This window comes from Flavobacterium sp. N2038 (assembly GCF_025947185.1).
Lineage (GTDB): Bacteria > Bacteroidota > Bacteroidia > Flavobacteriales > Flavobacteriaceae > Flavobacterium.
In genome coordinates, this window is the sequence record NZ_CP110001.1 from 576713 (window position 1) to 1038085 (window position 461373).

The following is a 461373-nucleotide window of genomic DNA, read 5'->3' on the forward strand; positions in this document are numbered from 1 at the left end:
TTTTTAATAGCATATAAGATAATTTTATGCAAAGATGCAACTTTTATCTAAAGCTCTTATAAATGAAAAAATTACTTATTAATATCGTTAACCTGGCGAATAACATTATATAATGCAAGGCCAACACCGGCCATTACAAAAATTGTATTGTAATAAACTTTTGGGCTTGGATGATTCTCATCAAGCCAGGTTCCGAAATAAGAAAATAAAAAGATGATAACTCCCATTTGAAAGGGAATATTAATGAGCGCAAGCCATTTATTTCTTTTATTATTTTTCGGTTCCTTTTCCATCTTCTAACATTATAACCTGATTAGAATTTGATAACATAGTACAAGTTGCTGTGAAATCTGCCCCGGTTCTATTGAAAGTTTCCCAACAGCTATATCTCCATGAATACGCGCTGTAGACTTTATATTAAGGACTTCTAAAACTTTTAATTTTCCTTGAAATTCTCCTTCAATATCAGCATTATGACAAATTATCTCCCCTTTTATAATGCCCGAAGCTCCAATTACCAGTTTTCCCTGTGAAGTGAAATTACCAATTAATTCTCCATCTAATCTAAAATCGGCTTTGGAAACAATATCTCCAACAATCGAAGTTCCTTCAACAATTCTGTTGGTTTTTCCTAAAAGTTCTGTACCGTTTTTTTTAACTTTATCAAACATTATTTATGGGGTTTTGGGGGCTAAATAAGCATCAAGATTTTTTTTAATTTGTATTACCTTATAGTTATCACTTGATATAATAACCGAAGGATTTGAGATTTTATATTTTTTATCATCTCTAAAAACACCTGAAATATCTCTGGCATAAGCCTCAGATTTTAAACCATGAATAACTACAAAACTTTCTGTTTTATTGTATTTATCAATAGAAGTTGTTAATCTTTCGAAATTTTCAACTAATAAAAAGACCCTGATTGCCTCTTGGATTTTTTTGATTGTTTTGGTATCATTATTAGCAACAGGATATAAAATTTTCCAGTTTTTGGTGTCAACGGTTGTGAAATCAAGTTTTTCTAAGGTTGGAATTTCTTTTTCCAAAATTTCACGGGCACTCTTACCTTCTTCACTATTTGGGTAATTATCTGCCACTGTTTCCAGTCCTTTTTTGTACGCTGCTAAACCATTTACTTTACCTAAAGTATTAGCTTTCAGCAATTCATACTTAGAAATAATATCTTCACCAGCATACTGGTTAATTAAGTTATCAATATTATTTAAGACTTCATCAAACTGTTCATTTTCAAATAATTTATACCACTTTTGATATTCCTTATCTGCAGATGCCAAATCTTCTGTGTTGGTATTATTTAAAATCAGCGCATACCTTGAATTTGGATAATTAGCTGTTATATCCGACTTTATTTTTTCGGCCTTTGCCGGATTTGTAATCTGATATATTTTATACAAATTATACATTGACGGCAAAATCAGTTTCTCTTCAGGATTATTACGCAATAACTGTTCAAGTTTATCACTGGCTAAATTATACTCTTTAAATTTTTCTTTATAAATAAGTCCTAATTGATAATAGGCAAAATTGCGTTCTTTACCAATACTATCCATTGCAATCTGACTTGTTGGAAGTTGTTTTTCGTAAAAAGCGGTTGTATATTTTTCTATAACAACTGTATCTTTTAGTTTATTTGCTGCTTCTTCGTTTATACTATCATTGCGCATCGCAGCATCATTGGCAGATTTTATTGCAGATAATCTCCAGTTCCCTCCAAGATTTCGATTACCCCACATTTTTCTAAATTGAAGTTTCCCGTATGCAACGGTACTTGGATTGTAAAAATAAAATGTGCTCGCTGCATCATTTCCTGATGGTGGATTAAGTGCTCCCGGAATTACATCACTTTTTCCAAGCGATTGTGGGTTTACAGCCGTTGGTGTGGTACCTGTATTTGTATTACGCTCAATGTTTGCAAGTTTCTCTTTTTCTTTTTCTTCAAAAATTCGTTTTGCTTCATCTTTCTGTTTAAGTTCAGCTATATAATTTTCAAAATATACTTTTCTTTCTTCTTCAGGTAAGCCTTTAACTTTAATTATACTGTCGTTGCGTTTCGCAATTCCTTCGTATTTAATTACATTATCTAAATTTTTTCGGTTTTTTTCTATGGTTGCAAACTCTCTTGTTTTTGGATCCAGTTTTACTAATGTACTGTCATAGTATTTAGCAGCCATTGTATAATCTGTATTTTTAAAATACATGTTTCCAATATTTCGATAAGTAGATGCTACTAAATAAGGATCTTTAGATTTTTCGTGCAATGATCTGTTATAAAATTCAAAAGCATTATCCTGTTCTTTGTTTTTATCAAAAAAAACAGCTATTTCATAAAAAAGAATGTCATAATATGGTCGGTTTTCACGATCGTTAACCAGTTTATTGTAAGTTTCAACAAACATATCGTGATCTCCATGTTCATAATCAAACATCTGTGCTTTTTTGGCATATGCCTGCATCATATATTTTCGATCCATTTTTCGATTCATATCGATTACGGCATTATAAAAATATATGGCACTGTCTCTTGCTCCAACTTCCTGATACAATTGTCCTAAAATAAAACGGTACCTAGCGCGCTGATCATTTATCTTCGTGAATTTTTCTGCAATTCTAAGTTTTGCAACAGCGCTGTCTCTTTGTTCTAAATTTAAAAAAGCTTCTGCCAATAAAGCATTGGCATCTGAAAAAGTCTGTTTATCCAGATCGGTTTTTTTTAATAATAGATTAATATTTTTTACAACAATGGCATCATTTCCTAAACGCATATTGGTTTTTTCACGCCAGATTTTTGCTGTATAAATATTACTGCTGTTAGGGTATTTGTATAAGATATAATTGAATGCTTCAAGGGCAGGAATAAAACGCTGATCATAATATCTGGCTTTTCCAAGCATCAGATAAGCTTCGTCTATCTGATAGTTTTTTTCTCTTCCGCCAATATTCATGGAGTGCTTCTGAATTGCTTTTGTAGCTTTAGTTTCGGCTAATTCAAAATCAGGATTTTTTGTTTTTTCTCCCTCAGAAAAATTTTCATCAAATTGCATTTTTTCAATTGGAAGCAGTTTCCAAAAATTATCCTGATTATTGGCCTGAATGGATTTTAGACCTTTATCTAATCCTATTCCTCCATTGTACAAAATGTTATACTTTGTACTCAGTGCATGAGAATTTCTGGACAAAAAGGTGTTTTTCTTGGTAGAGCATGCTATCAAAAAGATCGAAAAAACAAGAAAAAAACTATATATATGAGTATTCTTTTTCAATAGAACAGATTTTAAAGCATTAACTTCTAAAAAACAATTTTAGTATAATGACTCGTAAAAATACGCTTCTTTTTGAAATATAGAAATTTAAACTGCAAAAAACGATTCCAGTTCTTGTAAGGTTTCTTTTGAGGTTTGAATATCTTTTACAATTTCGCCTTTATTAAGGGCAACTATTCGATCGCATACCTCGACTGTATGCTGTAAATCGTGACTTGAAACTAAAATTGTAACGTTTGGATCATCTGCCAGTTCTTTGATAATTTTCTTTAGACGACTTACTGTTGTTGGATCTAAATTGGCAAATGGTTCATCTAATATTACTACTTGCGGATTACCAATTAATGTTGCAATAATCCCTACTTTTTTCTGATTACCTTTGGATAAATCACGCAAATATTTTTTATTTTTTAAAATCTCACCATTAAAAAACTCTTCATATTTAGCTAATAAAACATCAATATCTGCTTTATTTTGATGGCGCAAATCTCCAATAAAATAGAAATATTCCTCTGGTGTTAAATACCCAATAAGAAAACTTTCGTCTAAAAATGAACCCGTAAAAGATTTCCAGTTTTCGCTTGTATTTACCTCTATATCATGGCTTTTAATATTTCCTGTTGTGGGTTGAATCAGATCTAAAAGTAAACTAAAAAAAGTTGTTTTGCCTGCTCCGTTATTTCCCACCAATCCAAAACTTTGCCCTTTTGGAATTTCGAGATTACTAATGTTTAATACCGTTGTTTCGTTATATTTTTTTGAAAGCTGATTTACTTGTATCATTTTCTTGTCATTTAATTGTTGATTTGTTTAATCGTTAATTTGATTTTTTTATTGATGTAAAAAATCATCTAATGATCAAATTGGCACATTTTCTAATTATCTAATTAACTCTTTTGTTTGTAAGCACTTATTGTCCGGTATTTTTCCTTTTTATATATTTTTTCAATTAATGAAAAAACTTTGTCTTTAAAAATAAACCCCAAAACACCTGCTATTGCAACTAATGCAAGTCCAAGATTTTTGTTATCAAAATAAAGACCTATTCCATAAAGCGCTAAAGGGAGGAAAACTTTTGGAAGCGATAATAACATTGCATTTACGTTAAATGCTTTTTTATCACCAAAAGCACCACCGGCGTTGCTTAAATCGATTGGAGTTTTTGTAAATGCTCCGCCCAAAAGAACTAAATGAGAGTTAACCCCAATATTGTAAATGGCTCCAACAACAATAGTTAAATAAACTTCCCAACCATAAAAGAGATAAAACGAAGCTAAAATTGTTGAAATAACTGTACCAATCACAATCAGCCACCATTTTGAAGTAATGTAACCACGATACGGAATATTCTGAGTCATCATAAGCTGGTAATAGGAACTGTCCCAGCTAGGTACAAACTGACCAAAGACAAACAAAAAACCTCCGGAAACAAAAATTCCGGCAAAAATCTGCATCGCAACTGGCTGATGTGTGTTTCCAAAAAAGATCAATCCGTAGAACAGAAAAACAATACTCATTACAACTGTGGTTTTTGATCTTTTATTTCTCTTAATTAACTTAATATCATTTTTAAGAAAAGTTCCCAAAGTCCCAAACTGATTTAACCATGAAAAGTTTTCTGTTGCCGCAACATCCTGTTTTACAGAAAGTCCAGCGTCTAAAAATAAATTACTTTTTAAGTATTTAAAACTAAAAACGTATAATATAATTAACACAAAAACCGGAATCAAAAATAACCCTTTGCTATTGTAAAGTCCGTAGAAAAATGGTGTTGAAAAAGCAGTAATATCAAATAGCTTGTAATATTGTGCTGCTCCAAAAGCAATTGCAAATCCAACAAAAACAACAAATAATTTATCAATATTACTTAAAATAATATTCAAAAAGTTATTAATATATATTAAAGCAAAAATTGCTAAAAACCAGAAAATAATTCCAAACACATCATATCCTTCTAAAACAAGAACAATTGAAAAAGGAATAAAGAAAAGTCCATGAATCCAATTAAAAAACGACAACATTGTTTTGCCTAAAGAAAAATGTACGATGGTCGGTTTTTTAAACGGTAAAATCAATAATGGTTTAATATTTAAAACTGGTATCGATTGTAATAACAATCTAATTACCAAATCAAGGACAAAATAATAGATTAAAAATTTGCTGACTGTTACAAGCGGCTCAAGTTTCATATCTTTTAAAATATAAAATGCGCCAACACCCATTCCGACAAAAATCAATGAAAAATATAATGCTATGAAACCTATTAAGATCTTCATTGCCAAATTTTTACCAAACGATGCAGATCTTGAAAAGGCCTTCCATTCGAGATAAATAAACTTCTTAATCATGGTTATTTTTGGTTATTATTTTCTAGTAAGAGATCAAATGTAGGAAAACGTTACAAAAAAAGTTAAAAAAAATATTTAAGTAAGGATGAATTACTAAGTGTTTGCTATTTTTGCAAAAAAAATAAACTATGCCTTCATTCTTAAAACTTATAATTAAAGAGGTAAAACGCGAAACTGCTGCTGCAGTTTCTGTGCTTTTTAATGTTCCTGAAGAACTTAAATCAGACTATAAATTTATAGCCGGTCAATATATAAATTTAAAACTAACTCTTGATAATCAAGAAATTCGTCGTGCTTATTCTATATGTTCTTCACCAGAAAGCGGAGAATTAAGAATTGCTGTAAAAGCCGTAAAAAATGGTTTGTTCTCTCAATTTGCAAATACCAAACTAAAAGCCGGAGATGTTCTTGAAGTAGGTCATCCTGAAGGTAAATTTACTTTTGAACCCGATCCTGAAAGACAAAGAAACTATGCGGCTTTTGTTGCAGGAAGCGGAATTACGCCCGTTCTTTCTATTTTAAAATCGGTTTTAAAAAATGAACCTAAAAGCTCATTTGTATTAGTTTACGGGAATAAAACTCCGGAAGAAACTATTTTCCACCAGGAATTGCACGATTTACAGTTGCAATATGTTGGTCGTTTCTTTGTACATTACGTTTATAGTCAAACTAAAGCAGAAAATGCTTTATTTGGAAGAATCGACAAATCTGCAGTGAATTTTGTTTTGAACAACAAACACAAAGAACTTCAGTTTGATAAGTTTTACTTATGCGGTCCGGAAGAAATGATCAACACAGTCTCTGATATTCTGAAAGAGAAAAATGTAAAAGAATCTGCTATTAAATTTGAACTTTTTACATCTTCTACACAAGAAAACGTTATTCACGGTTCTCAGGACGGACACACAAAAATTACAATTTTAGTTGATGATGAAGAGACTACTTTTGAAATGTCTAAAAAACAAACTATTCTTGATGCAGCACTAAAACAAGGCGTTGACGCTCCTTATTCTTGTCAAGGAGGAATCTGTAGCAGCTGTTTAGGACGTGTTACAAAAGGAAGTGCAGAGATGACAAAAAATTCTATTTTAACAGATGGTGAAATTGCTGAAGGCTTAATTTTAACTTGTCAGGCACACCCAACATCAGAAACTATTTATGTTGATTACGACGATGTTTAGTCTGTAAAATTCCAATATCAAAAATTCCAAATTCCAATTTTACAATTGGGGTTTGGAATTTTTTGTTTAATTTTTACTCACAATCTTTGTCAAATTGGAATTTGGGATTTAAAAATTGAAAATTAATTGTTTATGAAATCAGTACGAGAAATTTTTAGAAATAAAGAATATCTTCTGGATGAGCCGGAAGTTATCAAACTTGTTGATTATTGCGAAGAATTGCAAGACGAGATTGTAGAATTCAAATTTCAGAAAACCAACAACAAAGAATTTGCCATGCTCGATATGCTTAAAGAAGTTATAAAAGGATGCAATGCTATTGAAAAAGAGCAAATGGAATTTGAAAGATTTGGTTATGAAGCACCTGACTATAAAGCAACGATTTCAAATCTTAAAAATTATATTTACAGCAGATGTAGGGAAGAGAAAATTTGGTTATAATTGAAATTACAAAAAAAGCGATTTTTTATTAAAATATTGCTGAATTTTCATTATATTAGAGGTGAAATTAAAGTAATCGCAATCTCATAACCTGAGGATTTGTAGAGCTAAATCAAATTTGTCAATACATTTAAAACTTTAAATATCATGACAGCTCACGTACACCACTTTCATTTATACCTTTTCATCATGTTGTTTGTATCTGCTTCGTTATGCGTTCTGGCAGTTATTCTAAAAATGAGAAACAAAAAGGGTCCTAAGTTGCTCGAAAAAGAAAAATACAATTCGACTATGACCGAAAAAATGGTAGAAGTAAAAAATACAGATTCAAATATTTTCAATATTTGGCCTTATGTAAGTAAACTCAAATCGGCTAAAATTTTATCTACAAAAATTAAAGATCACGACTTAATTTATAAAATTTACAGAGATTCTTCAGAAAAATTTGAACATATTCTATTGTCGACCGAAGACAAAAATAACTTTGTCACCATTATAGTTAACAAAAAAAGAAAAAAAACAATAGGATATTCAATACTTGATTCTAACAAAAGATACGATCTAAGTAGCAACGTTGCTTAACCATAGATAAAAAAAAACTTCTCAATTGAGAAGTTTTTTTTTATCTATGAAAGTTGATCTATAACTTTATCAATAACATGCTGTGGCAAAATTGTTCTCATAGCATCTTCATAACCTTCAACAACTTTATTTCCATAAACAGATGTTGGCAATTGTGGATATTGATTTCTGTCCGAAGTCAAAGCGTTTTCTAAGTTCTGATTAAAAGGTAAAAATCCAGCGTACGGATGTGTAGCGCCCCAAAGCGTAATAACTTTTACTCCCAACATTGCGGCAATATGAGCATTTCCGGAATCCATAGAAAGCATTACATCCAGATTACTGATCAGCTTTAATTCCTGCTGAAATTTAATCTTTCCAGCTACATTTATTACATTTTTAAAAGGTACTGAAAGGGAATCTAAAATCTCGATTTCTTTTTTTCCTCCTCCAAAAAGTAAAACAGTATATTCTTTATTTTCAGCTAGTTTTGCAATTACTTCCTGCATCAAATCTACAGGATATACTTTAGAATCATATTGTGCAAAAGGGGCAATACCAATTAATTTTTGATAATTCTCTCCAATTAAATCTGTAATTTCTGCACTTAAAACTGCTTTTTTGGGAAACTCAGGATTATTTAAATTTACAGCAAACCCTAATTCTTCAAACACTTTTACATGTCTTTCAAACATAGTTGGCAACTGTTTGAAAATCTTATTATCGGCGCGGGTTAATTCTTTTTTTCCTTCACGTCCTTTATCAACCGTTGCTCTTTTTTTTCCGCTTAAAGCGAAAAGTAAACTCACAACTTTAGATCGCAAAACATTATGAAGGTCTGCAAAAGCATCTATTTCAAGTGTTTTTAAATCTTTATATAATCGTAAAAGTCCCGGGAAACCTTTGTGTCTTTCTTTTTCATCAAAAGCAAAAAAATCCAGATTCGGAATTCCGTCAAAGAAAGGTTTAAAAAAAGGACGCGAAACAACCGTCAGTTTTACCTCTGGATACTGTTTTACAAAAGCTCGTAAAACAGGAACCGTCATGGCGACATCTCCCATTGCGGATAGTCTCATGACGGCTATGTGTTTTATTTTGGTGGACAAGTCTGCCAAATTATTTTTTATTTTGATATAACACAGGGTTCAAATCATCATCATTGTACATTTTCATTTGTTTGTACACTTTCATGAATTTATCACCATTTTCAATATCAGTAAGCAAATCATCTATTGCTGTAGATAAATCACTTCTTTGTTCTAAAAGTACATTTAATTTTTCCTGGCATTTATCTCTGTGTTCCTGTGAAGCTTCAGCACGTGTAGCTTCTTCATGCATGTGATAAATTTTTAAAGCCAAGATAGACAATCTGTCAAATGCCCATGCCGGACTTTCAGAATTGATTTTTGCACCATCCTTTACTTTTACATTACTGTATTTTTGCAAAAAATAGCTATCGATATATTCCACCATATCAGTACGTTCCTGATTAGATGCATCAATTCTTCTTTTTAAAGTAAGAGCCGCTACAGGATCAATTTGCGGGTCACGTATAATATCCTCAAAATGCCATTGAACTGTGTCAATCCAGTTTTTTAGATATAATAAATGCTCAAATTTATCCTTAGGATAAGGATTGCTTATAGGCTGATCAACATTATCAAACTGGTGATAATCTTTGATACTTTGTTCGAAAACAGAATATGCTAATTTTGAAAACATGTCTTTAATTATTAGAGAGACAAAGATACTTTTTATACTTTTATACTGCGAAAAAAAGAAAGTATTTTTCGTTTTTAAACTTTTATTCGTTAATAAATTAAATCTTTAATATGAAAATTCATTATATATCAGAAAAAAACAGTGTTTTAAATCATTTTCTGGGACAAATCAGGAATGTTAACGTTCAGAACGACAGCATGCGTTTTAGAAGAAATATTGAGCGTATTGGAGAAATTATGGCTTATGAGTTAAGTAAAATTTTGCCTTATAAAGATGTTGAAATTCAAACGCCGCTTGGTATAAAAAAAACTACAGAGATTGAGAGTGATTTAGTTTTATGCCCAATTTTAAGAGCTGGTTTACCGCTACATAATGGTTTTTTAAATTATTTTGATCATGCCGAAAACAGTTTTGTTTCGGCCTGCAGATTTCATCCAAACAATGATGATGAGTTTGAAATTCGAGTTGAATATCAGGCTATTTCAGACTTAAATAATAAAACAGTTTTATTACTTGACCCTATGCTGGCAACTGGCCAATCAATTGTCGCGGTTCATAAAAAATTAGTTGAAAATGCAACCCCAAACGAGATTCATATTGTAGTTGTTATTGCTGCTCCTGAAGGAGTTGCTTATCTAGAAAAACATCTCCCGGATAATTGTCATTTATGGGTTGCGGCATTAGACGAAAAACTAAATAAGAAAAACTACATAGTTCCAGGTCTTGGTGACGCTGGAGATCTTGCTTATGGCAGTAAGTTATAATTGTGAAAAATAGGTAAACAAACTACAACAAATAAGTACATAAAATACAATTTCGTTGTTCAGTTTTTGCTGTACATATTCTACATGACTTGATGCCATAATGGTTAAAGGTGTTATACTAAACAACAGTAAATCATTGCTTTTGTTTGGTGAAAGAATAAAAACAAAAGCTGCTATAAAAAAACAAGCTACGACTTTTTTGTATGAAGTGTGTACTATTTGTGGTCTGTTTGATAGTGTTGTTAACATTGAAACTACAAAAAATAAAGCGACTGCAACATAAATTGAAAGGGCACCATTTTCGTAATTATTTTTGAAATAATCAATATTTAAATCGATCACAGCTCTTTTTTCGAAAAATTCAATGGCGTCAAAATGAAAGATAAGTGACACCAATAAAAAAATTATTGCAACTGCTAAAAGAGCTATAAAAGGCAAAACCCAGTTTCTATAATCGCGTGAAACGTGAAAAACAATCGAGATGAAAACCAAAATAAGGAAAAGAATACACCAAAATTGAAATAAAGAAGCTACTAAAATCCAAAAAGAAGCATCAAATATTTTTTCTTTTGAAGCTTTTAATGACTGCAAAGAAATCAATCTCCGAAGCGCCAATAATAGAAAAAAGTTGGCATACAAAACATTTGAATTATTGAATATTGTGGGGAAAAACAATATAAACAATAAGTAGAAAAATATCGAATATCCGTTGTCTTTACTGAGTCCGTTCTTTTTTACAATGAAATTAACCAGAAAAAAAGAAGCTAATAAAAAGCAAAGTAAACTCACTTTTTGGAACGCCAAAAAAGGAGCCGTTATCCAGGATGGTTCCTGAATTTGATACAGAAAAAAGAAAACCAGTATTAAAATTACAACCAATGAATAATTTAATGGCGTAGATTTTTTAAAAACACTTGTTATCATAAGGATATTTTATACTTTTGTGATTGTAAATATAATACTTGTTTAAAAGGAAAAACCAACAAGTTGAAAAAGATTCTTTATTTGAATTTTACTTCAATGCGTTAAAACAATAATAACATATAATTTTATAAATTATGACAGCTTTTTTTGAAGGAATACAATACTTATTCGTTAACATTTTGTTTGCTCCTCTTGACTTTTTACGTCGTTTGGAATTAATTACATGGTTTGGTGCAAACACTATCAACTGGATTTTCATGATCATCTGTTCATGTGCAATCGTTTATTGGATTAAACAATTACGCATTTTTGATGACGCAGGTACAGAAAACCAAGATACAACAGCTCATTCATTTTTAAAATAATAAACCAAACCCTTTAATTAAAAAGGGCTGGTGCATTTATTTTTTAAATTAAATCGAAGCCGATATCTTTTCTAAAATACATCTTATCAAAGCTTAGTTTATCTATGTTTTGGTAAGATTTTTTTATGGCCTCCTGGAAATTATCTCCATAAGATGTTACCGCAATTACACGTCCTCCATTAGTAACGACATTTTCGTTATCTAATTTTGTTCCTGCATGAAAAACGATAGAATCTGTAATATTTTCTAAACCTGTAATTACTTTTCCTTTTTCAAATTCTTCAGGATAGCCTCCAGAAACTACCATAACAGTCGTAGCGCTTCTTGGATCTACTTCTAAATTGAAATCTCCTAATTTTTCATCAGCAACAGACAAAAACAATTCTACCAAATCTGATTTTAATCTTGGAACCACAACTTCGGTTTCCGGATCTCCCATTCTTACGTTATACTCAATAACGATCGGCTCATTTTTTACATTGATCAGACCAATAAAAACAAATCCTTTATATTCGATTCCATCTTTCTGAAAACCTTCGATTGTTGGTTTTACGATACGAGTTTCGATTTTTTCCATTAAAACAGCATCAACATAAGGAACTGGAGAAACCGCTCCCATTCCGCCTGTATTTAATCCTGTATCACCTTCACCAATACGTTTGTAATCTTTTGCTGTTGGTAATATTTTATAGCTTTTTCCATCCGTTAAAACAAAACAGCTTAATTCAATTCCGTCCAAAAATTCTTCAATAACAACTTTTGCACTTGCCGCTCCAAATTTTGAGTGAACCAGCATATTTCTTAATTCAGTTTTAGCTTCTTCAAGATCCTGAATAATCAAAACTCCTTTTCCAGCTGCTAAACCATCTGCTTTTAAAACGTATGGCGGTTGTAATGTTTCAAGAAACTTACATCCTTCTTCAACTGTTTCGGCAGTAAAACTGTCGTACGCAGCAGTTGGAATGTTATGTTTCATCAGGAATTCTTTTGCAAATTCTTTACTTCCTTCTAATTGAGCTCCCAATTTTGATGGTCCAATAACCGGAATATGTTTTAAACTTTCGTCATTTTTAAAATAATCGTAAATACCTTTTACCAACGGATCTTCTGGTCCTACTACTACTAAACTTATATTTTCTTTAAGTACTAAAGCTTTTACGGCTTCAAAATCTGTTGCAGATATTGCCACATTTTCGGCAATTGCAGCAGTTCCTGCATTTCCAGGTACTACAAAAAGTTTTTCACAAAGTGGACTCTGAGTCATTTTCCAGGCAAAAGCATGTTCTCTTCCGCCAGATCCCAATAATAAAATTGTCATGGTGTAGTTGTATTTAGTTGTGGTGCAAAAATACTTGCTTTTGCACGTAAAAAATAATTAAATCTTCAAAAAGTTGTTGGTTCTATACTGTTAGTAATTCCTAAACATTATTTTTGACGAAAATTATCCCGAAAATGATTCGCCTTTTTGACCTTACACTTCGATTAAATGGTTTTCCAATAAAGAAAGCTAAAGCAGAATTGGATCAAATTGTTCATTTTTCTGAAGAAGAATATGCTTCATTTCTTGAAAAGAAAAAAAAAGAAATTGTTGCTTTTCATCTTAAAAATAATTCTTTTTATGCCGAATTGGCTGGAAATACAATTGCTGAAAATTGGGAAGACTTACCGATTTTAAACAAGCAAAATCTTCAAAAACCTCTCGAGGAAAGACTTTCGAAAGGTTATTCTAAAAAAAATATTTACCTCAACAAAACCTCCGGATCAAGCGGAACACCTTTTGTTTTTGCTAAAGATAAATTTTCGCATGCTTTAACCTGGGCTTCAAACAAAATGCGTTTTGGGTGGTTCGGCATTGATTTTAATCATTCGTATCAAGCGCGTTTTTATGGTATTCCGATGGATTTTATTGGATACCAAAAAGAACGTTTAAAAGATTTTTTAACGCATCGTTTTCGTTTTCCTGTTTTTGATTTATCTGATGCTGTTTTAGAAAAATTTTTGAAGAAGTTCAAAACCAAAAAATTCGATTACATCAACGGATATACAAGTTCGATTGTGTTGTTCGCTAAGTTTTTGGAACAAAAAAACATCATTTTAAAAGAAATTTGTCCAACATTAAAAGCTTGTTTTGTTACTTCGGAAATGCTTTTTGAAACAGATAAAAAACTTTTAGAAAAACAATTCGGTATTCCAATTATCAGCGAATATGGAGCATCTGAATTGGATTTGATTGCTTTTGAAAATCCTAAAGGCGAATGGCAGGTAAATGCTGAAACTCTTTTTGTCGAGATTCTAGATGAAAATAATAATGTACTCCCTTACGGAGAAGAAGGCAAAATTGTGATTACTTCTTTATTCAATAAAGCAAATCCTTTTATACGATATGAAATTGGTGACATTGGAATTTTAGACAAAAAAAGTACTCTGCAAAAGCCCATTTTACAAAAATTAATTGGAAGAACCAACGATGTTGCCATTCTTCCAAGCGGAAAAAAATCGCCTGGTTTGACGTTCTATTATGTCACTAAAAGTATAATCGAAGATGATGGAAACGTAAAGGAATTTATCATCAAACAAATGCAACTGGATACTTTTGAAATTGAATATGTTGCTGAAAAAGAACTAAGTTCAATACAAATTCAAAAAATAAAAGAAGCGATTGATTTGTATTTAGAACCAAATTTAAACTTCACTTTTGCAAGAAAAACTGTTTTAGAAAGAACTAATCGCGGGAAACTAAAACAATTTAAATCCTATTTATAAATATAAATAAAATCTTACATTTGTTTTTCTAATTAAAAACTTATGGAAGATCAATCTTTACTTTCTGAAGAAATAATTTCTAATAAAATATACTTTATTCGCGGTCAAAAAGTGATGCTTGATCGTGATTTGGCTTTGCTTTATGGAGTAGAAACAAAGCGATTAAAAGAACAAGTAAAAAGGAATTTAAACCGCTTCCCGAAAGACTTTATGTTTGAACTTACCAAAACAGAATTTGAAAATTGGAGGTCGCAATTTGCGACCTCCAATTCAGAAAAGATGAGTTTACGGTATGCACCAATGGCTTTTACTGAACATGGTGTTATGATGCTCTCAAGCATTTTAAAAAGCGACAAAGCAATTCAAACTAATATTCAAATTATGAGGATTTTCACAAAAGTGAGACAAATGCTTCTCGATACAACCGAAATAAAAGTTGATATTTTACAGATTCAGAAGAAGTTAGAAAATCACGATAAAAATATTGAATTAGTATTTTCTTATTTAGATGAATTAACTGAAAAGAAAGAAAATGAAAGCGAAAGAGTAAAGATTGGCTATAAAAAATAATTCTTTAAGGTCACAAATTGTGATCTCCAATTCTATACTAAATTCTTCAAAGTCGCAAATTGCGACCTTGAAACAAGTTAAATCTTAAGATTTCTTAATATATTTTGGTTTGATTATCAATTGGGTAAACAAAAACCTCATCATCAATAAAACAGAAAACACAAAATTATATCCGTGAAATTCTCTGTAAACACCAAAATTGTGTTTAATTAATTTGAATTTTGAAGATGAAACTGAATCTTTTCTAATTCTGTAAAAAGCCAAAGATTCCGGAACTGGTTTTGCCGTTTTAATTTGCTTTAAAATCGTAAGCCATATTCGCCAGTCTTGTCTTTTTTGAGTGGCTTGTAAAGTAATTTTTCCGAAATAATCGACATCATAAATTGCCGTTAAATTACCTACATAATTACAGAAAAATAATTGTTTATACGTAAGTGGATTTGGTGATTCAACTTTTCTGTTTAAATCATTTCCTTCTTCATCAATACAATCGTAAAAGCTAAAAGTAAAGTGCTGCTTATTTATTTTTAAAAACTGAATTTGCTTTTCCAATTTCTCAGGAAACCATATATCATCAGCATCCAAATAGGCAATATATTTTCCGGTCGCTTTTTCTAAAGCTGCATTTCGGGCAAAACCGTTTCCACAATTTTTTTCTAACTTAAAAAGTTTAATTCGGTCATCTCCTTGCGCAAATTCTTTTATAATCTTAACTGTTTTATCTGTTGAAGCATCATCAATTAAAATCATTTCCCAATTCTGGTAACTTTGATTCTGAACAGATTCTATTGTTGCACGAATATATTTTTCGGCATTAAACGTAGGTGTTAAAATTGAAACCAGATCACTCATTAATATGCTTTTTGATCGCCTTTAAAAATATTTACTATCGTTTGAAAAATTATTTTCAGATCCAGAATCAGAGACCAGTTTTCAATATAAAAAACGTCAAATTTTATTCGGTTTATCATATCTCTTTCCATTTTAATTTCACCTCTAAAACCACTTACCTGCGCCAATCCTGTAATACCAGGTTTAACACAGTGTCGCATCATGTATTTTTTCACCTTATTTCCGTACTCTTTATTTTGTACCCAAAGATGTGGTCTTGGTCCAACAACAGACATGTCTCCCACTAAAACATTAATAAATTGAGGTAATTCATCGATACTTGTTTTTCTCATAAATCTCCCCACAATTGTAACTCGCGGATCATCTTTTGAAGCTTCTTTTTCTGTTGTTTTATTAATCCTCATCGAACGAAATTTATAACATACAAATTCATTCTCATCCATTCCTGGTCTGCCTTGCTTAAAAAATACAGGCCCTTTTGACTCTAGTTTTATTAAAATTGCTAAAATTGGATATAACCATGACAACAAAAAAACAATTACAAAAATGGAAAAAACAATATCAAAAAATCGCTTAAAAAATTTTATTGCTGGTTCATTCAGTAAGGTTTGCTTTAATGAAAGAACCGGGAAAAAATCATAATAATCTATTCTTAGGTTCTTTGAAAAAATCTCTTTTGTGTCGGGAATAAATTTAATTGTTTTGTTATTTTCATCGGCAAAATCAATCAAATCTTTTAAATAATTATTAGACACCTCGTTTAAAGAGCAATAGATTTCATCTACCTCATTTTCAACTACAAATGGTTTTAAATCGGTTAATTTTCCTGTAATATTTTGATGCGTTTTTTTATCCGAAAAATATCCTAGAAAACGATATCCGTAATCTTTTCTTGTTTCAAAAAGATCTTTTAAACGAATTGCTTCAGGAGTAAAACCAATGATAACAGCATTTCTATAATTACTCCCTGTTATTATCCGATATTCTTTTAAATAAAAAAAGAGCGAAAACTTAAAAATAGTTACAAGCAGAAAAACTAAAGAAATAAAAACAGTAATAGTTGTCGCATTAAAAATAACTTGTCTCGAAAACGGGAAAAAAGCGACTACGGTTAATAAAAACAAAATTCCCTGTTTCAGAATTTTAGATGCAATTTCGATTGGAGTTGTAAACCGATAAATGGCATAAAATTTTATACTGTAAGCAATTAATCCCCAACTGATAACTTGATAAAAAAGCAATAACAGTATATTTGAAACCTGCTCATTAAATAGAAAAAAACTTATTACAACAATAATTATCAGGTCAATTAAAATGCTAATTGGCCTGATATATTTGGAGTATCTTCCTATTTGAGATGCGGTCATAATTGCTTCTAATGCTAAAAAATAACCTTACTTTATGTAACTTGAGAAATCTTTATGTTCTTCTTTAGAAAGTTCTTCTTTAGAAAGTGATCTAAAATAATCATATGTAATTTTCATTCCTTCAGAGCGGCTTACTTTTGCCTCCCAGCCCAGTAATTCTTTAGCTTTTGTTATGTCTGGCTGACGCTGTAACGGATCATTTACCGGCAACGGATGATATACCACTTTTTGATTTGTTCCTGTAAGTTTTATGATTTCTTCGGCGAAATCTTTAATGGTAATTTCATCAGGATTTCCAATATTTACCGGATAAACATAATCTGAATGTAATAATCTGTAAATCCCTTCAACCTGATCATCAACATAACAGAAAGAACGTGTTTGCATTCCGTCTCCAAAAATCGTTAAATCTTCTCCTCGTAAAGCCTGTCCAATAAAAGCCGGAATAACACGACCATCATTTAATCGCATTCTTGGACCATATGTATTAAAAATACGGACTATTCTGGTTTCTACACCATGAAAAGTATGGTACGCCATGGTTATAGATTCCTGAAAACGTTTTGCTTCATCATAAACTCCTCTCGGTCCAATTGTATTTACATTTCCGTAATATTCTTCGGTTTGAGGATGTACTAGTGGATCTCCATATACTTCTGAAGTCGATGCAATTAAAATTCTGGCTTTTTTTACACGAGCCAAACCTAATAAGTTATGTGTTCCTAGTGATCCAACTTTTAAAGTCTGGATTGGAATTTTTAAATAATCTATAGGACTTGCAGGTGATGCAAAATGCAAGATATAATCTAAATCACCAGGAACATGAACAAACTTGGTAATATCGTGATGATAAAACTCAAAATGCTCCAGTTTGAATAAATGCTCGATGTTTTTAAGATCTCCAGTTATCAAATTATCCATTCCTATAACATAATAACCCTCTTTGATAAAGCGATCGCACAAATGTGATCCTAAAAAACCCGCTGCTCCGGTAATAAGTATTCTTTTCATAATGATTTTTTGACCTTTTGTTTTTGATAATCTCTGCAAATATGCACAAATGTAATAAAATATACCGCCTTTAAAAATGACTAAAACTTTAAGTAAAAGAGAGATTTGTTTTTTATTCAATATTAATAGGTTTATTTTACTTTTACTAAACTAAATTTATCTGTTTTGAAAGTTGTACATGTTGTAGAAGCACTAGAAGGTGGCGTTTATTCCTATTTTAAAGATCTTTCCTGGTTTTTTGGAAGTGAAGAAGTGCGCAAAACTGTTGATACGACAATCATTTACAGTGGTCATCGAAATGGTGTAAATCCTGCAAAAGTACAAGCAGAGTTTTCTACTAATGTAAAGCTAATTCATATGAGTATGGTTCGGGAAATTGCTCCATTTCAGGATTTAAAATCGCTTTATAAACTAAGAAAGCAACTTCAAGAAATCAATCCGGACATTATTCATCTTCATTCTTCAAAAGCCGGAGTTTTAGGCAGAATTGCCGTTTTTGCCCTATTTAAAAAAAGGAAAGTTTTTTATACTCCTCATGGTTATGCCTTTTTAAGAACTGACATTTCAAAAACAACGCAAAACCTTTATTTTACAATTGAAAAGAGTTTTCAGCAAGTTTTTGGAGGAACAACTATTGCCTGTGGAGATACCGAATTTGAAATTGCAAAAACTATTGGTCACTCAAAACTAAATAGAAATGGCGTTGATATAACAACAATACGTCAGTATTTTTTGTCTCATCAAAATGCAAAACTAACCGTCGGAATTTTAGGAAGAATTACAGCGGCCAGAAATCCTCAATTATTTAATGAAATCGCACTTCGTTTCCCCGATTACAATTTTATCTGGATTGGAGATGGTGAATTGAGGGATTTAATTACTGCCCCAAATGTTCAGATTACAGGTTGGATTTTAGATAAAAATATTGTTTTAAATACTTTAAATAAGATTGATATTTATCTTCAAACTTCTCTTTGGGAGGGACTACCAATTGCTGTTCTTGAAGCAATGGTTCTGGAAAAACCCGTAATCGCTACCAATATAGTTGGAAATAAAGATATTGTGATCCCAAATGAAACCGGATTTCTTTTTGATGATATAAACGAATTAGAAAATTATTTTGAAGCTTTAAAAGATGCAAATACCAGAGTTTCTTTTGGAGAAAGAGCATTTAAAAGATGTCAGAAGTTATTCGATATCAATCAAAATTTTGAACAACTTCTGGAGCTCTACCAGGAATAAATTTCTTTTGCATCCAATAACTGGCAAAAATTGAAAACCATAATCCGCTGAAAGCAATGCCATCAAAACGAAGGAGAAAATCATCTGTCAGGTTTGAAGTAAGAAAAATGAAAAAAAACGAAAATATAATCCCATTTTTAAGATCATAACCCAAATATCCTATCGTAAAAATATAAAGTAAAGCTACAAGGGGGCCCAGAATTCCAAACTTTAATAAAAAATCAAGAAACTGATTGTGCGTAGGAAACTCGTATTTAGCCAAAAAATGCTGATTGGTTTCTGCAAAATATTTATTCAATTCCGGTTTGCTATCTGCCGCGCCAACGCCAAAAGGAAGATTCTTTAAAGACAATTCCCAAGCCGATTTCCAAATGGAAACCCGGGTAACAAATGAATTAAAAACTTTGTATTCAGGATGATCAATTTCATCCAGTTTTCCCACCTTATCCATGTAGGCGAAAGTTGTTGAAGTATATTTTTCTTTCATATACGGGTTTTTCTGAACAAAGAAAAACAACGTTCCACCAAGCAAAATCAAGACAATTGTACTCGCGTAAATCATTCTTCTAATATTAATTCTGGCTCTGATTTCAAAAAATACAACAATTAAAAAACCTGCCAATGCGTTTACCAATGCCATTCTGGTATTCACAAAAAGAACAAAAAAGAAAGATAATAGAAACACCATAAACCGAACTGCCTTTAAACCTGGTTTTTCATTGTTTCTAAAGCTGTAAAAAACAAAATATAGTGCACAAACAGATACAAATGCTAAATGCATATTTAAAGCCGGAGCATGAATACCAAGTGTTTCAGAAAATTTATAACCCATTTCGAATAAATCGATTCCGCTTAAATATTTCTGCATCAATTCGGGATAAACAACATTAAATCTAATAAAGAAAAACAGTATTACAGCAGTAGTGGCGACAGCGTAAATCTGCAATAATTTTAAAAAATCTATACGCTGATAATTTCCAATAATAAAAAGAGGAAATAATAACAAAGAGATATTCTTTTCGAGCGATTTTAATCCTTTGGAAAATGAATCATTATTCCAAAAAAGCAAAATTTCAAGTAAAAGCGGAGACGCAATACAAACCATTAAAATAAATGCCGTCTTGTCAAATTTTAATTTTCTGAAAAAAATCAAATTAAAAACACCAAATAAAATGATAAGCAACGTACATGGCTTTCTAAAAATCATTGTAATTGCTATCAGACACAAGAAAATGTGAAAAATTCTACTGAAGTTCTTTTCGGAAAGATTCATAGTATAAGGCAAAATAAATTAAAGGAAAAATACCTATTTTATGTCTCACGGCAGTTCCTAAATCTGGTTCAAACATACCCTGCACGATAAAAAAAGAAAAAATAACCAGTAAAACCAAAAGTTCTTTAGAATACCGTATTCGCTCTTTTAAGCATTTGGCAAAACGCACCAGTAAAATATAAAACAGTAAAAGTTGCCAAATTATAAAAACTATAATTTGAGGAGAAAATAGATGTTTTAATCCATTTACCGGAACATTAACTGTAAAGAAACCGTAGAAAATACCAATTGCTTCTCCGTACCATGTATCTGTTTTTACAGGTGAAATAATAATCGAATTAGCATCTGCAGATCCCATTCTTCCATCGTTTACCACATTTCGGCTAATTTCAGAAAGATATTTTCCTTTTATGACTCCATGACTAAAAGACAAAAAAACAGCGATTAAAAGGCCATAAAAAATCGTTTTTACAGTTTTGTTTTTAAAACTTATCAAACTAATCGCATACATTCCTCCGCCAATAATAGGCATAAAAGCATAATAAGGACGATAAACCGCTCCAAAAAACAGCAACATTAGAACTGTAACGATAATTGTTTTTTGCAATGAAACCTGATCATTTTTGCACATTAAAACAATTGGTACAACGTATAAAAATGTAAGGAATTCTTTTGAGGGCATTGAGATGAAAATAGCGATCATCAAAATTCCCATATAAACCAAAATATTCTTTACATTGATTTTTTCAAAAGTTTCGGGAATCCCAATTTTATACAAAACATACATTAAAATAGGAAATTGTATGAGTCCTACAACCGGAAAAGGCAAATAACGCAAGCCTGAGATCTTATAAAACAAAATTGTAAGCGGGTAACTTCCCAAATAACCAATTTCATTTCCTTTATCATAGGCAATGGTTGCAGCGTCATAAAAAAACTTTGGAGGTAAGACAAAAAAAGACACAAATGCAACTACCAGATTGGCCATTGCAAGTAGCAGGAATGTGGCGGTGCTTTTTTTAATTTTCATCTTTAGTCTTTACTATTTCCTGGTATAAAAGTACGTGCTTATCTATCATAAATTCGATATCAAATTCTTGTGCTCTTGCTTTACAAGCATTTACTGTATTTTCATAAAACTCTTTTTCATTCATTAATCTCTTAATATAAAAAGCCAATTCTTCTGCATTTCCTTTTTCAAATAAAATACCAGCTCCTTCAGTAATTGCCATTCCTGAAACATTTGAAGCAATAAATGGTTTTCCTGATGCCATACTTTCAATAGCCGTAAGACTTAATCCTTCTCCTTTTGAACTTAAAACAGAAATATCTGCTGCTTTTAAAAGTTGTGGAACATTGGTACGGCTTCCTAAAAAATAAACTCTGCTTGTAACCTTAAGTTCTTTAGACAGACTTTCACAATTTTCTCTAAAAGGGCCATTTCCAACAAAAATAAGCTTAAAATTTTCAGGTAAATATTGCATTGCTTTTATCACTGTTTCAGGATCTTTATGCTTATTAAAACTTGCAATTTGTATTAATAAAACATCGTGATCCTCAAAAGATTCTGAAATTAATTTTCTTTCATATGGTCTAGCATTATATACATTTTGAAGCTTTACTCCATTCTGAATTACAACAAGCTTAGATTTTGGATTTCTAAGATGTTCTTTACGAATTTTACAAACCTCATCTGTAATGCAAACAACTTTATCATAAAATTTATAAATAAAACGATCTAACAAACTTAAAAAGTAACTATTTATACGCGGATTTGTCGCACTATGCTCTGTTACAACTAATTTAATTTTGGAAAAAGAAAAAATCTTTGCCAGAACAATCCAATATTGTGAAGGAAACAAATGAACGTGCGCAATATCATATTTCCATAAAAAAGGCATCAGTCTAAAAACATGCAACGGATTGTATGCTTTTGAACCTATCGAATAGATTTTACAGCAATTCATTGTCTTTAAAACTTTTAAAAAAGGAAAATCGTCCCCGTTAAGTACTAATAAATCTGTCTGAATTCCTCTTTTATTATAAAGTGGAATGGTATCTAAAAGCAGCTTTTCGGCTCCTCCCGTTTCTAAACTATTTATTACATGAAGTACTTTCATTTTTAATTCAAAAAAACTTTGATTTTATCCTTTTTATAAATAATAACTGCCACAACAAAATTCCAGAAAAACGAACTGGTAACAAATGCAATTGCAGCACCTGTCATGCCATAAACCGGAATTAAAAATCGGTTTAAAACGAAATTAATGATAACCGTGACAATTAAAATTATTTGAAAAATGTGCTGCCTCCCTGTCATATTCAAATAAATTGATGCGCTTCCAAACGCTGAACAAATTCCCTGACCAATTATTAAAATCAAAAAAGCCTCTTTTGCCGCGACATATTGATGTCCGAAACAAGATAAAACACGTTCCGAAAAAATACTAATCAATATAATAACCGGACATGTAATCGCAAAAATCAAACGTGAACTGTTTCTAATAATTTTAACTAGTTCCGCTTTATTTCCACTCGAAAAAAACTCTGCAATTTTTGCTGAAATTGTAATATTTATTGTTAGAATAATAACCGAAATGATGGTCATGACTTTAACTCCAACAGAATAAAAAGCTACTGTTTCATCGTTTCTATATTTTTTTAAAAACATAATGTCAAAACTCATCAATAAAAATATTGCCATTCCACTGATTGCGATTGGATATGATTTTAGAAAAACCTCTTTGCTGGAAATATTTTCAGTTGTTTCCTTTGTCCTCATTTTTTTGAAATAAACAAAAACAAAAAAGGAACTAATAATGGAAAGAAACACAAAACCAAGCAGAAAAACATCTACCAGATAATTTTCTTTATGCCAGTAAAATAAAATAACAGAGCCTATTATTAACGGAATATATTTGATGATATTCCGAAACAATTCTGCAATGTACAATTTGTCCAGAGCTCTGAAAATTTCAGTGTTTAAAGTGGAAATTCCATAAAAAAACAGTGTTGCTGCACCTTTTAGCAGAATCAAATATACTTCCTGATCATCAAAATAATTGTTTATTATTTCTTTACTAATCAGAGAAATAATTAATAAGGCCAGAATAGATGTAAAGAACAGCATTACAACCATCTTGAAGTATATTTTTTTTATTTCTTCAAGTGCGTTTAAACTTGCCAGTTTTCCTTTAAAATATAAAATCGACTGGTCAAAACCTAGTAAGCAAATACTTCCTATGGACAATAGAAAAGAACGAACAAAATCATATTGTCCAACTATTTTTGGACTGTATGATTTTGTCAAGAATATGGTGAAACCAAACAATAAAAGAACTCCAAAAATCCTTAAAAACAAAGTACCAAAACTTTGCCTTAAAAATGGATTTTTTGAAATTCTTTTTAAAAGACTATTCGTTTTCAATTACTTTTAAAGTTGGTTTACTTGAGAAAGTGCCAGTTGTTTGCGATAAAATTTCAAAAACAATCTGATTAAAACAAACATCAAAAGGAAGAAAACAGGTAATATAATTTTAAAATTGCTATTTACTACTTTTACCTCGTTTATGTTTAAAGTCGAATTAACTTCTTTGATTGTTTTATCAAAACTAATCAGCTTAAACCTGTTTTTTCCCTGGTCAATTACAAGTTTCTGTTTGGTTTTTATAATATCATTCAATTGCAAATTCTCATTATAATACACCAATTTATCATTCTTTGCACTACTTTTTACTGTACTTGAAAATCCCTTTAAAACATCATCAATTTGAGCAATTATGGTGTCATTTTGAGCGATTTCTCTCTGCAGATTTTTATATCCAATTTGCTGAATTGAATTGAAATAAGCAGAGCTGTTCAAATATTTTAGTAACGGTTCAACAATATCCTTTTCTTCTGTAATTTGATTTGAAACAAAAGATATGGTATGAAATGTATAATTTTTGCTTGTTACATTATCTTCCAAAACCTTTTTTACTTCGCCAACCTCAGCCATTAATTTAATGAGTTCAAAATTTTGCTGTTTGTCTTCAATAAATTTATAAACGTCTGCAACTGGTTTAATTTCAATCCTTTTAATTTTTAAAGGATGTTGTATTCCAACCACTTTTTTTAGAAAAACGGTATCGCCGGAAGCAATTTTTGATTGTATCAGGTCAATTTTGCTGTACAAATAATCAACGCTTTCAAAATTTGGCGTAACTGTAATCTGATTCTGAAACGTTTTTTTGTGTGAGTCTACATACCAACCAAGACCAAAACCAAGCACGAGCAAAATAAGCACGATAATCCAGTTTCTAATAAAAAACTGAATGCTTCTAAAAATAGACCTGTTAATGCGATCAAAGAAATTACCTATACTTTTTGAAAGCTGAAAAATGTCAATTTCCTGATCAGAATTATTTTGGGGTACTTTTGTACTCATTTATGAATTTATTTTACGTTGAAAATTTGTTCCAAAATTTTAATGGTAATCAAATAAGTTGGCTTTACACCAGTTGTTCCCAATCCGCCTGAAGCCAATGTACTTCCAGTTTCCAGTGGATTATCTGATGCGTAATAAGCATAACGAACTTTGATGTCATGCGGAACACTTTTTCTAATTTTTGAAGCCGACTGAATGGCTTTTTGATAATAAGAACCTTCCATTTCCAGACCAATTACACCCCAGGTTGATTCGTGGAAAAATTTCAGCAAATCTCTGTTTTGTAAAGACGTTCCAAGAACTGTAACCATTGCACCTTCAAAAACGGCAATATCATTTCCTTCAAACATAGCACCTGTTAATTCATTTTCGAAGAAATAATTATCTGCCGTTCCTTCATTGATATGCGCTGTCGGAATCATGATATCTCCTTTTCCACCTTCCAGAATTCCTGCTTTACCCATTATCGAAACCGATTTTACATTCAGTAAAGTTTCTTTTTTAAATGGTTTCAAAAGCTCATCAATTGTTTCATATGCCTGCTCGCCAAAAGCGTAGTCCATTACGATAATTACCGGTTTTTCCTCGCCTACATTTGCATTTGAAAATGCCGTTTTTGACCAGTCGATTTTAGCTGTATCAAAAATCTGAACATCGATATTCGTTCCTGAACAATCGGGTAGCGAAATCATTCCGTTTTTCAAAGCCAGATCTTCAACCTGTTTTCTGATTTCTTTTGAGCCAGAGCTGCTTAATTCTTCATAAATAAAGAAATCTGTTTTTCCTTTATATTTTGAAGTTAACAATGGTGTCGCAAAAAGCGAATTCATAACACTATGCATGTTGGCACTAATAACATGAATTGGACGTTTTAAAAGATTATTCGCTTTTAAAACTTCCTTGATGTTTGTTGCCCAGATTTCTCCGTGAATATGATGTCCTAAACGTTCACGTAAAACCGGACTAAAAGTTATGGTACGTTTGTTGTTTTCAACAATTTCTTCAATTGCCAGTTTTCCTAACCAATAAATAACATGCAGGAAACGGTCTGGCGCATTTTCTGAACCAAAAGCGTCATAAATATCCAAAACCTCCTCAAAGGTTCTTCCTAAAATATTTGCTACATGCGAAATTGCTTTTTCTTTTTCAATTAAAGCCAATTTTTTAGTTTGCATTACAGCTTGCTCCAATTTCAGCCAATCACGCGAAACTTCTCCACCGTCATCTAACAAAACTCTGTTCTTGATTTTATGAGATTCTATGAAAATGAAAGTCAAATGCGTCAGGATATCATAAATGTCAGAACGTCCACGTGTAATTTCAACATTCATTTGTTCTTCGTCAATTCTGTAGCAGTTTCTTCTTCTTTTTGGAGGAACTATTGGCTGAAAATGTGATTTAGAATATCCTTCGTCTGAAGTTAGATTAATGAATCGACATTGTTCAATCCCTATCGGAAGACGCTCAATAACGTACAATAATCCGTTTAATTCTACTTTCTCTTCAGCAATATTTCCGTAGATTTCCGGGCGCAATGCTAATAATGATTCGCGTAAACTGTCACCAGAAACACCCATAGGTTTGTAAAAACCTCGGTTGAATAAGTGACGCATTGTAATGTACATTTTTTCTATAGCTGCAGATGATTCCTGCGCTCTTGATCTTGATATATGTTTGGTTTCTTTCATGCTATTTTATTTTTAAAATCTTCTTATCACAAAGAAGATTAAAGTATTTTAATTAAACTAAATTAGGAATTATAAATGTGATTTTGGTAAAATGGCATTTAACAAATTGTTAGAATGATCAATCAAAATCATCTTTTCTACCTCAAATTATCTGCAATATCCCTGTTATTCGACAATCTCGGAATTTTATTCTGACCGCCCAATTTTCCCTGCGATTTCATGTATTCCTGAAATCCGTTTTTTGAAACTTTACTTACGACTACTTTCTGCAAAACATTTCCTGTAATTAAATCGTCGTAATAAATGTTTTGTTTTCGCATCGAATCATCAATAGCTTCGGCAAAAGCTTGCATATTATCTGGTTCATTTTCAAATTCTACAAACCATTCATGATACGGTAATCCGTTTGATGGCGTAATTTGAGGTGCAACTGTAAATTCATTTATTACAATATTGGTTCCTGCTGTTGCTTCTTTCATCGCATTTTCTACTTCATTGGCAATTACGTGTTCTCCAAAAGCAGAAATATAATGTTTAATACGCCCTGAAACTATAACTCTGTGCGGAAATAAGGTAGTAAACTTAACCGTATCGCCAATATTATAACGCCAAAGTCCGGCATTTGTAGAAACGATCAAAGCATAATTTACGCCCATTTCTACTTCCCCAATTGTATAGCTTTTTGGGTTTTCTTCAAAGAATTCATCTGCTTTAATGAATTCATAAAAAATACCCGAATTTAACAATAGAAGCATTCCTTTTTCTTTCTGTGAATCCTGATAGGCAAAAAAACCTTCAGAAGCCGGAAACAACTCTATGCTGTCTACTTTCTTACCTATCATCTGCTCAAACTTGGCACGATAAGGTTCATAATTTACTCCTCCGTAAATAAACAGGTTAAAATTTTTGAATATTTCACCAATCTTTTTCCCTCCGCTTTTTTCCTGTAAACGCTCAAAATACATCTGAACCCAGGAAGGTATTCCGGAAATCACCGACATATCTTCTTTAATCGTTTCGCCTACAATTGCATTTACTTTGGTATCCCAGTCTTCAATACAATTGGTTTCCCAGGACGGCATTCGGTTTTTCTGTAAATATTTAGGAACAAAATGCGCCACAATTCCCGAAAGTCTTCCAAAATTAATTCCGTGTTTTTCGGTCAAAATTGGACTTCCCTGCAAAAAAATCATTTTACCATCAACAAAATCAGCTTTTCCTGTTTCATGAACATAGTGTAAAATCGCATTTCTTGCTGCCTCTATATGATACGGCATTGACTCTTTGGTAAGCGGAATATATTTTGCTCCGGAAGTTGTTCCGGATGTTTTAGCAAAATAAAGTGGTTTCCCTTTCCAGAGAATGTTTTCTTCACCAATTTTAATCTTATCAACATACGTTTTTAAATCTTCATAATCTCTTACCGGAACATTATTCTGAAAATCGGAAATCGTTTTTATTGCATCAAAATGATGATCTTTCCCAAATTCTGTTTTCTTAGCATTTTTAATTAAACTTTTAAAAACTTCTAATTGGGTTTCAACCGGTTTACTCGACCAGCCAAGTGTCTGAATGTATATTTTTCGGGCAAACAATTTTGCCGCTATAGATTTGATTGACATTTTTTGCGTTATTATTTTTTGTCGCTTTTATTTTTCTTTGTCTTGCTTTCACCCTGCTCCTTCTCTATTTTGGCAACTTCTTCTCTTAATTTCATTTCCTCTTCTGAGGCTTTCATATTAACTTCTGATGGTTCATCGACATCGGCTAAAATAGAATCCTTATTAAATTTTGCATAATCTAATTCTCCTTTCAAAACTTTCTGCACTCCTTTTATATAGGCCTCGTTTTTCTTTAAAGCATTTTCTAGTGAATCTGATTTTATAGCCAATTCTGTTGCATTCCTTTTTAATTCTGATGACGAATAACCTGGAATGAATTCCCGCAGCGGTGTAAACGCAATAATAAAAGTAGTTACTAAAATTAGAAATATTCCGCCTAAAGTAAATGTTACAAAGACATTCATTAAAGTAAGTCTGAATGAAAAAATTTCTTCAAAAGTGCTTTCATTCAAAATTACCAATCTGTTTTTGATGAATAATTTTTTTCTAAAATCGAATTTTTTCTTCGTCATTTTGGTTGTTTGTACGAGCAAATATAGTGATTAATCATATTGTTATTATTGGAGGAAAAACGACAAATATTGTAATTTTATTATTTTATAAAATATTTAACGCTGTAATAAACAAATATTTTAATCTAAAAGCTGTAGTTGTTCGTATATTCTATATACCTTTGCGGTGAAAATGAAAATCAATTTGCTTCGGCATTAAATATACAATCATGGGAAGATTAGGTCTTACAGAAATCCTTGTTATAGTAGGTATTGTGATATTACTTTTTGGAGGTAAAAAAATTCCAGAATTAATGAAAGGTTTAGGAAGCGGAATTAAAGAATTCAAAAACGCTGCTAAAGACGATCAACCTGCGGCTAAAAAAGAAGAGGAAGAAACAAAATAATAGCCTTCAAAACTTATTAAAAAATCCCAAACTGCAAATTGTAGTTTGGGATTTTTTTTGTTTTATCTCCAATTGGAATTTGAAATTTCTTTTTTGGAATTTTTAAAGTATCATCGTCAGCTGAATTCTCTTTCTATCCTCATCAACCTCAGTAACCTTAACATCAACATGTTGATGAAGTTTAACTACTTCGTTTACGTCGCTTACAAAACCGGCTTTTAACTGCGAAATGTGAACTAAACCACTTTCTTTGATTCCAATATCAACAAAACAGCCAAAGTTGGTGATGTTGTTAACAATTCCCGGAAGAATCATTCCAGTTTTTACATCTTTAATCGATTTTACGTTGGCATCAAACTCAAAAACTTTAGCCGATTTTCTTGGATCTAATCCAGGCTTTTCAAGCTCTTTTATGATATCTTTTAGTGTAAGTAAACCAATTTCTGGTGTAATATAGTTTTCGGCCTTAATAAGGGCTGTTTTCTCTTTGTTTGCAATTAAATCATTTACCGAAAGTTTCAGATCTTTTGCCATCTTCTCTACAACCGGATAGGCTTCAGGATGCACTGCCGAATTATCCAGCGGATTTTTAGCATTCGAAATTCTGATAAAAGCTGCTCCTTGTTGATACGCTTTATCTCCTAAACGAGGCACTTTTTTCAGCTGTTTTCTGTCTTCAAAAGGTCCGTTTTCTGAACGGTATTGCACAATGTTTTCAGCCAGCTTCTCTCCTATTCCACTCACATAACTTAGTAAATGTTTACTCGCCGTGTTAATATTGATACCAACCGAGTTTACGCAACGAATTACTGTATTATCTAATTCTTCTTTTAATTTTGTCTGATCGACATCGTGTTGGTATTGCCCTACTCCAATTGCTTTTGGATCAATTTTTACCAATTCGGCTAACGGATCTGAAAGTCGTCTTCCGATCGAAACCGAACCACGAACCGTAACATCATAATTAGGGAATTCTTCTCTAGCAACTTTTGAAGCCGAATAAACCGAAGCTCCAGCCTCAGAAACTATAAAAACTTGTACCGGTTTGTCGAATGCAATTTTTTTGATGAAAAATTCAGTTTCGCGAGAAGCAGTTCCGTTTCCGATAGAAATTGCATCAATCTGATACGCATTTACCATCGAGCGTATTTTTTTTATCGCCATTGTTTCCTCGTTTTGAGGTGCGTGCGGATAAATGGTTTCGTTGTATAATAAATCTCCTTTTTCATCCAGACAAACTACCTTACAACCACTTCTAAATCCCGGATCAATTGCCAAAATTCGCTTTTCACCCAACGGAGGAGCTAACAACAACTGTCCTAAATTGTTAGCAAAAACCTGAATAGAATTTGCATCAGCTTTTGCTTTTGCTTCCTGTAGTGTTTCATTTCCAATTGCCGGATTCAACAATCGTTTATAACTGTCTTCAATAGCTAATTGTAAATGGGCAGTTGTATTATTTTGTTTTTTAATAACAATTTCATCGATAACATCGTATGCATCATCAATATCAACATCAATTTTCATTTTTATAAAACCTTCATTTTCTGCACGAAGCATTGCTAATAAACGGTGTGCGGGTGCTTTTGTCAATGGTTCTTCCCAATCAAAATACTGATTGAATTTTTGCGCTCCTTCTTCTTCAGCTTTCTTTTTTACAACTTTAGTCCCGATTGTAGCTTTACGCTGAAACAATCTTCTAAGCTGCTTACGAACATAAATATTTTCGTTAATCCATTCGGCTACGATATCTCGCGCCCCTTGCATTGCAGCTTCTTCATTAATTACATTTTCATTGATGTATTGTGTTGAAATAAAATCAACATCAACATCACTTTCAGACATAATCAATTTTGCCAAAGGTTCTAAACCAAATTCGCGGGCCACATCTGCTTTTGTTTTTTTCTTCTTTTTATATGGCAGATAAAAATCCTCGATTTCTTGTAAATCAAAACTATCTTCAATTTTTTTCTTCAATTCCGGTGTAAGCGCTTTTTGCTCTTCAATCGATTTTAGAACTGCTTCTTTACGTTTTATTAGCGTATCATATTCTTTTTGAAGCTTTGCAATTTGCTCGATCACAACTTCATCAAGATTTCCGGTTGTATCTTTTCGGTAACGCGAAATAAACGGAATTGTACAATCTTCTTCTAACAACTTTACTGTATTCTGAATGTTGATCGCTGCTGTCTGAACAGACTTTGAAATGAATTGAATATTAGTCATATTTTTTAATGAAATAAATTCTTATACTAAATTGATGTAATTTACTTGTTAAAAATACAAGTAATCAAATCAATAATTCGGCTAAAATAATATCTTTGTTTTTAATTTTAAGCCAATGGAAATTTTTTTACTCTATTTTTTATTTATAAATCTTCTCGTTTTTATTATTGCCGGATACGATAAATACCAAGCCCGAAAAAATAAAAGAAGAATTCCAGAAAATACGTTGTTTTTTCTTGCTTTAATAGGAGGTACTCCCGGTTTATTAACAGCAATGTTATTATTTAAACATAAAACGAGTAAAACTTCTTTTATTGTGAAGTTTCTTGGAATTTTAGCCTTCCAGATTGTACTTTTAATTGTCTTTTTGAAGTATAAAAAGTAGATATTAACAATGTTAATAACGCATTCTACAACATATTAATATACTAAAATACAGTAACTTAAAAAAAAACGGACAAATTAAAAAATCTGCCCGGTGTGTTTATTAATAGGTGCGAAGCACCGAAAAAAAAAATTTGCCTTTTTACGAACAAGCTATTTTATTCACTCTATTTTGATGTCTTCCACCTTCAAAAGCTGTATCTAAAAAAGTTTCAACGATTTCAACAGCTTGTTGAATAGAAGTAAATCTTGCCGGAATACTTACAATATTAGCATCATTGTGTAAACGTGTCAAATAAGCTATTTCCTTTGTCCAGCATAAACCAGCTCTAACTTTCGGGTGTTTATTAACAGTCATTGCTATTCCGTTACCGCTTCCGCAGATTACGATTCCAAAATCAGCTTTTCCTTCAGATACATCATTGGCAACAGGATGTCCAAAATCAGGATAATCTACAGAAGCCTCTGTATCTGTGCCATAATTAGTTACTTCATATCCTCTTGATTTCAGCATTTCAACAATCGCTTTTTTGTATTCTGGTCCAGCGTGGTCGTTTCCTATCGAAATTTTCATTTTTCTATACTATTTAGTTGTGTCATGCAAATTTACTTAATTAAAAAACGTTTGCCAGCAATTTCACCAATTTTCACGAATTTCTTTTATCTCGTTACATTAAACCTCACCATAAATTGCTTCCTAATAATTAATATACACTCGTGATATCAATAGCGATAGAAGTACAGAAAAACCCATATTTTGCAACTGTTTCACTATCAAAATCTTATCAGTTATTAACAATTTTGAAACTCTATAAGTGTCTCATAATCAATAAAAAATAAACAATGTTTTTGTTAAAATTTTGAGTTGTTGATAGTGATTCCTAATTCGTTGATATTCAATTAACTTTAAGTTAACAAAAAATGTTAATAAGTTCGAAAAGAAAATTAGAAGTTTTTTTTGGTTGTGTCGAAAAAAAACCTAATCCAAAATTGGAATTAAATAACCTAATAAAGTTTTGGGAATTTTTGGAAAAGTTATCAATATAAAAAATACCATTTTCAACAGAAATCAACATATGAACTTATCTACAAAATGAATTCATTTTTGGTTGTCAACCATTGTTAATTAAAATACAAAAAGTCTTATAAATTAAAGTTTTAGCCCAAAATAACTATGTTAATAACTCGCAATAACTAAGAGAAACTTCATTTCAATACTTTTAAAAATAAATTTATTCGACATATTAACACACTATAATAACCAACAAATTTTTTTAAATTTTTAAAAATCTTTTTTGTTGTATTTAATATATGTTGAAAACTAAAAAAGTTAAAAAGGAAAAATAAAATTTTTTGAATTGAATTTTACTCTGATTTGAGTTTGTTTTGAATTTTGGTTTCAGACGATTTTGAGCGGATTGTTGAGATTATCGAGAATTTCCTGAACTTGTTCGAAATCGTCCGGATGAACTTTGAGACGAATGCCACCCAGCGCTGCAGAATACATTGGAGCAACTGAAAGTGTCATTTCGTTTTCGAAAAAATAAGGGATTCCTTCTTGTTCCAGTAAGTGTTTCAAGACAACAGTTTCGTGCTGATAATTGAATATAGCGATGGTTTTAAAGCGTTCCATAAAGGTCTTTTTGTAAATGTACGAAAAGTTATAATTTTAATAATTCTAATTGTTAAAATCTATATTCTGATATCTTATTTGTAATTTTAAACCTTATAAGAAAAGATATATGAGTAAGAAAATTAGAAAGCCGATAAAAAAAGAGAAAGATTTCTCTAGTAAGATAGTAAAAATTTTATCGCAAAGTGCTAATAAAGCATTCAATTACAAACAAATAGCAGCAAAATTAGAACTTGATGATACAAAAAGCAGAAACCAGATTATAAAAGATTTAAAAATTCTGGCTGCTTCCAAAAAAATAATAGAAACTGAACCAGGTAAGTATTTAGTCAAAGCAGAAAGTCAGGATTACTACGAAGGAACGATAGATATGACGAGCAGAAAAACGGCATATTTTATTTGTGAGGACTTTGCAGAAGATGTTTTTATCCCGACCAATAATTTAAATCGTGCATTAGATAAAGACAAAGTAAAGGTTTATGTTTATAACCGAAGAAAAGGTAAAAGACCTGAAGGTGAGGTTATTGAAGTTATAGAAAGAGATAAAACAGAATTTGTTGGAGTTATTGATATTCAGGCCAATTTTGCTTTTGTTTCGACTGCAAATCCTAAAATGTATACTGATATTTTTATCCCAAAGGATAAAATAGGAGAGGCAGAAAATGGTGATGTTGTTTTAGTAAAGATTGAAGACTGGCCAAAGAGAGCCGATAGTCCGTTTGGATCTGTAATTCGTGTTTTAGGAAAACCTGGAGAACATAATACAGAGATTCATGCTATTTTGGCTGAATATGGTTTACCAGCTGATTTTCCGGTAGAAGTTGAAGTTTATGCACAAAAATTAGATACTTCGATTCAGGCATCTGAAATTGCAAAACGTCGTGATATGCGTGATACACTTACGTTTACGATAGATCCAAAAGATGCCAAAGATTTTGATGATGCCTTGTCTTTCAAAAAGTTGTCTAACGGAAATTATGAAATCGGAATTCATATTGCCGATGTTTCTTACTATCTTGAAGAAGGAACAATTCTGGATGACGAAGCCTATCAAAGAGCAACTTCTGTTTATTTGGTAGATAGAGTAGTGCCAATGCTTCCGGAAGTTTTGTCTAATTTTGCATGTTCACTGCGTCCAAATGAGGAGAAATATACATTCTCTGCTGTTTTTGAAGTTTCAGAAGATGCCAAAGTTATTAACCAATGGTTTGGAAGAACTGTAATTTATTCTGATCAGCGATTTGCTTACGAAGAAGCGCAGTATATTATTGAAACAAAAGATCATACGATTCCGGTTGACATTTCAATTACCGGAAGTTCGTATTTAGTTTCAGATGAAATTGTTCAGGCAACTTTAAAATTAGATGAATTAGCAAAGATTTTAAGAAAGAAAAGAATGCAGAATGGTGCTATTTCTTTTGATAAAGTTGAAGTTAAATTCAATTTAGATGAAGAAGGAGAACCAGAAGGAGTTTACTTCAAAATTTCAAAAGATGCCAATCATCTAATTGAAGAATTTATGCTTTTAGCCAATAGAAAAGTGGCTGAATACATTGGAAAACAAAAGAAAACATTTGTTTACAGGATTCACGATGAACCAAATGAAGACAAATTAATTGCGATGCAAACCGTAATTGCTAAATTTGGTTACAAGATAGATTTTAGAAATAAAGGTGATATTTCTAAATCATTAAACGCTTTAATGGAAGAAGTGAATGGTAAGAAAGAACAAAATCTTATTGATACTCTTGCGATTAGAAGTATGAGTAAAGCCAAATATTCGACTGATAATATTGGTCATTATGGTTTAGCCTTTGATTATTATAGTCATTTTACATCTCCAATTCGTCGTTACCCCGACGTTATGGTACATAGATTATTGCAATATTATTTAGATAATGGCGCTTCTGTAGATGAAGAGACTTATGAAACCAAGTGTTTACATTGTTCAAATATGGAAAGCTTAGCTACAAATGCTGAACGTGACAGTATCAAATACATGCAGGTTAAATACATGCAGGATCATCAGGATGAAGAATTCCTTGGCGTTATTTCCGGTGTTACAGAATGGGGAATTTATGTTGAAATCGTTTCTAATAAGTGCGAGGGAATGGTAAGAATCAGAGAGATAAAAGATGATTATTATACTTTCGATGAAAAGCAATATGCTTTGGTTGGAGCTACTTCAAACAGCATTTTGCAATTAGGAGACGAAATTTATGTTAAAGTAAAAAATGCTGATTTAGTTAAAAAACAACTTGATTTTCATTTTTTACGTAGAGCAGAATAAGTGTTAATTATTAAAAATAAAAGTATGAAAAAGTTAATTATTGGAGCGGCAATTTTATTAGCACAAATGTCTTTTGGTCAGGTTACCAAAGATTTAGGTGATTTTGATACTGTTAAAGTATTTGATAAATTAAGCGTAAAGTTAGTTGCATCATCTGAAAACAAAATTGTTATAAAAGGTACCAGAGAAGCCGAAGTTGAAGCCGTAAACAAGAATGGTATATTAAAATTAAGAATGCCTTTTCCAAAGCTTTTATCAGGAAATGATCTTGATATAACTTTATATTATAAACATTTAGAATTAATTGATGTTAATGAAGGAGCAACTGTAACAAGTGCAGAAGCTGTTAAAGCTACTTCATTCAAAGTAAGTGCTCAGGAGGGTGGAATAATAGATGTTAATTTAGATGTTGATAAGTTAAAAGTAAGCTCAGTATCAGGAGGTTCTATTACTTTAAGCGGTAAAGCCGAAAATCAGGTAGCAAGTTTAGGAGCCGGTGGTTATTTGTTAGCAAGTAAATTAAACACGTCTCAGACTACTGTTAGCGTTTCTGCGGGCGGAAAAGCAGATGTGAATGCATCAACCCTTGTCGATGCAAAAGTAAGCGCAGGAGGCTCTATTTACATTTATGGAAAACCTAAGCAAATTAATCAGAAAACAGTTTTTGGAGGTAAAATAGAAGAAGTAAAATAACAAATCGTATTTAATGATAAATGATATTCTGGCTGGATTGCCATGGGGACTTGTTCTTAGCTTTATGGTAGGTCCGGTATTTTTTGTTTTATTAGAAACCAGTATTACAAAGGGTTTCAGATCTGCAATTGTATTTGATTTTGGTGTAGTATTAGGCGATATATTTTTTATTGCTATTGCTTATTTAGGAAGTTACAGACTAATTTCGAGTTTAAAAGACAAACCTGCACTGTTTATTTTTGGAGGTATAATTATGTTATCTTACGGTATTATTTCTTTTGTAAAATTAAAAAAAGAAGAAAAAATTAACGACGAAGAAATTGATCGTGATATCTTAAAAAGAAACTACGGAAGTTTGTTTGTAAAAGGTTTTTTACTGAACGTTATCAACATTGGAGTGCTTGGTTTCTGGCTTGCTGTTATTATTTCTGTTGGACCAAAATTGCAAATGCAGACACCCAGAATGATGACATTTTTTACTGCAGTAATAATTACTTATTTATTGGTTGACTGCGTTAAAATTGTACTGGCTAAACAATTAAAAACAAAAATGACACCAACTAATATTCTTAAAATTAAAAAAGGGATTAGTGTTGTTTTAATGGTTTTTGGATTCGTATTAATGATTCAGGGCTGGTTTCCAAAAGAAAAAGAAATGGTTAAAAATGCTTTTGAAAAGATTGAAAAGTAGTTGTTAATAACTCAAAAATATAAAATTAAACCTCTGAATTTCAGAGGTTTTTTTATGTTTATAAGTGTTGGTTTAGGATTTTGACAAAGTTTTAAACTTTGACAAAGTTGACGCCAGTTTGCTATTTCGACGAAGGATAAATCTTCGAAAAAGCAAACCCGACAGGTTTTTAAAACCTGTCGGGTTTATGCGTAAACTTTAATAATTAAAAATAGGTATAAAAAAACCTTCAAAGTAATTTGAAGGTTTTGGTGTATTGTTTGGATTAGAATTAATTTTTTCTAAAAATTAAGCACAAAAAAAAGAGACACATTTCTGTATCTCTTTTTGAGGCATCGTCCGGATTCGAACCGGAGTAGGAGCTTTTGCAGAGCCCAGCCTAGCCGCTCGGCCACGACGCCATTACTTGAACGGATGGCAAAAGTAACTAAAATCTTTAAAATTCAAAAGTTTCGAATGAACTATTTTAAAAAAATACAATTTTAATTGTGGTAATTACTTTCTAATTTCCGTCATTTTTATAGTAACTGACTCAACATCACCACCAATAGGAGGATTTATTTTAGAAACCCAAACTGTTGTTTTTTCTACCGTTTCTATCTCTGCAAGAACGCGAATATTGATTCTTTTGGCTACATGTTCTAATAAATGAGAACGAATTGCCATTTCTTCAGTAATAATTTTGTTCAAATGAACATAATCAACAGTATCTAAAAGGTGATCTGTTTGTGCTGATTTCTGTAAATTAGCTTTGATTTTTAGATCTACAGTATAATCAGATCCTATTTTTCCTTCTTCAATTAAACATCCGTGGTATGAAAAAGTACGGACATTTTTTAGTTTTATAACTCCCATTTCTAAATTTAGTTTCAAGTTTTAAGTTTCAAGTTTAGAGTAAGTTTCCAAAGAAAACCATAAACCATAAACTATAAACTATAAACTTTTTTATCTTTGCTAAAATTACTATAAAATAATGGCATCAGAAGAGAAATCACTCAATTTTATTGAACAAATCATAGAGGAAGATTTAAAATCAGGTCTTTCACAAAATAAACTTCATTTTCGTTTTCCACCAGAACCAAATGGTTATTTACATATTGGTCATGCGAGTTCTATTGCATTAAATTTTGGTTTAGGAATTGATTATCAATCACCTGTAAATTTGCGTTTTGATGATACAAACCCTGAAAAAGAAGAACAGGAATTTGTTGATGCTATTAAAAAAGACGTGGAGTGGTTGGGTTATACCTGGGCAGAAGAACGTTATGCTTCAGATTATTTTCAGCAATTATATGATTGGGCAGTTTTATTAATTAAAAAAGATAAAGCGTATGTTGATAGTCAGTCTTCTGAAGATATGGCGATTCAAAAAGGAACTCCATCTACAACTGGAACCGATAGTCCATACAGAAATCGTTCTGTAGAAGAAAATTTAGAGTTGTTCGAAAGAATGAAAAATGGTGAATTTGAGGCTGGTACACATATTCTTCGTGCAAAAATTGACATGAAATCAACAAATATGTTGATGCGTGATCCAATCATGTACAGGATTTTACACAAACATCATCATAGAACTGGAGATGCCTGGAAAATTTATCCAATGTACGATTGGGCACATGGTCAAAGTGATTATTTAGAAGCTATTTCGCACTCATTTTGTACACTTGAATTCTTGCCTCACCGTGAATTATACGATTGGTTTTTAGATCAGATTTTAGATGAAAATAAACTGCGTCCTAAGCAAAGAGAATTTGCAAGACGTAACTTATCACATACTGTTGTTAGTAAAAGAAAATTACAGCAACTAGTTAAAGAAAAGCATGTTAATGGTTGGGATGATCCCAGAATGTCAACTATTTCGGGATTGAGAAGACGTGGTTATACAGCAGCTTCATTACGTAATTTTGCTAATACAATTGGTATCGCAAAACGTGATAATTTAATAAATGTATCGGTTTTAGAATTTTGTATTCGTGAAGATTTAAACAAAATTGCACCTCGTGTAATGGCAGTTTTAGATCCTGTAAAAGTAGTAATTACAAATTATCCGGAAGGAAAAGAGGAGTGGCTTGAAGCGGAGAATAATCAGGAAGATGAGAATGCAGGATTTAGAAAAGTACCTTTTTCCCGTGAATTATACATAGAAAGAGAAGACTTTTTAGAAGAAGCTCCGGCTAAATATTTCCGTTTGACTTTAGGAAAAGAAGTGCGTCTTAAGAATGCTTATATTATTAAAGGAGAATCAGTTATAAAAGATTCTGAGGGAAATATTACAGAAATTCATGTTACTTATGATACTGATTCTTTAAGCGGAAGCGGGACAGAAGCAAGTCAAAGAAAAGTCTCGGGAACATTACATTGGGTTTCTATCAAACATGCATTGGAAGCCGAAGTTCGTTTATACGATCGTCTGTTTACAGATGAAGCTCCGGACAGTTATAAAGAGAAAAACTTCTTAGATTTTGTAAACCCAAATTCATTAGAAATTGTAACCGGGTTTGTTGAACCAAGTTTATCAACAGCTCAAAATGAAGACAAATTTCAGTTTCAACGTTTAGGTTATTTTACTGTTGATAAAGACTCAAGTACTTCAAAATTAGTATTTAACAAAACTGTTGGATTAAAGGATGCCTGGGAAGAAAAAGGTAAAAAGGAAGAAAACAGTATCAATAATTCTTTAAAAGATATTAATAAATATTTTAAAGTTGAGACTAAACCAGAACGCCTTGCAATAGAAAATGCAATAGGGGAGAACATTGCAACTATTTCCAGTTTCTCTTTATTACAGAATTCATTAAAGAAAAATATCAATAATAATAAGGCCTCATTACTGTTTTCTCAGTTTATTTTGAAATATTCAAATTGGAAATCTTCAGATTTTGAAGATGAGGATATTAAAAAATTATATACAATGTCACTTAGAAGTGAATCAACTTATGTAAGATCAAAAGCACTTTTAAATTTAAGAGATTTAGAAAATGAAAGTTTCAAAAATCAGTTTGATGATGAAATTTTAAAATTATACTCAAATCTTCCAAAAAATGCTTCAGAAAGAGAAATTGAAATTCTTTCTGAAATGGTGAAGAAGTAATATCAGTTATATTTATTAAAAGCGCTTTTTTAAGCGCTTTTTTTTATTATATAGTTTACCTATTAAGTATTTATATTTTATAGATTTTATAAATTAAAAACAGCTTTCATAAATCGATTTTAAGGTAAAAATTAATTTTATTGGATAATTTATTCGTAATTTAAAAAATGAGTAATTAAAAGGCTTTATTTTAATTTTACCCTTTTCTGACTTGATTTTTGACAGAAATTTGAAAAATTATAATGTTGAAGTCAAAATTGTCTTTTTATGAAGTTTTTTAATTATAGATTTTAATGATGATTATTTTTTATATTTTTATTTTTAATTATTATTTAGTTTATTGATTGTTATTTAATTTTATATTGTTTTTAATTATTATAATTAACCTTCATAAATTGATTTTAAGCTATTTTTTTTATTTAGTCGATAGATTATTCATTTTTTGAATTATTGTTTAATTATGGTCTTTATTTAACTTTTAGCTGTCATTTTTGTTAGTTTAACGGGTTATTAACATACAATTGTTTATAAAGTCAGTACTTTTATGACTATACCAAAAGTCAGAGATGATTTTACAAAAATTAATTTTTCCGAATAGATTCTAAGTTGAATTACACTGAAGTTTAAAAATGTAGTTTTTTGTTTTGGTGTTAGCTTCAAAATTGAATTCTTGAAAAGACAATTTTATGTTCTAATTTTTATTGTGATCTGGTTTTGATAATATTTCGCGTAAAAGGTATTTTTCAGAATTACTTCATAATTATGAGATTCCATAATGATGCTTCTTAGGTTGCTAATTTTTATAATTCGATCTGATTCAGTTTTAATTTAAATTCAATTATCATGAAAGTATTATATTTTACGCTAGCCTTATTATTTGTAAATATTGCCATTTCTCAAACACATCAAATTACAAAACACAATGGTGAACAAATTGATGTTAATTTTATAAAAAGTGAAAATGATTTAATTTATTATTCACTTAACGGAAGTTCTGAGGAACAAAAAATTAGCAAATATGCTGTTTCACAAATAACAAATAAGCAAACGAATCAGACTCAAAAAATTTCAGATAAAATAGTAGTAGATTCAGATGACGATTACAAAATGGTAACTGTTTTGCCTCAGGAAAAGACAATAGGTTTAAAACAAGTTGCTAACTTTTCTGGTGTTTCGACTAAAACAAAAGGGGAGCCGCCAATTGCAAATCAGAAGCAAACTGCAATGAGAATCAAAAGTAAATCGGCTTCAAATGGTTATCCGTTTGTTAGTATAATCGAAAAAGCAGATGGTAAATATGAAGCTGTAGCTTATGTGTATTAATTATAGTGTTAATTTTTTGTAAATAGCGATTAACCAATATTTTATAATTTAAAAAAAGAGTACCTTTATTAATCATTTAAATTTAATTATTATGTCAAAGAACTTAAATACTGCCGCTGCTATATTAGCTGCTGCTGCTGCAGGTGCAGCGATAGGAATTTTGTTTGCTCCAGATAAAGGATCAAAAACCCGTGCAAAATTGAAAGAAGGTATAGATGATGCAAAACATAATTTGCAAGATTCACTTGCAGCAGGTTCTGAAGTTCTTCGTGAAAAATTCAAAAGTGCAAAACATAATATGGATGGAACTTATGAAGAATTACTTTCTAATATGAGTTACAAAACAGAGGAAGTAATTAGTTTTTTAGAATCCAAATTGGCTGATTTAAAAGCTCAAAACGCTAAACTTCAGAAATAAGAATACAGAAGCACAAAGCTCGTTTTGATTTTGAGGTTGTATTTGGTTTATTTTATTTAATTTTAAAATGAACAAAATGCAGTTTTTTAATCATGTGTTTTGTGCTTCTTTTTTAAAATAAATTTTGAAATTATGGCTTTTGAAGAATTAAAAGAAAATACTGATAACATTCAGGATCAGGCTAAAGAGTATATAGATAGTCATTTAGCATATTATAAACTTTGGGGTTTTAAAGTTGCAATGAAATCAACAACTTTAATATTTAAGTTTACTTTGATTTTATTATGCTTTAGTATGGTTTTACTTTTTGGATCTTTTGCTGCAGCTTATGCTTTTGGTTCGTTGTTTGAAAGTACAGCTTTGGGATTTTTAGCAGTAGGAGGGATCTATTTATTTTTTACAATTTTGCTATTCTTTGTAAAAGATAAGTTTGTTGAAGGTCCAATTTTAGAGAAATTTTCAGAAATCTTTTTTAACGATTAAGGAATTATGGAAAGAAAAAAATACTCATCGTATGCAGAATTAGAAAGAGATCTGGAGATTTTGAAATTAGAAAAAGAGATCAATTATCAGAAGTTGGTTTTAAGTTTTCAAAAAACTAAAGAAAGTATTACACCACAAAAAATTGTTAATGGCTTTGTTTCATCCTATACAGATTACTTTTCAAATTCTTATGTAAAAATTATCCAGTCAGTTTTACCCTATATAATTGGTTGGTTTATGAATAAAAAAAGAGGCAATTAAGCCTCTTTTTTGTTTTATTTATGATTGTATTTCCGGTTGAGTATCATCTTCATAACCTGATTGCGGATGATTAGGTTTATGTTTTTCTACTTTTTTATTTGTTTTCTTCATCATTTCACCAACTTGATTTGAAGCAGTAAATGATGCAACCATATTATTTAGCATATCACTTCCGGCTTGTGGAGAATTTGGTAATAGTATTAAATTAGAATTGGCATCAGCACCAATTGCCTGTAATGTATCATAATGTTGAGTAACAACAATTAGGGCAGAAGCTTCCTGAGAATTAATACCAACATTGTTTAAAACTTCAACACTTTCTACAAGACCTCTTGCAATTTCACGGCGTTGATCTGCAATACCTTGACCTTGCAAACGTTTACTTTCAGCCTCAGCTTTTGCTTTGGCAACGATTCTGATTCTTGAACTTTCAGCTTCAAATTCTGCTGCAGTTTTTTCTCTATCAGCTGCGTTAATTCTGTTCATAGCATTTTTAACCTGGATATCCGGATCAATATCAGTAACCAAAGTATTGATGATATCGTATCCGTAAGTAGTCATGGCTTCGTTCAATTCTCTTTTTACTGCAATTGCGATATCGTCTTTTCTTTCAAAAACATCATCCAATTTTAGTTTAGGAACTTCGGCACGAACTACGTCAAATACATAAGCAGTAATCTGATCGTGCGGATATTCCAGTTTATAAAAGGCATCATATACTTTATCTTGAATCACCTTAAACTGAACAGAAACTTTCATTTTAATGAAAACATTGTCTTTCGTTTTGGTTTCGATGATAACATCTAATTGCTGAATTTTAAGATTTACACGTCCGGCCAATCTATCAACTAACGGAATTTTAAGCTGTAATCCTGAATTTCTAACACTTTGAAATTTCCCAAATCTTTCTATAATTACAGATGATTGTTGTTTTACTGTAAAGAAAGACGACATGAAAATAAATAATCCGAAGACTATTAGAATAATAAATGCTGTACCCATGGTAATATTAATTTAGTTTTTATGATCTGGTAAATTACGAAAATTCTTCTAAATTAAATTTTTTAAGCATTAAAAAAACGCTAAGAACATTTGTAGTTTGTTGCTTAGCGTTTCTATATATGTCAGATTTTTTGATTAAAGTGTTTCAATCGCTTTCTGAATTCTTGAAATTGTTTCTTCTTTTCCGATGATTTCAACAATGTCAAATAGGTGAGGACCTTTAAGTGCTCCAACCAAACTTAAACGGAAAGGTTGCATTACTTTACCCATTCCAATTTCATTTTTAGTCAACCAATCTTTTACGATAGTTTCAATATTTACAGATGTAAAATCTTCGATGTTTTCTAAAACAGAAATCAATTCCTGCATTAAAGTTGGAGTTTCTTCTTTCCAGTTTTTGCTTGCTTTTTCATCATATGATGTTGGTACGTGGAAAAAGAAATCAGTTAAATCCCAAATATCATTGGCAAGAACTAAACGATCTTTTATTAATGACATTATTTTTATAACAACATCTTTGTTGATTTTAATACCTTTTGATTCTAAAATTGGTTCAAAAATTTCTGCTAAAAAAGCGTCACTTTTATTTGATAAGTAATGATGATTTACTGATTTTGCTTTTTCAATATCAAATCTTGCTCCGGCTTTATGAACTCTGCTTAAATCAAAAGCTTCAACTAACTCTTGTAATGAAAAATATTCTTTTTCTGTTCCATCATTCCAGCCAATCATAGAAAGGAAATTTATTAATGCATCTGGCAAATATCCATCACCTTTAAATCCTTTTAGTTCTTTCCAGTCTAAAGGAAATACTGGAAATCCACCAATTTCGCCGTCGCGTTTAGACAATTTTCCTTTTCCATTTGGTTTTAAAATCAATGGTAAATGTGCAAATTCCGGTGCTTCCCAACCAAAAGCTCTGTATAGTAAAATGTGAAGGGGCATAGATGGCAACCATTCTTCACCACGAATTACATGAGAAGTTTCCATCAAATGATCATCGACAATATTCGCTAAATGGTAGGTTGGCATTCCGTCACTTTTAAACAAAACTTTATCATCAAGAAGATTAGTTTCAAATTTTACATCACCGCGAATGATATCTTTTAATTGTAAAGTTTCATTAACCGGAGTTTTAAAACGAATCACATAATGTTCTCCATTTGCAATTCTTTTAGTAACTTCATCAGTAGAGATTGCTAAAGACGTATCTAATTTTTCACGGTTTGTATGATTGTAAATAAAAGTTTTTCCTTGAGATTCTTGTTCATTTCTTAATGAAGTTAAGGCTTCTGGAGTATCAAAAGCATAATACGCCCAACCTGAATTGATCAATTGGTCAGCATAATTTTTATATAATTCTTTACGTTCACTTTGTCTGTACGGACCAAATTTTTCATTTTTTCCAACGGTTTCGTCAGGAGAAATTCCTAACCATTCTAAAGCTTCCATAATATAAGCTTCGGCACCTGGAACAAAACGAGTCTGATCTGTATCTTCAATTCTAAGATAAAAAACACCGTTATGTTTTTTTGCAAATAAATAATTAAATAGGGCAGTACGAACTCCGCCAATATGTAATGCTCCTGTTGGACTTGGTGCAAAACGCACACGAACTTGCTTTGACATTTGTTTATAATTTTGTTGCAAAGATACAACTTTAGATAAATCCCAATTTTTTAAAATTCCAAATTCCAACGTAACGTTTAAGTTGGAATTTGGAATTTATTTTTTGGAATTTGAATTGCTATAATTAGTACTTTTATGGGTTATAATCAAAAGAGATTTTATTTTGAAAACATCATCTGCAATATATCAGAAGTTAGAAGGATTTATTAAAAAGTATTATACAAATGAATTAATAAAAGGAGCACTTCTTTTTATTGGTTTTGGACTATTGTATTTTCTATTTACCCTTTTTGTTGAGTATTTTCTTTGGTTAAAACCAGCAGGAAGAACTCTTTTATTTTGGCTATTTATCGGAGTAGAAGTTTTCCTGTTGTTTCGATTTATCTTGTTTCCAATTTTTAAATTGTTCAAACTTCAAAAAGGAATCGATTATAATCAGGCTTCAGCTATTATTGGAAATCATTTTACTGAAGTAAGCGATAAACTAACAAACTTTTTGCAGCTTTCTTCAAATGAAAATTCAAGTGAAAGTTCAGAATTAATGTTGGCTTCGATAGAGCAAAAAGCAAATTCTTTGCAACCAATTCCTTTCGGTAACGCTATTAATTTTGGTACTAATAAGAAGTATTTGCCATTAGCGATAATTCCAATTTTACTTTTTGCTGTGTTTTATATTTCTGGAAACAGTACAATAATTTCTCAAAGTTTTAATAGAGTAGTACATTTCAATGCTTCGTTTTTGCCACCGGCTCCTTTCAAATTTGTAGTTTTAAATAGTAATCTTCAAACAGAACAAAATAAGGATTTTGTTGTAAAGGTAGAAACAGAGGGTAAGGTAGTTCCTGAAAATGTCATGATCCATATTGGTAGTGAAAGTTATTTTATGGAATCTTCTCAGCCTGGAAAGTTTGAATTTAAAATTGAAAAGCCAGTTAGTAATATTGTTTTTTCTTTTGAAGGAAATACAGTTTCATCTGATGAATATGAATTAAAAGTTGTTACAGTTCCATCAATTGCCAACTTTGAAATGGTGCTGAATTTTCCGGAATATTTAAAAAAGAAATCTGAGATTATACAAGGAACCGGAAATGGGATTGTTCCGGAAGGAACTACAGTGACCTGGAAAATGAATACTCAATCAACTCAGGAGATTGTTTGGAAGGATGAAAAGACTGTATCTAGATTTGTAAAGGCTGAAAATGAGTTTAAACTGGTAAAAAGTATCAGTCAAAATACAGAATATCAAATTCTTACTTCTAACAATAAGATCAAAAACTACGAAAAACTAGATTATCAGTTGTCTGTTATCAAAGATCAACATCCTACAATTACAGTTTCGCCTGCACCAGATAGTTTGAAGCTGGACAAAAATTATGTTTTAGGAAGAATGGGTGATGACTATGGTTTATCAAAATTGCAGATTGTTTATTATGAAAGAGGAAAACCTCAAACTGCAAAGAGAGGAACTATTCCGGTAAAGCAAGCTGTGTTTGATCAGTTCGTTTTTAATTTTCCCAGTAATCTGGCAGTCGAAGAAGGAGTATCTTATGAATACTATTTTGAAGTTTTTGATAACGATGCGCCTCATCATTTTAAGAGTACAAAATCTTCTGTGTTTTCAGATAGAGTTTCTACTGCAGATGAAGTTCAGGATGCAGAGTTGCAACAGCAAAATCAGAACATAAATAGTCTTGAAAAATCTTTAAAGAATCAAACGAAACAGATTTCGGAAATGGATAAGATTCAGAATACCGGAAAAGAAAAAGATAATTTGGAATTTAAAGATCAGCAAAAGATCAATGATTTTATCAAACGTCAAAAACAACAGGACGAAATGATGAAACAGTTTGCTGAAAAAATGAATAAGAATTTAGATAAATTCAAAGACGAGAAGAAAGATAAAACGGCTGAAGATTTACAGAAACGTTTAGATAACGCAGAAAAAGATTTAGAGAAAAATCAAAAACTGCTAGATGAATTAAAGAACTTAAATGATAAATTAAACAATGAAGATTTGTTTGATAAGATGGAAAAGTTCAAACAAATTAGTAAAAACCAATCTCGTAATTTAGAACAATTAGTTGAATTAACCAAGCGTTTTTATGTTTCTAAGAAGGCAGAACAGGTTGCTGAAAAGTTGAATAAACTTTCAGATCAGCAAGAACAACTATCAAATAAAGAGAAAGAAAATACTAAAGAAAAGCAAGATGATATTAATAAGTCTTTCGATAAAATCCAGGAAGATTTAAAAGATTTAAAAGAAGAAAATAAAACACTTAAAGCTCCTTTAGACATTCAGCAAGATGCTTCAAAAGAAAAAGATCTTGATAATGATTTGCAGAAAGCCTCTGAAGAATTAGAAAAAAAGAATACTTCTTCGGCTAAACAAAAGCAGAAAAGTGCTGCTCAGAAAATGAAAAGCATGGCAAAGCAAATGGAGTCGAGTATGGATGGAGGAGAACAAGAACAATTAGAAGAAGATGTTGCAATGCTTCGTCAGGTTCTGGATAACCTTTTAGCATATTCTTTATCACAGGAAGATGTGATGAAACAATTTAAATCTATGAAATTGGGTTCATCTGCTTATACTAAAAATATAAAAATTCAGCAGAATTTAAAGCAGCAGTTCAAACATGTTGACGATAGTTTGTTTGCTTTGTCATTAAGAAATCCAAAAGTTGCAGAAGATGTTACAAAGGAAATTGGTAATGTACAGTATAATATAGACAAGGCAATTGAAACCTTAACCGATGTTCAGATTCCGAAAGGAGTTTCGCATCAGCAATACGCCACTTCTTCTGCGAATAAGTTGGCTGACTTTTTAAGTGATTTATTAAATAATATGCAAATGTCTATGTCTAAACCAGGATCAGGAAAACCAAAACCAGGAGATGGACAAGGAATGCAATTACCGGATATTATACAGAAACAAAAAGGTTTGGCTGATAAGATGAAAGAAGGAATGAAGGAAGGAAATAAACCTGGAGATAGTCAGCAAGGACAAGGAAGCGAAAGTAAGCAAGGTCAGGGTAAAGAAGGACAAGGTAAAAATGGTCAGGGCAAAGAGGGCCAAGGAAATAAAAACGGTGGAAAAGGTAATGATGGAAAAGACGGAAATGATGGAGAAGGGGATGCCGAAAAGATAATGGAGATTTATAAAGAACAAGTAAAACTTCGTGAAGCATTGCAAAATGAATTGGCTAAAAAAGGTTTAGACGGACAAGGCAGATCTGTTATTGACCAAATGAAGCAGTCAGAAAAGCAACTTTTAAATAAGGGATTTAAGAATGAGAACTTGCAAAGAATTTTAAATATTCAACAAGAATTGCTAAAATTAAATAATGCAGTGCAGCAACAAGGTCAGGATACGAAGCGTCAATCTGAAACAAATAAGACTGAATTTTCAAATCGCACGAATGCTTTACCAAGCTCTTTAATTGAATATTTAAACAGTGTAGAGATTTTAAACAGACAATCACTACCTTTGCGCTCAAATTTTAACCAAAAGGTTCAAGAATATTTTAATACAAAATGATCAATTTTAATTACGAAACAGATTTTAATTTAGATAACGAAGAAGCCTTTTCTGATTGGTTGAGTGCTGTGATAGTTTCTGAAAACAAAAGCGAAGGAGAAATAAATTACATTTTTTGTGATGATGAATATCTTCATAAGATTAATGTAGAGTATCTGGATCACGACACATTAACAGATATTATCAGTTTTGATTATACAGTTGGAAACCAATTAAACGGAGATATTTTTGTTTCGATTGAAAGAGTAGAGGATAACGCAAAGGATTTTAATGTTTCTTTTGATGAAGAACTAAAGCGTGTTTTAGCCCATGGTATATTACATTACTGTGGATACAAAGATAAATCAGATGCTGATGCAGATTTAATGCGTTCTAAAGAAGATGAAAAAATCGCAATGTTTCACGTGGAACAGTAATTAAACATCTTTTTAGTATAAAAGAATTACATGTTCCACGTGAAACATTATTTATTTCAAGAGGATATAATAAGACTTGTTCCACGTGAAACACTTAAAAGAAATTTTATATTTATGAGTTGGCTTTAAAATGTTTCACGTGGAACATGAAATACTAAGCAAGAGGTTAAGTGATTTTTTAAATGTTTCACGTGGAACGTGTAAAGTAAAGTTTTGAAGTTTGAATTTGATTCAAAAGATTTCGGTTTTTAACTGAGTTTAATCTGTTTCACGTGGAACAGATTATTAGGTTTAGATTGGAATTTGGAGTTTCAAGATTTAAATATTAGCGCATTAGCGCCGTTCCACGTGGAACAAAAAAGAGTATAAAGTTAATTCTGAGGACCGCCTTAAACGGTTTGCAGAGAATAATAAAACAAAATGTTTTTAGAAGAATACGATGTTATTGTGGTTGGAGCTGGGCATGCCGGTTCAGAGGCCGCAGCAGCGGCCGCAAATTTGGGATCCAAAACTTTGTTGGTTACAATGAGTTTGCAGAACATTGCTCAGATGTCTTGTAACCCTGCAATGGGAGGAATCGCAAAAGGACAGATTGTTCGTGAGATTGATGCGCTTGGAGGTTATTCTGGAATTGTTTCAGATAGAACAGCAATTCAATTTAAGATGTTGAACAAATCAAAAGGTCCTGCAATGTGGTCGCCAAGAGTTCAAAGTGATCGAATGCGTTTTGCCGAAGAATGGAGAATGATGTTGGAGGGAACTCCAAATTTGGATTTCTATCAGGAAATGGTAAAGGGTTTGATTATTGAGAACGGGAAGATAAAAGGAATTAGAACTTCGCTCGGAATTGAAATTCGATCGAAATCTGTTGTTTTGACAAACGGTACTTTTTTAAATGGTTTGATTCATATTGGAGACAAACAATTTGGTGGAGGAAGAGCTGGCGAAAGTGCTGCAACAGGAATTACCGAAGATTTAGTTTTGGCAGGTTTTGAAGCCGGAAGAATGAAAACAGGAACACCACCACGAGTTGACGGACGTTCTTTGGATTATTCTAAAATGAACGAAGAAAAGGGAGATGCAAAACCGGATAAGTTTTCTTATTCTGATTTGACAACTCCTTTAACGCATCAAAGATCTTGTCACATGACTTATACGTCATTGGATGTTCATGATATTTTGAGATCTGGTTTTGACCGTTCGCCAATGTTCAACGGTCGCATTAAAAGTATTGGTCCAAGATACTGTCCTTCGATAGAAGATAAGATTAATCGTTTTGCTGATAAAGAGCGTCACCAATTATTTGTTGAACCGGAAGGTTGGAATACTTGTGAAGTTTACGTAAACGGATTTTCAACTTCTCTTCCGGAGGATATTCAGTTTAAAGCATTGCGTACTGTTGTCGGTTTTGAGAATGTGAAATTCTTTCGTCCGGGTTATGCAATCGAATATGATTATTTCCCACCGACACAATTAAAACATACTTTGGAAACAAAGCTTGTTGAAGGTTTATATTTTGCCGGACAAATTAACGGAACAACAGGTTACGAAGAAGCAGCATCTCAAGGTTTGATGGCAGGAATAAATGCGCATTTAAAAGTGCATGAAAAAGCACCATTAATTTTAAAACGCGATGAAGCTTATATTGGAGTTTTGATCGACGACTTGATTACGAAAGGAACAGAGGAACCTTATCGTATGTTTACATCAAGAGCAGAATATAGAACATTGTTGCGACAAGATAATGCCGATTTCAGATTGACACCAATGTCGCATGAAATTGGTCTTGCTTCTGAAGCTCGTTTGCGAAGAATGGAAAAGAAATTAAATGAGTCTGAAAAGATGGTTGCATTCTTTAAAGAAACAAGTGTTTCGGTTGCAGAAACCAATCCTATTTTAGAAGCAAAAGAAACTGCTCCAATTACGCAAGGGGATAAAATGTTTAAAGTTTTCTCTCGTCCGCAGATTGATTTGGAGGATATGTTGAAATTTGAAAAAGTGAAAGCATATGTTGAAGAAAATGATTTGGATAAAGAAATTTTAGAGCAGGCCGAAATCCAGGTTAAATATTCCGGTTATATCGAAAAGGAAAGAAATAACGCTGACAAATTAACTCGTTTAGAAGAAGTGAAGATTCCGGAGAATTTCGATTATAATAAGATTAAATCGATGTCAATTGAAGCGAAACAAAAATTAAGTAAAATTCGCCCAGTTACAATTTCGCAGGCGTCAAGAATAAGCGGTGTATCACCAAGTGATATTTCCGTGCTTTTGATTTATATGGGAAGATAAAAATATGTTTCAGGTTTCACGTTATTGTTGAAATCTGAAATTTTGTTTTTGTTCCACGTGAAACGTAAAACTTGAAACGTAAAACTTGAAACCTGAAACTTTAAACCTGAAACTTCAAACCTGAAACTTCAAACCTGAAACTTCAAACCTGAAACAAAAAAAATGTTCCACGTGAAACTATTTTGAAATTCTTATTATGAAGATCATCCAAAAAGAGATATTATCTGCAGAAGAAAAAGAAGTTTTGCGAGAACTTTGGAATAAAGAATATTCAGTAAGATTGTTTTGTAGAACAACTGAAGACTTTGAATTTTATTTAAGCGGACTCTTAAATATTAATCATTATTTATTGGTTGATGATTCAAATAAAATTAATGGTTGGATTTATACTTTTTTGAGAGAAGAAGAAATTTGGTTTGGATTAATTCTGGATCATAAAATTCAAGGCAAAGGATTTGGTTCTGTTTTGCTGAATGAAATAAAAAGTAAAAATACAAGTTTGAATGGGTGGGTAAGTGATCGTGAAAATGAGATAAAGCAAGATGGGACATTTTATAAATCTCCTATGCAGTTTTATCTTAAAAATGGTTTTACCATTATTCCCGAAATAAGAATTGAAAACGAAAAATTGTCGGCCGTAAAAATAAATTGGAAGCAATAAAAGAAAAATATAAATATTAAAAATATAAACCCTAAAAGTGAAATTTTTGCTTTTAGGGTTTGCTATGAAATTAAACCAAAATACCTGTAATTAAAAAATGGACGTTTTAAACAAAAAACATTTTCTGACTGTAAAAGACCATTCAGTTTCTAAAGAAATTTTCGAATTGTATTATGATGAAAATCTGGATATGCTAATTACATCTCCACAACCGGATTTAGAAAATCTTGGCAGATATTATGAAAGTGAAGATTATATTTCGCATACAGATAACAAACGTTCATTGTTTGAAAAAGCATATCACTTTGTAAAAAATATTGCTTTAAAAAATAAACTGAGTTTGATTAATTCAGAACAAACTCAAAAAGGTAAAATTTTAGACATTGGTGCCGGAACTGGAGATTTTTTATTAACGGCAAAAAATAACGGTTGGGAAACTGTCGGAGTAGAACCAAGCGAAAGAGCAAAAAATATTGCAAAAGAAAAAGGAATTTCATTTGTTGAAGAAATCAGCCAACTTGAAAATAATTCTTTTGACGTAATTACCATGTGGCACGTTTTGGAACACGTTCCAAATTTAGAATTTCAAATTCAGGAATTGAAGCGTTTATTAAAGCCAACTGGAACATTAATTGTTGCGGTTCCAAATTTTAAATCTTTTGATGCAAAACATTACGGAGAATTTTGGGCAGCTTTTGATGTGCCAATTCATTTTTGGCATTTTTCAAAAAAAGCGATTCAATCCCTTTTTGAAAAAGTTGATATGAAACTCGAAAAAGTATTACCAATGAAATTTGATTCGTTTTATGTTAGTTTATTATCCGAAAAATATAAAAGCGGAAAAATGAATTTCATTAACGCATTTTTCATTGGTTTAAGATCAAATTTAAAAGCTGCAAGTACAAAAGAGTATTCGTCGCACATTTATGTCTTAAAAAACAAGTAAAACGCAAAATAAGCATGTTTAAGGCGCTTTTTTATGGTTATTGAGGGTTTGTGTTGTCTTTTTAGAGAAGATTGCTTTAATAAAAGCTATGAAAGCCACTTTTAATAGTGATATTTTATGGTAAAAACTCACTCTATAAATAAAACCAATGCTGAAAAAACAGCACAAAATTTCGAAATTTTGTGCTGTTTTTTTTATGATTTAAAATTTTAATTAAAGAGAGAAAAATTGAAGGCAATTTCGGTTTTAATTTTTTTAGGATTTTAAAAATGGTACAATTTGAAATTTTATATAAGTTTTGAAAATTATAAAATTGGAGAATGAATTTTGATGTTTCTTTTTTTTTGACTTCAAAATTTAAAGTTTCTCCGGTAAAAAGTATTCACTGCAAATTTGTGCGCTAAAAAACGATCAAAACGTAAAATAAGCTTGTTTAAGGTGTTTTTTGTAGTAAAACGAGGGTTTGTATTGTTTTTTTATAGAAAACTCCTTAGATAAAAGCTGTGCAAGTTACTTTTGATAATGATATTTTATCGTATAATTTTAGTCCATAAATAAAACTAATATCATAAAATTTGGGCATTTTTTAAACTTTATGTTGGTGCTATTTATTTTTTTATATTTTTGTCTTCAATACTTAAAAAAATTAGAAATTTAGAAAATGAAAAAAGCATTAGTAATTATCGCACTTTCAATTTCGGTTGTTTCGTGTAATAAAGCAACAGAAGTTAAGGAAGTAAAAACAGCTTACGTAGATACTTCGGTTTTAATGAAAGAGTACACCGAAGCAAAGGACCTTGAAGCTAAATATAAAGCTCAAGCTGAGGAAAAAGGAAGACAACTGCAAGCTGAAATTACTCGTTTTAAACAAGACGCTGCTAATTTTCAAAGCCAGGCGCAGGCAAATGGTCAGCAATGGGCACAACAAAGAGGTGCTGAGTTACAAAAAAGAGAGCAACAATTAGGGTACGCTCAACAAGCTTTATCTCAGCAATTACAACAAGAAAGTGGTACAGAAATGGATTCTCTTGTAAGTGGAGTTAAAAAATTCATTAAAGAATACGGTAAGAAAAACGGTTACGCTTACATTTATGGAACTGGTGATGCTGCAACGATTTTGTATGCAGAAGACAAATTTGATATTACAAAGGATATCATTAAAGCCTTGAATGAAAAATACCAGGCTACTCCAAAAACAGATGCTAAACCAGCTGTAAAAGAGGAAGCTAAAAAATAACTACCCAAAAAACTAACTATTTTAAAAACCTAAATCTCCTAAGGATTTAGGTTTTTTCTTTTATAAAAATGCGCTACTTTTAGCATTTAATAAACGCCTAATGCAAAACGTTTCAGAAGCTGCAGCTTACACTTTACAATTCATAAATCAGACGCAAAAATCGATATTTCTTACAGGTAAAGCCGGTACAGGAAAGACTACTTTGTTGCGCGAAATAATCGCTACAACACATAAAAATACGGTTGTAGTGGCTCCAACAGGTATTGCAGCGTTAAATGCAGGAGGAGTTACCATTCATTCCATGTTTCAATTGCCATTTTCGGCATTTATTCCGTCTTATCAGGAGAGTTCTCAGTTTACAGAAACAGTAAAATTTGAGAATAAAGAATCATTGCGCAGACATTTTAAAATGAACAATGTAAAGCGTAATGTGATTCGAAATATGGAATTGCTGATTATCGATGAAGTAAGTATGCTTCGTGCTGATTTACTGGATGCTATAGATTTTATGATGCAGACTGTACGTAGAAATACACTGGCTTTTGGTGGTGTTCAGGTACTTTTCATTGGAGATTTACTACAATTGCCACCAGTAATTCGTGACGAAGAATGGAGAACTTTGCGTAATTATTACAAAGGAAAATTCTTTTTCCATTCGCATGTAATGCAGCAAAATCCGCCTTTGTATATTGAATTATCTAAAATTTATCGCCAAAGCGATGATGTTTTTATATCCGTTTTAAACAATCTTCGAAATAATCAGATTACCAAAGAAGATGTTCAGGTTTTGAATCAATATGTAAAACCTGATTTTGATTTAAAACTGAATCCCGGATTTATAACGCTGACAACACATAATGCAAAAGCAGATGCAATCAACGAGCAGGCAATCAATGATTTATCAGGAAATGAATATGCTTTTCAACCGTTTGTTGTAGGTGATTTTCCGGAGAAAATTTTTCCTGTTGAAGAGAATTTAAAACTCAAAGTGGGAGCACAGGTAATGTTTGTAAAGAATGATCTGTCTTTTGAAAAGCGTTACTTTAACGGAAAGATGGGTGTTATAAAATCACTTTCTCCCGAAGAAATTTTTGTTCACTTTCCAGAAGAGAATAAAACGATCGAAGTAGAAAAATACGAATGGAAAAATATTCGCTACAAGGTAAATGAGCAGACAAAAGAGATTGAAGAAGAAGTTTTAGGGACATTTGCACATTATCCGCTTAAGTTAGCCTGGGCAATAACGGTGCATAAAAGCCAAGGTTTAACTTTTGAGAAAGCTGCGCTCGATGTATCGCAAGTTTTTCTTCCCGGACAGGCGTATGTAGCACTTTCGCGTTTAACGTCTTTAAATGGGCTTATTTTGCTTTCTCCGATACAAATGAACGGACTGTCGAACGATCAGGATGTAATGGACTATGCTCTGAATAAAGCTACAGAAGAGGTTTTGAAAAACTCGCTGCATTTTGAAACCAAGAATTTTATTCATAACTATTTGGTTAACAGTTTTAACTGGACAGATCTTGCACAAGAGTGGCGCAATCACCGTTTTAGTTATAATGAAAATGCTGCCACATCAGAGAAAGCAAAACACGCAATCTGGGCACATAAACGATTGGAAACTATTGACGGACTTGTTGATCCTTCACAAAAATTCATTCAGCAGCTTAATAAAATTTTTAGTAAAGAGGCAGTAGATTTATATTTTGTCCAGGAGAGAGTAGAGGCAGCTTATGATTATTTTTTCAAACCAATGGATAAACTGGTTTCGGATCTTTTGAGTAAAATGGCTGAAATTCAGAAATTTAAAAAAGTAAAGGAATTTTACGAAGAACTTGCTTTTCTGGATGATTTACAAACTAAAGCTGTTTTGCGTTTGATGAAAGCAAAATTACTGATTGAAATTGTCGTTTCCCGTGAAACAATCTGTAAAGAAAAATTGACTTCTCCTGCTATTAAGAACTATAAATCAGATAAAGTTTCGAAAATTCGTGAAGAGCATAAAATGACCAATACCGACATTTTTCAGGTTGATGAACCCGTTATCAGGTATTCTGCTAAAAAAGTGGATAAAACAGCTCAAAAAGGACCTAAAAAGACCACTGTTGAAGAGACGCACGATCTTTGGTTAGAAAAAAATTCTGTTGAGGATATTGCACGTATCAGAAAACTCACTGTACAAACGGTAGAAATGCATCTTATAAAATTAATTCAGGCCAGGAAAGTGGATATTACTGAGGTACTTTCAGATGATAAAATTTTAGCGCTTCGCGATGCTTTTGAGTTTTATCAGGAAGAATCGCTGAATGGTTTGAAAGAAAAACATGGAGAGGAATTTACTTGGGATGAACTTAAAATGTTCAAGGCCAGTATAAATTGATTTGTAGATTTTGTAACTTAGTCTTTTCATTTTTAGTTTAGTATAAAAACATTATGTAAAATAGAAATTTATGAAAAAGCTAATTTATTTCCTATTTGTTGTTTTTTATTTCAACAATAGTTTTTGTCAGGATCTGAAACCGGAGTACAAAAAGATCATCGAGACTTTTATCAATAATGTTAAGACAGACAACAAAGAAGCACTTGGCGAGATGATTTCTTATCCGCTCAAAAGAGAATACCCAATTCCTGCCATTAGCGATAAAGCAGATTTTATAAAGCGATATCCGGAAGTGTTTGATGTTACATTAAAAAATGAAATTGTAAAATCGGATCCATTAAAAAACTGGTCCGATATGGGCTGGCGTGGTTTAATGCTTGATCAGGGAAATATTTGGCTGGATATTGATGGTAAATTGATTGCAGTAAACTACCAGTCGAAATTTGAAAATGAGCTTAAGAACAGGCTCAATGCCGATCAGAAAAAAAAGTTGGATCCAAGTATTGCTTTTTTTCAAAGTCCGATTTGTGTTTTGGAGACTTCTAAATTTAAAATCAGAATTGATAATTTAGGGAATAATAATTACCGTTATGCTTCCTGGTCGATAAAAAAAGAAATGACTGAAAAACCTGATTTGGTGATAAATGGGGGTGAGCTTGTTGTAGAAGGATCAGGAGGAAATCATCAGTATGAATTTAAAAAAGATAAATATTTATACGAATGTTCCATTATCGTTTTGGGAGAAAAGAATTCTCCACCGGCAAGGTTGGTTATATATCAATCTAAGAAAGTAATTCTTTCACAAGATGCTAAAATTGTTTCACGATAAACAAAATGCCTGTTCAATTTGAACAGGCATTTTTATTTATAGCGTTGAAATAGCTTTTTCAAGCTCTTTTTGCTGCGTTGTTTGCGATAATTTTAGTTTTTGGATGTTCACCTCATTCTCTTTGGTTTTGATACTTTGTTTTTGAGTTTCTTCGTCGGATATCGAAGCGGTAGCTATTTTATTTTCAATTTTTTGATTTTCCAGTTCTAGTTTATTGATCTTTTTTTTTGTTGATTTCAAATTATCCTCGCATTTTGCCAGGCTTTTCTTTTTGTTTTCAAGTTCTTTTTGTTTCTTTTTTAATTCTGCAATCTGGTTATCTAATTTCTGATGATTTTCCTTCGAAATTATTTGATTTTCAGATTCATCCAATTTTAAATTAACTTCTTGTATTTTGTGATTATTTTTAATTTGTTGTGCAAAAAATGACTGTGAATTAAGCAACAAAATAAGAGCCAGGGTTTTAAAAATTTTATCCATTTTTTATAATTTATTTGGGCTAAATTATCCGATGAAATTTATTTAAACTACCATGCAAATGCTTTAGAACAACAGAATAAGCAAAAAAAAATCCTATTCGAAGAGAATAGGATTTTTCAATACTTTATAAATTTTCAACTAGAATCCAGGCCTCAGGATTTTCGCCTCTCTGTATTTCTTTTTGTGCTTTTTGAGCTTCTTGCATTGTTGCATAACTGCCATATAAAACAGGAAATAATCCATGTTTGTTTTCTGGCAGCATTCGGGCTTCATAACCATCTTTGATCAATTGGTTATAGGCTTTTCTAGCATTTTGTTCGCTTCTGTATGCGCCCGCCATAATGTGGTAAGACATTACTTTGGTTTCTTCAATGGCTACTTTTGCAGAATCTACTGACAATGTTACAGCGGGTAATGGGTTCTGTATAAAGAAAGTTGCTTCCTGAATTTTATTCTGTACTTTTTTCTGAACCGCACTTTCTACAATTAAAGTTTTAGTGTTGATTTGATTTTGGTACAACGGATAACCAATACTTCCTGTAATTCCAAGACCAAGAATAAAAATTGCAGCGTATTTTAAGAAAGAATTAGATGATTTTCCTTCTTCATCTCCGTATAAAGTGATTGGTTCTCTTTCTGAAATTGCTTCGATCGTTTTCTCAAAATTTCTTTTTTAAGCATTGGAGAAACAAATGGACTTAATCCAAAAGAAGTTGCCAAATAGTTGGTTTGATCGTTAGGAGTGAATATGATATTTTTCTCCGAATTAAAACGAAGTTCACCAATTCCTTTTAGAAAAATGGTACCGTTTTCTTCCAGTGTTTTTTTCCAGTTAACAACCTCAAAAGCAATAGCGCTTACAGCAAAACCATAAGATGTTTTTTCCGCATAGGCAATATGATTAGCCAATAGACCGTCATTGTTTTTTAAATGACTATTGAAAGAAATCATTTTTTTTGGTGGAAAAAATGTATTTGTGTTTTCATTCAACTGTGCCGATTGAATTTCTGTTAAAAATGCTCCAAATCCTGGAACCGTTACACACTGATAACGATACAATAACTGTCCGATGTAGGTTTCAATTTTCATAGTAACAAAGTTAGGTAATGAATATAGTTATCAAAATTTTATTCACAATTTTTATTAACAATTGCACTTTTTTTATAGACAATTAGTTTTCAGAAGTTTAGTTTATATGTTATTATTTTTTTGAGTTTGCAGTTTATTAAAAACATTTAATTTATTAGGAATTTACTTTAATTTTACCATATTTGTAGCTTTTAAATCAGTTTGTTTTTTATTCTATTTTACATAATATTTTAAACCAATGTCAGATCAGGAATTGTATTACTTATTAGCCTTACTTAAAGTGGATGGAGTTGGAGATATTATGGCTAAAAAATTGCTAACTTATTTTGAAAATGCAGAATCAGTTTTTAAGGCAAAGGCAAGTCAAGTAGCTGCTATAGATGGAGTTGGTTCTGTGTTGTTAAAGAATTTAAAAGATAAAACTATTTTTGAAAAAGCCAGACAGGAACTGGAATTTATTAAATCTGAGGGTCTAAAAGTTTTCTTTTTTCAGGATAAAAATTATCCGGATCGGCTTAAACATTGTATAGATTCGCCAGTTTTGATTTTTTCTTCGGGAAATATCGATTTGAAAAATAGAAAGATTATTAGTATAGTAGGGACGAGGCAAATAACATCGTATGGAGCTGAGTTTTGTCGAAATCTTATTGAAGATCTGGCTCCACTTAATCCGGTTATTGTAAGTGGTTTTGCCTATGGAGTTGATATTGTTGCACATCAATTGGCAATAGAAAACAATTTACAAACGATTGGTGTTTTGGCGCATGGTCTAAATCAGATATATCCTAAAACACACAAAAAGTATGTTGCAAAGATGGAAGAAAATGGTGGTTTTATTACTGAATTTTGGAGTTCCTCAAACCCGGATAAAGAAAATTTTGTTCGACGAAATCGTATTGTTGCGGGAATGAGCGAAGCTACAATTGTAATAGAATCTGCAGATAAGGGAGGATCTCTTATTACAGCCAATTTAGCCAATGACTATAATCGGGATGTATTTGCTGTTCCTGGGCGGGTTACAGATCGATACAGTCAGGGTTGTAATGATTTAATTAAAACGCAAAAAGCAAATGCTTTAACAAGCGCCGCAGATCTGATTTATGTTTTAAACTGGGATATTAATAATAAGCCAAAGCCTATTCAGAAGCAACTTTTTATTGAACTTGAAACTGACGAACAAAAGATTTATGATTTTCTTTTAAAAAACGGTAAAGAGATGCTGGATATCATAGCGCTAGAATGTAATTTACCCGTTTTTAGAATCTCCGGAATACTTGTAAATATGGAACTTAAGGGTGTAATTAGGCCTTTGCCGGGCAAAATATTCGAAGCTGTCTAATCTAAAAATGAGCCAGGAATTTTATTTATGAGATTTTAAAATAGCAATAAAAAACAAGATTATAGAGGCCATACAAGCAATAAAACCAGCAATAAAATTTCCAAAAGACATTAAAGCTAATATCAGGATAATCAGTTCAAAATGAGCAAGTGAAATGTAATAATTGGTCTTTCTTTTTAGACGAAAAATGATAAAATAGCCAAGAATAAAAATAATTTGAGAAAAAGAAAAAATAAGTGAGACCAGAACCTCATTATGAATACTATAAGCCCATCCAACAGTTTTATTTGTTCCGTAGGATTCCATATTGCCAGATAAATATGCTAATGTAAACCCGAGCGTAAAGAGCGCAATAAGGAGAAGAAACATATATTCCGTGAATATTTTTTTCATATACTAAACTGAATAAAAGAGATTTACAGATGAAGTAAGTCTATTTAACTTTTAGAAATTATGCGATTGTTTTATAAAGAAAACCCGGTAGATAATTAACAATCTGCCGGGTTTCATATTTTTTTATTTTTCAAATCCCAAAACGGTTCGAACTTTTGCTAAGACACCATCAGCAATAACTGATGCTTTTGCAGCGCCTTTTTTTAGTAAAGCATCTACTTCTTCGAGATTGTTTATGTAGTAATGATACTTCTCTCTTTCTGTTTTAAATTTTTCTGTAATTAATTCAAAAAGAGCTTGTTTTGCATGACCATAACCATAATTTCCACCTAGATAATTGGCTCTCATTTCAGCAAGCTGAGTTTCGTTTGCCATCAAAGAATAAATAGCAAAAGCATTACAAGTATCCGGATTTTTTGGATCTTCAAGCGGTGTGCTGTCCGTTTCAATGCTCATTACCTGCTTGCGAAGCGTTTTATCATCAAGGAAAATATTGATAATGTTGTTCGCAGATTTACTCATTTTTCCACCGTTTGTTCCCGGAATCAGCATGCTGTCATCCTGAATTTTAGCTTCAGGAATTACAAAAATTTCTCCCATTTGATGGTTAAATCTTGAAGCAACATCACGAGTAATCTCTAAGTGTTGCAACTGATCTTTTCCAACAGGAACGAATTCTGCATCATAAAGTAAAATATCAGCCGCCATTAACATTGGATAAGTAAAAAGTCCTGCATTAACATCGTCTAAACGATCTGCTTTATCTTTAAAAGAATGCGCCAAAGTTAAACGTTGAAAAGGAAAAAAACAGCTTAAATACCAGGTTAGTTCAGCAGTTTGAGTAACATCAGATTGTCTGTAAAAAGTAACTTTTTCAGGATTTAGACCACAAGCCAACCAAGCAGCAGCGGTACTGTACGTGTTTTCTCTTAATGTTTTACCATCTTTAATTTGAGTAATTGAATGTAAATCTGCAATAAATAAAAATGATTCATTTGCCGGATTATTCGATAACTCAATTGCCGGGATGATAGCTCCCAATAGATTTCCTAAGTGAGGCGTTCCAGTACTCTGAACGCCAGTAAGTATTTTTGCCATTCTAGTTTTTCTTATTCTTTAGTTGCAAAGTTCGTTTTTTTAGCGCAGAGTTCGCAGAGTTTTTCGCAGAGTTTGGGAAGTTTTTTGAGTTTTTTGAAGTTCATAGAGTTTTTCTATGTTTTTAGAAATCGTTTATTACTCTTCTAATACCATTTTTTAATAATGTTTCGTTGAAGTTTATAAGTAGAGCTAGTCTATATTTTCCCAATTTGAGATAGGTTAAAGTTTGTGCTAAATGATTTATTGTCAAAGATTCAACCGCTTTTATTTCAATTACGAATTTGTTTTCAACGAGTAAATCAATGCGATATCCGCAATCTAATTTTATTTCTTCAAAAACTAAGGGCATCGTTTTTTCTTTTTCCACAAGAAGTCCACGCTGCTTTATTTTATAGTACAAACATTCTTTATAAACACTTTCTAATAATCCCGGTCCAAGTTTTCTATGTATCTCAATTGCAAGGCCAATAATAATTGTTGAAATTTCATTTTCAGTTATTTTTTTTTAATATGTATTTTCGTATAAAAATATAAATTTTAATGTATTCTGCAATAGTTATTTTGAAAAGTTTTTGTTTAAGTCAAAGTATTGTTAACAAGTCTTTGTGGACATTTTACGTTGGTATTTACCTCAAAATGAACATTTTTTCTTTGCGAAAAACTCTGCGAGCTCTGTGCTATAAAGAAAAATTTTAGAAGGGTAAATTCTTTTAGAGAATTCACTTCTGTTTTCTTACATTTGAAACCATGAAAGGATTTAAGATTATTTTTTGGTTTTATGGCGTATTTGGTTTTATGTTTTAATGGCAATTCCAATATTGATTATGCTGCCGTTCTTGCTAGTTTCGATTGCCTCAGAAAGGGGATATCCCTATTTTTTCAGAATGGCCCGCATTTGGGCTAAATTCATCCTTTTCGGCATGGGGTTTTACTACACGGTAAAGCGCGAACAAAAGCTTATTAAAAATAAAAGCTACATGATCGTGGCCAACCATACTTCGATGACTGATATTATGCTTATGCTGGCAGTTGTTCGAAATCCTTTTGTTTTTGTTGGTAAAAAAGAACTGGTAAAGATCCCGTTGTTTGGATTTTTCTATAAAAGGACCTGTATTTTAGTCGACAGAAACTCTTCTAAAAGTAAAAATGAAGTTTTCAAAAGAGCACAAAATCGTCTGAATCAGGGTTTAAGTATTTGTATTTTTCCGGAAGGAGGAGTTCCTGATGATGAATCTATCTTGTTGGATGAGTTTAAAGATGGCGCTTTCAGATTGGCGATTGAGCATCAAATCCCGATTGTTCCCATCGTTTTTGCAGATAATAAAGAGCGTTTCTCATACACTTTTTTAAGTGGAAGTCCGGGAAAAATGCGTGCTAGAATCCTGCCTTTTGTAGAAACTGCACATCTCACAAATGAAAACAGAAAAGAGCTTAGAGATCAGGTTAGAGAAATAATTTATAACGGATTGTTAGAGTTTGGAAAAGAGACGATCAAGGAAGAATCATTAATAATAAAACCCGGCAAAATTTAATTTGCCGGGTTTTTTTTGAATTAAAATAACCCCTTATTTATATTCAAAATTTTTATCTGTGTATTATTTTTTCTGAAATAAAACGTAATACTTTTTTAAATTTTAGTCTGGTTTTTTTTCGGTTTTTATTCAACAACACTTCTATTTTCTCTTTCATGGTTAAAATATTATTTGGTTGATAATAAAGAGTTTAATCCTGTAAAACTCAAGTTAATGTCACATAATATACAGAGAGTAAAAATTGAAAAAGGTTGCGTCGCCAACCTGATATTGTTTGAAAAAAAATTAAAAAAACCCCGTTAGTCCTTGGAAACTAACGGACTTTAATTAAATAACAAACCAAATTTATTCTAAAAAAAACCGCGAATGCTACTCCAAACAAATCGCATTTGTTTAATAGATGGATGCTTTGTAAAATGGTTGCGTGTTTTTTTTGCTTTTTTTAATAAAAAAACCCGATTGGGTTTTAAAGTCCAATCGGGTTATGATAAAAATACTGCAAAATACAGATTTATATTGTTTTAGGCATTTGCTAATTCTTTGATGTGTGCTTTAATTTTAAGCTCTAATTCATCAGCTAATTCCGGATTATCTTTAATTAAAGATTTTACAGCATCACGTCCTTGTCCTAATTTTGTATCTCCGTAGCTGAACCACGACCCCGCCTTTTTAACGATCTCAAATTCAACTGCTAAGTCAAGAATTTCACCTGTTTTAGAAACCCCTTCTCCATACATAATATCAAATTCTGCGGTTTTAAAAGGTGGTGCAACTTTGTTTTTTACGATCTTAACTTTGGTTCTGTTTCCGATAACATTTTCTCCGTCTTTAATTTGAGAAGAACGACGAATATCTAAACGAACAGAAGCATAAAATTTTAATGCATTACCTCCGGTAGTGGTTTCAGGATTTCCAAACATTACACCAATTTTCTCTCTCAACTGGTTGATGAAGAAAACAGTACAATTTGTTTTACTGATAGTTCCGGTTAATTTTCTTAATGCCTGAGACATTAAACGTGCATGAAGACCCATTTTAGAATCTCCCATTTCTCCTTCGATTTCACTTTTAGGAGTTAAAGCTGCAACAGAGTCAATTACCACAATGTCGATAGCTCCGGAACGAATTAAATTTTCGGCAATTTCTAAAGCCTGCTCACCATTGTCTGGTTGAGAAATAATCAGGTTCTCGATGTCTACACCTAGTTTTTCAGCATAATTTCTGTCGAAAGCATGCTCAGCATCAATAAAAGCAGCAATTCCACCTGCTTTTTGAGCTTCGGCAATAGCATGTAGTGTTAATGTGGTCTTACCAGACGATTCTGGCCCGTATATTTCAATAATTCTTCCTTTTGGATAACCGTTTACTCCAAGAGCTAAATCAACGCCAAGAGAGCCAGAAGAAATCGTTTCTACCTCCACAATGGCTCTGTCGCCCATTTTCATTACGGTTCCTTTTCCGTAGGTTTTGTCAAGTTTATCAAGCGTTAATTGTAACGCTTTTAATTTGGCTTCTTTGTCTGAACTCATCTTTTCTTAATTATCTGGATTGTTATTTTTAGCTTCGCTTGAATTTGTAAAAATACTTCTTTTTTTGAAGTTTCATTGTTTCAAATTGTTCCAAATTGTCACAATTTTCATTATAAAAACAAAGCCTTTAATTCTGTTGCTTCAGAAGGTTTCATTTTTCCTGCAAGTACTAAACTCAGTTGTTTACGACGCAAAGCTGCATCAAAACGCTGAATTTCGATTTCGGTTTCAGGAATAATTGCCGGAACTTCTACTGGTCTTCCGGTATCGTCAACCGCTACAAAAGTATATATAGCTTCGTTTGCTTTTGTTCTGCTTCCTGACTCACGGTCTTCTACCCAGACGTCAATGAAAACTTCCATTGAACTTTTGAACGATCTTGAAACTTTTGCTTCAACAGTTACGACACTTCCAAGCGAAATAGCTCTGTTGAAAGCAACGTGATTTACAGAGGCCGTAACAACAATTCGACGCGAATGTCTGCGGGCTGCAATACTCGCAGCGCGATCCATACGGGCTAATAATTCACCACCAAAAAGATTGTTTAAAGGATTTGTTTCACTTGGTAAAACTAAATCGGTTAGTATAGTTACTGATTCTGAGGGATGTTTTGGATTCATTTTTTTGATAATAAATTTCATTTTTTTGCCACTGATTTCACAAATTAAAATGATTAAAAAAATCTGTGAAAATTTTTGAAATCAATGACTAACTTTTTAATAATTGAGGCTGATTAATTCAACCAGTAAACTGCCATAACAGCAGGAATAAAATATATAACAATGGTTCTTGCACCATCATAATCTTTTGCAAGTCTTTGCCCGAAAAGCATCATTAATAAAGTGATACATGAAAAAATCGCACCATAAAAACCAAATTCACGTCCGCTGTTTGTAAATAGTTGAATTGCACCCACAACAGATAATATTCCTGAAATTAACTCCAGAATTAGTAAATGTAAAAGTGCAAGCGGAACCTGATTTTTTAATGGTGTTTTGGCAAAATGTTCTTTTAGCCAGGCTACATTATCTTTCCAGTAAAAAATTTTTTCATAGCCTGATTGTAAAAATGTTAGGGCTAAAAACACTAATAAAAAAATGGAGGCAACATTATTCATTTTAGATTATTTTTTATGAATTAAACGAGTCAGTTTTATAGATAAATCTGTAAGGATTATTTTTGCATTTCCGTTTCTTTCGATGTGATACATAGCATCCGAAAGTTCCTTAAAAATTTCATGAATGTTGTTCCCATTTACAAAAGGGGCAAAATTTTCAAGTTTGAATTTGTCCACTTTTGGCTCAATATAAACCAAGCCTGGAGCCTGATAATTTAATAAAAGCGCCTGCCTGAACATTTCGATACAAAACTGGATGAATTTTTTCTGGCTTTCACGTCCAAGTGCAGCGATTTCTTCGCTCCATGAAATCAAATCCTGAATTGCAGCGGCATTTCCTTTTGCTCTAAAAGCTGCTCGAACCCAATTGACAAACCATTGTTCAAAAGGATATTCTGAGTCATCTTCTTTTAGCAAATGCAACGCTTTGCTAAAATTTCCCTGTGCCTGATGCGCAATTTTTTTGGCAAGATTAGAATCGATATTCTCTCTTGAAACCAGCGCTTCGGCAATTACTTTTTCAGGAAGTCCGTTAAAGTGAATCACCTGACAACGAGAACGTATGGTTTGAATAATATCCTCTTCGTTTTCAGAAATTAATATAAAAATTGTTTTATCTGAAGGCTCTTCAAGAAGTTTAAGCAACTTGTTTGAAGCAGCAATATTCATTTTATCTGCCATCCAGATAATCATGATTTTATATCCTCCTTCGTATGATTTTAGTGCAAGGGATTTTAGAACTTCCTGTGCATCTTCAACTCTGATTTCTCCTTGCTTATTTTGAACGCCTAAAACTTTATACCAGTCAAACAATCCCCCGTAAGGCATTTCTTGAATAAAAGTACGCCAATCCTGAATGAAGTCTAAACTTTTGGGTTTGGTTTTTACATCTTCTGTGGTAACTGTAGGATAAATAAAATGCAAATCGGGATGCGAAATGTTTTGAAATTTCAGGTTACAGGAATGATTTCCATTTTCATTTTCATCTCCGGTATTGCCACACAAAATGTACTGGGCATAGGCAATTGCGGTTGATAAAGTTCCGCTTCCTTCCGGCCCAATGAATAATTGTGCATGTGGAATTCTGCCCGAAGCTGCACTTTTTGTCAAGTGGCTTTTGATGTAATCCTGACCTAAAATTTCTGAAAATTGCATGAAGCAAAGATAGAAGAAAATGATCTAGTCAAAAATTTTAGAGTGAAAGTTTGTAAGGCGCTTTTTATTTCTGAGAAATTGAAATTGTTTACTGTAATTTTTTCAGTTTGTTAACGCATTTTTGTTAATAAATGCTTCAACCTGAGGAGATATTAAGACTTTTTTGTTAATATTTTTTTTGTAAAAGCGTCCAACGTACGTTTTTTTTGGCTATTAATATAAAAATAAATATACTTTTAATAGCTTTTGTCTTACAGTTTTTGTTTGATTAATTTTAACAAAAACCTCGTTAAAACGCAGATTTTCTCGACATAAGACAGTTTTTTAAGCTTTTTTTAAGCTTTTTTTTTTAAAAAAGAAATCAATAAAGTTGCAATTTAAGTTAATTTATATATTTTTGTTTTCATCAACAACCAATTATAATTGCAGAATCTATGAAAGGTAAAATTATTCTATTAAGTACACTTTTTTTCTTGGCAACTGGTGCTGTTTCGGCTCAGGCAAAGAATGCTCCAAGAAGTATTATTAGTACGACGGCTCTTATTCGCAAATACCATGATCAAAAAGAATTGAGTGGTATGCAAAAAGGTGAACTTTTGGAATTATACATTGAGCGTATTAAAGTTTTAGTAAAAACGCTCCCTTACATTGCTCTGGTTACTAAACCTGGTGTTACGATGGCAGACTTAGGTATTCCGGATGATAGTGAACACAAAAAAGTATTAGATGCTCAGGCAGTTGGTACAACTTCATTTTTGGATACTACTGTAGAATTTCAGAGAAAGATGATGCCTTATTCTGATAAGGGTAATTTGATCGCTGCAATTTTGTTTTACGAAAGTACATTGAAATCATTACACGAGTTCAACGATTTGAACGAAATGTAATAAATAAATATTATAATTTTTTAAACTTTTTTGAAGGTGTTTACGTAGATGATTTAGATTTTACAAAAACAATATTTTTAGAAAAGCTAATAAAAACAACTCGTTCCCGATGTATCTGAACATTTCAGAAAAACCGGGATGAGTTTTTATCATTTACGCATACCCAAATTTATTATTAACCTAATAACACCCCTTTATCATGAAAAAAATTACTCAAATGATCTGCGTTCTTTTGACAGTTACGAGTATGAATGCTCAACAAGAGAAAGGAATTATGGGCTACACCAATTGGTTAAACAACTGGACTGAATTTAAGCCTAACAAAGTAGAGTATGGAGAAGCAAACCAAATTTTAGCAGGAAACATTTCTGTTAATACTAAATTGCTGAAGAGGAATGTTTATGTTTTGCAAGGAAACGTATATGTTACAAATAATGCCGTTTTAACAATTGAACCAGGAACATTAATCATCGGTGATTTCGAAACAAAAGGAACATTGGTAGTTACAAAAGGTGCACAAATTGTTGCAGATGGTTTAGAGACGGATCCAATCGTATTTACTTCAAACCGCAGCCAGAAAAAAGCTGGAGACTGGGGTGGAGTTGTACTTCTTGGAGATGCACCAATTAATAAATTCGGAAACGTTGGTTCTTATAACTTAGATCTTGATCCTACACTTACTACTTACGGTGGTGATAATGCAGCTGGAAATTCAGGAATTTTAAGATTTGTGAGAATCGAGTTTGCTGGAAAAAAAGTTAAAGGTCTAGATACTTTCAACGGGCTTACTGTAGCTGGTGTTGGTAGTAAGACTATCCTTGACAATGTAATGGTTAGCTACTCTGGTGGTGACTCATTTGCTTTCTTTGGAGGTGATGTAAACGCTTCTAAATTAGTTTCTTACAAGTCAATCAATGATGATTATAAATTTACTCAGGGAGTTCAGTGTCGTTTATTTAACTCTTTAGCAGTTAGATCATCTTACTTATCAAGTAACAAAGACGGTTCTCGTTGTATGGAAGTAAAATCTTACGAAAAGAAAAACGAAACAGATTTTACTAAAAAACAAACTCTTGTTGTTGCAACAAACATTACAATGCTAAATGACAGTGATAACATTAAAGCTGATATTCAGGCAGGTTTAGTTAAAGAAGCAATTTATGTTGCTGAAACGGCTTCTCTTGAAATGAAGCGTACTGTGATCTCTGGGTTTAATCCTGCTGTATTATTAGACAGTAAAACTGAGATTAACGATGCCAATCTTAAAAAGATCAAATTTGAAGAAATGTATTTTAACCTATGTAATGGAAATATCTTTACAGAATACAATTCAAACAATGAAGATTTAGAGAGCTGGTATGGTAACAGCGTGTTTTTTAACGTTATGTCACAAAGTGATAACAAAGAAACATTTATTGATATTTACAATGCTAAAAAACCAGATTTCAGATTACAATTAGGAAAAATTACAGCGTCTAGCGGAAACAAATAGATTATTTCGATTTTTATTTCAGCGTAAATTTTATTAATAAAGTCCCCAGACACAATTTATGTGAGTCTCGTACAGGACCAAATAAAGATCAGAACATAATGGCCCCAACTATAAAAAAATATTTTATTTATATTATATTTTTGGTTTCGCCTATAGCAATAAATGCACAGAATAAAACAGGAAAAACGACAGTTTCTCCAGATTCTTCATGCAAAGCAATGGCGTTTAGCAACAACCAAAATAACGATACAGCTGGTGTTTCTATCAGCAAATTAGATCATTCTAATCAGCCTATAGTAGGGCTATCCACCCCCGAGGATAGCCTTATTATCGCGACTGGTGATAAGAATGTATCTACAGAGTGTAACGAAAACCTAATACTTTCAGCAACTTATTCTGTTCTTGCAAAAGACATTATCGAGAACTACAAGTATGATTTTTCGGAAACATTTATTGATATTTTGTTTTTTGAAAATATAGATTTAGCAAGAACACGCACTATATGATTCAGAAAACTACTTTGTCTTTTTCTAAAATTCTATTTCTATTTGGTATAATTCTGTTTACTAAATCGAGCCTGCATGCGCAAACAAAATCAATTAGCCCTCAGCAATTGGGCTTTGACAGGATTTGTGCAGGCCCGGATGGAAACGATTATACCGCTACTTTTACCTATGCCGGATTTCCGGCGGGAACGGTATTTGTTGTCGAACTTTCGACCAATAATTTTGCAACTGTTGTTACTACAAATACAATAAGTGTTTCTGATCCTGCCGCTAATCAAAGAACGATCAACTTTTCTGTTCCTACAGATTTAGCGGGATCAGATAGTTATAGTCTTAGAGTTTCAACGACTGGTTTTTCCAGCCCTAAGTTTGTTTCTTTTGGATTAAAGACTTCTTTCCCTATCTATTACAGAGCACATGACAGACAGTATACCATTAATAATTTTAATGGTACAGCTACTTTTTGTGCGGGTGGTAGTTATTTGCTAAGTATTGATCCTGATTCAACAACACCACAAAATGATTCTCCTTTAAAGTTTAAATTTTTAACTTATAACTGGTTTAAAGATAATGGGCCTGTGACTCCTCCAACTCTTGTTGCAGGAGCAACAGGACCAACTTATGCAGTAACTGCAGAGGGGGTTTATTACGCAGAAACAAATTATGGTACTTGTACATCAGAATCGTATTCAAATCGTGTTACGGTTAGTTCTTCGGCTTCTGGTTCTGCAGTTACTATCAATTCAAATTTAGGAAACCCATTTTGTTCTACTGGTACAGGAACTATTTTAACAGCAACAGACGGTAATAAGTTTTTGTGGAAAAAAAATGGTGTAAATGTTCCTGGTGGAACAACCCGCAGTATTACAACAAATGAGGCCGGAATTTACACTGTAGAAGTAGATTTTGGTGGTTGTGTATCTTCAGGTACAATTGATTTAAAAAGCAATAGTTTTTCAGCTAGTATAGATGTCCCGGATACTAGTTCGATAGACGAAGGAGAAACTATTAATGTTTCTGTAACTACTGATGCTGTTAGCCCGACTTTTGAATGGTTTTTAAACGGAAATGCGATTGCAGGTGCAAACAGCAATTCGTATGTGGTAGCCGTACCAGGTAATTATAAAGCCAAAGTTTCTCAGGCAACAGGTTGTTTAAGTTCTAAAGAATTTGATTTTAAAGTTACAGGACCGACGCAGCCAACATCAGTAATTCAAAACATTATCAAGTTAAGCAGCCAGAATCCATATTGGAACATTCCGGACGTTTATAAGAATGCAAACACCAAAGTAATAATAATAAGCTCCAATGGTGATAAAGTTTTAGATGTTGTCAATTATCAAGGTGATTGGCCACAAAATGCAATTGATTTTAAAAATGTAAATCCAGTATATTACTATGTCATTCAAGCAGACACAGGTGAAAAAAAAGGATCAATAACTGTGATAAAATAATATGAAGAAAATCCTACTATTCATAACTTTATTTTACGGTTTTTCAAATGTACTCTATTCCCAGGATCAAACTGAGAATGGAGTTGTTTCGTTTTCATTACCTATAAGAAATTCATTAAAGTTTAATCGATATTTAATTAATCCTGCATTTAGTTTTGTCAGAGAAACAAATGCCTATGCAAGTTTCTACAACAAAAGACAATGGGTACAGTTTGAGAACGCTCCACAAACGTATTTAGTAAATTACTCAGGTCGTTTTAGAGAAAACGAGGCATTTGCATTTGGTTTATTTCAACAGAATTATGGTTTAATGACTGTTTTTGGCGGAATCGGAAATTTTGCTCACAATATCGTTTTGCAGGAAGACAGTAATTTAACTTTTGGTGTAAATGTCGGAGTTTATCAAAGCGGTCTTAACAAAGGAAAAATTGTATCTGATGATACAGAAATTTTGAATGGAGACTATCCCTCAAATACTTTACTTACTGTTAATCCGGGTATTAATTACGGAACTGCTTTTCTGGATTTTGGTTTATCGGTAAACAATTTGATTCTTTACAATTTTGGTTCAGGTGTAGTAAAAGAGGATCCGGAAAGAGCAATCGAATTGCACGCAATGTACACTGGATATATTGATACTTACGGTTTCTTTGACAGAAGTAAATTTTCAGGTATTATAAAAACCGAAATTAAAAAAGACAAAACAGTTATTTCCGGACTTGGTATGCTGACCTTACAACAAGGAATCTGGGCACAGGCAGGTTATAATACTTTATATGGAGTTTCGGCAGGTTTAGGGGTAAATATTTCACCTAGTATTGCTATCGAATATAATTATGAAAGAGGAATGGGGAATTTTACAAACATGGGAGGTTCTCATGAGTTTGCAATTGCCTACAGATTTAAAAATAAAAATTACTATTACGGAGATGAAGAAGAAGGTTCTATAATAGATCCTGCTAAAGCAAAACCTGTAATGGCTAAAAAGACAGCGAGCACTCAGGTAACCAGAGTAGATGGTGGTGAGAAAGCGAGATTGGCTGCAGAAGCAAAAGCAATAGCCGATGCAGAAGCAAAACAAGCACGATTAGCAGCTGCCGAAAAAGTTAAAGCTGATGCCGAAGCTGCAAGACTAAAATTAGTAGCAGATAATAAAGCAAAAGCTGATGCTGCTGAGGCTCAAAAATTAAAATTAGCCGCAGATGCAAAAGCTAAAGTTGATGCTGCTGAGAGCGAAAAATTAAAACTTGCTGCTGATGCAAAAGCCAAAGCCGATGCCGCCGCTGCTGCAAGAGCGCAAACAGCCACTACAAACAGAGCTATTGGTGCAGAGCAAAAAACACAAGCACAATTAGCTGCAGATAAAGTGAGAGCAGATGCTGAGGCACGCAGAATAAAATTAGCTGCAGATAATAAAGCAAGAGTTGATGCTGCTGCTGCTGCAAGAGCACAAGCAGTTGCAAACAAACCGACAGCAACACCAGAACAAAAAGCACAGGCACAATTAGCTGCTGATAAAGTTAAAGCCGATGCTGAGGCTCAAAAATTAAAATTAGCTGCAGACGCCAAAGCCAAAGCCGATGCTGAAGCAACAAAAGCACAAGCAGCCGCAAACAAACCTGCAGCAGCACCACAAAAAACACAAGCGCAATTAGCAGCAGAAAAAGCGAAAGCCGATGCTGAAGCAGTTGCAAAAGCAAAATTAGCTGCAGATACAAAAGCCAAAGCCGACGCCGAAGCATTGAAAGTGAAGTTAGCTGCCGATGCGAAAGCAAAAGCTGATGCTGCCGAAGCGAAGAGAAAAGCAGATGTTAAAGCAAAAGCTGAAGCTGCAGATTTACAATCAATATTAGCTGCAGATGCAAAAGCAAAAGCAGATTCAGATGCGTATCAGGCTAAACTAGCTGCAGAAGCTAAATTAAAAGCTGCCACAACTGCAAAAACGAAAGCGAATATAGATGCAGCCAACAAAGCAAAATTAGCAGCTGACGCGAAAGCTAAAGCGGCAGAAGAAGCTGCCTTAAAAGAGAAATTAGCTGCAGATGCAAAAGCAAAAGCAGATGCAGAAGCAAGACAAGCTCTTATAGCTGCAGAAGCATTAAAAACAAAACAAGCTGCTGAGGCAAAAGTAAAAGCAGAAGAAGATGCACGTCAGGCTAAGCTTGCTGCAGATGCTAAAGCCAAAGCCGATGCAGAAGCATTGCAAGCTAAACTTGTTGCCGATGCCAAAGCAAAAGCAGATGCTGAAGCGCTTAAAGTGAAACAAGCTGCTGAGGCAAAAGCGAAAGCGGATGCAGATGCAATTCAGGCAAAATTAGCAGCGGATGCAAAAGCCAAAGCGGATGCAGAAGCATTGCAGGCAAAACTTGTTGCTGATGCCAAAGCCAAAGCAGATGCTCAGGTATTACAGGCAAAACAAGCTGCTGAGGCAAAAGTAAAAGCAGAAGAAGATGCACGTCAGGCTAAACTAGCAGCAGATGCCAAAGCTAAAGCCGATGCAGAAGCACTTCAGGCGAAACAAGCTGCAGATGCAAAAGCCAAAGCGGATGCAGAGGCATTACAAGCGAAATTAGCTGCCGACGCTAAAGCGAAAGCAGATGCGGAAGCATTACAGGCAAAATTAGCTGCAGATGCCAAAGCAAAAGCAGATATGGAAGCGCTTCAAGCAAAATTAATTGCTGACGCAAGAGTAAAAGCCGATGCAGAAGCAACTGCAAAAGCGAAAGCCGATGCAGAAGCAAAACAATTACAGTTAGCTGAAGAAGCGCGTCAGGCGAAATTAGCTGCTGATGCTAAAGCTAAAGCCGATGCCGAAGCATTACAAGCAAAATTAGCTGCAGACGCTAAAGCGAAAGCTGATGCAGACGCACTTAAAATAAAAGAAGCTCAGGAAGCAAAAGCAAAAGTTGAAGAAGAGGCTCGTCAGGCGAAATTAGCTGCGGACGCCAAAGCCAAAGCAGACGCCGAAGCATTACAAGCAAAATTAGCTGCAGACGCTAAAGCGAAAGCTGATGCAGAAGCACTTAAAATAAAAGAAGCTCAGGAAGCAAAAGCAAAAGTTGAAGAAGAAGCTCGTCAGGCGAAATTAGCTGCTGATGCCAAAGCCAAAGCAGACGCCGAAGCATTACAAGTAAAATTAGCTGCAGACGCCAAAGCGAAAGCCGATGCAGAAGCACTTAAAATAAAAGAAGCACAGGAAGCAAAAGCAAAAGTTGAAGAAGAGGCTCGTCAGGCGAAATTAGCTGCAGATGCTAAAACCAAAGCAGACGCCGAAGCATTACAAGCTAAACTTGCAGCTGATGCAAAAGCTAAAGCGGATATGCAAGCATTACAAGCGCAATTACTTGCAGATGCAAAAGTAAAAGCCGATGCTGAAGCTACTGCAAAAGCAAAAGCCGATGCCGAAGCCAAACAATTACAACTAGCTGAAGAAGCTCGTCAGGCAAAATTAGCTGCTGATGCCAAAGCCAAAGCAGACGCCGAAGCATTACAAGCAAAACAAGTAGCTGATGCCAAAGCGAAAGCAGATGCTGATGCGCTTAAAGCAAAATTAGCTGCCGATGCAAAAGCTAAAGCAGATGCAGAAGCATTGCAGGCAAGACAAGCAGCAGAAGAAAAAGCCAAAGCCGACGCTGATGCGCTTAAAGCAAAATTAGCTGCCGATGCAAAAGCTAAAGCAGATGCAGAAGCATTACAGGCAAAATTAGCTGCAGATGCCAAAGCCAAAGCAGACGCCGAAGCATTACAAGCAAAATTAGCTGCAGACGCTAAAGTAAAAGCAGATGAAGAAGCTCGTCAGGCGAAATTAACAGCTGATGCCAAAGCCAAAGCAGATGCAGAAGCATTACAAGCGAGACTTGCAGAAGAAGCGGAGTTAAAAGCAAAATTAGCAGCTGATGCAGCTGCGGTTGCTGCAGCAAAAGCGGCTTCAGCGCCAAAAGACGATACAGCAAAAGCAATTGATAATTTAACGCTGTCTATAGAAAATGCAGGTAAAACACAAAAAGATTTATTAGCACAGTTTAACACAACAGTAGCAAATAAACAAAGAGACTTGAATGACTTGAGAGAAGAGAATGATTTAAGTGAAAAAGGGATCTACAAAGAACCAAAACCATTTAAAAGTGTAGCGGCAGAGAATAGTCAGTTAGAGGCTCTAAAAGCACAACTTGCGGAGGCAAATAAAAATCAGAAAGATGAAATTGCCAGATTGACAAACCTGTATAATGAAAGACTTAAAAAGGTTCCTAATAAAAATGATGCTGTAAACAGAGCTTATCTTGAAAAGATAAATGAATTGAAAGCAGCTCAGTTAAAAATGGAAGAAGACAGTGCAACATTACTTTCGAATTTAGAGCGTATTAAAACTGAAACTGAAATCGAGAAAAAACGTAGAATTAAGCGTGCTGCTTACGAAAACGATCAGGGAAGATACAATCAGGATGTTGCAGCTCTTAAACGTATTAAGGAAACAACAAAATTAAGCAGTACACCGCTAGTAGCAGCAGATTTTGATTTTGGTGAAGACCAGTCAAATATGCAGATTATCAAGAATATTAAAAATTCTGAAAATGGGTACTATATGATTGTTGCAGTACACAGCAGTGTTGAAAAGAGAGATGAATTCCTGAAAAAAGCGGTAGCCGCAGGACGATCAGATGTTAATTTCTTTTACAATGTAACAACAAGTAAATATTATATCTACTACGAAAAATTCGATGGTTTGCAGGAAGCAACAAAAGCATTGGAGGCAAAAGGGAATAAGCCATACAACGGTAAAATGGCCATCGTAAAAGTGGAGAATTAATAGAATATAATTTAGAATGCTCGTCCTTCTTAAAAACTAAGAAGGACATTTATAATAAAGTTTTAGAACGCTATAGTTTGTTTTTTAATGCCCCTTGGAAAATAAACGAAAAGCCCAAAACAAAATGAAGACTATGAAAAAACCTACTATTTTTAAAGCATTAATTGCAGTCGTATTTTTATTGTTAAGTTTTTCTTCTTATTCTCAGACTACGTCTGAGTTTCTAAGAAAAAAGTTCGATACACCAGCATATTCTGCCAGTTTAAATGGAGATATTTTGGTGATTGGAAACAACATCTTAAACAGAGATTTAAATACAAATGGACAACGTGCAAATGATGCTTTTGACGATGTAACCAAGGTGAATGACAATTTCGATATGAAATATATTGATATTGACGGCGACAAAAACACCTTCAATTCAAGTTCTGCTAAACTAGTGATTCCCCAGGCTAGTCAAACATGCTACGAGATTGTTTATGCTGCTTTGTATTGGGCTGGAACCTATCAGGGTACCGATCGAACTAAAATTTTAAATGTCAAATTAAAAACATCCAAAGCTGGTGCAGCATATAAACCGTTAACCGGTACATTGATTTATGATGAAGGAGGTACTGGTGTTACCAATCAGTATGCTTCAAAACCATATGCGTGTTTTAAAGAAATTACAGATGAAGTTAAGGATGCCAAGGATGGTACTTATACCGTAGCAGATATAATGACTTCAGAAGGAAAAGTGACACCAGGAGGTAATTCTGGAGGATGGTCTATTTTTGTAGTTTATAAAGATCCGTTATTGCCAAACAAGTTTATAACAAGTTTTAATGGTTTTGGTATTATCAGATCTGGCGATCCGGCGTTAACAATTCCTGTTACTGGTTTTAGAACAAATCCATTTGGAGATGTAAATGCAAAATTTGCTTTTGCTGCATTAGAAGGAGATGCTAACTTAAAAGGAGATGGACTTCAAATAAAAGGTGCTAAGTCTGCTACAGCAGGAAATATTTCTTCACTGGTAAGACCAATTGCTCCGGGTAAACCAGGTACACCAAACTTTTTTAATAGTACAATAACCGATGGTGATATTATTCTACCAGGCCGAACTCCTGCCAGTTTAAATACCCTGGGCTATGATACCGGTGTGGTTAAAATTGACAATACAGGTAATACTATTATACAGAATAATGAAACAGCTGCGGATCTAACGATTAACACTTCTCAGGATTCATATTATATCTTTTTTACAGCTTTATCAGTAGAAATTATTGCTCCTAAAATTGTATTAAAGAAAAATGTATTAGATGTAAATGATAAGATTATTAACGCTCAGTCGGTAAGTCTGGATCAGGAACTTAGATATGAAATTAAGTTTAAGAATGAAGGAAACGATAGTGCCAAGAATTTTACGATTACTGATGTTCTCCCACAAAATGTAATTTTTAATGGGTTATCAGACATCTTAACGATGGATAAAAATATTATCGCAAACTATGATGCTGCTACAAGAACACTTCTGTTTACTGTACCAGACTACATGGTGGTTTCTAAACAAGCCGGTGGTAGTGAGTATACCATTAAATTTAAAGTTCGCGTTGTAAAAGATTGTAACGAATTAGTTGATGCTTGTTCTAACGAGATTAAAAACACGGCGGTTTCTAAATATTTTGGAGTTTTAAATACTACGAAAGAAGGATTTGGAGAAGGTAGTTACTCCTCAATATCAGAGTGTAATGTTGGAGAACCTACATCAACCAATTTCTTAGTTGGTATTGACAAATGTTTATTCAGCAGAGATGTTTCTTTATGTGGTACCGCTGTTTTAACGGCTGCTTTGGGTTATACAACTTATGTTTGGAAAGACCAAAACGGTGTTATTTTTGGTGGTAACAACAGACAGGTTACTGTAGATAAAGAAGGAATCTACACCGTTGAGAATAGTGGTGCTGCAAATTGTAAACCTATTAAACAGACATTTAATGTAACGGACTACCTAAAAGGAACGATTAAAAATCCAATAAAAGGAGACAATATCGATCCGGCTACAAATGAAGCTTATGGTTGCGTTAGGGATAAGAAACCTTTCCCAAAAATTTTCTTATGTGGTCTGAATGATAAGAGACTTATTGACACCAAAATTGTTGGTGCAACAAGTATCACATGGCAGGAAACAAAAGATGTACCGCCGGCAAATTCGCCTAATCCGGATAGCTGTCCATACGAGGGAGCTACAAACTGGACGACATTAGCAACCGGACCTACATATACTGTTGATAAAGCAGGTGTATTTAGACTTTTGGTTAACTATGGTAACACTTGTGTGGTAACACATTATTTTAATGTTTACCAAAACATCCTTGATCCAAAAGCCGAAAAACAAGATATAATTTGTGATACTAAAGGACAAATTAGAGTTACAAATCCACCGGAAAATTCTGGATATGTATATAGTCTTGATGGTACAAATTATCAGCCATCAAGTACTTTTGATAACGTTGCGGCAGGAACTTACAAAGTTCAGATTAGACAATCGGAGTTAATAAACGGTGTTATTTCAACATGTCCATTTTTTGTAGATGTAAATGTTGAAAAACTTGATTTATCAACAAAACTTGAAGTAACGCACCCAATTTGTACCGGTGAACTTGGAAGTATTAAAGCAATCATTGAAAAAGTTCCTGGAGATTACAAGTTTATTCTTAGAAAGAAAGGAAGTACAGTAGAGATTGAGAATACCGGATTTATAAAAAATAATTACAAAGTATTTACCGGTGTTGAACCAGGTTTTAAATATGAAGTTCTTATGTCTACACTTTACAATGGTTGTGTTGAGACAAAAGAAATTGAAGTATACGATTACCGTTTAACGGCTACGGCTAAAATCACGAAAAATCTTTCTGCATGTGGTGACGGACAAATTACAGTAACTGTGACCGGAGGAACTCCAAGACCTGGACCACCACCATATTATATGTATTATGTAAATGGTAATCCGGATTACTTTACAAGTCCGGATATTCCTGTAACAGCGGCAACTCTTCCTGCAGATGGAATATATAATATCGTTGTTGTAGACGACAAAGGTTGTTCGGTTACTATACCGCCAATCAAGGTAGTTTCAATGCCAAAACCAACAATTACTGTTACTTCAAACGAGGTTGATTGTTATGGTGCTAATAGTGGCTACATTAAAGTAGACGTTGCTCCGGCAGATTCTGGTTATACAGTTTCTTACAGTATCGACGGTGTTAACTTTAATTCAATTTCGCCAATTACCAATTTAGCTCCTGGAGATTATTCTTTAATAGTTAAATATTCTTATGACAATGTAGAGTGCGTGGATCCCGCAAGACCTATTACAATTAAAGGTCCAGCTTCTGAATTAACAGCTTCGGCTGGAGTTTCTGAATTGGCAGGTTGCGGACTTGCAGGATTTGAATATCAGGGAAAAGTTAGAATTACAAATCCGCAAGGAGGGACACCAGGATATCTTTACAGCTTTGATGGCCAAAAAACATGGATAACTTCAAATGAAGCTTATGTAGATCCGGGAACATATACTTTGTATATAAAAGATAGTAAAGGATGTATTTACCCAATGTCGGGTATTGTTTTAGATGCTAAACCAACAGACCCTACAATCGAACTTGCACCTACTGCATATAATTGTAACGGAACAGGAAGAACTACTGCAACTGTTACAAATAGTGGAGGTAAAAATTATGCATACGAGTATTATATTGATGGGAAACCAAATACACCAATTACAAATAATGTTTTTGATAATGTTGTTACAGGTTCTCATACAATATCTGTAAAATATAAGTTATTAGATGCCCCAACTTATAGTAATTTATTAAGAGAGGATTTTGGTAGTGGTGCTCCTACTACCTCGCCTGGTATTGCAAATGAATTTACAAATCCTCCATATACTGGATATTGTTATAATGATCAGAGAGTAAATGCTCCGTATTTATGTAAATTTCCTGATGGAACACCAAGTAGATCTGTAGAAGATAATGCTTATTCAGTAGCAAGTTTCTTTTGGAGAAGTGATGATTATGACAGCGCCGGTAACTTTGTCGGAAATGGTGCATGGTTTCACTTTAAAGATCACACAACAAATCCGGATAATTTAGATAATGTTGGAGATAAAAATGGTCGATATTTATTAGTTAATGTTGGATCTGCCGCCGGACCTAATGGTATTTTATATAGTAAACCTATTGTAGATGTTATTCCTTATCAACCCGTAAAGGTTGATATCGCAATAGCTAATTTATTGAAATTAGGTGTTTCTGGAGCCGCTCCAGCTATATTATTCGAATTAGTAGATCCATCAGGGAAAGTTGTAGCCTCTGCTAATACAGGAGAAATAGCTGCAGCACCTAATGATCCTAATAGGAATAAATGGGTAACACCTCCTACAATTTTATTGGATCCGGGGAATAATACTAAGCTAACATTTGTTGTTCGTTCTGGTAGTATTTTATATGCTGGTAACGATTTACTTATTGATGATATTTGGGTACGTCAATTACCAAAATCATGTTTGTCTGAGAAAAAATTCGATTTTATTATTGATAGTAATAAAGCGTTCAAAGTATCAGAGCCTTTAATTGACGATGCAACTTGTAGTGATAAAAACGACGGACAAATTACATTAACAGTTGAAAATTTTGATCCGGTAAATGGTTATAAATATTCAATTGATAACGGTGGAACATGGCATACAGCGACTGTTTCTCCATTTACTATTACTGGTTTAGGAAAAGGAATGTACAATGTTATTGTTAAAAATGACGATGCAGGTATATGTTCAAGCAGTTTCCAAAAAGAAATAAAAGCGCCGTTGACTCTTACAACAACAGCTAGTATTACTACAGATCCAACTTGTAAAATTGGTGCTACGATTACAGCAGTACCAAATGGTGGAACACCTAAATATGAATACGAACTGCGTTTGGCAGATGGTATTACACCTTACAGAATATTCCAGGATTTACCTACATTTACAGATGTTCCTGATGGAACCTACACTGTAGTAGTACGCGATAAATCATCTTGTTCTTCTACGGCTTCAGATGTTGTAAAGGTTATTGCACCGGTTAAACCAACTATTGAATTGGATGCATCATCTGACTTATGTTATGATGTGGCTAACAAAGCGACTTTAGTTGTTAAAGTAACAGGAGGAAAAGCACCATTTAATTATAGTCTGGATGGTGGACCATCTCAAACAACTAATAAATTTATAAATGTTACACCAGGTACGCATTCAATTACCGTAATTGATGCAAATCTATGTGTGGCTGATGCTATTACAGGAATTGAGATTGGAAAACCTATAATTGTTGATGCTCAGGTAACCAAACTTATTGATTGTACAGGAAGTCCTGATGCTGAAATAACAGTTACAGGTAAAGATGGAATTGCTCCATATACGTATGCAGTGTCAACTGATGGTGGAATAAATTTTAACCCAATGCTAACTAATGTTTACAAAACGCAAACAGTAGGTAGTTATATTTTTAAAGTTACAGACTCAAAAGGATGTTTTGCTACAGGATCAGCAGTTAATGTTGTTACTAAAGCCGAGCCAACAGGTTCATTAGTAAGCAAAACAGATCCAAAATGTAATAATGATGCAAACGGTCAGTTTACTGTTTCAGCAGCAGGTGGTGCAGGAGCTCCGTATAAATTTAGTTTTGACGGAGGTACTTTTGGTACATCAGCAACATATTCTGGTTTAAATGCTTATGTAGGTGCTGTAAACAGCAAAAAATATACTTATCAGATACAAGACAGTAAAGGTTGTGTATCACCAGTATATGATGTTACTCTAAACAACCCAACAAAAGTGGTAGCTTCAGCTACTTTCCCACCTAATACAACTTGTAGTAGTACAGTAGTTATTACTTCAAAAGGAGTTGGTGGTTCAGGTACTTACACTTATAGTTTTAAAGGTGGTGCTTATGATAATGTGAATACATTAACAGTTACACTTACAGCTACACCGCAAAAGATTACATATTCTGTAAAAGATGCGCAAGGGTGTATCAGTACAGACGAAATTACGGTTCCGGCATTTAACCCGCCAACAAAAATTAATTTCTCTGTACCGGCAGCAATTACTTGTAATTTAACAGCGACAAGTCTTACGCTTACAACTACTGGAGGTATTGCTCCATACAAATATGAAATTACAGCCGGTCCAGTGACCGGAAACAATACTGATGGTATATTTACTGGTTTAACTCCAGGAAGTTATTCATTCAAAGTAACAGATGCAAATGGTTGTACTGTTACAGGTGATAAAACAATAGATGGCGCAGCTACAATTTCGGCTTCAGGTTCAAAAACTGACGAATTGTGTGTGGGCGACAATAATGGTACAGCAACGTTTACAGTTAATGGTGCAAGCAGTACAGGTAATTTCAATTACACTTTAACACCAAATGCTGGAACGGCAAGTATTACAGGAAACGTGGTTACTTATACTGGTTTACCGGTAGGTACTTATAACTTTGTGGCTACAGATCGTACTACAGGTTGTAAAACAAATACAGAAAAAGTAGTAATTGGTGCAGCTATAGCGATTGACTTTACTGTTACTGCTTCAAAAATTAACTGTTCAACTACAGTTTCAACATTAGACATAACGGGTATAATCGGTGGAAGACCTGGATATCTATATGCATATGCAGCGAGCCCATCTACTGTTCCAACTACAGCTTACGATACAACTCTAAAAGTTGATACAGCAATTTTAACCACTAAGATTGATGTTTATGTTAAGGATTTAAATAATTGTTTTGTAAAGAAAACAGTGACTGTTTTAGCAGAAAATGCTCCAAAAATTGATCCTGTTGCAACACAATGTTACCCAGGTAGCCCAATTACAGTAACCATTACGGGTACGTATGTGGGAACAGCTACATTTAGTAAAGATGGAGTTAATTATGGTACTTCTAATACTTTTAGTTTAACACCGGGAACTTATACATTATCTTTAAAAGATGGTTTTGGTTGTCCAGCTTCAATTTCTTATACAGTTGCAGACAAACTAACAATTACTCCGGAAGTTGTAGAAGATATTGCTTGTACACCAAATACAACAATTAAATTAACTTCTGCGGGAGGTACAGGAACACACACTTATGCGGTGTCGTTCAATAATGGTGCTTATGTAACAACTACAAGTCCATATACTGCGACCGCAGCAGGAAATTATAAATTTAAAGTTACAGATTCTGCTAATCCAGCTTGTATAGCTGAGACTGCAGTAATACCGGTTACATTAAAAGCAACTGTTTTAACAATAAACAAAGAGCAAACAAATGTAAAATGTAACGGAGGTGCTACAGGTACTATTTTAGTAACTCCAACCTCTGGTAAAGCGCCATATAGCTATACTATTACAAGACAAGGTACACCAGCGACTGTTTACACAGTAAACAACCCTTCAGGATTAATTGAAGGAGTTTATGATATAGTAGTTAAAGATGCAATTGGTTGTCAGGCTACTGATCAGATAACAATTACTGAGCCAACTAAATTAGTTGTTTCAGCAAAAGCTGCTCCATTTACTTGTAATGCTACTAATACAAAACAAGGAACAACAGTTATTATTGATACACCAAATACAGGAACTTCTCCTTATACCTACAGTTTTAATGGAGGATCATTTACAGGAGTAAAAACTTTAGATGTTACTGATAATGGTTCAAATCAAACAATTGACTATGCCGTAATGGATGCTAATGGTTGTACTGCAGCAGGTCAATTAACTATAAATAAACTTGACCCGCCAAAAATTGCAAAAGTAGATGTAACTCCAATTTATTGTAATCCAGTGGCAAGTCAGACCAGTACAGCAACAATTACATTATCGAGAGCAATTTTGCCAACAGATTCATTTGTAATTCTTTCCGGACCAGTAGTAAATACATCTGGTGCAACAACAGGTATTTTCGACAAGCTTACAGCAGGAAACTATGTGTTTAGAGTAACTGCTGGAAATGGTTGTTATGATGATTTCTATAAAAATATACCTCCTGTAGATCCGTTTACTGCGATAGCAACAAAACTAAACGATGTGTACTGTTTTGCTACTCCTAAAGAAACTACAGGAAATATCAGATATAACGTAGGTGGATTTACTGGTACGTACAGTTATACCATAAATGGAGGAACTGCCGTAACAGGTCAGACAGCACCAATTTTTACATTACCAAACCTTGGAGAAGGTACATACAATGTAGATTTTACAGATGAAACAACACTTTGTGTTGTTCCAACTACAATTACAATTACCCAGCCAGCAGCTGCTTTGATATTAACAGTTGATTCTATCAAAAATGCAAACTGTAAGGTTTCAACAGCTACGGTTACAGTTAGTGCAGTAGGAGGTACACCAACATACAAATATGCTTTTGTACCAAATAACGTTACACCGTTAGATACAGATTATAAAACATTAACAACAGTTAGTTTAAATCCTGTTACCAGTTTAGATTGGGATGTATGGGTGAAAGACACTAAAGATTGTACATACAAAGTAGATTTTAGTATTGCAATGGATCCTAAACCAACAGTTACGGTTAAGGTTCCTAATCAATGTACAGCTACAGGAAATGCATTCCAGATTGTAGCGACAGGAGCAAGCGGAGTAGCACCATATACATATTCAATTAGTACTGGTGTTGCGCCAAGTCCGGCTGATACATTTACAGTGTCGGCAGGAACATATACAATCACAGTTACAGATGCTAATGGTTGTACAGGAACAACTCCAGTTACGGTATACGACGCTCTTGCAGTGCGTGCAGATTTAGATAAAGATCTAACTTGTACGGCTCTTGCACCAACAGATGCTACGATTACTGTAAAAGTTGTATCAGGAGGAAAAGCAGGATTTAGTTATAAAGTAAAATTTAACGGAGGTGCTTATTCTGCTACAGGAACAGCTTTCGCTGGAACATCATTCCCATACACAACTGCTGCAGATGGTACATATCAGTTTGAAATTACCGATGCAAATGGTTGTACTAAAGAAACAGCGGTAATTACAGTTTCAAAACCAGCTGTAGTAACTGCCTCTGCAACACCAAAAGATCCTACTTGTAATGGTTACAAAGATGGTTCTGTTACACTTAAAGGACTTACAGGAGTTGGACCGTTTAAATATAGTTTTAACGGAAGCACTTTAGCAGATCAGACTGTTTATGGTGGTTTAATAGCCGGAACTTATCCTTACACAGTAAGAGATTCGAAAGGTTGTGAAATTAGCGGTACAGTAACTTTAGCTGAACCTGCAAGTATTGATCCGGATATAAAAGCAAACGGAATTACATGTAGTAGTACTAAGCCTGGTAGTATCGATGTATTTTTAAAGCCTACTTCTGGTGGTACAGCTCCATTTAACTATTATCTATATGATAATACGATGAAACAAATTGATACTTACACTGCTACTACAGCAGCTGATGCAAGTGCGGTTCATAATTTCCCGTCTTTACCTTTTGGAGATTATTTCCTAAACATTGTAGACGCAAATGGTTGTAAATTTGTAAGTAATGCGATAAGAATTGCACCTCTACCTTATTTAGAATTTAGTGCAGAAACTATTGGGGCAAGTTGTGCTACAGGTATTTCGGTTAAACTTCAAGTTGCTGGAGGTACTGGTACTGCACCTTTTATATATTCAATTTATGGTATTGGTACTTCATCAGGATCTACTATGGCGACTGATTATACCTTTACTGGTTTAGACCAAAAGACAAAATATACTTTCCTTGTAGTCGATAGCGGTGGTTGTCCATCATATTTAGATTATACAACAGGTAAGATTTCAGATATTACAGTTACCGCTACACCAAAAGATGTAACTTGTTTTAATGCTGCAAATGGTGAAGTAAGTTTTGATGTAACACAACTAGGAGTTGGAGTTACAGAACTTTACTATGAGGTTAGAGATAATTTGACCAATAAGCCAATTTTAATACCTAAAAATGGTAGTATTACTGCAGCTCCTTATAGTGGTAATATAACAGGATTATCTCCGGGTAACTATACACTTTATATCAAAGAGGTTGATGGAACTAAATGTTCGACAACAACTATTTTCAAAATCATACAACCAGCCTCTGCGCTTACGGCTAAATTTGATGGTATAACAAACGCAAATTGTCGTAGCAATGCTTTTGCAACAATAAAAGCAATAGGTGGTACAGGTCCTTATACTTATGCAGCGGCACTTGCTCCGGCAGTTCCAAATCCGGGTGCTTTAGATACAAATAATGTACTTGAGCTTCCTTATGATGCCTTGACGAGCAATAACTTTAACATCGTTGTTAAAGATGCAAATGGTTGTACATATCCTTTAACTTTAGTAATTACTAAAGATCCAAGCCCGGTTATTGGATTATCAGTTGCAAACAAATGTGTTGCAGAGGATAACTATGGAATTGTGGTAGCCTTAAACAATGTGGGAATGACTCCATATAGTATAAAAGTAGATAGTGGAGATTTTGTACCATATACCGGAACATTCCCTTACACCATTACAGGATTACACTCAGGAGATCATACTGTAACAATCAAAGATAAAAACGATTGTACAGATGTTAAAACAATCAAAATTGACGCTCCTTTATTGCTAGTGCCAGAGATTGTAACGCAACCTGATTGTAGTACAAGCAACGGAGAAATTTTACTGAAACCATCTGGTGGTTCAGGAAGTTATAGTTATACTATATTTCCAATGGATCCAAGTATAGTAATTGCCGGAAACAGCATTACAGGTCTAAAATATGGTACTTATACCGTAACAATGACCGATAATACAAATATTGGTTGTTCAACTACAGCAGATTTTACATTGAAGGAAGCAACACCTGTAACTTTTGATGCCGTTGTAACACATCCTCTTTGTAAAGGTGACGCAAACGGAACCATAACAGTAAACTTGTTACCTGGTAACGACGAGCCAGTATATACTTATGTAATTTCATCAGCGACAGCGACACCGCTTCCTGGAGGAATTGTACAAAACGACAATATATTCTCAAATATTCCGGATGGAAAATATACTATTACAGTAACTTCTGGTAAAAAATGTTTTGCATCTAAAGATTATGATGTTACTCAACCAACCCTTGATTTAGGAGCAGATGTAACATTCAAAGATTTTGGATGTACTACAGGATCTACGCCAGATCAGGCGGTAGTAACAGTAAAAGGAAAAGGCGGAACAGGTACTTACTTATATAATTTTGACGGTGGTTCTATTTATACGAGTACAAACACGATATTAATTAGCGCTAATGAAGCACCAAAAACAGTTACTTATTATGTAATTGATGAAAACGGTTGTAAATTCTCAGGCACTCAGGTTATTAATGCTTTCACACCGTTGACAGATATTAAATTTGCCATCACGACAGCTCCGACTTGTCCGGCAAAAGAAAGTACTATTACGTTAACAGTAGAAGGAGGATATGCTATTGCGAAATATGAAATGATTTCTCCGGTTTATAAGGATAATGGAACTAGTGCAGTATTCGGTAATTTAACAGCAGGTGACTACTTGTTTAAAGTTACAGATGCACGTAACTGTTCTATTGAAAGACCTTATACAATTGAACCGTTAGATCCAATTGAAATTATTAAAACTTCTGCAGTTAATGTAAGCTGTAATACAGCAAACGGAATAGATAATAATGGTGTAGCAACATTTACAGTTTCAGGCTTTAGTACAAGCGGAAATTATGATATTGTTGTAACAAGTACACCAACAGGATTGGCATACAATCCGCCAACAGTTGCTGGAGGAGCTACTGCTGATGTGATCACAGTAACTGGATTAGTTCAGGGAACATATACAGTAACGGTAACAGATAAAACAACATTATGCTCAAAAAGCGATGATGTCACTATTACTATGCCAGCAGCAATTGATTTTACAGCAAATGCTACTACAGTATATTGTTCACAAACAAGTTCAGATATTACCGTTAGCGGTATAACTGGAGGTACTCCAAATTACAAATATGCAGTGGTTAAAGCGGGAGATCCTAAACCAACAGTTTTTGGAGACATTAGTGTACCAGTTACAGTAGCAACAGGCTTAACAGACTTAGACTGGGATGTTTATGTACAAGATGCAAACGGCTGTGTTTCATTAGCGAAAACAGTATCTGCAAAATACGATGCAGCGCCAGTTCTTAATGTACCTGCTCAGCAATGTTTTGTAGGTACAGATATCACAATTGATTTTGCTGATGCTTTAATCTCTACAACGTACAATGGTAATAAAACATTTACAGTAGATGGTTTACCAACAGGTAGCAGCATCACATTTAAAGATGCAGGAAAATACAAGATTGTCCTTACTGACGACCACGGTTGTACAGATGAAATTGATTATATTATTGAAAAACAATTAACAGTAAGTGCAACAATTAGAAAAGAATTGTTCTGTACAGGTGCAGTAGATGCGATAATTGATGTTGAAGTAAAAGGTGGTAAAGCAGCATATCAATATCAAATGTACTTTAACGGTGCAAAATCTGGTGGATTAACAAATACTCCAGGTGACTTTAATGTTGCAGTTAGTGCAGCTGGTGATTATTATTTTGAAATTACAGATAACAATACTCCGGCATGTACAGCTACAAGTATTCCGGTAAAAGTTAACGCTCCGGTAACACCAACATTAACACCTTCGCAAATCAATGTGAGATGTTGGAATGAAAGTAACGGAAGCTTAACTGTTGTGCCAAGCGGTGGTGTTGAACCATACAGCTATACAATTACAGGTCCTGTTAACCATACAGGTGATACAAGCGGAACTTATACAGGTTTAAAAGCAGGTTCTTACGATGTAGTAGCAACAGATGCTAAAGGTTGTTCTAATACAGCTACTATTGTAATTACAGAGCCTAAAGAACTTGAAGCAGATGCTAGTTTCCCACCAAATACAACTTGTTCTGTTGCAACCGTAATTACCGTAACAGCTCAGTTTGGTACACCAACAGGTATAGGAACTGGATATTATTATAACTTTAATAATAATGGTTATGATACAAAAAACACGTATACCGTAAACGACGATAACAACGGTACAGTTCAAACGGTTTGGTATACAGTAAGGGATGCAAATGGTTGTGAAACTGCTCCAAAATCAATAGTGGTTCAACCATTAAACAGACCTAGTGCTTTAGCATTCTCAGCAACTGCAGTTACATGTGTAGCCGCTACAAGCGATGTTACAGTTACGGCTACAAATGGTGTGGGAGCATTAAAGTTTGAGATTATCGAAATTAATGGAGTAGCTGGTACATATACAGCAATTTCAACAACAGGAAATACAGTTCCGGCTGTGTTTACAGGATTATTACCTGGTGACTATAAATTTATGGTAACAGATAGTAATGGTTGTTCTTATACGGATTCGTTTACAGTAAAAGATGTAGTTAAAGTTCAGACAACTGGTCAGGCTACAGATAAAACTTGTGTTTACACAGATGACGGAACAGCAACATTTACAATTTCTGATTTCAAAGGAACATATACCTATACAATTACTAAAAATACAGATCCTGCTTCGGCTCCTGTTACAACATCTCTTACTGAAATTGTTTTAACAAACTTAACAATAGGAGATTATAAGATTAGTGTTGTAGATGATGCTACGAAGTGTCCTTCAGAATTTACAGTGACGGTAAAAGATCCAATTGCAGTAACAGTTACAGAAGTGACTAATATTCCTGCAAATTGTACAACTGGCGCTAAAGTTACAGTTGCCGGTCACGGTGGAACTGCAGACTATACGTATTCTTTTGTTCCTGCATTAGCTCCGGCAGGTGCATTTACAGATGAAGCAACAAGAATATTAGATCCGTTAACACCAGCATGGTATGTTTATGCAAAAGATCAAAAAGGATGTATTTCTGCTCCGATTACAGTAAACATCACAACAGATCCGTTACCAGCAGGATTTACTGCTGCAGTAACTACTAATTGTGCTGACGCTTTAGGTAATTACGAAATTGTAATTACTCCAGGTACAGGAATGGGACCATTTACGTATAGTATTGGTACAGGTTTCCAATCTGAATTAACATTTACTGTAAAAGAAGCTAAGGCTTATGACTTAGTGGTTATGGATAAGTTTGGTTGTACAGCTACATTTACTGCAGCGGTAACCATTTTACAACCAGTTGAATTAACTATAAATAGTAAAGTATTACCAACTTGTGCAGATGGAGACGGAAAAGTTACCGTAACTGCAACAGGAGGAACAGGAAACTTTAGCTATACTATCGACGGAGTTAAAACGGTTACAACAACACCAGCAGTATTTGATTTGTTAACAGCTGGTTCTCATACAATTGTTGCGACAGATTTAGGATCTAACAACTGTACTGATGATGTAACGTTTGAATTAAAAGCGGCAACTAAAATCACAGGATTTAAAGCAGTTCCTACACACGTTTCATGTAACGGTGGCAGTGATGGAACGATAACGGCAAGTTTAGAACCAACAAGTACCGATGTAAACGATAACCCAATATACACATACAGTATTGATGGTATAACATATACAGATAATCCGGTATTTACAGGATTAAAAGCCGGGTGGTACACAGTAAGTGTAATTTCAGGAAGAGGCTGTCCTGCTTCTGTACCCGTTCAAGTTACAGAGCCGGATGCTATTATAGTTCCAAACCCGGATGTAGTTCAATACCGTTGTACTACAGATAATGTGAGCAACTACGCAACGATTACTGTAAATGGTGTAACAGGTGGTACAAAAGACTATACTTACGAGTTTATCGAAAACGGAAAAGTAGTGTACAAAGGACTTAGAAATGTATATACAAAAACAGACTATACAGGAGGTACTTTTGCAATAAACGTTTACGATCGTAATAATTGTTCAGGTGCGGCTGTTGGAACATTTACAATAGATCCATTTATTGCGATGGATAAAGTAGTAGTAGATGTAAACCAACACATTACTTGTGTCGATAAAGAGAACATTACAGTAACTGTAAAATCAAGTGCAGGCGTTAATGTACCAGGTACATTCAAATACACTCTTACAGGAACAAACGGAACGGTTTATGGACCAACTGTTACTACTGATGGAATCTTTACAGATTTAGGAATTGGAAATTATATCGTTACGGTTTACAATACAGTAACAGGATGTACAATTCAAAATGTTCATTACATTAATAACCCAAATACATTTGAAATCAAAGCTGTTCCGGTTAGTGCTAAAGTTTGTTATGGAACTATAGATGCTAAAGTGGTATTAACTTTTGTTGATAATCAACTTATTCCAACAAATGATGCAGGAGCATTTAATTATACAATTACTGGTCCGGTTAATACGAATGGAACAACACTAGATGCAGGTCCATTTGAAGTTGGAAACCTTAAAGCAGGTACATACACTGTAGTTGCCAGATTGGTAGGAAAACCAGAATGTGAAGTAAATACTGTATTTACAATAGATCAGCCAACAGCAGCGCTTACAGTTACAAAAACACAGTCTGAAATTACTTGTCTTGCAGGTAACAACGATGGTATAATTGTAGCTTCGGCAACTGGAGGATGGCCAGGTGAATACTTATACGAATTGAGAATTGGTGCTACTATCGTTAAACCATACAACAGTTCACCAGTATTCGATAAATTAGTAGCAGGGAACTATACAGTTTGGGTTAAAGACGGTTTAGGTTGCGAAAGTTCTGTAGCTGCAGAATTACTCAATCCAAAACCAATTAATATTGCAATTAGTGCTACACCAATGCTTACTTGTTTCGACAACGAAGACGGAGTAGTAACAATCAATACAATCAACGGAGGTTCAGGTAACTATACTTATACATTGCACGGTGTATTAGTAGACGGAACTGTAATTACGGCTAAATCACAAGGAACTAAGCAGTTCACAGATCTTAAAGCAGGAACATATTATGTGACTGTAAATGATACATGGACTTGTACTGCAGAGTCTACCAAAGTGACTATTGCTCAACCACCATTGGTAAAAGCAACACTGGAAATTTTCTCAATAGAAACTTGTAAAACAGCTCCGGTTATTACACTTAGAGCTACAGGCGGAACAGGACCTTACACTTACAGTGTAGATGGAGTTAATACTATTGGATCATTCGCTTCATTTGTTAATATTACATTGCCTGTAACAACTGCTAAAACAGAATACAAGTATTTTGTAACAGATTCTAAAGGATGTAAGAGCTATGTGTCTAATACGACAGAGTTTTTACCAGTTCCTGAGTTAGCATTTGAGCGTCAGAGCGAAATTGATATTAAATGTAAAGGTGGTTCTACAGGATCTATTACAGTACTTGCAAAAGGAGGTTTAGGTAACTATACTTATACTTTACAAAATGGTGCAGGAGTAAACATTACTCCAGCTCCGGTTCAGACAACGCCAGGTACATTTACAAACTTACCTATCGGTAACTATCTTGTAAAAGTAACAAGCTCTGATTGTCAGGCTATATCAATGTTATTCGAGTTAACAGAACCAAACGCTCCATTAGAGGCAGTAGCAGTTCCGACTGATTTAACTTGTAACGGATTCAATAACGGTAAAATAACTGTAAACGCTAAAGGTGGAACAGGAATTTATAAATACGCTATTGAGCCTGAATTTAGACAGTTCTTTGATAAAAACGTATTCGAAAACCTTAAACCGGGATTCTATGATGTCTTAGTTCAGGATGAAAACGAATGTTATATCTTCCTTAAAGATGTTGAAGTAAAAGAACCAGGATTGCTTGTGGCAACCGAAATTCCAAATTCAATGATCCCAGAAGTATGTGTTGGAGACAAAAACGGTGCTTTCAGTATTGAAATTACTGGTGGAACAGCTCCTTATACAGAAAGTCTGGATAATGATAAAGGACCTTACCTTCCGGTAACGGGTAACACAAGAGATTATACTGGTCTTACTGGAGGTAAACATACCGTTTACATTATCGATAGTAAAGGATGTAGCAGCGAAGTTGAAATCGATATGCCATTAGCGGTAGTACTTGATCCAACTGCTGAAGTAAATTATGACTGTGTTGACAATAAAGCGGCAAACAGAGTTACAATTACAGTTGACGAAAGCATTACAAATCTTGCAGATGTTGATTACCAACTTGATGGTACAGGTGCTTTCCAGCCAAGTAACATCTTTATCAATGTTGCTCCTGGTAAACACTATGTGGTGGCAAGACATACAAATGGTTGTGAAGTGCCAACGGCAAGTTTCGACATCATTGGATATGAAAAATTAGTATTATCATTGTCTGAAGAAAAAGGAGTTTGGAATGTTATTACAGCTTCTGCAGTAGGTGGAGGTGGTGACTATATGTACAGTATTGATGGCGGCAGCTTCAGTACAGAAAATAAATTTAAAATTTACAAAACTGGTACATATACAATCACAGTAAGAGACAAAAACGGATGTACTGATACTAAAGAATATTACATTAAGTATATAGACGTTTGTCTTGACAATTACTTTACTCCAAACGGAGATGGTGTTTACGATACTTGGGGACCTGGTTGTACTAATATTTACAACAACCTTGAATTCTCAATCTTCGACAGATACGGTCGTGTAATTGCTAAATATCACTATGGTCAAAAATGGGACGGAAGATACAATGGAGAGGAATTACCTACAGGTGATTACTGGTATGTTCTTAAACTAAATGATGAGAATGATGCAAGAGAGTTTGTTGGACATTTCACTTTATACAGATAACAAATTAGAGCCCCAAATTATGTTATCTAAAAAAATTATTACAATGAAAAAGTTTATTTTATCCTTAGTACTCATGGCTGTAACAACAAGTTACAGCCAAGAGCTAAACCTACCGGTATTTACGCAGTATTTAGCTGATAACCCTTTTATACTTTCACCTGCTTATGCGGGTATCGGAGACAACCTTAGAATTCGTGCAAACGGACTTACACAATGGGTTGGGATTAAAGATGCACCCGAAAACCAGTCTTTATATGCTGATTTCAGGATTTTAGACCGTTCGGGAGTTGGACTTTCTGTTTATAATGATAAAAACGGATATACAAGACAAACCGGTGCCAAGGTATCTTTTGCACATCACCTGACTTTAGATTATTATTCAAAACAATACCTGTCTTTTGGTCTTTCGTATAACTTTAATAGTTTCAGAATCGATATCGATGAATTCAATAACACAATTGAACATCCTATTCTGGATCCATCGGTTACAGATAATCGTTATACAACAAATAATAACTTTGATATTAGTGCTTTGTACCGAAACAAAAATTTCTATTTGAGTTTCAATGCAAACAACGTTTTAAAGAAAAATACCGATAAATATCGTGGAGTTGAGCCTAACTTGCTTTCCAATTATCAGGTTTACACCGGAATTGTTTTAACAGATGGAGAAAACAGACGTATTGAGTACGAACCATCTGTTTATTACCAATACTTTGCCAGTGATAAACGTTCTACAACCGATTTTAACTTCAAATACAGACGTTACAATCGTTACGAAGATTATTATTGGATCGGAGTTTCATACCGTTTCTTAAACGACCAGTTTCCAAAACCATTATCAGTTGGGCCAATGGCTGGTTTTATGAAATCCAGATTTTACTTTGGATATTCATACCAGGTTATGTTCAACGATCTTGGAAACTATAATTCAGGTACTCACGTAGTAACTATAGGTTTTGATTTCTTGCAGTCAATTAGTAATTGTCCTTGTACGCAGAGTCCGGTTCACGACTAAACAAGAAGACAAGACCATTTTTTAAAGGCAAATAAGCCCTTATCATAAAGCGAGTCGCAACATTATATTTTATGTTTAATTATATAATGTTGTGGCTCGCTTTTTTATTTTTTTACTTTTTCTGTCAGTTTATAGACGGGAAAATTTTTTTGTATTTCAAAGCCAAACCAAATGGAGAGGAAAAATTGTGTTTAATATTTAATAAACCAAATTATTTGTGAAATTATAACGTTTTCGTTGTTTTAGTTATTGATTTTTTATTTTTTTCGAATTTATTACATCAGTAAAAGGTTTATATTTGTTGTTCTTTCTAAAAAATTAAAAAAACTATCAAATGAAAACTTTAAACGATTTCGATTTCAAAAATAAAAAAGCAATAATCCGTGTTGATTTTAATGTGCCTTTAGATGAAAATTTTAATGTAACTGATGCAACACGTATTGAAGCGGCTAAACCAACTATAGATACTATTTTATCACAAGGCGGAAGCGTGATTTTAATGTCGCATTTAGGAAGACCAAAAGGCGCTGAAGAAAAATATTCTTTAAAACATATTTTAAAAACAGCTTCTGAAATTTTAGGCGTTCAGGTTAAATTTGCTGAAAACTGTATTGGTGAAGCAGCACAAACGGCAGCTAAAAACTTAAATCCAGGAGAAGTTTTGCTTCTTGAAAATTTACGTTTTCATGCAGAAGAAGAAGCTGGAGATGTTGCTTTTGCAAAAGAATTAGCTTCATTAGGAGATATTTATGTAAACGACGCTTTTGGAACAGCACACAGAGCACACGCTTCTACAACAATTATTGCACAATTTTTTCCAAATGATAAATGTTTCGGAACATTATTGGCTAAAGAAATTGATAGTTTAAATAAAGTACTTAAAAATAGCGAAAAACCGGTTACAGCTGTTCTTGGTGGATCTAAAGTTTCTTCAAAAATTACAGTTATCGAAAACATTTTAGATAAAGTAGACCATATGATTATTGGTGGAGGTATGACTTTTACTTTCGTTAAAGCACTTGGTGGTAAAATTGGAGACTCAATCTGTGAAGATGACAAACAAGAGTTGGCACTTGAAATATTAAGATTAGCAAAAGAAAAAGGAGTTCAGATTCATATTCCGGTAGACGTAGTGGCTGCTGATGATTTCTCAAACACAGCAAATACGCAAATTGTAGACGTAACAGCTATTCCGGACGGTTGGCAAGGTCTTGATGCAGGTCCTAAATCTTTAGAGAACTTCAAAAAAGTAATTTTAGATTCTAAAACTATTTTATGGAATGGTCCATTAGGAGTTTTTGAAATGGAAACTTTCTCTAAAGGAACAATTGCATTAGGTGACTATATCGCTGAATCTACTAAAAATGGAGCTTTTTCATTAGTAGGAGGAGGAGACTCTGTTGCAGCAGTAAAACAGTTCGGTTTTGAAGACAAAATGAGCTATGTTTCTACTGGTGGCGGGGCAATGCTTGAAATGTTAGAGGGTAAAACACTACCTGGTATAAAGGCAATTTTATAACAGAATAGGACATTTAACATTTTTTTGCGTATTTTTAAGCCTTAAACTTTTTAAGTTTGCAAAAATACAGAGACTATAATTGTCTGAATTATAGAATTTTAAATTAATGTTATATGATTATAAAGAAATTATCCATCTTAGCTACTGCACTTTTTTCGGCAACTATGTTTGCACAGGAAAGTGCATCAGCAAAGTTGGAGATTAAGCCCGAAGTAAAATTATCGTATTTAGATTCTGTTAAAAGTACTTTCAAAAAGAATGAGATGGCTGCAAAAGCAGACAGTCTTTGGATGAAAGAATTAACCAGCCTTGACATTTACGATGATTTATCAAAAGATATTCAAACCATAAATTCAGATGTTACGGTTGATCAGGAATTGCCAACAGAGTTGTTAAAGCAACGTTTACAGGCAATGAACGAAAAATCACCTTTTAATATTGAATATAATCAGGGTTTAGAAAACATAATAAAGTCATTTCTTAAGAACAGAAAAAAATCGTTTTCACGATTAATGGCTTTGTCAGAATATTACTTTCCTATTTTTGAAGAGTCTTTTTCAAGACACAATATTCCTTTAGAAATAAAATATTTAGCCGTTGTAGAATCTGCTTTAAACCCTAAAGCAGTTTCTAAAATGGGCGCAACCGGACTTTGGCAATTCATGTACGGAACCGGAAAACAATACGCACTTAAAATAGACTCGTATATTGATGAGCGTAGTGATCCTATGAAAGCTACTGCAGCTGCAAGTGAATATATGACCAAAATGTTTGAAGTTTTTGGTGATTGGGAACTTGTTTTGGCGTCTTACAATTCAGGTCCGGGAAATGTGACAAAAGCAATTCGTCGTTCTGGCGGACAAACAAAATACTGGGATATTCGTAGTTTCCTTCCAAAAGAAACACAAGGATATGTTCCCGCTTTCTTAGCTACAATGTATCTTTTTGAATATCATAAAGAACACGGAATCAATCCGGAAAGAGCTGTAGTTAAACACTTTGAAACAGACACGCTGAACATTAAAAGAGAAATGACATTTAAACAAATCGCTGATTTGCTAGATATGCCGCAATCTCAGATCCAGCTTTTAAATCCATCTTACAAATTAAATGTCGTTCCTTATTATCAGGGAGAACAACATTTTCTGCGTCTTCCAAAAGATAAAATAGCAACATTTGTTTCTAATGAAGATAAGATTTATAATTATGTAGCGTATCAATCTGCAATAAGAACTATACCAGCTAAACTGGCAATGAAGATTGCACCAAAAATGAGAGCTCAGGCTCAGGTTGATAAAACTATAAACACCAATTTGGAACTCTATAAAGTTCAAAAAGGAGATAATTTGGGTGCCATTGCCGAAAAGTACAATGTTAATATTTCGGATATTAAAAAATGGAATAACCTGAAGTCTAATGCTGTTGCATTGGGCAGAACGCTTAAAATTAAATCTGATGTAGATCCGGCTAAAATTTCTAAAGAAACGAAATCAATACCTGCTATCGAGAAAAAATCTGAAGAAGCTATTGCAAATGTTGATGATAAAGACAAAAATGCAGGTCAGCCTCAGGAGTATGTAGTAGCTGCCGGAGATAATTTAGGCAACATTGCTAAAAAATTCGGTATGACTATTGCGGAGTTAAAAGAATTAAATAATTTAACGTCTAATAATATTGGTTTAGGAAAAACATTAGTGATTTCTAAAGATGTGCCTGTAATTGAAGAAACTTCAACGGCTAATACAGCTATTGCATCAAATGCTTCAATTGATTCTTTCAGGAAAAGTGCAACATCTGCAAAAAATATTAGTGAAGATTATTACGTTAAAAAAGGAGATTCTTTGTACAGTATTTCTAAAAAATATCCTGGAGTTACGATTTCAGATATTAAAAAATGGAATGGTATTAAAGATGGAGATATAAAACCCGGAATGAAACTTAAAATAAACGGATAGTAAAAAAACATCTAAATTTGGGTTTTATTTCATAAATTAAAAAAATGAATAAAACCCATTTTTTATTTCTAATAATACCGTTTTTGCTTCTATCGTGTTTAAAAACCGATAAGCAGCCGCAACCTGTATCAGGTAAAACCAATACTATTTCTGTAATTATTGACGATCAGCTTTGGTATGGTGAAGTTGGTGACAGTATTCGTAATAAATTTGCCTCACCCGTTTTGGGACTTACTCAGGAGGAACCCCTTTTTACTATAAATCAATATCCTGCCAAATTACTTGAAGGCTTCGTAACCGATAGCCGAAGTATTATCATTGTAAAAAAAGCAGCATCGGAAAAGTTCGAATACATTCGAAGTAAAAACCTTCCGTACAATACCTTTCGCATTTATGGAAAATCTGTAGAAGATATTATTTGCAGTCTCGAATTAAATTCGGCTCAGATTATCAAGATGATTAGAGATGCAGAGATTAAAAAAATTCAGGAAGACAATAGTAAATCATTATTGCATCCTGCAATTATCAAGAATAAATTCCATATCAATATCCAGATTCCGGTTGGTTATGAATATATGCTACATAAAAAAAACTTTATCTGGCTTAAAAAAGACATCATCAGCGGAAACACCAGTTTACTTATTTACCAGATTCCACTTCACAACTTTAAAAAGAACAATGTAGTCTCTGATATTATCAAGATGCGTGATTCAGTTGGTAATTATATTAAGGGGAGAGAGCCCAATACCCGTATGATTACAGGTGAAGCTTACGCACCTTATTTTTCTACAATACTTTTAGATGGCAGGAAAACATACGAAACAAAAGGAAACTGGGAACTCAAAAATGATTTCATGGCAGGCCCTTTTATTAATTACGCTATTGTCGATGAGAGAAATAATAGAATTTTAGTAATCGAAGGATTTTGTTATTCTCCTTCCAATCAGGAGCGCGATTTGATGCTGGATCTTGAAGCAATTATAAAATCAGTTAAGATCGATAAGAGGTAATGGATTGATTTATTTTAGTATTAAACGACAGACAAACTAAACCTGAAACTTTTGTAACTAAAGCAATTTCATTTATAATTTTTCTTACTTTTGCTTGTAACAAACATAAAAACAAATAGTTATGAAAAAGTTAACCGCGACATTAGTAATTTTAGTATTGTGTTTTATTTCTTGTAAAAAAGAAGAAAAGACCGAAGTTCCAACAACAACAGCTACAGATAGTATCAAAACCGCAGAACCAGTTGCAGAGTCACCTGCAGAAGTGCCTTTGGATTCTGCAGCCCAGGCAAAAGCATGGCAGGCATATGCTACACCGGGAGAGGCACATAAGTTTTTGTCTGATGAAGTAGGAACGTGGAATTGTGACATGACTTTTTGGTACGAACCAAATGCAAAACCGGAGAAAGCAACGTCTATAGCGACTGTAAAAATGATTCTTGGCGGACGCTATCAGGAAACAAATTATAAAGGAACCATTATGGGAGCGCCTTTTGAAGGAAAAGGAACAGTAGCATACAATAACGCAAGTAAAGAATATACCAATACTTTTATCGATAATATGGGAACCGGAATGATGGTTTCTTTGGGAACTTATGATGAAGCTACAAAAACTATGGAATTGAAAGGTGATGTAGTAAATCCGATAACAGGTAAAAAATCACCTTATCGTGAAGTGTATACGATTGTGGATGCAACGACACGAAAACTGGAAATGTACGATACAAAAAATGGTGCCGAGTATAAAAGCATGGAAATTATCATGAAGAAGAAATAAGCGATAACAATAACAGATATACAAAAATGCTGATTACAATTTGTAATCAGCATTTTTGTTTTAATATTTTTTTGGAAAGTTTGTAGCTTTTTTATTAGGTTTACATTTTACAGAAAGAATAAACAAACAGTAAAACTATAACTAAGAAAAACAATCACAACGGTATGGCAAAATTTGTAATTCACAAAAGAGGATTTTTTTACACAGACGAAGCTTTTGAATTGGCTGAAGGAGAAAAAGGAAGTATTGTAGGTACTTTTAAAAACCTGGACGAAGCAAAAAACGAAAAAGCGATACAAGATCTTATTTCAATTCAGAATTTAGGAGGAATGAATGCTGTGGATTTCTTTTTTTATAATGACAATTATGATGAAGTTTATGCCCGATTTGAAGATTTTTTTAGTTCAGAGTTTGATTTGAAAATTGAAGACAAATATTATTTTAATTTCCCTGAGGACATATCAGACGATCAGGCAATAAAAATTCAGGAGATATTGGATGTAACATTCCATGATATTGTTGAATACGAAGATGATGAGGTGTTAAATCCCGATGATTTTAATTTGGAAGAATCAGATTTAGGAGAATTTTAAAATGAACTCAGTAATACATTCCCAAATTTCGGTTCGTAAACGCGGTGGAGTTATCGAGGATTATCTTAAAATTCATGATTTTATAGATAGTACAAAGGAACTCTGCAGCGACAATAGACACAGAATCCTTCATACCATGTGGGGAATTAAAAGAGTTATTGTTCCGGTATTTGGCCATACAATTATAAATAGTGATAATAAGACAGTCAATATAAAAGATCTTTGCGAACAAGATCATATTTTGCCCGATTACCAAAATAGATTTATACCAACTTTGTCAGACTTCGTAAATGCCATTGATAACAGTGCCGCGTCAAAGTATGATTTTAAAGAGTTTGCAAAAGGTTATAAAGATGATCAGGAGCTGGCAGAGCTTTTGTTGTCCCCTTTAAATGTAACCGGTTTGAAAAAATCACTTTTAATAACACATAATTCATGGTTTATTAATGAAATTGTTCCGAAGGTTTTAAATCGTAAAGTTGAAATTAAAGATTTTGAGATTAACCCTGGAGATTTATTTGATAATATGCACTATAAACTCTGGATGGACAATGGAAGTACTTATCCCGAAAGCTGTAAATTTACTTTGGGTAAGATAGTTGGATAAATCAACAGAATCCTTAGTTCTATAATATATCCCGGTTACAGCATTGTAATTCGGGATTTTTTATACCCTGAAAATAAAAAGTTAACTTTGTCATGTAGTGCCTTTGTGGTGTAATACTAGTTGTAATGGAATTAAAATGGAAAATAAAGCCTTTTGAGGCATTAACAGTTCATGAGTTATATGATTTACTCAAAGTAAGAAGTGAGATCTTTGTAGTCGAGCAAAACTGTGTGTATTTGGATCTTGATGGCAAAGACAAGAAAGCTTTGCATTTACTAGGCGAATATGAAGGCAAAATTGTGGCCTATTCCCGTTTGTTTGATGCCGGAATCAGTTTTGATAATGCTTCAATTGGCAGAGTAACGGTTCACGCAGATTACCGTGACAGAAAATGGGGACATGATTTAATGCGTGAAGCCATCGCTGGAATTAAAGCCAATTTCGGAAAAGATAAAATCACAATTGGCGCCCAGCTTTATTTGAAAAAATTCTACGAAAGCCACGGTTTTGTTCAGTCGAGTGAAATGTATCTTGAAGACGATATCGAACATATTGAAATGATTCGTGGGTAATGGTTTTGTTTTAATGCAACAAAGTTTCGTTTTGTTGAAATTTATTTTTTTAAAGAGTTAAATACTTTATAAACAAAAAAATAACAGTATTGTTTATAGTATTACTTTAGGTCACTTTTCAATGTTTTAGGATTTTGCGCCTAAATTTTGGTTATCAAAAATTCAACCCGTCGGTCAAAATTATCGCCTCTTCCTAAGGGATATTTATTACCACAACCCTGATAAGTCATTCGGTTTTTAGAAACTTTTTTGGAGCTCAAATAATTGAAAACGGTTTTGGCGCGATTCCAGGAAAGTCTTCTTTCGTTGGTGTCTTTGTCAATTCCGTCGCTGTAAATTTCGGGAGTACAACAAACGTGACCACGAATTTCAAATTTTAGATTTTTTTGAATTTGTAGTTTACTGGCAATTTTATCAAGTTCTTTTTTTGAAGCCGGTGTTAGCTTTGAACTTCCAATATCAAATAAAATATTTTCAAGATAAATTTTGTCGCCAACTTTCAGATTATCTTTAAACGAAGTATAAATGCCTTTTCCAAAACTGTTTCGTTTTACAACAATCAAATCAACCCGACGGTTTTTGGTTCTTGTTTCGTGAAGATTTTCAACAGTGTCCGGTTTTACAACCACACGGCCTTTGCCTTCAAGAATTACTATTTTGGTTTGATTGAATCCGGCCGAAACCAGTAAACTCTGAATCGTATTGGCGCGATTATTAGATAAAGTAAAGTTATACTCATCGTTACCACGATCATCGCAGTAGCCATAAATTTGTATTGACTCTACTTTTGTAGTGTCAATTGATTTAATAAAATTAGTTACAACTTCGGTTTGTTTGGGAGTCAGATCATATTTGTCAAACTCAAAATAAATGGTTTCAATGGGTTTTTGCTGTGCCGATAAATTGTAAATAATAAACAGAAATAGGGCTAAACAAATTTTCATTCTTTTTTTACATTTTTAAAATCGTTTTGTACTCAGTTTGATTATTTAAAACGTTGACTGCTTTTTTAATTTCTGAATTGTTTTTGATATAAAATTGATATAAACCTTCCTGATACTGATATCTTTTGATTAACTCTTCCTGAATCAGATTTCGGATTTCTTTTTGATTTTTGTCTAATAAAGTATTTTCGCTCTTTTCTAATGCCGCCATTAACTGTTGATATTCCGGAGCAATTGTTTCGTCTATTTTTTCATTTTTAGCAGCATTAAGCGTGTTTTTTAATGCAATTTCAGTCTCAGTATCAAAACTAATTTTATTTGATTTTAAATACTGCTTAAAACCCGTATAATCAGCATCGGTCACGACAGGGATTTTGTCTCCCAGATTTGGATTTTTGTAATAATACGTTGTAGCATAATCAAAAATACCATCATTTTTTAACAATGCTGTTGTAATTGGGCTCATTTTGGTTTCATCCAGTTCTATGTCCGGTAAAACACCGCCACCATCATAAACTGTTCTTCCTTTTCTGGTTTTAAAGGCATTGAAGTTTTTAGCATCCGTTTTTTGAGCCACTCCATTTTTATCTTTATGAGCATAATCTAGCGCCTGAATACAACGACCCGAAGGGGTGTAGTAACGCGAAATCGTAACTTTTAACTGCGTTCCATAGGTTAAATCAACAGAACGCTGAACCAGACCTTTACCAAAGCTACGGCTTCCTAAAATTACAGCACGATCCAGATCCTGCAAAGCTCCAGATACAATTTCAGAGGCAGATGCACTTCTGCCGTTTACTAAGATAGCCAAAGGAATTTGAGTGTCAACTGGTTCTTTGTTCGTTTTATAAGTGTTGTTATGTTTTTCTATTCTTGATTTGGTCGTTACAATAACCTCATTTTTAGGAACAAATAAATTACAGATATCTATAGCTTCATTTAATAAACCACCCGGATTTCCTCTTAGATCAAGAACAATCTGTGTTGCTCCGTCAGCTTTTAGTTTTTCTAAAGCTTCTTTAACTTCGCTGGCTGCTTTTCGGCTAAAGTGTGCCAAAACAATATAACCGGTTTTGTCATCGATTTTTCCGTAAAACGGAACAGATTTGATATCGACTTCATCCAAAACTAATTCCGTTGTGAATGTTTTTCCCTGACGAAGATATTTTACTGCAATTTTGGTGTTTTTAGTTCCTTTAAGTAATTGCGAAGCATCGTCTTTAAAATCAGCAATTAAAACATCGCCAATCTGTATAATTTCGTCCCGGCTTTTAATCCGGCTTTATCTGCAGGATAGTTTTTGTAGGGTTCACGAACAATTAATCTGTCTTTCTTTCTGGCGATCATAGCACCAATTCCGGTGTATTCGCCCGTATTGTTGATCTTGAAATTAACAACATCCTGCTCATTAAAATAAACCGTATAGGGATCCAGGCTTCCAAGCATACTTTTGATGGCTTTGTCCATCAAATCACCCGGATTAGTTTCGTCTACATAATTTGTATTTACTGCTTTAAACAGCGTTGTAAAAATTTCTATTTGTTTGGCAATTTCAAAAAAATCGTCTTTGAAACTCGTTCCAATAAATAAAAATCCTGCCGCAACAGTAGGTACAATGAATCGTTTTTTTAAATATGGATACATGATTATTGTTTTTTTCTTTTAAATCTTTTTCTAATAAAATAGGCTAATACACAAAATAGGATAATAAACGGCCAAATACTGATAATTGATATTAAAAAATCAGACAAACTAAAAAAACCGGATTTAATTGCGGTCCAGATTTTTGATCCATATGATATTTTAATGCCTTCTTTTTCGGCAATGGTTTTATAAAATTCAATAGTAACAGTGCTTTCAGACACTCGGCTTTCTAAATATTTTAATTGGCCTTCTTTCGCTTCTATTTCTTCTCGGATAATCGAGATTTGTTTTTCAATTTCAAGAATCTCGCTAATTTTTGTAGCTTTTTGAAGAATCTGCAAATAGCGCTCTTCAAGTTTTCGCTTATTCTTTAATCTTGAAGTGAGATCAATGTATTCTTCTGTAACATCTTCGGAAGAAATGTCTTTTCTTTCGAAAAAAGAAACTCCTTTTGAAATTGCATTTATAAAGTTATCAAAATTCTGACTTGGAACTTTAACAGTAAGATTTCTGAAAACTGAATTGTAATCTTTTCCTTCAGAATCTATTAAAATATTTCCTTTGTTTGCTGTTACCGCAGTTTTGATTTTATTGAATGTGTCTTCTAAGTCATTTGTTTCAAATCGAAGAGAAGCTTCCTTTATAATTTTTTGTTCAATTTTAGGTGAAGGAGCTTCTAAATTTTTATCGGCACCACCTGATTCATATTTTTTTGCAGGTAACTTTACTGCACTAATTGAAATTGCCTGATCTTCATTAGGAGCTTCATGTTTGCTGCAACCAGAAAGAACAGAAAAAAATAAAAACAAAAAGAAAATATAGCGCATAAAGTTTCAATTTAGAGCTAAAACTACAATTTTTTTATAATTTTTTATCTAATTTGAGAAACAAAGTTGTGTTTGAAGAAACTAGGACTCTTTTTTAGTTTCAGAATCAGGAGTTTTGTTTACTTGTAGTAAAAATTTTTCAAATAACTGAATCGTTTTGGTATTGATTTCTTCGTAAGATAACCGGTCTTTGCTTTGGTAAAAAAACATGAAGGAATAAGAACCTTCTAAGTTATCCCAAAGCAAATGTTTGTTGAGTCTGTAAGTTTCTCTAAGAACTCTTTTAAAGTAATTTCGATCTACGGCTTTTTTGAAATATTTCTTAGAAACCGAAACACCAAGTTTGATTTTTTTTCCTGAATGGTCTTCCGCTTGACGATAAACCAGACGAAGTGGATATTTTGAGACCGATTTTCCCTCAGAAAACAGTAATCCAATCGTTGTTTTGCTTTTTAAGCGTTCGTTTTTTGGGTAAGTAAAGTTCATTTAATTCAGAAAAAATTTGCAAATTTTGAGACAAAGGTACAATTAAACCATAAAAACAGTTATTGTTTTTAATTTTTATACGACTAAAAATTAATTTATTACTTTTGGCAATTAATTTTTTAAGCATGCAAAAGATAATTTCGTATCCCATATCCGTTATTTATTATTTATGTTTTGGATTGTGTTTGGTGGTTTTCCATCCAATACAATGGATTTGCTTAAACGTTTTTGGTTATCAGGCACACAAAAAGAGTGTTGATTATCTGAACTTTTTTCTTTTAAGATGTACAAACCTGGTTGGAACAACTTATAAAGTTACTGGTGTAGATGATATTCCGAAAGGAGTTCCAATTATTTTTGTTGCAAATCATCAAAGTATGTACGATATCGTCACAATGATTTGGTACTTTAGACGTTTTCATTGTAAATTTGTGAGTAAGAAAGAGTTAGGAAGCGGAATTCCGAGTGTTTCTTTTAATTTGAAACATGGCGGATCTGTGCTTATTGACCGTAAAGACCCTAAACAGGCTATACCAGTAATTAAAGGGTTGTCTGAATATATCGAAAAAAATACCAGAGCTGCGGTTATTTTTCCTGAAGGAACACGTAGTAAAACTGGAAAACCTAAAGAATTTGCACAAAGCGGTTTAAAAATCTTATGTAAATATGCGCCCTCAGCTTATGTTGTCCCGGTTAGTATAAATAATTCCTGGAAAATGGTACGCTATGGTATGTTTCCGGTTGGTTTAGGAAATCACCTGACTTTTACAGCTCATAAAGCAATGGCTGTAAAAGATTATGATTTTGCCGATTTGATGGCTTTGACAGAAAAGGCTGTGGTAGAAGGAGTAAACGAGTATAAATAGATTTAAGGTTTAGCATATCTAAAACTTAAATCCCAAATCTAAAATAAGTAATGTCTATAAAAAACATTAGATTAGAAGTGATGCAGTTTTTGGAAAAAAACGTTGACAGCTTCGTCGAACAGTATTTAATTCCAGTGGAAAAAATTTGGCAGCCGTCAGACTTTTTACCAAATTCTGAAGGAGAAAACTTCTTTGAAGAGGTAAAAGAATTGCGCGAAATTGCTAAAGAATTACCATACGATTTCTGGGTTACGCTTGTTGGTGATACGATCACCGAAGAGGCTTTGCCTACATATGAATCATGGTTAATGGATGTAGAAGGTATAAATCAGGTCGAAAACGGTGGTAATGGCTGGTCAAAATGGATCAGACAATGGACTGGAGAAGAAAACCGCCACGGAGACCTTTTAAATAAATACTTGTATTTGTCTGGTCGTGTGAATATGCGTGAAATTGAAATGACAACGCAACATTTAATCAACGACGGTTTTGATATTGGAACTGGATCTGATCCGTACAAAAACTTTGTATATACAAGTTTTCAGGAATTAGCAACTTATGTATCTCACAACAGAGTAGCTCAAATGGCTAAGAAGTTTGGTGATAATAAATTGTCTAAAATGTGTAAAATGATTGCAGGTGATGAAATGCGTCATCATCATGCTTACAGTGAGTTTGTAACCAGAATTTTTCAGGTTGATCCAAGCGAAATGATGTTGGCTTTTCAATACATGATGAAGCAAAAAATCGTTATGCCAGCTCATTTTTTAAGAGAATCTGGTCAGAAAATCAGTTCTGCATTTGAACAATTCTCTGATTCTGCACAGCGTATTGGTGTTTATACAGCAAATGACTACGTGGATATTATGCAAAAATTAATCAACAAATGGGAGATTGATAAAATCTCAAATTTGACTGATGAAGCAGAAAAGGCTCGTGATTACTTAATGAAATTGCCAGCACGTATGGCTAAAATTTCAGAAAGACTAGTTATTCCGCAAGAGTCACATATCTTTAAATGGGTTGAACCTGCAAAATTGTAGATTTTTAGAGTTTAGATTGCAGATTTTGGATTGAACGCATATAAGTTGATCTTGAAGTTTGCATTAAAACATATTGTTGATTGTTGAGATTTAAGATCTTAACAATCAACATTTTTATTTAAAAGAATGCTATTTACACAATAGATAATTAAAACTTTGGTTTAAATCTGGGTGTCATTTATCAATAGTAATACCACGAATAATTATGAATAATCCTGCTTTAATACATAAAACAATCGCTTTTGTAAAAGAAAAACTAAATGATGCCGAAGGCGGACACGATTGGTTTCATATTGAGAGAGTTTATAAAAATGCACTTTTAATTGCAAATGATACCAATTGCGATTTAGTTGTAGTACAATTAGGCGCTTTGCTTCATGATATTGCCGATAGTAAATTCCATAATGGCGATGAAGCTATAGGACCAAAGACAGCTCGTGCGTTTTTAGAAGCTGAAAATGTTTCTGAGACTATCATTCGGCATGTGGTCAATATCATTGAAAATATCTCGTTTAAAGGCGGAAATTTCGAAAAGAAGTTCACTTCTGTCGAATTAGATATTGTTCAGGATGCTGATCGCTTAGATGCGATTGGAGCAATAGGGGTGGCAAGAGCGTTCAATTATGGCGGATTTAAAAACAGAACGTTGTACGATCCTGAAATTGCTCCAGTGACAAATATGACAAAAGAGGAATACAAAAAGAATAATGCCCCAACAATAAATCATTTTTACGAAAAGCTTTTACTCTTAAAAGATAAAATGAATACCGGGAAAGGAAAAGAAATCGCTGCCGAAAGACACCGTTTCATGGAAAATTTCCTCGCTCAGTTTTATGCAGAATGGGAAGGCCTGAAGTAGGATTCATTTTGGTTTAGGTTAAAAAGTAAAAACGGCTCTGATTCAGAGCCGTTTTGTATTTAAGGATATTGAAATTAGTAGTACTTGTATGAATTTATAGTCTCGATTTTAAAAGATACAGATTATTCCAAAAGCGAATAAAAATCCAAATGAGAACCATAATAACCTCATAATAATGTTATTTCTAATCATTTCCCTTTTTTCAAATTTTGTCATTTTGAATTACTTTTAATATTTCAAAAGTAATTTGTAATAAGATAATGATTTGCTTAAATCAGTTTTTAGATTATTAAAATAAGACTTTTTTCTCCTCTTATAGTCTCAGCATAAGTCTGTAATCTTTCATCTTTCTTCTTTTCTTTCATCTTTCTTCTTTCATCTTTCTTCTTTCATCTTTCTTCTTTATCTAACTTTCTGAACGAATTTCTGAATCGTATTTTTAAACTCTTTATTTTGTTCATAATACAATATATGTCCGCCTTCAATAATCTTAACTTCCTGATTTGGAAACTTAAATAAACGATAGTGTTCAGGGCCAATATTGTTGTCTTTTGTTCCGGTGATTATAAGGGTAGGAACTTTAATCGAAGCAGTTTCTTTGGTAAAATCATTAAAATATAGCGGACCACTTAGTGCATGCTGTGCAAATGAAGAATTTCTTTTGAGACTATTATCGATACTGTCCAGTTTTTCGACATTTACTCTATTGTCGGATAGCATTTTATAATCCAGATCTGCTTTTTTAATTTTTTTTTTAGCTTCAAAGAAAGTACTTAGTATCGATTCTTTGTTTTTTACAGGAAAATCTTCTCCAACGGTTTTACTCATAAAAGCAATTTGATTAAGAAGAGAATCGTTAATATCAAGCGTAGCATTCAGCAGAATTAAACCTTTTACATGTTCTGGATATTTTTCGGCATATTTAGTGGCTAAAATCCCTCCGAAAGAATGTCCCATTACATATACTTTTGAAGTGTTAAGAGAAGCACGAATTTCTTCAATATCCTGAATCATTCTGTCTATACCATAATTGTTATCTGCTGCCGATGCAGATCGACCGCATCCTCTTTGGTCGTAATAGCACATAGTCAGTTTATCTTCCAGTACATTTCCTCCTAATTCCTCAAACGATTTGCTCCATGCGCCCGGGCCGCCATGAACAAAGATGCAAACATCACCTTTTCCGGAAATCTTTAAAAACAAAGGCACTCCGTCTGAAGTTACGAAAGTGTTGCTGTTTGTATTTTGTTGGCAGAAAGCATTGTGTCCCAAACACAAGAATAAAAGAAAAATAAATGAAATTTTCTGTGCCATTTTAGAAGTTGTTTTCAATGTTTTACAATTTTAAATTTTCTGATAAAATTATAATTAAAACAATAAACTAAAAAGTTAAAAAAGCTAGCTCGACACAGTGTGATTCATATAAAAATGATTTGAAATTCTATCTCTTAACTATAAAGTAATTAATAATTAGGGCACATAAAAAACCAATCGCAAACCATAATAATCTCGTAACCCGATTGTCTCTAATAATTTCTATTCTATCTTCTTTAGTCATTTTTATAAAATTAAATTTAATTAAAATTAATTTTTATGTTGTTGATAAATTGGCTGTATAGGGTTTTTAAATATTATTTAAGGACATTTTAGTTCTTTAAACAAAATAAAAAAGCTTCACAAAAAAGGTATTTCTGTGAAGCTTTGGGTCTATTTAGTGATTTCTATTAATAATTATTGAATCTTAGAAAATCGTTAGCTTAGAATCTGAAAATTAAGAACAGCCACAATTTCCGTCACCGCAGTCTTTTTTCTTTTTAGATTTCCAGAAGAATTTTTTGATCAAAAAAGCAACTGCAAATCCTAATATAGCAAAGGCAATAATTTCTTGTGTCATAACTTTTATTTTAAAAATTGATAGGCCAATAATGCTGTAAAATAAGCCAGACCACTCATCAATACTAATTGCATTGCAGGCCATTTCCAGGAATTGGTCTCTTTTTTGGTGATAGCCAGTGTACTGGCACATTGCATAGCAAAAGCGTAAAACAACAGTAAAGATATTCCGGTGGCAAAATTGAATACTTTTTGCCCGTTTTCAGGATGAATTTCCTGTTGCATTTTACTTTTTATGGTAGTTTCATTGTCACTGTCACCAACGCTGTAAATGGTGGCAAGTGTTCCAACAAAGACTTCACGGGCAGCAAATGAACTGATTAAGGCAATCCCGATTTTCCAGTCGTATCCCAAAGGTGCAATTGCAGGTTCGATCGCTCTTCCCATTAAACCTATATAAGAGTTTTCTAATTTTTGAGAAGCCACTTCGTTTTCAAATTGAGCTTCATCAATTTTGGTATCGGCGAATTTTTCTTTTACAATAGTTTCTGCTTCGTTAAAATCTTTTCCAGGACCATAAGAAGCTAAAAACCATAAAATAACCGAAATAGCCAAAATGATTTTACCGGCACCAACAACAAATGCCTTTGTTTTCTCAACCACATTGATTCCGACATTTTTTAAAAGAGGCAATTTATAACTTGGCATTTCGACTACGAAATAGGTTTTTGAGTCCAATTTTAAAACTTTATTTAGAATATAAGCTGATAAAATTGCAGTTCCAAATCCTAAAACATAAAGAAACATCAGGGTTAAGCCCTGAAGATTTAAAATTCCAAAAATACGTGTACTTGGAATTACCAGCGAAATAATAATGGCATAAACAGGTAATCTTGCCGAACAAGTCGTGAAAGGTGTTACTAAGATCGTAATTAGGCGTTCTTTCCAGTTTTCAATATTTCGGGTTGCCATAATCGCCGGAATGGCACAGGCAGTTCCTGAAATTAAAGGCACAACACTTTTACCTGAAAGTCCAAATTTGCGCATGATTTTATCCATTAAAAAAACAACACGGCTCATATAACCGCTTTCTTCCAGAATGGAAATAAACAAAAACAAAAAGGCAATTTGAGGAATAAATATAATGACACCGCCAATTCCCGGGATAATTCCCTGCGAAATTAAATCGGTTAATATACCGCTTGGTAATGTTTCAGCAGCCCATGCGCTTAATGAAGCAAAAGTACCGTCAATAAAATCCATTGGAATTGTTGACCAGCTAAAAATCGATTGGAATATCAGAAATAAAATGGCAAAGAAAATAACGTAACCCCAAACTTTATGCGTTAATACTCGATCTAGTCTGGCACGAACGTCTTTTGCCATTGAGGCATCAACTTTTAAACCTTCTTTCAGAACATCATTTATAAACTGATAACGTTTGATAGTTTCCTTTTGCTGCAAACGTTTTAATTCTGAATGCGATTTGGTAAAAGTAGTTCTGATTTCATTTCGATCTAAATTCGAAAAGTTAACGTCTTGCGTAATTACAAGCCATAATTTGTATAAAAGCTGATTCGGAAAAGCATGTTGAAGCTTTTCAAAATACTGTTCGTCTATTACCGAAGCATTTAAGCAAGGTTCATGCGGAATCGTTTTATAAGATACAATCAGATCTTTTAATTGTTCGATTCCTAGTCCTTTACGCGAGCTTACAAGAGCAATTTTAGTTTTAAGTTTTTCTTCCAAATACGGAATATCCAAAGTAATTCCTTTACGCTCCATGCGATCAGACATATTGATGACTAAAATTGTCGGAATTTCAAGGTCTTTTATCTGAGTGTAAATCAGCAGGTTTCTTTTCAGATTTTCAACATCTGTCACAACAACTGCTACATCGGGATATAATTTGTCATTTTTGTTCAGTAAAAGTTCAATTACCACACTTTCATCCATTGAACTGGCATTCAAACTATACGTTCCGGGTAAATCCAGGATGTTGGCTTTAATGTTGTGGGGTAATTTACAGAAACCTATTTTTTTCTCTACTGTAATTCCGGGATAATTCCCAACTTGTTGATTTAAACCTGTAAGCTGATTAAATACAGAAGTTTTTCCGGTATTCGGATTCCCAATCAGGGCAACGTTGATATTCTGAATACTCATTACAAATTGTTTTTGATAAGTTCAACTTCAATTTCACGAGCAGTTTCTATGCGAATAGCAACATGTGAGCCATTAATGTCTAAATATAAAGGATCTCCAAAAGGAGCAATTTGAAGTAATTCGACCAAGCTGCCTGGCAAACAACCCATTTCTAATAACTTTAGAGGAATAAGATCGATATCAAAATCTTTGATAATGGCTTTTTCGCCTTTTTTCAGAGTGTGAATTGTATTTTGCAAGCTTATTTAGATTGAATTTAGATTGCAAAAATAGGCAATTATTCTTTATTTCAAGGCATTTAACACTTTTGAATATGCTAAATCTTTCTAAAAATAAGGGATTTTACTCTTTACATAAGAAATCGATGTCTTCCAAAAGACGTTTAATTTCTTCTTTGTTTGTTCCGTCATAAAAACCACGAACACGTCTTTTTTGATCTACTAAAACAAAATTCTCTGTATGAACCATATCATACAACTGATCCGGACGACCTAGTTTAACCGCCAGATAAGATTTTCGGGCCATCGTGTATATCTCTTTTTTATCGCCTGTAACTAAATTCCATTTACTATCAACAACGCCATATTTTACAGCATAAGCTTTAAGAACAGAAACACTGTCAACCTCTGGAAAAACAGTATGAGAAAGCAACATTACTTTTGGATTGTTTAGGACAGCTTTTTGAACATCAACCAGGTTGGTAGACATTTTTGGGCAGATTGATCCGCAGGTTGTAAAAAAGAAATCTGCAACATAGATTTTCCCTTCGTAATTTTTTTGAGTAATAGTATCGCCATTTTGGTTTACAAATGAAAAATCGGCAATAGTATGATATTTACTTTTATATTGAACAGTGCTGTCAACCAATTCTGGATTTACATCGGCAGGATTATAAATCGGCAATGTTTTTTGTGGCTTTAATGCAGAATAAAATAAAGATATAGTGACAACCGAAAAGACAATTAAAACAATAAAGAATTTGCGGTATTTGTAAAGAAACGATTTCATAAAAATAATTTGGCGCAAAAATACAAAAAGAGCATTTTAAAAGCTGCAGCTATAACACTTTTTAACAGAGATCATTTGGTTTTGTTGCCACGAATTGCACGAATTTACACGAATTAAAATTTAAAGTAAAGATTTTCTATAAAGTAAAAATTCGCGTAAATTCGTGCAATTCGTGGCAGAATCTTTTAAACTTTCGGTTTTCGGATGGATTTATTAACCAGATATATTCCGGTTAAGGTGACCATACTACCTATAATGATCGCCTGTGTGAGCATTTCTCCAAAAATAAGCGAACCTAAAATCATAGCAACTATAGGATTGATGTATACATAAATACTACTGATTTCTGTTGGAAGATGCTGTAAGGTATAAATGAAAGCGATAAATGTAAATACCGAACCAATAATGACCAAATAAGCAATCGACCACCAGGAAATATTTGGTATCTGGTCTAAAGAAATGTTCATTCCTAAAGGTTCTGTAATACCATAAAGAATAAAACTTGAAATAAGCATTTGAAGTCCTAAACTAAAATACGGATTGAAACTTGCTGCCTTTTTCTTTGTGTGCAGTATTCCGAAAGCCCATGTAATGGTTGAAAGAATAGTTAACAGAATTCCGAATTGAAAATCGGGTTTGAAAAACTCTGTTAAATGATCCATGAAAATAATACAGATTCCTCCAAAACTGATTAAAATCCCGGTTAGTGCCAGTTTAGCAACTCTTTCGCCTTTAAAAAAATTGATCATAATAATCCAGACCGGAAAGATAGCGCTGATAATAGCGCCAAGACCCGAGCTGATGTATTTGACTCCCCAGGTACTTAAACCATTGCTACATACAAAATTTAAAAATGCAAGAATGAAAATGGTACCCCATTGTTTTCCTTTTGGCCATGGTTCTTTTTTGAAAATAAAATAAGCAACATAAAGGATTCCTCCAAAAAACTGACGAATTGTGGCTAATTGAAGTGCCGGCATGTGTTTTACTCCTTCTTTTGAGGCCAGCCAGGTTGTTCCCCAGGCAAAACTTACCCAGCACAGGGCGAGAATTGGGAATCCAATAGCTTCGATTTTTCCTGAAACGACATTCTGAATTTTTGCTTTCATATTGATTTATATTCAATTAGCAAATATTCCAAAAACAATTTCATTTATTGTAAGAAAAACAAAAGTTAATTCATGAAAAGATTTAATGATTTCTATTAATCGGATGTAATAAAAATACTTCTTTTTATGTATTAGAAAAATTTTAACATATAATATCAAAATTTAACAATAAGTTTGTATTCGCACTAAAAACTTAAATAATAATGAAAAGACAACTAAGCAAACCATTGTTTTGTGCTTTTTCGGTAATGTTTTCATTGACTGCCGTTAATGCTCAGGACGCAACTTCAAAAGAACCGGGTATAAATGTTTCTTACATGGATACTAAAATTAGTCCGACTCAGGATTTTTTTAAATATGTAAACGGAAGCTGGTTAAGCAAAACAGAAATCCCAAGTGACAGAACAACCTGGGGAAGTTTTAATGAGTTAATCAAAAAAACAGATAAAGATGCAATGGCAATTTTGAAGGAAGCTTCAAAAAATCCAAAGTACAAATCTAATACAGATCAGGGTAAAGCGATTAATTTGTTTAATACTGTATTGGATACAGTGGGTAGAAACAAAAGAGGAATTGAACCTTTGAAGCCTTATCTGAAAAAGATCGATGCAATAAAAAATGTTGCTGATCTTCAAAACTATTTGGTTGAAATGGAACCTCAGGGAGGAAATGATTTCTTCGGAATTTACATTGGAGCCGATGATAAAAACAGTTCTAAAAACTCTGTAAACCTTGGAGTTAGTCGTTTAGGATTGTCTGATAAAGATTATTATACTTCTGATGATAAAGATTCTAAAGAAAAACGTGCAAAGTATGAGCTTCACGTAGCAAGAATGATGCAGTTTATTGGTGAATCACCAGAAAAAGCAAAACAAAGCGCTGCAGAAATTTTGGCTCTTGAGACAAGTTTGTCAACTCCAAGACTAAATCGTGTGGAAAGCAGAGACAGCCGTTTACAATATAACCCAATGACAATTGCAGATCTTCAAAAGTTGACTCCGGCAATTAAATGGGATGCTTATTTTACAGGACTTGGTTTGGTAAAACTTGATTCGGTGATTGTAACAGAACCACGTTATATGAAAGCTTTGCAAACTGTTTTTACAGAAAACAAAGTTGCACAATGGAAGGAATACTTAAAATGGACTTTACTAAACCGTTCAACATCAAGATTAACGACTGATATTGAAACAGCTAATTTTGACTTTTACAGCAAAACGCTAAGAGGCGCAATCAAACAATTGCCACGTGAAGAAAACGCCTTATCTGTTGTAAACCGAAGTATTGGTGAAGCGCTTGGTAAATTGTATGTTGAAAAGGTATTTCCTGCTGAAGCAAAAACAAAAGCAGTTGATATGATTCATAATATTATTACGGCGTACCAAAACCGTATTAATAATTTAAGCTGGATGTCTGCAGAGACTAAGACTAAAGCAATTGAAAAATTAAATAAAATTACAATCAAAGTAGGATATCCGGATAAATGGAAAGATTACTCTAAATTGGAAATTAAAAGTGTAGCAGAAGGTGGTTCTTATTTTCAAAATTCAATAAATCTGGCAAAATGGAGTTTTGCTGAAGGAATTGAAAAATTAAAAAAACCAGTTGATAAAACAGAGTGGGGAATGTCACCACAAACTGTAAATGCTTATTACAATCCGTCTTACAACGAGATTGTTTTCCCGGCAGCAATCTTACAACCTCCTTTTTACAATTATCAGGCAGATGAAGCTGTAAATTATGGTGGAATTGGAGCTGTAATCGGACATGAAATCTCACATGGTTTTGATGATTCTGGTGCACGTTACAACGCAGATGGAAACCTTGTTGACTGGTGGACTGCTGATGATCTAAAACAATTTACAGAACTTGGAACTAAACTGGCAGATCAGTACAGTGCTTTAGAACCATTACCTGGAATTCATGTAGATGGTAAATTTACTTTGGGTGAAAACATTGGTGATCTAGGCGGAATCAATGCAGCATTTGATGGTTTGCAATTGTATCTAAAAGCACACGGAAGACCTGGATTAATTGATGGGTTTACTCCAGAACAAAGATTCTTTATTTCCTGGGCTACCGTATGGAGAACTAAAACAAGAGATGAAGCTCTTAAAAATCAGGTAAAAACAGATCCGCATTCTCCTGGAATGTACAGAGCTTATGTTCCAATTCAGAACGTAGATGCTTTTTATGATGCTTTTGCAATCAAGAAAGGGGATAAGATGTACATTGAACCAGAAAAACGAGTTAAAATCTGGTAATCTTATGAATATAAAAAACGGCGCTATTTAAGCGCCGTTTTTGTTTATATGTTATTGAAGTGCAATGTAAATATTTACCTCTGCATTTTCGGGATTTTGAGCCTTTTCACCATAAATTTCAAAATCTGCTGTAAAGGCCCGGTTTAAATCTGAATTCCAAATCTTCATCCATTCGTTAAAAACAATCCCTTCAGCAAGATTTCCTTTTGCTGCAAATCTTTCATAGTTTTCTCCTTCAACTATTTTTGCAACCATTCCATCCGGAATAAGATCTAAATGCTCTACAACGCAACCTAAGATGGTTGTGTAGGGTTTTGTGTGATCCTTTTCGTAGTCTGTATAAATACAGTAGATATCATTACTTGTCTTATTCGGAATTTGCTGGAGAATTTTTTCTGCTATGAATTTGTCCCAAAGTGCGGGAATGTCTTTTCCGGATTGTCCATTTTCATTTGTAGTTCTAACTGAAATTCCAATTATGCTGAATTTTTGAGTATACATTTCTTTTAAGTTTAGAATTAATTAAATCAAAATTAGAATGAGGTAGTGACAACAGCGTGTCAAGAGTTCATGAAGATTTTAAAATTTAATAGTATAAAAAATGGCGCAAATTTGCGCCATTTTTGTTTGGAGGTATATTGTCAAATTTTATTTCAAATTACTGTAAATATAAGCTTCAATTGCTTTTAATTCATCATCAGACATTGCCTGAGTTATTGGCAGATTGGTTTTCATAACCGAAAACTGGCTCGGATCAACAATTGGGTCTGCATTTCCTTTTAAGAAAGTTACTATGTCTGCATTTTTGTCTTGATACATTTTAGCAATTTCTTTTATACTTGGACCAATAACTTTTTGATCTGGCTTATGACAAGAAGCACAATTTCCTGCTCCTTCAAATATTTCTTTTCCTAAAGCTTCAGGAGTTTTGGCTTTAGCCGATTCTCCTTCAGAATAAGATTCTATATTTGTCTCAGTTGATTTCCCAAAAGGTTCCTGACTTTCTTTTTTGCAGGAAGCAAATGCTAAAACGATAGCTAAGAATACTACTTTTTTCATTCTATTTATTTAAAATTACAGCAGCTTCTTTTGCAAAATAAGTTGAGATAATACTCGCTCCCGCACGCTTAATGCAATAAAGTTGCTCTATCATGATTTTGTCGTGATCAAGCCATCCTCTTTCTGCTGCGGCCTTTACCATAGCGTACTCACCAGATACCTGATAAACTGCAACCGGTACATGAACGGCATTTTTTACCTCACGAACAATGTCTAAATAGGCCATTCCTGGTTTTACCATTACGATGTCGGCACCCTCTTCAACATCTAATAATGCTTCACGAATTCCTTCAATTCTGTTGGCATAATCCATCTGATAAGTCTTCTTATCTTTTGGGATATTTTGTGAATCTACCGGAGCAGAATCTAAAGCATCACGAAATGGTCCATAAAATGCCGAAGCATATTTGGCGCTGTAACTCATAATCCCCACGTTATGGTGACCATTTTCTTCTAATGCTTTTCTAATCGCCAAAACCCTTCCGTCCATCATATCACTTGGAGCGACAAAATCGGCTCCGGCTTCAGCGTGGCTTAAACTCATACGAGTTAAAGCATCAACGGTTGCATCGTTAATCAATTGGCCATTTTCTATAATTCCGTCATGTCCATAAATAGAATATGGATCAAGCGCAACATCGGGCATTACAATCATTTCCGGAACAGCATCTTTAATTGCACGAATGGTTTGTTGCATCAAACCATCTTTATTCCAGGCTTCAGTTCCTTTATTGTCTTTTAGATTGTCGCTTACCTTTACATAGATATTAACTGCTTTAATTCCTAAATCCCACGCTTCTTTTACTTCTTTAATCGTGTTGTCTAAAGAATGACGATAAATTCCCGGCATTGACGGAATAGCTGCTTTTACGTCTTTTCCTTCTGCAACAAACATAGGAAGCATAAAATCCTGTGGACTTAAGCTGGTTTCACGAACTAATGAACGAATAGACTCGTTGGTTCTTAAACGGCGGTTTCTTTGTAATGGGAACATAATTTTTTGTTTAAAGTTTAAAGTTTCAGGTTGAATTCTGAAATCTTAAATTATTTTATTAATTGTAATTTATAATGTTGTTTCTGATTTGCTTTTATGTGATAGAAGCTTCATAAATCTTTTTGATTGTTTTGCCTATTTTAGTGTCAAATTCTTCTTCAGTTTGATCAGCAGCAAGTCCTTCAGACAATGCTCTTGAGAAACTTGCTATCAATCCGTGGTTTTGCGCCAGTTTATTATTGGCTTCATCCTGACCATATCCACCAGACAGTGCTACGACACGTACTACATGTGGATCAGAGATTAATTCGCTATAAAAATCATTCACCGTTGGAATGGATAATTTAAGCATTACTTTTACCTCTTTATCCAATAAATTAAGTTGTTGCTTGATTTCTTCTTTTAGAATTTCTTCTGATTTTTCTTTATCGACACTGTAAATATCAATTTCTGGTTCTATAATTGGAATTAATCCTTTATTGAAAATTTGTTTGCCTATTTCAAACTGTTGTTTAACAACTTCTCGAATTCCTTCCTGATTCGCTTCTTTGATAACAGAACGCATTTTAGTTCCAAAGATATTTCGTTCTACTGCCCGATCTAATAATTCGTCAAGATTTGAAATAGGCTTCATCAACTGTACGCCATTTGCAAGATCAGCAAGACCTTTGTCAACTTTTAAAAACGGAACAATGTTTTTTTCTTTCCACAGATAATCAGCTGTCCATTGTTCGTCAATTTTACGATCCATTGTGTTTTCAAACAAAATAGCACCCAGAATATATTTACTGTCAAATGCCGGACTTTTAATGATCCTTGTTCTCATCTCATGTACCAGTGTGTACATTTCTTCGTCATTTTTGTAACGGTCTTCCTTTACACCATATTGCGCCAGTGCTTTTGGAGTACTTCCGCCACTTTGATCCAGTGCGGCGATAAAGCCTTTTCCGGAATGCATACGGTCTAATTGTGCTGTGTTGATTTTTACATTTCCATTTTCCATAATGACGAAATTTTATTAATTATAAAACCCAGTTATCGAGAGTCATGTATCCATGCTTGTTTTTTTGCTGTTTTCTAAAGCCCAATTTTCTTGTTTACCTTGTCATAGACCTCTTTTACCTTTTTTGGAGGATCAAATCGATATCCTACCGAAAGTTTTAAAGTAGCAATATTATCATTTAATCGAGGATCAACTTTATCATCTTGTGCAAAGCTTACGGTATTAAGAGTTGCAAAACCAAAAAAACGATCTTTGTTATAAGCCAGTTTTAAATTAAAATCTGCCTGATACAGAGCAGATGTATCGCCATTGACATCATTAATTCCTGCGCCTAATGCAATTCCTGCACCAACTAAAACCCTGTCGCTAATGACAAAGTTATAAAAATAGGAAGGTGCTATGGTAAATACGTAAATATCGCCGGGTGATGAATCGGGAGTATTTAAGTCTATATTGGTGTAGTAAAATGAGAAAGTCGGGATAAAACTACCTGAACTCTTAGTTTGCCACTCATTTTGACTTACCAGTGTTTTAAAAGAGAATTTATCATTGAAAACATATGCTGTTGATCCGCCAATTTTTGTAGTACGCATATGTGGCAGCTGAGCCGTTATATTATCATCACTGATATAAAACCCCTTTTGATTGATAAAAGTGAACGATTGGATCCATTTTTTATAATAAAAACGGGTATTGAAATTAAAGTGTTTCGAATTAGAGTCACCTTTATTTCCTCCAAGAAATTTGGGTGCAAAACCAACAGTAACATCAATGATTTTATAGTTTAAATTAAAACCAATCTGTTCTCTTCTGTTCGGGATAAGATTTACAAATATTTTCGGGTCCTGACCATCTGAAGCAATCTGAAAACTATTTGAAGTGTCCAGATAATAAACGCTGGCAGTAATTTTATCGCTATAAGATTTAAAATACGGATTCTGCAAAGTGTCATTTTGGGCAAAACACCCAAAAACACCTGCAAAAAACAATATGTAAATCAGTTTTAGATCCATTCGCGCGGATTTTCTAATATATTTATCAATTTTTCTTCTTCGCTTCCAGTTTCCGGATGATGATCGTAAACCCATTGCACATGCGGTGGAAGACTCATTAGAATACTTTCGATTCTTCCATTGGTTTTTAATCCAAATAAAGTTCCTTTATCATGAACCAGATTAAACTCAACATAGCGGCCACGACGAATTTCCTGCCAGTTTCTTTGTTCCGGAGAATAAGAAAGGTCTTTTCTTCTTTCCACAATTGGGACATATGCTTCCAGGAAACTATTTCCAACTTCGGTTACAAAATCGTACCAGTTTTCCATTGACATTTGTTCATTTGCTTTACAATAATCAAAGAATAAACCACCAAGTCCTCGGGCTTCGTTTCGGTGTGCATTCCAGAAGTATGAATCACATTGCTTTTTATATTTTGGATAGAATTCTGGATTGTGTTTATCGCAAGCTGTTTTACACGTTTGATGAAAGTGCGTTCCATCTTCTTCAAACAAGTAATAAGGCGTTAAATCCTGTCCGCCACCAAACCATTGTTCGATAACATTTCCTTTTTCGTCATACATTTCAAAATATCGCCAATTGGCGTGCACAGTAGGAACCATTGGGTTTTTAGGATGTAAAACCAAACTTAATCCGCAGGCAAAGAAATCGGCTTCACCAACATTAAACATTTTCTGCATCGTTTCCGGAAGTTTTCCATGAACGGCTGAAATGTTAACTCCGCCTTTTTCGAAAACTGCTCCGTTTTCAATAACACGTGTTCTTCCTCCACCGCCTTCAGGACGTTTCCATAAGTCTTCGCGAAATTTTGCTGTTCCATCAACAGCTTCTAATCCAGCGCAGATTTGATCTTGTAATTGTTGTATGTATGAGAAAAATTTATCTTTCATGTTGATTATATTCTGATTTGAGTAATCCAAAATAAACGACATCTTCAAATGTTCCGTCGCCACCTTTAAATTCGTCTCGTAATATTCCTTCTTGTTTAAAATTGTGTTTTAATGCAATCTGTTGACTCGCTTTGTTGATTTTTGAAGTACAGATAAAAACCTTATTCATTTTTAAAGTATTGAAACAAAAATCTAATGTTTCTGAAACCAACCTTGAAGTAATCCCTTTTCCTTGATAATCTTCATCAACAAAATAACCCAACTCACATTTTGAAATTCTGTTATCAATGCTTTTTACACATAAATAGCCAATTAAAGTATTGGATTTTATATCTCTTGCATAGAAATAATATCCTTCTTTGTGGTTTTCTTTATCTTGGTTATAAGCAATGAAGCTTTTTGTTTTTTCTAAATCTAAGCAATGAGATAAGGTAACAGGGAAGGTTTTCTCGATATGTTTTGTATTCTTTTCAATAAGTGTGTAAAACTCTTCAGGAAGAATAGTTTCGATTCGGTCTGTTTTCCAATCTGTAAAACTCATCTTTATTTGTTTTTTAGCGAAGTGATTTTAGCATTTATTCCAAAAGAAAAAACTTTACTTTCTTGCTGGATATATTGGTAAATGGCAAGAGCTTTTCCTAGAAAGTCGAATTGTTTTTCAACAGAAAGTTCCAATAAAATATCAGCAAATTGTTCTTGCTGATTCCAGTCTAAATGGCATCGTTGTAAAAGCAGAATTAATTCCTCTTCTGGGATTTCAATGGTTCTTTGTAAACTTAAACCAAAATTTTTTAGTTGTTCATCAATAAGACTTGTGTCTTCAGCATTCCAAAATTTCGGCACAAAAATTAAGGCATGCAAAGTTCGTAGAGTATTTTCTATTCTAATAGATTCTTCGTCTCTAAGTCCTTTGTTTAGCATTTTTTGAGTTGTTGGTTGAATGTTTATGGTTGATAGTTATATTCAACAACGATCAACCATAAACCATAAACATTCAACTTATTATTGTCCGTATTCCTTAACAGCGTCAATAAACGCTTTTGCGTGGTCTACAGGGATATTTGGTAAAATTCCGTGACCTAAATTTACAATATATTTGTCTTTTCCAAACTCGTCGATCATTTCGTGAACCATTTTCTTGATAGTCGGAATTGGAGAAAGTAATCTTGACGGATCAAAATTTCCTTGTAAAGTGATGTTTCCTCCAGATAAATAACGAGCATTTCTTGCCGAACAAGTCCAATCTACTCCAAGAGCCGAAGCTTTACTTTTACCCATTTCGCCAAGAGCAAACCAACATCCTTTTCCAAAAACAATAACCGGGGTAACCTCAGCCAAAGCATCAACGATTTGGTTGATGTATTTCCATGAGAATTCCTGATAATCAACAGGAGAAAGCATTCCTCCCCAAGAATCAAAAATTTGAACGGCATTTACTCCCGATTTTACTTTTTCTTTTAAGTATAAAATGGTTGTATCTGTAATTTTTTGTAATAATGTATGTGCTGCAACTGGGTTTGAAAAACAGAATCCTTTTGCAGTATCAAAACTTTTAGAACCTTTTCCTTCAACTGCATAACAGAAAATTGTCCAGGGAGAACCTGCGAAACCAATTAACGGAACTTCGTCGTTCAACATTTCTTTGGTCAATTTCACAGCATCGAAAACGTAACCTAATGTTTCATTTACATCTGGAACAAAAACTTGATTCACTTGTTCCATTGTACGAATCGGATTTGGAATGATTGGCCCTAAATTATCTTTCAACTCTACGTGAATTCCCATTGCGCGAGGCACTACTAAAATATCTGAGAACAAAATAGCAGCATCAGGAGCAATTCTGCGAATTGGCTGAACGGTAATTTCAGCGGCTAATTCCGGAGTTTCGCAACGTGTAAAAAAATCATATTTATCACGCAGTTCTCTAAATTCAGGTAAATATCTTCCCGCCTGACGCATCATCCATACTGGCGGACGCTGAACTGTTTCTCCTTTTAATGCTCTTAAAAATAAGTCGTTTTTTAACATGTTTTTTTGCTTTAGGCTTTAAGCTTTAGGCTTTAAGCGGTGTTTGTCTATATTCTTTTGCTTAAAGCCTAAAGCTTAAAGCGTATTGCTAAATTATTTTTCGCTTATGGCTTAAAGCCTAAAGCATATTGCTATTTGTATTCCTGAATTACATCTTCGATCACGTCTTCAATTGTGGGTTGATCTGCGATGATAATGTTTTTTGTGATTTTTGATAAAGCTTCTGCTGTTGTGTCGCCAATACAAAAGCAGATTTGTTTTTGTATCGTGTTGTCTTTTAAGTAGCTATTAACTCCAGATGGACTAAAAAACAATAAAGCTTCCGGATTTGCTTTTATTTTTTGAGGCTGTAAAGCAGTTTCGTAAACTTGAATTTCATTGAATTTTATTCCTGCTTCTTTCAAAGCGTCTGGTAAAGTATCTCTTCTTAAGTTTCCACTGAAAAAAGTATAACTCTCATTTGCGTAAATTAAAGTAATGATTTCAGCCAAATCTGAAGCGTAACCTGTATATGCTACAACATTAAACCCATTATCGCTTAATAGCGTTTTGGTTTTAAGTCCCACACAATAAACGTTTTTCTCCCGAAGCTTCGGTAGCAGTTCTTCCGATTTGGGATCAGATAAAATACTATGAACTGCATTTTGACTTGTAAATATCAGACTTTCGTTGAGGTCTTTTAATTCAAAAGATTTTATTTCGGTTTTGATAAAATCGGCTTCGATTAGTTCAATGCCGTATTTCATTAACTCTTGTTTATGAAGAGGAGATAATATTTTAGTAGATAATATCTGAATCGGATTTGCCATTATTTTTTCAGTGATTCTTTTATTTTGTGCATCAATTCCGTTCCTCCGTTATTCAAAATTTCCTGAGCCGAGTTGAAACCTAATTTTTTCCATTCAGAAATATCAACCGTTTTGTTGACTTCCAGTTTTTGTTTTCCGTCAATAGAAAGTAAAACACCCTGAAAATGCAAAGTGTCTTCGTCTTCATTATAAGTGACCAAAGCTCCAATTGGAGCAGTACACCCGCCTTCAAGCGTTCTTAAAAACTGACGTTCGATATGGGTGCAGATTTCAGTTTCGATATCATTTAACTGAGAAAGTGCATCCAAAGTATAATTGTCGTTTTCCATTGCAACAACCAACATCGCTCCTTGTGCCGGTGCTGGAATCATCCAATCTAAATTGATGTAATTTTCAGGTTTTAAGTTGATACGCTCTAAACCAGCAGCAGCAAAAACAGCGCCGTCCCAATTGTTATCTTGTAACTTCTGCATGCGCGTATTCACGTTTCCGCGTAAATCAACCACAGTATGATTTGGGTATTTATTGAACCATTGTGCCTGACGACGCAGACTTCCGGTTGCAATGGTGCTTGGTTTATTGGCAAAATCAGTGTTGCCTTTGTGCACTAAAATGTCTAAAACATTGGCTCTTTCTAAAACAGCAGCCTGAACAATACCTTTAGGTAAAGCTGTTGGAACGTCTTTCATCGAGTGCACCGCAATATCAATATCGCCATTGATCATGGCAATGTCTAAGGTTTTGGTAAAAATTCCGGTAATCCCCAATTCATAAAGTGGTTTATCCAGAATAATATCGCCCTGAGATTTTACAGCCACAATTGAGGTTTTATAACCTAAATCGTTTAGTTTCTTTTCTACAGTGTGTGCTTGCCAAAGTGCTAATTCGCTGTCACGAGTTCCAATTCTGATTGTTTTTTCAGCCATGTTTTGTTTCTTGAACCATATAAGTTATATAAGTAAATTTAAGCAGTTTGGGTAAAACACAGTTTTTAAATGAACTTATATAACTTATATGGTTTAAAATTTGATTTTATTAAGATGCTTTTATTTTGAAGACTTTTTCGATCCACTCGATGCTTTCATCGACCATGGTGTTGTCGTCTTTTAAATGATTTGCAAAATGTGTAGTGATTTTTTGAATGATTCGGTTACTGATGATTTCAGCCTGCTCTTCATTAAAATCGGCGATTTTTTTGCTTTGAAAATCCAATTCCGAAACTTTGATCGCGTTTAATTTTTCTTTTAAGGCATTAATTGTCGGAGCAAATTTTCGGCCTTTCATCCAGATAACAAATTCTTCTTTGATTTCTTCAATGATCGCTTCAGCTGCGGGAATATGTAATTTTCTGTTTTCCAATGTTTCATCTGTCAACTGAGACAAATAATCCATGTGAATTAAAGTTACACCTTCTAATTCCTCGACATTTTCATGAACATTTTTCGGAATAGACAAATCCAGGATCAGTAAAGGCTTTTTAAGATTTAAGATCGCTTTGTCAACTGTTGGGTTTTGTGCGCCGGTTGCTACAACCACAACATCGGCTTTTTGAAGTTCTAAATGTAATTCAGAATAGTCTTTAACAATCAAATTTAATTTTCCTGCTAATTTTTCTGCTTTATCTTTAGTTCGGTTGATTAAAGTAATGTGTTCGTTTTTAGTATGTTTTACTAAATTCTCACATGTATTTCTTCCGATTTTTCCAGTTCCGAAAAGTAAAATGTTTTTATTACTGATGTCTTCTACATTTTTAAGAATGTATTGAACCGATGCAAAAGAAACCGAAGTAGCACCAGAACTGATTTCTGTTTCAGTCTTAATTCTTTTACTTGCCTGAATTACCGCATTCACCAATCTTTCCAGAAAAGCATTGGCTAGACCTAAAGATTTTGAATGTGTAAAACTGGTTTTGATTTGAGATATAATTTCGAAATCACCTAAGATCTGACTGTCTAATCCTGTTCCAACACGAAACATATGATTGATAGCTTCCTGATTTTTGTAAACGAAACCAACTCTTTGAAAAGCGTCAACAGATCCGTTACTGTTATCGCAAATAAGTTTTATTAATTGAAATGGATGTTCTGCAAAACCATAAATCTCGGTTCTGTTGCAGGTTGAAGTTACAATTAAACTTTCTATTCCATCGTTTTTAGCTTGTTCCAGCAAACGTGTTTTTGCAGTTGCGTCCAAACTAAATTGACCTCTGACCTCAGCATCAGCTTTTTTATAACTCAGACCAACTGAGTAAAAATAAAGGTGTTTCGGTACATTATTGTTTTCCATAAAATTCACTTCCTATAAAGTGCTACAAAATTATTACTATAGTGTTTATAAAAGTAACGCTAAAAGTACTTTTTATATCGCTGTATGTTTTTTTGAACCTAAATAGGTGTTTTTGAGCAAAAAGAACTATTTTTGTAGCAAAATCAACTCATTTGAAAGGATTTGTTTAGAGTGATTCTAAATAAGAATTGGGTTATGTTTTGATTTTCTTTTCAAAAAAATATCGCTATGAGTTCTCAGGAAATTATAAAAATTGAAGACGACTTTACGCTTATTCGTTTTCAAAACGACAGTTTAGAACCGTTTTTTGGGCAGCACGAGGTTGGTAGTGGCTTGATACAGTTTCACTTCGGGATAAAAGGCAATGCGAAATTCCTGTTTAATCAAGGTACTTATGCTTTAGATCTGAAGGAGGAAAAATCGTTGCTTTTGTACAATCCGCAGAAAGAATTACCATTAAATTTAGAATTGGCTCCAAATTCCTGGGTGATTTCTGTAATTGTATCGATCAAGAAATTTCACGCGTTGTTTTCTGCAGAAGCCGATTATATTACGTTTTTAAGTCCTGATAATAAGGATAAAAAGTATTATAACGAAGGAAACATCAGTCCGTCAATGGCAATTGTTTTGAGTCAGTTGTTTCATTATAATCTTCATCCGTCTATAAAAAACCTGTATTATAAAGGAAAAGGATACGAATTGCTGAGTTTGTACTTTAACAGAACAGAAGATCCAAACGCAGAACAATGTCCGTTTTTGATTGATGAAGATAACGTTTTGAAAATAAGAAAAGCAAAAGAAATTATCATCGCCAATATGGCTGAACCTCCCGGATTGCAAGAATTGGCAGATGAAATTGGTTTGAATTTGAAAAAACTCAAAATGGGTTTCAAACAAATTTATGGAGATACGGTTTACGGTTTCCTTTTTGATTATAAAATGGATTTCGCCCGAAAACTGTTAGACAGCGGTTCGTATAATGTAAACGAAGTGGGACTTAAAATAGGCTACAGTACGGGAAGTCACTTTATAGCGGCATTCAAGAAAAAGTTTGCTACAACTCCAAAGAAGTATTTGATGTCGATTAATACGAATGTTTAGGTTGTTTGCCACAAATTCACGAATTTAATCTGCGCATATCTGCTTTAATCTGTATAAATCTGCGTGAAAAATTTCACGAATTGTTCGAATCAATTTTAAATATTCTACAATAATTAAAAAGTAATAATTATCATATTTCCCAAAAGAGACAAGTTCTACTTTTGACGAAAATTTTAAAAACAAACAAAAAGCTTAAAGCCTGGAGCTTAAAGCCTAAAAGCAAAAACACATAATGAAAGGCGCACTTTTAATAAACTTAGGATCACCAGACAGTCCAACACCAAAAGATGTAAAACCCTATTTAGACGAATTTTTAATGGATAAATACGTGATTGATGTTCCGTATTTATTAAGAGCGTTACTAGTTCGTGGTATTATTTTAAGAAAAAGACCAGAAGAATCTGCACACGCTTACGCAAAAATCTGGTGGGAAGAGGGTTCACCACTAATTGTTCTTTCAGAAAGAATGCACAAAAAAGTACAACCGTTGTCTAAAATCCCTGTTTCGCTTGCAATGCGTTACGGATCTATGACAATTGAAAAAGGTTTGCAGGAACTGAGCGATCAGGGCGTTACCGAAGTGCTGCTTTTCCCGCTTTATCCCCAATATGCGATGGCTTCAACTTTGACTATTTTAGTTTTGGCAGAAGAAATTCGCAAGAAGAAATTTCCTCACATGAAATTCAGCGATGTTCCGGCATTCTTCAATAAACCGGATTATATCAAAAATGTGGCCGATTCTATTCAAAAGAATCTGGAAGGATTCGATTACGATCAATTAGTGTTTTCGTATCACGGAATTCCCGAACGTCATGTTCGTAAAACAGACAAAACAAAATCACACAAGAAATTCGTAACCAACGAAATGTGCTGTGAAGTAGGATCTCCTGAAGCAGAATTCTGCTACAGAACACATTGTTACGAGACTACTCGTTTGGTTGTAGAGCAACTAGGAATTCCGAAAGACAAATATTGTGTGACTTTCCAGTCCAGATTAGCAGGCGATAAATGGCTAGAACCTTATACAGATATCGAAATCGATAAAATGCCATCAAGAGGAATTAAGAAAATTGCCGTTGTAACTCCGGCTTTCGTTACCGATTGTTTAGAAACTTTAGAGGAAATCGCGATGCGTGCCAAAGAAGATTTCGAAGCCAATGGAGGAGAAGAATTCCTTGCAATTCCTTGTTTAAATGACGACGACGAATGGTGTCAAACGGTAAGTAACTGGATAAACGATTGGGCTAAATAATAATATGTTTTTATAAATGAATAAAGTAAAAAAGATTTCGGTTTTGTTTCTGACTCTGGTGATTTTGACTGGATGTAAAAAAAGAGACACTTTTGTGAATAACAGTTTTTTTGATAAAACATTCAACTGGGAAATAAGTATTCCTGATGATTATGAAAAAGTTGATGTAAAGGAAAAAGGAGAAATTAAAGGAGATTCGACTTTAGTTAAAAAAGAACATTCTATCGTTGCTTTTAAGAGAGATAAGGTCAATTATTTTTCAGCAAATTACGAAGATTATTCTGGAGATGTCCGATCTGCTGATTTGAAAATGAGATTAAAAGATTTTCTTCTTTTAAAGAATGTTGGACAAATTTATCCAAAAGGCAAATTGGGGGATTACGCTGTAAGTACCGAAAGTGTTTCAGGTTTGGAGTTTAGAAAATCGACTATCACAATAACCGAAGATGGAAAAACAAAGGTGACATTAGTGCTTTTTTCGAGAACTTTTATAGATAAAATCTTTATCGCATCGATAGTTTATGAAGATGAAGAGTATGGTAAAGCAATGATTGATCTTTTTAAAAAATCTACATTTAAAGAATAAATGGAATATTATAACTATCTAAAATCGCTGCATCTTATTTTTGTGATTACCTGGTTTGCAGGCTTGTTTTATATTGTGCGTTTGTTTGTATATCAAATCGAAGCCAATGAAAAACCATCTCCGGAAAAAGAAATTCTACAGGCACAATATAAAATTATGACGTATCGTTTGTGGTATATCATAACTTGGCCATCGGCAGTTTTGGCGAGTATTTTTGCTTTCTGGATGTTATTTTTTACCGATTTAGGAAACGCATGGCTTAAAATGCCGTGGATGCATGTAAAATTGTGTTTTGTTTTCCTTTTGTATTTATATCATGGTAAATGCCATCAGATTTTCAAACAATTGCAAAATGATGAGGTAAAATATTCGAATAATTTTATGCGTTTATGGAATGAAGGCGCAACGATTATTTTGTTTGCCGTAGTTTTTTTAGTAGTTTTAAAAAATGCGATTAACTGGATTTACGGCGTAATTGGGATTGTTTTATTCTCGGTTTTAATTATGCTTGGATTCCGTTTCTATAAAAGAATTAGAGAGAAGAAATAAGTTTCTTTTGTTTCAGGTTTCAAGTTTCAGGTTTTGTCACAGTCGATAACCTGAAACTTGAAACCTGAAACTTGAAACAAATCAAAAAAACATGCTGAACAACTTTAAAATGTCAATGCTTTCGCTTCGTACCAGGATTTTCCTGTCGATGATTGTATTGATTGTTGTAGCGTCTTTTTTATTGGCCTCAATTTCGATTATTCAGTTTAAAACGGAGGCCAAAGAATACCATCAGGAACGTTTAGAGCGAAAAGAAAACGCGGTAAAAGAGCACATCAATTATGTTCTTTCAACCACAACTTATCCGCTGAAAACCCAGAATCTGGATTTAATTTTCAAAGATAAAATCCACGAATTAGCGCAGATTCATAAGATTGAAATCAATATTTATAGTCTTGACGGGAAATTGTTGAAATCGTCAAAAGAATCTTTTGCAGTCGATAAAGCGCCGCCGCCAATTCCGGAATATATCTTAAAATTAGTTCGTTCTTCTATCGAAAAACGTTTTGTAGACATTAAAACCATTGATGGCGTTAAAAACAGATCTTCGTATAGTTTAATAAAAGATGAAAAATTCAAACCTCTCGGAATTTTAAATTTACCTTATTTAGAAGACGATGGTTATTATGATAATGAGTTAAATACTTTTTTAATTCGTTTAAGTCAGGTCTATTCTTTTATGTTGATAGTGGCTTTTGCGTTGGCTTATTTTCTTTCGACATACATTACAAAATCACTAAAAACTATTTCTGAAAGACTGGAAGAAACCAATTTAGACCAGAAAAACGAGAAAATAGTTATTGAGGCAACCAGTAAAGAAGTTAATTTCCTTATTAAAGCTTATAACGGAATGGTGGATAAGCTGGAAACCAGTGCGATCAAACTTGCTCAAAGTGAACGTGAAGAAGCCTGGCGCGAAATGGCAAAGCAAGTAGCGCATGAGATCAAGAATCCGCTTACACCAATGCGATTAACGGTGCAGAGTTTTCAACGAAAGTTTGACCCGAACGATCCGGAAGTAAAGCAAAAAATGAACGATTACTCCGAAACTTTAATACAGCAAATCGATACCATGACAGCTGTAGCTTCAGCATTTTCGAATTTTGCTTCTATGCCGGCACAGCAAAATGAAACCTTAAACGTGGTTGCGGTTGTTGAACTTGCTCTAGACATTTTTAATGAAGATTATATTGTTTTTGAAAGTGACGAAGAGGAAATTATTTCGAAAATGGACAGAACACAACTAATACGTGTGATTACTAATTTGGTTAAAAATGCGACTCAGGCAATTCCGGAAAGTCAATTTCAAAAATCTATTCTGGTTACCGTAAAACGTAGAAATGATCACGTAGAAATAGCAGTAAAAGATAACGGAATTGGAATTCAGAAACAAGATATCGGCCGAATTTTTGAACCAAAATTTACTACCAAAACCAGCGGTATGGGGCTTGGACTAGGAATTATTAAAAACATTATCGAAAATTACAAAGGAACAATTACCTTTGAATCAACTTACGGAAAAGGAACCACATTTAGGGTTTCTTTACCTATCACCAACTCATAAATATTAGTGTCATGAATTACGAAAATATTTTAATTTCTATTGAAGAGAAAATAGCTACTATTACGATCAACAGACCTGCAAAATTAAATGCTTTAAATAAAGAGACCATTAGTGATCTTAGTAAAGCAATCAAATTACTGGGTAAAAATGATGACGTTCGTGTTATTATTTTAACAGGAAGCGGAGAAAAAGCATTTGTGGCTGGAGCTGATATTTCGGAGTTTGCTAATTATACCATAATTGAAGGCGCACAATTAGCAGCAGAAGGACAGGAATCTTTGTTTGATTTTATTCAAAATCTTAAAAAACCGGTTATTGCAGCTGTCAATGGTTTTGCATTAGGCGGTGGATTAGAATTGGCAATGGCTTGTCATTTTAGAGTAGCTTCAGAAAATGCTAAAATGGGACTTCCGGAAGTAACTCTGGGATTAATTCCTGGTTATGGTGGAACACAGCGTTTGCCTCAGTTAGTTGGTAAAGGCAAAGCAATGGAAATGATTATGACTGCAGCAATGATTTCTGCTGATGAAGCAAAACAATACGGATTGGTAAATTATGTTGTTCCTCAAGCGGAACTTCTTGACTTTACAAACGGAATCGCTCAGAAAATTATAAAAAATGCTCCTTTTGCTATTGCAAAAGCTATAAAAGCGATCAATGCCAATTTTGAAGATGGTAAAAACGGTTTTGATACTGAAATCAAATCATTTGGTAAATGTTTCGGCACTCAGGATTTTAAAGAAGGAACAACAGCCTTTTTAGAAAAACGAAAAGCAGAATTTACAGGAAAATAATTTTTTTCTTAACCGCAAAGGCCGCTAAGATTTACGCAATCCCGATAGCTATCGGGAGCAAAGTTTTTAATTTTCATTGTGCCCTTTGCGAAAAAACTTTGCGACCTTTGCGGTTAAAATAATAGACAAAGGTTGAAAAACCTTAGAACCTCAGCATCTTAGAACCTTAGCACCTTAAAAAAAATGTACGAACCAATATTTGCCCTTTTTTGTGAACGAGTTAGAGAAAGTATCCAGGCAGGAACATTCGCAAAACTTACTTTGGCAAAGACTATGGGGGACACAGAGATTAAAAATATCTATTTTAGATTGGTATTGAACGAAGATAATACTTATTCTATATCATTGACAACTCGCTACAAAACCGAAGAAATTGAGAGTATTCATACTTTGGATGAAGCTCTATTGGTTTTAGGAACGTATATAAAGAATCCGTTTTTGACCGCTTTACTTTTCACGACTGATAATGATCTTACTTTCAAAGTAAACAAAAAGAACGCAGGAAGTATTATCGAGCAGCCTCCAACGTTTAAAAATGCTTCACCAGTAATGCTGGAGATGATAGAAAAAGGGATTGTTTAAAAGTTAACTATGAATGAACTTAAGGGAATATTATGGAGACAATTTGGAGCTGTTATAGATATGCTCGAAAGTTCAATTTTAGTTTGCCCTGAAAGTTTTTGGAACCAAAAAGACTTTTGGTATTCCGCATATCATACTATTTTTTGGCTGGATTATTATTCCTCTACTGAACCCGATGCATTTTCTCCACCTACACCATTTTCTTTATCCGAATTTGATCCAAAAGGAATTTTACCAGAAAGAATCTATCTAAAAGAAGAATTGCTTGAATACCTTGAGTATTCACGTAAAAAGGTTTATTATTTAATTGATGGATTAAACGAAGAAACTTCAAAAGAAAGATTCATTACCCAAAATAAAAATTACAATCGAATTGAGATGATTCTGTACAACATGAGGCATGTACAGCATCATGTTGGGCAGTTAAATTTATTGTTGAGACAAAATGTTGATACAGCAGGAAAATGGGTTTCACAAACTGATAAAGAATATTGATAATCTAAGAACCTTTTTCGTGTATCTTTTCGAAATAACCTCTAAACAAGCTTTACAAACAAATTTGAGGCAATTTTATTAGAAATAGATAATTCTCTTTCATTGACTTTAATTCTCACTGATAAATCGAAAGATTCTTTAGAAAGAAACTGGATTTTTGAGCCCAAAGCGATTTCCTGTTTATCCAGATACTTCAAAAATTCAGATGAAGTATCTTTCACACCAACACAAACTCCGGTTTGACTCTCTTCTAATTCTGATAAAAGTTGTTTCTCAATTTTAATGATACGGCCGTTTGCATCCGGAATTGGATCACCATGCGGATCTTCTGTAGGATTTCCAAGAAAATCATCCAAACGGTTAATCAATTGCTCCGATTTGATGTGTTCTAACTGTTCTGCAATATCATGAACCTCATCCCAGCTGAAATTTAATTTTTCTACCAAAAAAACTTCCCATAAACGATGTTTTCTAACAATCATTTTGGCGGCTAATTTTCCGTTTTCTGTTAAGGAAACACCTTGGTATTTTTTGTAATTCACTAAATCTTTTTCCGCCAGCTTTTTAAGCATATCAGTAACTGATGAAGCTTTGGTTTCCATCATTTCAGCAATTGCATTGGTACTCACTTCAGATTCTAAAGCAGCTGTTAAGTGATATATCGATTTTAAGTAGTTTTCTTCTGAAAAGGTCATTTTTTTCTTTTTGAGGTTCAAAGAGGCAAAGGCTCAGAGGTTCAGAGTTTAAAATCTTTGTTCCTTTGAACCTCTGAGCCTTTGTTACTATTTCTTAACAATCAACAAAGGTATCGAAATTTTATGTCTCAATTTATCTACAGTTGTACCAAAAAGGATGTCTTTTAAACCAGTATGGCCGTGGGTTCCCATAACTAAAATATCAAAATTACCGGCATTGATAATTTTCGGTATTGTTGTATTGGGTTTTCCAAAACCAAGCTCAGTTTCTATTTTAAATCCTTTTTTAGTTAACATATCCTGATATTCTAAAAGCAATTTCTCGTCTATTGTGGTTTCGTGATCGTGGGTTTCAGTGCCATACATTAAAGCACCAACCGTTTCAACAATATGAATTAAGGTATACTGTGTTTCCATTCCGCCTAATTCAAAGGCATGGTTAAGTGCTGCCTCGTCTGCATTGGAAAAATCAACTGAAATAGCAATGTTTTTGACGGTCTGACTTGCTTTTGCAGTAAACTGAAGGTTTAAATTGTGTGGTGAATGATTGGTTATTTTCGATTTGGCTTTTGTTACAAAAGGTTTAAAAACAATATACAGCAATAACGCTAAGAATCCAAAAGCCAGTGGCACGACGGTAAGCCAAATTACGATTGGATTATTTGAAGTTTCAAGCCATGAAGTGATTTCATCATAAACTAATTTTGCATTAAGCGACACAATGATTAGGGCAATTATCCAGGAAATGACCTGCGTGGTGGTCGTAATGTGAAAACCTTTCATTTTTGATTTGTCGCTCACAAAATGTATAAGCGGAATAATGGCAAAACCTAGTTGCAGACTTAGTATTACCTGACTTAAGATTAGTAATTTTCCGGTTACGTTTTCGCCATAAATATAAATTACGATTAAGGCAGGTACAATGGCGATTAAACGGGTTATAATACGACGTACCCAAGGCTGAATGCGTAAATGTAAATAACCTTCCATAACAATTTGTCCTGCAAGTGTTCCGGTTACGGTTGAACTTTGTCCCGCAGCGATTAAGGCAACGGCAAAAAGAATTGGCGCCCATTTGGTTCCTAATAAAGGCTCAAGAAACTGATGTGCATCCTGAATTTCGGCTACTTCAAACATTCCGTTTTTATGAAAAGTTGCGGCGGCAAGAATCAGAATTGCTGCATTTACGAAAAAAGCTAGATTTAAAGCGATTGTAGAATCGATGAGGTTATATTTTAATGCTTGTTTGATTCCGGCCGGACTTCTGTCAAATTTTCTGGTTTGAACCAATGAAGAATGTAAGTAAAGGTTGTGTGGCATTACTGTTGCCCCAATAATTCCGATTGCAATATACAAAGCAGCAGAATTTGGAATAGAGGGAACAAGTCCAGCAATTATTTTAGAAACTTCGGGTTCAGCAAAGATCATTTCAAAAATGAAAGAAAAACCAATAATGGCAACCAGAGCTATAATGAAGGCCTCCATTTTACGGATTCCTTTATTGATCAGAAATAATAATAGAAAGGTGTCTAAAACCGTAATCAGAACGCCTTCAAGCAACGGAATTCCAAAAAGAAGATTGATTCCGATAGCCATTCCAAGTACTTCTGCTAAATCGCATGCAGCAATGGCAATTTCGGCCAAAAAGTATAAAATGTAATTAATATATTTTGAATAGGTTTCTCTTGAAGCCTGAGCGAGGTCGCGTTGTGTGACAATTCCCAATCGGGCACTTAAACTTTGCAGAAGTAAAGCCATCAGATTACTCATTAACAAAACCCAGACTAATGTATAACCAAATTGGCTACCGCCGGCAATATCTGTTGCCCAGTTTCCGGGGTCCATATATCCTACACTTACTAAGTATGCCGGACCCAAAAAGGCTAAAATTTTTCTAAATCCTGTTTTTTTATGCTCTGTGGCTACCGATTGGTTTACCTCTTCTAAAGATTTGGTCATTGCTAAAATATTGATTTTCCAAATATATAGAAAAATTATATTCGCTCAACAATATTTTTAGACAAGCCTAAAACTTAAATATTAGAATTTAAACAATTCGGGCATAAACCAGATAAAGTAAAATTGATCTCTTTTACTTTGTAATTATGCGGCATAATATAACTTGGTTTTACATTCTCAAGACAGGTAATCTCATGACAGTTTTCACAACTAAAATGAGCATGATTATGTATGTGCACACGTTGATGTGCATGATTGCATTTTGCATATTTTACCGTGCCGTCAAGGTTAGATATTTTGTGTATGATATCATCGTTTAATAAACGGTCAAGGATTCTGTAAATGGTAACGCGGTCACACAAATCGTTTATTTGTTTTTGAATTTCGGCATGAGAAAGGGCAGTCTTAGATTTCTCAAAAATCTCTAAAACGGCTGTCTTTGCTGCGGTGTTGCGTGCTATTTTCATTTTTATAAATTAAAAAAATTAACGCAACATTGTTGCGATTTTGTTTTTATGTGTATATTTGCAACAATATTGCATTAAACAAATGTACAGAAAATGAAGAAAACCACGACATCTTTTTACGATATTTTAGGAGTTTCAAGTGCTACCATTTGTTTGGTTCATTGTTTGATTTTTCCACTCTTAACAATTCTTCCTTTAGGGATAAGTCATAACCCGGTAATAGATTTACTTTTTGCTTTAATTGGGTTATTTGCAGTTATCAAAATTATAAAAAAATCGTCTCTTTTAATCTCCTCTATTTTGATTGTTTCAATGAGTTTGATTTGGATTAGTGTCCTGAGTGATCTTTTTTTTGAGATCCATCTGGACTTAATTTATTTTGGAGGAACAGGAATGATCATTGGCCATTTGATGAATTACAAGATACACAAAAAGCAGCATCATTAAAATAGATTATTATGAATAAAAGCAATTTCGAAGTGATTATCATTGGGGGCAGCTATAGTGGATTGTCTGCTGCAATGAGTTTAGGACGCTCTTTGCGTCAGGTTTTAGTTATCGACAGCGGTTTGCCATGTAACAGACAAACGCCTTATTCCCATAATTTTATAACACAAGATGGTGAAAAGCCTGCCACTATTTCGGCGAAAGCCAAACTTCAGGTTGATCTTTACAAAACTGTTGAATTTTATAAGGGACTTGCAGTAAAAGCTGTTAAAGTCGAAAATGGTTTTGAAGTCACTACAGCATCAGGAGATGTTTTTACTTCAAGAAAATTACTATTCGCAACCGGAGTTAAAGATTTGTTTCCAGAGATTCATGGATTTGCAGATTGCTGGGGTATTTCAGTTTTACACTGCCCATATTGTCATGGCTATGAAGTGAAAAATGAGAAAACGGCCATTATTGCAAACGGAGAAATGGGATTTGAATATGCAAAACTAATTTCAAATTGGACTAAAGATTTGAGATTATGTACCAATGGAAAGTCGGAGTTGACTTTGGAACAAATTCAAATCCTTAAAAAGCACGATGTTTCAATTTTTGAAGATAAAATTGATTCGTTTGAACATAGTGACGGATATATTTTGAATATTGTTTTTGGAAACAATGAAAAGATTGAAGTGAAAGCCGTTTATGCAAAACCTCCTCTAGAGCAACATTGTCCATTACCCGAAATTTTGGGTTGTGAATTCAACGAACAAGGGTTGCTTAAAACTGATTTTATGCAAAAGACAAATATTTCGGGTGTCTATGCCAGCGGAGACTGTAGTACTCAAATGCGATCTGTGGCTTTGGCTGTTTCTTCGGGATCTTTTGTAGGAGCTGTTATTAATAAAGAACTTATTGACGAGGATTTTTGATGATGTAAACCTGTCGGGTTTTATTGAAGCGATATATTGCCCCTGGCTCGGGTAGGGGAAACAAGATTTGAATAGGAAAGGTTTAAGTCAAAAAGCGTTTGACTTTCATTAATACACGTAGATGTATGTGAAATCTAGCTTTTCTTTTTATTCTTTTTAAGAGGAACTAGATGATGTGTTTCTGTGCGTTTAAACATTTTTAACGTATTGAAATTGAATTGTTTTAAAATATCTCTTTAAGAATAATTATTTATCAAATTTAATTTTTAGTTTTGTCTAAAAATTATTTTAACAAAATGAAACATTTATTTTTGATTATATTAATACTTGCCGCAAAACATACTTATTCGCAAAATATATCTGGTAAAGTATCTACTGATATTCCTGCGGTACAGGAAATTAATGTTGTGCTGTTAAATACAAACTTTAAAACACATAGTGATAGTATCGGATATTATAAACTTGAAAATATTCCGAGTGGTTCTTATAAAATTGAAGTCACTTCGACTGGATTTAAAACAATAATTAAAAGAGTTTCAATTTTAGAAAAGCAAAATTTAAATCTCGATTTTGAATTGAATGAAGATCAGAATGAATTGAATGAAGTGGTAGTTTCAGGAACTCTAAAACCTGTTAAAAGATTAGAGAGTGCAGTTCCTGTTGAGGTTTATTCTCCGGCTTTTTTCAAAAAAAATCCAACTCCAAGTATTTATGATGCGCTTCAGAATATAAATGGAGTTAGGCCACAGCTTAATTGTGGTGTTTGTAATACGGGAGATATTCATATAAACGGATTAGAAGGCCCGTATACTTTAGTTTTAATCGACGGAATGCCCATTGTAAGCAGCTTGTCAACAGTTTATGGATTATCTGGAATTCCGAATTCTTTGGTCGAGCGAATTGAGATTGTAAAAGGCCCGGCTTCTTCTCTTTACGGAAGTGAAGCAGTTGGAGGTTTGATTAATATTATTACCAAGAACCCAACAAATGCGCCCGTATTTTCTGCGGATGTTTTTACAACAACTTATTTAGAAACCAATGTTGACTTAGGTATGAAATTTAGCCCAACAAAAAAATCAACAACACTCTTAGGTATTAATTATTTCAATTACAATCAGGTAGTCGACAAGGATCATGATAATTTTACAGATGTAACACTTTCTGATCGAATTTCAATATTCAATAAATGGAATTTTCAAAGAAATAATAATCGTCTTTTTACGGTGGCAGCACGAGGAATGTACGAGGATCGTTGGGGAGGAGATGTTCGTTGGGAAAAAAAATATCGTGGTGGCGATGAAATCTATGGAGAAAGTATTTACACCAAAAGAGCCGAATTAATAGGGAGTTATCAATTGCCTTTTGAAGAAAAACTGATGCTTTCGTTTTCAGGAAATGTTCATTATCAGGACAGCCGTTATGGAACAACATCATATATTGCCAATCAGAAAATTGGTTTTTTGCAATTGACCTGGGATAGAAAATTGGGAAGAAATGATTTATTGGCAGGAATCGCGAGTCGATATTCCTATTATGATGATAATACAACTGCCACAAAAGAGCCTGAAAATACATGGCTTCCCGGAATTTTTGTTCAGGACGAAATTACATTTTCTCCAAAAAGTCAGGTTTTGTTAGGAATGCGCTATGATTATAATTCGATTCATGGATCCATTTTCACTCCAAGATTTGCCTATCGATTTAAAGCTAATGAAAACACTATTTTTCGATTAAATGCCGGAACCGGATTTAGAGTTGTGAATTTATTTACCGAAGATCACGCCGCTTTAACAGGTTCAAGAGATGTTGTAATTGCCAATGATTTGAAACCGGAACAATCCGTAAATGTAAATTTAAACTATATTCAGAAAATTAATTTTGGTAATGGAACCTTTATGGGTATCGAAACAACCGCTTTTTATACACGATTTAGCAATAAAATCATTTCAGACTATAAAAGTGACCCAAATAAGATTATTTATGATAATATCGACGGATATGCATTGAGTCAGGGAATAAGTACCAATATAGATCTTAATTTTCCATCAGGACTTAAATTTATTGTTGGAGCAACAGTTTTAGATAATAAAAATGTTCAGAATGGAATCTCTGAAAGACCTTTCTTAACAGAAAATTTTACCGCAACCTGGAGTGTTTCATATAAAATTCAACCCTGGAATTTATCAGTAGATTATACAGGAAATGTGTATAGCCCAATGAATTTGCCTTTGCTGAGCGAAACAGATCCAAGAAGTCCGAAATCGCCTTGGTATAGTATTCAAAATATTCAGTTTACCTATACAGGCTGGAAAAATTTTGAAGTGTACGGTGGTATCAAAAATTTGCTGAACTTTACACCAATGCAAAAGAATCCGTTTTTGATTTCAAGAACAAATGATCCGTTTGATAAAAATGTGCAGTACGATTCCTCTGGAAAAGTATTGGTGACACCTGATAATCCATATGGTTTGACTTTTGACACGACTTATGTTTATGGACAAAACCAGACCATTCGAGGCTTTTTTGGATTGCGATATACTTTGAGGTGATTTTTTCTGATTGTCACCCTGAGCGAAGTCGAAGGGCTTGCCAGTTAGAGCGGGGCTTCGACTTCGCTCAGCCTGACAATTGCTAATCAATCATATTAAAAAAAATCCTTTTAATCTGTGTGATCAGTGGCAAAAAAAACAAAACAATGAAAAAGCTATTTCTTTTAATTTGCTTGTTAGGAATAACTTCAATAGGATTTTGCCAGTTAAAAAGCAGAACCTTTGAGGAAATAGATAGCTTGCAGCAGATTCAAAAACGAAAAATTATTGTTTTCATTCATACCGATTGGTGTCAGTTTTGTCAACACATGAAAGCAACAACTTTCAAAAATCAGGAAATTATCAATGAGCTAAATTCAAATTTCTATTTTATTGATTTTAATGCTGAAGATAAAAGAGAAATAACGTTTAATAACCGAACGTTTAAGTATCAACCTTCTGGAAATGATGTAGGAGTGCATGAACTGGCACTGCAACTCGGAACAAATAATAAGCAGCTCGTATATCCGGCTTTATGTGTTTTGAATGAAAAAAATGAAATTATTTTCCAGTATAACAACTACTTAAGCATATATGATTTTATGATTCTTTTGGGAAAACTGGAGAAATAAATTTTCTTATTTTTGAGAATGAATTCTTCGCAAATCAAACATTTCGATTACATTTTTACAGGAACTGGTCTGGCTTCTTTAATGACAGTTTATAAAATGGTTTTATCTGAAAAATTCTTAGAGAAGTCTATTCTACTACTTGATCAGGATTTAAAAAAAACAAACGACAGAACCTGGTGTTTTTGGGATAAAAGCGAAAATAGCTGGGATTCTGTTATTTCAAAAAAATGGGATTTGGCATTGTTTGCCAATAACGATTTTAATCGTCATTTAACGTTGAAGCCTTACCAATACAATCAAATTAAAGGCATTGATTTTTACAATTTTGTTTTTGAAGAAATTTCAAAACACTCAAATATTGTTTTTCTAAATGAAAAAGTAACGGATATCAACGAACTGGAAACTCACGTTTTTGTTGGTACAGAAGAAAATCGATATACCTGCAATTATTTGTTCAATAGTATTTATACTAAAGCTTTTGCCGAAGGACAGACAAGGTTCCCTGTTTTGAAACAGCATTTTATGGGCTGGTTTGTAAAAACCGAAACTGAAGTTTTTAATCCGGAAGAAGCTACTTTTATGGATTTTTCGGTAGAACAAAAAGGAAATACAAGATTTATGTATGTTCTGCCAGTTTCAAAAACCGAAGCTTTAGTTGAATATACTTTGTTCTCAGAAAAACTGCTTCCAAAAGAAGAATACGAAAATGAGATTCAGCTTTATCTGAAGAAACGCGGAATACAAAAATTTGAAATTCTGGAAAAGGAGCAGGGGAGTATTCCAATGACTTGTTACCCTTTTTGGAAAAAAAATACCAAACGTGTACTCAATATTGGTACTGCCGGTGGATGGACAAAAGCCAGCACAGGTTATACGTTTAAAAATTCAGATAAAAAGTCAAGCAAATTAGTGAAGTTTCTGCTGGAAAATAAAACGTCTGCAGATTTGTTAACTATGAAAAGTTTTCATAAAAAAAACAGGTTCTGGTTTTATGATTTATTGCTTTTAAATATTCTGTATCGTCACAATGAATTAGGAAGTGCTATCTTTTCTTCTTTATTCAGAAAAGGAAATCCAACTTTAATTTTTAAGTTTCTGGATGAAGAAACTACTTTGATTGAAGATTTTCAAGTGATTTTAAAATGCCCAAAACTTCCATTTATAAAATCATTGTTTCAGGTTATATTTAAATAAAAAGCCTCACGCAGATTTACTTCGTTGATATTTCATTTTGAAATCTGCTCATCCGAGCGATAGCTAAGAGTCGAAGCAATCTTCTAAATCTCTCTGAAAACCCTTCATTCAGTAATTATCTTATCAGTGATCTATAGCAAAATTTTACATTTTGACAGTAGCTACTCTTTTATCGTAAAAAAGAGAGGATACTTTGAAAACCGGGATTTATTCAAATAAAAATGTCTTATTTTTTTGTTTTATGAACTTTTAGAGGGGATTAGAAAGTCTTTTTACCTCTAGATTTGTCCATTGAAAACAATGTAGATATAATATGATCGTTCATTTACGATATTGAAGAAATTGGCAAATTATGGGAGTTACAAAACACTTAAATTTTGATGTAGAAACCAAGGCGATAGGGAAAATTTGTAAAGCAATGGGACATCCTACACGTATTCAGATTATGACACTTCTTTGGAAAAGAAACAATAGGACTTGTGGTGAAATTGTTGAATTAATTCCTCTGGCACAATCAACAATATCAAAACATTTATTAGAATTAAAAAAAGCAAAGCTGGTAAACATAGAAAACGTTGGAAAAAAAACGATTTATTCTATTGAAGTTGATAGTATTAAAATGCTTAAAAAATATTTGAGAAGTTATCTCACCACTATCGAAATTCCAGAGCAAAATAAGTCAACCGTTTCAGCAACCAAACACAAGTTAATAGGCAGGAAAAGCCATTTGAAAGAATACAATTATCAATTTCCTGATAGAAGAATAAAACAAGTCCTTTAGATATTTAGGATTTCTTTCTATTGAAATGAGTATTAAAAGAACGAAATTTCATGTTATTTTGAACTGTTCTGTTCAGTGTGAAATTTAATATCGAACTATAACAAAACTTTATACTTCAAATTAAGTAGTTGCAGTGAAACTTTGTAACTTTGCAGTTCAAAAGTAAAATTTAAAAAATAAAAATATGTATCCACAAGAAATGGTAAAACCTATGGAAGCTGAATTAACTTCTGCTGGTTTTCAAGATTTACATAGTGCCGAAGCTGTAGATAATGCTATTAAAGCTGAAGGTACAACTTTAGTTGTTGTAAACTCTGTTTGCGGTTGTGCTGCCAGAAATGCACGTCCGGGAGCAAAAATGAGTTTAGAAGGAGCTAAAAAACCAGATCACCTTATTACAGTTTTTGCAGGTGTTGATAAAGAAGCTGTTGATGCTGCAAGACAACATATGTTTCCTTTTCCTCCATCATCGCCATCTATGGCTTTGTTCAAAAACGGAGAATTAGTTCACATGTTAGAGCGTCACCATATCGAAGGACGTCCTGCTGAAATGATCGCTGAGAATTTACAGGATGCATTTAACGAGTTTTGTTAATTTAAGGGACTAAGGTTCTGAGTTGCTGAGGTTCTAAGGTTTTAGACTCAAAGTGACAAAGGTACAGAGGTACAAAGATTTAAAACAAAAGCACTATAGAAATATAGTGCTTTTGTTATTTTTATACGTTTTGGTTCAAAACCTTAGAACCTTAGTCGCTCAGTATCTCAGAACCTTTAAAGATTCCATCCCCCACCAAGTGCTCTGTATAATTCAACCATAGAACTTAATTGTCTTTCTGTTAACTGCGCCAGACTTAATTGTGCGTTAAACAAATTGGTTTCTACATCCAGAACCTCTAAGTAAGAAACATAACCACTGTCATATCTTTCTCGTGACAGTTTAAAGTTTATTAAAGCAGCGTCAACCTGTCTGTTGCGGGCTTTCCATTCTTCTTTATAAGTTCTGACGTTTTGTATGGATTGTTCTACCTCAGACACAGCTTCAATATAAGTTTTTTGATAAATGAATTTGAATTGTTCTGCCTGTTGTCTGTTTATTTCGACTCTTCTTTTGTTTTTTCCGAAGGCAAATATTGGACCTGCAATTCCTGCTGATGCATTTTGCAAATAGGAACTTCCCAAAAATAGATTGCTCAAATCGGCACTGGCAAATCCGGCAATTGCGGCTAAATTTAGAGAAGGAAATCGCATTGCTTGAGCTACGCCGATTCTGTCATTTGCTGCTTTATATTGTAATTCGGCTGCTTTTACATCAGGTCTGTTTTCTAACAAGGCTGATGGAAGCGAGAGCGGAATTTCACTAACAATTCGCAGTTCTGTGTTGCTTTTTCCCCGTGGTATTTCCGTAGGAAGCTGACCGGTAAGTAATGCAATTGTGTTTTCCTGATAGGTTATTTGCCTTTGAATGTTTGGAATTGCAGCTTCGGCAATTGCAACTTGCTGTTCAATTTGTACTTTATCAACTTCGGAGATATAGCCGCTTTTAAATCTTTCGTTTATAATGTCATAATATTTCTCTCTGGTAGAAAGGGTTGACTTTGTAATTTCCAGCTGTTCATCTAGATTTCGCATTTGAAAATAGGCAGTTGCAATATTAGCTACAATATCTGAAAGCACTACTTTACGAGCTTCTTCAGTAGCTAAGAGTTCGCTTTTAACCGCATTGTTTTCATGACGGTATTTCCCCCAAAAATCAAGCTCCCAGGACATACTGGCTCCCGCATTTGAAGGCATAAAGTTTTTATCGTTGCTGTTTATCGTTGCTCCATATTGAAAGGAAGGAAATAGATCTGCTTTGGTATAACCTAATTGAGCACGAAGCTGATCGATTCGGGAAACAGCAATTTTAAGATCATAATTGTTTTCCAGTCCTTTTTTAATCAGGTCTTTTAAAACGTCATCATTAAACAAATCAAACCATTTTAAGTTGGTGACCGAAGCCAGACTGTCCAGGTTTGTTTCATTTTTATAAGATTCGGATTTTTGTTGTTCCGGTTTAGCATATTTAGGCCCCACCATACAACCAATTGGCAATAGTGCGAGTATAAATAAAACCACGATTATTTTATGTCTCTTACTCATGGTCTGTAGTATTTGGTTCTACATTATGTCCTTCGGTCTGGATGGTATCATCTTTCTTTTTTCCGATGTTTTCGATCATTACAAATAGACCAGGTACAATTAATACACCTAAAACTGTGGCAATCAACATACCGCTGAATACCGCCATTCCCATTACAATACGGGCTTGTGAACCCGCACCAGTTGCTGTCAATAAAGGAACTACCCCAAGAATGAATGCAAATGCGGTCATCAGAATTGGACGAAAACGAAGTTTTGCTGCAACCATTGCCGATTCGTAAAGCGGTTTTCCTTTTTCGTATTCTTCTTTGGCAAATTCTACGATAAGAATAGCATTTTTGGCTACAAGTCCAATTAGTAAAACGAGTCCAATTTGCGCAAATACATTGTTGACATAGGCGTCACTTCCAAATCTTGCTAAAAGAAGCCCTAAAAAGGCACCAAATACAGCAAACGGAGCGCCTAGTAATACACTAAAAGGTAATTTCCAACTTTCATATTGTGCGGCAAGAATCAGGAATACAAATACCAATGCCATTATGAAAACAGAACCTCCACCCGGTGAATGCTTTTCCTGATAAGACAAGTTGATGTAGTCGAAACTCATATCTGCAGGCAAAGTCTGTTTGGCGACTTCTTCAAGTGCAGTCAAGGCTTGCGCACTACTGTAGCCATCATTTGGACTTCCTCCAATTTCTGCCGATCGGAACAAATTTAAACGATTTGTAAAATCAGGACCTGTAACTTTTGTTGCCGTAACAAGTGTTGATATAGGTAACATATTGCCAGCATTGTTTTTTACATAAATCAGATTTAAATCTTCTGGACTTACACGATCGGCCGCTTCACCTTGAAGATAAACTTTGTATTGACGGCCAAAACGGTTGAAGTCATTTACATAACTTCCTCCTAAAAATGCGCCCAATGCTTCTGTAACTTTAGAAACGGGAATGCCTAATTTCATGGCTTTGTCATTGTCAATATCTAATTTAATCTGTGGTGTACCGGCATTAAAAGTGGTATAAATTCGTTTTATTTCTGGGCGCTGCTGTGCTGCGGCTATAAAAGCTTGTGTTTGTTCTGCCAGATACTGAGGAGTGTTTCCGCCTCTGTCCTGTAACATCAGACTAAAACCTGCAGAAGCACCTAAACCCTGAATTGCCGGAGGACCAAATGAAAAGCAAGTGGCAGTCGTAATTTGGGTGGCAAGTTTCATGTTAAATCTGTCCACAAATTGTTTGGCTGTTTCTGCCCGGTCTTCCCACGGTTTTAATGAGATGAAAATGAAAGCATTGTTAGGCTGATAAGAGTTAGTAAGCATACTAAATCCATTTATCGTAGTGTAAGACAAGATTGATTTTTCTTCTTTTAAGAAACTGTCTACCTTTTTTGATATTTCGTCTGTACGTTGTAATGATGATGCAGGAGGTAATGCAATGTTTACCAAAACATAACCCTGATCTTCTTCAGGAATAAATCCTAACGGAATTTTTTTGCCTAAGAATACAATGGCAACCAATATGACCGCTAGTAAAAGAATAATGCGTATTGCTTTTTTAGCAAAAAAGGTTGCTCCGCTAATATATTTTCCTGTAACTTTTTCGAAGATTCTGTTAAATCCGGCAAAAAACTTTGCCAGCCATCCTGTCTGTTCTTCAATAGGTTTGGTTGGCTTTAGCAGCATAGCACAAAGGGCGGGACTTAAAGACAGTGCACTAAATGCCGAGAACGCGACCGAGACGGCAATTGTTATGGCAAATTGCTGGTAAAAACGTCCGGTTATCCCCGGTGTCATTGCAACCGGAATAAATACGGCACATAAAATTAAAGCAATTGCAATAACAGGACCAGATACTTCACGCATAGCCTGAACCGTGGCTTCCTTCGGAGTTTTTCCGTGTTCGATATGATGAATAACCGCTTCAACAACTACAATCGCATCATCGACCACAATACCAATTGCAAGAACCAATCCCAGCAATGATAGTGTATTGATTGAAAATCCTAATAATGGGAAAACGGCAATGGTTCCGATAAGAGAAACAGGAACGGTAATTAAAGGAATTAAAGTAGCACGCCAGTTTTGCAGAAAAATGAATACCACCAAAATAACTAATATAATGGCTTCAAAAAGGGTGTGCACAATGTCGTCAACTCCCGCAGTAATTGCCAGAGTGGTATCTAAAGATTCTTGATATTCAATATCTTTTGGAAACTTCTCAGCTAAAATTTTCATAGTGCTTTTTGCTGTTTCAGCTACCTCAAGAGCATTACTACCCGGCATTTGGTATACAGCCACAACGGCACTTGGGGAACTGTTTCTTCTGGCGGTAGAGCTGTAATTTTCTGTTCCTAATTCAATTCGGGCAATATCACCCATTAATACTTGGGCTCCGTCTTCCTTGCTTCGAACGACGATGTTTCCAAATTCTTTTTCAGTAACTAATCGGTCCTGAAGTGTTACGCCATATGTAAATTCGGTGTTGGCAGGTGCCGGTTCAGCACCAAATTTTCCTCCCGGACTAATCATATTTTGAGCATTCAGTGCATTTTTTACATCATCAACCGTAATACCAAGTTTGCTCATCATGTCGGCCTTGAGCCAAATCCTCATCGAATAATCACTTCCTCCAAAAAGAGTGACTTCTCCAACTCCTTTTATACGGGCCAATTGATCTACGATATTAATGCTGGCATAATTGTTTAAAAACTTAGCATCATATTGCGGATTGGTTGATGTTACAGTGAACAGCATCATTGGAAAAGACAAAGATTTCTTTACCACAACTCCCTGTTGTTTTACACTTGAAGGCATAAAAGGAGCAGATTGGTTTTGTCTGTTTTGTGTAAGCATATTGGCATTATCCAAATTGGTTCCCACATCAAAAGTTACCTCAATTGTACAGGCACCATCAGAAGTATTGATTGACTTCATGTATAACATGTTTTCAACACCATTTACTTTTTGTTCAATTGGTGTTGCAACTGCCTGTTCAACATTCAGTGCATTTGCTCCTGTAAAAGAAGTAGTAATTTTTACAACAGGAGGATTAATATCCGGATATTGCGAAATAGGCGTTTTTTGTAAAGCCAGTAATCCAAGTATCACAATAATAATACTGATTACAATAGCGACGATAGGTCTTCGAACGAAAAATTCTCCCATAATACAATGTATCTAGATTATTTAGTAGCTGCAGATTCAGTTTCACCTAATTGCCATTGTGTGACTTTTGGTGTAATAACGCTTCCATTTTTCAATAATGAAGTACCTCCCATGGCGATCTTGTCGCCAGGTTTTAAACCTTCTTCAATAATATATCCATTCTTAACTGCCGGACCAGGTTTTACAATTTGCATTTGTACTTTATTGTCATTTCCTAAAACATAAACCTGATAAATGCCCTGCACCTCTATAACAGCACGCTGCGGAATAACAATTGCATCTTTGCGAATGTCGGTAAGCAACGCAATTTTTGCATATTGACCCGGACGAAGTAATTTGTCAGGATTAGGAAATGCAGCTTCAAATGTGATGGCACCAGTTGCAGGATCTATTTGTCTGTCGGTAAAACTTACTTTTCCTGTTTGAGGGTAAATCGAACCATCAGATAATTTTAAAGAAACGGTTGCTCCGGAACCTTTTAAAGCCGAATTTGGTTTATTGAATTCTCTGTAAAGACGCAAAAATTCCTGTTCACTCATGGTAAATCGAACTCTTACATCTCCTAAATCAGAAATTGTATTTAGAATAGATATGGCACCTGGGCGCACATAATCACCAACTCTTACTTTTGAAATCCCAATTAATCCGGAAATTGGTGCAACGATTCGACAGTAACCTAATTCAATTCTGGCATTTTGTACCGATGCATCTGATGCTTTAATCTGAGCGACGGAAGCATTGTAAGCTGATTTAGCAGAAATTAATTCTCTTTGGCTGACCGCATTCATTTTTGCCAATGGCGTAATCATATCCAGATCTGATTTGGTTTTTGATAATCGTGCCTGTGATTCTGCAGCAGAACCTTCTGCTTCATTAAGTCTTGCTTTATAAGGCAAAGGATCTATAGTGTATAATAATTGTCCTTTGGTAACGAAGCTCCCTTCTTTAAAGTTCAGGCTCTCGATAATACCATCAACTCGAGGGTTTATTTGTATATCAGATTGGCCAAAAGTTTGTCCGGTGTATTCAGATTCTATTTTAACATCTTGCTGTAATACAGTTGTAACTGAAATTTCAAGGGGCTTGGGTTGTGGCGGGGCTTCTTTTTTGCAGGATAACAATAAAAAAAGTAAGAAAATTGCCGGAGAGTAAATTTTGTTCATTTTTAATTTTTTATTAAATTCTATTAAAACTCAACTAACTAAAAACCAAATAAATCCTTAAGCTAAGTTAACATTTTTTTAATTAAGATTTGAAATATTATTTTCATTTTGATTTTTTCTTAAATTTATATTTAATTGATATTCAATAAGTAGAAAATCGACGAAATGTTAAGAAACAATGGTGAAATGCATTATTTGTAGGAATGAATATTTTGAATAGAGATCATACTAATTTTAAACAAGTGTAATTATGTCGAAAAAGGATAAAAAAAAGGGACATGATTTGGATGAAGGCCCCGGTAATTTAAAATCACTTAATAAAAAAGAACTCCTGCAAAGGGCTAAGAAATTTTCTGAGCAATATTGTATTGGTGATAATAAAGAATTCAGGCTTAAAGGCAGGTCAACTTTAGATTCATTAGATGAAAAAAAAACAGATGTAAAAAAAACACTGAAAATGGGTGTAAAGGCATTGGCTGCAATGCAAGATATACTCTATGCACAGGATAAATGGTCAGTTCTTCTTATTTTTCAGGCTATGGATGCTGCAGGAAAAGATGGTGCTATTAAGCATGTTATGTCTGGTATAAATCCGCAGGGTTGCCAGGTTTCTTCTTTTAAAGGGCCAAGTTCAGAAGAGCTGGATCATGATTATTTATGGCGTTGTCAGAAACACTTGCCGGAACGAGGACGCATAGGAATTTTCAATCGTTCGTATTATGAAGAAGTACTGGTAGTTCGTGTACATGAACAAATATTGAAAGGTCAAAAAATCCCTGAAAAGTTAGTGACCAAAGATATCTGGGAAAACCGTTTTGAAGATATTCGTAATTTTGAAAAATACCTGAACAGAAATGGAACCATTGTAATTAAGTTTTTTTTGAATCTTTCTAAAGAAGAACAAAAGAAAAGATTTATAGAACGTGTTGATAATCCTGATAAAAATTGGAAATTTAGTGCTGCCGACGCTAAAGAAAGAGGATATTGGGATGATTATATGTTTGCTTATGAAGAGTTAATTAAAAACACATCAACCAAAAAATCTCCATGGTACGTTATTCCTGCTGATGATAAGTATCATGCCCGAATTGCAATTGCTTCGGCAGTTATTCATGCTTTAGATGGGATGGATTTAGAATATCCAAAGGTTAGTGAAGAAAAAATTGCTGAATTAAACGCAGTAAAACAAGCGCTTTTAGATGAGGATAATTAATTTTGACCAGATTAATTTTGTAAAAAATGTTTGAACTAAAGTTAATTAACAATAGGCGTAACCAGTTTTAAATTATGGCTTCTAAACTTTTACCTGTTACCGACTGGATTAAAGAATATAATATTAAAACCTTTAAGAGCGATTCTTTAGCCGGATTAACTTTAGCCGCTTACGGAATTCCAGTCTCTTTGGCTTATGCAACTCTTGCAGGATTGCCTCCTCAATATGGAATTTATGGCTATCTTATTGGAGGGATATTTTACGCTTTACTGGGAACCTGTAAGCAATTGGCAATTGGTCCAACATCGGCAATTTCATTATTAGTTGGAACCACCATTGCCGGTATGGCTCATGGTGATCTACAGCGTTGGTCTGAAATTGCCTCTCTTACCGCACTGGTATTTGCTGTAATGGCAATAATAGCTTATTTGTTGAGGTTGAGTGGGATTATTAATTTTATTAGCGAAACTGTTTTGGTAGGATTCAAAGCTGGAGCCGCAATAACCATAGGCTTAACCCAATTGCCTAAATTATTTGGTGTAGAAGGAGGAGGTAATAATTTTCTTGAACGCATTTTTACTCTTTTTCAACAAATCCCAGAAATGAATTCTATTGTTTTTATTTTTGGTATTAGTGCCATAATACTTTTAATTGTTGGTGAAAAAATAGCTCCCGGCAGACCAATAGCCATTTTTATAGTTGTTTTGTCCATAATACTCATTTCGATAACATCTTTAGAGCATTATGGTTTTAAAACTGTTGGAGTTATTCCAACGGGACTTCCGGAACTTTATCTTCCATCCATTCGCATTCGTGATGTAGATGGAGTATTACCTTTGGCTATGGCTTGTTTTTTATTGTCTTATATTGAAAGTATTTCTGCAGGAAGAACATTAGCCCAAAAAAATGGATATGTTATAGATCCTCGTCAGGAGCTTCTGGCTTTAGGAATTGCCAATGCAGCTGTAGCACTTGGACAAGGTTATCCTGTTGCAGGCGGGCTCTCGCAATCTGCAGTGAATGACACCGCAGGTGCTAAGACTCCGTTGTCTCTTTTATTTTGTTCAATGACTATTGTTGTTTGTTTATTGTTTTTGACAGGATACATTCAAAATTTACCCACAGTAATTTTAGCAGCTATTGTTTTGGTTTCTGTACGAGGTCTTTTTAATATACAGGAAATGAAATATCTGTATAGGGTAAATAAACAAGAATTTATCGTTGCCATGATTGCACTTGTTGGTGTACTTATTTGGGGAATTTTAACTGGTGTTTTGGTTGCCGCGATGGTAACTTTGTTATTGCTTTTAAAAGCTGCTTCAAAACCCAATGTTGCTTTTTTAGGCAGAATTCATGGTACCAGAATTTATACGGATATGGCAAGACATCCGGATAATGAAAAAATTGAAAACGTATTAATTGTGAGAATTGAATCTTCTATATATTATTTTAATGTTGAATTTATTAAAGAAAAGATTTTAGAAAGAATCTACCAGGAACAAGGTTCCTTAAAAACGGTAATATTAGATCTTAGTTCTTCTCCAAGAATCGATATTGCCGGTGCCAGGTTTCTGAAACAATTATTTGTCGATTTACAGACTAGAAATATTAATCTAAACATTGCTGAAGCTCTTGCCGAAGTTCGGGATTGCCTTCGCGCAGAAAATCTGGAAACTCTTTTTGGGCATATCAGCCGTTCTGTTTCTGTTGATGATTTAGTGGTTCGTGCTACGCAAAACAATAAGCAGTAAAAAGATAATTATTTTTGGTAATGAAATTTGAGTTGTTAAGGTTATATAATCTTCATCGGGTTTTTAAAAATTGTTAAAAAAATCAGATAATTAGGTCAATACAATTTTTAATCTCAAAATAAACCCTAAATTTGCCGCAGATTTTAAAGAAAATCTAAAAAACATACATTCTTAACTTAAAACTGTTTATAGCATGCAACTGTATAACACTTTGAGCGCAGAAGAAAGAGCCATCATGATCGATGATGCAGGTCAACAACGTCTTACGTTGTCTTTCTATGCGTACGCCAAAATTCAAGATCCCAAAAAATTTCGCGATGATTTATTTGTAGCCTGGAATGCACTTGATGCATTAGGTCGAATTTATGTTGCCAACGAAGGAATAAATGCTCAGATGAGTGTTCCTGCCGAAAATTTTGAAGCTTTCAGAGAAACACTGGAAGTTTATGATTTCATGAAAGGCCTACGATTGAATGTTGCTGTAGAACATGATGATCACTCATTTTTAAAATTAACGATCAAAGTACGACACAAAATAGTTGCCGATGGTTTAAACGACGATACTTTTGATGTTACCAATATAGGCGTTCACCTTAAAGCCAAAGAATTCAATGATATCCTTGATGATCCAAATACGATCGTAGTAGATTTTAGAAATCATTACGAAAGTGAAGTTGGGCATTTTAAAAATGCTATTACTCCAGATGTTGAAACATTTAGAGAAAGTTTACCAATTATCAACGAACAGCTTCAAAATCATAAAGACGATAAAAATCTAGTAATGTATTGTACCGGAGGAATTCGTTGTGAAAAAGCGAGTGCTTACTTCAAACATCAGGGCTTTAAGAATGTTTATCAATTAGAGGGTGGAATCATCAACTATGCAAAACAACTTAAAGAAGAAGGTTTAGAAAGTAAATTCATTGGGAAAAACTTTGTGTTTGATAATCGCTTAGGCGAAAGAATTACAGACGATATTATTTCTCAATGTCACCAATGCGGAAAACCTTGTGATAACCACACAAATTGTGAAAACGACGGTTGTCATTTGTTGTTTATTCAATGTGATGATTGTAAAGTGGCAATGGAAAACTGTTGTTCTACAGAATGTCTGGAGGTTATACACATGCCTTTGGTTGATCAGGTTCGTTTAAGAACTGGGAAACAGGTTGGAAACAAGGTGTTTAGAAAAGGGAAATCTGAAAATTTAAAATTCAAACATTCAGGCGAATTGCTAGAGACTGCTTTGGCTACAGCACAAAAAACAGCTGACATTCGTCAGAAAATAAAGGTAAAGAAAGTACTTCTTGGAAAAGCAGAACATTATTATGTAAAAGCACAAGTGGGGCAATTTACTATAGAAAATCACGAATTAAACAGTGGTGATAAAATTCTTATTTCTGGCCCGACAACGGGAGATCAGGAATTGGTTTTAGATAGAATCATTGTTGACGGCGCAGAAACTCAATCTGCTAAAATTGGTGATAAGGTTACTTTTGAGGTTCCTTTTCGTATTCGTTTGTCAGATAAATTGTATAAAATTGTAAATTAGCAAAATTTTTATCTAATTTATTTATGTCACAATCGTTTACCAAATTATGAATTCATGTAATTTGGGCTACCAAAAATCGTCAGGATCTAATTGATTTTTCAATAGAGAAAATCCTTTACGATTACATTTGGCAAGAGTTAACAGAACTTGGGTGTCCAGTTAGAATCATTAATGGAATGCCAGATCATGTGCATGTTTTATTTTTACAAAATCCGCAAAAAACGATTACAGATATTGTAAAGCAAATAAAAGGAAGTTCTTCTCATTTTATGAATAGGGGAGAATTTATTCTTGAAAAATTTGCCTGGCAAACTGGTTTTGGTGCTTTCTCTGTTAGCGAATCTCAGTTAGATACTGTTTTCAATTACATTAAAAATCAAAAGCAACATCATCTTAAGAAAAATGGACAAGATGAATTTGATGATTTTGTGAAATTACACGGGTTGGGAGATAAATGATTGCTTTAGATATGTTCCCCGTGGTTGAAACCACGGGCTATATTTGAAAAGCATACGCAAAGAAAACATAGCCTGCGGTTTCAACCGCAGGGCGCAAAGAATATCCACAACTATAATATATGTATGAGAGTAATTTGTAAAAATGCCAATCAATACGTTTCCCGTGGTTAAAACCACGGGCTTTATTTGACAAAACATACGCAAAAAAAATATAGCCTGCGGTTTCAGCCGCAGGAACACAACGGATATCGACAACGATTATTAATACTTCTACGAATAATTTTTAAAATATAGACTATGATAAAAATCATAGGAATCTAATCTATACCCACATTATTTTTGTCATTTGAATAATAAATCAAAAATGACATTTAACAATACAATTGAACTCATGGCTCCTGCTGGAGATTTTGAGTCACTTCAGGCTGCTTTAGATAATGGCTGTGATTCTGTTTATTTTGGAGTCGAACAGTTGAATATGCGCGCACGTTCAACGGTTAATTTTACTATAGAAGATTTAAAAGAAATTGCTAATCGATGCGAGGTAAAAAATGTTAGAAGCTATCTGACTTTAAACACGATTATTTATGATCATGATTTATCTGTCGTAAAAACATTATTGACAAAAGCCAAAGAGGCTAATATTACCGCAGTAATTGCATCGGATCAAGCGGTAATTGCTATGGCAAGATCGATTGGAATGGAAGTTCATATTTCAACTCAGCTTAATGTAACCAATATTGAAACTATAAAATTTTATAGTTTATTTGCCGATACCATGGTTTTAAGCCGTGAATTAAGTTTACGTCAGGTAAAGAATATTACGGCTCAAATTGAGAAAGAGCAGATAAAAGGCCCAAACGGTAATTTAGTTGAAATCGAAATTTTTGGCCATGGAGCTTTGTGTATGGCAGTTTCAGGAAAATGTTATTTGAGTTTGCATTCACATAATTCATCTGCAAATCGCGGCGCCTGTAAACAAAACTGCCGTAAAAAATATACTGTTATCGATCAGGAAACCGGTTTTGAAATCGAACTTGATAACGAATACATGATGTCACCGAAAGATTTATGTACGCTTGATTTCTTAGATCAGGTAATTGATTCCGGAATTCAGGTTTTAAAAATCGAAGGGCGCGGCCGCGCACCCGAATATGTGGCAACGGTTATCAAAACCTACCGTGAAGCCATTGACGCATATTATGATGGAACATTCACAAAAGAGAAAACCGCAGTTTGGATGGAAGCTTTAAATACGGTTTACAATCGTGGTTTCTGGTCGGGTTATTACTTAGGTCAGGAATTGGGAGAATGGAGTGATATTCCGGGTTCTGCGGCAACTCAGAAAAAAGTTTATGTTGGAAAAGGGACACATTATTTCCCAAAAGCCAATGTTGGCCAATTTAAAATAGAAGCTTACGATATTAAAATCGGAGATAAAATTCTGGTAACAGGACCAAGCACAGGAGCTCAGGAAATGATTATCGACGAAATGTTTGTAAATGATCTTACGGCAGAAAAAGCAACAAAAGGCGATGATTGTACTTTTAAACTTCCATTCAGAATCAGAATGTCGGACAAATTATATAAAATTGTTGAGGCGTAATGGTTATTGTTACTTTACAAAGAGATAAATGCATTGGCTGTAATTACTGCGTTGAAATGGATCCGGTTCATTTTCAAATGTCAAAAAAAGATGGAAAATCGGTATTGCTTCATTCGCAGAATGCAAAAGGGTTTTTTACTTTGAAATCGCCGAATCATGCTATTGTAGAAAGTTGCGAATTGGCAGCTAAAGCATGTCCGGTAAAGATTATTACGGTTAAGGAAACATAGAAAATTCAGCTTAAAAAAATCTAAAAAAAACCTATTTTGTGTAAAACATTGTAGGTTTTTTTTATTTAACAGCCCTTTAGTTTTTATCGATAAAAAGCCAAATAAAAAAAATACTATCTTTACCGATCAAACGTTTATGAACTTAAGTTGCTTTTATGCAACACTACATATATAATTATGGCATGTACAAGTTGTTCAACCTCAGATGGTGGCGCACCAAAAGGTTGTAAAAATAATGGGACTTGCGGCACCGATAGCTGCAATAAATTGACGGTTTTTGACTGGCTTTCTAATATGAGCCCGTCTAACGGAGAGACGATTTTTGATTGTGTTGAAGTACGTTTTAAGAACGGACGTAAGGAATTTTTTAGAAATTCAGAAAAATTAACTTTAAGTATTGGTGATATAGTAGCAACTGTTGCTTCGCCAGGACATGATATTGGAATTGTTACTTTGACAGGAGAATTGGTTAAAATTCAAATGAAGAAAAAAGGAGTTAATCCTGAAAGTAACGAAGTACCAAAGATTTACAGAAAAGCATCTCAAAAAGATATTGATATTTGGTCTGTGGCACGTGATCGTGAAGAACCAATGAAAGTTCGTGCACGTGAATTGGCAATTCAGCATAAATTAGAAATGAAAATTTCTGATATTGAATTTCAGGGAGACGGATCAAAAGCTACGTTTTACTATACTGCAAATGACAGAGTCGATTTTAGACTTTTGATTAAAGATTTTGCTAAAGAATTCAGTACCAGAGTAGAGATGAAACAAGTTGGTTTTCGTCAGGAAGCAGCTCGTTTAGGCGGAATTGGTTCTTGCGGACGTGAGCTTTGCTGTTCTACCTGGTTAACAGATTTTAGAAGTGTAAATACATCAGCAGCCCGTTATCAGCAATTATCATTGAATCCGCAAAAACTAGCCGGACAATGTGGTAAACTAAAATGTTGTCTGAACTATGAGTTAGACACTTACATGGATGCATTGAAAGATTTTCCGGATTACGACACTAAGTTAGTGACCGAAAAAGGCGATGCAGTTTGCCAGAAACAAGATATTTTTAAAGGATTAATGTGGTTTGCTTACACCAATAATTTTGCAAACTGGCATGTTTTGAAAATTGATCAGGTAAAAGAAATTATTGCTGAAAATAAGCAAAAAAATAAGGTTTCTTCTTTAGAAGATTTTGCGATTGAAGTTACTTCTGAACCAGAAAAAGACTTTAATAATGCAATGGGTCAGGAGAGTTTAACTCGTTTTGATCAGCCAAAAAGAAAGAAAAAACCAAATCGTAAACGCAAACCAAATGCTGAAAATGCTGCAGTTGCTTCTGCACCACAAAAACCACAGCAAGGAAACAACAACAATAACAAACCTGCAGGCGGGAATCCAAATAAATCAAACAAACCGCATAACAAAAATCATTCGAATAAATCAAATAAACCGAATGAGAATAAACCTGCAGAGCCTAGAAAACCAATAATTATTACTAAAAATGAGAATAAGAAATAACGTAATTCTTCTTCTGGCAGCAATACTTCTTTTTTCATGTGATAAAAAACGAGTATTTGATGAGTATAAATCAGTAGGAAGTGCGTGGAATAAAGATAGTGTAGTAACCTTCGATCTGCCGGTTTTAGATTCTACAAAAAAGTACAATTTATTTGTAAATTTGAGAGATAACAACAATTATCCTTTCAATAATTTGTTTTTGATTGTTGCTATTGAAACACCAAGCGGATTTACAAAAGTGGATACTTTAGAATATCAAATGGCAAACCCTGACGGAACTTTGTTAGGAAATGGTTTTTCAGACATTAAAGAAAGCAAGCTTTATTATAAAGAAGATGTGAAATTTAGAGGAAAGTATAAAGTTCACATCAAACAAGCTGTGAGGGAATCAGGTAAAATCCCTGGTGTTCAGGCTTTAGAAGGTATTACAGACGTTGGTTTTAGAATAGAACAAAAAGATTAGAAAATAGTTATGGCTGCTAAGAAAAACAATCAATCAAATAGCGTTAAAGATATTAATTACTATAAAAAGAAATTTTGGCGAATTTTTGCCTATACCTTGTTAGGTATTTTAGCTTTCTTTTTATTTGCCTCTTGGGGATTATTCGGTTCAATGCCGTCTTTTGAAGACCTTGAAAATCCAGACTCTAATCTGGCTACCGAAATTATCTCTTCTGATGGAGTGGTTATTGGTAAATATTTCAAAACCAACAGATCTCAGCTTAAATATTCAGATTTGCCAAAAAGCTTAGTTGAGGCTTTGGTAGCGACTGAAGATGCACGTTTTTACGAACATTCAGGAATTGATGGCAGAGGAACTTTAAGAGCTGTTTTTAGTTTAGGAACCAATGGTGGAGCGAGTACATTAACACAACAGCTTGCAAAACAATTATTTCATGGTGAAGGTTCTAAGTTTTTGCCCTTTAGAATTGTACAAAAAATAAAAGAATGGATTATCGCCATTCGTTTAGAGCGGCAATACACCAAAAATGAAATTTTGGCCATGTATTGCAATGTCTACGATTTCGGAAATTATTCTGTTGGAGTTAGTTCTGCCGCGCAAACTTACTTCTCCAAAGACCCAAAAGATCTAACAATGGATGAGTCGGCTATTTTAGTCGGAATGTTCAAAAACTCAGGATTATACAATCCGGTTAGAAATCCGGAAGGAGTAAAAAACCGTCGTAATGTGGTTTTGTCTCAAATGGAAAAAGCAAAAATGATTTCTGAATCTGAAAAAGTAAGACTTCAGGCTTTGCCAATAGCATTAAAATTCAAGTTAGAAAGTCACCGTGAAGGAACAGCAACTTACTTTAGAGAATATCTTCGTGATTATATGAAAAAGTGGGTAGCGGAAAATAAAAAACCAGACGGAAGTGATTATGATATTTACAAAGATGGTCTGAAAATTTATACTACTATCGATTCAAGAATGCAGGAATATGCAGAAGAAGCGGTTTCAGAACACATGAAAAATCTGCAACAGCAATTTTTTATTGAAATGAAAACCAATAAAAATGCGCCTTTCGTAAATATTACTCAGGCAGAAACTGATAGAATCATGATGCAGGCCATGAAGAATTCTGTTCGTTGGGCTCAGATGAAAGATATGGATAAGAGCGAAGATGATATAATTGCTTCATTCAAAGTAAAAACAAAAATGCGAATATTCACCTGGAAAGGAGAGCGTGATACAACGATGACGCCACTTGATTCTATTCGTTATTACAAACACTTTTTGCAGTCAGGTTTAATGGCAATGGAACCTCAAACCGGAAATATCAAAGCATGGGTTGGTGGTATCAACTATAAATATTTTCAATATGATCACGTAGGTCAGGGAGCAAGACAAGTTGGTTCTACATTTAAACCGTTTGTTTATGCAACTGCGATTGAACAATTGAATATGTCTCCTTGCGATTCTATTCTGGATGGACCTTTTATGATTCACAAAGGACGTCACCACGTTACAGAAGACTGGGAGCCAAGAAACTCTGACAACAGATACCGTGGAATGGTTACTTTAAAACAAGGTTTGGCGAATTCTATCAATACCGTTTCTGCTAAATTAATTGACAGGACTGGTCCTGAAGCTGTTGTAGAATTGACTAAAAAATTAGGAGTTAAAACAGAAATCCCGGTACAACCCTCTATTGCATTAGGTGCTGTTGATATTACTGTAGAAGATATGGTTGCGGCCTATAGTACATTTGCAAATCAGGGAGTTTATGTAAAACCTCAGTTTTTAAGCCGTATAGAGAATAAAAGTGGAGAGGTTATTTACGAGCCGATTCCGGAATCTCATGACGTTTTAAATAAAGATATTGCTTTTGCAGTAATTAAATTGCTGGAGGGTGTAACAGAAACCGGATCTGGAGCACGTTTGCGTACACAAGGCGGAGGAAGCGGAGATAATCGCTGGACAGGATATCCATATATGTTCAAAAACCCGATTGCGGGTAAAACGGGTACAACACAAAATCAATCAGATGGTTGGTTTATGGGGATGGTTCCAAATTTAGTAACAGGAGTTTGGGTAGGTTGCGAAGATCGTTCTGCACGTTTCAAAAGTTTAACTTATGGACAAGGAGCTACAGCAGCTTTACCAGTTTGGGCTTACTTCATGAAAAAATGTTATGCCGATGAAACACTTCAGGTTTCTAAATCAGAGTTTGAGCGTCCGGCCAATCTTTCTATAAAAGTAGATTGTTATCAAAGACCGGCGGTTGTAAAAGATACAACACAAACAGAACAAAATACAGATGAGTTTGAACTATAAGTTTTAGCTTTTTTAAAAATAGAAAATATCCTTTTGTGCCATCTTAAATTAAGATGATTACAAAAGGATATTTTTTTGAATACAGCGTTTTTTATTTTTTACGAAATCGTTATAAATTAATCTAAAAATCTTATTTTTATCAAAAATATATAGTAATAAAGACCCTTTGTTATGATAACAAAAAAAGTTAATAATGTTCAGGAAGCAATAAAAGGAATAGAAAGCGGAATGACCATCATGTTTGGTGGTTTTGGATTATGCGGAATTCCAGAAAATACTATTGCTGCCTTAGTAAATACATCAACTTCAGATTTAACTTGTATTTCGAATAATGCGGGAGTTGATGATTTTGGTTTAGGATTGCTTTTGCAAAAGAAACAGATCAAAAAGATGATTTCTTCGTATGTAGGTGAAAATGCCGAATTCGAACGTCAAATGCTTTCTGGAGAATTAGAAGTTGAATTGACGCCGCAAGGGACGCTGGCAGAACGTTGTCGCGCAGCTCAGGCTGGGATCCCGGCATTTTTTACACCAGCAGGTTACGGAACTGAAGTTGCAGAAGGAAAAGAAGTTCGCGAATTCAAAGGTAAAATGCACATTATGGAAAAAGCTTTTGAAGCTGATTTTGCAATTGTAAAAGCCTGGAAAGGAGATGAAGCCGGAAATCTTATTTTTAAAGGAACTGCCAGAAACTTTAACGCCTGTATGGCTGGAGCGGGAAAAATCACCATTGCCGAAGTTGAAGAATTGGTACCTGTTGGGACATTAGATCCAAATCAGATTCATATTCCGGGAATTATGGTACAACGTATTTTTCAGGGAGAAAAATTTGAAAAGAGAATCGAGCAACGTACAGTAAGACAGAGAGTTTAATTAGATAATGAGATAATTTGTCCATTAGATAATGCTTTACAAAATCTAAAATAATTATCTAATGATCAAATTGACTAATTGGCACATTAAAAAAATTGACACATTGAAGATATGTTAACAAAAGAAGATATTGCAAAACGAATTGCGAAAGAAGTAAAAGACAGATATTTTGTAAACTTAGGAATTGGTATTCCGACATTGGTTGCAAATTATGTGCGTGAAGATATTGCTGTAGAGTTTCAAAGTGAAAACGGTGTTTTGGGTATGGGACCATTTCCTTTTGCCGGAGAAGAAGATGCAGATATTATCAACGCAGGAAAACAAACCATTACAACACTTCCGGGAGCCAGTTTCTTTGATTCGGCTTTTAGTTTCGGAATGATTCGCAGCCAAAAAGTTGATTTAACTATTTTGGGAGCTATGGAAGTTTCAGAAAACGGAGATATTGCCAACTGGAAGATTCCGGGAAAAATGGTGAAAGGAATGGGAGGTGCAATGGATTTGGTAGCTTCTGCTGAAAATATTATCGTGGCGATGATGCATGTTAATAAAGCCGGGGAGTCTAAGATTCTAAAAAAATGTACTTTACCATTAACAGGCGTTGGCTGCGTTAAAAAGGTTGTTACAGAACTTGCAGTACTCGAAGTGACTGAAAATGGTTTTAAGCTCTTAGAACGAGCGCCAGGTGTTTCTGTAGAACATATCATTGCATCGACCGAAGCAGATTTAATTATTGAAGGAGAAATTCCGGAAATGGATATCAGTTAATCACATATTTTAGTATAAAATCTATTGAGGCCAGCTTTTAAAAGAGCTGGCCTTTTTTTGTAGGAATAAATTAGTGATCACATATAGTAACTGGTTGCTAGGGAAAATGAATTTTGAGGGCTTGTTTTTGTTGTAATGTCTTATATTTCAGTAATATAATTAGTTTTGGGTTTGTTTTTGTGAGAAATTTATATTGTTTGTTAAATAAAAATGATATTAATATAAAAAATGTTGTATTTCATCGATTAACGGCATATTTCATCGATTATCTAACATAAATGAAATACTTTTATCTCGAAATAGAGTATTTACTTACATTAAATATTTTATTTGTAATCATTTAACCAAACTTAAATACCACATTATTATGGAAAAAAAATTACCAAAAATTATGACAACGTCAGTTGTTATTCTTACATTTTCTGTAGCTGGATTTACCCAAAACACTGATAAAAGGGTAAGTCAGAAAAATGTATCAGAAAACGGACAACCAAGTTTAATCACCTTTAGCGACAAGTCTACCTACAAAGAATCCGACTTTAACACTGTTTTTAAAGAACAATTAGGTTTAAAGGACAATCAGAATTTTGCAAAAGTAAAGACAGAGTCTGATAAAGAAGGGTTTGTACATGAAAAATTTCAGTTATACGAACAAGGAATCAAAGTAGAGTTTGCAAACTATACTTTACATTCAAAAGGAGGAAAATTAGTTTCGATGAATGGCGAATTTTATGCTCTTGAAAATGTAAAAACAACGCCTAAATTATCCAGTCAGGCTGCTTTTGCTAAAGCAATTGCCTATACAGGTGCAAAGCAATATCTATGGGAAACACCAGACGATGCAGCTGTGATGGGATATGAAAAACCAAAAGGCGAATTGGTTTTATTACCGGCAATGGAAGAACAAGGCGAGAACAGAAAGTCTGATAAAGTAAGATTAGCTTATAAATTTGATATTTATGCTACTTATCCGTTGAGCAGAGGAGATCTTTATATCGATGCCCAGACCGGAGAAGCTTTGTTTTACAATGCAACGATCAAACATCTTGGCGAAAACAGTCATGGGAGATTAATTTCGACGGCTGGCAAAGATCAAAAAAGCAGTTTAGTTTCTAAAAAAAGTATGGTTGCCGCAAATGCAGCGACTCGTTATAGCGGAACACAGACTATTCAGACTAGTTTAAGCGGTTCTTCTTATATTTTATCTGATGTAACTCGTGGAAACGGAATTCAAACTTACAACTCTGCAAGAACTGCGACATATCCTACAACTAATTTTACAGATGCCGACAATAACTGGACAGCAGCCGAGTATAATAACACCAATAAAGATAATGGTGCATTAGACGCACATTGGGGTGCCGAGATGACTTATGATTATTGGTCAACAGTACATGGAAGAAATAGCTTTGATAATGCGGGTGCAAAAATTAAAAGTTATGTTCATTACAATTTAGTAGCAGCGGGATATCCAAATAATAATAATGCATTTTGGAACGGAAGTGTTATGACTTACGGTGACGGAACCGGAACTGGAGGATTTGATATTTTAACAGCAATGGATGTTGCGGGTCATGAAATTGGTCATGCTGTGTGTACGTATACTGCAAATCTGGCGTATCAGAAAGAATCGGGGGCAATGAACGAAGCATTCTCTGATATTTGGGGAGCTTGTATAGAATATCGTGCTGCACCAACAAAATCAACCTGGTTAGTTGGAGAAGATATTGAAAGAAGAAGTGGTCATCTTGCCCTGCGCTCAATGAGTGATCCAAATTCAGAAGGACAGCCAGATACTTACGGGGGAACATATTGGGTAAATGTAAACTGTACGCCAACAAATAATAACGATCAATGTGGGGTTCATACCAATTCTGGTGTTTTGAATCATTGGTTTTATATTTTATCTGTTGGTAAATCAGGAACAAACGATATTGGAAGTGTGTATAACGTAACAGGTATTACTATTGACAAAGCTGCAAAAATTGCTTACCGTTTAGAGAGCGTATATTTAACAGCAAATTCAACATATGCAAATGCAAGAACTTCAGGAATACAATCTGCAATAGATTTATACGGTGCAGGTTCTGCTGAGGTTATTGCAACAACGAATGCGTTTTATGCAGTTGGTGTTGGTGCTGCTTATGCAGGATCGGGGGATACTGTGGCACCAACAGCTCCAACAAGCTTAGCTGCTTCTGGAACTACCGGAACAACTACTAATTTATCGTGGACTGCTTCTACAGATAATGTGGCAGTTACAGGATATGACATTTACGAAGGAACAACGCTAAAAGGATCTTCAACATCAACTACATATACGGTAACCGGTTTAACGGCTTTAACGGCTTATACTTTTACGGTTAAAGCTAAAGATGCTGCAGGAAATGTTTCAGCTGCCAGTAATGCTGTAAATGTTACTACAACTGCCGCGACTATATCTTATTGTACATCTCAGGGAAATAGTACCGCAGATGAAAGAATTGGTAAAGTTGTGTTTGGAACAATCAATAATACATCAACAGGTACAACGGGTTATGAAAACTATACTGCACTTTCTACAAATGCAACAAGAGGAACAGCTTACACGATTACTATTACTCCAAGCTGGACTTCGACTGTTTACACTGAAGGATATGCTGTTTTTATTGATTACAATCAAGATGGTGATTTTGCAGATTCTGGTGAGACTGTTTGGACAAAAGCAACTTCAAAAACAACTCCGGTGACTGGAACAATAACTATTCCGGCAACGGCAGCTCTTGGAACAACCAGAGTTAGAGTTTCTATGAAATACAACGGAATCCCAACATCTTGTGAGGCTTTTTCTTATGGACAAGTAGAAGATTATTCTATAAACATCACTGCTTCAGGAGCAATTGCTAGTGAGGATATCAATACAAGTTTATTTGAAACCACAGAAACATCAAGTTTTGCATTATATCCAAACCCTGTAGAAGATGAACTGAATGTTTCAATTTTGAATAATACAGGATATACATTCCGAATCACAAACACATTGGGTCAGCAAATTAGCACAGGACAACTTTCCGGAAACCCTATTAATGTTAGTGCATTAAATACTGGAGTTTATATTATTGAATTAAATAACGGCAGTAAAAGAGTCGTTAAGAAATTTGTTAAGAAATAAAAGGTTGAGATTGTTAGAAAGGCTTTGAAGATTTTAATTCAGATCTTATAAAAGCAAAGAAAAACCGCCTGTATGGGCGGTTTTTTATTGATATAAATTTTCAACTAATGTTTTAAAACGTTCTTTTGGTGAAACCAAACGATTAAAATTTATTGCAAATTAAAAGAAGCTCCTAAACTGAAAGTTGCCTGATTGTTTAAATGATAAAACGGATCATTGTTACTTCCGTATTTTGCAATTGGAAATCCAACTTCAGTAAATACACCAAATCCGTCTGTAAAGAAATAACGACCTCCAACATGGCCTCCAAAATTATGTAAACCTAAACTTAGTCCTGGATAAATGTCTAATTGCTCTACTCCAATTACGCTTGATAAATTAGCATTAATTCTGGCTTTTGCATCAAAACGATCAGAGAAGTCAGGAGTTTTGTCATTGTAAACAGATGAACTTCCGTGGTAAAAACCACTAAAATTATCTACTCCTAATAAATAATTTGCAACAAAACCAAATGAGAAATTTTCTCCTAAACCAAAATCTACAGATCCCTGAATTCCAGAACCACCATCTTGTAAATTAGCACCAACATTAACTCGTATGTCTCCTTTTCCTGTAAATGCTTTTTGAGCATTAATAAATCCAAATGATACTAAAAACAAAAGTGTAATAACCTTTTTCATAAACTTAAATATTAATTATTTTAAAATGCAAAATTAAATTTTTATGGATTAATTCCTACCTTTTTCGTCAGGATATAATTCATTTAACGGATCACTTTGCCAGAATTCTTTGGTGTCAATGTTCATGATCGTCAAAGGTCCTTTGAAAGCAGCACCTGTGTCAACATTCCAGACACAAGCTTTTTGAACCGGAACTGTTTGCCCAATTCGGGTAACAGGCGTATGACCTATGTAGACTTCTTTGTAAACCGTAAAACGTTTAGGATAGTATAAATCACCAGGTTTTAAGTTTGGGTCTAAAGAAAGCGCTGTTTCCCAGAGTGTTCTGTCCCAGTAAAATAATTTTGGAAAGTATTCCCAGACCACACCATTCAAATTAGTGAATCCGGCATGAACAAATAAACGGTTTTCGTCATCAAGATAATAATCTTTCAGCTGATGTAAAAAAGCAATATGTGTTTTCTTTTTCTCTTCAGATATCTTCGAATACCCCTCTACGGTGGCTTTTCCGCCATGTTTGTACCACATTTCCTCATCAAGGTCATCATGTCTGTTTTCAAGCCATTCTAAGGCCAGCTGGTCGTGATTTCCTCTAACACAAATACAGTTCTGTTTGCTTTTTAAATCAATTAAATAGTCGATTACCTGCGCTGAGTGACTCCAGCCATCAACATAATCGCCTAGAAATATAAGAGTATCTTCTGTAGTGACCCCGGCTTTTTTCATCACTTGTTCCAGTGCAAGTAATCCGCCGTGAATGTCACCTATAACAAATGTTCGCATTATTTAATTTTTCGTGTAGAAAAACAAAAATAGAAAGAATAATTGGTTTGAACTCATCGTTTTTACATTCTTTAAAAATTGATATTATTTATAACTATTTGAGATACTTTTTTATGGCTTTACTTTCTAAATTTGCATAATGTCAGATGTGCCAACATATCGCAAAATTATCCATATTGACATGGATGCTTTTTATGCTTCAGTTGAGCAGATGGACAACCCAATGTTGCGGGGTAAACCTGTCGCAGTTGGAGGGTCAGAGAACAGAGGAGTAGTTTCGGCAGCGAGTTACGAAGCCAGAAAATTTGGAGTTCGTAGTGCAATAAGTGGTGTTTTGGCCAAAAAATATTGCCCCGAGATTATTTTCGTAAGACCAAGATTTGATCGTTATAAAGAGATCTCCTCAAAAATTCATAAAATCTTTCATGAGTATACAGATTTGGTTGAACCGCTTTCTTTAGATGAGGCTTATCTGGATGTAACCCAAAACAAAAAAGGAAATCCGAGCGCCAGTTTACTGGCTCAGGAAATTAGGCAAAGAATTCTAAACGAAGTTGGTCTTACAGCTTCCGCCGGAATTTCGGTCAATAAATTTGTGGCCAAAATTGCTAGTGACGTCAATAAACCGAATGGACAAAAGACGGTTAACCCAGATGAAATTTTAGAGTTTCTGGAAGAACTGCCTATTCGGAAATTTTACGGTGTTGGAAAAGTGACCACTGAAAAAATGTATCAATTAGGGATTTTTACAGGAACAGATTTAAAAAGTAAATCTGTGGAGTTTCTCGAAAAGCATTTTGGGAAATCTGGAGCTTTTTATTACAATGTCGTTCGTGGTATTCATAACAGCGAAGTAAAACCACATCGCATAACAAAATCAGTTGCTGCAGAACATACTTTTGATGTGAATTTATCCTCAGAAATCTTTATGTTGGAGCAATTGGACAGAATCGCCACATCTTTAGAAAAAAGATTAAAAAAACATGAAATATCAGGGAAGACTGTTACTTTGAAAATAAAATACAGTGATTTTACACAACAGACCAGAAGTAAAACATTGCCCTATTTTATATCAGATAAAAGTTTGATAATGGAAATAGTCGAAGAGTTATTATATCAGGAAAAAATGAAAGATTCTGTTCGGTTACTTGGCATTTCGCTGAACAACTTGAATATTGAGGAGAGAAAAGCTGTAGTCGTGCAGCTTAAATTTGCATTTTGATACATTAAAGTTTGCTTAAATTTAATATTAGTATTTTTTTGTGAAGAATTTTCTTTCTATCTTTGAGATAGTACCATTTAAGTTTATTCAGATGAAAAACAATAATTATGATGAAGCTTTCTATCGTTATTCAGTACCTTTAATGTCCTGGGATTTTCATTATTTGTATTTAAATGAATTGAAATTGACTTTTGCGGATTTGAAAAAAGTAAATGAAATTTCAAATCTATTTTCCTGGAATAAAGAAGATTTGAAAATTGAAGAAAGGATTAAAAATGAAGTTGTTCTTATTACGGATTTGAGTTTAAAAATTGTTTTTGCCTCAAACGGAATAAGAAAAATGACAGGTTATAAAGAAGATGAGGTTTTAGGACATACACCAAAAATGTTTCAGGGACCAGCCACTTCTAAAATTGTTTTAGAAGAAATAAAAGAAGCAATCCAATTAAAAATGCCTTTTAAAAAGACGCTTGAAAACTATAAAAAAAATGGTGAAACTTACAGATGCAGTGTAGATGCTGTACCAGTTTACAACTTAAAAGGGAAAGTTTCACATTTTATAGCATTCGAAAAAGAAGATAAAAGTGCTTAAACTAAATACGGTTTGCGCACAAAGTATATAAAAGCAAAAACCGCCATTAGGCGGTTTTTATTATTTTAAAAATCTTAGTATCTCAGTAACTTAGAATCTTAGCCTCTAAAAAGAGTTATAAATTTTCAAAGAAATCATTTCCTTTATCATCAGTAATGATAAAAGCAGGGAAATCTTTTACGGTAATTTTACGAACAGCTTCCATTCCTAATTCTTCAAAATCAACAATTTCTACTTTTAAGATATTGTCTTGTGCCAAAATAGCCGCAGGACCTCCAATCGAACCTAGATAGAATCCGCCATATTTGTTGCAGGCATCAGTAACTTGTTTAGTACGGTTTCCTTTAGCAAGCATAACCATACTTCCGCCATTTTTCTGGAATTCATCTACATACACGTCCATACGTCCGGCTGTAGTAGGTCCAAAACTACCCGAAGCCATACCTTCCGGAGTTTTTGCTGGTCCGGCATAATAAACCGGGTGATTTTTAAAGTATTCCGGCATTGGTTTTCCGGCATCCAGTAATTCTTTAATTTTTGCGTGTGCAATATCACGGGCAACAATAACAGTACCGTTTAGTTTCAAACGGGTTTTGATCGGGTATTGTGATAATTTCGCTAAAATATCTGCCATTGGCTGGTCTAAATCAACTTCAACAGGCGCTTCTAAGTGAGGTGCTGTTTCTGGCAAAAATTGTTTTGGATTTACTTCTAATTGCTCAACAAAGATTCCGTCTTTTGTAATTTTTCCTTTAATATTTCTGTCTGCAGAACAAGAAACGCCCAATCCAACAGGGCAAGAAGCCGCGTGACGTGGCAAACGAATTACACGAACATCATGTGTAAAATATTTTCCTCCAAACTGAGCTCCGATTTCGCTTTCCTGACAAATTTTCTGAACACGTGCTTCCCATTCTAAATCACGAAATGCCTGACCGGCCATATTTCCAGAAGTTGGTAAATGATCATAATAACCTGCAGATGCTTTTTTAACAGCACTTAAGTTTGCTTCTGCAGAAGTTCCTCCAATAACTAGAGCCAAATGGTACGGAGGACAAGCAGAAGTTCCTAAATCTTTGATTTTTGCACGAACAAAAGCGTCCATCGATTTATCGTTCAATAACGATTTTGTCTGTTGGTACAAGTAGGTCTTATTGGCAGATCCACCACCTTTTGCCATAAACAAGAATTCGTAAGAAGCTCCTTTTTTAGCATAGATATCAATTTGAGCCGGAAGATTTGAACCTGAATTCTTTTCTTCAAACATCGAAATTGGAACAATTTGAGAATAACGTAAATTACGTTTCTGGTATGTATTAAAAATTCCTCTGCTTAACCATTCTGCATCATCAGCACCAGTAAAGATGTTTTCACCTTTTTTAGCCATTACAATCGCTGTTCCGGTATCCTGACAGCTTGGTAATTGACCTTCGGCAGCTACAGATGCATTTTGTAATAAATTGTAAGCTACAAAACGATCGTTGTCTGTTGCTTCCGGATCATCAAGGATATTTCTAAGTTTCTGCAAGTGTGTCGTTCTTAACATGAACGAAACATCAGTCAGGGCTTCTTCGGCCAATAACTCTAAACCTTTTGGGTCAACAGTTAAAATTTCACGTTCACCAAATTGTTCTGTTTTTACAAAATCAGAAGTAATTTTGCGGTATTGCGTATCATCCTTCAAAATAGGATAGGGATCCTGGTATATAAAATCAATCATTGCTTTGTTTTTTTACAAAGTTAAAAATTATTTACCTAAGAAAGAATTTGAATTAGCCTTGTTTTGTGGACTTTATTTCTGATTATGAAAGTCATCAAAAGACACTTTTTTCTCAAAATAGACCTTGTCTTTCGCAGAAACTAATTGCTTTTTCCAGTGATTGCCATTTAAGTGAAAAGCAATAGAATCAGAATGTGAAACAGTTCCCATGTCATCATTATCATCTTCAGGAAAATAGGTTACAGTTTTGCAATAAAAGGATTCCGGATTAGATTTTGCATCGGGATTATCAAACTCAATCCAGCTTCCCCAACCACCATCGGTCATAGAATCCCATTCATGAACCAATTGTAAATCACTGTTTTTTAAATAATACAAGTAATTATTTCTGTTATAACCGCAGGCAGGGTATCCAAAATTAATTTGAATAAAAGGAGAATTTTTGGCAGTCGCTGAGGTTAATCCATATGTTGCACTCCATTCAGATCCTTTGTCAACACCTTTAATCGTAATCTTTGAATCGGTAATTTTAGTTTTGTTGACATAAAAATCAAGTCGGTATTTTGAAGTTACGATGCTGTCTTTGTCTGCAGTTTGATTTAGAAGATGTGCCAAAACAAAATTGGATTTTGAGTTTTCTTCTCCTTCAGAAATTAAAATAGTATCTGTTTTTAGAAAGTGTTCTTTTACAATTGCAGTTTCTGTTTTAGGTTCTGGAGCAGTACTTGTTATTTGAGGCTCAGATTTTGGTTTTTGGCAACCAATTAAAAGGGATGCGAAGAATAAAATGTGGATTTTCATGTGCTTATTTTAGTTCTTCAAAAATATATTTTTCTTCGTATTGAATGTTGAATTTATTAAGAAAATTGAGATATTCTTGATTGAAAGTTTGTTTTTTATGATGGTCTTCCTGATTTTCAATATATTTATAGACATCACTGACATGTGATTGACTGTATGAAAATGCTCCATACCCTTCCTGCCATTCAAACCTTGCTGTTGTTAATTTATGATCGTTTATATATTTCGAAGATTTCGCTTTTATCGTTTTCATTAATTCAGAAACAGAAATAGTTGGTTTTAAGCCCAGTAGGCAGTGAACATGATCTTCAATGCCATTGACAATTATGGTCTTACATCCGGTTTCATTAATTAGATTTCCAATAATACTAAATAATTTTGCTCTCCATTCTTTTGTAATAACAGCTTCTCTATGTTTTACCGCAAAAACAACTTGTAAATAGATTTGGTGATAGGTGTTTGCCATTTTGATTTTTTTTGCTAAATAAATCATTCTTATGGTTGCAGAATACCTTTTTGTAATATTTAACTTTCTTTTTTAATTATTCGTTCCTATGGAACTTTAAAAAAGGGGGCAATATTTATAACCAACGGATTAAAATCCGTTGCTACAGAACGAATCATTCCTTCGGAATTTTTTTATATTGATTTCGAGTTAAAAGAGCCCTTGGCTCGACCCATATTGTAGGGCTGGATTTTAATCCAGTTTAGAGATGATGTTGGCCAGATTTCAATTCGGTTATTTTCGAAACAGGCATGTTAAAAAAGATCCATAGGATCGATCAAGATAATATGATTCGTGTTAGATTTTTAATTTATCAAAATATACCGTTCCTACGGAACTTTAAAAAAAGGGTCAATATTTATAACCAACGGATTAAAATCCGTTGCTACAGAATGAATCATTCCTCCGGAATTTTTTTATATTGATTTCGAATTAAAAGAGCCCTCGGCTCGCCCCATATTGTAGGGCTGGATTTTAATCCAGTTTAGAGATGAGAAGCCCAGATTTCAATTCGGTTATAAAAAAGATCCATAGGATCGACCAATATTATAATCAACGGATTAAAAATCCGATGGCATAGAATATATCATTCTCTGGAATTTCTTTTTTAAAAAAACCAGGTTGCCACAAAAATGGCAGTAATCACACAAATTAAATCTACCAAAAGCATGGTTCCTAAAGCATAGCGGGTGTTTTTAATATTTACAGATCCAAAGTAAACAGCAATAACATAAAAAGTACTTTCGGCACTGCATTGAAAAATACTGCTCAATCTTGCTGTTAGAGAATCGGCCCCAAAAGTATTCATCGAGTCGATCAGGAATCCTCTTGATCCTGCTGAGCTAAAAGGACGAAGCATGGCAACAGGAAGTGCATTTGTAATTTCTTTACTAACACCCATATTTGAAAATACAAACCCAATTCCGTCACTTATAATTTCAAATAAACCACTGTTTCTGAATAGAGAAATGGCAACTAACATTCCAAGAACATATGGAAAAATAGTGACTCCGGTTTTAACACCATTATTTGCTCCGACTACAAAAGAGTCAAAAACCGTTGTGTTTGCTTCAATAAATTTCTTTTCATGCATGAAAGAGAAAATTAAGGTAAAAACAATAATGGCAAGTAATATTAATCCTGAAAGATTAGAAGTAAAATAGTTTTTCCCAATCAGATCCAAATGATTCACATACATTAATAAACCAACGATTGCTGCAATTAAAACCATTAATCCAATAACGAGCGAAGCACTTTTAAAGTTGATTTTTTGTTTAATTCCAACTAATAAGAAAGCCGCAATTGTCCCAATGAATGATGTAATGATACAAGGCAGCATTACATCTGCCGGGTTACTTGCATTTGCAGCAGCACGATATCCAATGATAGAAGTTGCGATTAAAGTCAAACCGGAAGCATGCAGACACATAAACATAATTTGAGCATCGCTTGCTTTATCTTTTTCGGGATTTATTTCCTGTAAACTTTCCATGGCTTTAAGTCCAAATGGAGTTGCAGCAGAATCCAGTCCAAGGAAATTGGCGGCAAAGTTTAAAGTCATATAAGAAATCGAAGGGTGGTTTTTGGGAATACTTGGAAACACTTTTACAAAAACAGGACTTAATCCTTTGGCTAATTTTCCGGAAGCTCCCGAAATGATTAAAAGCTCCATCAATCCGCAGAAAAAGGCCAGATAAGCAATAAGAGGCAGGATTAAATCTACCAAAGTACTCTTGCAAGTTGGTAATAAACCATCTGATTTTTGAAGACCACTATAAATTTTTACGGTTTTGTTTTTATAAACATAAGTAGTGTCGGTATTTAGCGTATCACGATTTATGATCATAGTCTGATCCTTCGCTTTTGTAATGCTGTCTTTGATAAAGGCAGGAAGTTCCTGAATGTATTTTTCAGAAACCAAAATTGGGTCATCTTTCTTTCCATTCAAAACAGAATCAATAGTATAAGTATTGGCTGTAAATAAACTGACTACAATGAAAACAATCGAAGAAATAAAAATCGCTAACCAAAATCTGCTTAATACCATAATTGTAATTTTTTGTAAATGTAATTATTTAGCCATAATATGCCCAAAGATTTTAATATTGAAACCGGAAGTATTTCCTTAAAACAACATTCTTTTTGATGAAATTCAATTTCATTCAATAACAATTTTTGTTTCCAGATAATTTTCAAAAGATTGGATTCCTTTAAAAATAAGTTGTTTTTTATCCGTTTCAGTTTCATTAAAAAACTGCGTTTCTATTTTGGCGTGATCTTTTTTAATTGTTCTTTTCCAGGTTCCAATGACTTTTCCGTTTTCCATAATTACCGGTTTAAAAATACCATTATTTGTAAAAGCCTTTGATTGATGTTCTTGTAAAATAGCTGCTTCGCGAGTTTTATAAGATATTAAAATCTCATCAAATGCCGGAAGAAAATGTACGCTTTCGCGAAAGTTATCTGCATCAGTATGATCTTGTTTAAACCAATATTGCTGATTGTCAATAGTTATAGAACTTAATTGCAATTCAATTGCATTAATTACAGATTTGCAAATAGTGGGAGGAAAACCGGACCACCATGAAAAATCAAGTAACGTTGCAGGGCCATGACTTTCGAAATAACGCTGGGCTAATTTTGCTAAACTTTCTTCTTTTGATAATTTAGTTTTTGGTTTCGAAACACGTTCTTCAAGTAGGGCATAAGTAATTTGTTTACCTTTCATCTTCCCGTTACAAACTAAACCATCAAGTTCGGCATTCATCATAATGGCCGCACTCAAAAAATCATCATTTGAGGCTTTTTTAATATTAAGCTCCTGCATGATTTCGTCTCGCGTTAAATGATTGTTTCCACTTAATAATTTTTCGATAAAAGCATTTGCCTCATCAAACTTTTTGGAATCGTAACCATATTTTTTGCCTGCTGAGTTTGTAAATCGCTTTACTTGAGGAGCAGAAAGATCTAACATCCAGTAAATATCCTCTGCAGCCACAAAATGCCAGGTGGGTCTAAGAATATGAGTTCGGATAATTTTACCCGAATTTATAACTTCTTCGATTTCTTTTTCGGTAGCATCAGTGCGGGAACCAATTGCCCATTTTGCCATCGCATAATCCTGCGCCTGCATGGCACCCAAATGCTGTACAATTTCCTGTGGTGAAAATGGACTTGTTTTATACAGTTTTTGAGAAACCAGTCGATGATGTGAAATTTCCTGATGTGTCATTTTAAAATCATTTTAAACCATATAAGTGATATAAGTTTATTCAAAACTTTGAACCTCTGCAACTTTGCATCTTTGTGCCTCAAAAAAACTATACATGAATAATTTCATCATCAATTAACAAATCTTCCCTGCGCAGGCGTAAAAAAATCTGTGCTACCGCTATAGTGTCTTTTTCACAATATGTTATAATTCTGTCAATGTCTTTTTCTACATAGAATACATGCGCTACCTGACTTCCGTCAATATCTCCTTTTGGCGATGGGATACCAAGAATCTTGGTTAATAACTTTAAAGAGGTGAAATGTTTATAATCGCCAAACTTCCATAATTCTAAAGTATCTAAATGTGCAATTTCCCAGGGCTTTTTTCCAAATAAATTCAGTTTGTCCGGAATAGCAATTTGATTGATAATCATTCGGCGTGCTATAAACGGAATGTCAAATTCTTTTGCATTGTGTCCGCACAAAAGATGTTGCGGCTGATTGAAATGGTTATTCAGAAGATTATTAAAGTCTTTCAGAATCTTTTTTTCCTCACCAAAAAACGAAGTCACTCTAAAATTTCGAATATCTCCCTTAATTGTAAAATACCCAACAGAAATACAGATTATTTTTCCAAATTCAGCCCAGATTCCGGCACGCTCATAAAATTCCTCGGGTGTAAAATCGTCTTTTCGCTGGTATTGCGTTTTAAGATCCCAAAGTGATTGCATCTCAGCATCAAGCAAATTATAGCTTTCTTCTTCTGGAACGGTTTCTATATCAAGAAATAAAATGTTATTGAGGTTTATTTTTTCAATCATATTTTAAACTTCTTAGATATTGGATTTTTATGAATGGAATTGCAAAAATACATATAAAATTCTTACAAATATAAATGATTAGAATAAACTTTGTTGGGTAGAAGGATTTTCATGTTCCAAAAGCCATTTTTTGCGGGATAATCCGCCGGCGTATCCGGTTAGGGAACCATTTGTGCCAATAACCCGATGACATGGGACCACAATCCAAAGCGGGTTTTTGCCATTTGCAGACGCTACAGCACGAATTGCTTTGACATCTCCCAGTTTTTTGGTCTGATCCATATAACTTACTGTTTTTCCGTATGGAATTTCCAGTAATGCTTTCCAGACTTTCTGTTGAAATTCGGTTCCTTTTGGGTTTAATTTGAGATCAAAATCGGTTCTTTTTCCTTCAAAATACTCATTTAGCTGCAAGACAGCTTCTTGTAAAACTTCGGGGATGGTTTTAGAAACCTCGTTTGTTCCAACATCAGAAACGGAAATTACAGCAATACCATTTTCATCTCCAATAATTTTGGTGATTCCTAATGGGGAATTGATAAAGACTGTTTCCATAAATTTAAGCGCAAATGCGTAAGGGTTTTAAGCAAAGTTCGCAAATATTTTTTGAAACCATATAAGTTATATAAGTTCATTTAATTTTTTTTGCATGTGGTTTTATTCCATTTTCACTTTGATCGTAATCTAAGACTTATGAAAAACCAGCGGGTTTCGATTTTGCTCAGCCATATGGAATTTAATAATCTTCCAGCCCAAATTTATAGTGTAAAACTGTTTCAGTTTTTTCGCTTGAAATGATTTTTTTAATATTCGATTTTTCAGAACTGAATTTTGGTTCAGGCAAATTCCTTTCAATTGCTTTTTGGGTATAATACTCCTCCCTTGTTGGGTGAAAAGGCGCAACTGCATTGAACGTTTCATTCCAATTTGATTGGTTTATAATTTGTTCGACGATTGAGATACAATCATTTAAATGAATTAAGTTTACTGGCGCATCCGGATTTTCGATGTTTTCTTTTCCGGCAAGATGTTTAACAGGATGACGATCTTCACCAATTAATCCTCCAAAACGTAAAATTATAGTTTCAAAATTTTGATTTTTTCGCAAGATATCTTCGACTAAAAGTAATTGTCTACCACTTTCAGTTTCTGGATTTGGAGTAGTTTTTTCAGTAATAAAGCTATTATCATCGCCATAAACCGATGTTGAACTTACAAACAGTATTTTCTTAACAGTTGATTTTTCTATGAAAGGAATTAGATTCTGAATTTTTTCGACAAAAACTTTTTGGTTAGAATCTGAATCTACAGTTCGTAATTTGGGTGGAATATCTATAATTAAGACTTCGCTTCCTGCGAGAAAAGTATCAATATTTTTAGAAAAGTTTTCGTTTTCCATTTTTCTTTGACCTTCGCTCAGGGTAACAAGAAAAGGATTTATCCCGAAACTGTCTAAAATTTGAAGTTTGTTTTCTGATGTTGTGGATCCGTTAACTGAATTTCCTTTCTCGATTAGTTTTTTTGCCAATGGCAAACCTAGCCAACCACAGCCCAATATACTTATTTGTTTCATTTTTTTAAAGATGCAAAGGAGCAAAGTTACAAAGGTTCATAGGTTTTTGTTTCATGCAGATTCTTCGGATTTAAATGGATTATTAATATTTGCGCCGATCTGCTTAAATCTTTTTAAAATCTGCGTGAAATATGAGATTAAATTATTTACAGATTTAGCGTAAATCGGACTTTGTCTTTTCCTTTTGCGCCAATTCTGTTATAGAATTTAATGGCTCTTTCGTTAAATTGCGGTGTTTGCCATTGCAGATTAACGCAGTTATTCTGAGTTCCGATTTCTTTTAATTTTTCAATTAGTAATTCCCCAATTCCATAACTGCGGGCTTCTTCCTCAAGAAATAGACAGTCCATGTAAATAAAACTGGCAGCATTCCAGGTCGAAAAGTCAAAAGTGTAGGATGCATATCCAATAATTGTTTCTTTTGCGGCAACCACCAGACAGAATAATTTGGGATTCTGACCGAATAAGGCATTTTTTAAACCGTCTTCTTTTCCTTCAGAAGAAAAATCAGCCTGTTCGAATTCAGCATGTTTCTGGCATAAAACAATCAATTTTGGCAAGTCGGTAATTTCGCAGTTTCTTATTGAATATTCCATTGCAGATTGATTTCGTTTTGTAAAAATTGAATAAAATGCTGAAAATAGTCCGGATAATTCTCATTTGCTCTGACAGCAATGAAGTGTTTTCGTTTCAAACCATTTTTTCCAACTTTAATGGCTTTGATCGGACTGGTTTTTAAATGAGGCAAAAGTGCCCACTTGGCCATTGACATGACGCCCATGTCTGCTTTAACCATTTCGAGAGAAGCCTCTGTTAGAGGCATTGGTGTTATTTTTTTTGGTGTGACTTTGGCTGGTGCCAGAAGAAATTGATGTATCGTAACAGTTTCCAACGGTAATGAATGAATAATCAAATGTTCGTTGATGAAATCTTCTGCGACAACATATTTTTTGTTTGCCCAGGCATGATTTTCAGAAACGACCATGACCATTTCATCCTGAAAAAGTTCGATGTATTTAATATTATTATCTTTAATCTGATCACTTATAATGGCAATATCAATGGTGTTCTCTAAAAGTTTTTGAATTGGAATATGAGTTGCCTCGGCAACAATTTTTAATTCGACATTTGGGTATAAGAGATGAAATTGCTTTAAAACGGAGGGCAGCCAGTGATAACTCGAGAAACATTCTGTACTTATTCGGATTTCGCCATATTCGCCAAAAACCATTTGTTTGATCTGAGCTTCCGTTTCGGTGAGTCTGCTTATAATTTCGTTGGCAAGGTCATATATTTTCTCTCCTGCTTTGGTGAGAACCAGTTTTTTATTGGTTCTCAAAAAAATGGCTGTCCCTAATTGATATTCTGCTTCTTTGAGCTGATGGCTTAAAGCCGATTGTGTGAGGTGAAGTTTGTCTATTGCTTTGGTAATGCTTCCTTCTTCTACAATCGCTTTGATCAATTTTAAGTGACGTATTTCCATTTTTATCTGATTAATACACAAAGTAACAAAATTTTGCCTTGGGTTTTGTATGAAAAAAAGTAATGCTGAACATGAATTCTTTTCGTTTTTATAGGAGTTGCAAGCATATTACTTTTGGATAAACAAAACCTTTAAAACGAAACTAAAATGGAAACACAAATTAAACATTATGAAAACAAGCTGGCTTTTGAAATGGATCCGTCGGATTTGTTTGATGCATTAAATAATGGAGAGAGAGTCATTGCTCTTGACGCCAGAAAGAGTTTTGGTTTTGAAGCTGAACATATTCCAAATGCAATAAATATTCCGCATCGTGAAATGAATTTAGAAACTACCCAACATCTGGACCGCGATGTTTTGTATGTTACCTACTGTGATGGAATTGGCTGTAATGCATCAACAAAAGGAGCTCTAAATATGACAAAACTGGGATTTAAAGTAAAAGAATTAATAGGAGGAATAGAATGGTGGAAGTTTGATGGTTATGCAACCGAAGGTACAAAAGGAGTTAAGACGGGACTCAAAATTGAATGTGCGTGTTAAAACTAGGTTCAAAGGGACAGAGTTACAAAGGTTTCTCAGCATATCTAAAAAATAAAAAGCACTATGTAAATAGTGCTTTTTTTAACCTTTGTGCCTCTGTACCTTTGATTCTTTGAACCTAATTTTAAGATTCGATCAAAGCTTTTAAACCTTGCAGAATCGGATTCTCTTCTCCCTGAGGTTTTTCCTGAATAGCGCCGGGACGATTATCTTCCTGAATAATTTCGAGTTTTGTTTTCTGATTTTCTGTTGTTAAAATATAACTCATTATGAAATAATTCTCCGGCTTGTCTTCCAGTTCCGGTCTCGGAAAAAATAAAGAATATTTGATTTTTTGATTTGGAATGACTTCCAAAATCGTTCCCCATTGCTCAAAAACCTGTCCTTCCCATTCATTTCTAAATCGGATTTCATTTCCAACTTTCCAGTCTGTAATTAAATCGCTTCCGTATTGCCATTGTTTGACAAGTTCCGGTTGTGTCAATACGCTCCAGACTTTTTCAGTGGTAGCATTCAGAACTATAACAGAAATATTTGTTGCCATACTTATTCAATTTTAATATTGTTTTTAGCTGCAATTTTTTTGAATAAATCTTCTTTATTTTCAGATTTCATTTTTTGATAGATAGCTCCAAGAAGCTGTTCAGAATCTTTAGTGTATTCAGAGTTCTCATTAGTATAGATAATATGAGCAAGGAAGATATTATCCAGAGCCATTTCGTCATTATTCAGAAGGAAATAATTTTTTCCGGCACCAAAGTAACCTTCAGCATTTTCAGGTTCAAATTTGATAAGCTTTTCGTAATATTCGATTGCCGTTTTAAAATCTGATTTTAAAGAATAAACAACTCCAATATTCATTAAAGCCAGATTGCCTTCAGGATAAATAGCGAGTGATTTTTTATAATATTTTATGGCATTGTCATAATCATCTAATTGCCTGTAACAAACTGCAATATCATCTAGAGCGATTACAAAATTTGGGTCTTCATTTAATGACAGCAGTAAACTTTCTATAGCTTGCTTATAGTTTTTATTGCGCATGAAGTCCTTTGCAGAAGTATAATAGTTTTGTGCTTTTTTATTTTTGGAATCAGCATAAAAAACAGCGGTTTTGTCTTCTGGTCTTTCTGGTGCTAATTGAGGACATTTTTTAATGACTGCTTCAGTTGCCTTTAGTATCATGCTTTTTATTCCGTCAACCGTATTAATAGATTCTCTCACTTTAGGATCTTTATCTGTTAATATGGTTTCAGACATTGAATTTGTCAAACAATCTCTAAAAATAGTTTCTGTTACTCCTGAACTTTTTTGCAAACAATCGCATGCTTTTAGGGCTATTTTTTCTTCTATAGTTTGTGCTTTAATAGTCGAAAAACTTATAAATGTGACAAAAAGCAGGAGATTTTTCTTCATGGTTAAATTGTTGAATATGTTTTATTCTGTTTTTAGTACTGGTTTCAAACTGTCTTTTACAATAGTCAGGCTATCTTTAACTGGAGCAGTAACAATTGGTGCAACAGGGGCAACATATCTTTTTATCTTTTGCTGAATTACAACAGCATCATTTAAAACAAAAGGTGTTGGCATCATCCAGTCACTTCTTGGTTTTACTTTAAGTAGCGGATTTGTCATTAAATCAAACGAACTTTCCAGTAAATCCATATCAAAAATAGACGACTTATTAATGTAAAAGTCCATAACAAGAGGTTCATTTCCTACAACATAATAGCATAAGATTTTCATTCCATCATGTTCCAGACGATTTGTTTTTGCGCCTGAAGTCGAGACACCATTGGCCTTAAAGTTATAAAGGGTCATTTTTGGATTTGCAAAAATGTCGTAACGGTTTACTTTACGATTTGGTGTTATTTTGATTTTTAAGTATCTGTTATTTCCAACAACACTGTCTTTTAAGAAGGCAATAGTTGGTTTTGGAACATCAACTACTGGTGCTATAGCGCTGTAAGTAAAACCGGAATTGTATTTGCTGGCGATTGGAAGACTATTTAGACCTACAGCTTTTTGATTTTTTTCGCCTAAATATGATTTTGTCCAATCATCCAAATTAACGTCGTAAGTAGTCCAGACTGCCGAATTGGTATTTGCATTATAAACATACAATAAGCTATTTGATTTTGCTTTACCATGCTCATAGCCAGAATTAGATCCAGCATATACAAAAAATGCGATTGAAATTGCAAAAAAGAACATTGTCCAGATTCCCTTTTTTATGAAAGATCCAAAAACAGGAAGCATTAAACCAAACAGTAAAACAGTTAGTACTGCGCTTCCGTAAAGTATTTTTAATCCTAAACCTATTGGAAACATTACAATAAAAGGAGCAACGATTGCCAAAGCCGGAATACTAAACAATAAGTTTAGAACTAAACTATTATGCTGCGTAAGGACATAAATCCCGAATAAAATAATACCAAAATAAACCGGAATAATCAGGAAACCTGCGCCAGTCAAATTATTTGCAATAAATGCATTAATAATGATCCAAAGCAGCAATGGAGCTACAAAATGGTTCATAGTAACTTTTATTTCAGAAAAATGATGGTAAAAAGCAAAACAGATAGCAATACTCAGGGTAACAAATGCACCAATATAAGCGTGTCCGTTGTAAGTAAAGCCGTTTAATAAATCAGTATATTGAGGATAAATCTGCAATACGATTTTCCATCCCAGAAAAGTAACAAGACCAGAAATAATTACAGAGCCTAAAAGAGGTACAAAGCCTTTAAAGATTTCTCTAAAGTTGACCATATGTTTGGCTTTTCCGACAAAAATAAAAATAACTAATAATCCTAAGGCAATTAGGGTCATTGGCATAACCCATGAAAATGGATAATTAATAAAAGAGAACGGAACTGTAAAATAGACTTCGTCTTCTGTAGAATTGGTTGCATTTAAATCAATATTCGAAAAATATTTTAATAAAGGCATTAAGTAGGTTCCCTGATGTGCCAGTGTCATTTTATTTAAATGCTGAACATCATCTTGTTGTGTATGGTAGTTGTAATGTCCGTCGATGAAAGCAAAATTGAATCCCTGAATATTACCTTGCTCTCTAAAAACAGTTAAATCGGTATCGTTTGGAAGCATTTTGTAAATACTGTACATCAACGAATTTGAAACCGGGTAAGAAGTTTTTGCATTTGCAAATTCCTTTACAAGAGCTTGATTTCCTTTGTTGGTTTCCATTAGCATATAACTTGGACCTGAAGAACCTCTGGCTTCAAAGTTAAGAACCAATCCTACATCTTTTGCCCATGGATGTTTGTTGACAAACAAGGCAGCTCCATTTAGACCTAATTCTTCTGCATCAGAAAAAAGAATAATGATGTCGTTTTTCTGAGGTTGTTTGGAGTATAAAAAAGCGCGAATACCTTCAAGAATTGTGGCAACTCCGGAAGCATCATCGCTTGCGCCTTTGGAGAAAGAATGTGGAGCACTGTCATAATGAGAAAGTAATAAAAGTGCTTTTGTATTGTTTGTCCCCTTAATTCGGGCAAGGATATTTTTTGATTTTACTAATAGACCTTTGTCATTAAGCGTGAATCCTTCCTGAACACTTGTCTCTAAACCAATTCTGTTTAACTCAAGTTTTAAATAATTAGCAACTAGTTCATGATTTGTTGTACCTACATAATGAGGTTTTTGTGCGATAATTTCAACCTGATTTAAAGCTCTCTCGGTAGAGAATTCAGCAAGAGCTTCTTCTTCTCTTGAAACGTATTGCGGCATCATTGTAGCATATATAATGCCCAAAATTGCTAAAACACATAGAAAGCCTATAATTGAGGTGGGGTTTTTTTTCATGACAAACAGTACTATATTTCTTTTTTAACAAGCATAAAATAATCATTGTCCAAAGAGCGATATCCTTGGTCGTACAGGAAATAGTAGGTATTCCCTGTTTTGGTCTGCAAGATATTGGTAAAGAAATCAAAATCAAAACCTTTATTAATCATTTTATCCCTTGTTGCTTTTGATTTTCCATCAACATTTAATTCTGACAAAATACGGTAATTTTTTCGTAACTTATTGTTTACATTTCGCATGAAATTAGTACTATCCTTGTTTATTTTGTTGTTGTAGGCATTTCGGCAGCCATCAGAACAAAATTTCTTGTCTTCCCTGCCAACAATTTTTTCAGAACATTCGAGGCATGTCTTCATTATTCTATCTTTTTAATTTCATATAAATCTGTTCTTCTGTCTTTTAATGTTTTTACGCTTCCGTGTTCATGAAGTTCTTTTAACAAGTTTAAGTCAACATCAACAATTAGTGTCATTTCAGTATTTGGTGTAGCTTCTGCTTTAATTCCATTACTCGGAAAAGCAAAATCAGATGGTGTAAATACAGAGGCCTGCGCATATTGAATATCCATATTGTTCACTTTTGGCAAGTTGCCGACACAACCAGCAATGGCAACATAACATTCGTTTTCGATCGCACGTGCCTGTGAGCAATGTTTTACACGAGTATAGCCATTTTGAGTATCGGTTAAAAAAGGAACAAACAATATATTCATGCCTTCATCTGCCAAAAGTCTTGGAAGCTCAGGAAATTCTACATCATAGCAGATTAAAATTCCAATTTTGCCGCAATCAGTATCAAAGGTTTTAAACTGCGATCCGCCTTTCATCCCCCAATGCACCACTTCGTTTGGCGTAATATGAATCTTGGTGTACATTTCTGAAGTTCCGTCTCTTTTGCATAGAAAACCAACGTTGTATAAATTTCCGTTTTCCATATAAGGCATACTGCCGGTAATAATGTTGATGTTATATGAAATGGAAAATTCCTGAAAGCGCTTTCTAATAGGTTCAGAATATCTGGCAAGTTCCCGAATGGCTTCGGCCTCAGATAAATGATTAAAATCGGCCATTAAAGGAGCTATGAAAAGTTCGGGAAATAATGCAAAATCACTTCCATAACCTGAAACTACATCTATAAAAAATTCGGCTTGCTCAAAAAGGGCGTCAAGATTGTTGAGCTGACGCATCTGCCACTGAATTAGTCCTAGCCGAATAACACTTTTGTCGAGATTAATCAGTTTTGGATTTTCTTCATAATAAATATTATTCCATTCTAATAAAACAGCAAATTCTTTAGATTCTTCGTCTCCTTCAAGATAATTTTTAATAATTCTCAGTACATGAAAATCATTGCTTAACTGAAAAGAAAGTACGGGATCGTATAACTCTTTGTCTTTAACTTTTTCAATATAAACTTTTGGAGTAAATTTTTTAGAAAACTGATTATAGTTTGGAATCCTTCCTGCAAAAACAATAGCTTTAAGATTCAGCTGTTCGCAGAGTTCTTTTCGGGCATCGTAAAGTCGTCTGCCCAAACGTAAGCCGCGATAATTTGGATGAATAAATACATCAATTCCGTATAAGATTTCACCATTTGGGTTATGAGTAGAGAACGTATAATCACCAATTATTTGTTTGTAATTGTGTCTTTTGTCAACTAATTTTTCATCGACAATTAGCGATAACGCCGAACCAACGACAACACCATCTACCAGAATAACCAATTGTCCTTCGGGAAATATCGAAAGTAATTTTTTGATGTCTGTTGATCTCCAGTAAGAATCTGCCATTTCAGGATAGGATTCTACCATTGAATTTTTCAATTGTTTATAATCGACAAATTCTAAATTTCTTAATTCTACTTTTTTGATTTCTGTCTGCATATATTGTACGATTTATCTCAAATATAAGGAAAATAACTTCCACTTACAAACGCTTACAAATAATTACAACCGAAAGTAAATAGTTGTTAACCGAATATTTAGGGGAGACTGACGCAATTTTGTCTCGTTGAATTTGATGAACGAATTCTTTATATGAACATTTAAAAATTATAAGCCATGAATGCAATGAAAAACAAAGTGCAGTTATTATATTTGGTAGCACCCGATAATTATAGTACATGTCAGTAATTAAAGGGGTTACTAACATATTTGAAAGCTCAAATTGTTTCAGTACCTTTCAAAATTACTCATTATGGAACATATTTTAGAGACCTTATTAGCGACCATAATTTTAAAAAGAATATCTTTGCTAAAATTAGTAGGATAATGAAAATAAGGTACTTTTTAAAACCTAGCGCACAACCTATAGAGAAACGTACGTCAAACGAGCTTGTTTATGCAGAGGTTAGCAACAGGTTTGTGGTAAAGACGGACGGGTTGACCAAATATGTAAAATTGCAGTATAGTCTCGACACTTATGTTAAGCCAAAACACTTCGGCACGCCACAAACAAAACGAGGCAAAACTAACTTTATTTTTGATGCAACAATTATCAACAAACATAGGCAATTTACTGGGGATTTAATGAGTGCTATTGATGACTTTGATGCAAGTGTCAAGGCTACTGTTAAATATTTTCGGAATGCTAATTTTAGGCCAACAAGAGACCAGTTTAAAGAACGTTTAGAGTTGATAACGGAGCGTAAAAATGGTGTGCTCGAGGATGTATCTTTAGCTAGTTACATCGCCAGGAGATTAGAATACTATAAGAGCATTATTGGTACTGGTATGGCCGATGCAAAAAAAGAAAATACTATAGAGAATTTACACAGTTTGTATGTTGCAATTAGGAATTACAATAAAGCAAGACCAGTAGCTATAACTTTCAACAATTTAAAAGATTTGTACTCGGATTTATGGGATGTAACGGATTCAATTGTTAGAGGTACGATTGTTGTTGAATTGGAAGATGGGGAAAAGAAAAAGCCTATTAATGAACATGGAATTGCCACCAACACAATAATAAACTATCAACATGAATTAAGACAAATTTGTTATGATGCGGTAAAAGAAGGCATAAAAGTTAGTTTGTCGTATGAAAACAACAAAAAACTGATACTTAGAACCCAAAAATCTAGTAGGCAATATGATGTTAATTTTCATGATTTATTAAAGATATATAGGCACAACCCAACAACTGAAAGACTACAAAAAGCGAAGGATTATATTGTGTTTAGTTCATTGACGGGTATGCGTATGCAATCAGTACTTGAAGTTATAGGAGAGCCAATACAAACCTATGATAAAAACGGAATAAAATTTGATTATGTTCACACTATCCAATCAAAGACAGGAACGAGCTGTTTTACGCCATTATTTGCGCCAGCTAAGGAGATTATTCTACGTAACGGTGGTGTCTTAAATTTTAGCGTTAATAATGCTACAATTAATAAGCAAATAAAAGATTTGTATGTGGAGATAGGTATTACTTATCATGTACCAGTTACTAGACATTACTACAAAGATGGTGCAGTAACAAGTCATGAAAGTGTTGCTAAAATTGCTAGTTCACATGCTACTCGTAAGGGTTTTGTAACTAACCTTTTTGAATTAGGTATTGATACCTCAACATCTAAATTAGTTGCCCATCCTGACAGTAAGGATTCAGGAACAACAGATTCTTATAATATGACTACAGATATAGTCAGAGCGCTACGTTTTTTTGATGCAGTAAGTAAGAACATAACCGAAAACGAATTATATAAATTTTAAGCAACTACTCAATAAATAAAGGGTACTATTTAAGTACCCTTTAGTATTACTTTTTTAGGCTTTTAACCTTGTCATTATACTCTAATTCACTTAGGACTCCCTTATCTTTTAATAACTTTAAAGCATCCAAAGATTCTTCATTTTCTAATCGATTGATTACAGTTTCAACAGCTTTTTTAAGTTTATTTAACTGAATTAAATTAATTTTTTCTACAACTTGGATTAAATTATTTCCTTTTAATCTTTCCGTAGTAATTTTGTTTTTTTGGTCATTTGTAAGCTCTTTCTCAGAACTATTCGATGTGTCTTCCATAGTGAATAAATTTTCTCAAATATAAAAATATATATTTACTTTTTGTACACTTTTTCTATATTTATTAAATATACAAAACATACAAATGGATACAATAAAAAGGAAAGACATTCACATTAGAATAACGCAATCAAGACAAGACAAATTGCACAAAATTTGTAAGGCCACCAATAAGACAATAACACAAATAATCGAGCAACATTTGGACGAAATGGAGCATCGATATCGAGAAATTTTTTAGTTGTTTACTTAAGCTAAAAAATCATTATTAGATTCTTTAAGGTTAGTGGTTTGACCTTATTTTCATGCTTAAGGTCACCCAATTGGGTGACTTTTTGCTTTTGTAGCCATTTTCCTTTTTTTTTGACATGGTTTGTTGCGGATTGAATATTTTTAAAATTTATTTTGCTGAGGTTCAGTGTTTTATATGATAACTTCGATTTGGCTATTTACTTGTGGATACGTTGTGATTATTATTGTGTATCAAGATTAAAGCTATGTCCTGATAAAAAAATAAATCTTTTGCTCAGTGTGGACATATTTATAAAAGACTGTGAACATACTTAGACCACAAAAAAGGGTTTTCCCTAATGGGTTTGGTGTGCAAAAGAAAAATAAAATAATGAAAAATAAACCACAAAAACCATGCAAAATGAGTATTATAACACAACTCAAATTTCGAATCTAACTGAGTTAGACCCACGTCAGATTCTTTACATTATTAAACAAATAAATACGACAAATGATTTGCTATTCAAGAACAAGAGAGGGGAATATCAGATTCACAGACTATTGCTTCCTAGATTCAAAAAGTCAGAAAATAAAAGAATAAAACACTTCGCTTATTCGACTGATTTGCCAAAGGGATATACCGAAAAACAATTGGTAGATTTAATGAAATATGTTTTATCCTTATGTAAAGATTATACTAGGATTGAGCTATCAATTGAGCAAAAAAATAAGAATGGAGAACTACACATTCATTCCATATTAAGTACCAAAAATAAGACCGACTACATTAGAAATATGGCTTTAGTTTTTGGGTCACATAGTTACAAATGTTCTAAGCTTTTTGACCGTCAAAATTGGGTGTCGTACTGCACAAAATACGGTACAGAATTAATCACAATAACAAATAAAAAAACAAATTAAAAAAATGGAAAATGATGACATGCAATGGTTAACGGACTATAATGACCTAGAGCGCCACCGATTAGAACTTAAATGGATGCGTGAAGACCTCGCAAAAATGAGCCAAGAGCAAAGAGACTTTGAAAGGGAAAGAGATAGACTTAGAATTATCGAAAATAAAGACAGAATCGAATACAATTTTCAGGGCAAAAGAATACTATTCAAACAACCGTATAAGAACGAATAAAAATTAAACAATATGATAAATCAAAAACACACTTGGATTCACGGATTCAAACAGAAAACAAGCATCGATTTAGACCAAGACAGAGCTAATGAAATAATAAGAGAAAATTTTGAACCTAAGGCGAATAAAATTGATATTGCGTGCCGACTTAGTGAGAGCATAAATGATAAGGATAATAAACTAGTATTTACAAAAAGGCAGTTGATTGATTTGGTGCTAAAAGATAATGCGGAAAGTGAGCAAGAAATAAAGCGTTTACTTAATCAGTACAGAGGCCAGTTAAATGGTTACGTTTCACATATCAGACAAGAACTAGAATAATACAAAAAAAAGTTACACTTTACGTACGAACAATTACGTGGTGTAACTTTTTACCTTTTACATGGTGTAACTTTGAAATGTTTGTTTTATATTTGTGACGTTAATAACACAAAAGCTATGAACTACGTACTATACACAAGGTGCTCTACCAATACTCAGAATATTTCCATAGTTGAGCAAACACAATCCGCTTATAAATGGTTAAATTCTGAAGATAGTATCATTGAACATTTTAGTGAAATTGAAAGTGGCAGGAATAACGAAAGAGAACAATTAAATAAAGCTATTGCTTATTGTCAAAAGAACAAAGCAACGCTTTTAATCACACGTTTGGATAGGCTTTCAAGAAATGCCAGTTTTACAATGGCTTTAGCGGATTCAAATATTGATTTTTTGGCGTTGGATTGTCCTAATGCAAATAAGCTAACAATAGGATTCATGGCTTTGATGAATCAGGATTATGCAGAGAAAGTTAGTGTAAATACTAAAAAGGCTTTAGCTTATTTGAAATCGCAGGGAGTAAAATTAGGGAAGCCAGAAAATTTCACGAAAGAAGTTCAGAAAAAAGGAAGCATAGCAAATAAAACAAAGTTTGAAAACTTAAACAAACAGGCCACCAAAATTATTTTAAGATTGAGAGGCGATAAAAAAACATTTGAAGCAATAGCAATTGAATTAAATAATGACGGGTATAGGACTGCACAGGGATATGAATTTAGCAAAGGAACTGTAAAAAGATTGTTCGATAGGGTGGCCGATAAAACAGAATCATAAAAGAAAATAATCTTGGATTCTCATAAGAAAAAACGAGTCCAGTATCACAGAATTTCTTACTAGAAAAGAGGCATTCTATACTGTGTATGTTCTTTCAAAGAATAAAATATTTTTAATATAAAATGAACGTAGTAATAAAGCTAACTCCTGCTCTAGAAAAGCAAATAAAGATAGTGATAGATAAATACTCTAAGAGTAGCGAAAAGAAAAAAGGATACACCGAGATTTTGGGATGGTATGCAAAAGGATTTCTGACCAAAGGACAAGCGCATAAGGTAGAAAGTTTTTACAATAATTTCAATCCTAGTGACCAAAAGGATAGGGAGCAAAAGGAAATTTATGACGAAGTAAATGTACTTCCTTTTTGTCAAAATAGTTTGAACCATATTGCACAAACAGATAAGATGAAGGCCAAAGCAAAAAGCCGTGCAAACGTGACCCAAAAGAGAACTGTTGATAGGCTAAACAAAAGTTCGTTAGAAAGTGTTAAGCCACCAAAAATTGATTATGACTTAGTGAAGTATAATGAGAGCATGTTTGAAAGTGAAAAGAAAAGAATAATTGAAATAATTGGCAAGATTAAAGATTTATAAGATATTTTGTATATTGCTGAAAAAAGTAATTTTTAATAAAAGAGTTTTGAAGATATCACAAGCAAAATATAAAGAACTTTTAATAAATAGATTTAGTGGAAACTCCGTACAATTTCATAGTGAGTTCGAGAGAGTAATTAAAGAGCATGGATATTCTGAAGAGATTAAGATTGATTTCTATAAAAGCGCCTTTAAAGCTATCATGAAAAGCTACGAAGAATGGGCTAAGAAAAGTGAGGTAAATTATACTCATGTGGAAGACATGTACAATATTTTTATTGATGCATTAATAGCTGATAAAGTTAACACTAGTGACATTGAACTCGATTTAGCAGAATTTCGTTCGAGAAAGCCTACTAATTTTTTGAATTCTGATTCTTTTGTTCCTGACACTAGATACTACAATGCAAATACAAAATATGGTAGAAAAAAGCTTCGTGAACAGGCGATGAGAAACTATCAAAATGGTTCGCCACAATATAGAGCCGAACAAGACAATATTAAAGCATGGGCAATGGTCATTTTAATCATTGGGGTCATAATTTTTTATTGGTTAAAATCGAAATTTTAAGCCAATTTACCGCCTTTTATTTGTTCCTAAAAGAACAAAGAGAGTTGGGTAAACGCTCAGGGTGTACATGGTCTAAAAACTCGTTTAAAACACTCAATAAGGCTTTATGAATGATGGCTTACTCAAACGTGAGTCGAAAGTCAGTTGCTTTTTTGGTATTTTTTGCGTACCTTTGTGTTAATATGACAAACGGCTGTGGCTAAGACCCACACAAGGTAAAGGCTGGTACTGGCATTGTTGGCATAGAGTACGAAGATACATAGTAGTTAATGGTAACCAATCTATTAACTCGTATTGAGGCAATAGAGTACCTAAAAATAGGTAGTACCACTTTCCGAAAATACGAAAAGGCAGGATTAATTAAACCAATGAGAGCCAACAAGAAAAATGTAACACCACGTAAGCGTTACAGTACAACCCAACTCGATAGAGTTTGGTTATAAGAAAATCGCCTTAAGGGCGTTTTTTTTGGTCATTATTAAAAATTAGAGACTAATTTAGAGATTTGCAGTATTTTTATGTTTATAAACAACTGAATAAAAGATAGTTGGCTATTGTTATTGTACTTAAAAACAAAGTACAGTTAATTGGAAACGCAGGAAACGATCCGGAAATTAAAACATTAGAAAATGGAAAAAAGGTGGCACATTTAACTATAGCCACAAATGACCATTATAAAAATGAAAAAGGAGAAAAAGTGCAACAAACAGAATGGCATCGTGTAACAGCCTGGGGAAAAACAGCAGAAATTATTGAAAAGTATGTTGTAAAAGGGAAAGAAGTTGCAGTTGAAGGAAAATTGACCCACCGTAGTTATGAGGACAAAAACGGTGAAAAAAAGTATGTAACCGAAGTTGTTATAAATGAGATTTTGCTGTTGAGCAAATAACAGTTTGTTTTTAGTTGTTCAAACCCGACAGGTTTTTAAAACCTGTCGGGTTTAATTTTAGGACGAGACAGAATAACAACAGAAGTTGCTGTAAATGAAATTTTGCTATTGAGCAAATAATGATTTGTTTTTAATTATTCAAACCCGACAGGTTTTTAAAACCTGTCGGGTTTAACTTTTTATGGTATTTGCTTATAAAATTGAAGCACCGTTTGTATCAGTAGTAAGCACTTCGCTCATATAATCAAAAAAAGGTCTCATGTTTTTGAAAGCATCCAAAGCCAGTTCTAAAAAATCCGGACTTAAAACTTCGTCATCGGTAAAGCGTTTAATAACCAGAAATTGTTTGTAACGAAGTAAATCGATGGCTTTGTGATTGACATCAAAACCTTTTGGAGCAGTTTTTAGTTGTTCGCCCTGTAAGGTTCCAAAATTGCTGACAAAGCTTTTTGAATTTAATATTTTCTCAAAAGATTCAGAATCGTGATCAAATTCTGTTCTTATACGTTTTAAATCTGCTGCATTTGGTCCCCAAAAACCGCCAGCGAAAAAACTATTTCCCTCTTCCAGATGAAAATAATAGCCACCGCGTCTTGCTGCGGTTGCACGGGTGTAACTGCCTCCCCAAAAAGTTTTAAAAGGTGTTTTGTCTTTAGAAAACCGAATGTCGCGATAAATTCTATATACACTTTTTTTACCCGATTTGGTCTCTAGAACATCTGTTTTAGAAAGTTCATGAAGCAATGCATCAGCAAAAGTTTCGATGTAATTTAGTTCTTTTAAGTAGGTTGGTTTATTTGCATCAAACCAGGGTTTATTATTGTTTGTTTTGAGCTGTTGCAAAAAATCAAGACTGGATTTAGGTATGGTAATTTGGTTTTCCATTTGTTTTTTTAAGTTTTTAAAAAATCAGAAAGTTACAGTACAGTAAAAATAAAAAACCCACCGAAAATTTTGGTGGGTTTTTACTATATTTTGTTAAGCAGTTTTTTTGAATAAATCAAACATAGGACAACGAGAACAGCGTTTCTTTTCGCTTTTCTTGTATTTTTCACAACAAGAAGATTTGCAATTTTCAATCTTCTTAATCTTATCAAGGATTTCAGCTTTTTTCTTTTTCTTTTTATCCTTTTTCTTGTCTTTGTCTTTTTCTTTCTTGCCCAATTTTCCTCTGTATTATAAAAACAGAGGCAAATATATATCAAAAAAGTTATTTTTAAGCGTTCTAAATAAACTTTAACTTTTTTTATTTTGGATTGATTGCAATCGAACTTGTAACTGTTAATTGCTGAATATCACGATCAAACAAGTAAAGTCCGCCTTTGTCATCACCAATTAAGTTGATTTTGTCCAAAATAGATTTCGCTGTAGCTTCTTCCTCGATTTGTTCAGAAACATACCATTGTAAGAAATTATGTGTAGCATAATCTTTTTCTTCAAAAGTAATATGCACTAATTCATTGATAGATTGTGAAACAAAAAGTTCATGCTTATAAAGTTCCTCAAACATTTCTTTAAATGTAGAATAAGAAGTTTTTGGTGCTTTTAAATCTGTAATATGAGCGTGCCCTCCGCGTTCGTTTACATACTTAATTAATTTTAGCATGTGTGCGCGCTCCTCATCTGACTGTGTATACATAAATTGAGCAATTCCCTCCAATCCGTGTACTTCAGCCCAACAAGCCATAGAAAGATAAGTTTGCGAAGATTCTGCTTCTATGCGGATTTGCTTGTTTAAAGCTGATTCAATATTTTTTGCTAGCATAATGATGTCTTTTGTGTAAAATTAACGAAAATAATCGATACCGTTTTTTGCAAATGGTGAAAACATTAGGCATTTGGATTAATTTTTTAATAAGTTTAATTTCGATTTTGAGGTACAGATTTAGAAAACTGAGCTTTGTTTATAATTGGGTTTCCGTTGTCTTCATTCATAAAACCATCTGTAAATTTGCGGATAACATATTTCTTTGAATACAGATCATAATAGCCTAAAATGTAATAGTCTCGTAGTCTAAGAATATGCTCTAGTGCGATGTTTTTATTTTTACTCATAAAATAAAAAACATTATCAATCGCTAAAATTTCCGGTTGTTCGTTGGTTGCAAAATCAAGTTTGGAATCCAGCATTGCATCAAAGAAAACCATTTTGCTTGCATATTGTGAATACCGGTCATTAAAACCTTCAAAAAAATCATTTGGTCTGTAATCAAAATTTGGAACTGAGACTTCAAATTCAGCAAATCCGCCAAAGGTTATAAATGTATTTGTTTTGTTTTTAAAGGCAGAAACACCCACATTTACCATCGATAAATTTCTTAGAAATTTACTGGTTGTTTTTAACTTTTCGGGTCTTTGCCCGTTGGTCTTAATAAAAAATGGAGAATTTTTAAAACGAATAGTATCGTTTTTTGAAACAGAAACGGTTTTGATACTCTTTCCGCTTTCAAAATCTTTTATCTCAAACAAAAGCTCTTCGTTATTTGCATTGATTTGAAACAATTTGTTTTCCAGATAAAAGGAGTTTGACGATGCGGTTTGTTTTTTAGAAACCGGTTGGTCAAATATTTTCTCTGTGATGTCCAGAGATTCCAGATTTAAATCGAAAGCATGTGTTTTCTTTGAGTTATAATCTAGGGTTAGAATAATATGATTATCGAGAACATACAACTTGCTTTTATTGACACTTTTCTCTAAAGGACTAAAATTGTCAGAGTCAATATTTTCGATAGGAAAATATTGAATTAGAGAACTGAATGTAAATCGTTGCCCCTTTTCATTTTTAAATATGAAGGATGAAAAATCGAACATTTTTATTTCACATTTTCCGTTACTAAATTCATAAAGAAGCAAGTGATTCTCGTTTTGTTCCTTGGCGAGAATATAGAAGATGTTGTTTTTCTGAAATGAAGTTATAAGGCTTCCTGAATATTCTGGAAAATCAAAATTTAAAGCTCTGGAAGTTTTTGTTTCAAAATAATATTTAATTATTCTGATGTTTTTAGTAGTGTCTGAGCCCCAGTAAAGTGTTGGATTACCATCTTCGCTAATGCTATGACCAATTAGGCTTCTGTTTTCTATATTGTTTATAGAATCGGTAAGCTGGTCGGTAAGAAATAAAAATTTGTTGTATTTAAAAATAAAAGTGTTCTTATGGTCTGCTGCAAAAACGTAAACATCATGAGTTTTTACATCTTCGGTATTTAAAATCTGTCCATTTTCCAGTGGTTTATTTAGGGGAATAGGAAAAGAGTTTAATACCGTTTGGCTAAAAAGTAATGATTTTGAGAATAATAGAAGAAAAAGCAGTAGTTTTTTCATTGGTGTTTGTAATCGAATGTCTTTCTCAAATTTAAGGAAATTTATGGTATTAAATAAGAAAATCAGAAAGTAAAAAAGCCCTAAATAGAATTTCTATTTAGGGCTCAGGTTTTTATTTGCAGAAGATTTATTTTACTTTAAAAGTAACTCTTCTGGCTAATCTTCTTGCTTCTTCTGAATCTTTTGCAATTGAATCATCAGCTCCTTGAGGAACAACGTTTAGTCTTGAAGACGAAATTCCGGCTTTTTCCAGAATAGTTTTTACATTATTTGCTCTTGCATTTGATAGTTTGTCATTGTAAGCTGCACTTCCAACCTGATCTGCATGGCCAACAATATCAAGAGATACTGAAGGATTTTTTCTTAAATAAGTTAAGACAACATCAATTGCAGCTGTAGAGTTCTCTATTGGAGTAGATTTGTTAAAGTCAAAGTAAACACTGTAATACTTATCGTTGATCATTTCTTTAACAATGTCTTTATCACTAACAACAGTAGTCGTTACAGGTTTTTCTGTAATTACTTTTTCCGGAGTTTTCTTAACCAAAGCTTCCAGATCGGCAATTTTGTTTTCTAATGGTGTAAGATCTGTTTGATCAGAAATTGAAACCCAGTCGGCATGTTTTGTAGCTTTACCTAAGTAAACTTGCAATCCGGCAGTTCCGGTAAAAAGTAATCCGGAGAATCCTTTATTGTTTGTTCGTGACAGACCATCAAAAGTGTGATCCTGATAAGCATTTAGAATTGTAGTGAAATCACCTGTCAAAGCAACTCTGTCTGTTAATCTAATTTGTCCGGTAAGACCTGCCATAACATTTCCTATCAGGTCTCTGTCTTTAAAAGCATCACTTTTTAATTGACCAATTCCAACACCCGCGTGTCCTAATAATCCAATTGTTTTAGTCCATGTTTCAAAATTCATGATACGCCCTAAGTTTGCGATACCTTGTAGGTCTGCTCTGTAGTATTTTGAGTCAAATGGAATAGAACTGTTTTTTTGTTCTGTTAGATCATTGTATCCAAAATCAGCTTTTAAACCAAACTTGTTGTTAAACATATATCTTACTCCAAGATCAACAGTATACGGGCTGATTGTTCTTGTGTAATAAGAATTTGATGTTAACGGGCGTTGAGGCTTGTTAAAACCACCCGACAATTCAACAGACCATTTATTAAAATTATCTGCCGTCTTAGTTTCAGTTTGTGCATTTACAGACATAATGCTTAAAGCTAATGCCAGAGTAATTACAATTTTTTTCATTGTTAATTGAGATTTTATATTTTGGCTCAAAAAAACAATTAATTGTAAGAATTATACGTTACGATAAGTTTTAAATATAACAGAATAAGACTACTTTTATGGCGTGAGTTTAGTGGTTCATCAGGTTTTGAAAAGTATCAACAAATTGTCCAAGATGCAAACCATCCATTAAACCATGGTGTACATAGACAGCCATAGACATGGTTTTTCTTCCGGTTTCTGATGTCATCATTTTTCCAAACGAAACTTTTGGACAACTATCCGGATAAGTAAAACTGCGCGCATGGGTAAGCGAAGTAAAATTTAGCCATGGAATGGCAGAAAAATGAATGACATTATCATCATCAAAAGATCGGGTAAAAATTCCGGTGGTGTTTTGAATTCGCTCAATTTCGGCTAAGGCATTTTGCTCAAAGATTTTAAAGTCAGGATTATATTCGATTAATGAAAATCCAAACGTGCCATCTTCGCGGCCAATAGTTGCCGATGCATCAACGCGGTCATTGATGTATATTTTGCCTTCTGAGATTCTATACCTAAAGTTTTCAATTGCATTTACAGCAACTAGTGTTTTGTGCAGGTAGAAAATGAAAAAAGAAGCGTTTGTACTTTTTGCGGTTTGATACGCCTTGGTACAATCGATTTCGACAGTGGCGCCAAAAAATGGCTCTTCCATCTGGCTAAAGTGTGCAAAATGCTCTTTTCTATTCCAGTTTTCTAAGTCTAAAAGTGTTTTCATTATATTAAATTTGGAACAACTTCTTTGATTGTTTCAAATGAACTAAAGTGTTCGTGTTCTATGGTATGATTGATTTTTTCGTGTTCCCAGGTGGTGTGAAACGGAATATGTACAGCATATCCGCCAAGTCCAAGAACCGGAAGAATATCTGATTTTAAAGAATTTCCGATCATCAAAAATTCATGTGCCTCGATGTCTAAACGGCCTAAAAGTTTTTGATAGTCAATTTCCTGTTTGTCTGACATTACTTCGATATGATGAAAATAATGTCCTAAACCTGAACGGTGTAATTTGCTGTGCTGATCTTTTAAGTCGCCTTTTGTAGCAACGACCAGTTTGTATTTTCCGTGCAAAGCCTGCAAAGTTTCTTCGATTCCGTCCAGAAGTTCGATTGGTTTTTCTAGTAATTCTTTTCCGTATTCGATGATTTTTGCAATTACTTCTACCGGAATTGTATTGTTTGAGATATTCATTGCGGCCTCAATCATGGAAAGAATATATCCTTTGATTCCATATCCGTATAGAGACAGATTTGCAATCTCGATTTTAAACAATTCCTGCGAAATACCCTGATGCGAAAGGTAATCTTCCATCAAAGCGCAAAACTTATGTTCTGTTTCCTGAAAATAAGGTTCGTTTACAAATAAAGTATCATCAGCGTCAAATGCGATTACTTTTAAGTTTGGTATTTTAGTTTTATGTAACATAATGTTTTTTGTTTCAGGTTTTATTTGTTTCAGGTTTCAGGTTTTTTCGCCACGAATTACACGAATTGCACTAATTTTTTTGCCACAGATTATTGAGATTAAAATGATTTTTTATCTGCTGATCTGCCAAATCTGCGAGAGAACTTTTTTTCCGCCACGAATTTCACGAATAATCACTAATTTTTTACCACTCTTGATAGCAATCGGGATAAAAGATTTCAAAGATTTTAAAAAAATAAGCAATGTTAATCTGCTTTAATCTGTAAAATCTGCGTGAAACTTTTTTCCGCCATGAATTTCACGAATAATCACGAATTTTTTTGCCACAGATTACTAAGATTAAAATGATTTTTTATCTGCTAATCTACTAAATCTGCGTGAAACTTTTTTCGACAGTAAATTTAAAAATCAATCAGCGAAAACCCGTTTAATCCGTAAAATCCGCGGGCAAACTATTTAGAAAACACCTTCTTTAAAGAAATCGTTTTATCGTAAAATGTAATTCGGATTCCGAAAAGCAAAATAATTCCGCCGAAAACCATTTGTAAAGTTATTTGTTCTTCCAAAAATAACCAAGCCAAAATAGAGGTAATTACTGCCTGACTTAACAAACTCAACGAAACTCGCGTTGCGCGCATGTGTTGCGTGGCATAACTGATAGAAAGCCAGGCACACAATTGACAAATTACTGCCTGAAGCACTAACACAAACCAGCCAGTATCTGAAAATCCGGTAAAAGGTTCGTTTAAGAAATAACAAAGAATTCCCAGATAAATACTCGAAGCAAATAAACTAATAGTCATAAACGACAAAACATCAACCTGAGAAAGTACATTTTTACTAACCAGAAGATAAATCGAATATAATATTCCGGACAGAACCGCAAACAGAAAAGCCTGATTGAAATTAAGATCGATAAAAAACTCAAAGCCCACTAAAGTCACCATCCCGAAAAGGGAAACTATCGTACCAATCCAGAAATTGGTTGCGGGTTTTGATTTTAAAAACAGAAAAGATCCAATACCAACCCAAACCGGAGATAAATTCGTAAGCAATGATGCCTGTGTGGCGCTTGATTCCTGAATAGCGATATTCCAAACTGCAACATCTGAGGAAAATAATACACCGCAAAGTATTGCCAAAAGTGTAAATTTTAGATTCGGAAGTTTAAAACTTTTACTCAAAAGCGTATAAGGCAAAAGTAAAATAACGGCAAAAAACATTCGGTAAAAAGCCGAAATTAATCCTGGTGTTAAACGTAATTTAACCAATATAGGAAAAATCGAAATGCAAAGAATGCCGCAGATTAGAGCTAATCTTGGTTTGGTAATTTTCATGAAGAATTTATTCTAGTATTATTTTTCAAAGATAACGCACAAAGCAACTACTTTGAAAGTAAAAAGCGTGAATAGGTTAGAAATGTTAACCGATTCACGCTTTTTGATTACTTTATGAAGTTTAATTAATCTACAAATTTTCTAATAGTATATTCTTTGGTCTTATTATCATAATATCCTAAATAATAAGCGTCTTGCATTTTAAATAAGGTTTGAGAAGAAACCTCTTTATTGTCATCAAAAAAGGTTCTGATTTTATCAAACGCTAATGGTTTTAAGTCACCTTTTATATTATTTCCTTCACTATCAAATAAACCTTCAATTTTTACCACTTTTCTGTTAGCATAAGAATTGAAGCTTTCCATTGTTGGGCTAAGGAATGCTGCACCTATGATAGCTCCAATAAAACCAAATTGATTTGCCGTTGTTTGTCCCGCACTTTGCCCGGTGGCGGAAACACCCCCAAACGTAATTAATGTATTTTCGCCAACATGATAACATGAAAGACCAGAATGTAAGTTGTTTACCTTTCTGATAAACTGTGCAGAGGTTTCAAGAGTTCTTTTTCCTCCAAAATCTCCACCCTCCTGATAAATTTCAGAATTCTTAAATTCTATAGGATTGGTTGCATTTGCAGAATGTTCTTTTAGGATGTTATCATCAAGATCTTTTATGGTAAAATGTAAAAGTTTTGATGAGGTTTTTATCTGATAAAGTTTATCGTTAAAGTAAAATGAATTAGAGTTCAGAAACCTGCGATCTTCGGGTATAGGTTGTTTTTTAACTATTTTTTCTTTAGCAGTAAATGTTTTTAGATCAATAACAAAAACCTGAGTAAAGTCAACATTTGTATCAATCGTTATTGTAATTTGTTTTTTATTAAAATAACATTTTCTCTTTTTAGCTCCATCTGTCAATGAGGTTGGGTCTTCTGGATTTATATACTCAAAAGTATAAGGAAACTCAAAAGGAAGTAAGTTTTCGCTTAAAACACCATCTAAATCTGTTTTCTCATAGTCTTTAGTTAAAAAGTGAGAACCTCCTAATGAAATTATCCTTTCACGGTAATTTCCGTTTTTGTCAAAAATATGAAGTTTTAAATTATTGCTTTTCTTTATAAAAGTTAAAATATAGAAATTATCATTTTCACTAAATTTTTGTAAAATCTTCTGATCTTTCAAAACAAGAGTATATTTCTGTGTTACAACTTTGTGGTTTGGAACGTCGTATAGTTGAGCAAAAATTTCTTCATAATCATCAGATGACCAAAATAAACGTGTGTTAGTGTTATCGACATTATAACCAATCATCATATCATATGTTTTAGTATCCGGTCTTTCGGTCGAAACACTGTCAACAATTTGCATATTTTCGTTAAGATGAATTGCTTTTACTTTTATTTTATCGCTTAGAAATAATGTAACATCTTTTTTTTCATTATTAACAATTTGAAAAATGTCACGATTCTTTTTTAATGCGATTGGGGTTGAGTTTATAATATCTTGCGAATAAGACAGTAAACTATTTAAAAGGAGAGCGGAAAAGAGTAATTTTTTAAGCATTCTTTAGTTAGGTATTTTTATTTTTTTGGCGAATATCTTATTTTTTTATCAAATGAAAAATATAAAACGCGCAAAACCCTCGTTTTAGGTGTGACTAAATATCTAAAAGATAGATTTAGGGCAGTTTCCTGCTCCATCACCTTGACGAGGGTTAGCTTATTTTAATTTTCGAAAAAGTTGTTAAGTCGCTTTTTCAACTTTACGGCAAGCCTTCTCGATTTGTTTATCCGAAAACGGTTCGAGTGTTTTGGCAAGCATAGTGCTGGTTCTAATGCAACTTAGCATTTTGGTTCTGAGATCGAGATTATTTCCCATTTCGGTTTCAAGAAAAATCTTGAAAATTTCGGTTAAATGATCCGGTTGTTCTCTAAATTCTCCTTCAAACCAAAGGTCTGATAGGAATTTTGCCATCGATGGCATTACATCGTGGTGTGTCGGTTTTTCATTTTCTTTTGTCATATACGAAAATATTAAACGCACGAAACTCTCGCTTTAGATGTGACAAAATATCCTTACAGATAGATTTTCCCGAGTTTCCATAGGGTCATCATGGCGAGAGTTCGCTTATTTTAACTTTTATTAAAGTTTCAATATTGTATGTAAGGTTTTTTGTCACTACAAACTTACAATTATAAACTTGGATAAAAGTAAAAAACATAAGAAATTTCTCATATTTTTTATATTTCGACTCTTAGAATTTATTTTACTTTTCTGTTTTCAACATCTTGACGATTATCCCAGAATGAAACTATTTCAATTTGATTTTGATTTATTTCGTAGAATACTAGATAAACTTTCAAAGAAATAACACGAGTGATTTTATTTGAAGTAAGTCTTCCAATCAATTCTGAATTTGAAAGTGTCTCTAGTAAATCTTCAACTTCGTCTAGCAGTTTTAAGCTGTAAGTAGGACTTTCATTTTTAATGAAATAATATTCAAGAACATTTTCCAGTTGAAGTTTGGCTAGAGAAGACCAGACTATTTCTTTTTTAGCCATTCTCTCATTTCTGAAATTACTTCTTCATTTTTATGAAAATTGCCGCTTTCAATTTCCATGCGACTAGTTGCAATTGCTGTTTTTTGATCATTTGACAATTGATAAAGTTCTTGCTCAGATGAATCAAAAATAGTTTGAAGTGCATTTAGAAAATTCAAATCGTTAGAATCTTTGATTCTTGAGATTAAATTCTTTTTTATTTGTGCAGTCAAGTCCATAATGTCTCTTATATATACTCAAAATTAAAGATTTATTCTTAGATAGAATAAATGATTTTGATTATTTATTCAATTGTATCTAAATAAAGAAAGTTATCTGCCAGATATTTTAGGCAGATAACTTTCTCTTCTTCTTATTATTTGAAATATTTTTTTAATTTACCGTTTCACCGTTTGGTGCATCGGCATCTGGATTAATGAAAACCAATTTTCCTTCTGCATTTGTAGTCATTAAGATCATTCCCTGGCTTTCAACACCGCGTAAAGCTCTTGGAGCAAGGTTTGCTAATACAGAAACACGTTTTCCGATGATTTCTTCTGGAGAAAAACTCTCTGCAATTCCCGAAACGATCGTACGAACATCAATTCCTGTATCTACTTTAAGAACTAAAAGCTTGTTGGCTTTTGGCATTTTTTCGGCTTCAAGAATTGTTCCTACACGAATATCCATTTTGGCAAAATCCTCAAACTGAATTAAATCTTTTTGTGGTTCTGGTTGTTTGCTTTCGGCAAGATTTGCGGTTTTTGTAGCTTCCAATTTATCTATTTGTTTTTGTATTTCTTCGTCTTCTATTTTTGCGAAAAGCAATTCTGCTTCGCCAATTTTATGTCCAGCCGGAATTAAATCTGAATTTTCAGAAATATCATTCCAACCTAATGTTTTATCAAGAATAATGTCTTTTGCATCACGATCTTTCTCTTTTAGAAACTTGCTAAATCCAGCAAAATGTTCTTTTAGATCACCTAAATTCAGGATTTTAGACAATTTAGTTGCTGTAAAAGGTAAAAATGGTTCTGCCAAAACGCTCAAAGCTGCAGCGATTTGCAAGGCAACATACATTTGAGTTTTTACACGCTCCGGATTGTCTTTCATTATTTTCCAAGGCTCTTCGTCTGCAAGATATTTATTTCCTAAACGAGCCACATTCATCAATTCTCCCAAAGCTTCACGGAATCTGTAACGCTCCACCGAACTTGAAATTACAGCCGGATAGGCTTTTAATTCGGCTAAAGTAGCTTCGTCAACTTCTGTAAACTCATTTGGCGTTGGTACAATACCTTCGTAATATTTGTTGGTTAAAACAACCACACGATTAATGAAGTTTCCAAAAATAGCAACCAATTCGTTGTTGTTTCTTGCCTGGAAATCTTTCCACGTAAAATCGTTGTCTTTTGTTTCGGGAGCATTAGATGTCAAAGCATAACGCAGAACATCTTGTTTCTCCGGAAATTCTTCTAAATATTCGTGTAACCAAACTGCCCAGTTTTTTGAAGTCGAAAGTTTGTTTCCTTCCAAATTCAAGAACTCATTTGCCGGAACGTTGTCTGGTAAAATATAACTTCCTTCGGCTTTTAGCATTGCCGGGAAAATGATACAGTGAAAAACAATATTGTCTTTCCCGATAAAGTGAACCAATTTGGTTTCTTGATCTTTCCAATATGGTTCCCAGTCTTTTCCTTCGCGTGCTGCCCATTCTTTTGTAGAAGAAATGTACCCGATTGGCGCATCAAACCAAACATATAATTTTTTGCCTTCGGCACCTTCAACCGGAACATCAATTCCCCAGTCAAGGTCACGTGTTACGGCGCGAGGTTCAAGTCCGCCATCAACCCATGATTTTACTTGTCCGTAAACGTTAGGTTTCCAGTCGTTTTTATGTCCTACTAAAATCCATTCTGTTAGGAAATCAGTATATCTGTCCAAAGGTAAAAACCAGTGTTTTGTTTCTTTCAAAATCGGAGTTTCTCCTGTAATGGTCGATTTTGGATTAATCAAATCGGTTGCGTTCAAGGTAGATCCGCATTTTTCGCACTGATCTCCGTAAGCTTCCGGATTATCACATTTAGGGCAAGTACCTACAACAAAACGGTCTGCTAAAAACTGATTTGCTTTTGCATCGTACAATTGTTCGGTAACTTCTTCAATAAAATCCCCTTTATCATACAATGTTCTAAAGAATTCTGAAGCCGTATCATGATGAATTTTTGCCGAAGTTCGGGAGTAATTATCAAACGAAATCCCGAAATCTGAAAACGATTTACGGATAATTCCGTCATATTTATCAATAACTTCTTGTGGCGTAACTCCTTCTTTTTTTGCTTTCATTGAGATAGCAACACCGTGTTCATCGCTTCCGCAAATAAATGCAACATCTTTTCCTTGCAAACGCAAGTATCTCGAATAGATATCTGCAGGCACATAAACCCCCGCCAAATGCCCAATATGGATTGGTCCGTTGGTGTAAGGTAATGCTGCTGTGATAGTATATCTTTTTGGATTCTGTATCATCTTTCAAATTTATTGAGTGCAAAAATAAGCAATAGAATCGAGATTTTTAAGTTTCATGGAGATTCGCTGAGATTTGATAGAGATTCGCTGAGATTTTTTTTAAGGAAATGAGAATTAATATGAACCGTTCCTACGGAACTCTTTCTTTGATAACATTTCATCATCAACGGATTAAAATCCGTTGCTACAAAATAAATCGTTCCTCTGGAACTTTTGCATAGAGAGCCATTGGCTCGAACTATATTGTAGCAACGGATTTTAATCCGTTGAAAAAATGCCACAGAAAACAAGAGTTCCGTAGGAACGATTCATATATAGAATTAGTTAATCTTTGATGCAAAACTCCATTAAAATAGAACCAGTTTAAACTAGCATTCCAATAAAAATCTTCAGAATATATTTCGCAATCTTTGCCTTCCGAAAAAAAAACAAAAATAAATATATGAGCAAGACAAAACTAATCATCAATAAAAACGGATCAATCAAAATAGAAGGTGATTTTGAAATCATGGATCCGGAAGGAACAGTATACGGATTACAGGGAAGACAAGCACTTGGTCTTTGTCGTTGCGGATTATCTGCAAACAAACCATTTTGCGACGGTGGTCACAGAAACAATTTCGAACACGATTCTGTTGCATTTGATTTACCTCCAATGAAAACAAACTAAGAATTTTATAGTTTAAATATCCTGAAACCGCATTATTACTGATGCGGTTTTTTTATGCTATAATTTTATCAAAAGTAGGTTATTACTTAAGAAAACAACATTACTTTTGTGTTGATTTTAATATACCAAAAATGAAAAAACTTATAATACCACTATTGTTTTTGTTTGTTAGTGCAAGTTATGCTCAAGCACAAAGAATTATTTCCAGCGATTGGGTGGCTTTTCGTCAATCAATAGATATTCAGACTTCTGTAAAGAAAAAATTTAAAGTTATTGCTTCTGCAAAAGTAGAATCTGATGAACCACAGGCATGGTCAGGAGTTTTTGCAAGCGTCGAGAACAAAAATGAAGAAGATGGTTTTTTTGATAATATGTACGATAGACCAATAAAATCAAAAGAGTGGCAATCATATACTGTTGAAGGAACAATTGATGAGAACAGTAAATCATTAAGTTTTGGAGGAGTTTCTTCTTTTAACGGGAAGTTTTATTTTGATAAATTTCAATTATTTATTGAAAATGCAAAAGGAGTTTTTGAACCTGTAACAATTTTAAACTCAAGTTTTGAAGTCCCTGCAAGCGATCCGGTTATTCCGAAATGGACTGTGGGCGTTGGTAAAATAAGAAATGTAAAGGTTAAGGAGTATACCATCTCTTCGGATAAATCAAGCGTAGACGGAAAACATTCGTTATTAATTCAAGGGAGTGGTATAGTAATAAAAGAAACCGGAAAAATAGGGAACGTTCCAGGCGCTTCGCCAAAAATTGGCGATATGATTTCGATGCTTGAAGATCTTAAAGATCGTGTAGAATTTACGGTTAAGAATATGGATCAATATGAAATAGATTATTTGCATGATGAAAAAGCAAACCGAATTGGAGCACTTGTAATGCATTTGGCTGCGGCCGAAAAATACTATCAGGTTTTTACTTTTGAAAACAGAGAATTTAACGAAGAAGAAAAGAAGAAATGGGACACTGCTTTGAAACTCGATCAGGGCGCACGAGATGAATTTAAAGGGCATGATATTCAATATTACCTGGATATTTATAATGAAGTAAGAGCAAAAACAATTGAAGAATTAAAGAAAAGAGACGACGCCTGGTTTGCCGAAATTCAAATGAAATATGATATAAGCAATCAATATTGCTGGTTTCACGTTATGGAGCATCAGTCAAGCCATTTAGGACAGATTTTGTTTTTAAAGAAAAGAATTCCGCCTCAAAAACCACCACTAAAAGTATTGGAACAGGAGATTAAGAAATAGCATTATAGAAAAAGCGACATTTTTGAAATGTCGCTTTTTTTATATTATAAAGATTTCTACTTGTTTTCTCGTGAGAAAATTAATTGAGTATCGATGCTAAGGGATTGCAGATCAGATTGCAGAATTTTAAGTCTGGATTCAGAACCACTGTCGAGACAAAAAAGATTGTTGTCTTTCATTGTTTTTAAGGTACTCAAATCTAATTTCATGTGGTTTTTCAATGCTATTAGTTTTGATTTTTCAAGCAGGTTACTTTCTGTTAAAAAGAGATTCTAAATTTTTTCTTCTTCTTCATAATCATAAGTTATTTCATTGTTTTCCGAGCAACAGGGTACCAGTTTTCCTGTTTGTTTATCTACAAGTAAAGGTGTATTTCCAGCATAAATATATGTGGAATCCCGGTTTTCATTTTGCCAAAATTTAGAATCATAATAGAAAATCCAACCATACGGTTTTTCAACAGTAAGATGATCCAGAATAACAAGAGAGTCATTGTCTAAAAGTTTTGAATGCTCTAATAAATTATCAGAAACAATTTTTCTTGCTTGTTCGAAAGTGAGCATAATAATTAATTGTATTTATAAATAAAGCTCTCCTTTCATTGTAATAATCGACGAACCGCCAACCAGAATATCATTTTCTCTATTCATAACTTCGATAAGAGAGGGGTGATTTAATTTTACGCCTTGCAGGATTTTATATTCGGTATTGAGTTTTGCCTGTTTTTTTGAGGTCAGAAATCCAATTAAAGGACCGGCGGCCGTTCCTGTTGCAGGATCTTCATAAATTCCGATGATCGGATTAAAAAATCTTGCTTCGGCAATGTTTCCTTCTGGCTGATCTGAAATCGTAAAACAATAAAACCCTTCTGATTGGTATTCTTTTGAAATCTCGATCAGGAGTTTATGATCCGGAACACAGTCATTAAGAATCTGACTGTTTTTTATAGGAACCATCGTATGGGCAACTTCCGTTTTAACAATTGTAGGCACGAAGTCATTGCTGTCTAAATCTTCAATTTTTAAACCAAGAGCCACAGCAATTTTATAAGTTGGAATTTCGGCTTTGATAACGGCCGGTTTTTGATGCATTTGTACAATGGGATCAAACGTAACCGAATCAAAACTTACGGTTAACGGTATTGGAGCGTTTTTCATCATTACAAATCTGCTGTTGGCAGGCTGTTCATCAAAAATAGGCATTCTTTTGAGCAAAGCGCCACAAACCGCACCAAGTAAATTGTGTCCGGCGCCATCAATTTCGATTCCGGTTGGAGTAAAGGAACGAACATTTAACGCTTTTTGTGCTGTAGAATAGTAAACAAATGAGGTTTCGGAGTAACCAAACTCTTTGGAGATATTTTGATAGGTTTCTAAATCTAAATTGCCATTGGTAAAAACCACTGACAACGGATTTCCTTTGTAACTTTTATGTGAAAATACATCTAAAACGTAATATTCTAATGCTGTTCTTCCGTTCATACTTTTTCTTTTTAGCTGAAATTTTTTAGATGGAATAAATTTACGTTTTATTTATAACATTTATAACATTCGTTTTTGTTCAGCACTTACATTTATTGCCTTTTCAAGTCTCGAAAGTCTGGTTTTTTCCTGCTTGGCGGTCATAATCCAGTGAATCATAACCTTCTTGTAAGACGGTGCTTGTTTTTCAAAATAATCCCAGGCAACCTTATTGTCTTTAAATAGTTTTTCGAGTTCAGGATCGAGAACATAAGCTTCATTTTCATGGGAGTAAATTTTGGATCTTTGGTCAGATTTTAATTCGAAAGCTTTTCTGCCTTCTTCCATCATCAACCCGGCTTTTGTTAGTGTTTCGACTTTTTTAATGTTGATAGCACTCCAAATACTTGATTTTTTTCTCGGTGTAAACCGGATTGTGTAACTTTCTTCATCAACAGATTTTCGAACACCATCAATCCAGCCAAAACATAGTGCCTGATCTACAGATTCTGACCACGACATAGATGGTTTTTGGCTATTCACTTTATAAAAACCAACCAAAAGTTCGGTTTCTTTTTGGTGATGCTTTTCTAGCCATTCTCTGAATTTTTCTTGTGTTGGGAAGAAGGTTGGGATCATTTAATAATAAATTACAAGTTTACAATCATTCTAATTAAATTTTACTTTATCATTCATTGTTAGTTAGTATTCCATTATCATATACAAATAATTTTCTTTCAGGAATTATTAATTTAGGATGTATATCCAACAGATCTCTGAAGAAACCATCAGTTAGTGAAAAGCACCAGTTTTTACCATTATCATTTGAAACCATCAAAAGATAAGCTTCGGAAACCGTTTTAATGGTGTCTTTTTTTAAAATTGTCGTCATTTGAACACTGCATTGAAGTTCATTTTTAGTTTTAAATATTTGAGAATGGGCTCCGGCAATTACTTGGTCCATATTTACTCCCTTTGTTTTAAGTTCGTCAAAAAGAAATTTTAGTCCAATTGTAACACTGTCTTTACTGTTGTAAACATATTTTACGATTTTTGGAGAAATAGTATTTGCCAGCGAACGGTAATCTTGAGCTATAAATAATTTTTGTATGTTTTGGATCTGAAGATTAAGTGCATTCTCCTGATGCTGATTGAGTTTGACCTGCGCGTTTCCGAAGGCAAATGACAAAAGAATTAAAAAGAGATAGAAGTTCTTCATTACAATAAGTATAAAATTTGTAAAGACGTATTAATGGGCTAAAATAAGCTTTTTCGTATCAAAATGATATTACAAAACTAAAGTTCTATTGATAAAGGGTTCCTAAGATTGAATAGCTCATTCGCCAATTTTGGAAATGCAAAAAAAAATATTACCAAAACTATCAGTATTTATCCGAAATTTGCAAAAGAATTCCTGAACAAAAAGCGATTAGTAAATTAAAGATTAGAAATCATGGGAAAAGGACCCGAAAAGAATACTAAAAATAAGGCTTTGCATACCAAATTGCTAAATCGCAAAAAGGCTAAAATTCGTGAGGAGAAAGAAGCACAGAAACTTCGTCTGAAAGCTTTGGTTGCAAAAATAAATGAACAGAAGAAAAATGACCAATCCGAATCAGGTAAGTGATTTGTATTAGTCCTCTAGTTCTTTCCAGCAAACGTCAATTTCTCTTTGAATTTGTTTCTCCAGTTTTGGAAGTTCATTTAAGATCCAATACAGTCCTTCTTTAGTTAAATAAAACTTGTTTTCAGTAAGTTTAAATTCCATAGCTCCTTTTATAACCGAAATCATTTCATCGATTTCGGATGTTCCGTTTGCAAAGTTGGGCGCAATTAAATACTTTAAAATTTCTTTTTCATACTGAGGTTTGTAATGCAAAACATGACTAACTAACGGGAAGTAGAAGTAAAAGTAGGAATTTGTATTAGAGGCAAATTGTATTTTGTGTATGATTGTTATTAAAGCATCCGATTCTAAATCTGTGGTTTGAAAGTCCAGTTTCTTTAGAAGATCAAAACAAATTTTGGAATTAGGCAGTATTTTTCCAACCTCTTCAAGATAAGAAAATGTTTTTTCAAAGCTAGTACGCTTATTATTTCCAAAAAGGCTGGTAAAGCGCTGTATTGTCTCTTTCATTATAAATATATTTATTTTAAATCTACACGTTTTTTTTGAGTTGTGTCTATTTGGAAGTTTTAGGACGAAAAAGTTTCAGATAGCGCTAAAATACACTTTTTCTATTTTGTGATTAGAGAACTAACCTCTGATTTCTTCTGTAAAACAAGCGCTTATTAAGGATAAAGACATTGTCTCTTTTGTTAGCGAAGCTAAAGCCAGAAGTAGAACCCGAAGGTAATGCTAAAAAATATTCTCATTTCTATTATTATTTCGCCGAAATTTGCAAATCAATCTAAAAAAATCAAGATGGAGGAATTCGGCAGAATAATAGTTTCAGAAACAGCAATGAATAGTGAGAATCCGCAGGATATTATCAATTCAAATATTTCGGTAATCAATTTAATGCGTGAAGAAAAAGTAGATGACGATTTAATTCACGAAGATGCCTTGATGAGTTATTATCTGGATTTTTATGTACAGCAGTATACCGAAGGTAATTTTTCGCAGTTTGTGTATAATTCGGGTTGGAATAAAGAACTGAATGAACTTATCGAAGAAGGTTTGGCTTTAATTGGTGCCGAAAAACATTTAGAATTGTTTCAGGCTCAGGCCAAACGAGTGAAATTGTTGAGTACAGTTAAAATTGGTAAATTCTTAAAAGGCAAATTCGAGGGCGTAAACCCAACAAGAGATTTACTGAACAATAACACGTTTTTTGATTTAGATGAAAATCTTACAGATCTAAATGCGAACTTCCTGAAAAACCATCCAGATTTTGAAGTGCTTCCGGTTGATGAAATTTTTGCAGTTCTCGAAGAATTTGTTGGGCATGAAATAAAGCGAGCTTAGTTTTTTTAGGTTCAGAGAGGCAAAGAAGCAAAGGTTCAAAGGTTTTTTTACCGCAAAGTCGAAGCCTCTTCAAGAGAAATAAAACTTTGCGCCTTTGCGAGATTAAAAAAATACTTTAGAAAACTTTATTAGACGCGAGATTAGTTTAAATTTCTTTTAAGAAAAATTTAGCGAATCTTTGCCCGGTCTTTGTATAGTTTTATGGAATAACTTTATTAATTTAGTTTGCAGCGATTTACTCAATTAAAAATCTTAAAATGAGATATAAATACTGCCAGATATTGCTTTTCCTTTTTCTTCAAATAGGGTTTTCTCAAAATAAAATCAATCTTTTTTCAGAGATTAATTATAATTCTATTCCAGCAGTTTCATTAAGCGATTATAAATCAGTACAAGAACGAAATGTTCAGTTTCAAAATCCCAATATTGCCTTAGGAGTGGGTATTTCGGGTGGTGGATCCAGAGCGCAGTTTTTTAGTATGGGCGTTCTTTTGGGATTAGAAGAAATTCAGGAAGACAATTCAAGTCGTAATTTTTTGAATGAAATCGATTATTTTTCAACTGTTTCCGGAGGTTGTTATTCAGCAGGATATTATCTCACGATTCTGAAGAATAAATTGCAATATGATAACTGCTCTTTTAACGAATTTTATTTCTCAAAAGCCGATGCATACAAATCAGATGTAAATAAATCGGCAACACTTTTTTCTCTTCTTAATAATAGCCGAAACGAAAAGGGTGAAAAAATCTCAATGGCACAAAGATTAGATTTAGAGGTTTTGCAATACGACAGTACAAACCCTAATAATCAGAATAAGTTTAAAACCCAAATGCTTTTGTCTGACTTTTTTATTCCGAAAGACAGTAAACTAAGTCCGCAATTGCCTATAATGGTTGCTAACGGAACGGCGTATAATAACGGAGAACGTTTTCCGTTTATGCCGCATATTATTCGTGCTTTAAAAATAAATTCGTCTTTGGCTCCCAATAAAGCGTCGCTTCCGCTTGACGGAAATGAGATTAGTAACGGATATGATTTTCCGCTTACTTATGCCATTACGGCAAGTTCTGCTTTTCCGGGTGTTTTACCTAAAACCAAATTCGGAATCAAAAATCAGGATAAAATTTTATGCGTGATCGATGGTGGTGCATCTGATAATATGGGATACGAAACCCTGATAGAATTGCTTCACAATGATACAAAAGTAAAAGACAAAAATAAAAAAGCGCTCTTTATTGATTGTTTAGGGCAAGGAAAGAAAGCGCCATTTATAAATGATGAAAAGATCCGATTGATTTCGTTGCTGGAAACAGCATCTTTATATACTGTTCAAACCCGATATATTACTTTTGAAAGAGATGTTGAAAATGTTCTGGACAGATATAAAATCCCAACTTCAAATTATCAGATTATTGGTTTTACTACTTTACGCGACTATTTGTTGAAACTGGAAAAAGATCAGGCTTACGAAGATTTGGTAACGCAGCTTAAAAGTACTGATGACGAAGCGGCAAGCTGGCTTAAACTTCACGATGATTTTAGAACACAATTAATTGTAAAATTTGGTTCGCAAAGTTTTAAAAATGACAAAAATGGCGAAGTACAGCTTTCTAGTTTAGATAAAGAGAAATTTAAAGATTTTGGTGCCAGCGAACTTTTAATGTTGTATGAATATGCCTCGCATGTAGAAACGAAGTTAAAAATAACACCCGAAGAAAAAGAAATGCTTTTATTGGCTGGTCGTGTTGCCGTTTTCATTAAAACAGCAGAACTTAAAGAGTTATTGGTGGAACAGAAGTGATGTTTTGAGGCTTACACTGGATAATAAGAAATCTCATGAGAGATTCAGCGTTAAAACGGAAATAGCTTTTTAAAGTTGTTTTCGTTTTTTTATTCATGCGGTTCAGCCATAATTAAGTGACAGAAAATAGAGTAAGCTTTGCTTAGTCTTTGTATATCTGCGCGAAATATCCCTTTTCCTGATCAACTTTGTAGTAATCTTAGCAAACATTTGCTTAAATTTGCTTCCTTTATATAAAAATACAATAGTTATAAAAACCAAGCTATGTTACAAATCGCATTTATTAGAGAGAATCAGGAGAAAGTAATCAAGGCTTTAGCAAAACGAAATATCGATGCTAAAAGCGTTGTTGAAGAAGTGGTGCAACTAGACGAAAACCGTCGTGCTACACAAGTTGAATTAGATAACACTTTAGCCGAATCTAATAAATTGTCCAAAGATATAGGCGAATTAATGAAAGCGGGTGAGAAATCTAAAGCCGCAATCTTAAAAGAAAAAACCGTTTCATTAAAAGAAAAAAGTAAAGAATTAGGTGAAAAAGCAGAAGCTTTGGCTGTCGAATTGACTAATAAATTATACACATTACCAAATCTTCCGGCTGATATTGTTCCTGAGGGTAAAACTCCAGATGACAATCTGAATGTTTTTGAAGAAGGAGAAATTCCGGTTTTGCATGAAGGTGCACAACCTCACTGGGAATTGGTGAAGAAATACGATATCATCGATTTTGAATTGGGTGTAAAAATTACAGGTGCAGGTTTTCCGGTTTACAAAGGAAAAGGAGCTCGTTTGCAACGTGCCTTAATTAATTATTTTTTAGATAAAAATACAGCTGCAGGATATAATGAAGTTCAGGTGCCGCATTTGGTAAACGAGGCTTCAGGATACGGAACAGGACAATTGCCGGATAAAGAAGGACAAATGTACCATTCAACAATTGATGATTTATATTTGATACCAACCGCAGAGGTTCCGGTTACAAATTTATTCCGTGATGTTATTTTAAACGAAAGTGATCTTCCTGTTTTGCATACAGCGTATACACCATGTTTCCGTCGTGAGGCAGGTTCTTACGGAGCACACGTACGTGGATTAAACCGTTTACACCAATTTGATAAAGTAGAAATTGTACGTGTAGAACATCCTGATAATTCTTATGCAGCTCTTGACGGAATGGTAGAGCACGTAAAAAATATTTTGCAGGAATTAAAATTACCATACAGAATTTTGCGTCTTTGCGGTGGTGATATGGGATTCACATCATCTTTGACATATGATTTTGAAGTCTTTTCTACAGCACAGGATCGTTGGTTAGAAATTAGTTCAGTTTCTAACTTCGAAACTTTCCAGGCAAATCGCTTGAAATTACGTTTCAAAGATAAAGATGGAAAAAACCAATTGGCACATACTCTGAACGGAAGTTCATTGGCATTGCCTAGAGTTTTAGCCGGAATTTTAGAAAATTACCAAACCCCGGAAGGAATCGTAATTCCAGAAGTTTTACGTCCATACTGCGGATTTGATATTATAAACTAAGTTTTTAGTAATCTGGAGTCAAACCTAACAGGTTCTTTAAAACCTGTTAGGTTTCTTGATTTTAACTAAGAACTTTAATAAAAAAATAGTAAGAGATGAACGGAATTTTAAATTGGAATGTAGATCCTGTAATCATAATGATAACGGATAGTTTCCCGCTAAAATATTACGGAGCCCTTTTTGCCTGTGGACTTCTTCTCGGGTACAGTATTGTCAAAAATATTTATAAAAAAGAAAATCTCTCTTTAGATAATCTCGACAGCTTACTTATTTATGTTATTGTCGGAACCGTTTTGGGTGCAAGACTAGGACATTGTTTCTTTTACGAACCTGAGTATTATTTTAAACATCCAATAGAGATTCTTTTACCAATTCAAAAAATAAAAGGAGTTTATCAGTTTGTAGGTTATCAGGGTCTGGCCAGTCACGGAGGTTCGATCGGAGTTATTTCGGCGATGATTTTATATTGTCGCAGATACAAAGTACAATTCTTCGGATTGCTGGATAAAATGGCAGTTGCAGTTCCTGTGACAGGCACTTTTATAAGATTGGGAAATTTTATGAATTCCGAAATTTATGGAAAACCCACCAACGGAAATTGGGGAATAGTTTTTCAAAGAGACGATTTAATCCCGAGACATCCAACTCAATTGTATGAAGCATTTGCTTATTTGTTGATTTTCGGCATTTTGTTTTTTATGTATAAATCTGAAAAAATCAGAAACACACAAGGATTAATCTTTGGAACTTTCTTAACTTTATTATTCTCAGCCCGATTTATAATTGAATTTTTTAAGGAAAATCAGGAGAGTTTTGAGAATAGTATGCTGATTAATATGGGACAGATTTTAAGTATTCCGTTTGTTTTAATTGGTTTGGCTCTAATTTTTTGGAAGTCAAAAGAAAAAGAAAATATCCATTTTTTATAGAATACGATTCTGCTTTCCGGCTGCGATTGAAAATTTCAATTTTAAAACTGAAATATGAAAAACATCTTTATCTATATCGTTTTGTTGTGGTCAGGTCTCGTGTTTTCACAAAATGAGCAACTGGCTCAATATTACTTTGATAAGGGCGATTTTGAGAAAGCAAAAATCAGTTATGAAGAACTTTTAAATAGTTCACCATCCAATACCCAGTATTTTTTAAGAACAGTCGATTGTTATCAGCAATTGCAACAATTCCCTTTGGCCGAAAAAGCACTTCTGGAGCGTTACAACAGATACATGCAAGGTGTTTTTTTAGTTGAATTGGGATATAATTTCCAGTTGCAGAAAAACGAATCGAAAGCAAAAGGGTATTACGATCAGGCAATCGAGAAAATTAAAAAAAATCCAAATGATGTTTACGGGATAGGAAATTCTTTTGAGAAGAAAGTATTACTTGAATATGCATTAAAAGCCTATCAGACTGCCATGCTGGTTCAGCCAAACTACAATTTTAATTTTCAGATTGGAATGTTGTATGGCCAACTTGGCAAAACAGATGAAATGATCGATCTTTTGCTGACCGAGTCGTACCAAAATCAACAAAACAGTAATTTGATTCAAACGCAATTATCACGTTTCATGAATGGTGAAACAGATAATACCGCTTTTAAAGATGCCATGCGAAAAGCTTTAATCCTTAGAACTCAAAAAGATCAGGATGTGTTTTGGAATCATTATTTAAGCTGGTTTTACGTACAGCAAAAAGAGTTTGGAAAAGCATTTATTCAGGAAAAGGCAATCTATAAACGTGATCCGGAATCACTTTCGAGTATTGTTAACTTAAGTCAGTTTGCAATGAACGAAGATGATACCGAGACGGCAACAGAAATACTGAATTTTATTCTCCTAAATACCAAAAATCTGGATTTACTTATTCAGTCCAACGCTTATTTAATACAGATAAAAATTGATAAAGCTCAGGAAAAAGATTATCCGGCGATTAATACAGAATTGCAACAACTGCTTACCACTTATGAGGTAACTCCTTTTAGCTTATCTTTGCAATTGATTCAGGCGCATTTTGTGGCCTTTAATTTAAAGAAACCAGAAGAAGCTAAGGAGATTGTCAAAAAAGCATTAACCTTAAATTTAAACGATTATCAGGAAGCAGATGCCAAGATGGAACTGGCAGATATTTTACTGTTGGAAGAAAAGTTTAATCAGGCATTGATTTACTATTCGCAAATTCAGCTGGATTTAAAGAATGATGTCATGGCACATGAAGCCAGCTTAAAAGCAGCCAAAACCAGTTATTTTAAAACTGATTTTGAATGGGCTCTAAAACAATTTAAAGAATTAAAAGCGGCAAGTACACAATTAATAGCCAATGACGCGCTGGAATATTTCTTATTAATAAATGATAATACAGTAGCTGATTCAACCCAGACCGCTTTGAAACAATTTGCCAAAGGTGATTTTTTGCTTTATCAGAATAAAAAGGCCGAAGCTATAACTCAGTTTCAGAGTATTTTGAAAAATTTTAAAGGTCAGGAAATTGAAGCTGTTACCATGTTGCGTTTAGGTAAAATATATGAAAGTCTGAAAGATTATAATGCGGCTTTGAGCCAATATCAGCAAATTATAGATCATCATGGAGATGGTATTTATGTAGATGAGGCATTGTTCTTTTCGGCAGAAATTTATAACGACGAATTAAAAGATACAGAAAAGGCAAAGCCTTTGTATGAAAAAGTGATTTTTAACCATCAGGATAGTATTTACTTTGTAGATGCGAGAAAAAAATACAGGGAATTAAGAGGAGATAAGAATTTGTAGTTTGGTTTAAGCGGTTATTTGTTTAACTGTTTAACCGAATTTATGAGCAAACAAAAAGAATTAGTAATAAGATGATTTGCTTTTAAGCGTCTAGTAAGAAAAACTTAGAACCTTAGAACCTTAGAGTCTCAGAACCTTTAGAAAAAATGATTATTTATAATATTACCACCAATATACACGAAAGCGTTCATGACCAATGGTTAAAGTGGATGCAGGAAAAACACATACCTGAAATTTTGGCTACGAAAAAATTTTCATCGGCAAAAATTGTAAAAGTTCTAATTGAAGAAGAAATGGGCGGAATTACTTATTCAGTTCAATACACGACAGACAGTAAAGATACTCTGGAGAAATATTATCTGGAAGATCAGCCCCATTTTGACAGAGAAGCTCTGGAATTGTTTGCAGATAAAATGCTGTCTTTCAGAACAGAATTAGAAGTTATTTCTGAACACTAATTTTATTTTTCAGTGTCGGTTTTCAGTTGAAAATTTTATTTAAAAAAGACTATTATGGAAATTCGATTTCAAACAAAAGAGGAAAGCAATAAACAACAGCAAGACGATTTTTTAAAGTTGTCAAAAGCGGAAAGATTTTATAGTTTTTTACGTTTGAGTGAACGAATAAGCAGATTTCCTGTGAAAAACAAAGTAGATAAAAACAAAGACAATTTTGTAATTGTTATAAAATCAGAATAATGTCAAAACTTTGGGATCAAAACATTGATGAATTTATTGCATTGGCTGCTAAACATAAGGTTCGAATGCTTATGGTTGGTGGAGGAGCTGTAAATTTTCATGGATATCAGAGACACTCTGCAGATGTGGATTTTTGGATAGAAACCACCGATGAGAATTTTAAAAAGTTAGTATTGGTTTTTAATGAAATGGGATATGAGATTGATGATTTTCCTGAAAATGTAAAATTACAGCAACAAAATATATCAATAAAATTTTCTCCGGTTGATCTGGATTTAGAATTAATAACGAAATTTTCAGTAAACAGGACTTTTGAGGAAGCATATAATGACAGTGAGGAGGTTACTGTAAATGATAAAATATTTTTAAAATGGAACGTTTTGTCTTTAGAAGATTTGATTACAAGTAAAATAAAAGCAAATCGTGCAAAAGATTTATTAGATGTTCAACAGCTACGGGAAATAAATAAAAAATAAAGCTTTGAGTCTTTGAGCCTTTGCAGTAAAAAGAATACTTTTGCAGCCTCGTGGCAAAACAGGTAAGAAAATGGAAAAAGTAAAAGCCAAAAAACATTTAGGACAACACTTTCTTAAAGACGAAAGCGTGGCAAAAGCTATTGCAGACACTTTAAGTCTTAATGGATATGATGAGGTTTTAGAAATAGGACCAGGGATGGGTGTGTTGACTAAGTATTTACTTGATAAGCCCGTTAATACCCATGTAATTGAGATTGACACAGAATCTGTGGCATATCTGGATGTAAATTATCCAAAATTAAAAGATAAGATTATCTCTCAGGATTTCCTGAAATACAATATAAAAGAGGTTTATGAAGACAAACAATTCGCAATAATTGGGAACTTTCCATATAATATTTCGACTCAGATTGTTTTCAGAACTTTAGAGTTTAAACACCAGATTCCTGAATTCTCAGGAATGTTTCAAAAAGAAGTAGCAGAACGAATCTGCGAGAAAAAAGGTTCAAAGGCCTACGGAATCTTATCCGTTTTGGCTCAGGCTTTCTATGATACAGAGTACTTGTTTACTGTAGACGAAAATGTTTTTATTCCTCCGCCCAAGGTCAAGTCGGGTGTGATGAGAATGACCCGAAAGGAAGATTACAGTCTTCCTTGTGGTGAAAAGTTATTTTTTACGGTTGTAAAAACGGCTTTTCAACAAAGACGAAAAACATTACGTAACAGTTTGAAAACATTAAATTTATCAGACAAATTGCGAGAAGACACTATCTTTGATAAACGTCCCGAGCAGCTTAGCGTTGACGAATTTATTGTTTTGACTCAAAAAATAGAAGCCGATGGAGTTCAAAGTTAGTAAAGAATTAATCCAGCAATTAGAGGAGCACATCGTTAGTAAAAACGACAAAGAACTTGAAGTTTTACTTAATGATTTGCACCATGCCGATATCGCCGAAATCCTGGATGAATTGGATTTTGACGAAGCAACCTACATTTTTAAGGTGCTGGATAGTGATAAAACGGCAGAAATTCTTCTTGAATTAGAAGATGATTTGCGTGAGAATATCTTAAGCCGGCTTTCCCCAAAAGAAATCGCAGAAGAGCTTGATGAGCTTGAAACCAATGATGCGGCCGACATTATCGCAGAACTTTCGCAGGAAATTAAAGCGGAGGTAATCTCGGAGTTAATTGACGTTGAACATGCAAAAGACATTGTCGAACTTTTACGCTATGATGAAAATACAGCGGGTGGTTTGATGGGAAAAGAGCTTGTAAAAGTCAATGAAAACTGGAATGTACTTACATGTGTGAAAGAAATGCGAATCCAGGCCGAAAATGTATCAAGAGTACATTCTATTTATGTGGTCGATGATGAAAACCGCTTAAAAGGAAGATTGTCTCTGAAAGATTTACTTACTTCTTCGACCAAAACGCAAATTGGCGATGTTTATATCCGAAAATTAAATTTTGTAAAAGTGGATACGGAAGATGTTGAGGTAGCGCGTATCATGCAAAAGTACGATTTGGAGGCTATTCCGGTTGTAGATGAACTTGGACGATTGGTAGGAAGAATTACAATCGATGACATCGTAGACGTAATCAAGGAAGAAGCAGATAAAGATTATCAATTAGCAGCGGGTATTACACAAGACATTGAAACTAATGACAGTGTTCTTGAATTAACCAAAGCTCGTTTACCATGGCTTTTAATTGGTATGGTTATCGAAATTGTAGCTTCTTTTGTTTTAAAAGATAACGAGACAGCTTTTCAGAAATATTCCACTTTAATTATTTTTGTGCCATTACTTTCGGCAACTGCAGGAAATATTGGTGTTCAGGCATCAGCGATTGTTGTACAGGGTTTGGCAAACGGAACTTTAAAAGAATTCAGTCGTAGTTATTTTAGTAAAGAAATTACAGTATCCATGATTTCCGGAACTATAATCTCGTTACTTCTTCTAGGGTACCACTCTTTGATGTATGGACAATATTTAGTAGGATTGGCAATTTCAATTTCTATGATTGTTGTAATCATGTTTGCTGCAACTTTGGGAACTTTGGTGCCACTTTTTCTGCACAAAAATAAAATAGATCCGGCTATTGCGACAGGTCCGTTTATTACCACAACCAATGATGTATTTGGAATTATGCTCTACTTTGGAGTAGCCAAAATGATTCTTGGATTCTAAATTTTTGCCACAAATTAGCAGATTGCAGTGATTTAAGATCTTTAAAATCTACGTAATTTGTAGTCGAAAAAGATGCTGTTAATCAGCAGTAATAAATAAAACCAAGCAGAATGAAAGTACACATTATAGGGGGAGGAAACCTTGGGGTTTCTATCGCCATAGGAATTGCAAAATTTTCAAAAAACAATCAGGTTACCGTTACAAGAAGAAACATCGCCAGTATTCAATATTTGTCTGAGTATGGAATAACCGTTTCTAACGATAATAAACACAATATAAAAGAGGCCGATGTGGTAATTTTAACCATTAAACCGTATCAGGTTGATACAGTTTTGGCCGAAATTCTGCCAGTTATTCAAAACAAAACAATTGCCTCGGCGGTTAGCGGATTGTCTCTGGATATGCTTCAGGAAAAAACAAATAACGAATTTCCGGTTGTGCGTATTATGCCAAACATTGCTGCGCAGTTTGGAGAATCGGCAACTTGCATTTCTTTTCCCGAAACAGACCGTGAAGAAGCTATGCCAATCGTAGACTTATTTCAGGACTTAGGAACTGCCCCGATTATTGACGAAAAATTAATGGATGCAGCGACAGTTTTAGGCGCTTGCGGAACAGCTTATGCGTTAAGATATATTCGCGCTTCTATGCAAGCCGGAATCGAAATAGGATTTGATTCTAATACTGCTTTGGCAATTGCTGCGCAAACGGTAAAAGGAGCGGCCAAAATGTTGTTGGAGGAAAAAGTACATCCGGAACAATTAATCGACCGTGTAACAACGCCTCAAGGCTGTACAATTGTCGGCTTAAATGAAATGGAACATAACGGTTTCAGTTCTTCTCTTATAAAAGGAATCAAAACATCTTTGAAACAAATTAAAGGATTGCTAAAATAGAATTACTAATCCTGAAAACTCCAAATTCCAAACTCCAATTTTCTGATTGGGATTTGGATTTTTTTATTTTGAATGGCAATATTTAATTAAAGTGATGATTTCTTCTTTTGTTAAGGTTTTAGAAAACATTGTTTTGTGATAATCAATTGCTAGTATTTCGACTTTTGAGCTATCAATTTTATGTTTTTTATTGGTTAACCAGTTTATAAAAACAATAGAGTCGGTTTCGTGGAGAGCAGGCCCTGTAGATTTGGAGTTTAATTTGTGGCAGGCTGCACAATTAGAATCAAATAGTATTTTTCCTTTTTCCTGGTTAGTTGTTAAATCGGGGTTCCCGCAAGATGGTGGCTTTGGACTGGCAGTGTCAGAGTTTTCAGAAACAGTATTCATCCTGTAAATAATTATTCCTGTAAGCAGAACAATTAAGGTAATTGAAGAAATTAATATGAATCTGATTTTTTTCATTTTATCTTTTCATCAAAAGTTACTTCTCTGTTTAGCTAAAAACTTCATAATGTGCTACATTTTCTTCAAATTCTAAAAGAAAGTGATCATCTTCAGGATAGTATTTTGCTTTATCAATAGATTTTCCGGCAAAATTTTTAATTACTTCCCAATTCTCCCAGTAAGTCAAAAGCGTAAAATGGCCTTCGTTGTTTTTGATGTTTCTTAAAAAAGATAGTTTAACAAAGCCAGGTGTTTTCTCATAATCAGGGATTGCAGTTTTGATTAAAAACGCCGTGTAAGCTTCATAATTCTCAATACTTGTTTTTCCGTGCCAGATTCTTGCAATCATACTATTGAGTTTTAGATTTTGGATGTCATTTTTTTATGCTTTTTTTGTTTTTTAAGACAAATTTTAAAAAGGTAAAGCCCAAAATTCCAGAAAAAACGGAAGCAATTAAAATTGCTATTTTAGAAAAAACAATAGTTTCATGATCTGTAAAAGCCAGGATGGTAATAAAAATGGACATCGTAAACCCAATTCCCCCTAACATTCCGGCGCCTAATATGTGAGACCACTTTAAGTTTTTTGGTAAAGCACACAAACCGGCGGTTACTCCAATCGAAGAGAAAAGAAGGATTCCTAATGGTTTTCCAATAACAAGACCCAGAATAATTCCGAATGTGTTTGGGTGATTTAGTCCTTCATGCCAATCAGAATCAATCGCAATGCAGGTATTAGCCATAGCAAATAGCGGTAAAATGATAAAGCTGACAGGTTTGTGTAAAAAGTGTTGTAAACGATAAGAAGAAGTTTTTTTTCCTCCGTCACCAAAAGGAATAACAAAAGCTAATATAACTCCGGTTATTGTAGCGTGAACTCCTGAGTTTAACATAAAATACCACATTATAGCACCACCAATTAAATAGGGTATCAGATTGTGAATTTTCATTCGGTTTAAAACAAATAATAAGAGCCAAATACCCAAAGCGATAGCGAGATTAACAAAGGCAATAGACGAGGTATAAAAAACGGCAATTACAATTATAGCACCCAAATCGTCTATAACGGCTAGAGCGGTCAGGAATACTTTTAAAGAAGAAGGAACTTTGCTTCCTAAAAGAGATAAAATTCCAATTGCAAAAGCAATGTCTGTTGCCATCGGGATTCCGGCGCCATTTTGGGTGGCGGTTCCATAATTTAAAGCCATAAAGATTCCGGCAGGAACAAGCATTCCGCCAATAGCAGCCATAATGGGCAAAGAAGCATTTTTTATATTGGATAATTCTCCATGATAAATTTCGCGCTCCAGTTCTAACCCAATCAGCAAAAAGAAAATGGTCATTAAACCATCATTAATCCAGTGCGTTATGGAATGACCGCCTAAATCTTTTTCCCAAAATGCAATATATTCTGTCGAATAAGCTGAATTTGCCAGATATAAGGAGCAGATTGTTACAAACAATAATAGTAGCCCTCCAGATTTTTCATTATTAAAAAAAGAGTTAAAAGTCTTAGTTATTTTCATTTGAAGGGTATGATTTTGAAAGAAAGGATTTTTTTAATCCAAGTTTTTCAAAGTTAAAAAAAAATATGGTCAATAAAAATTCTGACGTTTTGTAATGAGTATTTCTTTTCTAAATCGATAGAAAAACCGCCGAAAAAAGATTAGGCGGTTTTAGTATATTTTTAGAGAGCAGCGGCAGCTTCTAAAATTAAAACGCTTACTTCTTTTGGCTTTGATGCCAGCGAAGCATGACCAGCGTCTAAGTGAATGATTTTTTTAGGATTTAGCTGTTCTGCCATTTCTTTCTGAGTTTCTGGCGGAATCATATTATCATGATTAGAAATTTGATACCAGCTTGGCTTAGTTTTCCATGCAGGTTCGCCAGCCTGATCTCCAAAACATTGACCGTGTATAGGTTTTTGAGCCAGTGCCATAACTAAAGCTCTTTCTTCGTCTAAATCCTGTCCAAATGATTGGTGAAATTCATCATATTTAATCCATAAAAATCCTTTAGGATCGGGATAAATACTGGCGCCTCCAGAGCCTGCCCTGCGGCCCAATAGAGCTCCTAAACTATCTCCTGCAGCCGGTGCAAATGCGGCAATATAAACCAGGCCCGCAACTTTATCGTGGTTTCCCGCTCCGGAAATTACTGCTCCTCCATATGAATGCCCGACCAGCAGCACTTTGCCGTCTTGAGCATCAATTAAATCTTTGGTTTTATTAATGTCATCTTGTAAAGAGGTCAGCGGGTTTTGTACACTACGCACTTTATATCCTTTTTTTGCCAGTTCAGGAATTACATATTGCCAATGCGATCCATCTCCCCAGGCTCCATGAACCAAAATAATGGTTAAATCTTGTGTTGCCATAATTGTTGTATTGTTTAATTGGTTAAAACGTAAAATACTTGTTTAGAATTTAATGTCATTTTGTTGAAACGATTGATCAACTAATTTTTTGAGGCTAAGGAAAAGATGGGTATGTTTTATTATTCAATTGATTAACAGATGTATATAAAATTATGAAAATTAATTGATTAACTCTTAGTAGTGATTTGTTTTTGTACGGATAAATTTAAGAATGAAGCGGTTGTTTATTAGTTTGAGACGTATTTCCTTTACTTTATTGAAAGTATAGGCAAGTTTCTTTAAGATGGCAAGAGTTTATATCACTAATAATTCAGTAAAAAACTTAGAGAATTAACCGTATTTTTGTTTCTATAAATTAAATAAAAATGAGTGTAAAAATTCTACATATTGACAGTAACCACCCAATTCTATGGAAACAACTGGAAGAGGCTGGTTTTGAAAATTATGCTGATTTTACTTCTTCTAAAGAAGAAATTGAGGCAAAAATTCAGGATTATAATGGAATCGTAATTCGCAGCCGATTTAAAATTGACAAAACATTTCTGGACAAAGCAGTCAATTTGCAGTTTATTGCAAGAGTAGGAGCGGGTCTGGAAAGTATTGATTGTGATTATGCTTTGGATAAAGACATCGAATTAATTGCTGCTCCGGAAGGAAATTGTAATGCAGTTGCAGAACATACTCTGGGAATGATTCTTTCTCTTTTTAATAAATTGAACATTGCCGATTATGAAATTCGTTCAGGTCAATGGAATAGAGAAAGTAATCGCGGTCATGAGCTTGATGGAAAAACCGTTGGGATTATTGGATATGGAAATATGGGTAAAGCCTTCGCAAAAAAACTGAGAGGATTTGATGTTGAGGTTCTGTGTTACGATATTCAGGATAATGTAGGGGATGAGAATGCCAGACAAGTTTCATTAAAAGAACTACATGAAAAAACAGATGTTTTGAGTTTGCATATCCCGTGGACCCCTGAAACGGATAAAATGGTTGACGAGGCATTTATTTATGAGTTCAAAAAACCAATATGGATAATTAATACCTCTCGGGGTAAAAATATTGTAACCGCTGATTTAGTTGCAACAATGAAGTTAGGAAAAGTACTTGGTGCAGGCCTGGATGTTTTGGAGTATGAAAAACTGTCTTTTGAGACCCTTTTTCAGGATAAAAATACACCAGAAGCTTTTCAATATCTTTTAGATGGCCGAAAAGTAATCTTAACACCGCATATTGCAGGTTGGACTTTTGAAAGTCATGAGCGCTTAGCGCAGGTAATCGTTGATAAAATTAAAAGTCTTTATAAAGTTAAGTAGTTTTGAATTTAAAGATTAAATAACGAGTCTTTTCCTGTAAATATTTCAATTGTTATTAGTTTTGTATGGTAATTTTTAATAATATTGTTGCCAATTCGTAAAGAATGAATCTAAATAAATTCTTTTTGAAGTGAGGAGAAACCGAAAATCCTTAAAGAGTAGGTTTATTAAACTAATTTTTAATTAATTATGATTGAATGGTACAAAAAAGTAGTTTTTGAAAACTATGCAAACTTTAAAGGACGTGCAAGAAGAAGTGAGTACTGGTATTTTGCACTTGCAAATGGTATAATTTCTATAGCGTTAATAATTACAGGCTTAATTATAGGTGGTCTTTTAGGAGATGTTGCTACAGGAGGAATTATAGGATATGGACTTTTTATTCTTTACACTTTTGCTACGCTTATTCCGGGATTAGCAGTTATTGCAAGAAGAATGCATGATATCGATAAAAGTGGCTGGTACTATTGTGTTGCTTTTATTCCTTTTGCAGGTGGAATCTGGTTATTGATTTTATTATGCACAGAAGGAAACTACGGATCAAATCAATATGGTTCTGATCCGAAAAATGATGTAGAAGAAATTAATGAAATTGGCAAAGTTGAATTACAATAATTAAATAATTAATAAAAATGGAAACTACAAAACCAGAAAGCTGGAACACACCGTCTCAACCAAGACAAGAGAATAAAAAAGTATTAGCCGGAATTATGGCGATTATATTTGGATACTTAGGGATTCATAAATTTATCTTAGGATACACTCAGGAAGGAATTATACAATTAGTAATAAGTGTTGTTACTTGCGGATTAGGTGGGATTATCGGATTTGTTGAAGGGATTATTTACCTGACTAAATCAGATGAAGATTTCTATCAGACGTATCAGGTAGGTAAGAAAGGCTGGTTCTAATTACTATATTAAATCCCGTTCATGATAATGAATGGGATTTTTTTTGCATAATGTTTTTTTATCAATTTTTTTAAATATTTAAAATATGGAAACTACAAAAACAGAAGAGTGGAATAATCCGCAGCCACAACAGCAGGAAAATAAAAAAGTTGTTGCAGGAATTTTGGCTATTTTATTAGGTGTATTAGGAATTCATAAGTTTTATTTGGGATATACCAAAGAAGGCGTTATTCAGCTTATTTTAGGGCTTTTGTGTGGTATTGGTGGTGTAATTGGATTAATCGAAGGAATTTTGTATCTGACAAAAACGGATGAAGAATTTTATCAAACGTATCAGGTTGGAAAGAAAACATGGTTCTAGTAATATAAAAAAAAACCATTCGTTGTGAGCGAATGGTTTTTTTGTTTTATATAAGTATAAGACTAGCTTAATTTGTATCTTCTTTTTCAGATAATTTCTTTTCTAATTCAATCTGAAACTCTTCGATAACTGGTTTCATAGTGCTTTCCGGAATATCTGCGATTCTAATATACATTAAACCATCTACAGCATTATTGAATAAAGGATCGACGTTAAAAGCAACTACTCTTGCATTTTGCTTAATATATTTTTTAATTAAAACAGGTAAACGCAGGTTTCCTGGTTCCAGTTCATCAATTATTTTATCAAACTTATTTAAGTCAGATTCAGCTTCATCAAAGATAAAATCTTTATCAGCATCTTTAAGTTTTACTTTATAAGCTTTCTTCGGGTGAATATATTGTGCAATATATGGGTCGTAGTAATTCGATTTCATGAACTCAATCATTAATGATTTTGAGAAATCAGAAAATTGATTGCTGATACTAACGCCTCCTAATAGGTATTTATGTTCCGGATGACGAAGTGTTGTATGAATAATACCTTTCCATAACAAGAACAAAGGCATTGGTTTTTGCTGGTATTCTTTTGTGATAAATGCACGTCCCATTTCAATCGATTTGTGCATCATATCATGAAGTTCCGGTTCAAATCTAAAAAGATCGGTCAGGTAAAAGCCTTCAATACCATGTTTTGGGTAAATTTCAGAACCCAATCCCATACGATAAGCACCAGCAATTTTTTTGGTGTCATCATCCCATAAAAACATATGGTGATAATATTGATCGTATTCGTCTAAGTCGATCGATTCATTGGTTCCCTCACCAACTTCACGAAAGGTAATTTCGCGCAGACGCCCAATTTCATGGATAATATTCGGAATTGCCTTTGCTCTGGCAAAAAACACTTCGTAATTTTTGCTTTGCAATAACCTGCAATCACTGTTTCTTAAAGCGTGAACTTCATCAATCATTTTTGATTCGCTGGCTGGCGTAACGATTTTTTTAGGCGCTTTGGGTATTTTAAGACTTGCTGTGTCAATTAATTTGGTGTCCTTCTCAAAAGGATTTGCCAGCATATAGGTTTTCTTTCTCAGGAATTCGGAGTAATCTTCAAACGATTCGATTTCGTTTTGTTCGTTTACAGAAATTGGTTTTCCAATACGAACTTTAATTACACGATCTTTCTGAGTAAGTAATTCTGATGGTAGTTTTGCGGTACGCAAAGTGTCATCAATTTTAGAAAGCCAATAGAATAATTTACTGTTTTTTGCGTGGAAATAGATTGGTACAACAGGAACTTTTGCTTTTCTGATTAACTTTAAAGCACCTTCTTCCCAGGGTTTATCCACAACTAATTTTCCGTCTTTATAAGTCGAAACTTCTCCTGCAGGAAAAATTCCCAATGGTTTTCCGTCGCTTAAGTGGCGCAAAGTTTCTTTAATTCCAACTACACTCGATTTTACATCCTTATGATTTTCAAAAGGATTAACCGGCATGATGTATTTTTTAAGCGGAGCAATTCGGTGTAATAAGAAATTGGCAATGATTTTGAAATTAGGTTCTCTTTCGAGCATTAATTTCAAAAGTAAAATACCATCAATACCTCCAAGCGGATGATTTGAAATAGTAATGTATGCACCTTCTTTAGGTAAACGTTTTAAATCTTCTTCCGGAATTTCAAATTTGATCTCCATCTCATCCAAAATTCCGTTTAGAAATGCGAGATCCTCTAAATGTTTATTCTGATCGTAAATTTTATTAAGGGTCGAGATTTTAAGGACCTTCATAAGAATCCAGCCTGAAAAAGTACCGAATACCCCGTACTTGTCAACATTTATTGCCTTTGCAACTTCTTTCGCGGTAACTAAACCCATGTACTATTTTTAATTTATTAGAGCAGCGAACAAAGATAACAAAAAACTCTACTTTTCGTTTATACAAACGCAAACTTTCCACTTTTTTATTACATTTGGAATCCTTAAAAATACAATCTGATGAAAATTATTTCTTATAATGTAAACGGAATTCGCGCTGCAATTACTAAAGGGTTTCTGGAATGGCTGCAACACGCTAGTCCAGATGTGATCTGTCTTCAGGAAATTAAAGCGACAGAAGATCAAATTCCTGTTGAAGCTATTACAGCAGCAGGATATCCGTACCAATATTATTATCCGGCGACAAAAAAAGGATATAGTGGTGTTGCTATTTTATCTAAGACTAAACCAAATGCAGTGATTTATGGAACAGGAATTCATCATATGGATTTTGAAGGCCGTAATCTACGTGCTGATTTTGATGATGTTTCAGTAATGAGTTTATATCTTCCGTCCGGGACAAATATTGAAAGATTAGATCATAAATTTATGTTTATGGATGATTTTCAAACTTATATAAATGAGTTAAAATTAACGATTCCTAATCTTATTATCTGCGGAGACTATAATATTTGTCACGAAGCGATTGATATTCATGATCCGGTTCGTAATAAGACAGTGTCAGGATTTTTGCCTGCAGAACGTGCATGGCTGGATGCTTTTATGAAATCTGGATTCATTGACAGTTTCCGTCATTTCAACAAAGATCCGCATCATTATTCATGGTGGAGTTACCGTGCCGGTGCAAGAGGTAACAATAAAGGTTGGCGTATCGATTATAATCTGGTAAGTGATTCGTTGGAACATAGACTAAAACGTGCAGTTATTCTTCCAGACGCTGTTCATTCAGACCATTGTCCGGTTTTAGTTGAGATCGAATAAAGTTTGGTACTGTTCTTGTTGAGAGAATGGCGGGTTTTTGGTACAGTTTCATAGAGATGTTTTTGGAATTCTCATCTTCATTTTTGAGATTTTAAGAAGCTGTTTCCTGCTGTCCACTATATCTTTTATGGCAAACGCCGCCATAAAAGGATGCCGTTTCCATCAGGGCTATGGCTCTTCGATAAAACGAGAAGTAATGAATTATTAATTGAGCTCCAAATAAAAAACAAAAAAGAATATGATTAAAAAGGCCTCCATCGGATTACTGGTTTTAGCTTTGTCTACAACTTCATGTGTGTCTAAAAAGATTTACAACGATCTTGAAACAAAATATTCAGATCTAAAAAAAGAAAATCGTTCTATTGCTGATGAAAATGAAAGCTTAAAAACAGCAAAAAATCAGCTAGAATTAGATCGCGATAAACTGACCAAAGATTTGGCCAGTACAAAAGATGAACTTGCAAAACAAAAAGCAGATTTGGCTGCGGCGCAAAATAAATACAAAGTTTTACAAGATTCTTATAATGCATTAGAGAAAAATAGCAACGATGCATTAGAAAGCAACATGAATAAAAACCGTGAGTTGCTGGCACAATTAGAAGCAAAGTCTAAAAAACTTGCAGATGAACAAGCGCGTTTGGATAAAACGGCTAATCGTCTAAAAGAACTGGAAGATATGATTGCGGCAAAAGAAGCTGCAATGAAGAAATTGAAAGAAACGTTGTCTAAAGCCTTAAATGGTTTTGAAGGTAAAGGTTTGACAGTAGAGCAGAAAAACGGAAAAGTATATGTTTCTATGGAAAATAAATTACTTTTCAATTCAGGAAGCTGGGCAGTTGGTGTTGAAGGAAGAAAGGCAGTTGTAGAGCTTGGAAAAGTTTTAGGCGATAATCCGGATCTTTCCGTTTTAATCGAAGGACATACAGATGATGACCCATATGCAGGTTCAGGGCCAATTGCAAACAACTGGGATTTATCGACTAAAAGAGCAACAGCAATTGTGGCTATTTTAGGTGAAAACAATAAAATAAATAAGCAAAAGCTAACAGCAGCAGGACGAAGTGAATATTCTCCTTTGGCAAGCAACGCTACTCCGGAAGGAAAAGCTAAAAATCGAAGAATCGAAATTATCCTGACTCCAAGATTAGACGAAATTGCTGAGATGCTTAAAAGCATAAACTAAGATACTAAGGTTCTAAGTGGCTAAGATGCTAAGATTCAAAAAGGGTTCAAAGTCAAAACTTTGAACCTTTTTTGTTTTTGCTAAGAAAACCTTAGAGTCTCAGATTCTTAGTGACTTAGCGACTTGAAAAAGAATCTTATTCTTTTTTTAACTTTTGTGAAATTTTCATTTGAAAAATCCTGTTGTATCTTTGAAGCTAACAATTGGAAATAAAAAAACTTAGAATCTTAGCCACTTAGAACCTTAGAATCTCAAAAAAATGAAATACACAACCCTACCCAACACCGATATAAAAGTTAGTAAAATATGCCTTGGAACAATGACTTACGGGCAACAAAATACAGAAGCAGAAGGACATGAGCAAATGGATTATGCCCTTGAAAGAGGAATCAATTTTTTTGATACAGCCGAAATGTATTCAGTTCCTGCAAGTGAAGCAACTTACGGAAGTACAGAGAAAGTTATTGGTACCTGGTTTAAGAAATCTGGAAATCGTGATAAAGTAATTCTGGCTTCTAAAATTGCCGGACCAAATCCGAGTTTTGGGTATATGCGCGAGAAACTCGATTTCTCTCCTGCAAGTATTAAGTATGCGGTTGAAAATAGTTTAAAAAGGCTTCAGACAGATTATATCGATTTGTATCAAATGCACTGGCCGGAGAGAAAAACAAATAATTTCGGACAACGCGCTTTTCACGGTCATGATGATGTGTGGGAAGAACATTTTAGAGAAATCTTAGAAACTTTTGATGGATTAATAAAAGAAGGAAAAATTAAACACATCGGAGTTTCAAACGAGAATTCATGGGGAATGATGCGTTTTCTGGAAGAAAGCAAATACAACAATCTGCCAAGAATAAAAACCGTTCAGAATCCGTATTCTTTGTTGAATCGTTTATTTGAAGTTAATTCTGCCGAAGTTTCAAAATACGAGAATGTTGGTTTATTAGGATATTCACCTTTAGCTTTTGGAGTTTTAACGGGTAAATTTTTAACCGGAGAAAGTCATCCAAATGCAAGAATCAGTCTTTTTCCACAATACAAACGTTACAGTAGCGATCAAAGTACACAAGCAACAAAAATGTATCAGGAAATTGCTAAAAAACATGGTTTAACGTTAACCCAATTGGCAATGGGATTTGTATTGCAGCAGCCATTTTTAACGAGCTCAATTATTGGGGCTACAACTATGGAACAATTAAAAGAAAACATCGATACAATTGATGTTGTTCTTTCTAAGGAGATTTTGGCAGAGATTGATGCAGTTCAGGCTATAATTCCTGATCCTGCGCCTTAGTTTTTTTGCCACGAAGGCACAAAGGCGCAGAGTCGCAAAGTTTTTTCTATAGCCCCTAGCTTTAGCTAGGGGAAAAGATCGAAATAGAAAAGGGCTTTAGCCAAACCAATAAAGTTTGGCTAAAGCCCTTTTTTTGCGTTTATATTTTCATCCAGCTAAAGCTGGACGTTATCGAGCTTAAAAAAAATAACTTTGCGACTCTGCGACTTTGCGAGATAAAAATTTTGGTGCCTTTGTGCCTTCGTGGCAAAACGGCTTCTACAAATCAAATTCATCATCAACAGCCAATGAATCTGTTTTAACCGCGGTAGAATCCGGAGCTTTAATTTTTATTAAAGAACGCGCATTTCCTGAAATATAAACGGGTAATTGTCCGAGTGTATCTTCGGGTATCAAAAGACCACGACGGAACATAAGATTCTTCAAGAACTTCTGATTTTTCAGAGCATAATCTTTCAAATTGCCTTGATCATTAAACTGATACATGAATTTTCTTGGTTTCGGGATAATCGTTGCCAAATACAAACATTCATCAACATTTAAAGCCGAAGGACTTTTCTGAAAGTAAAAATGACTCGCTTCACCAATTCCGTATACATTTGGTCCCCATTCGATAATGTTGAAATAAACTTCCAGCATTCTTTCCTTACTTACAATTCGATTGTTTTCCAAAATGTAAACCAATAGTATTTCTTCCAGTTTTCGCGAAAGCGTCTTTTCACGGGTCAGAAAAACATTCTTAATCAGCTGCATGCTGATGGTACTTGCTCCGCGAGAGAACTTTTTGGTTCGGATATTCTTAAGAATCGATTGTTTAAAAGCTTCATTGATAAATCCACGGTGCGAGAAGAATGATGGATCTTCCGTAGTTAAAACACATTTTCTTAAATAAGGTGAAATCTGATCTAAAGGTGTATAATTCGGATTGGCACTTCCAACCAGAACAGGTCGCTGTAATACATTCTGAATTATGGCACGATATACAAATTCTCCATTTAATTTATTTAAATCGGCTTCACCATATTTGGTAATTCGTAGATCTTCTTTGTTTAGCTTACTGTCAAAAACAAGTGTATTGGGTTTGTTTTTATTGAATTTGAAATCCAGTTTGTAATCAAAATTCCCTGTTGCCTGCATGCCTTGAAAATGAGTGAATAAACCATCTGGCAATGAGACTATAAAATCCTGTGCATTCATCTTCGGAATATTCACTTTCAAAGTATAAATCGTATCTTTTTCAGTGCTGTAAGAAACATATGGTTTTACTTTTATTTTGTTTAACTGCATTGTAGAAGTGCTGTCAATAGAAATAAAGTCATTTCCAAGAAGAAAGCGGTAATCAAAACGAGCGTTTTTAATCACAACATCTTTGCTGGCAATTTTTGGATGATTAATTTTTAAATTGGTAATAGAAGTAAAACCGTCAATATGAAGTTCGCTGCCACTTTTGTCAATTTTTTCGACATTTAAGCGAATAGAATCAAAACTAGCTTTTAGGTTATAGCGTTCATCAAGATAAGGTACTTTAATCGCGCCGGTATCTAAGTTAAAAAAGCGAATATCTGCCTTTTGATTTCTTGGATCAGCAAATCCTTTTAAGTTCCATTTTTGGTCAAAATTTTTACTTACGACATGAATATTGGTTTCAAGCTGTTTGTTGTCCAGAACAAGTTTGTTTATGGCGATATTTGTTTTTTTTCCGTTGTCGTCAATTTTGAACTGAAAATTTTCCAGATTCATGTCTGTCGGAACAAGGTTTAGTAATTTTGAAATAATTCGATAAGCAAAAGCACCATATTTGCGCTTTTCATTTTTTTCAGAATCATCACGATTTCTTTTTAAGAAAGCATCAAAATTGCGGATTTTTCCTTTTTTGACTAATTGAATGTAGCCATTATTGACTTTTAAAGTTCCTACCTGAACATCGCCTATAAGCAAGTTGCTTAAACTGACACTTGTTTCAATTTTTTGAATTTTAAGAAGCGTGTCTGCATTTTTGGGTACTAATACAACATCTGTAAGTTTAACACTCGATAATCCGCTAAAAGAGGCTTCTTTGATAGAAAAATCACTGTTGTAATCAACGGCCATTTTATGGGTAACTTTTGCGATAGCTTGTTTTAAAAGTGAATCGCGAAAAAAGTACAGACCAATACAAAGCAAGATAAATACCAGGGCAAGTATTTTTAATGCTGTGAATATTTTTTGTTTTGGAAAATTCATAGTGGTATTTTTATCTAAAATCAACCAAAAAGAATACTGGCAACATCTTCAATTTTAGCTACAAGCTCAATTTTGATTCCTGTATTTTTTAAAGCTATTTTATTGTATTTTGAAACAAAAATGGTATCGAAGCCTAATTTTTCGGCTTCTTGTATGCGTTGGTCGACACGATTTACAGGACGAATTTCGCCAGAAAGCCCAACTTCTCCTGCAAAGCAAAACCCTTTTGTAATTGGAATATCTTCATTTGATGATAAAATAGCGGCAACAACAGCAAGATCAATTGCGGGGTCATCCACAGAAATTCCGCCAGTTACATTTAGGAAAACGTCTTTTGCACCTAGACGAAATCCGGCTCTTTTTTCTAAAACGGCCAAAATCATATTTAATCTTTTGGCATTATAACCGGTTGTGCTTCTTTGCGGAGTTCCGTAAACTGCAGTACTTACGAGCGACTGAATTTCGATCATAAGGGGGCGCATACCTTCAAGCGTTGTGGCGATTGCGGTTCCTGATAATTCTTCGTCTTTATGAGATATTAATATTTCAGACGGGTTGCTTACTTCGCGTAAACCGCTTCCAAGCATTTCGTAGATTCCTAATTCAGAAGTAGAACCAAAACGGTTTTTAAGCGAACGTAAAATTCTGTAAATATGGTTTCTGTCACCTTCAAATTGAAGAACAGTATCAACCATATGTTCTAGAATTTTAGGTCCTGCAATATTTCCATCTTTTGTAATATGACCAATTAAAATTACAGGAATGTTGGTCTCTTTTGCAAATTTGATCAATTCGGCAGTGGTTTCTCTAATTTGCGAAATACTCCCTGCTGTAGATTCGATATAATCCGTATGCAAAGTCTGAATTGAATCTATGATTACAATTTCAGGCTGAATAGCTTCAATTTGTTTGAAGATATTTTGTGTCTTAGTTTCGGTTAGAATATAGCAGTTTTCACTACTTGGCGTTATTCTTTCAGCACGCATTTTTATTTGCTTCTGACTTTCTTCACCAGAAACATATAAAGTTTTATAAGGTAATTTTAATGAGATTTGAAGTAACAGTGTGCTTTTTCCAATTCCTGGTTCTCCACCCAATAAGGTCAAAGATCCCGGGACGATTCCACCGCCTAAAACACGATTCAATTCGCCATCAGTAGTATTCATTCGAATTTCCTGAGTCGAGTCGATTTCGTTAATTTTTAGTGGCCTTGGAGCTTTTCCTGTTGGAGTCGATTCACTTTTCCAGGCTACTTTTTCCTGTTTCTGAATAATTTCTTCAGCAATTGTATTCCATTCTTTACAAGCATTACATTGCCCTTGCCATTTGGCATATTGGGTTCCGCAGTTCTGGCAAAAAAAGGAAGTTTTAACTTTCGACATTATTTAGTTTTTTTTAGAAGAGTATTCATCTCGTCTATTTTTTCGTACATCAAATCTTTGTTCAAATCTCCAATTGGCTCCATTTGAGAAGCGTTTTGGTATTTTTTTGATGCATGTTTCGGATCACCCATTTTTTCATACATCAAACCTAATTCATATTCGCCCAACATCGCTTTTGGATAATTTACATTTCCAATTTCTGCCATTTTTCCTAATTCATCGTAGGCATTTTTTTTCAGAATAAGATTTTCGATTACCTTGAAGTCATTCATTCTAACAGGAATTTGGTATCCCAATATTTCTGACATTGAAGCATATTTCTTTTCTAAATAATCAGCATAACCAGATTGAAGAACGGCAATTTTATCATTGTATTCAGCCGAATTTATTGGTCTGTACGATTCAAAAATTTGATACAAAGCACTTGGAATCGAATGTAATACCTCAGTATAATGCGTTGCGCCTTTAAATACATCGTATTTATAATTCACTAACGGATTATTTGCGATTTTAATATTGCTGTTTAATTTTTCAATCGGTTCTTTAATTTTTTTATTATCACCTTCTCCTGCAGATAGATAATAGAATATTGGTTTTTGGATTTTTGCAAACTTTTCAGCTATTCTAACTTCCATTTTTGGGGCAAGCTCAGGGCTAAAGCAGATATATGCGTTAAAAATAGGCTCTTCTTTATATAGATAAAAATTAGCAAAACTTGCCGTAATATCATGACCTGCAATAATTCTGAAAGGGGCGGTGTGGTATTTTTTTTCTACATACGGAATTAATTCGGCACCTATAAATTCAAAAAATTTTGCTCCTTTTTCAAATGGCAAACCTTCATTTTGATCAATTGTTGAATCGTCCTCACGTTCATCATTTTTATTTTGATGAATTCCAATGATAATCATTTCCGGAATATCATCCCAATACGAACCATAACTTACAGCTCCCGAAAATGGATCAAACAGGTAATCTCCATCCAAAAGATATAAAACAGGATATTTTCTATCCGATTTCTCATCATAAGACGGTGGAAGTCCAATTGTTATTCGTCTTTCTGTTCCGAGTTTTTCAGATTTAATGTTATCAAACTTCTTCTGTGAAAAAACAGAAGCAGAAAATAAAAGAAGTAGTAGGTAAACTTTTTTCATGATTTGTGGCATTTCAGTGAATTAAAAAGTATTGAAATAGTGTAGCAATATAATACTTTATTTGCTTTTTTATTGTGGAAGAACTTTAAAAGCAATTAACTTTTTTGAGTCTGATCTGTTTTGATTTGGGCAAAAGAAATCTGGTTTGTTCAAAAAATAATTTTGACAAATGACAATTAATAAAAGTAAGAGAAGATTTTATGTTAACGAATTATCGTTTTCATTTGGGAAAATGATCCACGGTTTGAAGGTTTTAGCTTCTTCAAATTCCAGGGTCGCATATGAAATGATAATGATAATGTCGTCTTTTTGAACCTTTCTTGCTGCAGGACCATTCAGTGTGATTTCACCTGAATTTTTTTCTCCTTTAATAGCATAAGTTTCAAAACGCTCTCCATTATTGATGTTAACGATTGATACTTTTTCGCCTTCAATGATGTTTGAGGCTTCCAGTAGGGTTTCATCAATAGTAATGCTGCCAATATAATTTAAATCGGCACCAGTTACTTTTACTCGATGAATTTTTGATTTTATAACTTGAATTTGCATGCTGCAAAGGTAATTTAATTAAATGAAATGGTGTCAATTAACCTTATAGAATTAACAAATACCGCTATAAACGCACGGTACTTTTTGTCTTTTATTTTATGATCAATTGATAATAATGTGGATTCGTCAGCAATTACGAAATATTCGAGGTCAAATCTTTCGTTATCTTTAAATGAATCTTCTACAAATTTTATGGTTTCTTCAGGAGTCCCGGTCTGGAAAATTTCTTTTGCTTCGTTCAGAACTTTGTAAATAATAGAAGCTTCTTTTCTTTCTTCGGCTGTTAAACGTTCATTACGCGAACTCATTGCCAGGAGATTTTCTTCTCTAAAAATTGGGCAGCCTACCACGTTTACGTTCAGGTTGTTTTTTTCTACCAGTTTCTTGACAATTTGCAATTGCTGAAAGTCTTTTTCTCCAAAATAAGCATTGGTTGGGGTTACAATTTCAAAAAGACGTTTTACGATAGTTCCAACTCCGTTAAAATGGCCGGGTCTGAATTTTCCTTCCATTTGATTTTCTAATCCATCAAAATCAAAAGATTGTGAAACGGTTTGTCCTTCGTAAATATCTTCAACCGATGGTGCGTATAGGATTATTTTGTCACTTAAACCTCGCATTTTTTTTACATCTTCTTCAAGAGTGCGTGGATATTTTTCAAGATCTTCAGGATTGTTGAACTGTGTAGGGTTTACGAAAATACTTACAACCGTATCATCGTTTTCTTTGAGTGATCGTTGCATTAATGCCAGATGCCCTTGGTGTAAAGCTCCCATGGTTGGTACAAACCCAATAGTGGAGTTTGCGGTTTTGATAGTTTTTAAATAAGCTATCAGAGCTACTTTGCCGTAGAAAATATGCATGGCGGTAATATTAAAATTTAGTGCAAACATAATATATTAGTTATAAACTGCATAAATTTTTGTAATTTTGCAACGTTTTTATTACCAAAAATTAAGTAAAATACTATTATGAAAGATAAGAGGATATTATATGTATCATCTGAAGTCGTGCCTTATTTGGCTGAAAATGAGGTTTCTTTAATGTCTTACGATGTTCCGAAAATGATTAATGACCAAGGCGGTCAGATAAGAATTTTCATGCCAAGATATGGAAACATCAACGAGAGAAGACATCAATTACACGAAGTCATTAGGCTTTCAGGAATGAATTTGGTAGTGAATGACTTAGATATGCCATTGATTATCAAAGTAGCTTCAATCCCTAAAGAAAGAATACAGGTTTATTTTATCGATAATGATGAATATTTTAAGCGTAAAGCAACTTTTGCTGACGAAGAAGGTGTTTTGTATCCTGATAATGATGAAAGAGCAATCTTTTTTGCAAAAGGTGTTGTTGAAACAGTAAAAAAATTAAATTGGGTACCAGATATTATTCACGTACATGGCTGGCTGGCTTCTATGCTTCCAATTTATATGAAGCATTATTATAAAAATGAGGCTTTGTTTTCTGAAACTAAAATTATTACATCAGTTTATGGTCAGTCGTTTGATGAGAACTTAGATTTAGAAATGATTAATAAGGTGAAATTTGACGGTGTTCCTCACGATGCTGTTGCAGATTTAGAAACACCTAATTACGAAAATGTATTAAAAGCTAGTATATTACATTCTGATGGTGTTATTATAGCCTCAGAAAATGTTTCTCCAAGTTTAACAAAATTTATAGAATCTTCAGGAAAACCTTTTTTACCTTTCGCCTCGAAAGATGCATTCGCTGAAGCGTATACAAATTTCTATAGAACATTTGGTCTTTAAAAATTAACTTTATTATTAAACATGTGTAATACTTCTTTTATTAAGAAAATTCTATTAGTAGCAACAGTTGTTCTTTTATATTCTTGCGATAAAGATTTTAATGCGATTGGAGATGATTTAATCGGAGATAATCATTTTGATTTAGTGCCGCAGGATTACGGTGTCGTAGCTTATAATCAGGAGATAACTCCAATTCAGTCAAATACTTTGAATGTTAATGGTTTGGGTATTTACGATAATCCTGTTTTGGGTACAACAACAGCAAATTTTTCGACTCAGGTTTCTTTGGTGGCTTATGCACCAACTATTGGAGCAGATCCAGAAATACAAAGTGTAACATTGAACATACCTTATTTTAGTCATGTGATAGCTGCTAAACCTGAAGGTGGTAGTACCTATGCGCTGGATTCTATTTACGGTTCTCCACAAGGAAAGCTTAATTTAAGTATTTATGAATCTGGGATTCAGATGCGTGGTAGTTTTTTTGACAATGGCACCCAATATCCGCAGTTTTATTATACAGACATGGATACGAGTACAGATCCAAACTATCTCAATTTTAATACGTCTAAGATACCTTATATTGCTACTGGTAAACCATTAAATGATGATGCTAGTGATGCTCAAAACACAAAATTCTTTTTTGATTCAGAAGAAGTTGTAGAAAAAACTACAGATGCAGCAGGGTGGTAACCACAAAAAGAACCGTTCCCGCAATGAATTTAAACTTAAATAAAGCTTTTTTTCAGGATAAAATCTTAAAAGCTGCAGCTTCAAAGTTAGCAACACCAGATGCTTTTCAGGAGTATTTCAGAGGGTTGTATTTTAAAGTTGAAAGAGCAGATGGAAGCCCAAGTAATATGGCTTTGATGAATTTTGCAAAAGGTAAAATTACCATTAAGTATAAAGCAAAAACAGCAAGTACAAGTGATGCTGCAGATACTACAGAGGATAAGTCTTTGGAGATAAGCTTGACCGGAGCAACAGCAGGCTTGCTTAAGGATGATAAGAGTGCAGAATATTCAGAGGCAATAAAAACAGCAAATATAAATGTAACAACAGGAGACCAGAGACTTTATTTAAAAGGTGGTCAGGGATCGTTGGCAGTTATAGAGCTAAAAGATTTTGGAGCACAACTGGAAGAGATTAAAAAAAGCGGATGGATGGTAAACGAGGCTAATTTAGTGTTTACTATTGATGCAGATAAAATGGCTGTAAAAGGTTCAGATAATTTGCAGGCAAAAGAACCTAGAAGAGTTTTATTTATACGACTTAACAAATAATGTACCTCTTGTTGATTATACAGCCGACAGATCAACAAGTTTGTCTGCTAGTGATCCAAGTATGAGTAAGATTATTTTTGGTGTATAATTAATCGTGATCCTGCTACAAAAAGAGGAACTACCTATAAAATTAGATTAACTCAGCATGTTCGTAATCTTATTAAGAGCTCAACTGCGGTTAATGTTAAATTAGGTTTAGTTGTTATTGATGATATTAGTATCACAGCATCAAATAAATTGAAGGTGAAGAACGATGTCATTTCAGATGCACCAAGAGCAACAGTTGTAGCTCCGTTAGGAACAATATTATATGGTAATAATATTCCTTCGACAGATGCGAATTACAGCAAGAGATTAAAGCTCGAGGTTTACTACACGAAACCAAATTAATAAATATATATGTGTGGAATTGTTGGATATATAGGTCACAGAGAGGCCTATCCTATTGTTATTAAGGGGTTAAAGAGGCTCGAATACAGAGGCTATGATAGCGCCGGAGTGATGTTGTTTGATGAGTCTGGAGTAAAAGTTTGTAAAACAAAGGAAAGGTTTCTGACCTGGAAGCTAAAGCAAAAGATAATCTTACCACAAACGGAACGATCGGAATTGGACATACGCGTTGGGCAACGCATGGTGTTCCAAATGATGTGAACTCACATCCGCATCTTTCTAATTCAGGTGAATTGGTAATTATTCATAACGGTATTATTGAAAATTACGCTCCGCTTAAAGAGGAGTTGATAAAAAGAGGTTATACTTTTAAATCAGATACAGATACTGAAGTCTTAGTTAATTTAATTGAAGAAGTTCAGAAAAACGAAAACATCAAATTAGGTAAAGCAGTTCAGATAGCTTTAAACCAGGTTGTTGGTGCTTATGCTATTGCTGTTTTTGATAAAAAGAATCCTGACGAAATTGTTGCTGCAAGATTAGGTAGCCCATTAGCAATTGGTGTTGGTGAGGGTGAGTACTTTATTGCATCTGATGCATCTCCTTTTATCGAGTATACTTCAAATGCGATTTATCTTGAAGATGGTGAAATGGCAAATATTCGTTTGCACAAACCACTTAAGGTTAGAAAAATAAAAGATGACTCATTAGTTGATCCTTATATTCAGCAGCTTCAAATGAATTTGGAGCAAATCGAAAAAGGAGGTTATGATCACTTCATGCTTAAAGAAATCTATGAGCAGCCAAGTGTTATTAAAGATACTTACAGAGGAAGACTTCATGCAAATGAAGGAATTGTTCAGATGGCAGGTGTTGAGGATAATCTTGAAAAATTTCTGAATGCTAAACGAATTCTAATCGTGGCTTGTGGTACTTCATGGCACGCAGGATTGGTTGCAGAGTATATTTTTGAAGAGTTCACGAGAATTCCTGTTGAAGTAGAATATGCGTCTGAATTCAGATACAGAAATCCTATTATCAATAAAGACGATGTTGTTATTGCTATTTCTCAATCTGGAGAAACTGCTGATACCATGGCGGCTATTAAATTGGCAAAAGAAAACGGTGCTTTCGTTTTTGGAGTTTGTAATGTTGTTGGATCATCTATTTCAAGAGAAAGTCATGCAGGTGCTTATACACATGCAGGACCGGAAATCGGAGTAGCTTCTACAAAAGCATTTACAACTCAGATCACGGTTTTAACTATGATCGCTTTGAAATTAGGAAAAGCTAAAGGAACTTTGTCAAACCCTGATTTTCATGCTTATTTACAAGAATTAGAATTAATTCCTGAAAAAGTAAGCGAAGCATTAGAGACTAATGAGAGAGCAAAAGAAATTGCAGCAGCTTTTAAAGATGCTCCAAATTGTCTTTATTTAGGTCGTGGGTATAATTTTCCGGTTGCGCTTGAAGGAGCATTAAAACTTAAAGAGATATCGTATATTCATGCTGAAGGATATCCGGCAGCAGAAATGAAACATGGTCCAATTGCTTTAATTGATGAGCATATGCCGGTTATTGTTATTGCGCCTAAGCAAGGACATTACGATAAAATTGTAAGTAACATTCAGGAAATTAAATCTAGAAGCGGTAAAATTATCGCAGTAGTAACTAAAGGAGATACTCAGGTTCGCGAATTAGCGGATTATGTAATCGAAATTCCTGAAACTTCAGATGCATTGTCACCGCTTATTACTACAATTCCATTACAATTGCTTTCATACTATATTGCAGTTATGAGAGGATGTAATGTAGATCAGCCACGTAACTTAGCAAAATCAGTTACAGTAGAATAGTATATTTTAAAATACAAATAATGTTAAAAAAGCGAGATTTAGGTCTCGCTTTTTTTTATTATCAAATTTTTTTTCTGAGTGGTGTATTTTTATTAAATCCGCAAAAAAGACTGAAAATTTAATATGTATGCATAGTATTGAAGTGGTTCTGTGTTTATTATTTGATATTACCCCAATAAAATCAATTACGAAATAGTTAAAATTGTAACTAAATTTATACTGATTATGAGTTTTTTTTAACGTTTTTTTATAAATATTAAAATTATTTGTATTTTGGCTTAATCAACTGAAATTAACTATTTTAAAAAAACTAACCAAAAACTAACCCTAATGAGAGTCTACTTGCTAATTATGTTGTTTTTTAGCGGAATATCTTTTGCGCAAAATACAATAACCGGTTCAGTTACTGATGGTAACAAACAATCTATTCCTGGTGCCAATGTAAATGTTGTAGGCAGTACTACTGGAGCTTCAACCGATTTCGACGGTACCTTTAAATTAAATACTACTGCCAAGCCACCATTTTCTATTAAAGTGTCTGCTGTTGGTTTTGAGACTAAAACGATTAGTATTACTTCTGCAAATCAAAAAGTAGATGTAGTGCTAAAAGGTGAAGAAACAAAACTTGATGAAATTGTCGTTTCGGCCTCAAGAACTCCGGAAAGAGTTTTAGAATCTCCTGTTACAATTGAAAGAATGGGAATTCAGGAGATCAAGAAAACAGCTTCGCCATCTTTTTATGATGGTATGGAGAACATGAAAGAGGTACAGATGAATACGAGTAGTATGACTTTTAAATCTGTTAATACCAGAGGATTTGCTACTGTTGCAAATACACGTTTCATGCAGTTGGTTGACGGGATGGATAATTCATCACCTTTATTGAATTTCGTTTTAGGGAACATGATTGGTGTTTCTGAGATTGATGTTCAGAGCGTCGAGTTACTTCCGGGGGCATCATCTGCTTTGTATGGGGCAAATGCTTTTAACGGAATTTTATTCATGACCAGTAAAAGCCCATTTACAAATCAGGGAATTTCTACTTATTTTAAATATGGTATGACTTCGCAAGATGCGGCGGGGACAAATGGTTATTATGATTTTGGTCTTAGAATGGCTCATGCTTTTAATAAGTATATAGCGGTGAAGGCTAATTTTACTTACATGGAAGCTACAGATTGGTACGCTACAAATTATGATGATAAAACGAGAGCAGGGATAGACAGGACGGATCCAAATTATGATGGTATCAATGTGTATGGTGATGAAGCTTCTACAAATATAAAAGGAGTTGGACAAAAATTAGAAGCTATGGGCTTGATTCCGGCTGGAGCATCTAATCTTCTTCCAAATTCAAATGTAAGCAGAACCGGATATAATGAAACGGATTTAACTAATAATAAAGCAGGGAATACAAAAATTGATTTCTCTTTTCATGGCAGACCTTTTGGGGATGAAAGATTAGAGATTATCTGGCAAAGTAAATTTGGTATGGGTAATGCCGTGTATCAGGGAGCGAACAGATATTATTTAAACAACTTTTTTATGCAACAGCATAAAATAGAGTTCAAAGGGAAAAACTTTTTCTTAAGAGGGTATACCACTTCTGAAGATGGAGGAAATTCTTATGATATGGTTTTTACCGGAATTAATATAAATAGAAAATGGAAAGATGACAACACCTGGTTTGGTCAGTATGCAGGAGCTTTTATTCAGGGAACTTTAGGTGGTATGACACCACAACAAGCACACGCAGTAGCAAGAAGTACGGCTGATACCGGTCGTTTTTTACCGGGATCGGAACAGTTTAAAACAGCTTTTAATCAGGTTATTGACGACCCAAGTGTTCTTACAGGTTCAAAATTAGTTGATAATTCAAGAATTTATCATTCAGATGCAAATTACAATTTCAGAGATCTGATAAAATTTGCTGAGATTCAGGTTGGTGGTTCTTTTAGATTGTATGAGTTGAATTCTCATGGCAGAATTTATACAGATGCAAATGGTCCTATTAATTATAATGAATATGGAGCTTATACACAATTGATGAAAAAATTCATGGAGGACAGGCTGAAGTTTACAGGGTCAATTCGTTATGATAAATCTAAAAACTTCGACGGAAACTTTTCACCTCGTTTATCTTTAGTGTATTCGGCAGGGGAAAAGAAGAATCATAATTTTAGAGGGTCTTTCCAGACTGGTTTTAGAAATCCGTCTACTCAGGATCAATATATCGGATTTAATATTGGGAACGCTGTGTTGATTGGTTCTGCTCCTGATAATTTATCAAGATTTAGCGAGACTTTTAACTTAAGTGCAGAAGGTCAGTCCTATAGTGGCGGAAGTGCAACAAAAGTTATGACGGGTAATGATGCTTATGGTAACTCATATTTAGCAACTTCAGTAAGTGCATTTGCTGCAAAGGCAGGAAGTGATCCGGTTGCAGCCGCTGCATTGTTGAAAAAATCAACAGCTAATTATGTTAAACCTGAAGAAGTAAAAGCTTTTGAATTAGGATATCGTTCTGTTTTTGATGGCTTATCTGTAGATCTTAATGGATATTATAATATCTATAATAACTTTATTGGTAATCTTAATGTGATTTCTCCTTATTATGGAACAGCGCAAGATAATCCTAATCTTGCAGGAGGGCCAGCTGATCCGGGATTCCAATCCGTTCGTGCAATACAAAACGGAGAATATAGAACATACCAATTGTATACAAATTCAGATGTAGAAATTCATTCACTTGGTTTTGGGGTAGGGCTTTCTAAAAAAGTAATCGCAGATTATGAATTAGGGGTAAACTACAACTATGCTCAGTTTGATTTTGATCAGGCTAAAGATCCAAGTTTTGAGGCAGGCTTTAATACGCCAAAACACAGAATTAAAGTGTCTCTTGGAAATGATAAATTGTTCGAAAACTTTGGATTCAATATTAGTGGAAGATGGAACAGTGAATACGAATGGGAATCTAGTTTTGCTGATGGTACAATTAAATCGGCAACAGTTATAGATGCTCAGGTTAATTATACAATTCCAAAATTAAAATCTGTTGTAAAATTGGGTGCTGCTAATATTGGAGGAAAAGAGTACTACCAGGTAATTGGAGCCGGATTAATCGGACAGCAATATTTTGCTTCGTGGACAATCAATCCGTAATTTTTAAATGTAAATCAAAAAATGTTATTTGTGTTTCTGAATGAATAATTTGGAAACAGGTAATTATAAAATATATAAGTTATGATAAAAAATTTCAAATGGCTAGTATTGGTTTCGTTAACCTTTATGGCTTGTAATAGTGATGATGATGTTGCTGCTGTAGTTGATTCTTCTGATGGGTTGCCGTTGACTTCCGGTTCAGCTGATTTTGCAAATTATGTTGCTTTGGGAGATTCCTTTGCGGCCGGTTTTAGTGATAATGCTTTGTTTATTAAAGGGCAGCAAGGAGCATATACCAATGTTATTGCTCAGCAATTTGCTTTAATAACCAAGGCAACTTTTACTACTCCATTAATGAATGATAATATAGGAGGGTTGTTATTAGGTGGGAATGTAATCAGTGGGCCGCGTTTGTATTTTAATGGAAAAGCTCCTGTTTCTGTAGATGGAGTACCGACAACAGAGGTTACTGCACATCTTTCGGGTACTTTTAATAATTTAGGAGTTCCTGGCGCCAGAAGTTATCACTTAGTTGCTCCTGGTTATGGTAACGTGGCTGGAGTAGCAACGGGGAAGGCTAATCCGTATTTTGTAAGATTTGCAAGTTCTCCGACTACAACAGTTTTGGCAGATGCAATGGCACAATCGCCTACTTTTTTCTCATTATGGATTGGAGGAAATGATGTTTTAGGATATGCTACATCGGGAGGTACAGGTAAAGACCAGACTGGTAACATGGATCCGTCGACTTATTCAGGAAGTGATATTACAGATCCTACTGTTTTTAAAACGGTTTATACTAATATAATAAATGGATTAACAGCTAAAGGAGCAAAAGGTGTAATAGCAAACTTGCCTAATATTACGTCATTACCTTATTTTACAACTGTTCCATATAATCCTGTAGGATTAACAGCAGAGAAAGCTGCTCAATTAAATGCGGGATACGCAACTTACAACGGAGGCTTGCAGCAAATGAAAGCCTTAGGTTTATTGACTGCAGATGAAGTTGCAAAAAGAACTATAAACTTTGTAGCAGGAAGCAATCCTGTTGTGCTTGAGGATAGTTATTTGACGAATCTTTCTGCTTATAAGCTTCCTTCATACAGGCAAGCTACAAAAGAAGATTTAGTGGTTTTAACAGCTATGAATTTTATAGGGACACTTATTAATGAAGATCCGACAAAAGTAAATGGGGTTTCGGTGCCTTTAGCAGACAAATGGGTGTTGACCAAAGATGAAATTGCTGAAGTGGCTAAAGCTACTAAGTCTTACAATGAAACTATTGCGGAAGTAGGTACTGCAAAAAAATTAGCTGTTTTAGATACAGAAGCTCTAATGAAGCAAATTGCAGGTGCAGGAATTTCAGCTAATGGCTTTACAATGAAATCTACATTTGTAACCGGAGGTGCTTTTTCTTTAGATGGAGTTCATCCATCACCAAGAGGATATGCTCTAATTGCTAATAAATTTATTGAGGTTATCAACGCTAAGTACGGATCAAACTTAAATGGAGTAAACATAGGTAATTATCCTGTTATGTTTCCGAAGGTACTATAGTTATAATAAAGCCAATTTTTTTTAGGAAGAAAGTCACTCATTGATAAAATGCAGTGGCTTTTTTTTAGGAGGGTAAAAATTGCTTTTTTGCTTATTTGAAGGCTGACTTTTAGGAATCAAACAAAATGATGCTATTTTTTATGAAAAAAAAATTGATTTTATATTTTAAAAAATTATCTTTGCGCTCTGAAAAAAGAGGTATTTTCGATAAACCTAAATAGCTATTTAATAAATACATAAGTAATGTCAAAAGTAATAGGAAAAGTTGCTCAAATCATTGGACCAGTAGTTGACGTAGTTTTCAACGGTAAAGATGTTGAACTTCCAAAAATTTATGATTCACTAGAAGTCACTAAAAAAGATGGAACGTTATTAGTTCTAGAAGTACAATCTCACATTGGAGAAAACACTGTTCGTACAATCTCTATGGACTCTACAGACGGTTTGTCAAGAGGATATGAGGTAGTTGGAACTGGAAATCCAATCCAAATGCCAATCGGCCCAGACGTATATGGACGTTTATTCAATGTAATTGGAGATGCAATTGATGGTTTAGGAAACTTGCCAAAAACAGGTGAAAACGGTTTGTCTATTCACAGACAAGCTCCTAAATTTGAAGATTTATCAACTTCATCAGAAGTTTTATTCACAGGTATCAAAGTAATCGATTTGATCGAGCCTTATGCAAAAGGAGGTAAAATTGGATTGTTTGGTGGTGCTGGTGTTGGTAAAACGGTATTGATTCAGGAGTTGATCAACAATATTGCAAAAGGTCACGGTGGACTTTCAGTATTCGCTGGAGTAGGTGAAAGAACACGTGAAGGAAATGACTTACTTCGTGAGATGTTAGAGTCAGGAATTATTAAATACGGTGATGATTTCATGCACTCTATGGAAAATGGAGGATGGGATTTATCTAAAGTAGATATGCCAGGAATGAGAGAGTCTAAAGCTACTTTCGTTTTCGGACAAATGAATGAGCCACCTGGAGCTCGTGCACGTGTGGCACTTTCAGGATTATCTATCGCTGAGTATTTCCGTGATGGAGCTGGATCTGATCAAGGTAAAGATGTATTATTCTTCGTTGATAATATCTTCCGTTTTACACAAGCAGGTTCTGAGGTATCGGCACTTTTAGGTCGTATGCCATCTGCAGTAGGTTACCAACCAACTTTGGCAACAGAGATGGGTGCTATGCAAGAGCGTATTACATCTACAAACAAAGGATCTATTACATCTGTACAAGCGGTTTACGTTCCTGCGGATGACTTAACTGACCCGGCGCCGGCTACAACTTTCGCCCACTTAGATGCTACTACTGTATTGTCTCGTAAAATTGCTGAGTTAGGTATCTACCCTGCGGTTGACCCGTTAGATTCTACTTCAAGAATTTTAACTCCTCAAATTTTAGGAAACGAGCACTACGACTGTGCACAAAGAGTAAAAGAAATTCTTCAAAAATACAAACAACTTCAGGATATCATCGCGATTCTTGGTATGGAAGAGTTATCTGAAGAAGATAAACTTTCTGTATCTAGAGCGCGTCGTGTACAACGTTTCTTGTCTCAGCCATTCCACGTAGCAGAGCAATTTACAGGTATTCCGGGAGTATTAGTTGATATTAAAGATACTATCAAAGGATTTAACATGATTATCGACGGTGAATTAGATCATCTTCCGGAAGCAGCTTTCAACTTGAAAGGTTCTATTCAGGATGCGATCGAGGCTGGAGAGAAAATGTTAGCTGAAGCATAATCAAGCATAGCTTGATAAACATCAAAAAATAAAAATTCCAAATTCCAAAATTGGGATTTGGAATTTTATAATTTGGAATTTAAAAAAAAGTTATGATTTTAGATATAGTATCACCAGAGGCAAAATTATTTTCAGGAGAAGTAACATCTGTTACTGTGCCTGGAGTTGATGGAAGCTTTCAAATTTTGAACAATCACGCGCCTATTGTTTCTATTCTTGAAAAAGGAACAGTAAAAATTGCAGCACCAAGCTTTAATTTTCCTAAAGAGGTAGCGGATAAGTTTTCGAGAATTAATGACCAGACTTATACATTAGAGATTACCTCAGGTACTATCGAAATGAAAGACAATAAAGTAATTGTTTTAGTTGACTAAGGCAGTTCAAAATAAATGTAAAAAAGCCAGACAGTAATGTCTGGCTTTTTTTATGCTTATATGCGAATGGAAGAGGAGAAATGTTTAGTGAATATAATGTAAGAAAATTAACAAAAATACTTGAATAGCGAAGAAATTACACATTTTTTATGATGTTTATCTGATATATTTGTAAGTATATTAACATTTAAAGAATTTATTATGAAAAAAGTTTTTTTTGGAATGCTATTGATGGCATTAGGTTTTGGGACAATGTCTCTAACTACAAGTTCTGATTATGTTGCAAATGCTTCAATGAGCAATCACAAAGAAGTTGAAGTTGCAAAAGTTGCATTTGGTCCTACTTATACAATTCCTTGGAAAAGTTGTTGTGAATCACCGCTTACTCCTATTTATATTGACTTAGCTAAACGCGGGTATCCAGGTACAACTAATTTTACTATTAACAGTACCACAAGTACTACTGTTACTTATACAATTTGGTAATTTTTTTGGATGAATTTCAGAGTGTAATTTTTAATTGTGTTCCTTAAATTATGAATACACTGAAGCATTGTTTTATCTAATGGTAAAGGAATAGACATTTCATCTAGAATAAAAGATATTTTGAAGAGCCAGACAAAATTATGTCTGGCTCTTATTGTTTTAGTTTGATGATTTTGTACTATTGTATCATTCCCCAAAAACCGCTGGAAACATAAGCATTTACAGTAAATCCTGAAATAATTCCCCAGGCGATAATCCCGAAAGCGCTTGTTGCAAACGCTTTTGCTAATTGAAGTTTGGTACTTTTGTTTAAAAACCTGTAATAAAAGAGTGTAAAGTAAAAGAGCTGAAAGAGTAGGAAAAGCAAAGCCTGATATTTTGACGACAGGTGAAATAATAAAGAAATCGGCAAAATTAAAAGTGTATTGACCAATATACAATAGCCCAGCATATACATACCTGCAACGAGATGTTCTGTATAGTTGTAGTTTTGTTTTTTATAAAACAGCCAAAAAAAGAATGCAGTAAGAGGCAAAGCCATCATGGCCATTAAATTTGAATATTTTCTCATGAAATGAAGCATTTTTTCTTTTCGTTCATAAAGATGTATGATTTTTTCTTTTTGAATGGGATCCGAAATAGCGCTAAGTTCCTGATTTTCCTTTGGGATATCAATAGGTGGTGTTTCTTTTGGGATATTGGAAATAAAAACAAAGATGGCGGCAACCAATAAGAAAAAATTAAGCGGAGGAAAGTACTTTTTTCTTTTGCCATTTATATATTCTTTGGCTACAATTCCATTTTTTAATGTCAGATCCCTAATGAGTTGAAAAATACCTTTGTCGGCATGAGTAAAATAATGAACAACTTCGTGCAAAATTTCATGTGGATTTATACGATGTAAATTGACTTTCTGACTACAATTAGAACAATAATTAAAGTCTGGGTAATTTGGTGTTTCGCAGTTTTTACAAATGATCTTCATTTTTTCTGTTTAATAAAGTGTATAAATTAATAGGTGGTTAGTTTGTGGATTTAAAATTAGACAAAAAAATAATTAACAATTGTTTAAATTTCAAATTATAAATAATGAGAGATATCAAATCTGGGGTTTATTTAGTTTAATTTCAATTTTATAACTTTGCTTTTATGAAATTAGCTGATAATCTTACCCAAAAGCTTGAAAATCGAAAGCAGAATAACTCTTTGAGGAAATTGCCAAGTTTTAATAATCTTGTTGATTTTTCTTCCAATGATTATATTGGATTTTCCAAATCAGAATCTATTTTTAAGCTTTCGCATCATTATCTGATCGAAAATGATATCATTCAGAATGGTGCAACGGGTTCCCGGTTAATTTCTGGTAATCATTCTTTATATCAAATAGCGGAATCTTTTATTGCGCAATTTCATGATGCAGAATCGGCTTTAATTTTTAATTCGGGTTACGATGCCAATCTGGGTTTTTTCAGCGCTGTACCGCAACGAAATGATGTTATTCTGTATGATGAACTAAGTCATGCTTCTATTCGGGATGGTATTGTTATGTCGAATGCCAAATCATATAAATTCAATCATAATGATTTTGAAGATTTAGAACGATTAATTATTAAATTCCAATCTTCTAAATCTCAAATTCCAACAAACATTTACATAGTTACCGAAACTGTTTTTTCTATGGATGGTGATTCTCCAAATCTGGAAGAACTAGTCATTTTGTCCGAAAAATACAATTGCTATTTAGTGGTTGACGAAGCGCATACTTTGGGGGTTTTTGGAGAAAAAGGCGAAGGTTTGACACAATATTTGCAATTACATAATAGAATTTTTGCCAGAATCATGACCTTCGGAAAAGGTTTGGGCTGCCATGGTGCGGCCATTTTAGGAAATGCAGCGCTTAGAGAATATCTGGTAAACTTTGCCCGAAGCTTTATTTATACCACAGGATTATCACCACATTCTGTCTCTACAATTTTAACTGCATATCATCAACTTGAAATCGAAAGTGAGATGATCGAAAAGTTGCGTCAAAACATTGTATTTTTTAATCAACAGAAAAACTTGTTAGGTTTAAAACCAATGTTTGTTCGAAGTAAATCGGCGATACAATCTGCCATTATTCCGGGTAACGAAAATGTAAAACGTTTGGCGCAGCAACTGCAAGATAAAGGTTTTGATGTAAAAGCAATACTTTCGCCAACAGTGCCGGAAGGACAGGAGCGTCTTCGTTTTTGTATTCACAGTTATAATTCAGAGGGCGAAATTAATCAGATTCTTGAATTGTTAAGAAATTTCGTATTTTAGCTCGCGGATGAAACGGATTTAACGGGTTCACGCAGATAATTATGGCTGATTTATTACACAAAGAAATATCTAAACCCATTTTACAAATATTTTACGATGTCTATAATCAACTAGGCTATGGTTTTCTTGAAAAAGTGTATCAAAATGCAATGTATTTTGAATTAATAGCTCAAGGTTATAAAGTTGAAGCTCAAAAACAAATAAAAGTTTATTATAAAAATAAATTAGTTGGTGAATTTTATGCTGACTTGCTAGTTGAAGATGCTATAATTTTGGAGCTTAAAGCTTGCGAATATTTAGTCAGTTCACATATTGCCCAATTGCTGAACTACTTAAAATCGACACAAATTGAAGTTGGTTTGGTTTTAAATTTTGGAGAAACCCCGGATTTTAAACGTTTAGTTTATACGAATGACAGAAAACCAAACTTAAAAAATCTACAATAAGATATTCAATAAAGTATAGTATCAACTTTATTTTTATGAAGAATAGAATAAAGAAACTGTGACGATCAGTTAAACCCGCGTTATCTGTGGGCAAAATCCCAATTAAAAAAAAAATATAATCTTTTTGTAACGTTTTGATGATTCGATTACTTACGAGTTGTAATTACAATTTAAGATTTCAATTTTTACTTTTAAATTAATAACATGAAAAATATATTTACATCGGTAATAGTGGCAATTGCATTTGTTTTTAGTGCAACAACCCAAGCCCAAGCACAATCTCCAAAACTTGAAAATTCACTTCTTTGGGAAGTTTCGGGAAACGGATTATCTCAGCCTACTTATTTGTATGGAACAATTCACATGATCTGTTCAGGAGATTATTTTCTTTCTGAGAAAACAAAGAAAGCATTAGATCAGGTCAATAAACTGGTTTTGGAAATTGATCTTAATGACCCAAAAGAGTTAACCGAAATGCAGCAGTTAGCAATGGGAAAAGAACCGTTAAGTAAAAAACTTAATGCGGAACAATTGTCTAAACTAGATGTAATTCTGAGAAAGTCTGCAGGAATGACTGTTCAGCAAGTAGATGCTTTTAGTTTAGTGACTGTGATGAGTTTAATTTCGATGAAAACATTTGGCTGCAATGATTTGAAATTTTATGAAATGGAATTTATAGAAAAGGCAAAAAGTCGAAATATTGAAATTGCAGGTTTGGAAACGGTAAAGTCTCAGTTTAAATCTTTGGAAGATGCTTATTCTGATTCAGAAATTATTGAAATGCTGGAAGAATCAGATGTAGAGGAAACAAAACAATTGGTTGCAGACTACAAGCTCGAAAATTTAGACACTTTGTATAAAAATATCACCGGAGAAAATAAAATGAATGCTAAGGCTAAAAAATTTATGCTCGACGACAGAAACCTTAATTGGGTAAAGGCTTTACCTGAGATGATGAAAAAAGAAAGTTTGTTTGTTGCGGTGGGATCAGCCCATTTGGCTGGAGATTCAGGAATAATTAATTTGTTAAGAAAAGCAGGATATACAGTCAAACCAATAATGAATTAAGATTGTTTTGAAGGGAAAAGAACAGGAGTTTTTGAGTAAAATGGAGCGCCATAAAGGAATCTTGTATAAAGTTTCTAAAATGTATATGGACAATTCTGATGATCAGCAGGATCTTTTTCAGGAGATTGTTTGTCAGCTCTGGAAATCATACGATTCTTTTAGAAATGAAAGTCAGTTTTCGACCTGGATGTATAGGGTTGCAATTAATACGGCAATTGTTTTTTTAAAGAAAGAAAAACGTAAAGTTGATAAATATGAGATTACCTCAGAGAATATTAAAGAGGATGAGAGCGATTCTCAGTTAAAAGAAAGTCAGTTGGATCATTTTTATAAAGCAGTTCAGAAACTGGAAAAGATTGATAAGGCGATTATTTTTTTTCAGTTAGAAGGTTTTTCGCATAAGGAAATAGGAGAGAATCTTGGTATATCTGAGGGAAATGCAAGAGTGAAATTAAACAGAGCAAAAGAGAAACTAAAAGAAATTATTAAAAATCAGGGATATGGATTTTAACGATATACAAAACGCATGGAATAACGAAAAGAGCGAAAATGTTATTCTTCCTAATAATCTGGAAAAAATACAAGCCGTACATACGCCTCTCGGCAGGATTAAAAGAAATCTTAAAAATGAATTGATTTATCAGATCGTTTCAATTGGTGCAATTGGTTTTGTACCATTGTTTTACGATTTTCCCGAAAAAATGATCATTTTATATTATTTGCTCTTCAGTTTTTATGTGATGGTTTGCATTTATTATTTGATAAAGTTTTATTCTTTTTATAAAAGATTAAGTGCAATAACTTTAAAAACTAAAGACAGTTTGTACGAAACGTATTTTGATATCAGGTTAAATATGGAATTATACAAGACGTATGGGTTTGCTTTAACGCCATTTTTAATTTTGTATTTAATAGGTCTTTTTTATTACACGTCCTCTAAGGTTCCCGGATTTCTTTCTAAAGATTTTACGAATTACCAATTAATAACATTGTTTTCGGTAGTTGTTTTTACCATGATTTTTATGGGGATTTCTTTAGAATGGTGGGTAAAGAAATTTTATGGCAAGTCTGCAGAAGAAATAAGAAAAGTCATCGACGAATTGAAAGAAGAATAGAATACAGCCATCATAATTGATGGCTTGTTGTTTTTATTGATATTTTTGTACTCCATTAATATAATAAAATGAAAATATTCATAACAGGGATTTCAACCGATGTGGGTAAAACTGTAACTTCTGCAATTGTAGTTGAAGCTTTAGAAGCGGATTATTGGAAACCTATTCAGGCCGGAGATTTAGATAATTCAGACAGCCATAAAGTAAAGGCACAAGTTTCAAATTCCAAATCACAATTTTATCCAAACGCTTATAAATTAAATACACCGGCAAGTCCGCATTTAGCTGCAGAAATTGACGGAATCACAATTGATTTAAAAGAAATTAAAGAACCAAAAACCAAAAACCATTTAGTTATTGAAGGAGCAGGTGGAATTTTTGTACCATTAAATGAAAAAGATACAATTGTAGATTTGATCCAACCCGAGTATAAGATAATTGTAGTTTCAAGACATTATTTGGGAAGTATCAATCATACCTTGCTCACAATTGAAGCAATTCAGCATCGCGGATTTCAGGTTGATGGAATTGTTTTTAGTGGAAACGAAAACAAATCGACCGAGAGTTTAATTCTCAATAAAACAGGAATAAAATGCATTGGAAGAATAGAGGAAGAACCGTATTTTGATCAAAATGTAATTAAAGAATATGCTGATTTATTTCGAGACAACTTACTTAATTTATAAAGGAAAGAAGATAGAATAAAGAAAATAGACATTCCTGCCTTTGTAAAAATTGTAGCGTTTAGTTTTTTTTCTATTCTCTAATATCCATATTCTAAACAAGATGACATTAACAGAAAAAGACAGCCAATATCTTTGGCATCCGTATACACAACATAAAACATCTCAAACTCCAATTGCAATTTCAAGAGGTGAAGGAGCTTTACTTTGGGACGAAAATAATAAAGAGTATATAGACGCGATTGCCTCCTGGTGGGTGAATCCGTTTGGGCATAGTAATAAATTTATTGCTGATGCCATTTATAAACAACTAACTACTTTAGAACATGTTTTATTTGGAGGTTTTACACATGAACCTGCAATAAAAGTAGCAGAAAGACTGATGGAGATTTTGCCGGATAATCAACAAAAAATTTTCTTTTCTGATAATGGTTCAACAGCAGTTGAAGTAGCGATAAAAGTAGCACTACAGTATTTTTTTAATAAAGGAGAAAAACGTACTACAATAATCGCTTTCGAAAATGCTTTTCATGGAGATACTTTTGCTGCAATGGCTGCGAGCGGGATTTCATTTTACACACAGGCTTTTCAGGGAATGTTTATAGATGTTGTTCGTATTCCGGTGCCGGTAAAAGGACAGGAAGAAGTTAGTTTTGAGGCACTGAAAAATGTAATTCAGAATCATAACTGCGCCGGATTTATTTTTGAACCCTTGGTTCAAGGTGCGGCAGGAATGGTGATGTACGAAGCGGAAGCTTTGGCAAAACTAATAGGGATTTGTAAAGAGCATAATGTTTTAACAATTGCCGATGAAGTAATGACAGGTTTTGGTAAAACCGGAAAAACATTTGCAATGGATTATGTCGCTGAAAATCCGGATATGATTTGTTTGTCGAAAGCTTTGACAGGAGGAACAATTCCAATGGCAATTACAACTTTTACTCAGGAAGTTTTTGACGCTTTTTATGATGATGATATTAATAAAGCATTGTTTCATGGACATACTTTTACTGCAAATCCTACAGGCTGTGCGGCAGCTTTGGCGAGTATAGATTTATTGCAGACAAATGAAATGCAGACAAATATTGAACGCATTAATAAAAGCCATCTGGAATTCCAGAAGAGAATTGAGAATCATTCGAAGGTTGTTACAACAAGAACTTTGGGTGTTATTTTTGCAGTTGAAATTAAATCAGATTCTGAGGAAAGCTATTACGGGTCAATGCGAACAAAACTCTATAATTTCTTTATAGAAAAAGGCGTTGTTTTGAGACCGGTTGGGAATATAGTTTATATTCTTCCGCCATATATTATGACAGATGAGCAGCTTCAAAAAGTATACAAAACGATTTTAGAAGCGATAGAAATGGTATAATTTTTTTAACCATATAAGTGATATAAGCCCAGTTAAGCAAGTTTGTTTTGCGATTTATTATGTGAACTTATATCACTTATATGGTTAAATAATGCGAACTTTGCGATTAAATAAAATATTTTGAATACACAAAAAATTTCTATAACAGCTTTTTCTTCCATTTCTTCTTTAGGAAATAATGCTGAAGAAGTCTGGAAAAAGTATCTCGATAATCAACATTGTTTCTCTAAACAATTTTTAGATCAACAAGATACTTCGGTTGCTATTCTTGATGCTGAATCAAAGCAAATGGTTACTGAAATTAGAGAATCAGATTCGAAGTATAAATTTCTGGATGACTCTGTTTTATTTGCTTTGGCCGCTTCTCGTAAAGCTGTTGAACAAGCAGGATGGAATTCAAATGATGTTTTCGGAATAAATATTGGTTCGTCAAGAGGCGCAACTGATTTATTCGAAAAACATTACAAAGAATATATCGACACCGGAAAAGCACAAACTCTTGCGTCGCCAACAACAACATTGGGAAATATATCTTCCTGGATCGCTCATGATCTGCAAAGTGTTGGTCCCGAAATTTCGCATTCAATAACCTGTTCTACAGCACTTCATTCTTTATTGAATGGAGTGGCATGGTTAAGATCCGGAATGGCAGATAAATTTTTGGTTGGAGGAAGTGAAGCTCCTTTAACCGATTTTACAATTGCTCAAATGCGGGCTCTAAAAATTTATTCCCGTATTGATCAGGATCAGGAAAGCTGGCCCAATTTAGCTTTTGATTTTGAGAAAACGCAAAACACCATGATTTTGGGTGAAGGCGCTGCGGTTTGTTGTTTAGAAGCCGGAGAAAAAGAAAATGCAATTGCTTATGTAACGGGAGTTGGATACGCGACAGAAGTTTTAGAACATAACATTTCAATTTCTGCAGAAGCAACTTGTTTTCAAAAATCAATGAAAATGGCTTTAGAGGGAGAAAATCCTGAAGATATTGATGCAATTGTAATGCATGCACCAGGAACAATAAAAGGTGATTTGACAGAGCTTCGTGCTATTGAAAAAGTTTTTGGATCTAAATTGCCTTTGTTGACTACTAACAAATGGAAAATAGGGCATACTTTTGGAGCTTCAGGGATTTTGAGTTTAGAATTGGCGCTTTTAATGATGCAGAACGATACATTTATTGGTGTGCCATTTGGAGAAAAACAAAATCAAAACAAAAAGATTAAAAAAGTTTTAATTAATGCAGTTGGTTTTGGCGGAAATGCAGTTAGTGTTTTGGTTGAAAAAAGATAATGAACTAAAGTAAATTTTGAACATAAAAAAATCCATTCCGGTGTCGGAATGGATTTTTTATGACTTATGGGTTGCTTTATTGCAAAACAATTTTTTTAGAAACGATAAAGTCATTGTCTAAAGTTACCTTTACAATTAAAACCTGATTACCGGATTGTAAGTTTGAAAGTTGTAATTCAGTTGAGTTTACTTTCTTTTTATCATATAGCAATTTGCCTGTAATATCATAAACCGAAACTTCTTTTATCGTTTCTTTTGATGACAGTACTTTGATAATTTTATCTTTTACAGAAACCAAGACACCGTTTTCAATATTTTCAAAGCCATCCGTTCCAAGCGTTTTATTGGTATAACGAAGAACAAAACGATCTGGGAAAGTACCAATAGCTGTAGTAAAAGTATAATTACCAGCACGAAGATCTATTATTTGCCCCGATTTTTTGTCTTCAAGATAAATTGCCTGATTGTTAAATACTCCATCAACATGATCAATTGCAATGGTAAAATCACCAGCAATTGAGGTTACATACCCTAACGGAACAAGATCAGTTTTTTCAAAAGGAAGTGCGCGTCCTTGGACAGTAAGTTTAGCATCATCGTTGATACTGTAGAAATCCAGATAGGTATTGCCACTCATTGTCCATCCATCATAATTCATATCCCATTCATTTGTTGCGCCATCTACGTAACCAACTAAAACTTGTTTAAAAGCCCCTTTAGCATTAGTAAGATTCAGCCAAATACGATTTTTTTCGTTTTCATCAGAACCATCAGTTTTGAAAAATTGTTTGTTATTTGCGGGAATTCGCATATCATTGGTAAACTTCACCTTTACATTGGTAGATGGAGTTGCAAAGAATGCCTGACCTGCAGCAATTTTTCCTGTTGGCTGACTTCCTCCCGTTTTTGCAGGACCAGTTGCTACTCCGCCCGTTAAACTATAAACAGCATAGTCATTAACGGTATAATTATATTTTGCATCGCCCGGAACTGCATCACTTGGCGGGCTGTTGTGTGTCCAGAAATACAAAGCCCCAATATCATTTCCTGCAAGAGAGTTTATTTTGATTAATTTATCTGCATCTATAGCTGACGGATATGGATTTCCTAATAAATAAGAATGTGTCGCAACAGGTGTTACCAGGATCTCTCCATTATTTGGGATTCCAAAAAATGAAGCATTATAAACAGCAGGAATGTCTAAGTTATAATTTTGTGGTGCTCTTACTATATATCCATCACCCGGAGTCATTACCAATATTCCGTTATAGCTTATTTTCCAAGCTCCTGTTTTAGTGTCGTAACTATAGTATTTGTCTGCTAAAGTTGCTGGAGATAATTTTTTAAGCGTAAACTTAGATTCAGCAGTTACAGGAGAAGACCAGAATGTAAAATCGTATCGACGAACAGGAGCACTGGTTCTTTGTAGTTCGAATGAATTTACATCTCCGCTAAACATGGTTTTACTAGTATTATTTTGCAATAACGAACCACCGTTTTGCACTAAAAGTTTTCCTCCTGCAGCAACAGTTATATTTTCGTTTACCGTTAAGGTTTTGTCGGCCGGAATGATAAGAGTTGCTCCGGCTTTAATGGTACACGAGCAAACTTCAATATCCGATTGCAGGGTTGTATTGCCGGATATCGTAATTGCGGTTAGACCAGTTGGAGCATTACCTGTTCCGTTATAAATAGTTTCAACCGGAATAAATTTTACATTCACATTTGCATCACCGGCATCTTCTCTTAAGCGAATTTCGACTCTTGAGTTTTTATTCAGAGAATATGTTTTACCATCTTCTACTAAAACAGATCCGGTAGAGTAGGTTCTCGTAAATATTAAAACATCATCAATTCGAATTTCTGTTACATCATCATTGTTTACGACTTGTACTTGGTAATCTCCACAAGGAAATCCTTGTCTTCTGTGAGTAAGTGTAAAATTGTCTATTTGTATTGGAGCACCTTTCCATTCTGAAGAACTTGACGGAGATAATTTTTTGTTCCAGTATGATTCAGAATTCAGATTTACGCTTGGGTCAACATAAGTTCCTGCATAACTGGTTTTTATATTGTCAATATTTAAATCAGCTTGTGTAAAACCAAAAACATTCCACACATTATCGCCATAAGGAAGAGATTGATCTCCTTTTACCAATCCGTACAAAAATGATATCCTTGAAGCGCCTGCTTTTTCGTAATATTCCAACATAAAAGTATGAGTTCCTGCTGTATTGAAAGTATATTGTGCCGTATATTTATTATACCCGTGATCACCCCATGAACCTGTTGGGTTAACTGTCACCAAAACATTATCAATATAGAGTCTCACCCCATCATCTGCACCAATAGTAAAGTTATAAGTTCCGGCTTCGGTCGCAGTTTGCATTAAGTAACGAACATAAAATCGGTCGCTTGGCGCGGTACCGCAAAAGGAATCAGCTTCTACTGTGGGATCACCATAAATGGTTCCGGTATCAATATTTCGATCGAAATTAGCATTTTCAGCAATAGAACCTACATAAGTCGTCATATCCGGAGTATTTCCGGTATACGTATAAACATATCCTTTCCAGCGATTAATACCCGGAGTTAAAGTTGCAATACAAGGCGGAGCCGTAACAGTAACTGTTACAGTTGCTGATGAATAGGAAGTTCCGTTAGATAATGTATAGGTAAAAGTGGTTGTTCCTGTATACCCTGCTGTTGGAGTAAAAGTAATCTCTTTGTTGCTGTTAATCTGAACAGTTCCTCCAATACTTGGTTGTGTATAAGTTATTGAAGTTGAAGAATCGTAGTTTTCATCATTTGCTAAAATTGGAATATTTACAGGTGTTTTATTATCTGTACTTGCAGTGTCCGGATTTGCAGTTAATAAATTTGAAGAATCTACAATCCCTGTAATTGTTGGACCTAATTCTCCTCCAACGTCATGTTTTATTTTGAAATATCCGTTTGAAGCATCAGTTACACCATAAGGATATATTCTTATGTAAAATGTCTGATCGGTTAAACTCGTTGCCGTTACATTAGCAGGGAAATTCATGATGACTTCCGTATCAGTATTTTTTACTGCGGTAGTTTCACCCTGAAGAATTGCACCTCCGTCAGTAAAATTTGGATCAGTAGAATATCGTACCTGATATTTAGTTGGTCCTGTGCTTCCGGTAGGAGAGTTATATATAAACTTAAATTGCGAAAGAATTAGTTTGTAATTCGGTTTTGGTTTAACACTTACCTCTACATATTTATTTAAGTTAAGTGCATTTGTGTTTTTTAGATTACTTATATTAAAGTAATTTGCATTTGAGCCGCTATTTGTAATTAAAGTTATGCCACTTCCACCTGCGCTAATGTCATTTCCTATTAGGTTAGGATCTGTTACAACAGCTTTTGGCTTGTCTATTGCACCGTTCCAGATAATCAGACGAGGTGTAATTTCAGTAACTATTACATAGACAGTTGCGGTAGAGGTTTTAGGCCCATTTGTAAGGGTATATGTAAAAGACGTAGTACCTTTAAAATTTGTAGCTGGCGTAAAATTTAAAATGTTATTGTTGTTTGTCACAGTTCCATCACTAACAGGAGGCTGTGTATACGTCATAGTTGCTCCTGTATAATTAGTATCATTCGTTAACGGATCAAAAGCAATTGCTCTTTTTTCCTGAGTAGTTACAATGTCATCATTTGCATTTAGGTTTGATGGATTGTAAGTTGAAACAGTTCCGGTAATGGTTGGAGTGGTGCCGCTACCAGCTGTATTTCCGTTTGCTAGAAATATTGGAGAATTAGGATCACTATTAGATTTTAATTTATAACCATATATGCGCAAGGTCAAAGTTTCTCCCGCATATAAAGTAATGTTTGAAAGATCGAGTGATTTAGTGACTTTGCCGGAGGCCGTAGCTTCATCAATCAATAAAGTACTGGTTGCAAAGGCATTTTTAGAATAGCGTACCTGATATCTGGAAACATAACCGTTTCCATCTTTTTCATAAGTAAACCTGAAAGCGTTAAGCTTAATTTTATATCCGGTTTTTGCAGAAGCACTAACCTCAAAATACTTGGTGTCATCAATGCTAAATGATGTTGGCCACTGTGTTCCCCTAAAGCCTTCCCATTGAACAGGAGAAAATGAGATACCGGTTCCGCCAGTAATATTTCCTGCTGATACAGAAGCGGTAAAGCTTGACGTAATAGTTGGGGATGCATTGGTAGGACCATTCCATTGCACAAGGACATCTTGCGAAAATCCAAAAAAGGGTAATAACAACAAAAATAAAAGTAGAGTTTTTTTCATATTATATGGCGTAAATCAGGTTGTTATGCAGGCATAGTAAATTAGCCGCACAAAGATAGATACATCTACGATTTACAAATAATGATGGTTTTCTAAAGGCCAAATAATCGATGAAATGTTGAAATTAATCGTTGAACTACATATTAATTTTTATGTTCTTGTGGATATTCTTATAAATACAGAATCTAAAAAATAAGAAAAACCGTAAAATTTACACTTAAAACGACTAGTCTTTAGATGAAAAACGATAAAAACGCGAGATAGGGTAAATATTTTTCAAGAAATCAACATTTGTATAGGGAAGTATTTTCTGATAAATGGAGCTTTTTTGTGAAGATTATTAAAGGTCGAAAAAGGGCATAAAAAAATGGAACTTAATTTTGTTCCATTTCTTTTACTTTATCATAAACCAAGTTGCTTTCGTAACCACGACGGAGGAGATAGTCGCAGAACTTTTTCCTCTTTTTTAGCGTATTTTTTTCGATAATGCTATTCCAGCATCGCTCTGAAAGTTGGTCGAGGGTTTCTAAATACTCTTCGTACGAAATTTCTTTAAGTGCCAGATTAATATTTGTCGAAGAGATGTTTCTCATTTTTAATTCGTTTGTAATTCTGATTTTTCCCCAAAATTTAATGCGATGTTTTCCTCTGGCGAAACTACAAGCGAATCGGGTTTCGTTTAAAAAATTACCCTCAATTAACTGAACCACAATTAGATCTATTTCATCGCTGGTCATTTTTAGGCTATATAATTTTGAAACCACTTCATCATGACAACGTTCCTGATAGGCGCAAAAGTGTTCTAATTTCTGTAAAGCTTCTTTGGGAGTGATAACTGAATTCATGAGTTTTTTCTTTCTTTTTAACTATAAGTGCTAAAAATATTCAATATGTTGTTAAAATTTGGACAAAAATTGTGCTTATTCTTAAAAAGTATTTTGCTAAAATGTTGTGTGTGTGCGGAATTATAATATTTTTGTGCGATAATATCAGAGATTAAATTCTACTTAAACAAAACATTTTAAACAATTGATTTGGTGATTTTTGAATCCAAAATCAAAAGTACTTCGTATATCTATGTAAGTACTTTTTTTATGTTTCGTTTGAGATAAAAAACAAATTTATAATAAATACCACAGTATATATGATAAGAAAACTACTTTACTCGTTTTTATCGATTATTTTTTCTAATGCTTCTAAGAAGAAATCTTTTACAGTTGATTTAAGATTGCTTTGTTTGGGGATGTTTTTTGTTGTTTCGTTTGTGAATACTGTTGAAGCACAAATTTGGTCTAATCCAATTACTGGTGCCAATCCAAGTGCCTCAAATCCGTATACAACGGGACAATCAGTTGCATCTAATCTATCTGTAAGTGGAATTGGAAGAGCAAATGTATTGGGAGCAGTTAATGCCGGTAATATTTATGCTGCTAGTGGCTGGACAAACAGTAATAATATTAATACAAATAATTATTTTGAATTCACATTAACGCCAAATGCTGGATACGAGATTGACTTTACTAATTTTATATATACTGGTACAAATACTAACGGACCAACAAGATTTGCATTGCGATCAAGTTTAGATAACTACCTATCAAACATTGGAACTTCGAATTCTGTTGGTGGTACTTTTGATTTGTCTACTTATCAAAACATTGCCTCACCAATAACTTTTCGACTTTATGGTTATAGAAATCAGAATGGTGGTAATTTTAGTGTTAATGATTTTGAATTTAATGGTAGTATTAGTTGCAGTAATAATATTACAGCAACAGGAGTAACAATATGTCAAGGTGGATCTGGAACTATTTCTTATGGAGTGGGGAGTACAAGTTTATCTGGGAATACACTTACAGGAAGCTGGAACTTAGGAACTGATCCTGTTGCATATAGACCAGGAGGTGAGACTACAGGACCATTTAATGATACATCTACTTGCTTGTTTATAAGCTCAGAAGCAAAAAGATCATATGTAGCTACAACATTTCAGGTTAGTGTTACGGGGAATTATACCTTTAAAATGACTGATAGCGGAGCTTATGATGGTATTGGATATATTTATACAGGAAATTTCACGCCTGGAGATTGTGCAGGAGGGGGTGCTTTTGTAAGAGGGGATGATGATGATGGCGCAGTTGGGACAGAACCAAAAATGGTTAATGTTCCTTTGGTTGCAGGAACAACTTATACTTTAATTTCAACTCAGTTTAATCTTCCAGCGGTAAACGCAAACTTTACTTGGACGATAACCCCTCCATCAGGCGGAGGTTTAATAACGCCAAGTTGGTATACTACAGCAACAAGTACATCACCAATTACATCGGTTTCACCTTTTAACCCGGTACTTTTTAGTACATCTGGGCTGACAAATACAAATACGCCTGGTACTACAACTTATTATGTCTCTTTTCCTTCAGTTACAGGATGTAGAACAGCTGTAAATTTTGTAATAAATCCACTTCCAACAATATCAGGGACATTAGGAGTCTGTGTAGGTTTTACTACACAATTAACAGGGTCAGCTACAGCGGCAGCTTCAACGCCATGGACATCGTCTTTGCCTGCAGTTGCAACTGTAAGTAATACTGGATTAGTCACAGGTGTTGCAGCAGGAACTAGTGTTATAACTTACAAAAATAGTAATGGCTGTACTCAAACCGCTACTGTAACAGTAAGTCCGGTACCTACAGCTGCGACAATAAGTGGCAATACAACTGTTTGTCAGAATTCAGGCTCTCCAAATATAACATTTGCAAATCCTCAAACTTTTCCTGTTACTGTTACTTATAATATTAACGGAGGATCAAGTACTACAGTAAATATCGCAGCAAGTTCTGTGGCAAATATTGCTGTACCAACAACAACTTCAGGAGTATTTGTTTATAATTTGGTTAGTGTGGCAAATCAGTCTGCAACAACTTGTTCGAATGCGATTTCAGGTTCAGCAACTGTAAGGGTAAATTCTATACCAACTATTACATTAAATAAAACAGATGAAACTTGCGCTTCATCTAATAATGGAACTATTACACCGGTTCTTTCCGGAGGACTTACAAATGTTAGATATATTAAATTAACGCAAAAATATGTAAATGCAGCTGCGTGGCAACAAGTTGCGGAGATACAGGCTTTTGAAATTTTTACAGGGACTAATGTCGCATTATCTACAAATGGAGCCTCTGCAACTGCAAGTTCAATTTATAGTAATAATCCTGGAATATATGGTCCGCAAAGAGCAATTGATGGGAGTTCGGCCAGTATATGGCATAGCAATTCTACAAACATTAATGAATTTATAATAGTTGACCTAGCTTCTGGAAAGAATTTAGATTATTTACGAATTTATAATCGTGCCGATTGCTGCCAAGAAAGAGGACAAAATATGTTGTTAGAATTACTTGATGCATCAAGTAATGTAATTTATTCTAAAACCGTGGATCTTTTTGAAAATATATATGGTTCACATTATATCGATGTGAATGTTTTAGATGTTTCTTGGGGAGATCCAGCGACGACTTTAAACAGAACAGGTTTAGATGTTGGAACATATACCTTAAATTATTCAGATGCGGTGGGTTGTTCTGCAAGTTCTCAGGCTACTATTGCTACAACTAATCCAAATACTTCAATTACAACTCAACCTTCAGTTTCGGCAATTTGCGCAGGAAGCAACACTTCGTTTAGTGTTGCAGCTTCAGGAGTAGCTTTAACATATCAATGGGAATTAAGTACAGATGGAGGAACAAATTTCGGCCCTTTATCTAACGGAGGAGTTTATTCAAATGTGACAAGTGCTACAATGAATATTACTGGTGCGACGGCTTTAATGAATGGATATCGATATCGTGTTGTTGTTACTGGTACATGTTCTGCAGTAACTTCGCCTGGAGTTGCTCTTACGGTTAATAGTTCCCCAACAGTTACTTCAATTGCAACACCTACTGTATTGTGTATAGGAGGATCTTTAAGTATGACAACGCCAACAGTTACTGCCAATGGTTCTGCAATTACCGCACAAGGATGGCAAATTGAAACGGGAGTTTCAAGTGGAGCGTACACAAGTTTAACTTTGCCATACACAGTTGCATTAGCAGATGATGGTAAAGCGATTAGATATTCTGCTACTAGTAGTTGCGGAATTACAACTAGTAATTTAGTTACTGTTACAGTAAACGATAAACCAACTATTACTTCTATTTCAGCTCCAGCTGCATTGTGTACGGGAGCATTATTAAATATGACAACACCTACAGTTACTGCAAATGGTTCTGCAGTTTCTGCACAAGGTTGGGAAATTGAAACAGGAGTTTCAAGCGGATTATATACAGGTTTGACTTTACCGTATACAACTACATACGCAGATAATAGTAAGACAATTAGATATTCTGCTACAAATAGTTGTGGAACAACAACCAGTAATTCAGTTACTGTTACAGTTAATACAACTCCAACGGTTACTTCAATTACGGCACCCGCAGCATTGTGTTCTGGAGTATTATTAAATATGACAACACCTACAGTTACTGCAAATGGTTCAGCAGTTTCTGCACAAGGTTGGCAAATTGAAACAGGAGTTTCAAGTGGATCATATACAGGTTTGACTTTACCATATACAACTACATACGCAGATAATGGTAAGACAATTAGATATTCTGCAACAAATGGTTGTGGAACAACAACCAGTAATTCAGTTACTGTTACAGTAAATGAGAAGCCAACAGTTACTCCAATTACAACACCAACAGCATTGTGTACAGGAGGATCTTTAAGTATGACAACCCCAACAGTTACTGTAAATGGTTCTGCAGTATCCGCACAAGGTTGGCAAATTGAAACGGGAGTTTCAAGTGGAGCGTACACAAGTTTGACTTTGCCATACACAGTTGCATTAGCAGATGACGGTAAAACGATTAGATATTCTGCTACTAGTAATTGCGGAATTACAACTAGTAATTCAGTTACTCTAAAAGTAAACGCAAACCCAACAGCACCAGTAGCATCACCTACTCAGCCAACTTGTGCACAGCCAACAGGAACTATTACAGTTAGTAGCCCTGCACCGGGAGCAGGAATTTCTTATGGTTTAGACGGAACTACTTTCCCAAATACAACAGGAGTATTTACCGGACTTACAGATGGGGTTTACACTGTTTATGTGAAAAACGGTTCTGGTTGTATTGCATCTGCAACTCCAATTACGATTGCATCAACTGGTGCAATAGTATGGACAGGAAATACAAGTACAGACTGGAATACAGCAAGTAACTGGTTACCGGCAGTAGTTCCGGGATTGGGAGACTGTGTTTTAATTCCTAACACAGGGGCAAAAAATTCGGTTATTAGTACTGATGTAAGTGTCTATTCTATCTCGGTAAACAACGGAGGTTCATTAACAGTTTTATCAGATAAAATTTTAACAGTTACAGAAGGAATTATAGTTGGTACAAGCGGTTCTTTTATTTTTGAAAATAATTCCAGTTTAATACAAAAAAGTACAAGCAACAGTATTAATATAGGAAACATTACATACAAACGTAAGTCAGCACCTGTACGTCGTTACGATTTTACGTTCTGGTCTTCTCCTGTTAAAAAGGAGTCTGTTTTTACACTAAAAAAATTATCTCCGTTAACTTTGGCAGATAAATATTATAGTTACAACACCACAACATCAGCATGGAAAATAAATAATGGTGGAACATTGACAATGATTCCGGGTGATGGTTATATTGTAAGAGCGCCACAAAATTTTGATTTAGTTGCTACTGCAATTTATCCTGCTTCCTTTATCGGAACACCAAATAATGGTGACATCGAAATAACACCGGTTGCAGATCATTCTTATTTATTAGGAAATCCATATCCATCTGCTTTAAATGCGAAAGAATTTATTGAATATAATTCCCTTGCAGGAAATGATGTAGGAGCCTTGTATTTCTGGACGCATAACAGCCCCCCAAGTGATGCCGTTTCTGGTGATGCAAAATACAATTATACGGTTAATGACTATGCTGTTTACAGCTTAGTTGGAGGAGTAGCAACTGGTCCTGCAAAAACAGGAGGAAGCCAGCCAACAGGAGTAATTGCTGCAGGTCAGGCATTTTTTGCAACTCCATCTACCAATGTTAAAATAAAGTTTACCAATGATATGCGAATTGGTGCAGGTAATAGTCAGTTTTTCAAAACCAAAGGTTCTAATGAAACGGAACAAAATCGTCTTTGGTTAAACTTTACCAATGCTAAAGGAGCTTTTAAACAAGTTTTAGTTGGTTATGTAGACGGTGCCACAAATGGCTGGGACACGAACTATGATGGTTGGACAATGAGTGGTAATACTTATCTGGATTTCTATAGTATTAATGATGCAGATAAACTTACTATTCAGGGGCGTGCACTTCCTTTTGAGAAAACTGATCTTGTTCCTTTAGGATATGTAACCTCAATTGCCGGTGATTTTACTATCGCAATAGATCACGCAGATGGAGTATTTACAAGTCAGGCAGTTTATCTGGAAGACAAGAAGACAGGACAAATAATAGATCTTCGTGCTGGTAATTATACTTTTAATACAGCGATAGGAACTTTTCCAAACCGTTTTGTTCTGCGTTATACCAATAAAACACTTGGAACAGGTGACTTCGAAAATATTGAAAATGGTATCTTAGTTTCTTCAAAAGATAAAACAATCAAAGTACAATCTTCTGTAGAAGCTATTAAAGAAGTAACCATTTTTGATGTAGCCGGAAAATTAGTTTATAATAAAAAGAAAGTGACTTCAAACGAATTGCAGATAACAAATTTACAAGCTGCAAATCAGGTTCTGTTAATAAATATAACCTTAGAAAATGGTTTTACGACAACCAGAAAAGTAATCTTTCAATAGATAAATAAAATAAGGAAAATTAAAGTTTTTCTTTTTCTAAAAGCCATTTGCTACATTAATAGCAAATGGCTTTTTTTATAAATATCACTAAAAGTGGGTATTGTAAGCCTAAGAAATGAATTTTAAATTAGAGGTTATTTGCTAATCTGATTTTTAGACTTTGAAGAGAAACTTATTTTACACGTTTATTCTGATTGTGTTTTCCTGTAATTTCGGACTTCATGCGCAACAAGGAAAGGTTGATATTACTTTTAATACTCTGGATGATGGTTTAACAGGGGACGGATTTGATCTTCCTGTTCACACTTTGTTTTTACAGCCCGATCAGAATTTAATTGTTGGAGGTGAATTTTTAAATTTAAATGGTGTTCCCGCTCCTTATTTAACACGTTTAAAACCGGATGGAAGTGTTGATGAAACTTTTAATATCGGAACTGGTTTCAATGGCAAAATATATGCTTCATATGTTCAGCCAGACGGAAAGATAATAGTGAGTGGCAGCTTTTCATCTTTTAACGGAATTAGTGCCGGAAGAATTATTCGCTTGAATACCGACGGTACTTTTGATGCTTCATTCAATAGTATATTAGCAGCTACAGACGGAATAATCTATGGAATTGCAGCGCAATCAGATGGTAAAATAATTATTACCGGTAGTTTTGCAAAGTACAATAATGTTACCGTAAATCGTGTTGCCCGTCTTATGCCCGATGGTTTATTAGATACCTCTTTTTTGCCAGGTTCCGGATCTGCCCTTAATATAATGAATGCGAAAGTTCTGCCCGATGGAAGAATTTTGTTAGCCGGTAATTTTACAATGTTCAGTAATGTATCAAGCAATAAAATTGTTTGTCTTAATCCGGATGGTAGCAGAAATGCAGACTTTTCTTCGGGCTCAGGGTTTGATGATGATGTTACCACGATGATAATTCAGCCAGATGGTAAAATTATTATAGGAGGTAAATTTACTTCTTACAATGGAAATCCGGCAAACAGAATTATTCGTATTAATAATGATGGTACAGTTGACAACAGTTTTTTCTCAGGCTCAGGTTTTAGTTTAGGAGTTGTTCAGACTATTAAAATTAATCCTGAAGGAGAAATAATGGTTGGAGGATCTTTTACAGGTAATTATAATGGAGAGAGAGTTAATCGTGTTTGTTTATTAAATTCAGAAGGAAGATTTTTAGATACTATTGATTTCGGCTCCGGTCCGGGTTCGGCATCTGTTTTTGCTTTAGAAAATGATGAAGAAGGCTCCTGGTATATTGGAGGGTCGTTTTTAGTTTTTGATAGTTTAAATCAGGGGCGATTAGCCAAGATTAATCCGGAGAAAGAGTATGATACAGGTTATTTGTCTTCAGGAGTCGGTTTTGATAATTCGATTTATAAAGTACTTCCATTAGAAAACAAAAAAGTAATTGTCTGCGGTAATTTTAAAAAGTTTAATGGAGAATTTACCTCAAGAATTGCCAGACTTGTAGAAGATGGTACTTTAGATTCTACGTTTAATACAGGACAATCCGGAGCTAATAATTTAGTAAAAACCGCAGCATTACAATCTGACGGAAAAGTTATTATAGGAGGTAACTTTACCAAATATAATGATGCTGCTATGAATCGTATAGCACGTATTTTACAAAATGGTTATATAGACCCAACATTTAATGTCGGTTCCGGTTGTAATAACCAGATTTATGCTATGGCAATTCAAAAAGATCAGAAAATAGTAGTTGCCGGAAATTTTACGCGTTACAATAATTTACCGGTTGGGGGAATAATTAGATTGCTGCCGGATGGATCAGTTGATACTTCTTTTGATGTTGGTGCTGGTGCAGATGCCGTTATTGAGAGTGTTTTAATTGAGCCAAACGGGAAAATTTTGGTTGGAGGACGCTTTACTAGTTTCAATAAAGTAACAGCTAATCATTTAGTTCGATTAAATTCTGATGGGAGTATGGATTCCGGATTTAATATCGGAGCGGGTTTCGATAAAAATATTTTTGTAATGGGATTGCAATCTGATGGGAAAATAATAATTGGAGGTAATTTTGTAAATTTTAACGGTGTTTCTCAGAAACGTATACTCAGATTAAATTCTAATGGACAATTAGACACCTCATTTAAATCAGGAGTAGGGTTTAGTAAAGGAGATGTTCGGAGTATCTTGATACAACCTGATGACCGAATTTTAGTAGGCGGTACTTTTTCAGGTACTTATAATAATCGTATTGCATTAAGATTAATTCGTTTATTAAAATCAGGCAGCTATGATGATTCTTTTGAAGCGCATCTCAATAATAAATTGTTCACGATGGGTTTTACATCAGACCAAAGACTTATTATAGGTGGTGATTTTCATTCTGTGTCTGGAATTTCCAATCATAGAATAGCCCGATTAAAACTTTGCCTTGAATCTACCACATGGAATGGAATTTCGTGGTCTAATGGTTTTCCATCCGGCGGAAAAGAAGTTTTTTTCAATGAAGATTATAGTACTTTGACGTCTGCTGATATTTGTAGTTGTACTATAGAAGAGGGAAAGAATGTGACCCTTTTAAGCGGAAGTACTTTGGGAATTGAATTTTCATACATTGGTTCAGGAATATTAACCTTAGAAAATTCAGCAAGTCTTTATCAGACAGATGATGATATTGTAAATACAGGAATCGTCCATTTAAAAAGAAACACGACACCGGTATTAAGATATGATTATACATTTTGGTCATCGCCGGTTGTGAATCAAAAATTAATAGACCTCTCTCCAAATACTTTGTCAGATAAGTTTTACTCGTATAATTCTAATACTAGTAAATGGAAACTGGAAAATCCTTTAAATAAAATGGAGACAGGAACAGGATACATAATTAGAGCTCCTCAGAATTTTTCGATTACTGATCGTTCTATATATAAAGCGACATTTAAAGGAGTTCCTAATAATGGAAAAATTATGGTAAAACAAGGAGCACCCAATACTTCTAATTTAATTGGCAATCCATATCCATCTACTCTTAATGCGGATGTTTTTTTGAGAAAAAACGCACCAGTTCTAAAAGGAGCACTGCATTTTTGGACGCACAATACTCCTATAACCAATTTAGAATACTCAACAGATGATTATGCCACTTACAATTTACTTGGAGGAGTTGGTACAAGGGCATCTTTATCGATTGGAGAAACTACACAGATTCCAAACGGGAAAATAGCCTCAGGTCAGGCATTTTTTGTTGTAAGTAAAAATTCGGGAGATATTGAATTTAATAATAGTATGCGGAGTACAGATAATAACTCATTCTTTTTTAAATCAGTAAATAGAGAAGAGAAAAAGAATAATAATGTGACAGAGAAGCATCGGATTTGGCTAAATTTTGAAAACAAAACCGGAATTTTTAAGCAGATTCTAATTGGGTATATCAATGGAGCAACAAATTTATTTGACGATCAATATGATGCTGAATCTCTAAATGGAAATCCATATGCCGATTTTTATAGTAGCATTGATGATAAACAACTGGTAATTCAGGGACGGGGATTAGCTTTTGATATGTCTGATGTAATTTCTCTTGGTTTTGCGACTTCAGTGGAAGGAGATTTTACAGTAAGCATCGATCACGAAGACGGACTTTTTAATACTCAGGATATTTTTATTGAAGATAAAGATTTGGAAATTATACATAATCTCAAGAACAGCCCATATTCTTTTAAAACCCAAAAAGGAACCTACGACAATCGCTTTGCTTTAAGATATACAGATTACACATTGGCAACTAATGATTTTAACAGTAAAACGAATATGATTTTGGTTTCACTACACAATCAGATGATAAAAATTGATGCTTGTGAGCAAACGATAAAAGAAATAATGATTTTTGATATGTCCGGAAGATTACTGTATCAAAAGAATAAAATTCTGGATACTAAATTTTCGATACAAAAAGACCAATTTCAACATCAGGTTATACTCATTAAAATAACAACAGAAAACGGAAAAACGATAACTCAGAAAATTGTTGTTTAGAGTAAAATTTTGCCAAAATTTTAATTCCATTTTTTACTGTGGAAATAGATTTTTTTTGAATTTTTTCTTCAGGAATTTTCGTTTTGGTGACGTTTTTTTTTAATATTTTATTTCATTTTTTTTAAACAGCCCTTTCGGATTAAAATAAATCAAAACCAGCTATTTAAATAAATAGATGAGCGACAAAATTTAAATGATGAACTACACTAAAAATTAAAATTCATGGGAATTTACTCTAATAAATTTTATTTTTCAAATATATTTAACTGTTTTTCAATTAATTATTTAAATTTTGTACATTGTTGTTAGGATTTTGTCAACTGTTTAGAATGTGTTTTTCCGATTCAGAATATTGTGTTTATAATCGAAAAAATGGCATAAATAAAATCCTTTTTAGATGGCCCCTTCATCTGCTTTAACATACTGATGTTAAATTTAAGTACCACAATTATTTATGTCCTATAATAAGTAGAATTCTTCTTTTCATGCCAGTTTCAGTTTGTGGTATTTAAAATTATAAAATGATTTTCATAAGAGTTTGGATTTAGATTTTAATAATTTTTAAAATATCGCCATATGAAAAAACTTTTACTTTTATCAGTATTCATTTGTTTGCCATTTTTTCTTATCGCACAAACAACAGCAACATTTACAATACCCGGAACTCAGACTTTTGTTGCTCCCGCAGGGATAACCTCTATATCTGTTGATGCATGGGGAGCCGGTGGTGCGGGTGGTAGTTCTACCAATCCTGGTAGTAGCGGTGCTAGAGGTGGCGCCGGTGGTGGTGGTGGTGCATTTGCCAATGCAACATTAACAATTGTATCCGGTGCGTCATTAAGTGTTGTTGTAGGTGCAGGAGGTAAAGGAAGTATAGGTACAGGTAATGGTGCAAACGGAGGAGCAGGTGGTTTTTCTACTATCACGACCTATGCAATTACAGCAGATGGAGGGAAAGGCGGACTAATGAACAACGGAGCTTTGGTAGCAGGTGCCTCCGGAGGAACTGTTGCTGCTTCTGTAGGAACGACTAGAACTGCCGGTGGAAATGGAGGAGACGGAGAGTCAGGAATAACAGATGATTCAGGAAGTGCTATTAATTCTGGAGCCGGTGGAAATGCGGCAAATGGAGGCGGTACTGGTGGTGCAGCTGTTGGTGGTTTTTTGTCTTACAATAATGGTAATAACGGAAATGCTCCCGGTGGTGGTGGAAGTGGGGGGCGTTCCTCTTTTTTCGGTGCTGCCAGACGCGGAGGTGATGGAGGCGACGGTAAAGTTGTAATAAAATTCAATTGTCCGACTTACAGTTTAGACACTGCCACAGCATCTGATGTAAATGTGTGTTCCGGAACTTCGTCAGAGGTTACTTTAACAGGAACAGCAACTTTAGGATCGGTATCGCAACCATTACCTATAGGTCTCTATTCTGTTTCTTATGATATACAAGGTGTTACGCAAACTCCTGCCGCAATGAAAGTGACGACAGCAGGAACAGGAACCTTTATTGCAACAGGTTTTACAAGTGTAGGAACCAAATACATTACCATTACAGCGCTTAGTTCAGGTTCAAGCTCCACTGCTTCAGAAAATTGTAATTCTACTATTACCGGTAATAATAATGTACCAGTTGTGGTAAATTCTTCAGGTACAGCTCCGGTGGCTTTGGCCGTAACCAATGATACCTGTACACAAATGACAGCAAACTGGCAGGCAGTTACGGGAGCACAGTATTATGAATTTGACTTATCAACAGATAGTGCTTTTGGTTCTTTTGTTACAGGTTATAGTGCACTTAACGTAGGCAATGTATTGTCGTTAACTATAACTGGTTTAACCAATACTACTTATTATTATCGAGTAAGAGCGTTTAACGGAACTTGTCCTAGCGCAAATTCAAATACTATAACATATGCAAATCCGGCAACACCGAGTGCGCCGGTTTTAAATGCGATATCAGGTAATGCATGTACTCAGTTTACGGTAGGGTGGGCAATTATACCAGATGCAACATCATACAGAGTTGAATGGTCACAAGATAACTTTGCTACAACTCTGGGGTCAGCTTCCAATCTTACAACAAATACTTATACGATAACAGGTTTAGCTCTGGGTGGTGTTTACAAATATAGAGTGGCTGCTATCAATAGATGCGGGTCAAGTCCTTGGGCCACAAGTGGTGATGTTACAACAGTTAGTAATCCCCCAGGAACAGTATTGATGCCTCAGGGAGCAAATAATATTTTTTGTGATTCTTTTAATGCAAGGTGGAGTCCAGTTACAGCTGCTACCAGTTATTTACTGGATGTTTCTAAAGATAATTTTACAACTTACTTAGGAACTTATCATGATTATGATGTTGGAAATGTTACTAATTTTCAAGTTTCAGGTTTAACAATCGGGACAACTTACCAATATAGATTAAGAGCAAAAAATGGTTGTGGAATTAGTGCTTCATATTCAACTGTTGGATCACAAGCACCATTAGCAAGTAATCCTGGTACACCGGGGGGGCTTTCAGCACCTGCTGTTACTGTTTTATGTACTGGGTTTAAAATGCAATGGAATGCAAGTACTAATGGACCTATAGATTATACTGTACAAGCCTCTACTAGTAACAATTTCACTACAGGTATACAAACAGTTAATAGTGTTACAGCCACAAACTATACGTTTACAGGTTTAACTCCGGGAACAAGATATTATTACAGAGTTCGGGCTCGCAATAGTTGTGGTGTTAGTGCCTATACTTTTGTGTCGTCGCCCCCCGCACCACCTAGTGTACTTTTGCCTGCTACACCGGGTGTTCCAACAATTGCGCCCATTAATACAACTATTTGTCAGACAGATGGAGTGACTCTAGCGCCTGTTAGCCCTAATGCTGCTTATACATACGTTTGGTCTACAGGCGAAACTGGGCCAAGTATTTATGTGACCAGTGCAGGAAGTTATACAGTACGGGCAGAGGTTGCAGGAGGTTGTTCAAGTGCAATGTCAGCTCCAGCTACGGTTGCAATTGACAAATTGCCAACCGCAGTTGCGGGAGGATCGCAAACGATCTGCTCAAATCAATCTGCGACGGTTTCAGGTGCATCTTTTACCAATGGAACAGCTCAGTGGACATTTAGTGGAGGAGCAGGTACTTTGACTAATGCTACAACACCCACTCCAACTTATACACCGGTATTGGGTGGTGCGGCCAGAACTGTAGTTTTAACGATGACAGTAACCAGTCCTGCATCAAATAAATGTGCGCCACAAATTGTTACCGCAAAATATACCATTAATATTCAGGCAGCGCCTACCGTTTCTATTGCGGGGTCACAAACGATTTGCCCAAATGGATCTATGACTGTGGCAGCAGGTGAAGCAAATGCAGCAAACGGAACTATTTTATGGACACACGATGGAACCGGAACACTTACCAATGCGACAACTTTAACACCAACATATGCGGCTGGGGCGGGAGATACAGGAAAACAAGTAACTTTAACTTTGACTGTAACAGCTTCACCAGCATGTAGTACAGCTTATGTCGTATCAGATATTTATCCTGTTGTGGTACTTGGAAATAATACAGCAGCCACAGCATCTTCAACCCCAATATTGTGTGTTAATACTCTAATGACAAATATTACACATGCAACTACGGTTGCAACTGGAATTGGAACTCCGGTTAATTTACCTGCTGGTGTAACTGCAAGTTGGGCATCAAATACAATTACAATTAGTGGTACACCTACTGAAGCAGGAATATTTGCCTATAGTATTCCTTTAACGGGAGGTTGCGGAACTGCAAATGCTACAGGAACAATAACAGTAAATTTAAATACTGTTGGAGCTGCATCGTCATCGCCAACACTTTGCTCAAATTCGGTGATGACAGATATTACGCATGCAACTACCGGTGCTACAGGAATTGGAGCAGCTAACGGTTTACCTGCTGGTGTTACGGCAAGCTGGGCATCAAACACAATTACAATAAGTGGAACACCTACCGAGGATGGAACATTTAATTACAATGTTCCATTAACCGGTGGTTGTGGTGCAATTGTGGCAACAGGAACAATTACGGTTAATCCGTTGCCTCCTACGCCCAATGTAGGAACAATTACGCACCCGACTTGTGTGAATCCAACAGGAAAAATAGAATTAATCAGTTTGCGTTCGGTAGCAAACTGGACGATTATCCAGACCGGCCAAGTTTCTCAAACTTATTCTGCAACAAATACAAATTATACAATAGATAATCTTGCGCCTGGTACTTATTACTTTAGTTTTCAAGAAGGGTCAGATTGTCCATCATTACCAACAGCAGGTGTTGTGATTAAGGCTCCGGTTACTAATATTTGGAATGGTACCGCATGGTCTGTTGGAAGCGCTCCTCTTAATACCGACAGTATTGAGTTTGCAGCAGATTTTCAGTCTACAGGAAATCTGACAGCCTGCTCTTGTAAAGTTGATGCTGGAAAAAATGTTACAATAAAATCCGGACATACTTTAAGACTTGAAAATGGGCTTACAGTCGATTCAGGCGTGGGGACAAATATGATATTTGAAAATAATGCAAGTTTAGTGCAGGTCAATGATGTTTCTAATACAGGAAATATTACTTATAAACGTAATACAACCCCTGTTCGTCGTTATGATTTTACATTTTGGTCCTCTCCCGTTACACGCACACCAGCATTTACATTAAAAAATTTATCACCAAATACTTTGGGTGATAAATATTACAGATATGATCCATTAAATGGCTGGGTAATCATTAACGGAGGAAATGCAGAAATGGAAAAAGGAAAAGGGTATATTATTAGAGCTCCACAGAATTTTGATATAGACTCACCTGCGGTTTTTAATGGATCCTTTATTGGAGTTCCTAATAATGGAGATGTTTCTGTTACGGTGGCAACCGCTGAGAAAGATTATCTTATCGGGAATCCATATCCTTCAGCAGTATATGCAGATCAGTTTATTGTTGATAATACGAGCGTTCTATATGGTACATTATATTTCTGGACACACAATAGCCCGCCAAGCAAAGCAGTGGCCGGAAATGCAACTTACAATTATACAACTGACGATTATGCAACTTACAATTTATCAGGAAGTGTTGTTGTTGGATCTATGCAAGGTCAGGGTGCCGGAACTACGGGTAATCAAAATGCACCTTTGGGTTATATTGCTGCGGGGCAATCCTTTTTTGTAACTTCTAAAGGAACAGGAAGTGCAATCTTTAATAATCAAATGCGTTTTGATGGAAATAATAGCCAGTTCTTTAAACAAACTAAAAATAATAAAGGATTGGCAGATCTGGAAAAACATAGAGTTTGGCTTAACTTCACGAATACCCAGGGTGCTTTTAAACAAATATTAATTGGTTACTGTGAGGGAGCAACAGATAAATGGGATGATAATTATGATGGTAAAAGTTACGACGGAAATAAATATATTGATTTCTATAGTATAAATGAGGCTAATAATTTGACTATTCAGGGAAGAGCCCTGCCATTCAATGAAAGCGATATTGTTCCACTAGGTTATAAATCGACGATTGCGGGTGATTTTTCTATTTCAATTGATCATGCAGATGGTAGCTTAAGTACACAGAATATCTATCTGGAAGACAAAAAAAATAATGTCATCCATGATTTACGGGAAAGTAACTACATGTTTACAACCGCCATAGGAACATTCAATGATCGTTTTGTATTACGCTATACCGATAAAACGCTGGGAACAGTTGATCTTGACAATCTTTTAGATTACGTTTTGTTTTCTGTTAAAGACAAAATAATAAAAGTGACATCGAGTAAAGAGATATTAAAAGACATTTATGTTTTTGATTTATCGGGAAAACTCATCTACAGTAAAAATAAAATTGGTGAAACCGAAATCCAAATCTCAAATCTGCAATCAGCCAATCAGGTATTGATGATTAAAGTGGTAGGAGATAGCGGTCATTCTAAAACTCAGAAAATTATTTTTTAAAACCACAAACATTTCAACATTGGTTATTTGAAAAGCCATTCCGTTTTTTCGGGGTGGTTTTTTTTTGTTATATGGGTAAAAGCCTTTCTGTTAACAGGGTATTGTTTGTTTCTTACTTTAAGAAAAACGGTTAAAAAAGCAATACAAAAATGTTAAAGTCGTAATTTTTAACGCAAAGTCTTAAAATGTATTGTAAAAAAAATCGTACCTTGTTTCAAGTCTTTATCGACAAACACACATATAAGCCCGTTATAATGCATTTTTATTAGGTTTTAACAATCTATAATTTTCTTCTGCCAGTTTTTTGAATATCGGATTAACGCTTGTAAAAATTTAAATATCTCCAAAAAGCAAATCGCTTTTCATTCTGCTTTAACAATCCTGCCAGGATAGTTATTTAATATCTCTGTTCTGATACGAGGTGTTTTAAATTTTTAAAATGATTTTCATTTGAGTTTGAACTAAAATTTTAATATTTAAATGTCATGAGATGGAAAAACACTTACTTAAACGCTCAATTTGCTCGTGGTTTCTTATTCAATCTTTAGCAACTTATCACTTTTATTCCGTATTATTTTTTAATTCGAAGCTAAAGCTAGCTTTGTTGTTTGTATTATTTTCAATACCATTATTCGCACAACCTCCACATACATTTACGGCAAACGGGTCATTAGAAGTTCCGGCTGGGATAGTGTCAGTTAGTGTCGAAGCCTGGGGAGCAGGAGGAGCAGGAGGAGGTGCCAGTGGTGCTCTTGGAACTACAGGAAGAAGTGCAGGTGGTGGCGGTGGCGGTGCTTATGCAAAAGGAACAATTACTGTAGTCGCAGGTACCACATTGCAAGCCATAGTTGGTAAACAAACTATAGGAACAGCTATTAGCGGAACTACTGGAGAAAGTTCTACAATTTTGGGTTTTGAAACTAGTATCTTAGCATTAGGTGGCTCCGGCGGGACTGCAAATACAACAGGAAATCAGCCTGGAGGTGGGGCAGGTGGAGCTGCTGCGGGTTCAATAGGAAATCTCGTAAGAACTTCGGGTTCAGCAGGTGATCCCGGAAATGCCGTTTTAGTAGCAGCCTTACTTGCTTCGGGAAAAGGCGGCAATAGTCCAAATGGCGGAAATGGTGGCGCTGCAGCTTCTACTTTACTTTTGGCCAGCTTTCCGGGAAATATCGGAAGTCCTCCCGGAGGAGGAGGAAGCGGGGCAATAAATTGTTCAGGAGCTGCTGCCCAGCTCGGAGGTACCGGAGCTGCCGGTCAGGTTAAAGTAACTTATGTTTGTCCTACTTATAGTATTTCTGGTGTAGCCACAACAGGAGTTACCGCAGATAACGTTTGTGCAACTTTGGGTACTTCTGAAGTTACAATTTCGACTACAGCCGCTTCATTACCAATTGGCGTTTATACAGTTACGTATGGACGAGGTAATCCAATTACAACATCAGGACAGGCTTCTATGACTGTAACAACTGCCGGAACAGGAAAATTTACAGCCACAGGTTTAACGACTGTTGGCGCAAGTAGAATAACAGTAACGAATCTAAAATCGGGAGTTTGTTCTTCTAATACTAATAATTACATAAACATAACCGTATTTTCGGCGACCGTGCCAGGTGCAGTTAGCGGGGGAAGTACAATTTGTAGTGGACAGACGAGTGCAGCATTATCATTGGGTGGCAGTACAGGCTCAGTTACTAAATGGCAATCGATGGCTAATTCTGCTTCAGTCTGGACAGATATTGTAAATAGTACCACTAGTTACACTTCCGGTGCTCTAACAGAGACCACACAGTTTAGAGCTGCAGTAAAAAACGGTACCTGTGATGAGGTTTTTTCTACACCAACTACAGTAACTGTAAATCCTTTGCCTCAGGGAAGTTTAAGCGTAAACGGACCATTTTGTGATACTGGCTCTCCGCAATTACTATTTACAGCTACAGCAGGTACTGGCCCCTATACAGTGGTTTATACAGAAAATGGTGGAGTAAATCGCTCTGCTACAGGTGTAGTGAGTGGTACAGCTTTTGCACCATTTACCAATTCAATCAGTACATCAACAGTTTATACTTTGGTCTCTGTTACAGGATCCAATAATTGTATCCGTAATTCGGGATTTACGAGCGGAACAGCTACCGTAACAGTAAATCCTTTGCCTCAGGGAAGTTTAAGCGCAAATGGACCATTTTGTGATACTGGCTCTCCACAATTACTATTTACAGCTACAGCAGGTACAGGCCCCTATACAGTTGTTTATACAGAAAATGGTGGAGTAAATCGTTCTGCGACAGGTGTAGTGAGCGGTACAGCTTTTGTGCCATTTACCAATTCAGTCAGTACATCAACAATCTATACCTTGGTCTCTGTTACAGGAGCGAATAATTGTGTTCGGAATTCAGGATTTACAGGTGCAGCAGCTACAGTAACAGTAAATCCTTTACCTCAGGGAAGTTTAAGCGCAAATGGACCATTTTGTGATACTGGCTCTCCACAATTACTATTTACAGCTACAGCAGGTACAGGCCCCTATACAGTTGTTTATACAGAAAATGGTGGTGTAAATCGCTCTGCTACAGGCGTAGTGAGTGGAGCAGCCTTTGTGCCATTTACCAATTCAGTCAGTACATCGACAGTTTATACTTTGGTCTCTGTTACAGGATCGAATAATTGTATCCGTAATTCGGGATTTACAGGCGGAACAGCTACGGTAACTGTAAATCCTTTGCCTCAGGGAAGTTTAAGCGCAAATGGACCATTTTGTGATACTGGCTCTCCACAATTACTATTTACAGCTACAGCAGGTACAGGCCCCTATACAGTTATTTACACAGAAAATGGTGGTGTAAATCGCTCTGCTACAGGCGTAGTGAGTGGTACAGCTTTTGTGCCTTTTACCAATTCAATCAGTACATCGACAGTTTATACTTTGGTCTCTGTTACAGGAGCCAATAACTGTGTCCGCAATTCAGGATTTACGAGCGGGACAACTACGGCAACAGTGAACCAAATTCCTGCTCCAAGTTTTACTGTACAGCCGGCATCATCAGTTTGTATAAGCACCAGTGTGACTTATACAACGCAACCGGGGCAGTCAAACTACATTTGGTCGGTTTCAGGAACAGCGGGAATTGACTATGTGATACTTTTAGGTGGAACTACTAATTCAAGTAATACCGTAACCCTGCAATGGAATACAATTGGAAATAAAACAGTAACGGTAAGGTATACTTCAAACGGCTGTTCTGCGGTTTCGGATGCAACCAGTTTAACAACGGTGACAAAAACGGTACCGGGAACTGTTAGTGGAGGATCGCATGTATGCAATGGCAATTCCAGTCCGCTGTTAACATTAGACGGCTATAGCGGTACAATTGTTCGTTGGGAATATGCAGAAGCTCTTCCTTATGTCTGGCAACCAATAAACAATACTAATAATACATATCAACCTGGAATATTAGCGGTAAGTACAAGTTATAGAGCAGTCGTGAAAAATGGAACTTGTGCGGAAGAATTTGCTACAGAAACAAGAATTGAGGTCGATACTAAACCATCAACACCTTTGATCGGAACTGTTGTACAACCAACGTGTATAAATCCTACCGGAAGCATTGTGCTAAATGGCTTAGAGGGTGTGCCAAATTGGACAATAACACAAACAGGAACATCGCCTCAAACTTATACGGGTTCAGGAAATAATTATACGGTACTTAATTTAACACCTGGAAATTACTCTTTTGCTATTTATCAGGTTTCAAGCTGCCCTTCGTCACCAACTATTTCTGTTGAAATTAAAGCACCGGTTACAAATGTCTGGGATGGTACTTCATGGTCAAAAGGAAGCGCGCCAATTGCTACCGATGCTATTGTGTTTAGCGGAAACTATCAGACAATCGGAGATTTGAAAGGCTGTTCTTGTACCGTAAATTCAGGAGTTGAGGTTACTGTTAATTCCAATCATACATTAACAATTGATAATTCGGTTAGCAACAATGGAGGAAAACTGACTTTTGAGAATAATGCAAGTTTGGTACAAGTTAACAATGCTGTAAATACAGGAAATATAATTTACAAGCGAAACACAACACCGGTTAGGCGTTATGATTTTACTTTTTGGTCTTCTCCAATTACCCGTACACCTGCTTTTACATTAAATAATTTGTCTTCAAATACTCTAGCCGATAAATATTATAAATACGATGCAGTAAGCGGCTGGCAGATTAGTTATGGAGGAACAGCTCCAATGATTGCTGGTAATGGCTATATTGTTAGAGCCCCGCAAAATTATGATATAGATATACCAGCTGTTTATAATGCAACATTTACCGGAGTTCCAAATAATGGAACCGTTTTAGTACCAGTACCAGTTGCCGAAAAATCATATTTATTAGGAAATCCTTATCCATCGGCAATTTATGCAGATCAGTTTATTGTGAGTAATACAACTAATTTATATGGTACACTGTATTTTTGGACACACAATTCACCTCCAAGTAAAGATGTTTTGGGTAATGCAGTTTATAATTATACTACAGAAGATTATGCAATTTACAATCTAACAGGAAGTACAACTGTTGGACAAATGCATGGAGATGGTGCAACAACCCCGGAAATAAGAATCCTCCTTTAGGATATATTGCAGCAGGTCAGTCCTTTTTTGTGAAATCAAAAACAACCCAAAGTGCTGTCTTTACCAATGCAATGCGCGTTACGGGAAATAACAGTCAGTTTTTTAAAACCGTAAATTCAAATAAAGAGAATGTTGAAAGACATCGTATTTGGATTAATTTGACCAATACACAAGGAGCATTTAAACAAATTTTAATTGGCTATGTTGAAGGTGCAACAAATGGATGGGACAACAATTATGATGGGTTTTCTGTAGACGGAAACAAGTATTTGGATTTTTATAGCATTAATGAAGACAGAAAATTGGTTGTGCAAGGTCGTGCCTTACCTTTTTTAGAGTCCGATACAATTCCTATAGGATACAAAACTATAATTGCAGGTGAATTTACAATTGGCATTGATCATTCAGATGGAGATTTAAGTACACATCCTGTTTATCTGGAGGATACGAAAACAAATACAATGCAGGATTTGCAAAGTAAAGGTTATACGTTCAAAACAGCAATCGGAACTTTTTTAGATCGATTTGTACTACGTTATTCGAAAACGCTCGGAACCGGAGACTTTGAAAATCCGGCCAATGCTATTTTAATAGCAGTAAAAGATAAAGTAGTTTCTGTGCGATCGCAAAAGGAATTGTTGTCTGGCGTTTCAGTCTATAATGTAAATGGGACTTTGATTTACAGAACAAAAGAGGTTAACGCACTTGAGTTGCAAATACCAAATATGCACGTGGCAGGTCAGGTTTTGTTAGTAAAAGTAACATTAGAGAACGGAAGCACAACAGTACAAAAAGTAATTTATTAATGTTAATCTAAAAGCAGTCAGATTTTTAAAATCTGACTGCTTTTTATTTAAAAAATATTTTGAACTTTTTCATTTTGCAATTAATCCATTTTTAGGACATTTAAAGGCATTATTTGACAGGGAGACTCATATTGTTAGGTTAAAAAGAAAAATGCTGTAATTAGTAGATTTTGGTTCTAAAAGAGCAATGTAATCGTTCGTTTTCATTTTAGTATGAGCTTTATTAAATCCATCTTTATGATTAGCGGGTTACCCTGGTCAGTTCTTCAATAACAATCGGGATTTATTTTTTACATATTGGGAACAAATTCAGCTTATGAGATTTTTTTATCCTTTCGGGTTGCTTTTTCTTTATCTCTTTAAAATAAAAAAATGCTTATAACATTGTGTTATAAGCATTTTTAAAATATTTATTGAAAGTGAACTTCGTGTAATTAAATTTTTGATTTGATTGAATGTTCAAGGTTTCTTTCGATAGTATGTCCGGGTCTTGACCATTTTGGTTTTTCGCCTAAAGGAGCAAATTGAGAATCTTCTGCTTCTACTGTTTTTGGCTGAGAAACTTTTGTGAATGGTTTTTGTGGATTTAATCCTAAAAGTTCAAACATCTTCATGTCTTCGTGTACATCAGGATTTGGGGTTGTAAGTAATTTATCTCCGGCAAAAATTGAGTTTGCCCCTGCAAAAAAGCACATTGCCTGTCCTTCACGACTCATATTTGTTCTTCCTGCAGATAAACGCACCTGAGTTTCTGGCATTACAATTCTTGTAGTAGCCACCATTCTGATCATTTCCCAGATTTCAACTGGTTTTTCATCTTCCATTGGAGTTCCTTCAACAGCTACCAAAGCATTAATTGGCACTGATTCCGGTTGTGGATTTAAAGTAGAAAGAGCTACAAGCATTCCCGCTCTGTCTTCAATACTTTCTCCCATTCCAATAATTCCGCCACTACAAACAGTAACATTTGTTTTACGAACGTTTTCGATTGTTTCTAGACGGTCCTCAAAAGCACGTGTCGAAATAACATCTTTATAATAATCTTCAGAGGTATCTAAATTGTGATTATAGGCATATAAACCGGCTTCTGCTAAACGTTGTGCCTGATTTTCAGTAATCATACCAAGTGTACAGCAAACCTCCATGTCAAGTTTATTAATGGTACGAACCATCTCTAAAACCTGATCAAATTCTTCACCATCTTTTACGTTTCTCCAGGCAGCACCCATACAAACGCGTGAAGATCCACTTGATTTTGCACGAAGAGCCTGTGCTTTTACCTGACTTACACTCATTAGGTCATTCCCTTCAACTCCTGTGTTATAGCGCGCAGCCTGCGGGCAATATCCACAGTCTTCAGGACATCCTCCGGTTTTGATAGATAATAGAGTCGAAACCTGAACTACGTTAGGGTCATGTTTTTGCCTGTGAATGGTTGCAGCTTCATATAAAAGGTCCATCAAGGGTTTGTTATATATGGCGATTATCTCGTCTTTAGTCCAGTTGTGTTTTGTAATGCTCATGAATACATTGTTTTTGAAGCCTCAAAAATAGTTAATTTGTTCTAATCAACCAATGCTGAATTTTGTGAATGAATATTTGGCCGTTATTTTCAAAAAAGAAACACTCTAAAATCATAGAATTATACATTTTTATGATATTAGAGTGCTAAATGTTATGATTTATGTGAAATATTAATCGGCTACATATTTATTGTTCCAATATAGCATCATCAATAAAGTTACAATTACAGAAGAAGCAATTCCTTCAAACAACAAGCAAATACAATAAGTTGGTACAGAAGGATTTCCTCCAAACATAAAAGTTGCAGATAATGTTTTTACATAAGCGTCTCCGCCACGTGCATAACTATAAACTAATAATCCGAATATGCTCAACGCTACGCCAACCACAGATGTTGCCATTGCAGAAACAGCATTCGATACAAAATTGGTTTCGCCTTCATGGAGATTCATTTGCATAGTTCTGTTTACACCATAAAAGATAAAAAATACATTTAAGACACGTAAATAGAATAAATCTGCCAGACCAAGTACATTCATCAATAAAAAATAAATGCCTATTCCCAGGAATATTAGAAACCCGTTGGTAATTTCTTTAGGTAATTTCATAGTGGTTATTTTTAAAGAAGTTAATAGTAAATATGTGAAAAACAGAGTTCTATATCAAATTTACTAAAAAAATAACTACGATGATTTAAAAAACACGAAAAGTATTTTTAGAGAAATATTAAAGTTGTTCGATAAATTTTAAGGCATCAATTTTATCTTGATTTAACTGTGCTTTCAATAATTCGACTGAACCAAATTTTTGTTCTTCACGAAGATAATGCAACAGCGAAACTTCGATTTTTGCACCATAAATATCAGCATCAAAATCAAAAAGATGGACTTCAATAGTTTGTTTTTGCCCATTTACAGTAGGATTGAAGCCAATGTTCATCATTCCAAAAATTTCTTTAGTATCTACAATAGCTTTAACCGCATAAACACCATTTTTTGGAATCAATTTATAATCTTCTTCAATCTCAATATTTGCCGTTGGAAAACCAATTGTTCTCCCCAGCTGCTTTCCTTTCACTACAGTACCAGATAAAAAATAAGCATACCCAAGATATTCATTGGCCAATGTCATATTTCCTTCGGTAAGTGCTTTTCTGATTTTGGTAGAGCTTACAGAAACGTCCTGAATTTCTTGTGCAGAAATTTGTTCAACTTCAAAACCATATTCTATTCCAAAAGCGATTAAATCATCAATATTTGCAGTTCTGTTTCTGCCAAAACGATGATCATGCCCAATAATTATTTTCTGAATATGAAACTGGTCCACTAAAATCGAATGCACAAATTCTTCGGCAGTAAGTCTTGAGAAGCTTTCGTTAAAAGGATGAATAATAAGATTTTCTATTCCTGTTTCTTCCAGAAGCTTTGTTTTTTCACCAATAGTGTTTAAAAGTTTTATTTCTGATTTTTCCTGCAATACCATTCTGGGATGCGGAAAAAAAGTAAGTACCAAACTTTCGTATTTGCCGTTTTCGGTGTTCTGAGTAATTCGTTCAAGAATTTTTTTATGACCAATATGCACGCCATCAAAGGTTCCAAGAGTTAAAATTGTTTTCTTGGTTGAACGGAAATCGTTTATAGAATGAAAGAGCTTCAAAACAAATAATTTAAGATGGTGCAAATTTATACTATCTATTTTAAATTTGATACCAAGCTTAATTGATTTTTACTGAGAATATCTTACTTTTTGTGAAAATAAACCAACTCATCGATTAAAAAGTATTAAATGTCGTTTATATGTAAGAATTTGATTTAATTCTTTTAATTTTGATCTTTCTAAGTGACTCTGAATATGAAAAAACAATTACTTTTTATATTATTTATTTTTGCCTTTGCCAATATTCATGCTCAAAGCGATGATTTATGGCAAAAAACCAATCCGAATACTTTTTTAAGTAAAAAGACAAATGAGGCGGATTCTGAAAAATTATATTATAAATTAAGCTCAGATCACCTACGGACGAAGCTTTCTTCAATAACTAATACTACGTCAAAAAAAACTAAGACTGAAATTACAATTCCAAACCTTAATGGTGTTCTGGAAAAGTTTTCGGTTTGGGAATCTTCAAATTTTGAACCGGAATTACAGGCAAAATATCCTGAGATCAGAGCTTACGAGGGATCTGGTTTAGATGATAAAACAGCAAAAATTCATTTCAGCGTTTCACCATTTGGAATACAAACTATGGTATTTCGTGCTGATAAATCGACTGAGTTTATTGAAGAAAATCCGGATGACAAGTCGCAGTATGTTTTATTTGCCAAAAGTGATAAGGCTTCAAAAGGACTGATATGTCAAACAGAAGACAAAAAAAGTGATTTAATTACTTCGGCAAAAACAGGGAAAACGACATCAAATGCAAAAGTTTTTAAAACATTGCGTCTGGCATTATCCTGTACAGGCGAGTATACTAAGTTTTTTGGTGGTACAAAGGCTCAGGCTACTAGTGCAATGAACGCAACACTAACAAGAGTTAATGGTGTCTTTAATAAAGATTTGGCTGTAAGACTGATATTGATTTCAAATAATGACGCTATAATTTATACCGATCCAACAACAGATCCTTACTCTGATGCAAAAACAGGAGTAAAAGGATCCTGGAATACAGAAGTGCAAAATAATCTGACTTCGGTAATAGGAAATAGCGGTTATGATATCGGACATTTATTTGGTGCTACGGGTGGAGGCGGAAATGCCGGATGTATTGGGTGTGTTTGTGATAATCCAACCTCTGATGAGCCTTTAGGAAAAGGAAGTGCTTTTACTTCTCCATCTGACGGAAAACCTCAGGGAGATACATTCGATATTGATTTTGTAGCACATGAACTTGGACATCAGTTAGGGGCAATGCATACTTTTTCTTTTGATTCTGGAGAGAGAACAAGTGTAAATGTCGAGCCGGGAAGTGGTTCTACCATTATGGGTTATGCTGGTATTTCTGATGGGTATGATGTTCAGATGCATTCAGACGATTATTTTGCTTATGCCAGTATTTTACAGATTCAGGATAATCTGGCTACAAAAAGTTGCCCGGTAAGTACAGCAATAACCAATAACCCACCTGTAATCAATGCCGGTGCTAATTATACAATTCCCATTTCTACAGCATTTATTTTGACAGGAACAGGATCTGATCCGGAAGGAGATTCAGTAACTTACAATTGGGAAGAATATGATAATGCAACAACGACATCTGAAGAAAATAGCAAGGCTTATCCAACAAAACCAGACGGGCCTTTGTTTAGATCCGTTATTCCAAGTAGTAGTCCAGTTCGTTACATGCCTGGTTTTAACTCAGTTCTTCAAAATAGATTAACCACTACCTGGGAGTCTGTGACGTCTATTGCAAGAACGTTGCATTTTACTTTAACTGGTAGAGATAATGCCGCTTCAGGGGCAGCTCAGACCAATACAGCTCAAATGATTGTAAACGTTTCTTCTTCAGCCGGACCGTTTGAAATTACATCGCATGTTAACGATGATGTAAGTTGGTGGCAGGGATTGAGTGAAACGGTTACTTGGAATGTAAATAATACCAATACATTGCAAGGTTCGTCTACTGTTGATATTAAATTGTCTACAGACGGAGGAGCAACTTTTCCGATAACTTTAGCTGCAAATACACCAAATGATGGTTCCGAAGTTATTGTTCTTCCAGCCAGTGTACCCTCTTCAAAAAATTGCAGAATTTTGATTCAGCCAACAGGCAATATCTATTATGCTATAAACAAAAAGCCTTTTGCAGTAGGATATACATCAACTACAACTTGTAATTCATATAGCTTCGGGAGTTCATTTTCGATCCCTAATACAACTACCTTTGTTACAAAAACAGTAACAGTTCCGGCAACTGATGCTGTAATTTCAGATGTAAATGTCTTGATTAATGTAACGCATGAGAATCTTTCGGATCTGGAAATTCAAATTGTAAATCCTCAGGGAACCATTGTACAGTTGTTTAATAAAAGCTGCACTGCAACAAACTCAACTTTAGCCCTTCAGTTTGATGATTCGGGAGCCACTTTAGATTGTGGTAAAACAACACAACAAATTGTTGTTCCGGTAGATTTTTTAAGTGTCTTTAATGGTCAAAGCCCTGCTGGAACCTGGACTTTTCGAGTAAGAGATGCGGTTGTTGGAAGCTTTGGAACTATAAATTCGGCTTCAGTAAACATTTGTGGTCAGACATTTACACTAGATGCAGTTGATTTTGATAAAATAGATTTTAATCTTTACCCAAATCCAAACAAAGGAAATTTCAATATTCAGTTTAAAAGCGATTCATTATCCGAAATAAAGATTTTTGTACATGATATTTTAGGTAAGATAGTATATTCAAATACATATGGAGCAACGAAACAATTTAGTCAAAATATTCAGTTGCCAAATGTTTCTTCCGGAATGTACCTTATTACCGTAATTGACGGAGATAAAAGAACGGTAAAGAAAATTGTGGTGAACTAAAAGGTTCTCAAATTCCAAAATCTCAAATTCCAAATTCCGATCAAATTACTGTTTGATTGGAATTTGGAATTTTGGTTTAAAATGTATTTCCGGCTAGTGTGCTACTGCCATACATACAATACTGATTTTTGCACCGGGTATTTTTAGTAATGCACGCGCACATGCCTCAAGTGTGGCTCCGGTTGTTAATACGTCGTCAACAATTAAAAAGTGTTTGTGGTGATTTGTTTCTGAAAAATGGACATCAAAGATAGAATCAATATTTTCAGATCTGCCTAACAGATTTTTCTTTGATTGTGTTTTTGAATAACGCTTTCGATATAAAACAGTGTCATCAAAAATAAGATTTAAAGAAGCTGCCAAAGTTTTTCCAAAAGTTGTAACCTGATTATAGCCTCTCTCTTTAAGTTTTTTAGAATGCAGCGGTACTGGAATTATAATATCAAAAGGTTTGTTCAGTTTCAGATCTTTTAAATCTTCAGCATACCAACTGCCTAAAACAGTGCCTATTTCTTCATGACCTTTGTATTTTAAATTATGAATAAGTTCCTGAACAATACCTTTTTTATTAAAATACAGAAGAGCCGATGCGTGTTCAATCTCGATTTTTCCATAAAATTTCTTAACAGCTTCGTTATTAGAATCTAAATGATATTGCGTAAGCGGTAATTCATGACGACAAATGGTACACAAAACAGTTTCATTTGTCATCAAAACCGATCGGCATCCGGAGCAAACTTTTGGAAAAAACAGATTTATGATATAATTAAACACAAATAGAAAGAATTTAGTTACAAAAATAACGAAATTGATGTTTCAATCTTTGTAATTTTTCTTTTTTTTAAACGTACTTTTTATATTTTTGCATCACTATGGCAAAACAAGACGATTTATTTAAGAATGTGGTTTCGCACGCAAAAGAGTACGGATTTATTTTTCCGTCAAGCGAAGTATACGATGGATTGAGTGCAGTGTATGATTATGCACAAAATGGTGTCGAGTTAAAAAAGAATATTCGTGAATATTGGTGGAAATCAATGGTTCAGATGAATGAAAATATTGTAGGACTAGATGCTGCAATATTAATGCACCCAACTACCTGGAAAGCTTCGGGCCACGTTGATGCATTCAATGATCCATTAATTGACAATAAAGATTCTAAGAAAAGATATAGAGCAGACGTTTTAGTTGAAGATTATGCTGAAAAGATTAATCTGAAAGCTAAAAAAGAAATCGAAAAAGCAAAAGCTCGTTTTGGCGATGCATTCAACGAAGAGGAATTTGTAACTACAAATGCGCGAGTAATTGAATATTTGGCTAAAGAAAGAGAAATCAGAGAGCGTTTAGGACGTTCTTTAGGTAATGGAGATCTGGAAGATGTAAAAGCTTTGATCGATGAGCTTGAAATTGCTGATCCTGAAACCGGTTCAAGAAACTGGACAGAGGTTAAGCAATTTAACTTAATGTTCGGAACTAAATTGGGAGCTTCTGCAGAATCTGCAATGGATCTTTATTTACGTCCGGAAACAGCTCAGGGTATTTTTGTGAACTTCCTGAATGTTCAGAAATCTGGTCGTATGAAAGTTCCTTTTGGAATTGCTCAAACAGGTAAAGCATTTAGAAACGAAATTGTTGCAAGACAATTTATTTTCCGTATGCGTGAATTCGAACAAATGGAAATGCAGTTTTTCGTGCGTCCGGGAGATGAGATGAGATGGTACGAACACTGGAAAACTACACGTTTAAACTGGCACTTATCTTTAGGATTAGGAAAAGATAATTACCGTTTTCACGATCACGAAAAATTAGCACATTATGCCAATGCAGCTGCCGATATTGAATTTAATTTCCCTTTTGGTTTCAAAGAATTAGAAGGTATTCACTCTCGTACTGATTTTGACTTAAAAGCACACGAAGAATACTCAGGTAGAAAATTACAATATTTTGATCCTGAATTAAATGAAAACTATGTACCATACGTTGTAGAAACCTCTGTAGGTCTGGATCGTATGTTTTTAGCAGTTTTTGCAACATCGTTGCAAGAAGAAACTTTAGAGGATGGTTCGTCAAGAACAGTGCTTAAATTACCAGCGGTATTAGCACCAACAAAAGCAGCGGTTTTACCATTAGTTAAAAAAGATGGGTTGCCTGAAATTTCAAGAAAAATCATCGAAGATTTAAAATGGGATTTCAATGTTGCTTATGATGAAAAAGATGCTGTAGGTCGTCGTTACAGAAGACAAGATGCATTGGGAACACCATTTTGCATTACTGTAGATCACCAGACTCTAGAAGACGAAACAGTAACAATTCGTCATAGAGATACAATGAAACAGGATCGTGTTAAGATTAGCGAATTAAGAGCTATTATTGAAAACGAAGTTTCGATGAAAAACTGGTTAATGAAAATGTAATTTTCTTAATTAATATGATAAAAATCCCAAATTCCTGTGAGGAGTTTGGGATTTTTTTAATTTTAAAAAGTGTATTTTGTCGAACATTTTTGCATTTCATCTTTATGTATTAACATTTCCGGTTAATATGTTAACAATGAATCATTTGTAAAAGTGATATGTGTAAATTTATTTGCCCCTTTGTATGCTAAAGTTAAAAGATGGAGATAGAGATGCCGATTGTTACTTATTAAAAAATCATTAAAATAAAAATTGAAAAAGTATTCGTACATCATTATTGACAATGACGCTGAAAGTATTTTGAAGACCAGAATTGTTGCAGAAGGGTTTTCGGAGTTAACTTTTATAGCCTCGGCTACGAATTACCATCAAGGTTTAAATTTGGTTTTAGAATATCGTCCTTCTTTTATTTTTTTAGAAATTGATCCCGAAAATTCGCTAAGTAATTTATCACTTGCATTTATTGGCGAATTGTATCGGTATTTGTCTGTTATCCCCAAAGTTATTATCACTACAACTAAAAAGGATCTGGCGTTTGATGCCATTCAGTATAACGTTTTTGATTATATTCTGAAACCTTTAACACATGTAGATTTGTTAAAGACCCTTTTAAAACTGCAAAAGACCCTTTCGGAATCTAAAGACACACGTTTTGAAGAGAATGTTGTTAATGTACCTGATTTAGAGCGAGTTAGTTTGTTTGAAGAAAATTCTGATTTAAAGGAAGAAATTCAGCCTGTAGTAGTAGAAGATCATAAAATAACTTTTGAAGCCGAAAAACCACTTATAATCTGCGTTAAATCATATGGAGATTATCGGTACATGAATGCTTCTGATATTTGTTATTTTCAGGCAGATAATAATTCTACCGATATATTCCTCGCTTCGGGCGAAATGGTCACCGCTTTTAAGACTTTAAAGCATTTTGAAAGTGTTTTATTACATCCGTTTGTCCGAATTCATAATAGTTATATAATCAATCAAAACTATATTGCCAGAATTCATAACGGAAACTCAGTTTGTTACATCAAAAATTCCTCAAAAAAGATTCCTTTTTCCAAGACTTACAAAGCAAACGTTGATTCAATTATCGCAGATATCGCCGACGGTAATTATTTAGAGATCTAAATATTAAGTGTTTACATGTATTTGACGCTCAGTGACTATCATTTGGGCATGATCTACCATAAACACTGGTTTTAATGTAAATTTTTTCTGTTTCCGGGTATAATTTTACACCACTGATTTGCACAATGCAATCATCTCCAAAAACAAAAAAAAAGACAAAACATTAAAACCTCAAATCATGAAAAAAACAGCTTTAATATTCGGATTATTTTCTTTAGTAGTAGTAGCAACTTCATTCGTAACTCCAGAAAAAATAAATACATCAGTTGCAGAAGGTATTGACATTATGATTGGTACCGATGGAGGACAAGGAAGAGTAGGTAAAAAATCAGATTTTGCATATGATAACTCAAATCATAAAAATTCAGCAAATAAATTAAATAGTTTTAATCTTGATAGTCAATTTACCACATCAAAAGTAAAAGTAGACTAAGAGAAACATAAATATATTAATAATAAGGTTGTCCAGTTTTGGGCAACCTTTTTTTTATGTCTATAGTTTTAGTATTTTTGATAAAAATCATAGACATCCCTTGAAAAAACATTCTCAGATATTATTGTTTTTAATTCTTGTCCTGTTTGGTTGTACCAATAATACTAAGAAAGATGAAAATGTAAAATCTTCAATAGATAGTCTGCCTATTTATTTCTCGTTGGCAAATGATATTAATTTGCCTTTTAACTATAAACAAAAGTATAATCAAAAAGCATTTGATGTTGTTATTGTTCAGGAGAATGATTCTATGAATAGAGTTAATCTATTTAAAATTGCTAATCGCTATTACAATATGAGCGATTGGAAATCCTATAAAAAAATATCTAAATTGGTTTTGGAAAGAGCAATAAGTAGTAAAGATTCATCCAGTATTGGTAAAGCTTATACTTATTTGGGAGATTATTATCAATCTCAAATGGTTTCGGATAGTGCCTTTTTGAATTATTTCAGAGCAGAGAAAATATATTTAAGAAACAATGATGATATTAATCTGGTAAAAACTCTTATAGCCAAAGGAGATTTGCAGTTGAGTGAAGGGGATTTTTTTGAAAGTGAAATTAGTATTTTTAAAGCACTTAAGATTTTAAAGACGAAAAAAGACGTAAATAAAGATCTTTATGACTGTTATAATTTACTTGGAATTATATACAATGAGCGCGAAGAGTATGATAAAGCACTTGAATATCATAATAAAGCATTGTCTATGCTTGAAGATAAAACAATTTTATCACAATTCCAACAAAGAGCGATTTCACTAAATAACATCGGATATGTTTATTTAAAGATGCATAATTTTAATCAAGCCAAAAAATATTTTAAAAGAGGATTGGAGCAAAAAGATTTATTTAATGGGAATACAACTATCTACGCAATGCTTTTAGATAATTTTGCTTATTCTAAGTTTAAATCGAAGGAATTTACAGAACTGCCTTCACAATTTTACCAAGCTTTAAAAATTAGGGACAGTCTGAAACTTGAATCTGGAATTATATTAAATAAAAACCATCTGTCTGAATATTATGCCTTTAAGAAAGATACCTTCAGAGCAATTCAGTATGCGAGGCAAGCTTTAATTTTATCCAAAAAATCAAATACAATAAGAAATATATTGGAATCACTTAAGCAAATTGCTATTGTTGATCCCCAAAAAGCATCTGTTTATTCTAAGGAATACATTCATCTTAATGAGAAATTGCTGAAAGCAGAACGAAAAATGGGAGAAAAATTCTCCCGTATCGAATATGAAACCAACGAGATAAAAGATCAAAACTCAAATTTACAAGAGAAGAATAAAACATTAATCTATGTTTTTAGTATTTGTACTCTGGTGGGTTTGTTTTTTTATGTTTACAAAACACAACAAGCTAGAAACAGAGAGTTACTTTTTAAGCAGCAACAGCAAATTGCAAATGAAGACATTTATAATTTAATGATTTCACAGCAGAACGAGATCGAACAAACCCGAATCAAAGAAAAGAAAAAAGTTGCACAGGAACTGCATGACGGTGTTTTGGGCAGAATGTTTGGCGTAAGAATTAGTTTAGACAGCTTAGATAAAATTGATGAAGCTCAGGCGGCCGCAAAGAGAAAAAAGTACCTGACAGAGCTAAAAAATATAGAGGAAGATATTCGTGAAATTTCGCATGATTTAAATAGAGAAAAATCAGAATTAATTAATAATTTTGTTGCGATTTTAAAGAAACTGTTTGAAAATCAGCGAAACACGCATTATTCTAAATTAATTACAAAATTTGACCCTCATATAAAATGGGAACTGGTCGATAATATTGTCAAGATTAATTTGTACAGAATTGTCCAGGAGGCACTTCAGAATTGTAATAAATATGCCAAAGCTGATGTCATTATAGTGGAGTTTAAAAGCGAAATCGATTATTTGATTTTATCTATTTTAGATGACGGAATTGGCTTTAATACTAAAAGAACAAAGAACGGAATAGGATTGCATAATATTCAGTACAGAGCAACTGAATGTAAGGGTACAGTTACAGTAAAATCTGCCAAAGGAGAAGGAACAATTCTCACCGTTAAAGTCCCAATCGATCAAAAAATTAACCTACATAATAATGACATTTGACCCAACTCCATTTTCGCCGGTACTTAAGCGAAATATTTTAATTGTAGACGACCATCCTTTTATTATTGAAGGATATAAAAATGCAATTACCCGGTATAATCCAAAAGAGTATGATTTTGTTATTGCTCAGGCTTTTGATTGCAGATCTGCTTATGATTTGCTGGAAGATAAAGATACTCTGGATTTTGATATCGCTTTTTTAGACATCAGTATGCCGGCCTATGAAGATAAAGAGCTTTTTTCTGGTGAAGATCTGGCCAAATTGATCATGAAAAAAATGCCGCATTGTAAAATTATCCTTCTTACAATGTATACAGAGTTGCTAAAAATTAAAACGATCATTAGAACAATTAATCCCAATGGGCTAGTGATAAAAAATGATTTAACTTTTGACGAGCTTCTTTTTGCTTTTGATAAAGTAATGAAAAATGAAAAGTACTACAGTCAATCGGTAGTAAAAATGCTGAATCAATCTGTACATAATTCGATAGAGATCGATCAATTCGACAAACAGATTTTGTTTCATTTGTCAAAAGGAACACAAATAGAAGAAATGTCGCATTATATTCCGATTTCTTTAAGAGCCATAGAAAAAAGAAAAGTAAACTTAAAAGACTTATTGAAGATACGAACTGGTTCTGATGAAGAATTGGTTAAAGAAGCAAAAAGTAAAGGGCTCTTTTAAAAAGTTAAATCCAAAAAAAATAAATTCCAAATTCCAATGCTGATGATCATATTGGAATTTGGAATTTTTTATTTGGAGTTTCTAAGCGATTATTCGCTCAAGGCGTCCCATCCACGTGCTTTTAAGGCAATTTTTGTATTTGCACGTGTTACAAGATGTATTCCTTCACTTTCGTCTGCCATGTGGCCAATAATAGAGAAGTTCGGGTTTCCTTTTATTTTGTCAAAATCATTAATATCGATTGTAAACAATAATTCATAATCTTCACCTCCGTTTATGGCAACAGTGGTGCTGTCTATATTAAATTCTTCACAAGTAGAAATAAACTGTGGATCCAAAGGCAGTTTGTCTTCATATAAATTACAACCCACTTTTGATTGTTTACATAAATGAATAATTTCAGAAGATAATCCGTCTGAAATATCAATCATCGAAGTTGGTTTTATTTCAAGAGCATGCAATAAAGTTCGAACATCTTTACGTGCCTCAGGTTTTAACTGTCTTTCAACCAAATAAGTATAAGGATCAAGATCTGGCTGACTATTTGGATTCACCTGGAATACCTGCTTTTCACGCTCTAAAACCTGTAATCCCATATATGCTGCACCAATATCTCCGGTTACAACAAGCAAATCAGTTTGTTTTGCACCGTTTCGATAAACGATTTCATCTTCATTTGCTTCGCCAATTGCTGTTATGCTTATAATTAATCCTTTTTGAGATGAGGTAGTATCACCACCAATAACATCAACTTTATATTCTTTTGCTGCATGTGTGATTCCTTCAAATAATTCTTCTAAGGCTTCAAGCGGAAAGCGATTAGAAACTGCAACAGAAACTGTTATTTGAGTTGCTTTTGCATTCATGGCACAAATATCAGAGATATTTACCACAACCGCTTTGTATCCTAAATGTTTCAATGGCATGTAAGCCAGATCAAAATGTACGCCTTCAATCAATAAATCTGTAGAAACAACTACTTTTTTATCCTTAAAATCCAGAACTGCTGCATCATCGCCAATACTTTTTAAAGTAGATTCCTGCGTAACATCAAAATTTTTGGTTAAATGTTCAATTAAACCAAATTCTCCCAATTGAGCTATACTGGTACGCTGCGGATTTTTATCTTCAATCATTTTTTCTAAAGTTCCAAAGTTATTTAGGCGCAAAGGTACAAAGGTTTTTATTTATAAAGGTACAAAGTTTTTGAGGCACAAAGTGACAAAGGTTTTGTCTCTAGAAACGCACTGCAGTAGGGTTCTAAAGATCGATAATTAAAAAAAACAAAATTTATTTTTTCCTGCTGACAAACTGTTGTCACCTGACCATTTTACTTTTGAAGTATTAAAAATTTAAAACTTTAAAATCATGAAAACATTAGAAGCACAAGTTATTACTTCAGAAGATTTATTGAAACACTGGCAAGGTCATAGAGCTTTAACGCGTCGTTTAATTGAAATTTTCCCGGAAAAGGATTTCTTCGAATTTTCAATTGGAGGCATGAGACCTTTCGCAAAATTAGTAGACGAGCTTTTGGCTATTGCGGTTCCGGGTTTAAAAGGAATCGTAACAAAAGAAACTGCACCATTTTCAGAAGGAACTGAAAAACTAATTTTCAAAGCACAATATCTTGAAAAATGGGATGAGGCTACACAAGAAATTAATAAATATTGGGAACAATTATCGGTTGAGGATTTTAGTGAAACCTTTAATCTTTTTGGTCAGTATGAATTCCCAATTATTCAGAATATCTTATATTTTATTGATAACGAAGTTCATCACAGAGGTCAGGCTTATGTATATTTAAGAGCATTAAATATCGAACCGCCATTTTTCTGGGAGAGATAATTAAAAAGTAATTAACTTTAAAAGCCAAAAAAACTTCATTCAATAAAAAATTAAATTTAAAGATTATGAGTTTAAAAAGTATGATGTCCAATTACGCTAACTACAATTTATGGGTAAATCAGCAATTTGTAAATTGGCTTTCGCCGAAATCTGACGAATTGCTTTATGCAGAAGTTTCTTCGAGTTTTTCAAATATCATGAAGACATTGGATCATATTTGGTCTACAGAAGAATATTGGTTTTCTGTTATTTCAGAGACCTCACCGGAAGAAAAGAAAGAACTTAGCGAATTATCCAGTGCCGATGTATTTGCCGGATTATTAAATTCATCTCAAAAACTTACAGATTTTATTCATTCATTGTCAGAAGAAGCTTTGGTAAAAAAGGTTAAAATTAGTAATCCATGGTTTGAATGTGAATTGCCGCTTTCTGAGTATTTATTACAAGTTGTTAATCATGGTACTTATCATAGAGGTCAGATTGTAACGATAGGAAGAAATATTGGTATAACTGATGCATCAAATACAGATTATAATTTTTATAATGTTGTAAAAGGACAGAAATAAGGTTTGAAAAAAAACTCCTAAAGGCAAAATAACAGATTGCTCTTTAGGAGTTTTTTTATAAAAGTCTTTGTCTGTTGATTTCTAATAATTCTAAAGTTCTTGTTTTAAGACTTTCTGGTTCCAAAATTGTGGCATAATCACCAAACATTAAAAACCAACGAGGAAATCCGCTGTCGATATCCTTGCACATAAAGGTCATTTCGATCTTTCCGTCAACTTCTTTTTCAGAAACATAACCATGATATTTTCTTTCAGTTGCCAGATATCGGGCAATTTTTTTCTCAATCAGAATTCGAACTTTTACGGTTGGACGAGTTTCGGTTTTTGTCAAATAAGTTTCTAAAGAATTATGTTCGATAGTAAAACCTGATTCCGTTTTCCTGATTCCGAGAATTCTGTCGGTTCTAAATTGGCGATAGTCTTTTCTCAAATGACAATAACCTAAAAAGTACCAATTGTTGTGGTCGTGAAAAACGCCCACAGGTTCGATGTTTCTTTCGTTCGTTTCATCACTTTCAAAAGTTTTATACGAAAGTAAAATCTGTTTTTTTTCTGCAATACCTTCAAACAGTATAGCCAGAGTATTGGGTGAGTTATCATTAAACATGGGTTCTGCAGTTTGCATAACAATTCTGGATTCAATGTTTGAAAGATAATCTTTATCTGCACTTCGTAGAACGGACTTTAATTTGTACATCGCCGATGAATAATGTGTTCCCAAAGTAGGATCGGTAAATTTCTGCATCAGTTTTTCGGCCGCTATAAAACTGCTTACTTCTTCACGGGTAAACATTACCGGCGGAAGCCGATAACCATCCATTAATGCATAACCAACTCCGGCTTCGCTATAAATAGGAACTCCGGAAGCTTCCAAAGTTCTGATGTCTCTGTAAATAGTTCTCAGACTGCACTCAAAACGATCGGCCAATTCCTGAGCTTTTACAATTTTTTTGGATTGTAATTGAATAAGAATGGCAACAATTCGGTCAAATCGTTTTGGAGTTTCGTCAAGCATCTTTTCTTTTTTAGTTTCAAAGGTTAGAAGTTCAAAGTTACAAAGGTTTAATCTTTATAGAAATAAAAAAGCTGTTCCAAATTGAAACAGCTTTTACTCTATAAGTCGAATGAATTTAAACATTTTTTTGCATCTTTACAGAATTATAGTATTAAATTTCAGGGTATAGAATGAGACTTCCTTTTGAGCCGGTTATTTTGGGGTATGAAATTAATATCCATTTAGTTTTAGAATATCTCGCATTTTTTTTAGGATATCGATATTATGTTTTTTTGAGAAAAAAATCCAATGATACTATTGTTTCAGGCAATAGGTTATCAATCATATTAGGAGCGGCAATTGGAGCTTTTATGGGCTCCAGAATTATGGGCTTTCTGGAAAATCCTGTTTTTCATTTTGATGCAAAATCAATTTTTGAACTCTTCAATGCAAAAACAATTATGGGAGGGTTGTTTGGCGGACTGTTAGGGGTTGAAATCGCAAAGAAGATTATCGGCGAAAAAGAATCATCAGGCGACTTATTTACTTTTCCGATTATTTTTGGAATTTTTATAGGGAGAATAGGCTGTTTTTTATCTGGTACAAATGAGTTTACGTATGGAAAAAAAACGACCTTTTTTACGGGTATGAATCTTGGTGATAATATTATAAGACACCCAATTGCCTTATATGAATTAGTTTTTCTGATTATTTTGTTTCTTGTTTTGAAGAAATTAAAAACCAGAACGGTTAAAAGCGGACTGTTATTTCAGTATTTTATGATTGCTTATTTTACGTTTCGCTTTTTTGTGGAATTTTTAAAACCAAATCATTTCCTGATTTTTGGAATTAGTTCGATTCAGATTTTATGTTTGATATGTCTGCTCTATTATAACAAAACAATTTTAAATTTATTTGTAAAAAATGCCAGTTAGAAAATATACTTATTATGACTTTACCTTAAGCCTTTGTCCAGAATGCTTAAAAAGAATTGATGCAAAAATTGTTTTTGAAGACGAGAATGTCTACATGCTTAAAAGATGTCCAGAGCATGGAAGTTCTAAGGTTTTAATTGCTGACGATATTCAGTATTACAAGAATATTCGAAACTACAATAAGCCATCAGAGATGCCGTATACTTTTAATACAAAAACGCATTATGGCTGCCCTTACGACTGCGGTTTATGTCCGGATCACGAACAGCATTCCTGCTTGACAGTTGTAGAGGTTACCGATCGATGTAATCTGACATGTCCAACTTGTTATGCCGGTTCATCGCCTAGTTATGGCAGACACCGGACTCTTGAAGAAATAAAAGCGATGCTTGATACGGTTGTTAAAAATGAAAAAGAACCAGACGTAGTACAAATTAGTGGCGGTGAACCAACTATACATCCTCAATTTTTTGAAATTTTGGATTATGCAAAATCAATTCCGATAAAACATTTAATGCTAAATACAAATGGAATTAAAATTGCAAAAGATAAAGAGTTTGTTCAGAGATTAAAAAGCTATTCTCCGGATTTTGAAATCTATCTTCAGTTTGATTCTTTTGAGGACAGTGTTTTGCAGGAACTGCGCGGAGCTGATTTAAGTGAAATACGAAAACAAGCTTTAGAAAATCTAAACGAAGTTAATTTGTCTACTACTTTGGTTGTTACACTTCAAAAAGGATTAAACGATCATGAAATAGGTAAAATTATTGAGTTTGCACTAAAGCAAAAATGCGTTCGTGGGGTTACATTTCAGCCGACTCAAATTGCAGGTCGACTGGAGAATTTTAATTTAGAAACTGACCGGATGACATTAACAGAAGTAAGAAGAAAAATTCTGGAGCAGTCGACAGTTTTTAATTCAGATGATTTGCTTCCTGTTCCTTGTAATCCTGACGCTTTGGTAATGGGGTATGCGTTGAAGTTAGGAGACGAAGTTTTTCCTCTTACGCGATATATTAATCCAAATGATTTATTGGACAATAGTAAAAACACCATTATTTATGAGCAGGATGAAGTACTTCGAGGTAAAATGATAGACCTGTTTAGTACTGGAAATTCTGTAGAAGTGGCACAGGAAAATTTGAAATCGATATTATGTTGTTTACCTAATATTGATGCTCCGGAATTAGGCTATGACAATCTGTTTAGAATTATTATAATGCAGTTTATTGATGCCTATAATTTTGATGTGAGAGCAATAAAAAAATCATGTGTACATATTGTCAATAAGGATAATAAAATAATCCCATTCGAAACAATGAATTTGTTTTACAGAGACGATAAAATAGAAAGACTTGAAGAATTAAGAACTAAAGTATAGAGAATATGACAGCATTGGAAGTAGGTAATTTAGGTGGTTTGGTCGCATTTTTTATAGCAATTATGGTGGGGCCGCCAATTTTAATGACAATCATTGGTTTTGCAGTAAAGAAAAACCACCCCAATGGAGCAAAAGTTTGTTTTATCATTGGAGCATTATATTTGATTATTGGATTAGGAATATGCGGAACACTTATATCTTAAGAAAAACCCCCAATAAACTGAACTATTGGGGGTTTCAAGTTGTATAATAAGTAGTTTAAAATTTATATAAAAGTCCAAACTTAGGTTGGTCAAAGATATTTTCGAATAGGTTTACATTTAATTGGAATGTATTTGAAGAAGGACCGTTTTCCGGAGAAACACTGTTGTAAGACAATACATTGGCCAATACAAAAGTTACTGCAATATTTTTGGTTACAAAATAGTTTAAACCAACAGTGATATTGGCAGTTAGACTATTAGTGTCATCAGATCCTGTAGGGTCTTCCACTTTGTTTCGGCCATAGCCTAAACCAGCTTCGCCATATGCTTTAAAACGTTTTTTATCTAATTCTAGCACATAATATCGTGCAAACCCGCCAATACCGAATATATTAGTTTTGGTTTTTGTCGATTCGTATTTGTTGCTGGAAAAACTTAATTGACCTCCAACAGCAAATTTGTCATTGAGGAAATACCCAAATTTAGGATTAAAAGCATAATAATCCTGATCACCGCCTGTGGCAATTTGCAAAGCACCTTCGATAAACATATCGCCATGAGCAAAGGTAATGCCCTTTGCAGAATTCATTTCAGAATTAACCTGATCTTCTTGTTGAGCATTGGCAAAGTAAAAACTAAATACGGCTAAAATAATTGAAAATTTGGTTTTCATAATCTTACGGTTTTAAAGTTGTAAGATTAAAAATACATTTTTTATTGTAAATTTAACTTTAAGTTCGACGAACTGCGTTAAAAATCAGGTATTTATATATTTTTTGTTTACCAAATAAGATAAATCTTACTTAAAATAACTATATTTTTAACTAATTGATACTCAGATGAACATGAAAAATAAACAAAAAACCCGATAACATAAGTCATCGGGTTAAGTCTATATTCTTGGATCTTTCTTCTATTCTCTAAAAGAAAGCTTAGTCGTTCAATTTCAAAACAGCCATAAACGCTTCTTGCGGAATCTCAACGTTTCCTACCTGACGCATACGTTTTTTACCTTTTTTCTGTTTTTCAAGAAGTTTACGCTTACGCGAAATATCTCCACCGTAACATTTTGCGGTAACGTCTTTACGAAGTGCTTTAATAGTTTCACGAGCGATAATCTTAGCTCCAATTGCAGCCTGAATCGGAATATCAAATTGTTGTCTTGGGATTAACTCACGTAATTTCTCAGTCATTTTTTTACCGATGTTGTACGCGTTGTCTTCGTGAATCAATGCAGAAAGCGCATCAACCGTTTGAGCATTCAAAAGAACATCCAGTTTAACTAATTTTGAAGTTCTCATTCCGATAGGAGAATAATCAAAAGAAGCATAACCTTTTGAAACTGTTTTTAGACGATCGTAAAAATCAAATACAATTTCGGCCAAAGGCATGTCAAAGTTTAATTCAACACGTTCTGTTGTCAAATAGGTTTGGTTGGTAATTTGACCACGTTTTTCGATACATAAACTCATTACGTTTCCTACGAAATCAGCTTTTGTAATGATCGTTGCTTTTATAAAAGGTTCTTCAACTCGGTCTAAACGAGAAGGTTCAGGTAAGTCAGAAGGATTATTTACAACAAATGAAGTTTCAGGGTCTTTTTTGGTATATGCCAAATAGGAAACGTTAGGAACTGTAGTAATTACAGTCATGTCGAATTCACGCTCTAAACGTTCCTGAATAATTTCCATGTGAAGCATTCCTAAGAATCCACAACGGAAACCAAATCCTAAAGCCGCAGAACTTTCAGGAGTAAAAACTAATGAAGCATCATTCAATTGCAGTTTTTCCATAGAAGAACGCAAATCTTCATAATCTTCAGTATCAACAGGATAAATTCCGGCAAATACCATTGGTTTTACATCCTCAAAACCAGTAATCATATTGGTTGTTGGCGTTTTGGCATCAGTTAGTGTATCTCCAACTTTTACTTCTTTGGCTTCTTTAATTCCGGAAATCAAATAACCAACATCGCCTGAAGAAATTACATTTTTTGGAACCTGATTTAATTTTAAAGTTCCAATTTCATCAGCAAAATATTCATTGCCTGTAGCCATGAATTTAATTTTTTGCCCTTTTTTGATTTCTCCATTTACAACTCTGAAGATTACCTCAATTCCACGAAACGGATTGTAAACCGAGTCAAAAATCAAAGCTTGTAATGGCTCATCTGGATTTCCTTTTGGAGCAGGAATTTTTTCAATAATAGCTGCTAAAATATTTTCAACACCAAAACCTGTTTTTCCGGAAGCGTGAATAATATCTTCAAGTTTACATCCTAATAAATCAATAATATCGTCGCTTACTTCCTCTGGATTGGCACTTGGTAAATCGACTTTATTTAAAACCGGAATAATTTCCAGATCATTTTCTAAAGCCAGATATAAGTTTGAAATTGTTTGTGCCTGAATACTTTGTGCAGCATCAACGATCAAAAGTGCTCCTTCGCAGGCAGCAATCGAACGAGATACTTCGTATGAAAAATCAACGTGACCAGGAGTGTCAATTAAATTTAAAATATATTCCTCTCCTTTATAAGTATATTCCATTTGTATGGCGTGACTTTTTATGGTAATTCCGCGCTCACGCTCCAGATCCATGTTGTCAAGCAATTGTGCTTTTTCTTCACGAGCTGTAACAGTTTGTGTAGCGCCCAATAAGCGGTCTGCCAATGTACTTTTACCGTGGTCAATGTGTGCAATAATGCAAAAGTTACGTATCTTCTTCATTTTAATATATCAATTCTCTTTGCGAGTTTAAGTATTTTCTGGATGTAAATTGCGCTATAACAATTGTTTTATAGCATCTTATTAAGGGGCAAAGATAGCGCAAAGTTTTGGATTCTGGAATGATGAACGGCCGATAGTTAAACCGTAGAATTCAATTTTTTATTTTAAAACTCAAAATTAAATCCTTTCTCGGTTAATTTCTTGTAGATCTCGGCATCAAATTTATATAGTTTTGCTGCCCGATGCGAAACATCTTGTTGTTTTTCGTCAAGTTCAAGCAATAATTTCATGTGGAGAATTTTTCTTCTAAAATTAGATTTGTCCAGTTCGATACCAAGAATTTCTTCATAAAGATGCATTAACTGCAATAAAGTAAATTTTTCAGGTAAGAGATTAAAACCAATAGGAGCCTGACGTACTCTATTTTGAAGCTGCATTAAACTAAAATTTAAAATCTCATTGTGATCAAAAATCAAATTCGGAATTTCGTTGATTTTGCACCATTTTGCTTCTCTTACAGCAAGACTCGCTTTTATATTATGATCTTCCTGATTGACCAAAGCATAATAGCCAATTGTTATAACCCGACGATCTAAGACCCGATTTGGATTAGTAAACGCTTTAAGCTGTTCCAGATAAATATTATCAAGACTGGTCAGTTCATACAAAACTCTGTGTGCAGCATCCTCGGCACTTTCTTCTTTTTTGATCCAGCCTCCTGGTAATCCCCAACTTCCTTCACTTTCTCCTATAGCATGTTGTACCAAAAGCACTTCGAGACCTTCTTTTTTAAATCCGAATATTACGCAATCAACCGTTACACCTTCAATGGCAGGCATGTTAGTTTGCGATGCAGTTTTGTTATCAGGTATAGAATTATTTTTCAACGATGCTGTTTTTTACTTTTATAGTGTTTTAAAATTCAAAGTTAAAATCTTTTTCAGGACAACTCAATGTTATTTTTCAGATTCAGACGTTTCTTTTTCTTCCGGTTTGTCAGTATGTTCTTTTTTAAAAGTATCGTACCATTTTTCGATAGAAGGATAGACAAAAGCAGCCACTTTTTTTACGGGATTATAAAAAATGGATTTGTTTAAAGTTTCTTGCTTGGCAAAAGTATTATTGAAGTTTATTTTTTCGAATAAAGCAATAAAAATGCTCAGAATCAAAATGGTTTTTAAAACTCTGAAAAATCCGCCGCCCAATTTATTCATCCAGCCCAGCATGGCAAAATCGGCAATTCCGGTTAATATTTTAGCCAGGAAATAAACACCAATTACAACAAGTATAAAAGTCAGTATAAAAGCCGTAATCTGAATATTGACAGGATTCCATGAAACATGTTTTGAAATCATGCCAGTCATTAAAGAAGAAAATTTAATCGCCAGATAAATTCCAAGTAATAAAGAAATAAAAGAGGCAACTTCTACAAAAAGGCCATTTTTAACTCCTTTGTATAAACTATAAACGAAAAGTGCGGCAACGATAATGTCAAAAAAACTCATGGTTTGGTTTTATGTTTAATGAGGCGCAAATATATATCTTTTTTTAGGTTCGGAGGTTCAGAGTTGCAAAGGCTCAAAGTTTCTTTTCGGGAGATTATAAATCTATCTTTAATGTGTTTAATTTTTTTAAGCACAATGAATCTGAACTATGTATCTTTGCAAATCAAATTTTAGAATTAAGATTGTGATTCTGCCCCCCTCAGAATTGATTTTTAAATCAACAATCTTAAATCTATAATCAAAAATCATAAATTAAAATGTCTAGAGATACACAACTAAAAGAGCGCTGGGAAAAGCTCGTCGATATACTTTCAAATCAATTTTCGCAAGGAGAAGATTTAGATTTGGATGCCATAATTTACCTAATTGGAGTTCAGGAATTTGGAAAAGTGCACCGCGAATTCAAAAAAGATGAGAAACTGAATCTGATGCATATTGCAATTTGCCGATTATTGGAGCCATACGGTTTTTACGAATTTGAGTACTTTGATGAAGACGGATGGCCACATTATAAAGTAAAAGAACAATTGCCATCTTTGAAAGCCGGTGAGCAATCGGTTTTAATGAAAGAAGCAATTGTAAGTTATTTTTTAGAAAGAAAACTTATAGAGTAGTTTTTCGTTGCAGTCTCAGTTTTCAGCAGAATGAATTAAAAACTGAAAACTTCAACTGTATACTTTCAAATAAAAATTTTGCAAAGATGTGTAGATATGCAATGACTTCCTATAAACCTCATTATGCTTGTTTTAATTGTCGAAAAACATTTAAAAGAAGACTTAAGGGGGATATAAAAGATGGTGCAGAATTAAATTATGAAGCCAAATGTCCTGAATGTGGTGAGTTAACGGCAAATATGGGACTTGATTTTGAATCTCCAAAAAAGGATGATGTAAAAAAATGGGAACATATTAAAAATTTATATGCCGTTGGAATTACATTCCATTCTTGTGGTTGCAGTGGTCCTGGTTATATTCCTAATTCAAAAGAAAAGTTAATCGAATATTTTGAAGGACTAAAAGAAACTTATCTTAAAAATATGGATTTTTGGCGTACAAGAATAGAACCATCTAATAATAGGGAAAGAGATCGTGATTGGACTAAAAATGGAATTGAGTTAGCAAGTGTAGGATCCAGATATGGAAAAGAAATTGTTAAAAATCAGGATGGTATAAATTATTGGCATAAAAAAATCACTGAAGTTGAAACTAAATTAAATAGGATAAAATAATTTCAAATACATAGTTTATAAGATACAATTCGATCTGAAAAATTTAATGATTTTGTTGAGTTGATCTATAAATAAAAGCCCTTTTTTTGTTCTTTTACAAATAGTAATTTGAAGGAACTCTTAGTTACAAAGGAAACTTTCAACTTTAAATATTAAACTTGAAACAAATTACTTAAATTTGTATTCACAAGAACTGAATGAAAATGATAGACAAGATAAAAGAACATATAGAGGAAGCCAAAGCCTTTAATGATAAAAATAAAGAATCTTTAGAACAATTCCGTATTAAATATTTAGGTAGTAGAGGCTTAGTAAGAGAACTTTTTAATGAGTTTAAAAATATTCCAAACGACCAGAAAAAAGATTTTGGAGTTGTAATGAATACCTTAAAAGCTGCTGCTGAAGAGAAAGTAAGAGTTATTCAGGAAGAACTTGAAAGCAAGGAAGAGAAAAAAGGAGTTTTTGGCGATTTGACACGTGCAGCTGAACCGGTAATTATTGGTTCTCGTCATCCTATTTCAATTGTTAAAAATCAAATTATAGATATTTTTGCCAATATTGGATTCAATGTTTCTGAAGGTCCGGAAATTGAAGACGACTGGCATAACTTTACAGCATTAAACTTACCGGAATATCATCCGGCACGTGATATGCAGGATACGTTTTTCATTCAGACAAATCCTGATGTGTTATTGCGTACACATACATCATCTGTTCAGGTACGTTATATGGAAAACCATAAACCGCCAATTCGTACTATTTCTCCGGGACGTGTTTTCCGTAATGAAGCCATTTCATCTCGTTCGCACTGTATTTTCCATCAGGTAGAAGGATTGTATATTGATAAAGATGTTTCTTTTGCTGATTTGAAACAAACATTGCTTTATTTTACTAAAGAAATGTTCGGAAAATCAAAGATTCGTCTTCGTCCGTCTTATTTCCCGTTTACAGAACCAAGTGCTGAGATTGATATCTATTGGGGATTAAAAACCGAAACTGATTATCGTATTACAAAAGGTACAGGATGGTTAGAAATTGGAGGTTGCGGAATGGTAGATCCAAATGTTCTTAAAAATTGTGATATCAATCCGGATGAATACAACGGATTTGCTTTTGGAATGGGAGTAGAGCGTATTGCGATGCTTTTATACCAAATTGGTGATATTCGTATGTTTTATGAAAATGATGTTCGTTTCTTAGAGCAATTCAAAGCAAATATATAATTTAAGTCAAATAGTCATAAAGTCGAAAGTCGAAAGTCCTAAAATAATGGCTTTTGGCTTTCGACTTTATGACTTTCGACTTTTAAACTTTTGATTAATATGAAAAAAGATATAGTAATTCCAGAAGTCGAAAACGTATTTCTTGCTGCAGTGCAGGAATGGAGCGATGATTTTATGGAAAAAGTATGGTATGCTTACCTTGTTAATGACAGCGATTTTAATCTTGACAGCGTTATGGTAGTTTCAAAAGCGTTTGGAACAATTGATGGTGAAATGAAAAAAACGTCAATTCTTCGTCACGCATTTGTTGAGGTTCCTGCCGTTTCTGTAGTAAAAATCGAAATGATTGAGAAAAGTCTTTTGGTTATGAATAATGAATTTATGGTGACATTCTTTATTGGAAACACTTTATACGACAAGAAATTTACTTTCAAATCTAATTTAATCAACGAAAATGATACTGAAGAAGTGCCAATTTTGTTTGTTGAAGGGATTATGGTGAAGTAGTTTTTTAGAGAATAGATTATAGAAAATAGAATAAAGAAGAAAGAGTCAAGACGAAATTTAATTAGTCTTGACTCTTTTTTTATTCTCAAAGTATAGAAATCTATTCTCTTTATTCTATTCTCTTTATTCTATTCTCTTTATTCTATTTTCTTTCTTCTAAAAAAAACTAATCCAAAGACTCAGTCAACTTCTTAAAAACAGATTTAGCATCTTTTCCTTCATATAAAACAGCATAAACAGCGTCTATAATTGGTGTTTTTGCTCCATAGCCTTGATTTAGTTTATAAGCACTTTTTGTTGCGTAATAACCTTCAGCAACCATGCTCATTTCCATCATAGCACTTTTTACAGTATATCCTTTTCCTATCATGTTTCCGAACATTCTGTTTCTTGAGAAAACCGAGTACCCAGTAACTAATAAATCGCCCAGGTATGCAGAATCGTTAATATTACGTTTCATTTTATGTACTTTTCGGATGAATTTTTTCATTTCGCGAATTCCGTTACTCATCATAACAGACTGGAAATTGTCTCCGTAACCTAAACCATGTGCAATTCCGGCAGCGATCGCGTAGATGTTTTTAAGCATTGCAGCATATTCAGTACCGATAATATCATCAGAAATTTTAGCTTTAATATAATTTCCAGAAAGTGATTTAGCTACATTTTTTGCTTTATCCGGATCACCGCAAGCAATTGTTAGGTACGAAAGTCTTTCTAAAGCTACTTCTTCAGCATGACAAGGTCCTGTAATTACTCCGATGTTGTAATATGGAATATCGTATTGAATATGGAAATGTTCTCCAACTATTAAACTGGTTTCCGGTACAATTCCTTTTATGGCAGAAAAAATGATCTTGTCAGACAAAGAAACCGTCATGTTTTTTAATTCGGCATCTAAAAAAGCAGATGGAATGGCAAAAATTATATAGTCTGCATATTCTATTGCTTCGTTTATATTACTTGTTAACTTAAGCTTTTTGGTGTCGAATTCAACAGAGCTTAAGTAGTTTGGATTGTGTTTGTATTTCTGAATATGTTCGATTGCAGATTCATTACGCATGTACCACGCAATTTCTGAAAGATTAACGCATAACATTTTTGCAATAGCCGTTGCCCAGCTTCCTCCTCCAATTACTGCAAATTTTAAATTTTCGCTCATTATTTTAATAATTTAAAACAAAAGTACTTAATAATGTAGTAATAACACAAAATCTCATTTAAGAAATTTATAAATTGATTTCAAACACTTTGGTTTTCAAGGGGTTTTTAAACGGACAAAAAAATATTTTTTATGCTATGCAATAAAACACAATGGCTTGCGTTGTAACTAATTATAAATTTGAATTTTAATGAATTTAACAAAAATTGAGTTAGTTAGTTTTGTTTTAGTATTTTGAAAAGGCGTTCCTAATAAAATTAAGAGCGCCTTTTTTATGAAATTCCAATAAAAAAATTCCAAATTCCAATAAATCTAAGATTGGAATTTGGAATTTTTTAAAACTTGGAATTTATACTTTAGTAACTAAGCTCAACAATAGATTTCACTTTATCTAAAGTAACCAATTGATTTTCACCTAAACCTTTCCAGCCTCTTTCGTTAAAACGATTTACGATAAAGTCGGCTGTATTGCTATAGTCTTCGGTATATTGCGAAAGTTTAGTATCCATTCCCATTGTATGGAAAAATTCAACTGTTTTATTGATGGCTTCTTTTGCTACTTCTTCATCAGAACCAGAAAGATTAAAAATACGTCTTCCGTATTGTGCTAATTTCCCTTTTTTAGTTTCAAACATTACAGTGTATAAACTTGGGCCAATAATAGCCAAAGTTCTGGCATGATCTATTTCATAAAGAGCCGTTAATTCGTGGCCAATCATGTGAGTTGCCCAATCACTTGGAACACCTTTTTGAATTAATCCGTTTAAAGCCATTGTACAGCTCCACATAAAGTTTGAAGCCAAAGTATAATCTGTTGGGTTTTTAACAACGCCCGGACCAACTTCAATTAAAGTCTGCAAAATTCCTTCGGCAATTCTATCTTGTAAAAAGGCATCAGTTGGATACGTTAAATATTGTTCCATAACATGCGTGTAAGCATCTACAACACCATTTTCAAGTTGTCTTTTTGGTAAAGATGCAATAACTGTCGGGTCGCAGATGGAGAATTGCGGAAACAAAGCGCTTCCACCAGAAGATAATTTTTCCTGTGTTGCTTCAATAGTTACCACGTATCCTGAATTCATTTCACTACCCGTAGCCGGAAGCGTTAAAACAGTTCCAAAAGGCATTGCGTTTTCTTTAATTAAGAGACGTTTTTGTAAAATGTCAGTTGGATTTCCTTCAAAATGTACTGCAGCCGAAATAAATTTTACACCATCAATGACAGATCCGCCACCAACAGCCAGAATAAAATCAATTTTTTCTGCTTTTATTACTTCAACAGCTTTTAGTAAAGTCTCAAATCTCGGATTTGGCTCAATTCCGCCAAATTCAACAATTTCAAAACCTTTTAAATTGTTAATTACCTGATCGTAAATTCCGTTTTTAAAAATACTTCCGCCACCATAAGCCAAAAGGATTTTAGCATTTTTTGGAACCAAAGTTGAAAGTTTTTCTATTTGTCCTTTTCCGAAGATTAAATTCGTCGGATTGTATAATTCAAAGTTTAGCATGTTTTTTTAGGTTCTAAGATGCTAAGGTTCTGAGGTTCTAAGTTTTTTTTCTTTGAACTCATCTGTAGCCTAGCACATTGTTGTTTATTTAATTTTTTAATAGTAATGAAATAAGAGATTGAGTTTTTTAAGATGCTAAGAGAAAACCTTAGCATCTTAGTAACTCAGTCCCGATAGTTATTGGGATAGCGCCTTATTTGCTCAATTTTTGTAATAATTTGTCCGCAACCAGTTTAGATGATGCCGGATTTTGTCCTGTAATTAAAAGTCCGTCTTCAACAGCATAAGGTTGCCAGTTTGGTCCTTTAGAAAAAATACCTCCGTTTGATGCCAAAGCATCTTCTAATAAAAAGGGAACAACTTTAGTTAAACCAACAGCTTCTTCTTCTGCATTGGTAAATCCGGTTACTTTTTTACCTTTTACCAAATATTCACCTTTTACTTTTACGTTTTTCAAAACTGCCGGAGCGTGACAAACAAAAGCTACAGGTTTGTTATGCGTGTAAAAAGATTCAATCAAAGCAATTGAACTTCTGTCTTCTACTAAATCCCAAAGCGGACCGTGGCCACCAGGATAAAAAACAGCATCGTAATCTTTTTGATTTATGGTTGAAAGTTTTATAGTGTTTTTTAATTTTTCCTGTAATGTCTTGTCAGCGTCAAAACGTTTTGTGTCTTCTGTTGCCGAAGCAGGATCAGCACTTTTAGGGTCAATTGGAGGTTGTCCTCCGAGCGGAGAAGCAATTGAAATTTCTATTCCCTGATCTAATAATTCGTAATACGGCGCAGCAAATTCCTCTGACCAAAATCCTGTTTTTTCTCCTGTATTGCCCAGTTTATCATTGCTGGTAACAACAAATAATACTTTTTTCATACTTTTTTTATTTGATTTTTGAGCCATAGCCGAAAAGCTAATTGCTGTGAATACTATAATTCCGAGTAATGCTATTTTCTTCATATGTTTAAATTTTTAGCAAATTTAACGCTAAAGTGATATTTGTAAAAATAAAATAAACTATGTTTGTTATTAAATAATTTATATCATGGTAAACTTAGAATGGTACAGAACGTTTAAAGCGGTTTATAAAAATGGTAATTTTTCGTTAGCCGCAAAAGAGTTATTTATGAGTCAGCCTGCCGTTAGTCAGCAGATTTCTATGCTCGAGGCTCATGTTGGAAATAAATTATTTAATCGAAAATCAAAAGGAGTAGAACCAACCGAATATGCTAAGTTACTCAATAATTTGATTATAGATGCATTGGAACGTCTTGAAAATGTGGAAACTAGCTTTCGTGCTAAAGCTGAAGATGCCAACAGGTTAATTTCGATTGGAGTTTCGCAACATCTTTTTGGCTGTATTGGAGATCTTTTAATTTCGAAGTTTGATTTAATCGATTTTACTTTTGCAGAAAATGATGCACTTTTTGAATTGGTAGATGCTAAAAAGCTTGATTTTGCCATTGTTACTAAAGGTTTTGAGACGTTTGATACGGTATACGAAATTGTAGGGAAAATTAAGCTGATAATGGTAGCACCAACAAATCAGGATGTAACCGAGTTTCGTCAGCGATTAAAAGCAGATAATTTTACAGAAATTGAGCAATGGCTTAACGAACAAAAATGGTACAGTCATGACGCACGAATTCCGCATATAAAATTATTCTGGCTCCATGCTTTTAATAAAAAAAGACCTTCGATGGTGCCCAATTATATTATTCCCTCTGAATCTGAAATGCTTAAAATATTGGCAAAGAATGAAGGTGTGGCAGTAACCTGGAATTGTAATGCGAGAAAATATATTCAGGAAAATAAATTGCAGTTATTATGGAATAGTTTTCATGTACCCGAAGAGTTTGTATACGTTTTAACAGCTAAGAATAATAAATCTAATACGCTTTTTGATATTATTTCTAAGGAACTAAAACTGTTTTTTGGTAATAGATTATGATATAGATCATTTGTTGATATTGCTTAAAAGTATAATTTTGATAAAATAAACCACTAAAGTTTTCAAAAATGAAAAAGATCGTATCCGTTTTAATTCTTATTGCAGCTGTATTTATGAGTAATTCTTGCAGCAAACATGATGACGAGGTGATAATTGATTGTCTGGCAGAATCTCTGTATGTCAAACTACATAATTCTACAGATGCCGTGAATCCGAAGTTAATGAACTATTCAGTTGAGTACAGTGGAACTGGAACTTTGATTTCTGTAAAATGGACATTTGGAGATGGTACTACGGGAACCGGAAAAGAAGTTACTCATACTTATGCCGCGGCTGGTACATACGAGGCAAAGGCTGAGGTTACGGTTAAAAAAGACGGTACAGAATGTACTTCTGTTCCAAAACGAACTGTGACAGTGAACTAGAAAAGTAAAACGAAGAAAATAGGTGTGAGAGCCAGTTTTATAATTTATTGCTTGGGTAATAGATTATAAAATTGGCTCTCATTCGTTATATTTGTTTGATATGATTTAGGATTATGGAAAATTTACAAAATATAAGAATTGCTGTTGATGCAATTGTTTTTGGTTATAAAAACAATGGTTTATATGCGCTTTTAATTGAACAGAAATTTGGTTCAGCAGATAAATATTGGGCATTGCCCGGAGGTTTAGTTCAGAATGATGAATCCTTGAGCGATGCAGTAATACGTGAATTGCATGAAGAAACCAATGTACAGTTAACTTTTATGGAACAGTTGTACACTTTTGGAGATAATATTTACAGAGATTCCCGAAACCGTGTAATTTCGGTAGCCTATTACGCATTAGTCGACGCTTCAAATTTAGAAATTAAAGCCGATACAGATGCCGAAAGAGTGCAATGGTGTAAAATAGATGAAATTCCAACTTTGGCTTTTGATCATAATTTAATACTCGAAAAAGCAATTTCCAGATTAAAATCAAAACTAATCTATGAACCAATTGGTTTTGATCTGCTTCCCGAAGAATTCTTGTTTTCAGATCTTGAAAATCTTTATTGCACTATTTTAGAAAAAGAAATTGATCGACGAAACTTCAGAAAAAAAATCCTCAGCTTTGATATTTTAGAGCAAACAGAAAATTTTTCACCCGTAAAAACAGGTCGCCCGGCGAAACTTTTTAAATTCAATAAATTGAAATATAATGAGTTATCGAATAGGGGCTTTCACTTCGAAATAAAGTTTGCGTAATTTTTACACAAAATAAATTGTTTATTTAAAATTAAATTCTACATTTGCGTATAATTAACGCAAACTAAAAACCTATGATACTAAATCTTGACCCAAAATTCACTCCTTTTAACAATCAGGAAGAAATCAAATTTCAAAGTTTTACATTTTCTGGAGGAGAACCTCATATAAAAATTAATCCCGATTTTGATAGCAATCAGAAAATAACAATCACACATAGATTAAATTCTTTCAACGATTTAGGTTTGTTGTGTATTGCAGTTGATGCGTTGCGCAGAATGGACGTTAAAATTATCGATCTCTTTATTCCGTATTTTCCGGCTGCCAGACAAGATCGTGTTATGATTCCCGGCGAACCATTATCTGTAAAAGTTTATGCTGATATTATAAATGCCTTGCAATTAAACAAAGTGTTTGTTTTTGATGCGCATTCTGAAGTGACTCCGGCTTTAGTAAACAATTGTACTGTAATTCCGAACCATACTTTTATTCAGCAAATTTTAAAAGTTATAGGTGAAAACGTAAAATTGATTTCTCCGGATGGCGGCGCTTTAAAGAAAATCTACAAAGTTTCTGAATTTTTAGGTGGAATTGATGTTGTAGAATGCAGCAAAAGCCGTGATGTAAAAACAGGAAAATTATCTGGTTTTAAAGTATATGAAGAAGATCTAAAGGGAATGGATTGTTTAATTGTGGATGATATTTGCGACGGAGGAGGAACTTTCGTAGGATTAGCTGAAGAATTAAAAAAGAAAAATGCCGGAAAATTATACTTAGCAGTAAGCCACGGAATTTTTAATAAAGGGTTTGAAGTTTTAAATTGTTTTGATAAAATCTTCACAACCAATTCAGTAAAAGACTTTGACAATGAAAAGGTTGAAGTCGTAAAATTAGAATTATGAATAAAAATTATAGAGTAGAAATAGCAAATAAAACCTTAGAAATAGTTAAGAATGGGTTTTATGAATATAAAGGAAAAAAGATTGTTGTAGAAAAAGAACTCAAAGAATCTATACAAAATACGTTTACAATTGCGCCAAATGATTGGGACGCAATCCTGAAAACTCCAATTGAGAATAAGTTTGAAACAGAAATTGTTACTAAAAATTGTTCTACAATTGAAGCACTTGCTCAAGAGAAAAATGACAAAATCTGTGTTTTGAATTTCGCTTCAGCAAAAAATCCGGGTGGTGGATTTTTAGGCGGTGCTTCTGCTCAGGAAGAAAGTCTGGCCAGATCTTCAAACCTTTATGAAACACAAATCAAAAACAAAGCGATGTATGATTTTAACAGAAATCAATCTTCGTTTTTATATTCAGATTATATGATTTATAGTCCGAATGTTTTGTTTTGGAACGATGATAATGGAAATTATTTTGAAAAACCATTAACAGCTGATGTAATTACAGCAGCTGCACCCAACAAAGGTGCGATGGTGCAACATAACAGGAAAGAAGAAATTGCCGAAATAGAAGAGGCTTTAAAAGAAAGAATGGATAAAGTATTGGCAATTGCTTTAAAACAAAAAAGCAATACACTGATTTTGGGAGCTTGGGGCTGTGGTGTTTTTAGAAATGAATCCAAAGATGTAGCCTATTTGTTCAAAGAAATTATTACAGATAAATATGCAGGAGCTTTTAAAAAAATAGTTTTTGCCGTATTTGACAATTCTGAAAAGAAATCAAACTTTAAGCAGTTTGAAGATATGTTTAATTAGTTTCAAGTTCTCAAAGTAACCTGAAACCTAAAACAAAAAAATGAAATACAATATAGATACTATAGCTCCGGAAAGTAAATTTTTATTTTTCTGGGGACATCAGCCAAGTAAAGACGGAACAATAATCAAAACCTGTTTCAGCCAGTGGTGGTTAAGCTCTTTTGAAGTGGAAGGAGTTACCTATAAAACTGCAGAGCACTGGATGATGGCAAAAAAAGCGGAATTGTTTAAAGACCAGGAAATTCTAGAAAAAATCATAAAATGTAATTCTCCTGCCGAAGCCAAAAAATTAGGCCGTAAAGTGAGAAACTATGATGATAAAATCTGGTTAGAAAACCGATTTGAAATCGTAAAACAAGGGAATTATCATAAGTTCAGTCAAAATGCAGATTTGAAAATATTTTTGCTGAATACCTATGATAGAGTTTTGGTAGAAGCAAGTCCTGTTGACTCTATTTGGGGAATTGGAATGGCAGGGGATCACAAAGACGCTTTTAGTCCTAAAAAATGGAAAGGCTTAAATCTTTTAGGTTTTGCTTTGATGGAAGTTAGGGATGAGCTGAGATAAAACTACGAATGAGAGGATGTTTGGAAGAAGCATTTCATAAGTAGTAGAATTATAAACGAATTTAATTTGCGTTCTCTAAACTAAGAACGTTTGAAGTTAGAACGTTTGAAAAAAATATTAAAAATGAATGAAAATATAGCAAAAAGCGTCAGTAAGTTTTTAAGTCTGGTGCTTAGACATTCGCCGGAAAAAATCGGATTAAAATTAGACGAAAACGGTTGGGCAGATGTCAATGAATTAATAGAAAAATGTACTAAAAAAGGGAATCGTCTTGACGCTGAACTTTTAGATTACGTTGTAGAAAATAACGATAAAAAGCGTTTTGCTTATAATGAAGATAAAAGCAAAATTCGTGCAAGTCAGGGACATTCTATTTCAGTAGAACTGGATCTGGCAGAAACAGAACCTTTAGAATATTTGTATCACGGAACGGTTGGAAAATTTATGGAAAGCATAGAGAAAGAAGGTTTGAAAAAAATGAACCGTCAACATGTGCATCTTTCCAAAGACAAAGAAACTGCGATTAAAGTAGGTAGCAGACGTGGCGTTCCTCAAATTTTGACCGTTAGAAGCGGTGACATGCACAGAGACGGATTTAAATTTTATTTGTCTGAAAACAATGTATGGCTTACAGATGAAGTTCCGGCAAAGTATCTCGAGTTTAAATCTTAAAATAATCTAATAAAGAAGTTATGATTTTAGAAGCAGCAATAGGCGATGCATACGGTGCAGGTTTTGAATTTAGAGATTTAAGTTTTATCTCTAAAAATAACAATTTGACTCAGTATGATAAACATGGAATGTACACAGAGATTTATAAAAAATATACTGATGATACCCAAATGGCGATTGCGATTTCGGAATTGCTTTTAGAAGAGGATAATTGGAATGAGATTAAAGTAGCAGATAAGTTTGTAGAAGTATTTCACAGAGATAAAAGAAGAGGATATTCAGACAGAGTTTACAACGCTTTGGATGCCAGTAAAAACGGTTCTGATTTTATCAAAATAATCGACAATGGAAGCAGTGGAAATGGTTCTGCCATGAGAGCGTATTCCATTGGATATTTAAAAGATATTAAACAAATACTCGAGTTCTGTGAGATTCAGGCGAAAACTTCCCATAATACAGTTGAAGGAATAAGCTGTGCTAAGCGTATAGCTTTAGCAGTTCATTATTTTAAATATAATCTGGGTGACGGATCTACTCTGATAAATTTTCTAAATGAAACTTTAAAAGAAAATGAAAACTATAGAATTACTTCTCCAATCGACATGCATGGATATCCAACAACACAAGCTGTAATTAAAATGGTTTCAGAAGCTGTTTCTATGAAAGATTGCCTAAAAACAGGAATCGGTTATGGCGGAGATACAGATACCGTTGCAGCTTTGTCTATGGCAATTTTAAGTCAGAAGCAAAATTGTGAGAAAACGTTGCCATCATTTCTTTATGAAGAATTAGAGAATGATAAATTCGGAAAAGATTTTCTAATAAAATTGGATGCATCTTTGAATAACAAGTTTAGTTAATCATGTAAAGAACTTTTTACTAATCATAAAATGCGTAGTTATGCTAAATATCATTAATGAAGGATTGGATATTTATACAATAGATAATTTTCTTAGCCTGGAAGAATGTAACGAACTGGTAAAGAAAAGTGAGTTAATTGGTTTTGAAGAAGCTGAAGTTAATGTTGATGGAGCACAAAAAATGATGAAAATGGTGCGCAATAACGAACGTATCATGTATGAGGATCATGAATATGCATCTTTAATCTGGCAAAAATTAAAATCTTATGTTAAGCCTGTTGTTAACGAGAGTATAGTCATAGGATTAAATGAAATGTTTAGGTTTTATAAGTATAACCCTAGCCAGCGATTTAAAATGCACCGAGATGGTAGTTATAAACGCAACGAATCTGAATTTAGTTATTATACTTTTCTCATTTATTTGAATGAGGGATATGTAGGCGGAGAAACAAAATTTGCTTCGGGAGAAATTATTACGCCCAAAACCGGAACAGCGCTTATTTTTGAACATAGTCAGCGTCATGAAGGAGCAGCTTTGATTTCGGGAATAAAGTATGTTTTAAGGAGCGATATTATGTATAAACTGAAAGACGGTAATAATTGATGAAAAGAACTCTGGTTTTTGGCGATATTCATGGTGGATTAAAAGCATTAATTCAGTTGTTAGAAAGAATTGATTATTCAGAAAATGACAGATTTATTTTTCTGGGAGATTATGTTGACGGCTGGAGTGAATCAAAACAATTGATTGATTTTCTTATCGATTTATCCCAAAAACAAGAATGCATTTTTATAAAAGGAAATCACGATGCCTGGTGTCAGGAATGGTTAGAAGATGGTGTGATAAATGATATTTGGTTTTTACACGGAGGAAAATCAACTATAGAAAGTTATGCCGATATTGAATTTTCAGAAAAAGAAAAGCACCGCCATTTTTTCAATGAGATGAAAGATTATTTTGTAGACGAAAAGAACAATTTGTTTATTCATGCCGGCTTTTCATCTATGCACGGTCCGGAGAAAGAACATTACAAAACCAATTATTCCTGGGATAGAACTTTGTGGGAAATGGCTTTAACGATGGATAAAAGAATTCAGAAAGATTCACTTTCGTACCCGAAAAGATTGTTGCTTTTCAATGAAATTTATATCGGTCACACACCAACACTTCATTATGATGTCGAAATTCCGATGCAAGGCTGTAATGTTTGGAATATAGATACCGGAGCAGGTTTTTATGGAAAATTAACTTGTTTGGATGTTGAAACAAAAGAATTTTGGCAGAGTGATGCAGTACAAACATTTTATCCAGCTGAAAAAGGAAGAAATAAATAACCATGAAGAAAATTTATAAAGCACCCGAAGAAATCCCCTCGAAAATCGATGTGAAAACCATTTTTTTGGCTGGTTCAATAGAAATGGATAAAGCGATTAACTGGCAGTTGCGCTGCGAAGAATTGTTGCAGAATGATTAATGTTATTTTTAATCCAAGAAGAAGCGAGTGGGATAGTAGTTGGTCGCAAACCATAGAAAATATTCATTTTAAGGAACAGGTAAGTTGGGAACTTCACGCACTTGAAAGAGCAGACATTATTATCATGTATTTTGCAGAAAACACAATGTCACCAATATCGTTACTGGAATTTGGACTTTATGCCCAATCGAATAAAATGATGGTAGTGGTAGAGGAAAATTTCTGGCGCAAAGGTAATATTGATATTGTATGTGAGAGATATGCGGTCGAACAATTTAAAACATTAGAAGAGTTAGTTCAAAATCTATTAAGATAAAAAGTACACGGTCATAATTAGAAAGTATCATGAAAAGTAAAATAGAATCAGGTTTATTTGGTGTTGCGATTGGTGATGCTTTGGGCGTTCCGGTAGAATTTTACTCCAGATCATCTTTAAAAGAAAATCCTGTTTCTGAAATGATTGGGTACGGAACACATTACCAGCCGCCAGGAACCTGGAGCGATGATAGTTCTCTCGCTTTTTGTTTAGCAGAAAGTTTATGTGGCGGTTTTGATTTAAATAATATGGCCAAAAATTTCGTTAGATGGTATAATGCAGATTTATGGACACCGCATGGAAAAGTTTTTGATATTGGAATAGCAACAAGAAATGCAATGCATAATATAGCAAAAGGACATCAGCCTGATTTATGTGGCGGTTTTGAAGAAAGAGATAATGGGAATGGTTCCTTAATGCGTATTTTACCATTGGTTTTTTATCTTCAAAAAGAAAAAGATATAGAAGTTATTTATCAGAAAGTCAAGGCTGTTTCGTCGATCACGCACGCCCATTTCCGTTCCGTATTTGCTTGTTTTATTTATGTTGTATATTGTTTGGAGATTCTAAAAGATAAAGATAAATTCGAAGCTTATAAAGAAATGCAAAATGTTGTTTCAAGATTTTTAGAAAGCAAAGAATTTAACCCAGTAGAAATTGGATTGTTTGAAAGGATTTTGAAGAATGATATTTTTTCATATTCAGAAAATGAAATTCATTCGTCCGGTTATGTACTGCATAGTTTAGAAGCTAGTGTCTGGTGTTTTTTAAATTTTGATTCTTATGAAGAAACGGTTTTAAAAGCCGTTAATTTAGGTGGAGATACAGATACAACAAGCGCAATTGCCGGAGGATTAGCAGGGATTTATTACGGTATCGAAAATATGCCTCAAAAATGGATTGACAATTTAGTCAGGTCCAATGATATTAAAGATTTAGCAGAAAGATTATCACAAAAAATATAAAAATATATGAACCCATTATTATTAACCGATGGTTACAAAGTTGACCACAGAAGACAATATCCAGATAATACCACTTTAGTTTATTCTAACTGGACACCTCGTAAATCAAGAATTGAAGGTCTGGATGAGGTTGTGTTTTTTGGATTACAGTATTTCATCAAAAAATATATCATTAACGATTTTGAGGAGTATTTCTTTAAAAAACCAAAAGAAGAAGTGATTAAGAAATATTCCAGAAGAATCAATAATTATTTGGGCGAAAACCAAGTTGGTACAAAACATATCGAAGACTTACACGATTTAGGATACATCCCGATGGTTTTTAAAGCTTTGCCAGAAGGAGCAAGCGTTCCGTTGCGAGTGCCAATGTTTACGATGTACAATACCATTCCGGAGTTTTTCTGGCTGACCAATTATTTCGAAACTTTACTTTCTGCAGTAATCTGGCTTCCTTGCAACTCAGCAACACTTGCAAAAGAGTATAGAAAAGTATTAGATAAATATGCCGACCAAACTTCATCTGTTCCTGAATTTGTAGATTGGCAGGCGCATGATTTCTCTATGAGAGGAATGGGCGGAATCGAAGCAGCAGTAACTTCTGCAGCCGGACATTTATTGAGTTTTACAGGATCTGATACAATTCCGGCAATAGATTTCTTCGAAGAATATTACAAAGCCAATTCTGATTTAGAATTAATTGCAGGTTCAGTAGCCGCTACAGAACATTCTGTAATGTGTATGGGGACTACAGAAGGCGAGTATGAAACTTTTAAAAGATTGATTACAGAAGTATATCCAAAAGGAATTGTTTCTATCGTTTCTGATACCTGGGATTTATGGAAAGTTTTGACGGATTATTTGCCTCGATTGAGAGAAGATATCGTTTCAAGAGAGGGTAAAGTCGTAATTCGCCCTGACAGTGGTGATCCGGTTGATATTATCTGTGGAAATCCAAACGGAAAAACAGAACAAGAAAAGAAAGGGGTTATCGAATTGCTTTGGGATGTTTTTGGCGGTACAACAAATGCAAAAGGATTCAAAGAATTAGTTCCGCAAATCGGAGCTATTTATGGAGACAGTATTACTGTAGCAAGAGCAACACAAATTTGCGAAAGATTGAAAGCAAAAGGATTTGCCTCTACAAATGTTGTTCTTGGAATTGGTTCTTTCACTTATCAATACAACACCAGAGATACTTTCGGATTTGCGATGAAAGCAACTTATGGAGAAGTAAACGGAGAGGGAAGAGCCATCTTTAAAGATCCAATTACAGACGACGGAACTAAAAAATCGGCCAAAGGATTGATGAAAATAGATTTAATCGACGGAAAGTATCATTTAACTGATAATGTTTCCTGGGAAGAAGAAAAACAAGGTGAATTGAAAGAGATTTTCAGAGATGGAAAACTTTTGATTGATCAATCGCTGAGTGAGATTAGAACGAGAGTTAAAAGTGAAGTGAGCATAGAAGCTTAATTATAAACGAAAGCCTGAATTGAAATTCAGGCTTTTTATTGAAATTATAAATGTGGTGAGGCCTTTGTCAAAGTTCGAAACTTTGACAAAGGTTTTTTCGTTTTAAGAGAAATCAATTGCCTCCAGTTTTAACTGGAGGTTAAAAGAGATATCGCAACATCGGCTTTAGCCAAACGTATTTTGGCTAAAGCCATGTGTTGTTGAAAATAAAAAACCTCCAGTTAAAACTGGAGGCAATTCAAAAATTTAAATGCAATATTTTGCTTTAAATTCCTGAGCATCTTTGTTTGAATTAAATTTTATTAAACCAAGACCTTCTTTATTACTAATTTTCTTTTCTCGGATTAATTTTCCAATTAGAAATTCGAAAAGAATATACGATCGATGTTCTTCATTGATAAAATCTAAATATTCTTTTTTGAAAGGAATTTTTTCGGAGGAAATAATATGAATTAAAGTATTTTGTAATTCATCAAGATGACGTTCGGTATTTAACTGAAAATGTTTTTCAATTTTAATTCCGTTACAAGTAAATGAAATTAGATTTTCGACGCCATTCCCATACATAGGACCATATCTGTAATTTTTTGTTTTTTCTCCAGAGAACGAATTTCCATAAATAACTAAATTTTCTAATTTTGAATATTTGTATTCAATTCCATTTATAACTAAGAAGTCTTCTCTAAATGTAATTTTCCCATCAAAAGCGCCATTAAGATTTTCAAATTCCCCTAGTCTGATAAAATAACTACTAAAATTTACTAGAAAGATAATTAATGATATATAATAAATCCACTGAGGGAATTTATAATTGTAATATTTTTCAATGAATAAAATTGGTAATGAATATATTACAAGTACTCCTAAAGAATACCAGCAAAGTTTTTCTGATCGAGTTAAATTAAAACCTTTTGGTTCTTTAGGAATGAAAATAGAGGCGGAGAAAAGCATCTACTTCTTATAAAAATTATTATGATCAATATATTCCCAAACTTTTGGCGGTAACAAAGGCTGAATATTTTTGCCTTCTTTAATACTGTTTCGAATAAAAGTTGAAGAAATCTCTACAATTGGAGCATCAATAATATGGATTTTTGGATGCGATTTTAACTCGATATTTTCCGGTTCATCAGAAATACGTGGATAAACATATATATCATGATTATCAAGGATTACTTCATAGTTCTTCCACTTATGGAATGTTTTCAAATTGTCTTCACCCATAATCAATGAAAATTCATGATTTGGGTATTTTTCCTGTAAATGTGCTAAAGTAATTACGGTATAATTGGGCTGAGGTAATTTAAACTCAATATCAGATGGTTTAATTTTTGGATATTCTTCTGTAGCCAAAAAAACCATTTGCAAGCGCTGATGATCGTCAAGCAGAGTAGCTTTCTTTTTTAAAGGATTATGAGGTGTAACCACCATCCAAATCTGATCTAAATCTGCAAACTCGGCCATATGATTGGCAATGATCAAATGACCAACATGAATGGGATTGTAAGTTCCGAAATATAAACCTATTTTCATTTTCTAGAGTTTCACAGAGAGTTGCTAAGATAGCACAAAGATTCGCAAAGTTTTATTTCAACTTGGCGAATCTTTGCGTTTTTCTTTGTGGATCTCTGCGGAATAAAATTATTTATTTACGAAGTCCTTAACCAATTGATGAGCTTCTTCTAAAGCTACAGGTAAATCATAATTTTTGATAATTACATCAAATTGAGGAGCTGTTGCCAATTCTACAGAAGCTTTTGCAATACGCATATTGATTTTATCATCACTTTCGGTAGAGCGCTCTTTTAATCTGCGTTTTAATTCGTCAACGCTTGGTGGTTTTACAAAGACAGCTAGAGTCTGCTCTGGAAATTTATGTTTGATTCGAAGTCCACCCGCAACATCAATATCAAAAATGACATTTTTTCCTAGGGCCCATATTCTCTCAATCTCCGATTTTAAAGTGCCATAGAAGTTATCGCGATAAACTTCTTCCCATTCCAAGAAATCCTCAGCTTTAATGTGCTTTTTGAATTCTTCTAACGAAATGAAATAATAATCCTTTCCGTGTACTTCTTCTCCACGTGGTTCACGTGATGCTGCCGAAATCGAAAATTCAAGATTTAAATCTTCTTGACCTAATAAATGCTTTACGATAGTTGTTTTTCCTGAGCCTGAAGGTGCTGAAAAAACAATTAATTTTCCTTTGTTCATTAATGTATGCTTTAGGCTTTAAGCAATACGCTTTAAGCTTTAATTTGATGTCTTTATTCTTGCTTATAGCCTATAGCTTAAAGCTTACTGCTTTTTAAAGCACATTCAAAACCTGTTCTTTAATCTTCTCCAATTCATCTTTCATCATCACAACCAGTTTCTGCATTTGTGCATGATTTGATTTAGAACCCATTGTATTGATTTCACGGCCCATTTCCTGAGTAATAAAGCCAAGTTTGCGACCATTAGCTTCAGAACCGTTTAAAGTTTCCAGGAAATAATCTAGATGGTTGGTTAAACGAACTTTTTCTTCTGTAATATCCAGTTTTTCTAAATAATAGATTAACTCCTGCTCAAAACGATTTTCATCAACATTTACCTGCAATTCTGAAATAGCAGTTTGTAAACGGTCTTTAATGGCCTGAATACGTTCCGGATCCAGTGCCAGAGTATCATTCATGTATTGACGGATATTTGCAATTCGAAGATTAAACTCTTTTTCAAGAGATTCACCTTCGTCTTTTCTAAAACTTAAGATATTTTGAAGTGCTTCATCGATCGTAACCTGAATTTGATCCCAGTCATTTTCGTCTATTTCTTCACGCTCTGTTTTTAATGTATCAGGCATACGAACGGCCATTTTCATTAATTCAGTTTCATCAGCGTCCGGATTTACTTCCTTCAATTGTGCGATATAATACTTTACGATAGGTACATTTACTTTTGTCGAAGTTTGTTCTGCAGTACTTTCGATATAAATTCCGAAATCAATTTTACCTCTTTCAAGTTTAGTAGAAATCAAGGTTCTTAAACCTAATTCCATTTCGCGGTAAAGCGAAGGCATTCTTACGTTTAAATCTAAACCTTTACTGTTTAAGGATTTTACTTCGACTGTAATTTTTTTTGTAGGCAATTGCAAAGAAGCTTTGCCAAACCCTGTCATAGATTGTATCATATAATTGAGTATAAAGGCGCAAAGATAATTAAAAGTTTGCAGTGTTGCGCTGTAAATCACTATTCTGTGAGACCTGTTGTTTTAAGGTGTGTTTTTGCCACAAATTTTAAGGATTAAATCTTGTAAGATCGCTGCATTAGAAAAAAAATAAGCAGTTTGATTTACGAAAATTTGTGGCAAAAAACGGGTAAAGCTTTTAGCTTAAAACTTTTATAACTTCTGTTATATTTTTCTGGCTGTTGCCAATGTAAATTTTTCCGTCAATAATAAAAACCGGACGGCTTAAAAAAGTATAATGCTCTAAGATGTATTTTTTAAAATCTGCTTCTGTCAATGATTTATTTTTTAAATCCATAGATTTATACAGTTGTGCTTTTTTGCTGAATAAAGCTTCATAGCTTCCCGAAAGTTTATACATTTCTTCGAGTTCAGCTTCTGTAATTGGATTTTGTCTGATATCCTGAAAAGTCAGATTGTGATTTTCAGGAAGACTTTTAATGATTTTGCGGCAAGTATCGCACGAAGCCAGATAATATATTTTGTTCATGATTTATATTTTTAGAGACTACAAAGAAAATTCATTTAAAACTTAAAAATGAGTAATTTTAGAAAAAAAATGTAATTATGAATTCAGTATTTGAAGTACAAAAAACAATTAGAGAAATTCTTTTGAAAATTTTAGATAATCATTCATTAGAACAATTGAATAAAATTCCGGAGGGATTTAGTAATAATTTAATTTGGAATGTTGCACACTGTGTGGCTTCACAACAAGTGTTGATCTATAAATTATCAGGTTTGCCTACTATGGTTTCTGAGGAATTTATTGCAAAATACAGAAAAGGAACAAAACCGGAAGGTGATGTTTCGCAAGCAGAGGTTGATGAAATCAAAACATTATTATCCTCTACATTTTTACAAACGATTAATGACTTTGAGAAGAACATTTTTGTTAATTATACCGAATATACAACGAGTTTGGGATATACGCTTAAAAACATTCAAGGAGCTTTGGATTTTAATAATTACCATGAAGGAATTCATACCGGAATTATAATGGGCATTAGAAAGTTTGTTTAAATAAAAATCCCGTTCTGAAATTCAGAACGGGATTTTTTTTATTTTTCGATAATGGTCTCGATGGTTACTTTCATTGCACCAGCACCTTTATTTTTGGTAATATCCATAAAGGCACGCTTAGAAAGGTCTATTTCACGTGTTTTTACAAATGGACCGCGGTCAGTGATTTTTACAATAACAAACTTTCCATTAGCTTCATTTGTAACTTTTACTCTTGTTCCAAAAGGAAGTTTTTTATGTGCGGCAGTATATTTGTTGTTGTTGAATCTGCTGCCATCTGCAGTTTTTTTGCCATTAAAACGGTCTGCGTAGTAGGAAGCATGTGCCGTTTTTTTGTATAGTTTTAATTTTAAGCCTTTGTCAGTAAAAACTGAATCGGTAGGCATGGCAATAATATTAGGTCGCGATAGGCTATCTTGTATTATTTTGGGCTCGATGGCCGGTTTGGTTTGGCTTATAACGTAGGTGAAGCAACTTATAAAAGTTGCCGTAAGCGCTGTGAGTATAATGTTTTTTTTATTTCTCATGGGTTATTTTTTTCAGACTTGGGGAGTTTGTACAAATAATATGCCATTATAAAAAAAGTCCTACAATTCTAGGACTTTATTTTTATTGAAACCAAAGGTTCCAAGGTATTCTGCTAAGGATTAGCAATAATCCTAATCCGTAAAAAATTGCAAATGTTTTAAATTTTGCTTCGCTATTGATCAATTTTTTATGTTTAGACCATCCGATAGTAATTAGAATGATGGCAATGATGTTGATTAGTGGATGTTCTAAAGAAGTTAATCTTAGTTCAGCATTAGACATTTGTCCAAAAGCAGCTTTTCCTAAAGGAGAAACAAAGTAAAGAATCAGACCAATTAATAATTGTGTGTGTGTTCCAATTAATGCGAACAAAGAGATTTTGCGGTCTTTAGCTGTGAATTCTTTTTTAGAAGTTAAGCCTATTATTGCATTTACTACTGCAACCAAAAGTAGCAATAGAGCTAAATAAGCCCAGCCCGAGTGAAATTTTTGTAAAAAATGGTACATAAATAAGATTTTTTGTTAAAACAAATATAGAAAAAAAGGCATAAAAAAACGGCATTAAACTAAAAGTCAATGCCGTTTTTTGGTATTTATTTAGATTCTAAATATTAGAAATCGTAACGTAAGCTAAAGTTCCAAGTTCTTCCGAAACCAAAGTAAACTTTGTTAGCAGTTGCAATACCATTGTAAAGTTGTCCATTAGAAGCATAAGTTCCTTTTGAACCAGGTGTTTGTCCATTTGCTACAGGAAGGTTGTCATCTGCAAAAATGTTTGTAAACGATTCGTTGATAAATGTTTTATCAAAAACGTTGTTAACATTTAATCTGAAGTTTAAAGAACCTAATTTAGGTGCAAAATTCCATCTGTAAGATACACCAGCATCTGTAGTTGCAAAACCAGGTAACTCTACTGCACCTTTGTTATCTGCAGCTCCAAATTTAGCTACATCAATGTTTCCGTACAATTTTTCAGAGTAGTTAAGGTTTGCATCAACATTAAGACCGTCTAAGATTTCGTAAGCCGCTCCAATTGCCATTGTAGTTTGAGCATTGTTTCCAACTTTAACTCCATCTAAGTATAAAGGTTGATCTCCACTAATTGGATTATTAGCAACATCAAAACGGCTACTTGTAGCATTACCGCTGTATTTCCAATCCCCAACAGAAATCATTCCGTTTAGTTTTAATTTGTCAATTAACTTAGCATTAACATCCAATTCGATACCTTTATGGATTTCATTAACACCTTGGAAAGTGTAGTATCCGCTTGGATTCGTTGGTGCCTGATCTATCGCAGTTGTAAATCTGTCATCCCAAGTTGTATAATAAGCGTTTAAGTTAGCATTGAAGATACCAGAACGGAAACCGTAACCAGCTTCGATTGCTTTGATTTTTTCATTTGTAAGGTTAGGGTTTACAATTGAAGCATTGTTAGGATATACCGCATTGAAAAACGGTTGTTTTGAGTATATACCTCCATTTACAAATACATTATGGTGCTCGTTAATGTTGTAGTTAGCTCCAGCTTTAATATCTCCACCAGTAATAGTTTTGAAACCTGTTTTAGCAAGTGGGCTATCATAAGTATACTTGAAATGATCAATTCTTTGGTAAGCTTGCTGAGATACAGCTCCTTGAAGGAAAGCAGTGAAGTCTCCAGTAGTGTATTCTAATTGAGTAAAAGCTCCGTAATAATTAACTTTACTGTCATTCCAGTAGTTAATTCTTTGCTGATAATCAGTGCTAACAAATGGATTTCCATTTGGTCTTGGCGCATAAGTAGTGCTAAAATAACCAGGATTGTTATTTACGTCAGCAGTGTTTTTATAAACATCAGCTCCAAGTAAATCAATTAAGTTTTGGAAGTGGATACCTTGGTACATTCTTCCTTCAAGTCCAAAATCTAATGTAAGGCTTTCAGAGAATTTTTTATCTAAATTGATTACTGCACCATACCAGTTGTGTGAGTTTACAGAAGCAATTTGTGAGATACCATTGGTTGAGTTTGATGCATTCGAAGAATTGTTTTCGAATTTACCGTTAACAGGAACTCTTGTTCCAAGTGTTGTAGGTTGTCCTGAATTCCAATTTTCGATTAAATCAAAATTTACTGTTCCGTCAGGAGTTCTTAATGCGTTGTTTGTAGAGTAAGGATTGTTTCCTTTGATAACTCCATTTGAAGTAGTTCCTCCTCCACGTCCCCATGAAGCATAACCTACTGTAGATAATTTTGTAGTTGAGTTGATATCGTAATCCCAGTTAAGAGACATTACAGGTTTATGGTAATAATTTGTTTTTAAATTATACTCTTCACCATTTCTCATACCCCAATCAGAGTTGTATTTGATGTTTGGTTCAGTACCATTACTTCCGTATTTTAATGCATCGCTTATGGCAACAGAGGTAGATCTTTGGTCATGCCATTGAGGCGCTCCTGTAAAAGTAAATTGGAAACTATGTTTGTCATTTGCTTTGTAACCAAAAGCCATATAATAGTTGTATCCTTCAAATTTAGTTGCATCAACATATCCGTCTCCTGCAGTTCTGCTGAATAAAACAGAAGCAGAAAGACCATTTTTCATTACACCAGTATTGTAAGAAGCTTGTGCTTTAATATAACCGTTATTACCAAAAGTAGATGAAACTGATCCACCTTCTTTCATGTCAGACGTTTTAGTAATGATGTTTATTGTACCACCTACAGAAGAAATAGCCAATTTAGAAGCTCCAAGACCTCTTTGAACCTGCATAGCAGAAGTTACATCAGAGATACCTGCCCAGTTACTCCAATATACAGAGCTGTTTTCCATATCATTGATAGGCACTCCATTGATCATAACTGCAACGTTTTTTTGGTCAAATCCACGAATCGCAATTCTTGAATCTCCATATCCACCACCAGCTTTTGAAGCATACACAGAAGGTGTGCTTTTTAAGATTTCAGGAAATTCTTGAGAACCAAGTTTTTCTCTAATTTCAGCTGCTTTAATTGTAGAAACAGCAACTGGAGTTTTTCTGTCTTTTGCAACGTCAATAACGCTACTTGTAACCACAATTTCACTTAACTCGTTTGAGTTAGATGTTAAAACGATTTTTCCTAAGTTTGTAGTAGAACCATTTGAAACTGTATATTTTACAGTTTGGTTTTCAAAACCTAAAAAAGAGATAACAATTTCTCCAGAACCTGTAGTTGAATTTAAGGTAAATTTACCATCAAAGTCTGTTGAAGTTGCCGTAGTAGATCCTTTAATCACTACGTTTGCTCCTGGCAATGAACCAACACCGTCGGTAATCGTACCAGTAACTTTTCCTTGAGAAAATACGGTTGAAACTATCATAAAAAATAGTCCAGTAAGTAACCAATTTTTCATTTTCTTCATTTTGTTATTTAGTTTATTGTTTTTGGCAAAATTATAACAATTAAATCAGATAGTGTTATCAAAATGTTAAGAAAAGGAAGTTTTGTCTAATTGATTGCGCATTAAAATGATTTTTCTATTTTCTATTAAATAAAATAACTATTTTTTAAATTATTAGGGCTGTATTTTGTTAAAATCATAATAATGTGAACGAGTTTGTAGCTGTATACTTATATTGTTCCGTCTTTTTAGCTGCTAAATGATGATCTTTATACGAAAAAACGCCTTAATTTGTGTTAAATTAAGGCGTTTCAGTATGTTATGATTTTGTTTTTTGAAGAGCTTTATTTGTTTTTCAAAAAGTGATTCAGTAAAAATGAAGTTGAACTGTCATGAGTTTTAACTGTTTTCGAATTTATTTCATCTAAGATAGAGTTTGCTAACTGTTTTCCTAATTCAACTCCCCATTGATCAAAGCTGAAAATATTCCAGATAACGCCCTGAACGAAGATTTTATGTTCGTATAATGCAATTAACGAACCTAAACTTTTTGGTGTTAATTTTTGAATCAAAATTGTATTGGTTGGTTTGTTGCCAGTAAAAACTTTGAATGGTAATAAATATGCTGCTTTTTCGGCAGACAGACCTTGTTTGTCAAATTCAGCCTGAACCTGTGCAGGAGTTTTTCCGTTCATTAAAGCTTCTGTCTGTGCAAAGAAGTTTGACATCAATTTGTCGTGATGATCTTCATTTCCGTAAAGCGGTTTTACAAAACCAATAAAATCAGTTGGGATTAATTTTGTTCCCTGATGAATTAATTGGAAGAAAGCATGTTGAGAATTCGTTCCCGGTTCTCCCCAGATAATGGTTCCTGTTTGGTAATTAACAGGCTTTCCGTCACGGCCAACGCTTTTTCCGTTACTTTCCATAGTTGCCTGTTGCAAATAAGGAGCTAGTTTTTGTAAATATTGAGTATATGGAATCAAAGCTTCACTTTCGGCACCATAAAAGTTATTGTACCAAACGCTTAACAAAGCCAGAATTACCGGAATATTTTCGTCAAATTCAGTCGATTTGAAATGTTCATCCATTTCATTAGCTCCAACTAATAATTGGTTATAATTATCAAAACCAATTGCTAAAGCGATGCTTAGACCAACGGCACTCCAAAGAGAAAATCTTCCTCCAACCCAGTCCCACATTGGGAAAACGTTGTCTGGATTAATTCCGAATTCAGTTACTTTTTGGATGTTAGTTGAAACCGCCACGAAGTGTTTTGCAATATCTTCTTGCGAAGCTGATTTTAAAAACCATTCTTTAATAGTTTCAGAATTTGAAAGTGTTTCCTGAGTGGTAAAAGTTTTAGAAACAATCAGGAATAAAGTCGTTTCAGGATTTAATTTTTTAATTACTTCGTTTACGTGATCACCATCAACATTTGAAACAAAATGAAGATTTAGATGATTTTTGTAAAATTGTAAAGCTTCAACAGCCATAACCGGCCCAAGATCTGAACCTCCAATTCCAATATTTACAATATCAGTAAAAGCTTTTCCTGTAAAGCCTTTTCTTTGCCCCGAAATTACTTCGTTTGTAAAGTTTTTAATTTTGTTTTTTACTTCATAAACTTCTGGAATTACGTTTTCTCCATCAACTTTAATAACTGCCGATTCCGGAGCGCGCAATGCAGTATGCAAAACAGCTCTGTTTTCAGTTTGGTTAATAATTTCTCCGCCAAAGTATTGTGCAATGGCATCTTTTACTCCAATAGAATTAGCTAATTCTAGTAAAAGAGAAATAGTTTCCTGGCTAATATTGTTTTTTGAATAGTCAACTAAAAAGTCATTCCATTGCAAATTGAATTTTTCAGCACGTGCATTATCTTGCTGAAATAATTCCTGTATCGTTGTTTCGTTAATTGCGTTATAGTGGTTTTGTAGATTCTTCCACGCTTCAGTCCCGGTTGGGTTTGTTGTGTTTAAAGCCATTTGAATTTTATTATGTGGTTTGTTTTTTTAGAAACACAAAAATACTGAAATAACTTTTAAAAGGGGAGTTGTTCGTGATTATATAACAATTAGTTACGAAAACGTTTTATGAATATTATAGTTTTTTCCAGACAACTTCTGCCGTGACTGATTTTCCTCCCTGCGTAGTATTGGTTACAACATATTTAAGTTCATTATTTATCAAAGTATAAGATCGTTTTTGGATTGTTCCTTCCCAGTTTGGAAACGAAGCTGTTTTTATTTTAAAAGTAATAATCCTGTTTGCTTCGTCAATTTCATATTCTCCAAAGTGCGAATTACTTCCTTGCACAATTGCCGCATTTTCTTCGGGAGTACATTTGTTTTTATCGCCCGAAACTATTTTTGATCTTTCGTTTTTATATATCTGAATGACGTAATTTCCCTTTCCATCAAAAAATAAAGTGCCCTTTGGATTTACATCATACGGAAGATTTTTTGTTCCATCAGAATTTTTGTTCTCTACCGAAACCAAAGTCCATGAACCTAAAAAATCAGATTTTGTTTTTTGCGCAATAGCCGAATTTAAAACGAATAGTAATAATAAGAAAGTTGTGTTTTTCATCTTTAAAATTTTAATAGTTTACTTTAATAATTTCTCCATTGATAGTTCCTTCTATAATTTTTGTATAAGCATTTATTAAATCTTCCACAGGAATGTCTGAAACCTTTGCCGGACTTATTGCATTTATTCTAATTCCTCTTTCTAATTCCAGCGAAGCCGAAAGCACAAAGCTGTTAATTCCGCCATTTACAATTGCTTTGCTAATATTGTTTTTCACCGGTTTATCGCCCATTTTCCCGAAGTCAGTATAAATGATCCGTTATCGTTTAAGTATTTTTGCCCAATTAAAACCAAATTTACCTGACCCAATAATTTGCTTTTAATGCCAATATTTAATTTTTCTTCGTCAAGCGAATGCAAATCTCCCGTATAACAATCGCCTGCAACACAGATACAGGCATCGATATTTTTGACTTCGCTGAATAATTTTTCAATCGAGTCTGAATCTGATAAATCGATTTTAAAATCACCGCTGTTTCGTCCTGCCGAAATAATTTCATGATTTTTTGCCAGAGCCGGATTTAGTATTTTTCCAATTGTTCCGTTTGCTCCAATTAAAAGTATTCTCATTTTGTAAATTTTAGTTTGTTATCTAAAACAAAATTAAGAGGTTAGCTTTCGTAGAAAATTGTACTTATTGGTACTAAAATTGTATTTTAGCTTAATGACAGACAAGAATTTATATCTTCCTTTTGAAGTTGATTTTAAAGAATTGGAACAGTTTCCGAAAACAAGTCGGAAAAACAATTTCTTTGAATTGATTTATGTTGTTGATGGAACCGGAATTCAGGTTATTAATAACAATGAATTTCAATATCGAAGGGGAAATCTATTTCTTGTAACGCCCCAAGATGTCCATTCGTTTGAAATTACAACGCCAACAAAATTCTTTTTTCTTCGATTTAATGAATATTATATCAAGGCAAATTCTCAAAACGGACAATCTGAAACGGTTCTGCGAATGGAATATATTCTTCAAAATGCAAGTCACCGTCCCGGGTGTATTCTAAAAAATAAAATTGATAAACCTTTAATTGCGTCGCTGATAGAAAGTATAATTCAGGAACTAGACAATCAGCAGATTTATCATCAAAAGATTATTGAGCAAATTGTAAATACAATAATTACAATTGTAGCGAGAAATATTGCCTTAAAACTTCCGAAGAATATTAAAGAAACTACGGGAGAAATGGTTTTGGAAATACTACATTATATTCAGGAAAACATCTACAATCCAAAGCAATTAAAAGCAGAAAAAGTAAGCCAACATTTTAATATTTCGCTTAATTATTTAGGAAAGTATTTTAAGAAACAAACTGGCGAAACGCTGCAGGAATATATTGCAAACTATAAATTAAGATTAATCGAAACGAGACTTTTAAATAGTGATATGCGGATTAACGAAATTGCTGATGAATTAAATTATTCTGATGAAAGTCATTTGAATAAAGTTTTTAGAAAACATAAAGGAATGAATCCGTCGGAATTTAGAAAGAAGTTTTGTAAGTGATGTCGTTTTAAATATTACCAAATCTTCCACCAAGGTTTTTTATTAATTTCAATAGTTTTCTTGGCAATATTGATTTCGATTCTTTTTGGAGATTCTGTTTTAATTTTAGAATCATCAAAAAACATTTCGCCGTTTTCATTCATTCCAATTGGTAATTTTGTTCTTTCTTTCCAGCCTTCAGTTTGTAATTCCGGAGCTGGAGCTGAATCGATTTTGTCTAGAAATTTTTTCCTTGCTTTTTCAATGATTTCTTCTTCAAGGTTTGAAGTTGAGTTTTTGAAAAGTGAAATCGAATTGTCTGGAATGTTTAAAAGGAAAACCTGAGTTTTGTTTTCAATTTTCTGAATGTCCAATATTTTAAAATATGCAATAGTGTCAAGAAGAAAATGACCGAGTTTTGCAGAGTCAGGATTGAATTTTGATAAATCTTTTGGATGTGCACTTGCAATTAAATACCGGATGTTTCCTGAAAGCCCGCCACCGATAGAAGACATATCAGTAAAACCTTTTTCCTGAATTATTTGTCCGACTTTATAATTTGCAATCAGATTATCAGGAAGATTACTATCTCTGTAAAATAATTTTAACCCATTAAAAGTTTCATTGTAAATTGCTTTGACACGTGCATTTTTCATTTTGACTTTTTATTTGAGAGATTTACAAATTCCCAATACTATCCAACTCTCTTTTCAAAGGTTCGATTTGTTTAAAGAAGCGAGTTTTGTCGTTTCCTGTCAAAGATTCTCCAGTTGGTAAATTCAGTCGAAGGGCATCAACCTGAACACCGTTTTTCCAGAAGCGATAACATACGTGTGGGCCCGAAGCTAAGCCTGTGCTGCCGACTAATCCGATAGTTTGTCCCTGAGTTACACGTTGTCCACGACGAACCAAAATTCTGGACATGTGTAAATATTGAGTAGAGTAGGTTCCGTTGTGCTTTACTTTTACAAAGTTTCCATTCCCTGCAGTATATCCAGTTGCTTCTACAATTCCGGATGCTGTTGTAGAAATTGGAGTTCCGGTTGGAGCAGCGTAATCAGTTCCTTTATGTGCCTTCCAGGTATGTTGTACCGGGTGAAATCTGTTCATAGTAAATCTTGAAGTGATTCGGCTGAACTTAATTGGAGTTTTTAGAAAGAAGTTTTTTAAAGTCTTTCCTTCATTATCATAATATTCTATTTTTCCTGAAGTAGTGTCTCTTTCAAAAGGGAAAGCATAGATGATTTTTCCTTTATACTCAAAAAAGGCTGCTTCCAGTTCTTCGACACCATCATACGTTTTACCATTAATAAAGCGTTCGGTAAAAATTAATCCGTAGCGATCTCCTTTTTTAAGTTTAAAAAAGTCAATAGACCAGGAAAATACTTTTGTGATTCTGCTGGCAAGTGCTGTTTCTACACTTTCGTTTCCTAAAGTTTCAGATAATGAACTTTTTAGGACACCACCAATAATTTTTCTTTTTAAAGTAACCGGTTTTATTTTTTTATACGCTTTTGCAATACTGTCGCGTAAATCGACAACATAATAACTTAAAGCGTCAGGCTGGTAAATAAAAACCTGAAGCTTATTTGTTTTGTTTTTAGATCGAAGTAAAGTAAATGGTTTGTTGTAACGAATTGTTCTTACATCAAAAGAGTCTTTTACCTGTTCAACAATATCAAAAACTTTTTTGTCTCCAATATTTTGACTTTGAAGAATTGATCCGAAAGAATCTCCTTTTGAAATAGTATCATTAACAATATTAAAATCAGCATAGTTAAAGCCAAATTCTACTTTTTTAGTTTTTGGTTTAGTGGTTTTAGTTTCAATTTTTTCATCTGTTTTGTTGCATGAAAAAATGGATAGTAAAAGGATTATAAATAAAAATGCTTTTTTCAAACTTTTAATTTTTTTTGGGAAATTAAGTGGTTGTTTCATTCCCCCAATTGGACAATTCTTCTTCGGTCCACAATTTAGGAAAAAAGATGCGTCTTTGGTATTTTGGATGCATATATTTTTGCCAGTCACTTCCTCCGGTCGCTTCACCGTTTCCTTTTCCGCTTCCTAAAATGTATTTTCTTGCAGTATTAAGATGTTGCATTACCCAGGTAATATTTACCGTTTTGTCATAATGGCGCATCGCGTTGATTAACTCGGTATTTTGCTGGTCTTCAATTGGTAGCTGAGTAAATTTTTGCCAGATATTTTTCGTTTTAAACGATGTTATTTGTCTTAAAAATTGATCTTTATATTTTTTTTCAAACTCATTTATTAAGTATGATTTTTCGCCTGTTTCGTAATCTTTTCCTGCTGCTTGCCAGTATAAGTGTTCGTAACTGGTTTCCAGATCTGTGTTTTCGTCAAAATTTGCTTTGTATCTTCTGTCTGTTAAATTAACAACATCTGTTGAGGCAAATTCAATCATTCTATATTGTGCACTCTGAAAACCACTTGCAGGGGTAAGCGTATTTCTAAATTTCATATATTGATCAACCTCCATTCCGTTCTCCATAATGCTGAAAGAATTGGTTAGCATATCAAAGTAACGAGTGATTCGGGAAAGTCTTTCACTGAAAAAATCTACCTGAATATTTTGTGTTTCGGCGATTTGATCAATCTCCCACAAAATCATTTTAAATATTAATTCATTTACCTGATGATACATGATAAAAACCATTTCGTCAGGAAGTGTTGTGCGTTGTATTTGGAGGTTTAAAAGCGCATCAGTCTGGATATAATCCCAATAGGTGATTGGTTTTGACCAAAGTAGTCCTTCTAATTGTACATCAGTTTTTTGGTTTATTGCTTGAAATTTTTGATCAATTTCTTTTAAAATTGATTCAGAATGGTCAGTAAGGTTCATTATTTTTTAACTTTAAATGGATTTTTTAATCCTTTATATTCATCAAGATCTGCTTTGAGTGATCCTACGGCAAGATCTGCTTTTATTCTTATTGGTACTTTATTATTGTCGTCTGTTATCCAAAGTGTTACGCTTTCTTTTTCTTTAAAAACTCTTCCTGCTTGCACTAAAGGTTTGAAAACCATTGTAGAAACGGTTCCAAATTTAGTCGTAATATCTTGACGGCCTATATATTTTAACTTAAATTTTGTGATTTCATCATCAAAAAACATGTCAATTGTAATCGCCTCTCCAGGTTTAAGTTTGTCAATACCAGGGTGATTACGCAGATAGTAGAATGATGAGATTATATCTTGCACATTATCAGTGACAATAATTGTTTTTTCGTTTTTTCGTTTGTAATCTTTAACTAATACGCGGCCCTCACTTTGATTAAAAAAACCTTCCTGATTTTTTGTGTAACCCCCTTCGTTAATTTTTCTAACATAGCGATAAGGTTTTCCGGTTTCCTTGTCAAAGTAACTTTCGTATAAGTCTTCTACTTTGAAGAAAAATTTAGACATTCCGGTTGTGTAACCTTTACCAACAGCATGGTGAACTTTTTTGCTGTTTATAGTGGCATCGACAACTTCTAAAGTTGCATAACCGGCATTTATAATTCCGTAATGAATTCTGAATTTAAAAAATTCTCCTGTGTCGAAAGCATCTTCTTTCTGCGAATCAAAACTAAAGGCTGTGAGGATAAATATGATGAGAAGTAATTTTTTCATAGTGCTGTTTTACAATTATTTATAAGGATAAATGCAAATTCTATTCCAAATGTACCAAAACAAAAAAACTCAGTCAAGGAATGACTGAGTTTTTATGCTATTAACTAACCAAAAAACTATAAATTATGAAATTTATATCAATTCAGAAGGAAACCACCCCTTCTTGATTTGCGAGTGCAAAGATAGATAGAAAGTTCAAAAAATAAATAGCAAAAGGCAAGTTTAACATAACATTTGCATAAAAAACATCGTTTTACAGAGAATTTTTCTACATAATGCAAAAATATTGCGATTTTACAATGTTCCTCTCAATTCCTGCTCTCTTTCGATAGACTCAAAAAGGGCTTTAAAGTTCCCTGCACCGAATCCTTTTGCACCCATTCTTTGAATAATTTCGAAGAAAAGTGTAGGTCGGTCCTGAACTGGTTTCGTAAATATTTGTAATAAGTAACCATCTTCATCGGCATCGACCATAATGGCTAACTTTTCAATTTCATTAATGTCTTCTTTCATCATATCCATATGAACTCCCAGTCTTTCAGGAATTGCCTGGTAATAGGTGTGGGGAGGAGCTGATAAAAATTCAACACCACGTGCTCTTAATTGTGATACTGTTTTGATAATATCATCTGTTGCAATAGCGATATGCTGAATTCCAGGCCCACCGTAGAAATCTAAATATTCTTCAATTTGAGATTTTTTCTTTCCTTCGGCTGGTTCATTGATTGGAAATTTGATTCTTCCATTGCCATTTGACATTACTTTACTCATCAATGCAGAATATTCTGTAGTGATTTGTTTATCATCAAAAGAAAGGAAATTTACAAATCCCATTACATCTTCGTAAAATTTAACCCAGGTATTCATTTCATTCCAACCCACATTTCCAACCATATGATCAATGTACTTTAATCCGGTTGGTTCTGGGTTATAATCAGATTTCCATTCTTTATAACCTGGCAAGAAAACACCATTGTAGTTTTTTCTTTCTACAAAAATGTGAACTGTTTCTCCGTAAGTATAAATTCCTGAACGGATAACTTGTCCAAATTCATCTTCTTCAACGGTTGGTTCCATAAAAGAACGTGCTCCGCGTTTCATAGTTTCTTCGTAAGATTTTGTAGCATCTTCAACCCAAAGTGCGGCAACTTTTACTCCGTCACCGTGTTTCTTCAAATGTTCGTTTATTGGAGAATCTGCTGTTAAAGGGGTAGTCAAAACAATTCTGATTTTGTCTTGTTTCAAAACATAAGATGCTTTGTCTTTTACTCCGGTTTCTAACCCAGCGTAAGCCAATGACTGATAACCAAAAGCTGTTTTATAATAATGTGCAGATTGTTTTGCATTCCCTACATAGAATTCTACATAATCTGTTCCTAATAAAGGAAGGAAATCTTGTGCTCCTTCAAAGATTTTTTCTAATCCGTATTCTACTGATTTTACTTCTTTTGACATAATGTTTATTTGTTTAATCGGTTAATCGTTTATTTGATTTTCCGAAATGTTGTGTTTAGATTTTTTAACCGCAAAGTGCGCAAAGGAAATTGTAATCCCGATAGCTATCGGGAGCAAAGTAATTATAGCGATCTTTGCGCATAATCCTTGCGAACTTTGCGGTTAGATCAAGACTATAATTACTCAGTCCACGATTTATAGTACTGACCGTCGTCAAGACCCATCGCTTCTTCAGTAACCATTAATGGTCTGAAAGTATCAACCATAACGGCTAATTCCTGAGTTTCTTTATGACCAATACTACGTTCCATTGCGCCTGGCGCTGGTCCGTGCGGAATGCCTTTTGGGTGTAAAGTGATATGGCCTTGTTCAATGTTATTACGACTCATAAAATCGCCATCAACATAATATAGTACTTCGTCAGAATCTATATTGCTGTGATTGTATGGAGCCGGAATTGCTTTCGGATGATAGTCGTAAAGTCTTGGGCAGAATGAACAAACAACAAAAGTTGCTGTTTCAAAAGTTTGGTGTACAGGTGGCGGTTGGTGAACGCGCCCCGTTATAGGTTCAAAATTATGAATTGAAAATCCATATGGGAAATTATATCCGTCCCAACCCACAACATCAAAAGGATGAGTAGCATAAACCACCTCGTGAATCATGCCTTCTTTTTTGATTTTAATTAAAAAATCACCTTTCTCATCGTGCGTTTCCAATTCGCTTGGCAAAATAAAATCACGCTCACAAAAAGGAGAATGTTCTAAATGCTGACCAGACTGGTTTTTGTATCGTTTTGGAGTATAAAATGGAGAATAAGATTCTACATAAAATAGTCGGTTGTCTTCTGTTTCAAAATCGATTTGATAAATAATACCACGCGGAATAATTAAATAATCGCCATATTCAAATGGGATATTCCCCAACATGGTTCTTAATTTTCCTTTTCCTTTATGAATGAAAAGCATTTCATCGGCATCGGCATTTTTGTAAAAATAATTTCGAAGCGATTCTTTTGGTGCAGCAAGACCTATAATACAGTCTTTGTTAACCATCATGGCTTTTCGGCTGTCAAGAAAATCATTTTCAGGTTTTAATTCAAAACCTTTAAAAAGTAGCGATTTTATATTTTTTCCGATTGCAATTTTTGGTTCAACCGAATAAGAATTTAAGATTTCTTTTACCTGTGTTGGTCTGTGTACATGGTAAGATAACGATGAATGTCCGTGAAAACCTTCGGTTCCAAACAATTGTTCATAGTAAAATCCTCCGTTAGGTTTTTCGAACTGGGTGTGTCTTTTTTGAGGGAAATCCCCAAGTTTATGATATAGTGGCATGGCTTTTTCAATTAGATAATTTGTAAATTAGATAATTCGAAAATGTGAATTGTAAAGTAAACAATCAGTTCAATTTTTCAAATGACTGATCATCTCAATTCGATAGAAGCACTATTCAGGATTTCTCTTGATAAGGAATTGAAGATACTCTAATAAACCTGTCCATTTTGTTTTCATTATAACAAATGTCGTAATTTTTTCCGAGTAAAATTATAAATTATATCATTTAAAAACCTAGATAAAACTAATTTTTTTTGATATAAATTTTAGATCAGGAAAAAAAAGCCTGTTTTTATTAACTATTCCTGAATAGAATATTAAAATAAGAATCCGATACTAAACCAGGTGAAGCTTTTTGACATTTCCGGAGACCATGATTGTTTTATTTCAATTGGACCAATAATAGTTTCAAGGCCATAACCCACTGCATAACCTGAATATTTAGGCATCGAAATCCAGTCTACAGTAGTGAAAATATCATCGCCTAAATTGGCAAAATTGGCTGAAAAATTAACGTGATTTTTTTTGAAAATTTCATAATCCAGCGTGATATCTGTTTTTATATAACTGTTTCCGGCAATACTTAAAAAGTCATAACCATAGAAATAATTGAAATTGTTGATTTTATTGTAGCCATATCCTCCAAAAATATAATCAAAAAACGGAACACTATCGCTGCCAATATTAAAACCGGCATCGGCACCAATTTTAAATGTCGCTTTTCTGAACAAAGTTTTTGCAAATGCAACTTCTGCTTTTGCGGTAGAGAAAGGTTTGAAATTATGAGTGTAATCTGAAGAGGCTAAATAAGTCTGTACATCAGTAGAAAAGTATAATCCGGAATGCGGAAAGCTTTTATTATCGAATGAATCGTATTTTAAATAACCAAAAACACTAAAATAGTTGCTCTTTTCAATGGTGTTTACTTCATTTGAAAGTGTTGGAGAATCTATTTTTAGGTATTTGTATTCGAATCCGCCACCCATTAAAAACTTCTGTACAAAAATGGTTTGAAAATAAGCCTGATTTGTGATGTCAAAAAAATCAACATTGATAAGATTTACACTTGGATTACCTTCGGCAAGACTACTAATGCTTGTAGTAACGTTTCTGTTGAATTGATTTAGTCTCGAGCGAAATCCAAAGCTAATGTTAAATCCATTTTCGATATAATAATTAAAATCATATCTAAAATTATCTCCCAAAATAATGTCTATTGAGGTAACATCATTTTTTAGAAATGTTTTTTTATGTGTAAGATTTAATAAAATGGCACTTTTATATAATCCGTCGTAATGCAGTCCAAGTTTTAAATAAGTTTGTGTTGGGTTTTCTTTCAATACAAGATCCAGATTGTCTTTGTCTCCATCTGGTTCTAAGCAATAAGATATTGTGCTAAAGTTTTGAGTAGCATCCAGATTATTTATTCCAGTTTTTAAATCGGCATATGTTATGGTGCTTCCCGGTTTAAATCGAAGTTTACCATTTATGTATTCTTTGGTATAATTGTCTAATTTATCGCTGTTTATCTTGTTGATTTCGAGTGTATCGCTACTAATTTTTAGTTTAGGTTTTTTGTAAAAGGTTTCTTCGTTTACCAGCGATTTTATTTTTTCATAAACTGCAAAAGTAGCTTCTTCGCCTTTTCGGATTATCTCTTCGCCTCTGTCAAATGATATTACGCCAAAATCACGAATATCTGGTTTAATATAGATATCTGTATCTTTTACTTTGCTTTTCATTTTTTCGATCGACTGAAGATTGGTAATCTGTACCAGAATTCTGGTAGCATTTTTAAGGTTTTTACGTTTCAGTAAATCATCCTGAACATCAACCCCAATAATAATATCAGCACCCAGATTTCTAACTTCTTTTATAGGGTAGTTATTTACTACTCCGCCATCGACCAATAGATTACCGTCAATTTCTACAGGAGTAAATAAGGAAGGGAAAGCTGCACTCGCCATCATTGCCTGAACGAGGTTTCCTTTATTAAGTAATACTTCTTCACCAGTTTCTATATTGGTTCCTATACATAAGAATGGGGTAGGAAGTTTATTGAAATCGCGAACATGACGTACATTTCTGGTTAGACTGCTTAATAGATTGTAATTGTACATTCCTTTTGAAAGTGCTTCCGGAATTCCAATTTTGAAATTACTGAATGGCAAAGTAATGGCGTACAATTCGTCATTTCTTTTGCCGTAAAAATTTTTGGAGGAACGCGGAATATAATCGTTGATCAATTCGTCAAAATTGGTTTTTTTAAAAATAGAATCAATTTGCGAAGCATTATAGCCCGATGCATAAAGTCCGCCAATGACAGATCCCATACTGGTTCCGCCAATATAATCGATTTTGATTCCTGCTTCTTCAAGAACTTTTAGAACTCCGATATGAGCAAAACCTTTTGCACCACCACCGCTTAAAACCAAACCAATTTTAGGTCTTTTAATGCTGTCTTGTTTAATATCCTGTGCAAAAGATTTTTCGGGCAAAAGTAAAATGAGTAGGAAAAGTAAGGATGCAAAGCCCCATGCAGTTTCGATTTTTACTGATGTCGAATTTTTTGAGAACAAGGAAAGTTCTTTTGTGGTATTTAAATTTGAAAGCTGGTTTAAACGCATAAAGCAACTAATTGGTTTTGTAAAAGTCGACAATTTTTTTTGCTTTTGATATACCGATGACGTCTGAAATTTCTTTTTCTGTTGCTAATTTTAATCTTTTAACACTTTTGAAATGTTGTATTAAGGTAAGCATCGTTTTTTCGCCAATTCCAGGAATGCTTTCAACTGATGAATTCAAGGCAGCTTTACTTCGTTTATCACGATGAAAAGTAATCCCAAAGCGGTGTGCTTCGTTTCTTAATTGCTGAATTACTTTTAAGGTTTCTGATTTTTTATCCAGATATAACGGAATCGAATCGCCAGGATAGAAGAGTTCTTCAAGACGTTTTGCAATTCCAATTATGGCAATTTTACCACGTAAGCCCAATTCGTCAATACTTTTTAGAGCTGCAGATAATTGTCCTTTTCCACCATCAATAATAATCAATTGCGGAAGAGGTTGATTTTCGTCTAATAATCTTTTGTAACGGCGATATACAATTTCTGTCATCGAAGCAAAATCATCCGGACCTTCAACCGTTTTTACATTAAAGTGACGATAATCTTTTTTACTCGCTTTTCCATCTTTAAAAACAACGCAGGCAGCTACCGGATTGGTTCCCTGAATGTTCGAGTTATCAAAACATTCAATATGTCGGGGCTCAACCGGCAAACGCAAATCTTTTTGCATTTGTGCCATAATTCTGTTGGTATGTCTATCCGGATCGACAATTTGTAATTGTTTTAATTGTTCGATTCTGTAGAATTTTGCATTTCGAATGGATAAATCTAATATTTGTTTTTTGTCGCCAAGTTGAGGAACAGTCGTTTTGATGTTTTCGCCTAAGTCCATTTCAAAAGGAACAATGATTTCTTTTGATAATAATTGAAAACGCTCACGAAGTTCAATAATAGCGAGCTCTAATAATTCTTCATCGCTTTCGTCCAGCTTTTTCTTCATTTCTAAAGTGTGCGAACGAATAATCGAGCCATGAGAGATTTGTAAAAAGTTTACATAAGCGGCAGTTTCATCAGACACAATAGAGAATACATCAATATTGGTGATTTTTGGATTTACGATGGTAGATCTCGACTGATAATTTTCAAGAACTTCTATTTTCTCTTTTATTTTCTGAGCTTCTTCAAAACGTAATTCTTCAGCATATTTAATCATTAAGCGCTTGAAGTCTCTCATGCTTTCTTTGAAATTTCCTTTCAGAATTTCACGAATCGCATCAACTTGCCTTTGATATTCTTCTAAAGGTTCCAGACCTTCGCAAGGGCCTTTGCAATTACCAATATGATATTCTAAACAAACTTTAAATTTGCCAGAATCAATATTTGACTTACTTAAATCGTAATTACAGGTTCTTAAAGGATATAATTCTTTGATTAAATCTAAAATAGTATGTACCGTTTTGAAACTGGTATAGGGGCCAAAATATTCAGAGCCATCCTTAACCATTCTTCGGGTTGAAAAAATTCTCGAAAAAGGTTCTTTTTTAATACAAATCCAGGGATAACTTTTATCATCACGCAGTAATACATTATAACGTGGCTGTAAAGTTTTGATTAAATTGTTTTCTAATAAAAGCGCATCTGTTTCCGTTGGAACTACGATGTGTTTTATTGTTACGATTTTCTTTACCAGTACATTGGTTTTGGCTGTATCGTGAATTTTATTGAAGTAGGAGGAAACCCTTTTTTTTAAATTCTTGGCTTTTCCAACGTATAGAATCTTTCCGTCTTTATCGTAATATTGATATACGCCAGGATTATCTGGTAAAGTGAGGATTTGAAGATCAAGAGGAGTCTGCATAGTACAAATTTAAGCTATTGAGCTTAAACTTTAAAACTCTTTTAGGTTTCTTCCTAAAAAAAAGAGCCCTTTATTCTGTAAAGGACTCTTTTGTAAAAGTATTTATTTGATCGAAAAATATTCTGTTTGCAGCAAATGAGTTCTTGCGTCAAAGACAAAATCTACATATTTTGCATCGTCTTTTTTAATATCAACTTTTAATCGGCTTCTTCCTATTTCTTTTTTATCAGCATTAAAAGCTTTTAAAATCAAATCGCCTTTAAAATCTTTTTTGGCGATTAAATAAATAGTCACTTTTTTTTCTTTATCCTCGTCTGAGGCATAAATTTTTTCGGCTTTACATTCTTCAAAATTGGCTTTAAATGAAGGTTCGGCAACTACGTCAGATTGGTTTATGCTTTCGCTCATTCCGGAATTTATTCCTTTTATCACATCTCCAACGCCTTTAGAAGCACTTTTTGCGGCTTCTTTTCCTTCTTCCTGAAGTGCTTTTCCGGCGCCTTCTATCAATTTAGATTTTACAGCGATCACTTCGTTTCCATTTTCTTCTGCTTCTTTCATTTTTTCTTCCTTGCTCATGCACGAAACCATAAGAGTCAATGCACTGAGCAGAATTAGAGTTTTTTTCATCTTTTTAAATTGGTTATTATTGATACTTATTAGGAATTTGTGTATTAAAATCAAAGATATACATTTAAAATATAATTTCTATATTTAGCTTTTTATTACAGATGAAAAATAGTAAACCCCTGGTTATTTTTGATGAGGCAATTTTGCCAGGCGAAAGCCGAACAATCAATGTCGAAATCGCAAGATTACATACCACTACAAAATTAAATATTCCGGTTATTGTACGCCGCTCTAAAATTGAAGGGCCTGTTGTTTTATTCTCTGCAGGAATTCACGGCGACGAAATAAACGGAGTTGAAATTGTAAGGCAAATTATCAGTAAAAAAATCAATAAGCCTGCCCGCGGAACTATTATTTGTATTCCGATTATCAATATGTACGGGTTTGTCAATAAATCCCGTGAGTTTCCTGACGGACGAGATTTAAATCGTGTTTTTCCCGGAAGTAAAAAAGGTTCTCTGGCAAGTAGGTTTGCCTATCATATTGTAGAAGAAATTTTGCCCATTTTAGATTATGCAGTCGATTTTCATGCCGGAGGTGCAAGCCGATTTAATGCACCGCAAATTAGAATTACAGAGAATAATCCGGAATTGAAAGTGTTGGCAGATGTGTTTAATGCACCATTTACTTTGTATTCAAAAAATATAGGCGGATCTTTTAGAAATACTTCTGAAAAAGCCAATGTAAAAATGCTGCTTTTTGAAGGTGGAAAATCATTGGACATCAATAATGATATTGCTAATGAAGGAGTGCTGGGTGTAAAACGATTACTGTCTTATCTGAACATGCTGGATCCTAAACAACTTGTAGAGGCAGCGCCGGTTCCATCGATTTACATAAAAAATTCCGTTTGGCTTCGCGCAAAATGTTCTGGCTTATTGCACGATTTTAATCTAATTGGAAGGTTTGTGACCAAAGGAACAATCTTAGCCATTATTACAGATCCGTTTGGGAAATTTGAACAAAAAGTAAAAGCACCTCATGATGGATTTATAATTAATGCCAATCATTCGCCAATTGTTTACGAAGGCGATGCCATTTATCATATATCTAAAAGCCCTGAAAATGCCGACGAGTAAAAAAGAATTAAGACGTGAGTATAAAAACCTTCGAAAAGAACTTTCTGAACAAGAAATAGAGGAAAAGAGTCTGGCAATAGCTAATAATTTAATACAATTATCCATTTGGGATAAAACCTATTACCACGTTTTTTTGCCAATAACAGAACATAAGGAAGTTGATACAGAATTTATTTTGCATTTGCTTTCCGGAAAAGATAAAGAAATTGTGATTTCTAAAAGTGATTTTGAAACACGTGAAATGACTCATTTTTTATTGACTGATAATACAAAAATTAAAAAAAACGAATATAATATTCCCGAACCGGTTAATGGACTTCAGGTTCCGAACCAAAATATTGATGTCGTTTTTGTTCCGCTTTTAGCATTTGATACTTACGGAAATCGCATAGGTTATGGCAAAGGATTTTATGATAAATTCCTTGCGCAATGTAAGTCAGAGACAATTAAAATTGGTCTTTCTTTTTTTGAATCAGTAAATCAAATCGATGATGTGTTTGAATCTGATGTAAAATTAGATTATTGTGTTACACCTTTAAAAGTCTACACTTTTTAAAATTCAGGTATATAAATGATATAAGTAAAATTAGCTTTTATTTATTTTAAACTAAATTTTATTTATAACACAAACATTGATTTTCAAATAGAAATTCAATAATCAGGATGAAAAGAAAAATCCCAAACTTCAATATTAGAATTGGAGTTTGGGATTTTTTTAATTATAAAATTATAATTCTATTTTACTTCTTTAATGGTTGTAGCGTCTAGCCAACCTTCGGTTCCGTCTGTTAATTCTACTTTTTTCCATTTTCCTAAAGTCTCGGTCACATAAACTTTTGCACCTTCATGTAATAAGAAAATTGCAGCACCGGCTTTTTGTGGTTCACTTCGTACTTCGCTCAATTCGGCAAAAACAATTGCGGGACGATCGTTATCAAAATGACTTTTTTCGGACATTCCGGCTGAAATGCTCAGAATTAAAGCAACTAAAAGAATAAACATTCCAATGAAATAAATTCTTTTAGTAAGTGTAAGTTGTGAAAAGTAGTAACCAATAAAGCTCAATAGAAATACAAATGCAATTCCAACAGAAATTTTGGCCCAGGTATTATAATCAAAAATACCCGTAAAATTTTGAATCAGTTTTGCAAAACCTACTTTAGGAACTTCTTTAATTTCATCAATAGTAAGCTTTTTTGCAAATTTTAAGTTGTTTAAAGTCTCAGGATCGTGAGGTTTTAAGACTAAAGCTTTTTCATAGTTATAAATTGCAGGAGCAACTTTATTTAGTTTGTAATAGCAATTAGCAAGATTAAAGTACAACTCAGCCGAGTGCTGTTTATCTTCAGTTAGAATATTTTCGTATTCCTGAGCAGCTTGCTGATATTGCTCCTTCTGATACAAAGCGTTTCCTTTTTCAAAACTGCTTTGCGCAAAGAAAACCTGTGTAATTAATAAAAAGAGATATACTATATTTTTCATTTTATTTTCTTTAAACCCGACAGGTTTTAAAAAATTTGTCGGGTTTGATATTAATTTAAACGATCTGTTTTTCTAATTCTGAAATAATTAAAACAGCTTTATCAAAATCTTGTTGAATCGAAGCGCTAGATGCCGGAGCATATCTTGCAAACTCACAGTTTTCGGTCAAATCGATAAAACTCTTAACCGATTCCGGTTTTGCATTTCGTGATAATAGTAATTCCTGAATGTTGTCTTTACTCATTTCTGAGGTTTCAATATGCAGTTTTGCTTTCAGGAAGTTATGCATTGCTTTTTCCAGAGCAATATAAAAAGCTTCTTTATTATTAAGTTGTTTTTTAGCTTCAGATAAATATTTCTTGGCCAGTTTATTATTCATCCTGATTCGGTTTCCGGTAACATCACTATCAATTGCTTCTTTTTTCTTCTTAACCAAAATAATAATTGGCAAAATTACAAAAGGAGCAAACAACAAAGCCAAGTACAAATCTGAACCATAAAAATCATTTTTAACCATAGAAACTAAAGTAGTTTTTGGTTTAATGTATTTGAATTGATCTGTTTTCGAAATCACGTTTTTGGACGCATTTGCTGTATTGTTAGCTTCAGCCTGCATAGGTCCGTCTAAAACATCAATAGTAATTTCCTGAGATGTCATTGTTTTGTATGAGCCCGAATTTAAATCAAAATACGAAAACTGCATTGGTTTAATAACATATTTTCCTTTGTATTGAGGCACAATAGTGTATTTGTCTGATACTCTTCCTGACATTCCAGATAATGAAGTCGTTACTTTCTCGTCATGTACAGGATCATACATTTCCAGTGCATTTGGTACAACTGGCTTTGGCAGGGTAAACAATTTCATGTTACCATTTCCATTAGCACTAACGATCAGGTCAAGGCTTTCTCCACTTTTTAAACTTGTTTTAGATGGCGTAACGATAAAATTGAATTTACCGACAGCGCCAGTGAAACCTTCCGGTTTAGTGCTTTCCGGAAGTGGTCTTACGTTTATTGTTTTGGCTCCGGCAGAAACTACTTTGTTTCCGTCGGTAATAATCATTTGTCCAAACATATCACGACGATTTGTTGGTAATTGAACACCAATGTCCAGCGAAAGTGGTTCAATCGTTAAACGACCTGATTTTTGAGGATATAAGATGGTTTTCTTTAAGATTACAAAGTAACATCTTTGTCCTTGGTAAGTTCCTTCTTCAATCGACAATTGTTTTACGTCAATGTTTTGATTCCAGAAATCATTGTATTTTGGTTTTGCCAGTTCTTTAAAACCTGTAACACCAATATTGTTAAAGTATAATTTATAAACGACTGTAATGGGTTCGTTTAGATATGGATTTGTTTTAGAAATTTCGGCAACAAGATTCAGCGTTTCACTTCCAGATCCCTGAGGTCTGTCATTTGGATCTCTTTCTTGTGCTACAGCATTGGTAACAACAATTTTTATGGGCGATGTTTTGTAAATCTGCCCATTAAATTCAATGGCAGCCTGTTTAATGTTAACAGTTCCTTTTTGGTTGGGTTGCAGGATATAGGAGTAGATTTTCTGAAAAGAGCTTCTTCCGTTTACCCATGACTGACTAATTTGCTGACTTGGTCCGGCTACAATTTTAAACCCGTCAAAAGAAGGCTGTTCGAAGTTGTCTCCATCAACATTCATGATGAAGTCAATTCTTAGCCTTTCATTAACTCCAAGCGTGTTTTTGCTCACTCTGGCTTCAAATTGAACCTGAGCCAGTAATCCTTGAAAAGTGAATAGTAATAAAATTAAATATCTTTTCATTAATAGTTTAATCGTTGTTTGTTTGCTGTTTAATTGTTTAACTGTGAAATCGTTTAATCGGTTTTTTGTTTAAAAGAATACGATTCAAGATAAACAAATTAACAATTAAACGATTAAACATTTTTTACCAGTCTTTTTCTGTTGGTTTAGGATTTCCTTTTACTTTTTGGGCATTTACTTTATCCTGAATTTTTTTCTCTTCGTTATTAACGGCATCTAATAAATTCTGAACGCGATCTTTTGATATTCCTCCAGGTTGTGGCTTTGGTTCTCCTTTATTGTCAGATTTGTCATCTTTCTTAGGATCGTTTTTGCCATCTTTTTTATCCTTGTCTTTATCGCCTTTGTCGTCTTTTTTATCTTTATCCTTATCCTTGTTTTTATCCTTGTCTTTATCTTTATTTTTATCCTTGTCCTTGTCTTTATCCTTATTCTTGTCTTTTTTATCGTTTTTAGGAGGATTTTCTTTTAGTTTTTGTTTGGCCAAGGCATAATTGTATCGTGTTTCATCATCCGTAGGATCATTTCTTAAGGCTTCTTTATAAGCGTTTACAGCTTGTGTATAGTCCTTCTCTTTCATAAAGACATTTCCTAAGTTATGAAACGCTTTGTGTTTTTCGGGTCTTGTTTTGGCATTTTTTATGGCATTCGCGTAAGCAAATTTTGCCTCAGAAACTTGATTTTGTTTGTAAATGCTATTTCCTAAATTATAAGAAGCAGTTGTCTTTTTTGGAAATTTGGATTGCGAAATTCTATAATTGGCTTCGGCATCAACAAATTTATCCTGTTTATATTCTTCATTCGCTGCAGGCAATGTTTTGTCTTTTTCCTGAGCAGAAACTGCTAAAGAAAACGTTAGTAAAATATAAAGAAGTAAATTTTTCATTCTAAATTTTTTATTTTTTGTTCCGAATTAAATCGGGGCAATTATTTCTTTTCGTTAAATAAATTCAACTCTTTTATCCAGTTTGTTTTTCTTTCCAAAAGGAAAATATCTAAGAACAATAAAAGAAAAGCAAAACCAATAAACCATTGAAACTGTGATTGAAACTCGGCCATTTGGGTTGCTTCAAACTCTGTTTTCTGAATATTGTTCAGGGCATTTTTTACATATTCTAAAACTTCTTTTGTATTACCACCGTAAACATAACCACCTTTTGTTGCTTTTGCAATGGATTTTAATCCTTCCTGATTTAATTTTGTAATAACAATTGTTCCGTTTTGGTCTTTTTGATGACTTCTAACGACACCATTTTCTTTTAACGGAATTGTTCCTCCTTTTTCGGTACCAATACCAATTGTGATGATTTTCATTCCAATTTTATTGGCTTCTTCTGCAGCAACTGTAGCTCCTTCAGAATGATCTTCACCATCTGATATTAAAATTAACAACTTGCTGGTTTTACTTTTTTCGTCAAAGTAAGTCGATGATAACCTGATCGCTTCATCAAGTGAAGTTCCTTGAGATGAAACCATATCCGGACTCATGCTTTGAAGGAACATTTTGGCAACACTGTAGTCGCTTGTAATTGGCAGTACAGGGAAAGCACTTCCGGCATAGGCCACGATTCCTATTCTGTCACTTCCTAATTGATTAATGATTTGGGAAACCAATTGTTTACTTTTCTCTAAGCGGTTTGGAGCAACATCTTCGGCCAGCATACTTTTAGAAACATCGACAGCAAAAACGATATCAATACCTTCGCGTTTTACAGTTTCCATTTTGGTTCCAATCTTAGGGTTTACTAATCCGATAATTAGACAAGTAAGAGCCAAAAGTATTACGGTTAATTTTAATACTGGCTTGAAAACAGAACGTTCAGGACTCAGCTTCTTTACCATTTCGAGATCACCAAATTCACGTTGTTTTTTTCTTTTCCAGTACATATTGAAAAGAAAAATACATACCATGATTGGCAGTAAGAATAAAAGGTATAAATATTTTTTTTCGTCTAATTCCATAAATTTTTTAAATTCCAATATTGAAATTCCAAATTTCAAACCTTGCGGTTATTTAAATTTCAATTTTTCAAATTCTAACTTTTTGTTTTGCCCTGAATTAAGTCTCCAAATTTTTGATTCTAAATCTAAATCCCAATTTGGAATTTGGCGTTTTAAAATTTGGATTTTTTAATTTTTTCAAAAATTAAATGAAGCTTCTGTAAACTGTATTTCTCAAGCCGACTTCCAATAATAATAAAAAGACTGCAATTAATGCAAAAGTTCTATATTTTTCGTCATAATCATAGAATTTCAATTCCTGAATTTCTGTTGTTTCCAGTTTATTGATTGCGTTGTAAATTTGAGCTAGTCTATCGTTACTTGTTGCTCTAAAATACGTTCCATCAGTTTTACGGGCTATACTTTTCATTAATTGTTCATCTATCTCGACTTTTTGCATTTTGAATAAGAAACCTCCGTTTGGTGCGTAAGCGTATGGAGATTCTGCCATTCCGTTTGTTCCAATACCAATTGTATAGACTTTTATTCCGTATTGTTTTGCAATATCTGCAGCCGTTTCCGGTTCAATAAAACCGGCATTGTTAACACCATCAGTCATTAGAATAACTACACGGCTTTTTGCTTTACTGTCTTTAAGACGGTTTACTGCAGTTGCCAGACCCATCCCAATTCCGGTTCCGTCTTGTAAAACGGTATCATATCGAATTCCTTTTATGGCTTCTAGAATAATTGGTTTGTCACTTGTAACGGGTGTTTTTGTATAGGCTTCAGAGGCGTATAAAACTAAACCAATTCTGTCATTTGGTCTTTCTGAAACGAAATCTCCTGCCACTCTTTTTAAAGCTTCCATACGGTTTGGCTTTAAATCTTTTGCCAGCATACTCCCAGAAACGTCAATTGCCATTACAATGTCAATTCCTTTTGTTGTTTTTGTCTGGTTACTAATGTCTACAGTTCTTGGTCTTGCTAAAGCAATAATTAAAGAACATAATGCAAGCACTCTAAAAACATACAGACAAGGTTTTAGTTTGGTTAATAGTGATGCACTATTTTTAAAACCTGCTGTTGAACTCATTTTTAAGGTTGCCGTTTGCTGATTGCGTTTCCAGAAAAACCAGGCAATTACGATCGGAATTAATAAGAACAACCAAAAAAATTCCGGATTTAAAAAAGTTATCTTGCTCATTAGTTACTTGCTTTTCTAAGTTCAACAGAATTTAATATTCGGGTTGTGATTTCATTAGCATAAGTATCACCTTCTTCATGCATAATTGTAATTTGCTGTAATCCCTGATCTTGTTTGAAAAGCAAAATTTCGTAATATGCTTTTATACTTGTTTTGTTTACAGGATTTAAGACAGTCATTATTCCATAACCTTTTAGTCCCTGAACACCTTGATTTGTTTGAAAATCTTCTTGTTTTACAATTATATTCTGACCACCCTGTGCTTCGATTACTTTTAGGGACCCTTCCAGTGCTTTTGCTAAATCGAGTTCAACTGGATTTTTGAATTTACTGGTAGAAACAGTTATTAAAAAGTTGTCGATCATACTTCCGTAAGCAAAAAGCTGCATCTCTTTAAGTAATGCCATTGTCTCTTTTGGCAATGCTTTTTGAGTATCCATGCGTTTTAGAACTTTTGGTGTCTCGATTAAAACACCAGGATTTCCATACTCACTTTTTACCCATTCGCCTTCCAGTAATTCTTTAGATGGATGACCAATAATGTTATCTTTTACATAAGTAAAGCCTTTTGTGATAATAAAAAATGTTGTGGTTGCAAACAATAAGAAAACCACTGTTCCTACTGCAATTGCAATACGTTTGTTACGTTTTTTAAGCAATTGAAGTTTGATTTGTTTTTGTCTCTGTGCTTCATTTAGCAATTGATCTTCTTCTTCGGCAGATACTTCGGTTGGAATTGCGTTGTCCAGCGTTAAAATTACTTTTTGAATTTTATTTCGGTCTTCGGTAATTTCAAAATCAAGTGGTTTTGATTTAGCAAATTTTACTAAATCGGCCTGACGTAAAACACGTTCTAAATTCTCAACGGTTTCAGGGGTTAATGCCATTTTCTTTTTAGTAGACGCATTTCTTATTGCCTGAATTAATTCAGAAGTTGTACTTTCCATAGCCGGAATATGAATGGCTTCTTCAATATAATTACGGGCAATATCAGTAAGTTCACTATAGTATTCTTTGATTTCACCTTTTTGAACCAATTCTTTTTGTTCAAGGTTATTCAATAAACCGGTAGCTTTTTCGATTGGAGTTTTATAAACTTCTTCCTCAATTTTCTTTAGTTGACGTTTCTTAACATACCAATAAACGAAAGCTCCAATTCCTATAATTACTGCTAAAACTAAAATATATTTCCACCAGTCACCAATACCGCCATCAGTTGTTGAAATATCTTTTATATCGTACATCTTTTGCTGAAGTGTATCCACTTTTACGTTAGCAACTTCAACTTTAATTGAATCTGATAAAAAAGGTTTTTTATCAATTAAAATCTGGATAGCCGGAATGGTATATTTTCCGGAATCAAATTGTGTTAAACCATATTTTTTGATTAGCTCATATGTGTCATTTTTCTTAACTGTATCAATTGGATAAGATTGAATTACTTCTAAAGGACCAATGGTTTTTAGTTTAGGGAAAACAACTTTAGATTTTGAACTTACCACTGTTTTCAGCGTTAGCTTAAACTCAGCACCGATTTTGTTTTTTGTAGTATCAATGCTTGTTTCAACTTGTTTGCTTTGAGCAAAAACAGTTGAAGTAAGTAAAAATAAAAATATGTAAAATTTTAATTTCATTTGATTAACGATTGAAGATTAACGATTTTTGATTTTTGATTTTCCAAGGATTGTCAATTGTTACTAAAATTGTAATCTTTAATTTTTTATGAATTATTTTTTGATGTTTTGATACTCGAAACGAAAATTGATATTAATTGATTGACCTCTATTTTTGCCCGGGATAAATTTTCATGATCTGATGATAAATTTGCTTTTTCAATAATTTTTAAACAAACAAAAGTTTCTCTTAATTCTTTTAAACAAATTCCCATTTTATGAATAAAATCTCTTTTACTTTCAGCACTTTGTGCTTCACCATAATTTAAGGCCGGAGAAGTACTGGAACGGGTTATTTGCCCTAGTAAATGATTGCCAGCGTAATTCTTTTCAAAAGTAATAGTTAATAATATAATGCTTGCAGCAAAATCAATCAATCTATTTTCTAATTCCTGTTTATTCATTATAAATTCATTTAGGCAATTCGATCAAAAATCAAAAATCGTTAATCGAAAATCTTAAATTTTTATCTTGATTTGAAATAGCCCAATAGTTTTGTTACATAATTTTCGTCAACTCTCGTATTTACAACACCAGCACCCGATTTACGAAATGTATCCTGAAAATAATGCAGTCTTTCCTGATAATGTTTCTCGTAATTCATTCGAACTGTTTTTGAGCCAGTATCTACCAGATGTGTTTTTCCGGTTTCGGCATCAAGCATGGTTACCATACCTAGATTTGGAATTTTTTCCTCACGAATATCATAAACGCGAACTCCGGTAAGGTCATGTTTTTTTGAAGCAATTTTTAAAGTTTGCTCGTAATTATCAGACATAAAATCTGAAATCATAAATACAATGGCTTTCTTTTTTTGGGTTCCTGACAAGAATTTTAATGCCTGAGCAACGTCTGTTTTTTGACTCTTTGGTTCGAATTCTATTAATTCACGAATGATTCTTAAAACGTGTGAACGGCCTTTTTTTGGTGGAATATACAGTTCTACATTATCTGAGAATAATATTAAACCAATTTTGTCATTATTTTGTGTAGCCGAAAAAGCCATCGTTGCGGCAATCTCCGTGACGATGTCTTTTTTAAATTGAGTTTTTGAACCAAAACCTTCGGAGCCCGAAATATCAACCATTAAAACCATGGTCAATTCACGTTCTTCTTCAAATACTTTAACGTGAGCTTCGTTGTAGCGTGCGGTTACATTCCAATCGATATTACGAATATCATCTCCGTATTGGTATTGACGTACCTCGCTAAACGTCATTCCTCGTCCTTTAAATGAAGAGTGGTATTCTCCCGAAAAGATATGATTACTCAGTCTTTTGGTTTTAATTTCTATTTTCCGTACTTTTTTTAAAAGCTCTTTTGTATCCATTTTTGATTTGGTTTATGGTTTATGGTTGTTGGTTGAAGGTGCATAGGCCATCAACAAAAAACTATCAACCATCAACTTTTTAAGGTACTTCAATCTCGTTTACGATTTTGTTGATAATGTCTACAGAAGTAACGTTTTCTGCCTCTGCTTCGTAAGTGATTCCGATTCTGTGACGTAAAACATCGTGCACAACTGCACGAACATCTTCCGGAATGACATAACCACGACGTTTGATAAAAGCGTAGCATTTTGCAGCATTTGCCAAGTTGATACTTCCACGTGGTGAAGCTCCAAAACTAATAAGAGGTTTTAAGTCTGCCAGTTTGTATTTTTCCGGATAACGAGTAGCAAAAATGATATCCAGGATATATTTTTCGATTTTTTCATCCATATAAACTTCACGAACAGCTTCTTGCGCACGCAGGATTTGTTCAACTGAAACTACAGGATTTACTTTTTCGTAAGATCCTTTTAGGTTTTGACGAATTACAAAACGCTCTTCATCGATTTTTGGATAATCAATTACAGTTTTAAGCATAAAACGGTCAACCTGTGCTTCAGGAAGCTGATATGTTCCTTCTTGCTCAACAGGATTTTGAGTTGCAAGAACTAAAAACGGACGATCTAATTTGAAAGTGGTGTCGCCAATAGTAACTTGTTTTTCCTGCATCGCCTCTAATAAAGCCGACTGAACTTTTGCAGGAGCACGGTTAATCTCATCTGCAAGAACGAAATTGGCAAAAACAGGTCCCTTTTTTATAGAAAATTCATTTTGTTTGATGTTGTAGATCATTGTTCCAACAACATCGGCAGGCAATAAATCAGGAGTAAACTGAATTCGGCTGAAAGAACCTTGTACAGCCTGAGACAAAGTATTTATCGCTAAAGTCTTGGCCAGACCAGGTACACCTTCCAGTAAAATATGCCCTTGTCCTAAAAGTCCAATTAATAAGCGCTCGACCATATGTTTCTGGCCCACAATGACTTTGTTCATTTCCATTGTAAGAAGGTCTATAAAAGCACTTTCTCTTTCAATTTTTTCATTAATCGCTCTAATGTCTAAAGTCGTTGTATTTTCTTCCATATAAATATTTTTAAAACCTTGATTTTTATGTCTTAATTTTGAGAGTGCAAATTCAATATTTTTTGAGAAGTAAGATGTTAAAGAATGGTTAAAACTTCGACCAATGACTTAATTTTAAGGACGAATTGTGAATCTATTTTTATATTTTTAAGAACTTTGGTGATTATGCTTTAGAAAAGCATATTTATTACCTTAAATAACACAATATAACCATGAGCAAGACAACATTATCGCCTATTATTTCGGGTACTATGAATTGGGGTGTCTGGGACAAAAATTTGACGCCAAAAGAAATGGAAAGTATGATACAGGTTTGTATCGAAAACAAAATTACCACTTTTGATCACGCCGATATTTACGGGGATTATACTACCGAAGCAGATTTTGGGAAGGCGTTTAAAGCCAGTAAAATTTCAAGAGAAAAATTACAGTTAATTACAAAATGCGGAATTCAGATGATTGCTGAAGGTCGTAAAAATAAAATTAAGCATTATGATTATTCGAAAGAGTACATCATCTGGTCTGTTGAAGAATCATTAAAAAAACTTAAAACAGATTATGTTGATGTGTTTTTATTACATAGACCAAGTCCGTTAATGCAGGCTGACGAAATTGCAGAAGCAGTTGAGAAATTAAAATCGGAAGGTAAAATTGTTGATTTTGGACTTTCAAATTTCACGAATTCTCAAACCGAATTAATTCGTCAAAAAACAGAAATAAGTTATAATCAGGTGCAGTTTTCAGCAACACACTTTGAAGCAATGACAGACGGAAGCTTAGATTATATGCAAACACAAGGAATTCGTCCGTTGTCATGGAATCCGCTTGGGACTGTTTTTAGAGAAGATACAAAGAAAACACGTCGTTTAAAAAAGTTACTTGCAGAGTTAATGCATAAGTACGGATATGGTTCTGATACCCTTTTGCTAGCCTGGATTTTGAAACATCCGGCTGGTGTGATTCCGATTGCAGGAACTGTTAATATTGCAAGAATTCAGGCTTTAATGAGAGCCGTTGAACTGGAAATGGATAAAGAAGACTGGTTTGCCATCTGGACAGAAAGTATGGGCGACGATGTGCCTTAAATTTTAAGTGTTCAGGGTTCAGTTTTTTTAGTGTTCAGCTAAATGCCATTAAAAAAATATTTGCCACAGATTAAAGGATTTACACAGATTACAAGAATCATTTTAAGCTTTTAATCTGTGGCTAAAAAAAAATAAAAATCTCAGAATGAAAAAAACAGTTTTAATTACTGGAGCCACAAGCGGAATTGGAAAAGCAACTGCGCAGATAATGGCAAAAAACAATTACAAAGTTATCCTTTGCGGAAGACGTAAAGATCGTTTGACAGAACTTGAAAAAGAGCTTTCGGTTTTTACAGAAGTACATTCTTTATCATTTGATGTTCGTGATAAAGATGCTGTTTTTGAAAGTATTAATTCATTGCCAGCGGATTTTTCGACTGTTGATGTTTTAATAAATAATGCAGGGAATGCACACGGTTTAGATCCAATTCAAAATGGAAATATTGAAGATTGGGATGCCATGATCGATATCAATGTAAAAGGACTTTTATATGTTTCTAAGGCTATAATTCCGCAAATGATTGAGCGTAAATCGGGGCATATTATCAATATTGGCTCTATAGCCGGTAAAGAAGTGTATCCAAACGGAAATGTGTACTGTGCGTCTAAACATGCTGTTGATGCAATTAACAATGGAATGCGAATGGATTTGAATCCTTACGGAATTAGAGTAGGCGCAATACATCCGGGAATGGTTGAAACTGAGTTTAGCGAAGTACGTTTTAAAGGCGATGTTGACAGAGCTTCAACGGTTTATAAAGGTGTAGATGCTTTACAAGCTGAAGATATTGCCGATATTATTCATTTTGTGGTTTCGAGAAAGTATCATGTTAATATTGCTGACTTGATCGTTTATCCAACTGCTCAGGCATCTGCAACAATAGTCAAAAGAGATTAATTTATTTTAGACTAACTTAGACTTCTTAGATTTGAAGTATACTACAGTTAAAATTTAAGAAGTCTAAATGTCTAAAGTTAAAAGTCTTGTGAGGTCTAAAAATCCAATAATCTAAGAAGTCTGTAAATGATCAATAAACGCCTTTTAATAAAAAACCTGCTCGCTCATAATGACGAGAGCAGTTTTTATGATAAAAAAAGGCAATTGAATCTTCATTCACGAGAGGGGAAAGGAAAGTTCCTCAAGCATATTTGTGCATTATCCAATTCAAATCCAGCCAATAATTCTTACATCGTTGTTGGTGTTGAGGATCATGACAATGAAATTGTAGGTGATGATTTTTTTGATGATAGCAGAATTCAAAATCTCGTTAATGCCTTTTTAGAAAATCCTCCAAAAATTCAATATGAAAATGTACCTTTTCCGAATCTTCCAAAGGATAAGGTAATCGGTTTGGTTACTATAAAACCCAATAGTAAAATTTCATATTTTAAAAAAGGAATTCACACAATACTTGCAAATAGCATATTTATTAGGCGTGGCAGTAATTCGATTCCGTTAGAAATTGGTGAAGAATTCGAAAAAAACTATCAAAATACTGAAACTGTAATTGGAATTGAAAATAGTTCCCGAAATAGTATTCAATATACACTAGATGGTGTTTTTGATTTCATGAATTTCAGGCATAAAGATATGTCGCCAAAATATTATGTCTTTAAAGAACTCTTTGTGATTTGTTGGGCGGGAGTTGCAAAGAAATCCCGCGACAAAACTTTTTTATCTCGCGTAGATATTGAGTTAATCAATGAGCAGGTAAAGCTTTTTTATTCGGCTCAGGATGTTGTTACTATTGTTTACAATGAGGATAGTTTCACCATTACAGAATATGTTCCATTGGGATTAAATGACAAAACAAGTTATTATCCTCTAGAAAAACAAACGATTCATTTTTTTGATAACGGGTACTATAAAATCGATCGTGAGATGCTTTTTCAGCCACCAGAATTCAATCGAAAGATGTTGTACCATATTTATAATTCGAATATTGCATTGCTTCAAAAATTGCAAAAAGGATTTGTTTTATCAGACAGAGAATTAGTTGATCTTGAGAATCTGCCATCGACATTTATGATTTGCTATTTAAACGGGTTTGATGAAGCCAAACAAAAATTAATTGATTCAAAATTGTTGTTGAAACCTTTTCCACAAGTGTACTTGTCTTTTAAAGAAGCACTTCGTATTTTGCGTAAAATGAAATATGATGTTCAGTAAAGATGATGAAAGCTTGTAGGTTCAAAGAGTTTTCGATCTGGAAACACATTGTTGAGTATTTAACTTAAAGTTGATTCAGATATTACTGAAAATTTAAATATTTGCTCACTTCTTCATAAGGAAATAAGATTTCTTTTGGGCCATCGGCGTAGGAGCCTGCTTCGTATGAGTTGTAGTATAAAAGAAGGCCTTCTTCAGTATAAAAAATATTTTGTGGTAGCTGAAATTTATCGTTTTCAAACATTAATCCCGTTGCATTTATATTTGCAGTGGTTGGAATTTTGTATTTCTCGCGAAATCTTTTTTCAGCAAAAACTTTGAACTCATTTTGGTTTTTAAACAATTGGTTGTTGAATATAGTTTTTCCTGTTTGCGGATTAAATAGTAAAGATTTAAAACCCTGATAACCATGTGCTCCGCCAGTAAAAGTATAATGATCAATTTTGATATTTAAAATCTGATCTGATTCAAATTCAATATTTCCTTTAATTTTTCCTTCCCAGCCAAAAGTTTCGCTTGGAAATTTTTTGTGCATTTCTTCATAAGAATCAATGAATGATTTGGCAAGAGAATGGTAGTCATGTACTGATTTTGGATCTTCTCCAAAATAGATTATTTCTTTTACAACAGAAAAAATCTTTTTATTTATACTGTCGGCAGTAATTTTAATATTTTTTGCAACAGGAATGTCAATAGTAACTTTTGGACAATCGCTCTTGCATGGAATGGCAGATTTTTCTTCAAATGTTTCATTCTCAAATGAAAGCTCTTTGTTACAACTTGTAAATATCAAAAACAGAAAGACTAAAAAAGTATAATGTTTCATATCAAAAAGTGTTAATTAAATACAAAGGTAAGAAGTTGTGTCAGGATTAGAATAAATTAAACGGTAAATTTGTACAGGAATTAAAGATTTAAAATTTGTAACTATATGAAATTCAATACAAAAGTAATACATGGTGGTCAGCATCATGATCCAAGTACCGGAGCCGTTATGCCTCCTGTGTATCAAACTTCAACTTTTATTCAGACAAGTCCAGGCAAGCCGTTGGCTGATTATGAATATAGCAGGGCATCAAATCCAACTCGTACAGCCTTAGAAAATGCTTTGGCAAGTATTGAAAATGGTACACGCGGATTAGCTTTTTCATCAGGATTAGCAGCAACAGATTGCATCTTAAGATCATTTAAGGCCGGCGATGAAATTATTGCAATGGATGATTTGTACGGTGGAACTTATAGAATGTTTTCGAGAATTTATAAAGATTCAGGAATTAAATTTCATTTTGTAGATATGACTGATATTGCAAAATTGAAATCATTAATCAATGAAAATACAAAATTGGTTTGGGTAGAAACACCAACAAATCCATTAATGAAACTGGCAGATATTGAAGAAGTTGCTAAAATTACAAAAGCGAACAAAATTTTGTTTGCTGTAGATAATACGTTTGCGACACCTTACTTGCAAAAACCACTAGATTTAGGAGCCGATATCGTTATGCATTCTGCTACTAAATATTTGGGAGGACATTCTGATGTTATTGCGGGCGCTTTAATTGTAAAAGATGAAGCTTTGGGAGATCAATTGCATTTTCAGCAATTTGCTACCGGAGCAACCTTAGGGCCAATGGATAGCTTTTTGGTTTTGAGAGGAATTAAAACGCTTTCTTTAAGAGTTCAGAGACATTGCGAAAACGGAGAAAAAGTGGTGGAGTTTTTAAGTAATCACCCAAAAATTAATACGGTTTATTACCCTGGATTAAAAAATCATCCTTTTCATGAAATCGCTAAAAAGCAAATGAAAGCTTTTGGAGGAATGGTTTCTTTTACTTTTAAATCTGGAAAAAAAGAAGATTCAATTGCCTTTTTAGAGAAATTGAAAGTGTTTACTTTGGCAGAATCTTTAGGAGGAGTTGAATCTTTAGCAAATCATCCGGCTTTAATGACACACGCTTCAATTCCTGCTGATAAGAGAGCAGAAGTTGGTATTACTGATGATTTGGTTCGTTTAAGTGTTGGGATTGAAGATGCAGAAGACTTAATTGCTGATCTGCAACAGGCTTTAGCATAAAAATTAAATTCCAAATTAAAAATCCCAAATTCCAATCTTAATAATTGGAATTTGGGATTTTTTATATTTTGGAATTTTGAAATATTTCTAGAATTCTAAGTAGTAGATGTATCCAAAGTTAAACCATACTTGCCAATCGTTTGATTTGTTTTCTTTGTAGATATCTTTGTTAGGGTTTAAACCGTCAATCCAGTCTGAAGTAAACATTTGAAAACGAGTTTCAAACATTAAATCGCTCATTGTCGTTAGCTTATAATGTACTCCCAGACCACCTGTAATTGAAGCTGCAATTCCGGTTTCGGATGAAAAACCGTGAGGTCTTCCGTCTGATGGAGTTAAATATTTTCCTGGTGTAATATGAGGAAGTGTTATATCTCCTAAACTAGAACCAATTTTTGATGAATAATAGTTTATCATAATACCTGCACTTAAGTACGGACTGAAGCTACCAACATTGTTTTCGAAGTCATGAATTTTTATAAAAGAAAATTCTAATTGAGATCCTAATCCAAAAACTGTCGAGCTTGCACTCATTCCTTTCAATTGGTTGATAGTCAAATTGGCTGGTTTTTTTTCGACCCATCTACCAAAGTGTTGTAAGTCTGTCTTGCTAAAAGATAGTTCAGATCTTACTTTAAAGTGTTCAGAGAAAAAAGTTTCGTGGTTGTTGGCGGCAGAAAAGTTGATAAAATGTATAATTCCAATTCCAAATCCTGTATTTCCAACATTGGTATCAAAATTATTTCTTTCACCAAAATCAGATTGGAGGGTTACAGGTCCTGCGAATATTCCTATTTCTTGCGCAATATCGGATTGAGCAGTTGCAGTTGTAGAGATGCCAAGTATGGCAAATAACGTGATAATTATAGGTTTGAGCATGGTATTTGGGCTTTCAAATCTTGGCAAATATATAAAAAAGGTTGTCTAAACAAAATATTAAATTCGGGTATTAAAAAATTAGTAACAAAACACTTAATTTTCTGACTTTAAGTGTGGTGATTTGATGTAAAATCGTAAGTGTAAAATTGTATTTTTATTTTTGTTTAAAAAAAACACAATTCTTCTGCTAAAGCTAAAAAAAATAACAATTCATGATCGTTTTGCCTTATCTTTGCTTGTTATTACGAAAACGTTTTCTTAAAGGGCGTTTTCTTATTTAAAAGGTTAAAAAGTTATAAACTATTATTTGAATAATTTATTTAAAAATGGAACAAAAAATAAATGAATTTATGGCTCTTGTTGAGTCAAAAAATCCAAACGAGCCAGAATTTCTTCAAGCCGTTAGAGAATTTGCCGAAACGGTAATTCCATTCATTGCAGAAAGAAAAAAATATGATGGAAAAAATTTATTGCTTAGAATAGCTGAACCGGAAAGATCTATTATTTTTAGAGTTCCGTGGGTAGATGATAAGGGAGAGATTATTGTAAATCGTGGTTTTAGAATTCAGATGAATTCTGCAATTGGACCTTATAAAGGAGGAATTAGATTCCATCATACTGTAAATTTATCAGTTTTAAAATTCCTAGCTTTCGAACAAGTTTTTAAAAATAGTTTGACAACTTTACCTATGGGTGGAGGAAAAGGAGGTTCTGATTTTGATCCTGAAGGTAAATCTGATGGAGAAATTATGCGTTTCTGTCAATCATTTATGACAGAATTATGTCGTCATATTGGACCAGACTTAGATGTTCCTGCGGGAGATATTGGAGTTGGTGCAAGAGAAATTGGTTATCTTTTTGGTCAATATAAAAGAATAAGAAACGAATTTACAGGTGTTTTAACAGGTAAAGGTCTTGCTTACGGAGGATCATTAATTAGACCAGAAGCTACTGGCTATGGTGTAGTTTATTTTACAGATCAAATGCTTCGTACTATCGGACATGAAATAAAAGGTAAAAGAGTTGCAATTTCTGGATTTGGAAATGTTGCTTGGGGAGTTGCATTAAAAATAAATGAACTAGGAGGGAAATTAGTTACTATTTCCGGACCTGATGGTTATATTTATGATGAAGAAGGAATCTCGGGAGAAAAAATCGATCATATGGTCGAAATGAGAGCAACGGGAGATAACAGAGCAGAGCTTTATGTAAAGAAATATCCAAATGCTGTTTTCCATAAAGGAAAAAGCCCATGGGAAGTAAAAGTTGATATTGCAATTCCATGTGCTACTCAAAATGAATTGAATGGAGAAGATGCTCAAAAACTAATTGATAATGGTGTTTTATGTGTTACAGAGGCTGCAAATATGCCTTCAACGTTAGATGCTATTAAATTATTTTTAGATAATAAAGTACTTTTTGCTCCTGGTAAAGCTGCAAATGCTGGTGGAGTAGCTGCTTCTGGATTAGAAATGACACAAAACTCTATTCGTTTGAACTGGACAAGTGAAGAAGTAGATTTAAGATTAAAAGATATTATGGTTGGAATTCACAACCAATGTAAAAAATATGGTGCTGGCGAGGATGGTTATGTTAATTATGTAAAAGGAGCTAACATTGCAGGATTTGTAAAAGTTGCTGATGCTATGCTTGCTCAGGGTGTAGTGTAGATTAAAACAAAAAAAAATAGAAAATGCCTTCATTCGTCTTCAAGATGAATCGAAGGCATTTTTTTTATTTGAAGAACAAAAAACAAATACTTTGGTTTATAGTATATTTGTTGATTCGAATAACGATCGCAATGAAGAGAATCTTTCTGTGTATTTTGTTTTTATTTGCATTTCAGTTTAGTTTTAGTCAGGCTAAATTGAATTGGCAAGGGTATTTTTCGTTTACTGAAATAAAAGATATTTCAGAATCATCTTCAGCGGTGTATGCCGCTTCAGAGAATGCATTGTTTTCTAAAACAGATGCCGCAAATACAATTAAAACAATTACAACTGTTGATGGGCTTTCGGGTCAGACGATTTCGGCAGTTTATTATAGTGAAGCATTCAAAAAAACGATTGTAGGCTATGAAAATGGTTTGATGATCGTAATCAATGAGAGTGACGGTAGTATCATGAAAATTGTTGATATTATCAATAAACAATTGGCTCCCAATTTGAAAAAAATCAATCATTTTATGGAACATAACGGTTTGGTTTATGTTTCCTGTGATTTTGGAATTGTACAGTTTAATTTAACCACATTACAATTTGGTGATACCTATTTTATAGGTGATAATGGAGCAGAAATTAGCGTAAGGCAAACTACTTTTTTTAATGGATTTATTTATGCTGCAACTTCAAGCGGTATCAGAAAGGCAGATAGTACAAACGCAAATCTGATTGATTTTAAGCAATGGCTACTTGTAAATACAGGGAATTGGTCCAGTATTGAGGCTTTAGATACAGAACTTATTGCAATAAATACAACTGGATATGTTCATCGGTTAAATGCAGGTGCTTTTGTTGGATTTTTGCAGCTTCCACAACCTGCAGTAGACATGAGGTCAAAAAATCATAATTTGTTTATTACAATTCCTAATCTGGTTTATGTTTATAATAATCAAATGATTTTAAATCGTCAGATCACAAACACTCAGGTTTTAGATAATACGATTACATTTACTTGTACAACCAGTGTTGGTAATTCGATTTATATAGGAACAAAAGAAAAAGGACTATTTTCTTCGACACTTTCAGGAGCAGCTGTTTTTGAAAATAATACACCTGCTGGTCCTGCGCGTAATAGTATTTTTTCGCTGGATGTAACTCCAGGTTCGCTTTGGGCTGTTTATGGAGATTATGATACATATTATAATCCCTATGATTTAGATAGCTACGGAATTAGCAAATTTAATACTTCAGGCTGGTTAAATATTCCGTATTCTGAGGTTTATGATGCGAAGTCGATAACTAGAGTTATAATAAATCCTGCAAACGAAAAACAAGTCTATGCAAGCTCTTTTTTTTCAGGATTATTAAGAATAGAAGATGATGTTCCTAATTTTTTATACAATGAAAAAAATAGTGGATTACAATCTATTACTACAGAAGGACCAAATTATATAGATGTACGTATTAATGCAACTGCTTTTGATAAAACGGGAAATCTTTGGATAACCAATAGTCGTATTAAGAATGGATTGAAAGTTTTGAAATCCAATGGGCAATGGGGGAGTTATGCTATGACTTCAATTTTGGACGATGCAGAGGCGAGTAGTTATTCCAGTATTCTTGTTGACCGAAATAATGTGAAATGGATAGGGACCAACAGAGATGGAGTTGTTGGTTTTAATGAAACTACAAATACATTTAAAAAAATGACTTTTGGAGTAGATGCCGGGAATCTTCCAATTGCAGATGTCAGATCAATCGCAATAGATACGAAGAATCAATTGTGGATAGGAACAACAAAAGGATTGCGTGTGCTGAGTAATATAGGAAGTTTTCAAAGTGAGAGTCAGCTTAAAGCAAATCCAATAATTATAATGGAGGATAATCTGGCTCAGGAATTACTGTATGAGCAATTTATTACTTCAATAGCTGTAGATGGAGCAAATAATAAATGGATTGGTACGGCTGATTCCGGTGTTTTTATGGTGTCGCCAAATGGACAGGAAACCAAATATCATTTTACAATAAATAATTCGCCACTGCCAAGTAATGTGGTGAATGATATAAAAATTAATAGTGCTACAGGTGAGGTGTTTATTGCAACCAATAAAGGAATGATATCATTTAAGGGTATTGCAACCGAAGCAAATGAAGATTTGAATAATGTTTATGTGTACCCAAATCCGGTTAGGCCAACCTATTTCGGGACTGTGAAAATAGCTGGTCTATTAGATAAAGCAAATATTAAAATAACTGATATCGAAGGAAATTTGGTTTATGAAGCAACATCAGAAGGAGGTACAATCGAATGGGATACAACTGCTTTCGGTCGTTACAAAGTTTCCTCCGGAGTGTATATGATTTTTATTTCTGCTCAGGATGGTGGTGAGACGAAAGTGAAAAAAGTTATGATAATTAGATAATGTGGTAATTTAAGTAATTATCGAATTGCTTAAAGTCTAAATAATCTAAGATGATATAGACAAAAGTTTATGGTCAAAATTCTAACAATCTAAGAAGTCTAATAATCTAAGTAGTGCAAGTTAAAACCAAAGCCATAGTAATCTCATCCTTAAAATTTCAGGAAAAAAGTTTGATTGTAAAATGTTTTACACTTTCAAGCGGACTGAAATCTTATTTTGTGCGCGATGCTTTTTCGAGCAGGAAAGCCAGTCAGAAAATTGCTTATTTTCAGTCATTATCAATTCTGGAAATCGAAGCTGTTCATAAGAATAAAGGAACGCTGGAAAACTTCAAAGAAATAAAGACTGCAGTTCCTTTTCGGACCATTCATACTGATATTTTTAAAAGTACAATAGTTATGTTCTTGTCTGAAATGCTTCATTATTCGATTCAGGAAGAAGAAAAAAACGAGCCGCTTTTCGTGTTTTTAGAAACCGCTTTAACGTGGCTTGATCATCATGAAGAAATTTCAAATTTTCATTTAATTTTACTTTTAGAAATTACAAAATATCTGGGTTTTTATCCTGATGTTTCTGAAATTGCTCTGCCGTATTTTGAAATGAATGAAGGGATTTTTACACACTTTCAAACTTCAACAGCTCTTTCTGAGCATGAAACAAGTTTGCTTAAAAAGCTTATTGATCTGAAATTTGATAATAGCCAGAAAATCTTTCATGTTGTAGAAAGACAATTGCTTCTTAAAATTTTAATTGATTTTTACAGTTCTCATTTAGAAGGGTTTAAAAAGCCAAAATCACTCGATGTTTTGAAAGAAATCTTTTCTTAAAAACTGTATGCTAATTTCATATATTTGGCGCACCAAAAACCAATTTATATGAAAAGAATAACTACTTTTTTACTCTTTATTTTAATAGCTCCCGCTTTCTCGCAATCTGTCGATTTAGATCCTCACAGTTTTAATTTATCATATGTAAACCTTCCTCCAAAACCTGTTTTAGATAGAAAAAACAGAACCTATCATTTAAATGTTAATGCCAGTAATATTGCCTGGTTTAAAGATGCGAAGGATAATTTGGAATATAATTTTTCTATAGATGGATTTAAGAATCTGCCTGCAAATGGTTATTTTGAAATTGCTGTTGATTTATGGGATCCGATTACTTTGGTTGATGGAGTGAGAAGAGTCGAGAATAAAGTAAAAGATTCAAATGGAAAAGAGAAAATTGAAGTTTCCTTTGTAGCTTCAGTTAAAGTAAGAGAAACAGGCAGTTTTTCTGTTATCTGTTCATCAGATCCTTCTTTTAATAAAAAGTATAGTTTAGAAAATTCGTTTACAGTAGAAAATTCATTTTCAAATCCTGATGATGCCAGAAAATTTATAGATGTAGCAATGTATTCAGTAAGAAATAATTTTTTATCGCGAGTAGCCGGAGTTATGGATCTGAGATTGAATCGTGATTATGGTTATGTTGTGCAACAAACATCAGATTTTGTGTGGATTTTAGATTCTAAAAAACATCCGGAATATGATAGTAGTGTTAAATCGCTTTCAGGAATTAAAGCTGTTTTTAATAAAATGTCTTATAATGAAGATGTTGCGCCTTTAAAAACAGAGATAGATCCCATAATTAAGTATTTTGAAGGAATCGATAAGACTTATGCCGAAGATGAAAGAAAGCATAGAAAACTTCGATACGAAGCCTATTTTAATCTGGCTGTTATCTATCATTATCTCGATATGCCGGATGAATCGGATATTTGGTGTGACAAGTTAATCGGAAATAAATATGATGTTTCTGATGGGGAAAGCATGAAACTTAAAAATGAAAGTTTAAGGGAACTTTTTGCTGTAAATCAGGTTAAAAGCAGGCACATGGATGTGGAAGTCCGAACAAATGGTGTTAAGGAGGAAGAAGTAGATGTTGCTAATTTTGATCCTAATTATTTTTTAAAAAATGACCCGAAATACCAATTGATTTCTCTTGTTTTGACTACAAATGATACCGTGTCAGGATATGCAAAAATAAGAGCAATAGAAAACTTAGACCGAAAAATTTCAGTTAGTATTCCGGATGAAAACGGAAATCACAATCATGTATTTAAAACTTATTTTGCAGATCAGGTTACAAAGTTAGTCGTTCAGGAGAATGATTTTTATTCAACAGTATCTTTTAAAGAGGCTCTAAAGGCAGGATCAAAACCGGTTTTTAGATTTGTTCGTGAAATTTTAAACGGAAAAACAATTTCGTTATACGGATATTTAAACAGCGAAATAATCATAAAAAAACAAAGTGAGGCTATAGGCTCTTCTACAAGTTCCGTTGGTTGGCAAATGAATACTAAAACTAAGTTTGTAGAATTGGCAAGGCCTTGTCCAAAATTGGTAGCCAGGGCAAATGGTACAGAATTTAAAAACGATATTAATTCACTAAGGAAATTTGTAGAGGCATTAGATGCGTGTAACTAAATTTTAATTTAAAATGAAATAAAAAAAGACTACAGTTTATAGCTGTAGTTTTTTTTAGCTGGAATATTAAGGATTTCCGGAAGGATTTCTTTTAAAATCATTTGAAAGCGGAGTGTTTGTTAAAAAATATGTTATAAATTGCTTCTAATTGGTCTTTTTTCCGTCATCTTTTATCTATTTTCCTCAAAATTCCTTACTTTCGCACCTCGTTTAAGAAAAGGATAAAATGAGTACAAAATTTACTGAATACAAAGGACTTGACTTGCCAACTGTAGCTACTGAAGTTCTTGATTTTTGGAAGAAAGAAAATATATTTGAAAAGAGTGTAACAACTCGCGAAGGTGCTGAGCCTTTCGTATTTTTTGAAGGTCCGCCTTCAGCAAACGGATTACCTGGAATTCACCACGTAATGGCACGTGCGATTAAAGATATTTTTTGCAGATATAAAACTCAAAAAGGTTTTCAGGTAAAAAGAAAAGCCGGTTGGGATACTCACGGTTTGCCTGTAGAATTGGGTACCGAAAAAGAATTAGGAATTACAAAAGAAGATATTGGTAAAACCATTTCTATCGAAGAATATAACGAAGCGTGTAAAAAAACCGTAATGCGTTATACTGACGTATGGAATGATTTGACCGAAAAAATGGGGTATTGGGTAGATATGGAAGATCCATATGTAACGTATAAACCAAAATACATGGAATCGGTTTGGTGGCTTTTAAAACAAATCTACGATAAAGGTTTGTTGTACAAAGGATACACGATTCAGCCATACTCTCCAAAAGCAGGAACAGGATTATCTTCTCACGAAGTTAACCAGCCTGGAGCTTATAGAGATGTTACTGATACTACGATTGTAGCGCAGTTTAAAACATTGCCTGAGACATTGCCAAGTTTTTTACAAGGTTTTGGAGATGTTCACATTTTGGCCTGGACAACAACGCCTTGGACATTGCCATCGAATACAGCTTTGACGGTTGGTCCAAAAATCGATTATGTTTTAGTAAAAACATTCAATCAATATACTTTTGAGCCAATCAATGTGATTTTGGCTAAAAACTTAGTTGGAAAACAATTCGGAAAAGGATTTTTCTTAAGTGAAGATGATGCTGACTTTGATAACGTTAAAAACGGAGATAAAAAACTTCCATATAAAATAGTAACTGAAGCAAAAGGAGCTGATTTAGTAGAGATCCGTTACGAGCAATTATTGCCGTACGTATTACCATATCAAAATCCTGAGAATGCTTTTAGAGTAATTGCTGGAGATTTCGTTACAACTGAAGACGGAACAGGAGTTGTGCATACAGCACCGACTTTTGGTGCTGATGATGCTAAAGTAGCAAAAGAAGCAAAACCGGAAGTACCGCCAATGTTGGTTTTGGATGAAGAAGGAAATGCAGTTCCGTTAGTTGATTTACAAGGGAAATTCACTTCTCATGTTGGGGAACTTGCTGGTAAATACGTTAAAAATGAATATTACGATGCAGGACAAGCTCCGGAGAAATCTGTAGATGTTGAAATTGCTATTCGTCTAAAAGAAGAAAATAAAGCATTTAAAGTTGAAAAATACGTGCACAGTTATCCACACAGCTGGAGAACTGACGAACCGTTATTATATTATCCACTAGATTCATGGTTCATCAAAGTAACCGATGTAAAAGATAGAATGTTCGACCTGAACGAAACTATCAATTGGAAGCCTAAATCTACTGGTGAAGGACGTTTTGGAAACTGGCTTAAAAATGCCAACGACTGGAACTTATCTCGTTCTAGATATTGGGGAATTCCGTTGCCAATTTGGAGAACTGAAGATAAAAAAGAAGAAGTTCTTATTGGTTCTGTTGAAGAATTATACAGTGCGATTGAGAAATCTATCGAAGCAGGTTTTCAGAAAGAAAACCCGTTTAAAGGTTTCGAAATCGGAAACATGTCTGAATCAAATTATGATTTAATTGATTTGCACAAAAATGTAGTTGATCAAATTACTTTGGTTTCGGCTTCAGGCCAACCAATGAAACGCGAAAGTGATTTAATTGACGTTTGGTTTGATTCTGGAGCAATGCCTTATGCACAATGGCATTATCCTTTTGAAAACAAAGATAAAATTGATGAGAATAAAGATTTCCCTGCAAATTTCATCGCAGAAGGAGTAGATCAAACACGTGGATGGTTTTATACTTTACATGCAATCGGAACTTTGGTTTTTGATAAAGTAGCGTATAAAAACGTAGTTTCTAATGGTTTGGTTCTGGATAAGAATGGAATTAAAATGTCTAAGAGTAAAGGAAATACTATAGATCCGTTTAAAACCATTGAAGAATTTGGTCCTGATGCCACGCGTTGGTATATGATTATGAATGCAAATCCGTGGGATAACTTAAAGTTTGACCTTGAGGGAATTGCTGAGGTTCGCCGTAAATTCTTCGGAACTCTTTATAATACGTATTCTTTCTTTTCGTTATATGCTAACATCGATGGATTTAAGTATGCTGAAGCAGAAATTCCGTTAAACGAAAGACCAGAAATCGATCAATGGATTATTTCTGAGTTGAATACTCTAGTTAAGTTTGTAGACGAATGTTATGAAGATTACGAGCCAACAAAAGCGACAAGAGCAATTTCTGAATTTGTTCAGGAGAACCTAAGTAACTGGTACGTTCGTTTATGTCGTCGTCGTTTCTGGAAAGGTGAATACGCTAAAGATAAAATCGCAGCCTACCAAACGCTTTATACTTGCTTACTTACAATTAGTAAATTAAGCGCTCCTGTAGCTCCTTTTTTTATGGATAAATTGTACAGAGATTTGACCGTTTCTACGGGAACCGAGGATTTTGCTAGTGTTCACTTGGCTGAATTCCCAAAATTTGTCGAAAACTTTGTTAATAAAACGTTAGAAAGCAAAATGCAGAAGGCGCAAACCATCTCATCTTTGGTTTTATCACTTAGAAAAAAGGAAATGATCAAAGTGCGTCAACCTCTGCAAAAGGTAATGATTCCGGTACTTGACGAGAATCAGCGTGCTGAAATTGAAGCTATTTCTGACCTTGTAAAAGCCGAAGTTAACGTGAAAGAAATTGAACTTTTAGATGATGCTTCGGGTATTTTAGTAAAGCAGATAAAGCCTAATTTTAAGGCACTTGGGCCACGTTTCGGTAAGGATATGGGCTTGATTTCTAAGGAGATACAAGGTTTTTCTGCCGATCAGATTAATGAATTGGACAAGCAGGGAACGCTAGATATTGTTATTGCAGGAAATAGTGTAACTTTATCATTAGAAGACGTCGAAATAACATCTCAGGATATTGAAGGATGGTTGGTTGCAAATTCAAACGGAATTACGGTAGCACTTGACATTACAATATCTGAAGAGTTGAAAAATGAAGGTATCTCGAGAGAATTAGTAAACAGAATTCAGAATATCCGTAAAGATTCAGGATTTGAAGTTACTGATAAGATTAAGGTGCAGATAAAAAGAAACGGTATCTTGGAAGATGCAGTTTCAAAAAATGAAGACTATATTAAGTCTGAGACACTAACTGATAATTTGGTTTTTGTGGATGCTTTAGAAAACGGCACAGAAATTGAGTTTGATGATATTAAAACTATGATATTAATTTCAAAATAAAGTATAAATACCATGATAGATGAAATTACAAGATACTCTGACGCTGATTTGGCGGAGTTCAAAGAAATAATCCAGGCAAAAATTAAAAAAGCACAAGAAGATCTTGATTTGATCAAAAGTGCCTATATGAATGATTTAAATAACGGGACAGATGATACATCTCCTACTTTCAAAGCTTTTGAAGAAGGAAGTGAAACAATGTCTAAAGAAGCAAACTCTCAATTGGCTATAAGACAAGAGAAGTTTATTCGTGACTTAAAGAATGCTCTATTCCGTGTTGAAAACAAAACATATGGTATTTGCAAAGTAACAGGTAAATTAATTGGTAAGGAAAGGCTTAAAATCGTTCCTCATGCAACAATGAGTATCGAAGCTAAAAACTTGCAACGATAAATATTCTAATTTTAGAAGGATAATAATAAACGCTCCAAGAGGGGCGTTTTTTTTGTTTAATATTTTAGTAAATTCTCTAATGCAGATTTAATACTATTTTGAAAGAAAAGAATTATATTTCAAAATGAAATTGATATTAAAAAGGGTGAAATTTTTGTAAGAATATAAAATAATGCCAAGTTGAGGACTCTAAAGTATATTTTAATTAGAACTGTCTTGATTTTAGACAGTTCTAATTAAGTTTAAAAACTAAGCCAGATTTTTTTCTAATTCAGTTTTGTGCTTTTTTAAAATTGCTCTCGTCATTCCTAAATTTGCTTTAGAAGAATCGGCTGCAAGATAAATCATGAATTTTTTGTTAGGAGAAATGTCGATAACGTGAATTTGATTTGAAAGTGTAATCAAAATGTCTTCAATATTCTGATTTAAATTTAATGCTTTAACAGCATTAAGTTTAGCTTTTACAACCTCTAAGTTGTAGGCGGCAGCAAGTTCAGGGTCAAAACTTGGGTCAACTGTTAGATTTCCAAAACTTAATCCTGATTCAATCTCTGTTACAGCTACTGCTATAAAGCCATTTACATTTGTTTTCATGTCGTTTAAAAACACGTTTAAAAAATCGTTGCTCATAATTTAGTGGGTTTGTTGGGTTAATAGATTTATTTACTTTAATAGTGAATTTTTGCTAAGTTCTGCAGATAATTCTTCGGTAGATCTCATTAATAAGGCCAGATTACTTCCTTCCTTGGTAAATGCGATTACAAAGTTGGTGCCACTGATTTTGTTTCCAATGACTACTCCTTCTGAAGTTTTTAGAAAGAGTTGTTTTAGTGCACCTTTGTCTAAATCGATTAAAAATTTTTCGCTCATTGATAATATTGCGGCGCTCATGGCAGCAACACTATCGCTGTAGTCCACATGAAGAGAAGTGATTAATTTCCCTTTCCCATTTAAAATTAAGGCAGCTGTAGATTTTGTGTTAACCAGAAAATCATTTAAAGTAGTAGTTATTTCATTCATGATTTTGTAAGATTAAGGAGGTTTGTTTAGGTTGTTATGTGTTGGTGTCTTTCATTTGTCGTTTTTCGGGCCTTTTATATGAACAAGTGTTAATTTTCATTAACAAATATAAATTAAATTATGTATCATTGTAGAACCAAATTGTTAATAATTTAATTTATTTAACGTAAAAAACTTACATAATGGCTAAAGTATTGAAATTCAAAGAGGTAAACTCTGACGTAGAGGGTAGAATGAAGGAATTCGAAAAAATGCGTTTAAAGTTGAAAACAGAAATTAAAAAAGTAGATGCCAAAAAGGCTAATGCAGGAAAAGAGAGTAAGGGATTGTTAAAATCCATCTCTGATTTTTTTGCAGATAATCCCAAAACAGCTACAAATACAACGGTAAAAAAATAAACTTACAAAAAGGTTTAAAATTGATTAATGGCATTTAGTTTTATTGTAAAATAATTAACGCTCCCTTTGGAGCGTTTTTTTTGATTTAATTGTTATTTTTGCCACATCAAAATTTGAAAAAATGTCATTACGAAAAGCGTATTTCCTTATATTTTTAGTTTTAATTGTCGATCAACTTTCAAAAATTTATGTAAAAACAAATTTTACTTTAGATGATCATGGTAATGAAGTAATGATCTTTGATTGGTTTAGAATTCATTTTATAGAAAATGAAGGAATGGCATGGGGAACAAAGATACCTGGGGAATATGGAAAATTAATTCTAACTGTTTTTAGAATTTTTGCTGTTTTTGGTATTGGTTATTGGTTAGCTGACTCAATCAAAAAGCGTCAGTCTACTTATTTAATTGTTGCTATTGCATTAATATTTGCCGGTGCTGCTGGTAATATAATCGATTCTGTTTTTTACGGGGTTATTTTTGATGACAGTCACGGTAAGTTGGCGACTCTTTTTTCACCAGAGCCTTATGGAACCTGGTTTCATGGTTTGGTAGTAGATATGTTTTATTTTCCTATTTGGGAAGGAAACCTGCCATCTTGGTTGCCGTTTTTTGGTGGCAAACACTTTACTTTTTTTAATGCTATTTTTAATGTTGCAGATATTGCAATCTCTACCGGAGTTGGGATTTTGTTGGTTTTCAATAAAAAAGCCTTTCATACTAAATAAAATTAATTTTCATAATAGAAATTTAGGTTTCGTAGGTTATAGTTGGTAGAAGTGTTATTTTTACCAAACAAAACCATTAGTTATGCAAAGTCCGTCTTTTTCCATTTATGATGCTTCTGCGGGATCAGGAAAGACTTATGCATTGGTTAAGGAGTATCTTAAAATTATTCTTTCTTCCCCAAAAAATGATGCTTACCGAAATATTCTTGCAATAACTTTCACCAATAAGGCAGTTCATGAAATGAAAAGCCGTATTGTTGGAAATTTGTCTGAATTTGCCAAAGATGTGCCTTCAGAAAAAGCAATGAGCTTAATTGAAGATTTATCTCGCGATACAGGACTTTCTGTTATTCAGATAAAGGTAAAATCACAAAGCATAATTAAACATCTTATTCATAATTATGCCGCCTTTGATATCTCGACCATTGATAAGTTTACACATAAAGTTATTCGTGCTTTTGCTCATGATCTAAATTTGCCAATGACTTTTGAGGTTACACTCGATACGGAAAATTTATTGGTTGAGGCTGTCGATGCGATTATTGCACAGGCAGGTCAGGATGAAACGCTGACTAATTTGCTGATAGATTTTACGATGGAGAAAACCGATGATGATAAAAGTTGGGATGTCTCTCGTGAAATTCTGGAAACAGGCAGATTGGTTTTGAATGAAAACAATCGAACAGAAATTTCGCATTTTCATGATAAATCAATCCAGGAGTTTTTGGAGATCAAATTGAAAATGCAGACTCTATGTAAAGAACTTGAGTCTGAGAATGGTAATTTTGCTAATGATGCGCTTGTATTATTAGAGGATAAAGGTATCGACTTAAAGTCGTTTTCAAGGGGGACTTTTCCAAACCATTTAGAGAGTATTAGGGATGGAAGGTTCAATCCGAAAAATAAGATGTTTCATGAATTTGATGATATTGCGATTAATAAAACAGCCAAAGACAAAGCGCTAATTGAAAGTGTGATTCCTGATTTGCTTCAAATCTTAGATAAGATTTATAAAAAATTTGAGAAAAGGGATTTCTACAAAGCTTTTCTTAAGAATATAACGCCTCTTTCTTTGCTAAATACAATTAGTAATGAATTGGAAAAAATTCAGACCGAACAAAATGTTTTGTCTATATCTGAATTTAATGCCATAATTCATCGTGAAATTCAAAATCAACCTGCGCCATTCATTTATGAGAGAGTAGGGGAACGTTATCGTCATTTTTTTATTGATGAATTTCAGGATACTTCAGAGATGCAATGGCAAAATCTTATTCCGCTTATAGATAATTCGCTTTCAGGTTTAGATGATTTTGGAAATAAAGGAACTCTTATGATTGTTGGTGATCCGAAACAATCGATTTATCGCTGGCGCGGTGGAAAAGCGGAACAGTTTATTGAACTAAGTAAAGAGGAGAATCCGTTTAATAATCCTGAAAAAGAAATACGTTATTTAAATACCAATTATAGAAGTTATAGTGAAGTTATTAATTTTAATAATGCTTTTTTTAAGTTAATAGCTACGGAGTTTTCCAATAAGGATTATAAAGAGTTGTATGAAAATCACAGTTTTCAGAATACAAATTCTAAAAAAGGAGGATATGTAAATATTTCGTTTCTTCCTTTTATAGAGAAGAATGATTTTGTTGATGATGAAGAGGTAATAGAAAAATCAGACTTATATGTTTTAGCAACTTTAAATACGATTCAAAATGTTGTTCGGGAGGGTTTTGAGTATAGAGATATTGCGATTTTGACTCGTAAAAGAGATCAGGGAATAGCAATTGCTAATTACTTAACAGAACAAGGTATTCCGATTCTGTCTTCAGAAACTTTAATGATACAAAATGCTACTGAAGTTCATTTAATAATTTGTTTGCTTAAGTACTTGAACAATAGTACTGATTTAGAATCTAAAGCTAATTTTCTTCATTTTTTGGTAAAAGAAATGGAAATTGAAATGCCAATTCATGATTTTATAGCAAAAGGTATGAGCTTCAAGTCTGAAATTGATTTTGAAAAATGGCTTTTGACTTTTAATGTTTCGCTTTCTTTTGAAAATGTTCGTAAAAAATCATTGTATGAAATGGTTGAAATTATCATTTCAAAATTTGTTCGTTCTTTTGAGGGCAATGCTTATGTACAGTTTTTTCTGGATATTGTTTTGGAGCGAGATATTCGTAATCAGGCTGGGATTGCAGATTTTCTGAGTTATTGGGATAAAAATGCTGAAAAATTTAGTATTCCCTCGCCAGAAGGTAATAATGCAGTTCGACTTATGACGATTCATAAGTCAAAAGGTTTGGAGTTTCCAATTGTTATTATGCCATTTGCTGAAGAAGATTATAATAGAAAACCAAAAGATAAATTGTGGCTTGATACGGAAGATGTTGGTTTGGATATCCCCAAAGCCTTAATAGATAATAGCAGTGCGGTAGAGGGGTTTGGTGAAAGTGCTTCAAATGTTTTTAATTTGAAAAAACAAGAAGAGCTGCTTGATAATATAAATGTTTTATATGTTGCATTAACTAGGGCAGAGGAGCAGTTGTATGTTATTTCTCAGTCACAGAAAGAAAGAAAAGACGGTGAGCTTCCAAATAATATGGCATCTTTTTTTATTAAATTTCTAATGCATCAGAACCTGTATGATTTGGAGAAGCTGGAGTATGAATTTGGAAACAAAAACAAACTTTCAGAATCAAATGAAACAGTTAATTTGGTTAAAACTATTCCTGTAGTTTCTGAAGTTCTGAATCCAAAAAATATCAAAATTGCTCAGCGTGAAGCGTTAATGTGGGGAACACATCAGCAGGAAGCGATCTCTTTTGGAAATATAATTCATGAGATTTTAGCATTTGTAAAAGATAAGTCTGATGTTGATCTGGCAGTGGTTAAAGCAATAGAAGGAGGATTGATAACAGTTGATCAGGTTGATCAGGTTTCCAGAACGCTTAATGAAATTGTGAATCATCCCGAATTGAGTATTTGTTTTGAAGGTGAAAATAAGATTTTAAATGAGCAGACAATTGTTCAGAAAGAAGGTAAGATTCTAAAGCCAGACAGGATTGTATTGACTAAAAGCAAAGAAGCTTATTTATTGGATTATAAAACCGGAGCTGTAAATCCAAAATATAAACAGCAAATTTTGGAGTATGAAACAGCGATTGAAGAATTGGGTTATAAAGTGTTAAAAAAAGCTTTGGTGTATATAGGAACCGAAATCGATGTAGTAAATTTGTGAAAAAATTAATCAGATGTTAATGAATTAATGTATTTAATGACGGGTTAAATTGTTAATTTTTAACGTTTTAAATAAATAGAAATGTACGGTAAAATAAAAGAGCATTTGCAAAATGAATTGCAAACAATTGAAGAAAACGGAATTTTTAAGAAGGAACGTGTGATTACTTCTCCGCAGGGCGCAGAAATTACAATTTCAACAGGTGAAACTGTTTTAAATTTTTGTGCCAATAATTATTTAGGACTTTCCTCTCATCCAGAAGTGGTTCAGGCTGCTAAAGATGCAATGGATACACATGGTTTCGGAATGTCGTCTGTTCGCTTTATATGTGGAACGCAGGATATTCACAAAACGCTGGAAAAAAAGATTGCAGATTTTTATGGTACAGAAGATACTATATTATATGCAGCAGCATTTGATGCTAACGGTGGTGTTTTTGAACCATTGCTTGGTGAAAATGATGCAATTATTTCGGACAGTTTAAACCATGCTTCTATTATTGATGGAGTTCGTTTGTGTAAAGCAGCTCGTTATCGCTATGAGAATAACAACATGGCCGATTTAGAGCAACAGTTAATAAAAGCAAATGAAGCAGGAACTCGTTTTAAGTTGATTGTTACTGATGGAGTTTTCTCTATGGATGGTCTTGTAGCGCCTTTGGATAAAATTTGCGATCTGGCAGATAAGTATGATGCAATGGTAATGGTGGATGAATGTCATGCAGCTGGATTTATTGGTGCAACAGGAAAAGGTACTCTGGAGGCAAAAGGTGTAATGGGGCGTGTTGATATTATAACAGGAACATTAGGTAAAGCGCTTGGAGGAGCAATGGGCGGTTATACAACTGCTAAAAAAGAGATAATAGAATTGTTGCGTCAGCGTTCAAGACCTTATTTGTTTTCAAACTCATTAGCGCCGGCTATTGTTGGGGCTTCTATTAAGGTATTTGAACTTTTAGAAAAAGATACTTCTTTAAGAGATAAATTAGAATGGAATACTAATTACTTTAAAGAAGGGATGAAAAAAGCAGGATTTGATATTATAGATGGTGATTCTGCTATTGTACCTGTTATGTTATATGATGCTAAGCTCTCTCAAACAATGGCAAACGAACTTTTAAAGGAAGGAATCTATGTTATTGGCTTCTTTTTTCCTGTAGTTCCAAAAGAAAAGGCAAGAATAAGGGTTCAATTGTCAGCAGCGCACACAAAAGACCATTTGGATAAGGCGATAAATGCCTTTACAGTTGTAGGTAAAATGTTAAAAGTTATATAATTACCACTTTGTCGAAATTTTTGTAGGTTTTTTTTAACATTTCATTTTGTATTTAAAAAATTTGGTGTTACTTTTGCTTGTAATTAACTAAATTGTAATTAAAAAAATTAAGTATGAAACATCTTAACAAACTTTTAGTTGCTGTGATGATGGCGATGGGTTTAAGTTCTCACGCGCAAGACAGTAACAATCCATGGGCTATCTCTTTTGGAGTTAATGCCGTTGACACTAGAACTAGTTCTGGTGCTGGAAGTGGATTTTTCGATCAACACTTTTCTCAGCCATTCGCTGTAAAAGACAACTGGAATATTCTTCCATCATTATCTTACATTGGTGTAAATAGATATGTTGGGCATGGTTTCTCAGTTGGTTTACAAGGTTCTGTAAACAAAATTGATAAATTTGTAACTTTCGCTCCAGGTGCTCCAGGACATGATTCAAGAGGAAATATTGTAACTAATCCTGGTGATTTGATGTATTACGGAATTGATGCTAGTGTTAAATATAGCTTCCAGGAATTAATCAAATCTAAAGTAATTGATCCTTCGTTATCTGTTGGTGGAGGTTATACTTTCTTTGGAGAGAGTAGCTTTGGAACAGTTAACCCAGGTGCTGGTGTTACTTTCTGGTTTACAGATGCAATTGGTCTTGAGTTAGCTACAAGATACAAATGGGCTGTAAGTGGTGATAGACAAGATGCTTCTGGTGCGCCAGATAATGTTTCTCATTTCCAACACACTGCAGGTTTAGTTTTCAAATTCGGAGGTAAAGATACTGACGGAGACGGAATCTATGACAAAGACGATGCTTGTCCAGATGTTGCTGGTTTAAAACAATTCAACGGATGTCCTGATACAGACGGAGACGGAATCGTTGATGCTTCTGATGCTTGTCCAGATGTATTTGGTTTAGCTGCATTAAACGGATGTCCTGATACAGACGGAGATGGAATCGCTGATAAAGATGATGCTTGTCCAGATGTTGCTGGTTTAGCTGCTTTAAAAGGTTGTCCTGATACTGATGGAGACGGAATCGCTGATAAAGACGATAAATGTCCTACAGTTGCTGGTCCAAAAGAAAACGGTGGTTGTCCTTTCTTAGACGCTGACAAAGATGGTGTTGCTGATAAAGATGACGATTGTCCTACAGTTTACGGTCCTGCTAGTAACAGAGGATGTCCTGAAGTAACTACAGAAGCTTTAGAGGATCTTAAAGTTCAAGCTAGAGCGGTTTACTTTAACTCAGGAAAAGCTACTTTCAAAACTGGTGACAAAGAAACTCCAGCTAGATTAGATGCTATTAAAGAAATCCTTAAAAACTATCCAAACGCGAAATTCTCTATTGAAGGACACACAGATAGTACAGGTTCAGCTAAAATTAACGAAAAACTTTCTCAAGATAGAGCAAACGCTGTAATGAATGCTTTAATTGAAAGAGGAGTTAGCGCTGATAACTTAGAGGCTAAAGGTTTTGGATCTTCTAAACCAGTTGCAAGTAACAAAACTGCTGCAGGTAAAGCTCAAAACAGAAGAACTGAAATTAGACATATTGGTTCTAAATACCAAGGTAAACTATAATTTACTTTGTAAATAATACTAAAAAGCCATTCTTAATTGAATGGCTTTTTTTATTTTTATAAAATGATAAATACTTCTTTTTTAGAAAAAATTGCAACGATAATAATTCAGGATTATTCAAATAAACTTGCTGAAACTACTATTATCTTGCCGAATAAAAGAGCTAAAGTTTTTTTAATAGAAGCACTTAAAAAAGAGACTTCAAAAACAATTATTTCGCCTTTAATTATTAGCATTGAAGATTTTATTCAAGATGTAGCATCAGTCAGATCAATAGATTCTATTGAACTTTTGTTTGAGTTTTATAAAGTGTATTTATCTATTACTGAAAAACAAAAACAAGAGTCTTTTGAGTTATTTGCAAATTGGGCGAAAACACTTTTACAGGATTTTAATGAAATTGATCGTTATCTTTTAGATCCACTACACGTTTTATCTTATCTGAAAGATATTGAAGATATAAAAAGATGGGGGATAGAAGTAGAAAACAAAACAAAACTTCTAGAGAATTACATTGATTTCTGGAAACTTCTGCCGCTTTATTACGAGTCACTTTATGATCATTTACTAAGTAAATCTATCGGATATCAAGGATTGATTTATAGAGAAGCTGTTAATAATCTGAATCATTTTTCAAATGCTGTTTCGGAACATAATTTTGTATTCGCCGGATTTAATGCATTAAATGCCGCCGAAGAAAAAATTGTGCAACATTTATTGGCTTTAGATTTAGCTAAAATTTATTGGGATGCAGATCAGGCTTTTTTAAATGATCCTTACCATGATGCCGGGCTTTTTGTTCGTCGTTTTAAGGAAAGTTGGAAACATTATAAATCACATCCTTTCGAATGGATTGTAGATGACTTTTCTCAATCAAAGAATATTCAGGTAATAGGTACTCCAAAAACAATTGGACAAGCTAAACTTACCGGAAGTATTATCGAAAACATTATAACTCAGAATCCTGGTGCATCGCTAGATAAGGTGGCAATAGTATTGGGAGAAGAAAATTTATTGATGCCGGTTTTATATTCATTGCCTGCTTCGGTTGGAGCTTTAAATATAACGATGGGATACTCCGGTAAAAATAATCCTTCTCAAATATTGATTGCCCAATTATTTAAAATGCATACTAATGCGCTTTCTCGTAAAGGTGAAAGTTATGTGTATTATTACAAGGATGTTCTTAGTGTTTTAACACATCCACTGGTCGCTCCCTATGCAAATACAAGTAATTTGGTTAGAATAATCAAGGAGAATAATTACACATTTATTACACACAATAAAATAATAGAGCTTAATGAAAAGCCATCGGAGTTGTTTCAATTATTATTTAAAAAATGGGATGGCAATGCGATAGATGTCCTTGAGAATTTTTCTGCACTTTTAATTCGTATTAAAGGAAATTTTAGCAATGATAATGAAGAAGAGAAAATCGCTAAGTCCTTCGTGTATTCCGTTTTTAAAGTAATTAATAAGCTTATTAATTATTATACTCAACATAAACATATTAACAGTATTCAAACGCTTCATGCAATTTATAAGCAAATTATAGATCTGGCAGAAGTTTCTTTTGAAGGGGAGCCTTTGAGAGGTTTACAGATTATGGGGGTTCTGGAAAGTCGTGTGCTTGATTTTGAAACAGTGATTATAACTTCTATGAATGAAGGTAAATTTCCGGCAGGAAAATCACAAAATTCTTTCATTCCTTATGATGTGAAAAGGGAACTAGGACTACCTACTTTTAAGGAGAAGGATGCTATTTATACGTATCATTTTTATCACTTATTGCAAAGAGCCCAAAACATATATTTGATTTATAATACCGAAAATGATGGTCTGGATGCCGGTGAGCGAAGTCGTTTTATTACACAGCTGGAAGTAGAAAAGAAGGCAAAACACAATTTGACTTTTGATGTTTATAATCCCGTTATACCCAATACTGCTTATGAGCCAATTGTAATCCCAAAATCGGAAGCAGTTATGGTTAGACTGAAAGAAATTGCAGTAGCTGGTTTTTCTCCTTCGGCATTGACAAGTTATATACGAAATCCGATTGATTTTTATTTTCAAAAGATTCTTCGTATTCGTGAAGTAGAGGAGGTTGAAGAAAATATTGCGCTTAATACGCTTGGGACTATAATACACGAGACTTTAAAAAATTTGTATGAGCCTTTTGTTGGGAAATTTATTTCTGAATCTGATATTACAGGCTGTTTTGCTTTGTTAGATAGCGAAGTGCTTAAGCAGTTTAAATTGGTTTATAAAGAGGGTGAAATAAAAAAAGGTCGAAATCTTTTGGCTTTTGAAGTGGCAAAACGTAATGTTTCTAATTTTTTAAAAATGGAATTAGAAGCCATTAAGAATGGAGATGCAATTCAGATTATTGCTTTGGAACAAACTTATGAACGTGAGTTAGTACATCCAAATTTGCCATTTCCGGTTTTAATTAAAGGAAATGTTGACAGGATTGAACTTCGTAACGGAAAAATAAGAATTATCGATTATAAGACCGGAAAAGTAGAAAAGAACAATGTGGTGCTTAAATCATGGAATGGCTTGACTCAGGAGCTTAAAAATGATAAAATTATTCAGGTTTTGGCTTATGCGTTTATGTTTGAGGAAAAGGCTGGAAATACTCCAATTGAAGTTGGAATTATTTCGTTTAAAAATCTTAAATCGGGATTTCTGCCTTTTGGATTTAAAGAAGAGAAAGACTTGGATATAGTGGTAAGTAATGAGATTTTGAAAAACTATATAGAAGAGATTGTTTTATTGTTAAATGAGATTTTTGATATGGATATCCCATTTGAAGAAAAATTAAAATAATGATAAGGAAGCTGCAGAACATATTTGAATTTTTTAAAACCACATTGATGGTTAATTTGCTGGTTTGTTTAATTGCTGTCTTCTTTGGTGGTTTAGATTATTTCTTTATTTTTTTTCTGAGTTTTGGCTTTTTAGCGAGCTTATGCTTCAAGGAATTTTATCGCAAAAATGATTATTTGTTTTATGTTAATAACGGAGTATCTAAAATACAGCTTTTAATATGTAGTTACTTTATGACTTTTTGTACTTCAATTTTATTTGGTTTGGTAATCTTTTTAAAAGGTAAATTATTTTGAAGAAACATACTTTAGAAATTAGCGGTATTCAGAAAAAATTTGGAGAACGGACAATTCTTTCGGATGTTTATTTAAAATGTGAAACTTCTGAAATTATTGGATTGCTGGGACGAAATGGCTCCGGAAAATCTACATTATTAAAAATTGTAGCCGGCCTTGAATCTGTTAATGACAGATGTGTCCGAATCAATTCGGTTTCTTTAAATACTAAAAATGTATTGATGAGCGAGGTTAGTTATCTGGATCAGGATCGGTTTATTCCCAATCATTTATCGGTACAAAAAGCAATTTATTTAGCAATTGAAAAGGAAAACAGAGCCAGTTTTTGTGAAGATGATTTTATCAAAGAGCTTTTGAAGAAAAAAGTAAGGCATTTATCAACTGGTGAAGCGCGCTATCTGGAAATAAAAATTGTGCTTTGGAATTCGTCTTTGTTTGCATTGCTTGATGAACCATATAATGGACTTTCTCCGTTGATGATCGAGAATATTAACGAAATGATTAAAGGCTGCTTAAACAAAAAAGGAATTATTGTTACGGACCACAATTATCAGAATGTATTAAAAATTGCAAATAAATTGGTATTGATAAAAGATGGAAAGACTCATCTGATAAAAGAAAAAGCTGAACTGGTTGAGAAAGGGTATCTTACAAACCAGTCTTTGATTGGATGATTTTTTAAGCCGTAAAAAGTTTATAGAATGGAGTATAGCTTAAAATGTTAAATTTTAGAATTAAATATATTAGGTCAGAACGTTCTGTTTTTAAATGAATGTGCTTTTATTGTTGTATTTTTTTATGTGATCTCTTTATTAATTAAGGAATAAATAAAACCGAAACAAATTGTTATGGTTACCTCTATTTTTAACAAGTGTTTATTGTACAAATTCTATTAATTCAAATAACTTTGGCGTTCTCAAAATGTTTACGATCAGAATAAGATTTGATAAACGATACTATTTTTTGCCCCAACAAAAAAGAAGGAAAAGGCTGTTTCGATATAGATTCGAAATGGCCTTTTCTAATTTAATGAATGTTTTTGTCTTTTAGTAAAAGAAGCTTGTAAGGATCTTCTTTAGTTCTTCTTTGTTTTCTATCTGACTCATGTGTCCGTCATCAAAGGTGATCAATTCTACAGTTGTATCCTCAATTTGTGTCAGACTATCTTCATAACTTAAAACAGGATCTTTTTTTCCTAAAATCAATAAAACAGGAAAACGGTTTTCTTTTAGTAACCACTCTCTGTCTTTTCGTATTTTCATTCCTTCCAAAGAAGCAACAATTCCTTGCAATGGAGTTTTAAGCGCTTGCTCTTTTACTTTTTCAATTTCTTCTGCTAATCGGGTTCTGTTGTTTTCGCTGAATAAATTGGCAATTGCAAGACTCACAAAACTTATGTAATTCTGTTTTACTGCTTTTATAGCGCGTGTTCGGTTAAGTTTTTTCTCGGTACTGTCTTCTTTAGAAGTTGAATTTAGTAAAACTAATTTTTGAATTTTCTGTGGATACAATTCGGCGAAAGCCAAACCAACATAACCGCCCATTGAATGTCCAAGAATGATGGTTTTCTCAATTTTTAAATGTTCCAAAACTTCGTTTACAACATTAGCGTTATCTTCCGTTTCATGAACGTAGCCCAGAGAGTCTGATTCGCCATGCCCTAATAAATCGATCGTAATTATGCGATATTTTTGGGAGAAGAAATCAATATACTCTTTCCACATTTTTTTGTTTTCCAAAAATCCGTGAAGTAAAACAATTGTGTTTCCAGTTCCTGAATCGGAGTATGATATTTTGGTGTTTTTATATAAAAGCGTTTTCAAAATGAAAGATTTTTTGTTTTGAAGTACAAAGCTAAGAAAGCTGAACTAAAATATCGCGGTGTCTTGATTTAATTGGGAAATCTTTAAAAGAGCTATAAATTTATTTATGACAAATCTATTTGTGAAATAATAAAAAATGGCTCTCGTTTCTGAAAGCCATTATAAATTAAAATCGGTTATCGCCATCCAAAAGATTTCCTAATCCGCCGAGTAAGCTGCCTTCGTCACGATTGTTTCCGCCAGATCTTGGTGCCGATGCAATAATGCGGTCAGCCAATCTAGAGAATGGCAGCGATTGTATATAAACCGTTCCCGGACCTTTTAAAGTGGCATAAAATAATCCTTCGCCGCCAAAAATAGAATTCTTGATTCCGCCAATAAATTCAATATCATAATCTACATCTTTGGTAAAACCGATAATGCATCCTGTATCTACTTTTAGGACTTCGCCGTGAGCCAATACTTTTTTGGCCATTGTTCCGCCAGAATGTACAAAAGCCATTCCGTCTCCTTCTAGTTTCTGCATGATGAAACCCTCACCGCCAAATAAACCGCGTCCTAATTTCTGAGAGAATTCTATTCCGACAGAAACGCCTTTGGCAGCGCATAAAAATGAGCTTTTTTGACAGATAAATTTACCTTGAAATTCTGTTAAATCAATCGGAAGGATTTTTCCAGGATAGGGCGATGCAAAAGAAACTTTACTTTTGCTGTTGCCTTGGTTTAAAAATGCAGTCATAAACAAGCTTTCGCCGGTAAGAACTCTTTTACCTGCATTTAAAAGTTTGTCAAACAAACCTGATCCCTGTTGCTGAGAACCGTCTCCAAATATCGTTTCCATCTGGATACTGTTTTCCATCATCATAAAACTGCCTGCTTCGGCAATTACAATTTCCTGAGGGTCTAGTTCTATTTCAACATACTGCATTTCTTCGCCAAAAATCTGATAATCTATTTCGTGTGCCTGCATGATTTCTAAGTTTTTTATTTTTAAAATTAGACAAAAAATGCTGTAGAATGTTACAGTCTTTAGCGTATTTCGGCTGTTTTTAAGAACATTATATGATTTTGTTATTTTAAATTAGTCTTAATTATGTTTTTTATTGCTTTAAATTCTATATTTTTGCACCGTTATTATATTTTATCAGAATGGCATTAGTTAGTGATTTGACCACCAAAGTATTATTTGAAACCGAAAAAGGATACAGTTATCAATGTGATTTGACCAACAGCATAATTATCAATTTTGTTGATACAGTGTCAAGTTATAAAATTCAGGATTTTTTGATTTTTCAAAGAAAGGTTAATAGTGTTGACATTCTCAATATGCTTTATGACTTATCTGATCAGTCAGATGCGCAGTTGATTGAAACTACCAAAAGAAATTTTTCCAGAAATCTTACCATCTGCGAAATAGTGCAGTTAAGAGATTTATTAAACGGAACTAAATTTACCCTCACTTTGCATTCTATGCTTTGCAATATGGTCAACGTAGAGCTTATTTAGATTCTTACTTAGATTAAATCCAAATTTTCAGGCGTTTAGAGTTGCCTGCTTTAATTTTTGTAATTTTACACGTATAAAAATTAAAGGTTATGAAAGATTTACTAAGAACAAGTACTTCATTAGTTGAAGGAATCGAAAATATATTGAACTTACAGGCAAAATTAGAAAGTGATGCTTCTAATAAATATTTAGCTATGGCTGCATGGTTGGATAGAAACGGTTATGCAAATACAGCATCTTATATGTACAAGCAAGCCGAAGAAGAAAGAGAGCATTTTCTAAAAGTTTTCAAATATATTACAGATATGGGAGGGATTGCAGTTACGCCATCTGTTCCGGAAGTGCAGCAGGAATTTGCTTCTTTTAGAGAAGTATTTGAAATTGCTTTGCAAAATGAAATTGCAGTTACTCAGGCGGTTAATAAAGTAATTGCAAAATGTAGAGCTGAGAATGATTATGCTACAGAAGATTTTATGATGTGGTATGTGGCTGAGCAAAGAGAAGAAGAGAAAAACGCAAGAAGAGCTTTAGAGCTTTTTGAACTAATCAACGGAAACGAAGCTGACGGAAAATTTCAATTGGATGTTCAGATTTCAAAAATCGGATAATAAACGATTTATATAATTTAAAAAGCCCTTAATATTATTAAGGGCTTTTTTGTTTTTAATCTTTATGATTTTAAGAATGAATTAATATCCGAGAAATATTTGTCTCTTGCATCAAGCCATCCGTAATGTTTGGAATGTTCTAATAAAATCAGTTTTGAGTTTGGAAAAGTTTGCTTTGCCAATTCGCCGATTTCATTGCTGATAATATCTTCTTTTCCCTGAATAATTAAAACAGGGTTTTTAAAATCTTTCAATTTGGCTTTGCAGTCAAAATTCATTTTCTGCATATCAGACCATAATAAACCATTGATTGTCGAATTTCCCTGAGTTAATCTTTCTGCAATAATAGGAACAAATTTCTGATCGTAAACATAAGCCGGAGCCATGGCACGGCCGCGTCCTAAACGAGCTTTATGCGAAGTATCTCCTTTTTCGATTTTGTCGTTCCAGTAATTCATAGAATCTATTTCAGTTTTAGAAAGATTAGATTCAATCAAATTTGGGCCTTTTAATAAAGATAAATCGACACCGCCAGATGATGATAAAACCAATTTATCAATACTATTTGGGTAAATAGTCGCATAATACGAACCTAACATTCCGCCAAAAGAATGCCCCAGAATATTCCATTTCTTGATTTTAAGATGTTTTCTTAATGATTCGATATCATCGGCCATTATTTTCATCGAAATGGTCTTAGCATCTAATTTTGAAAGTTTCGATTTCCCGGTTCCTCTTTGGTCGTAAATAATCGTTTGTTGACTTTCGCCCAGAACTTTCGCCATATCTTCAAAACCATTACTGTTCATTCCCGGACCACCGTTTATAATTAAAAGCGGTTCGCCTTTTCCGAATGTTTTGTAATACGTTTTACTTCCGTCATTATTTACAGCATAACCTTCAGTTTGGGCAAAAATAGTTCCCGCAACCAATAAAAAACCAAATAGAAAAATCTTTTTCATGATAGAATTATTCATTCATCAACGTTTCGATTTCCTCAGCTTCAACCGGAATATTTCTCATTAAGTTAAAAGGTTCTCCTTTTTCCTGAACGACAACATTATCCTCCAAACGAATTCCGAATTTCTCATTTGGAATATAAATTCCAGGCTCAACCGTAAAAACCATATTCGCTTTCATTGGTTCATGAAGCAAACCATAATCGTGCGTATCAAGTCCCATGTGGTGAGAAGTTCCATGCATAAAATATTTTTTGTAAGCTGGCCATTCCGGATTTTCGTTTTGAACATCGGCTTTGTCCAATAAGCCTAAACCTAATAATTCAGAAGTCATTATTTTACCTACTTCAACATGATATTGTTTCCAAAGCGTTCCCGGAGTAAGCATTTTTGTAGCTTCGTTTTTAACTTTCAAAACGGCATTGTAAACTGCTTTTTGGCGATCAGAAAAACGTCCTGAAACCGGAATTGTTCTTGACATATCACTTGAATAATTAGCATATTCTGCAGCAACGTCAAGCAAAATCAAATCTCCTTCTTTACATTGTTGGTTGTTTTCGATATAATGCAAAACATTAGCATTGTTTCCAGAAGCAATAATTGGTGTATAAGCAAAACCTTTAGAGCGGTTACGGATAAATTCGTGAGCCAATTCAGCTTCGATTTCATATTCTGTAACATTTGGTTTTACGAACCCTAATAATCTGCGGAAACCTTTTTCTGTAATATCACAAGCATGCTGAATCAAATCGATTTCTTCGCTTTCTTTTACAGAACGAAGTCTTTGTAAAATTGGGTTGCTTTTTGCCACGTTGTGAGCTGGATAACGCTCTTTCCACCATTTTACAAAACGAGCCTCGCGTGTTTCAGTTTCAACAGTTGCGCGGTAGTGTTCGTTTGTATTAATATACATGGTATCGGCATACGTCATCATTTCGTTCAAAACTTTATGAAAATCCTGTAACCAATAAACTGTTCTAATTCCCGAAACCTGAAAAGCACGTTCTTTAGTTAGTTTTTCGCCTTCCCAAACTGCGATATGATCATTGGTTTCTTTCAGGAAAAGCATTTCTCTTTGATGCTCATAAGGCGCATCCGGAAACAAAAGCAAAACACTTTCTTCCTGATCTACACCACTCAGGTAAAAAATATCTCTATGTTGTGCAAACGGTAAAGTACTATCGGCACTAACCGGGTAAATGTCATTTGAATTGAATACGGCAACAGAATTAGGTTTCATTTCTGCCATAAATTTTTTGCGGTTTTTTACAAAAAGAGCGCTGTTTATTTGATGATATTTCATAATAACTTAGTTTTTGAACTTTGAATTTCAAAATTAGTGATTTTTAATAAGTGGCGTACAGTTGATTTATTAAAGTTTTCTTATTTGTCTTGGTTCTAATTTTTAGCCACAGATTATACTGATTAAAAGACTTTTTTGAATTAATAATAGATCGCAATTCTGGCATTTCAACGAATAGAACTAGTTGTAGCGAAAATTATCAGACAATACTTTAAAAGTTAAAATTTTGAATTTTATGGAGAAATGTGGTTTCCCGTAAAGAAAACGTTTTGTAAAAAGTAATATTTGCAGCAGATAAACTAATCCATAATTATGAAAACAAAAATTTACCAATTTACCCTATTGTTTTTTTCTCTTTTAATGTTCTCATGTGCTTCTGAGGAAAGCTTAAGTTCCGAAAATACAATTCAGTCTTTTAGTATTACCAAAGAAAGTATCAAGAAAGAATTTACTATTGGTGAAAGTTCAATTACTGGCAAAGTTGAAAGTACATTTGAATTAACCGATATAACCATAGCCATTTCAATCCCGAAAGGAGCAAAAATAAGCCCGGATCCAACTACGATTAAATCGATTAGCGGCCCTTTGGCTTTTGCAGTTACAGCCGAAAATGGAGAAATCAAAAATTATACTGTAGATATAAACAGAGAGCCAAGTACAGATAATTTTATCTTAGAATTAAATGTTAAAACTCTAAATCTTTCATTTAGCGCTGATATTAATAAAGAAACAGGATTGATAACAAGAAGAATTCCAGAGATCAATGATCTAAAAAACTTAAATGTCGAAGTGAAGTTTTCAAAACATGCTACTATAACACCAGATCCTAAAACTATAAAAGATTATTCTTTGCCAGTAAATTTTACTGTTAAGTCTGAATCTGGAGTAGAAAAAGTTTATCAGGTGAAATTACAGCATATGGATATTAGTATATCAAGATCATGTTCTGAAGCAAATGCATGGAAATGGTTTGGTGGTGATGACAGAACCAATGCACCAGATATATTAGCTTACGATAGAAATGTAGGAACTGGGCAAACTGTAATAGTTGATAAAAATTTAGTTCCTTCTACTTTTAGAATTCATCTTGCTGAAGGATTTTCTTATGATCAGGAAAGACAAGAGTATAATAAACCTGTAACGTTGAAATTAATTGTAAGAGATGCAAATCTTAATGTTTTAGCATCTACAACTACAGAAGTTTCAGGACAATTCAATGGAGGTTTTATTCCGTTTGATCTGCAAAAGTTAAATCTTTATTTAGAAGCTAATAAAGTATATAGTTTTTATTGGTATTTAGTTGACGGAGAAAAATTAGGTATTTCTGCAAGTAGTTCTGGTAATACAAATGCCGGATCTGGATTTTGTTTTAATACGGGATATTCAGGAGAGTCTAAAGTTAGTGCAAAAACTACTCTTGAAGATTCAAAGGTTTGGTACAAACATGAATGGCATTTTAATATAGAATTAGAAGGTAAAGAATAATTCTAGAGAAACCGAAGTTAATTTAACTTCGGTTTTTTTTATAAAGTACATTTTAATTAGTGATTTTGTCTCATGTAGATTATTTAGCAGATTTTAGTTGTATTATCTTGTCTTTCAAGGTGGTTTTGTAAAGTAAACCCGACAGGTTTTTAAAACCTGTCGGGTTTGTAGATGTTAAATTGTATCCACAAAAAACCGAAGCTTGAAATTGAACTTCGGTTTTTTCTTTAAAATATGTACTTTGATTATTTCTTATCTAGCAACTTCTCCAAATAAGCAGCTTTCTCTTTTTCAACCTGAATCAATCTTTCGTAAAGTTGTTCATTTTTATCAATAGCTTCAAGAAGTTTATCCAATGGATTAAAAGTACATCCATAACTTATTACTGAAGAACCAGTATTGTTTTCTATTTCGATAGTATTTCCAATAATATTAAAAACAGCGTCTTCAGAAAAGTTTTTAATTACTTCAGGTGTAACTCCCAAAGCTTCTGCAATTTTCTTTAGTTTTTCTTCATCAACACTTTCGCTTCCTTCAATAATAGAGATAGATTGCTGGTTTGTACCAATTGCAATAGCAAGCGCTTCCTGCTTCATATCTCTTAGTTCTCTAATTCGGCTAATGTTTCTGCCGATATGTTTTGGTTTTACTGTGCTCATGATTCAAAGATATTTAAAATTCTTTTACATTTTTGATCTATGTAGAAAACAAGATTTTATTTGTGAGATACAAATTTTAAATCTTTTCGGGGTAAAAATACAACTTTTCTGACCGTTGTTTGATTTTGAATGTAGAATTGTGTAATCTTGATAGTAGAAAAAATCAAGTTCGATTAATACCAATAAAATGCAGACTTCCAATTTCAAATTAGTTACAATAGCCGAAATCAAAAAACAATATCCTTTTTTAACTGAAGATGAAAAGTTTGATTATTTTGATGATTGGCAAGACAAAGATTTTTTTCTAGCAGCAGATGGAGATGTCAATTTTGAAGGAAATTTCTATTTAGACCTTTATGAAGATAAAGAGAAAAAATGGTTGGCCAATTTGCTAAATCTTCCAATAAAAAAGATCGAAGAAATAAGAATTGAAGGCATTTTTATAAATGGAGATTTTTCTGCAAGCGGTTCAATTATTAATGCCGAGGGCGATTATGGACCGTATGTTTTGGTAAACGGAAATATTAGCTGCCAAAGTTTATTGCTAGGCGGTGCCAATGTTGAAATAAAAGGAAACATCGAAGTAAAAGAAGTTGTGATGACCTACTATAATCATGGTAATTTTAATTGCTCAGGTTCCATAAATTCTCCGGTTTTTATTGTTAACGATCATAATACAACATTCGCAGAAAGAAAAAATAATCTGTTTTATTATAGTGACAGAGATGAAATTGACCCAAAAAACGAATGCGAATATAATGATGAAACAGACGAAGAAATTATCTCAAACGAACTTCAAAAGTTATTGGATAATCCATTAATTGAAACTTTTGAAGAATTAGAAAGAGAATTAGCAATGGGCGAATTAATTCTAAAACAAAATAATCCATCGGCTAAAACTTATGAATATTGGCGTGATCGCGTTTTGACAAATTACAGAGATCTAAAACTTGTTCCTGAAGAATTTAAAACCGAAGAATTATGTAATTTGGCCTTAGGTATTACTTATCATGCGTTGCCTTTTGTCAATGAGGATTTAATAACTTCTGAACTCTGCGAGAGATTAGTCAGCAAAGATGGTTTTGCGATTCAGGTAATTCCTGATGAGTTTATTACAAAAGAACTTTGCTTGAAAGCGGCCGAAAAAGGTACAATGCTAAGATTAATTCCGTCAGCATATTATTCTGAAGAACTGATTCTGTTAGTTTTTAAAAACGGAAAACATCAACCGGATATTAACGATGTTCCTTCTCAATTTATTACAGAAAGCCTTTTAGAAGAATATGTAAAAATAGGAAAAGGACTTTGGCTTGATAAAGCGTGCAAAGAAAACGGAATTGATAAATTACAGGTTTTAAAACAAGTAATAGATTCTGGAATAGAATATTTGGATAACATTTTTGGAAATCATTTCAGTAAAGAAACCGTTGAATATGCTTTTTCGGTTCATAAAAATCAGGAGGAGTGGAGTAAATATGTTCAGAAGTATAAACAGAAATTTGAACGTATTGGGTTGAATGAATATTTGTAATTTGAAAATGGATGACGATAAAATAAAAATATTAAGAAGTAGAATTTCGATTCCTTTAAATACTGCTTTTAGTCTTTTAAAAAAGAATAATGGCGATGTGTTATTGTGCGAAAAAGAATTTCATGACAATAATATTGGTGAAATCTGTTTAAAGACCGAATGTGATTATGAAACTGCGAAGAAAAGTTATGAAGTCAGCAATCTTGATATTATAAAAGCAGTCGAAAGAATAAATCAGAAGCAAGTAACAATCACAACTGGAAAAGCTAAAGATTCGAAAATTGGATTTGTTTTATGGCCGGAAAATGCAAATGGGGAATTTTATAAAACAGAAAAAAGGAATGATGTTTTTATTCCTACAGAGGATTTTGATATTGTTTTAGAAGAATTTAAATCCGTTTATCCAATACGAAATCCCTGGAATAACTTGGTTGAAGATGAATTTGATGTTTTAGGGAATAATTTTTTTGATAACAAAACCTGTAAACAGATTGTGGAAAGAATAAGTAAAATACAAAGCAATGATCAACAAGTACAAAACTTTCTTATTGAACTGATTAATTGGTTAAATGATAAATTGATTTATGCGGATTATATTGTTGTTTATGGTAATTTGTAAATTAGTATGAAACCAAAAATTAAAATCAGAAAAGTAGAAAAACAAGACTTAGATTTTGTTTACAAAGCAATCTGCGAACTCGAAAATGAAATTTTAGATTTTGAAGTTTTCGAAACAATTTTCAATGAAAATATTTCAAACCCGAAAAATCTTTATCTGATTGCCGAAAACGAAAAGGAAGGTTTAGGTTTTATTAGCTTTCATACCCAAAATCTGCTGCATCATTGCGGATTGGTTGGTGAGATTCAGGAGTTTTTTATTCATCAAAAATATAGAGGCCAAGGCGTTGGGCGATTATTGATAAATGAAATTTTAAATTATGCAGAACAACATAATTTAAAAAGCATTGAAGTAACGACAAATAAAAAGCGAGTTGAGAATGTAGCGATTTATGAGAATCTTGGTTTTACTTTGAGTCATAATAAGTTTACGATTTATAAATAAATGCTAAAAACTAATGTCAGAAAACCATAAAAAAGTAGAATGCAGTAATCATGGACTAAGAAACAATGCCTTTGTATGTCAGCACTTAGTAACCTCAGAATTTACAGGTTTTTGGGAATCGTTTGATTCAGATCCGACAAAGATATATAGTAATGATGAATTAAATGCCTGGTGCGATGAATGCGATAAAATACTTCTTGAACAAGGAGAATGGAACGATATATCTGAAGCATTTGCTGGAATAAAACTTATTTGTGATGTGTGTTTTTTTGAAATGAAAGAGTTAAATAGTGGTTCGAGTAATTATAATTCAAAATGAAACAACTAAACACATACATAAAACAGAATCTAATAATAGGTTTATTCTTTAGTCTATGGATTTTTATTTTTGCTTTCATCATAAAACCTTTTGATTACGGTACTATAAATTTCAGAGCTTGGTTTTTCATAAGTTTTGGGTTTAGTGTAATGGCTTTTTTGTGTTATGGTGTTTTGGCAATTATTTAAAAAAGCTTCTGTAAAAGAATTAGAAAATGGAATAATAGTTTTGATATTAGACCTGACAGGTTTTTAAAACCTGTCAGGTCTCTATTTAAATTCGAAAATAGTATTAAAAAAGGAGTCAAAAGTTCTAAAAATGAAACAACTAAACATATCCATAAAACACAATCTAATAATAGGTTTATTCTTTAGTCTATGGATTTTTATTTTTGCTTTCATCATAAAACCTTTTGACGACGGTACTATAAATTTTAGAGCTTGGTTTTTTATTAGTTTTGGGTTTAGTATAATGGCTTTTTTGTGTTATGGTGTTTTGGCAATTATTCAAAAAATCTTTTATAAAAGAATCAGAAAATGGAATATTAGTTTAGAAATAGCGGCCATTTTACTCTTTCATATACTATATTTAATTGGTGTTTTTGCTTTTTACAAAAGCCCAATTCTAAACGGCGGTTATAATTTCTCAGAATTCTTTTCGGTAATATTTATAAAAGTGGCGCTAATTTTAACTCCCGTAATTATTCTCGCAAGAAGATATTTAATAAAACTAATTCCGGTAAAAGATGATATTTTAGTTTTTAGAGGAGAAAACAGATTGGATATTCTAAAAATCAAAAAAAGATTTGGTTTGCATTTCAAATGCTCAAAATTATGTTGAGATTTTTTATCTCGAAAATGATAAACTTCATTCAAAACTTATTCGAGCTTCTCTCAAAAAAATACACGACGATTTCGGTTTTTTAGTTCAAATTCACCGTTCACATTTAATAAATCAGATGCATTTTAAATCCTGGCGAAATTCAAATACCATCATTTTAACTCAAATTGAACTTCCGGTTTCTAAAAATTATAAAGAAACACTTTTGATGTTGTAAATTTCGTACCTAAAACAAAAGGTTTCGTACCAAAGTCAGTAAAACGTGCCATTAAGCTGGTTTTTAAAAATAGTTTTGCTTCATCAATTTTTAAAATAAATTATGAAAACAAAACATTTTTGCCTGATCGGGTTATCATTTTTTCTAGCCAGTTATTTATTATTTTCTAACATTTTGCCGAGTTTCAATACTTCGATAGATTTTGCGCATTGGTTTAATCTAATTGGTGCTTGTTTTTTATTGTCGTTTAATGATGCATTTCCAAAAAACAAAATAAATACTATTGCTTCTGTATTGACAACTTTGGGCGTTATTGCACATATTGGCCTCTGTACAATTGATTTTATAATGTCAAGTTACGGAAATAATGAAATTGCAAAAGAAGCATTAAGTCAGCAAATCAGTAATTCGCCAGAGATTTTTTATCCATTTGTTGCTATTGGTCCATCGTTGCTTTTTCTTGGTTTAGCGATTCATACCTTTACTTTTATTAAGACAGAAACTATGAAGTCTTTGATGGTAATTGTTGGTTCCGTTGGAGTAGGGTTTTCTTTTTTTGTTTTGAGAAATGGAGTTTGGATGCTTTTGAGTTGTATAGTTTTTGTGTTGGGATTAGGGTTGTTGTTTTATATAAAAGAAAAAGTTTTAAACGAATAAAAGTGATATTTTTAAAATTGGAACTTTTGTTTTAATTCGTATTTTCGTTTAATAATTCAGAATTTAAAAGATTGAAAAAACATCTAAAATACCTAATTGCACTCTTTCTCGCTTTTGTCGTGATTGCGGGTGATGGTACTTTGTATTCTCAATCTAAATCGGCTGAATATTACCAATCTTCATTTGTAGTTTTAAGAAGAGAATTAAATCTCAAGAGTTCTCGTTTATATAAATTTGGGCAAGTTGTTTCTTGTGGTAAGATAAGATTTTCGATTGTTTTGAATTTTCTTAAAACCGAAAATGTTTTTACTTTTCAGATTAAGAAACTTCTGAAATTGCAAAATCTGCTTCATCAAAAATTAAGTTCATTCATAAAACAATCTGTTTTTATAAATGAAATAATCACTTCAAAACACTTTAATAAAAGTTTATACAGCGCTTAAGAAAATTTATTTTTCTGTGGCTTTATGCGATTTCAAAGCATAAGATGATACAATAATGTCTAATCATTTATCATTTTCAAAATGTATAAACAAAATAAAAACTCACGCTTGGAGCAATCTGAGCGACCACTTCTTCATTGGATAAAAAGAAAATTTGTAATTGTAATAACGGCCTTTATGCTAGGAATGGCAAACGGAATGCATACTGAAGACACCCGAATTAAAGGAAATCAAAATTATACCGAACAGCATAAGAAGGATTGACTTTATTCCGACTTTATAAGTTTGTAAAGCTGGTTTTACATGCTATTTTTTAAATAACCGAAGTAAATTGCTTCGGTTTTTTTGTAGAATTGAGAGAGTTAAGATTTTTAATGATAAAGATAATAAGTTTGATGTGGCTGTAAATCAAGCAGATGTATGTTTGGTTTTTAAAAGTTAAAATTGGATATATTTTCTGTCAAAAAAATAAATTGTAACTCCTAAATGTTAAATTTTTTTTAATAGTTTTGAGCAATTTCCTACACTACCACTAAACCTTATTATGGATAAAAAAACAAGATTTTTTAAAACTGTATTGTTGCTTCAATTTATTCCGGCTCTTTTACTTGGAATTTTAATTTTAATGAATTTCAGAAGTCAAAAACTTCTTAACATAAGAGGATTTCATCCATATGAGTTTAATTACGGACATGCGGTTCCGTTACTTTTTTTTGTTATTGCTTGTCTTGCAGCAATTATAGGTGTCTTTTTCAAAAAGCAAGATATTTTAGAAAATGATGCCGACACTCAAAAACAGAATCGTGCCAGAAACTTTTGGAAGTTTGCTTTTTACTGCAACATCTTTTTTTTATTAATTATTTCTGTTTTTTCTGTAGCACTTTCTCGTAAAGATCCATTCATTATAGATCAGGCCGTGTTTTTTTATAGCTTGGTTTTTTCCAGATCTCTTCTTGTTGTGATAGTAAGTTTATTATTGGCTTCTTTTTTACTGGCGACCGGAATTTATTGGAAAACAAACAAGACAATGGGAGTTGTTATTCTGGTCTTCGGCTTTTTTATAGCTAGTATAGCATTAGCTTATGAAGCTGCTTTTGTAATCAACTTTATGGAAGCTTCGGAAAGATACAGATATCAAATGGAGTCAAAAGAGGTTTCGGCAGCTAATGTTGAAGAAACAGGAGATTATGACGAAAGTTATGATAATGATGAAGAAATTGACGGAGAAGAAGAATCGAAATTGATTTCATCCTGGAATTCATTAATTGGAGATTGGGGCGGTCTTGAGGGGAAGTATGATTTTTATGACGTTAGACTTTTAATGAAGCGAAGCTTAGATGATCATATTACAGTTAATGACCACTATTATCTTGTTCAGTATATAGATGATCTGAGAAAAAGCCCTGACGAACTCTATTCAGGATTTGAGAATTACAGATCAGTAGTCTACAGTGTTATTTCGCCTGAAGTTTATCGAACAGCCAATTTTGATAAAATCGTTGAGGGGTTGCTTTTAACTTATGATGATATGGGCTCAGAAAATCAAAAATTGGAAGAAATTTATAAAGCGATGGATATACCTGATGATGCTGAAGGGCCAACTATGGAAGGGTATTTTTCGCAATTTGAGACTTATTTTTCTTTTCAAACCATTAAAAAACTTCGGGATTACAAATTAACCAATGGCGATGAGTTTCACGATTCTGATTTGATATGGTTTTATAGTTTTTGGGCCAGAAGAAATCATGAAGGAAATGCAAAAGAAATTGCTATAATTTTAAATGAAATAAAAGAACATTATAACAAAACACAAGAATGATAAAGTCATACAAAATAGTTCTAATAATTCAAATTGTAATAATACTGATTGGGTTTTTTGCATTCAAAAATTTCTACTATTCAGATTACGAACAGATTGAAAGAACTTTGGTGTTAATCTTTGGCTTTTTGGCCTTAGCCATATCGGCATTTTCTGTATTGATCCAAAGAATAATAGTTGGGATTATTGATTCGGATTCGACAATTGAGGAAGTTAATAATCAGACGCCAAATGACAAATTTTGGAGAAATTCCTTTTTTATCACTATCATTCTAGGTGCTTTAACTCTTATTATATCTATTGTTGGTCTTTGTTCAGAAATTGAAATAGGAGTTAAGAATGGTGGTTTTATGTCTGATTTTTTTGCTTCATTACTGATTTTAACTATTTCTAGCATAACGATCGGCCTTTTGTTAAGAGTAAGAGAATCGATAAATGAAATAACAAAGTTTTTTGGATTTTTAATGGGGGTCATTTCAGTAATTATTTTTTCAGGATGTTTATTTGTAGTTTCAAGCGAATCTTTATGGGTAACTTCCTATGGTAGTGATAGTTTATATGGTATTGTTCAGAATTTATTTAAAAAAGAAGATTCTCAAATAGGAACCTTACCTCAAGTTGCAGTTGTAGATGAATCTTCAGCTGCAGTTGCAGGCGAAAGTGAGAGCGAAGGAGAGGGTGAAGAAGAAGAATCTGATTATTATGGTTTTAATGAGATGAGTTTTCCTGATGTTGAAACAGAGGGATATTTTAAGAACTTGTTTAATGATGAAAAATACGATGATGCTAAAGCTCAGGATTTAACAAAACTATTTTTGTCAGGTTTTTTAGAGTTAGAAAAAGGTCAGTCTTTTATGCAGCTAAGAAGAGCAGCTGAAAGAGGTTTCTTTTATGAAGAGTATGATGAGATAAACAAAGTTGATAAGAAAATACGAAGAAATCCTGAGGCAATTAGAAATACATTTGATAGTTATAATGTATTGCTGTATACCTTCTTGTCTCAAAAAAATTATTACGATTCGAGTTTAAATGAAATAGTAAACACGCTTATAAGTAGTCATGATGATATTTATAAAACTGAAAATCCGGAAGAATCATTAGATAAAATGTATAAAACAATGATTTTTGGTGCTAAAAAGGAGTTTCCAGAATATTATTTTGATAATTTAAGTCCATATGCCTCAGAAAATGTGTTGAATTCAATAAGTAAAAATGCCGAAATGAATTCGGAAAGAGATAATAATGAGGTAAGTTACAGTTCAAAGTTTAGTACTGTTTGGATCTATAGCTTTTGGGCAAGAAGATATAAAGAAAAAAATATTGATGTTGTGTATGAGATTTTAAAAGAAATTAAAGAGCATTATGAAGATAATTGATACTCACAAAAAAAACCGAAGTAAATTACTTCGGTTTTTTTGTGAGTTTTGGAATAGCTATTGGGATGAAATTTAATCGATCCATTTATAATATCGAGCTCCGGTCAAGACAGGAATTTCTTTTTCAATTCGGTCTAAAATCCATTCATTTTTAGGAGTTCTGATACTTTGTTTTTGTTCTTTCTTGTGAAGACTTTCATAAGTATTGAAGTCAATTTCTACACTTTCTGCTAAATTTTCAAAAAGCTTTACATTTTGTAAAGCCGATTTCCATTCTGGCTGAATCGTTCCTTCAAAAACTTTCGATTTTGACCCGCTTCCGTAAGCTAAGAAACCGAGTTTAGTTCCTTCAATTTCTTTTTTAGTATCGTAAAAATGAGCTAAAGTCGACAATAATCCCATGAAAATAGAACCAGTGTAAAGGTTCCCAATCAAAGAAGAAGCCAATTCGGCAGGCTGTAATTTTTCAGTTACAAAACTTCTATAGGCATCAGATTTTGCTACTTCTTTAATTTTTGTCTGATAATCGGCTGGTGCAATATCGTCAGCAATGATTTTTTCAGCACTGTCTAAAGCGTAAATTTCGGATAACATTCTGCGTCCTTGGAAAGAATAGGGTAAATGCATTACAATACTATGCCAAGTGTTGTATAAAGTTTCGGTTGCGTTTTTTAATTTCTTGAATGAAAAATAAGCATTACGCGTACGATCCATATAACATTGGTTTGAATATTGACCGTCAAAAACAGGCTGATCTTTATGAATTTCGATTTCGGCTTCTAAATTGTCAAACCAGGGATCATTACTTTCGTTCTTTGTAATTTCTTTTTTCGAAATACTTCTGTAAGGTTTAAAGAAGTCAAAAACTCCCTTTGTGCTCGTTGCCCAATTGTCATCAAAAGCTATGATTTTTGGATTTGAAGTTACTAACATTGCAACGGCGCCGGCACCTTGTGTGTATTCCCCTGTAGAGTTTAGATCGTATTTTGCAAAATCTGTCGCAACCACAATCGCTTTTTTAGTCGGATTCAGTTTGACGAAATCAAGACAGTTTTGCAGAGCGTCAACACCACCAATGCAGGCAAAAGTAAAATCGACAACATCGCATTCGGCTAAAACATCTTCGCCAAATTTTTGTTCCATTAAATTAATTAAATAGGAACTGATTGGCTTAGAGCTGTCGATTCCACTTTCGGTACCAACATAAATCCGGCTTATTTCGTTTAAGTTTATTTTAGTATCGATGATTAATTTTGTCAAAGCGTTTGCTCCAAAAACTACTACATCCTGGTGAACGTCTGGTAAGGTCATTTTAAGTAGTCCAAGACCTTTTTCTAATTTTTCCGGTTCAATATTTCGGGCAGTTGCCAAAGTTTTTATAGGCAAATGTATGTTGGCTACATCAAAAGAAATAGCGTCAATTCCTGTTTTCATTCTTAATTTTTTGAGCGGCTAAAGGTAAAACTATGTTATGGAATGACAATTTTTTGCTTTGATAAAATTGAGAGCCGGAAGCACTTTTGAAGAAAACAAATCAAAAGTTTGAATAAAATAATAATATCATAAATTTTCGGGAGTCTTTATACGTATTGAAAATGAGGTCTAAGAGGCAGAGAATGGCTTGTTATACTAAATTAAATGTTATTAACAATATTTTTGTACGTAAAAATACGTATGCATTTTCTATTTTAAAATGATTATAAATAACAGCGAAATGGTTGTAGTTCTTTTGTATTTGAGTTATTTTTGTGTAATTTTTTAAAACAAACTACTTAACACTTATGGCACAATCTGCACAGTTGAATGCTTCCATCTTAAAGAAAGTGGCTATGGCTCTTTCGGGAATATTCTTAATCACGTTTTTAGCGCTGCATGTTTCCTTAAATTTTATTTCTATAATTAGTGAGAACGTTTTCAACGAAGCTTCTCATTTTATGGGTTACAATCCGCTGATACAATATGTAATGCAACCAGTTTTGGCATTCGGAGTAATTTTCCATTTCGTAATGGGATTTGTATTGACCGCTCAAAACAGCGCTGCAAGGCCAATTGCGTATGCAAAATACAATGGAGCTGCAAATGCTTCCTGGAGTTCAAGAAATATGATTATTTCCGGACTAGTTATTTTAGCATTCTTAGGATTGCATTTTTATGATTTCTGGTTTCCTGAGGTTACTTACAAGTATATTGCAGGTACAGCTCCAGATGCAACAAGGTATTATGGTGAGTTAGTTCATAAATTCCATGATCCAATCCGTACAGGATTATATTGTGTGGCTTTTGTGCTTTTAGGTTTCCACCTTTGGCACGGATTTGCATCTTCTCTTCAATCTATGGGGATGCATAACAAGTACTCTCGATTCTTAAGTAAAGTTGGTTATGGATTTGCGGTTATTGTACCGGCACTTTTCATTATCATTGCTTTAGTTCATCATTTCAATAATTAATAATCAATTATAATGGCATTAGATTCAAAAATTCCAAACGGTCCTATAGCGGACAAATGGACAAATTATAAAGATCATATTAATTTAGTAAACCCTGCTAACAAACGTAATTTAGATATTATCGTTGTTGGTACAGGTTTGGCTGGAGGTTCGGCTGCGGCTACTTTGGCAGAGTTAGGATATAACGTAAAAGCATTTTGCTTTCAAGATTCTCCACGTCGTGCGCACTCAATCGCAGCACAAGGAGGTATCAACGCAGCAAAAAACTATAAAGGTGATGGTGATTCAATTTACAGATTGTTTTATGACACTGTAAAAGGAGGTGACTACCGTGCACGTGAGGCAAATGTTTACCGTTTGGCTGAAGTTTCTGGAAATATTATTGACCAATGTGTTGCTCAAGGTGTACCATTGGCTCGTGAATATGGCGGACTTTTAGATAACCGTTCTTTTGGAGGAACTTTGGTTTCTCGTACATTTTACGCACAAGGACAAACGGGACAACAATTATTGTTAGGAGCTTATTCTGCAATGAACCGTCAAATTGGTCGTGGAAAAATTAAAATGTACAACCGTCACGAAATGCTTGACATTGTAATCGTGAACGGAAAAGCGAGAGGAATTATCGCTCGTAACTTAATCACTGGAGAAATAGAAAGACATTCTGCTCACGCAGTAGTAGTTGGTTCTGGAGGATACGGAAACGTATTTTTCCTTTCAACAAATGCTATGGGAAGTAACGCAACAGCAGCTTGGAAAATTCATAAAAAAGGAGCGTTTTTCGCAAATCCTTGTTATACACAAATTCACCCAACATGTATTCCGGTTTCAGGAGATCACCAGTCAAAACTGACTTTGATGTCTGAATCTTTACGTAATGACGGTCGTATTTGGGTTCCAAAAAACTTGGAAGATGCAAAAGCAATCCGTGAAGGAAAGAAAAAAGCAACTGATTTATCTGAAGACCAAAGAGATTATTTCTTAGAAAGAAGATATCCTGCTTTTGGTAACTTAGTACCTCGTGACGTTGCATCTCGTGCGGCTAAAGAAAGATGTGATGCTGGTTTTGGAGTTAATAAAACGGGTGAAGCAGTTTACTTAGATTTCGCAGCGGCAATTAAACGTTACGGAACTGAAGATGCTTACGTAAAAGGTTTAGATGATAAAGATGCTGCTTTGGTAACTAAATTAGGAGCTGCAATCGTGAAAAGTAAATACGGAAACTTATTCCAGATGTATTACAAAATCGTCGACGAAGATCCTTATACAACACCAATGATGATTTACCCAGCGGTTCACTACACAATGGGTGGAACTTGGGTTGATTATAACTTAATGACTACAATTCCGGGATGTTTCTCAATTGGAGAATCTAACTTCTCTGATCACGGAGCAAACAGACTTGGAGCTTCTGCTTTAATGCAAGGTTTAGCTGATGGATATTTCGTATTGCCATATACTATTGGAGATTATTTAGCTCCAGATATTAAAATGGGGGAAATTTCTACAGACTTGCCAGAATTCGTTGAAGCTGAAAAAGCAGTTGTAGATCAAATCAATAAATTTATCAATAACAATGGTAAACATTCTGTAGATTATTTCCACAAAAAACTTGGAAAAATCATGTGGAATAAAGTAGGTATGGCTCGTAACGCTAAAGGTTTAGCCGAAGCTATCGAAGAAATTGCTGCTTTACGTGAAGAGTTTTATAAAGATGTAAAAGTTCCTGGAAACGCTAACGAATTTAATCAGGAATTGGAAAAAGCAACTCGTGTTGCCGATTTCTTAGAATTAGGAGAATTGTTCGCAAAAGATGCTTTACACCGTAACGAATCTTGTGGAGGTCACTTCCGTGAGGAGTACCAAACAGAAGAAGGAGAAGCACTTCGTGATGACGACAACTTTGCATACGTTGCAGCTTGGGAATACAAAGGAAAACCAAGTGATGCAGTATTACACAAAGAACCTCTTAATTACGAAAACATTAAATTAGTTCAAAGAAGTTATAAATAAGAATTTGGTCGAAAGCCCAAAGTCTTAAAGTCAAAAGGCAAAATGTGCCAAGCGACTTTCGACTTTCGACTTTATGACTTTCAAACGAAAAAGGTATGAAACTTACATTAAAAATATGGCGTCAAAAAAACGCTCAAGATAAAGGAGGGATTGTAGAATATCCTATTGATGGAATTGAACCAGATATGTCTTTCCTTGAAATGTTAGACGTTCTTAACGAAGGTTTAATAAACAAAGGAGAAGAGCCAGTAGCATTTGACCACGATTGTCGTGAAGGAATCTGCGGGATGTGTTCTTTATTCATCAACGGAGAAGCGCACGGACCAGACAGAGGTGTTACAACTTGTCAGTTACACATGCGTATGTTTAAAGATGGTGACACGATTTTTATCGAACCATTTAGAGCAAAAGCTTTTCCAGTAATTAAAGATTTAGTTGTTGATAGAACTTCGTTCGATAGAATTCAACATGCAGGAGGATTCGTTTCTGTAAATACTTCAGGAAATACAATTGATGCAAATACAATTCCAGTTAATAAAGATGATGCAGATAAATCATTTGATGCTGCTGCTTGTATTGGTTGCGGAGCTTGTGTTGCAACTTGTAAAAACTCTTCGGCAATGTTATTCGTTTCTGCAAAAGTTTCTCAATATGCATTATTACCTCAAGGTAAAGTTGAAGCAACTGATCGTGTATTAAACATGGTTCACCAAATGGATTTGGAAGGTTTTGGAAACTGTACAAACACCGGAGCTTGCGAAGTAGAATGTCCAAAAGGAATTTCTCTTGAAAATATCGCACGTATGAACCGTGAATATTTAGCAGCAAGTTTGAAAGGATAATACATCTTTTAAATAAATTAAAAAAGCATCTGTCATCTGGCAGATGCTTTTTTTTTGTAACCTATTTGAAATGCAGTTTCTCAAAAAATATTTGCGTGAATTACGTACATTTGTAAGAACTAAAATGTATTTACATGAGCAATGATAGTGAAGTAGCAAATTATAGCAAGGAAGAGCGTAAAAATCATATTTTAAAAGAGATAAACCTGCATACGCGCGTAAGTTTTGAAACCTTATCAGCGAAATTAGGTGTTTCTGAAGATACAGTTCGTCGCGATATTAATGAACTTGAATCTGAAGCTCTTTTGATTAAAGTGAAAGGCGGAGCGATGGCGAAAGGATATCACTATTCTTCATCAAATCAAACTTATGCTGTTGAATCAAAACAGCTCATTGCTCAAAAAGCCGCAGGACTTCTCCATGATGGGATGGTTTTGTTAATTGATGGCGGAACTACAATCAGAGAATTTATCCGTTTGATACCAAATGATTTGAATCTTACGGTCTTTACTATTACAGCACTTTCGGCAGTTCAGCTTTTAGATAAACCCAATATAAAAACGATTATGATTGGCGGAAGTATTTCTTCTTATAGCCAAATGTGTGTGAGCGGGGATGTATTTCATCAATTAGCAAACATAAAGGCAGATTTGCTTGTTTTTGGTACAAATGCTTTAGATGTTGAAGGTGGATACTCGGATTCTGACTGGGAGACTGTTCAGGTGAAAAAAGCAATGATTAAAGCTTCCAGGAAAACGGCAATCCTTACTATTTCAGAAAAGCTGAATACAGTTTTAAAAATGAAAATTGCCAATTTATCCGAGGTTGATTATATAATTACTGAATTAAATCCTGACGATGAAAAGTTACAGCCTTACAGAACTCCGGATCTTGTTATTATTTAAAAGTGCCATGATTTTTTGACAGCTGATTTTGCTGCATCATTATAAATTTGAAATATGAAAATTGCCTTAATACAATCAGATCTTTATTGGGAAAAACCTTCAGAGAACAGAAAAAATTTTGAGATAAAGATAAATCAGATTGATTCTGATGTAAATTTAATTGTACTTCCCGAAATGTTTTCAACCGGATTTACGATGAATGCATTAGAAGTTGCAGAGGAAATGCAAGGCGAAACAATTCATTGGATGCAGTCTGTTGCTAAAAAAAGAAAATGTGCTCTTACAGGGAGTGTGATTATTGTTGAAGAGGGGAAGTTTTATAACAGGATGCTTTTTGTTTTTCCCTCGGGAGAATTTCAATATTACAATAAGCGACATTTGTTTTCATTGGCAGGAGAAGATAAATTTTATACTGCGGGAAATCAAAAAGTAATTGTTGATTATTTAGACTGGAAAATCTGTCTGCAAGTTTGTTATGATTTAAGATTTCCGGTTTTTGCCCGTAATGCAGAAAATTATGATCTGCTTTTGTATGTTGCTAACTGGCCTAAAGTTCGTACCAATGCCTGGGATACGTTGCTAAAAGCACGTGCGGTAGAGAATCTAAGTTATGTAGTTGGTGTTAACAGAGTTGGTCTGGATGCCAATAATTACGAACATATTGGGCATTCGCAAGTGATTGATTTTTTAGGTAATTATATTTTACAACCACAAGAAGCAGAAAATGTTTTTGTGGTTGAATTAGATAAAAATATAATGCTGGAAACACGAAAAAAACTTGATTTTTTAAGTGACAGAGATTTCTTCGAAATTAAAATTTAAAAGGCTTTTCTTTTTTTCTCTTCGTCTTTTTGCTTTTTCTTGTCTGCTTTCTTTTCGACTTCAGGACTATAAGGTATGCTTAGGTCAATTGCTTGGTCAACATCCCAATTAGATCGCACATCAACACCTTTTTGAAAATAGAAGACCTCTTCAGAATATGTTTTGCTTAAGAAATTTCCGGTGTCGTAAATTTTATTCTTGTTATCATCGTAAATAATTCGAACAGTAAATTCTTCAGGTGCCAGTAAATTGAACTCGATTTTAGTATTACCTTCAGAATATTCAGAAGCAATTATATTGTCTCCTTTTTTATTCAATAGTTCAATAATGATAGGAAAACGTTTTACATTCTGTAGATTCATTACCAGATTTCCGTAATCTTCTAATTCTTTTGTAGATAATTTATAAGATAAAGTATCATTTGATTTTTCGTAGAAATCAGTTAATGCTCCCGGGAAGAAGGTAATCTTGTATTTTTCCAGAGGTTCTTTTTTGAAGTCTAGAGAGTATTTTTGTTCAAATTCATCGTATTCTGTGGTAAAATCTACCGCAACAGAATCTTTATTGATCAATCTTATTTTTGATTTGTCAAATTTAACCAGCGGAGTAGCAGATTCTAATGTGAATTTATCTCTAAAATTTAGAATACCATTTTGTAATGCCGTAATATTTAAAGTGTCTTTTTTCTGATCCTTAATCTTTATTGTAAACTTTTTATCATAATTAGGAGCACTTGTTTCTACTGTTAAAGAATCTGCTTTAAGTGGTTTGTACCAAATTTGAAGTGAATCTTTTTTAGGAAACTGAGTAACGATAGTCTCCAGAACTTCTGTGTTGTTTTTAAGCGTAATTTTTGGCTTAGAAAGCTTGAAGTTTTGTTTGCCATCATAAGGAAGGTAAAGTCTGTTCCCGGACGCCTGAACTGGTTTGAATGTTTTTAGCGGTAAAGTTTCTTTGAATAACTCTAATTCAAAAATAGTATCATTTGGTACGGTAATAGGGTGTTTAATAAAGCCTATTTTATCGTCTTTAGGGTTGAATTTATTGTTGCTGTTTTTGTCTTTCATTGCCACCAAAAGGTATTTTCCAGCCTTAAGGTTTTCCAGTTTAAAAGTTCGTAAACTGTCTAATGTATTTGTGATATATCTTGGAGATTCTTTGTAAACGGCAGAATCTTTAAATTTATCATTCATTTCATACAACATTACAGAAACAAAATTATCGACATTCTTCTCATGAGAATCCTTAACAATTCCCTGAATTGAAAGGGAGTCAATATAAGATCCTGTAGAGAAAATATATTTAAATTGATTAATTGGATTTCCCTCGTTATTGTCTGCAATGCTTTGTCCAAAATTAAAACTGTAAGTTGTATTTGGCTGCAAGGTGTCTTTGATCTTGATACTTATAAATTTACTTGCAGTAGTAGGTAATATAAGTGGCTCATATTTCATTGGTGGTGAAATAATAAGCTGTTTATGTATGTCTTTAAGCTTTACATATTCATCAAATGTTAATACAATTTCATTTGCTTTAAAATCTGTTGTAAAATTTTTAGGTGTGCTTGATCTTAAAACCGGAGCCAGTGTATCTTTTAATCCGCCAGTAATGCTGCCTCTTTTGGCGCAGCTCATCATTAATAAAACGAATAAAAATGAAATGTATTTGAATTTGCTTTTCAACATAGCGGTCTTTAAATTTGATTGCACAAAATAACAATTATATTTGCTTTAATCGAAATTTTTTATCCTTTTATTAGGGTTTTGCGGTGTTTAATTTTCAAGGTTTTTTTTAGATTCAAAAGCAATAATGGGTAATAATTTCTTACTTTTGGTTTTAAATTTAATTTCCTCTGGTTTTGATTAAAAGATTTTTTGCAGGTTTATTGTTTTTTTTGCTGATTGCCTGCAGTAAAAAGAATGAAGTTCGTACTGCCTTTTATTATTGGAAAACCAATTTGAAATTTTCAGAAAAAGAAAAAGAGGTTTTAAAGGAAAATAATGTTCAAAAGCTCTATGTGAGATATTTTGATATTGGACTTCATCCTGAAACTCAAAAACCGTTTCCTATAAGTGCTATACATTTTCAGCAAGATCTCAGGGATTTTGAAATAGTTCCGGTAGTTTTTATCCAGAACAAAGTTATGCTTCAGGCTGGTTTTGATAGTGAAGATTTGGCGAAGAAAATATTTCACTTGCTTTCTGAAATCAATAGCAAGAATAAAATTTCAGTTTCAGAAATTCAAATTGATTGTGATTGGTCGCTCGACAGCAAAGTAAATTACTTGAAATTTATCGAAGCTTTTAAAAAACTTTCAAAGAAAAAACTCTCGGCAACAATACGGCTTCATCAGGTTAAGTATTTCAAAAAAACTAAAATCCCTAATGTTGATTCTGGTGTTTTGATGTTCTATAACGTGGGAAGTATTTCGGCGGATTCATTAAATTCGATTTACAGTCAGAAAATTTCAGAGAAATACCTTAAAAGTTTAAAGAAATATCCCCTGCATCTTGATTTTGCTTTGCCTGTATATTCATGGGGAATACATATCAGAGATCAAAAAGTTTTAGGGCTTCGTGCAAAATTAAATTTTGAAGCACTTAAAAAAGATAAAAACTTTGAACAAATCAGTCCCGTTTTTTTCAAAGTTAAAGAATCCAATTATAAAAACGGAGTGTTTTATGAAGAGAATGATTTGCTTAAAATTGAAGCAATTTCTTCTCAGGATTTAATAGAAATGGCCGAAGATTTGCATGAAAATTCAGCTCAGAATCCAAAAGAAATTATATTTTACGATTTAGACGAATTCAATTTAAATAATTATGAAAAGAATATTTTTAAACAAGTTATTTCTTGTTTCTAGTGTTGTCTTACTTTCGGTTTCCGGAATAATATATGCATGCGCAGATGGAGATTGGGATTATTTCGGAGCCTATAATTCAAATTTTACTCCGGAAACTTTTGCAGATAAATCATATTCCCCACTTTTTTTATCCGGAGGCATTTTCTACGGAATTGGATTTGATACGCAACACAATTCACGTTTTAATGAAAATATAAAATCAGACTGGTCGACTTATTTAAAAGGAAAAGTAGATACTACAACTGTTAATTATTTTTTAATTGGAAAAGAAAGTACAAGGTATTATTCTGATGATAAAGATGTTATAAGAAATAAAGAAGAGATTGCAGATCTTCATGTTTATTACAAGACAAAAAAGAATAATGCTTCGTCTTTAAAATGGGGAAAGAAGATAAATCTGAAAGAAGAAAAAGTAAAAAGCTTTATTGAGTTTTTGTATTTGGCACAGAAGATTGAAACAGTTTCGATTAATAAAGATTATTGGAGCTATGAGCCGGTAGTGGCGAAGACTTTTAATGATCCAAAAATGATTCAGTCAATTGAGAACGTATACAATATGACTTCAGATTCATTTTTAAAAAACAGATATTGGTTTCTGACAATGAAGGCTCGTTTTTATAGTAATAATAAACAAAAAGCGATTGAGTTTTTTAATAAAACAGAGAGTTCAGTGCCGAAAAATGTTTTGTATTACAGAGCGCTTGCTTATGTTGCAGGAATCAATTATCAGCAGAAAAAATATGCCACTTCAAATTATTTGTATGCGAAGGTTTTTGATAAATGTCCTGAATTACGAGTTGTGACGGCTTATAGTTTTAAGCCAAAAAACGAAACTGACTGGAATAAAGCACTGACCATGGCTAAAGATAATAAAGAAAAAGCCGCACTTTGGGCTATTCACGGATATTATAAAGATGAAAAACAAGCCATTGAGAAAATTTATGAATTAGATCCAAAAAGTGAGCATTTAAATTATCTGGCGACACGATTGGTTAATGGACTTGAGCAGTCTCTTAATAATTCATTTCAGCAAGATGGTGGAGAAGATCAGCCGAGAAAAAAACTGACCGTAGTAGAAAGCAAAGCAGAAAATCAAATTAAAGTTGATAAAAAAGCACTAGACCTAATTGCTAAAATTTCGGCTGCAGGAAATACAGACAGGCCATATCTATGGGATTTGTCTCTAGGTTATTTGCAAACTTTAAAAGAAGATTATGCCAGTGCGGATAAGAATTTTGATAAAGCGGTAAAAACGCTTCCGAAAACAGATTTAGCAGGGATGCAGCTTCGTTTGTTGCGTTTTGTAAATAACTTAAGTAAAATTGATAAACTTACAGATAAAAACGAAAAAACAATTCTGGCTGATTTGAATTGGTTGTACTATGAGCTTCCGAAAAATTATAAAGGAGAGGAATTTCGTTATCAAAATGCTTCTTCATGGAGTAGAAGCTATTTGTCGACTCTTTATAGAGAAAAAGGAAATGCGGTAATGGCTGAAATATTTGGAGAATCTAGATATAGTTATTGGAATGATGGAAATTCGTTTTACGATGACGAAAAAAATCTATCGGGTATAAAAACGTTTTTGTCTAAACAGGATAAAAGTGAAATCGAAAAAATTGGAGCAGGAATTTATAGTTTAAAATTAAAAGATATTAATAATTTCCAGGCAGTTCAGGCAACATTTAAAAATAAAATCCCTGAAGCAATTGTTTTTATGCAACAAACAGATTCTGTTCAGTATTCTAAATTTTTGGGAAATCCTTTTAACGGAAATATAAAAGATTGTCATGATTGCGATCATGCTGCATATCAGAAGAAAAAATATACACAGCTGGATTTTCTAAATACAATTAAAGCAATGCAGGATAAACTGGCTCAAAAAGAAGATGTTTATACAAATAGTTTGTTGCTTGGAAATGCTTTTTATAATATCACACATTTTGGAAATGGAAGAACATTTTATGAGATCAGCATTATAGGTTATGGTTCAAGTCCGTATTCTTTTAGAGATTCAATGAAAAAAATGATTACCAATTGTGACTTGCCAAAAATGTATTACCAAAAAGCTTTTGAAGCAGCCAGTACAAAAGAGCAAAAGGCAAAATGTATTTATTTGATATCAAAATGTGAACGAAATGAATATTATAATAATAAATATAATAATGTTAAGAATTGGTGGACTGCTGAAGATGATAAAATAAATTTTATTGCCTGGAACGGTTTTAAAATATTAAAAAAAGAGTACGCAGATACTAAGTATTATCAGGATGTAATTGCTGAGTGTGGTTACTTTAATACTTACATTAATCGATAAATTCAGATAAAATGGTTAATAAAATTGAACACATTGGGATTGCAGTAAATAACATGGCTGATGCTAATGTTTTGTTTGAAAAATTATTAGGTGTTTCTTCTTATAAAATGGAAGAAGTAGAAAGTGAAGGGGTTTTGACTTCGTTTTTTCAAACCGGTGAAAGTAAAATAGAACTTTTAATGGCTACGAAGCCGGAAAGCCCAATTGCAAAGTTTTTAGAAAAAAAAGGAGAAGGTATTCATCATATTGCTTTTGATGTTGAAGATATTCACGCAGAGATTTCGCGCTTAAAAGAAGAGGGTTTTGTCTTGATTAATGAAGTTCCGAAGAAAGGTGCAGATAATAAATTGGTGGTTTTTCTGCATCCAAAAAACACAAATGGGGTTTTGGTTGAGCTTTGTCAGGAAATTAAGCAAAAAAATATCAATTTTAGTTTTTGAATAATCGCCTGAAAATCAATATTAATATTGAAATCATTGACATTGAATTGGAATAAAATGTAAATCATGTCCCAAAATATTTGGAGTGAATGAAAAATAGTAGTAATATTGCATCCTCAAACCGGTCCTATAGCTCAGCTGGTTAGAGCACCTGACTCATAATCAGGTGGTCCCTGGTTCGAGCCCAGGTGGGACCACAAAAAAGCTTCATATTTTTATGAAGCTTTTTTTTATTTTTAAGTTGTATTTCTGCAAAAATCTTATACATTTGTCGAGCAAACCCTTTGCGAGAAAGGATTTTGTGCGAAATTTCCATAAGGACCCCAAGTCTAATTTAAAATTGTGCTTGCTTAGGCAGGTTTAAAGTTATGAAGATAATTAAAGCTATTTTTCCCGTACTTTTTTTAACTATAATAAGTGTTTCCAGTGTTTTTGCAGGTACCACTCCACCAGCACAGATGCCTCCGCCGGCAAGAAGGGGAGTGCAGCCACAAGGGGGTCAGCCACTTCCGGGTATGCCAATTGATCAGAATTTAATATTTTTAGTGGTGGGAGGGATTCTGTTAGGTGCTGTTTATATATATAAAGATGAAATCAAAAAAAAGCTTCAATTTTAATTGAAGCTTTTTTTTGTAATTGCATTTTGAGTTTATTTATTAATAGAATATAATCTCGAAATGTATTTGCCTACAACATCAAATTCTAAATTTATTTTGGTTCCAACTGCAAAGTTTTTAAAGTTGGTGTTCTCAAATGTATAAGGGATAATTGAAACACTAAATTCATTTGTTTTAGAATTTACAACTGTTAAGCTTACACCATTTACTGTAATTGAGCCTTTTTCGATTGTTATATTGTTTAGGTTGCTGTCGTACTCAAAAGTATAATTCCAGCTTCCGTTTGCTTCTTCAATTTTAATGCAGGTTCCGGTTTGATCCACATGGCCTTGTACAATATGTCCGTCAAGACGGTCTCCAAGTTTCATTCCTCTTTCCAGGTTTACAATATCGCCCTCTTTCCACTCGCCTATGTTGGTCTTTAAAATCGTTTCGTCTATTGCGGTAACGGTGTAAAAAGTGTCTTTAATAGCCACAACTGTAAGGCATATTCCATTATGTGAAACGCTTTGGTCTATTTTTAATTCGTTAGTGATTGATGAGTCAACTGTTATGTGAAGATTGTTTTGATCTTTTTGGATTTCATGAATCCTTCCAAGTGTTTCTATAATTCCTGTAAACATTGTAGTTTTATTTTACTAAATTTGCACATCAAAATTAGTAATAAATAAGCTGAGCTCATGAATAAAAAAGCAGAAAATATAATTGTTGGAATTTCAGTAGGGGATTTAAACGGTATTGGAAGCGAGGTTATATTGAAAACATTTGAGGATTCAAGAATGTTAGAAATGTGTACGCCGGTTATTTTTGCAAATGCTAAGATACTTTCATTTGTTAAAAAAAGTTTTACTTCGACTGTTCAGTTTCATGGAGTTGACAAGTTAGATCAGGTTCTTCCGGGAAAAGTTAATGTTTTGAACTTATGGAAAGAAGGTATTGATATTAATTTTGGTAAGAATGATGAGAAAATTGGAGAATACGCTATTAAGTCATTCGTTGCGGCAACCAAAGCTTTGAAAGAAGGTTTGATAGATGTTCTGGTTACGGCTCCAATAAATAAATACAATATTCAGTCAGAAGAATTTAAATTTCCGGGACACACCGATTATCTTGATCAGGAATTAGAAGGGAATGCCCTGATGATGATGGTGCAGGATAATTTGAGAGTAGGTTTGTTGACAGATCATGTACCTTTAAATGAAGTTTCTTCTCATTTGACAGAAGAATTAATTGCAAGAAAAATTGAAACAATAAGAAAATCATTGATTCAGGACTTTAGTATTGTAAAACCAAAAATTGCTGTATTGGGGTTAAATCCACATAGTGGAGATGGTGGTGTAATAGGAAAAGAAGAAGATTTGATTTTAAAGCCGGCATTAAAAAAAATATTTGATGCAGGAACGATGGTTTTTGGTCCATTTTCTGCAGATGGCTTTTTTGGAAGTAGTCAGTATGAAAAATATGATGCTATTGTGGCAACGTATCACGATCAGGGATTGATTCCTTTTAAAACATTGTCTTTTGGTAAAGGAGTCAATTATACTGCAGGTTTAGATCGAGTAAGAACCTCGCCGGACCATGGTACAGCTTATGATATTGCTGGAAAAGATATGGCAGATTTCAATTCGTTTAAAGAAGCAGTGTATCTCGCGATTGATATTTTTCGTTCGCGTAATCAGTATGAGGAGATTAGCCAAAAACCTCTTAAAATAAAAGAAAAACAGTTATAAACAAAAAAAGGTGAATAAGATTATTAGATTTGTAATAATTTTATATCTTTGCACCCCAATTCAGATGTCTGTTTACAGATGAGGATTGTTCAAATTGATGTTGAAATGAGCAAAACAAAAGAATTTTTAATTCCTTTCGTAGGATTAAAACTAGGAAAACACCATTTTGAGTATCAGGTAAATAACAAGTTCTTTGAGAACTTTGAGTATAACGAATTTCAAAGTTCGGATATCAAAGTAAGTTTGGTTTTAGATAAGAAAAGCACCATGCTTGAGTTAGATTTTAAACATAAAGGGACGGTTAATGTGCCTTGTGATCTGACAAGCGAAGATTTTGATTTGCCTCTAAAAGGTAAAATGAAATTGATTGTTCGTTTTGGAGATGAGTTTAATAATGATAACGAAGAGTTGTTGATTTTACCACATGGAGAGTTTGAAATAGATGTAGCACAATACATTTATGAAATGATTGCTCTCTCGGTACCTCTAAAACGAGTTCATCCAGGAGTTAAAGACGGAAGTTTACAGACAGAAGCTTTAAATAAACTGAATGAATTAAGAGTCAAAGAAGAAAAAGTTGAGAATAAACAAGAAGAAGATATTGACCCGCGTTGGGAAAAATTAAAGAAACTATTAACGGATAAATAATATAGTAAAATGGCACATCCTAAGAGAAAAACCTCGAAAACAAGAAGAGATAAAAGAAGAACACATTATAAAGCTACTGTAGCTCAAATCGCTACATGTCCAATTACTGGAGAAGCACATTTATACCACAGAGCTTACTGGCATGAAGGTAAAATGTATTACAGAGGGCAAGTTGTTATCGATAAATCTGAAGCGGTTGCTTAATACGTTTTTGTAAATTATACTGGAACTCTCACATAGTGAGAGTTTTTTTTGTTGGTTATAATTTTCTTTTTTTAAGAAATTATCTACAGATTAATTTCTTTTTTTTTTGTAATTTTCAGGTCTTTTAAAAATTTTTCAAATAGCAGTATTTGGAAGGAAATAATAGAATATAATGAATACAATCACAGCCGCAATTACCGCTGTTGGAGCTTATGTTCCAGACTTTGTGCTTTCTAACAAAGTATTGGAAACCATGGTAGATACCAATGACGAATGGATTACCACTCGTACCGGAATTAAAGAGAGAAGAATTCTTAAAGATGCTGATAAAGGAACTTCGTTTCTTGCTATAAAAGCAGCACAGAATTTAATTGAAAAAGCAAATATTGATCCTTTAGAGATTGATATGATTATAATGGCAACAGCTACAGCAGATATGCCGGTAGCCTCTACAGGAGTTTATGTTGCAACAGAAATTGGGGCTACCAATGCATTTGCATACGATTTGCAGGCAGCGTGCTCAAGTTTTTTATACGGAATGTCAACTGCTGCAGCTTATATTCAGTCAGGACGTTACAAAAAAGTATTATTAATTGGTGCCGATAAAATGTCATCAATTGTGGATTACACAGACAGATCTACTTGTATTATTTTTGGAGATGGAGCAGGTGCTGTTCTATTCGAACCAAATCATGAAGGTTTAGGTTTGCAGGATGAATACTTAAGAAGTGATGGTGTAGGACGCGATTTTCTTAAAATTTCTGCCGGAGGTTCTCTAATCCCAACTACAGAAGAGACAGTTAAAAACAGGCAGCACAATATTATTCAGGACGGGAAAACCGTTTTTAAATATGCTGTAACTAATATGGCCGATGCAAGCGAATTGATTTTGCAAAGAAACAATTTGTCAAATCAGGATGTTAACTGGTTAGTGCCACATCAGGCTAACAAGCGTATTATTGATGCTACGGCAGGAAGAATGAATCTTGAAGATTCAAAAGTATTAATGAATATCGAAAGATATGGTAATACAACTTCAGCAACATTGCCATTAGTATTGGCTGACTTTGAGCAAAAGCTTAAAAAAGGAGATAATATTATTTTTGCCGCTTTTGGTGGTGGATTCACTTGGGGATCTATTTACTTAAAATGGGCTTACGATACAAAATAAATCAAAACTAAAAACGAATCATTATGGATTTAAAAGAAATTCAAAACCTAATCAAATTTGTAGCAAATTCGGGAGTTGCAGAAGTAAAGTTAGAAATGGATGATGTAAAAATCACGATCAGAACAACTTTAGAAACAAATGTAACTGAGGCTACTTATGTACAGCAATTGCCAGCTCAGGCTGCATTACCGCAAACTACTGCTCCTCAACAAACTGCTCCGGTTGTTGTAAATGTAGCACCAGAGGCTCCAGCTGCTAACGATTCTAAATTCATAACTATAAAATCTCCAATTATTGGAACATTCTATAGAAAACCATCTCCGGATAAACCAGTTTTTACTGAGGTAGGAAGTACTATTGCAAAAGGAGATGTTCTTTGTGTAATTGAAGCAATGAAATTATTCAACGAAATTGAATCAGAAGTTTCAGGTAAAATTGTAAAAATTCTTGTTGACGATATGTCTCCGGTAGAATTTGATCAACCATTATTCTTAGTAGATCCATCATAAAAATTTAGATTTTAGATTTTAGATTTTAGAACGATTTGCAAGAAAGTTTTGTTAATCATCTAAAATTATCTAATTATCAAATTGTCTAATTATCTAATTAAAATAAGATGTTTAAAAAAATATTAATTGCAAATAGAGGAGAAATTGCACTTCGTGTAATTCGTACATGCAAGGAAATGGGAATTAAAACTGTAGCAGTTTACTCTACAGCCGATGCAGAAAGCCTTCATGTTAAGTTTGCTGATGAAGCGGTTTGTATTGGTCCCCCTCCAAGTAACTTATCGTATTTAAAAATGTCAAATATTATTGCTGCTGCAGAAATTACAAATGCAGATGCAATACACCCAGGATACGGATTTCTTTCTGAGAATGCTAAATTCTCTAAAATTTGTCAGGAACACGGTATCAAATTTATTGGTGCTGCTCCTGAAATGATCGACAGAATGGGAGATAAAGCTTCTGCTAAAGCTACAATGAAAGCAGCAGGAGTTCCTTGTGTACCAGGTTCAGACGGATTATTAGAATCTTATGAGCATGCACAAAAAGTAGCTAAAGAAATTGGTTATCCAGTTATGATGAAAGCTACTGCTGGTGGTGGTGGAAAAGGAATGCGTGCGATCTGGAAAGAAGATGAGCTTTTAAAAGCTTGGGAAAGTGCACGTCAGGAAGCTGCTGCAGCTTTTGGTAATGACGGAATGTACATGGAGAAACTTATCGAAGAACCACGTCATATCGAAATTCAGGTTGTTGGAGATTCTTACGGTAAAGCATGTCACCTTTCTGAAAGAGATTGTTCTGTTCAGCGTCGTCACCAAAAACTTACTGAAGAAACACCTTCGCCTTTCATGACAGATGAACTTCGTGCAAAAATGGGAGAGGCTGCTGTAAAAGCTGCTGAATTCATTAAATATGAAGGAGCCGGAACTGTAGAGTTTTTGGTTGATAAACACAGAAACTTCTACTTCATGGAAATGAATACTCGTATTCAGGTAGAGCACCCAATTACAGAACAAGTTATTGATTATGATTTGATCCGTGAGCAAATTATGGTAGCAGCCGGAATTCCAATTTCAGGAAAAAACTATTTACCACAATTACACGCTATCGAATGTCGTATTAATGCCGAAGATCCATATAACGATTTTCGTCCTTCACCAGGAAAAATTACTACACTTCATATGCCAGGAGGACATGGAGTTCGTTTAGATACTCACGTTTATTCAGGTTATAGTATTCCGCCAAATTACGATTCAATGATTGCTAAGTTAATTACAACAGCACAATCACGTGAAGAAGCTATTAGCAAAATGCGCAGAGCTTTGGATGAATTTGTTATTGAAGGTATAAAAACTACAATCCCTTTTCACAGACAATTAATGGATGATCCAAGATATATTGCAGGAGATTATACTACTGCATTTATGGATACATTTAAAATGAATAGTCCAGAATAAATTTAAGACCGTCAATTGACGGTCTTTTTTATTTAATACAATTTTTGAGCCTGATAGATTTTAAAGTCTGTCGGGCTTTTTCTGTTTTGATTTTGTTTTGAATTACAGAAGTAAACACAAATAGTGTATACTTTTTACACACTATTTAGTTGGTTTACACACTTTTATGACTGTTCGGGAATTTCTGGTTTTTACTTCAATGTCTTTAAGAATAAGGGGTTTAGCGGCTTTTGAAGGTGATATTGGATTTGCGGCACAATTGTTTCATTATCTAAAGCGTAGACAACTATTAAAAACTAAAAAATATACTACTATGAAAAGATTATTTATATCAGCCGCTCTTGTTTTGGGAAGTTTAACTTCATTTGCTTCAACTTCGCCAATTACAAATTCTATCGTAAAATCAATTTCAGTTCAGGATGAATATACCGAAATTAAATTAGAAGAATTACCGGCTCCAATCACTGAATCATTAAAAAAATCATTTCCAAATGCAGTGCTTACTAAAGCATATAAAAATGCAGCTTCTCAATATAAACTAGATGTTACTGTTGGTGAAAAAACAGGAAATCTTTTTGCGAACGCTGACGGAACCTGGATTCAGAAATAATCCAAATTAACTTTTAATCAAATTAACTATTAAATATACACATTATGAAAAATTTATTTTTATCAGCCGCAATCGTTTTGGGAGGTTTAACGTCATTTGCTTCAACTTCACCAATCGCAACTACAATCGTAAAAACAATTTCTATTCAGGACGAATACACAGAAATTAAATTAGAGGAAGTGCCTTCTGCAGTAACAGTTGCTCTTAAAAAAGCATATCCAGATGCAGTACTTTCTAAAGCATTTAAAAATACAGCTTCTCAATATAAATTAGACGTAACTGTAGGGGATAAAGTTGGATCTCTTTATGCTAATGCAGATGGAACCTGGATTAAAAAATAATCCCTTTTTGTTCCAAATAAATTAATTTTAAATATACACACATTATGAAAAATCTATTTTTATCAGCCGCAATCGTTTTGGGAGGTTTAACATTATTTGCTTCAACTTCTCCAATCACAACTACAATCGTAAAAACAATTTCTATTCAGGACGAATACACAGAAATTAAAAATGAAGAAGTTCCTTCTGCAGTGACAGATGCGCTTAAAAAAGCTTATCCAACTGCAGTTCTTAATAAAGCCTATAAAAATACAGCTTCTCAATACAAGCTTGAAATTACAGTAGGTGACAAAGTTGGTTCGTTGTATGCAAATGCTGACGGATCTTGGGTAAAAAAATAATTAGTTTAACACTAAAATAATATCATTATGAAAAAGTTAATCTTATCGGCAGCGATCCTTTTAGGAGGGTTGTCATCACAAGCAGCAACTATTGAAGTTACAAATACAGTAGCTCCGTTAGTAAAGTTTCAGGATGAGTATAAAGAAGTTGATGCTGTTCCGGCGGCAATTAAAACAGCTTTGGATAATGCTTATCCAGGTGTAAAATTAGAAAAAGCGTATGTAAACGATAAAAAAGAATATAAAATCGAAATTATCGTTAGAGAGACAAAATCAATTGTTTACACAGACGCGCAAGGAAACATTCTTAAAAAATAACTATAAAACCAATCCACTATGAAAAAGTTAATTCTATCGGCAGCTATCGTTTTAGGAAGCTTGTCAATGCATGCAACAACTGCAACACTAAAATCTGAAAATGTGCAATCTGTAAATATCCAGGACGGTTATACAGAGATAACTGCCGATGAAGTACCTGCGGCTGTTAAGTCTACTATCGAAAAATCTTTTGCAGGTACAAAACTTGAAAAAGCGTATAAAAACGATAAAGGGGAGTATAAACTTGTGATTTCTAGTGGAGAGAAAAAGTATACTTTCTTTACAGATGCTTCAGGAAATATTCTTAAAAAATAATTTATAAAAAAAGAGCATTATGAAAAAGCTAGCCCTGGCAATTGCTATTGTTTTAGGAACTATGTCTATTTCTGCAACAGCAGAGACTACTCCAAATAAAGTTAAAATGTCCATTTCTGCACAAACAGAATATACAGAAGTAACTACAGATGCTGTTCCGGCCGCTGTAAAAACTGCTCTTCAGACTGCTTATCCTGGTGCTAAACTGGATAAAGCATTTGTAAATGAAAAAAAGGAATATAAATTAGAAATATCAGTTAAGGATCAAAAGGCTACTGTTTACTCAGATGTCAATGGCAATTGGCTGAAGATATAATAAATATATTATAAATATAATTAGGTGAAATTAGATTTATGTTTTTGGTGAAAAAGAGATTGCTGTAAGCAATCTCTTTTTTTTTGCATAAATTTGTGATAATACAAGTTTAATAGTGTTATTTTAGCAAATAAAGTCCCTAAAAACAAATGTCAAAGATATTATTGATAGAAGATGATATCTCGTTTTGCAAATTATTAGAAAAGTTTTTAATAAAAAAAGCATACGAAGTATCTATCGCATTCTCTGCAGCAGAAGCCAGATTAGCAATTAAAAACGAATCTTTCGATTTGATTTTAACAGATTTGCGTTTGCCTGATTCTGACGGAATTGGTTTAATGTCTGAAATCAAGAATTCACATCCTCACATTCCGGTTGTTCTTATGACTGGTTACTCTGATGTAAATACTGCTGTAAAAGCAATAAAAAATGGTGCCGCAGATTATATCTCGAAGCCATTTAATCCTGATGAAGTTTTATTGGTAATTACAAATGCATTACAGAATCCTGAACCGGAACAAGCTCCTGCAAAAGAGAAGAAAGCTTTAAAAAAACAAGTTTCAACGGAAAACGAATTTGTAAAGGGTATTTCTATTGCTTCAAGGAAACTGTTAGACCACATTCAATTGGTAAGTCCAACAGATATGTCTGTGCTGATTATTGGCGAAAGTGGAACAGGAAAAGAAATTATTGCCAAAAGTATTCACCAGCAAAGTAATCGAAAAAACAATAATTTTATTGCGGTTGATTGCGGGGCAATTCCAAAAGAATTGGCAGCAAGCGAATTTTTCGGACATTTAAAAGGATCCTTTACAGGTGCGATTAGCGATAAAATGGGTTATTTTGAAGCTGCAAATGGAGGAACTTTATTTCTGGACGAAATAGGAAATCTTTCTTACGAAAATCAAATACAGTTATTAAGAGCACTTCAGGAACGAAAAATTAAGCCTGTTGGGAGTAACAAAGAAATAAACGTCGATATCCGCATTATAACTGCTACCAATGAAGATTTGCGTGAAGCAGTAAAAAACGGTGATTTTAGGGAAGATTTATACCATAGAATCAATGAGTTTTCTATTCTTTCTCCATCGCTAAAAGACAGAGAAGAAGACTTAATGGTTTTTGCCGATTATTTTCTCGAAAAAGCCAATCAGCAACTAAATAAAGAAATTATAGGGTTTTCTCCCGAGGTTGTTTCTATTTTTCAAAAATACAACTGGCCCGGAAATTTACGTGAACTTCAAAATTGTGTAAAACGTGCTACACTTTTGTCTCAGGGTGAATATATTGAAAGTGATGTTTTACCTGCAGAGTTCTTTCAGGTTCAGAAACAAAATCCGGCAGAAACGACAACTAGTTTCTCATTATCTGAAAATGAAAAAGAAACTATTATTCATGCTTTATCAAAAACACAAAATAATAAGTCTGAGGCGGCAAAATTGCTCAAAATTACCAGAAAGACACTTTATAATAAATTAAAGCAATACAATATCGATTAAACGATTTCTTTTTCTAAGGATTCAAAAAGAGAATCAATCTGTTTTTTTAAATCTTTATAAATGACTTTTGCTTCAGAAAGTTCAAAATCAGTACTTTCTAATGTTTTTAAAATTTCGCCAATTTTACGCGCTTCAATTTGTTTAAACATTGGAGTAATGCGATGTGCAATGGCTTTTATTTCGATTATGTTTTTTTCTGAAATAGCATTTTCTAATGCAGCTAAATTTTCGTTGCTGCTCTCAACAAACGATTTTAAAACATCTTTTAATGCTGTGGTATCATTTCCAAGAAATTCTTTTAGAGTATTTAGAGAATATAATTGCGATGAAATATTTTCTTTAGCATCATATATTTCGGTCTGAGGTAAAGTATCATTTTCTAAGATAATGCGAATAGTATCCAGTAAGATTTTTGGCGAGTAAGGCTTCTTCACGACGGTTATAAAGCCGGCATCTGCATAAACAGAAGCTTCTAAATCTGTTCGTCCTGTTAAGGCAATTACAGGCTGACTACTATAAGCAGCACTGTTTTTTAGATTTTGCAGAAACATAAAACCATCCATTTCCGGCATTTGAATATCAGTAATCACAAAGTCGAAGTTGGTTTTCTGAATTGCTTCCAACGCTTTTGTGGCACTGTTAAAAGATAAAACCTGATGTTTTTCTTGTCTCAATACACCACTTGTTAAGTTGAGAAGATTAATGTCATCATCAATCACAATAAAAGTTTGAGCCTTTGTATTTTGCAGGATTGGTCTTTTGGTCTCGTTAATTAAATTTGAGCTGGTATCAAATAACAACGGAAGCTGAATTTCAAAAGTACTGCCTTTCCCAAAAGTGCTTTCAAGCTGTAAAGTTCCGCCCAGAATCGAAATTATTTTTTGACAAATAGATAAGCCCAGACCAGTTCCTCCGTATTTTTTTTCGATGCCTTCGTTTGCCTGAGCAAATTCTTCAAATACAAGTTTCTGATTTCCTTTTTCGATTCCAATTCCGGTATCTTGAATTGTAATTATGAAAAATTGATTATTTTCAGAAGGATAAGCGCTGATTTTTATAAAACCTTCATCCGTAAATTTATAGGCATTCCCAATAATATTACTCAAAATTTGTTTGAGTCGAAACCGATCTCCCACAATTTTTGCATTCAGTTTTTCATTAACATGAATAATTAAATCAATGTTTTTTTGGTTGTATACCGTCTGGATACTTTTGGCAACTTCCTCAATAACTTCAGAAAGTAAAAAAGGAACTTTTTCAATTGTAATTTTTCCCGCTTCAATTTTTGAAAAATCCAGCAAGTCCTGAACCAGTTGCGTAATATATTCTGAAGAGTTTTTAATGTTTTTAATGAAATAAGACTGCTTGGTGTTGACTTCAGAATTGTCCAGAAGTTCAGAATAACCCACGATTGTGCTCAAAGGTGTTTTTAAATCATGACTTACAGTCGAGATTAATTGTTCCCGGCTTTTAAGGAGGTTCTTTGTTTTGAAATTCGCAATTTCGAGCTGCTTTTTATACAATTGAGATTTAGAATAATCACTGACAATTAAAATAGAAAAGAAGATTGTAAGTACTAAACCAATAATGGCAGAAGCAGTCACAATTTCATTAACTTTTCGAAGTGATTTTTCCTTTAGAGAATTATTTTTTATAGAGTTGATAATGATTTCGCGCTCAATTATTCGAAGTACTTTTCTAAGCTGTTCAGAGATTGCAATTTCATTTTTAAGTAATTTATTTTCCTCAAAATTCAGGGATTCTTTTTTCTTTTCTGCCCGCATTTTTACAGAACTCAAAAGTTTTTTAGAATTTGCCAAAATCGAATCAGAGGCTTGTTTGCTCAATGTATTTGTACTGTCATCGGGAATATTCTGATTGAGATAATCAACATATTTTTGAAGTACATTTTTTTGATAACTTCCAAGCTGATTAGGGTTTTTGGTAAAATCCTGAAGTTCCAGTTTTCGAAGTTTAAACTCCATTTTGGTAATTTCATCGATTGCCGTATTTACCGATACTTCATCATCGGCTTTGTTTTTTATTGTTTTTAATTGCTGAATGTTTTTGGTTTTTTCAGACAATAGATAAGTAACACTATCCAGTAAAATTTTTTGGTAATCGGTAGTAACAATTTGTTTTAAAGTATCGATTCGGGCACGCAAAGAATCCGTTTCGATAACATAACTTTTAAAGTCTTTATCAGAGTTCGTCTGAATTGTTTTTCGGGCTAAACTTTCGGTTTTATAAACATTAGAAAAAAGTTTACTAACTCTTAAAATCTTTGTTTTCTCAAAAGCAATTTTGTCTTCCAGTTTATTATACACTACATTTTCAGAATATAGAAACCATCCAACGGTAACAACGAGAGCCAATAGTGCTACGTAGCTAAAGAGCACTTTAATAGCGGTGTAACTTTTTTTGCTCTCCATAGATTGTTATTGTTGGGATTGGGAAGTTTTTAGATTTCGAATTCACTGCAATTTATTTAAAAAAATCTGTTTTAAAAAGAGAATGAAGCCTAAAGTATTACATAATTCAAAGGTCTGGGAAACAAAATAGCCGTAGATTATGTAAAAATCTACGGCTATTAATTGGTCTTAAAACCTTATATTATAGTGTTTCGTTCAACCATTTAAAGAATTCACCTTGCCATACCTGAGCATTTTGTGGTTTAAGAACCCAGTGATTTTCTTCTGGAAAATAAACAAATCTACTTTTTATGCCTCTTAATTGAGCGGCCTGAAAAGCTTCCTGTCCTTGTCCGATTGGTACACGGAAATCTTTTCCTCCCTGAAAAATCAAGATTGGTTTATTCCATTTTTCAACCATAGTTGCAGGGTTAAAAATAGTGTATGCTTTTTGAGCAACAGCATTGTCTTTTTCCCAGTAAGGACCACCAAAATCCCAATTGTTAAAGAAAACTTCCTCTGTAGTTCCCAACATACTTACTGTATTGAAAACCCCATCATGTGCGATAAAAGTTTTGAAACGGTTGTTGTGAATTCCGGCTAAGTAAAATACCGAATATCCTCCGTAACTTGCACCAACACATCCTAAACGGCTTTTGTCAACATAGCTTTCTTTAGCTACATCATCAATTGCAGAAAGGTAATCGTTCATAACCTGTCCGCCCCAGTCTTTACTAATTTGTTCGTTCCATTCAACACCATGTCCTGGCATTCCGCGACGATTTGGTGCTACAACTACATAACCTTTAGCAGCCATTAAAGAAAAATTCCAACGGAAAGAATACGATTGTGTCAATGCGCTTTGTGGACCACCCTGACAGAATAATAAAGTTGGGTATTTTTTTGTAGCATCAAAATTTGGAGGTAAGATTACCCAAACCAACATTTTTTTTCCGTCAGTCGTTGTAACATAACGCTTTTCAGTTTTGCTTAAAGCTAATGTTTTATAAGTATCTGTATTTACATTAGAAAGTTGTTTCCAGATATTTTTCTTCAAATTAAAAGAATAAATCTCCGGAGCATGATTCATATCGTTTCTTGTTACAATGATGTCATCGCCAACAAAACCTACTAAATCATTTACATCAAAATCTCCGTTTGTAATCTGACGAACCTGAATTGCGATTTTTGTCAAACCTGGAAAATTCACTACAAAAAGCTGTTTTGTACCATCTACCGGTGCTACAAAATAGACATTTTTGCCATCTTTGCTCCAGATAAAATTATCTACAGTTCCGTCCCAGTTTGCTGTCAAGTTAGTTTTGATCCCTTTAAATTCTACAATAATGTCGTTTTTATCAGCTTCATAACCATCACGTTTCATTTGCAGCCAGGTCAAATTTCCTGTTGGAGAAAATTGCGGAGCCGTATCGTAACCCAAATTGCCTTCGGTTCTGTTAGTTGTTTTTTGAGTTTCTAAATTGTACTCATAAATATCTGTATTTGTTGAAATCGCGTATTGAGTTCCCGATTTTTTCTTGCACACATACAAGATGCTTTTTCCGTCTGGTGACCAGATATAATCTTCATCTCCGCCAAATGGTTTTTGTGGAGAATCAAAAGTTTCACCTTTCAAAATGTCAATTCCCGCAGCGCCATCTTTGTTTTCTTTATAAAAAACGTGGTTAAATTTTCCTTCATTCCAAGTGTCCCAGTGGCGATAATCTAAACCATCATAAATTTGAGCATCAGATTTTTCAAGACTTGGATAAAAATCTTTTCCTAAAACTTTGTCGATTTTTACTTCTTCATTATAAACTAAAAATTTTCCGTCAGGCGAAACATTTTTGTCTTTCAAAAGGTCTTTAGTGTCTTTAACTTCAGTTGCATTTCCTCCGTTTACAGGAATAGTGTAAAATTTAGAGTGCGATTTGTTTTCTTCTACAGAAGGTGTAGAAACCTTAAAAACGACATTCTTTTCGTCTTTTGAAAGTCCGAGTGCGCTTACTCTTCCTAGTTTCCATAATAATTCCGGAGACATTACATTTTGTCCGATAGCGTTTAAACTCATCATTATTAATGTTGTTACTACTACTTTTTTCATAATAAAAATTCTAATTTTTTGTGCGCTAAAAATACGAATATAATTTTGCAACAAAATGTTAAAAAGGGTTAAACCATATAAGTAATGTAAGTTCATTTAAACATTATCAATATTTTTTCTTTTTTACCATTAAGAGATTAAGTGAATTAAGAAAGCAGAACTTAATATAACTTAATCTCTTAATGGTTGGTTTAAAAATTAAATTGTTTTAAAACTAAATTTAAATGAACTTACATTACTTATATGGTTCAAAAAAATCATTATTTTTATAAAAATTTGATCGATGGAATTAAGTTATTGGGAATTAAAAAACTGGTTCACAAATGTTGATTATACTATTGTGGGCAGCGGTATTGTTGGTCTGCATACAGCATTACGCTTACGCGAAAGATTTCCGACTACAAAAATTCTGGTTCTCGAAAGAGGAATGCTGCCGCAAGGTGCGAGTACAAAAAATGCCGGTTTTGCCTGTTTTGGAAGTATCTCGGAAATTCTGGAAGATTTAAAAACCCATTCAGAAGATGATGTAGTGAATCTGGTCGAAAAACGCTGGAAAGGTCTGCAATTACTCCGAAAAAGATTAGGTGACGCTGCAATTGATTTTAAACCACACGGTGGGTATGAATTGTTTCTGAAAGAGGAGGAATCCGGATTTGGCGAGTGTATTGCTAAGATTCCTTTTATAAACGAAGTTTTAAAACCGTTGTTTAAAGCTGATGTTTTTTCTAAAGAAGTAGATCGTTTTGGTTTTGCAAATATTCAGGAATATTTAGTTTTTAATCCGTTTGAAGCGCAGATCGACACCGGAAATATGATGCAGGAATTATTGAAACAAGCTATTTCTGCAAATATTTTAATTCTAAATCAGCAAACCGTGACTTCTTATTCTGATGCCGGAAACCATGTTGAAGTGGTGCTGAATGATTTAAGTTTTAAAACAAATAAATTGCTTTTTGCAACCAATGGTTTTGCCAATGCTTTAACCAATGGTGCTGTAAAACCGGCAAGAGCGCAAGTTTTAATTACAGAACCTATAAAAGATCTGGATATAAAAGGAACTTTTCATCTGGATCGCGGATACTATTATTTTAGAAATATCGGTGATCGGATTTTATTAGGAGGGGGAAGAAACCTTGATTTTGAAGGAGAAACCACGACAGAATTTGGGCAAACGAAAATTATACAAAATAAATTGGAGGAGTTGCTGAAAAATGTAATTTTACCAAATCAGGATTTCCAGATAGCGCATCGTTGGAGCGGTATTATGGGAATTGGGAATAGTAAGAATCCTGTCGTGTCTCAACTTTCTGACAACGTGTTCTGTGGAGTACGTTTAGGCGGAATGGGGGTCGCAATTGGCAGTTTAATAGGAACAGAATTAGCAGATTTAATATAATGGCAGTAACCAAAAAACCGGCACCAAAAAAAACTACAGCAACAACAAAACCTAAGCCAACAGCAAAGAAAAAGACCAGCCGTACTTTTGGCGAAAAAGTAAAATGGTTTTTTATTAAGCTCTCTTTATGGTTTTTTGGATTGTCAATCGGGTCGGTTATTATTTTTAAATACATACCGGTGCCTTTTACACCTTTAATGCTTATTCGTGCTATCGAAAATAAAATGGCTGGCAAAGAAGTTTACTTTGATCACGACTGGGAACCAATTGAGAAGATTTCCAATAATCTTCAAAAAGCGGTAATCGCCAGCGAAGACGGAACTTTTTTAACGCACAATGGTTTTGATTTTAAAGCGCTTCAAAAAGCATATAAAAGCAATGAACGCGGACGCCGAATTCGTGGCGGAAGTACCATTTCGCAGCAAACAGCAAAAAATGTCTTTTTATGGCAGGGAAAAAGTTATTTCCGTAAAGGTCTTGAAGCTTATTTTACCGTTTTAATCGAAATTATCTGGGGCAAAGAAAGAATTATGGAAGTTTACTTAAACAGTATCGAAATGGGAGATGGTGTTTATGGTGCTTATGCCGCAACAGAACACTGGTATCGTCGTGATGCCTCGAGTTTAACACCGATGCAGGCTGCCGGGATTGCAGCAATTCTTCCTAATCCGAGAAAATTTAAAGCTACCGGTTCTTCAAGTTATATTAACCGAAGAAAAGAACGAATTGTTCGCGAGATGCGAGCCGTTGGAAAAATAAATTATAATGGAAAATAGAAATGCCTTTTTTGCGGTCTTTCTATTGGCAACAACGTTAGTTTTTGGGCAGGCAAAAACAAAAGAAATCGGAATTATTTCTGATAATGATTTATACACTTCGTCCAAAAACGATATGTATTACACCAACGGTTTAGAGTTTTTCTTTCGGTTTTTATCTAAGAACGAAAACCCAAAAATCAATAAAAAAATTACCGAGTTTCGTATTGGTCAATATATCTATAATCCAAGATTTATAAACAAAGAAGCCGTTTATGTAAACGATCGTCCTTTTACAGCCTATCTTTTTGCCGAAGCCGGACGCAGTTTTTTTTACCAAAGTGAATCGGTTTTAAAAACAGATTTCCAATTGGGTTTTATGGGACCAAATGCGTTGGGAAGAGAAACACAGGAAAGTTTTCATCACCTTATTGGATATAAAAATGTATACGGTTGGGAAAATCAGCTTCATAATGCTTTTGGTATTCAGGCACATGTTTTATATTCTAAGAAGTTATTTCCTGCTAAACACAATGATTTTGTGGATCTTCACTTTCAATCCGAAGCCAATCTTGGAACTATATTTACAGGAGTTTCTACAGGTCTTTTAACCCGAATTGGGTTTAAAAAGTTATTACCGGTTTACGATTCAAATTTGCACGATGCATCTGTAAATACTCAACCGCAATATAATATTCGTGAGTTTTATTTCTATGCCATGCCAAGTGTCAATTACCAGTTTTATGATGCTACTATTCAAGGCAGTATGTTTAATGATACCAGTCCGTTGACTTTTGATATAGTTCCGTGGCGCTTCAATGCCGAATTTGGTTTAAAATACCGCCATAATAACTGGAACTTATCCTACTCCTTTTTATACCGTGGCCGTGAGGCTGAACCCAATTTTATTACCAATACAAACACGGGTTATTTTTATGGATCTATCAGACTGGGGTATTTGTTGAATTAGGTTTTGCTGAGAAGACGTTAAAATACAAAGGTTTTTAGTTTTAAAATTCTGACTTTTAGGTTATAAATAATGAAAAACGGAATTAATCAATAATGCCCAATATGATAAAAAAAATAAATCGATTAGCGCATCCTGTTTTTCTTGTTTCGTTATTTATTCTTCTTTTAAATGATTTAATATTAAAGACAACCTTTCATAATTATCTCACCGGAAAGTTATCTGATTTCGCAGGACTTCTTGCTTTTCCGTTTTTTTGGAGTGTTCTTTTTCCAAAAAGAATCAAAGAAATTCATATTGCGGTTGTTTTATTTTTTTGTTTCTGGAAAAGCCCTTTTTCAGAAACTTTTGTGAATTTGTTTGGTTTTTATCGTATTGTAGATTTTTCAGATTATATCGCTTTAGTGAGTGTTTTTATTTCGTTTCTGCTGCTAAAAAAAGAATTTGTCCTATACAAAGTTCAGCCAGTTTTTCTAAAATTTATTTTTCTTCTTTCTTGTTTTTCTTTTGTAGCTACTACGCAACCACCAGAACCGGAAACATATGAAGATGGTTTTTTATATCTGTATCTGACAAATGAAAGCGATAAAAAAATAATTGCTCTGGTAAATTTTAAATTTTCTGAAAATGAAATTGCATTATTTAAAAAGCAGCAAATTAAAATTCGTTTAGATCAGTATGAAAAATTTGTTAGTGAAGAAGGAAAAGAACATGGATTAGTTTATAAATCATCTGATTCACTACGAATTGTAAACGAAGTCAATGAGGAATGGCTGTTACGACAAAAAACACACGTTATAGACTCGATTGTATTAGATAAAGGGGCTGAAAAATATCTTGTCTTGCCTTTGCATGGTAACGATACATTAATTGGTTTTCCTAAAAATTTTAAAATTTCAATTTTAGATGCTAATAGGAAAGTGCTAAAAAGCTATGACAAAAAAGCATTTTTTAATACAATAGGCAACAAAGGATTGAACGAATTCTCAAGAAGAGACATGTTTAAATTAACTTTTGGAAAGAAAAAAGAACCGTTAAAGATTTCTGATTGTTACGGTAAATGGGAATCTCGCGAAAAAAACGATTTGAATAAAATAGAAATCAATTCTCAATTTTGCATAAATGACAGTAACGACGAAGTTTATGACTGTAATTATAAAAATGATACCATTTTAGTACATTCTCCTAATAAAATATATCTGGGAATCATTAAAAAAGTAACAAATGATCTTCTCATAATTTCCTGGGACAGCAAACCTGATTTGATTTATGTTAAATCTAAAAAGCCTACGGTTTTGGCTCGTTAATTTTTTATAGGATGATTTGATTTGATGCAATAATTGTTTCTCTTTTTATGTATAAATTCTAAATCTATACTATCTGTCAAAGAATATTGTTGTTTTTTATTTTAATATTAAAAAGACAGATTGTTTTTTTTGTAAGAATTTTTTGCTTATTTTTAATTCTTATTGATTGTAAGGTAATATAAAAAACATGAAAATACTTATTGATACCAACATATTTTTAGATTTTTATCGCTCGAATAGTGCGTCGATACATATTTTTAGCACGCTAATTGAAAACATTGATAAATTCATTTTAACTGATCAGATAATTCAGGAATTTGAAAGAAGTAGGGAAGGCGTCATAAAAAGTGTTCAGGAAAGGTTTCAAATAGAATCTAAATTAGATAATTTTTCAAGTTCATATCTTCAGAACTTGCCAGAATTTAAGACGCTAGTAGATATCCAAAAGCAATATAGTGCCCAACAAAAGATTGTCAGTTCAAGTATTTCTGATATCTTAAAAGATTCTGCTAAAGACCCTATTGCAAATTATTTTAAGGAATTTGTAAATGAATCTTTAAAAGAAGATAAAGTCTATTTTACTACTGATGAAATAGTAAGTAAGGCTGTGAAAAGAAAAAATATAGGGAATCCTCCAACTTCTAGTAAATTTTCCCTAGGAGATGAAATTAATTGGGAAATTATCTTAGCAAATATTCAAGAAGATATAATTTTAGTTGGACGAGATAATACTTATGTGAATAATCTTTCATTTTTGCAGAAGGATTATCATAAACAAACGGGTTATGATATCATAGATTTGACAGATAGAATATCTTTTGCTTTAGATATAGCAGGAATTAAAATATCGGAGGCCTTAATAAAAGAAGAAAATAAAGTTATTGAAGATTTAAAACATTATGATGAGTTTTGGAGATATAAAGCTCGAGAAGAATAATTATCTTTGAAATCAAAACTTTAATAAAATAATTATTAGCTATATAAAAATGGGAAAATTTGTTATTACAAAAAGAGTTAATGGTGAATTCCAATTTAATCTTAAGGCTGGAAATGGTCAGACGATCCTAACAAGTGAAGGTTATACCACCAAGGCGGCTTGTTTGAATGGAATAGAATCTGTTAAGACAAATTCGCAAGATGATAATAGATTTGATAGAAGAGAATCTTCAAACGGAAAACCTTATTTTAATTTGAGAGCATCAAATGGTCAAATTATTGGATCAAGCGAGATGTATGAAAGTGTTGCGGCTAGAGAGAATGGTGTTGAATCTGTAAAGAAAAATGCTCCAGACTCATTAATTGAAGATCAGGAATAATTGAATGAATTAATAAGACATAAAAAAAGCCGTTCTAAAAGTTTAGAATGGCTTTATTAATTTATAATGATTAAAAGGATTATTTCTCCTTCAATATTTTTTCTAAATACTCTACTTTATCTTTTTCAGCCTGAACCAAACGCTCATAAAGTTCAACCACTTTATCTAGAGGATTGAAATTGCAACTGTTATTTCCGAAATTCCCAAAGTTTCCTTGACTATCGTTGAAAGTATTAAAATAATTAATCATATTTTCCTCTGAAAAACTTTTTATAGCTTCAGCAGTAACACCAAGTGCTTTTGCTATTTCGATTAATTTTTCTTCTTCTATAGTTTCGCTGTTTTCTATTGCAGATACAGTTTGCTGGCTCATGCCTAAAGCTTGTGCCAAAGCTTCTTGTTTCATATCACGAAGCTCACGAATACGGCTTATTTTACGGCCTATGTGATTTGGTTTTGTTGCTGTGCTCATAATTCAAAGGTATTTAAAAATCATTTACAAAATCATTTATCAGTAAAAAACAGAGTCGTTTCTGTAAAATACGCTTTAGGGTTTGAAAGAAGAAAATAAACAAATAAATTTATTTGTTTTGGTTTTGTAGTCTGGCAATAAATTACGTTCCTGAAATTCTGACAGAAAAGATTTTATCCGGAATGATCGACATACAAATACCAGACATCTTTTATTTTTCGCATTATTCCGGAAAACTGCCCGGAACTGTTTTTACCATTCGGAGCTTCTACACTAAATTTGGCATTTACAAAAGCATCTTTTTTTGAAAGTGGTTCAATAACAAAATCGGTCATAGTCAGTTTTCCCATTCTTTCTTTCGGCCAGTATTTTTTATAGAAATCTGTGATATTGTTTTTTCCGTAAACTACACCGCCGCTGTAGATCATACGAACAGAATCTACGGGAGCATAAAAGTTGAGGTAGCCTTCGAGATCGCCGTTATTCCAGCAGGTTTGCTGTGCTTTTAAACGTTCGAGTACTTGTTGTGAAATTTTATCCTGACAAATGCCTTTAAAGGAAAGCATAAGCAAAAAAACGAGAAATAAAGATTTTAAGTGACGCATAAGTTTTATAAATAAAGTTAAATTACTCAATTGTGTTGTATTGCAATAATCTTCCCGCTATTTTTATCAAAAGTGATAGTTTTATTAGGGAGGCCGTAAAAGAGCGTTAAAGTTATCGTATTATCGGTTTCATTTTTAAAAAGAATATCTTTTGCCGTTCTGATTTTGATATTCATATTATCATCCATAAGCTGATAGTCAGTACATTTTAAAATTCGTTTTTCAAACACCCCTTTTTTTTCAATGACTTCAAGCCACGGATGCCCCATCGGACTGTAACTTACAATTTGTGCTCTATAATTTTCATTGAGATCTTTGTTTTGGTATAAACCTAAAGATGTACTTGAAAGCAATAAAGTAAAAAATGGAAGCATCATGGCAATAATACTAAGTCCAAAAGTTACGACTATTGCTGCCAAAAGAAGTTTTGCCATGAGATTTTTCCAAAAAACGATTATAATTACAAAATTGCTTATGAGCCAGAGCCATGATAAAACCACATCGCTGTAATAACCGCGAAGACTAATTTCTTTAAAGTAGTACAAAAGACAGTCAAGCACAAAAAGAGTGCAGATAATGAAGTAGATTCGTAAAAGTATTTTGTGGTCTGAACTCATAATTTTCCTGTGATATAATGTAAAGCAAATATTGTAACAGTTGATAAAACCAAAATAGGGAAGGAAGAAACGGTCAAAGTATAAAGTATTTCTTCTTTAAAAAGATAAGTACTCCATGAAGATTCACGATCAACAAAAATGGTGTAATTCCAGAAAAACCAAATAAAAATTAGACAGTTGAGTTCAAAGCCTATTTTTAGATATTTATTTTTTATGAAAGTAAACAGGAGAAATGCAATTGTCAGGAAACCAGTTGTAAGTACAGATATTAAATAAGCATCATCAAAAAAGCTACTGTCTGGATTTCCGCTGGATATTTTATTAGAAAAACTTCCCATTGCCCAATAGATTTCTATAAAAGTAAAAACAAAAAGTAACAACGCAATTATAACGAGTTTCTTTAAGAATGAGAATGTTTTGTTTTTTAAGTTTTGATTCATTTTGAAACATTTGGTAACTAAAAATAATTTCTTCTTTCGAATATTTTGGACTTACAAAAGTATGAAACTGTTTTAAAGAATTATCTTTCAAAAGCTTTAGTTGTGTCAGAATAAGTTTTGTCTGGAAATTGAACACTTAACTTTTTGATAATACAGTATTTAGTTATAGTTTCTTACTTTTAAGTAAAAATTAAAGTTATGGAAATTAATTGGGGCATAATAGCGATTGTTGCAGTACTGGTAATTATTCTAGTTGTATTAACAATCAGAAGAAATCTGAAGGAAAAAAAGAAATTAGAAAATCTGTTGAATAACGATTTCAAAAAAGCAGAAAAAAAGAGAGTAGATGCCGAAGATTCGGCAAATGAGAAATAGATAGTTTTGTCATAGAAATCGAAATGACAAGATTAAGTACAATAAATATTCATAAAAACAAAAAACCTTGTAAAACTAAATTTACAAGGTTTTTGGTTTTTTGTGGAGAATACCGGATTCGAACCGGTCACCCCTTGCCTGCCAGGCAAGTACTCTAGCCAAATGAGCTAATCCCCCTAGCATTAATTTGGGTTATAGATTCGAACTGTCGCCTTCCCGATTTTTCATCGGGATACTCTAGCCAAATGAGCTAATCCCCCAAAGCGTTAGCAAATAAAGTCAATTAATTGTCAAAAAACAAATTTTGGGGAGTTTCAGGTTAATTATTTTTCAAAAGCGTAACTTTACCTTTAAATCTATTTTTATGAGTTCAGAAAATGCAAAAGGGAGTTTAGAAACTTCTTTTCAAAATACTATTGCAACCGTTGAGTTTGGTCATCCTGCGAGTAATTCTTTTCCGCGTCAGTTATTAGATCGCCTTACAGCAGAAATTAATTTGTTGAGCCGAAATGAAAATGTTTCGGTAATTATATTAAAAAGTGAAGGAGTCAGAGCCTTTTGTTCCGGTGCCTCTTTTGATGAACTTTTAGAAGTTGAAAATGTGGAGCAGGGAACAGAATTTTTCTCTGGTTTTGCTCATTTGCTCAATGCGATGCGCAATTGCAATAAATTGATTATTGGCCGTGTTCAGGGAAAAGCGGTTGGCGGCGGCGTTGGTATTATTGCTGCTTGCGATTATGTTTTTGCAACTCCCGAAAGCGATGTGAAATTGTCTGAACTGGCAATTGGGATTGGACCTTTTGTTATCGAACCTGCAGTTTCCCGAAAAATTGGTAAAACAGCAATGACCGAAATGACGCTTGCTGCGCATGAATGGAAATCGGCAGAATGGGCTTTTCAAAAAGGACTTTTCTCGGTAGTTTGTGAATCTTTTAGTCTGGATCTTAAAATAGATAATTTCGCTCAAAAGTTAAGTTCGTATAATCCGGAAGCTTTGCTGGAAATGAAAAAGATTATTTGGGAGAATACTGAAAATTGGGAATCATTGCTTTTTGAGCGCGCTGCAATTACAGGAAAATTGGTTCTGTCTGACTTTAGCAGAAATGCATTAAAACAATTTAAAAAATAAACCAAAAGAAATTCCAAATAAAAAAATCAAAATTCCAATGGAGGACCAAATTATATTGGAATTTGGGATTTATCCCGAAGCCTCGGGATTGGAATTTACTTTCTAACAGTAAATTTCTGTGTTAATTTAAATTTAGTAAACATGTATATCATTTCATTACTACAAAAAGTCGATGTTGCCGAAAAACTTAAAAATGCGCCGGACAGCGGATATCAGATTGGTGTTGTCATTGGTTCTTTTATTCCTTTTGTCATTTTAGTAGGAATTGCCTACTGGATGTATAACCGTGCTAAAAAAAGAGATGAAAACGGTTATTAATTTGTAAATTTGCAAGCTTAAAATTAAGAATCGATGAGTAATATCAGAATTACAAAACAATTTAGTTTCGAAACCGGACATGCTTTGTACGGTTATGACGGAAAATGCAAGAATGTTCACGGCCACAGTTATAAATTGTCGGTAACCGTTATTGGTTCGCCAATTACTGACCGATCGAATGTGAAGTTTGGAATGGTAATTGACTTTTCTGACCTAAAGAAAATTGTAAAAGAAGAAATCGTCGATCAGTTTGATCATGCTACTGTTTTTAATCAGACAACACCGCATATTGAACTGGCAAATGAATTGAAAAATCGTGGCCATCATGTAATTTTGGTAGATTATCAGCCAACAAGTGAAAATATGGTGGTAGATTTTGCAGAAAGAATTATTGGAAGACTTCCGGCTGGAATTTCTCTTTTTTCCCTTAAACTTCAGGAAACAGAATCTTCATTTGCAGAATGGTACGCATCGGATAATATCTAAAACTCCAATTTTTAAATTCCAAATCCCAAATTTTTGACTTCGCTCAGAGAGACAAAAGTCTAAAATTCTTAGAAATCTAAAACTCTAAATGAAAAAAATATATTTTGCTTCAGATCAGCATTTTGGTGCACCGACTCCAGAATTGAGTCTTCCGCGTGAGAAAAAATTCGTGGCCTGGTTAGATGAGGTTAAAGAAGATGCCGAAGCAATTTTTCTGTTGGGTGATTTATTTGATTTTTGGTTCGAATATAAAACAGTTGTGCCAAAAGGTTTCGTACGTATTTTGGGCAAATTAGCAGAAATTCGCGATAGCGGAATTCCGATTTATTTTTTCGTTGGAAATCATGATTTATGGATGAACGATTACTTTGAAACCGAATTGAATATTCCGGTTTATCATGATAATAAAGAATTTACTTTTAACGGAAAAACTTTTTTAATAGGTCATGGTGACGGAAAAGGCCCCGGCGATAAAGGGTATAAAAGAATGAAAAAGGTATTTACAAATCCTTTTTCAAAATGGCTTTTCCGTTGGCTTCATCCGGATGTTGGAGTAAGTTTAGCACAATATTTATCGGTCAAAAACAAACTGATTTCCGGAGACGAAGATGTTAAGTTTCTTGGAGAAGAAAATGAGTGGCTGGTTTTGTACGCCAAACGAAAACTGGAGACCAAGCATTACAATTATTTCATTTTTGGACACCGTCATTTACCAATGATTATTCCTGTGGGTGAAGATTCTAACTATGTGAATCTTGGCGATTGGATAGGTTATTTTACCTACGGTGTTTTTGATGGTGAAAAATTTGAACTTAAGAAATTCGAAAAATAATTACTTCTTTTTAGTATTCGCATAGATCCCAATTTTATGCGTTCGCAGAGAATAACTTGTTACCGCCGCAGTATTTGATTGCTGAAAGTGTATAGCTTTCGAGTCTTGTTTTGGCATATGGCATTCTACACAATTATTAGCCAACATTGATTTTGAAATTGTTTTTAGTGTTGTCGGAGTATGTTTGGCCGTCTGATGACAGCTCATGCAAATTTTAGAATAAGCAGCCATGTTTTGCGATGAATCCTGATGTGGATTATGGCAAGATGTACAATCCATAGTTTGACTTTGTTTAAAACATTTACTCTGAGAAAGTAATCCTAATTGATTACCATGCACATCAAAATTCAGACTGTCTTTGGTGCCGGGATAGGCTCTAAAATAAGAGTTGAGACTTTCTCCTGGTTTGTACTGAAATCTTGATTTTAATTTTGCCTGATCATTACCAGAATGACACAAAGCGCACGCATCTAGTTTTTGTTGTCTGTTTAGGTTTTTAAAGCCAATGATATTTTGAGCCTGTTTTAAATCAGGAAATTTTAAATGAGTCTGAACATGTTTTTTTGCCGGTCCGTGGCAACGCTCACAATCAATTCCGTAAACTAAAGTTTTCTTGTTCATAAAGTCTTCGACATCCATGGTTAGGAATGTAATACTGTCTGAACTTGTGGTAATAAATCTGCTGCCAATATTTGAACTATGGCAGGCAAAACATTCTTTATCTATTTTTCGTTCAAAATTTGGAATAGTAGCAGAATATCCGGGACTTGTTGCCCAACTGTGTATCGATTTGTAGTATGAAATTGGCAATTCGTATGGATAGTGGTTTTTCCAATAAGCACTGGTTTGCGCATGTTTAGTTCCAAAAATAACGTCAAACGGGTAAGCTTCAACTTCTTTTCCATTTTTATACAAAACCTGATAAAGCGAATCATTACGCTCTTCCATTACTATTTTGATATCCTTGCCGTAAACAAAAGTATTTTTTCCATTTGTAAAATGACCTAAAATGTTCTCTTTTGTTGGTGGAGACGTGGCTTTAAAATGTGAAGTATGTAAAGTCGATTCGTATTGTTGTTGGTGACACTGAATGCAACTTTCAGAACCGGCATAATCGGTTCCGCGTGGATCAATGTATTCATCAGATTTGTTACTGCAATTGGTTAGGGAAATTGCGAGTACAAAAAGTGCAAGAATGAGGCAGCATTTTTTCATTGCCGTAAATATACTTTTTTTTGATTTGAATCAAAATATATTTAAATAATGAAAGATTACTGTTAAAATGTTTCGGATATCTTTAGTTTAATCCGGGACCGTAAACATATTCGTCTAATTCGATTTTAAATAAAGAACCTTCAACTAAGTCTTTAATCGATTTTAATTCCGTCATGTTAACCGCTAAATCTATAGAGGAACAAGGTGTTTTTAATAAAAATTTGTGGCAGGAATATTTTAATTCGCAGGCTTCGCAACAATTGTTTTCGATTAAACTATCTTCAATCAAATCGCAAAACATATTCAATTCAGAAATGGTAAAATAAAAGCCTGTTTCCTTAAAAACCAATTGTACTTTGTCCAGAATGGTTTGATTGTTTTGTTTCCAGTAAAAGGCTATTCCAAAATTATTGTGGTATATCTGTTCTATTTCTCTCATTATAAATCCTTTTATTTGAACAAATATAAATATTATTTATATTAATTCTAAATAAAAAAATCATAAAAGTTTGAAAAATGTTTTCATTGAGCTTACACCTCCAGATGTCAAAAAAAGTTTGGATTTGTTGTGTATGTAAGAGAGGTAGAAATATTCTAGTTCATGCCAGAACCATAAATGTATTCGTTTAGGTTAAGTCGAAACAATGAACCATCGACCAGGTCTTTTATAGAATTTAATTCAATCGGTGATATTTCCAGATCAATGGCAACATAAGGTGTTTTTAATAAAAATTTATCAAATACACGTTTTACGCCGCTTGTATCATAATCATTTTGGTCTGTTACACAGTCTTCAATTAAATCGTGAAATTCATTTAATTCCTGAACTGAAAAATAAAATCCCATTTGTTTAAAAAGCAACTGAATTTTATCTGCTATGATTTCGTTGCCTTCTTTCCAATAGAATGAAATTCCAAAATCGTTTCGGTAGATTTGCTCGATGTCTTTCATGGCAATTTTTTTAGGCCACAAAGATACATACTCTTTGTATTAATACTTGATTAAGAAAAGCATAAAAAAATGCTAAAAAATCTTGTTAATAATTTGATTTTTAGTTGTTTGCTTTTCTTTTTAGAAGCTCAGTTTTTTAATGAACTTATATCCTTTAATGTGGTCTGATAAAAATTATTTCAGCCAATATTTTAGGTAGGAAAGAAATTTTTTCTGCTGGTCAACAAATAAATAATGCGAGCAATTGTCTAAAAAAGCAAAATGTTTTTCTCCTGTTATAGCTTTCATAGAATTAATTTGTGCTGATGAAAAAATGCCGTCATCTTTGCCGTAAATTCCAAAAATAGGAACTCCCGAAGCTTTAATCTGTTTTAAAACAGGTCGGGTATCGATGTTGTTTTGCTTTTCATTTTGATAGAAAAGTAATGGTGCATTTTTGTTTCGGATATTGGTTTTAAAAAAAACACCTGATTCGTAATTATTATAAAACTTTTTTGAGTCTTCGGTTGGTTTTGGCATTTTAAAAAAGCCGTTTTCTCCCGCAAGTTCAAAGCAGCCTTTTCTATATTCGGCAGTGTTTTTATTCAGATTTTCGACAGTATTTATTTTCTTTAATTGTTCAGCATCACTGCTGTATTTCTTCTTCAAAGTGTCTAGAATATGGTCGTAAGTTTCCTGTTGTGAAAATAAAGCTCCGGCTAATACCAAAGCACTTACATTTTTTGGATACTTATTGGTGTAAAGTGTAGCGACTAAACCTCCGAAGCTATGACTAAGTAAAACAGCTTTTTTTAAATGATATGTTTTATAAATAGAATTTAAATCCCGAAAAGCTTCTTCATAGGTAAACTTCGCATTAGGATCTGTAGATCTTCCTTCACCTCTTCGATCGTATGCAATGACATAAAAACCTTGATTAGCCAGATTTTGAGCCGTTGTTCCTTCAAATAAAGTTGCGTTGCCGCTTGGACCTCCGTGAATAAAAATTAGAGCTTTATTCTTTTCGTTTCCGTATGTTTTGATATAAAGGTTTTGTCCGTTTGTGAAAAAGGATACTGCAAGTAACAAAGTTGTGAATAAAAACTTCATCTATTCCTGATTATGATGATCATCCATATCTTTTTTAAGATCTAAATTTCTAAACGTAGGAGATATAAAACCAAAGCCTAAAACGGTCAAAAGTGTAATGCTTCCTCCAAAAACAACAGAAGTGACTGTTCCCATTAATTTGGCAGTTGCACCGCTTTCAAAAGCACCTAATTCATTAGAAGATCCAACAAAAATAGAGTTTACAGCACCAACACGTCCACGCATATGATCGGGAGTTTTAAGCTGTAAAATAGTCTGGCGAATTACTACAGAAATTCCGTCTGATAAGCCGCTCAGGAATAAAGCAAAAACAGAAAGCCAGAACGACGTAGAAAGACCGAACAAGATAATAGATAATCCAAAAACAAATATGGCGACTAAGAGTTTCTTTCCTGCATTTTTATATAAAGGGACATAAGCAGAAACAAGCATCGTAATAAAAGATCCTACAGCAGGAGCAGCTCTTAAGATACCAAAGCCTTCAGAACCAACTTTTAAAATGTCTTGAGCAAAAACGGGCAATAATGCCACCGCGCCTCCAAAAAGTACAGCAATCATGTCAAGGGATAAGGCACCTAAAACAATTTGATTTCTAAAAACAAAAGTTAAACCTTCTGTAAGACTGTCTTTTATAGATTCTCCAATTTTTGGGTTTATGATTGGCTTTTTGCTTATTTGTGACAAGGCAATTAAGGAAAGAAGAGAGAACCCGAAAACCAGACACATTGACCAGTGAACGCCAATCCAGTTGATGGAGAATCCAGCTACTGCCGGGCCCATCACAGCTGCAATCTGCCAAACCGAACTACTCCAGGTAGCTGCATTTGGATATGCTTTTTTAGGGATAATCAGAGATAGAAGTGAGAAAATAGTTGGTCCTAAAAAAGCTCTTACCAATCCGCCCAGAAAAACTAAAGCATAGATTGAATATAAAACTACAGTTGGGGATAAATCACCAACAACTTTTGGCCAGGTCAATAAAAACAATCCAAAACTAATTACCGAAAAACCTAGTATACATTTTACCAGTAATCCTTTTTTTTCTCGTTGATCGACAATATGTCCTGCAAAAAGAGCCATTGAAACGGCCGGTATAACTTCCATTAAACCGATAATCCCTAGCGAAAGCGGATTTTTGGTTAAACTGTAAACTTGCCACTCAATTACGATAAACTGCATAGCCCAGGCAAAAACCATGCAGAAACGCAGTAATAAAAACACGTTGAATTCTCTATAACGAAGTGCCTGATACGGATCTGGCTTGTTTGATTTAGTTGTCATTTGTTCTAATGTCTTTCAGCATAAGCTGTGTTGAAATGTTTCCGTTCCATTCATTTTCAGCTATTGTATAAGCGAGCTGAAATGTATTTTGATTTTTTGTAAGATCTATTTTTTTTCCAAGGCCAAAGCCAATGGCAGCAATTCCTTCAGAATTAGTTTGTTTTGCAAATAGTCGTAAATGTTCTTCTTCTGCACCTAAGGTTTTGGCATAACCGGTATCTTTTATATTTGTAGTCATAAAAACCGGCGTCATATTCTGTGGGCCAAAAGGTTCAAATTGTTTTAAAATCCGAATGAGTTTTGGTGTAATTTCCGAGAAGTTTATCTCGGCATCAATCTCGATTTCCGGAGTTCGCATTTCCGGTAGAATAGTGGTTTCAACCTGTTTTTCAAAAGCGGCTTTAAAAGTGGGATAATTTTCAGCTTTTAAAGTCATTCCCGCAGCGTACATATGTCCTCCAAATTGTTCCAGATGTTCAGAACAGGCATCTAGTGCATTGTAAACATCAAACCCTTTTACCGATCGGGCAGAGGCGGCGTATTTATCACCACTTTTGGTAAAAACCAAAGTCGGACGATAATAGGTTTCGATTAATCTTGAAGCCACAATCCCAATAACGCCTTTATGCCAGTCTTCCTGAAAAACAACGGTAGAAAAACGTTCCTGTTCGTTGTTTTCCAAAATCTGCTGAAAAGCTTCTTTGGTTATTTTTTTATCCAGATCTTTTCTGTCCGCATTGTATTGTTCAATTTCTGATGCGAATTGCTGCGCTTGTTCAAAATCAAATTCAGTTAATAATTCAACGGCATGATTACCATGTTTGATTCTTCCTGCTGCATTAATTCGGGGAGAAATGATAAAAACAACATCTGTGATGTCTAAAACTTTCTTTTTTACCTGATGAACCAACGCTTTAATTCCGGGTCTTGGTTCGCTGTTAATGACCTTTAATCCAAAATAAGCTAAAACTCGATTTTCACCCGTAATCGGAACAATATCGGCCGCAATTGCAGTGGCAACTAAATCCAGATACGGAACTAAGTCCTCAATTGTTTCATTTCGATTTCGGCCCAAAGCCTGAATTAGTTTAAAACCAACGCCACAGCCACATAACTCATCATATGGGTAAAAGCAGTCATCTCTTTTTGGGTCTAAAATGGCAACTGCATTTGGAAGGGATTCTCCGGGTCTGTGGTGATCGCAAACAATAAAATCAATATTTTTTGATTTTGCATATGCGATATGTTCAATTGATTTGATGCCACAGTCAAGCGCGATAATTAATGAAAATCCATTATCGTCGGCAAAATCAATTCCTTTATAAGAGATTCCGTAACCTTCATCATAACGATCCGGAATATAAGTAGCAATGTTCGGATAATGTGATTTTAAATAGGAAGAAACCAAAGAAACCGCTGTTGTTCCGTCGACATCGTAATCGCCAAAAACCAAAATATTTTCCTGATTTGCAATAGCCACTTCAATTCGGTCAACGGCTTTATGCATATCTTTCATCAAATACGGATCATGTAGATGTTCTAATGAAGGGCGAAAGAAATTTTTTGCCTGATCAAAGGTTTCAATTCCACGCTGAATCAAAAGTGTTGCTACAAAATCTTCTACATTTAAGGCTTGTGCCAAATGTTTGATTTTATCTTCAGAAGGTTTTGGTTTTATGGTCCAACGCATGGGTTGATTTTAGATTTTAGAGTATAGATTTTAGATTGTAGAAATCGGAAATCGTTTAATTTGATTGGTAATTTTTTTTGCCACAGATTAAAAAGATTATAATGATTATTTTTTTGCCACGAATTGCACCAATTTCCACTAATTAAATTCGTGCTAATTTGTGCAATTCGTGGCAATCTTCATATTAATCTGCGTAATCCTCTTAATCTGTGAATCCCGAAGCTATCGGGAGTGGCAGAATATTTTGTTTTATTTCGCTTCTAAAGCATTTCCTTCAAACTGAATTCCGTCCCAACCTAAGTTGATGAAATTTCTAATGTTTTGATGATTTGCTCCATTTGGATCTCCTAAAACTTCTTCAAAATAAAATGCTCCAAAACACGATAAAGTTTCTTCTTTGCTTAAGTTTTGCAATTTCGCGAACGAAAATAATTTACAAGAACCTGAATTTTCTCCGGCTGCATTATGTTGCGTTCCGTTTTGAAAAGCTGTTGGAGTAAAATTGTAGTTTTCCTCAATTACTGCAATAGTTTCTGGAAATGTTATTTGTGTCGGAGTTTGTTTTACTTTTTCTAAAAAGGCTTGTATGCTCATGATATGTATTGTTTTTCTACTTTGTAGTTTAGGTTTTCTGCCACAGATTAAAATGATTAAAATGATTTTTTGCCACTAATTGCACGAATTTCCACTAATTAAATTCGTGATAATTGGTGAAATTGCTTCGCCTGTTCGCTGTCGCTCGAGTCGTGGCGAAACTTTTTTAATCTGTAATAATGATTTTAATCTGTGGCATAAATAATTTAATCCTCTTCTTCATCCTTAGAATACTTACTTTTCTTGGCTTCTTTTTCTATTGTTTTTCCTGCGACGACAACGACGATTTCGCCTCGTGGTGCGGTTTTTTCAAAATGTGCTAAAACTTCTTTTGCCGTTCCACGCACGTTTTCTTCGTGCAATTTTGATAATTCTCTTGAAACGCAAACTTGTCGGTCTTCTCCAAAATACTGAACAAATTCGGCTAAAGTTTTAACGAGTTTATGCGGAGAAACGTATAAAATCATCGTTCGGGTTTCTTCGGCTAAAGTCAAAAAACGAGTTTGACGCCCTTTTTTATCAGGAAGAAAACCTTCAAAGACAAATTTATCATTTGGTAATCCGCTGTTTACAAGAGCCGGAACAAAAGCTGTTGCGCCTGGAAGACATTCTACTTCAATTTTATTTTCGACACAAGCGCGAGTCAATAAAAATCCTGGATCTGAAATTGCCGGAGTTCCGGCGTCAGAAATCAAAGCAATGTTTTCGCCAGCTTTCAAACGTGCAATTAGATTTTCGGTTGTTTTGTGCTCGTTGTGCATATGATGGCTGTGCATGTGCGTGCCAATTTCAAAATGCTTCAGTAATTTTCCGCTTGTTCGGGTATCTTCCGCCAAAATCAAATCGACTTCTTTCAAAACCCGAATGGCTCTGAAAGTCATATCTTCAAGATTGCCAATTGGCGTTGGAACGATGTATAATTTTGACATAATTTATTTTAATATTTAAACACGAATTACACTAATTAAGACAAATTTTTAATACTTGTAAAATTTCACGAAGCAAATGAATTCGTGTTAATTAGTGTAATTTGTGTTTGTTTTTTTAAGCGAATTTTTTCTCGATAATGCCTAGAAAACGTTCTGCATAATCATCTTTTCCTTCCCAATTGTTATAATCTGGTTTTACCATGTTTTCGATAAATTCCTGTGCTTCTCCATAAGTGTCAAAAGTCAGTAACTGATTTAAAACACGACTGTAATCTTCAGTGCTGTTTCCAAAAAGATTTTTAGTAAAAGCAATTCGGTCATTCAAATCGATATGAAAACCTTTAGCCAGTTTTTCGTTCAGTGTGGCAGTTTTTGTTGCAGCAGGAGTTTCAAGAATGGCAGTTTCAATGCTTTTCTTTTCTGTAAATTCATTGATTGAAGGTGTTGGAGTAGGAGTAACGGCTTCAAAACTATCTACTTTTACAAATTGTGCATCGGCATAGTTAATTCCAAAATCTTCAAATAAAATCGTTGGTTTTGCTGAAGTTTCAATTTTTGGTTCTTCTTTAATTTCGTCTGTAATTTCAGCTTCTTTTTCTAATTCAAAAGCCGGTTTGAAGTCCGGAATTGGGTTTGCGTGATTTACTGTAGTAAAGGAAAGTTCTCCAATGTTGTTTGCAGGTTCTTCTTCTTTTTCAATTTCTTGCTCTGCTTCAGGTTCAATAATCTCATTGACAATTGGAAATATTGTTTGTTCTGCTGTAGGTTCTTCTTTTTCCTCAACAATTGGTTCTGTGATTTCTTCTGGTGTTTCTTCTGAAATTTCCGGTTCATTATTTTCTTCAACCGCAATTACTTCTTCATTAACTGGAGTTTCAGTTTCAATTACAGCAGGAGCTATTTCTTCTTCTTTACTAAAAATGGTTTCCAGTTCAGCATTAATTTCGTTATGTCCAATAGTTGGTTTTATAGTGTCGAAATTTTCTTCTACAAACTTTAAAACAGCTAATTTTTCATATAATTTCTGTGTTTCTGCATATAATTGATTGATATCGGATTTGTTTTTAAGCTTTAAAATTCGATGTGCAATGCTGATTAAATCGGCTTCCAATTTTTTTTTCATAACTGTTGAAATTATAGTGAATAAGGTATTTTAGTGTATTTAATGTCTGAATGTCTTTAATCTGAAAGAAATCCAAAAGATATTTTTTTATTTCTGTTAATAAGCGTTTGCTAAACCCTGATTTGATAAAAATTTTCTACTTTTGAAAAAATGTAAAATAGCACATTTTTACGTCGATTTATTACCAGTACAAAGTAATAAAAACTATTCATTTTTAAAGGCAGAAAAATACAAAATGTTTCTCGAAAATACAGTAAATCACAAAGAACAATTTGGTTGGATTGAAGTTATTTGTGGATCAATGTTTTCGGGTAAAACCGAAGAGCTGATCCGTAGATTAAAACGCGCTCAATTTGCTAAACAAAGAGTCGAAATTTTTAAACCCGCTATTGATACCCGTTATCATGACGAAATGGTAGTGTCTCATGATGCCAACGAAATTCGTTCAACACCGGTTCCTGCTGCGGCTAATATATTAATTTTGGCACAAGGCTGCGATGTAATTGGTATTGATGAAGCGCAGTTTTTTGATGATGAAATTGTAACAGTTTGCAATGATTTGGCCAATCAGGGAATTCGTGTAATTGTTGCAGGACTGGATATGGATTTTAAAGGAAACCCTTTTGGACCAATGCCGGCCCTTATGGCAACAGCCGAATATGTTACTAAAGTACATGCTGTTTGTACCAGAACAGGGAATTTAGCCAATTACAGTTTTAGAAAAACAGATAATGACAAATTGGTAATGCTTGGTGAAACCGAGGAATATGAGCCACTGAGTCGTGCAGCATATTTTAATGCAATGAAGAAAATTCAGGAAAAATAGATATTAATTTTTATTTCAATCTTAAATAAAATGGAAGAAAAGCAAAGCAGAAAAAAACAGAATATTTTATTGTTAGCTGTTATTGGAATTGCAGTTGTTTTAGCTGTTTTTTTTCAATTTTATCTTTCTAAAAATAAAGAGGCGGTAAATACAGAAATTGTTGAATTAGTTGGGAAATACAATAAAAATTGTCCACTAATAATTCAGGAAGGAATTCGTTTGGACAGTGTAAGCTTGCACGAAGAACAAGTTGTTCAATACAATTTGACTTTGTTGAATGTTGAAAATACAACTGCAGATGTAAACCTGATTCAGGATGAAATCGAAAAAAGTCTCTTAAGTACAGCTAAAGCAAATCCCGGTCTTCAGGTTTTTAGAGATAATGATTATACTTTGATCTATAGTTATAGCGATAAAAAGAAGGTGTTTTTGTTTACGGTTAAAATATTACCGGATCAATATAAATAATTAAAAAAATAAACGTTGGTAAACCCGACAGGTTTTTAAAACCTGTCGATTTTTTTTTGATTTAAATCAAAATGCCAACGTAAAACTGGACTGAAGTCCAGCTCTACAATATAATTTGTTCCTTCGGAACTATAAATGAGCCAGAGGCTCGATCCATATTGTAGAGCCGGATTTTAATCCGGTTTGACATGCAATGATTATGTGGAAAAAACAAAGTCCGATAGATTTTAAATCTGTCGGACTTTGTTTTTTAAAATGAACTTATATTTCTTATATGGTTAAAAAAAACTAAATCTTTTTTCTCATTCGAGCAACCGGAATATCTAATTGCTCACGATATTTTGCAATAGTTCTTCTTGCAATTGGATATCCTTTTTCTTTTAAGATTTCTGCCAATTGATCATCTGGAAGCGGTTTCTTTTTGTCCTCTTCTTCAATCGTATTTTTAAGAATCTTTTTGATTTCTAAAGTTGAGACATCTTCACCCTGATCATTTTTCATGGCTTCAGAGAAGAATTCTTTAATCAGTTTAGTACCATAAGGAGTTTCAACATATTTACTGTTGGCAACTCTTGAAATCGTCGAGATATCTAAACCAACCATATCGGCAATGTCTTTTAAGATCATTGGTTTTAGCTTGGTTTCGTCGCCGTCTAAGAAATAATCTTCCTGATAATGCATAATCGCATTCATGGTTACAAAAAGAGTTTCCTGACGTTGTCTAATCGCATCGATAAACCATTTAGCCGAATCCAGTTTTTGTTTGATAAACTGAACCGCATCTTTTTGAGCAGTCGATTTATCACGAGAATCTTTATACGTCTGCATCATTTCCTGATAATCTTTAGAAACGTGCAGGGAAGGAGCATTTCTTCCGTTTAGCGTCAATTCCAGTTCACCGTCAACAATTCTGATGGCAAAATCCGGAACCACATTTTCTGTTACTTTGTTGTTTCCGGTGTAAGATCCTCCTGGTTTTGGGTTTAATCTTTCAATTTCATTAATTGCTTTTTTAAGCTGTTCATTCGAAACACCATATTTCTGAAGTAATTTGTCGTAATGTTTCTTCGTAAATGCATCAAACTGATTTTCGATAATGTCAATTGCCAAATCAACATATTCAGTTGGCGTTTTATGCTTCAGCTGAAGCAATAAGCATTCCTGTAAATCTCGCGCACCAACTCCTGAAGGTTCCAGTTCGTGGATTACGGTCATCATTTTTTCGACCATTGCTTCATCAGTATAAATTCCCTGAGTAAAAGCCATATCGTCTACAATGTCCGGAACACTTCTGCGGATGTAACCCATATCATCAATACTTCCAACAAGGAATTCGGCGATTTCGCGTTCTTCGTCATTCAAAATAAAAGTATTCAGCTGATTGATTAAATCCTGATGAAAACTAATTGGCGAAGCAAAAGGTGTTTCGCGTTCTTCATCTTCACTGTAATTGTTAACCTGAGTTTTGTAATCAGGTGTATCGTCGTCGCTTAAGTATTCATCAATGTTAATATCATCTGCTTCGATTCTGTCAGATTCTGCATCATCATAATCGTCGTAGTCTTCATTGGCAAATTCATCGGCTTCGTATTCTTCTTCTTTTCCAGCTTCAAGAGCCGGATTTTCGTTCATTTCTTCCAATAAACGTTGTTCAAAAGCTTGCGTAGGCAATTGAATTAACTTCATCAGCTGTATTTGCTGTGGAGATAATTTTTGGGATAATTTTAAATTTAAAAATTGCTTTAGCATATAAAAAGTTGCTAAGGTACTAAGGCACTGAGGCACTGAGTATCTTATGTTGACGAATTAAATTCGCGATTGAATTATTTTATTTATATTTTAAAAACTTAGAACCTTAGTATCTCAGTACCTTAGAACCTCAGATTAAAACTCTGCACTTCCTGGAGTTCTTGGGAAAGGAATTACGTCTCTAATGTTTGTCATACCAGTAACAAACAATACCAAACGCTCAAATCCTAAACCGAAACCTGCGTGAGTTGCAGAACCAAATCTTCTGGTGTCTAAATACCAGTATAATTCTTCTTCATCAATTTCCAGAGCTTTCATTTTCTCAACCAAAACATCGTAACGCTCTTCTCTTTCAGAACCTCCGACAATTTCTCCAATTCCAGGGAAAAGGATATCCATTGCACGAACTGTTTCTCTGCCTGGTTCTGTGTTGTCGTTCAAACGCATGTAAAACGCTTTAATATTTGCTGGGTAATCAAATAAAATTACCGGACATTTAAAGTGTTTTTCAACCAAGTAACGCTCATGTTCTGATTGTAAATCAGCTCCCCATTCGTTGATGATATATTGAAATTTTTTCTTTTTATTTGGAGTTGAATCTCTCAAAATGTCGATTGCTTCTGTATAAGAAACACGTTTGAAGTTGTTTTCTAAAACGAAGTTCAATTTCTCTAACAAAGCCATTTCGCTTCTGTCTGCCTGTGGTTTTGATTTTTCTTCTTCTAAAAGTCTTCCTTCTAAAAACTTCAAATCATCCTGACAATTGTCCAAAGCATATTTAATTACATACTGAATAAAATCTTCAGCCAAATCCATGTTGTCATCAAGATCGTTGAAAGCAACTTCTGGCTCGATCATCCAGAATTCTGCCAGGTGACGAGAAGTGTTTGAATTCTCAGCTCTAAAAGTTGGTCCAAAAGTATAAATCTGACCCAAAGCCATAGCAAAAGTTTCACCTTCTAACTGCCCAGAAACCGTTAAGTTCGTATGTTTTCCAAAGAAATCTTTTTTGAAATCAATGTTTCCTTCTTCATTTTTTGGAAGATTATCCAAAGGCAATGAAGTTACCTGAAACATTTCTCCTGCACCTTCAGCATCAGCTCCAGTGATAATTGGCGTGTTTACATATACAAAACCTTTATCCTGAAAGTATTTATGAACTGCATAAGACAATACCGAACGCACACGCATAATTGCACCAAAAGCATTTGTACGTACACGCAAGTGAGCATTTTCACGTAAAAATTCTAAAGAGTGTTTTTTAGGCTGCATTGGGAATTTCTCCGCATCAGAATCTCCAAGGATTTCAAGTTTGTTTACCTGAATTTCGTATTTCTGACCTGCACCTTTACTTTCAACCAAAGTTCCAATTACAGAAACTGCAGCTCCCGTTGTGATTCTTTTTAGAGTCTCTTCCGGTGTATTTTCAAAATCAACAACACATTGTATATTATTAATGGTAGAACCGTCATTAAGTGCGATGAACTGATTATTTCTAAAAGTTCTCACCCATCCTTTTGCATTAACCTCCTGAAGCGTCGTAGTACTGTTTAATAAGTCTTTAACCTTTGTGTGTCTCATTTTTATATATAATTGATATTAAATAATATTCGTTTTGAACAACTGCAAATATAATCGATAATAATTAATTTTTGTAGCTGTTTCCCGCTCTTCGCTGTATCTTTCTATTTTTAAAGGAAAAATAGAAAGGATGCCGCTTCGATCAGGGCTAGGGCACTCGTTTTCATGAGAACCAATCGTTTTTTTGTTTTTGTCATTCCGAGGAACGAGGAATCACACTAGTAATTCCGCAAAGAAAATCGCCAATCGTTGTCGAGTTTCGAGTGTGATTCCTCGTTCCTCGGAATGACAAACTTTGTGTAAATCTTTGTCAAAGTTCTAAACTTCGACAAAGATTTATATTTTTAATTCGTGCTAATTCGTGAAATTAGTGTTTTACTTATCCAAATTCTCTAATTCCTCTTTCTTGGTTTTCTTCTTCTCAAAAGTCAAAACCAGCGAAGGTAATACAACCAAGTTCGCAAACATCGCAAAAGCCAAAGTACAAGAGATTAATCCTCCAAGAGCAATAGTTCCGCTAAAGCTTGATAATGTAAAAGTTGCAAAACCTAAAATTAAAACTACAGATGTATAAAAAGTACTGATTCCAGTTTCTCTTAAAGCACTGAATACAGATCTTTTAACTTTTCCGTTGCTTTGCATCAAGTCATGTTTGTATTTTGCCATAAACTGAATTGCATTGTCTACCGAAATTCCAAACGCAATACTAAACACAAGAATAGTTGATGGTTTTAATGGAATTCCGAAATAACCCATTAATCCTGATGTAATGCAAAGTGGTAAGATATTCGTAATCACCGATGCAAAAACCATTTTGAATGATCTGAATAAATACAGCATCAATATAGCGATAACAACAATTGCAAAAATTAGAGATTCAATTAGGTTGTCAACCAAATACGATGTTCCTTTCTGAAAAACCAGTGCTTTTCCGGTAACGGTTACTTCATAACGGTCTTTTGGGAAAATTTCAGCAATTTTATTGTTTAGTTTTTTCTCCACTTTTGCCATTTCATCAGTTCCAATATCTTTCATAAAAGTAGTGATTCGGGCATATTGTCCAGTCGAATCAACGTAAGCTTTCATTAAATTTTCTTTACTGTTTTTGGTCGCATTTTTAGCGTAACTCAAAATAAAAGCCTGTTCCTGAGAAGTCGGTAATTGATAATATTCAGGATTTCCGTTGTAGAAGGCCTGCTTAGAATATTTAACCAAATTAACTATTGAAACCGGTTTTGCCAATTCAGGAATTTCTGCAATTGTATTCTGTAATTCATCCATTTTACGAATGGTCGAAGCCTTCATAACACCTTTTTTCTTTTTGGTGTCAATCATGATTTCAAGCGGCATTACACCATTAAATTCTTTTTCGTAGAATAAAATATCTTTAAAGAAAGAAGCGCTTTTTGGCATTTCGCCAATCAAACTTCCTGAAACTTTCATTTGCGAAACTCCAATTACACTGAAAACCAAAAATAACCCGTAAACAATATATACGTATCTGCGTTTTGTTTTAACTAAATCTTCAACGACATTTAATAAAGTCGAAATGTAAGTTTTAGTCAAATGATATAAATGCTTTTCTTTTGGTAATGGCATAAAACTGTATACAATTGGCACGATTAAAAGTGTCAATAAATACACAGAAATTACGTTGATAGAAGTTACCAGACCAAATTCAAAAAGTAAATCATTTCCAGTAATCATAAACGTTGCAAAACCTATTGCAGTGGTTAAATTGGTCATTAAAGTCGAAACTCCAATTTTTGAAATAACGCGCTGTAAAGCTTTTGCCTGATTGTTGTGTAATTTGATTTCCTGTTGGTATTTATTGATCAGGAAAATACAATTCGTGATTCCGATTACGATAATTAAAGGTGGAATAATAGCTGTTAAAATCGTGATTTTATAATGAAATAATCCTAACGTACCAAAAGACCAGATCACCCCGACAATCAATATACAGATTGAAATGAATGTGGCTCTGAACGAGCGGAAAAAGAAAAAGAAAATCAGTGAAACCGTCAGTAAAGCCGCTCCAATAAAAAGACCGATTTCGCCTTTCATATTATCTGCGTTGATTGTTCTGATGTAGGGCATTCCCGAAACACGAAGATCAATTCCGGTTGTTTTTTCGAATTTATCGATTTTCGGAACCAGATTTTCAAGAATAAACGTTTTTCTTTCAGGAGTATTTACAAGTGCTTTATTAATATAAATTGCTGAGCGGATACTGCCACTTTCTTTATTAAACAGTAAGCCTTCATAAAAGGGTAAATTGTGAAATAAATCGTATTGTACTTTCTTTAAATATTCAGGATCAAGTGCCTTTTTTTGTTCTATAAACGGAGAGAGTACGAATTTTTCATTTACAGTATCTTTCTCCAGTTTCTTTAAGTCGTTTAGAGAAACGACCAAATCAACTTCTTTAGATTTTTTTAAACCTGTCATCAATTCATTCCAGGCTGCATAGTTTTTTGGTGTGAAAAACTTTGGGTCCTGAAAACCAATTACAACCAGATTTCCTTCTTCTCCAAATTTATCCAGGAATTTTTGGTAATCTTTGTTTGCGATATGGTTTTTAGGCAGTAAATTAGCTTCGGTATAGGTCATAGAAAGATTCTTCCATTGGTAACCAAGGAAAATTGTTAATGCTGCGACAATAACCAAAAGCGTAATTCGGTTTTTAAGTATAATTCGGGCCAATTTTTCCCAAAAACCAACTTGAATAGTGTTTTTCATAAAATCTTTAAAAATGGTTGCAAATGTAGTGAAAAGTGCTCAAAATCATAAACAATCGATTGTATTTTACTTTATGTTAACACTAAACTGAAAGCTTTCCTAATGTGATAATTTTCTTGTTTTTGATTATAGAATCAGTAGCTTTTCTCATATTTGCAGTTAATTTTAGAATGAAATAAAAGAATTAGGTTATAAAATGTTGATCAAAATTTTCAGTTTAAAAATAGATTTTCGATTTTAGAATTTAATTTGTTTCCTTTAATAAAAAAATATAGACCACAGACTAAAATGATTATTGGGATTTTAATCTGCAATAATCTCTGAAATCTCTGGCAGAAAAAATTGACACTATGCAGGAAAACAATACTACAACTTTCATTTTTTTAACCATTCTTTTGTTACTTGTTGTTATAATAGGCTTTATGGTTTATTTGCTAATGCAGGCCAGAAAAGCAAAAGATGATGCCGAGAAAAGTTTTTATGCACTTGAAGTAAAAGTTAATGATTTACAGTTAGAGAATTTAGAATCTAAACTCAATCCACATTTATTTAAGAATATTTTAAATTCGATTCAGTCACATGCTTATCAAACTTATTTTGCTTTAGATAAACTGGCCAATGTTCTGGATTATATTTTATACGAAAGCAAAAAGAAATTTGTCACCGCCAAAGAAGAAATTGATTTTGCTTTGAATTTAATCGAAATCAATAAAATTAAAATCAGTCCGCTTTTTGAGCTTAAGATCAAAACAAATATAAACCAGGAAGATAAATTGTACGATCAGCCTTTACTGGCACCATTGATTTCGATTGATTTAATCGAGAATGCATTTAAACACGCCGATCTTCAGAGTGCCGATGCTTTTATCTCGGTCGTTTTTGAATTTAAAGACAATGCCTTTTTTATGACGGTTTCGAATAAAATATCAGATAAAAAAGTTTTAAAAAAGGAACGCAGCGGTTTTGGTCATGCTACTCTTGAGCATCGACTGCGCATCATTTACAAGAATAATTTTAAACTTGATAAGTTTATAGAAAACGATGTTTATATTGCTCATCTAAAAATTGATCTCCTTGAATACAAAACTGAAATGCTTGCTTCTGGACGATGAGCTTCCGGGATTAACTTACCTGAAAATGCTTTGTGAACAAATTCCTGAATTGGAAATTGTAAAAACATATAACAATCCTGAGAAACTTTTGCAGGACATTCCGATATTGGATTTTGATCTGTTAATTTCGGATATCGAAATGCCAGGAATTGACGGACTTCATTTGGCCGAAACATTACAAGGTAAACTTGTTGTTTTTTGTACGGCTTACAAAGAATATGCTGCCGAGGCTTTTAATATAGATGCGGTAGATTATATTACAAAACCGGTAAAACTGGAACGTTTGCAAAAAGCCATTTCTAAAGCAGTTGAGCGGTTTGAAAAGCCGGATGCAGCTAAAAAGTTTATGCAGTTAAAC

General features: G+C 33.7%; 409 protein-coding genes, 3 tRNA genes and 4 pseudogenes (2 of these 416 only partly in view). 228 read left to right on the forward strand and 188 right to left on the reverse strand.

Annotated features, from left to right (window positions below; all coding sequences use genetic code 11):
* From OLM51_RS02525 to OLM51_RS02550, 6 genes and pseudogenes are all read right to left on the reverse strand, one after another.
* Nucleotides 1–13, reverse strand: the beginning of a protein-coding gene (locus tag OLM51_RS02525) for a hypothetical protein (RefSeq protein ID WP_264552845.1). The gene continues 380 nt to the left of window position 1, outside the view; 13 of the gene's 393 nt are visible here — the first part of the coding sequence; it begins with the start codon at nt 11–13; its stop codon lies beyond the left edge, outside the window.
* A 58-nt stretch (nt 14–71) separates the two neighbouring features.
* The gene (locus OLM51_RS02530; protein ID WP_213258628.1) at nt 72–293 is read right to left on the reverse strand and encodes an AtpZ/AtpI family protein; all 222 of its coding nucleotides are present in this window, start codon (nt 291–293) and stop codon (nt 72–74) included.
* Nucleotides 271–671, reverse strand: a pseudogene (locus OLM51_RS02535) (bactofilin family protein). The gene OLM51_RS02530 and the pseudogene OLM51_RS02535 overlap by 23 nt, the downstream one beginning before the upstream one ends.
* Before the next feature lie 3 nt (nt 672–674).
* Nucleotides 675–3284 carry a tetratricopeptide repeat protein gene (locus OLM51_RS02540; protein WP_264552846.1) on the reverse strand — a complete coding sequence of 870 codons (2610 nt, stop codon included), beginning with the start codon at nt 3282–3284 and terminating at the stop codon, nt 675–677.
* A gap of 87 nt (nt 3285–3371) precedes the next feature.
* Nucleotides 3372–4067, reverse strand: a complete 696-nt coding sequence (locus OLM51_RS02545; protein ID WP_264552847.1) for an ABC transporter ATP-binding protein — start codon at nt 4065–4067, stop codon at nt 3372–3374.
* Nucleotides 4068–4171: 104 nt separating this feature from the next.
* Nucleotides 4172–5632, reverse strand: a complete 1461-nt coding sequence (locus OLM51_RS02550) for a DUF5687 family protein (RefSeq protein ID WP_264552848.1) — start codon at nt 5630–5632, stop codon at nt 4172–4174.
* Between the two features lie 128 nt (nt 5633–5760).
* Here OLM51_RS02550 and OLM51_RS02555 point away from each other — a divergent pair, with 128 nt between their 5' ends.
* The 3 genes from OLM51_RS02555 to OLM51_RS02565 all read left to right on the forward strand — a co-directional run bounded on the left by OLM51_RS02555 (nt 5761) and on the right by OLM51_RS02565 (nt 7836).
* Nucleotides 5761–6813 (forward strand): 2Fe-2S iron-sulfur cluster-binding protein, encoded by a 1053-nt coding sequence (locus tag OLM51_RS02555; protein WP_264552849.1) that lies wholly within the window; start codon nt 5761–5763, stop codon nt 6811–6813.
* A gap of 132 nt (nt 6814–6945) precedes the next feature.
* A complete protein-coding gene (locus OLM51_RS02560) occupies nt 6946–7254 on the forward strand; it encodes a hypothetical protein (RefSeq protein ID WP_264552850.1) in 309 nt (102 codons plus the stop codon).
* 147 nt (nt 7255–7401) lie between these two features.
* Nucleotides 7402–7836 carry a hypothetical protein gene (locus OLM51_RS02565; protein ID WP_264552851.1) on the forward strand — a complete coding sequence of 145 codons (435 nt, stop codon included), beginning with the start codon at nt 7402–7404 and terminating at the stop codon, nt 7834–7836.
* 44 nt (nt 7837–7880) lie between these two features.
* Here the strand turns inward: OLM51_RS02565 and OLM51_RS02570 are convergent, their stop codons facing one another.
* Together OLM51_RS02570 and OLM51_RS02575 are read right to left on the reverse strand one after the other, a co-directional pair.
* Nucleotides 7881–8891, reverse strand: coding sequence for a glycosyltransferase family 9 protein (locus tag OLM51_RS02570; RefSeq protein ID WP_264552852.1), 1011 nt, complete (start codon nt 8889–8891; stop codon nt 7881–7883).
* 40 nt (nt 8892–8931) lie between these two features.
* On the reverse strand, nt 8932–9537 hold the full coding sequence (locus OLM51_RS02575; RefSeq protein ID WP_264552853.1) for a DUF4254 domain-containing protein: 606 nt from the start codon (nt 9535–9537) through the stop codon (nt 8932–8934).
* 110 nt (nt 9538–9647) lie between these two features.
* On the opposite strand from OLM51_RS02575, the gene upp reads away from it, so the two are divergent.
* Nucleotides 9648–10301 carry a uracil phosphoribosyltransferase gene (upp, locus tag OLM51_RS02580; RefSeq protein WP_264552854.1) on the forward strand — a complete coding sequence of 218 codons (654 nt, stop codon included), beginning with the start codon at nt 9648–9650 and terminating at the stop codon, nt 10299–10301.
* Here upp and OLM51_RS02585 read toward each other — a convergent pair.
* Complete coding sequence (locus tag OLM51_RS02585) at nt 10296–11225, reverse strand: DUF6427 family protein (RefSeq protein WP_264552855.1); 930 nt, start codon at nt 11223–11225, stop codon at nt 10296–10298. The two genes, upp and OLM51_RS02585, sit on opposite strands and share 6 nt — an antisense overlap.
* Before the next feature lie 134 nt (nt 11226–11359).
* Between OLM51_RS02585 and OLM51_RS02590 the strand changes: the two genes are divergently transcribed.
* Entirely contained in the window at nt 11360–11590 is a 231-nt protein-coding gene (locus tag OLM51_RS02590; protein WP_031453858.1) for a DUF6341 family protein, read from the forward strand.
* Nucleotides 11591–11633: 43 nt separating this feature from the next.
* On the opposite strand, the gene purD is transcribed toward OLM51_RS02590, so the two are convergent.
* Nucleotides 11634–12908 carry a phosphoribosylamine--glycine ligase gene (purD, locus tag OLM51_RS02595; protein ID WP_264552856.1) on the reverse strand — a complete coding sequence of 425 codons (1275 nt, stop codon included), beginning with the start codon at nt 12906–12908 and terminating at the stop codon, nt 11634–11636.
* Nucleotides 12909–13042: 134 nt separating this feature from the next.
* On the opposite strand from purD, the gene OLM51_RS02600 reads away from it, so the two are divergent.
* On the forward strand, nt 13043–14353 hold the full coding sequence (locus OLM51_RS02600) for a phenylacetate--CoA ligase family protein (RefSeq protein WP_264554264.1): 1311 nt from the start codon (nt 13043–13045) through the stop codon (nt 14351–14353).
* A gap of 42 nt (nt 14354–14395) precedes the next feature.
* Nucleotides 14396–14923: an ORF6N domain-containing protein gene (locus OLM51_RS02605; protein ID WP_264552857.1), complete on the forward strand. Its 528-nt coding sequence runs from the start codon at nt 14396–14398 to the stop codon at nt 14921–14923.
* Between the two features lie 84 nt (nt 14924–15007).
* Here OLM51_RS02605 and OLM51_RS02610 read toward each other — a convergent pair whose 3' ends face one another.
* Genes OLM51_RS02610 through OLM51_RS02620 form a run of 3 tightly spaced genes read right to left on the reverse strand, consistent with a single transcriptional unit; the run spans nt 15008 to nt 18153 of the window.
* Nucleotides 15008–15775: a glycosyltransferase family 2 protein gene (locus OLM51_RS02610; RefSeq protein WP_264552858.1), complete on the reverse strand. Its 768-nt coding sequence runs from the start codon at nt 15773–15775 to the stop codon at nt 15008–15010.
* On the reverse strand, nt 15775–17142 hold the full coding sequence (locus OLM51_RS02615) for an undecaprenyl-phosphate glucose phosphotransferase (RefSeq protein WP_264552859.1): 1368 nt from the start codon (nt 17140–17142) through the stop codon (nt 15775–15777). Before OLM51_RS02615 ends, OLM51_RS02610 begins: the two co-directional genes overlap by 1 nt.
* 27 nt (nt 17143–17169) lie before the next feature.
* Complete coding sequence (locus OLM51_RS02620; protein WP_264552860.1) at nt 17170–18153, reverse strand: UDP-glucuronic acid decarboxylase family protein; 984 nt, start codon at nt 18151–18153, stop codon at nt 17170–17172.
* A 165-nt stretch (nt 18154–18318) separates the two neighbouring features.
* On the opposite strand from OLM51_RS02620, the gene OLM51_RS02625 reads away from it, so the two are divergent.
* Nucleotides 18319–19395 (forward strand): glycosyltransferase, encoded by a 1077-nt coding sequence (locus tag OLM51_RS02625; protein ID WP_264552861.1) that lies wholly within the window; start codon nt 18319–18321, stop codon nt 19393–19395.
* Here the strand turns inward: OLM51_RS02625 and OLM51_RS02630 are convergent.
* The 8 genes from OLM51_RS02630 to OLM51_RS02665 form a co-directional block, all read right to left on the reverse strand.
* Nucleotides 19352–20602 carry an O-antigen ligase family protein gene (locus OLM51_RS02630; protein ID WP_264552862.1) on the reverse strand — a complete coding sequence of 417 codons (1251 nt, stop codon included), beginning with the start codon at nt 20600–20602 and terminating at the stop codon, nt 19352–19354. The two genes, OLM51_RS02625 and OLM51_RS02630, sit on opposite strands and share 44 nt — an antisense overlap.
* A 37-nt stretch (nt 20603–20639) precedes the next feature.
* The gene (locus OLM51_RS02635) at nt 20640–21698 is read right to left on the reverse strand and encodes a hypothetical protein (RefSeq protein WP_264552863.1); all 1059 of its coding nucleotides are present in this window, start codon (nt 21696–21698) and stop codon (nt 20640–20642) included.
* Complete coding sequence (locus OLM51_RS02640; RefSeq protein WP_264552864.1) at nt 21688–22788, reverse strand: glycosyltransferase; 1101 nt, start codon at nt 22786–22788, stop codon at nt 21688–21690. The genes OLM51_RS02635 and OLM51_RS02640 overlap by 11 nt, the downstream gene beginning before the upstream one ends.
* Before the next feature lie 2 nt (nt 22789–22790).
* On the reverse strand, nt 22791–24095 hold the full coding sequence (locus tag OLM51_RS02645; protein WP_264552865.1) for an MATE family efflux transporter: 1305 nt from the start codon (nt 24093–24095) through the stop codon (nt 22791–22793).
* Between the two features lie 6 nt (nt 24096–24101).
* Nucleotides 24102–25094, reverse strand: a complete 993-nt coding sequence (locus tag OLM51_RS02650) for a hypothetical protein (RefSeq protein WP_264552866.1) — start codon at nt 25092–25094, stop codon at nt 24102–24104.
* Between the two features lie 8 nt (nt 25095–25102).
* Nucleotides 25103–26782, reverse strand: coding sequence for a DUF6909 family protein (locus OLM51_RS02655; RefSeq protein ID WP_264552867.1), 1680 nt, complete (start codon nt 26780–26782; stop codon nt 25103–25105).
* 137 nt (nt 26783–26919) lie between these two features.
* Entirely contained in the window at nt 26920–28404 is a 1485-nt protein-coding gene (locus tag OLM51_RS02660; RefSeq protein ID WP_264552868.1) for a GH3 auxin-responsive promoter family protein, read from the reverse strand.
* Between the two features lie 11 nt (nt 28405–28415).
* Nucleotides 28416–28916: a peptidase gene (locus OLM51_RS02665; RefSeq protein WP_264552869.1), complete on the reverse strand. Its 501-nt coding sequence runs from the start codon at nt 28914–28916 to the stop codon at nt 28416–28418.
* Between the two features lie 209 nt (nt 28917–29125).
* Between OLM51_RS02665 and OLM51_RS02670 the strand changes: the two genes are divergently transcribed.
* Entirely contained in the window at nt 29126–29302 is a 177-nt protein-coding gene (locus tag OLM51_RS02670) for a twin-arginine translocase TatA/TatE family subunit (RefSeq protein ID WP_213258655.1), read from the forward strand.
* A 102-nt stretch (nt 29303–29404) separates the two neighbouring features.
* Here OLM51_RS02670 and OLM51_RS02675 read toward each other — a convergent pair whose 3' ends face one another.
* Nucleotides 29405–31528 (reverse strand): Tex family protein, encoded by a 2124-nt coding sequence (locus OLM51_RS02675; RefSeq protein WP_264552870.1) that lies wholly within the window; start codon nt 31526–31528, stop codon nt 29405–29407.
* 115 nt (nt 31529–31643) lie between these two features.
* Here OLM51_RS02675 and OLM51_RS02680 point away from each other — a divergent pair, with 115 nt between their 5' ends.
* On the forward strand, nt 31644–31913 hold the full coding sequence (locus OLM51_RS02680) for a DUF1294 domain-containing protein (RefSeq protein WP_264552871.1): 270 nt from the start codon (nt 31644–31646) through the stop codon (nt 31911–31913).
* A 141-nt stretch (nt 31914–32054) separates the two neighbouring features.
* On the opposite strand, the gene rpiB is transcribed toward OLM51_RS02680, so the two are convergent.
* Together rpiB and OLM51_RS02690 are read right to left on the reverse strand one after the other, a co-directional pair.
* Nucleotides 32055–32486 (reverse strand): ribose 5-phosphate isomerase B, encoded by a 432-nt coding sequence (gene rpiB / locus OLM51_RS02685; RefSeq protein ID WP_264552872.1) that lies wholly within the window; start codon nt 32484–32486, stop codon nt 32055–32057.
* A gap of 825 nt (nt 32487–33311) precedes the next feature.
* Nucleotides 33312–33545, reverse strand: coding sequence for a DUF2007 domain-containing protein (locus tag OLM51_RS02690; protein ID WP_264552873.1), 234 nt, complete (start codon nt 33543–33545; stop codon nt 33312–33314).
* A 109-nt stretch (nt 33546–33654) separates the two neighbouring features.
* Here OLM51_RS02690 and rnr point away from each other — a divergent pair, with 109 nt between their 5' ends.
* The 3 genes from rnr to OLM51_RS02705 are packed head-to-tail and all read left to right on the forward strand — an operon-like array spanning nt 33655 to nt 37219.
* Nucleotides 33655–35835: a ribonuclease R gene (gene rnr, locus OLM51_RS02695; protein WP_264552874.1), complete on the forward strand. Its 2181-nt coding sequence runs from the start codon at nt 33655–33657 to the stop codon at nt 35833–35835.
* 24 nt (nt 35836–35859) lie between these two features.
* A complete protein-coding gene (locus tag OLM51_RS02700) occupies nt 35860–36528 on the forward strand; it encodes a head GIN domain-containing protein (protein WP_264552875.1) in 669 nt (222 codons plus the stop codon).
* 13 nt (nt 36529–36541) lie between these two features.
* The gene (locus tag OLM51_RS02705; protein WP_264552876.1) at nt 36542–37219 is read left to right on the forward strand and encodes a LysE family translocator; all 678 of its coding nucleotides are present in this window, start codon (nt 36542–36544) and stop codon (nt 37217–37219) included.
* A 330-nt stretch (nt 37220–37549) separates the two neighbouring features.
* On the opposite strand, the gene OLM51_RS02710 is transcribed toward OLM51_RS02705, so the two are convergent.
* Both OLM51_RS02710 and folB read right to left on the reverse strand, forming a co-directional pair.
* Nucleotides 37550–37620, reverse strand: a tRNA-Cys gene (locus tag OLM51_RS02710).
* Between the two features lie 94 nt (nt 37621–37714).
* Nucleotides 37715–38074, reverse strand: a complete 360-nt coding sequence (gene folB / locus OLM51_RS02715) for a dihydroneopterin aldolase (RefSeq protein WP_264554265.1) — start codon at nt 38072–38074, stop codon at nt 37715–37717.
* Between the two features lie 118 nt (nt 38075–38192).
* Between folB and OLM51_RS02720 the strand changes: the two genes are divergently transcribed.
* The 5 genes from OLM51_RS02720 to OLM51_RS02740 all read left to right on the forward strand — a co-directional run bounded on the left by OLM51_RS02720 (nt 38193) and on the right by OLM51_RS02740 (nt 42795).
* A complete protein-coding gene (locus OLM51_RS02720; RefSeq protein ID WP_264552877.1) occupies nt 38193–40310 on the forward strand; it encodes a glutamine--tRNA ligase/YqeY domain fusion protein in 2118 nt (705 codons plus the stop codon).
* Nucleotides 40311–41153: 843 nt separating this feature from the next.
* Nucleotides 41154–41633 (forward strand): hypothetical protein, encoded by a 480-nt coding sequence (locus OLM51_RS02725; protein ID WP_264552878.1) that lies wholly within the window; start codon nt 41154–41156, stop codon nt 41631–41633.
* 91 nt (nt 41634–41724) lie between these two features.
* A complete protein-coding gene (locus OLM51_RS02730; RefSeq protein ID WP_264552879.1) occupies nt 41725–42051 on the forward strand; it encodes a YtxH domain-containing protein in 327 nt (108 codons plus the stop codon).
* Nucleotides 42052–42183: 132 nt separating this feature from the next.
* Nucleotides 42184–42534: a competence protein gene (locus tag OLM51_RS02735; RefSeq protein WP_264552880.1), complete on the forward strand. Its 351-nt coding sequence runs from the start codon at nt 42184–42186 to the stop codon at nt 42532–42534.
* A gap of 6 nt (nt 42535–42540) precedes the next feature.
* Complete coding sequence (locus tag OLM51_RS02740) at nt 42541–42795, forward strand: DUF6327 family protein (protein ID WP_264552881.1); 255 nt, start codon at nt 42541–42543, stop codon at nt 42793–42795.
* Between the two features lie 18 nt (nt 42796–42813).
* On the opposite strand, the gene OLM51_RS02745 is transcribed toward OLM51_RS02740, so the two are convergent.
* A complete protein-coding gene (locus OLM51_RS02745; RefSeq protein WP_264552882.1) occupies nt 42814–43797 on the reverse strand; it encodes an SPFH domain-containing protein in 984 nt (327 codons plus the stop codon).
* 135 nt (nt 43798–43932) lie between these two features.
* Complete coding sequence (gene gltX / locus OLM51_RS02750; protein WP_264552883.1) at nt 43933–45426, reverse strand: glutamate--tRNA ligase; 1494 nt, start codon at nt 45424–45426, stop codon at nt 43933–43935.
* A 163-nt stretch (nt 45427–45589) separates the two neighbouring features.
* On the opposite strand from gltX, the gene OLM51_RS02755 reads away from it, so the two are divergent.
* The 8 genes from OLM51_RS02755 (at nt 45590) to OLM51_RS02790 (ending at nt 57722) form a co-directional block, all read left to right on the forward strand.
* Nucleotides 45590–48961, forward strand: a complete 3372-nt coding sequence (locus OLM51_RS02755) for a coiled-coil domain-containing protein (protein ID WP_264552884.1) — start codon at nt 45590–45592, stop codon at nt 48959–48961.
* A complete protein-coding gene (gene ybeY / locus OLM51_RS02760) occupies nt 48958–49377 on the forward strand; it encodes an rRNA maturation RNase YbeY (RefSeq protein ID WP_264552885.1) in 420 nt (139 codons plus the stop codon). The genes OLM51_RS02755 and ybeY overlap by 4 nt, the downstream gene beginning before the upstream one ends.
* A 420-nt stretch (nt 49378–49797) precedes the next feature.
* Nucleotides 49798–51669, forward strand: a complete 1872-nt coding sequence (gene mnmG, locus OLM51_RS02765; RefSeq protein ID WP_264552886.1) for a tRNA uridine-5-carboxymethylaminomethyl(34) synthesis enzyme MnmG — start codon at nt 49798–49800, stop codon at nt 51667–51669.
* A 196-nt stretch (nt 51670–51865) separates the two neighbouring features.
* Complete coding sequence (locus OLM51_RS02770; protein ID WP_264552887.1) at nt 51866–52330, forward strand: GNAT family N-acetyltransferase; 465 nt, start codon at nt 51866–51868, stop codon at nt 52328–52330.
* A 97-nt stretch (nt 52331–52427) separates the two neighbouring features.
* Complete coding sequence (locus tag OLM51_RS02775; RefSeq protein WP_264552888.1) at nt 52428–53276, forward strand: class I SAM-dependent methyltransferase; 849 nt, start codon at nt 52428–52430, stop codon at nt 53274–53276.
* Between the two features lie 661 nt (nt 53277–53937).
* On the forward strand, nt 53938–54513 hold the full coding sequence (locus tag OLM51_RS02780; protein ID WP_264552889.1) for an OmpH family outer membrane protein: 576 nt from the start codon (nt 53938–53940) through the stop codon (nt 54511–54513).
* Between the two features lie 100 nt (nt 54514–54613).
* Nucleotides 54614–56893 carry a helix-turn-helix domain-containing protein gene (locus OLM51_RS02785; protein ID WP_264552890.1) on the forward strand — a complete coding sequence of 760 codons (2280 nt, stop codon included), beginning with the start codon at nt 54614–54616 and terminating at the stop codon, nt 56891–56893.
* A gap of 70 nt (nt 56894–56963) precedes the next feature.
* Nucleotides 56964–57722 (forward strand): hypothetical protein, encoded by a 759-nt coding sequence (locus OLM51_RS02790; RefSeq protein ID WP_264552891.1) that lies wholly within the window; start codon nt 56964–56966, stop codon nt 57720–57722.
* Nucleotides 57723–57758: 36 nt separating this feature from the next.
* On the opposite strand, the gene OLM51_RS02795 is transcribed toward OLM51_RS02790, so the two are convergent.
* The 3 genes from OLM51_RS02795 to OLM51_RS20445 form a co-directional block, all read right to left on the reverse strand.
* Complete coding sequence (locus tag OLM51_RS02795) at nt 57759–58202, reverse strand: hypothetical protein (RefSeq protein ID WP_264552892.1); 444 nt, start codon at nt 58200–58202, stop codon at nt 57759–57761.
* 124 nt (nt 58203–58326) lie between these two features.
* Nucleotides 58327–58722, reverse strand: coding sequence for an SPOR domain-containing protein (locus OLM51_RS20440; protein WP_413614529.1), 396 nt, complete (start codon nt 58720–58722; stop codon nt 58327–58329).
* Between the two features lie 56 nt (nt 58723–58778).
* Entirely contained in the window at nt 58779–59291 is a 513-nt protein-coding gene (locus OLM51_RS20445; protein ID WP_413614530.1) for a hypothetical protein, read from the reverse strand.
* 238 nt (nt 59292–59529) lie between these two features.
* On the opposite strand from OLM51_RS20445, the gene dprA reads away from it, so the two are divergent.
* Nucleotides 59530–60630, forward strand: a complete 1101-nt coding sequence (gene dprA, locus OLM51_RS02805; protein WP_264552893.1) for a DNA-processing protein DprA — start codon at nt 59530–59532, stop codon at nt 60628–60630.
* A 21-nt stretch (nt 60631–60651) separates the two neighbouring features.
* Here dprA and OLM51_RS02810 read toward each other — a convergent pair whose 3' ends face one another.
* From OLM51_RS02810 to OLM51_RS02820, 3 genes are all read right to left on the reverse strand, one after another.
* Nucleotides 60652–61023, reverse strand: coding sequence for a hypothetical protein (locus OLM51_RS02810; protein ID WP_264552894.1), 372 nt, complete (start codon nt 61021–61023; stop codon nt 60652–60654).
* A 123-nt stretch (nt 61024–61146) separates the two neighbouring features.
* Nucleotides 61147–62121: a tryptophan--tRNA ligase gene (trpS, locus tag OLM51_RS02815; RefSeq protein ID WP_264552895.1), complete on the reverse strand. Its 975-nt coding sequence runs from the start codon at nt 62119–62121 to the stop codon at nt 61147–61149.
* Nucleotides 62122–62242: 121 nt separating this feature from the next.
* Complete coding sequence (locus OLM51_RS02820; protein WP_264554266.1) at nt 62243–62620, reverse strand: GxxExxY protein; 378 nt, start codon at nt 62618–62620, stop codon at nt 62243–62245.
* A 478-nt stretch (nt 62621–63098) separates the two neighbouring features.
* Here OLM51_RS02820 and OLM51_RS02825 point away from each other — a divergent pair, with 478 nt between their 5' ends.
* A complete protein-coding gene (locus OLM51_RS02825) occupies nt 63099–63653 on the forward strand; it encodes a lysophospholipid acyltransferase family protein (RefSeq protein WP_264552896.1) in 555 nt (184 codons plus the stop codon).
* Between the two features lie 521 nt (nt 63654–64174).
* Here the strand turns inward: OLM51_RS02825 and recA are convergent.
* The 4 genes from recA to OLM51_RS02845 form a co-directional block, all read right to left on the reverse strand.
* Nucleotides 64175–65182, reverse strand: a complete 1008-nt coding sequence (recA, locus tag OLM51_RS02830) for a recombinase RecA (RefSeq protein ID WP_264552897.1) — start codon at nt 65180–65182, stop codon at nt 64175–64177.
* Between the two features lie 110 nt (nt 65183–65292).
* Nucleotides 65293–65802, reverse strand: a complete 510-nt coding sequence (locus tag OLM51_RS02835) for an acyl-CoA thioesterase (protein WP_264554267.1) — start codon at nt 65800–65802, stop codon at nt 65293–65295.
* Between the two features lie 113 nt (nt 65803–65915).
* Entirely contained in the window at nt 65916–66299 is a 384-nt protein-coding gene (locus OLM51_RS02840; protein ID WP_264552898.1) for a DoxX family protein, read from the reverse strand.
* 6 nt (nt 66300–66305) lie between these two features.
* Nucleotides 66306–67454, reverse strand: a complete 1149-nt coding sequence (locus tag OLM51_RS02845; protein WP_264552899.1) for an ATP-binding protein — start codon at nt 67452–67454, stop codon at nt 66306–66308.
* A 434-nt stretch (nt 67455–67888) separates the two neighbouring features.
* Here OLM51_RS02845 and OLM51_RS02850 point away from each other — a divergent pair, with 434 nt between their 5' ends.
* From OLM51_RS02850 to OLM51_RS02915, 14 genes are all read left to right on the forward strand, one after another.
* Entirely contained in the window at nt 67889–68341 is a 453-nt protein-coding gene (locus OLM51_RS02850; protein ID WP_264552900.1) for a hypothetical protein, read from the forward strand.
* Nucleotides 68342–68540: 199 nt separating this feature from the next.
* A complete protein-coding gene (locus OLM51_RS02855; protein ID WP_264552901.1) occupies nt 68541–69833 on the forward strand; it encodes a hypothetical protein in 1293 nt (430 codons plus the stop codon).
* A 98-nt stretch (nt 69834–69931) separates the two neighbouring features.
* Complete coding sequence (locus tag OLM51_RS02860; RefSeq protein WP_264552902.1) at nt 69932–70339, forward strand: hypothetical protein; 408 nt, start codon at nt 69932–69934, stop codon at nt 70337–70339.
* A complete protein-coding gene (sprC, locus tag OLM51_RS02865; protein WP_264552903.1) occupies nt 70336–71793 on the forward strand; it encodes a gliding motility protein SprC in 1458 nt (485 codons plus the stop codon). Before OLM51_RS02860 ends, sprC begins: the two co-directional genes overlap by 4 nt.
* Before the next feature lies 1 nt (nt 71794).
* Entirely contained in the window at nt 71795–76600 is a 4806-nt protein-coding gene (locus OLM51_RS02870) for a type IX secretion system membrane protein PorP/SprF (RefSeq protein WP_264552904.1), read from the forward strand.
* A gap of 133 nt (nt 76601–76733) precedes the next feature.
* Nucleotides 76734–94400: a T9SS type B sorting domain-containing protein gene (locus OLM51_RS02875; RefSeq protein ID WP_264552905.1), complete on the forward strand. Its 17667-nt coding sequence runs from the start codon at nt 76734–76736 to the stop codon at nt 94398–94400.
* A 43-nt stretch (nt 94401–94443) separates the two neighbouring features.
* Complete coding sequence (locus tag OLM51_RS02880) at nt 94444–95418, forward strand: type IX secretion system membrane protein PorP/SprF (RefSeq protein ID WP_264552906.1); 975 nt, start codon at nt 94444–94446, stop codon at nt 95416–95418.
* A gap of 334 nt (nt 95419–95752) precedes the next feature.
* Nucleotides 95753–96937 carry a phosphoglycerate kinase gene (locus tag OLM51_RS02885; protein WP_264552907.1) on the forward strand — a complete coding sequence of 395 codons (1185 nt, stop codon included), beginning with the start codon at nt 95753–95755 and terminating at the stop codon, nt 96935–96937.
* Nucleotides 96938–97050: 113 nt separating this feature from the next.
* Entirely contained in the window at nt 97051–98892 is a 1842-nt protein-coding gene (locus OLM51_RS02890; RefSeq protein ID WP_264552908.1) for a LysM peptidoglycan-binding domain-containing protein, read from the forward strand.
* A 44-nt stretch (nt 98893–98936) separates the two neighbouring features.
* Nucleotides 98937–99902 (forward strand): DUF4837 family protein, encoded by a 966-nt coding sequence (locus OLM51_RS02895; protein ID WP_264552909.1) that lies wholly within the window; start codon nt 98937–98939, stop codon nt 99900–99902.
* Nucleotides 99903–100023: 121 nt separating this feature from the next.
* Nucleotides 100024–100677 (forward strand): DUF1579 domain-containing protein, encoded by a 654-nt coding sequence (locus OLM51_RS02900; protein ID WP_264552910.1) that lies wholly within the window; start codon nt 100024–100026, stop codon nt 100675–100677.
* Between the two features lie 164 nt (nt 100678–100841).
* Nucleotides 100842–101270 carry a hypothetical protein gene (locus tag OLM51_RS02905; RefSeq protein WP_264552911.1) on the forward strand — a complete coding sequence of 143 codons (429 nt, stop codon included), beginning with the start codon at nt 100842–100844 and terminating at the stop codon, nt 101268–101270.
* Between the two features lies 1 nt (nt 101271).
* Nucleotides 101272–101877, forward strand: a complete 606-nt coding sequence (locus OLM51_RS02910) for a DUF6915 family protein (protein WP_264552912.1) — start codon at nt 101272–101274, stop codon at nt 101875–101877.
* A gap of 125 nt (nt 101878–102002) precedes the next feature.
* Nucleotides 102003–102449, forward strand: coding sequence for a GNAT family N-acetyltransferase (locus tag OLM51_RS02915; protein ID WP_264552913.1), 447 nt, complete (start codon nt 102003–102005; stop codon nt 102447–102449).
* A gap of 140 nt (nt 102450–102589) precedes the next feature.
* Here the strand turns inward: OLM51_RS02915 and OLM51_RS02920 are convergent, their stop codons facing one another.
* From OLM51_RS02920 to rnpA, 4 genes and pseudogenes are all read right to left on the reverse strand, one after another.
* On the reverse strand, nt 102590–103393 hold the full coding sequence (locus tag OLM51_RS02920) for an OmpA family protein (protein WP_264552914.1): 804 nt from the start codon (nt 103391–103393) through the stop codon (nt 102590–102592).
* A gap of 7 nt (nt 103394–103400) precedes the next feature.
* Nucleotides 103401–105037: pseudogene (locus OLM51_RS02925) on the reverse strand (S41 family peptidase).
* Nucleotides 105038–105039: 2 nt separating this feature from the next.
* The gene (locus OLM51_RS02930; RefSeq protein WP_264552915.1) at nt 105040–105864 is read right to left on the reverse strand and encodes a DUF4349 domain-containing protein; all 825 of its coding nucleotides are present in this window, start codon (nt 105862–105864) and stop codon (nt 105040–105042) included.
* 81 nt (nt 105865–105945) lie between these two features.
* Entirely contained in the window at nt 105946–106350 is a 405-nt protein-coding gene (gene rnpA / locus OLM51_RS02935; RefSeq protein WP_264552916.1) for a ribonuclease P protein component, read from the reverse strand.
* 125 nt (nt 106351–106475) lie between these two features.
* Here rnpA and OLM51_RS02940 point away from each other — a divergent pair, with 125 nt between their 5' ends.
* The 3 genes from OLM51_RS02940 to OLM51_RS02950 all read left to right on the forward strand — a co-directional run bounded on the left by OLM51_RS02940 (nt 106476) and on the right by OLM51_RS02950 (nt 109118).
* A complete protein-coding gene (locus OLM51_RS02940; RefSeq protein WP_264552917.1) occupies nt 106476–107216 on the forward strand; it encodes a lysophospholipid acyltransferase family protein in 741 nt (246 codons plus the stop codon).
* Between the two features lie 50 nt (nt 107217–107266).
* Nucleotides 107267–108259, forward strand: coding sequence for an acyl-ACP desaturase (locus OLM51_RS02945; protein ID WP_264552918.1), 993 nt, complete (start codon nt 107267–107269; stop codon nt 108257–108259).
* Between the two features lie 205 nt (nt 108260–108464).
* Nucleotides 108465–109118: an HD domain-containing protein gene (locus OLM51_RS02950; protein ID WP_264552919.1), complete on the forward strand. Its 654-nt coding sequence runs from the start codon at nt 108465–108467 to the stop codon at nt 109116–109118.
* Between the two features lie 402 nt (nt 109119–109520).
* Here OLM51_RS02950 and OLM51_RS02955 read toward each other — a convergent pair whose 3' ends face one another.
* The 6 genes from OLM51_RS02955 to OLM51_RS02980 form a co-directional block, all read right to left on the reverse strand.
* Entirely contained in the window at nt 109521–110450 is a 930-nt protein-coding gene (locus OLM51_RS02955) for an alpha/beta fold hydrolase (RefSeq protein ID WP_264552920.1), read from the reverse strand.
* A 439-nt stretch (nt 110451–110889) separates the two neighbouring features.
* Nucleotides 110890–111012 (reverse strand): FeoB-associated Cys-rich membrane protein, encoded by a 123-nt coding sequence (locus OLM51_RS02960; protein ID WP_264552921.1) that lies wholly within the window; start codon nt 111010–111012, stop codon nt 110890–110892.
* Between the two features lie 5 nt (nt 111013–111017).
* The gene (feoB, locus tag OLM51_RS02965) at nt 111018–113117 is read right to left on the reverse strand and encodes a ferrous iron transport protein B (RefSeq protein ID WP_264552922.1); all 2100 of its coding nucleotides are present in this window, start codon (nt 113115–113117) and stop codon (nt 111018–111020) included.
* Nucleotides 113117–113356: a FeoA family protein gene (locus tag OLM51_RS02970; RefSeq protein WP_095952900.1), complete on the reverse strand. Its 240-nt coding sequence runs from the start codon at nt 113354–113356 to the stop codon at nt 113117–113119. Before OLM51_RS02970 ends, feoB begins: the two co-directional genes overlap by 1 nt.
* A 103-nt stretch (nt 113357–113459) precedes the next feature.
* Complete coding sequence (locus tag OLM51_RS02975; RefSeq protein WP_264552923.1) at nt 113460–114125, reverse strand: SCO family protein; 666 nt, start codon at nt 114123–114125, stop codon at nt 113460–113462.
* 185 nt (nt 114126–114310) lie between these two features.
* Complete coding sequence (locus OLM51_RS02980) at nt 114311–115234, reverse strand: DMT family transporter (protein ID WP_264552924.1); 924 nt, start codon at nt 115232–115234, stop codon at nt 114311–114313.
* A gap of 203 nt (nt 115235–115437) precedes the next feature.
* Here OLM51_RS02980 and OLM51_RS02985 point away from each other — a divergent pair, with 203 nt between their 5' ends.
* The gene (locus OLM51_RS02985; RefSeq protein WP_264552925.1) at nt 115438–117498 is read left to right on the forward strand and encodes a M13 family metallopeptidase; all 2061 of its coding nucleotides are present in this window, start codon (nt 115438–115440) and stop codon (nt 117496–117498) included.
* Nucleotides 117499–117549: 51 nt separating this feature from the next.
* Here the strand turns inward: OLM51_RS02985 and OLM51_RS02990 are convergent, their stop codons facing one another.
* The 12 genes from OLM51_RS02990 to hemA all read right to left on the reverse strand — a co-directional run bounded on the left by OLM51_RS02990 (nt 117550) and on the right by hemA (nt 127583).
* Nucleotides 117550–117999, reverse strand: coding sequence for a GyrI-like domain-containing protein (locus OLM51_RS02990; protein WP_264552926.1), 450 nt, complete (start codon nt 117997–117999; stop codon nt 117550–117552).
* 147 nt (nt 118000–118146) lie between these two features.
* The gene (locus tag OLM51_RS02995; RefSeq protein ID WP_264552927.1) at nt 118147–118557 is read right to left on the reverse strand and encodes a c-type cytochrome; all 411 of its coding nucleotides are present in this window, start codon (nt 118555–118557) and stop codon (nt 118147–118149) included.
* Nucleotide 118558: 1 nt separating this feature from the next.
* Entirely contained in the window at nt 118559–119551 is a 993-nt protein-coding gene (hemB, locus tag OLM51_RS03000; RefSeq protein ID WP_089053472.1) for a porphobilinogen synthase, read from the reverse strand.
* 94 nt (nt 119552–119645) lie between these two features.
* Nucleotides 119646–120533 carry a fructose bisphosphate aldolase gene (locus OLM51_RS03005; RefSeq protein WP_264554268.1) on the reverse strand — a complete coding sequence of 296 codons (888 nt, stop codon included), beginning with the start codon at nt 120531–120533 and terminating at the stop codon, nt 119646–119648.
* A 95-nt stretch (nt 120534–120628) separates the two neighbouring features.
* Complete coding sequence (locus tag OLM51_RS03010; protein WP_264552928.1) at nt 120629–121567, reverse strand: DUF4421 domain-containing protein; 939 nt, start codon at nt 121565–121567, stop codon at nt 120629–120631.
* Nucleotides 121558–122460, reverse strand: a complete 903-nt coding sequence (gene hemF / locus OLM51_RS03015; RefSeq protein ID WP_264552929.1) for an oxygen-dependent coproporphyrinogen oxidase — start codon at nt 122458–122460, stop codon at nt 121558–121560. The genes OLM51_RS03010 and hemF overlap by 10 nt, the downstream gene beginning before the upstream one ends.
* Entirely contained in the window at nt 122450–123001 is a 552-nt protein-coding gene (locus tag OLM51_RS03020) for a GNAT family N-acetyltransferase (RefSeq protein ID WP_264552930.1), read from the reverse strand. The genes hemF and OLM51_RS03020 overlap by 11 nt, the downstream gene beginning before the upstream one ends.
* A gap of 2 nt (nt 123002–123003) precedes the next feature.
* The gene (locus tag OLM51_RS03025) at nt 123004–123381 is read right to left on the reverse strand and encodes a hypothetical protein (RefSeq protein WP_264552931.1); all 378 of its coding nucleotides are present in this window, start codon (nt 123379–123381) and stop codon (nt 123004–123006) included.
* A gap of 81 nt (nt 123382–123462) precedes the next feature.
* Nucleotides 123463–124488 (reverse strand): uroporphyrinogen decarboxylase, encoded by a 1026-nt coding sequence (gene hemE, locus OLM51_RS03030; protein ID WP_264552932.1) that lies wholly within the window; start codon nt 124486–124488, stop codon nt 123463–123465.
* A 131-nt stretch (nt 124489–124619) separates the two neighbouring features.
* Entirely contained in the window at nt 124620–125297 is a 678-nt protein-coding gene (locus OLM51_RS03035; protein WP_264552933.1) for a uroporphyrinogen-III synthase, read from the reverse strand.
* On the reverse strand, nt 125297–126223 hold the full coding sequence (gene hemC / locus OLM51_RS03040) for a hydroxymethylbilane synthase (protein WP_264552934.1): 927 nt from the start codon (nt 126221–126223) through the stop codon (nt 125297–125299). The genes OLM51_RS03035 and hemC overlap by 1 nt, the downstream gene beginning before the upstream one ends.
* A gap of 109 nt (nt 126224–126332) precedes the next feature.
* Nucleotides 126333–127583 (reverse strand): glutamyl-tRNA reductase, encoded by a 1251-nt coding sequence (gene hemA, locus OLM51_RS03045; protein ID WP_264552935.1) that lies wholly within the window; start codon nt 127581–127583, stop codon nt 126333–126335.
* A gap of 228 nt (nt 127584–127811) precedes the next feature.
* Here hemA and OLM51_RS03050 point away from each other — a divergent pair, with 228 nt between their 5' ends.
* From OLM51_RS03050 to OLM51_RS03085, 8 genes are all read left to right on the forward strand, one after another.
* Nucleotides 127812–128684, forward strand: a complete 873-nt coding sequence (locus OLM51_RS03050; RefSeq protein ID WP_264552936.1) for a helix-turn-helix domain-containing protein — start codon at nt 127812–127814, stop codon at nt 128682–128684.
* Nucleotides 128685–128916: 232 nt separating this feature from the next.
* Nucleotides 128917–129936: a ferrochelatase gene (gene hemH, locus OLM51_RS03055; RefSeq protein ID WP_264552937.1), complete on the forward strand. Its 1020-nt coding sequence runs from the start codon at nt 128917–128919 to the stop codon at nt 129934–129936.
* 16 nt (nt 129937–129952) lie between these two features.
* Nucleotides 129953–130522 (forward strand): hypothetical protein, encoded by a 570-nt coding sequence (locus OLM51_RS03060; RefSeq protein ID WP_264552938.1) that lies wholly within the window; start codon nt 129953–129955, stop codon nt 130520–130522.
* A complete protein-coding gene (locus tag OLM51_RS03065; RefSeq protein WP_264552939.1) occupies nt 130523–131071 on the forward strand; it encodes a CopD family protein in 549 nt (182 codons plus the stop codon).
* A gap of 148 nt (nt 131072–131219) precedes the next feature.
* On the forward strand, nt 131220–132635 hold the full coding sequence (locus OLM51_RS03070) for an ATP-binding protein (RefSeq protein WP_264554269.1): 1416 nt from the start codon (nt 131220–131222) through the stop codon (nt 132633–132635).
* Nucleotides 132636–132646: 11 nt separating this feature from the next.
* Entirely contained in the window at nt 132647–133429 is a 783-nt protein-coding gene (locus OLM51_RS03075) for an enoyl-CoA hydratase/isomerase family protein (protein ID WP_264552940.1), read from the forward strand.
* Nucleotides 133430–133612: 183 nt separating this feature from the next.
* Entirely contained in the window at nt 133613–134011 is a 399-nt protein-coding gene (locus tag OLM51_RS03080; RefSeq protein WP_264552941.1) for a hypothetical protein, read from the forward strand.
* A 9-nt stretch (nt 134012–134020) separates the two neighbouring features.
* Nucleotides 134021–134506, forward strand: a complete 486-nt coding sequence (locus OLM51_RS03085; protein WP_264552942.1) for a DinB family protein — start codon at nt 134021–134023, stop codon at nt 134504–134506.
* Between the two features lie 41 nt (nt 134507–134547).
* Here OLM51_RS03085 and OLM51_RS03090 read toward each other — a convergent pair whose 3' ends face one another.
* From OLM51_RS03090 to OLM51_RS03100, 3 genes are all read right to left on the reverse strand, one after another.
* The gene (locus OLM51_RS03090) at nt 134548–135201 is read right to left on the reverse strand and encodes a metal-dependent transcriptional regulator (RefSeq protein WP_264552943.1); all 654 of its coding nucleotides are present in this window, start codon (nt 135199–135201) and stop codon (nt 134548–134550) included.
* Nucleotides 135202–135288: 87 nt separating this feature from the next.
* The gene (locus OLM51_RS03095) at nt 135289–137160 is read right to left on the reverse strand and encodes an Nramp family divalent metal transporter (RefSeq protein WP_264552944.1); all 1872 of its coding nucleotides are present in this window, start codon (nt 137158–137160) and stop codon (nt 135289–135291) included.
* A 74-nt stretch (nt 137161–137234) separates the two neighbouring features.
* Nucleotides 137235–137627: a Fur family transcriptional regulator gene (locus tag OLM51_RS03100; protein ID WP_264552945.1), complete on the reverse strand. Its 393-nt coding sequence runs from the start codon at nt 137625–137627 to the stop codon at nt 137235–137237.
* A gap of 93 nt (nt 137628–137720) precedes the next feature.
* Between OLM51_RS03100 and OLM51_RS03105 the strand changes: the two genes are divergently transcribed.
* The 7 genes from OLM51_RS03105 to OLM51_RS03135 all read left to right on the forward strand — a co-directional run bounded on the left by OLM51_RS03105 (nt 137721) and on the right by OLM51_RS03135 (nt 144721).
* A complete protein-coding gene (locus tag OLM51_RS03105) occupies nt 137721–138074 on the forward strand; it encodes a MerC domain-containing protein (RefSeq protein WP_264552946.1) in 354 nt (117 codons plus the stop codon).
* An 11-nt stretch (nt 138075–138085) separates the two neighbouring features.
* Nucleotides 138086–138991, forward strand: a complete 906-nt coding sequence (locus tag OLM51_RS03110) for an NAD(P)/FAD-dependent oxidoreductase (protein WP_264552947.1) — start codon at nt 138086–138088, stop codon at nt 138989–138991.
* Between the two features lie 296 nt (nt 138992–139287).
* Nucleotides 139288–141540, forward strand: a complete 2253-nt coding sequence (locus tag OLM51_RS03115) for a TonB-dependent receptor (protein ID WP_264552948.1) — start codon at nt 139288–139290, stop codon at nt 141538–141540.
* Nucleotides 141541–141686: 146 nt separating this feature from the next.
* A complete protein-coding gene (locus OLM51_RS03120) occupies nt 141687–142151 on the forward strand; it encodes a thioredoxin family protein (RefSeq protein WP_264552949.1) in 465 nt (154 codons plus the stop codon).
* 18 nt (nt 142152–142169) lie between these two features.
* Nucleotides 142170–143345 (forward strand): lycopene cyclase family protein, encoded by a 1176-nt coding sequence (locus tag OLM51_RS03125; protein WP_264552950.1) that lies wholly within the window; start codon nt 142170–142172, stop codon nt 143343–143345.
* 352 nt (nt 143346–143697) lie between these two features.
* Entirely contained in the window at nt 143698–144126 is a 429-nt protein-coding gene (locus tag OLM51_RS03130; RefSeq protein ID WP_264552951.1) for an ArsR/SmtB family transcription factor, read from the forward strand.
* 184 nt (nt 144127–144310) lie between these two features.
* Complete coding sequence (locus OLM51_RS03135; RefSeq protein ID WP_115887696.1) at nt 144311–144721, forward strand: BrxA/BrxB family bacilliredoxin; 411 nt, start codon at nt 144311–144313, stop codon at nt 144719–144721.
* Between the two features lie 176 nt (nt 144722–144897).
* On the opposite strand, the gene OLM51_RS03140 is transcribed toward OLM51_RS03135, so the two are convergent.
* The 3 genes from OLM51_RS03140 to OLM51_RS03150 are packed head-to-tail and all read right to left on the reverse strand — an operon-like array spanning nt 144898 to nt 150594.
* The gene (locus tag OLM51_RS03140) at nt 144898–146265 is read right to left on the reverse strand and encodes an efflux transporter outer membrane subunit (protein ID WP_264552952.1); all 1368 of its coding nucleotides are present in this window, start codon (nt 146263–146265) and stop codon (nt 144898–144900) included.
* Nucleotides 146258–149431, reverse strand: a complete 3174-nt coding sequence (locus OLM51_RS03145) for an efflux RND transporter permease subunit (protein ID WP_264552953.1) — start codon at nt 149429–149431, stop codon at nt 146258–146260. Before OLM51_RS03145 ends, OLM51_RS03140 begins: the two co-directional genes overlap by 8 nt.
* Nucleotides 149432–149448: 17 nt before the next feature.
* Nucleotides 149449–150594 (reverse strand): efflux RND transporter periplasmic adaptor subunit, encoded by a 1146-nt coding sequence (locus tag OLM51_RS03150; RefSeq protein WP_264552954.1) that lies wholly within the window; start codon nt 150592–150594, stop codon nt 149449–149451.
* A 250-nt stretch (nt 150595–150844) separates the two neighbouring features.
* Between OLM51_RS03150 and OLM51_RS03155 the strand changes: the two genes are divergently transcribed.
* The 12 genes from OLM51_RS03155 (at nt 150845) to OLM51_RS03210 (ending at nt 166487) form a co-directional block, all read left to right on the forward strand.
* Nucleotides 150845–151807: a polyphosphate kinase 2 family protein gene (locus tag OLM51_RS03155; RefSeq protein WP_264552955.1), complete on the forward strand. Its 963-nt coding sequence runs from the start codon at nt 150845–150847 to the stop codon at nt 151805–151807.
* Nucleotides 151808–151881: 74 nt separating this feature from the next.
* A complete protein-coding gene (locus OLM51_RS03160) occupies nt 151882–153558 on the forward strand; it encodes a SulP family inorganic anion transporter (protein ID WP_264552956.1) in 1677 nt (558 codons plus the stop codon).
* A 193-nt stretch (nt 153559–153751) separates the two neighbouring features.
* A complete protein-coding gene (locus OLM51_RS03165; RefSeq protein ID WP_264552957.1) occupies nt 153752–155110 on the forward strand; it encodes a rhodanese-related sulfurtransferase in 1359 nt (452 codons plus the stop codon).
* A gap of 110 nt (nt 155111–155220) precedes the next feature.
* Nucleotides 155221–155568: a transposase gene (locus OLM51_RS03170; protein WP_264554270.1), complete on the forward strand. Its 348-nt coding sequence runs from the start codon at nt 155221–155223 to the stop codon at nt 155566–155568.
* Between the two features lie 364 nt (nt 155569–155932).
* Nucleotides 155933–157174 (forward strand): peptidase U32 family protein, encoded by a 1242-nt coding sequence (locus OLM51_RS03175; RefSeq protein WP_264552958.1) that lies wholly within the window; start codon nt 155933–155935, stop codon nt 157172–157174.
* Nucleotides 157174–157404 (forward strand): ferredoxin, encoded by a 231-nt coding sequence (locus tag OLM51_RS03180; RefSeq protein WP_264552959.1) that lies wholly within the window; start codon nt 157174–157176, stop codon nt 157402–157404. Before OLM51_RS03175 ends, OLM51_RS03180 begins: the two co-directional genes overlap by 1 nt.
* A 177-nt stretch (nt 157405–157581) precedes the next feature.
* Nucleotides 157582–158916: a stage 0 sporulation family protein gene (locus OLM51_RS03185; protein WP_264552960.1), complete on the forward strand. Its 1335-nt coding sequence runs from the start codon at nt 157582–157584 to the stop codon at nt 158914–158916.
* The gene (locus tag OLM51_RS03190) at nt 158900–159379 is read left to right on the forward strand and encodes a gliding motility lipoprotein GldH (RefSeq protein WP_213258760.1); all 480 of its coding nucleotides are present in this window, start codon (nt 158900–158902) and stop codon (nt 159377–159379) included. Before OLM51_RS03185 ends, OLM51_RS03190 begins: the two co-directional genes overlap by 17 nt.
* 9 nt (nt 159380–159388) lie before the next feature.
* On the forward strand, nt 159389–161695 hold the full coding sequence (locus tag OLM51_RS03195) for a penicillin-binding protein 1A (RefSeq protein WP_264552961.1): 2307 nt from the start codon (nt 159389–159391) through the stop codon (nt 161693–161695).
* A gap of 171 nt (nt 161696–161866) precedes the next feature.
* Nucleotides 161867–162568 carry a CoA transferase subunit A gene (locus OLM51_RS03200; RefSeq protein WP_264552962.1) on the forward strand — a complete coding sequence of 234 codons (702 nt, stop codon included), beginning with the start codon at nt 161867–161869 and terminating at the stop codon, nt 162566–162568.
* Nucleotides 162569–162679: 111 nt separating this feature from the next.
* Nucleotides 162680–163336: a CoA transferase subunit B gene (locus OLM51_RS03205; protein WP_264552963.1), complete on the forward strand. Its 657-nt coding sequence runs from the start codon at nt 162680–162682 to the stop codon at nt 163334–163336.
* Nucleotides 163337–163703: 367 nt separating this feature from the next.
* Nucleotides 163704–166487, forward strand: coding sequence for a M4 family metallopeptidase (locus OLM51_RS03210; RefSeq protein WP_264552964.1), 2784 nt, complete (start codon nt 163704–163706; stop codon nt 166485–166487).
* A 149-nt stretch (nt 166488–166636) separates the two neighbouring features.
* Here the strand turns inward: OLM51_RS03210 and OLM51_RS03215 are convergent, their stop codons facing one another.
* Nucleotides 166637–167167, reverse strand: coding sequence for a DUF6646 family protein (locus OLM51_RS03215; RefSeq protein ID WP_264552965.1), 531 nt, complete (start codon nt 167165–167167; stop codon nt 166637–166639).
* A gap of 48 nt (nt 167168–167215) precedes the next feature.
* Nucleotides 167216–167950 (reverse strand): metallophosphoesterase family protein, encoded by a 735-nt coding sequence (locus tag OLM51_RS03220; protein ID WP_264552966.1) that lies wholly within the window; start codon nt 167948–167950, stop codon nt 167216–167218.
* 139 nt (nt 167951–168089) lie between these two features.
* On the opposite strand from OLM51_RS03220, the gene dinB reads away from it, so the two are divergent.
* Entirely contained in the window at nt 168090–169172 is a 1083-nt protein-coding gene (dinB, locus tag OLM51_RS03225) for a DNA polymerase IV (protein ID WP_264552967.1), read from the forward strand.
* Between the two features lie 91 nt (nt 169173–169263).
* Nucleotides 169264–169764, forward strand: coding sequence for a PAS domain-containing protein (locus OLM51_RS03230; protein WP_264552968.1), 501 nt, complete (start codon nt 169264–169266; stop codon nt 169762–169764).
* A 115-nt stretch (nt 169765–169879) separates the two neighbouring features.
* Here the strand turns inward: OLM51_RS03230 and OLM51_RS03235 are convergent, their stop codons facing one another.
* The 10 genes from OLM51_RS03235 to OLM51_RS03280 form a co-directional block, all read right to left on the reverse strand.
* Nucleotides 169880–171484: a fumarate hydratase gene (locus tag OLM51_RS03235; RefSeq protein WP_264552969.1), complete on the reverse strand. Its 1605-nt coding sequence runs from the start codon at nt 171482–171484 to the stop codon at nt 169880–169882.
* A 72-nt stretch (nt 171485–171556) separates the two neighbouring features.
* Nucleotides 171557–172285: a hypothetical protein gene (locus tag OLM51_RS03240; RefSeq protein WP_264552970.1), complete on the reverse strand. Its 729-nt coding sequence runs from the start codon at nt 172283–172285 to the stop codon at nt 171557–171559.
* A gap of 4 nt (nt 172286–172289) precedes the next feature.
* Complete coding sequence (tnpA, locus tag OLM51_RS03245; protein WP_264552971.1) at nt 172290–172751, reverse strand: IS200/IS605 family transposase; 462 nt, start codon at nt 172749–172751, stop codon at nt 172290–172292.
* Nucleotides 172752–173397: 646 nt separating this feature from the next.
* A complete protein-coding gene (locus OLM51_RS03250; RefSeq protein ID WP_264552972.1) occupies nt 173398–174837 on the reverse strand; it encodes a nucleoside recognition domain-containing protein in 1440 nt (479 codons plus the stop codon).
* A gap of 111 nt (nt 174838–174948) precedes the next feature.
* Nucleotides 174949–176022, reverse strand: coding sequence for a winged helix DNA-binding domain-containing protein (locus OLM51_RS03255; RefSeq protein WP_264552973.1), 1074 nt, complete (start codon nt 176020–176022; stop codon nt 174949–174951).
* An 88-nt stretch (nt 176023–176110) separates the two neighbouring features.
* A complete protein-coding gene (locus tag OLM51_RS03260) occupies nt 176111–176824 on the reverse strand; it encodes a 3'-5' exonuclease (protein WP_264552974.1) in 714 nt (237 codons plus the stop codon).
* Nucleotides 176825–176902: 78 nt separating this feature from the next.
* Nucleotides 176903–177379, reverse strand: a complete 477-nt coding sequence (locus OLM51_RS03265) for a methylated-DNA--[protein]-cysteine S-methyltransferase (protein WP_264552975.1) — start codon at nt 177377–177379, stop codon at nt 176903–176905.
* Nucleotides 177380–177560: 181 nt separating this feature from the next.
* Nucleotides 177561–178397 carry an NAD-dependent epimerase/dehydratase family protein gene (locus tag OLM51_RS03270; RefSeq protein WP_264552976.1) on the reverse strand — a complete coding sequence of 279 codons (837 nt, stop codon included), beginning with the start codon at nt 178395–178397 and terminating at the stop codon, nt 177561–177563.
* A 146-nt stretch (nt 178398–178543) separates the two neighbouring features.
* The gene (locus tag OLM51_RS03275) at nt 178544–178993 is read right to left on the reverse strand and encodes a GNAT family N-acetyltransferase (RefSeq protein ID WP_264552977.1); all 450 of its coding nucleotides are present in this window, start codon (nt 178991–178993) and stop codon (nt 178544–178546) included.
* Nucleotides 178978–179880, reverse strand: a complete 903-nt coding sequence (locus OLM51_RS03280; RefSeq protein WP_264552978.1) for a LysR family transcriptional regulator — start codon at nt 179878–179880, stop codon at nt 178978–178980. The genes OLM51_RS03275 and OLM51_RS03280 overlap by 16 nt, the downstream gene beginning before the upstream one ends.
* A 147-nt stretch (nt 179881–180027) precedes the next feature.
* On the opposite strand from OLM51_RS03280, the gene OLM51_RS03285 reads away from it, so the two are divergent.
* Nucleotides 180028–180423 carry a rhodanese-like domain-containing protein gene (locus OLM51_RS03285; RefSeq protein ID WP_264552979.1) on the forward strand — a complete coding sequence of 132 codons (396 nt, stop codon included), beginning with the start codon at nt 180028–180030 and terminating at the stop codon, nt 180421–180423.
* Nucleotides 180424–180547: 124 nt separating this feature from the next.
* Here OLM51_RS03285 and OLM51_RS03290 read toward each other — a convergent pair whose 3' ends face one another.
* Genes OLM51_RS03290 through OLM51_RS03310 form a run of 5 tightly spaced genes read right to left on the reverse strand, consistent with a single transcriptional unit; the run spans nt 180548 to nt 186136 of the window.
* Entirely contained in the window at nt 180548–180967 is a 420-nt protein-coding gene (locus tag OLM51_RS03290; protein WP_264552980.1) for an SRPBCC family protein, read from the reverse strand.
* A 2-nt stretch (nt 180968–180969) separates the two neighbouring features.
* Nucleotides 180970–181839 (reverse strand): tetratricopeptide repeat protein, encoded by an 870-nt coding sequence (locus tag OLM51_RS03295; RefSeq protein WP_264552981.1) that lies wholly within the window; start codon nt 181837–181839, stop codon nt 180970–180972.
* Nucleotides 181840–181860: 21 nt separating this feature from the next.
* Nucleotides 181861–184251, reverse strand: coding sequence for a M28 family peptidase (locus OLM51_RS03300; RefSeq protein ID WP_264552982.1), 2391 nt, complete (start codon nt 184249–184251; stop codon nt 181861–181863).
* A gap of 11 nt (nt 184252–184262) precedes the next feature.
* Nucleotides 184263–184610: a hypothetical protein gene (locus OLM51_RS03305; RefSeq protein WP_264552983.1), complete on the reverse strand. Its 348-nt coding sequence runs from the start codon at nt 184608–184610 to the stop codon at nt 184263–184265.
* Entirely contained in the window at nt 184610–186136 is a 1527-nt protein-coding gene (locus OLM51_RS03310; protein ID WP_264552984.1) for a bifunctional GNAT family N-acetyltransferase/carbon-nitrogen hydrolase family protein, read from the reverse strand. The genes OLM51_RS03305 and OLM51_RS03310 overlap by 1 nt, the downstream gene beginning before the upstream one ends.
* Before the next feature lie 387 nt (nt 186137–186523).
* Between OLM51_RS03310 and OLM51_RS03315 the strand changes: the two genes are divergently transcribed.
* Nucleotides 186524–187969 carry a hypothetical protein gene (locus OLM51_RS03315; protein WP_264552985.1) on the forward strand — a complete coding sequence of 482 codons (1446 nt, stop codon included), beginning with the start codon at nt 186524–186526 and terminating at the stop codon, nt 187967–187969.
* Nucleotides 187970–188015: 46 nt separating this feature from the next.
* On the opposite strand, the gene OLM51_RS03320 is transcribed toward OLM51_RS03315, so the two are convergent.
* Entirely contained in the window at nt 188016–188282 is a 267-nt protein-coding gene (locus OLM51_RS03320) for a hypothetical protein (RefSeq protein ID WP_264552986.1), read from the reverse strand.
* 645 nt (nt 188283–188927) lie between these two features.
* On the opposite strand from OLM51_RS03320, the gene OLM51_RS03325 reads away from it, so the two are divergent.
* From OLM51_RS03325 to OLM51_RS03355, 7 genes are all read left to right on the forward strand, one after another.
* Nucleotides 188928–189434, forward strand: a complete 507-nt coding sequence (locus OLM51_RS03325) for a hypothetical protein (protein WP_264552987.1) — start codon at nt 188928–188930, stop codon at nt 189432–189434.
* Nucleotides 189435–189438: 4 nt separating this feature from the next.
* Nucleotides 189439–189660 carry a hypothetical protein gene (locus OLM51_RS03330; RefSeq protein ID WP_264552988.1) on the forward strand — a complete coding sequence of 74 codons (222 nt, stop codon included), beginning with the start codon at nt 189439–189441 and terminating at the stop codon, nt 189658–189660.
* A 12-nt stretch (nt 189661–189672) separates the two neighbouring features.
* Complete coding sequence (locus OLM51_RS03335; RefSeq protein WP_264552989.1) at nt 189673–189981, forward strand: hypothetical protein; 309 nt, start codon at nt 189673–189675, stop codon at nt 189979–189981.
* 117 nt (nt 189982–190098) lie between these two features.
* Nucleotides 190099–190755: a recombinase family protein gene (locus tag OLM51_RS03340; RefSeq protein ID WP_264552990.1), complete on the forward strand. Its 657-nt coding sequence runs from the start codon at nt 190099–190101 to the stop codon at nt 190753–190755.
* Nucleotides 190756–190877: 122 nt separating this feature from the next.
* Nucleotides 190878–191348, forward strand: coding sequence for a hypothetical protein (locus OLM51_RS03345; protein WP_264552991.1), 471 nt, complete (start codon nt 190878–190880; stop codon nt 191346–191348).
* A 46-nt stretch (nt 191349–191394) separates the two neighbouring features.
* Nucleotides 191395–191919, forward strand: a complete 525-nt coding sequence (locus tag OLM51_RS03350; RefSeq protein WP_264552992.1) for a hypothetical protein — start codon at nt 191395–191397, stop codon at nt 191917–191919.
* A 547-nt stretch (nt 191920–192466) separates the two neighbouring features.
* Nucleotides 192467–192808 carry a single-stranded DNA-binding protein gene (locus OLM51_RS03355; protein WP_264552993.1) on the forward strand — a complete coding sequence of 114 codons (342 nt, stop codon included), beginning with the start codon at nt 192467–192469 and terminating at the stop codon, nt 192806–192808.
* A 192-nt stretch (nt 192809–193000) separates the two neighbouring features.
* Here the strand turns inward: OLM51_RS03355 and OLM51_RS03360 are convergent, their stop codons facing one another.
* From OLM51_RS03360 to metG, 12 genes are all read right to left on the reverse strand, one after another.
* Nucleotides 193001–193693, reverse strand: a complete 693-nt coding sequence (locus OLM51_RS03360) for a DUF2461 domain-containing protein (protein ID WP_264552994.1) — start codon at nt 193691–193693, stop codon at nt 193001–193003.
* Nucleotides 193694–194054: 361 nt separating this feature from the next.
* On the reverse strand, nt 194055–194573 hold the full coding sequence (locus OLM51_RS03365) for a ferritin (RefSeq protein ID WP_264552995.1): 519 nt from the start codon (nt 194571–194573) through the stop codon (nt 194055–194057).
* 95 nt (nt 194574–194668) lie between these two features.
* Entirely contained in the window at nt 194669–196129 is a 1461-nt protein-coding gene (locus OLM51_RS03370; protein ID WP_264552996.1) for a hypothetical protein, read from the reverse strand.
* 127 nt (nt 196130–196256) lie between these two features.
* Nucleotides 196257–197390, reverse strand: coding sequence for an OmpA family protein (locus OLM51_RS03375; protein WP_264552997.1), 1134 nt, complete (start codon nt 197388–197390; stop codon nt 196257–196259).
* Between the two features lie 109 nt (nt 197391–197499).
* Nucleotides 197500–198129 (reverse strand): chloramphenicol acetyltransferase, encoded by a 630-nt coding sequence (locus OLM51_RS03380; RefSeq protein WP_264552998.1) that lies wholly within the window; start codon nt 198127–198129, stop codon nt 197500–197502.
* Nucleotides 198129–198836, reverse strand: coding sequence for an HAD family hydrolase (locus OLM51_RS03385; protein WP_264552999.1), 708 nt, complete (start codon nt 198834–198836; stop codon nt 198129–198131). The genes OLM51_RS03380 and OLM51_RS03385 overlap by 1 nt, the downstream gene beginning before the upstream one ends.
* A gap of 452 nt (nt 198837–199288) precedes the next feature.
* Nucleotides 199289–200173: a DMT family transporter gene (locus tag OLM51_RS03390; protein WP_264553000.1), complete on the reverse strand. Its 885-nt coding sequence runs from the start codon at nt 200171–200173 to the stop codon at nt 199289–199291.
* 125 nt (nt 200174–200298) lie between these two features.
* Nucleotides 200299–201735, reverse strand: a complete 1437-nt coding sequence (locus OLM51_RS03395) for a hypothetical protein (protein WP_264553001.1) — start codon at nt 201733–201735, stop codon at nt 200299–200301.
* Nucleotides 201736–201915: 180 nt separating this feature from the next.
* Nucleotides 201916–202194: a hypothetical protein gene (locus OLM51_RS03400; protein ID WP_264553002.1), complete on the reverse strand. Its 279-nt coding sequence runs from the start codon at nt 202192–202194 to the stop codon at nt 201916–201918.
* Between the two features lie 239 nt (nt 202195–202433).
* On the reverse strand, nt 202434–202733 hold the full coding sequence (locus OLM51_RS03405) for a type II toxin-antitoxin system RelE/ParE family toxin (protein ID WP_264553003.1): 300 nt from the start codon (nt 202731–202733) through the stop codon (nt 202434–202436).
* Nucleotides 202715–202951, reverse strand: a complete 237-nt coding sequence (locus tag OLM51_RS03410) for a hypothetical protein (RefSeq protein WP_264553004.1) — start codon at nt 202949–202951, stop codon at nt 202715–202717. Before OLM51_RS03410 ends, OLM51_RS03405 begins: the two co-directional genes overlap by 19 nt.
* 154 nt (nt 202952–203105) lie before the next feature.
* The gene (gene metG / locus OLM51_RS03415) at nt 203106–205241 is read right to left on the reverse strand and encodes a methionine--tRNA ligase (protein ID WP_264553005.1); all 2136 of its coding nucleotides are present in this window, start codon (nt 205239–205241) and stop codon (nt 203106–203108) included.
* Between the two features lie 442 nt (nt 205242–205683).
* On the opposite strand from metG, the gene OLM51_RS03420 reads away from it, so the two are divergent.
* Entirely contained in the window at nt 205684–205911 is a 228-nt protein-coding gene (locus OLM51_RS03420) for a CDGSH iron-sulfur domain-containing protein (protein WP_264553006.1), read from the forward strand.
* A gap of 131 nt (nt 205912–206042) precedes the next feature.
* Entirely contained in the window at nt 206043–207179 is a 1137-nt protein-coding gene (locus OLM51_RS03425; RefSeq protein ID WP_264553007.1) for a DinB family protein, read from the forward strand.
* A gap of 272 nt (nt 207180–207451) precedes the next feature.
* Here OLM51_RS03425 and OLM51_RS03430 read toward each other — a convergent pair whose 3' ends face one another.
* The 4 genes from OLM51_RS03430 to OLM51_RS03445 are packed head-to-tail and all read right to left on the reverse strand — an operon-like array spanning nt 207452 to nt 209858.
* Nucleotides 207452–207742, reverse strand: a complete 291-nt coding sequence (locus OLM51_RS03430) for a hypothetical protein (protein WP_264553008.1) — start codon at nt 207740–207742, stop codon at nt 207452–207454.
* A 15-nt stretch (nt 207743–207757) separates the two neighbouring features.
* Nucleotides 207758–208660, reverse strand: a complete 903-nt coding sequence (locus tag OLM51_RS03435) for a PhzF family phenazine biosynthesis protein (protein WP_264553009.1) — start codon at nt 208658–208660, stop codon at nt 207758–207760.
* Nucleotides 208661–208720: 60 nt separating this feature from the next.
* Entirely contained in the window at nt 208721–209278 is a 558-nt protein-coding gene (locus OLM51_RS03440) for a YdeI/OmpD-associated family protein (RefSeq protein WP_264553010.1), read from the reverse strand.
* 49 nt (nt 209279–209327) lie between these two features.
* Entirely contained in the window at nt 209328–209858 is a 531-nt protein-coding gene (locus OLM51_RS03445) for a hypothetical protein (protein ID WP_264553011.1), read from the reverse strand.
* Between the two features lie 234 nt (nt 209859–210092).
* On the opposite strand from OLM51_RS03445, the gene OLM51_RS03450 reads away from it, so the two are divergent.
* Nucleotides 210093–210266 (forward strand): hypothetical protein, encoded by a 174-nt coding sequence (locus OLM51_RS03450; protein ID WP_264553012.1) that lies wholly within the window; start codon nt 210093–210095, stop codon nt 210264–210266.
* A gap of 6 nt (nt 210267–210272) precedes the next feature.
* Here the strand turns inward: OLM51_RS03450 and OLM51_RS03455 are convergent, their stop codons facing one another.
* The gene (locus tag OLM51_RS03455; protein ID WP_264553013.1) at nt 210273–210776 is read right to left on the reverse strand and encodes a hypothetical protein; all 504 of its coding nucleotides are present in this window, start codon (nt 210774–210776) and stop codon (nt 210273–210275) included.
* A gap of 288 nt (nt 210777–211064) precedes the next feature.
* Between OLM51_RS03455 and OLM51_RS03460 the strand changes: the two genes are divergently transcribed.
* From OLM51_RS03460 to proC, 10 genes are all read left to right on the forward strand, one after another.
* A complete protein-coding gene (locus OLM51_RS03460; RefSeq protein ID WP_264554271.1) occupies nt 211065–211607 on the forward strand; it encodes a DMP19 family protein in 543 nt (180 codons plus the stop codon).
* Nucleotides 211608–211864: 257 nt separating this feature from the next.
* Entirely contained in the window at nt 211865–213409 is a 1545-nt protein-coding gene (locus OLM51_RS03465; RefSeq protein WP_264553014.1) for a patatin-like phospholipase family protein, read from the forward strand.
* Nucleotides 213410–213673: 264 nt separating this feature from the next.
* Nucleotides 213674–214945 (forward strand): serine--tRNA ligase, encoded by a 1272-nt coding sequence (gene serS / locus OLM51_RS03470; RefSeq protein ID WP_264553015.1) that lies wholly within the window; start codon nt 213674–213676, stop codon nt 214943–214945.
* Between the two features lie 95 nt (nt 214946–215040).
* Nucleotides 215041–215874 (forward strand): prolipoprotein diacylglyceryl transferase, encoded by an 834-nt coding sequence (gene lgt, locus OLM51_RS03475; RefSeq protein ID WP_264553016.1) that lies wholly within the window; start codon nt 215041–215043, stop codon nt 215872–215874.
* A 54-nt stretch (nt 215875–215928) separates the two neighbouring features.
* Complete coding sequence (locus tag OLM51_RS03480; protein ID WP_264553017.1) at nt 215929–217710, forward strand: tetratricopeptide repeat protein; 1782 nt, start codon at nt 215929–215931, stop codon at nt 217708–217710.
* A gap of 146 nt (nt 217711–217856) precedes the next feature.
* Nucleotides 217857–218168, forward strand: a complete 312-nt coding sequence (locus OLM51_RS03485; RefSeq protein WP_264553018.1) for a DUF4286 family protein — start codon at nt 217857–217859, stop codon at nt 218166–218168.
* Nucleotides 218169–218407: 239 nt separating this feature from the next.
* On the forward strand, nt 218408–218884 hold the full coding sequence (locus tag OLM51_RS03490; RefSeq protein ID WP_264553019.1) for a nucleotidyl transferase AbiEii/AbiGii toxin family protein: 477 nt from the start codon (nt 218408–218410) through the stop codon (nt 218882–218884).
* A gap of 70 nt (nt 218885–218954) precedes the next feature.
* Complete coding sequence (gene rsmA / locus OLM51_RS03495; RefSeq protein WP_264553020.1) at nt 218955–219740, forward strand: 16S rRNA (adenine(1518)-N(6)/adenine(1519)-N(6))-dimethyltransferase RsmA; 786 nt, start codon at nt 218955–218957, stop codon at nt 219738–219740.
* Entirely contained in the window at nt 219724–221073 is a 1350-nt protein-coding gene (mgtE, locus tag OLM51_RS03500) for a magnesium transporter (protein ID WP_264553021.1), read from the forward strand. The genes rsmA and mgtE overlap by 17 nt, the downstream gene beginning before the upstream one ends.
* 110 nt (nt 221074–221183) lie before the next feature.
* Complete coding sequence (gene proC / locus OLM51_RS03505; RefSeq protein ID WP_264553022.1) at nt 221184–221969, forward strand: pyrroline-5-carboxylate reductase; 786 nt, start codon at nt 221184–221186, stop codon at nt 221967–221969.
* Between the two features lie 63 nt (nt 221970–222032).
* On the opposite strand, the gene OLM51_RS03510 is transcribed toward proC, so the two are convergent.
* The 4 genes from OLM51_RS03510 to OLM51_RS03525 form a co-directional block, all read right to left on the reverse strand.
* Nucleotides 222033–222434: a cytochrome c gene (locus OLM51_RS03510; RefSeq protein WP_264553023.1), complete on the reverse strand. Its 402-nt coding sequence runs from the start codon at nt 222432–222434 to the stop codon at nt 222033–222035.
* Between the two features lie 31 nt (nt 222435–222465).
* Entirely contained in the window at nt 222466–222765 is a 300-nt protein-coding gene (locus tag OLM51_RS03515; protein ID WP_264553024.1) for an antibiotic biosynthesis monooxygenase, read from the reverse strand.
* A 25-nt stretch (nt 222766–222790) separates the two neighbouring features.
* Entirely contained in the window at nt 222791–223942 is a 1152-nt protein-coding gene (nhaA, locus tag OLM51_RS03520; RefSeq protein WP_264553025.1) for a Na+/H+ antiporter NhaA, read from the reverse strand.
* Between the two features lie 161 nt (nt 223943–224103).
* The gene (locus tag OLM51_RS03525; RefSeq protein ID WP_264553026.1) at nt 224104–224793 is read right to left on the reverse strand and encodes an alpha/beta hydrolase; all 690 of its coding nucleotides are present in this window, start codon (nt 224791–224793) and stop codon (nt 224104–224106) included.
* Between the two features lie 365 nt (nt 224794–225158).
* Here OLM51_RS03525 and OLM51_RS03530 point away from each other — a divergent pair, with 365 nt between their 5' ends.
* The 4 genes from OLM51_RS03530 (at nt 225159) to OLM51_RS03545 (ending at nt 227381) form a co-directional block, all read left to right on the forward strand.
* Complete coding sequence (locus OLM51_RS03530) at nt 225159–226109, forward strand: 2-hydroxyacid dehydrogenase (RefSeq protein WP_264553027.1); 951 nt, start codon at nt 225159–225161, stop codon at nt 226107–226109.
* Nucleotides 226110–226298: 189 nt separating this feature from the next.
* Nucleotides 226299–226724 carry a DUF805 domain-containing protein gene (locus OLM51_RS03535; protein WP_264553028.1) on the forward strand — a complete coding sequence of 142 codons (426 nt, stop codon included), beginning with the start codon at nt 226299–226301 and terminating at the stop codon, nt 226722–226724.
* 17 nt (nt 226725–226741) lie between these two features.
* Entirely contained in the window at nt 226742–227020 is a 279-nt protein-coding gene (locus OLM51_RS03540; protein ID WP_264553029.1) for a TM2 domain-containing protein, read from the forward strand.
* A gap of 85 nt (nt 227021–227105) precedes the next feature.
* Nucleotides 227106–227381: a TM2 domain-containing protein gene (locus OLM51_RS03545; RefSeq protein WP_264553030.1), complete on the forward strand. Its 276-nt coding sequence runs from the start codon at nt 227106–227108 to the stop codon at nt 227379–227381.
* A 67-nt stretch (nt 227382–227448) separates the two neighbouring features.
* On the opposite strand, the gene OLM51_RS03550 is transcribed toward OLM51_RS03545, so the two are convergent.
* A complete protein-coding gene (locus tag OLM51_RS03550) occupies nt 227449–229257 on the reverse strand; it encodes a lysophospholipid acyltransferase family protein (RefSeq protein WP_264553031.1) in 1809 nt (602 codons plus the stop codon).
* 120 nt (nt 229258–229377) lie between these two features.
* Here OLM51_RS03550 and OLM51_RS03555 point away from each other — a divergent pair, with 120 nt between their 5' ends.
* From OLM51_RS03555 to OLM51_RS03565, 3 genes are all read left to right on the forward strand, one after another.
* Nucleotides 229378–230139 carry an exodeoxyribonuclease III gene (locus tag OLM51_RS03555; protein WP_264553032.1) on the forward strand — a complete coding sequence of 254 codons (762 nt, stop codon included), beginning with the start codon at nt 229378–229380 and terminating at the stop codon, nt 230137–230139.
* Nucleotides 230140–230377: 238 nt separating this feature from the next.
* Entirely contained in the window at nt 230378–231322 is a 945-nt protein-coding gene (locus OLM51_RS03560) for an OmpA family protein (RefSeq protein WP_264553033.1), read from the forward strand.
* 259 nt (nt 231323–231581) lie between these two features.
* Nucleotides 231582–232619, forward strand: coding sequence for an aldo/keto reductase (locus OLM51_RS03565; RefSeq protein WP_264553034.1), 1038 nt, complete (start codon nt 231582–231584; stop codon nt 232617–232619).
* A gap of 258 nt (nt 232620–232877) precedes the next feature.
* Here the strand turns inward: OLM51_RS03565 and OLM51_RS03570 are convergent, their stop codons facing one another.
* From OLM51_RS03570 to panC, 5 genes are all read right to left on the reverse strand, one after another.
* Nucleotides 232878–234842: a transglycosylase domain-containing protein gene (locus OLM51_RS03570; protein WP_264553035.1), complete on the reverse strand. Its 1965-nt coding sequence runs from the start codon at nt 234840–234842 to the stop codon at nt 232878–232880.
* Between the two features lie 20 nt (nt 234843–234862).
* Nucleotides 234863–236224: a DNA repair protein RadA gene (radA, locus tag OLM51_RS03575; protein ID WP_264553036.1), complete on the reverse strand. Its 1362-nt coding sequence runs from the start codon at nt 236222–236224 to the stop codon at nt 234863–234865.
* Nucleotides 236224–237378 carry an alpha/beta hydrolase gene (locus OLM51_RS03580; RefSeq protein WP_264553037.1) on the reverse strand — a complete coding sequence of 385 codons (1155 nt, stop codon included), beginning with the start codon at nt 237376–237378 and terminating at the stop codon, nt 236224–236226. The genes radA and OLM51_RS03580 overlap by 1 nt, the downstream gene beginning before the upstream one ends.
* 198 nt (nt 237379–237576) lie before the next feature.
* On the reverse strand, nt 237577–237927 hold the full coding sequence (gene panD / locus OLM51_RS03585) for an aspartate 1-decarboxylase (protein ID WP_026727479.1): 351 nt from the start codon (nt 237925–237927) through the stop codon (nt 237577–237579).
* A 14-nt stretch (nt 237928–237941) separates the two neighbouring features.
* Entirely contained in the window at nt 237942–238820 is an 879-nt protein-coding gene (panC, locus tag OLM51_RS03590; protein WP_264553038.1) for a pantoate--beta-alanine ligase, read from the reverse strand.
* 78 nt (nt 238821–238898) lie between these two features.
* Between panC and OLM51_RS03595 the strand changes: the two genes are divergently transcribed.
* The 9 genes and pseudogenes from OLM51_RS03595 (at nt 238899) to OLM51_RS03635 (ending at nt 250571) form a co-directional block, all read left to right on the forward strand.
* Nucleotides 238899–239705, forward strand: a complete 807-nt coding sequence (locus OLM51_RS03595) for a glycogen/starch synthase (RefSeq protein WP_264553039.1) — start codon at nt 238899–238901, stop codon at nt 239703–239705.
* Between the two features lie 21 nt (nt 239706–239726).
* Nucleotides 239727–240398, forward strand: coding sequence for a DUF4270 domain-containing protein (locus OLM51_RS03600; RefSeq protein WP_264553040.1), 672 nt, complete (start codon nt 239727–239729; stop codon nt 240396–240398).
* 23 nt (nt 240399–240421) lie between these two features.
* Nucleotides 240422–241378: pseudogene (locus OLM51_RS03605) on the forward strand (DUF4270 family protein).
* Between the two features lie 9 nt (nt 241379–241387).
* A pseudogene (gene glmS / locus OLM51_RS03610) lies at nt 241388–243234 on the forward strand (glutamine--fructose-6-phosphate transaminase (isomerizing)).
* A 330-nt stretch (nt 243235–243564) separates the two neighbouring features.
* Complete coding sequence (locus OLM51_RS03615) at nt 243565–246396, forward strand: TonB-dependent receptor (RefSeq protein WP_264553041.1); 2832 nt, start codon at nt 243565–243567, stop codon at nt 246394–246396.
* An 81-nt stretch (nt 246397–246477) separates the two neighbouring features.
* On the forward strand, nt 246478–247956 hold the full coding sequence (locus OLM51_RS03620; RefSeq protein WP_264553042.1) for a G-D-S-L family lipolytic protein: 1479 nt from the start codon (nt 246478–246480) through the stop codon (nt 247954–247956).
* Between the two features lie 243 nt (nt 247957–248199).
* Entirely contained in the window at nt 248200–249711 is a 1512-nt protein-coding gene (gene atpD / locus OLM51_RS03625) for a F0F1 ATP synthase subunit beta (protein ID WP_072969875.1), read from the forward strand.
* Between the two features lie 92 nt (nt 249712–249803).
* Nucleotides 249804–250085, forward strand: a complete 282-nt coding sequence (locus OLM51_RS03630; protein WP_264553043.1) for a F0F1 ATP synthase subunit epsilon — start codon at nt 249804–249806, stop codon at nt 250083–250085.
* Between the two features lie 201 nt (nt 250086–250286).
* Complete coding sequence (locus OLM51_RS03635) at nt 250287–250571, forward strand: hypothetical protein (protein ID WP_264553044.1); 285 nt, start codon at nt 250287–250289, stop codon at nt 250569–250571.
* Between the two features lie 178 nt (nt 250572–250749).
* Here the strand turns inward: OLM51_RS03635 and OLM51_RS03640 are convergent, their stop codons facing one another.
* Nucleotides 250750–251556 (reverse strand): DUF3667 domain-containing protein, encoded by an 807-nt coding sequence (locus tag OLM51_RS03640; RefSeq protein ID WP_264553045.1) that lies wholly within the window; start codon nt 251554–251556, stop codon nt 250750–250752.
* Between the two features lie 164 nt (nt 251557–251720).
* Between OLM51_RS03640 and OLM51_RS03645 the strand changes: the two genes are divergently transcribed.
* The 8 genes from OLM51_RS03645 to OLM51_RS03680 all read left to right on the forward strand — a co-directional run bounded on the left by OLM51_RS03645 (nt 251721) and on the right by OLM51_RS03680 (nt 258852).
* The gene (locus OLM51_RS03645; RefSeq protein WP_264553046.1) at nt 251721–252875 is read left to right on the forward strand and encodes an aminotransferase class I/II-fold pyridoxal phosphate-dependent enzyme; all 1155 of its coding nucleotides are present in this window, start codon (nt 251721–251723) and stop codon (nt 252873–252875) included.
* Between the two features lie 41 nt (nt 252876–252916).
* On the forward strand, nt 252917–253321 hold the full coding sequence (locus OLM51_RS03650) for a GxxExxY protein (protein ID WP_264553047.1): 405 nt from the start codon (nt 252917–252919) through the stop codon (nt 253319–253321).
* A gap of 204 nt (nt 253322–253525) precedes the next feature.
* Complete coding sequence (locus tag OLM51_RS03655; RefSeq protein WP_264553048.1) at nt 253526–254389, forward strand: TraB/GumN family protein; 864 nt, start codon at nt 253526–253528, stop codon at nt 254387–254389.
* Nucleotides 254390–254396: 7 nt separating this feature from the next.
* Nucleotides 254397–254900 (forward strand): RNA polymerase sigma factor, encoded by a 504-nt coding sequence (locus tag OLM51_RS03660; RefSeq protein ID WP_264553049.1) that lies wholly within the window; start codon nt 254397–254399, stop codon nt 254898–254900.
* Nucleotides 254890–255504: a hypothetical protein gene (locus OLM51_RS03665; RefSeq protein WP_264553050.1), complete on the forward strand. Its 615-nt coding sequence runs from the start codon at nt 254890–254892 to the stop codon at nt 255502–255504. The genes OLM51_RS03660 and OLM51_RS03665 overlap by 11 nt, the downstream gene beginning before the upstream one ends.
* Nucleotides 255505–255572: 68 nt before the next feature.
* Nucleotides 255573–256190, forward strand: a complete 618-nt coding sequence (gene bioD / locus OLM51_RS03670; protein ID WP_264553051.1) for a dethiobiotin synthase — start codon at nt 255573–255575, stop codon at nt 256188–256190.
* A gap of 100 nt (nt 256191–256290) precedes the next feature.
* Nucleotides 256291–257562, forward strand: a complete 1272-nt coding sequence (gene bioA / locus OLM51_RS03675) for an adenosylmethionine--8-amino-7-oxononanoate transaminase (RefSeq protein WP_264553052.1) — start codon at nt 256291–256293, stop codon at nt 257560–257562.
* 120 nt (nt 257563–257682) lie between these two features.
* Nucleotides 257683–258852, forward strand: a complete 1170-nt coding sequence (locus OLM51_RS03680; RefSeq protein ID WP_264553053.1) for a beta-ketoacyl synthase N-terminal-like domain-containing protein — start codon at nt 257683–257685, stop codon at nt 258850–258852.
* 76 nt (nt 258853–258928) lie between these two features.
* On the opposite strand, the gene OLM51_RS03685 is transcribed toward OLM51_RS03680, so the two are convergent.
* Together OLM51_RS03685 and OLM51_RS03690 are read right to left on the reverse strand one after the other, a co-directional pair.
* Nucleotides 258929–263152, reverse strand: a complete 4224-nt coding sequence (locus OLM51_RS03685) for an Ig-like domain-containing protein (protein ID WP_264553054.1) — start codon at nt 263150–263152, stop codon at nt 258929–258931.
* A 374-nt stretch (nt 263153–263526) separates the two neighbouring features.
* Nucleotides 263527–263997 carry a regulatory protein RecX gene (locus OLM51_RS03690; protein ID WP_264553055.1) on the reverse strand — a complete coding sequence of 157 codons (471 nt, stop codon included), beginning with the start codon at nt 263995–263997 and terminating at the stop codon, nt 263527–263529.
* A 299-nt stretch (nt 263998–264296) separates the two neighbouring features.
* On the opposite strand from OLM51_RS03690, the gene OLM51_RS03695 reads away from it, so the two are divergent.
* The 5 genes from OLM51_RS03695 to OLM51_RS03715 all read left to right on the forward strand — a co-directional run bounded on the left by OLM51_RS03695 (nt 264297) and on the right by OLM51_RS03715 (nt 285471).
* Entirely contained in the window at nt 264297–270035 is a 5739-nt protein-coding gene (locus OLM51_RS03695) for a T9SS sorting signal type C domain-containing protein (protein ID WP_264553056.1), read from the forward strand.
* Between the two features lie 160 nt (nt 270036–270195).
* Nucleotides 270196–274053, forward strand: a complete 3858-nt coding sequence (locus tag OLM51_RS03700; RefSeq protein WP_264553057.1) for a T9SS sorting signal type C domain-containing protein — start codon at nt 270196–270198, stop codon at nt 274051–274053.
* A gap of 576 nt (nt 274054–274629) precedes the next feature.
* On the forward strand, nt 274630–280041 hold the full coding sequence (locus OLM51_RS03705; protein WP_264553058.1) for a fibronectin type III domain-containing protein: 5412 nt from the start codon (nt 274630–274632) through the stop codon (nt 280039–280041).
* Nucleotides 280042–280645: 604 nt separating this feature from the next.
* Complete coding sequence (locus tag OLM51_RS03710; RefSeq protein WP_264553059.1) at nt 280646–284665, forward strand: beta strand repeat-containing protein; 4020 nt, start codon at nt 280646–280648, stop codon at nt 284663–284665.
* Between the two features lie 29 nt (nt 284666–284694).
* On the forward strand, nt 284695–285471 hold the full coding sequence (locus OLM51_RS03715; RefSeq protein ID WP_264553060.1) for a T9SS sorting signal type C domain-containing protein: 777 nt from the start codon (nt 284695–284697) through the stop codon (nt 285469–285471).
* A 434-nt stretch (nt 285472–285905) separates the two neighbouring features.
* On the opposite strand, the gene bioB is transcribed toward OLM51_RS03715, so the two are convergent.
* The 3 genes from bioB to OLM51_RS03735 all read right to left on the reverse strand — a co-directional run bounded on the left by bioB (nt 285906) and on the right by OLM51_RS03735 (nt 288651).
* The gene (gene bioB, locus OLM51_RS03725) at nt 285906–286994 is read right to left on the reverse strand and encodes a biotin synthase BioB (protein WP_264553061.1); all 1089 of its coding nucleotides are present in this window, start codon (nt 286992–286994) and stop codon (nt 285906–285908) included.
* 171 nt (nt 286995–287165) lie between these two features.
* The gene (locus tag OLM51_RS03730; RefSeq protein WP_264553062.1) at nt 287166–287603 is read right to left on the reverse strand and encodes a hypothetical protein; all 438 of its coding nucleotides are present in this window, start codon (nt 287601–287603) and stop codon (nt 287166–287168) included.
* Between the two features lie 118 nt (nt 287604–287721).
* Nucleotides 287722–288651: a bifunctional riboflavin kinase/FAD synthetase gene (locus OLM51_RS03735; RefSeq protein ID WP_264553063.1), complete on the reverse strand. Its 930-nt coding sequence runs from the start codon at nt 288649–288651 to the stop codon at nt 287722–287724.
* A gap of 195 nt (nt 288652–288846) precedes the next feature.
* Here OLM51_RS03735 and OLM51_RS03740 point away from each other — a divergent pair, with 195 nt between their 5' ends.
* A complete protein-coding gene (locus tag OLM51_RS03740; protein ID WP_264553064.1) occupies nt 288847–291519 on the forward strand; it encodes a reprolysin-like metallopeptidase in 2673 nt (890 codons plus the stop codon).
* Between the two features lie 93 nt (nt 291520–291612).
* Here OLM51_RS03740 and OLM51_RS03745 read toward each other — a convergent pair whose 3' ends face one another.
* Nucleotides 291613–292293: a ComF family protein gene (locus tag OLM51_RS03745; protein ID WP_264553065.1), complete on the reverse strand. Its 681-nt coding sequence runs from the start codon at nt 292291–292293 to the stop codon at nt 291613–291615.
* Nucleotides 292294–292391: 98 nt separating this feature from the next.
* Between OLM51_RS03745 and OLM51_RS03750 the strand changes: the two genes are divergently transcribed.
* From OLM51_RS03750 to OLM51_RS03770, 5 genes are all read left to right on the forward strand, one after another.
* Complete coding sequence (locus tag OLM51_RS03750) at nt 292392–293933, forward strand: glycine--tRNA ligase (RefSeq protein ID WP_264553066.1); 1542 nt, start codon at nt 292392–292394, stop codon at nt 293931–293933.
* A 252-nt stretch (nt 293934–294185) separates the two neighbouring features.
* Nucleotides 294186–295061, forward strand: a complete 876-nt coding sequence (locus OLM51_RS03755) for a LytR/AlgR family response regulator transcription factor (protein ID WP_264553067.1) — start codon at nt 294186–294188, stop codon at nt 295059–295061.
* Nucleotides 295062–295239: 178 nt separating this feature from the next.
* The gene (locus OLM51_RS03760) at nt 295240–295494 is read left to right on the forward strand and encodes a hypothetical protein (RefSeq protein ID WP_264553068.1); all 255 of its coding nucleotides are present in this window, start codon (nt 295240–295242) and stop codon (nt 295492–295494) included.
* Between the two features lie 100 nt (nt 295495–295594).
* The gene (locus OLM51_RS03765) at nt 295595–297652 is read left to right on the forward strand and encodes an ATP-binding protein (RefSeq protein ID WP_264553069.1); all 2058 of its coding nucleotides are present in this window, start codon (nt 295595–295597) and stop codon (nt 297650–297652) included.
* Entirely contained in the window at nt 297642–298337 is a 696-nt protein-coding gene (locus tag OLM51_RS03770; protein WP_264553070.1) for a response regulator transcription factor, read from the forward strand. Before OLM51_RS03765 ends, OLM51_RS03770 begins: the two co-directional genes overlap by 11 nt.
* A gap of 89 nt (nt 298338–298426) precedes the next feature.
* Here the strand turns inward: OLM51_RS03770 and thiL are convergent, their stop codons facing one another.
* Complete coding sequence (gene thiL, locus OLM51_RS03775) at nt 298427–299473, reverse strand: thiamine-phosphate kinase (protein WP_264553071.1); 1047 nt, start codon at nt 299471–299473, stop codon at nt 298427–298429.
* 232 nt (nt 299474–299705) lie between these two features.
* On the opposite strand from thiL, the gene OLM51_RS03780 reads away from it, so the two are divergent.
* Both OLM51_RS03780 and OLM51_RS03785 read left to right on the forward strand, forming a co-directional pair.
* Nucleotides 299706–300185, forward strand: a complete 480-nt coding sequence (locus OLM51_RS03780) for a DinB family protein (RefSeq protein WP_264553072.1) — start codon at nt 299706–299708, stop codon at nt 300183–300185.
* Nucleotides 300186–300250: 65 nt separating this feature from the next.
* Nucleotides 300251–300751: a DinB family protein gene (locus OLM51_RS03785; RefSeq protein ID WP_264553073.1), complete on the forward strand. Its 501-nt coding sequence runs from the start codon at nt 300251–300253 to the stop codon at nt 300749–300751.
* 55 nt (nt 300752–300806) lie between these two features.
* Here the strand turns inward: OLM51_RS03785 and OLM51_RS03790 are convergent, their stop codons facing one another.
* Nucleotides 300807–301766: a helix-turn-helix transcriptional regulator gene (locus tag OLM51_RS03790; RefSeq protein WP_264553074.1), complete on the reverse strand. Its 960-nt coding sequence runs from the start codon at nt 301764–301766 to the stop codon at nt 300807–300809.
* A 170-nt stretch (nt 301767–301936) separates the two neighbouring features.
* Between OLM51_RS03790 and OLM51_RS03795 the strand changes: the two genes are divergently transcribed.
* The 3 genes from OLM51_RS03795 to OLM51_RS03805 are packed head-to-tail and all read left to right on the forward strand — an operon-like array spanning nt 301937 to nt 304264.
* A complete protein-coding gene (locus OLM51_RS03795) occupies nt 301937–302680 on the forward strand; it encodes a prolipoprotein diacylglyceryl transferase (RefSeq protein ID WP_264553075.1) in 744 nt (247 codons plus the stop codon).
* Nucleotides 302670–304061 (forward strand): radical SAM protein, encoded by a 1392-nt coding sequence (locus OLM51_RS03800; protein WP_264553076.1) that lies wholly within the window; start codon nt 302670–302672, stop codon nt 304059–304061. The genes OLM51_RS03795 and OLM51_RS03800 overlap by 11 nt, the downstream gene beginning before the upstream one ends.
* A gap of 5 nt (nt 304062–304066) precedes the next feature.
* On the forward strand, nt 304067–304264 hold the full coding sequence (locus OLM51_RS03805; RefSeq protein WP_264553077.1) for a hypothetical protein: 198 nt from the start codon (nt 304067–304069) through the stop codon (nt 304262–304264).
* A 55-nt stretch (nt 304265–304319) separates the two neighbouring features.
* Here OLM51_RS03805 and OLM51_RS03810 read toward each other — a convergent pair whose 3' ends face one another.
* The 4 genes from OLM51_RS03810 to OLM51_RS03825 all read right to left on the reverse strand — a co-directional run bounded on the left by OLM51_RS03810 (nt 304320) and on the right by OLM51_RS03825 (nt 308498).
* Nucleotides 304320–304937: a porin family protein gene (locus OLM51_RS03810; protein ID WP_264553078.1), complete on the reverse strand. Its 618-nt coding sequence runs from the start codon at nt 304935–304937 to the stop codon at nt 304320–304322.
* Nucleotides 304938–305196: 259 nt separating this feature from the next.
* A complete protein-coding gene (gene lepA / locus OLM51_RS03815; protein WP_264553079.1) occupies nt 305197–306993 on the reverse strand; it encodes a translation elongation factor 4 in 1797 nt (598 codons plus the stop codon).
* A 164-nt stretch (nt 306994–307157) separates the two neighbouring features.
* Nucleotides 307158–307832 (reverse strand): NUDIX hydrolase, encoded by a 675-nt coding sequence (locus OLM51_RS03820; protein ID WP_264554272.1) that lies wholly within the window; start codon nt 307830–307832, stop codon nt 307158–307160.
* Nucleotides 307833–307949: 117 nt separating this feature from the next.
* On the reverse strand, nt 307950–308498 hold the full coding sequence (locus tag OLM51_RS03825) for a CvpA family protein (RefSeq protein WP_264553080.1): 549 nt from the start codon (nt 308496–308498) through the stop codon (nt 307950–307952).
* A 257-nt stretch (nt 308499–308755) separates the two neighbouring features.
* Between OLM51_RS03825 and OLM51_RS03830 the strand changes: the two genes are divergently transcribed.
* The 4 genes from OLM51_RS03830 (at nt 308756) to OLM51_RS03845 (ending at nt 311456) form a co-directional block, all read left to right on the forward strand.
* Nucleotides 308756–309112, forward strand: coding sequence for a hypothetical protein (locus tag OLM51_RS03830; protein ID WP_264553081.1), 357 nt, complete (start codon nt 308756–308758; stop codon nt 309110–309112).
* An 86-nt stretch (nt 309113–309198) separates the two neighbouring features.
* Nucleotides 309199–309726, forward strand: coding sequence for a hypothetical protein (locus OLM51_RS03835; RefSeq protein ID WP_264553082.1), 528 nt, complete (start codon nt 309199–309201; stop codon nt 309724–309726).
* 203 nt (nt 309727–309929) lie between these two features.
* Nucleotides 309930–310949: a phenylalanine--tRNA ligase subunit alpha gene (gene pheS / locus OLM51_RS03840; protein WP_264553083.1), complete on the forward strand. Its 1020-nt coding sequence runs from the start codon at nt 309930–309932 to the stop codon at nt 310947–310949.
* A gap of 99 nt (nt 310950–311048) precedes the next feature.
* A complete protein-coding gene (locus OLM51_RS03845; RefSeq protein ID WP_264553084.1) occupies nt 311049–311456 on the forward strand; it encodes a hypothetical protein in 408 nt (135 codons plus the stop codon).
* Between the two features lie 166 nt (nt 311457–311622).
* On the opposite strand, the gene OLM51_RS03850 is transcribed toward OLM51_RS03845, so the two are convergent.
* From OLM51_RS03850 to OLM51_RS03860, 3 genes are all read right to left on the reverse strand, one after another.
* Complete coding sequence (locus OLM51_RS03850) at nt 311623–312618, reverse strand: NAD(P)H-dependent glycerol-3-phosphate dehydrogenase (protein WP_264553085.1); 996 nt, start codon at nt 312616–312618, stop codon at nt 311623–311625.
* 356 nt (nt 312619–312974) lie between these two features.
* Nucleotides 312975–314132 carry an iron-containing alcohol dehydrogenase gene (locus tag OLM51_RS03855; RefSeq protein WP_264553086.1) on the reverse strand — a complete coding sequence of 386 codons (1158 nt, stop codon included), beginning with the start codon at nt 314130–314132 and terminating at the stop codon, nt 312975–312977.
* 193 nt (nt 314133–314325) lie between these two features.
* Nucleotides 314326–315090 carry a type 1 glutamine amidotransferase domain-containing protein gene (locus OLM51_RS03860; protein WP_264553087.1) on the reverse strand — a complete coding sequence of 255 codons (765 nt, stop codon included), beginning with the start codon at nt 315088–315090 and terminating at the stop codon, nt 314326–314328.
* Between the two features lie 85 nt (nt 315091–315175).
* Between OLM51_RS03860 and OLM51_RS03865 the strand changes: the two genes are divergently transcribed.
* The 14 genes from OLM51_RS03865 (at nt 315176) to OLM51_RS03930 (ending at nt 325361) form a co-directional block, all read left to right on the forward strand.
* Nucleotides 315176–316081 (forward strand): LysR family transcriptional regulator, encoded by a 906-nt coding sequence (locus OLM51_RS03865; RefSeq protein ID WP_264553088.1) that lies wholly within the window; start codon nt 315176–315178, stop codon nt 316079–316081.
* Between the two features lie 68 nt (nt 316082–316149).
* Nucleotides 316150–316506 (forward strand): PKD domain-containing protein, encoded by a 357-nt coding sequence (locus OLM51_RS03870; protein ID WP_264553089.1) that lies wholly within the window; start codon nt 316150–316152, stop codon nt 316504–316506.
* 113 nt (nt 316507–316619) lie between these two features.
* Nucleotides 316620–317312 carry an NUDIX hydrolase gene (locus OLM51_RS03875; RefSeq protein ID WP_264553090.1) on the forward strand — a complete coding sequence of 231 codons (693 nt, stop codon included), beginning with the start codon at nt 316620–316622 and terminating at the stop codon, nt 317310–317312.
* 74 nt (nt 317313–317386) lie between these two features.
* Complete coding sequence (gene prs, locus OLM51_RS03880; RefSeq protein WP_264553091.1) at nt 317387–318214, forward strand: ribose-phosphate diphosphokinase; 828 nt, start codon at nt 317387–317389, stop codon at nt 318212–318214.
* Entirely contained in the window at nt 318211–319029 is an 819-nt protein-coding gene (locus tag OLM51_RS03885; RefSeq protein ID WP_264553092.1) for a TIGR02452 family protein, read from the forward strand. The genes prs and OLM51_RS03885 overlap by 4 nt, the downstream gene beginning before the upstream one ends.
* Before the next feature lie 40 nt (nt 319030–319069).
* Nucleotides 319070–319597: an NADAR family protein gene (locus OLM51_RS03890; RefSeq protein ID WP_264553093.1), complete on the forward strand. Its 528-nt coding sequence runs from the start codon at nt 319070–319072 to the stop codon at nt 319595–319597.
* 123 nt (nt 319598–319720) lie between these two features.
* Nucleotides 319721–320269 (forward strand): RNA 2'-phosphotransferase, encoded by a 549-nt coding sequence (locus tag OLM51_RS03895; protein ID WP_264553094.1) that lies wholly within the window; start codon nt 319721–319723, stop codon nt 320267–320269.
* 20 nt (nt 320270–320289) lie between these two features.
* Entirely contained in the window at nt 320290–321129 is an 840-nt protein-coding gene (locus tag OLM51_RS03900) for an ADP-ribosylglycohydrolase family protein (RefSeq protein ID WP_264553095.1), read from the forward strand.
* 40 nt (nt 321130–321169) lie between these two features.
* Nucleotides 321170–321733 carry a 2OG-Fe(II) oxygenase gene (locus OLM51_RS03905; protein WP_264553096.1) on the forward strand — a complete coding sequence of 188 codons (564 nt, stop codon included), beginning with the start codon at nt 321170–321172 and terminating at the stop codon, nt 321731–321733.
* Nucleotides 321733–322464, forward strand: a complete 732-nt coding sequence (locus OLM51_RS03910) for a metallophosphoesterase family protein (protein WP_264553097.1) — start codon at nt 321733–321735, stop codon at nt 322462–322464. The genes OLM51_RS03905 and OLM51_RS03910 overlap by 1 nt, the downstream gene beginning before the upstream one ends.
* Before the next feature lie 2 nt (nt 322465–322466).
* Nucleotides 322467–322604: a nucleoside 2-deoxyribosyltransferase domain-containing protein gene (locus OLM51_RS03915; RefSeq protein ID WP_264553098.1), complete on the forward strand. Its 138-nt coding sequence runs from the start codon at nt 322467–322469 to the stop codon at nt 322602–322604.
* On the forward strand, nt 322597–322920 hold the full coding sequence (locus OLM51_RS03920; RefSeq protein ID WP_264553099.1) for a nucleoside 2-deoxyribosyltransferase domain-containing protein: 324 nt from the start codon (nt 322597–322599) through the stop codon (nt 322918–322920). Before OLM51_RS03915 ends, OLM51_RS03920 begins: the two co-directional genes overlap by 8 nt.
* Before the next feature lie 29 nt (nt 322921–322949).
* On the forward strand, nt 322950–323885 hold the full coding sequence (locus OLM51_RS03925) for an ADP-ribosylglycohydrolase family protein (RefSeq protein ID WP_264553100.1): 936 nt from the start codon (nt 322950–322952) through the stop codon (nt 323883–323885).
* 6 nt (nt 323886–323891) lie between these two features.
* On the forward strand, nt 323892–325361 hold the full coding sequence (locus OLM51_RS03930) for a nicotinate phosphoribosyltransferase (RefSeq protein WP_264553101.1): 1470 nt from the start codon (nt 323892–323894) through the stop codon (nt 325359–325361).
* Nucleotides 325362–325607: 246 nt separating this feature from the next.
* Here OLM51_RS03930 and OLM51_RS03935 read toward each other — a convergent pair whose 3' ends face one another.
* The 5 genes from OLM51_RS03935 to OLM51_RS03955 all read right to left on the reverse strand — a co-directional run bounded on the left by OLM51_RS03935 (nt 325608) and on the right by OLM51_RS03955 (nt 329077).
* Entirely contained in the window at nt 325608–326312 is a 705-nt protein-coding gene (locus OLM51_RS03935; protein ID WP_264553102.1) for a hypothetical protein, read from the reverse strand.
* Entirely contained in the window at nt 326313–326894 is a 582-nt protein-coding gene (gene nadD, locus OLM51_RS03940) for a nicotinate (nicotinamide) nucleotide adenylyltransferase (protein WP_264553103.1), read from the reverse strand.
* A gap of 108 nt (nt 326895–327002) precedes the next feature.
* Nucleotides 327003–327575: a guanylate kinase gene (gene gmk, locus OLM51_RS03945; RefSeq protein WP_264553104.1), complete on the reverse strand. Its 573-nt coding sequence runs from the start codon at nt 327573–327575 to the stop codon at nt 327003–327005.
* A gap of 94 nt (nt 327576–327669) precedes the next feature.
* Nucleotides 327670–328530 carry a YicC/YloC family endoribonuclease gene (locus tag OLM51_RS03950; RefSeq protein ID WP_264553105.1) on the reverse strand — a complete coding sequence of 287 codons (861 nt, stop codon included), beginning with the start codon at nt 328528–328530 and terminating at the stop codon, nt 327670–327672.
* Between the two features lie 196 nt (nt 328531–328726).
* Nucleotides 328727–329077 carry an arsenate reductase family protein gene (locus tag OLM51_RS03955; protein ID WP_264553106.1) on the reverse strand — a complete coding sequence of 117 codons (351 nt, stop codon included), beginning with the start codon at nt 329075–329077 and terminating at the stop codon, nt 328727–328729.
* Between the two features lie 77 nt (nt 329078–329154).
* On the opposite strand from OLM51_RS03955, the gene OLM51_RS03960 reads away from it, so the two are divergent.
* Entirely contained in the window at nt 329155–329610 is a 456-nt protein-coding gene (locus OLM51_RS03960) for a DinB family protein (protein ID WP_264553107.1), read from the forward strand.
* A gap of 38 nt (nt 329611–329648) precedes the next feature.
* Here the strand turns inward: OLM51_RS03960 and OLM51_RS03965 are convergent, their stop codons facing one another.
* From OLM51_RS03965 to OLM51_RS03995, 7 genes are all read right to left on the reverse strand, one after another.
* Complete coding sequence (locus OLM51_RS03965; protein ID WP_213259644.1) at nt 329649–330137, reverse strand: septal ring lytic transglycosylase RlpA family protein; 489 nt, start codon at nt 330135–330137, stop codon at nt 329649–329651.
* A gap of 82 nt (nt 330138–330219) precedes the next feature.
* Nucleotides 330220–330645, reverse strand: a complete 426-nt coding sequence (locus OLM51_RS03970; protein WP_213259645.1) for a hypothetical protein — start codon at nt 330643–330645, stop codon at nt 330220–330222.
* A gap of 104 nt (nt 330646–330749) precedes the next feature.
* The gene (locus OLM51_RS03975; protein ID WP_319799969.1) at nt 330750–333512 is read right to left on the reverse strand and encodes a TonB-dependent receptor; all 2763 of its coding nucleotides are present in this window, start codon (nt 333510–333512) and stop codon (nt 330750–330752) included.
* A gap of 332 nt (nt 333513–333844) precedes the next feature.
* Nucleotides 333845–335488 (reverse strand): glucose-6-phosphate isomerase, encoded by a 1644-nt coding sequence (pgi, locus tag OLM51_RS03980; RefSeq protein ID WP_264553109.1) that lies wholly within the window; start codon nt 335486–335488, stop codon nt 333845–333847.
* Nucleotides 335489–335603: 115 nt separating this feature from the next.
* The gene (locus tag OLM51_RS03985; RefSeq protein ID WP_264553110.1) at nt 335604–336092 is read right to left on the reverse strand and encodes a lipocalin-like domain-containing protein; all 489 of its coding nucleotides are present in this window, start codon (nt 336090–336092) and stop codon (nt 335604–335606) included.
* Between the two features lie 10 nt (nt 336093–336102).
* A complete protein-coding gene (locus OLM51_RS03990; RefSeq protein WP_264553111.1) occupies nt 336103–336309 on the reverse strand; it encodes a hypothetical protein in 207 nt (68 codons plus the stop codon).
* Complete coding sequence (locus OLM51_RS03995) at nt 336306–336662, reverse strand: NAD-dependent epimerase/dehydratase family protein (RefSeq protein WP_264553112.1); 357 nt, start codon at nt 336660–336662, stop codon at nt 336306–336308. Before OLM51_RS03995 ends, OLM51_RS03990 begins: the two co-directional genes overlap by 4 nt.
* A 94-nt stretch (nt 336663–336756) precedes the next feature.
* Here OLM51_RS03995 and OLM51_RS04000 point away from each other — a divergent pair, with 94 nt between their 5' ends.
* Entirely contained in the window at nt 336757–337602 is an 846-nt protein-coding gene (locus tag OLM51_RS04000) for an AraC family transcriptional regulator (protein ID WP_264553113.1), read from the forward strand.
* 14 nt (nt 337603–337616) lie between these two features.
* Here the strand turns inward: OLM51_RS04000 and OLM51_RS04005 are convergent, their stop codons facing one another.
* The 9 genes from OLM51_RS04005 to OLM51_RS04045 form a co-directional block, all read right to left on the reverse strand.
* A complete protein-coding gene (locus OLM51_RS04005) occupies nt 337617–338237 on the reverse strand; it encodes a hypothetical protein (protein WP_264553114.1) in 621 nt (206 codons plus the stop codon).
* A 22-nt stretch (nt 338238–338259) separates the two neighbouring features.
* Nucleotides 338260–339519, reverse strand: a complete 1260-nt coding sequence (locus tag OLM51_RS04010; protein WP_413614531.1) for a peptidoglycan DD-metalloendopeptidase family protein — start codon at nt 339517–339519, stop codon at nt 338260–338262.
* On the reverse strand, nt 339503–340444 hold the full coding sequence (locus OLM51_RS04015; RefSeq protein ID WP_264553116.1) for a tryptophan 2,3-dioxygenase family protein: 942 nt from the start codon (nt 340442–340444) through the stop codon (nt 339503–339505). The genes OLM51_RS04010 and OLM51_RS04015 overlap by 17 nt, the downstream gene beginning before the upstream one ends.
* Nucleotides 340444–341214 (reverse strand): DUF3108 domain-containing protein, encoded by a 771-nt coding sequence (locus tag OLM51_RS04020; protein ID WP_264553117.1) that lies wholly within the window; start codon nt 341212–341214, stop codon nt 340444–340446. The genes OLM51_RS04015 and OLM51_RS04020 overlap by 1 nt, the downstream gene beginning before the upstream one ends.
* 294 nt (nt 341215–341508) lie before the next feature.
* Nucleotides 341509–342669 carry a 4-hydroxyphenylpyruvate dioxygenase gene (gene hppD / locus OLM51_RS04025; protein ID WP_071635490.1) on the reverse strand — a complete coding sequence of 387 codons (1161 nt, stop codon included), beginning with the start codon at nt 342667–342669 and terminating at the stop codon, nt 341509–341511.
* A gap of 179 nt (nt 342670–342848) precedes the next feature.
* The gene (locus tag OLM51_RS04030) at nt 342849–344006 is read right to left on the reverse strand and encodes a homogentisate 1,2-dioxygenase (RefSeq protein ID WP_264553118.1); all 1158 of its coding nucleotides are present in this window, start codon (nt 344004–344006) and stop codon (nt 342849–342851) included.
* A gap of 317 nt (nt 344007–344323) precedes the next feature.
* Nucleotides 344324–346633: a patatin-like phospholipase family protein gene (locus tag OLM51_RS04035; RefSeq protein ID WP_264553119.1), complete on the reverse strand. Its 2310-nt coding sequence runs from the start codon at nt 346631–346633 to the stop codon at nt 344324–344326.
* 7 nt (nt 346634–346640) lie between these two features.
* The gene (gene uvrC, locus OLM51_RS04040) at nt 346641–348431 is read right to left on the reverse strand and encodes an excinuclease ABC subunit UvrC (protein ID WP_264553120.1); all 1791 of its coding nucleotides are present in this window, start codon (nt 348429–348431) and stop codon (nt 346641–346643) included.
* 102 nt (nt 348432–348533) lie between these two features.
* On the reverse strand, nt 348534–349061 hold the full coding sequence (locus tag OLM51_RS04045; RefSeq protein ID WP_264553121.1) for a hypothetical protein: 528 nt from the start codon (nt 349059–349061) through the stop codon (nt 348534–348536).
* 101 nt (nt 349062–349162) lie between these two features.
* On the opposite strand from OLM51_RS04045, the gene OLM51_RS04050 reads away from it, so the two are divergent.
* A complete protein-coding gene (locus OLM51_RS04050) occupies nt 349163–350140 on the forward strand; it encodes a succinylglutamate desuccinylase/aspartoacylase family protein (RefSeq protein ID WP_264553122.1) in 978 nt (325 codons plus the stop codon).
* Entirely contained in the window at nt 350127–350696 is a 570-nt protein-coding gene (locus OLM51_RS04055) for a 5-formyltetrahydrofolate cyclo-ligase (protein ID WP_264553123.1), read from the forward strand. The genes OLM51_RS04050 and OLM51_RS04055 overlap by 14 nt, the downstream gene beginning before the upstream one ends.
* Before the next feature lie 179 nt (nt 350697–350875).
* Here the strand turns inward: OLM51_RS04055 and OLM51_RS04060 are convergent, their stop codons facing one another.
* From OLM51_RS04060 to OLM51_RS04100, 9 genes are all read right to left on the reverse strand, one after another.
* On the reverse strand, nt 350876–351622 hold the full coding sequence (locus OLM51_RS04060) for a tetratricopeptide repeat protein (protein WP_264553124.1): 747 nt from the start codon (nt 351620–351622) through the stop codon (nt 350876–350878).
* Nucleotides 351623–351677: 55 nt separating this feature from the next.
* Entirely contained in the window at nt 351678–353426 is a 1749-nt protein-coding gene (locus OLM51_RS04065; RefSeq protein WP_264553125.1) for a BatD family protein, read from the reverse strand.
* A gap of 124 nt (nt 353427–353550) precedes the next feature.
* A complete protein-coding gene (locus OLM51_RS04070; RefSeq protein WP_264553126.1) occupies nt 353551–354312 on the reverse strand; it encodes a tetratricopeptide repeat protein in 762 nt (253 codons plus the stop codon).
* A 41-nt stretch (nt 354313–354353) separates the two neighbouring features.
* On the reverse strand, nt 354354–355388 hold the full coding sequence (locus OLM51_RS04075) for a vWA domain-containing protein (protein WP_264553127.1): 1035 nt from the start codon (nt 355386–355388) through the stop codon (nt 354354–354356).
* A 184-nt stretch (nt 355389–355572) separates the two neighbouring features.
* Nucleotides 355573–356574, reverse strand: a complete 1002-nt coding sequence (locus tag OLM51_RS04080) for a vWA domain-containing protein (RefSeq protein WP_264553128.1) — start codon at nt 356572–356574, stop codon at nt 355573–355575.
* Entirely contained in the window at nt 356574–358208 is a 1635-nt protein-coding gene (locus tag OLM51_RS04085; RefSeq protein ID WP_264553129.1) for a hypothetical protein, read from the reverse strand. The genes OLM51_RS04080 and OLM51_RS04085 overlap by 1 nt, the downstream gene beginning before the upstream one ends.
* Nucleotides 358209–358294: 86 nt before the next feature.
* Entirely contained in the window at nt 358295–358651 is a 357-nt protein-coding gene (locus OLM51_RS04090; RefSeq protein WP_264553130.1) for a four helix bundle protein, read from the reverse strand.
* A 62-nt stretch (nt 358652–358713) separates the two neighbouring features.
* Nucleotides 358714–359577 (reverse strand): DUF58 domain-containing protein, encoded by an 864-nt coding sequence (locus OLM51_RS04095; protein ID WP_264553131.1) that lies wholly within the window; start codon nt 359575–359577, stop codon nt 358714–358716.
* Nucleotides 359578–359656: 79 nt separating this feature from the next.
* Nucleotides 359657–360661, reverse strand: coding sequence for an AAA family ATPase (locus tag OLM51_RS04100; protein WP_264553132.1), 1005 nt, complete (start codon nt 360659–360661; stop codon nt 359657–359659).
* A gap of 212 nt (nt 360662–360873) precedes the next feature.
* Here OLM51_RS04100 and OLM51_RS04105 point away from each other — a divergent pair, with 212 nt between their 5' ends.
* From OLM51_RS04105 to OLM51_RS04115, 3 genes are all read left to right on the forward strand, one after another.
* Entirely contained in the window at nt 360874–361746 is an 873-nt protein-coding gene (locus tag OLM51_RS04105; protein ID WP_264553133.1) for an aldo/keto reductase, read from the forward strand.
* A gap of 145 nt (nt 361747–361891) precedes the next feature.
* The gene (locus tag OLM51_RS04110; protein WP_264553134.1) at nt 361892–362644 is read left to right on the forward strand and encodes an SDR family NAD(P)-dependent oxidoreductase; all 753 of its coding nucleotides are present in this window, start codon (nt 361892–361894) and stop codon (nt 362642–362644) included.
* 126 nt (nt 362645–362770) lie between these two features.
* Nucleotides 362771–363916, forward strand: coding sequence for an ATP-binding protein (locus OLM51_RS04115; RefSeq protein ID WP_264553135.1), 1146 nt, complete (start codon nt 362771–362773; stop codon nt 363914–363916).
* 82 nt (nt 363917–363998) lie between these two features.
* Here the strand turns inward: OLM51_RS04115 and OLM51_RS04120 are convergent, their stop codons facing one another.
* On the reverse strand, nt 363999–364742 hold the full coding sequence (locus OLM51_RS04120; RefSeq protein ID WP_264553136.1) for a DUF3298 and DUF4163 domain-containing protein: 744 nt from the start codon (nt 364740–364742) through the stop codon (nt 363999–364001).
* A gap of 105 nt (nt 364743–364847) precedes the next feature.
* Here OLM51_RS04120 and OLM51_RS04125 point away from each other — a divergent pair, with 105 nt between their 5' ends.
* A complete protein-coding gene (locus OLM51_RS04125) occupies nt 364848–365990 on the forward strand; it encodes a cystathionine gamma-synthase (protein ID WP_264553137.1) in 1143 nt (380 codons plus the stop codon).
* Nucleotides 365991–366077: 87 nt separating this feature from the next.
* Here OLM51_RS04125 and OLM51_RS04130 read toward each other — a convergent pair whose 3' ends face one another.
* Nucleotides 366078–366869 carry a THC0290_0291 family protein gene (locus OLM51_RS04130; protein ID WP_264553138.1) on the reverse strand — a complete coding sequence of 264 codons (792 nt, stop codon included), beginning with the start codon at nt 366867–366869 and terminating at the stop codon, nt 366078–366080.
* Nucleotides 366870–367195: 326 nt separating this feature from the next.
* On the opposite strand from OLM51_RS04130, the gene gdhA reads away from it, so the two are divergent.
* The 6 genes from gdhA to OLM51_RS04160 all read left to right on the forward strand — a co-directional run bounded on the left by gdhA (nt 367196) and on the right by OLM51_RS04160 (nt 377442).
* On the forward strand, nt 367196–368539 hold the full coding sequence (gene gdhA, locus OLM51_RS04135) for an NADP-specific glutamate dehydrogenase (protein ID WP_264553139.1): 1344 nt from the start codon (nt 367196–367198) through the stop codon (nt 368537–368539).
* A 131-nt stretch (nt 368540–368670) separates the two neighbouring features.
* Nucleotides 368671–370953 carry a T9SS type A sorting domain-containing protein gene (locus OLM51_RS04140; RefSeq protein ID WP_264553140.1) on the forward strand — a complete coding sequence of 761 codons (2283 nt, stop codon included), beginning with the start codon at nt 368671–368673 and terminating at the stop codon, nt 370951–370953.
* A gap of 113 nt (nt 370954–371066) precedes the next feature.
* A complete protein-coding gene (recO, locus tag OLM51_RS04145) occupies nt 371067–371780 on the forward strand; it encodes a DNA repair protein RecO (protein WP_264553141.1) in 714 nt (237 codons plus the stop codon).
* A gap of 48 nt (nt 371781–371828) precedes the next feature.
* Nucleotides 371829–373421: a hypothetical protein gene (locus tag OLM51_RS04150; RefSeq protein ID WP_264553142.1), complete on the forward strand. Its 1593-nt coding sequence runs from the start codon at nt 371829–371831 to the stop codon at nt 373419–373421.
* A gap of 226 nt (nt 373422–373647) precedes the next feature.
* Nucleotides 373648–377049, forward strand: a complete 3402-nt coding sequence (ileS, locus tag OLM51_RS04155; protein WP_264553143.1) for an isoleucine--tRNA ligase — start codon at nt 373648–373650, stop codon at nt 377047–377049.
* 12 nt (nt 377050–377061) lie between these two features.
* Nucleotides 377062–377442, forward strand: a complete 381-nt coding sequence (locus OLM51_RS04160; protein ID WP_110307084.1) for a TraR/DksA family transcriptional regulator — start codon at nt 377062–377064, stop codon at nt 377440–377442.
* Between the two features lie 249 nt (nt 377443–377691).
* Here the strand turns inward: OLM51_RS04160 and OLM51_RS04165 are convergent, their stop codons facing one another.
* Complete coding sequence (locus OLM51_RS04165) at nt 377692–378072, reverse strand: hypothetical protein (protein WP_264553144.1); 381 nt, start codon at nt 378070–378072, stop codon at nt 377692–377694.
* 33 nt (nt 378073–378105) lie between these two features.
* Nucleotides 378106–378462 (reverse strand): roadblock/LC7 domain-containing protein, encoded by a 357-nt coding sequence (locus OLM51_RS04170; protein ID WP_264553145.1) that lies wholly within the window; start codon nt 378460–378462, stop codon nt 378106–378108.
* Between the two features lie 182 nt (nt 378463–378644).
* Between OLM51_RS04170 and OLM51_RS04175 the strand changes: the two genes are divergently transcribed.
* From OLM51_RS04175 to OLM51_RS04205, 7 genes are all read left to right on the forward strand, one after another.
* Complete coding sequence (locus OLM51_RS04175; protein ID WP_264553146.1) at nt 378645–378860, forward strand: hypothetical protein; 216 nt, start codon at nt 378645–378647, stop codon at nt 378858–378860.
* A 121-nt stretch (nt 378861–378981) separates the two neighbouring features.
* Complete coding sequence (locus OLM51_RS04180; RefSeq protein ID WP_264553147.1) at nt 378982–379587, forward strand: lipoprotein signal peptidase; 606 nt, start codon at nt 378982–378984, stop codon at nt 379585–379587.
* 82 nt (nt 379588–379669) lie between these two features.
* The gene (locus tag OLM51_RS04185) at nt 379670–382828 is read left to right on the forward strand and encodes a UvrD-helicase domain-containing protein (protein WP_264553148.1); all 3159 of its coding nucleotides are present in this window, start codon (nt 379670–379672) and stop codon (nt 382826–382828) included.
* 81 nt (nt 382829–382909) lie between these two features.
* The gene (gene kbl, locus OLM51_RS04190; RefSeq protein WP_264553149.1) at nt 382910–384103 is read left to right on the forward strand and encodes a glycine C-acetyltransferase; all 1194 of its coding nucleotides are present in this window, start codon (nt 382910–382912) and stop codon (nt 384101–384103) included.
* 113 nt (nt 384104–384216) lie between these two features.
* Nucleotides 384217–385680 carry an OmpA family protein gene (locus OLM51_RS04195; protein ID WP_264553150.1) on the forward strand — a complete coding sequence of 488 codons (1464 nt, stop codon included), beginning with the start codon at nt 384217–384219 and terminating at the stop codon, nt 385678–385680.
* A gap of 63 nt (nt 385681–385743) precedes the next feature.
* Entirely contained in the window at nt 385744–388509 is a 2766-nt protein-coding gene (locus OLM51_RS04200) for a PD-(D/E)XK nuclease family protein (protein WP_264553151.1), read from the forward strand.
* A gap of 292 nt (nt 388510–388801) precedes the next feature.
* Complete coding sequence (locus tag OLM51_RS04205; RefSeq protein WP_264553152.1) at nt 388802–389479, forward strand: ATP-binding cassette domain-containing protein; 678 nt, start codon at nt 388802–388804, stop codon at nt 389477–389479.
* A 372-nt stretch (nt 389480–389851) separates the two neighbouring features.
* Here the strand turns inward: OLM51_RS04205 and OLM51_RS04210 are convergent, their stop codons facing one another.
* Both OLM51_RS04210 and OLM51_RS04215 read right to left on the reverse strand, forming a co-directional pair.
* Nucleotides 389852–390628 (reverse strand): alpha/beta fold hydrolase, encoded by a 777-nt coding sequence (locus OLM51_RS04210; protein WP_264553153.1) that lies wholly within the window; start codon nt 390626–390628, stop codon nt 389852–389854.
* Between the two features lie 166 nt (nt 390629–390794).
* Nucleotides 390795–391598 carry a TIGR00266 family protein gene (locus tag OLM51_RS04215; RefSeq protein WP_264553154.1) on the reverse strand — a complete coding sequence of 268 codons (804 nt, stop codon included), beginning with the start codon at nt 391596–391598 and terminating at the stop codon, nt 390795–390797.
* 179 nt (nt 391599–391777) lie between these two features.
* On the opposite strand from OLM51_RS04215, the gene OLM51_RS04220 reads away from it, so the two are divergent.
* Both OLM51_RS04220 and OLM51_RS04225 read left to right on the forward strand, forming a co-directional pair.
* Nucleotides 391778–392134 (forward strand): hypothetical protein, encoded by a 357-nt coding sequence (locus OLM51_RS04220; RefSeq protein ID WP_089057086.1) that lies wholly within the window; start codon nt 391778–391780, stop codon nt 392132–392134.
* Between the two features lie 89 nt (nt 392135–392223).
* Nucleotides 392224–392742 carry a ferritin gene (locus tag OLM51_RS04225; protein ID WP_264553155.1) on the forward strand — a complete coding sequence of 173 codons (519 nt, stop codon included), beginning with the start codon at nt 392224–392226 and terminating at the stop codon, nt 392740–392742.
* 62 nt (nt 392743–392804) lie between these two features.
* Here OLM51_RS04225 and OLM51_RS04230 read toward each other — a convergent pair whose 3' ends face one another.
* Nucleotides 392805–393719: an alpha/beta hydrolase gene (locus OLM51_RS04230; protein ID WP_264553156.1), complete on the reverse strand. Its 915-nt coding sequence runs from the start codon at nt 393717–393719 to the stop codon at nt 392805–392807.
* Nucleotides 393712–395004: an aminopeptidase P family protein gene (locus OLM51_RS04235; protein WP_264553157.1), complete on the reverse strand. Its 1293-nt coding sequence runs from the start codon at nt 395002–395004 to the stop codon at nt 393712–393714. Before OLM51_RS04235 ends, OLM51_RS04230 begins: the two co-directional genes overlap by 8 nt.
* Before the next feature lie 312 nt (nt 395005–395316).
* On the opposite strand from OLM51_RS04235, the gene OLM51_RS04240 reads away from it, so the two are divergent.
* On the forward strand, nt 395317–396489 hold the full coding sequence (locus OLM51_RS04240; RefSeq protein ID WP_264553158.1) for a DUF5018 domain-containing protein: 1173 nt from the start codon (nt 395317–395319) through the stop codon (nt 396487–396489).
* A gap of 245 nt (nt 396490–396734) precedes the next feature.
* On the opposite strand, the gene OLM51_RS04245 is transcribed toward OLM51_RS04240, so the two are convergent.
* Complete coding sequence (locus OLM51_RS04245; protein WP_264553159.1) at nt 396735–397148, reverse strand: helix-turn-helix domain-containing protein; 414 nt, start codon at nt 397146–397148, stop codon at nt 396735–396737.
* 187 nt (nt 397149–397335) lie between these two features.
* On the opposite strand from OLM51_RS04245, the gene OLM51_RS04250 reads away from it, so the two are divergent.
* The 11 genes from OLM51_RS04250 (at nt 397336) to OLM51_RS04300 (ending at nt 405413) form a co-directional block, all read left to right on the forward strand.
* Nucleotides 397336–398679 carry a polymer-forming cytoskeletal protein gene (locus tag OLM51_RS04250; RefSeq protein WP_264553160.1) on the forward strand — a complete coding sequence of 448 codons (1344 nt, stop codon included), beginning with the start codon at nt 397336–397338 and terminating at the stop codon, nt 398677–398679.
* Nucleotides 398680–398686: 7 nt separating this feature from the next.
* Nucleotides 398687–399298, forward strand: a complete 612-nt coding sequence (locus OLM51_RS04255) for a hypothetical protein (RefSeq protein WP_264553161.1) — start codon at nt 398687–398689, stop codon at nt 399296–399298.
* 6 nt (nt 399299–399304) lie between these two features.
* A complete protein-coding gene (locus OLM51_RS04260) occupies nt 399305–399742 on the forward strand; it encodes a GNAT family N-acetyltransferase (protein ID WP_264553162.1) in 438 nt (145 codons plus the stop codon).
* Between the two features lie 13 nt (nt 399743–399755).
* A complete protein-coding gene (locus OLM51_RS04265) occupies nt 399756–400061 on the forward strand; it encodes a hypothetical protein (RefSeq protein ID WP_264553163.1) in 306 nt (101 codons plus the stop codon).
* Between the two features lie 318 nt (nt 400062–400379).
* Nucleotides 400380–400901 carry a hypothetical protein gene (locus OLM51_RS04270; RefSeq protein ID WP_264553164.1) on the forward strand — a complete coding sequence of 174 codons (522 nt, stop codon included), beginning with the start codon at nt 400380–400382 and terminating at the stop codon, nt 400899–400901.
* Nucleotides 400867–401118 carry a LytTR family transcriptional regulator DNA-binding domain-containing protein gene (locus tag OLM51_RS04275; protein ID WP_264553165.1) on the forward strand — a complete coding sequence of 84 codons (252 nt, stop codon included), beginning with the start codon at nt 400867–400869 and terminating at the stop codon, nt 401116–401118. The genes OLM51_RS04270 and OLM51_RS04275 overlap by 35 nt, the downstream gene beginning before the upstream one ends.
* Nucleotides 401119–401220: 102 nt before the next feature.
* The gene (locus tag OLM51_RS04280) at nt 401221–401775 is read left to right on the forward strand and encodes a hypothetical protein (protein ID WP_264553166.1); all 555 of its coding nucleotides are present in this window, start codon (nt 401221–401223) and stop codon (nt 401773–401775) included.
* Nucleotides 401776–401846: 71 nt separating this feature from the next.
* On the forward strand, nt 401847–402218 hold the full coding sequence (locus OLM51_RS04285; protein WP_264553167.1) for a hypothetical protein: 372 nt from the start codon (nt 401847–401849) through the stop codon (nt 402216–402218).
* 81 nt (nt 402219–402299) lie between these two features.
* Entirely contained in the window at nt 402300–402482 is a 183-nt protein-coding gene (locus OLM51_RS04290; protein WP_264553168.1) for a hypothetical protein, read from the forward strand.
* A 280-nt stretch (nt 402483–402762) separates the two neighbouring features.
* The gene (locus OLM51_RS04295) at nt 402763–404037 is read left to right on the forward strand and encodes a hypothetical protein (RefSeq protein ID WP_264553169.1); all 1275 of its coding nucleotides are present in this window, start codon (nt 402763–402765) and stop codon (nt 404035–404037) included.
* Nucleotides 404034–405413, forward strand: a complete 1380-nt coding sequence (locus OLM51_RS04300) for a hypothetical protein (RefSeq protein WP_264553170.1) — start codon at nt 404034–404036, stop codon at nt 405411–405413. Before OLM51_RS04295 ends, OLM51_RS04300 begins: the two co-directional genes overlap by 4 nt.
* Before the next feature lie 72 nt (nt 405414–405485).
* On the opposite strand, the gene OLM51_RS04305 is transcribed toward OLM51_RS04300, so the two are convergent.
* Nucleotides 405486–406847 carry a hydroxymethylglutaryl-CoA synthase family protein gene (locus OLM51_RS04305; protein ID WP_264553171.1) on the reverse strand — a complete coding sequence of 454 codons (1362 nt, stop codon included), beginning with the start codon at nt 406845–406847 and terminating at the stop codon, nt 405486–405488.
* A 347-nt stretch (nt 406848–407194) separates the two neighbouring features.
* On the opposite strand from OLM51_RS04305, the gene OLM51_RS04310 reads away from it, so the two are divergent.
* From OLM51_RS04310 to OLM51_RS04330, 5 genes are all read left to right on the forward strand, one after another.
* Nucleotides 407195–407860 carry a succinate dehydrogenase cytochrome b subunit gene (locus OLM51_RS04310; protein WP_213260260.1) on the forward strand — a complete coding sequence of 222 codons (666 nt, stop codon included), beginning with the start codon at nt 407195–407197 and terminating at the stop codon, nt 407858–407860.
* A 12-nt stretch (nt 407861–407872) separates the two neighbouring features.
* Nucleotides 407873–409873, forward strand: a complete 2001-nt coding sequence (locus OLM51_RS04315) for a fumarate reductase/succinate dehydrogenase flavoprotein subunit (RefSeq protein ID WP_264553172.1) — start codon at nt 407873–407875, stop codon at nt 409871–409873.
* A gap of 95 nt (nt 409874–409968) precedes the next feature.
* Nucleotides 409969–410715, forward strand: a complete 747-nt coding sequence (locus OLM51_RS04320; RefSeq protein WP_264553173.1) for a succinate dehydrogenase/fumarate reductase iron-sulfur subunit — start codon at nt 409969–409971, stop codon at nt 410713–410715.
* 134 nt (nt 410716–410849) lie between these two features.
* On the forward strand, nt 410850–411620 hold the full coding sequence (locus OLM51_RS04325) for a DeoR/GlpR family DNA-binding transcription regulator (RefSeq protein ID WP_264553174.1): 771 nt from the start codon (nt 410850–410852) through the stop codon (nt 411618–411620).
* A gap of 54 nt (nt 411621–411674) precedes the next feature.
* Complete coding sequence (locus OLM51_RS04330; RefSeq protein ID WP_264553175.1) at nt 411675–412442, forward strand: nitrilase family protein; 768 nt, start codon at nt 411675–411677, stop codon at nt 412440–412442.
* Here the strand turns inward: OLM51_RS04330 and OLM51_RS04335 are convergent.
* Complete coding sequence (locus OLM51_RS04335; protein WP_264553176.1) at nt 412439–414127, reverse strand: Ig-like domain-containing protein; 1689 nt, start codon at nt 414125–414127, stop codon at nt 412439–412441. The two genes, OLM51_RS04330 and OLM51_RS04335, sit on opposite strands and share 4 nt — an antisense overlap.
* Nucleotides 414128–414300: 173 nt before the next feature.
* On the opposite strand from OLM51_RS04335, the gene OLM51_RS04340 reads away from it, so the two are divergent.
* From OLM51_RS04340 to OLM51_RS04360, 5 genes are all read left to right on the forward strand, one after another.
* A complete protein-coding gene (locus tag OLM51_RS04340; RefSeq protein ID WP_264553177.1) occupies nt 414301–415305 on the forward strand; it encodes a hypothetical protein in 1005 nt (334 codons plus the stop codon).
* Nucleotides 415265–417622: a hypothetical protein gene (locus OLM51_RS04345; protein WP_264553178.1), complete on the forward strand. Its 2358-nt coding sequence runs from the start codon at nt 415265–415267 to the stop codon at nt 417620–417622. The genes OLM51_RS04340 and OLM51_RS04345 overlap by 41 nt, the downstream gene beginning before the upstream one ends.
* A gap of 11 nt (nt 417623–417633) precedes the next feature.
* Nucleotides 417634–418062, forward strand: coding sequence for a methylmalonyl-CoA epimerase (gene mce, locus OLM51_RS04350; protein WP_264553179.1), 429 nt, complete (start codon nt 417634–417636; stop codon nt 418060–418062).
* Nucleotides 418063–418185: 123 nt separating this feature from the next.
* Nucleotides 418186–418259, forward strand: a tRNA-Ile gene (locus OLM51_RS04355).
* Between the two features lie 171 nt (nt 418260–418430).
* A complete protein-coding gene (locus tag OLM51_RS04360; RefSeq protein WP_264553180.1) occupies nt 418431–418679 on the forward strand; it encodes a hypothetical protein in 249 nt (82 codons plus the stop codon).
* Nucleotides 418680–418711: 32 nt separating this feature from the next.
* On the opposite strand, the gene OLM51_RS04365 is transcribed toward OLM51_RS04360, so the two are convergent.
* A complete protein-coding gene (locus tag OLM51_RS04365; RefSeq protein ID WP_264553181.1) occupies nt 418712–419302 on the reverse strand; it encodes a riboflavin synthase in 591 nt (196 codons plus the stop codon).
* Nucleotides 419303–419359: 57 nt separating this feature from the next.
* On the opposite strand from OLM51_RS04365, the gene pdxA reads away from it, so the two are divergent.
* The 13 genes from pdxA to OLM51_RS04430 all read left to right on the forward strand — a co-directional run bounded on the left by pdxA (nt 419360) and on the right by OLM51_RS04430 (nt 428135).
* Nucleotides 419360–420409, forward strand: a complete 1050-nt coding sequence (gene pdxA / locus OLM51_RS04370; RefSeq protein WP_264553182.1) for a 4-hydroxythreonine-4-phosphate dehydrogenase PdxA — start codon at nt 419360–419362, stop codon at nt 420407–420409.
* A gap of 105 nt (nt 420410–420514) precedes the next feature.
* Nucleotides 420515–421057 carry a YceD family protein gene (locus OLM51_RS04375; RefSeq protein WP_213259998.1) on the forward strand — a complete coding sequence of 181 codons (543 nt, stop codon included), beginning with the start codon at nt 420515–420517 and terminating at the stop codon, nt 421055–421057.
* A gap of 9 nt (nt 421058–421066) precedes the next feature.
* Complete coding sequence (rpmF, locus tag OLM51_RS04380; protein ID WP_008465217.1) at nt 421067–421261, forward strand: 50S ribosomal protein L32; 195 nt, start codon at nt 421067–421069, stop codon at nt 421259–421261.
* A gap of 172 nt (nt 421262–421433) precedes the next feature.
* Complete coding sequence (locus OLM51_RS04385) at nt 421434–422432, forward strand: beta-ketoacyl-ACP synthase III (protein ID WP_264553183.1); 999 nt, start codon at nt 421434–421436, stop codon at nt 422430–422432.
* 23 nt (nt 422433–422455) lie between these two features.
* Nucleotides 422456–422941, forward strand: coding sequence for an acetyl-CoA carboxylase biotin carboxyl carrier protein (gene accB / locus OLM51_RS04390; RefSeq protein ID WP_213259996.1), 486 nt, complete (start codon nt 422456–422458; stop codon nt 422939–422941).
* Nucleotides 422942–423048: 107 nt separating this feature from the next.
* Nucleotides 423049–424395, forward strand: coding sequence for an acetyl-CoA carboxylase biotin carboxylase subunit (gene accC / locus OLM51_RS04395; RefSeq protein ID WP_264553184.1), 1347 nt, complete (start codon nt 423049–423051; stop codon nt 424393–424395).
* A gap of 313 nt (nt 424396–424708) precedes the next feature.
* Entirely contained in the window at nt 424709–425005 is a 297-nt protein-coding gene (locus OLM51_RS04400; RefSeq protein WP_264553185.1) for a hypothetical protein, read from the forward strand.
* A gap of 44 nt (nt 425006–425049) precedes the next feature.
* Nucleotides 425050–425346 (forward strand): hypothetical protein, encoded by a 297-nt coding sequence (locus tag OLM51_RS04405; protein WP_264553186.1) that lies wholly within the window; start codon nt 425050–425052, stop codon nt 425344–425346.
* A 44-nt stretch (nt 425347–425390) separates the two neighbouring features.
* The gene (locus tag OLM51_RS04410) at nt 425391–425687 is read left to right on the forward strand and encodes a hypothetical protein (protein ID WP_264553187.1); all 297 of its coding nucleotides are present in this window, start codon (nt 425391–425393) and stop codon (nt 425685–425687) included.
* Between the two features lie 27 nt (nt 425688–425714).
* A complete protein-coding gene (locus OLM51_RS04415) occupies nt 425715–426005 on the forward strand; it encodes a hypothetical protein (RefSeq protein WP_264553188.1) in 291 nt (96 codons plus the stop codon).
* An 18-nt stretch (nt 426006–426023) separates the two neighbouring features.
* Nucleotides 426024–426320, forward strand: a complete 297-nt coding sequence (locus tag OLM51_RS04420; protein ID WP_264553189.1) for a hypothetical protein — start codon at nt 426024–426026, stop codon at nt 426318–426320.
* 19 nt (nt 426321–426339) lie between these two features.
* On the forward strand, nt 426340–426636 hold the full coding sequence (locus OLM51_RS04425; protein WP_264553190.1) for a PepSY-like domain-containing protein: 297 nt from the start codon (nt 426340–426342) through the stop codon (nt 426634–426636).
* A gap of 149 nt (nt 426637–426785) precedes the next feature.
* A complete protein-coding gene (locus OLM51_RS04430; protein WP_264553191.1) occupies nt 426786–428135 on the forward strand; it encodes a sigma-54-dependent transcriptional regulator in 1350 nt (449 codons plus the stop codon).
* Here the strand turns inward: OLM51_RS04430 and OLM51_RS04435 are convergent.
* Nucleotides 428132–430567 carry a hybrid sensor histidine kinase/response regulator gene (locus tag OLM51_RS04435; protein ID WP_264553192.1) on the reverse strand — a complete coding sequence of 812 codons (2436 nt, stop codon included), beginning with the start codon at nt 430565–430567 and terminating at the stop codon, nt 428132–428134. The genes OLM51_RS04430 and OLM51_RS04435 overlap by 4 nt on opposite strands.
* Nucleotides 430568–430748: 181 nt before the next feature.
* The gene (locus OLM51_RS04440; protein WP_264553193.1) at nt 430749–432650 is read right to left on the reverse strand and encodes an alpha/beta hydrolase family protein; all 1902 of its coding nucleotides are present in this window, start codon (nt 432648–432650) and stop codon (nt 430749–430751) included.
* 283 nt (nt 432651–432933) lie between these two features.
* Between OLM51_RS04440 and OLM51_RS04445 the strand changes: the two genes are divergently transcribed.
* The 6 genes from OLM51_RS04445 (at nt 432934) to OLM51_RS04470 (ending at nt 438391) form a co-directional block, all read left to right on the forward strand.
* Nucleotides 432934–434046: an NAD(P)/FAD-dependent oxidoreductase gene (locus OLM51_RS04445; RefSeq protein WP_264553194.1), complete on the forward strand. Its 1113-nt coding sequence runs from the start codon at nt 432934–432936 to the stop codon at nt 434044–434046.
* Complete coding sequence (gene mtgA, locus OLM51_RS04450; protein ID WP_264553195.1) at nt 434046–434822, forward strand: monofunctional biosynthetic peptidoglycan transglycosylase; 777 nt, start codon at nt 434046–434048, stop codon at nt 434820–434822. The genes OLM51_RS04445 and mtgA overlap by 1 nt, the downstream gene beginning before the upstream one ends.
* The gene (locus tag OLM51_RS04455; RefSeq protein ID WP_264553196.1) at nt 434812–435771 is read left to right on the forward strand and encodes a lipid A deacylase LpxR family protein; all 960 of its coding nucleotides are present in this window, start codon (nt 434812–434814) and stop codon (nt 435769–435771) included. The genes mtgA and OLM51_RS04455 overlap by 11 nt, the downstream gene beginning before the upstream one ends.
* A gap of 101 nt (nt 435772–435872) precedes the next feature.
* Complete coding sequence (locus OLM51_RS04460) at nt 435873–437075, forward strand: hypothetical protein (protein ID WP_264553197.1); 1203 nt, start codon at nt 435873–435875, stop codon at nt 437073–437075.
* 187 nt (nt 437076–437262) lie between these two features.
* Nucleotides 437263–438012 carry a PIN-like domain-containing protein gene (locus OLM51_RS04465; RefSeq protein ID WP_264553198.1) on the forward strand — a complete coding sequence of 250 codons (750 nt, stop codon included), beginning with the start codon at nt 437263–437265 and terminating at the stop codon, nt 438010–438012.
* Between the two features lie 49 nt (nt 438013–438061).
* The gene (locus tag OLM51_RS04470) at nt 438062–438391 is read left to right on the forward strand and encodes a YegP family protein (RefSeq protein ID WP_264553199.1); all 330 of its coding nucleotides are present in this window, start codon (nt 438062–438064) and stop codon (nt 438389–438391) included.
* A 79-nt stretch (nt 438392–438470) separates the two neighbouring features.
* On the opposite strand, the gene OLM51_RS04475 is transcribed toward OLM51_RS04470, so the two are convergent.
* The 4 genes from OLM51_RS04475 to OLM51_RS04490 all read right to left on the reverse strand — a co-directional run bounded on the left by OLM51_RS04475 (nt 438471) and on the right by OLM51_RS04490 (nt 440525).
* A complete protein-coding gene (locus tag OLM51_RS04475; RefSeq protein ID WP_264553200.1) occupies nt 438471–438863 on the reverse strand; it encodes a helix-turn-helix domain-containing protein in 393 nt (130 codons plus the stop codon).
* 173 nt (nt 438864–439036) lie between these two features.
* Nucleotides 439037–439468, reverse strand: a complete 432-nt coding sequence (locus OLM51_RS04480) for a YybH family protein (protein ID WP_264553201.1) — start codon at nt 439466–439468, stop codon at nt 439037–439039.
* Nucleotides 439469–439494: 26 nt separating this feature from the next.
* On the reverse strand, nt 439495–439902 hold the full coding sequence (locus OLM51_RS04485) for a hypothetical protein (RefSeq protein ID WP_264553202.1): 408 nt from the start codon (nt 439900–439902) through the stop codon (nt 439495–439497).
* 179 nt (nt 439903–440081) lie between these two features.
* The gene (locus OLM51_RS04490) at nt 440082–440525 is read right to left on the reverse strand and encodes a hypothetical protein (protein ID WP_264553203.1); all 444 of its coding nucleotides are present in this window, start codon (nt 440523–440525) and stop codon (nt 440082–440084) included.
* Between the two features lie 198 nt (nt 440526–440723).
* On the opposite strand from OLM51_RS04490, the gene OLM51_RS04495 reads away from it, so the two are divergent.
* A complete protein-coding gene (locus OLM51_RS04495; protein ID WP_264553204.1) occupies nt 440724–440900 on the forward strand; it encodes a hypothetical protein in 177 nt (58 codons plus the stop codon).
* A gap of 103 nt (nt 440901–441003) precedes the next feature.
* On the opposite strand, the gene OLM51_RS04500 is transcribed toward OLM51_RS04495, so the two are convergent.
* Nucleotides 441004–441077, reverse strand: a tRNA-Ala gene (locus OLM51_RS04500).
* 187 nt (nt 441078–441264) lie between these two features.
* Between OLM51_RS04500 and OLM51_RS04505 the strand changes: the two genes are divergently transcribed.
* From OLM51_RS04505 to OLM51_RS04520, 4 genes are all read left to right on the forward strand, one after another.
* Nucleotides 441265–442029: an enoyl-CoA hydratase/isomerase family protein gene (locus OLM51_RS04505; RefSeq protein WP_264553205.1), complete on the forward strand. Its 765-nt coding sequence runs from the start codon at nt 441265–441267 to the stop codon at nt 442027–442029.
* Between the two features lie 141 nt (nt 442030–442170).
* Entirely contained in the window at nt 442171–442347 is a 177-nt protein-coding gene (locus OLM51_RS04510) for a hypothetical protein (RefSeq protein ID WP_264553206.1), read from the forward strand.
* 33 nt (nt 442348–442380) lie between these two features.
* Nucleotides 442381–442833, forward strand: a complete 453-nt coding sequence (locus OLM51_RS04515) for a 6-pyruvoyl trahydropterin synthase family protein (protein WP_264553207.1) — start codon at nt 442381–442383, stop codon at nt 442831–442833.
* A gap of 88 nt (nt 442834–442921) precedes the next feature.
* Nucleotides 442922–443665: a UDP-2,3-diacylglucosamine diphosphatase gene (locus tag OLM51_RS04520; RefSeq protein WP_264553208.1), complete on the forward strand. Its 744-nt coding sequence runs from the start codon at nt 442922–442924 to the stop codon at nt 443663–443665.
* Here OLM51_RS04520 and OLM51_RS04525 read toward each other — a convergent pair whose 3' ends face one another.
* The 9 genes from OLM51_RS04525 to OLM51_RS04565 form a co-directional block, all read right to left on the reverse strand.
* Entirely contained in the window at nt 443666–444880 is a 1215-nt protein-coding gene (locus OLM51_RS04525) for a cytochrome c3 family protein (protein WP_264553209.1), read from the reverse strand.
* Nucleotides 444881–444962: 82 nt separating this feature from the next.
* Nucleotides 444963–445319 carry a hypothetical protein gene (locus OLM51_RS04530; RefSeq protein WP_264553210.1) on the reverse strand — a complete coding sequence of 119 codons (357 nt, stop codon included), beginning with the start codon at nt 445317–445319 and terminating at the stop codon, nt 444963–444965.
* Nucleotides 445320–445474: 155 nt separating this feature from the next.
* Complete coding sequence (locus OLM51_RS04535; protein ID WP_115887464.1) at nt 445475–445831, reverse strand: hypothetical protein; 357 nt, start codon at nt 445829–445831, stop codon at nt 445475–445477.
* Nucleotides 445832–446005: 174 nt separating this feature from the next.
* Nucleotides 446006–446920, reverse strand: a complete 915-nt coding sequence (locus OLM51_RS04540) for an alpha/beta fold hydrolase (protein WP_264553211.1) — start codon at nt 446918–446920, stop codon at nt 446006–446008.
* Nucleotides 446921–448201, reverse strand: a complete 1281-nt coding sequence (locus OLM51_RS04545) for an MFS transporter (RefSeq protein ID WP_264553212.1) — start codon at nt 448199–448201, stop codon at nt 446921–446923. It abuts the gene before it with no gap.
* Complete coding sequence (gene recJ, locus OLM51_RS04550; RefSeq protein ID WP_264553213.1) at nt 448191–449891, reverse strand: single-stranded-DNA-specific exonuclease RecJ; 1701 nt, start codon at nt 449889–449891, stop codon at nt 448191–448193. The genes OLM51_RS04545 and recJ overlap by 11 nt, the downstream gene beginning before the upstream one ends.
* A 249-nt stretch (nt 449892–450140) precedes the next feature.
* The gene (locus OLM51_RS04555; RefSeq protein ID WP_264553214.1) at nt 450141–450485 is read right to left on the reverse strand and encodes a HopJ type III effector protein; all 345 of its coding nucleotides are present in this window, start codon (nt 450483–450485) and stop codon (nt 450141–450143) included.
* 206 nt (nt 450486–450691) lie between these two features.
* Complete coding sequence (gene rsmI / locus OLM51_RS04560; RefSeq protein ID WP_264553215.1) at nt 450692–451414, reverse strand: 16S rRNA (cytidine(1402)-2'-O)-methyltransferase; 723 nt, start codon at nt 451412–451414, stop codon at nt 450692–450694.
* A gap of 115 nt (nt 451415–451529) precedes the next feature.
* A complete protein-coding gene (locus OLM51_RS04565; protein WP_264553216.1) occupies nt 451530–452537 on the reverse strand; it encodes a hypothetical protein in 1008 nt (335 codons plus the stop codon).
* Between the two features lie 235 nt (nt 452538–452772).
* On the opposite strand from OLM51_RS04565, the gene OLM51_RS04570 reads away from it, so the two are divergent.
* Complete coding sequence (locus tag OLM51_RS04570; RefSeq protein WP_035653260.1) at nt 452773–453363, forward strand: thymidine kinase; 591 nt, start codon at nt 452773–452775, stop codon at nt 453361–453363.
* A 30-nt stretch (nt 453364–453393) separates the two neighbouring features.
* Entirely contained in the window at nt 453394–453831 is a 438-nt protein-coding gene (locus OLM51_RS04575) for a hypothetical protein (RefSeq protein WP_264553217.1), read from the forward strand.
* 288 nt (nt 453832–454119) lie between these two features.
* Here the strand turns inward: OLM51_RS04575 and rpoN are convergent, their stop codons facing one another.
* From rpoN to OLM51_RS04590, 3 genes are all read right to left on the reverse strand, one after another.
* Nucleotides 454120–455580 (reverse strand): RNA polymerase factor sigma-54, encoded by a 1461-nt coding sequence (gene rpoN / locus OLM51_RS04580; protein WP_264553218.1) that lies wholly within the window; start codon nt 455578–455580, stop codon nt 454120–454122.
* Between the two features lie 135 nt (nt 455581–455715).
* Nucleotides 455716–457161 carry an asparagine--tRNA ligase gene (gene asnS, locus OLM51_RS04585; protein ID WP_264553219.1) on the reverse strand — a complete coding sequence of 482 codons (1446 nt, stop codon included), beginning with the start codon at nt 457159–457161 and terminating at the stop codon, nt 455716–455718.
* A 375-nt stretch (nt 457162–457536) separates the two neighbouring features.
* On the reverse strand, nt 457537–459903 hold the full coding sequence (locus OLM51_RS04590) for an efflux RND transporter permease subunit (RefSeq protein ID WP_264553220.1): 2367 nt from the start codon (nt 459901–459903) through the stop codon (nt 457537–457539).
* Between the two features lie 350 nt (nt 459904–460253).
* Here OLM51_RS04590 and OLM51_RS04595 point away from each other — a divergent pair, with 350 nt between their 5' ends.
* Together OLM51_RS04595 and OLM51_RS04600 are read left to right on the forward strand one after the other, a co-directional pair.
* Entirely contained in the window at nt 460254–461015 is a 762-nt protein-coding gene (locus OLM51_RS04595) for a sensor histidine kinase (RefSeq protein ID WP_264553221.1), read from the forward strand.
* Nucleotides 460978–461373: the 5' portion of a LytR/AlgR family response regulator transcription factor gene (locus OLM51_RS04600; RefSeq protein ID WP_264553222.1), read on the forward strand. It continues 324 nt past the right edge of the window; 396 of the gene's 720 nt are visible here — the first part of the coding sequence; its start codon is at nt 460978–460980; the stop codon falls past the right edge of the window. Before OLM51_RS04595 ends, OLM51_RS04600 begins: the two co-directional genes overlap by 38 nt.

What these genes read in the sequence shown, in the direction of transcription:
- OLM51_RS03130 (WP_264552951.1), top strand. Translation starts at nt 143,698, where the DNA reads ATGGGAGTTACAAAACACTTAAATTTTGATGTAGAAACCAAGGCGATA.
- OLM51_RS04215 (WP_264553154.1), bottom strand. Translation starts at nt 391,598, where the DNA reads ATGCAGGCACACGAAATAGATTATCAGATTTTTGGCGAAGAAATGCAG.
- OLM51_RS03630 (WP_264553043.1), top strand. Translation starts at nt 249,804, where the DNA reads ATGATTTTAGATATAGTATCACCAGAGGCAAAATTATTTTCAGGAGAA.
- OLM51_RS03200 (WP_264552962.1), top strand. Translation starts at nt 161,867, where the DNA reads ATGATAACAAAAAAAGTTAATAATGTTCAGGAAGCAATAAAAGGAATA.
- OLM51_RS02720 (WP_264552877.1), top strand. Translation starts at nt 38,193, where the DNA reads ATGGCATCAGAAGAGAAATCACTCAATTTTATTGAACAAATCATAGAG.
- OLM51_RS04065 (WP_264553125.1), bottom strand. Translation starts at nt 353,426, where the DNA reads ATGAAAAGATATTTAATTTTATTACTATTCACTTTTCAAGGATTACTG.
- OLM51_RS02640 (WP_264552864.1), bottom strand. Translation starts at nt 22,788, where the DNA reads ATGAAAGTACTTCATGTAATAAATAGTTTAGAAACGGGAGGAGCCGAA.
- OLM51_RS03620 (WP_264553042.1), top strand. Translation starts at nt 246,478, where the DNA reads ATGATAAAAAATTTCAAATGGCTAGTATTGGTTTCGTTAACCTTTATG.
- OLM51_RS04315 (WP_264553172.1), top strand. Translation starts at nt 407,873, where the DNA reads ATGGCATTAGATTCAAAAATTCCAAACGGTCCTATAGCGGACAAATGG.
- OLM51_RS03250 (WP_264552972.1), bottom strand. Translation starts at nt 174,837, where the DNA reads ATGGTATTAAGCAGATTTTGGTTAGCGATTTTTATTTCTTCGATTGTT.
- OLM51_RS02570 (WP_264552852.1), bottom strand. Translation starts at nt 8,891, where the DNA reads ATGAGACTATCCGCAATGGGAGATGTCGCCATGACGGTTCCTGTTTTA.
- OLM51_RS04400 (WP_264553185.1), top strand. Translation starts at nt 424,709, where the DNA reads ATGAAAAGATTATTTATATCAGCCGCTCTTGTTTTGGGAAGTTTAACT.
- OLM51_RS04490 (WP_264553203.1), bottom strand. Translation starts at nt 440,525, where the DNA reads ATGAATCAAAACTTAAAAAACAAAACATTCTCATTCTTAAAGAAACTC.
- OLM51_RS04465 (WP_264553198.1), top strand. Translation starts at nt 437,263, where the DNA reads ATGAAAATACTTATTGATACCAACATATTTTTAGATTTTTATCGCTCG.
- OLM51_RS04485 (WP_264553202.1), bottom strand. Translation starts at nt 439,902, where the DNA reads ATGGCAAAACTTCTTTTGGCAGCAATAGTCGTAACTTTTGGACTTAGT.
- OLM51_RS03785 (WP_264553073.1), top strand. Translation starts at nt 300,251, where the DNA reads ATGAGTTTAAAAAGTATGATGTCCAATTACGCTAACTACAATTTATGG.
- OLM51_RS03165 (WP_264552957.1), top strand. Translation starts at nt 153,752, where the DNA reads ATGCAACTGTATAACACTTTGAGCGCAGAAGAAAGAGCCATCATGATC.
- ileS (WP_264553143.1), top strand. Translation starts at nt 373,648, where the DNA reads ATGAGTACAAAATTTACTGAATACAAAGGACTTGACTTGCCAACTGTA.
- OLM51_RS03485 (WP_264553018.1), top strand. Translation starts at nt 217,857, where the DNA reads ATGATTATTTATAATATTACCACCAATATACACGAAAGCGTTCATGAC.
- OLM51_RS03255 (WP_264552973.1), bottom strand. Translation starts at nt 176,022, where the DNA reads ATGACACATCAGGAAATTTCACATCATCGACTGGTTTCTCAAAAACTG.
- OLM51_RS02530 (WP_213258628.1), bottom strand. Translation starts at nt 293, where the DNA reads ATGGAAAAGGAACCGAAAAATAATAAAAGAAATAAATGGCTTGCGCTC.
- OLM51_RS04300 (WP_264553170.1), top strand. Translation starts at nt 404,034, where the DNA reads ATGATAAAGTCATACAAAATAGTTCTAATAATTCAAATTGTAATAATA.
- dprA (WP_264552893.1), top strand. Translation starts at nt 59,530, where the DNA reads ATGTCAGATCAGGAATTGTATTACTTATTAGCCTTACTTAAAGTGGAT.
- OLM51_RS03850 (WP_264553085.1), bottom strand. Translation starts at nt 312,618, where the DNA reads ATGAGCGAAAATTTAAAATTTGCAGTAATTGGAGGAGGAAGCTGGGCA.
- trpS (WP_264552895.1), bottom strand. Translation starts at nt 62,121, where the DNA reads ATGGCAAAAATACTTACTGGCGTTCAGAGTACTGGAACGCCTCACTTA.
- feoB (WP_264552922.1), bottom strand. Translation starts at nt 113,117, where the DNA reads ATGAGTATTCAGAATATCAACGTTGCCCTGATTGGGAATCCGAATACC.
- OLM51_RS04020 (WP_264553117.1), bottom strand. Translation starts at nt 341,214, where the DNA reads ATGAAAAAATTACTTCTCATCATATTTATCCTCACAGCCTTTAGTTTT.
- OLM51_RS02960 (WP_264552921.1), bottom strand. Translation starts at nt 111,012, where the DNA reads ATGACACAAGAAATTATTGCCTTTGCTATATTAGGATTTGCAGTTGCT.
- OLM51_RS03455 (WP_264553013.1), bottom strand. Translation starts at nt 210,776, where the DNA reads ATGAAAGAGACAATACAGCGCTTTACCAGCCTTTTTGGAAATAATAAG.
- OLM51_RS03835 (WP_264553082.1), top strand. Translation starts at nt 309,199, where the DNA reads ATGTGTAGATATGCAATGACTTCCTATAAACCTCATTATGCTTGTTTT.
- OLM51_RS03150 (WP_264552954.1), bottom strand. Translation starts at nt 150,594, where the DNA reads ATGAACAAAATTTACTCTCCGGCAATTTTCTTACTTTTTTTATTGTTA.
- rpmF (WP_008465217.1), top strand. Translation starts at nt 421,067, where the DNA reads ATGGCACATCCTAAGAGAAAAACCTCGAAAACAAGAAGAGATAAAAGA.
- ybeY (WP_264552885.1), top strand. Translation starts at nt 48,958, where the DNA reads ATGATCAATTTTAATTACGAAACAGATTTTAATTTAGATAACGAAGAA.
- pdxA (WP_264553182.1), top strand. Translation starts at nt 419,360, where the DNA reads ATGAATAAAAAAGCAGAAAATATAATTGTTGGAATTTCAGTAGGGGAT.
- OLM51_RS04015 (WP_264553116.1), bottom strand. Translation starts at nt 340,444, where the DNA reads ATGAACCTTACTGACCATTCTGAATCAATTTTAAAAGAAATTGATCAA.
- OLM51_RS03635 (WP_264553044.1), top strand. Translation starts at nt 250,287, where the DNA reads ATGAAAAAAGTTTTTTTTGGAATGCTATTGATGGCATTAGGTTTTGGG.
- OLM51_RS03820 (WP_264554272.1), bottom strand. Translation starts at nt 307,832, where the DNA reads ATGCCTGCCATTGAAGGTGTAACGGTTGATTGCGTAATATTCGGATTT.
- OLM51_RS03375 (WP_264552997.1), bottom strand. Translation starts at nt 197,390, where the DNA reads ATGAAAAAAATTGTAATTACTCTGGCATTAGCTTTAAGCATTATGTCT.
- OLM51_RS04475 (WP_264553200.1), bottom strand. Translation starts at nt 438,863, where the DNA reads ATGAGCACAGCAACAAAACCAAATCACATAGGCCGTAAAATAAGCCGT.
- OLM51_RS03115 (WP_264552948.1), top strand. Translation starts at nt 139,288, where the DNA reads ATGAAACATTTATTTTTGATTATATTAATACTTGCCGCAAAACATACT.
- OLM51_RS03325 (WP_264552987.1), top strand. Translation starts at nt 188,928, where the DNA reads ATGCAAAATGAGTATTATAACACAACTCAAATTTCGAATCTAACTGAG.
- OLM51_RS04505 (WP_264553205.1), top strand. Translation starts at nt 441,265, where the DNA reads ATGAGTTCAGAAAATGCAAAAGGGAGTTTAGAAACTTCTTTTCAAAAT.
- OLM51_RS04460 (WP_264553197.1), top strand. Translation starts at nt 435,873, where the DNA reads ATGATAAAAAAAATAAATCGATTAGCGCATCCTGTTTTTCTTGTTTCG.
- OLM51_RS04345 (WP_264553178.1), top strand. Translation starts at nt 415,265, where the DNA reads ATGAAAAGAATATTTTTAAACAAGTTATTTCTTGTTTCTAGTGTTGTC.
- OLM51_RS03525 (WP_264553026.1), bottom strand. Translation starts at nt 224,793, where the DNA reads ATGGCAACACAAGATTTAACCATTATTTTGGTTCATGGAGCCTGGGGA.
- OLM51_RS03270 (WP_264552976.1), bottom strand. Translation starts at nt 178,397, where the DNA reads ATGAAACAAATAAGTATATTGGGCTGTGGTTGGCTAGGTTTGCCATTG.
- OLM51_RS03110 (WP_264552947.1), top strand. Translation starts at nt 138,086, where the DNA reads ATGAATAAAAGCAATTTCGAAGTGATTATCATTGGGGGCAGCTATAGT.
- OLM51_RS04110 (WP_264553134.1), top strand. Translation starts at nt 361,892, where the DNA reads ATGAAAAAAACAGTTTTAATTACTGGAGCCACAAGCGGAATTGGAAAA.
- OLM51_RS04070 (WP_264553126.1), bottom strand. Translation starts at nt 354,312, where the DNA reads ATGAAAAATTTACTTCTTTATATTTTACTAACGTTTTCTTTAGCAGTT.
- OLM51_RS04265 (WP_264553163.1), top strand. Translation starts at nt 399,756, where the DNA reads ATGTCAGAAAACCATAAAAAAGTAGAATGCAGTAATCATGGACTAAGA.
- mgtE (WP_264553021.1), top strand. Translation starts at nt 219,724, where the DNA reads ATGGAGTTCAAAGTTAGTAAAGAATTAATCCAGCAATTAGAGGAGCAC.
- OLM51_RS02745 (WP_264552882.1), bottom strand. Translation starts at nt 43,797, where the DNA reads ATGGGTACAGCATTTATTATTCTAATAGTCTTCGGATTATTTATTTTC.
- OLM51_RS03105 (WP_264552946.1), top strand. Translation starts at nt 137,721, where the DNA reads ATGAAGAAAACCACGACATCTTTTTACGATATTTTAGGAGTTTCAAGT.
- OLM51_RS03730 (WP_264553062.1), bottom strand. Translation starts at nt 287,603, where the DNA reads ATGAAATTACCTAAAGAAATTACCAACGGGTTTCTAATATTCCTGGGA.
- OLM51_RS04335 (WP_264553176.1), bottom strand. Translation starts at nt 414,127, where the DNA reads ATGTTGAAAAGCAAATTCAAATACATTTCATTTTTATTCGTTTTATTA.
- OLM51_RS04470 (WP_264553199.1), top strand. Translation starts at nt 438,062, where the DNA reads ATGGGAAAATTTGTTATTACAAAAAGAGTTAATGGTGAATTCCAATTT.
- lepA (WP_264553079.1), bottom strand. Translation starts at nt 306,993, where the DNA reads ATGAAGAAGATACGTAACTTTTGCATTATTGCACACATTGACCACGGT.
- OLM51_RS03560 (WP_264553033.1), top strand. Translation starts at nt 230,378, where the DNA reads ATGATTAAAAAGGCCTCCATCGGATTACTGGTTTTAGCTTTGTCTACA.
- OLM51_RS04270 (WP_264553164.1), top strand. Translation starts at nt 400,380, where the DNA reads ATGAAACAACTAAACATATCCATAAAACACAATCTAATAATAGGTTTA.
- folB (WP_264554265.1), bottom strand. Translation starts at nt 38,074, where the DNA reads ATGGGAGTTATAAAACTAAAAAATGTCCGTACTTTTTCATACCACGGA.
- OLM51_RS03090 (WP_264552943.1), bottom strand. Translation starts at nt 135,201, where the DNA reads ATGACCTTTTCAGAAGAAAACTACTTAAAATCGATATATCACTTAACA.
- OLM51_RS03535 (WP_264553028.1), top strand. Translation starts at nt 226,299, where the DNA reads ATGATTGAATGGTACAAAAAAGTAGTTTTTGAAAACTATGCAAACTTT.
- OLM51_RS04160 (WP_110307084.1), top strand. Translation starts at nt 377,062, where the DNA reads ATGATAGATGAAATTACAAGATACTCTGACGCTGATTTGGCGGAGTTC.
- pgi (WP_264553109.1), bottom strand. Translation starts at nt 335,488, where the DNA reads ATGGCTTTAAACACAACAAACCCAACCGGGACTGAAGCGTGGAAGAAT.
- OLM51_RS03805 (WP_264553077.1), top strand. Translation starts at nt 304,067, where the DNA reads ATGACAGCATTGGAAGTAGGTAATTTAGGTGGTTTGGTCGCATTTTTT.
- OLM51_RS02790 (WP_264552891.1), top strand. Translation starts at nt 56,964, where the DNA reads ATGAAAAAGCTAATTTATTTCCTATTTGTTGTTTTTTATTTCAACAAT.
- OLM51_RS04520 (WP_264553208.1), top strand. Translation starts at nt 442,922, where the DNA reads ATGAAAAAAATATATTTTGCTTCAGATCAGCATTTTGGTGCACCGACT.
- OLM51_RS03810 (WP_264553078.1), bottom strand. Translation starts at nt 304,937, where the DNA reads ATGAAAACCAAATTTTCAATTATTTTAGCCGTATTTAGTTTTTACTTT.
- OLM51_RS02705 (WP_264552876.1), top strand. Translation starts at nt 36,542, where the DNA reads ATGATAAATGATATTCTGGCTGGATTGCCATGGGGACTTGTTCTTAGC.
- OLM51_RS04570 (WP_035653260.1), top strand. Translation starts at nt 452,773, where the DNA reads ATGTTTCTCGAAAATACAGTAAATCACAAAGAACAATTTGGTTGGATT.
- hemC (WP_264552934.1), bottom strand. Translation starts at nt 126,223, where the DNA reads ATGGCTGAAAAAACAATCAGAATTGGAACTCGTGACAGCGAATTAGCA.
- OLM51_RS03135 (WP_115887696.1), top strand. Translation starts at nt 144,311, where the DNA reads ATGTATCCACAAGAAATGGTAAAACCTATGGAAGCTGAATTAACTTCT.
- OLM51_RS03910 (WP_264553097.1), top strand. Translation starts at nt 321,733, where the DNA reads ATGAAAAGAACTCTGGTTTTTGGCGATATTCATGGTGGATTAAAAGCA.
- accB (WP_213259996.1), top strand. Translation starts at nt 422,456, where the DNA reads ATGGATTTAAAAGAAATTCAAAACCTAATCAAATTTGTAGCAAATTCG.
- OLM51_RS04030 (WP_264553118.1), bottom strand. Translation starts at nt 344,006, where the DNA reads ATGCCACTATATCATAAACTTGGGGATTTCCCTCAAAAAAGACACACC.
- OLM51_RS03570 (WP_264553035.1), bottom strand. Translation starts at nt 234,842, where the DNA reads ATGAATTTTCCAAAACAAAAAATATTCACAGCATTAAAAATACTTGCC.
- OLM51_RS03985 (WP_264553110.1), bottom strand. Translation starts at nt 336,092, where the DNA reads ATGAAAAACACAACTTTCTTATTATTACTATTCGTTTTAAATTCGGCT.
- OLM51_RS02895 (WP_264552909.1), top strand. Translation starts at nt 98,937, where the DNA reads ATGAATAAAACCCATTTTTTATTTCTAATAATACCGTTTTTGCTTCTA.
- OLM51_RS04225 (WP_264553155.1), top strand. Translation starts at nt 392,224, where the DNA reads ATGAAAGATTTACTAAGAACAAGTACTTCATTAGTTGAAGGAATCGAA.
- OLM51_RS03220 (WP_264552966.1), bottom strand. Translation starts at nt 167,950, where the DNA reads ATGCGAACATTTGTTATAGGTGACATTCACGGCGGATTACTTGCACTG.
- OLM51_RS03665 (WP_264553050.1), top strand. Translation starts at nt 254,890, where the DNA reads ATGGATTTTAACGATATACAAAACGCATGGAATAACGAAAAGAGCGAA.
- hemA (WP_264552935.1), bottom strand. Translation starts at nt 127,583, where the DNA reads ATGGAAAACAATAATGTACCGAAACACCTTTATTTTTACTCAGTTGGT.
- OLM51_RS03290 (WP_264552980.1), bottom strand. Translation starts at nt 180,967, where the DNA reads ATGGCAACAAATATTTCTGTTATAGTTCTGAATGCTACCACTGAAAAA.
- OLM51_RS02615 (WP_264552859.1), bottom strand. Translation starts at nt 17,142, where the DNA reads ATGACCGCATCTCAAATAGGAAGATACTCCAAATATATCAGGCCAATT.
- OLM51_RS04320 (WP_264553173.1), top strand. Translation starts at nt 409,969, where the DNA reads ATGAAACTTACATTAAAAATATGGCGTCAAAAAAACGCTCAAGATAAA.
- OLM51_RS04415 (WP_264553188.1), top strand. Translation starts at nt 425,715, where the DNA reads ATGAAAAAGTTAATCTTATCGGCAGCGATCCTTTTAGGAGGGTTGTCA.
- OLM51_RS02600 (WP_264554264.1), top strand. Translation starts at nt 13,043, where the DNA reads ATGATTCGCCTTTTTGACCTTACACTTCGATTAAATGGTTTTCCAATA.
- OLM51_RS02550 (WP_264552848.1), bottom strand. Translation starts at nt 5,632, where the DNA reads ATGATTAAGAAGTTTATTTATCTCGAATGGAAGGCCTTTTCAAGATCT.
- OLM51_RS03365 (WP_264552995.1), bottom strand. Translation starts at nt 194,573, where the DNA reads ATGCTAGCAAAAAATATTGAATCAGCTTTAAACAAGCAAATCCGCATA.
- OLM51_RS04055 (WP_264553123.1), top strand. Translation starts at nt 350,127, where the DNA reads ATGCCGACGAGTAAAAAAGAATTAAGACGTGAGTATAAAAACCTTCGA.
- OLM51_RS04075 (WP_264553127.1), bottom strand. Translation starts at nt 355,388, where the DNA reads ATGGAATTAGACGAAAAAAAATATTTATACCTTTTATTCTTACTGCCA.
- OLM51_RS03010 (WP_264552928.1), bottom strand. Translation starts at nt 121,567, where the DNA reads ATGGATCTAAAACTGATTTACATATTGTTTTTTGCAGGTGTTTTTGGG.
- OLM51_RS03210 (WP_264552964.1), top strand. Translation starts at nt 163,704, where the DNA reads ATGGAAAAAAAATTACCAAAAATTATGACAACGTCAGTTGTTATTCTT.
- OLM51_RS02770 (WP_264552887.1), top strand. Translation starts at nt 51,866, where the DNA reads ATGAAGATCATCCAAAAAGAGATATTATCTGCAGAAGAAAAAGAAGTT.
- OLM51_RS02855 (WP_264552901.1), top strand. Translation starts at nt 68,541, where the DNA reads ATGAAAAAAATTACTCAAATGATCTGCGTTCTTTTGACAGTTACGAGT.
- OLM51_RS04095 (WP_264553131.1), bottom strand. Translation starts at nt 359,577, where the DNA reads ATGGATACAAAAGAGCTTTTAAAAAAAGTACGGAAAATAGAAATTAAA.
- OLM51_RS02675 (WP_264552870.1), bottom strand. Translation starts at nt 31,528, where the DNA reads ATGACTAATATTCAATTCATTTCAAAGTCTGTTCAGACAGCAGCGATC.
- OLM51_RS03685 (WP_264553054.1), bottom strand. Translation starts at nt 263,152, where the DNA reads ATGAAAAAAACTCTACTTTTATTTTTGTTGTTATTACCCTTTTTTGGA.
- OLM51_RS03420 (WP_264553006.1), top strand. Translation starts at nt 205,684, where the DNA reads ATGAGCAAGACAAAACTAATCATCAATAAAAACGGATCAATCAAAATA.
- OLM51_RS02650 (WP_264552866.1), bottom strand. Translation starts at nt 25,094, where the DNA reads ATGAGTACAAAAGTACCCCAAAATAATTCTGATCAGGAAATTGACATT.
- OLM51_RS04010 (WP_413614531.1), bottom strand. Translation starts at nt 339,519, where the DNA reads ATGAAACAACCACTTAATTTCCCAAAAAAAATTAAAAGTTTGAAAAAA.
- OLM51_RS03145 (WP_264552953.1), bottom strand. Translation starts at nt 149,431, where the DNA reads ATGGGAGAATTTTTCGTTCGAAGACCTATCGTCGCTATTGTAATCAGT.
- OLM51_RS03310 (WP_264552984.1), bottom strand. Translation starts at nt 186,136, where the DNA reads ATGCAGACAGAAATCAAAAAAGTAGAATTAAGAAATTTAGAATTTGTC.
- OLM51_RS04125 (WP_264553137.1), top strand. Translation starts at nt 364,848, where the DNA reads ATGAAATTCAATACAAAAGTAATACATGGTGGTCAGCATCATGATCCA.
- OLM51_RS03280 (WP_264552978.1), bottom strand. Translation starts at nt 179,880, where the DNA reads ATGGAAATACGTCACTTAAAATTGATCAAAGCGATTGTAGAAGAAGGA.
- OLM51_RS03695 (WP_264553056.1), top strand. Translation starts at nt 264,297, where the DNA reads ATGATAAGAAAACTACTTTACTCGTTTTTATCGATTATTTTTTCTAAT.
- OLM51_RS03140 (WP_264552952.1), bottom strand. Translation starts at nt 146,265, where the DNA reads ATGAGTAAGAGACATAAAATAATCGTGGTTTTATTTATACTCGCACTA.
- OLM51_RS03450 (WP_264553012.1), top strand. Translation starts at nt 210,093, where the DNA reads ATGGGAAAAGGACCCGAAAAGAATACTAAAAATAAGGCTTTGCATACC.
- tnpA (WP_264552971.1), bottom strand. Translation starts at nt 172,751, where the DNA reads ATGGCAAACACCTATCACCAAATCTATTTACAAGTTGTTTTTGCGGTA.
- thiL (WP_264553071.1), bottom strand. Translation starts at nt 299,473, where the DNA reads ATGATTGAAGATAAAAATCCGCAGCGTACCAGTATAGCTCAATTGGGA.
- OLM51_RS04495 (WP_264553204.1), top strand. Translation starts at nt 440,724, where the DNA reads ATGGAAATTAATTGGGGCATAATAGCGATTGTTGCAGTACTGGTAATT.
- OLM51_RS03655 (WP_264553048.1), top strand. Translation starts at nt 253,526, where the DNA reads ATGAAAAATATATTTACATCGGTAATAGTGGCAATTGCATTTGTTTTT.
- OLM51_RS04365 (WP_264553181.1), bottom strand. Translation starts at nt 419,302, where the DNA reads ATGTTTACAGGAATTATAGAAACACTTGGAAGGATTCATGAAATCCAA.
- OLM51_RS04410 (WP_264553187.1), top strand. Translation starts at nt 425,391, where the DNA reads ATGAAAAATCTATTTTTATCAGCCGCAATCGTTTTGGGAGGTTTAACA.
- OLM51_RS03190 (WP_213258760.1), top strand. Translation starts at nt 158,900, where the DNA reads ATGAGAATAAGAAATAACGTAATTCTTCTTCTGGCAGCAATACTTCTT.
- mtgA (WP_264553195.1), top strand. Translation starts at nt 434,046, where the DNA reads ATGGCAGTAACCAAAAAACCGGCACCAAAAAAAACTACAGCAACAACA.
- OLM51_RS04245 (WP_264553159.1), bottom strand. Translation starts at nt 397,148, where the DNA reads ATGAGCACAGTAAAACCAAAACATATCGGCAGAAACATTAGCCGAATT.
- panC (WP_264553038.1), bottom strand. Translation starts at nt 238,820, where the DNA reads ATGTTTGCACTAAATTTTAATATTACCGCCATGCATATTTTCTACGGC.
- accC (WP_264553184.1), top strand. Translation starts at nt 423,049, where the DNA reads ATGTTTAAAAAAATATTAATTGCAAATAGAGGAGAAATTGCACTTCGT.
- OLM51_RS03935 (WP_264553102.1), bottom strand. Translation starts at nt 326,312, where the DNA reads ATGCTTTTCTCCGCCTCTATTTTCATTCCTAAAGAACCAAAAGGTTTT.
- OLM51_RS03305 (WP_264552983.1), bottom strand. Translation starts at nt 184,610, where the DNA reads ATGAAGACATGCCTCGAATGTTCTGAAAAAATTGTTGGCAGGGAAGAC.
- OLM51_RS02975 (WP_264552923.1), bottom strand. Translation starts at nt 114,125, where the DNA reads ATGAAATCGTTTCTTTACAAATACCGCAAATTCTTTATTGTTTTAATT.
- OLM51_RS03895 (WP_264553094.1), top strand. Translation starts at nt 319,721, where the DNA reads ATGAATGAAAATATAGCAAAAAGCGTCAGTAAGTTTTTAAGTCTGGTG.
- OLM51_RS03025 (WP_264552931.1), bottom strand. Translation starts at nt 123,381, where the DNA reads ATGCTAAACAAAGGACTTAGAGACGAAGAATCTATTAGAATAGAAAAT.
- OLM51_RS03615 (WP_264553041.1), top strand. Translation starts at nt 243,565, where the DNA reads ATGAGAGTCTACTTGCTAATTATGTTGTTTTTTAGCGGAATATCTTTT.
- OLM51_RS04170 (WP_264553145.1), bottom strand. Translation starts at nt 378,462, where the DNA reads ATGAATGAAATAACTACTACTTTAAATGATTTTCTGGTTAACACAAAA.
- OLM51_RS04295 (WP_264553169.1), top strand. Translation starts at nt 402,763, where the DNA reads ATGGATAAAAAAACAAGATTTTTTAAAACTGTATTGTTGCTTCAATTT.
- OLM51_RS03125 (WP_264552950.1), top strand. Translation starts at nt 142,170, where the DNA reads ATGAATTCTTCGCAAATCAAACATTTCGATTACATTTTTACAGGAACT.
- OLM51_RS03400 (WP_264553002.1), bottom strand. Translation starts at nt 202,194, where the DNA reads ATGACAAAAGAAAATGAAAAACCGACACACCACGATGTAATGCCATCG.
- OLM51_RS04385 (WP_264553183.1), top strand. Translation starts at nt 421,434, where the DNA reads ATGAATACAATCACAGCCGCAATTACCGCTGTTGGAGCTTATGTTCCA.
- OLM51_RS03905 (WP_264553096.1), top strand. Translation starts at nt 321,170, where the DNA reads ATGCTAAATATCATTAATGAAGGATTGGATATTTATACAATAGATAAT.
- OLM51_RS03300 (WP_264552982.1), bottom strand. Translation starts at nt 184,251, where the DNA reads ATGAAAAAAAACCCCACCTCAATTATAGGCTTTCTATGTGTTTTAGCA.
- OLM51_RS03275 (WP_264552977.1), bottom strand. Translation starts at nt 178,993, where the DNA reads ATGGAATATTCAATAAGAAACTGCGAAATTACCGACTTGCCAAAATTG.
- OLM51_RS04090 (WP_264553130.1), bottom strand. Translation starts at nt 358,651, where the DNA reads ATGAATAAACAGGAATTAGAAAATAGATTGATTGATTTTGCTGCAAGC.
- OLM51_RS04420 (WP_264553189.1), top strand. Translation starts at nt 426,024, where the DNA reads ATGAAAAAGTTAATTCTATCGGCAGCTATCGTTTTAGGAAGCTTGTCA.
- OLM51_RS03100 (WP_264552945.1), bottom strand. Translation starts at nt 137,627, where the DNA reads ATGAAAATAGCACGCAACACCGCAGCAAAGACAGCCGTTTTAGAGATT.
- OLM51_RS03545 (WP_264553030.1), top strand. Translation starts at nt 227,106, where the DNA reads ATGGAAACTACAAAAACAGAAGAGTGGAATAATCCGCAGCCACAACAG.
- OLM51_RS04130 (WP_264553138.1), bottom strand. Translation starts at nt 366,869, where the DNA reads ATGCTCAAACCTATAATTATCACGTTATTTGCCATACTTGGCATCTCT.
- OLM51_RS03795 (WP_264553075.1), top strand. Translation starts at nt 301,937, where the DNA reads ATGAGACTTCCTTTTGAGCCGGTTATTTTGGGGTATGAAATTAATATC.
- OLM51_RS03050 (WP_264552936.1), top strand. Translation starts at nt 127,812, where the DNA reads ATGAGTTCTCAGGAAATTATAAAAATTGAAGACGACTTTACGCTTATT.
- OLM51_RS04360 (WP_264553180.1), top strand. Translation starts at nt 418,431, where the DNA reads ATGAAGATAATTAAAGCTATTTTTCCCGTACTTTTTTTAACTATAATA.
- OLM51_RS02775 (WP_264552888.1), top strand. Translation starts at nt 52,428, where the DNA reads ATGGACGTTTTAAACAAAAAACATTTTCTGACTGTAAAAGACCATTCA.
- OLM51_RS03185 (WP_264552960.1), top strand. Translation starts at nt 157,582, where the DNA reads ATGGCATGTACAAGTTGTTCAACCTCAGATGGTGGCGCACCAAAAGGT.
- OLM51_RS02635 (WP_264552863.1), bottom strand. Translation starts at nt 21,698, where the DNA reads ATGAAAATTAAAAAAAGCACCGCCACATTCCTGCTACTTGCAATGGCC.
- OLM51_RS02575 (WP_264552853.1), bottom strand. Translation starts at nt 9,537, where the DNA reads ATGTTTTCAAAATTAGCATATTCTGTTTTCGAACAAAGTATCAAAGAT.
- OLM51_RS04180 (WP_264553147.1), top strand. Translation starts at nt 378,982, where the DNA reads ATGTCATTACGAAAAGCGTATTTCCTTATATTTTTAGTTTTAATTGTC.
- OLM51_RS04150 (WP_264553142.1), top strand. Translation starts at nt 371,829, where the DNA reads ATGAAAAGAATAACTACTTTTTTACTCTTTATTTTAATAGCTCCCGCT.
- OLM51_RS04310 (WP_213260260.1), top strand. Translation starts at nt 407,195, where the DNA reads ATGGCACAATCTGCACAGTTGAATGCTTCCATCTTAAAGAAAGTGGCT.
- OLM51_RS03175 (WP_264552958.1), top strand. Translation starts at nt 155,933, where the DNA reads ATGACATTTAACAATACAATTGAACTCATGGCTCCTGCTGGAGATTTT.
- mnmG (WP_264552886.1), top strand. Translation starts at nt 49,798, where the DNA reads ATGTTTTTAGAAGAATACGATGTTATTGTGGTTGGAGCTGGGCATGCC.
- atpD (WP_072969875.1), top strand. Translation starts at nt 248,200, where the DNA reads ATGTCAAAAGTAATAGGAAAAGTTGCTCAAATCATTGGACCAGTAGTT.
- OLM51_RS04445 (WP_264553194.1), top strand. Translation starts at nt 432,934, where the DNA reads ATGGAATTAAGTTATTGGGAATTAAAAAACTGGTTCACAAATGTTGAT.
- OLM51_RS02875 (WP_264552905.1), top strand. Translation starts at nt 76,734, where the DNA reads ATGAAAAAACCTACTATTTTTAAAGCATTAATTGCAGTCGTATTTTTA.
- OLM51_RS03970 (WP_213259645.1), bottom strand. Translation starts at nt 330,645, where the DNA reads ATGTACCATTTTTTACAAAAATTTCACTCGGGCTGGGCTTATTTAGCT.
- OLM51_RS03800 (WP_264553076.1), top strand. Translation starts at nt 302,670, where the DNA reads ATGCCAGTTAGAAAATATACTTATTATGACTTTACCTTAAGCCTTTGT.
- OLM51_RS03740 (WP_264553064.1), top strand. Translation starts at nt 288,847, where the DNA reads ATGAAAAAACAATTACTTTTTATATTATTTATTTTTGCCTTTGCCAAT.
- rsmA (WP_264553020.1), top strand. Translation starts at nt 218,955, where the DNA reads ATGGAAAAAGTAAAAGCCAAAAAACATTTAGGACAACACTTTCTTAAA.
- asnS (WP_264553219.1), bottom strand. Translation starts at nt 457,161, where the DNA reads ATGAGACACACAAAGGTTAAAGACTTATTAAACAGTACTACGACGCTT.
- OLM51_RS03995 (WP_264553112.1), bottom strand. Translation starts at nt 336,662, where the DNA reads ATGAGAATACTTTTAATTGGAGCAAACGGAACAATTGGAAAAATACTA.
- OLM51_RS02880 (WP_264552906.1), top strand. Translation starts at nt 94,444, where the DNA reads ATGAAAAAGTTTATTTTATCCTTAGTACTCATGGCTGTAACAACAAGT.
- bioD (WP_264553051.1), top strand. Translation starts at nt 255,573, where the DNA reads ATGAAAATATTCATAACAGGGATTTCAACCGATGTGGGTAAAACTGTA.
- OLM51_RS04105 (WP_264553133.1), top strand. Translation starts at nt 360,874, where the DNA reads ATGAGCAAGACAACATTATCGCCTATTATTTCGGGTACTATGAATTGG.
- OLM51_RS04100 (WP_264553132.1), bottom strand. Translation starts at nt 360,661, where the DNA reads ATGGAAGAAAATACAACGACTTTAGACATTAGAGCGATTAATGAAAAA.
- OLM51_RS04280 (WP_264553166.1), top strand. Translation starts at nt 401,221, where the DNA reads ATGAAAACAAAACATTTTTGCCTGATCGGGTTATCATTTTTTCTAGCC.
- OLM51_RS04000 (WP_264553113.1), top strand. Translation starts at nt 336,757, where the DNA reads ATGACAGACAAGAATTTATATCTTCCTTTTGAAGTTGATTTTAAAGAA.
- OLM51_RS03530 (WP_264553027.1), top strand. Translation starts at nt 225,159, where the DNA reads ATGAGTGTAAAAATTCTACATATTGACAGTAACCACCCAATTCTATGG.
- OLM51_RS02605 (WP_264552857.1), top strand. Translation starts at nt 14,396, where the DNA reads ATGGAAGATCAATCTTTACTTTCTGAAGAAATAATTTCTAATAAAATA.
- OLM51_RS04235 (WP_264553157.1), bottom strand. Translation starts at nt 395,004, where the DNA reads ATGAAATATCATCAAATAAACAGCGCTCTTTTTGTAAAAAACCGCAAA.
- OLM51_RS20445 (WP_413614530.1), bottom strand. Translation starts at nt 59,291, where the DNA reads ATGAAAATTGAAACCTACATCGGACAGTTATTGTATCGTTATCAGTGT.
- OLM51_RS02860 (WP_264552902.1), top strand. Translation starts at nt 69,932, where the DNA reads ATGGCCCCAACTATAAAAAAATATTTTATTTATATTATATTTTTGGTT.
- OLM51_RS02680 (WP_264552871.1), top strand. Translation starts at nt 31,644, where the DNA reads ATGGAAATTTTTTTACTCTATTTTTTATTTATAAATCTTCTCGTTTTT.
- OLM51_RS03385 (WP_264552999.1), bottom strand. Translation starts at nt 198,836, where the DNA reads ATGTTACATAAAACTAAAATACCAAACTTAAAAGTAATCGCATTTGAC.
- nadD (WP_264553103.1), bottom strand. Translation starts at nt 326,894, where the DNA reads ATGAAAATAGGTTTATATTTCGGAACTTACAATCCCATTCATGTTGGT.
- OLM51_RS03460 (WP_264554271.1), top strand. Translation starts at nt 211,065, where the DNA reads ATGGAGGAATTCGGCAGAATAATAGTTTCAGAAACAGCAATGAATAGT.
- OLM51_RS02890 (WP_264552908.1), top strand. Translation starts at nt 97,051, where the DNA reads ATGATTATAAAGAAATTATCCATCTTAGCTACTGCACTTTTTTCGGCA.
- OLM51_RS04250 (WP_264553160.1), top strand. Translation starts at nt 397,336, where the DNA reads ATGCAGACTTCCAATTTCAAATTAGTTACAATAGCCGAAATCAAAAAA.
- OLM51_RS03405 (WP_264553003.1), bottom strand. Translation starts at nt 202,733, where the DNA reads ATGGCTAAAAAAGAAATAGTCTGGTCTTCTCTAGCCAAACTTCAACTG.
- prs (WP_264553091.1), top strand. Translation starts at nt 317,387, where the DNA reads ATGATACTAAATCTTGACCCAAAATTCACTCCTTTTAACAATCAGGAA.
- OLM51_RS03555 (WP_264553032.1), top strand. Translation starts at nt 229,378, where the DNA reads ATGAAAATTATTTCTTATAATGTAAACGGAATTCGCGCTGCAATTACT.
- OLM51_RS03515 (WP_264553024.1), bottom strand. Translation starts at nt 222,765, where the DNA reads ATGATTGCAAGAATCTGGCACGGAAAAACAAGTATTGAGAATTATGAA.
- purD (WP_264552856.1), bottom strand. Translation starts at nt 12,908, where the DNA reads ATGACAATTTTATTATTGGGATCTGGCGGAAGAGAACATGCTTTTGCC.
- OLM51_RS03565 (WP_264553034.1), top strand. Translation starts at nt 231,582, where the DNA reads ATGAAATACACAACCCTACCCAACACCGATATAAAAGTTAGTAAAATA.
- OLM51_RS02785 (WP_264552890.1), top strand. Translation starts at nt 54,614, where the DNA reads ATGCAAAACGTTTCAGAAGCTGCAGCTTACACTTTACAATTCATAAAT.
- OLM51_RS02885 (WP_264552907.1), top strand. Translation starts at nt 95,753, where the DNA reads ATGAAAACTTTAAACGATTTCGATTTCAAAAATAAAAAAGCAATAATC.
- metG (WP_264553005.1), bottom strand. Translation starts at nt 205,241, where the DNA reads ATGATACAGAATCCAAAAAGATATACTATCACAGCAGCATTACCTTAC.
- OLM51_RS02630 (WP_264552862.1), bottom strand. Translation starts at nt 20,602, where the DNA reads ATGATTTTTAGAAAGCCATGTACGTTGCTTATCATTTTATTTGGTGTT.
- OLM51_RS03410 (WP_264553004.1), bottom strand. Translation starts at nt 202,951, where the DNA reads ATGGACTTGACTGCACAAATAAAAAAGAATTTAATCTCAAGAATCAAA.
- OLM51_RS03320 (WP_264552986.1), bottom strand. Translation starts at nt 188,282, where the DNA reads ATGGAAGACACATCGAATAGTTCTGAGAAAGAGCTTACAAATGACCAA.
- OLM51_RS03155 (WP_264552955.1), top strand. Translation starts at nt 150,845, where the DNA reads ATGTCGAAAAAGGATAAAAAAAAGGGACATGATTTGGATGAAGGCCCC.
- OLM51_RS03490 (WP_264553019.1), top strand. Translation starts at nt 218,408, where the DNA reads ATGTCAAAACTTTGGGATCAAAACATTGATGAATTTATTGCATTGGCT.
- OLM51_RS04540 (WP_264553211.1), bottom strand. Translation starts at nt 446,920, where the DNA reads ATGAAGTTTTTATTCACAACTTTGTTACTTGCAGTATCCTTTTTCACA.
- OLM51_RS03750 (WP_264553066.1), top strand. Translation starts at nt 292,392, where the DNA reads ATGGCAAAACAAGACGATTTATTTAAGAATGTGGTTTCGCACGCAAAA.
- OLM51_RS03070 (WP_264554269.1), top strand. Translation starts at nt 131,220, where the DNA reads ATGATTGTATTGATTGTTGTAGCGTCTTTTTTATTGGCCTCAATTTCG.
- OLM51_RS03380 (WP_264552998.1), bottom strand. Translation starts at nt 198,129, where the DNA reads ATGAAAACACTTTTAGACTTAGAAAACTGGAATAGAAAAGAGCATTTT.
- OLM51_RS03285 (WP_264552979.1), top strand. Translation starts at nt 180,028, where the DNA reads ATGGAAACACAAATTAAACATTATGAAAACAAGCTGGCTTTTGAAATG.
- OLM51_RS02780 (WP_264552889.1), top strand. Translation starts at nt 53,938, where the DNA reads ATGAAAAAAGCATTAGTAATTATCGCACTTTCAATTTCGGTTGTTTCG.
- OLM51_RS03955 (WP_264553106.1), bottom strand. Translation starts at nt 329,077, where the DNA reads ATGAACAAAATATATTATCTGGCTTCGTGCGATACTTGCCGCAAAATC.
- rnr (WP_264552874.1), top strand. Translation starts at nt 33,655, where the DNA reads ATGAGTAAGAAAATTAGAAAGCCGATAAAAAAAGAGAAAGATTTCTCT.
- OLM51_RS03870 (WP_264553089.1), top strand. Translation starts at nt 316,150, where the DNA reads ATGAAAAAGATCGTATCCGTTTTAATTCTTATTGCAGCTGTATTTATG.
- OLM51_RS03580 (WP_264553037.1), bottom strand. Translation starts at nt 237,378, where the DNA reads ATGAAAAAAGTTTACCTACTACTTCTTTTATTTTCTGCTTCTGTTTTT.
- recA (WP_264552897.1), bottom strand. Translation starts at nt 65,182, where the DNA reads ATGAGTTCAGACAAAGAAGCCAAATTAAAAGCGTTACAATTAACGCTT.
- OLM51_RS03425 (WP_264553007.1), top strand. Translation starts at nt 206,043, where the DNA reads ATGAAAAAACTTATAATACCACTATTGTTTTTGTTTGTTAGTGCAAGT.
- OLM51_RS04440 (WP_264553193.1), bottom strand. Translation starts at nt 432,650, where the DNA reads ATGAAAAAAGTAGTAGTAACAACATTAATAATGATGAGTTTAAACGCT.
- OLM51_RS04035 (WP_264553119.1), bottom strand. Translation starts at nt 346,633, where the DNA reads ATGCGTTTAAACCAGCTTTCAAATTTAAATACCACAAAAGAACTTTCC.
- OLM51_RS02915 (WP_264552913.1), top strand. Translation starts at nt 102,003, where the DNA reads ATGGAATTAAAATGGAAAATAAAGCCTTTTGAGGCATTAACAGTTCAT.
- OLM51_RS03360 (WP_264552994.1), bottom strand. Translation starts at nt 193,693, where the DNA reads ATGGAAAACCAAATTACCATACCTAAATCCAGTCTTGATTTTTTGCAA.
- OLM51_RS03345 (WP_264552991.1), top strand. Translation starts at nt 190,878, where the DNA reads ATGAACGTAGTAATAAAGCTAACTCCTGCTCTAGAAAAGCAAATAAAG.
- OLM51_RS03205 (WP_264552963.1), top strand. Translation starts at nt 162,680, where the DNA reads ATGTTAACAAAAGAAGATATTGCAAAACGAATTGCGAAAGAAGTAAAA.
- OLM51_RS03095 (WP_264552944.1), bottom strand. Translation starts at nt 137,160, where the DNA reads ATGACCAAATCTTTAGAAGAGGTAAACCAATCGGTAGCCACAGAGCAT.
- OLM51_RS03180 (WP_264552959.1), top strand. Translation starts at nt 157,174, where the DNA reads ATGGTTATTGTTACTTTACAAAGAGATAAATGCATTGGCTGTAATTAC.
- OLM51_RS02690 (WP_264552873.1), bottom strand. Translation starts at nt 33,545, where the DNA reads ATGGAACGCTTTAAAACCATCGCTATATTCAATTATCAGCACGAAACT.
- bioA (WP_264553052.1), top strand. Translation starts at nt 256,291, where the DNA reads ATGACATTAACAGAAAAAGACAGCCAATATCTTTGGCATCCGTATACA.
- OLM51_RS04425 (WP_264553190.1), top strand. Translation starts at nt 426,340, where the DNA reads ATGAAAAAGCTAGCCCTGGCAATTGCTATTGTTTTAGGAACTATGTCT.
- OLM51_RS04140 (WP_264553140.1), top strand. Translation starts at nt 368,671, where the DNA reads ATGAAGAGAATCTTTCTGTGTATTTTGTTTTTATTTGCATTTCAGTTT.
- OLM51_RS04115 (WP_264553135.1), top strand. Translation starts at nt 362,771, where the DNA reads ATGATCAATAAACGCCTTTTAATAAAAAACCTGCTCGCTCATAATGAC.
- OLM51_RS03195 (WP_264552961.1), top strand. Translation starts at nt 159,389, where the DNA reads ATGGCTGCTAAGAAAAACAATCAATCAAATAGCGTTAAAGATATTAAT.
- OLM51_RS02985 (WP_264552925.1), top strand. Translation starts at nt 115,438, where the DNA reads ATGAAAAGACAACTAAGCAAACCATTGTTTTGTGCTTTTTCGGTAATG.
- OLM51_RS03890 (WP_264553093.1), top strand. Translation starts at nt 319,070, where the DNA reads ATGAAATACAATATAGATACTATAGCTCCGGAAAGTAAATTTTTATTT.
- OLM51_RS03395 (WP_264553001.1), bottom strand. Translation starts at nt 201,735, where the DNA reads ATGCTTAAAAAATTACTCTTTTCCGCTCTCCTTTTAAATAGTTTACTG.
- pheS (WP_264553083.1), top strand. Translation starts at nt 309,930, where the DNA reads ATGATAGACAAGATAAAAGAACATATAGAGGAAGCCAAAGCCTTTAAT.
- OLM51_RS04200 (WP_264553151.1), top strand. Translation starts at nt 385,744, where the DNA reads ATGATAAATACTTCTTTTTTAGAAAAAATTGCAACGATAATAATTCAG.
- proC (WP_264553022.1), top strand. Translation starts at nt 221,184, where the DNA reads ATGAAAGTACACATTATAGGGGGAGGAAACCTTGGGGTTTCTATCGCC.
- OLM51_RS02950 (WP_264552919.1), top strand. Translation starts at nt 108,465, where the DNA reads ATGAATAATCCTGCTTTAATACATAAAACAATCGCTTTTGTAAAAGAA.
- OLM51_RS04480 (WP_264553201.1), bottom strand. Translation starts at nt 439,468, where the DNA reads ATGCGTCACTTAAAATCTTTATTTCTCGTTTTTTTGCTTATGCTTTCC.
- OLM51_RS03480 (WP_264553017.1), top strand. Translation starts at nt 215,929, where the DNA reads ATGAAAAACATCTTTATCTATATCGTTTTGTTGTGGTCAGGTCTCGTG.
- OLM51_RS03330 (WP_264552988.1), top strand. Translation starts at nt 189,439, where the DNA reads ATGGAAAATGATGACATGCAATGGTTAACGGACTATAATGACCTAGAG.
- OLM51_RS04085 (WP_264553129.1), bottom strand. Translation starts at nt 358,208, where the DNA reads ATGAAATTAAAATTTTACATATTTTTATTTTTACTTACTTCAACTGTT.
- OLM51_RS02870 (WP_264552904.1), top strand. Translation starts at nt 71,795, where the DNA reads ATGAAGAAAATCCTACTATTCATAACTTTATTTTACGGTTTTTCAAAT.
- hemE (WP_264552932.1), bottom strand. Translation starts at nt 124,488, where the DNA reads ATGTTAAAAAACGACTTATTTTTAAGAGCATTAAAAGGAGAAACAGTT.
- OLM51_RS04120 (WP_264553136.1), bottom strand. Translation starts at nt 364,742, where the DNA reads ATGAAACATTATACTTTTTTAGTCTTTCTGTTTTTGATATTTACAAGT.
- OLM51_RS02900 (WP_264552910.1), top strand. Translation starts at nt 100,024, where the DNA reads ATGAAAAAGTTAACCGCGACATTAGTAATTTTAGTATTGTGTTTTATT.
- hemH (WP_264552937.1), top strand. Translation starts at nt 128,917, where the DNA reads ATGAAAGGCGCACTTTTAATAAACTTAGGATCACCAGACAGTCCAACA.
- OLM51_RS03600 (WP_264553040.1), top strand. Translation starts at nt 239,727, where the DNA reads ATGTGTAATACTTCTTTTATTAAGAAAATTCTATTAGTAGCAACAGTT.
- OLM51_RS03445 (WP_264553011.1), bottom strand. Translation starts at nt 209,858, where the DNA reads ATGAAGAACTTCTATCTCTTTTTAATTCTTTTGTCATTTGCCTTCGGA.
- OLM51_RS02700 (WP_264552875.1), top strand. Translation starts at nt 35,860, where the DNA reads ATGAAAAAGTTAATTATTGGAGCGGCAATTTTATTAGCACAAATGTCT.
- OLM51_RS02795 (WP_264552892.1), bottom strand. Translation starts at nt 58,202, where the DNA reads ATGGATAAAATTTTTAAAACCCTGGCTCTTATTTTGTTGCTTAATTCA.
- OLM51_RS03900 (WP_264553095.1), top strand. Translation starts at nt 320,290, where the DNA reads ATGATTTTAGAAGCAGCAATAGGCGATGCATACGGTGCAGGTTTTGAA.
- bioB (WP_264553061.1), bottom strand. Translation starts at nt 286,994, where the DNA reads ATGAGCATTACAAAACACAACTGGACTAAAGACGAGATAATCGCCATA.
- OLM51_RS03540 (WP_264553029.1), top strand. Translation starts at nt 226,742, where the DNA reads ATGGAAACTACAAAACCAGAAAGCTGGAACACACCGTCTCAACCAAGA.
- OLM51_RS04430 (WP_264553191.1), top strand. Translation starts at nt 426,786, where the DNA reads ATGTCAAAGATATTATTGATAGAAGATGATATCTCGTTTTGCAAATTA.
- OLM51_RS02740 (WP_264552881.1), top strand. Translation starts at nt 42,541, where the DNA reads ATGGAAAGAAAAAAATACTCATCGTATGCAGAATTAGAAAGAGATCTG.
- rsmI (WP_264553215.1), bottom strand. Translation starts at nt 451,414, where the DNA reads ATGTCAAAATTATACATCGTTCCAACGCCAATTGGCAATCTTGAAGAT.
- OLM51_RS04455 (WP_264553196.1), top strand. Translation starts at nt 434,812, where the DNA reads ATGGAAAATAGAAATGCCTTTTTTGCGGTCTTTCTATTGGCAACAACG.
- OLM51_RS02850 (WP_264552900.1), top strand. Translation starts at nt 67,889, where the DNA reads ATGAAAGGTAAAATTATTCTATTAAGTACACTTTTTTTCTTGGCAACT.
- OLM51_RS03965 (WP_213259644.1), bottom strand. Translation starts at nt 330,137, where the DNA reads ATGAGAAATAAAAAAAACATTATACTCACAGCGCTTACGGCAACTTTT.
- OLM51_RS04375 (WP_213259998.1), top strand. Translation starts at nt 420,515, where the DNA reads ATGAGCAAAACAAAAGAATTTTTAATTCCTTTCGTAGGATTAAAACTA.
- OLM51_RS02845 (WP_264552899.1), bottom strand. Translation starts at nt 67,454, where the DNA reads ATGCAATTTTCAGAAATTTTAGGTCAGGATTACATCAAAAGCCACTTG.
- OLM51_RS04005 (WP_264553114.1), bottom strand. Translation starts at nt 338,237, where the DNA reads ATGAAAAATGCACGTGTCAAAGCAATTTACAATGAAACTTTTAATGGG.
- OLM51_RS03120 (WP_264552949.1), top strand. Translation starts at nt 141,687, where the DNA reads ATGAAAAAGCTATTTCTTTTAATTTGCTTGTTAGGAATAACTTCAATA.
- OLM51_RS04515 (WP_264553207.1), top strand. Translation starts at nt 442,381, where the DNA reads ATGAGTAATATCAGAATTACAAAACAATTTAGTTTCGAAACCGGACAT.
- OLM51_RS03215 (WP_264552965.1), bottom strand. Translation starts at nt 167,167, where the DNA reads ATGAAAAAGGTTATTACACTTTTGTTTTTAGTATCATTTGGATTTATT.
- OLM51_RS04530 (WP_264553210.1), bottom strand. Translation starts at nt 445,319, where the DNA reads ATGAGAGAAATAGAACAGATATACCACAATAATTTTGGAATAGCCTTT.
- OLM51_RS03865 (WP_264553088.1), top strand. Translation starts at nt 315,176, where the DNA reads ATGGTAAACTTAGAATGGTACAGAACGTTTAAAGCGGTTTATAAAAAT.
- panD (WP_026727479.1), bottom strand. Translation starts at nt 237,927, where the DNA reads ATGCAAATTCAAGTTATAAAATCAAAAATTCATCGAGTAAAAGTAACT.
- OLM51_RS03860 (WP_264553087.1), bottom strand. Translation starts at nt 315,090, where the DNA reads ATGAAGAAAATAGCATTACTCGGAATTATAGTATTCACAGCAATTAGC.
- OLM51_RS03295 (WP_264552981.1), bottom strand. Translation starts at nt 181,839, where the DNA reads ATGAAGAAAAATCTCCTGCTTTTTGTCACATTTATAAGTTTTTCGACT.
- OLM51_RS03925 (WP_264553100.1), top strand. Translation starts at nt 322,950, where the DNA reads ATGAAAAGTAAAATAGAATCAGGTTTATTTGGTGTTGCGATTGGTGAT.
- OLM51_RS03875 (WP_264553090.1), top strand. Translation starts at nt 316,620, where the DNA reads ATGGAAAATTTACAAAATATAAGAATTGCTGTTGATGCAATTGTTTTT.
- OLM51_RS02810 (WP_264552894.1), bottom strand. Translation starts at nt 61,023, where the DNA reads ATGAAAAAAATATTCACGGAATATATGTTTCTTCTCCTTATTGCGCTC.
- OLM51_RS03845 (WP_264553084.1), top strand. Translation starts at nt 311,049, where the DNA reads ATGAAAAAAGATATAGTAATTCCAGAAGTCGAAAACGTATTTCTTGCT.
- OLM51_RS03690 (WP_264553055.1), bottom strand. Translation starts at nt 263,997, where the DNA reads ATGAATTCAGTTATCACTCCCAAAGAAGCTTTACAGAAATTAGAACAC.
- OLM51_RS03920 (WP_264553099.1), top strand. Translation starts at nt 322,597, where the DNA reads ATGATTAATGTTATTTTTAATCCAAGAAGAAGCGAGTGGGATAGTAGT.
- OLM51_RS03950 (WP_264553105.1), bottom strand. Translation starts at nt 328,530, where the DNA reads ATGATACAATCTATGACAGGGTTTGGCAAAGCTTCTTTGCAATTGCCT.
- OLM51_RS02825 (WP_264552896.1), top strand. Translation starts at nt 63,099, where the DNA reads ATGATCGTGGCCAACCATACTTCGATGACTGATATTATGCTTATGCTG.
- OLM51_RS02905 (WP_264552911.1), top strand. Translation starts at nt 100,842, where the DNA reads ATGGCAAAATTTGTAATTCACAAAAGAGGATTTTTTTACACAGACGAA.
- OLM51_RS03790 (WP_264553074.1), bottom strand. Translation starts at nt 301,766, where the DNA reads ATGCTTGACGAAACTCCAAAACGATTTGACCGAATTGTTGCCATTCTT.
- OLM51_RS03440 (WP_264553010.1), bottom strand. Translation starts at nt 209,278, where the DNA reads ATGATCCCAACCTTCTTCCCAACACAAGAAAAATTCAGAGAATGGCTA.
- OLM51_RS04330 (WP_264553175.1), top strand. Translation starts at nt 411,675, where the DNA reads ATGAAAATTGCCTTAATACAATCAGATCTTTATTGGGAAAAACCTTCA.
- OLM51_RS03080 (WP_264552941.1), top strand. Translation starts at nt 133,613, where the DNA reads ATGTACGAACCAATATTTGCCCTTTTTTGTGAACGAGTTAGAGAAAGT.
- OLM51_RS03230 (WP_264552968.1), top strand. Translation starts at nt 169,264, where the DNA reads ATGAAAAACAATAATTATGATGAAGCTTTCTATCGTTATTCAGTACCT.
- uvrC (WP_264553120.1), bottom strand. Translation starts at nt 348,431, where the DNA reads ATGCAGACTCCTCTTGATCTTCAAATCCTCACTTTACCAGATAATCCT.
- OLM51_RS03065 (WP_264552939.1), top strand. Translation starts at nt 130,523, where the DNA reads ATGGAATATTATAACTATCTAAAATCGCTGCATCTTATTTTTGTGATT.
- OLM51_RS03960 (WP_264553107.1), top strand. Translation starts at nt 329,155, where the DNA reads ATGAATTCAGTATTTGAAGTACAAAAAACAATTAGAGAAATTCTTTTG.
- rnpA (WP_264552916.1), bottom strand. Translation starts at nt 106,350, where the DNA reads ATGAACTTTACTTACCCAAAAAACGAACGCTTAAAAAGCAAAACAACG.
- recJ (WP_264553213.1), bottom strand. Translation starts at nt 449,891, where the DNA reads ATGCGTTGGACCATAAAACCAAAACCTTCTGAAGATAAAATCAAACAT.
- OLM51_RS04325 (WP_264553174.1), top strand. Translation starts at nt 410,850, where the DNA reads ATGAGCAATGATAGTGAAGTAGCAAATTATAGCAAGGAAGAGCGTAAA.
- OLM51_RS03085 (WP_264552942.1), top strand. Translation starts at nt 134,021, where the DNA reads ATGAATGAACTTAAGGGAATATTATGGAGACAATTTGGAGCTGTTATA.
- serS (WP_264553015.1), top strand. Translation starts at nt 213,674, where the DNA reads ATGTTACAAATCGCATTTATTAGAGAGAATCAGGAGAAAGTAATCAAG.
- OLM51_RS03885 (WP_264553092.1), top strand. Translation starts at nt 318,211, where the DNA reads ATGAATAAAAATTATAGAGTAGAAATAGCAAATAAAACCTTAGAAATA.
- OLM51_RS03595 (WP_264553039.1), top strand. Translation starts at nt 238,899, where the DNA reads ATGAAAGATAAGAGGATATTATATGTATCATCTGAAGTCGTGCCTTAT.
- OLM51_RS04050 (WP_264553122.1), top strand. Translation starts at nt 349,163, where the DNA reads ATGAAAAATAGTAAACCCCTGGTTATTTTTGATGAGGCAATTTTGCCA.
- OLM51_RS04525 (WP_264553209.1), bottom strand. Translation starts at nt 444,880, where the DNA reads ATGAAAAAATGCTGCCTCATTCTTGCACTTTTTGTACTCGCAATTTCC.
- OLM51_RS03240 (WP_264552970.1), bottom strand. Translation starts at nt 172,285, where the DNA reads ATGAAAATCCACATTTTATTCTTCGCATCCCTTTTAATTGGTTGCCAA.
- OLM51_RS02565 (WP_264552851.1), top strand. Translation starts at nt 7,402, where the DNA reads ATGACAGCTCACGTACACCACTTTCATTTATACCTTTTCATCATGTTG.
- OLM51_RS04565 (WP_264553216.1), bottom strand. Translation starts at nt 452,537, where the DNA reads ATGAAAAAAAAATTGGAAGCCGATTTAATCAGCATTGCACATCGAATT.
- OLM51_RS04305 (WP_264553171.1), bottom strand. Translation starts at nt 406,847, where the DNA reads ATGAAAACAGGAATTGACGCTATTTCTTTTGATGTAGCCAACATACAT.
- OLM51_RS02665 (WP_264552869.1), bottom strand. Translation starts at nt 28,916, where the DNA reads ATGACGAAGAAAAAATTCGATTTTAGAAAAAAATTATTCATCAAAAAC.
- radA (WP_264553036.1), bottom strand. Translation starts at nt 236,224, where the DNA reads ATGTCGAAAGTTAAAACTTCCTTTTTTTGCCAGAACTGCGGAACCCAA.
- OLM51_RS03020 (WP_264552930.1), bottom strand. Translation starts at nt 123,001, where the DNA reads ATGAGTTTTACAGATTGGAAAACAGACCGAATCGAAACTATTCTTCCT.
- rpoN (WP_264553218.1), bottom strand. Translation starts at nt 455,580, where the DNA reads ATGCTAAAGCAATTTTTAAATTTAAAATTATCCCAAAAATTATCTCCA.
- OLM51_RS04045 (WP_264553121.1), bottom strand. Translation starts at nt 349,061, where the DNA reads ATGAAAAAAACTCTAATTCTGCTCAGTGCATTGACTCTTATGGTTTCG.
- OLM51_RS03645 (WP_264553046.1), top strand. Translation starts at nt 251,721, where the DNA reads ATGAAATTAGCTGATAATCTTACCCAAAAGCTTGAAAATCGAAAGCAG.
- OLM51_RS03160 (WP_264552956.1), top strand. Translation starts at nt 151,882, where the DNA reads ATGGCTTCTAAACTTTTACCTGTTACCGACTGGATTAAAGAATATAAT.
- hemB (WP_089053472.1), bottom strand. Translation starts at nt 119,551, where the DNA reads ATGTTCCCATTACAAAGAAACCGCCGTTTAAGAACCAACGAGTCTATT.
- OLM51_RS04230 (WP_264553156.1), bottom strand. Translation starts at nt 393,719, where the DNA reads ATGAATAATTCTATCATGAAAAAGATTTTTCTATTTGGTTTTTTATTG.
- OLM51_RS04535 (WP_115887464.1), bottom strand. Translation starts at nt 445,831, where the DNA reads ATGAAAGACATCGAGCAAATCTACCGAAACGATTTTGGAATTTCATTC.
- OLM51_RS02995 (WP_264552927.1), bottom strand. Translation starts at nt 118,557, where the DNA reads ATGAAAAAAGTAGTATTCTTAGCTATCGTTTTAGCATTTGCTTCCTGC.
- OLM51_RS03855 (WP_264553086.1), bottom strand. Translation starts at nt 314,132, where the DNA reads ATGCTAAACTTTGAATTATACAATCCGACGAATTTAATCTTCGGAAAA.
- OLM51_RS03830 (WP_264553081.1), top strand. Translation starts at nt 308,756, where the DNA reads ATGTCTAGAGATACACAACTAAAAGAGCGCTGGGAAAAGCTCGTCGAT.
- OLM51_RS03435 (WP_264553009.1), bottom strand. Translation starts at nt 208,660, where the DNA reads ATGAACGGAAGAACAGCATTAGAATATTACGTTTTAGATGTATTTTCA.
- OLM51_RS02660 (WP_264552868.1), bottom strand. Translation starts at nt 28,404, where the DNA reads ATGTCAATCAAATCTATAGCGGCAAAATTGTTTGCCCGAAAAATATAC.
- OLM51_RS02620 (WP_264552860.1), bottom strand. Translation starts at nt 18,153, where the DNA reads ATGAAAAGAATACTTATTACCGGAGCAGCGGGTTTTTTAGGATCACAT.
- sprC (WP_264552903.1), top strand. Translation starts at nt 70,336, where the DNA reads ATGATTCAGAAAACTACTTTGTCTTTTTCTAAAATTCTATTTCTATTT.
- OLM51_RS02940 (WP_264552917.1), top strand. Translation starts at nt 106,476, where the DNA reads ATGCAAAAGATAATTTCGTATCCCATATCCGTTATTTATTATTTATGT.
- OLM51_RS02910 (WP_264552912.1), top strand. Translation starts at nt 101,272, where the DNA reads ATGAACTCAGTAATACATTCCCAAATTTCGGTTCGTAAACGCGGTGGA.
- OLM51_RS03650 (WP_264553047.1), top strand. Translation starts at nt 252,917, where the DNA reads ATGGCTGATTTATTACACAAAGAAATATCTAAACCCATTTTACAAATA.
- OLM51_RS02945 (WP_264552918.1), top strand. Translation starts at nt 107,267, where the DNA reads ATGTCTATAAAAAACATTAGATTAGAAGTGATGCAGTTTTTGGAAAAA.
- OLM51_RS03510 (WP_264553023.1), bottom strand. Translation starts at nt 222,434, where the DNA reads ATGAAAAAAATCAGATTCATATTAATTTCTTCAATTACCTTAATTGTT.
- OLM51_RS04510 (WP_264553206.1), top strand. Translation starts at nt 442,171, where the DNA reads ATGTATATCATTTCATTACTACAAAAAGTCGATGTTGCCGAAAAACTT.
- OLM51_RS02610 (WP_264552858.1), bottom strand. Translation starts at nt 15,775, where the DNA reads ATGAGTGATCTGGTTTCAATTTTAACACCTACGTTTAATGCCGAAAAA.
- OLM51_RS02545 (WP_264552847.1), bottom strand. Translation starts at nt 4,067, where the DNA reads ATGATACAAGTAAATCAGCTTTCAAAAAAATATAACGAAACAACGGTA.
- OLM51_RS03930 (WP_264553101.1), top strand. Translation starts at nt 323,892, where the DNA reads ATGAACCCATTATTATTAACCGATGGTTACAAAGTTGACCACAGAAGA.
- OLM51_RS03370 (WP_264552996.1), bottom strand. Translation starts at nt 196,129, where the DNA reads ATGAAAAAACTACTGCTTTTTCTTCTATTATTCTCAAAATCATTACTT.
- OLM51_RS02585 (WP_264552855.1), bottom strand. Translation starts at nt 11,225, where the DNA reads ATGATAACAAGTGTTTTTAAAAAATCTACGCCATTAAATTATTCATTG.
- OLM51_RS03430 (WP_264553008.1), bottom strand. Translation starts at nt 207,742, where the DNA reads ATGCTCACTTTCGAACAAGCAAGAAAAATTGTTTCTGATAATTTATTA.
- mce (WP_264553179.1), top strand. Translation starts at nt 417,634, where the DNA reads ATGGTTAATAAAATTGAACACATTGGGATTGCAGTAAATAACATGGCT.
- OLM51_RS02835 (WP_264554267.1), bottom strand. Translation starts at nt 65,802, where the DNA reads ATGAATCCAAAACATCCCTCAGAATCAGTAACTATACTAACCGATTTA.
- OLM51_RS03915 (WP_264553098.1), top strand. Translation starts at nt 322,467, where the DNA reads ATGAAGAAAATTTATAAAGCACCCGAAGAAATCCCCTCGAAAATCGAT.
- OLM51_RS02840 (WP_264552898.1), bottom strand. Translation starts at nt 66,299, where the DNA reads ATGAATAATGTTGCCTCCATTTTTTTATTAGTGTTTTTAGCCCTAACA.
- OLM51_RS04595 (WP_264553221.1), top strand. Translation starts at nt 460,254, where the DNA reads ATGCAGGAAAACAATACTACAACTTTCATTTTTTTAACCATTCTTTTG.
- OLM51_RS02555 (WP_264552849.1), top strand. Translation starts at nt 5,761, where the DNA reads ATGCCTTCATTCTTAAAACTTATAATTAAAGAGGTAAAACGCGAAACT.
- OLM51_RS03465 (WP_264553014.1), top strand. Translation starts at nt 211,865, where the DNA reads ATGAGATATAAATACTGCCAGATATTGCTTTTCCTTTTTCTTCAAATA.
- OLM51_RS03340 (WP_264552990.1), top strand. Translation starts at nt 190,099, where the DNA reads ATGAACTACGTACTATACACAAGGTGCTCTACCAATACTCAGAATATT.
- OLM51_RS03390 (WP_264553000.1), bottom strand. Translation starts at nt 200,173, where the DNA reads ATGAAAATTACCAAACCAAGATTAGCTCTAATCTGCGGCATTCTTTGC.
- OLM51_RS02930 (WP_264552915.1), bottom strand. Translation starts at nt 105,864, where the DNA reads ATGCGCTATATTTTCTTTTTGTTTTTATTTTTTTCTGTTCTTTCTGGT.
- gltX (WP_264552883.1), bottom strand. Translation starts at nt 45,426, where the DNA reads ATGTCAAAGCAAGTTCGTGTGCGTTTTGCACCAAGTCCAACAGGAGCA.
- OLM51_RS04195 (WP_264553150.1), top strand. Translation starts at nt 384,217, where the DNA reads ATGAAACATCTTAACAAACTTTTAGTTGCTGTGATGATGGCGATGGGT.
- OLM51_RS04175 (WP_264553146.1), top strand. Translation starts at nt 378,645, where the DNA reads ATGGCTAAAGTATTGAAATTCAAAGAGGTAAACTCTGACGTAGAGGGT.
- OLM51_RS04060 (WP_264553124.1), bottom strand. Translation starts at nt 351,622, where the DNA reads ATGAAAAATATAGTATATCTCTTTTTATTAATTACACAGGTTTTCTTT.
- hppD (WP_071635490.1), bottom strand. Translation starts at nt 342,669, where the DNA reads ATGTCAAAAGAAGTAAAATCAGTAGAATACGGATTAGAAAAAATCTTT.
- gmk (WP_264553104.1), bottom strand. Translation starts at nt 327,575, where the DNA reads ATGAACAAAGGAAAATTAATTGTTTTTTCAGCACCTTCAGGCTCAGGA.
- OLM51_RS04545 (WP_264553212.1), bottom strand. Translation starts at nt 448,201, where the DNA reads ATGACAACTAAATCAAACAAGCCAGATCCGTATCAGGCACTTCGTTAT.
- OLM51_RS04555 (WP_264553214.1), bottom strand. Translation starts at nt 450,485, where the DNA reads ATGAGCATACAAGCCTTTTTAGAAAAAGTAAAACAAACTCCGACACAA.
- rpiB (WP_264552872.1), bottom strand. Translation starts at nt 32,486, where the DNA reads ATGAAAATTTCGATAGGAAACGACCACGCTGGACCAGAATACAAAAAA.
- upp (WP_264552854.1), top strand. Translation starts at nt 9,648, where the DNA reads ATGAAAATTCATTATATATCAGAAAAAAACAGTGTTTTAAATCATTTT.
- OLM51_RS04240 (WP_264553158.1), top strand. Translation starts at nt 395,317, where the DNA reads ATGAAAACAAAAATTTACCAATTTACCCTATTGTTTTTTTCTCTTTTA.
- OLM51_RS04435 (WP_264553192.1), bottom strand. Translation starts at nt 430,567, where the DNA reads ATGGAGAGCAAAAAAAGTTACACCGCTATTAAAGTGCTCTTTAGCTAC.
- OLM51_RS02980 (WP_264552924.1), bottom strand. Translation starts at nt 115,234, where the DNA reads ATGAAAGCAAAAATTCAGAATGTCGTTTCAGGAAAAATCGAAGCTATT.
- OLM51_RS03770 (WP_264553070.1), top strand. Translation starts at nt 297,642, where the DNA reads ATGACATTTGACCCAACTCCATTTTCGCCGGTACTTAAGCGAAATATT.
- OLM51_RS03260 (WP_264552974.1), bottom strand. Translation starts at nt 176,824, where the DNA reads ATGATTGAAAAAATAAACCTCAATAACATTTTATTTCTTGATATAGAA.
- kbl (WP_264553149.1), top strand. Translation starts at nt 382,910, where the DNA reads ATGTACGGTAAAATAAAAGAGCATTTGCAAAATGAATTGCAAACAATT.
- OLM51_RS03550 (WP_264553031.1), bottom strand. Translation starts at nt 229,257, where the DNA reads ATGGGTTTAGTTACCGCGAAAGAAGTTGCAAAGGCAATAAATGTTGAC.
- OLM51_RS04575 (WP_264553217.1), top strand. Translation starts at nt 453,394, where the DNA reads ATGGAAGAAAAGCAAAGCAGAAAAAAACAGAATATTTTATTGTTAGCT.
- OLM51_RS03975 (WP_319799969.1), bottom strand. Translation starts at nt 333,512, where the DNA reads ATGAAAAATTGGTTACTTACTGGACTATTTTTTATGATAGTTTCAACC.
- OLM51_RS03315 (WP_264552985.1), top strand. Translation starts at nt 186,524, where the DNA reads ATGAAAATAAGGTACTTTTTAAAACCTAGCGCACAACCTATAGAGAAA.
- OLM51_RS03265 (WP_264552975.1), bottom strand. Translation starts at nt 177,379, where the DNA reads ATGGAAACAGTCTTTATCAATTCCCCATTAGGAATCACCAAAATTATT.
- OLM51_RS04590 (WP_264553220.1), bottom strand. Translation starts at nt 459,903, where the DNA reads ATGAAAAACACTATTCAAGTTGGTTTTTGGGAAAAATTGGCCCGAATT.
- lgt (WP_264553016.1), top strand. Translation starts at nt 215,041, where the DNA reads ATGAACGGAATTTTAAATTGGAATGTAGATCCTGTAATCATAATGATA.
- gdhA (WP_264553139.1), top strand. Translation starts at nt 367,196, where the DNA reads ATGGAACAAAAAATAAATGAATTTATGGCTCTTGTTGAGTCAAAAAAT.
- OLM51_RS03060 (WP_264552938.1), top strand. Translation starts at nt 129,953, where the DNA reads ATGAATAAAGTAAAAAAGATTTCGGTTTTGTTTCTGACTCTGGTGATT.
- OLM51_RS02730 (WP_264552879.1), top strand. Translation starts at nt 41,725, where the DNA reads ATGTCAAAGAACTTAAATACTGCCGCTGCTATATTAGCTGCTGCTGCT.
- OLM51_RS03075 (WP_264552940.1), top strand. Translation starts at nt 132,647, where the DNA reads ATGAATTACGAAAATATTTTAATTTCTATTGAAGAGAAAATAGCTACT.
- hemF (WP_264552929.1), bottom strand. Translation starts at nt 122,460, where the DNA reads ATGAAAGATAAATTTTTCTCATACATACAACAATTACAAGATCAAATC.
- OLM51_RS04220 (WP_089057086.1), top strand. Translation starts at nt 391,778, where the DNA reads ATGGCATTAGTTAGTGATTTGACCACCAAAGTATTATTTGAAACCGAA.
- OLM51_RS02990 (WP_264552926.1), bottom strand. Translation starts at nt 117,999, where the DNA reads ATGTATACTCAAAAATTCAGCATAATTGGAATTTCAGTTAGAACTACA.
- OLM51_RS02560 (WP_264552850.1), top strand. Translation starts at nt 6,946, where the DNA reads ATGAAATCAGTACGAGAAATTTTTAGAAATAAAGAATATCTTCTGGAT.
- OLM51_RS04185 (WP_264553148.1), top strand. Translation starts at nt 379,670, where the DNA reads ATGCAAAGTCCGTCTTTTTCCATTTATGATGCTTCTGCGGGATCAGGA.
- OLM51_RS04405 (WP_264553186.1), top strand. Translation starts at nt 425,050, where the DNA reads ATGAAAAATTTATTTTTATCAGCCGCAATCGTTTTGGGAGGTTTAACG.
- nhaA (WP_264553025.1), bottom strand. Translation starts at nt 223,942, where the DNA reads ATGAAAATAACTAAGACTTTTAACTCTTTTTTTAATAATGAAAAATCT.
- OLM51_RS03235 (WP_264552969.1), bottom strand. Translation starts at nt 171,484, where the DNA reads ATGATTGATTTTATATACCAGGATCCCTATCCTATTTTGAAGGATGAT.
- OLM51_RS02655 (WP_264552867.1), bottom strand. Translation starts at nt 26,782, where the DNA reads ATGAAAGAAACCAAACATATATCAAGATCAAGAGCGCAGGAATCATCT.
- OLM51_RS04290 (WP_264553168.1), top strand. Translation starts at nt 402,300, where the DNA reads ATGTATAAACAAAATAAAAACTCACGCTTGGAGCAATCTGAGCGACCA.
- OLM51_RS04260 (WP_264553162.1), top strand. Translation starts at nt 399,305, where the DNA reads ATGAAACCAAAAATTAAAATCAGAAAAGTAGAAAAACAAGACTTAGAT.
- OLM51_RS03780 (WP_264553072.1), top strand. Translation starts at nt 299,706, where the DNA reads ATGAAAACATTAGAAGCACAAGTTATTACTTCAGAAGATTTATTGAAA.
- OLM51_RS02735 (WP_264552880.1), top strand. Translation starts at nt 42,184, where the DNA reads ATGGCTTTTGAAGAATTAAAAGAAAATACTGATAACATTCAGGATCAG.
- OLM51_RS02670 (WP_213258655.1), top strand. Translation starts at nt 29,126, where the DNA reads ATGGGAAGATTAGGTCTTACAGAAATCCTTGTTATAGTAGGTATTGTG.
- OLM51_RS03640 (WP_264553045.1), bottom strand. Translation starts at nt 251,556, where the DNA reads ATGAAGATCATTTGTAAAAACTGCGAAACACCAAATTACCCAGACTTT.
- OLM51_RS02590 (WP_031453858.1), top strand. Translation starts at nt 11,360, where the DNA reads ATGACAGCTTTTTTTGAAGGAATACAATACTTATTCGTTAACATTTTG.
- OLM51_RS03760 (WP_264553068.1), top strand. Translation starts at nt 295,240, where the DNA reads ATGAAAAAAACAGCTTTAATATTCGGATTATTTTCTTTAGTAGTAGTA.
- OLM51_RS04255 (WP_264553161.1), top strand. Translation starts at nt 398,687, where the DNA reads ATGGATGACGATAAAATAAAAATATTAAGAAGTAGAATTTCGATTCCT.
- OLM51_RS03825 (WP_264553080.1), bottom strand. Translation starts at nt 308,498, where the DNA reads ATGAGTTTTTTTGACATTATCGTTGCCGCACTTTTCGTTTATAGTTTA.
- OLM51_RS04080 (WP_264553128.1), bottom strand. Translation starts at nt 356,574, where the DNA reads ATGAGCAAGATAACTTTTTTAAATCCGGAATTTTTTTGGTTGTTCTTA.
- OLM51_RS03705 (WP_264553058.1), top strand. Translation starts at nt 274,630, where the DNA reads ATGAAAAAACTTTTACTTTTATCAGTATTCATTTGTTTGCCATTTTTT.
- dinB (WP_264552967.1), top strand. Translation starts at nt 168,090, where the DNA reads ATGTCAGATGTGCCAACATATCGCAAAATTATCCATATTGACATGGAT.
- OLM51_RS03035 (WP_264552933.1), bottom strand. Translation starts at nt 125,297, where the DNA reads ATGGCAAATCCGATTCAGATATTATCTACTAAAATATTATCTCCTCTT.
- OLM51_RS02725 (WP_264552878.1), top strand. Translation starts at nt 41,154, where the DNA reads ATGAAAGTATTATATTTTACGCTAGCCTTATTATTTGTAAATATTGCC.
- OLM51_RS03335 (WP_264552989.1), top strand. Translation starts at nt 189,673, where the DNA reads ATGATAAATCAAAAACACACTTGGATTCACGGATTCAAACAGAAAACA.
- OLM51_RS04165 (WP_264553144.1), bottom strand. Translation starts at nt 378,072, where the DNA reads ATGAGCAACGATTTTTTAAACGTGTTTTTAAACGACATGAAAACAAAT.
- OLM51_RS02920 (WP_264552914.1), bottom strand. Translation starts at nt 103,393, where the DNA reads ATGAAAATTTGTTTAGCCCTATTTCTGTTTATTATTTACAATTTATCG.